This is a genomic window from Brevundimonas sp. CEF1 (assembly GCF_051353055.1).
Classification (GTDB): Bacteria; Pseudomonadota; Alphaproteobacteria; order Caulobacterales; family Caulobacteraceae; genus Brevundimonas.
In genome coordinates, this window is the sequence record NZ_CP195593.1 from 2,823,163 (window position 1) to 3,207,500 (window position 384,338).

A 384,338-nucleotide genomic window follows, 5' to 3' on the forward strand; every position below is an offset into this window, starting at 1 on the left:
AACTGGCGGTCCTGACCGCCAACGCCCGCGCCCGCTGGGCCGCCGAGGCCCTGCGCCTGTCCGAATCCGGCTCGGCCGTGACCCCCGACCAGACCGCCCGCCTGACCGCCGCCCGCACCGCCTATGAGGAACTGGCCGAGGCCTACGAGGCCCTGCGCCGCATGGTTGAACGCGGATACCTGACCTTGCGCTAAGCGGAGCTTCCCTTATCCAGGGGCACGACACGCCTGATCTCTCTGCTCGCGGCCCTGCCCTTTCTGGCTGCCCGTAGTCCCGAGCAGACACCCCCGCCCGGCCACTAGCCGCGCTCGACCCGATTGCGGCCCGCGTGCTTGGCCCGGTACAGGGCCTCGTCGGCGGTCATGATCAGGTAGTTCTCGCCCGGATGTCCGCCGTGCTGGGCCACGCCGATCGAGGCGGTGACGCCGAAGGTCTGCAGGCGCCCGGCCTTGGTCTCTCGCGCCTGTAGAGCGGCGCGGACCCGGTCGGCGGCGGCCAAGGCCTGGTCCGTCCGGGTCTCGGTCAGCACCACCAGGAACTCCTCGCCGCCATAGCGGAAGACGAAATCGCTGGACCGGACAAGCATCCGGCCTTGGTCGGGCGCCTCCCTAGTCCAACGGCTGAGGCTTGGTGACGACCGGGGCGTCGGGGTCGTTCTGGGTCGGTCGAGCGGCGGTGGGCGCGGGACCAGCGGGCTGCGCCGGTTCAGGCGGCGGGGCGATCACAACCACCGGCGGCGGCGCGGCGACGACGGGCGGCGCGGCGACCGACGGCGTCGTATCGGCGGCCGGAACCGCGGCAGGCGTGGCGGCGGATCGAGCCGGCGCAGTGCGCGCAGGACGAGGCGCGGGTCGCGCGGCGGGCGCAGAAGCGACGGCTTCCAACGGCGCGTCCTCCACAGGCGCGGCAGGAGACGGCGCGGTTGCCACGGGCGGCGCGGCGACAGGCGCTTCACTCGAGGACGCCGCCGGGGTCGGTTCTTTGTTCGCGCGCGTGATCAGCCAGGTCGCCAGCGGGGCGCCGATCACCACCACGGCGGCCGCCGCGATATAGAGGGGCGCGCGATCGCTCCCCTTGCGAGGCGCAAGGCGCGAAACGGTTGGAGGCGCGACGGGCGCCGTCTCTAGCCGGGGCGCGGGAGCGGGCGAGGGAACCGGCTTGGCGGCCGGCGCCGGAACGGGGGCCTCTGCGGCTTGCGGCAAGGCGCGCGGCGTCGCGTCAACCGGGGCGCGCGGGTCGGCCGCCGGCGCGGCGGGTCGATTAGGTTGCGGCTGCAGCATGCTCGGCATGGGCGCGGTGATCAGGTTCGGCGTCGCCGTCGGCGCCGTCGACCGGCGCTGCGGCACCAATGAACCGCCGAACACGCCGCTGGACGACGGGCGAGGCGCGGCCGCCGCGACGGAAGGCTGGGGCGCAGGCTTTGGCGAGGGCTGAGGCTTCGGCTGAGGCGTCGCAACCGGCGGCATCAGGCCCACGCCGCGCGGCAGAGGTCCAGCGCGGAAGGTGGTCTGAGGCGGGCGGCCCCACTGCACCGGGCGGCGGGCGAAGGGAACGGACTTGTCGTCGGCGTCGGACATTCGGTCTCCGGCGCCGGGCGGCGCGCATCACGAAGAGGGTCGGCAGACCTTCAAACTGCTGAGCGAGTTCGGCGGTTTCGTGACAGCCCCAACCCGACCTAGTTCTTCAACCGATAGCCCGTCTTGAAGATCCAACCCACCACCGCCAGACAGGCGAAGAAGAAGCCCAGCGTGGCTGTCAAGCTGAGGCCCACGCTGACGTCGCCTATGCCGTAAAAGGCCCAGCGGAAACCCGAGATCAGATAGACCACCGGGTTGAACAGGGTCACGGTCCGCCAGCCGTCCGGCAGCATGTCGATCGAATAGAAGGCGCCGCCCAGGAAGGTCAGGGGCGTCACGATCAGCATGGGGATCATCTGCAGCTGTTCGAAATTCTGCGCCCACACCCCGATGATGAAGCCGAACAGGCTGAAGGTGGTCGAGATCAGGATCAGGAAGGCCAGCATCCAGAAGGGGTGCAGAATCTGTAAAGGCACGAACAGGGCCGCCGTCGCCAGGATGATCAGCCCCAACACCGCCGACTTGGTCGCCGCCGCCCCGACATAGGCGATGACGATCTCCAGCGGCGACACGGGCGCCGACAGGATCTCATAGATGGTGCCGGTGAATTTCGGGAAATAGATGCCGAAACTGGCGTTGAAGATCGACTGGGTGAACAGGCTCAGCATGATCAGCCCCGGCACGATGAAGGCCCCGTAAGGCACGCCCCCGACCTCCTCCATCCGGCTACCGATGGCCCCGCCGAAGACGACGAAATAGAGGGCCGTGGTGATCACCGGCGTCACGATCGACTGCCACAGGGTGCGAAGCGCCCGCGCCATCTCGAAGCGATAGATGGCCCAGACGCCATGTCCGTTGAACGTCATCACGCGGCCTCCCCATCGCGGTGAACCAGGCTGACGAAGATGTCTTCCAGCGAGCTCTGGCGGGTGTTCAGGTCCTTGAAGGCGATGCCCAGATCCGACAGGCGGCGCAGCAACGACGGCACCCCGGTCTTCTCGGCATGGGCGTCAAAGGCGTACTCCAGCTCGGCCCCGTCGCATTGCAGGGCCAGGTTCCACTCGGCCAGTTCCGGCGGGACGGCCGCCAGCGGCTCTTGAAGCTGCAGGGTCAGGGTCTTCTTGCCCAGCTTGCGCATCAGGGTCGCGGTCTTCTCGACCAGGATCAGCTCGCCCTTGAGGATGACCCCCACCCGGTCGGCCATCTCCTCGGCCTCCTCGATATAGTGAGTGGTCAGGATGATGGTCACGCCGCGCTCGCGCAGGCGCCGCACCAGGCCCCACATGTCGCGGCGCAGTTCCACGTCCACGCCCGCCGTGGGCTCGTCCAGGAACAGGATGTCGGGTTCGTGGCTCAGGGCCTTGGCGATCATGACGCGGCGCTTCATTCCGCCGGACAGGGTCATGATCTTGGCGTCCTTCTTGTCCCACAGGCTGAGGTCGCGAAGGATCTGCTCCACATAGGCCGGGTTCGGCGCCTTGCCGAACAGGCCCCGGCTGAAGGTGACGGTGGCCCAGACGGTTTCGAAGGCGTCCGTCGTCAGCTCCTGCGGCACCAGACCGATGCGGGTGCGGGCGGCGCGGTAATCCTTCTGGATGTCGTGACCGTCGGCGATCACCGTCCCGGTCGAGGGGGTGACGATGCCGCAGACGATGGAGATCATCGTCGTCTTGCCCGCCCCGTTCGGGCCCAGCAGGGCGAAGATCTCGCCCTTCTCGATTTCCAGATCGACGCGTTTCAGCGCCTGATGGCCGGACTTATAGGTCTTGGTCAGACCTTGAATGGAAATGACTGACGGCATGGGCCCTCCCGGCGCAGGTTGCGCAGATAGGGAGGCGCCTGAACAGGCTCAAGACCTGACGGCGACGCTGATCCCCGACGACCAAACTGCGTTATAATGTCGACGTTCCAGAAAGCCGCCAGAGACGCAAGGTTCGCCCATGACCGGTTCCCGTTTCCTCGCTGTCGCCGCCCTGCCTCTGATCCTCGCCCTGTCAGCCTGCGAGACCGAGAGCACCCTGCCCGAAAGCCTCGGCTTCGGGGCGAACCCGCAACTGCCGCCGGCCCGCGTCCAGCGCGTCCCAACGGTCAAGATCGCTCCCGCCGTCGGCTGGCCCGCAGGCGTCACGCCCGTCGCTGCACAGGGTCTGGCGGTCAACGCCTTCGCCAGCGGTCTGGACCACCCGCGCTGGCTCTATGAACTGCCCAATGGCGATGTTCTGGTCGCCGAGACCAACGCCCCGCCCAAACCCGAAGCCAGCGGCGGGGGCGGCATACGCGGCTGGTTCGAGCGCCGCATCATGGGCAAGGCGGGGGCGCGCGCGCCCAGCGCGAACCGCATCACCCTGCTGCGCGACGCCGACGGCGATGGCGTGGCCGAGACCAAGACCGTCTTCCTGTCCGGCCTGATGTCGCCCTTCGGCATGGCTCTGATCGGCGAGCGCCTGTTCGTCGCCAACGCCGACGCCGTGGTCGCCGTCCCCTATCAGACCGGCCAGACGCGCATCGACGCCGCCCCGGTCAAGATCGCGGACCTGCCCGCCGGCCGCAATCACCACTGGACCAAGAGCCTGGTGGCCTCGCCCGACGGCTCCAAACTCTATGTCGGGGTCGGCTCCAACTCCAATGTCGGCGAGAACGGCCTGAACGAGGAGGTCGACCGCGCCGCCGTGCTGGAGATCGACCCGGCCACTGGCGCCCGCCGCGTCTTCGCCTCGGGCCTGAGGAACCCTGTCGGCATGGCCTGGAACCCCGAGGACGGCCGCCTGTGGGTCTCGGTCAACGAGCGCGACGAGATCGGCGACGACCTGGTCCCCGACTACATGACCTCGGTCACGCCCGGCGGCTTCTACGGCTGGCCGTGGAGCTATTACGGCCAGACCGTCGATAAGCGGGTCCAGCCGCCTAGCCCCGACATGGTGGCCAGGGCGATCAAGCCCGACTACGCCCTGGGCTCGCACACCGCCTCCCTCGGCCTGACCTTCTACACCGGGTCGCTGACGCCCCAGTGGCGCAACGGGGCCATTGTGGGCCAGCACGGCTCGTGGAACCGCAACCCGCCCGCCGGCTACAAGGTCATCTTCGTCCCCTTCAGCGGGGGCAGGCCCTCGGGGCCGCCGCAGGACGTCCTGACCGGGTTCCGCAACGACAAGGGCGAGGCCATGGGCCGTCCGGTCGGGGTTCTGGGCCTCCGTTCCGGCGCGCTTCTGGTCGCAGACGACGTGGGCAATGCGATCTGGCGCGTCACGCCGGCCCGACCCTGAGCCCAATATCAAAAGGCCCGGCATGGAGCCGGGCCTTTTTTCAGTTCTGGTCGCCGTCAGTTCGGCGGCGTGATCACGATGGGCGCGGGCGGCGCCGCCGGCGTGACAGGCGCAGGGATCGACGGCGTCACGGTCGGCGTCTGCGGCGCGACCGACAGATAGGGCTGCGGCCCCGACGATACGATCGGCGCGGGCGGCTCGACCGCCGCTTCGGCCGGGGCGGGCGCGGCGCGCTCAACCCTGGCCGGAGGCGCCGAGGCCCTGGCCGGAGCCGGGCTCGCGCGGCGTGAGACCGGTGCGGCGGCCGCCGGGGGAATAGGCGTCGCGGTCGTCAGTTCGGCCGGCGTCTCCATGGGAATAGTCGCCGCCGTCAACGGTGAAACCTCGGGCGCGACAGCCGAAGGCGCGACCGGCGCGGCTTCGAGGGCCGTCGGCGCCGCCGGCTCAACCGGCTGCATCAACATGGCGGCGGCCGCGCCGCCGACCACCAGCACGCCCAGGGGCGCCAGGATCATCCAGGTCTTGACCGGCTTGTTCGACTTGCGAGCGCCGCTGCGGGCATAGACTGGAACATAGGCCTCGCTATCGACGCGAGCGGCGGCGGGACGAACCTGATCAGTATAGGTCACGGACATCTTGTCTTCTCCTTTGATCCAGAGCCAGACAACCCGCCCCAAAAGAGCAAGGTTCCGCGAATATCGTCGTCGCCGCGAAGAAACACCATCCGCGCCACAGTTCAGGCGAAAGCATGATCAAGTCATGAGATTGTCATTTCTTCCGGCATTCTTTCGCGAGATCGCCACGGAGGTTGACGTAACGTCGTGAAGCAACCTTACGCAACGTCATCGAAAAGACGGGCAAAGCATCGCTTTCGTCAAACATTGTGGCGGTGCGCGCTTGCGACCTGTTGACCCGCCGCCCCGGCCCGTTCATCACCGTTGAAAAGCATAATCTGGGCAGAGGCGACGCAACCATGGGTCTGGCAGCGAACATCCGGCGCGATATGAAGTTCGCGGGCGGGCTGTACCGCCTCCTGAAGCGCATCAAGCCCATCACCCTCGACAGCGACGTCCTGGTCTGTGACGACATCGAGGAAGCCGTCGACAAGTTCCCCGACAATGTCGCCCTCGAGGACGAAACCCGCCGCCTGACCTATCGCGAGCTGGACGCCCTGGCCAACCGCTACGCTCACTGGGCCAAGGCGCGCAACCTGAAGCGCTCTGACGTCATCGCCCTGGTCATGCACAACCGGGTCGAATACCTGGCCGCCTGGTTCGGCTTCTCCAAGGTCGGCGTGGCCACGGCCCTGATCAACACCAATCTGACCGGCCAAGCATTGGCCCACTGTCTGACCATCTCCAACGCCTTCAACGTGGTGACGGATCAGGAAAGCTGGCGCGCGGTCGAGGAGGCCCGCCCCTTCGTCGATCGCAACCTGATGAGCTGGGTCCACGGCCTGGCCGACGAGGACGAGACCAACGACCGCCGCGACATCGACAACGCCGTGCGCAGCGCCTCCTCGGTGCGCCCCGACAAGAGCCTGCGCCAGGGTCTGACCAACCGCGACACGGCCCTGTTCATCTTCACCTCGGGCACCACAGGCCTGCCCAAGGCGGCGCGCATCCCCCATTCGCGCGCTCGCACCTATATGCGCGCCTTCGCCGGGGCCACGGCCTCGACGACTAAGGACGCCCTCTACAACTGCCTGCCCCTCTATCACTCGACCGGCGGTCTGGTCGGGGTCGGCTCGATCCTGCTGAACGGCGGGCGGATGATCATTCGCCGCCGCTTCTCCTCGACCCATTTCTGGCCCGACGTGAAGACGTCCGGCGCCACCATGTTCGTCTATATCGGCGAGCTGTGCCGCTACCTGGTCAACTGCCCGCCCAATGAGGACGAGCGCGCCCACAAGCTGCGCCTGGCCTTCGGCAACGGCCTGCGCCCCGACGTCTGGACCGAGTTCCAGTCGCGCTTCGGCATCAAGGACATCATGGAGTTCTACGGCTCCACCGAGGGCAACGTCTCCCTGTTCAACTTCGACGGCAAGGCCGGCGCCATCGGCCGCGTGCCCAGCTATCTGAAGTCGCAGATCAACATTCGCCTGATCGCGCTCGACCCTGAAACGGGCGAGCCGGTGCGCCGCGCGGACGGTCTGTGCCAGCTGGTCTCGGTCGGCGAGACCGGCGAGGCCATCGGCCAGATCGCCTCGGACATCCGCCACGACTTCTCGGGCTATGCCGACAAGAAGGCCTCGGAGAAGAAGATCCTCACCGACGTCTTCAAGAAGGGCGACCGCTGGTTCCGCACCGGCGACCTGATGCGTCAGGACCGCGACGGCTATTTCTACTTCATGGACCGCCTGGGCGACACCTATCGCTGGAAGGGCGAGAACGTCTCCACCGCCGAGGTCGAGCAGCGCCTGCATGACGCCCCCGGCGTTCAGGAAGTCATCGCCTATGGCGTTTCCGTCCCTGGCCAGGAAGGCAAGGCCGGCATGGCCGCCCTGGTGCTGGAGGGCAAGTTCGATCCCGCCGCCTTCGCCGCCTACGCCGACGAGCAGTTGCCGCCCTATGCCCGTCCCGTCTTCCTGCGCCTGATGAAGTCGGCCGAGACCACCGGCACCTTCAAATACCGCAAGGTCGATCTGGTCGCCGACGGCTTCGACGCGGCCAAGGTCGACGGCGCCGTCTACGTCCGCGGCGGCAAGGCCGGCTATCAGAAGCTGACCGCCAAGGCCTATGAGGCCATCCTCGACGGCACGACGCGGCTGTAGTTTCCGTCCCAAACCGGGATCGGCGAAACGCGGCCTTAAGCATTAACGCTGATAACGGGCGTCCTGAGCTCTCTCCTTCAGGACGTCCGGCGGCCCCATGTTCCAGATTATCGGCATCATCATGCTGTTCGCCATGGTGTTCGGCAGCTTCCTGCTGCACGGCGGCAAGATGGCGACGATCCTCTATTCGCTGCCCTATGAGCTGATGGCCATCTTCGGGGCGGGCATCGCGGCCTTCCTGATCTCCAACAGCCTGCCGGTCATCAAGGGCGCCCTGGGCGGCCTGGGCAAGTCCTTCGCCGGCCCCAAGTGGAAGAAGCAGGACTACAAGGACCTGCTCAGCCTGCTGTTCCAACTGACCAAGACGATGAAGTCCAAGGGCGTCATCGCCCTGGAAAGCCACATCGAAAAGCCGGCCGAGAGCACCATCTTCCAGAAATATCCCAAGGTGCTGAAGGACCACTTCGCCACCGACTTCATCTGCGACACTCTGCGCATGATGACCATGAACCTCGAAGATCCCCATCAGATCGAGGACGCCATGGAGAAACAGCTGGAAAAGCACCACCACGAAGCCCTGGCCCCGGCCCACGCCCTGCAGAACCTGGCTGACGGCCTGCCCGCCCTGGGCATCGTCGCCGCCGTGCTCGGCATCATCAAGACCATGGGTTCCATCACCGAGCCGCCGGAAGTCCTGGGCGGCATGATCGGCGGCGCCCTGGTCGGCACCTTCCTCGGCGTCTTCCTGGCCTATGGCCTGGTCGGCCCCTTCGCCGCCCGCCTGAGCGCGATCGTCGATGAGGAAGCCTCCTACTACAAGATCATCCGCTCGGTGCTGGTGGCCCACCTGCACGGCAACGCCGCCCAGATCTCGGTCGAGATCGGCCGTGGCGACATCCCCTCGACGGCCCAACCCTCCTTCACCGAAATGGAAGAAGCCCTGGCCGCCGCGCCGATGGACGCCTGATCGGACCACGGACGGGAACACGGATCGCTCACGTCGGTTCTCCACGGGTCACGTTCGCGTGCATTCCCGTGGAGCCTTGCATGAAAGCCCTCCCTCCCCTGCTGTTCGCCGCCCTGACGCTGGCGGCCTGCAACGACACATCGCCGCCTGCGCCGGCCTCGACGGCGCCTCCCCCCGAAGCCGCCGCTGCGGCCGCGGACTCGATGACCGCGCCGGCGGACAGCGCCGCGCCGCCGCCTGGAGAATCGATCGCGCCGCCCTCGACGCCGCCGACCGCCCAGACCCCGCCGACCCTGCCCGAAGACAGGCCGCCGACCGATCCGATGAACCCGACCTCGCCGCCGGTTCCCCCGGCCTGAGTCCCGACATCGGACTTGTCGAACCCGGTAATCTCGCGTTACGCCTTGCATCGGCGGGGATCAGCCCCGCCGGATTTTGAAATCGAAGGGGCTTTAGTCACATGACCATCCGTCGCCTGATGATCGTCGCCGCCGGGCTCAGCGCCCTGTCGCTGGCCGCCTGCCAACAACCGGCGCCCAAGACCGAAGACGCCGCCGCCGTCGCTGACGCGGCCGCCGACACCGCCTCGGACGCTGCGGCCACCGCCGCTGACGCCGCCACGGCTGCGGCCGGCGCCGCCACCGACGCCGCTGCGTCCGCCGGCGCCGCGACCGAAAAAGCCGCCGACGCCGCCGGCGCCGCCATGACCCCGGCGCCCGCTCCGGCCGCCCCGGCGCCGGCCGCTCACTAAAAAACTTCGGCCCTCAGAAAGCCGGCAAAGGGCCGCTCCGACTGGCGTCGGGGCGGCCCTTTCTTCATGAGGATAACGAGACTTCACGAACCCGTGAGAATTTCGCTTGCGGTTTTCCTCACGATCCCGTTATCTCCGTCTCAGCGAGGGTTCATGATCTCGCTTTTACCTTCTGAAGGACAACAACTATGCGCATCACCGCTCTGATCGCCGCTTCGGCCGCTGCTCTGGCCCTGGCCGCTTGCCAACCCGCCGCCACCGACAAGGCTGAAGACGCCGCTGCCGACGCCACGGACGCCGCTGCGACCGCCACGGACGCCGCCGCCACCGCCGACGCCGCCGCCACCGAAGCTGCCGCCGCCGCCACCGACGCTGCTGCTGCTGCCGCTCCGGCTGCTGACGCCGCTGCTGCTCCGGCTGCTGACGCCGCCGCTGCTCCGGCTGCTCCGGCTGCCGCTCACTAAGACTTACGTCTTGGATCGCGGCCTTCGGGTCACGATGCGGAAAGGGGTCGTCTTCGGACGGCCCCTTTTTTCGTGCGCGCTATCCAGCACGGACCAGGGTCGCTAAAGCCCGCCCATGTCCGATGACCTGCCCGACGCCGCCGACAAAGACGCCTCGCCGCAACTCGTCTGGGCCGAGGACGGCTCGCCCCGTTCCGGTCGCTTCGGCGACGTCTATTTCTCCAAGGACGATGGTCTGGCCGAAACTCGCGCCGTCTTCCTGGACGGCTGCGGTCTGCCAGAGGCCTGGACCGGCCGCGCCGACTTCACCGTCGCCGAACTGGGCTTCGGCACGGGATTGAACATCGTGGCCCTGCTGGACCTGTGGCGCCGCACCCGGCCCGAGAACGGCCGCCTGCATATCTTCTCCATCGAGGGCTTCCCCCTGACCCGCGACGAGGCCGCCCGCGCCTTGTCCGCCTGGCCGGAGTTGGCCGAGACCGCGACCGCCGTCCTCGCCGTCTGGCCCGCCGGAACGCCTGGCTTCCACCGCCTGGACCTGCCGCAGTGGGGCGCGGCCATCGACCTGGCCGTCGGCGACGCCGAGTGGGCGTTGAGCCAGTGGTCCGGCCCCGCCGACGCGTGGTTCCTCGACGGCTTCTCGCCGGCCCTCAACCCCGGCATGTGGTCGCCGGAGATCATGGCCCTGATCGCCGCCCGCTCCGCCCCCGGCGCGCGGGTCGCCACCTTCACCGTCGCGGGCGCCGTGCGACGCGGCCTGGCCGAGCACGGCTTCGTCGTCGAGAAGAAGCCCGGCCACGGCAGGAAACGCGAGCGACTGGAAGCTCATCTGCCCTCGGCGGCGTCCACGGCGAAGTCCCCGCCCCATATCGCCGTCATCGGTGCCGGGATCGCCGGAGCCTCGGCGACGCGCGCCCTGATCGCCGGCGGGGCCCGCGTCACCGTCATCGAAGCCGAACGCCCCGGCGCGGGCGGCTCGGGGTTTCCCGCCGCCCTGGTCACGCCGCGCCTCGACGCCGGCGACGCCCTGATCGCCGGCTTCCACGCTCAGGCCCTGGAGCGCGCCCGCGACCTCTACCGCGCCCTGCCCGAAGCCGTAATCGCCGAGGGCGTGCTGCAACTGGAACAGGCGCCGCGCGACGCAACCCGTTTCGACAAGATCGCGGCCCAGGATCTGTGGCCCGCCGACGCCATGACGCGCCTTGCCCCCGCCGCCGCCTCGAAACATCTGGGCGAAGCCGTCTCGACCGGCGGCCTGATGATGTCGGGCGCCCTGGCGCTTCGCCCCTCGGCGGTTCTGGAGCCTTGGCTGGCGGGCGCCGAACGCCTGACCGCCCGTGTCGCCGACATCCAGGCTCAGGATGGAAGCTGGCGTCTGCTCGACGCCCAAGGCGATCTGATTCTCGAAGTTGAGGCCGTGATCCTGACCGCAGGATGGGGCGCCGCCGCCCTCGCGCCCGACCTGCCGCTGACGCCCGTCGCCGGTCAAGCCGACTGGGTGGACGGCGCCGGCGGCGCCCCCGTCGCCTGGGGCGGCTACGCCGTGCCGACCGGAAAGGGCCTGCTGTTCGGGGCCACCCACGACCGGGGTCAGACGGACCTCGCGACCGACGCCGAAGCTTCTGCTCGCAATCTCGCCGCCCTGGCCGCCGCCCTGCCTCGCCTGGCCGTCCACGTCGAGGCTACCGGTCCATCGCACAGCCGCAAGGCCGTGCGCGCCACCACGCCCGACCGCCTGCCTGTCGCAGGATCACTCGGCCAGGCCGGCCTCTACGCCCTGACAGGCCTTGGTTCACGCGGCTTCTGCGTCGCGCCTCTGCTGGGCGAGCATCTGGCCGCGCTCATACTGAATCAGCCGTCGCCTCTGCCGGAGAGGTTTGGACAACGCCTCAAGGCCACGCGTTTCTAAGCGGAAACAAAATCTCGACGCCCCCGGCTGGACAGCGCACATTCAACCACTGACGCTAATCTCAACAGCGTTTGCAACGGAGGTTCTTCATGGCGCGCTTTTCCGTGTTCGCAGTCGCCGCAGCCAGTGCGACCGTCCTTTCTGCTTGCGCTCCTGTTTCAGGAACCGAACCGAGCCAAGCCTCAGCGTCCAGCCGACAGTGCTTCTACGCCGACCGGGTCGACAACTTCCGCGGCGACAACCAAACGCTCTACGTCCGAACCCACAGCAAGGAAGTGTTCGAGCTCCAGTCATTCGGCAACTGCGCCGATATCGACTTCGCCTTCAGCATCGCCTTCCTGCCCAACAGCGGCATCAATCGCCTGTGCACTGGCGACCTGTCGCGGATCATCGTGGGAAGCGGCCCTTCGCCCAGCAACCAATGCCGGGTCCAGGTGATCAAGAAGCTGACGGCCGCCGAGGTCGCGGCCCTGCCCGAGCGCAACCGCCCCTAGACGCCCTGACCACACTTCGCGGCCGCCGGTTCGTCCCGCGGCAACGAGGGATTACTTCGCGGTAATGCTGGTGTGCGAGGTTTGAGAACGCTTTGCTGAACGCTATGAAGCGAGGCTATCAAACTCGTGTCCGGCGCCGGACAGAAGGTTCGCGCCCCCTGCCCTGACCCTTTCAAGGATCCTCGCACGTGGCGAAAACCCTTCGTACCCCGGCCCTGCTTCTGGCCGCCGCCGCCGCCCTGACCCTGGCCGCCTGCGGCGGGCACGACGACAAGTCCAAGGCCGGTGAAAAACCCGGCGCCTCGCGCCAGACCGTCAGCGTCGCCACGTCGATCGAACAGGCCCTGCCGCGCGTCATCGTGGCCTCTGGAACGGTCTCGGCCTGGGAGGAAGTCCCGGTCGGCGCCGAGACCGGCGGCCTGACCGCCGTCGGCGTCTATGTCGATGAAGGCTCCTACGTCCGTCAGGGCCAGGTTCTGGTCAAGCTGAACGACGCCCTGCTGCAGGCCCAGCTGCGCCAGCAACAGGCGGGTGTTCAGACTGCCGAGGCCAACGCCGCCCGGGACGACGCCGCCCTGGCCCGCGCTCAGGAACTGAAGCAACGCGGCTTCCTCAGCCAAGCTTCGCTGGACACGGCCCTGGCCAACCAGCGCGCCTCCGCCGCCAATCTGGCCTCGGCCCAGGCGTCGCTGTCCGAGACCCGCACCCGCCTGGCCCAGAGCGAGATCAAGGCGCCGGTCTCGGGCCTGATTATCAGCCGCAGCGTCACCAAGGGCCAGATCGTCGCCGCCGGAACCGAGCTGTTCCGCATGGTTCGCGAAGGTCGTCTGGAACTGGACGCCCAGGTGCCTGAAACCGACCTGCCCACCCTGCGCGCCGGCCAGACCGCCACCATCACCTCGAACGAGGGCGTCGCCACCAGCGGCACCATCCGCATCGTCACCCCCGAGGTCGACGCCCAGACCCGCCTGGGTCTGGCCCGCATCACCCTGTCGCCGGGCAGCGGCCTGAAGCCGGGCATGTTCGCCCGCGCCTCGATCACCGCCGGGGCCCAACCGACAACCGTGGTGCCCACCGCCGCCGTCCTCTATCGCAACAACAAGTCGGGCGTCTTCGTGCTGGACGCCCAGAACGCGGCGCATTTCCGCCCGGTGACGGTCCTGTCGCGCCGCGACGACCAGACCTCGATCAGCGGCGTCGAGCCCGGCGTCCGCGTCGTGGTCCAGGGCGCCGGCTTCCTGAACGAGGGCGACAAGGTGACGATCGCCGCCGCCCCGGCCGCCGCCGCGCCTGCGGCTGCGACTGCGGCCGCGAAGTAAGGCCCGGCCATGAACAACATCTCGTCCTGGGCCATCAAGAACCCCATTCCGATCATCCTGCTGTTCGTCCTGCTGACGCTCAGCGGCGTGACCGGCTTCCTGGGGATGCGGATCAACAACAACCCCGACATCGACTTCCCCCTGGTCGCCGTCACCGCCGCCCGGCCGGGCGCGGCGCCGGCCGAGATGGAGGTCCAGGTCGCGCGGGTGATCGAGGACTCGATCGCCGGCCTGTCCGGCGTGCGCCACATCTATTCCAACGTCACCGACGGCGTGTCCTCGACCACTATCGAGTTCGAACTGGGCACCGACACCGAACGCGCCACCAACGACGTGCGCAACGCCATGAGCGGCGTGCGCGGCTCCCTGCCCCAGGACATGCAGGAGCCGACGGTCCAGCGCATCGACATCACCGGCGACGCCCTGATCACCTATGTGGTCCGCTCGCCGACCATGACGCCGGAACAGATCAGCTGGTTCATCGACAACGAGATGAGCCGCGCCCTGCTGGCCCTCGGCGGGGTGGGCGAGGTCAACCGCTCCGGCGGGGTCGATCGCGAAATCCGCGTCGAGCTGGACCCGCAGCGCCTGGCCGCCTACGGCGTCACCGCCGCCCAGGTCAGCCAGGCCCTGACCAACGTCAACAACAACCTGCCCGGCGGCCGCGTCACCGTGGCTGGGTCGGAGCGGGCCGTCCGCACCCTGGGCGCCGCTGGTTCGGTGGATCAGTTGCGCGAGACCCTGGTTCCGGTCGGCGACGGCAAGAGCGTGCGTCTGGGCGACCTCGGCGCCGTGGTGGACAAGTGGGGCGAACCCCGTCGCCTGGCCCGCTACAACGGTCAGGAAGCCGTCACCTTCAACTTCCTGCGCTCGCGCGAGGCCAGCGAGGTCAAGGTCGCCGAAAAGGTCCGCGCCGAGGTCGAGAAGATCGACGCGGCCCACCCCGAGCTGACCATCGAACAGGTCACCTCCAGCGTGCAGTATATCGAGGAAAGCTATCTCGCCTCGCTGGAAGCCCTGCTTCTGGGCGCCGTGCTGGCGGTCATCGTCGTCTTCATCTTCCTGCGCGACTGGCGCGCGACCCTGATCGCGGCCACGGCCATGCCCATGTCGCTGATCCCGACCTTCGCCCTGCTCGGGCCGATGGATCAGTCGCTGAACGTCGTCACGCTTCTGGCCCTGTCGCTGACCATCGGCATTCTCGTCGATGACGCCATCGTCGAGATCGAGAACATCGTCCGCCACATGCGCGACGGTAAACCGCCCTATGACGCCGCTTTCGAGGCCGCCGACGAGATCGGCCTGGCCGTCGTGGCCACGACCGGCACCATCATCGCCGTCTTCGCGCCCGTTGGCTTCATGCCCGGCATCATCGGTCAGTTCTTCAAGGCCTTCGCCCTGGCCGCCTGCATCAGCGTCTTCTTCTCGCTGGTGGTGGCGCGGACGCTGACGCCGCTGATGGCGGCCTATCTGCTGAAACACACCAAGCACGAGGACAAGGACCCCTTCTGGATGGCGGGCTATCTGCGCGCCCTGCACTGGTGCCTCGGCAACCGCTGGAAGGTCTTCGTCCTGGGCGCTGTCTTCCTGTTCGGATCGATCGGTCTGTCGGTCGTCGCCAAGATGTCGTTCGAGTTCATGTCGCCCGGCGACGAGGGCCGCGCCGCCTTCCAGATCGAACTGCCGCCCGGCTCGACCCTGCGCCAGACCGACGCCGTGGTGCAGCAGGTGACGCAGAAGCTCAACGCCCGCCCCGAGGTCACCTCCGTCTACGCCGCCGTCGGCGGTCAAGACGTGGGTCAGGCCAATGTCTATGCCGACATGGTGCCCAAGGGCGAGCGCGCGCTCAGCCAGCAGGCCTTCGCCCGCGTCATGGTCGATGAGCTGAAACAGATCCCCGGCGCCCGCATCCGCGCCGGCATCGCCCAGCAGGGCGGCGGCCCCGGCGACGGCACCAGCTACACCTTCTCCATCCTCGGCGACGACCCCGTCGCCCTGGAAGCCGCGGCGCGCAAGGTCGAGGAAGAGATGCGCGGCGTGCCGGGCCTAGCCAACATCGTCAATACGGCCGCCATCGCCCGCCCGGAAATCCTGGTCACCCCACGCCCGGATGAAGCCGCCCTGGCCGGCGTCTCGGCCGGGACCATCTCCCAGGCCGTGCGTGTCGCCACCATCGGCGACGTCGATCAGAACCTGCCCAAGTACAACCTGGGCGACCGCCAGATCCCGATCCGGCTGCAACTGACCGAGGAGGCCCGCGAGGATCTGAACGTGCTGGAGAACCTGCGCGTGCCGACCGCGTCCGGCGCCTCGGTGCCGCTCAGCGCCGTGGCCGACATCACATTCGGCGCCGGACCGGCCACCGTCAGCCGCCAGGATCGCTCGCGCATCGCTTCGATCCGCGCCGAACTGGACGGCATCACCACGGGCGCCGCCGGTCAGGCCGTCAACCGCCTGCCCTCGGTCAAGAACCTGCCCGCCGGGGTCCGCCAGGTGCCGGCCGGCGACGCGGAGTTCATCCAGGAAATGCTGGTCGGCTTCGGCATCGCCTTCATCTCGGGCATCCTGCTGATGTATGCGGTTCTGACCCTGCTGTTCAAAAGCTTCGCCTATCCGGTCACCATCATGGCGGCCCTGCCGTTGGCCATCGGCGGCGCCTTCATCGGCCTGGTGATCGGCGGCAAGAGCTTCTCCATGTCGGCCCTGATCGGGGTGCTGATGCTGATGGGGATCGCGGCCAAGAACTCCATCCTGCTGGTCGACTACATCATCATCGCCGAGAAGGAGGGCGGCCTGAGCCGCCGTGAAGCCATCATGGACGCCGCCCACAAACGGGCGCGCCCCATCCTGATGACCACCTTCGCCATGGGGGCCGGCATGGTGCCCATCGCCCTGGGCATCGGGGCCGACGTCGAGTTCCGCTCGCCCATGGCCATCGCCGTGCTGGGCGGTCTGATCTCCTCGACCTTCCTGTCCCTGCTCTACATCCCCGCCATCTTCACCATCGTCGACGACATCGCCGGCTGGGGTCGTCGGATGTTGAGCCGGATGTTCGCCGGGCAGCGCAGGCTGGCCGACGGCAGCCGACCCGGCGAGCCTCTTCACGACTAACCAGGGCGTCGCCAACCCGACCAAGCCCCCGGAGCGCGATCTCCGGGGGCTTTTTCTTGGCCGCGATCATGCCGGCGGAAGGGCGCGCCGAGCGACGCTCCTAGTGACGACAGGCGCAGGCAAAGAAAAAGGCGGCCCGGATTGCTCCGGACCGCCTTCTCGCTTCGCCGTTGGGCGAAGGTCGTTTGGCCTCAGTACTTGACCCGCAGGGTTGCGCCATAGGTGCGCGGTTGGCCCATGAAGGCGTTGTAGGTCTGGGTGTCCAGGGCCGGGTTGAAGTAGGTGCCGTTCGGCTGAACCGTCGACTGGAAGGCGGAACCCTGCAGCGGAGCGTTGATCGCCACCTGCTTGTATTCCTCGTCCGTCAGGTTCTGAGCCCAGATGTCCAGAGCCCAGCGCTCATCTTCCGAGCCCAGGGTGATCCGGCCGTTCAGCAGGGTGAAGGCGTCCTGCATCTTGTAGGGCAGCAGGTCCGATCCGGTGTTGTATTCCGTCGAATACTTGGCCGACAGATTGAAGCCCGCCTTCAGGCCGCCGCCGATCGAGCGGTCGAAGGAGACCGAACCCGTGGCCGACCACTCCGGCGCGAACGAGGCCCGCGCGCCCGGCAGCAGCGACAGCTGCGGGAAGTTGCCCGGATTGGTCAGGTCGCCGGCGGTGAAGTCGCCGTACTTGGTGTCCGTGTAGGTGACGCCGCCGTTGAACGACAGGCCCTCGATCGGGGTGAACCAGACGAAGTCGGCGTCCACGCCCTGCGACTTCAGCTCGGGGATGGATTCAACCACGAAGGCCGTGCCCAGGAAGGTGTTGAGCTGGAAGTCCTCGAACTTCTGATTGAAGTAGGTGAGGTTCAGCAGGACCGTACGGTTGAACAGGGTGTTCTTCAGGCCCAGCTCGAAGCTGTCGACGGTTTCCGACGGGAACAGCAGGGAGGCCGTCGGGGTGACGCCGGTCTGCACGCGGTCCAGGTTATAGCCGAACGACTTGTAACCGCGGGCGTAGGAGCCGTAGGCCATGACCGAGTCGTTGAAGCGATAGGCCGCCTTGATGGTGCCGCTCAGCTCGCCGTCATCGGTTTCTTCCGAGATTCGACGGTTGTCGAAGAAGGGGTTGGCCCAGGGCAGGCAGATGTTGCCGGCGACACGCTGGGCGCTGGCGGCGGCGGCGGCCGGCGTGAGCCCGGCGCCGATGAAGGCGTTGGTCAGGTTGGTGACATTGCCCAGGGCGCCGCCGCAGGCCGCGCCGTTGGTGCCCAGGTTGTCCTGAACCCCTATCAGACGCTTCTTGTCCTGGGTGTAGCGCAGGCCGAGGGTGATATCGAACTGGTCGGTGACATGCCAGGTATTGTTGGTGAACAGGGCCAGCGAGTCCGAACGCTGGCTATAGTGATCCTGCACCCCATGTCCGACGCCGAAGCCCGGTCCGCTCGGCGCCAGCGGCCCCGAGGCCGACGTGCCGCCGTTCAGCAGACAGCCGGCCAGGAAGGTCGGCGTGGTGCCGGGCCGCGTCAGACAGCCGATGATGTTTCCGCTTTGCGGAATGACGCCGCCGGTCCCGGCGTTCAGTTGCGACGAGATCAGCAGCGACAGGAAGGGCGTGTATCCGGCGCCGTACCAGTAGCTGTCGTCGCGGCTGATGTTCTCACGCGTGGCGAAGACGCCGACCAGCCAGTCCAGCTTGTCGGTCGAGCCGGCCAGGCGGAATTCCTGGGTCAGGTTGTCCAGCTCGAAGCCGTAGCCGCCGTCGTCCACACGATACAGCAGGTCCGCCGTCGTATAGTCGAGGTCCATGGCGTTGATGCCCTCCCAGTTCCGCCAGGAGCTGACCGAGGTCAGGGTGGCGTTCCACGAGGGGATGTCGATGTTGGCTTCGGCCGAGAAGCCCATGTCTTCCATGGTCTGGCCCGTGCCGCGGTTGGCGTAGGCCGTGCGCGAGAAGGGCAGCGGGCCGAAACCGGTCGCGGGCGGGGTCTGCTGGCCGCCGACGGCGGTGACGGCGCCATAGGTCGGCCCCGTGCGGATCTGGGTGGAGACGCAGCAGTATTCGTCGCGCTTGGAGTAGTCAGCGATCAGGCGGATCGACACCTCGTCCGACGGCAGGATCAGCAACTGGCCGCGCGCGGTCCAGAAGTTCTGGTTCTGATCGTCCGTTTCCTGACGCGGGCCGGCGCCGGTGATGACGTCATAGAAGCCGTCACGCTCGCGCTTGGCGACATAGAGGCGGCCGGCGATCTGGTCGGTGATCGGGCCGGTGACCGAACCGGCGACGCCCCAGGCGTTGTAGTTGCCGTAGGTCGCCTCGGCGTTGAAGCCGGGGGTGAAGGACGGAGCCTCGGTGATGATGTTGATGACGCCGGCCGAGGTGTTCTTCCCGAACAGGGTGCCCTGCGGCCCCTTCAGCACCTCGATGCGGCTCAGTTCGCCCAGGTCGCCGAAGCCGACGCCGTTGCGCGAACGATAGACGCCGTCGATGACCACGCCGACCGAGCTTTCCAGACCGGGGTTGTCGCCGACCGTGCCAACGCCGCGGATACGGGCCGTGGTCGAGGCTTCCGACTGGGTCGAGGTGACGGTCATGCCCGGCGTCAGGATCTGCAGATCCTTAATATCGCGCACCCCGGCGCCGTCCAGGGCTTCCTGCGACAGGGTCGTGACCACGATCGGCACGTCCTGAAGGTTCTGTTCACGCTTCTGGGCGGTGACGATGATGTCGTCGACCGTGGTCGGCCCGTCCTGGGCGGCGGCGGCTCCCGCGAAGCCGAAGGCGACGGCGCCGACGACGGCGGCCGACGCCGTGCAGCGAAGAATGTGGTTGAAACGCATATGGCGGCTCCCCGGCTCTATGGCCCGGCCGCCCGCGGCGACCGTGGCGATTCCTGTCCCTGTCGATCCACGCTCATTGAACGGCGTGAATTCTCCAATGACAGGGGTAAGCCAGGGTTGGGACAGCGACAAGAAGCCGCCAAGCTGCGAACGGCGATTTCAGCCAACGTCGCTCTACGTGTGGCGAGAAAGCGACAAAAACCGATTACGCAAGGTCAATATTATCAACGTTCACTGCAAGATCTTGCCAGAAGACTCGTCTTCTCTTTGCTGCTGACGTCGCCCAGCAAGGTTCAGAATCACCGCCGCGGCCAGGGCCGACAGCACCGATCCGCCGATCACGCCCAGCTTGACCTCGATCTGCTCGGGCGAGTCCACCGCGCCGGGGAAGGCCAGGACGCCGATGAAGAGGCTCATGGTGAAGCCGATGCCGCACAGCAGGCTGACGCCGTAGATCTGCAACCAGCTAGCGCCAGAGGGCTTGTCGCCGACCTTCAGCTTGGCGGCCAGCCAAGCCGCGCCGAAGACGCCGACCTGCTTGCCGACAAACAGACCCAGGGCGATGGCGATGACCAGGGGGGCGAAGGCCTGCTCCAGCGACAGACCGGCGAAAGAGACGCCGGCCTTGGCGAAGGCGAACAAAGGCAGGACCAGGAAGGCGACGTAGGGGTGCAGGTCGTGCATCGCCTCCTTCAACGGGCTCTGCGAGGTTTCGCGGCGCGGCTCGACCGGCACGATCATGGCGAAGGCCACGGCGGTCAGCGAGGTCGACAGGCCGGACAGAACCGTCAGATACCAGACCGCGCCGAAGCCCAGCACCCAGAAGGGCCCGGCCAGACGCCGACGGCCGATCAGAGCCAGGGCGGCGAGCACGCCGACCACGCCCAACAGAGGCAGCCACTGCACCCCCTGGCTGAACAGGACGGCGATCAGGGCGATAGCCCCCAGGTCGTCGACGATGGCCAGGGTCAGCAGGAAGACGCGCAGCGACGCCGGCAGCTTCTTGCCCACCACCGCAAAGACAGCCAGGGCGAAGGCGATGTCGGTGGCCAGAGGAATGGGCCAGCCCTGCGACGGCCCGCCCAGCATCCCCGCTACGGCCAGATAGACCAGACCCGGAATCGCCATCCCGCCCAGGGCGGCGATGATCGGCAGAGCCAGTTTCTTGGGGTTGCTCAGTTCGCCCTTGAGGATCTCGTATTTGATCTCCAGCCCGACCACGAGGAAGAAGACCGCCATCAGCCCCTCCTTGATCCAGTTGGAGATCGTCTCCTCCAGCCGCAGAGGACCGACCTGAAGCACGTGGACGCTCTTCAGCCAGTAGAAATAGTCGCTCGCCCAGGGCGAGTTGGCGACGATCAGGGCAGCCAGGGCGGCCAGGCCCAGGGCGGCGCCTGAACCGGCTTCGGTCTTGAGAAAGTCGAGCGTGAGCTTCTTGGCCACGGCGGTCTCCGAAATCAAAAGGACTGTCGTGGCGTCAGGTTATCGACGGACGCCTGACCGGATTCGCGCGTCGGACGACGGCGCCGGCCTGGCCCCGACGCATGGCAAGCGAAGCGGGACCTGATCTCTACCTTTGAAAATAACCGACCCGCCCGCAGGTTCAAGACCAAGTCGACCGCAGATGTTGCGGTTGCGAAACGGGCGACGAGCGCGCATCTGCCGCTTCATGCCCGTCTCCCCCGCCTATCGCCCCGATCCGCGCTTCATCGACCTCGGCCCCGAGTTTGGCGATCCGGTGCAGGCCGCCGATTTTCCCCAGACGATCCTGCGCGTGCGCAACGACCGCGCGGCGGCCAGCGTCGGGCTGGAAACCCTGAGCGACGACGAATGGGTCAGTTGCTTCGGCCGCTTCGCCCCCCTGCCCGGCCAGCCCGGCCCGATCGCCATGCGCTATCACGGCCATCAGTTCCGCACCTACAACCCCGACCTCGGCGACGGGCGCGGCTTCCTGGCGGCGCAACTGCGGGAGGTGGTCGGCGCTCAAGCAGCGAGCGACCGCGCCCCTCAAGGTCGACTTCTGGACCTCGGGACCAAGGGGTCGGGTCAAACGCCGTGGTCGCGGCGCGGCGACGGGCGGCTGACGCTGAAGGGCGGGGTGCGCGAGGTTCTGGCCGCCGCCATGCTGGAAAGCCTGGGGGTTCCAACCTGCCGTATCCTGTCCCTGGTCGAGACCGGCGAGGCGCTGGAACGCAACGACGAACCCTCCCCCACTCGCGCGGCGGTCATGGTGCGGCTGTCGCACAGTCATATCCGCTTCGGGACCTTCCAGCGGGCCGCCTATTACGGCCGCAAGGATCAGATTGAGACGCTGCTGGAGCACGCCCGCAGCCTGTATCATCCCGCCGTCGCGCCCGGCGATGCGCCCGGCTTCCTGGCCGCCGTGGTCGAGGCCTCGGCGCGACTGACGGCCAAATGGATTTCCGCCGGCTTCGTCCACGGGGTGCTGAACACCGACAATCTGAACGTGACGGGCGAGAGTTTCGACTATGGTCCGTGGCGCTTCCTGCCCCGCTATGACCCGGCCTTCACCGCCGCCTATTTCGACAGCGAGGGCCTCTATGCCTTTGCGCGTCAGCCCGAGGCCGTGTTCTGGAACCTGACTCAGTTGGCCGGCTGCCTGAAGCTGATCGCCGAACCGCAGGTCGCGACCCTGACCGAGGCGCTCAACGGATTCGGTCCCGCCTATATCCGCCATCTGCGCGCCGCCTTCCTCAACCGCCTGGGGGTCAAGAGTCTCGGCGAAGCGGCCGACCAGCGACTGCTGGACGCGACGCTGGCCCTGCTGCGCGACAAGGGCGAGGCCCTGCGCTGGGAGCCCTTGTTCTTCGACTGGTTCGGCGGCTTCAGTTCCGGCGCGCGGGCGCTGGGCGGCGTGCGCGCCAAAATCTATCAGGGCGAAGCCTTCGACGCCTTCCGCTTCGCCCTGCTGGAGCACGAGCCCGACCGCCCCGAGCGGCTGGAGCACCCCATGTTCGCCGCCGCCGAGCCCGAGGAACTGCTGATCGACGAGGTCGAGGCCATCTGGTCGGCCATCGAACAGGGCGACGACTGGGCGCCGCTGCACGCCAAGCTGGCCCGCTTGGAGAGCGCGCATCAGGCCTGGGCGTCTTAAGTCATCAGTTGATGTCATCGACCGTTGACAGGCCGCTCCTGCAGGCCTAGACCACGCTCACGTCCTGCGTCGGGTTACGGGGAATTGTGGTTTCAGCCACGCCGTCGCCGCAGGTCACGCCTACCCCGGTTCACAGATTGTTACACTTCCTTGACGATCGCCTCCGGCAATCTGATCTAGCAACTGTTACCAATTCAACCCCCACGGTTTCGGCCATGACCTCGACGACCTTGACGCCTCGCTCCCGCGCAAAATCTGACTACCTGAACCTGACGCTCTGGACCTTCCAGGGCTGGATCGCGATGTTCTTCATCGCGGCCGGCTACGCCAAGCTGACGGAGTCGATGGAGAACCTGACCGTGCTGATGCACTGGCCCGCCATGGCCAGCGTCAACTTCGTGCGCGGCCTGGGCGTGGTCGAGATCGTCCTGGCCCTGATGGTGCTCAGCCCCCTGGTGTCGTGGCGCTTCGGCCGCCCCCTGCTGCTGACCGCCAGCGTCGGCCTGCTGGCCCTGCAGACCATCATGCTGATCCTGCACGGCATGGAGCTGAATGTCGGCCTGGCCCTGACCAACCTCTTCCTGATCGCCATCACGGCGCCGGTGCTGTGGTTCCGCCGCCACTGATCGCCTGACACCCATTTCCTCCCCCGGATCGGCCGCGGCGGGCGCAAGCTCTCCGCGGCCGATTTGCGTTTGCGCCCTCGTTGATCACAACTTGTCGAGGGGATCAGCGAGAAGCTTCCCTTTACGTCCGCGTCAAGTTATGGGTGACGCATGGCGACCGCTGACGATCACCGCACCTATTCCATCCGGCACCTGTGCCGCGAGTTCGGCGCCACCGCGCGCGCCCTGCGCTTCTATGAGGACAAGGGTCTTCTGACCCCTGCTCGCAAGGGACAGACGCGGGTCTATGACGCGCGCGACCGCGCCCGGCTGAAGCTGATCCTGCGGGGACGCCGCATCGGTTTCACCCTGCAGGAGATCCAGGAGATGCTGGATCTGTATGACCGCAAGGATCACAACGTCCATCAGATGGCCGTGGCCCTGCGCCGTCACCGCGCCCAGGTCGAGGCGCTGAAGCAGCAACTCGAAGACATCGAGGGTGCCATCCAGACGGCTGAGGAAGCCTGCAACTGGATGGAATCCAAGCTGGGCGAACACCGCCCCGACCTTCTGCCGGGGGCGGACGAATACGCCAACCTGCTGAGCGAACGGCTCAACCCCGACAACCACTTCCAGCCCTTCAAAGCGAGAGCGTAATCCCATGGCCTACAAGGCGCCTGTCCGCGACCTGTCCTTCGTCCTGCACGACGTGCTGGAGGTCGAACGCTACGCCAACCACCTGGCCGACGCCGATCTGTCGCGCGACCTGATCGACCAGATCATCGAGGAAGGCGGCAAGTTCGCCGAGGAAGTCATCGCCCCGATCAACCGTCCGGGCGACCAGGAAGGCTGCACCATCGCGGGCGACGTCGTCACCACGCCCAAGGGCTGGAAGGAAGCCTATCACCAGATGGTCGAGGCCGGCTGGACCAGCCTGGCCTTCGGCACGGAATACGGCGGCCAGGGCCTGCCCTCGATCGTGTCGATGGCGGTGGGTCAGTTCACGGCGGCGGCCTCGGCGGCGTTTTCCATGTATCCGGGCCTGACGGCGGGCGCCTATCACGGCATCGAAGCCTCGGCCTCGGACGAGCTGAAGCAGACCTATCTGCCCAAGATGGCGACCGGGGAATGGACCGGCACCATGAACCTGACCGAGCCGCAGTGCGGCACCGACCTGGGCATGGTCCGCACCAAGGCCGTGCCCAACGGCGACGGCTCCTATTCGATCACCGGCCAGAAGATCTGGATCTCGGCCGGAGAGCACGACTTCGCCGACAACATCATCCACACCGTCCTGGCCCGCGTCGAAGGCGCGGTTCCGGGCATCAAGGGCCTGTCGCTCTTCGTGGTGCCGAAGTTCCTGGTCAACGAAGACGGCTCCATCGGCGAGCGCAACGGCGTGTCTTGCGCCGGCCTTGAGCACAAGATGGGCATCCACGGCAACGCCACCTGCGTCATGGCCTATGAGAACGCCAAGGGCTGGCTGATCGGCGAAGAAGGCCGGGGCATGAACAACATGTTCGTGGTCATGAACGAGGCCCGCCTCGGCACCGGCCTGCAGGGCCTGGCCATCGGCGACGCCGCCTATCAGGCCGCCGTCGAGTTCGCCAACGACCGCCTGCAAGGCCGCGCCCTGACCGGTGCCAAGAACCCGGACGGCCCGGCCGACCCCATCATGGTCCACCCCGACGTGCGCCGGATGCTGCTGGAGTCGAAGGCCTTCGTCGAAGGCGGCCGCGCCTTCATCCTGTGGACCGCCCTGCAAGCCGACCTGCAGAAGTCCTCGGACGAGGCCACCGCGACCAAGGCCAAGGACTATATGGGCCTGATCACGCCGGTCCTGAAAGCCTATCTGACTGACAAGGGCTTCCACGTCGCATCCCTGGCCATGCAGGTCCACGGCGGCTCGGGCTATACTGAGCACTTCCCCGCCTCGCAGTACCTGCGCGATGCGCGCATCACCATGATCTATGAGGGCACCAACGGCATCCAGGCCCTGGACCTGGTGGGCCGCAAGCTGCCGTCGAACGGCGGCCGCGCCATCATGAGCTGGTTCGCTGACATCGATGCTTTCGTGTCTGAGAACGGCGACAACGAAGCCATCAAGCCCTTCGTCGACGGTCTGGCCGACACCAAGAAGAAGCTGCAGGACGGCACCATGTGGCTGATGCAGAACGGCATGGCCAACCCGGACAACGCCGCCGCCGCCTCGACCGACTACCTGCACATCTTCGGCCTGACGGCCCTGGCCTATATGTGGGCGCAGATGGCCAAGTCGGCGTCGGCGAAAATCGCCGCCGGCGACGCCGATCCCTACTACGTCACCAAACTGCAGACCGGTCAGTATTTCATCGAGCGCATCCTGCCTGACGCCAGCGCTCACCTGGCCAAGATGAAGACCGGCGCCGAGGTGCTGATGCAGATGCCCGCCGAGGCGTTCTAGGCCTCACATCGACGTCACCCCGGACACGGCGAAAGCCGTGATCCGGGGTCGCCCAAAACAACAAGGGTCGAGTTCAGCGGCGGTCCCGGCTCTCCGCTGCTCTACGGCCGGGATGACAGGGAAGAACCGCTCATGAACGTGCTCAACACGCCCGAACCCGACTTCATGCAGGAAGAAGAGATCTCCCTCTTCTCCGACAGCGTCGGCAAATGGATCGACGAGCACGCTCCGCCCGAGAAGTTCCAGCAATGGATCGCCGCCTCCTCGGTGCCGCGCCAACTATGGAACGACGCGGGCGACGCCGGCCTGCTGGGCCTCAGTCTGCCCGAGGAAGACGGCGGCTTCGGCGGCGACTATCGCCACGAGGTGGTGCTGATGCGCCAGCTGGGCTGGAAGGGCGCGGACCACTTCGGCATCTCGCTGCACAACGCCATCGTCATGCCCTACATCTGGCACTACGGCACGGCCGAGCAGAAAGCGCGCTGGCTGCCGCGCCTGGCCTCGGGCGAACTGGTCGGGGCCATCGCCATGACCGAGCCGGGCGCCGGCTCCGACCTGCAAGGCGTCAAGACCACCGCCGTCAAGTCGGGCGACCACTATGTCCTGAACGGCTCCAAGACCTTCATCACCAATGGCCAGCTGGCCAACTTCATCATCGTCGTCGCCAAGACCGACCCGGCCGAGGGCGCCAAGGGCACCAGCCTGATCGCCCTGGAAACCGATGGGGCCGAGGGCTTCGAGCGCGGCCGCAACCTGCACAAGATCGGCATGGAGGCCAACGACACCTCCGAGCTCTTCTTCAACGATGTGAAAGTGCCGTTGGAAAACGCCATCGGCGGCGGCGAGGGCCAGGGCTTCGTCCAACTAATGCAGCAGCTGCCGCAGGAACGCCTGAACATCGCCGTTCAGGGCGTGGCCGCCGCCGAGCGGGGCCTTGAGGCCACGCTGGACTACGTCAAGCAGCGCAAGGCCTTCGGCAAGCGGGTGATCGACTTCCAGAACACCCAGTTCAAGCTGGCCGAGGTCAAAACGAAACTGACTGTTGCGAAGGTCTTCGTCGACCACTGCATCGGCCTGCACCTCAAGGGCCAGTTGGACGCCGCCACGGCCTCGATGGCCAAATACTGGGTGACGGACATCCAGGGCGAGACCATCGACGAGATGCTGCAGCTGTTCGGCGGCTACGGCTACATGAACGAGTATCCGATCGCCCAGCTCTACAAGGACGCCCGCGTCCAGCGCATCTACGGCGGCACCAACGAGATCATGAAGCTGCTGATCGCGCGCACGCTTTAAGGCGGACCGCCGGGGCGGTATGGAGGCGCATGATCGTCCGCTCCCGCCCCGGCCCGCTGGAAATCCTGTTCGCCCTGAACGGGTCCATCCTGCCGCGCATCGTAGGGCGGCTGGCCCTGACCGTCGTCATCACCGTGGCGGCGGTCATGCTGCACCGGGAACGGCCCGATCTGCCGGTGCATCTGGCGGCGGCGCCCTTCGCCCTGATCGGGCTGGCGCTGTCCATCTTCATGAGCTTCCGCAACAACGCCTGCTACGACCGCTGGTGGGAGGCGCGCAAGCTGTGGGGCGAACTGGTCATCGCCGTCCGCGCCTTCATCCGCCAGACCGCCCTGCTGCCGGCTGAGCGCCGCAACCCCATGCTGGACGGGGTCGGCGGCTTCGTCTTCGGCCTGGCCGCCCGGCTGCGCGATCGCGACGAGACGGGCGAGATCGCCCGCTGGACGCCGGTCGAGCCCGCGCCCCACGCCACCGACGCCGCCCTGACGGGCGTGGGTCGCCAGTGCGCCGAACTGCTGCGCGACGGCCTGATCGACCCGATCCGCTATTCGGTGCTGGAGTTGCGCCTGACCGAGATGAGCCATGTCCTGGCCGGCTGCGAGCGCATCAAGACCACGCCCCTGCCCTTCGCCTATGCCCTGCTGCTGCACCGGACGGCCCATGCGTTTTGCCTCATGCTGCCCTTCGCTCTGGCCCCGGCGCTCGGCTGGTGGACGATGGCGGTGTCGCTTCTGGTCGCCTACACCTTCTTCGGGCTGGATGCGCTCGGCGACGAACTGGAAGACCCCTTCGGCGACGATCCCAACGACCTGCCGCTGGACGCCATGAGCCGGATGCTGGAGCGCGAACTGCGCCACGCCCAGGGCCACGCCGACCTGCCCCCCGTCTGGCCCGCCCGGCGCGACCGGCTGAGCTGACGCGGCTCGACGCGTGACGCGCGCCCGCGCGCCCGCTAAATCCCTGCCCATGATCCGTTTGCACGTTCAGGGCGACCTCGCCCCCGGCCTCGCCGTCGCCCCGACCCTCGATCAGTCACGCTACCTGACCCAGGTGATGCGGCTGAAGGCGGGCGACGACCTGCTGGTCTTCAATGGCCGCCACGGCGAATGGCGCGCCAGGGTGGCCGAGGTGCTGAAGAAGGGCGTCATCCTGCGCGCCGAGGAGCAGGTGCGCGAACAGACCCACGGCCCCGATCTGGAACTGATCGTCGCCGTGGTGAAGAAGGCGCGGATCGAGACCATCGTCGAAAAGGCGACCGAACTGGGCGCCGCGCGCGTCCGTCTGGCCCTGACCCATCGCACCAACGCCGACCGGCTTCGTCTCGACCGACTGGACGCCATCGCGGAAGAAGCCGCCGAGCAGACCGGGCGTCTGGACGTGCCCCTGGTCGATGATCCGGTCAAGCTAGACGTCCTGCTGGACGGCTGGGACGCCTCGCGCCGCCTGATGTTCTGCGATGAGACCGGCGGCGCGCCCGCCGCCTCCGCCCTGACCGCGGCGGGCGGGGGCAAGTGGGCCATCCTGATCGGCCCCGAGGGCGGTTTTTCGCCCGAGGAAGGCGAGCGTCTGCGCGCCCTGCCCTTCACCACCGCCGTCTCTCTGGGCCCGCGCATCCTGCGCGCCGACACCGCCGCCATCGCCGCCCTGACCCTGTGGCAGGCGGCTGTCGGCGACTGGGAACGATAGAAGTTTGCACGCCCCCTCTTGAGCGGGGCTGTATCCTCGCCCATCTAGCCGCGACAGCAGGGGTTACAGATGACCGACACGGCGCCGCTTTCGAAAGAGCAACTGATCCACGCCATGTCGAAGGGCGAGAAGCCCGCCGACCTGTGGCGCATCGGCGCCGAGCACGAGAAGTTCGGCTTCGACAAGTCCACCCTGCGCCGCCCCGCCTATGAGGGCGAGAACGGCATCCTGGCCATGCTGACCGGCCTGCAGCGCTTCGGCTGGTCACCGGTCGAGGAAGCCGGCCACGTCATCGCCCTGGAGCGCAAGAACGCCGAGGGCTTCACCGCCTCGATCAGCCTGGAGCCGGGCGGCCAGTTCGAACTGTCGGGCGCGCCGCTGCAGACCATCCACGACATCTGCTCGGAAACCGGCCAGCACCTGATGGAGGTCAAGCAGGTCGCGGACCAGCTGAACCTCGGCTTCCTCGGCGCCGGTTTCGACCCCCTGTGGCGGCGCGAGGACATCCCCGTCATGCCCAAGGGCCGCTACGGCATCATGCGCGCCTACATGCCCAAGAAGGGCGCGCTGGGCCTCGACATGATGCTGCGCACCTGCACCATCCAGGCCAATCTCGACTTCGACAGCGAAGCCGACATGGTCATGAAGTTCCGCACCTCGCTGGCGCTTCAGCCCATCGCCACGGCCCTGTTCGCCTGTTCGCCCTTCACCGAGGGCCAGCCCAACGGCTTCCTGTCGGCGCGGGCCAATGTCTGGACCGACACCGACCCGGACCGCACCGGCATGCTGGACTTCGTCTTCGCCGACGGCTTCGGCTACGAGCGCTATGCCGACTATGCGTTGGACACCCCCATGTATTTCGCCAAGCGCGGCGAGACCTATGTCGACCTGTCGGGCCAGTCGTTCCGCAAGTTCATGACCGAGGGGCTGGACGCCCTGCCGGGCGAGCGCGCCACGGCCAAGGATTGGGCCGACCACCTGACCACCCTCTTCCCCGAAGTACGGCTGAAACAGTATCTGGAGATGCGTGGCGCCGACGGCGGTCCGTGGAGCCGTATCTGCGCCCTGCCCGCCCTGTGGGCCGGCATTCTCTATGATGCGCCGTCGCTGGCCGCCGCCTGGGACCTGTGCAAGGACTGGGACATCGCCGACCATGAGCGTCTGCGCCGCGACGTCACCCGCCTGGGCCTCAAGGCCGAGGTGGCGGGCCGCAGCGTCCGTGACATCGCCGTCGATCTGGTCGAGATCGCCAAGCACGGCCTGAAGAACCGCGCCCGCTTCAGCGGCGGCATGGTGGACGAGCGCGGCTATCTGTCGGAACTGGAAGACATCGCCGACAGCGGCGTGACCCCGGCCGACCGCCTGCTGGAGCTCTATCACGGCGACTGGCAGGGCGACGTCAGCCGCATCTATCGCGACTTCGCCTACTGAAACCTGGCGACAAAAATGACGCTTACCGAAATCCGAGCTTAACGGCTGGCGCTCTAGGGTCGCGGCAGTACGCTAAGGATAGTCACTGATGACCTGCCCCCCTCAAACTGCCGCCTTGCGACAGACCGGGGCGACAACCGAAGATTCAGGCGGCGATCTGGCGACCTTCTTCGACGTCTCGCTGGACCTGCTGGTCATCCGCGATCTGGAGGGTTTGATCGTCCGGGTCAGCGCCTCCTGGGCCGCGACCCTGGGCTATCAGCCTGACGACCTGATCGGCCTGGCCATCCTGACCCTGGTCCATCCCGACGACCTGCCCGGCACCCTGGACAGCGTGATCGAGGTCGAGACGCGCCGCCCCGACGCCCCGGTCAAGGGGCACATCAACCGCTATCGCCATCGGGACGGCCACTATGTGACCCTGGAATGGCGGGCGCAGAAGTTCGGTGAGCGCATCTACGCCGTGGCCCGCGACGTGACCGCCAAGATCGCGGCCGAAAGGGCCCTGATCGAGGCCAAGGCCGCCGCCGAGGCCGCCAACCGCGCCAAGTCCGACTTCCTGGCCAATATGAGCCATGAGATCCGCACCCCGCTGAACGGCGTGATCGGCATCGTCGACGCCCTGTCGCGCACGCCGCTGTCGCCCGACCAGAGCGAAATGGTCGACCTGATCGCCGCCTCGGGCGTGACCCTGGAACGGCTGGTCTCGGACATGCTGGACGTGTCCCGCATCGAGGCCGGCAAGCTGGAGCTGGAGTTGCGTCCCTTCGATCTGGACGAAGCCCTGGCTGCGACGCTGGAAACCCTGAAGATAAAGGCTGAGGACAAGGGGCTGGCCTTCCATGTCGAGCGACCGGCCCATGTGCGCGGCGCCTTCGTCGGCGACAGTGTGCGCGTAGGTCAGATCCTGAGCAATCTGCTGTCCAACGCCGTGAAATTCACGGCCGAAGGCTCCGTTTCCGTCCGCTTCGCCATCAGCGAAGGCGACGGCGCCCCGACCCTGCTGTCGTTCGAGATAGAAGACACCGGCGTCGGCTTCGACGCCGAGCACGCCGCCCAGTTGTTCCAGCGTTTCAGCCAGGCCGACAGCAGCATCACCCGCCGTTTTGGCGGCACGGGCCTGGGCCTGTCCATCTGCCGCTCCCTGACCGAGATGATGGGCGGGCGGATCGAGGGCGCCTCGACGCCCGGCGTCGGCAGCCGCTTCCGCGTGGAACTGCCCCTGCCGCGCACCAATGACCTGACGAGACGCGATCTGGCGGCGACGCCCAGCCCGTCGCGCCTGCTGCGGGTGCTGCTGGCGGAAGACCACCCGATCAACCAGCGCCTGATCCAGTTGATCCTGGCCGACCATGTGACCGAGTTGGTGATCGTCGATGACGGGGCCCAGGCCGTGACCGTCTTCGAGGCGCAATCCTTCGATGTGGTGCTGATGGACATGCAGATGCCGGGCATGGACGGGCTGACGGCCACCCGCGCCCTGCGCGCCATCGAGGCGGCCCGACCCTCCATGCCGCCGACGCCGATCCTGATGCTGAGCGCCAACGCCATGGCCGAACACCGTGACAGCGCGCGCGCCGCCGGCGCCGACCTGCACCTGGCCAAGCCGATCACGGCCCGCGATCTGTTGACCGCCCTGGCCATGCTGACGCCGGCCTGACCTCGACAGCCGCGGGCTAGGCGTCGGCGGCTTCCATTTCGCCGGGCGTCGCCGGATCAGGCGCCGTCTCGGCCCGTCGCGTGTCCTGGCGACGCGGCAGACGCCAGACCTGATGATCCTCGAACCGACGGCCGGTCCAGACCACCGCCGTCACCACGATCTCGCGGGCGTCCCATTCGATCCGGTTGAAGCTGGGCGGCGCCCCGCGCTCGCGGTGCGACAGGGTCCCGCAACCGATGGCGTAGGAGCAGCGATCCGACAGGTCGATCCCCAATGCAAACGGCACATGGACGTGGCCGGTAGTGATCAGGTCCACCCCGGCCTCGGCGAAGATCAGGGCCGCCCTGTCGCCGCGCTTGACCTCGCCCGTCATCGGCGCGCCGATCATTTCGATCAGCGGATGGTGGCAGGCCAGGATGCGCAACGCCCCGATCGGCGCATGGCGCAGGGCCTCGGCCGCCCGACGCGTCTGTTCCAGGTCGATGACGCCCTTGGACCAGTTGGGCCGGGCCTGCCAGCCGCGCGCCGTGGTCACGCCGCGGACCATCAGATTGTCGCGCTTGAACTCATGGTCGTGAGCGGGATGTCCCGTCGCCCGCTCGAACGCCCGCCACGGCCAGAACAGCCGCGCCATCACGTCCCAGTAGGGCACGTCATGATTGCCCACCGTGACGAAGACCGGTTGCGGCATGGCGCGAACCCAGGCCCCCGCCGCCGCGAACTCCGGCGGCAGGCCGCGCTGGGTGATGTCGCCGGTGATCAGCACCAGATCGTGCGGCGTGGCGTGGGCGTAGTCGAGGGCGGCGGCGACGGCGTGCTGATGCTCACACCCGAAATGCACGTCCGAGAACTGGAGCACCCGCCCCATCAGAGACTGTCCTCGCCCGCCGGAGGGCGCGGCGCCAGGGCCATGAAGGCGCGCGGCAGGAAGCTGATATCGGCGTTGCGACCCAGAAGCATGGGCTCGCCGTCGATCACCGCCGGGATCTTCGAGCGCGCCGAAACCGTGATCGACCGCGCGCCCTGGGTCGTCACATTGGGATCGTGGCGCCAGTCGTCGAACAGGGCGTGCGCCGCCAGTCGGAACGCCTGGGCGGCGTCGGAGGTCGTCATGGCCGCCGCCTCCAGCCCGTCGCACTTGACCATGGCCTTGGAGATCAGCGGGCTGATCAGGACCAGGGCCTCGGCCCGCCGCCGCGCGCCGCCGTCCAGACTGAAGCGGATATGCCCGCTGAAGGCCCGCTTCAACGCGCGTCGTCCATACATCCAGGCCAGTTTCAGCTTGCCGGTGCGCATCGCCTCGCGCGCCGGCGCCCACAGAGCAGGCGAGCCCAGGATGGCGGCGCAGTAGAAGGCTTCGCCCTCGACCACGCCCCCGGCCACGACCAGGGGTTCGCCTTCATCCAGCGCTCGCCGCAGGGCGACCTTCCAGTCGGCCGTGCCATACAGAGCCTTGGGCAACATGTTCATGGTGCCGCCCGGCAGGGGGGCGATCAGCGGCCCCTTGGGTCCGGCGCGCGCCGCCACAGAGCGCGCCGTGCCGTCTCCGGCCAGGACGAACAGAACATCCGGCCGGGCGTCCAGGGCCGCCGCGATCTGCTCGGGAATCTTGGCCCCCTCCAGCGTCGTCACCTCGGCCTCGCAGTCATAGAGGGACAGGATGGCCTCGGCCTCGGCGGCGGCCTGGGGCCCCACCCCGCCTGACAGAGGATTGACCACGATCGCCACCTTGCGGATGGAGGCGTGAAGGGCGCGGAGGGGAGCGTCGGGAGAGGCGGCTGGCGCGGAAGCGTCGATCATGGGCGGCGAACGCCCCATTTCCCCGCCCGGTTCCGCTGAACGCGCCCCGCCGAACAAAATAATGCAAAGCTTATCGCCTTCGCCTCGGAACCGCCGCGTTTTCTCGGCGTTCTTTGGGCTTCAGGGGAGCCCCCTCGGGATGAAGGACAGATCCATGAACAAGGCGATTATCGCCATCGCCGGCGCCGGCCTTCTGGTCACCGCCTGCGCCAGTGACCCGTATTACGGCGGCGGCAACAACGAAACCGTGCGTCAGGGTGCCATCGGCGCCGGCCTCGGCGCTGTCGCCGGCGCCATCATCGGCAACAATGTCGGCGGCGGCAACGCCGCCACCGGCGCAGCCATCGGCGCCCTCGCCGGCGGCGCCGCCGGCGCCATCCGCGGCTCCAACCAGGACCGCGGCAACCAGCAGCGCTATCGCGACAATCAGGGCCGTTATTACTACTGCTACGATAACCGCCAGAGCGAATGCTACTGGGAGAACGGCCAGCGTCGCTACTAAGACGACTGGCGCCCGAAGGCTTTTCGGGTCAGGTTTCGAGGGCGGTCCGCGCAAGCGGGCCGCCCTTTTGCTTGCTGCGTCTGTTTTCCGCCCGGGGCTGGGCGTTTTCCGAGGGGCTGACTGATGAAACCGATCCTCCCTGCCGTCATCGTCGGGGGCCTTACCATGGCTCTGCTGGCCGGTTGCACCACGCCCGGCGCCTACAAGAAGCGCAGCGATCTGGTCAGCAATCCCGCCGCCTGCGGCGCCAAGCGGTTCGAGGTCTATTTCGACAATGATCAGGCCGGTCTGACCGCCGCCGCCCGGCAGGCCATCAGCTTGACCGCCACTCAGCTACAGGGCTGCGACGTCACCAAGGTCCAGGTCCTGGGCCTGGCCGACGCCCGGACCGGCACCGCCGCCGTCAACCAGTCGCTTTCCGAGCGCCGCGCCCGGTCGGTGGCCGAGGCCCTGGTCAGCGCCGGCCTGCCTGCCCCCGCCTTCGAGGTCGCCGCCGCCGGGGCCGCGGGCGCCGTGGTCAACGGCGTCAATGACCCCCTGCGCCGCCGCACCGAGGTCCTGATCGAGGCCAAGCCCAGACACTAAGTAGACGCTGAACGGGCGCTGACCTTCCCACGGGGCTGCGTCAGACCGTCTCGGGACGGTGGCTGTCGAAGCGCGCGGCGTCTAAGGTCGCGCCTCGCTTTCCTCCGAACGGTGCCGTCCTCTTGCGTCTTCTCGCCGCCCTCCTCGTCTGGCTGACCTTCGCCGCCTCGGCCGCCGCCGCGCCTTCGGCTCTGGATCAGGCGTTGAAGGCCGGCGCCGTCCCGTCCGCCGCCGGACCGCAGCGCACCGAGCGGATCGAGGCCGAACTGGTCGCCATGAGCGCCTGGGCCGCGCCCGGCTCGACTGCGATCGTGGCCATCCGCCAGAAGATCAAGCCTGGCTGGCATACCTATTGGCGCAACCAGGGCGACTCGGGCGGCCCGACCACCCTGACCTGGTCCCTGTCCGAGGGCGTCTCTCCCGGCGACATCCTGTGGCCCCTGCCCGAGCGCCAGCGGCTGCAGAGCCTGATGAACTACGGCTATTCGGGCACGGTCTTCCTGCCCGTGCCGATCGAGGTTCCGGCCTCGGCCCGGCCCGGAGAGGCGCTGGCCCTGCGCGTCACCGCCCACTTCTACGTCTGCAGCGACGAGATGTGCGTGCCCGAGGATCTCGATCTGGCGCTGAACCTGCCGGTGCGCGACGGCGCCGCCCCGCTGGACCCGCGCTTCGGTCAGGCGGTGCAGGACGTGATCGCCACCGCCCCGCGCCCCGCCGGGATCGAAGCGCGCGCCCGCTTCGCCGACGGCAAGCTGACCCTGACCGCGACCGGCGGACCCCTGGCGAACGCAGCGCCGAAGTGGGCCTACTTCTATCCGTTCGAGGGCGGCGTCATCGACCACGCCGCCGCCCAATCCGGCGAACGCGGACCGCAGGGCCTGACCCTGAACCTTGCGCCCGGTCGCGGCCTGACCGCCAACGGCCTGAAGCCGCCGCTGGCCGGGGTCCTGTCCACCGACCTCGGCGCCTGGGAGATTTCCGCTCATCAGGGCGCCTCCCTGCCCGGCGCGACGGGTCAGGGCGTCATCGGCGACGGCGACGGGGTCAAGACATCCTCCGCCGCATCGACCACAGCCGCCGACTTCGCCAAGGCCGCCCTGTTCGCCCTGCTGGGCGGACTGATCCTCAACCTGATGCCCTGCGTCTTCCCCATCCTGGCGATGAAGGCGGCGGCGCTGAGCCGGTCGGCCCATGAACCGGCCGAGGCGCGGCGCGACGGCCTGGCCTTCCTGGCCGGGGTGTTGGCGACCTTCCTCGTTCTGGCCGGTGCCTTGCTGGCCCTTCGCGCGAGCGGTCAGGCCCTGGGCTGGGGCTTCCAACTGCAGTCGCCGGGCGTGGTCGCGGCTCTGTCGCTGCTGATGCTGGCGGTGGCCCTGAATCTGTCGGGCGTCTTCCACGTCGGCGCCGGCTTGCAAGGCGCCGGGCATGGCCCGCTGGCGCGTCTGCCGGGCGCGACGGGCGCCTTCTTCACCGGGGTTCTGGCCGTGGTCGTGGCCGCGCCCTGCACCGCCCCCTTCATGGCCTTTGCCCTGGGCGCCGCCCTGCTGATGGCCTGGCCGATGGCGTTGGCGGTCTTCCTGATGCTGGGACTGGGTCTGGCCCTGCCCTATGTCCTGATCAGCCTCAGCCCGCGCCTGCTGTCGCGCCTGCCCAGGCCGGGGCCGTGGATGGAAACGCTGAGGAACCTCCTGGCCTTCCCCATGTATGGCGCCGCCCTGTGGCTGGCCTGGGTCTATGGGCGTCAGACCGCCGACGCTCTGGCTCTGCTGTTCGGCGCCGGCCTGATGCTGGCCCTGGCCCTGTGGCTCTATGGCCGGTCTCAGGCCGCCAGCGGCAAGGGCCGCCTCGCCGGGATCGCCGCCGCCCTGTCCCTGATCGCGGCGCTCGGCCTCGGCGTTCTCGCCGCCCGCGCCGCGCCGGCTTCGAGCGAGGCCGCCGCGTCCGCCTCCGCCCATCTGCCGTCGCAGCCCTGGTCCGAAGCCGCCGTGCAGGCCGCCCTGGCCGAGGGCCGTCCGGTCCTGGTTAACTTCACCGCCGACTGGTGCGTCACCTGCAAGATCAACGAGGGCGCGGCCCTGTCCTCGCCGCGCACGGCCGAGGCCATGCAGGCGGCGAACGCCGTCTATCTGGTCGGCGACTGGACCCGCCGCGACGACGCCATCACCGCCGAGTTGCAACGCCACGGCCGCTCGGGCGTACCGCTCTATCTGCTCTACCAGCCCGGCCAGGCTGCGCCGCGCATCCTGCCCCAGCTTTTGACCGAGGGAACTGTCGTCGGGGCCCTGAAGGACGCCGCCCGCTGACTTTCATCTGAAGGAGACTGCCCGATGTTCCGCCTGCTGACCGTCGCTTCCGCCTCGCTTCTCCTGCTCGCCGCATGCCAGCAGCAACCCGCCGCCGCGCCGGACAAGGCCGCGCCCGCCGCGACCGAAACCGCGACGCCCGCCGTCGCCGGGCCGGGCGACATGGCGCCGGCCTTCACCCTGGTCGATGCCGAGGGCGTCCAGCGCTCGCTGGCGGATTTCAAGGGCAAGACCGTGGTGCTGGAATGGACCAACGAAGGCTGTCCCTTCGTGAAGAAGCACTACAGCGGCGCCATGCAGGCCTTGCAGCGCGACGCCACCGCCGACGGCGTGGTCTGGCTGACCATCATCTCTTCGGCGCCCGGAACCCAGGGCTTCGTCGAGGGCGAGGCGGCGAAGGCATGGAAGACCAAGCATCAGGCCGCCTTCACCCATCTGTTGCTCGATCCGACTGGCGAGGTCGGCAAGCGCTATGACGCCAAGACCACGCCCGACATGCGCATCATTGATCCCGAGGGGCGTCTGATCTTCGTCGGCGGCATCGACGACAGGCCCACCAACAAGGTCGAGGACCTGGCTGGCGCCCACAACTTCGTCCGCACCGCCCTGGCCGACGCCAAGGCCGGCCGTGCCGTCCAGACCGCCTTCGCCCAGCCCTACGGCTGCTCGATCAAATACCCGGAAACAGTCGAGAGCTGAGGCGCTTCTTTCCGGGCCTCAAGCAGCCCAACGGGCGATAGGCCCACCAACAAAGCAGGCCTCAAGTAGCCCGAAGGGCGGTAGGCCCAAAATAAAGAAACCCTGCCGGTCGGCTACGCCGCCGGGTGAGGCGGCGAGGTGATGACCTCGACGTTGTCGTTCAGCAGATAGGCCAGTTCTTCCAGCGCCACCTTGCGCTCGGCGGCGTTGGGGGCGGCTTCGACGGCGGCGACCTTCTTGGGCATGTCTTCCGAGATGCCGCGCAGGATGCATTTCAGATCATTGTCAGTGCCGCGCTCCTTGAGCACCAGATGGCCCTGCAGGTCGCGGGCGGCAAGATCAGTCGCCTGGGTCTTGAAGCCAGTGAAGGCGGCACCGGCCATGAAGCCGTCAGCGTCGGCCTCGCCCGAGGCGATCCAGCCGTCGACGATGGATTTCAGCGAGCCGGAACGTGCGACCAGATCGGCGAACAGAGGCTCATGCGCGACCGAAACCGGAGCGTCGGCGGCGACGGGCGGCTGGGCGGCGGCTTCGGCCACGGACGGATCGCTGAGCATCAGCACGGCGGCGAGAATGATTCCGCAGGACATGGGGGCATCCCTTTCACTGGCGTTCGGCCTGGAATTTCCTCGCGGAAACCCATGTTGACCGGTCTTTGATTGAACTCTTCTAGGCCTGAGCCATAAACGAAGGGTTGCAAGCGCCATGCCGAACCTGGCCGGACGCTGAACGGGGGAGACGACGATGCCGCACGCCGCCTGGACCGAACTGGAAGCCGTCGCCCGCCGGGACGCCGACGCTCGCATCAGCGATCAGTTCGCCGCCGACCCGGATCGCCTGTCGCGTCTGACGGTGGACGCCGCCGGTCTGCATCTCGACCTGTCCAAGCAGAGCTGGACCGCCGCCGGCTTCGACGCCGCTCTGGCCCTGGCCCGCGCCGCCGACGTGGAGGGCCGTCGCGCCGCCCTGTTCGACGGCGAGGCCGTCAACGCCACCGAAGGCCGGGCGGTGCTGCACCCCGCCCTGCGCGCCCCCGCCGGCGCCGACTTCCACGCCCTGGGCGAGGTCGTGTCCGCCGAGGTGGACGCTGTGCGCGGCCAGATGCGCGACTACGCCCACGCCGTCCGGTCCAGCATCGAGACAGGCGCGACCGGACGGTCGTTCGAGACCGTGGTCCATATCGGGATCGGCGGATCGGATCTGGGGCCGCGCGTGATCTGGGACGCCCTGCGCCCGCTCGATCCGGCCATCGACGTGCGCTTCGTCGCCAATATCGACCCGCGTGACATGGCTGAGGCCCTGACGGGGCTGGAGCCGGAAACCACCCTGGTCGTCGTCGTCTCCAAGACCTTCACCACTCAGGAAACCCTGGCCAACGCAGAGGTCGCCAAGGCCTGGCTGGCGGCGTCCCTGCCCGCCGACGGCATGGACAAGCACTTCATCGGCGTCACCGCCGCGCCTGAACGCGCCGCCGCCTTTGGCTGCGGACGCACCTTCGCCTTCCGGGACTGGGTCGGGGGGCGCTATTCGCTGTGGTCGGCGGTCAGCCTGAGCTGCGTCATCGGCCTGGGCTGGGACGTCTTCCAGGGCTTCCTCGACGGCGCCGGCGAACTGGACCGGCACTTCCTCGAGGCCCCGCTGGAGGCCAACGCCCCGGTCCTGCTGGCCCTGGCGCAGATCTATAACGTCGACGGCCTGCACCGCCCGGCGCGCACCGTGGCCCCCTACGCCCACGCCCTGCGGCGTCTGCCCGCCTTTCTGCAGCAGTTGGAGATGGAATCGAACGGCAAGCGGGTGCGTCGCGACGGCGCGCCGGTGGGACGCCAGACCTGCCCCGTCGTCTTCGGCGAGCCCGGCACCAACGGCCAGCACGCCTTCTTCCAGCAGATCCATCAGGGGCCGCAGGTGGTCCCGGCCGAGTTCGTCATCGTCGCTTCTACACACGGCGAACAGTCGGAGAGCCCGCTGTGGGCCAACGCCCTGGCTCAGGGTCAGGCCCTGATGCAGGGCAAGACCGAGGCTCAGGCCCATGCCGAACTGATCGCCTCGGGCGCTTCCGAAGCCGAGGCCGACCGTCTGGCCCCGCACAAGACCTTCCCCGGCGACCGCCCCTCGACGGCCATCCTCATGGAACGGCTGACGCCGCAGGCGCTCGGCGCCCTGATCGCGCTCTATGAGCACAAGACCTTCGTCGAGGGCGTAATCTGGGACATCAACAGCTTCGACCAGTGGGGCGTCGAACTGGGCAAGGTTCTGGCCAAGGCCGTGCTGAAGGATGTGGCGGCGGGCGCGCCGTCGCCTGACCTCGATCCCTCGACGGCGGCCCTGCTGACGCGGCTGCTGCGCTAGACCCTAGCCCCGAAACCCGTCCTTGGCCGCGCGGCGGGCGGCGAAGTCGGCGGCGTCGGCGGCGCGCAGGAAGGGATTGAAGGCCCGCTCCACGCCCACGCGGGTCGGCACGGTCGGCTCGCCCCGCTCGCGGGCGGCGAAGATCGCCTCGGCATGGGCCTTCATTTCCGGCCGATCGTCCAGGCTCAGCGCGAAACGGGCGTTCGAGGCCGTGTATTCGTGCGCGCAATAGAGCGTCGTCGTCTCGGGCCAGGCCTTGATGCGGCTCAGGCTGTCCCACATCTGCTCAGGCGAGCCTTCAAACAGGCGACCGCAGCCCAGGGCGAAGATGACGTCGCCAACGAAGGCCAGATCGTCCTCGACCGCCCGATAGACCACGTGGCCCAGGGTGTGACCGGGCGACAGCACCACCTCAAACACGGTCTCGCCCATCCGCACGACGTCGCCATCGACCACGACGCGATCCAGAGGCGCGGCGCGACGGACCTCTTCGGGGCCGACGATTTCGCAGCCGGTCTCGGCCTTCAGCCGTTCGTTGCCGCCGGTATGGTCAGGGTGCCAGTGGGTGTTGAGGATCAGGTCCAGCCGCCCCCACCCCGAGGCCTCGATCTCGGCCAGAACGGCCTCGGCGTCGGGCGTATCCACGGTGGCGACCAGACCGGTCGCCTCGTCGCGGATCAGGAAGCCGTAGTTGTCGGACAGGCAGGCGAACTGGCGCACGGTCAGGGTCATGAACCTATTGTAGCAGGCAAGCGGTCGAAGCGCCTCAACCTACCCGTTCATCCCCGCCTCTGCGGGGACGAGCGGAAATCACAAGGTCCAGCCGACATTCATCGCGATTTCAGCCATAATGCCCCCATGCGCCGCAGCATCGACGATCTTCGCACCTTCTACGGCGAGCCGACCGGGGCGCTGGTGCGGCGCGTGCTGGCGCGAAGGCTGGACGACGCCTGGGGCGAGGCCGAGGGCTGCGACGTCCTGGGTCTGGGCTACGCCACGCCCTGGCTGGACGGCTTCATCGGGGCGCGGCGTGTCATAGCCGCCATGCCAGGCGGACAGGGCGCCGAACAATGGGCGACAGCGGGGCGCAACCGCACCCTTCTGGTCGATGAAAAGCGCCTGCCCTTCGCCGCCGGGACCTTTGACCGCATCCTGCTGGTCCATGCCCTGGAAGAGGCCGACGATCCCCGCGCCCTGCTGACCGAGGCGGTGCGCGCCCTGGCCCCCGCCGGACGCATCATCCTGGCCACGGCGGCGCGCGGCGGCATGTGGGCGCGAGCGGAAACCACCCCCTTCGGCCACGGCCGGCCCTTCACGCGCGGTCAGCTGGAGCGGCTGGTGCGCGAGGTGGGGCTGGAGCCCGCCGCCTGGTCGCAAGCCCTCTATGTCCCGCTCTGGCGGCCCCTGCTGCCGATGGCCGACGGGATCGAGCAGGTGGGCCGCTGGGTGTTTCCGGGGGCGGCGGGTCTGATCATGCTGGAGGCCACGCGCCAGTCCTATGCCCGGATCCGGCCGCAGGGCCTGGCCCAGGCGGTCCTGGCGCCGCGTCCCGCCCTGACCCCCTCACCGGCCTCGCGCGACCATGGGCCGCCCGCCCATGCTCTGGTCGGCGAAGGCAAACGGCCTTAAGGCGAAGGCCATGCAGCGACTGATCATCATGCGTCACGCCCAGGCCGAGAAGAGCGCGCCCGGCGGCGACATCGACCGCCCCCTGTCCAAGCACGGCCGCCACGACGCCCTGGCCATGGGCCGGGCCCTGGCGGAACGCGGCCTGCGTCCCGACACCGCCCTGGTGTCCAGCGCCCGGCGCACGCATCAGACCTGGGACGCGGTCAGCGAGGCCATGGGCGACGTCGAGGTGCATCTGTCGCCCGCCCTCTACAACGCCTCATCCGACACCCTGCGCCGCGCGGTCGAGGCCGCCGAGGACACAGCCGGCTGCCTGCTGCTGGTGGCGCATAATCCCGGCGTGCATCAGTTGGCGGTCGAATACCTGATCGAAAGCGCCGCCTCGCCCGGCGTGCTGGACAAGATGAGCGGCGGCTTCCCCACCGGGGCGGCGGCGATCTTCACCGTCGATGTCGCCGGACGCCCCTCCTATGAGGGCTGGCTGACGCCGCACGATCTCGAAAAATGACCGACCTGCCGACCACCGCCTTCAAGATTTTGAGCCGCGCCGACTGGCGGGCAAGCCTGGCCGAGGGCGCCTATGACGGCTCGGCCGTCGATCACGCCGACGGCTATATCCACCTGTCCGACGCCGACCAGTTGGCCGTCACCGCCGCCAAGCATTACGCGGGTCAGAGCGACCTGATGCTGGTCGAGGTCGATCTTACAGCCCTGGGCGACACCCTGATCTGGGAGCCCTCGCGCGGCGGCGCCCTTTTTCCCCACATCTACGGCCCCCTACCGGTCTCTGCGACGCGGAGCGCACGCGCCCTTTCGGTGACGGACGCGGGCGACATGATCCTGAGCGACAATCCATGAACCTGACCGACCTCGGCGCCGTTCTCCTGCGCCAGATGGACCCCGAGACGGCGCACCGTCTGGCCATCCGCGCCCTTCAGATCACACCCCTGCCCGCTCCGGGCGCCGACGATCCCATCCTGAAGACCCGCATCGCCGGGCTGGAGATGTCCAATCCCGTCGGTCTGGCCGCCGGTCTGGACAAGAACGGCGAGGCGCTGGACGGTCTTTCGCGTCTGGGCTTCGGCGCCGTCGAATGCGGCTCCGTCACGCCGCGCGCCCAGGCCGGCAACCCCAAGCCCCGCCTGTTCCGTCTGTCCGAAGACCGCGCCATCATCAACCGCATGGGCTTCAATAACGAGGGGCTGAAGCCCTTCGGCGCCCGCCTGGCGCGGCGACCGACCCGCACAGCCATCGGCGCCAATCTGGGCGCCAACAAGGAAACCGAAGACAAGGCGGCTGACTATGTGATCGGGTTGAGACGCCTGGCGGGCCTGGCCGACTATTTCACCATCAACATCTCCTCGCCCAATACGCCGGGATTGCGCGCCCTGCAGGGCCGCGAGGCGCTGGACGACCTGCTGGGCCGCATCAACGAAGCCCGCCCGACTGACGGCGCCCCCGTCTTCCTGAAGATCGCCCCCGACCTGATCGGCGAAGAGATCGGCATGATCGTCGAGGCCTCTCTGGCGCACCAGATCGACGCCCTGATCGTGTCCAACACGACGCTGGAACGCCCCGCTACGCTGAAGTCGGGCTTTGCCGGCGAGGCCGGCGGCCTGTCGGGCGCCCCGCTCAAGTGCTTCGCCCAGAAGGCGCTGGAAGCCGCCGCCGAGGCCGCCGCCGGGCGTCTGCCCCTGATCGCGGTCGGCGGCATCGCCAGCGGCGCCGACGCCTGGGCCCGCATCCGCGCCGGCGCCTCGGCGGTGCAGATCTATTCGGCCCTCATCTATGATGGCCCCGGCCTGGTCGGCGCCATCAAGCGGGATCTCGCCGCCCGCCTGCGCGCCGAAGGCTTCCGCCACATTTCTGACGCGGTTGGCGCCGGCCGTTGACGGAGCATTAGGGCAAGCGACGGCATCATGGCTTCGATGGGCGAAATCGCCTGCTCGGAAAGTCGCATGACGCAAACCGCCGCCGACGCCCCCACCATCTGGGCGCCCGCAATCCGCCAACGCCGCAAGGCGATGCTGCAACGCATCGTCATGGGGGCGGCGACCGCGCTGGTGTTCAGCCCCATGCTGGGCTGGCGCTTCAGCGCCATCTGGCTGGTGCTCTACACCCTGATCCAGTTTCTGGAGGCCGAGGTCTTTCGCCCGGTCGTCTCCGGCGAGGTGACGGAGCCGACCGGTTGGCGCGGCGTCTATGGCGATCTCGTGCTGATCCTGAACGCCGGCTTCTTCGGCGTCATGGCCGTGCCCCTGTGGGTCGTCGGCGGGGCCATGGGCGGCGTCGCGGCCTCGGTCCTATTGTCCGCCGGCATGATCAACTCGGTCATCATGTCCGCAGGGTCGATGCGAATCTTCGCCTGCACCGTCCTGCCTCAGCTGGCGATCTTCGCCCTCACGCCCCTGTTCATGGCCCGGATGGGCGCCGCCCCGCACATCGTGACCGCCGTGTCGGTGGCCATCCTGTCCTACACCGTCTTCTGTCTGAACACGCGGCGCCACCTGTTCCGCGCGAACCGCGCCGAGACCGAGGCCCGGATCGAGGCAGACCGCAAACGCGCCGAGGCCGAGGCCGCCATGGCCAGCCGCAGCGCCTTCCTGGCCGCCGTCGCCCACGACCTGCGCACCCCGATCAGCGCCATCCTGACCGGCGCCGCAGAGCTGGACCGCGGCGACAAGACGGGGTCATCGTCTCGTCAACAGGTCGCCCTGATCACCGACGCCGGTCTGATGATGAAGGACCTGCTCGACGATCTGCTGGACCACGCCCGCCTGGACGCCGGGCGGATGAATGTCGAGAGCCGGGATTTCGACCTGCGCCTGCTGCTGTCGCAGACGGCCCGCCTGTGGGCCGGCCCCGCCAGAGCCAAGGGTCTGCGCCTGCGGATGGAAGGCGCGCGCACCCTGCCTGGAATGGTTCGCGGCGACGCCATGCGGCTGCGCCAGGTCCTGAACAACCTGATCTCCAACGCCATGAAGTTCACCGAGACCGGGTCGATCACCCTGGGCCTTCAGTCCTGGCCCGACGAGCATGGCGCCCATGTTCTGCTGATCAATGTGGCCGACACCGGTCCCGGCATGGGCGCGGAACAGTTGGCGCGCCTCTTCACCCCCTTCGATCAGACGACGGACGGCGTCGCCGCCCTCTACGGCGGATCTGGCCTAGGGCTGGCGATCAGCCGCGACCTGACCGAGTTGATGGGCGGCCGGCTGACCGTGCGCAGCGCGCCCGGCCAGGGCGCCGTCTTCACGATTTCACTGGTTCTGCCGCGTGGAGCGGGCGAGGACATCCAGACCGCCCTGACGCCCGAGGCCCGCGGCCTGGTCGCCAAGGCCCTGTCGCGCCCGACGCCGCTCTCGCCCCAGCCGGAGCCCCAGGTTGTCGAAACGCCGCCGCCGGTCGAGGACGCGTCATTCGACGAACGCCCCTTGCGGGTTCTCGTGGTCGATGATCACGCCATCAACCGCCGCGCCATCCAGTTGATCCTGCAATCGGTCGATTGCGAAATCGCCATGGCCGAGGACGGTCTGGCCGCGCTGGAGGCCTGCAATCGGACAGCGTTCGATGTCGTCTTCATGGATGTGCGGATGCCGGAACTGGACGGACGCGAAACCACGCGTCGCCTGCGCGCCGGGGGCGGGCTGAACGCCGCCGTGCCGGTCATCGCGGTCACCGCCGACACCGCGCCGGAAGACATCGCCGCCTGCACCGCCGCCGGAATGAACTACTTCGTCTCCAAGCCCCTGACCCCTGGCTCGCTGCTGGGCGCCCTGTCTCAGGTGCTGGAAGAGGCCGCTGTCGTCGCCGAGAGCGCGGCGGCCTGACCCCCTTCGATCTCGGCTAAAAGGTCATCGGCCAGGCCGGGGTCCCGCAGGCGGCATTCCCACACCGTCACCACGCGCCAGCCGGCGGCGGACAGCTCCGCCGCGACACGGGCGTCGCGCGCCCGGTTCCTGTTGATCTTGGCGATCCAGTAGTCGGCGTTGGCTTGGGGTTTTCGCGCCCCGCGCGGGCAGTCGTGGCCGTGCCAGAAACAGCCGTGAACGAACAGAGCGACCTTGCGCCCCTTCATCACCACGTCGGGCCGTCCGGGCAGGCCGCAGCCGCCCAGACGGTAACCGATCCCGGCGGCGCGCAGCATCCGCCGGACCTTGAGCTCGGGCGCGGTGTCGCGCCCCTTCACCCGACGCATGACCGCGCTGCGTTTTTCCGGGGTGAAGACGTCCGTCATGGCTCAGACCATGACGGTCAGCATCAGAGCTGGGCCAGCAGGTGCTCGGCCGAGGACACCTTGAACTCGCCGCCCTGTTCGATGTTCAACTGATCCACCACGCCGTCCTTGACCAGCATGGAATAGCGCTGCGAACGCTCGCCCATGCCGAAGCCCTTGGCGTCCAGGGCCAGGCCGACGTTGCGGGTGAAGTCGCCGTTGCCGTCGGCCAGCATGATGATGTCGTCCGTGCCGTTCAGGTCGTTGGCCTGAGCCCAGGCGCCCATGACGAAGGCGTCGTTGACCGACAGGCAGGCCACGGCGTCCACGCCCTTGGCGGTCAGTTCGGCGCGGTTGTCGACATAGCCCGGCAGGTGGCGCGCCGAGCAGGTCGGGGTGAAGGCGCCGGGAACGGCGAACAGGGCGACCGTCTTGCCGCCGAATAGTTCAGCCGTGGTGACCGGCTTGGGGCCGTCGGCGGTCATGGTGGTCAGGGTCGCGTCGGGGATGCGGTCGCCGATCTGGATGGTCATGGGGGTCTCCGGGCTGAAGGGCCCGGGGAATCCGGGCGGCGTTCAAACGTCAGATAGAGACGCAAGCAAGGATCGCCAAGCGGGCTTCGTTCCCCGCCTCACGCGTCATGTCTTGCGCGGGACCCTCCCGCCCCCGATGATAGGGGCATGACCGCCTTCTCCTCCCTGACCGGGCGTCTTCTGGTGGCCATGCCCGGCATCGACGACGACCGCTTCCGCCACGCCGTCATCCTGGTCTGCGCCCACGACGACGAACACGCCATGGGGCTGCGGCTGGACCAGCCCGCGCCGGGCGTCACCCTGTCCGAAGTGCTGAAGAAGCTGGACACCCCCGTCACCGACGCCATGTCGGACCGCTCGGTGCTGATCGGCGGCCCGGTGGAGCGCGAGCGCGGCTTTGTCCTGCACACCGACGACTGGACCAACGACGATGTGAGCCTGACCTTCGGCGACGGCCTGGCCGTGACCGGCACCCGCGACGCCCTGGCCGCCATGGGCGACCCTGAAGACGGACCGCGCCAGTCGATCCTGCTGCTGGGCTACGCCGGCTGGGGCGAGGGTCAGTTGGAGGAAGAACTGGGCGAAAACGTCTGGCTGACCGCTGACGCCGATCCCGAACTGATCTTCGACGCCGACTATCAGACCAAGTGGGCGCGCGCCCTGGCCGGCCTGGGCGTCGACGCCGCCCGCCTCTCAGCCCAGAGCGGGCGGGCCTGAAGCGACTTACGCCGAGCGCGCCTTGATCGGGGCGGAGCCGTCCGCCAGAGACTCGTTCAGATAGACCTCGGCCTCCTGAGCCGGCAGGGCGGGAGCATAGCCAAAGCCCTGGCCGTAGTGGCAGCTGGCCTCCAGCAGCAGGCCCGCCAGTTCGGCGTTCTCCACACCCTCGGCCACGACTTCCAGCGACAGGTCGCGACCCAGGTTGACGACCGATTTGACGATCTTGGCCGAACCCTCGTCCTTGTTCATCGTCAGAACGAAATACCGATCGATCTTCAGCGTGTCGAAGGGCAGACGCGCCAGATAGGACAGGGACGAGAAGCCGGTGCCGAAGTCGTCCAGCGCCAGGCTGGCGCCCGCCTCGCGCAACTGAGTCAGGACCTCGGCGGCATGGGCGGTGTCGCGCATGATGTCGCCCTCGGTGACCTCCAGCTTCAGCGCGCCGCGCGGCAGGCCGGTCTCCTGAATGATGCGGGCCACGTCCTCGACCAGATGCTCGCGCTCGATCTCGCCGACCGACAGGTTGACGCTGCAGAACAGCTTGCCCGCGCCAGGATGGCGATGCAGCCACTCGGCCAATTGCCGCGAGGCCTGGGTCATCATCAGCAGACCCAGCTCGTTCATCAGGCCCATTTCATCGGCCAGGGTCAGGAACTCGTCCGGCGGCACCAGACCGCGCTGCGGGTGGCGCCAGCGCACCAGGGCCTCGAAGCCCGCGACGGCGCCGGTCTTCAGATTGACGATGGGCTGATAGAAGGGCTCGATCTCGCCGCGCACGAAGGCGTTTCGCAGGTCCGATTCCAGCGCCAGGCGCGACAGGCTGTCGGTCTCCAGCGCGCGACCATAGGCGGCCGCCCCGCCGCGCCCCGCCGTCTTGGCCTGCTCCACCGCCAGCTCGACCCGGCGCAGCAGCTCGGCCGGATCGGGGGCGTCCGGCCCGCCTTCGGCGGCCACTGCGCCGATGGAGACGGTCGGATAGATGTCGAAGCCGGCGACGCGCAGCGGCTGTTCCAGCGCCTCGCGCATGCGTTCGCTGGCGCTGGTGGCGCCGCGCGGGGCCAGGACGGCGAATTCGTCCTCGCCGATGCGGGCCGGCGAGCAGTCCTGGGAAAAGGCGCCGGACAGACGCGAGCCGAGGGCCGACAGCACCAGGTCGGCGCGTTCATGGCCCAGGGCCTCGTTGAGGCGGCGCAGGCGATCCACGTCGGCCACCACCAGCTCATAGTCGCCCGGCTGGGCCAGGGTCTCGGCCACGCGAACCAGGAAGGTGCGGCGGTCCAGAAGACCCGTGAGGACATCACGGTCGGCGCCGGCGAACTTGGTCTCCAGCGCCACAACGCCCGCCGCGCGCAGACCGTCTTCCAGCCAGACGCCGCGCCACAGGCAGGTCTCGCAGCCGCGCATACGCAGCCGCACGGCGATCTCGGTGCCCTCGGCCTGAGGCTTAAGCAGACGATCGGCCAGAGCGCGGTCCTGCGGCATGGCCAGGGCGGCGAAGGCCGCGCCCGAGCACTCCGGCGCCAAGGGGCCAAGGCCGAGCGAACGCGTGGCCCCGGTAAAGCGAATCTGGTCGTCGGCGGGGGTCCAGATCCAAAGGGCGGCGTCCGCGGCGGCCAGCGCCTCGATCGCCGTCGTCGGGTCCCAGGCCAGCGCTCTGGATCGTGTATTCAAAGCGAATCCCGGGTGTAAGAACTGGACACGGCCGGGTCCGGGACGAACTCGTCCTCGATGACGCCGAACAGAAGATGATCTGCCCATGCGCCGTTAATTTTCAAATAAGCCTTCGCCAGTCCTTCATGCCGAAAGCCCGCCTTTTCCAGAACCCGGCGCGAAGCCTGGTTGGTCGGGACGCAGGCGGCTTCGACCCGGTGCAGCTTCAGCGCCCCGAAGGCGAAACCCAGCATGGCCAGCGCCGCCGCCGTGCCCGCGCCCTGCCCCGCATAGGGCTGGCCGATCCAGTAACCGAGCGTGCCGGTCTCGGCCACGCCACGCCGGATATTGGACAGGGTGATGGCCCCCATCAGCCGTTCTTCCTCGGGATCGAAAACGAACAGGGGCCAGGCCGTGCCCAGCTCCATTTCGCGGGCATAGACCCCCAGACGGCGACGAAAGGCTGAGCGGGTCAGGTCGTCCTCGGCCCAGGCCGGCTCCCACGGCTGCAGATAATCGCGCGATCCGCCGCGCAATTCGGCCCATTCCGCATGATCCGAGGGACGGGGCGGGCGCAGCAGGACCCCCTGTCCGCGCAGGACCGGTCCGGTCGCCTCGGCCATCCAGTCGAACAGGGCCATCCGTCCAGATTACCTTGATGCGTCGCTGACGCCAGACACGACTTAGCCGCCCAGCTTCAGTCGCGCTGAAAAGGCCGCGCCCGCCGATCCTGCCGCCTTGGGCCCCAGGACCGCCGTCGCCGATCGGTCGGCTTCGATCAGGGACCGTCCGACGGCCCGCAGGTCGTCGCTGGTCTGGGCCAGGATGCGAGCGGCGCTGTCCTCCGACAGGACCGGTGCGCCAAAGATCAGCGTCTGGGCGGCGTTGCGGCCCGCGCGGCTGGCGGGGCTTTCATCGGCCATCCAAAGGGTCGCGTTCAGCACGGCCTTGGCCCGTGACAGCTCGGCGTCGGTCGGGCCTTTTTCGGCCAGGTCCAGCAGTTCGGCGGCGCTGACCTCGGCCAGCTCGACGGCGCGGTCGGCGGCGGCCCCGGCGTAGATGCCGAGAAGGCCGGCGTCCTCATAGGCCTCCTGATAGGCGTCGATGGCGTAGGCCAGACCCCGGTCCTCACGCGCGCTCTGGAACAGGCGAGACGCCATGCCCCCACCCAGGATTTCGGTGAACAGCCGCAGCGCCGGCAGACGCGGGTCCAACGCCCCCATGGACGGCAACTGGAAGACCAGGTTGGCCTGTTCGATCTTGCGGGTCAGCCGGGCCTCGCCGCCGACGAAGACGGCGGGCGCCAGGACCTCGACCGGGGTCGTCGCCTCCTGACCGAACCAGCGCTCGGCCAGGGCCAGCAGTTCATTCTCGTCCACCGCCCCCGACACGGCGACGACCATGCGGTCCGGCGAATAGAGCCGGGCGCGCCAATCGGCGACGGCGGCGCGGTCGGCCGCCTTCAGGCTGTCGACCGTGCCGAGGATCGGACGGCCCAGCGACTGCCCGGCGTAGGCCTGGGTCTGGGCCATCTCGAAGACGTGGTCGTCCGGAGTGTCGAAGGCCTCGGCGATCTCCTGGGCCACGACGTCCTTCTCGCGGACGATCTCGACGGGATCGAGCGTGGGACGGAAGACGAGGTCCGACACCACCTGCATGGCCAGGGACAGCGAGCCGTGCAGGGCGCGGATCTCAAAGCTGGTGCGCTCATAGCCGGTGGCGGCGTTGATCGAGCCGCCCTCGGCCTCGATGCGCTCGACGATGTCCCGCGCGCCCATGTCGCCGGCGCCCTTGAACACCAGATGCTCCAGCAGGTGCGACCAGCCGGAGCGGGCCTCGTCCTCCATACGCGCTCCGCCACGCACGGCGACGGTCAGGGCGAAGGTCCGCAGACCGGGCATGGGGTCGCAGACGACGCGGACGCCGTTGGACAGGGTGTGAAGGCGAGCGGTCAGGATGCGGTGTCCTTGCGGGTCAGGCGGCGGCGCAGCAGCACCGCATAGAAGGCGATCAGGGCGACGGCGAGACCGAACCAGGTCAGGGCGTATCCCAGGTGGTTGTTGGTGAAGGCGGCCGGCGGAGCCGAGGGCTTCAGCGCCTGCCAGCCGGGATTGGTCGAGGTCGTGGCGAAGACGGTGAAAGGCGAGATCGGCCCCTCGACCTTCAGGGCGCGGGCCATGGCCTCGGCGTCGCGGCCATAGAAGCGGCCTTCGGCCGGCGGCGGGGTCAGGCGGCTGGGCGCCGGCGCGCGGCGCAGGACGCCGGTGATGACCACGGGCATGGCGTCGGCGGCGTTCACCGACGGACGGCTCGAAATTTCGGCGGAGACGAAGCCGCGATCGACCAGCAGGGTCGGCGCGCCCTCCTCCCCTTCAGGGCGGCAGGCCGAGACCAGACGCACGCCCGCGTCGCGGTCTTCGATGGATTGAAGTTCGACGAAGGGCGCCGCGCCCAGGCCACGACAGGTCAGGATCACGCGGCGGAACTCGGGGTTCTCGGCCTTCAGAGCCTCGGCCAAGGGGACGGGCGGCAACTCCGCGGCGGCCTCGGCCCCGGCGATCAGGCCCTCCTTCCACTGCATGCGCTGGACCTGCCAGACGCCGAGCGCCAGCAGGACGCCCAGCTGGACGACCGCGAGGATGGTCAGGATGAGGGGGAAACGCGGACGGGCGACAGCGGTCATTTCGGATCTCGGGTTCTCAGCATCTGCAGGGCGGTCATCAACCCCTTGCCGGGCCGCATCAAGCCCAGGGCCAGGGCGGCGACCAGCGGCAGCCAGACGATCAGATGCAGCCAGAGAGGCGGACGCCAGGCGATCTCGACCGCCAGGGCCGAGAAGCCGACGATGAATCCGGCGATCTGCATGATGAAGGTGGCGGCGCCGTCGCCGGTCTCGACCGAGGCTAGGTCGTAGCCGCAGGCCTCGCAGGTCGGACGGACCTTCAGGAAGCCCTGGAACAAGGGGCCGTCGCCGCAGTTCGGGCAACGGCCGGACAGACCCGCCCGGATCGCCTGCCCGCCAAGCAAAGCGGCGCGGGACTGCTCGTCCCGCGCCGTTTCAAGTGCAGAGCCTGGCTCCGTCGTCCTCACCCGAAGGTGACGTAGACGAAGGCGAACAGGAAGAGCCAGACCACGTCGACGAAGTGCCAGTACCAGGCGGCGGCCTCGAAGCCGAAGTGCTTCTGCGGCGTCATCTGACCGGCTTGCAGACGCAGCAGGCAGACGGCCAGGAAGATGGTGCCGATCAGGACGTGGAAGCCGTGGAAGCCCGTCGTCAGGAAGAAGACCGAACCATAGAGCTTCGAGTGGGTCGCGGCTTCGTTGAAGAAGTAACCCTCGTGCAGGATGTGATGATACTCATAGGCCTGAACGCCGGTGAACAGCACGCCCAGCAGGACGGTGATCAGCAGACCCAGCTTGGCGGCCTTGCGGTCGCCGACCTGCAGCGCGTGGTGCGCCCAGGTGACGGTCGTGCCCGACAACAGCAGGATGACCGTGTTCAGCAGCGGCAGGCCCCAGGGGTCCAGCAGCTCGACGCCCTTGGGCGGCCAGGTCTTCCAGGCGGCGGCGGTATCCATCCAGTTGCCGACTTCCGGGGTCAGGGCGCGCGACTCGGTGAAGAGCGCCATGTCGAAGAACATCCAGAAGAAGGCGACGAAGAACATCACTTCCGAAGCGATGAACAGGATCATGCCGTAGCGCAGGCCGATCGAGACGACCGGGGTATGGTCGCCCTTCTTCGATTCCTTGATGACGTCAGACCACCAGCCGTACATGGCGTAGAGGACGCCCGCCAGACCGGCGAAGAAGACGTACTTGGTGCCGGCTTCAAGGCCGAACAGGCCCTTCATCCAGATGACCGCGCCCACGAACATGACCACGCAGGCCATGGACGAGATCAGCGGCCAGGGGCTCGGGTCCACCAGGTGATAGTCGTGATGCGGTTTCGCGTGCGCGTCGGCCATTCCAGGGTCTCTGAATTAAGGCGAGAGATCGTTCTTACAGGGGCTATAGCCTCCGCTATCCGGCTTTGCCAGTAGCGGATTGACCGGAAGCGGCCTGCTGGAACCCTTTGGTGGGGAAGAAGGTGTAGCTGAGCGTGATTTCACGCACGCCCTTGGACTCGGCGTCGGTCGCGATTTCGGGCGCGACGAAATACTGAACCGGGAATTCCTTGGTCTCGCCAGGGCCGATTTCCTGCCCCTCGAAGCAGAAGCACTGCAGCTTCTGGAAATAGGGACCGGCGCGTTCCGGCACGACGTTGTAGGCGGCCGTGGCGTGGATCGGTTGATCCGAGGTGTTGGTCACCTTGAAATAGGCCATGCCGGTTTCGCCGATTCGCACCCTTTGGCTGACCTGTTCGGCCTTGAACTCCATCGGCAGGTTGCGGACGTTGGTGTCGAAGCGGATCAGGACGCTCTGGTCCAGGATCTGGGTCGGGGCGGCCTCGGCCTTCTTCACCGTGCCGTCAAAGCCGGTCACCTGACAAAAGAGACGATACAGCGGCACGGCGGCGAAGGCGGCGCCGGTCATGCCCATGACCACGGCCGCGCAGATCAGGGCGACGAGGTTCTTGCGGTCCTTCACCGGGCCGGCTCCGCGACCGGGGCCTCCAGCGCCGGCAGGGCCGGGTCGGCGCGTTCCAGCGTCGCGGCGGCGGCGGCCTCGGCCGCCTTGCGCGCCTGGGTGTTGCGCTGAAGGTTGGTCACCGTGACGATGAAGACCAGGACGATGAAGCCGACCAGGCCCAGGGCGATGGCCACGTTGCGGCGCTTGCGCGCCTGAACTTGCTCGTCGGTCAGCTTGACAAAATCAGGACGGGTCACGCGGTCAGGCTCCCAGGCCCGGCAGCTGCTCGACCAGGAGGGCCGAGAACAGCGCCATCAGATACAGGATGGAAAAGGCGAACAGATTGCGGGCCGGTTTGGCCTCGGCCCGGACGTCATACAATGCGGCCTCTCGCCCCACCGCCTCGGCCTTGTCCGGCTGGTCGCCGGCGCGCGAGCGCCACAGGCGGACGGCCAGAGCCAGAAAGAACAGGCCTCCGGCCACCGACACCGCCAGATAGACGACGCCGCCGAGGCCCAAGAAGGCCGGAGCGATGGCCACCGGCACGAAGATCAGGCTGTAGATCAGGATTTGCAGACGGGTCGACTTCGCCCCGCGCGCAACCGGCATCATCGGAATGCCCGCCTTGGCGTAGTCGCCGGCCGAATAGAGGGCCAGGGCCCAGGAATGCGGCGGGGTCCACAGGAAGATGATGGCGAACAGCAGCCAGGCCTGCCATGGCGCGTCACCCGTGATCGCCGCCCAGCCGATGACCGGCGGGAAAGCGCCGGCCGCGCCGCCGATGACGATGTTCTGGGGCGTCCTGCGCTTCAGCAGCAGGGTGTAGAAGCCGGCGTAATAGATGATGGTCAGGGCCAGCAGACCGCCGGCCAGCCAGTTGGTCGTCATGCCCAGCAGCATGACCGAGAAGATCGACAAGATGACGCCAAAGGCCATGGCGTCATTCTTACGGACGCGTCCCGCCGCGACAGGGCGTCCACGCGTGCGGCGCATCAGGGCGTCGGTCTCGCCCTCCAGCGCCATGTTCAGCGCGCCAGCAGCCCCCGCCCCTACGGCGATGCAAAGGACTGCGATGGCGGCCAGCAGCAGGTTGGGATGCCCCGGCGCCACGACCAGCCCGGTCACGGCGGTAAAGACCACCAGCGACATGACGCGCGGCTTCAGCAGCTGGAAGAAGTCTTCCGGCTGGGCGGTGGTCACAAGGGGAGCTTGGCGGTCGGTCATGGTCATAAAAAGCCGAAGGCCGCCCTTCCGGTTGCGAAAGGGCGGCCTCTCCAGGGTTATCCGGATCGGATCAGTGGTTGTCCGCCTTGACCACCGGCAGTTCGTTGAACTGGTGGTGCGGCGGGGGCGACGACAGGGTCCACTCCAGGGTGGTGGCGCCTTCGCCCCACGGATTGGCCTCGCCCTTGCGACGACGGATCGCGGCTTCGGCCAGCATGACCAGGAAGACGGCGACGCCGACGATGGTGATCAGATAGCCGACCGACGAGATGTGGTTCCAGTAGGTGAAGGCTTCCGGATAGTCGATGTAACGACGCGGCATGCCCTGCAGACCCAGGAAGTGCTGCGGGAAGAAGACCAGGTTCACGCCGACGAACATGATCCAGAAGTGGGTCGCGCCGAGGAACTCGTTGTACTTCACGCCGAACATCTTCTCGAACCAGTAGTAGAAACCGGCGAAGATCGAGAAGACGGCGCCCAGGGACAACACGTAGTGGAAGTGGGCCACGACGTAGTAGGTGTCGTGCAGGCTGTAGTCGATGCCGGCGTTCGACAGGACCACGCCGGTCACGCCGCCGAGGGTGAACAGGAAGATGAAGCCCATCGCCCACAGCATGGGCGTCTTGAAGGTGATGGAGCCGCCCCACATGGTGGCGATCCAGCTAAAGATCTTCACGCCGGTCGGCACGGCGATGATCATCGTCGCGGCCACGAAGTAGGCCCGCAGGTTGATGCTCATGCCCACGGTGTACATGTGGTGCGCCCACACGATGAAGCCGATGAAGCCGATGGCGACCATGGCGTAGGCCATGGCGAGGTAGCCGAAGATCGGCTTCTTCGAGAAGGTCGAGACGATGTGCGAGATGATGCCGAAGCCCGGCAGGATCATGATGTAGACTTCGGGGTGACCGAAGAACCAGAACAGGTGCTGGTACATCACCGGATCGCCGCCACCGGCCGGATCGAAGAAGCTGGTGCCGAAGTTACGGTCCGTCAGCAGCATGGTGATGGCGCCCGCCAGAACCGGCAGCGACAGCAGCAGCAGGAAGGCCGTGATCAACACGCCCCAGGCGAACAGCGGCATGCGGTGCAGGGTCATGCCCGGCGCGCGCATGTTGAAGATGGTGGTGATGAAGTTGATCGCCCCCAGGATCGACGAGGCGCCGGCGACGTGCAGCGAGAAGATCGCCAGGTCGAACGACGGCCCCGTGTGGCCCATGGTGGAGAGCGGCGGATAGGCCGTCCAGCCGCCGCCGAAGCCCTTGCCCGGGCCGCCGTCGACGAACATCGAGATGACCAGCAGGACGAAGGCGGCGAACAGCAGCCAGAAGGAGATGTTGTTCAGGCGCGGGAAGGCCATGTCCGGCGCGCCGATCATGATCGGCGTGAAGTAGTTGGCGAAACCGCCCATGGTCGCCGGCATGACGACGAAGAAGACCATGATCAGGGCGTGGGCCGTGACCGTGACGTTGTAGCCGTGCTTGGAAGCCTCGACGATCCCCAGTTGCTGGATGATCGTGCCTTCCTTGAACAGCTGGATGCCCGGCTCGGCCAGTTCCCAGCGGATCAGGCCCGACAGGGCGCCGCCCACCAGACCGGTGAAGATGGCGAACATCAGGTAGAGCATCCCGATGTCTTTGTGGTTCGTCGACAGGAACCAGCGGGTGAAGAAACCCGGCTTGTGATCGTGATGATCGTCGTGTGTTGCGGCAGCGGTGGCCATGATCGTTGGGCTCTCGCGTCTGTTACTGGGCGGCCGGCGCGGCGGGCGCGGCAGCGGCTGCGGGGGCCGCGGGAGCGGCGGCGGTCGGGGCCGGAGCGGCGGCGGTCGGGGCCGGAGCGGCGGCGGCGGCGGCCGAAGCTGCGGCCTCGTCAATCACGGCGGCCGGAGCGGCGGCGGTTGCGGCGGCAGCGGCGGCTTCGTCAGCCTTCTTCGTCATGGAGCCGCCCTTGGAGGCGACCCAGGCGGCGAATTCAGCCTCGGTGACGACATTGATCTGGATCGGCATGAAGGCGTGATCGACGCCGCACAGCTCGGAGCACTGACCATAGTAGACGCCCGTCTTTTCGGCCTTGAACCAGGTGTGGTTGATACGGCCCGGAACGGCGTCGACCTTCAGACCGAAGGCCGGCAGGGCGACGGCGTGGATCACGTCGGAGGCGGTGATCAGCAGTTCGACGGTCTTGCCGACCGGAACCACCATCGGCTCGTCGGCGGCCAGGCGATAGAGGTGGGCCGGGGCCTTGTCCTCGGACGTCATGTTCGAGATGTACTCGGCCACGCCCTGATCAGGATACTCATAGGCCCAGTTCCACTGGTTGCCGGTGACCTTGACCGTCAGGTCGACGTCCGGCGTGTCGTGGTAGGCGAACAGCAGGCGGAACGAGAACAGCGAGATGCCGACCAGGATCAGCACCGGCACCACGGTCCAGATCACCTCGATGACCGTGTTGTGGCTCCACTTGGCCGGAACCGGATTAGCCTTCTTGTTGTAGCGGATGGCGATCCAGATCAGCAGGCCCAGCACCAGCAGGGTGATGATCGTGATGACCGGCATCAACACCACATTGTGGAAGAAGATCGCCTCGTGCTTCAGCGGCGACGCGGCCGGTTGCAGGTCAATTCCGCCTGGGGTCGGTTGACCCAGCAGATCCTGCGCCCATGCCGGCGCGGCGACGAAGGCGGCAAGGGCGGTCGCGGCGAAACCGCCTCCGATCCGCGCCATGGCTCGCGTGCCCATCCCCATTCGATTCCTCATAAACCGTTTCGCAGCCGATACTTGCGAGCAATTCGCAAACACCCCCGGGCCCTTGCGGACCTCGGCGTTTCAGGCCGGTCCTTATCGGCTCGGGTAGCGCTTGCCAAGCGATCAAGACGCTCAAGTGACGGGATGAGGCGAAAGTTCGGCGGATTAATTCGCTGTCATGTAGCGACAGCTACCTTGCGGCGCACGATACCTTGCGATACCCATTCGCCATCAACGAAGGGAACGCCATGCCCGACTCCATCGACATCCAACTGAAGAAAGGCGTGCTGGGATTGTGCGTGCTGGCCCTGCTGGCCCGCGACGACAGCTACGCCTACGAGATCGCCAGCCGCCTGTCCGACGCCATCGGCATGGGGGAAGGCACCATCTATCCGCTCATGCGCCGCATGCAGACGGACGGTCTGGTCGAGACCTATCTGGTCGAATCGCCCAGCGGCCCGTCACGCAAGTACTACCGCCTGACGGCGGCAGGCCGCACCGCTCTGCAAGGTCAGACCGCCGAATGGCGGGCCTTCGCCCAGGCCGTCGACGCCCTGGTCGCCGGAACCGCGCCGCATAGTGAAACCATCGCGGCGGGCGCGCCGGTCGAACCGGCCGCCCTCGCCGCTCCGGCCGCCACGGCCGCTCAATCCGCAGACGCTCAACGGGGAGCTGAATAATGAACCGCGCCGAATTCCTGGCCCGCCTGCAACGCGGCCTGGTCGGGCTGCCGACCATCACGGCGAACGAAATCGTCGCCGACTATGAAAGCCACTTCGCCGACGGCGCCGCCGCCGGCCGCACCGAGGCGCAGGTCGCCGCAGCCCTGGGCGACCCCGATCGTCTGGCCCGCGAACTGAAGGCCGAGGCCAGCGCCAAGCGCTGGGGACAGGAACAGACCGCCTCCTCCGCCGCCGGAGCCATCTTCGGCATCCTCGGCCTGGGCGCGATCGACATCCTGATCCTGCTGCCCATCGCCCTGCCGGTCTTCGGCACGGTGCTGTCGATCCTGATCGGCGGGATCGCGGTCTTCGTCGCTGGCGGCTTCGTCCTGGTGGCCGGGCCCTTCCTCGGCGTGCCGGGCGGCGCCTTGGCGGCGGCCCTGCTGGGGGTCGGCCTGATGGGTCTGGGCCTCTTCATGGGCGGCCTGATGGCCCTGCTGACAAAGTGGCTGATCGACGCCACCGTCTGGTACGCCCGCCTGCACTATCGCGTGGTCAAGCCCGCGCTCGAACCCCAATCGCAAGCCTGATCCGGTTCTGAGGGAGGAACTGACATGATCCGCAATCTGCTCATCATCTCCGGCGCCGGTCTGATCCTGGCCATCGTCGGCATCGGCGGCGCCTTTGCTGTCGGCGGTCGCGACCTGGCCCGCCACGACTGGACCTGGGTGGTTACCGACGACGACGCCGGCGACGACAGCTTCAAGATCGAGCGCGGCGCCGTCTCGCCGGACACGACCCGCACCATCGCCTGGACCGGCGACCAGCGCCTGGCCATCAACCTGCCCGCCGACATCACCTACGACCAGCAGGCGGACGAGCCGGGCGTCACCATCATCGGCCCCAAGACCGTGGTGGACCGCGTCCGCTTCGCCAACGGCCGCCTGACCATGGACGATGCCCCGCGCGGCGACCGCAGCTACATCCGCTGGACCCGCACCGGCATCCACGGCTGGAGCGAGACCGACGTGCTGAAGGTCATCATCAAGGCTCCGTCGGTAAAGGCCTTCGATCTGTCGGGCATGACCCAGCTGAATATCCGCGGCTATGACCAGCCGACGCTGGACCTGGCCCTGACCGGCGGCTCCGACGTTCAGGTCCAGGGCAAGACCGAGGCCGTGACGCTGGACATCTCCGGTTCCGGCAACGCCGAACTGGAAGAGCTGTTCGTCACCGACGCCAAGCTGCGCGTCAGCGGCAGCGGCGACGCCGAGGTCGGCCCGACCGGCAAGGCCGAGGTCGATGTCTCGGGCAGCGGCACGGTGCGCCTGACCCGCCGCCCGGCCCAGCTGCGCCAGGACATCAGCGGCTCCGGCGACGTCACTCAGGACTGACAGCACGATAGCCCCCTTCCCCCTCGAGGGGGGAAGGGTCGGGGTTGGGGTTGAGGTTGGGGTTGCGGTCGCTGCCCTGACCATCGAAACGCGAGAGGCGGCGTCTCCTGCCTTCTCCGATCACACCGCCTGCCCTCACCCCCGCCCAACCCTCCCCCTCGAGGGGGAGGGCTTTATTCGTCCAGACCGTGACGTCGGCCCTCGCAGCCCCTATCTAGCGGACATGACCGCAGCCGCCTCCCCCTCCCCCATCCTCGACGCGTCCGGCGTGGCCCCCGACGAGGCCCTGTCCATCCTGCAGACGGCCCTGGCCGGCGCGGACGACGGCGAGCTGTTCCTGGAAAAGACCGAGAGCGAATCCCTGGTCTTCGACGACGGGCGGCTGAAGGGCGCATCCTATGACGCCGTAGAGGGCTTCGGCCTGCGCGTCGTGGCGGGCGAGACGGCCGGCTACGCCCACGCCAACGAGATTTCCGCCGCCGCCATCCGCCGCGCCGCCGACAGCGCCGCCCTGGCCAAGCGCGGCTATTCCGGTCATGCCGCCGAGGCCCCGCGCGCCACCAATCAGAAGCTCTATGACGAGGTCGATCCCCTCGCCTCGCCCGGCTTCTCGGACAAGATCGAACTGCTGTCGGAAATCGACGCCTGGGCCCGCGCCCGCGACCCGCGCGTGGTCCAGGTCTCGGCCTCCATCATCGGCGAGCGCCGCGCCGTCGAGATCCTGCGCGCCGACGGCCGGCTGCTCAGCGACGTGCGCCCTCTGGTCCGACTGAACGTCTCGGTCACGGTCGAACGCGACGGCAAGCGCGAGAGCGCCTCGTCCGGCGCCGGCGGCCGCGCGGGCTTCGAGGCCTGGATCGCCCCGGACCGCTGGCAAGGTCAGATCGACGAGGCCCTGCGCCAGGCCCTGATCAACCTCGACGCCATCGACTGCCCGGCGGGCGAGATGGACGTGGTCCTGGGCGCCGGCTGGCCCGGCGTCCTGCTGCACGAAGCGGTCGGCCACGGCTTCGAAGGCGACTTCCACCGCAAGGGCTCCTCGGTCTTCAGCGGCAAGATGGGTCAGCGCGTGGCGGCGCCGGGCGTGACCGTGGTCGACGACGGTTCCATCGCCGGGCGTCGCGGCTCGCTGTCGTTCGACGACGAGGGCACTCCGACCTCGCGCACCGTCCTGATCGAAGACGGCATCATGGTCGGCCTGATGCACGACCGCCTGTCAGCGCGTCAGCTGGGCGCGAACGCCACCGGCAACGGGCGGCGCCAGTCCTTCGCCCACATGCCCATGCCGCGCATGACCAACACCTTCATGGAAGGCGGCAAGGATTCGAAAGCCGACATGATCGCCAGCACGAAGCGCGGCCTCTACGCCGCCAACTTCGGCGGCGGCCAGGTGGACATCACCAACGGCAAGTTCGTCTTCCAGTGCACCGAGGCCTATCTGATCGAGGACGGCAGGATCACCGCCCCGGTGCGCGGCGCCACCCTGATCGGCGACGGCGCCACGGCACTGACCCATATCCAGATGATCGGCGACGACTTCGCCTTCGACCCCGGCGTCGGCACCTGCGGAAAGTCTGGCCAGGGCGTCCCCGTCGGCATCGGCCAGCCCAGCCTCAAGATCGGCGGCCTGACGGTCGGCGGCACGGCGGTTTAAGGGGCCGCGGCCTCAACCGCCTCGCTCTTCCACGCCGGGCCTTCGATCTCATAACCCTGGGCCTGCAGGGTATCGAGCACGCCGTCCGGTTCGGCCAGGACGCGCAGCTGGGCCACGGCCATGGTGACGCCGGGCTCGCCCAGGGCCGTCTGCACGGCCTCGGCCCACTGGCGGCGCAGCAAGGGCGCGATCTCGGGATCGCCCCAGGGCCAGCACAGGCCCAGGGCCTGCTCCAGCGGCTGGGCCATGACCTCGGGCACGCGGCGGGCGCGCCAGTCCTCGATGCGGGCGGCGGCGCCCTCCGGTCCGGCCTCGGCGGCCGCCAGGGCGCGCTCCACGCAGGACGCATAGGTGGCGGGCGGAGCGGTGATCAGGCTGTCGACGATCTCATCGCCCCGAACAGTCCCGACCGGGCGCACCGGAATGCGGGCGTCACGGGCGACCTTCTTGATCACGTCGGTCGCGTTTCGGGTGCGGCCGCGTTCATAGCCGGCCTTGTCGCTCATCAGGTCCATGCTGAGGATCATCAGGCTGTTGGTGCGCCAGCGGTCGTTCTTCTGATCCGCCATCACCGCATCCAGCCGCGCCTGAACCTCCGGCGACAGATAGTCGGCGGTCGTCGTGCCTCGGGGCAGGCTCGCCACGGTGCGAATGCGCCAGATCAGGCGGAAGACGTCGGCGACCGAGGCCCGGCCCTCCTGCGGAAACAGGATGCGTTGCGAGCGCCGCGTCGCCGCCTCCAGGGCCTCGGGCCGCCATTCCACGTCGCGCGGCACACCGCTGACGGCGCCGACCAGGATCAGGCTGCTGTCGCCGCGCGTCACCTGCCAGATCGGCGCCTCCGTGCGTCGGGCGCTGACGATGATCTCGTCCACCGTGGTCACGGGCTCTGACGACGCGTCCTGGGCCCGCGCGGGCGCGCCCAGCGACAGGCCAAGAACAAGCGACGAAAGAACAAGGATACGGAGCATCATGCCGTCTGGCGTAACAGTATCTAACCGGACTGTAATCTGACTAATCGGTAATGCTGTCCGCGATTTAATCCACCTGTCCGGCTTGTAACTGGAGACTTGAGCTCCCCCCCGTCACACCTTCCTCACGACCGAGGGAGAGGACGACCCATGACCAAGACCATTCTGCTGGCCACCACCGCCGCACTGACGATCGCCGCCGCCGCGCCGGCCCTGGCCGCCGAGACCGCGCCGACGGCCCCGCGCCAGACGGCACAGGCCGGCGACACGGGCGTCCTGGTCTTCACCCCCGACTTCTTCGCCGACGCCCGTCCCAATACGGCGCTGGACATGGTCAACCGCGTGCCCGGCTTCTCGGTCAACGACGGCGACGGCGCCCGCGGCTTTGAAGGCGCGGTCGGCAATATCCTGATCAACGGCTCGCGCCCCGCGTCGAAGAACGACACCGGCTCCAACGTCCTGGGCCGCACGGTCGCCGCCCAGGTCGAGCGTATCGAGCTGGTGCGCGGCGGCGCGCCCGGCATCGACATGCAGGGCTATTCGGTCGTCGCCAACGTCATCCTGAAGACCACCTCGAGCCGCGAACATGTGCTGACCGCCAACGCCAGCCTGTTCGAAGGCGGTCAGGACCTGTTCGGCGGCTCCTATCAGTTCACGGCCCGCGACGGCGACCGCACCTGGGGCGTGACCCTGAGCGACGGCATCTCCTCCAGCGATTCCAATGGGGCCGGGCCGGTCGTGCGCGTCGACGCTAACGGCAACATTCTGCGCAACGAGCAATATTACAACGACGGCTACGGCGGCGGAAACTCGATCCGCGGCAACTTCTCCACCCCCTTCATGGGCGGCAAGGTCGATCTGACGGCGCGCTACGGCATCAACGACTGGCATAACATCAACCGCCAGACCGCGCCCGACATCCTGCGCGAGAGCCTCTATGACGAGGATGGCCACAGCGGCGAGTTCGGCGTCGTCTACACTCGCCCCCTGTCCGAGAAACTGAAGCTCGAGACCCGCTTCATCCACGAGTTCGGCGATTTCGACTCTGTCTCCACCTCGCGCACCCGCAGCGGCGCCGTCGATGAGCCCGAGCAACTGTTCAACGCCGATGGAAACTCATCCGAGACCATCCTGCGCGGACTGGTGCGCTACGAACGCTCGCCGGCCATGGATTTCGAAGGCGGCGGCGAGATCGCTTACAACATGCTTGAGGTCGATCAGGCCTACACGGTCGGCGGCGTCGCGGTGCCTCTGCCCTCGGCCTCGGTCAAGGTCGAGGAGACGCGCGGCGAACTGTTCGGCAAGGCCACCTGGCGGATCAATCCCAAGTGGACGCTGGAAAGCGGCCTGCGGCTGGAGTCCTCCACCATCAGCCAGTCCGGCGACGCCTCTCAGGAAAAGAGCTTCTTCTTCGCCAAGCCGCGCATCCTGGCCACCTGGACGCCCATGCCCAACAACCAGCTGCGCCTGCGGCTGGAGCGCACCGTCGGCCAGTTGGACTTCGGCGACTTCGCCGCCTCGGCCGAGTTCGCCGACGAGAACGTCTTTGGCGGCAATGTGAACCTGGAGCCGGAATCGCGCTGGGTCGCCGAGGCCACCTATGAGAAGCGCTTCTGGGGCGAGGGCATCGTCAGCATCGGCCTGCGCCACGACGAGATCAGCAACGCCATTGACCTGATCCCTCTGGACGGCGGCCTGGCGGCGGTCGGCAACATCGGCGACGGCACGCTGGATCAACTGGTCCTGAACGTGACCATCCCCACCGACAAGCTGGGGGTCTCGGGCGGCAAGTTCGGCTTCCGCAACACCTGGAACAAGACCGAGGTCACCGACCCCACCACCGGCGAGAAGCGCCCCATCTCGGACGTGCGCGCCAGCCAGGCGACCATCACCTTCCAGCAGGACATCACGTCATGGAAGCTACAGTGGGGCGGCGCCTGGATCCCCCTGCTGGGACAGAAGGGCTATCAGCCGGACCAGATCTCGGGCTGGCGCGGCACCGACTATTATGAGCTGTGGGCCGAGTACAAGCCGACGCCGACCCTGTCGATCCGCGGCCAGGTCAATATCTGGAACGACTTCGACGTCACCCGCACCGTCTTCGCCGACCGCGACGCCCGCCCCGTCCAATATGTCGAAACCCGCTTCATTGATCCACGCACCTTCTGGCAGATCCGCCTGCGCAAGACCTTCTGAGGATCAAGAGCAAGAACCCGCGCCTCTCCGGTCGCCCCAACCCCGGAGAGGACAACGCGGGCTTCCCCCGGACCAACTGAAAAGGGCGGCGCCTCCTGCGAGACGCCGCCCTTCTTCCTGTCTCGAGCGCCGCCCCTAGGGGTTCAGCGGTCGGGCGATGTTCTGGTCTTCCTGACCGCGGTCGGTCAGGTCCGGACCGGGATGACCGCTGGCGCTGTTGGCGCCGTTGGACCAGCCCTTGATGAAGAAGCTGACCAGGATGAAGGCCGCTCCGATGATCATGCCGCCCCAGCCCAGCTTCTCGAAGATATCCAGCGAGGTGCGCAGGGCCAGACCTGGGTCCAGCACCTGGCCGCCGACGGTCTCGGTGCCGGCCAGACCGGCGATCCAGCCGCCCACGAACTGGGCGATGGACGAGGCCAGGAACCAGACAGCCATCATGAAGCTGACGACCGAAGGCATGGACAGCTTGGTGATCTCCGACAGGCCGACCGGCGACAGGAACAGCTCGCCCGTCGTATGCAGCATGTAGAGCAGACCCAGCAGCACGATCGGCATCTGGAAGGCCGAGTTGGCCATGCCGGCGCCCCAGACCACGACCATGAAGCCGAGGCCGACCTGGATCAGGCCCAGGCCGAACTTCAACGTCGGGTTCGGGTCCAGGCCGCGCTTGCCGAGGAAGGCCCACAGGGCCGCGAAGATCGGCGCGAAGATCAGGATGAAGCCGGCGTTGAACGACTGGGTCTGGGCCGCGGTCACCGTAGCGTCGATCCAGAAGCCCGAGGGCGTAATGCCCGCCGCCGCCAGCTGCGCCGGGGTGCCAATGGTGACGCCCAGGAACTGCATCGCCGTCGGCGTCAGGCTGAGGTCCACGTTACGGTCGGCGAACAGGTTCAGCGAGGTGCCGGCCTGTTCGAACAGGGTGAAGAAGACCACCGAGCCGAAGATCAGAACGACGGCCAGCATCATGCGTTCGCGCTGGGCGCGGGTCTGGCAGACCTTGATGATGACGTAGAGGATGAAGGCCAAAGAGGCGAGGGTCGCCGCGGTCAGGACCGTGCCGACCAGGGCGTTGCGCTGGACCATGAACCAGACGACGCCGACGCCGAGAATGCTGAGCAGATAGATGCCCCACTCGCGGTTGATCGGACCCAGCATCGGCGCCTTGAGCGCCTGTGGGTTGGGCGGCTCGCCCTTGCCCTGCAGCAGCGGCTTGCCCAGGACGAAAACGACCCAGCCCAAGGCCATGCCGACGCCGGCCAGGCCGAAGCCCGCCCACCAGCCGACCGTCTGGCCAAGATAGCCGCACAGCACGGCGGCCCAGAAGGCGCCGAGGTTGATGCCGTAGTAGTAGAGGGTGAAGCCCGAGTCGCGGCGCGGGTCGCCCTGAGGATAGAGCTGCCCGACGATGGTCGAGATATTGGGCTTGAGGAAGCCCACGCCCATGATGATCAGCGAAACCGCCAGATAGAAGACGTTGACGCCCGCCATGTCGCGGGTGGCCTCGATCTTGTACTCGCCCGCCGGGAGCGTCGCCGGAAGGGCCGCGCCTTGCGGCAGGTTTTCAATCGCCAGGCCGCCGCCTTCGGCCGGACCGAAGGCGTACTTCTGGCCGTCGATGACGATGCCGACTTCGCGCGCGGCGCCGCGGCCTTCAGCCGCGATCTCATAGGTCTGACCGGCATAGGCCAGGGTCTCGGTGGCCGGCCGGCCCTCGAAGGCCATCATGGCGTGACCAGCGACCAGCAGCAGGGCGCCGAAGGCCACGGCCTTGCGCGTGCCGATGAAACGGTCGGCCATGATCCCGCCCAGCAGCGGCAGCAGATAGACCAGCGAGGTGTAGGAGCCGTAGGTCGACCCCGCCATGGCGTCGTCGAACAGGAAGTGCTGCGTCAGGAAGAAGATCAGGATGCCCCGCATCCCGTAGTAGGAGAAGCGCTCCCACATCTCCGCGAAGAACAGGATGATCAGTCCACGCGGGTGGTTCTTCAGGATCTGCATCAACACGGGCACGCCCGTGAGGAAGGTGATGATCAGACCGATGGCGATGACGACGTTCATGCCCAGCGCCCCCCGGTTCGGTTCATCATGGCGAAGAGCGCATCAGCGCCGTTCCTTCGCAGGTCTCGCGAGCGCGTTCCAAACGCGCGCCCCCCATCCGTCGTGCTCAACGGCGTTCTCCCAACTGCTACGCCCTGACTGGCGCATTAAGGGCGGAGAAACAGCACGGCAGGGCCACGGGAACAAGCGTTAACGCCGCGACCCGTCATCGCAATGACGCATTTGTCAGCCCCGACAACTCAACTGCAGATTGTTTGGGCGATGCAGGCCTGACTCACGCAACTAGGATTTGTGTTCACGGTGTCCCCGCCTTTGGAAAGGTCAGACGCTCATGACTGTTCGTCGCTTCCGGCCCGCCGACGTGCCCGACGTCAACGCCCTGCACCGCCGCGTCTGGTGGCCCGAACGGTCCCTTGAGGGCTGGCGCTGGCTGGAGAGCAATCCCGCCCGCGCCGCCCTGTCCGCGCCTGCCGGCTGGGTGGTGGAGGACGCCGAGGGTCGACCCGCCGCCTTCCTCGGCAACTTCATCCAGCGGTTCTGGATCGGCGAGCGCCCCCTTTTCGGCGCGACGGGCTTTTCCGTCATCGTCCCGCCCGAACAGAAGGGCCGCAGTCGCGACCTGATCAGCACCTTCATGGCCCAGCCTGGCTGCTTCCTTCGCTACACCCTCAACGCCAACGCCCGCTCCAGCCCCCTGTATCGAAAGTTCGGCATGGTCGCCTGGCCGACCAGGACCCACGCACAGAAGCTGTCGTGGATCATCAACCCCGCCGCCTGCCTCTACAGCCGGGGCCTGCGGGCTCTGGTGGCGCGGGAGCCGCGCGCCGCGCGCTGGCTCGGAGAACAGTTGATGCCGCCGCGCCGTGCCGCGCGACCGGTAGAGAGCCTGACCTTCGCGGACGGGGTCATGGGCCTGAGCGACCTCTCCGACTCGTCGCCCTATGGTCGCTTCTGGACGGCGCTGCAGGCCCAGGGGCGCGTGACGGCGGACCGCAGCCCCGCCATGATGCGCTGGCGACTGTCGGACCCCGACCTCAGCGTGCAGCCCCTGCATCTGGCGCGGCGACGGGACGGCGAGATCACCGGTCACGCCCTGGCCCTGCTTAGCAAGGGCAATTCGATCGAGCCGCCCACATTGGAAATCCTCGACCTGGAGGCGCTGGATCACGACAGGGCCGCCATCCCGGCCCTGCTCGCCGCCCTGCTGCAGATCGCTCCGACCCTCGGCGCCGCCAAGGTCAGGCTGCAGGTCGTCACGGAAAGCACCCTGCACGACCTGGGCGCCCTGGCGCGCAGGGCGCGACGCGAGGGCGGCTGGGGGCATTGCCATGTCGCCTTCGCCCCCGACGTCGAGGGCGCCGACGACTGGCGCCCTACCCCGTTCGACGGCGATTATTCGTTCTGTGTGCGTCCCCTGCCCGCACGACCGGCCGCGACTGCGAGGCGATGGTTCGCCGACAAGGCCGCGCCGATCGAGTCCAAGGCCGGCGCCCTCGGTTAGGGGCGAGCCTTCAGTTCGTCGCGGATCTCGGCCAGCAGGGCTTCGGTCGGGGTAGGAGCGGCCGGTTCGGCCGGCTGCTCGCGGCGCAGCTTGTTGATGCCCTTGACCGCCAGGAAGACCACGAAGGCCACGATCAGGAACTGGATCAGGGTGTTGATGAAGGCGCCGTACTGGATCGCCACCTTCTCGACGGCCTCGGTGGCCGGATTTTCGGGCACCAGAACCCATTCCATCTTGGAAAAGTCGACCTTGCCCAGCAGCAGACCGATCGGCGGCATCACCACCTGATCGACCAGGCTGGTGACGATCTTGCCGAACGAGGCGCCGATGATGACGCCGACCGCCAGGTCGACGACGTTGCCGCGGGCGGCGAACTCGCGGAATTCGGAAAACAGGCTCATGGATCAGTCTTTCGTTCAGGCGTCGCCAGAAGCGTTCAGGCGCTCACGAAGTTCCTTGCCGCTCTTGAAAAAGGGCACGGCCTTGGCCGGAACTTCCACGGTTTCGCCCGTGCGGGGATTGCGCCCGACCCGCGCCGGGCGGCTGCGCACCGAAAAGGCGCCGAAACCGCGCAGTTCGACCCGGCCGCCGTCGGACAGGGCCTCGGTCATCTGACCCAGGATGACGTTGACGACCCGCTCCACCTCGGCGTGGGTCAGGTGGATGTTCTCGGCCGCCAGCTTCTCGATCAGTTCAGACTTGATCATTCAGGCCCCCGCCCGTGGCTGTTTCAGATGCAGTCGCTTCCGTTCAGGTCCGCACCCTAACCGTCTGACGCCGCAGGAAGAAAGGGGTCTCGTCGGATTAGGAACGATTCTCACGGGCTAGCCTCGCCATTGGTGCGGGTTCTTGCCTCGGGCGCAAGAAAAAAGGCGGCTGGATCGCTCCAGCCGCCCCGTTTTCTGGTCGATGAGGAAGATTATTCCTTCGAACCGGCCTTCTCGCGAAGCGCGGCGCCCAGGATGTCTCCCAGCGAAGCGCCCGAGTCCGACGAACCGAACTGTTCGATGGCCTCGGCCTCGTCCTTCATTTCCAGCGCCTTGACCGACACCGAGACGCGGCGCGTGGCCTTGTCGATGCCCGTGATCATGGCGTCGACGCGATCGCCGACGGCGAAGCGTTCCGGACGTTGCTCGTTGCGGTCGCGCGACAGGTCCGACTTGCGGACGAAGGCCGTGACCGGCGCGTCGTCTTCACCGAACTTGACTTCGATGCCGCCGGTTTCAACCGCCGTCACCGTGACGGTGACTTGCTGGCCGCGCTTGTAGACGTCGCCTTCCATCGGGTCGCCGCCCAGTTGCTTGACGCCCAGCGAGACGCGTTCCTTCTCGATGTCGACGTCCAGCACCTTGGCCTTGATCGTCTCACCCTTGCGGTAACGCTGGATGGCTTCTTCGCCCGACACGTTCCAGTCCAGGTCCGACAGGTGGACCATGCCGTCGATGTCGTTGTCCAGGCCGACGAACAGGCCGAACTCGGTGGCGTTCTTGACTTCGCCCTCGACGGTCGAACCGACCGGGTGAGCCTCGACGAAGGCTTCCCACGGGTTGTTCTGGGCTTGCTTCAGGCCCAGCGAGATGCGGCGCTTGGCGCTGTCGACGTCCAGGACGATGACTTCCACTTCCTGCGAGGTCGAGACGATCTTGCCAGGGTGGACGTTCTTCTTGGTCCAGGACATTTCCGAGACGTGCACCAGGCCTTCAACGCCGGCTTCCAGCTCCACGAAGGCGCCGTAGTCGGTGATGTTGGTGATGCGGCCGGTGTACTTGGCGTTGACCGGGTACTTGGCTTCGACGCCGTCCCACGGATCCGACTGCAGCTGCTTCATGCCGAGCGAGATGCGCTGGGTGTCCGGGTTGATCTTGACGATCTGGACCTTGACGGTGTCGCCGACGGCCAGGACTTGCGACGGATGCGAGACGCGCTTCCACGACATGTCGGTGACGTGCAGCAGGCCGTCGATGCCGCCCAGGTCGACGAAGGCGCCGTAGTCGGTGATGTTCTTGACCACGCCTTCGCGGACTTCGCCCTCTTGCAGCTGGCCGACCAGCTCCGTGCGCTGCTCAGCGCGGGCTTCTTCCAGGATGGCGCGACGCGAGACGACGATGTTGCCGCGCGGACGGTCCATTTTCAGGATGGCGAAGGGCTGTTCCTTGCCCATCAGCGGGCCGACGTCGCGCACCGGGCGGATGTCGACTTGCGAGCCGGGCAGGAAGGCCGAGGCGCCGCCCAGGTCGACGGTGAAGCCGCCCTTGACGCGACCGACGATGGCGCCGTTGACCGGCTGACCTTCGGCGAAGACGACTTCCAGACGGGTCCAGGCTTCTTCGCGGCGAGCCTTGTCGCGGCTGATGACGGCTTCACCCAGGGCGTTCTCGACGCGTTCCAGGTAGACTTCGACGTTGTCGCCGACCTTCGGGATGACGGCGCCTTCGCCGATGCCGAATTCACGGGCCGGGATGCGACCTTCGGTCTTCAGACCGACGTCGATGATGATGATGTCTTTCTCGATGCCGACGACGCGGCCGTGAACGACCTGGCCTTCGCCAAGGTCGCGACCCTGCAGTTGTTCGTCGAGCAGCGCGGCGAAATCGTCACGCGAGGGGTTATGGGTGTCGGTCATGTAGCTCTGGGGTTGAGGCGCGCGACCGAATGGCCCCGCGCGGGTGGATAAAGAGATAGAAAGGGAAAATCAGGTCGTCAGGACGCGAGGCTGGCGCAAGGGGCGCAAACAAATAAAGCCAGTACGCCCGCGGCAGCCGAGGTCAGGAGCGTTGGATTTGTCCAGCCAAGGTCTAAACCCCGGCCCGGACGCGCGCCGCCTCGACGATACGGCGGGCCGCATCGAAGGCGGCTTCTATACCCAGATCGGTCGTGTCCAGCAAGACCGCGTCCTCGGCCTGGACCATGGGGGCGGAATCCCGACCAGAATCCCGTTCGTCGCGACGACGGATGTCCTCCAGCATGTCTGCGAAAGCGATGTCCTGCCCCCGCGCCGTCAGCTGCTTCCAGCGACGCTCGGCGCGGACCTCGGGAGTGGCGGTGACATAGAGCTTGGCCACCGCGTCCGGGGCGATGACCGTGCCGATGTCGCGACCGTCCAGAACCGCCCCGCCAGGTTGGCTGGCGAAGTCCTGCTGCAACTTCAGCAGGGCGGCGCGCACGCCCGGATGGCTGGCGACCCGGCTGGCCGCCTCGCCCGCATGACGCTCGGTCAGGCGCGGATTATTCGACAGGCCGGCGAGGTCCAGCGACAGGGCCGCCGCCTCAGCCGCGGCCGCGTCGCCCAGATCCTGTCCTGCGTCCAGCACCGCCAGACCGACGGCGCGATACAGCAGGCCGGTGTCCAGATGCGGCAGGCCGTAGTGCGTCGCCAGACGCGCCGCGATCGTCCCCTTGCCCGAGGCGGCGGGGCCATCGACGGCGATGACAAGATGCTTGTTCAAATCGATATTTCCTTCACGGCCCGCCGGGCGTGTCCGTTGCTTCTCACGGCTTCGGCCTCAGGACGCAAGCGATCCGGAAACATCCGAGCGCGAAAACCAGCAGAACCGCACTCGATCCCAGCATGATCCCGATACGACGCCAGAAGCGCTCGACAGCGACGGCCTCCGACAGGTCCAGGGCCGCGTGACCGTTCATGCGGCCGTCCGAAAGGTCCGACAGGCCTTCGACGAAAAAGCCGAGCGCGAACAGCAAAAAGCTCAGACACAGAACCAGCAGACCGGCGCCTATCGCCCTGAAAACGACATGCGCCGGCAGGGGCCTGGATGCGGGCGTGTTGACGCCGCGAGGCCCCGTCAATGCGACCGCTCCCGCCCGAAGAGCGCACGAAAGGCCGACCACGCGCAGACCGTCGCCACGCCGGCGCAGCATGCCAACCCCGCGCCGATGAAGACGATCATGCCCCAGAAGGCGACCGGATGATCGCCGGCGCTCAGGCCCGGCCCTTTTCGGCCCGGCAACCAGCCGCTCTGAACGATCTCGATCAGTTCGCGCCCGCCGATCCACAGCAGGACGCCGAGAAGACCGGCCGCGACGACATGACCCAGCCAGGGCATGCGTACGGCCGATCCAGACGCCCTCATCCGATGTCCGCGCCCAGGCCGTTCATCATCGCGACGAAGCCGGGGAAGCTGGTGGCGATCATTTCCGGGTCCAGCACCGAGACAGGCTGCTCGGCGGCCAGGCCGAGGATCAGGTGGCTCATGGCGATGCGGTGATCATGGGCGGTGGCCACGGTCGCGCCGCCCTTCACGGGGCCGCCGGTGACGATGAAGCCCTCGGCCTCTTCCTCCACCGCGACGCCGCAGGCGCTCAGGCCGGCGACCATGAGCGAAATCCGGTCGCTTTCCTTGACCCGCATCTCGCCGATGCCGCGCATGATGGTGCGGCCCTCGGCATAGGCGGCGACCGCCGACAGGATGGGATACTCGTCGATCATAGAGGCGGCGCGGTCTTCCGGCACGACGACGCCCTTGAGCGCCGAATAGCGGGCGGTGATGTCGCCCACGTCCTCGCCCCCGCTGACGCGGCGGTTGGAGATGGTCAGGTCGGCGCCCATCTCGATCCAGGTGTCGAACAGGCCGGTGCGCTGCGGGTTCAGCATGACGCCTTCGACCGTGACCTCAGCCCCCGGAACGATCAGGGCCGCCGCCAGGGGGAAGGCCGCCGAGGACGGATCGCCCGGCACGGCCACGGCGGTTCCGGCCAGTTTCTGCCCGCCCTGCAGGCGAATGCGCCAGCCATCGCCCTCCTCGGTCACGTCCACCGTCGCGCCAAAGGCGCGCAGCATCCGCTCGGTGTGGTCGCGGCTTTTCTCCGGCTCCACCACGACAGTCTCGCCCGCCGCGTTCAGCCCGGCCAGCAGGATGGCCGACTTGATCTGGGCCGAGGCCACCGTCTGCACATATTCAATGCCGCTCAGGCTTCCGCCGTGCAGGGTCAGGGGCACGCGATCCTCGGCCGCGTCCCAGTCGAAACGCGCGCCCATGTCGGCCAGCGGCCCGGTGACGCGCTTCATCGGTCGCTTCCTCAGCGAGGCGTCGCCGTCAAAGGTGGCGCTAAGGTCGTAGCCGGCGGCGGCGCCCATCAGCAGGCGCACCCCGGTCCCGGCGTTGCCGCAGTCGATGACAGAAGCCGGGGTCGTGAACCCGCCCTGCCCGGTCACGCGCCAGCGCCCCTCGCCCAGCCGCTCCACGGTCGCGCCAAGGGCCTCGACCGCACGCGCCGTGGCCAGGATGTCGTCGCCCTCCAGCAGGCCCTCGATCTCGGTCACGCCCTCGGCCATGCCGCCGAAGATCAGCGAGCGGTGCGACATGGACTTGTCGCCCGGCGCGCGCACGGCCCCCTTCAGGGATGCGGAAACAGGGCGCGCAGTCAGGGTCGAAGAGGCGGTCACCTGGCCAAAAACTCCGATTGTTCAGGAACGGCCGCGCTAAGCGGACAAGAAGGCTTTTGACAGCGGCCCCCTTGGGTGGCAAGGGAGCCGGCCTAATTCCGAAATTCAACTCCTGCGAAGGTAATCCCGTGGCCAAACCCGAACTGGGCCAAAAGCAGGTCTGCCCGAACTGCCAGGCCAAATTCTACGACCTGAACCGTCGTCCGGCGCACTGCCCCAAGTGCGACACCGAGTTCGATCCGCTTGAAGAAGCCCTGCGCAACCGTCGCGTTCGCGGCCGCACGGGCCCCGGCTTCGCCGCCGATGACGAGGCCGAGGATCAGGTCGCCGACAAGGCCGCCGACGGCGACGACGAGGAAGAAGACACCGAAGCCTCGACGCCTGAAATCGACGAGGATGGCCATGAGCCGATCCTGACGCCCGACGACGATGACGACGCCGAGCCCAGCGACGACGCCGGCATGGGCTCCTCGGACGGCGACGACGACGACGCCCTGGGCGACGACGACGATGACTCGGTGCCCTTCATCGAAGACGAGGACGACGACAACCTCGACGACGAGATCGTCAAGCCGTCGCGCGACGACGACTGATACCAAGGGTCGGAAAAATAAGCGGAAAAAAAGTTGTCAGAGCGGCTTGATCTCTCAAAAGGCCTGACATAGTTTCCGCCCCTCGCCGGGGCCGCAAATCTCCGGCGAGGCCGACCGAAAGGTTCGGGGCTTTAGCTCAGTTGGTAGAGCGCTTGCATGGCATGCAAGAGGTCAGCGGTTCGACTCCGCTAAGCTCCACCATCGAAGGCCCTGCGGAAATCCCGCGGGGCCTTCGTCCATTCTACCCCGGTTCGCCGGTCCATACCCAAGCCGCAAGGCGCGGGGCTTTAGCTCAGTTGGTAGAGCGCTTGCATGGCATGCAAGAGGTCAGCGGTTCGACTCCGCTAAGCTCCACCATCGAAGGCCTCGCGGAGCACCCGCGGGGCCTTCGTCCTGTCTGACCCGCCTCAGTCCTCGTCCATCGCTCGGAACATGGCCTCGGCCTCGTCAAAACTGTCATAGCTCAGTTGTTCGGGCGGACGCGCGATGACGAACCAGGTCAGAGACCGCCCGGGCGCCAAGGTGCGGGTCTGCTGCCAGAAACTACGGTCGGTCCGGCTTTGAAGAAGGGTCCACACCCCCTCGCCCTTCGGCGGTTCGGGCTGCGAGCGTGCGTCCATGGGGTCCCTCCATTCTGACTGAACCGCCACACCACAACAGCCAGGCTTGAGAGTCAAAGGTCAGCCGCCAAGCCGAAAGGGCGCCGGACTGCCAATTTGTTCCGGCAAGGCGTATGGAAGCCGCCATATTTTCATTCAGAGGCATGAACCGCCCGTGAGCTCATCGCTGACCGCATCCTCCGCCGAGGACAAGACCAAGACCCGCGCCATCGTCCCCGTGTCGATGCAGGGCTATGACGCCGACTTCCAGGCCTTCGCCGACGCCCTGGGCGCCTCCTTCTCGCGCTACGGTTTCGCCGTCATCGCCGACCACGGCCTGGACCAGCCGACCATCGACGCCGCCATCGCCGACGCCAAGGCCTTCTTCGCCCTGCCGGAAGACGTAAAGCGCCAGTATCACCAGGCCGGCACGGGCGGCGCGCGCGGCCTGACCCCCTTCGGCGTCGAAGCCGCCAAGGGCGCCGCCGCCGTGGACCTGAAGGAATTCTGGCACGTCGGTCGCGAACTGCCGGAAGGCCACCCCTATCGCAAATACATGCGCGACAATGTCTGGCCGACCGAGATCGAGGGCTTCCAGAGCCACCTTTACGGCATGTTCGACGCCCTGGATCAGCTGGGTCGCAAGATCCTCAAGGCCATCGCCCGCTACATGAAGCTGGGCGACGACTATTTCGAGGACAAGGTCGAACTGGGCAACAGCGTCCTGCGCATGCTGCACTATCCGCCGGTTCCCGCCGACGCGCCGGGCGTGCGCGCGGGCGCCCATGAGGACATCAACGTCATCACCCTGCTGCTGGGCGCCGAAGAGGCCGGTCTGCAGCTCAAGGACGCCGATGGCGAGTGGCTGGACATCGCCCCGCCCGCCGGCGCCCTGGTGGTCAATATCGGCGACATGCTGCAGCGCCTGACCAACCACGTCCTGCCGTCGACGACGCACCGCGTGGTCAACCCGGCCCCCGAGCGTCGCGGCTTCGCCCGCTATTCGACGCCCTTCTTCCTGCATTTCAACCCGGACTTCCCGATCGAGACCCTGCCCTCGACCATCACCGCGGAAAACCCCGACCGCTATGCGGGCAAGACCATCCTGGCCGAGGACTTCCTGATGGAGCGCCTCAAGGAGATCCGCCTGATCTGACGGATCGGCGCATCGCCACAAGGAAGAAGGGCCGGCGGAGCGATCCGCCGGCCCTTTTTGCTTGTCCGCTCACCCGCGTCAGCGAGCGATGCGCAGTCGGGTGATGTCCCGGCCAATCGCCTTGAAAGCCTCAGACAGATCTGTGTTCTTGTTCGGTGTGAAGAAGTGACCGGTGCTGGTGGCGCAGGCCTGCATGACCTCGCGCGCAGTATCGACACCCGGCCCTCCAATGGCGGTGCTCAGGTTGAAGCCGACGGTATAGACGACGATCCCCTCCCTCTTCATCGCGTCGCACAGAGCCACGGATTGAGCGAAGGGAGTGCCGTTCGGCGCGCTGCAATTGATCTGATAATTGGTATCGCCTGACCCTTTAGTCGGCGCGTCCTTGGAAATCACCCCCTGGCAATAGGGGTTGTTGAACTCCCCGTCCGTCATGAGCACCACCGCCTTCAGGGTTTTCGACGGCTCATAGTCATTGGGCGCGCTGGCCGCTGGCCAGATCGAGTTGAAGTTCGGCGAGACCGCATACCACCCCCATTCGATGCCAATCTGACCTGCTGTGGAGCCGGCCGCTTGATAGGCGTCAATCTGATCGTTCACCCCGTCCTTGGTGTCGACCAAATGGGTCAAGGGCGTGATCTGATTGCTCAGGCAACGATTGCCGGAATGTGGATAGTTGCGGCCAACCCAATCGTTCACATCTGGGGTCCGATCGGTTGGAATCAGTTCGCCTCTGTTGTTCCGGACGGTCCAAAGACGTTCACTGACGCAGGTGCTGGACGGAAGCTCCCTAACTGCCGTCGCACTGTTCCGACCGATGAAATACCGCTCGGTACAGCCGTCATAGCCGCACTGAACCGTGCCGCCGCGGCTGTAGGCGGCTTGATCCGGCCCCTTGAGGCCGACGCTGAACTGGTCGTCGGAAATCTTGGCGACCAGAAAATAGGGGTTATTGTTGCTGTTCAGGGCCGTCATGCCCTGGACACCGGACATTTTTACGCGATCCCCGGTTGAAAGGGTATGGGCGGTCAAGGTTGTCACCACCACATCGCAGTTCGCCGCCCAACAACGTCGGAATGTTCCGCCCGATCCGCTCCGAGAATAATTCGACAACTTGAATGTATTACCACTCACATAGGACACCCGGTGGATAGAATTATTTAAACCGCTGGAAGCATTCTTAACACCGCTGACATAGATGTATTCGTTTTCTTTAAGACCATGGTCGGTCGATGTAAAAGTTCCGGACGAAATCTGTGAAATGTTCTTACTGCTGTCACCCCAACCGGCAGATTTAATATCCTTAACTCCCTGCAACGGTCCGCGCACCTTGTCAGCGTAGGATCCTAGGTTCACGCCCATCGAGTAGGGGACCAGGGCAACACGAGAAGTGAAGGGTTCCTGCTCCTTCTGAACCACGATGCCGACCAATTCCTTGGCCGCGTCCTTCAGGCTGGCCAAGGCGCCGCCGTCGGCCATCGAACCGGTGATGTCGAGCACCAGCGCCACCTCGACGTTGCGCGAGGCGCGCAGAACCTCCGAGCGGCTTCCTACCGGCAGGTAGTCATCCAGGATCTGGCCGTAGGGCGGCAGGATGATATTGGCGACCAGGACCTTCACATCCACACGGGCGTCGGCGACAATTCTGTTGTCCACCAGAGTGAAACTGGCTTCATCGCGGAGCAGGACGCCGTCCCCATCCGTCTTGAAGTAGGCTGGCATATTGGCCTGCAGCGCCGCCAAACCGATCCGGTCCAGATCACTATCGGTGGTGTATTTCGACCGCGCCGCCGCCAGAGCCGCGGCGTCCAGCGCATCCTGCAGGTCGGCCTTCACCTTGGACGCCTGGTGGATGTCGATGGCGCCGAGCGACACCATGAGCAGCACCGGCAAAGCCAGGGCGAACAGCATGGCCACATTGCCGCCTGCGCCCCTGGCGAAGCGCGCTGCAAAGCGCCGTACGGCATGCGCCAGCCGGTTCATCCCCTTCGTCAGCCCGTTCGTCACCGCTATCGCACCCTGAAATCCGCGACGGGCGCAGGCCCGCATTCCGGCGGATCGTGACGCGGTTCGGTTAAGGCTTGGCTCTATGCTGACGGTTAACGCCGCCTTAGCGGTTGACGCAGCGGTCCAGCCCCGCCTCGCGCACCGTGCCCATGGCGGCCTGGATGCGGCTGGCCCGGCGGCGAACATAGGGGCCGGGCGAGGCCGCCTTGTAGCGGCGCGGGCTGGGCAGGATGGCGGCCAGACGAGCGGCCTCGCGGGCCGTCAGGTTCTCGGCGCTCTTTCCAAACCAGTGACGCGAAGCAGCCTCGGCGCCATAGACGCCCGGCGCCCACTCGGCGACGTTCAGATACATCTCCATGATCCGGCGCTTACCCCAGACCAGTTCGATCAGGCCCGTATAGCCGGTCTCCAGCCCCTTGCGGACCCAGTCGCGGCCGGGCCAGAGGAAGACGTTCTTGGCCGTCTGCTGACTGATGGTCGAGCCGCCCCGCACCTTGCCCGAACCCCGCTGCTCGGCGCGCTCATTGGCCTCCAGCGCCTTCTGGATGGCCTCGACGTCAAAGCCATGGTGCTGACAGAAGCGGGCGTCCTCGGCGGCGATCACCGCCTCCACCAGACGCGGCGAGATGTGGTCCAGCGACCGCCAGCGATAGTCCATGCCGTGCCCGGCGACCGCCTGCTGGACCATCAGGATGGTGAACAGCGGCGGCACGAAGCGGTGCAGCACCACCCCGCCGATCGGGATCAGAGCCAGGATCAGCAGCAGGGTCAGCAGCGGGCGCCGCTTGCGGGTCTTCGCACGGGTCATGACGCCATCCTGCCGGGCTCAAGCTTCAGCGCAAGCGCGATCTCAGAGCGAGACCACGCCCGCCTGACCGTCCTCGTCGGCCCAGGCGACGCGAGCCGCGCCCGAACTCATGGCCAGGGCGACGATGGGCGCCCCCTTGTCCTTCCTGATGAAGTCCAGCCCCTGCCCCGCCGGATCGGCCCACCAGACGCGGCCGTCCTCCAAACCCGCCGCCAGGCGACCGTGCGCAGGCGCCGCGGCGACCTGGGCGATCAGGGTGGATTCGTCGAAGCCGATCTCGGTCGCCTCGCGGCCCATCGGGCCGTTGGCGCCGATGAAGGGCCACAGCACCACGCCCTGGGCGCCGGCGGTGGCCAGAAGCTGGCCCTTGGCCAGGAAGGCGAAGCTCTTGATCTTGGACGGATAGCCGCCCATCCGCATGTTCTTCTGATCCTTCAGACGCCAGCCATGCATCTGATTGTCCTGCATGGCGGTGACGACGAAGGCGCCGTCGGGCGAGAAGCCGACCATCAGGTGCGAGCCCGCCCAGGCCATCTTGACCGGCTGCTGCTGCTCGATGCGAGCATACCACAGCCAGGCCCCGCCATAGGTCGAGGTGGCGATGCGGCGCCCCTTGGGATCGAAGGCCACGCCCGAAACCGTGCGTTCGTGCTGGAAGTCGCGGCGGAAGGCCACGTCCTTGCTGTCGATCACCGACAGGGTGCGCCCCGCCGAAAAGGCGATCAGGCCGCTCTCGGCCGAGGCGTCGATGGCGTCGATCCATTGTCCTTTTGCGGTAGCCAGGACGACGCTCTCGCCCTCGCGGCTCCACACCACCTTGCCGTCATCGCCGCCGGTGACGATCCCCTCGCCCGAGGGGTGGACGCCGGCGCACAAAACGGCCCCGTCATGGACCTCGCTGCGGGCGCCGTTCTCGAAGCGCACCGAGCCGTCGCCCAGAGCGAAAATGGCGCCCGTCTTGTCGAACAGGGCGGCGGTGACCTGGGCGTCGAAGGAGAAGGTCGGCATGGCGGCTCACGCAAGGCAGGAAAAGTCAGACGCGCCTCATAGCCTCCTGCATCGCGTCTGTCGCGCCGCACGCCGACTTGGGCCTATAGAGAGGCCCATGATCCTGCTGCTCATCCCCGGCTTCATGGCCGACGCCACCCTGTGGGACGCCATGGCCGATGACCTCGCCCCGTTCGGGCCTCTGGTCGCCACCGACCTGAGCCGAGGCGAGGACATCGAGAGCATGGCCGCCGCCATCCTGAGCGATGCGCCCGATCGCTTCGTCGCCGTGGGCTTTTCGATGGGCGGCTATGTGGCGCGCGAACTGGCGCGCATCGCGCCGGACCGGGTCGCGGCCCTGATCCTGATCGCCACCTCGGCGCGTGGCGACACCGAGGAACTGATCCGCCAACGCCGTTCGGCGCTCAAGGCCGCCCCCAAGGCGTTCAAGGGCCTGAGCCGTCCGGCCATCGTCTCGTCCCTGCATCCCGATCTGGCCGGGGACGAAGCAATGATCGCGCGGGTGCGCGACATGGGCCTGCGACTGGGCGGCGAGGTCTTCCATCGCCAGTCGGCCATGGCCCGCGCCGGCGACCTCGACCGGCTGGGCGAGATTCATCAGCCGACCCTGATCGTGGCGGCGGACGCCGACCGGCTACGCGGAATGGATGAGGCCGAGGAACTGCATCGCGGGATCGCGGGCTCGACGCTGGTTCACGTCGCCGACAGCGGCCATATGATCCCGCTGGAGCAGCCGGAAGTGTTGGCGAAAGTGATGACGGACTGGCTGAAAACCCTCTCCCGATAGGAGAGGGCTTGAGCGCGCGGCGGCAACGCCGTCGCCCTTGCGCGAAAGGGTGAGGGTTGGCGGTCGAAGTCGGCCAAAGGCCGCCGCGCAACGGCTTACGCCGACTGAAAGGACAACCCCCTCACCCTTTCGGCTTGCGGATCGCCTGCGGCTCTCCGAGCCTCAAGCCCTCTCCCGCCGGGAGAGGGTGCGCGTTCTATTTATGCGTCTCGACCCAGCGCTGGGTCATCAGAGCGCCCGAGGCGTAGGCTTCCTGCAGTTCCACGCTCCAGTAGTTGAGCATGTCCAGCGGGATGACCGCGCCCGAGACGGCGCAGCGCACGTGGTCGCCGCTCTTGACGATCTCGAACTCGGGCGTGCCGTAGATCACCTTGGCCTCGACCCTCGCTCTGGGCGGCGGGTTCATGCCGCGCAGGCCTCGAACCCGGCCTTCAGTTCGGCCTCGTTGAGGTCGCGGCCGATGAAGACGGCGCGGCTCCAGCGGCGTTCCTTGTCGCCCCAGGGCTGCTGAAGGTCGCCTTCCAGAATCATGTGCACGGCCTGGAAAACCAGGCGGCGGTCCTCGCCGTCCACGTCGATGATGCCCTTGGCGCGCAAGATGTTCTGACCCTGCTCGCCCAGCAGCTTGTCCAGCCAGGCCGTGAACTTCGCCCCGTTCAGCGGGCGATCCAGCGTCAGGGAGATGCCCTTGATGTCGTCGTTGTGGGCATGGCCGCGCGGGCCATGGGCATGATGGTCATGGCCGTGATCGTGGTCATGACCGCAATGCTCGTCATGAACGTGATCATGGCCGCAGTGTTCGTCGTGGACATGGCCCTCGGCGCCGTGGGGCGGGTTCACGAAGTCCGGCTTGACCTCGAGGATGCGCTCCAGATCGAAGGCGTGCAGGCCCAGGACCTGATCCAGCGGCACGTTCGAGCGCTCGGCACGGACGATGGGGGCCAGCGGGTTCAGCGCGCGCAGGCGCGCCTCGACGGCGCCCAGTTGGGCCTCGTCCACCAGGTCGATCTTGTTCAGGATGATGCGGTCGGCGAAGGCGACCTGCTCGCGCGCTTCCTTCGAGTCATCCAGACGCGCCATGACGTGCTTGGCGTCGACCAGGGCGGTGACGCTGTCCAGCTGGGTCTTGGCCTTGACCTCGTCGTCGACGAAGAAGGTCTGGGCCACCGGACCGGGGTCGGCCAGGCCCGTGGTCTCGACGATGATGGCGTCGAAGGCGGGCTTGCCGGGGCGCTGGCGCTTCATCAGGCCGTTGACCACGCGGATCAGGTCGCCGCGCACCGTGCAGCAGACGCAGCCGTTGTTCATCTCGAACACGTCCTCGTCGGCGCCGACCACCAGGTCGTTGTCGATGCCGATCTCGCCGAACTCATTGACGATGACGGCGTAACGCTTGCCGTGGTCCTCAGTGAGGATGCGATTCAAAAGGGTGGTCTTGCCGGCGCCGAGGTAGCCGGTGAGGACGGTCACGGGAGTCTTCTGGGTCATGGGCGGCTAGATGGAGCGTCGGGGCCGAAAATGGAAGGCCCCGCTCAGCAGCTCGGGCAATCCGGCAGGGCGCCGCTTTCCAGCTGGAAGGTGGTGTGACTGACGCCAAAACGGCCGCGGGCCACGGCCTGCGCCTCGACCAGCAGGGCGTCGGCGTCGGGTCGGTCGTGGACCAGGTGCGCCGTCAGGGCCGTGTCCGTGGTCGACAGGCCCCAGACGTGCAGGTCGTGGACGGCGCTGACGCCCGGCAGGGCCAGGAAGGCGTCGCGGACCTGATCCACCTCGACCCCGTTCGGGGCGGCGTCGAGCGCCAGATTGACCGAGTCCTTCAGCAGGCCCCAGGTGCCGATCATGATGACGGCCACGATGCCCAGACTGACCAGGGCGTCGATCACGGCCCAGCCGGTCAGCAGGATGACGGCGCCCGCGACCACAACGCCCAGCGACACGGCGGCGTCGGCCATCATATGCAAATAGGCCCCGCGCACGTTCAGGTCCTTATGCTGATCCTTCATGAACAGCAGGGCCGTGCCCAGGTTGATGACGAAGCCGATGCCCGCCACCGCCATGATGACGCCGGACGCCACCGGCGCCGGCTCGGCCAGACGCCGAATGGCCTCGAAGGCGATGGCCCCGCAGGCGAAGATCAGCAGAAGCGCATTGCCCAGAGCCGCCAGCACCGTGGCCTTGCCGTAGCCGTAGGTGCGCCTGGTGCCCGCCGCGCGGCGCGCCAGCCAGGCGGCGCCGCCGGCCATGGCCAGACCCAGAACATCGGACAGGTTGTGGCCCGCATCGGCCATCAGGGCGGTGGAATCGGCCCAGATCCCGGCCCCGAACTCGCAGGCCACAAAGGCCAGGTTGACGATCAGGCCGACGGCGTAGCGCCAGTCGCCGGTGTCCACAGGTCCATGATGGTGTCCGCCGATGCCGTGCGAATGGCCGTGGTCATGCCCGTGCCCGTGGCTGTGGCCGTGCGAATGATCATGCCCCGCATGCGAATGGTCGTCATGGTCGTGTGCGTGATCGTGCGCCATGCCGTCCCCTCTAGGCCTGCCCGCCATGCCGCGTCAACGACAGCGAACATAAGTCATTGAATGTAAATATATAACCTATCAGCACATCAATGCTGATGGGTCATCACCAGGAAGCCGATCAGGATCAGGGCGACGCCCAGAATCGCCCCTTCATAGCGCGCCCAGCGCTCCAGTCGCAGGATGGAGTATCCGGCGCTGGCGAGCGCCGCCAGCAGGGTCATGCCCAGCACCGTCCCCGCCGCAAAGGCCAGGGTCAGCAAGGCCAAGGCCATGACGCCCTCTGTCGCCGACGACAGATAGATGGGCAGCAGGACCTCGCCCGGCGTCACCGCCATCATCAACACCAGACCCCAGAAGGCGGCTCGGTCCGACACGGCAGGCTCGGGCGTCTCGGCCTCCGGCCCCGTCGCCGTGATCGGCTTCTGCAGAGAGGCCCGCGCCAGATAGAAGGCGCCGAATATAAAGAGCAGGGCCGCCGAAAGATGCGGCAGCAGGCCGCCGATCCAGGCGTTCAGCGCCAGACCAGCCGCCACGATCAACGACCCGACCAGGGCCGTCGAGGCGATGTGGGCCAGGCCGGCCGTCACCGCCACCGTCATAACCCGCATCAGACTCCACCGCTGCGCTCGCCCGACCAGGACAAAGGGCAGCCAATGGGTCGGCAGGGCCGCATGCAGGAAGGCCGCGACGAATCCCCCGCCCAGAAGCGAAATCAGAACGGGCTGCTGCAGATCGGGCGGCGACATCCCGGCCGCTATATCCTGTTACTTTGTAACGGTCGATACCCTTTTCGCTAACGATAGAGACTGGCGCGATCCAGCGGCAGGCCCGAAGGCCCTGCCCGACGTTTCTGGGCCACGGTCTGATAGACCTGCACGGCGCCCCGCTCGAATCCCTTGGCGAACAGGGCGAAATAGATGAGCCACAGCCGTGTGCGCGCCTCGCCCGCCAAACGATAGGCCTCATCGCGGCGCTCATACAGACGCCGCGTCCATTCGCGCAGCGTCAGCTCGAAGTGCTCGCGCATATCCTCCACGTCCAGGGTCTCGAAGCCCAGCCGCCCCAGGTTGGTGACGGTCATGCCGATGGTGTCCAGCTCGCCGCCAGGGAAGATGAAGCGGGTGATGACCTTGGTCGTAGGCGTGGGGCGCAGTTCGCCCTTCCCGCCGCGCCGCACCGAGGCCTGATGGAAATAGAGGCCGCCGGGCTTCAGCAGGCGCCGCATCTGTTCGAAGTGCCGTTCATGGTTGGCGAAACCGGCGTGTTCGAACATTTCGACCTGGGCGATGGCGTCATAGGCGGCGTCGCCCGTCACCTCGCGATAGTCCTTCAACTCCAGGGTCACCCTGTCCGACAGGCCCAGCCGCTCGACCTTGGCGCGGGCGAAATCGAGCTGCGCCTGGCTGAGGGTGACGCCATGAACATGGACGCCGTAGTTTCCGGCGGCCCAGCAGGCCAGACCGCCCCAGCCGCAGCCGACGTCGAGCATCCGCTGACCCGGCTTCAGCCGCAGCTTGCGGCAGATGCGATCCAGCTTCTCCTGCTGGGCCGCCTCCAGCGTCGCGTCGTGAGCGGTGAAGTAGGCGCTGGAATAGACCATCTCCGGGTCGAGGAAGAGGCCGTAGAAGTCATTGCCGACATCATAGTGGAACTGGATGAAGTCCTGGTCGCGCCGCCCGCTGCGATCGCGCCCCACGCCGTCGTCGCCCGTGGCGTCCCAGGCCGGCAAGGCGTCGCCCTGGCCCTCGCCTCCCCCCAGCAGGAAGGGCATGGCTTCGCGCGCGATCAGCCAGCGGTCCAGCGACCGCTTCAGATGCACCGCGCGTCCGTGGTCCCAGCGATCGGCCGCCTCCAGCGGGCTGCCGCCCTCGACCTTCAGGTCCCCCGAGGCGAAAAGCTCGAACAGGGTCATCAGGCCGGGCTTGAGAATCAGCCGCCGCACAGCCCCCGGTCGCGCCACCACGATCTGGATGTCGTCCCGAGCCCCCGGCCCCAGCGGCAGGACCTCTCCGGTCCATAGACGCAGAGAGAGGTCGGCCTTGAGGTGCTCAGCAATATGGCTGACAATACGGCGTGCGGCGACGACGCGCCGATCTGTGGTCTGGTTCATATCAAGCCCCTCCGAACAGGGTTCGCCAATTACACAGGCGACGGCGCGGGGCCAGCCCGTCCGAACCCTTCAGCCGCCGCGCGGGCTTTTCGCGCCGTGCACGTTGACTCTGCCTCCCCCTTCCGTATATGTCGCCGCTCTTCGCCCGCAGGGTTTCCTGACGGGCGCATTCTTTTTTGCGTTCACGCTGAGGCTTCCAAATGTACGCGGTGATCAAGACCGGCGGAAAGCAGTACCGGGTTCAACCGGGCGATGTGATTGTTGTCGAGAAGATCGACGGCGACGCTGGCGCTGCCGTCAATTTCGGTGAAGTCCTCATGCTGGGCGGCGACAAGGGTGTTACGGTCGGCGCTCCGCTGATCGACGGCGCCGCTGTCGCAGCCACGCTGATCGAGACCCGCAAGGGCGAGAAGATCAAGATCTTCAAGAAGATCCGTCGCCAGGGCTACCGCCGCACGAACGGCCACCGCCAGATGGAATCGGTCCTGCGCATCACCGGCATCGAAGGCGCCGGCGAGAAGGCCAAGTGGGACGGCAAGGTCGATCTGATGACCAAGGCTGAAATCAACGCTCGCGCCCGTGGCCTCGCCCCGCGCGTTGAAGCTGTTGAAGCCGAGGCCCCCAAGGCCAAGAAGGCTCCCGCCAAGAAAGCCGCCAAGGCTGAAGGCGCCGAAGCCTAAGACATTCATCGGCGCCTCGTTCGGCGCCTGCCAAGACGTTAAGGTCGCGCTCCAGCAGCGCACCTAAGGAAGAGGAGCAGCAAGATGGCTCACAAGAAATCCGGCGGTTCGTCGCGTAACGGTCGCGACTCCCATTCCAAGCGCCTTGGCGTGAAGAAGTACGGCGGCGAGATGGTTCTGGCCGGCAACATCCTCGTGCGTCAGCGCGGCACCACCTTCCACCCCGGTGAGAACGTCGGCCTTGGCCGCGACCACACCCTGTTCGCCACCGCGAACGGCGCTGTGAAATTCACCACCAAACGTGGCGGCCGTTGTTACGTGTCGATTCTCGCGGCCAACGACGACGCTCAGGCCATGGCCGCCGAGTAACGCGAACTGGACAAAATCCGGGATCGCGTTGCTCAAGAAGCCGCGATCCGGACCAGGGAAATTTTCCGCGGGGAGTCTGGATCACCAGGCTCCCCGTTTGCGTTTCCCCGCCTCGCTGACCGCCCGAGCCCTGATGAACAAGGACGGCGGTCGCACCAAAGGGGCGTGACCCATGTGCGTGATTGAAACCTCTCCCGTCGTCGAAACCCGGCGCCTCATCCTGCGTGCGCCCGGCGCCCAGGACGTGACCCGCATCGCCGCCCTGGCCAACGACCGCGACATCGCGCGCATGACCAAGCGCATGCCCCACCCCTTCCAGGTGGCCGACGCCGAGGACTTCGTCCTGCACGTCGCCGCCCAGGACCCGAAGCGCGCCAACACCTTCGTCATCGAGCACGAAGACCTGGGGCCGGTCGGCGTCATCGGCCTGTTCGAGGGCGAGGACGCCGTGCCCGAGGCCGGCTACTGGATCGGTCGTGACTTCTGGGGCCGGGGCTTCGCCACCGAAGCCCTGGAAGGCGCCCTGGTCTGGGCCTCGAAGCGGTGGAAGCGTCGCGCCCTGGTCGCCGGCCACTTCGCCGACAACCCCGCCTCGGGCCGCGTGCTGGAGAAGGCCGGCTTCCTCTATACGGGCGAGACCCGCCCCGCCTTCAGCCAGGCGCGCGGCGCCGTCGCCGACACCCGGATGATGGTCTGGCTGGCCTGATAGAACGCTGATTTCGCGGGAATTTCGACCAACAGTGCAGTTTTTTCAGAGATCAGAAAAAAGCCTGTTGACCGGCCGAAAGCTCCCCCCTATTAGTCCGGGCCTCGGCGGGGCGACCCACCGGGCCCAGATGGCGGAATTGGTAGACGCGCTGGCTTCAGGTGCCAGTGGCTTAACGGCCGTGGAGGTTCGAGTCCTCTTCTGGGCACCACATTCTCAAACGGCGTCGTATCCGATCGGATACGGCGCCGTTTGTCATTTCAGCCCTCCTCTTTATCTCTCGGCGAAAGCAAAGGTTGGCCCTGCGTCCTAGCGATAGCGCGCGGTTCGTCTATGTTGTCGCCCTGAACGACTTCCCGAGTTTTGCCCATGACCGTTTACCTGCACGAAGGCGACCTGCCCGACGGCCTCGACCTCGGTCCCGAGGTCGCGATCGATTCCGAGACCATGGGCCTGCGCTTCCGTCGCGATCCCCTGTGCGTGGTGCAGCTGTCGTCGGGGAACGGCGACGCCCACGTCGTGCGGCTGAACCGCCCCGGCTACGACTGCCCCAACCTGAAGGCCCTCCTGGCCGATCCCAAGGTGCTGAAGATCTTCCACTTCGGTCGCTTCGACATCGGCATGTTCGATCTGCACCTCGGCGTCGAGACCCGCCCGGTCTATTGCACCAAGATCGCCTCCAAGCTGGCCCGCACCTATACCGACCGTCACGGCCTGAAGGACGTGGCGCGCGAACTGGCCGGCGTGGACATGTCCAAGGCCCAGCAAAGCTCGGACTGGGGCTCGCCTGTCCTGTCGCAGGCCCAGCTGGATTACGCCGCCTCGGACGTCCTCTACCTGCACGCCATCAAGGCGAAGCTGGACGTCATGCTGGAGCGCGAAGGCCGCGCCGAGCTGGCCCGCGCCTGCTTCGACTTCCTGCCCACCCGTTCACGTCTCGACCTGGCCGGTTGGGACGAGATCGACATCTTCGCCCACGCCTGAGGATCGAATGAGCGACCGCGACGCCCAGGAAGCGCGCAAGCGGGCCGACGAGGCCCGGGTCGCCCAGGCGGGCGAGCGCTGGCGCGCGCGCTCGCGTCGGGTCAGGCTGTACCGCCGCGTCCTGCCCATCGTCATCCTGATGCTGGCGGGGGGCGCCCTGACCTGGACCGTCTTCCGCACCGTCATGTCGGGCGTCGAGCGCAAGGCCAGCGAAAGTCGGGAAATCCGCCTCGACAACCCCATGTTCCACGGCCAGGACGCGCAGGGCCGCTCCTTCGTCGTCGGGGCCAAGGGCGCGATCCGCGATCCGGCCACCGGCTATTTCCGCCTGGTCGGCCCCCTGCTGAAGCTGAACCTCGGCGGTCGCAAGGTCACGGAACTGACCGCCGACGGCGGCACCTATATCGAGACCAGCCGCAAGGTGGTGATCGGTCCCAATGTGAAGATTTCGGACGGCGGCTCCGGCTTCGTCCTGACCACGCCGGAAGCCGTGGTCGACACCAATACGGGCGTGGTGACGGGCGACAAGGGCGTCCAGGGGCAAGGGCCTCTTGGAACCATAAACGCTTCGTCCTATGCCATCTATGATCAGGGCCAACGGGTCGTCTTCAGCGGCCAGGGCGAAAACAAGATAAGCGGGACCATAAACCCCGCGGGATCCGGCAGGTGACCATGTCCAAGTCGAACACCATGATCGCAGGCGCCGCCCTGCTGCTGGCCCTGACGGTCCCCGCGACCTCCGGCGCCCAGAGCGCGCGCGCCGACGCCTCCAAGCAGCCGGTCCAGTATGGGGCCGACGGCGGCGAGTACACGCCCAACGGCTTTGCCCTGCGCGGCCGGGCCGAGCTGACCCAGGGCGGCAACCGCCTGCGCGCCGACGCCATCACCGGGGTCACGGACAATGGCGACCTGAGCCGGGTCGAGGCGACGGGCAATGTCTATTTCGTCACCCCGGACCAGAGCATGCGCGGCGACCGCGCCGTCTACACCCTGAACAACGCCGAGGTGGTGGTGACCGGCGACGTCATCCTGACCCAGGGCAAGAACGTCCTGACCGGCAATCGCCTCGTCTATAACGTCCGCACCGAGAGCGCCCGCATGGAAGGCGGCAATGGCCGCGTCCAGGGCGTCTTCTATCCGCAAGGGAACTGACCCCGCTTGGCGCGCAAGGAACTCTCAGCCCTCAACCTCGACCAGGCGGCCGCGGACGACACGCCCGCGATCGAGGAAGCGCGCCAGACCGGCCTGCGCGTCGAGCACATCGCCCGTAGCTTCGGACAGCGTCAGGTGGTCAGGGACGTTTCCCTGACCGTGCAGCGTGGCGAGGTCTGCGGTCTTCTGGGCCCCAACGGGGCGGGCAAGACCACCTGCTTCTACATGATCACCGGCCTTATCCCGGCCGACAGCGGCGCCATCTGGCTGGACGGCGAAGAGATCACCCAGCAGCCCATGTATCAGCGCGCCCGCATGGGCCTCGGCTATCTGGCGCAGGAAGCCTCCATCTTCCGCGGCATGACGGTCGAGCAGAACATCAAGGCCGTGGTGGAACTGCGCGAGAAGACCGCCGCCGGCATACGCGAGGAAACCAGCCGCCTGCTGGAAGAGCTGCGCATCGACCATCTGCGTCACGCCCCGGCCACCGGCCTGTCGGGCGGCGAGCGTCGCCGCGTCGAGATCGCCCGCGCCCTGGCCGCTCGCCCCAGCTTCATGCTGCTGGACGAACCCTTCGCCGGCATCGATCCCCTGGCCATCGCCGACATCCGTCACGTGATCCGCTACCTGTCCAGTCAGGGCATCGGCGTGCTGATCACCGACCACAACGTGCGCGAGACCCTGGACATCATCGACCGCGTCTCGATCATCTCGGCCGGTTCGGTCCTGTTCGAAGGCACCGCCGACGAGGCGGTTCACGACGCCGAGGTGCGCCGCGTCTATCTCGGCGAAATGTACGCCTGAGGCGCGAACCGACGCTTGCCGAACGAGCCGTTCGCCAGACGTTAAGGTCTCTGCCGCACGATCCCAGCAAGAACCGGGCCACATTCGCCCGCCGGAGGGATTGAAGACGCCGTGATCGGTCAGAGGCTGGAGGTCAGACAGGGTCAGGGGCTGGTCATCACGCCCCAGCTGCAGCAGGCGATCAAGCTGCTGCAGCTGTCGAATCTCGAGCTGGAAGCCTTCATCGAGGGCGAACTGGAACGGAATCCCCTGCTGCAACGCGACGAGGGCGAGGCCGGCGCCGAGATCGAGGCCGCTCCCATCGAGACGACGGCCTCCGGCGACAGCGCTGAACTGCAGTTCACCGAACCCTCGGGCGAGGCCGAAAGCGCCCTGGACGCCCGCACCGACGACCTCTACGACGACGCCCCCGGCGAACGCGACGTCGACCGCAAGCGCGATGCGGGCGAGGTCGGCGAACAGCCCGGCCTGTCCGACTGGTCCCGCACGGGCGGAGGCGGCGGTCTGGACGGCGAGAGCCTGGAGCGGCCCGACACGCGCGACCTGACCCTGTGGGAGCATCTTCAGGCCCAGGCCTCCTCCGCCGGGTTCAGCCCCGCCGACCACGCCATCGCCCTGACCCTGATCGACGCCACCGACGAAGGCGGTTATCTGCGCGGCGAATTGCAAGAGATCGCTGATCGCCTGGGCGTGGATCTGGAACGGATCGAGGCGGTGCTGACCGTCTGCCACGGGTTCGAGCCGACCGGCGTCATGGCCCGCTCGGCGCCCGAGTGCCTGAAACTGCAACTGATCGAGCGCAATCGTTTCGACCCGGCCATGGCGGCCCTGCTGGACAATCTGGAGCTGCTGGCGCGACGCGACCTGGCCGCCCTACGCAAGGTCTGCGGCGTCGACGCCGAGGACCTGGCCGAGATGATCGCCGAGCTGAAGGGCCTGACGCCGCGCCCCGGCGCCGGCTTCGGCGGCGAGCCCGCCCAGACGGTCGTGCCCGACGTCCATGTCCGTCCCGATCCGGCCGGCGGCTGGCGCGTCGAGCTGAACAGCGACACCCTGCCCCGTTTGCTGATGGACAAGCGCTACCACGGCGTCGTGGCCGCCGGGGCCCGCTCCGAGACCGAAAAGGCCTTCGTGGCGGAATGCGCCGCCCAGGCCAGCTGGCTGGTCAAGTCGCTGGATCAGCGCGCCAGGACCATTCTCAAGGTCGCCTCGGAAATCGTGCGTCAGCAGGACGCCTTCCTCGCCTTCGGGGTCGAGTTCCTGCGCCCCCTGACGCTGAAGACCGTGGCCGACGCCATCGAGATGCACGAATCGACGGTCAGTCGCGTCACCTCGAACAAGTATGTCGCCACGCCGCGCGGGGTTTTCGAACTGAAATTCTTCTTCACCGCCGCCATTCAGTCGTCGGACGGCGGGGCGCTTCACTCGGCCGAAGCCGTCCGTCACAAGATCAAGACCATGATCGACGGGGAAGCCGCCGACGGCGACGTCCTGAGCGATGACCGGATCGTCGAAATCCTCAATGAAACCGGCATCGACATCGCCCGGCGCACCGTGGCGAAATACCGAGAAGCTCTTAGAATTCCGTCCTCTGTCCAGCGCCGCCGGTTAATGAAGGCCGGCTGATCACGCTGCGGCGAAGCGTCACCACAAATCGGTGATCGGCGTTGACACCAAACGCGACCCGTCGCGTTCTATGTGCATGCAGATCCAAGTCAGCGGCAAGCAAGTGGATGTCGGCGAAGCGCTAAGCTCGCGCATCTCCCAGGAACTCGAAGAGGGAGTCGGCAAGTATTTCGCCCGTGGCGGCGAAAACGCCGAGGTCGTGGTGTCCAAGGACCGCCACGGCTTCCGCGTCGATTGCTGGGTTCGCCTGGCCTCGGGCCAGAGCCTGGTGACCACGGGTTTCGGCGGCGACGCCCATGCCGGTTTCTCGGACAGCCTGGACAAGCTCGAGAAGCGTGTGCGCCGCTACAAGCGTCGCCTGAAGGATCACCACATCGGTCCCAAGGGCCTGTCACCCGAGAAGACCGAGAACGCGGCCCGCGAGGTCGCAGCCCTGACCGTCTTCCGCAATCCCGACACGGTCGAGGACGAGGCCTTCGGCGACGCCGGAGCCCCCGATGAGCCCCCGCCCGTCGGCATGGTCATCGCCGAGACCGAATCGGAAATCCGCACCATCACCGTCGGCCGCGCCGTGCTCGAACTGGACATGACGGGCTATCCGCTCGTCATGTTCCGCAACGCGGCGCACGGCGGCCTGTCGGTCGTTTATCGGCGGCCGGACGGCAATGTCGGCTGGATCGATCCTGAGCGGACGCTCAAGGCGAAGAACGGCGCGGGGTCGTAAGGCTTCCACGCGGAGGGTGAAGGCGCTAAAGACGCCTCGCCCTTCCGCAATGTCGGGTTCGAGTTTTCGGGGTCATTATGGACATCGCTGATTTGCTGTCGTCGGGCGGGATCGTCCTGCGGGGCGGCGTGTCATCCAAGCGTCAGGCGCTGCACACCGTGGCCGAGGCCGCGTCCGTGGCCCTGGGCATAGATGAAGATCGGGCGCTGGAAGCCCTGCTGGAGCGTGAAGCGCTCGGCTCGACGGGCCTCGGCTCCGGCGTCGCCGTGCCCCACGCGCGCATCAAGGATCTGGATCGCGTCTGCGCCGTCTTCGTGCGGCTGGAGACGCCGGTGGCCTATGAGTCGCTAGACGACCGGCCCGTGGACCTGCTGTTCGCCCTGTTCGCGCCGCTGAACGCCGGCGCCGAGCACCTGCGGGCCCTGGCGGCGGTTTCGCGCGCCATGCGTTCGCCGGAGTTGCGCGAGCACTTGCGTCAGGCCCGCACCATCGACGCCGTGCGCGCCCTGTTCGTCAAGGACGCGCCGGTCGCCGCCGCCTGAGCCTCACGGCTCGCGCCTGACGGCGAGCCGGCAGCGGCCAAAGCCGGCAGCGCCCAAATTAGTGAACTGAGACAGGCTCCAGCTCGTGTGCGGCCGCGGCGGCGAAGGCTGTCTCGCGGTCCAGCATGACCGCCAGGCGCTCGCCGTCAGCGCCGTGGACGGCGTAAAGAACCTGATCGGGATCAAGATCGACGCCGGGGCCTACCTCGACATGGGCGTCTTCCATCAGGTCCGAAGCCCGAATGGCGCGCACGTAAACCAGGTCAGGCGCGCCCAGGCCCGCGAATTCTGTCTTGTTCATCATCGGCGTCATAAGACCGCCTCCTTACGCTTGACTGAACGCCCGGCCAGCCGGGCGGTTCGACGGCTGATTTCAGCCCGTCGTGATGGGAATGCGCCGAATCTGGCGCTCCTGCTCGGGCCGGATCAGATCGACGTGCAGCAGGCCGTGCTCCAGCCTGGCCTCGGCCACCTCCAGCCCGTCCGCCAGGACGAAGCTGCGGACGAAGCCGCGCGCCGCTATGCCGCGATGCAGGAAGGCCTGCTCTCCCTTGCCCGCATCGTCGCGCTTGCCGGCGATGGTCAGTTGACGGCCTTCCAGGGTGATCGCCAATTCCTCGGGCGCAAACCCGGCCACGGCCAGACTGATACGCACCGCCGCCTCGCCGCGCTGCTCGACGTTATAGGGCGGGTAGCTCTCGGCCGCCGCCTTGGCCGCACGGTCGATCAGGGCGCGGGTATGATCGAAGCCCAGCAGGAAGGGACTGTCGAACAGGATGGTGCGTGTCGTCATCGGTCCTCGCAAACAAGCGACCCGGTCGTCCGCATCCTCCCAGAGAGCGGCAAGGGCGCGCGACCGTTTGCAACAAATGGTTATGGGCGGCGGCGCGGTCAACCGTGTGGCTAGGCCTCGCCGCCGTTCACGTGACATACAGGTTGGAACCTTCACTGTAGGGCCACGTTTTGCGGCCTGACCGCTATTTCGAAAGGACACCCCATGCGCGCCAAGCTTATCGTCGCCAGCGTCAGCATCGCCGCCATGCTCGGCGCTGCGGCCTGCACCACGACCGATCCCTACAGCTCGACGCCGAACCGCAACAACACCGGCACGGGCGCCATCGCCGGCGCCCTGGGCGGTGCCCTGCTGGGCTATCTGACCAACACTTCGAATGGCGAACAGGGCCGCAAGAACGCCCTGATCGGCGCCGGCATCGGCGCGCTGGCCGGGGCGGGCGTGGGCCAGTACATGGACCGCCAGCAACGCGCCCTCGAAGCCGAGCTTTCCGGCACCGGCGTCGGCGTCGCCCGTCAGGGCGACACCCTGGTGCTGCGCATGCCGTCGGACGTGACCTTCGCCACCAATCAGTCCAGCCTCGACAGCCGCTTCCTGCCCGTCCTCGACGACGTGGCGCGCGTGCTTCAGGAATATGATCGCTCGATGGTCGACGTCATCGGTCACACGGACTCCTCGGGCGGCGATGCGATCAACCAGCCCCTGTCAGAACGTCGCGCCTCGTCGGTCGCCTCCTACCTGATCGACCGCGGCGTGATCCGCGAGCGCCTCTATGTCGCCGGTAACAGCGCGCGCAATCCGATCGCCGACAACACCACGGTCGACGGCAAGGCCAAGAACCGCCGCGTCGAGATTCTGATCCGTCCCTTCACGGGCTGATCCGGCTCTCCCCCGAACGACAAAGGGCGGCGCTTTCGCGCCGCCCTTTTTTGTTGCCTCAGCCCTGGCGAACGCCTTCGGGCCGCCCGATCGAGCTGTAATGGAAGCCGCGCGCTTTCATGTCCTCTGGACGATAGACGTTGCGCAGATCGACCATGACCGGCTGCTTCAACAGCAACTTGACCCTGTCCAGGTCCAGGGCGCGGAACTGATCCCATTCCGTCAGGATGACCACGACGTCGGCGCCCTCGACCGCGTCATAGGGCCCGTCACGGAAGACCACGCCGTCAAGCAGCTTGGCTGCTTCGTGCATGCCTTCGGGATCGAAAGCCTGGACCGTCGCCCCCTTGGCGATCAAGGCCGGAGCGACATCCAGCGAGGGCGCGTCGCGCATGTCGTCCGTGTTTGGCTTGAAGGTGAGACCCAGCAGAGCGACGGTCTTACCCTTCAGGTCCGTGCCGCCCAGGGCGGCGACAACGCGATCGGCCATGGCCTTCTTGCGCGCATCATTGACCTCGACCGTAGTCTCGATCAGACGCAGCGGCGCCCCGGCGTCAGTGGCCGTGCGCACCAGGGCCAGGGTGTCCTTCGGGAAACAGGAGCCGCCGTAGCCCGGCCCCGCATGCAGGAACTTTGACCCAATGCGGTTGTCCAGGCCGATGCCGCGCGCCACCTGCTGCACGTCGGCGCCGAGGTTTTCGCATAGGTCCGCGACCTCATTGATGAAGGTGATCTTCAGCGCCAGGAAGGCGTTGGCGGCGTATTTGGTCAGTTCCGAGGTGCGGCGGCCGGTGAACAGGATCGGCGTCTCATTGAGGTTCAAAGGGCGATACAGCTCGGCCATGATCGGGCGGGCGCGCTCGTCCTCCAGGCCGACCACAACCCGGTCGGGGCGCTTGAAGTCGCTGATGGCGGCGCCTTCGCGCAGAAATTCAGGATTGGAGACGACGGCGAAATCCGCGTCTGGGCGGCGGGCGCGGATGATGCGTTCGATCTCGTCGCCGGTGCCGACGGGAACCGTTGACTTTGTGACGATCACCGTGAAGCCCTGAATCAGGTCGGCGATCTCTTCAGCGGCCGCATAGACATACGACAGGTCGGCATGGCCGTCGCCGCGCCGCGAAGGCGTCCCAACGGCGATAAAGACCGCATCAGCCGCACGAATCGCTTCGCCGCCGTCGAGTGCGAAGGACAGGCGCCCGTCGCGAACATTGGCCGCGACCAGATCTTCAAGCCCCGGCTCATAGATCGGCATCCGGCCGGCGTTCAACTGATCGATCTTGCTCGCGTCCTTGTCGACGCAGGTCACAATGTGGCCGAAGTCGGCGAAACAGGCCCCGGAAACAAGCCCGACGTAGCCGGTGCCGATCATTGCGACGCGCATGCGCTCATCCTCTTGGTGCAGTCAGGGCCGAGATAGCGCCCAAGCATGACATTCGCCAGTCAACCTAACGAACTGGAGACAAAGAAAAAGGGCGGCCGACCCGAATGGATCGACCGCCCCTGATCTTATCGACCTTCAAGATCATCGGGGCCGGCGCGAACCGGCCCCTTTGTGTCTTAGAAGTTGATGTCGATGGTTGCGCGACGGTTGAGCGGCTCGCGCACGCCGTCGGCGGTGGGCTTGGCGAGGGCGGTTTCACCCTTGCCGTCGAGGGCGATGACGCCGCCGTTGACGCCTTGGGCGACCAGGGCGTCGGCGACGGTGCGCGAACGACGGTTCGACAGGCCGAGGTTGTAGGCGGCGTTACCCGAGGTGTCGGCGTGGCCGACGACCAGGATACGGGTCGGAGCGCCCGACTTGGCGTAGTTGGCGGCTTGCGTCACCACCGAACGGGCTTCCGCCGTCAGGTCCGAGCGATCCCAGTCGAAGTAGACCACGAACTGACGCGCGGCCGGCTTGGCCGGCGGCGGCGGCGGCGGGGGAGGCGGCGGGGGAGGCGGCGGCGGGGGAGGCGGCGGCGGCGGCGGGGGCGGGGGAGCCGCCGGCTCGGCGCCGAAGGCGTAGCGCAGGCCCAGGGTCACAGTGTGGCTCTGATCGTAATCGCCGGCCATTTCGCCGAAGCTGTTGGAGGCCGGGTTCGAGCGGGTCGCGAACTCGGCGTCGCCCGTCAGGTAACGGTAGGTCAGGTCGATGTTGGCGCGGTCCGAAACGGCCCAGGCCAGACCAGCGATCGCCTGGGCGGCGAACTTGGTCGAGCTGTCGTCAGCCGAGAAGGCCACGGCCGGATCCTGGCGCAGACGGCCGACCACGTCGGTGTTGACGCGGTTCACACCGACACCGAGACCGACGAAGGGACGGATGCCCCAGGCCGAGTAGCCGAAGTCATAGATGACATTGGCCATCAGGGTGGTCGAGGTGATGTCGCCTTCCGGCGAATGGCAGGCGCCGGCGGCCGGCGAAATGTTGCACAGGCCCTGCGGACCCGAGACGGCGCGCACCTTGCCGACGTCGCCCGAGCGGTAGCCGCCTTCCAGTTCAACGCGCCAGTTGGGGTTGAAACGGTAGCCGAGGCGGGCGAACGCGGCCCAGCCGTCGTTCACTTCCCAGTTCCAGTTGGAACCGTTGGTCGACGACTCGGTGTTGATGTCGTCGATGATATGGTAGCCGGCGTCGACTGCGCCGTACCAGCCGTCCGGCTCAGCCGAAGCGGCGCCAGCCGACAGGGCCAGAGCCGCCGCCGCGCTAGATGCCAGGATCAAACTCTTGACGCGCATGGATGCGGCCCTCCGAGATCAGTTGTTCGAGGACGACGGATACGTCGCCTACTCCACTCCCTATCAGCGTTGCCGTGAGTGGTCGAGCCGCAAACGCCCGATTTACCGAAGGTTGCAACACACCGTGACCCTCAGGCTACAGGGTTTAATGCTGCGTTAAGCCAATACCCGCGCTCGGAATAGGACCTTGACCTGAGCTGCCGCCTGTCGTCCACATCCGCGCAAACCTTAGGTCCTCGGGAATTCATGACTTCTATCTGCATCGACGGCTTCAACCTGGCCTTGGCCAAGGGAACGGGCATTGCGACCTACGGACGGAACCTGCTGGACAGCGCCCGCGCCGCCGGTTTCGGCGCCCAGGTTCTCTATGGCCCCACAGCGCGGCGACGCAACGACAACCTGTTGAACGAAACCGCTCTGATCGACGCCGAGCGTCCGCCGCAGAAGTTGAACCGCAAACGAAAGATCGAGCGCTTCGCCGACACCTTCATGTCGCGCTACGGTCGAACCGCACACGCCATCTTGCCTTCGGGCGAGGTCATCTGGCCGGCGCGATCCGGCGGAAGACCCGCCGCCGATCGTTTCTGGGCCGCGCGCGACCTGTTCACCCACGCCAACCGCTGCTTCGCCGCCTATGGCAAGGAGACGCCCGTCGCGTTCGAGGCCACGGCCGCGGCTCCTGCGCCCGACGTCATGCACTGGACCGCGACCTTGCCGCTGCACGCGCGCAAGGTCCCCAACATCTACACTATTCACGACCTGATCCCGCTGCGCCTGCCGCACACCACCCTGGACGACAAGGCGACCTATCGCGCCCTGTGCGAGGCCATAGCCCGGCGCGCCGACCATATCGCCGTAGTGTCGGAAACGACCCGTCAGGACGTCATCCGTCTGCTGGGCGTCAGCGAGGATCGCGTCACCAACACCTATCAGGCCGTCAGCCTGCCGGAGAAACTGACCTCGCGCAGTCAGGCCGAGGTCACGCTGGAACTGGAAGGCGTCTTCAATCTGGGCTGGAAGGACTACTTCCTGCACTTCGGCGCCATCGAACCCAAGAAGAACCTGGGACGCGTCGTCGAGGCCTATCTGGCCTCGGGCAGCCAGACGCCCCTGGTCATTATCGGCGGCCGCGCCTGGCTGGACGAGGGCGAAACCGCCCTGCTCAACCAGGTGAAGCGCGACGGCGGCCCCAGCGCCGACCGCATCCGCCAGTATGAATACATGCCCTTCTCCATGCTGATCAGCCTGATCCGGGGCGCCAAGGCCACGCTGTTCCCGTCGCTCTATGAAGGCTTCGGTCTGCCGGTTCTGGAATCCATGGCCTTGTCGACGGCGGTGTTGACCTCGACCGGAGGCTCTCTACCGGAAGTGGCGGGCGACGCAGCGGTCATCGTCGATCCCTATGACGTCCAGGCCATCACGCGCGGCATTCAGGCCCTGGACGCTGACGAAGGCCTGCGACTGGACCTGCAGGCGCGCGGCCTGGTCCAGGCCGGCAAGTTCACGCCCGAGGCCTATCAGGCGCGCTTGACGGACCTTTATCGCAAGGTCGGAGTCTCAGCCGGCTGACATGACGATCGCCGCCGCATCGGTCGAACGGCCGACCCATCTGCAACGGCTTGAGGCCGAGAGCATCCACATCCTGCGCGAGGTGGCGGCTGAGTGCGCGCGTCCGGTGCTGCTCTATTCGATCGGCAAGGACTCGGCGGCTTTGCTGCATCTGGCGCGCAAGGCCTTCTATCCGGCGCCGCCGCCCTTCCCCCTGCTGCACGTCGATACGACGTGGAAGTTCCGCGCCATGTACGACCTGCGCGACCGGATGGCGGCCGAGAGCGGCGCCCGGCTGATCGTACACCACAACCCCGAGGCCCGGGCCCAGGGCATCAACCCTTTCGATCACGGCTCGGCGGTCCACACCGACATGTGGAAGACCCAAGGCTTGAAGCAGGCGCTGGATCTGCACGGCTTCGACGCCGCCATCGGCGGCGCCCGCCGCGACGAGGAGGCCAGCCGCGCCAAGGAACGCATCTTCTCCTTCCGCGGCCCAGGCCACCGCTGGGACCCGCGCCGCCAGAGGCCGGAACTGTGGAGCCTCTACAACGCCCGCCTCGCGTCTGGCGAAAGCATGAGGGTCTTCCCCCTGTCCAACTGGACCGAGATGGATGTGTGGGAATATGTGGCGCTGGAGCAGATTCCCGTCGTGGACCTCTATTTCGCCGCCGAGCGCCCCGTGGTCCGGCGCGACGGCGCCCTGATCGTGGTCGATGACGAGCGGATGCGGCTACACCCCGGCGAGACGCCCGAGATGATGTCGGTGCGGTTCCGCACCCTGGGCTGCTACCCCCTGTCCGGCGCGGTCGAGAGCACGGCTGCGACCCTGGACGCCGTCATCGCCGAAATGCGCGCCTCGCGCAGCTCCGAACGCCAGGGCCGTCTGATCGACCGCGACCAGGCCGGATCAATGGAGAAGAAGAAGCAGGAGGGCTATTTCTGATGACCTCCACGACGCTTCAACGCGACACCCTGCGTTTCATCACCTGCGGTTCGGTGGACGACGGCAAGTCGACCTTGATCGGGCGCCTGCTGCATGACGCCGGCGCCGTGCCCGACGATCAGGTCGCCGCCCTGCGCGACGCTGACGGACGACTGGACTTTTCGCTTCTGGTCGACGGCCTTCTGGCCGAGCGCGAACAGGGCATCACCATCGACGTGGCCTATCGCTATTTCTCGACGCCGCGACGCCAGTTCATCGTCGCCGACACGCCGGGACATGAGCAGTACACGCGCAACATGGCCACCGGCGCCTCGACCGCCGACGCCGCCGTGGTCCTGATCGATGCGCGCAAGGGCGTGCTGACCCAGACCCGGCGGCACAGCCATATCGTCTCCCTGCTGGGCGTGCGCCACATCATCCTGGCCGTGACCAAGATGGACATGGTGGCCTGGTCGCAGGACGCCTTCGACGCCATTGTCGCCGACTACCTCGCCTTCGCAGAAGCCGCTGGTCTGCCGACGCCTGTCGCCATCCCCGTCTCCGGCGTGAACGGCGACAATCTGGTCCAGCATAGCGAAGCGGCCGAATGGTACGCGGGGCCGACACTGCTGCAGGTGCTGGAGACCCTGCCCGCAGCCGAGGAAATGGCCCGGCCGTTCCGCATGGCGGTGCAGGGCGTCAGCCGTCCCAACCTCGATTTCCGCGGCTATACGGGCCGCATCACGAGCGGCGTCGTCGCGGTGGGCGATGCGGTCGCCGTCTCTCCGTCCGGCATCCGCTCGCACGTTGAACGGATCGTCGTCATGGGCGGCGATCTGGACCGCGCACAGGCCGGCCAATCCGTCACCCTGACCTTCACCGACGAGATCGACGTCACACGCGGCGATGTTCTGGCCGCCGCAGACGCGCCGCTGGAAGCCGCTGACCAGTTCGAGGCCACCATTGTCTGGATGGCCGAGGCCGAACTGATCCCCGGCCGCGTCTATGACCTGAAGATCGGCACCCGCACCGTGCCCGCCCAGATCACCGACATTCGCCACCGGGTGAACGTCAACACCCAGGAAAAGCTGTCGGCCCGGACCCTGGAACTGAACGACATCGGCGTCTGCCACCTGTCGCTGGGCCAGGACGTCGCCTTCGAGCCCTATGCGGCGAACCGCGAGCTGGGCGCCTTCATCCTGATCGACCGGCTAGCGCGCGCCACGGTCGGCGCGGGCATGATCCGTTTCGCCCTGCGCCGCGCACACAATATTCACCGCCAGCCCGTCAAGGTGGATCGTCGTCAGCGCGCTGCACTGAAGGGTCAGAAGCCCGCCGTTCTCTGGTTCACAGGCCTGTCAGGGGCCGGCAAGTCGACCATCGCCAACCTGGTCGAAGAGCGGCTGAGCGCCGAAGGCCGCCACGCCTACCTGATTGACGGCGACAACCTTCGCCACGGCCTCAGCCGCGACCTGGGCTTCACCGAAGCCGACCGCGTCGAGAACATCCGCCGCGCCGCCGAGGTCGCCCGGATGATGGCCGACGCCGGTCTGATCGTTCTGGTGTCGCTGATCTCGCCCTTCCGCGCCGACCGGGCGATGGCGCGCGAAATGATGGGCGACATCGACTTCATTGAAGTCTTTGTCGATGCGCCGCTCGAAGTCGTGGAAACCCGCGACGTCAAGGGGCTTTACGCCAAGGCCCGGCGCGGCGAGCTGCTGAACTTTACCGGCATCGACAGCCCCTACGAGGCGCCCGAGACGCCTGATATTCATCTGCTGTCATCCACCTGCCAGCCGGAGGAAGCCGCCAAAGCCGTTATCAACCATGTTCGCGCTTGGCTGTAACTTGTGACCGATGCAGCCTCCCAGAGAGCGGTCACGAACGCTTGCTTGCGATCCCCGTCCTGTAAGCTATTGTCGCGTCGAAGTTCCGCCTGTGAAGGGCCAACATCCAGTCAGCGTCGCTGGCGCATGGTTTCGTCGTAAATGTTCGCAGCAGCCGCCCGCCATCTCCGCATCGTTGGCGCTTTGACGATGCGCGAGATGAACACCCGCTTCGGCCGAGAGGGATTGGGCTTCGCCTGGATCATCGGAGAGCCCCTGCTTTTCTGTTTCGGGGTGCTTCTTCTCTGGACCCTCACCAAACCGGCATTTGAGCATGGGATAAGACTCGCGCCCTTCGTTTTGACGGGCTACATGTCACTCATCCTTCTCCGACATCTGGTGAGTTATATGTCGGCGGCGCTTCAGGCCAATCAAGGGTTACTGTACCACCGACAGATATCAGCGATACACATATTCAGTGCCCGCGCCATTCTAGAAATCGGCGGCACCACGGCGGCTTTCATCACCGCCTATCTGGTTCTTTTGGCCCTTCAGCAGGTGGGCTTGCCGTCTAATTATCTGATCCTGTACGGCGGCTGGCTGTTGTTGTCTTTCCTTGGTGTTGGCTTTGCGCTGGTGCTGGCAGGTCTCGCGATGCGCTACGAGGCGTTCGAACGGGTCATCGGGTTGATATCGTATTTGCTCGTGCCACTCTCCGGTGCATTCGTGATGGTCGCATGGCTCCCCCCCGCTTACCGTGAAGTTATGCTGTACATTCCCTTCGTCCACGGCGTCGAAATGGTGAGGGCGGGGGTCTTCAACGAATTCACTGAAACTCACTACAATTTTAGCTATGCATTAGCTTGGGCCGCCGCATTCAACTGCCTGGGGCTGATACTGATTTCCGGCGCTAGAGACCGACTATCAGGCGAATAAAGACAACATGGCCAATCATACACAGAAAACAAATGGCTGATCAGAGCATCAAATACCTTGGGCCCGTTGCCGAGGCCGTTCGCGTTGTCAAAAAGCGCTCGTTCTCCTTAAAGAACCTCCCATTCGGTTTCCTGATCATCGTAGCGCTGCCGACCCTATTGGCCGCGATCTATTACCTGCTGATCGCCTCGCCTCGATACGTATCTGAAGCGCGGTTTGTCGTGCGCTCGCCCAGCACATCCCAACCCTCTTCCTTGGGAGCAGCCCTCCAAGGGGTCGGGTTCTCGACAGGGATGAACGACGCCTACGCAGTTCATGAATACATGGCGTCCCGGGATGGACTAAATGCCCTTAAGCAGCGCCACGATATCGAGCGCATCCTGGGGGCCGAAGGCGTCGACATTTTCTCGCGCTATCCGCACCCATGGCAGTCCCGGAGTGACGAAGCCCTCTTCAAGGCGTTGCAGCGTTACCTTACGGTCGGCTACAATTCAGCGAGCGGAATCAGCACCATTCGCGTGCAGGCCTTCAAGCCAGCTGATGCGCAGGCGCTGAACAGCGCCCTACTAGACAGCGCCGAGGCTTTGATCAACCGCCTAAATGACCGGGCCGCTAGCAACGCGGTAAAGGACGCACAGGAAAGCCTCTCGCGCGCTCAGCAAGAGGTGACTGAGTCGCAGCTCGCGCTGACTTCGCTGCGTAACAGCGCGCAGTTCATTGATCCACGCGCAGCCGCCGCCGAAAGCTCCGAGGTGATCAGCGGGCTCCTGGTGGCACTTGCCCAATTGCGTGCAGAGCGGGCGCAACTCTCGGCCGAAGCTCCGTCCAGCCCGCAGCTGACCATCATCGACAACCGCATACGTGCTTATGAGCAACAAGTCGCCGAGGCACGTGCTTCGGTATCAGGCAAGGCCTCCTCGCTGGCACCAAAAGTCGGAGCTTATGAGGAGCTCATGCTTCGCAAGGAGATCGCCGACAAACAGATGGCTCAAGCCACTGCCGCTTTGCTTTCCGCTGAACAGGAAGCGCGCCGACAGAAACTCTACCTCGAACGCATTGTCACGCCGAGCCTCCCCGACAAACCGAGCGAGCCTCGACGATGGATGGCTATCCTCACCGTTTTCGCCTCGACGATGCTTGCTTATGGCGTGGGATGGCTCCTGTGGGCTGGCGTTCGCGAACACAAGCAAGCCTGATGGACCCCGTAGCAGATGACGTGGGGCTTCGCGTCACCAACCTCAGCAAGACTTACCATGGGACCTCAAAACCACTCTTTACTGGCCTGTCGTTTGAGCTGAGCCGCTCCAGCCGTCTCGCATTGCTGGGGCGAAACGGACAGGGAAAGTCGACGCTTATTAAGATGCTCGGCGGCGTCTTGCCGCAGACCGAGGGCGCGATCGATTGGCGCATGACATCGTCATGGCCCATAGGCTTTGGCGGAGGATTCCAAGGGTCGCTGTCGGGCTTGGACAACATACGTTTCCTGTCTCGTCTGTACGAACGAGACTATATGGAGACGCTGGCACGCGTGGATGATTTCGCCGAGCTTGGAAAGGCGCTCCGGGACCCCGTAAAGCACTACTCATCCGGTATGCGGGCGCGTTTGGCCTTCGGTCTATCGCTGGCCATCGAATTTGACAGTTATCTGATCGATGAACTCGTCGCCGTTGGGGATGCCCGCTTCCAGAGAAAATGCCAGGAAGCGCTTTTCGAGGAACGTGCTCACCGAGCGTTCCTCATGGCCTCGCATGATCTCAGCCTTATTGCGCACTATTGCGATCGGGCGCTGGTAATCGAAAGTGGCAAGACAAAGATTTTCGATGATATCGACGAAGCAGTCGAAGTTTACACATGGTTGAGAGCTGCGTGATCCAGAAAACACGTGAACGCTGGATTGTTCTACCCCACTCAAGAGACCAGCATGCCTGGCGGTACGAGATTAGTGCGGAACTGGATAAGATCGCGTCGAGTGATAGGTCAGCATACCGCTTCACTGAGAATGTGGCCGAAGCACTCGACAGCGGTGCGGACCACGACAGCATCGCCGCCATACTCTCCTTGGTTCCCCCTGGCGATCCGGCGTTTCTGGCTGACCCAGACACGCGACACGCGGAAGTAGCGCAGAGGACCCGGCTCGCCAGCGATCTGATTCGGCTACGACCCGATCGGGTCTTTGGCCCAACAGATTTCCATGCGGGCGCTGTCGAACTATTTTCAGGTCTGACCGTCGTGGCACCGAAGACGCCCGCAGCCACTCCGTATGAAAGGGCCTTGGCTCTCGCCCTTGAGTCTTTCGGACCGGCACGCCATTCGGCGATATGGCGGCGCGATCTGTTCTCGTACCCGACACCTCCTCTGGCGAACGAGCCGCCCCATACTTTTGATCTGACCGGCCGCCCCAAGTTCTTGGTGTTCGGACCCTACCTCACAATGGCTCCTGGAATCTGGACAGCCCGTTTCGAGTTGACCTTCGACGCACCTTCAACCCGCCACCGATACCGGGCAGACTGGGGCGGCGTGACGGAATACCAATCCATTGAGTTTAGACCCGAGCGCCCTGGCCGTTATCAGATTGAGTTGACACACGAGTGGAGCGAAGCCGCGCCGTGCGAACTTCGCCTTCTTTCCATGGAAGGCGTGTTCGAGGGCCGAGTGACGTTCAACGGTGCTGAGGTTGGGCTTGCAACGGGACGGTAAAAGCCGCCTATTCCACTATCGGTGCTACAGGTGCCGAGGACACGGCGGCGGTGTAGGTCCGCTCCATCGCCTCATTGCGCACGAACAGGAGGCCGGGACGCACCGATTCGGATTCGCCCTCGTAGGCGCCGGGCGTCGCGCCGCCGTTCAGCGGCGAACCATAGAAGATGTGCGCCCCGATCTGTCGTACCCGCGCCAGTCGCGAGCCCCATGAGGGTCTCACATAGGTGGCGTGATAATTGACCGAGTTCTTGGGCAACTGACTGCCCGACCGGCCTTCATAAACCTCGCGGGCGATCCGCTCGGCCCGCGCCCAGGCCACGGGGCTGATCGCGCGCCGACCGATCGAGCCGTCGCAGGTGAAGGTGAACTGGCAGGTGCGGCTGTTGCGCTGATAGACGACCTGGCAGACGCTCTTGGGATAGGCGCGGTGGCGCGACCGGTTCAGCACCACTTCGGCGACCGCCGCCTGCCCCGCCTCGCTCTCGTTGCGCGCCTCGTAATAGATGGCCTGGGTCAGGCATTCGACGTCGTTGTCGGGTATGCGCGGCGGGGTCTTCAGGTCCAAGTGGGGCGGCGTATAGCCTGTGCGGCGCACGGTCACCGGTGCGCCTGGATTGACGGCGGGCGGAGCAAAGGTCGAGGCCGGCTCGGCGCGCAAAGGCGATGTCACGGCACGGGCAGCTACGGACGGGCGGGGAGCTTCGGCGCGACGGAGCGGCGGGGCGTCGGTCAGGCGTACGCCCTTGCCGTCCTTGATCATGGTCTGCAGGCGAGCGTTCAGGCGCGCGCGGCGATCCTGGTCGCTTTCAGCGGGAACTTCGACAACATCCGGCCCATAGGCGGGAATGGCCTTCACGGCGGGGGGCTCGGCCTGAGCGAAGGGGACATGATTGGTAAGGCCCGCCCAGACGGCGCCCCCCAATCCCCCTGCGATCAGCACAGAAGCGACGCCGCGCATCATTCCCCCCAAAGTTAGGCTGTCTGCATATCAGCCAGGACCGTCAGCGCCAAGCTGAGGCGTAGTGGCTGCGCTATTCAGTCCTGGTGAGTCGTCGCCTTCAGTTGACCGATCCGTGTCTGGCAGCGATCCGCGACGAGGTCTTGGAGCATGCGGGCGCGCTCAACCAACCATTCCAGGTCCTCGGACAAGGCGTCGTACTGGTCGCTGTAGCGGGCTTCGACATAGGCGCGCTTTAGTAGTTCGAAACGGCGGCGATCCGCGCGCTCATCGCGCGGCCAGGCCTGGACAAGGCGCGTGTCCGAGTCCTCGGCCAGAGAGCGCAGGAACTTGATGTTGTGCGAGCGCGGGAAATAGAAAGTGTGGACAAGGAGGTAGCAGGCGTAGGCGGCTTCGACGGCTTGGTGGAGGCTGAAGGCCGCCAGCTTGCGATTGCCTTGAGCGGCGTAGAAGTCGGCGCCCTTCAGCAAATCCCTGATCTGATTGGTCCAGTGCCCCTGATATCGCAGAGCGGTCTCCACAGCATCCGTCGGCGTCATCGGTTGGGGTGCAGCCAGCGGGTGGCCGGGGATTTCGTAGAGCGAGACACCGTCGCGCACGATGTCGGTCCAGAAATACTCGCCACGCCTTAGGGCGTCGTTCACCTCATGGAGGTCGTGGACGATGATGTTGACGGTCCGACCGATGGCGGGGTCGCGAAGAATCTGATCCTCGGAGGCCCACCAGTAGTCGGCGATGTTGGTCAGCTTCTCGTGGTTGACGACGATCAACAGGTCGAAATCCGACAGGTAGCCATTCTCCGGCTCATCGACCCAGTCGCCCCGCGCATAGGAGCCGAAGAGGATAATCTTGAGCACCCTGCCGCCGCGACGCCATTCCTGAGTGCCGCCGCCACCACCGCTCCTGGCGGCCTCGAAGCCGGCCAGCAAGATCTCGCGGACGCGTTCGAGTTCGCGCTGCTGTCGCTCCGGCAGGTGGTGCAAATCAGACTGCATCTTACGATTCTAGCTGAAATCCCCGATTGTGCATCAAAGAACCCACCCTTCTCGTCCTGCCGCCCTTAAGCTGACAAGCGCGAGCATCGTGAAGTCGTAGTGAAGCCTTGAACACAGGGGTGAGGAACAGATCCTCCCATGCGGGCGAAATGAAGATGACGGGGCAGTCTGGACCAATTGGCAGGCCGCGCTGGAAGCCCTATCAAGGCGCTGTGATGCAGACCGCCCGCCGCGCCGGCTTTTCCCTGATTGAAGCCCTGGTCGTCCTGGCGATCGGCGGCATGGCGCTTGCCATCATCTTCTCGATCGGGATCAAGGCTGGCGACACCGGCTTTTCCCTGGGCCGCCGGGCCATGTCCGTCGCCGACGCCGACGTGGCGATCAGCGACCTGCGCAGCATCATACGCAGCATCAGCCTGCGCCCTCCCGCCACAATCGTCGAGGGCGTCGACCTGCCCATCATCGCCGGCCCGGAACGACTGGAGGCCGAAGCGGTGATGGAGCGCGCCACCGGCTGCGCGCCCCAGGGCTGGGCCGGACGACTGATCCTGACCATCGAGATGCAAGGGACCGAGAGGGTCCTGATGTGCCAGGCCGGAGCGCGTAAGACGCCGATCATGACCCTACCGCGCGGCGCGACCGCCGCCTTTTCCTATTCATCTGACAGTGCGATCTGGGTGTCGGCCTTCGAAAGTCCAAGCCGCCCTCCCAATGACGCCGAATCTTTCCTCAGCCAGTCCCTTTGGATCCGCCTTAATGCGGGGCCCACTCTGGATATATTGGATGTCGCCGCCTCGGGACGCCCAGAGCGATGGACGAGGCCAGATGCCGCTTCTTAATCACAGCTCATTTCCAATGCGGCGCGAAGGCTTCGCTTTGCCGGCCGTGCTCGCCGTCACGGGCGTTGTGACGCTGATTTTTCTGGTGGCCATTACCGCGCTGGCAAGCCTGATCGCTGAAGCGAATTCAGCGCGAGCAAGGATGCGTTTTCTTCAACGCGCAATGACGGCCGAAGCGGCTTTGGCCTACATGGGTGCAACAGAGCCTATGAGACCAAACGGCCTGTCATTGAATGATCTACGGGCATTCAATGAAAATGGAGAAACCGTAGCGGAGACGGGGTCTTCCGGCCTGCCTGTGGAACTGGTCCGCTTGGACGCCCGCCCCTATCTCATGGATATCGACGGTCCGCTTGTCGTCCAGTTGCAAGATCAAGCTGGTATGATCAATCTCGCGCAACTTAATGGCCAACCGTTTGTACGTCTGATGGATAGGCTCGGCGTCGAAGCCTCGCTGCACGATGTGTTGGCCGCCCGTTATCAAGATTATTCCGACATGGACGACTTTCGCCAGCCTAACGGGGCCGAGCGTCGCGATTACAGGGAAGGAAGGCCGGCGAATCGGCCGCTCTTGCGCCCTTCCGAATGGCTTTCCGTCCTTGGCGCCAGGGAGGCCGTCGAGCGAAGGAGTTGGGCCTCCATCAGAGACAAGCTGGCCTCCGATCCCATCTCCGGCGCAGTCAACATTAATACTGCTAGTCGTGAAACTCTGATGGTTCTGTTTGACCTGACAGAGGATCAGGTCGCCGCTGTCTTTAAAGAGCGAGAAATAGCACCTTTGCTGTCCATCAACGCTCTCGAGACGGTGACAGGGGCTCAACCCGCCTGGGATTCCGAAAGGATCTATACCTTCCCCTCCAGCTCCCTCGTTTTCACCATTCGCGACACCCGGTCCGCCTGGACATATCGGGCCCGGCTGTCGCTGACCCCTTCCGGCCTTGAGCAACCGCTCTGGATCGATCAGATTGAACTTACAGAGGCCCCCCGCCGGGCCGTGGCCGACACATCCGATGCAACTCGACTTACTTACGCCCCGCGTTGAGCGGCTCAGCCACGACGGCGCGATCGACGTCGTCCACCCCGGCGGCGTCCTGGGCCGCGCCCTGCGTCGTCCGGTGCTGTTGCTGGCGCGCGACTTGTGCACTTTCGCCTTTTTCCAGACCGCCGCACTGCCGCGCAGCCGCCGTCGCCAGGCCGCCCTCCTGCACGCCCGCGTCGCTGCCCCCTATGTCCGTTCCGGCTCGGCCCTCAGCAAGGCCGGCGACGACTTCGGCGTCTGGTGGTGGGACGCCGACCGGGTCGAGGCCCTGCTGGCTGCCCACGCCATCGCCGCCCGCCCCCTGATCAGCCCCGAGACCCTGGCCCAGCCGCGCAGCGAGGGCTGGCGCATCGTCCGCCTGAAACTGGGCTACGAGGCCCAGCTGTGGCGCGGCAAGGCCCTGATCGCCTCGGCCTGGCGCCGCGAGCGCTATGACCCCGCCGCCTGGTCCGCCTTCGTGCGGCTGCAGCGGGCCGCCGAACCCGCGCCCGAAAGCCCCTCCGCCCCGGCGGACCTGCCCATCGCCTTCGACAACCGGGACGCCTTCGCCCTGGCGTCGGTCGAATTGACGCGCGAGCAGTTCGCCCTGCTGGGCGGCGGCGGCGTGGCCTTCGCCTCGCTAGGCTTGGGCGCCTTCCTGGTTGGTCAGGGCTATCAGCTGTCCAAGGACACGGCGCAGGTCGAGGCCAAGACCGCCGAGATCCGCGCCGCCACGCCGCGCGCAGCCGCCGTGCGCAATCTGGACGCCAGCCAGAAGAAGCTGATCGCCTATCGTCAGATCGAGGAACAGACCAATCCGCTGAGCGCCGCCGGCGCCGCCATCGGCATTCTGGCCTTCCACGACCTTACACCTACCTCAGTGAACGCCGAGACCGAAACCCTCAGCTTCACCCTCCCCTACGCCGCGATTGAACAGGTTGCGGTCCTAGTCGAGGAGCTGGAAAACTCGGGCTATTTCCACGACGTCCAGCCCCGCACCGACGGCACGGCCCAGACCCTGACGCTGGAAATGAAGGTGCGCGAGGCGGCGCCGCCGCTGACGCCGGAGCCCTAAGCCTTAGGAGGCAGCGTGGCCCTTGGCCGGGGCCGCCTGGAGCCGGATGAAACGGCAGGTCCCGTCGTCGGTGCGCAGCGTCATGACCACCCGATCCTGATTGATCAGATTGGCGCTGACCGTCGAGCAGCCGCCGCCCTCGGCGACGTCCAGCGCAGGCGCCAGCGTGTAGCGCCAGGGCTTGCGCAGCTCCAGCACGCGATCATCTTCGGTTTTCGGCATCGAGGGGTCGACGACGCGCAGCGGCTCGCCAGTGCGGTTGGCTTCGCGCCGCAGGTCGGAGATCTGACGCTGGAATTCGAAAAAGACCGCGTGAGACGTGGTCTGATCCAGCATCCGCGCCGTGGACGGCATGATGATCGCGGTGCTCAGGGCGAAAATCGCCAGCACCACCAGAACTTCAATCAGGGTGTAGCCGCCCCGGGCAGGCCGGAGCGGCAGGGGATCAGCGGGCCTGATCGGAAGTGACATCGACATTGGCGCCCTGGCCGCCCTCGGCGCCGTCAGCGCCGTAGCTGATGACGCGGGCGCGGTTGTCGGGGGTCACGTCGCCAGAGGTCGTCGCCGCCGGGGCGACATAGATGTAGGGACGCGCCCACGGATCGGCCGGCAGAGCCTTGTCAAGATAGGGGCCGGACCAGCCAGGCACGGTTTCGGCGTTAGCCTGCATCAGAAGACCAAGGCCTTCCTGCTCGGTCGGCAGGCGGCCGATGTCCAGTCGCATCGTCTCCAGCGCCGCTTCCAGCGAACGGATCTGCAGACGGGCGGTCTGGGTCTTGGACTTGTCCAGTTGCGCGAACAGACGCGGCCCGACGACCGCCGCAATCAGAGCGATGATCGAGAGAACGACGAGGATCTCGAGCAGGCTGTAACCTTCCCGCGTTCTGCGCCTCTGATGCGAAGAGGCAACGTTCATCGAAAAACGTTGGCGGAGACGGAGCCGGTCGTGGTGCATCAAACGATCGCCTTGGATTTCTAAGCTGTTATGGGCTTTTAACGGTTGCTATAGCTCACGGCTATTGGGGGGTCGATGCGAAATGCAGACCCGGTTGCGCAACACTGAATCGGGACGCGCTTTGCAGGGCTTCTTCGCTGATATGGTCGCATCGACGCGCGCGTCGATTGAGACGCTGAAGGATCGGCTGCGCGCCACCACCCTGCGCGAGCGCGTCCTGCTGGGCGGACTAGTTCTGGGCGCCGCCCTTTATGCGCCCGTGGCGGCGCTGGAATGGCGCACGACCGAGGCCGACCGCTACATCGACGCCCTGAGCGAACAATCGACCGCCCGCCTGACCGCCAATGCCGCCCGCCGGATCGCAGACGGCGCCGCCGACCGCCTGGCCCTGGAAGACATGAACGGCTGGGGCTTCGAAGCGACCAACGCCGCCGTGGCCCAGGTGGTGATCGAACAAAGACTGCTGGAAGCGGCCGTCGCCACCGGTCTGCCCAATCCCCGTATCACCACCAATGCCGAGGTCGAGGCCATCGGCCCAACCCAGTGGCTGGAGGCTGAGATCCAGACCGACCTGCGCTGGGGTCCCGCTTTCGCCTTCCTCGACAAATTGGGCGAGTGGCCCGAAGGCTTCCGCGTGACCGCCTTCCGCTACGAACTCACGCCAGTCAATCCGATCGTCACGAGCCCCGACAACGCAGCGCCCATCGGCAAGCTGCGCATCAGTCTGGCCTTCCCGGTCCGTATCCCTGCTCCGGGAGCGGCGTCATGAGGCGGCTTCTGTGGCTGGCTCCGCCGGTCGTGCTCGCGCTGGCCTTTCTGACTGGCGTCTCCTATCCCGGCCGCCCGGAAGAGCCGCCCGCCGTGGCGCGCGGTCAGTCGGCGCATTCGGGAGCGGTTCTGCGACCCGGCGAGAGCGCCGTGGGCGCCGTGGCCTTTTTGAAAACGCTGCGGTCGGACCCGCCTCCACCGCCGCCGCCACCGCCGCCGCCGCCGGCACCACCGCCGCCTCCCCCGCCCGATGTGGCGGTGACCTTCAAGGCGGCCTTGAGAGGCGTCGAACGCGACCCGGCGACGGGGCGTCAACGCGTCTTGATCAGCGACGCCTCCGGCGGCGTCTCAACTATTAATGAAGGCGGCGGCTTCGGCGACGGCTGGCGCATCAGAATCATTTCGGCGGAAGCCGTGACCCTGGCCAAGGGACGTGAAACGCGCGTCGTCCGGGTGTTCGGTTGAGTATCGAGGAGAATGGCATGACGAACCTGACCGCGGGTCCATCCGCCTTCCAGCGCCCTGCCGCTACAAAACTGCGCCGCGCAGGCCTGCGGGCCGCCGTCTGTCTTGCGCCGATGGTCATCCTGGCCAGCTGCGCCGCCTTCCCCGAAATGAACACCATGGTCTCGCGTCCCGGCACGCGGGTCGAAGAGGCGTCGCAAGACGGCCTGATCGGCGGCGGCGTGGCCGTGGATCGCGGCTCGCGCGCGCAGACCAGCAGCACCCTGGCCATTCCCGGGCCGCCCCCGCCGGCAAGTCCGACCCGCCTGCCGGCCACACCCGAGCAGATCGCAGCCCTGGTCTCGGACGAGATGGTGGACGCCAACCTGTCGCCCCAGGCGATCCCGCAGTTCGCCGCCACCGTTTTTGGCGGCGTGCTGAAGGTGCCCTTCACCCTGGCTCCCGACGTGGCCACCCGCAGCGAAGTCATCGCCGGCGGCAGCGGCGGACCGATCACCAAGCGCGCCCTGTTCAGCCTGACCCAGCAGGCGCTGAAGCAGTACGGCGTAGATGTTTATATCGACGGCAGCTTCGTGACCGTTGGGGCCAGCCCGCAAGGCGGAACCGGTGTCGAAATCAACCGCAGTCGCACTCCTTCGTCCACAGCAGGTCGCGTCGTCCAATTCTATACCGTGCAGACGATCGAGGTAAACGTTCTCCAAACCCTCCTACGAGACCTTTATCCAAATTTGTCCGGCGCACGGATAACGCCCGATCAGTTGAATAACAGCCTCATCATCTCGGGCTCGGGTCGCGAAGTTGCTCAGGTGGTGCGCGCCCTGCGCGAAATTGACCAACCACGGTTCGCTGGCGCAGATGTTCTTCGAATCGAGCCGTCATTCTGGGCTACTGACGCGCTGGTCGGCGCATTGGAACAGGTATTGACGACCGAAGGATACGTGATCTCGCGCCAGGCCATGGCGGGAAAAGCCTTGGTCATGCTCTCCTTCCCGACAGCCAACCAGATTCTGATCTTCGGGCGTGATCCCGAAATTCTGGGCCGCGCCCGCTACTGGGCCGAGACCTTGGACCAGCCTGCTGCGCTCGGTGACAAGGCATCGACTTTCGTCTATCAGGTTAAGAACACCGACGCGGCGTCACTTGGCCAACTGGCCATGGGCCAAGCCCCGACGACGGCGCAAGCTCGCCCCCCGGTCGGCGTGCCGGGCACGCCCCCCGCCGCTGCCAACGGCGGCGGTCGGGATCCTCAACAAGGCGGCTCAGGCCAACAGGGCGTTGGCGGAGGCGGCCAGTTCTTGAACGGCCGTGTACTGACCGACCCCATCGGCAACCGCATCATCTTCACCGGTACAGCCAGCGAGTTCGCGCAACTCCGCTCCCTGCTGACGACTTTGGACACCCCCGCGCCCCAAGTGGTGATCGAAGTCATGATCGCTGAGGTCACCCTGAGCGACAACACCAGCGTGGGAGTCCAGCTTTTCGGCACCGACGTTCGCGGTGACGGCACCCTTACAGGTGGCACGGAGGGCATCGAAATCGGCGCCGGCGGCCTGCTCATGGCCTTCACGGGTCCGGATTTCCGCGCGCGGTTGAACGCTCAAGCCGGGAATAACCGCGTCAACATCCTACAGCGGCCGCAGTTGGTCGCCCGTAGCGGGGGCAGCGCCCGGTTCCAGGTTGGCACAGACGTGCCGATCATCACCTCCCAGCGCGCCACCAACACACAAGTCGGCGGCGACAGCGACATCCTCCAGAGCGTACAGTACCGCCAGACAGGTGTGATCCTGGACCTGCAGCCCGTCGTCTATGGCGACCGGGTGGACATCACCATCAGTCAGGAAATCTCGGAAGTCGGTGAATCCAGCAATCCCGCCATCGCCAGTCCGCCGATCCTAAACCGCAGCCTGACCACTCAAATAGCCATCGCCGACGGCTGGACCGGGGTTCTGGGCGGCCTGATCAGCAACAACTACAGCAAGGTCAATACGGGCGTACCCTTCCTGAAGGACATTCCGGTCGTCGGATCGGCCTTCCAGAACAATTCGGTAAAGGGCGCGCGCACCGAACTGCTGATCCTGATCACCCCGCACGTGCTGCGGGGCGACGAGGACATGGCCGATTATGCTGACCGCTACGCCGCGGACATGAACGCCGCCTTCCGCACCGGCCGCGGCTGGTCCTATACGTTGACGCCCTTCAACGTCGGCTTTGGCGTGCGGGGCCTAGGTTTCGACCTGCCATCGCCGAACCGGCCGTCGGATCGGCGCGCGGCTGAGGCGACAGTTGCAGCACCGGCTGCAGCTCCGGCCGCGATGCCCGCGCCGGCCGAACCAAGCGCCGACTAGGGCCTCAGTCCTCGTATTGAAACCGTCGCCAGCCCAGGCGGTCGAACACCAGAGGCGCGGGGGGCCGTCCCTGCGCCCGTTCGACGCCGACAGTGACGCGATAGAGCTGCACCTCGAAGGCGCCGTCGCCGGCTGGGAAGCCCGCATTGACGCGGCGCTCGCTCCTGGGCTCGGCCGACCAGACGACCGTATCCCCGCCGGGCAGTTCAATCCGCCCTTGAGGCTGCGCCATCGGATTGACGTTCCGCGTCAGGGCCAGTGCGTTTTCCTGCGCCGCCACCTGTTCGATGGCCAGGGCCGCTCGCTGCTGGCTGCGGGTCATCTGGATCTGCAGTTCGAAGATGGCCATCAGCGTCATCGAGGCGATGGCCAGGGCCACCAGGGCCTCGATCAGGCTGAAGCCGTCGCGCCTCCGCGGGGCCCCCCGCATCAGACCACGCCTTCGTAAACGCTCGACAGGGCCAGGACCAGCGACAGGGCCACGAAGCCGACGACGATGGAGATGATGCCGATAGCCATGGGCTCCAGCAAAGCCGTCATCCGCTTCATCCGGTCGCGCAGCCGCGCCTCGTAGTTGTCGGCCATGAAACCGAACATGACGCCGATGGCGCCGGATTTCTGACCGGCGCGCAGCAGGCTGAGGTCCATGGCCTCAAGCTTGGTGTGCGAGCCTAGCGAGGCGTCCAGCGTCATGCCGGCGCGCAAGTCGCTGTCCAGAAGGTCCAGCCCCTGACGGAAGGGGCCGATCGGCACCGCCGCCCGAGCCAGCGCCGCCGCCGACAGCAAAGGCACGCCGTTGTTCAGGGCAAAGGCCGTCAGCCGCGCCCAGGACGCCACTTCGCGCGCCTGGATCACAGCGCCCACGACCGGAAGACCGTGGGCGATGGTATAGGCCCGCTCGCGAAACGCCTTGTTGGTCACGATGAAGAATATGGCCCCGACCAGTAGCAGCGCGCCGATGCCGAGCACGCCCAGATGGGCGTTGGCGAACTCGCCGGTCTCCAGCACCCAGCGCGACATGGCGGGAATGTTCTCGCGGTCGTCGCCGATCATGGTGGCGAAGCGCGGCACAACCTGGGTGAAGATGAAGCCGATGGCGGCCACGCCCGCGAAGCCGAGGAAGCCCGGATAGGTCATGGCGTTGGCGAAGTCGCGTTGCAGCCGGTCCTCATAGGCCATCTGCTCTGCGGCCTCTTTCAGCACGTCGGCGATGCGGCCCGAGGCCTCGCCCACCCGGGCCATGGCATAGACATAGTCGGGAAAGCCGGGGACGTGCTCTTCCAGGGCATCGCCCAGAGAATCGCCGCGCCGCAGGGCGCCGATGGCGGCCTGGAACTGGCGCTTGCCCTTACGGGCCTGCATGCCCTGCGCGACCGTATCCAGAGCTTCCAGCAGGGAGACCCCAGCTTCCAGCATCAGCGCCATCTGACGCAGGACCAACACCCTTTCGCCGGTGCGCAGGCCGCGCTCGCGCCCCTCGGCCTTGGCGGCGGTGGCGGGCTTGATGCGCACCACGGTCAGACCGTCGGCGGCCAGCCGACGCAGGGCCATGGCCTCATCTACGGCCCCAACTAGACCTTTGATCACCCGCCCGTCGCGTCCCGCGGCCTCGTATTGGAACATCGGCTGGCCGTTCATTCGGACGTCGGCGGAAAGAATAGGGCTCGCGCTGCGGGATGGGTCAGGCGGCCATAAAAATGGGGAACCGGATTGGACGGGATATAGGTTCTGCCAACCACCTCAGCATACTCCTGGGCATAAACATCGCCCAGCGACCGACCTTCACCGGCGTTCCGGCGAATGCCCCCAGCTTGGGTCGTAGCGCCATAGTGCAGCTGATGGAAGGTCCCCTCGCCCACCACCATGATGAAAGCATCACCTGCCGCCTTTGTAGCCCGCTCAAAGAAGTCGAAACTGGCCAGCCCCCCCCCTAGGCCAACGAAGCGTTCATCATAGCCACCGATATCCAAATAGGCGGCCTTCCGCATGACGAAGAAGGTCGTTTCTGGCGGGGCGGCCAAGACGCCGTGACGGTAGCTCTCGCCCAGAGCGCAGATTTCAAAGAGCCGATGTCCATTTTGCGGCCATCCAATATCGGCTAGGAGCTGATCCTCGACCTCGCGCGTATAGCCCTCAACCACCGACACTTGCTGGACCTTGGGACCTAGGTGGAATCCGAGTGTCGCGACAAAGGCTTCGGGGGCAAGGCGAGCCGCCTCAAGCGCCGCCTTGGCCAGACCGGGCGATGCCATGCGGGCACCGTCGATCACGACGCCGATCATATCGGCGCGGGCCGCCTGAACTCCCTTGTTGATAGCCCGGCAGGGTGACACGCCGCCGTCCTCGACCCGCAGCACCGTGATGTCGGCATCCGACTGGAAGTCCTGGCGGCGCACCGGTTCTGCCGAATTGTTGTCCACCACGATGACTTCAATGTCGCGCGGCGCCATCCCTTGTTGATAGGGAGCCGTCAACGACGTAACCGTGCGTGGCAGTTCGCGCGCCATGTCGAAGCCCACGACGACGATGGAAAGACGCGGCGTCATCGGGCCACTTCCTGCAGATCCGACCACAAGCGGGCAGCCCCCTCGGGGATGTCGCCCACAGCCCTCTGATGGTTCAGGGCGGTTTCGCGGAATGGCATGGGGCGATCAGCGTCAAGACCCAGCTCATCCGCCGCCCGGCGCACGCGCGCTTCGTAGTCCGGCGTGTCATAGTCGATGACGGCGAACGCTAGATGTTCACGCCAGCGCAAGATCGCGCGATTATAGCTGGACCATACGTCCAGCGAGCGCGCCACCTCGTAGCCGTTGCGCGCGGCAAGGGACCCGGCCACGGCCAAGGGGTGACGGATCGAGGCGATCAGTTGAAGCTCGGGCAGGACCTCGAACCAGCCGTCCAGCAGAATCGTGGCGCGAGGATCCTTGAAGCCCCAAGGCTGGGGCAAGGCGTTATAGTCGGCCAGGACGGCTTTAAGGGCCGCGCGTTCGTCCGGAGTCCAGACAACGGGCTCCAAGGGTGGATTGTCCCAAGCCGCCCCAACGCGCGCCAGCACGGCGTCATGCACTGGCCAGAAGCGCGGGTTCTCGCGATTGCCCTTCTTGTTGTGCGGCGCCGCCGTGATGACCTCGCCCATATTGAGGCCCAGGTCTTCCAGGCAGCCCGCAAGGCAGGATGTCCCGGAGCGGTGCATGCCGATGACGGCGATAGGCGGCGACGTCATTCCCCGGCTCCGGCGATACGGTAGACTTCGGTCAGGCCCGTCTGGCCGCGTCGGGCCTTCAGGAAGCCGTCGTCGGCGAAGCTAAGGAAGCCCTCGCTTCGGGCCGCGACGGTCAGTTGGTCCTCGTCGGCCGAGGCGCGCATGCCGGCGATGACAGCCGGCGACATGGGGGCCAGTTCATAGACCCCAACCCGGCCGCGGAAGCCGCTGCCGCCGCACTTGCCGCAGCCGACGGGCTCGCGCCAGTCGGCGGGTTCTCGCTTGGCGAGGGCTCTCAGGTGGGCGGGAATGGCCATCTCGTGGATCTTGGCTTCGGCGGCAGTCGAGGGGCGGGCGCAGTCGCCGCACAGGCGACGGATCAGGCGCTGCCCCGCCACGCCGCGCATGACATCGGCAAGCAGGTAGTCCTCGATGCCCAGGTCCAGCAGACGCGGAATGGCGGCCAAGGCCGTGTTGGTGTGCACCGTCGAGATGACCATATGGCCGGTCAGTGCGGCCTGGACGGCGATACGGGCCGTCTCGGGGTCGCGGATTTCGCCGATCATGATCACATCGGGGTCCTGACGCAGGATGGAGCGCAGACCGGCTGCGAAGGTCAAGCCGATCTCGGAGCGCACCCGCACCTGGATGACGCCGGGCAAGTCAAGTTCCACCGGGTCCTCGACGGTGATGATCTTGCGCTCGCCGTCATTCAGGTGGCTCAGCAAACGATAAATGGTGGTGGTCTTGCCCGAGCCGGTCGGCCCTGTGATCAGGAAGACGCCGTTCGGGTGCTCGGCCAGACGCAGGAAGCCGGCTTCCTGTTCGGGGCTGACGCCCAGTTCGGACAGCTGTGGCAGTCGGCTTGTCTTGCCCAGCAGGCGCAGGACGATGGATTCGCCCCACGAGCACGGCAGGGTCGAGACGCGCAGGTCCACCTCTTGGCCCGAGACGCGGATCGACTGGCGACCGTCCTGCGGCAGGCGGCGCTCGCCGATGTCCATGCCGCTGAGCAGCTTGATGCGCGAGCAGACGGCGTCGAAGTTGGAACGCGGGGCGCTGCGGGCCGTGGTCAGCACACCGTCGATTCGCATCCGTACCAGAAAACGGTCCTCATAGGGTTCGACATGGACGTCGGAGGCCCGCCGCGTCAGGGCCTCGGCAAAGACGGCGTTGACGAAGTCGATGGTCGGCGCTTCCTGCGCCAGTTCGCGCAGGCGGGCCGCATCGGCGCCAGCCCCGCTGGAGCCCATGTCGAGCGCCGGAGCGTGGTCGCGGCTGAGGTCCTCGGTCAGGGCCTCGATCAAAGAGCGCTCGGCCAGCAGGAAGACGACCGGTTCCGCCGTCGCCTGTCCGATGCGCTCGGCTAGGGCCGGGTCCAGCGGCTGCACGGCGGCGCAACAAATGCGCGACGCGCCCTCTTCTCCGACGCGCCAAGCCACGGCCTCCCGTTCGGCCCACCAACCAAGGGGCGAGCGAATCTCCTCGAGGAAGGCAGAGACGCGGTCGGGCGCGGGGCTGTCCTCGGGCGGGAGGACCGGCAGGTTAAGTTGTTTGGACAGGACGTCGAGAAGCTGGGCCTCTGACAGGGCGCCTAGGCGGACAAGGTTCAGGCCAATCAGGCCCCCGTTCTGACCCTGGAGTGACAGCGCATTTGCGATGTCGGTGGGTCGCACCAAGCCGCGCTGGACAAGAAGCTCGCCGAGGCGAAGCCGGGCAAGCGCCGTGGTCGCCTGTCTCATTTCCCCACTGTCTCCAAAATCAGGTCGGCCCCGGCATAACCTTAACAGGACACATCGGCACCACGTTATCGCCTTGCCCCCACTCGAGAGTAGCCAGACTTCAAGCACAAAAAGGGGAGGCCGAAGCCTCCCCTTTCCGTTGGTTAACGAGACTGCGAGAGATTAGTCAATCAGGATAACAGGGGTCTCTTCAACGCGACCGTCCGCGTAGACGATACGGTTGTTGACCGTGATGTCATCGGCGTTGGCTTCGACCGTGACAACGATGTTACCTCGGCCAAATTCACCCAGAGCGGTGGTCAGCGCGCTGCTGGTGATTTGCAGGTCCGAACCGGCAGCCACCGAACCGATTTCGACCGGCACACCGCGACCGACGACGGTCGAGGTGCCAGCCGGGCGGTTGGCCGAAGTCACGTATTCAGCGTAGACAGCAGCAGCTTCTCCACCCTTATTGGCAACGCGGATGGTCGACTTGGTCAGGTTGTTGTTGGCCAGGGTCGCCGAGGCAACCCACGGCACTTCAGCCGTCACGCCGTCACGACGGATCGAGGCCAGCGGCTTTGCCCCGCTTTGGAAGGTCGGATAGTCGACGAAGTTGACGCGAACGTTGACGGTATAGTCGGAATTAGCCTTGGCCACGGAGCCGGACAGCGTGGCGGTGACGTTGGCCGTGTAGATGTCATTGGCAGGCGACAAACCAGCCGTCAGAATCGGACCAGCGGGCGCCAAGGTGATGCCGGTGGAGCCGCCGTTAACGCCGGTGTAGGTGAAAGCGATGCTGCTGACGTCGCCTTCATCAACTTCCGTCGTGGTCAGGTTGTAAAGACCAGGCGACTGCAGCGAAGGCAGATAGACGTCGTTCAGATTAACGTCGATGTTGCCCAGGGTGGCAACGGTCGAGGTGGTGCCAACCGGGCTCTTCGAGGTATCGAACTGCGAGAAGATGTTGGTGTCCGACAAGGCGAGGATTGCCTTTTCCCCGGCCGTAACGTCGACCGAAACCAGGTCGTCGTACTTGACCAAGGTGGCTGCCTTGGCGGCGCCGAAGTTAGCCGAGCCGCCTTCGATCGGGGTGCCGAACTCAGTCTTAGTTTCCACCGCGATGGTCGGAACGGCGCCAGCGGTGAACTCGATGAGCTTATCGTTAAAATCAATGGAGTGAACCAAGTCGCTCGCCGTGCCCGAGGCAAGGAAGGTCACGAAGTTATCGCCGACAGCACCGCCGTCCGAGATCGTGCGCTGTTGACCGACGATCGGGACGCCCGCGCCATCCAACAGATCGATATCACTGATGGTGAAAGCTTCACCGAACACGGCATTGGTCAGCTTCACAGTGACCAGGATGTTGTTACCCGACGGAATCGGGCTGTCGTATTCGACGCCGAGCGTGACATCGCCGCGCAGGGTGCCGGTGGCGACATTGGCGATCGCATACGGAGCAGTCTCGGTGACACCAACGGTGGCAAGCGTGACGTTCGACAAGTCAGCCGAGACAGCTGTGCCGGCGAAAGCAAGGGCGGCAGCCGAGGCTGCTACGAGCAGAAAGTTCTTATTCATTTAGTTTGGTTCCCCAAAATTTCGGTGTGGACGAGCCATAGAGTTAACGCCCTTTGGCCACAGTTCACGACCTAACGATCGAAGCTGAGCCCACGGCACTGCCCTTGTATCTTGGAGCTCTGACAGGCGTCAACTCGAAAACGGCACCACGGCCTATGCGCTACTCCCGAGTTAAAAACTTGCAAAAAAACGACTAAAAAGAATCATTAAATCGCCGTTCGTGGACCTCTCGCTAATCTAACATCGGACAGCTAGTCGTAGTCGATAAAGCGCTCCTACCATCAGAGAACATCAACTTGTTGCCGCCATTTGGACGCAATCAGCTTGGAGCGAGTGGTTGCGAACGAATTCTTCGTCGTGATATTTTCGGACCGCCCGCCCCGCCCAAACATCGATCAGACTACCGATGTCCAGAGCGATACCCCCTCGGGCCTTGATCTGGGCGGCCAAGGGCTTGGCCAGAAGCCCCGCTGCAATCAAATAGACCTGTCCATCTCGCGCCGGGTCGATCTGATCACTGAGGTTTTGATAGAGGTCGGGGAACCAGCGTTCGCCCTCGCCTGAAGTGGAGTTCTGATTCGGTATCAAATAGGTCGTGACTGCCTCGATTCCGTGCCGCGTTTTAAGGCGATCCCCGAGATCATAGGGCCCAATCACGCAGACAGATTCCACCCCCTCTAAGATATCGTCGATGTGCAGGGCTAAGAACCGATGGATATGATTGGTCACGATGGCCGCTGGACGAATGGCCCGAGACACCAGCAAATCGTGCACCGCCACATACGATTCTCGCGACCCGGAATAACCTCTCAGATCCGGGTTTTCGTGCAGGTCGCGATCAATCATTTTGAGACGACCGAGGCGGAAGAGATCTGAGACCCCGAGGATATCGGCTGATGCCATGCCCACGATCAGGCCATCGCGGATCTTGCCGACCTCATCGACGCTAAATTCCGACGTTCCAAAGGTCATCTGCAGGATAGTGTCCTGGGCCACAGCCTTTAGCTCGGCATAGGCAGGATCGGTGTAACCCAAGAAATTGCCGGTGCCGTCCCCGACGCGTATCATCGAAAAGGGGCGGCGCGTCTTGATCGCGGCCTTGATCCGGCGCGCGACCTCCGGCCCCGTGTCCCAACTGATATCAGACCAATCGGCACACGCCAGAATGCCATTCAGAGCTTCTTCCAACACCTCGGCTGGGTAACGGCGCGAGTGATCCAAATATTGCTCAAGAACAGTGGACATTGAATTCTCCATGAGACGTGAAAATTGCCCTCAGCCTAAGCTTGGCAACAAGATTGCTTTCCCATGCCATGACTAGGGCAGCAAATTAGACCTCCGTTAACGAGCCCATCCGCCAGGCAACCTATTCAGCACAGGTGATCTTGATCCCTTGGCGCTGCTCCAGAGGGCGGACGAAGGTGCGGCGTCCAGCACGCTGTCAGGATTGCGGTGTCGAGCCATACGTAGCCCGGCCCATGCGCCGGACCGACAACTGACCGCGATCCGGATAGGCCTGATTGACAGTCACTCCATCAGGCCGACTCCACATGATGCTGTTGTGCGGCATCACCTGCCCGAAGTTCGGCGCATAGCGCGTGCTAACCACCATGTCCCACTATTGGAGCATGGCCGTCCATGCGCATGACCACAGCGGCGTCGTCAATGCGACAATGGGCATAGGTAAAGAGGCCGCCCCCCCCATATGCAGCAGCCCCAATAATCGTGCGATGTAGCGGCGCCATGCAGGAATGGCAATGCAGTCAGAAATCTCGGGGTGCTCGAGCAACTTTGCGAACAACATGGTCCGTACCGCGCCCCCAGTCAGAACAGGATAGTCTTGAAATTTGAGCTTGCACGCTTCTAACTGCTGCGCAATGAGGTCAGCATCATCCCATGCAAACAAGGGAAAAATGGATATTCAACCCCAAGTTCATCGCTTGTTTAAAACGGTGTCTCGCAGGTAGGAGCCGTAGGCGCTCTTGCCGAGATCACTCGCCAAACGCTCCAGTTGGGCGTCATCGATGAAGCGGCGCTCATAGGCGACCTCTTCCGGGCAGGCGATCTTGAAACCCTGACGCTTTTCCAGCGTCCGCACGAACTCGGCGGCTTCAAGCAGGCTGTCCGGGGTGCCGGTGTCCAACCAGGCGAAGCCCCGCCCCATGATCTCGACCGACAGTTGGCCGCGCTCGAGATAGGCACGGTTGACGTCGGTGATCTCCAACTCGCCACGCGCCGAAGGCTTGAGGTTGGCCGCGATGTCGACCACGTCGCCGTCGTAGAAGTAGAGGCCGGTCACCGCCCAGGACGAACGCGGCTCAGCCGGTTTTTCCTCGATGGACAGAGCACGCATGCTCTTGTCGAACTCGACCACGCCGTACCGCTCGGGGTCGTTTACATGATAGGCGAACACGGTCGCTCCGTCGGGACGAGCCATGGCGCTGGCGAACAGATCGTTTAACCCGTGGCCGTAATAGATATTGTCGCCGAGGATCAGGGCCGACGGCTCGCCGCCGACGAAGTCCGCGCCGATGATATAGGCCTGAGCCAGACCGTCCGGGCTAGGCTGAACAGCATACTGGATGTCCATGCCCCATTTCGATCCGTCGCCCAACAAGGCCTGGAACGAGGGGACATCTCGCGGCGTCGAGATGATGAGCACTTCCCGGATCCCCGCAAGCATGAGCGTGGACAGAGGGTAGTAGATCATCGGCTTGTCATAGACCGGCATCAGTTGCTTGGATGTGACCAGCGTCATCGGATGCAGACGGGTGCCGGAGCCCCCAGCGAGAATGATGCCCTTCATGTTCAGGCCTCCCCTACGGACAGTTGGTCCACGATTTCGGAAACAGCCGCTTGCCACGGCCGGGGAATGATCCCGTACTCACGCTGGATCTTCCGTGTCGACAGGCGGGAATTGGCAGGACGGCGCGCCGGCGTCGGGTAGTCAGCCGTCGTAATGCCCTCAACCTCGGCGAAGGGACCGCCATGCGCCTGACTGGCGACCAACACCGCGCGCGCCAGTCCGGCCCAGGTCGTGGCGCCGGCGTTGACGAAGTGGAAGACGCCGCGCGGCGCAGCCTCGTCATGGATCATACGCAGGGTGATGGTCTTCAGCGCCTCGGCAATGTCCCGCGCGGAAGTCGGACAGCCGTGCTGGTCATCGACCACGCGCAGTTGGGGTCGATCGGCCGCCAGGCGCAGCATCGTCTTGACGAAGTTGGCGCGATGCCGGCTGACCACCCAGGCCGTCCTCATCACCACGGATCGCGGATTGCCGCTAAGCACCGCAAGCTCGCCACCCAGCTTTGAGGCGCCATAAACGCCAAGGGGCGCCACCGCCGCGTCCTCGGCGTATTCGCCGTCGCCTCTGCCGTCGAAGACGTAGTCGGTCGAGACCTGGATCAGCGGAACGCCCGCCGCACGCGTGGCGTCAGCCAGCAGAGCCGGCCCCATGGCGTTCGCGGCGAAGGCGGCGGCGACCTCCGCCTCGGCCTTGTCGACCGCCGTATAGGCGCCAGAGTTGATCACGGCGGCATAGGTCCGCGACGCGAACAGTCGCGCAACCGCCGCCGGGTCCCCGAGATCCAGCTCCGCCCGGTCAGGCGCATGAAGCGTGACATGGGCCGGCCAGTCGACGGCCTGAAGCTCCAGCCCCACCTGCCCTGCCCCACCGGTGATCAGGATGGTGATCGGCTGCGCAGCCTCAGCCATGAGCGGCGCCCAGGCGTTGCGTGGCGTAGCGGCTGTCCAGGATGTCCTGCCACCAGACCTGGTTGTCGAGATACCAGCGCACCGTCAGATCGATGCCCTCTTCAAAGGTCTTCGACGGCTCCCACCCCAGTTCCGTGCTGATCTTCGAAGCGTCGATGGCGTAGCGTTGATCGTGACCCGGACGGTCGGCGACATAGGTGATCTGCTCGGCGTAGCCCTGGCCATCCGTGCGGGGGCGCACAGCATCCAGCACACCGCAGATGGCGCGCACGACCTCGATGTTCTTGCGCTCGGCGTTGCCGCCGACATTGTAGGTCTCCCCCGGCGCGCCCCGTTCGAACACGGCCTGAAGCGCCCGCGCATGGTCATCCACGAACAGCCAGTCACGAACGTTGGTGCCGTCGCCGTACACCGGCAGCTGCTCGCCGTTCAACGCCCGGATGATGATTAGCGGGATCAGCTTTTCCGGGAAGTGGTAAGGGCCGTAGTTGTTCGAGCAATTGGTCACCAGAACCGGCAAGCCATAGGTATGGCCCCAAGCGCGCACCAGATGGTCCGACGCCGCCTTGGACGCCGAATAGGGCGAACGGGGGTCATAGGCCGTCGTTTCGGTAAACAGGCCTTCGTCGCCCAGAGAGCCGAACACCTCATCGGTAGAAATGTGGTGGAAGCGGAAGCAGGCCTGATCCGCCTCATTCAGCCCACGATAGTAGCCCAGCGCCTGCTGGAGCATGACGAAGGTGCCGACCACATTGGTCTGGACGAACTCCCCCGGCCCGTCGATCGAGCGATCAACGTGGCTCTCTGCGGCCAGATGCGCGACCACCTGCGGTTTGAAGTCGTTCAGCGCACGGGCGACGCTCTCCGCGTCGATAATGTCAGCCTGAACGAAGCGATAGCGAGGGCTTGAGGCCACCGGCTCAAGCGAACTGAGCACGCCCGCATAGGTCAGCTTGTCATAGACAAGCACCTCGTGATCGGTGTGTTCGATCAGTCGCCGGACCAGGGCCGAGCCGATGAAACCGGCCCCGCCGGTTACCAGAATACGCAAAGTAGCTTCTCCCCAGCCGGCACCGTAGCGCCGCGCCGCCCAGTTTATCTAATCTTCCAACGCGCCCAAAGGCTCGCCATCATAGTCGAACGGGCTGTCAAATTCCGCCAGCGTCGGCAGCAACTTGTCCTTGTCGGACAGAACCGCCCCGGTAGCCGGCAGCGGCCAATCGATCCCGACAGCCGCATCGCTCCACAGAATTCCCCCGTCGCAATCAGGCGCGTAGACGTCCGTCACCTTATAGGCGACCTCAGTGTCAGGTTCGAGAGTGACAAAGGCATGAGCGAAGCCCACCGGCACATATAGCTGCGAGTCATTATCCGCCGACAATAGGGCCGATACCCACTTACCGTAAGTAGGCGAACCCCGCCGCACATCGACTGCATAGTCCATGATCGAGCCGCGAGTGCAACGAACGAGCTTCGCCTGCGCGTGCGGCGGGCGCTGAAAATGAAGCCCGCGGATAGTCCCAGCAAAAGCGGAAAAGGACTGGTTATCCTGAACAAAGCGGTCGTCGATTCCCAATTTCGCCAGCGCCTGCTCGGAATAGGTTTCCGAAAACCAGCCACGATCATCACCAAATCGACGCGTCTTCACCAATGTGACCATGCTACTCATGCAGGTGCCATCCTTCGCTTTATCTTCCCGTTGATTAAAGCCAAGCGATTCAACAAACAACCCGCTACCGGCCAGAGCAGTCTGGGAGATTGACCTGCCGACGAGGCGACGAATAGATAGATAGAATAACTCCGTTGGCCTAACCAGCAATTTGGAAATCACAATGACCCACGCGCCAATGGAGGCCGAGACAGACAGAGCTCAGGCCAACATCGCACCACTCAAACTTGGGTCCGTGGAAATTCCAGGATTTACGGGAACGGCTCTGAACGATCCACAGGAGGCGCTTGCCCACCTCCACGAAAACGGCTTCGTGGTAATCGATTCGCATTTGGGCGATCTTTGCGATGAGGCTGTTCAAGAATTTCGCGAAATCGAGGCTCGCCACCCGGAAATTCTGAAACGCGAAGCCGATGGTCGATATCCGCGCCTAATAAACTTCCACTTGGCTAGCCCCAAGATGTTGAAGCTCTTCACCCAAAACCTGCTCGCTCTAGCGGTACAAGACGCCTTCTTCGGGCAGCCGTCGTCGCTATACACAACCCTCTTCTACGAAAAAGGCTCTACCCAGGATCTACACCGGGACACTCCCTACTTCACGACCCGTCCCGAGCATCAATACCTCGGAGTGTGGACTCCGCTCGAAGACGTCGACGCCGAAAACGGCCCGCTGATGGTCATGCAATACGGCCACAAGCTGCCCGAGGAAAACCGTGAGGAAATCGCCCACAAGCTGTTCGGTGACGGCCCTATACCTCACACCTCGGATGAGCTTTGGATCGCTTACCAGGACACAGTCAGCCGCCGAGGAGAGAACGAAGGCCTATTCAAGCAATATGTCCCCATAAAGAAAGGCCAGACTATCATCTGGCACTGACGTGACCCCCGTTTCTCATCCAGCCATAACAAGAGTCCGAGGTTGATCTGGGTAGAGATTGGTTGGGTTGGCAATAGGGCGGCCTGCGCAGCCGTCAACCAGCGCAGCAGGCCGCCCGGCGTTTCCAGCAAGGGCTTGCGCGTAGGCCTGCGGCGTCAGCCAGCCGAGCTTCGAGTGCGGTCGCCGTTCGTTGTAGTCACGCCGCCAGGCCTCGAGCACCGCGCGCGCGTGCGGCAGGGATCGAAACAGCGTCTCGTTCAGCAGCTCGTCACGCAGGCGCCCGTTGAAGCTCTCATTGAAGCCGTTCTGCTGGGGCTTGCCCGGCGCGATGTAATGCCAGCCGACGCCGGTGTCGTCGGCCCACGCCAGGACGGCGTTCGAGGTGTATTCCGTGCCGTTGTCGCTGACGATGGTGTCGGGTCGGCCCCGCTGCCGGATGACGGCGTCCAACTCTCGCACCACCCGAGCGCCCGACAGCGAGGTGTCGGCCACCAACGCCAGGCACTCGCGGGTGCAGTTGTCGATCACCGTCAGGATGCGGAAGCGCCGCCCGTCCGTCATCTGGTCAGAGACGAAGTCCAGCGACCAGCGCTGGTTGGCCACCAGCGGCAGGTCCAGCGGTCTCCGCGTGCCCATTGCTCGCTTCCGCCCGCCGCGCCGGCGCACCGTCAGCCGTTCCTCACGATAGATCCGCTGAACCCGCTTCTTGTTGACCGCATGGCCCTCGCGCCGCAGCAGGACGTGCAGGCGGCGGTAGCCGAACCGGCGACGCTCCTGGGCGAGGGCCCTCAGCCGGTCGCGCAGGGCGCCGTCGTCCGGGCGCGTCGCCTGATAGCGCACGCTCGTCCGATCGACGCCCAGAACACGGCACGCCCGCCTTTCGCTCATCTCGTAGGCGGCTTGCAGATGACCAGCCGCCTCGCGCCAGCCGGCGGGCGTCACCACTTTTTTCCCAGCAGGTCCTTCAGGGCCACGTTGTCCAGCATCGCGTCCGCCAACATTCGCTTGAGCCGGGCGTTCTCGTCTTCAAGCGTCTTCAGCCGCCGAGCCTCCGACACGTCGAGCCCGCCGAACTTGGCCTTCCATTTGTAAAAGGTCGCCGAGCTGACCCCGTGACGCCTACACACCTCCGCCGTCGTCACTCCGGCTTCCTGCTCCCGCAGGATCCCGATGATCTGCTCTTCCGTGAACCTTGATCGCTTCATTCTGTCCGTCCTTCGTTAGGGCGGACTCTAGCTATTCCTGGAGGAGTTTCAGGGGGTCACGTCAGCGTCCATCGCCTCAACATCAGCCCGAAATGCTTCGACGGAGGAATAGGAAGCAGATAAAATCATGTGGCGCGCTCGAACGACTAGTATTTAGGCGCGAAAAACGCCGATAAATTTGGCCAGCTATCGCCAGCCAAAGAGGAAGAACAAGGCGAGACCACTTTCAATACGAAACGCTCGCAACACTTCAGCTACGGCAAGGTTGTGCATTTCCGGCCTCATTGACACTTTTCCCAGCTCTTCTCATTCAGTCTTATACGCGTTCAAAGCAAAGGCAACGGCCCGCTCGGCCGCCGCTATGGCGTCAGGCGCCTGTTCCAACATTTCAATGGCTACCCAGCGGTCATAACCTACGGCTTTTAGGGAGGCCGCCGCGTCCGTGTGATTGGCTACAGGCTGGTCAAATCCTCGGAGGTCCGGCTCCGCGGCCTGAAAATGTGCCAAGCGCCCTGATCCGGCGTTAATCGCTTCCGAGATGCTGTCACCGTTGAGAAGAACGCAGCCCGTGTCGAGGTGCAAACGGACGGCGGGATGGTCCACCGCCTCCACCATTTCCAAGACCTCCGCATAGCTCTGCAAAAAGTCGCCGCTGTAGTGCGCTGGTATCGGTTCCATAGCCAAGACAAGACCAGACCCCTCCACCGCCTCTGCAAGCAAACGGAGGCGCGCCTTCCCTATTTCAAAGGCCTCTTCGGTGCCAAGCTCCCCTCTGTGCCTATGTCGAGGCGCACCGAACACAGCGACGGTCACGCTCAGAGCATCTGCGTACTCCCCCAAGCGCGCGACATGGTCCCTCATCTGCAAGAAGCCCGGCTCTTCACCGAGAAGTTGTAGTTCCGGGCGACCGAAAAAAATTGCCTGTAGCGAACTGGCCTCCAGACCATGGGCATTCAGACGGCGCCGTTCTTCAGCACCCGCGCGGCTCGACAACTGTTCCCAGGGCTGCACGCGGCTGGGAGCGATCTCAATTCCACTGGCCCCTGCTCGCGCGAGCCGCTCATAGGCAATGTCTGCCTCGCTGACAGGGAACGCGAGATTTGAAATGGCGATCTTCATGCGCGCCGCCCCACCGTCGCGACAAATCTCTTCATGGCGGAGAGACTTTCCTCAGCGGTCTTAAGATAAGTCCCCGTGCGTCCAAACGAGCCAACGTGAACCGTTCTCATGTCATAATGCGCCGCGGTTTCCGGGTCGCAAGTTACCTTGAGATCCGGGAAAAGATGGGTCTGGATTTGGCTTGTGGACAGTGGCTCCACTGACAGGTTGACAAGGCCCAACTTCGCCTTCTCCGCGACTGCCAAGTGATCCGGCAACCAGGCGAGGTCATACCATTGGAAACTTGAGGCGCCGTTGATCCTGTCAACCTGATGCCCGTTCAGCATGTCGAACAGGATGTTCTTCCTAAGCCCGGGACCAAATAGGGCGGGCAGGCGCACGATCAGGACATTGGCGAATCGGCTTCGCGTCCAATCTTCGAATTCCAGCCTGTGGCGGCCGTAAGCTTGGCCCGCGCTTCGATCCACCGGCGTCGCTTCATCAACTCCGTAAGGGGACGGATAAACGTCAACCGTGGAAATAAGCACGAGAGACCGGGTCTCCACCTCATCCAGCGCCCTCTTGAGCCGCTCAATGCCGGCCAGATCCCCCGCCGGATCTGCGTTGGCCCGCCACTTAACAGCGTTGACACCGGCGCACACGAGCCGGTCGAATGATCTTCCGCAGATGCTCTCAATGGTTTTCGAATTATAGACCGCATCGTAAGGCTCCGCGGCGGCCAATGTCCCGCCGACAAAACCAGTGTGCCCGATCAAAGCCTGGGTCATTGTTGTTCTACCTGTCGTGAAACCCTGCGTATGTCATCTCTCAGAGAAGAGGGCACATGCAGAGCCATTCCGCCTCGCTCAGCCTCAATCAAGGCCAAGATCCGTTCGACGGCAAAGAAAATTGTGTCGATCTTTCCGGACAGGACTGAGAAGACGTTACCCGTCTGGAAGACGTGGCAACTCCGGTCGTCAAAGGCGCCATGAGGCTTGGTCTTGATGGCCAGCTGGGGCCCCGCGAAACGAAACAGGTCTCTAAATCCTGGAACATAGCGCGAGATCTGACGCTCCATGGCCATGCGACGCTGTTCAACCAGAGCGCTGGTGACTTCGTCCCGGGCCGCTCGCGCCTCGCCAGCGGTGTCGCACCGGCCAAGCGGCGTGAAAGGAACGCTCGAGAGCGTGTAAAGCGTGTCGATCTCCGTGGGGTAAATCGAACAAAGAGGGCCGTCCACAAGGGTGACAGCAGGGAAATCAGGCGGTCCCTCATAATAAAGTAGAAGGGTGGGCTCATAGAAGACTTGCGCCGGCACGCCTTCAAAATGCCCCCAACTCGCGTCGATAGCGAAGTCAAAGCGCTCGCCGTCAATTTCTACGCCTTCCGAAGCGTTCACAACGGTGCGAACTGGCTCGCCCATTCGCAAACAGTCTCCGAGTGAAGACTCAAAATATGATCGGGCCCGCGTGAGATTCAGCACGCGTTCGCTTGTCCGCATTGCGCCCGCAATATTAGTGAGGTCGAGATCAGATGCCGCCACTTCATCGAAATGAAGACCGGTCGACGTCATTACGAGCCGGTAGGTGTCGTAATCGACCAGAGAGTCGCCCACCGGAACGGCATAGATGTTGTTTGCTACAGGCGCGCTTAGGCCGGGGTATCGCTCTATAAAGCGAGAGCATCCGTCACGCGACTGCACTCGCGTGGCGCTGTGCCGGGCGTAGTGAAAGCCCTGATGCAGACGAAACTGATTATTGCCGGAGGCTTCATGGAACAGGCGATCGTGCTGTTCAAACAGCTTAACCTCAAAGCCCAGCGCGCGAAGCGAAGACGCGATATGGCAACCATACCAGCCGCCCCCGATGATACCAAACTTAAGCATCAAGTTTCTCTGAAGCGCCTTGGTAGGACAGTATGTCTTTCAATGCATCCACCACATCCTCGATATCGACATCAAAGTTCATGGCTCCTTCGGCGGGCTGATCTGATGGATGAGGCATAATAAGCGAAGAAACGTCGGTAATATCTTTAACGCGGTTAGGATCTATTACGATCACTCGCGAGGGTTTTGCCATGATATTCGGGTCAAAATAGATATCAAAGTCGGAACGATACTGGATATTCCAGCTGTTACTAAGGATAACGCCCGGACAATTACCTAGCCAACGATACTTGGCCAAGCCTGCCCCCCAAGGCGCGACGAAAGCCGTCGCAAGCGCGCTCCAGAAAACGCTGCGCTCCATGACCGAACCTACCAGATCAATCAGGGTTAACCCAATTTTATCGCAATGCGATTTGATCGCTGTAACGATTTCACGTTCGTATTCATAAGGGTCACGAGTGCAGGCGATCGCGCTCTTGTAGACTTCACTTGAACCTGGTCGCTTTGCATTATGCCCGTCAATCGCCAGAACGGCATCGGGCCAATGATCGTGAATACGTTCAGCAAAAGCTATGATAAATTTTGGAATGTCACCGAGCGTACGGTTTTCCACCCGCAGCCCGATAATGACGATGGGAGCGCCCGCCGCCTTAAGCGCAGAGGCTAAAGATCTGTCTTCCGCTACCAGTTCAGACGCACATGCGCGCGCGACGATACGTGCGCGGACGCCTTCACCGACGTACTCATCCGTCAGGCGCAACGCACACAAGCTCTGGCTGTAGACTCGAGATATCCAGTCTTCGCCATAATATGCCACGCTCCCCCGCCATTCGGGAAAGAGCGCGTCTGTCGGCCCATAGATTTCGCCCTCAGCTCCACCCAGAATTAGGGCCAAAGGAGGTCGACGCGCGCCCCTCGAAGCCTGAAGTAAAATATCTATTCCACCGATCTCGTTATAGAGCTGGTGACCCAAATGGGGCGGATTTCTAAAGATTGCCGCCAACCGATTTGAAGACCGACGGAAATAATTCGTGAGCGCGGCTTCATATTGAAGAAGGTGAAGGTAAATCTCCTTATCCAAGGATCTAAAGTAGTGTGGGGCCGCCCAAGAATCGTTCTCGCCCTCACCTACATAGACAGTTCCGGTTGATGCATCATACAACGCCAGAAACGACGCCTTGTGGCCCGCTCGACATAGATAAAGGCCAGGCTCCCCCGCCAACGGACATATGGTACGAAAATCATCGAGGCAAATGCCGTGATCGATAATCACGCGCTCACCAGTTCTGGGACTCACAACACTCAGCTGGACATCACCCGAAGGCCCAACCTTGAGCTCGGACCGATTGGAGGCGAGTGTATCTACAAGAAATGGGAGATTGCGGGCCATAGCCGCCGGCTCCCATAGTAGGCCGCTTGCAGCATCGCCGAGCCACTCCTCGATTAGTCCTCTTTTTACAGATTCTTCGTGAATGCTGGATGGTCGAGTACTGCCGCCATTCACAATCGCGCTGAGCTTTTCCATTGCCCAGATCGAAATCGTCCGGTTCACAATTTTGCGCTCGACCTCACCCAGATCTTGAACGCGACCGGCCAGATAGATTTGATCCTCCCCCGTAAACCAAACCGCCTCCTGCCCCTGAGGCCCCTCCCAGGAAAGAATCGATACTCCTTCAAATATCAACGGGTAGAGGTATTGAGGGACCCATCCCTCCAGAGCCTTCTCTCGCGAAAGAAGCGGACGCCACTCAAGGTCAAAGTAACCAAAATCGCCCTCCCTAAGCTCAACACGAAAGGCGCTCAAAGAACCGTTCCCTTCATCAGGCTACCCTCAGTCAAATCCAAGAACTGATCCAACCACGGATCCGGGAACGCTCCCGCAGGCGTAACGGGCCAATCCAGATCACAGGCCTCCACCTCGCCGGCATTCACTTGGCGGAAAGCCGCAACCAGAGCTTCCGCGATTGCTTCGACGTCGGGTTCAGCGACATGGATAAGGCTCGAGACGTCGGCAAAGGCGTCCCTCCCCTTCGACATACAGGCGTTGGTGACTGTCAGCATGCCCGCGGCGGCCATCTCAAGCGGCACCAGACTGGGGTGCGGCGTGTACATCAGGGCCAGGCCCACGTCGGAAGACGCCAGCATCTGGCGGTAGCCATAGCTGTCCAGCTTGCTCATCATGCGCAGCGACCTGTCGCCATCCAGTTTGATCGTGCTGTTTTCGCTAGCCCCCACCCCGACCAGGTCCCAGCCGTCAAGTTCGCTGCCAAGTCGTTGAACGGCCAGACGCAGGGCCGAAAGACCGAATTCAAACATGTTGCGGGCGGCATGAGCTTGCGGACGTGCGTAGAAGAGCAGACGGCGGCGGCGCTCATCTATCGGGGTACGGACCATCCCCTTGAGACCCGTGATCGGATTTCTGAACGGCAGGGAACGTGCGCCCTCGACCGCAGCCGGCCCGAAGACCCCCGCGCCGATGCTTGAGAAGTAGTCTTCCAGGATCTCGGTAGAGAACAGGGCGTCGTGGGGGAAGCCGTAGGTCGCCTCGGCCGCACGGTACCAGGTGCCGAGCGGGAAGGTGAAGGGCTCATACTCCTGGATGAAATAGGTGAACCGTTCTCGCCGCAGGCGTTTGCGCAAGTTGTCGACGATATAGGCCGACCACCAGGTCGTGGCGAGCAGCACGTCACGCGGCCCGATATCCAGAGGCTCGTGCCGCGCGCCCATGGCGACGATCTCGCTTTGCGACAGACCGAGCTCAAGTTCAGGAAACGCGCCGATGATCCGGGCGACCTGGTCATGATCGACCTGAGCCTGATCGACCAGGACCAGTCGCGTCCGAACGCCCCGCTCGGCCAGCCGGGTGATCAGCGAAATCTTGCTGTGGTAGCCGCCAAAGAACGTGCCGAGCTGCAGCTCGGGCAGGAACATATTGATCCGCAGTTCCCCGTCTTCCGGAGAGGTCCAGGGCGCCAGCGCGATCGGCGCGATCTTGCTCTCGAAGAAGTTGCTGTTGGGATCATTCAGGCGCGCAGAATGGCGCCGGCCGCAATCGGCGGCGGCGTCGCGCGCTGACCTGAAGCTGTCCGGCGTAGCGATGCCGGTATCGACCAGGGCTCTTGCCAGCAGGATCGAGGCGAAGAGATCATCAATATTGAGCAGGCCTTCTGCTCCGCCCGAACGGCGCGCCAGTCGTCCCCAGGCTCGCTTAAGGAAGACCGGATCATAGGCCTCGCCCCGGATCGCGGCGGCAATCGTGGCCCCGAGGCGTCGCACCTCCTGATCGGCCCACTTGGAGGCCCGTTCCAGCGCCTCGTTCAGCAGAACAAAGCGCTGCAGAAGCGGAATGGTCTCAGCCAGAGCCACCTCGACATAGGCAAGATCACGAGCGTCAGCGACGCCCCGTCTCAGAGCTTTCCGCAGCCTGCGGGCGATGAAGCCCCATCGCGCTTCATTTCCGCTTCTGGAGCCTGCGAAGCCAAGAACATTCCCGCCGTGCTGCACATAGTCATAGAGAGATTCTGGGACATACTCGACCTTGCCAACAGCTGCGGCCCAGACCGCCAGCCATTGATCATGATACACTCCCATATAGCGCGGGAAGGGCGTCATCCCTTCGGCCAGCTTGGCCGGGAAGGCGGCTGCAGCGCCAGTGATGGTGTTGGCCACTCCAAGGCTAAGGGCGTCATGGAAATGGACCTTGCGGCCAGTCCAGAAGGTCGGGGAGATGACGTCGCCCTGCGCGGTGACGATTCGCATATCGGAGAAGGCGCACGAGACCCCGGGCTGAAGCCGTTCGCCAAGCTTTGCGACCTTGTCAGCCTGCCAGACATCGTCCTGGTCCGCGAAAAGCAGGACTTCAGCCGATGGCGAGCGCATATAGAGGCTGCGTTCGAAGTTTGAAATGAAGCCGCCGTTCTGGGTGTTGATGTCGATATCCACACGCGGATGTCCGCCATATTGCCCCAGGCTCTGCGCGCCCTTCGCCGGAGAGGCGTCGTCGGAGATCAGCAGATGGACAGAGGGATCAGCAAGAATGCTGTCAACCTGGGCCCGGAAAGGCTCGGCCGGCGGATTGTAGCTCGCCATGACGACCTGAACCCGGGCGGCGCTTTCCGACACACGGGGGCGCGCCATAACAGCCACGTGAAGCGTCTCGTGGGCCACCAGGGTGAAATCGTCGCCTGGCTGGCCGAAGATAAATTCAAGGTCGACGCGATGGGCGCCGGGCTCAAGCCCGTCGGCGGAAAATTCAAACCAGGTCATGAAGCCGGCCTTGAGGTCGTCAGCCTGACCGCCGAGGGTGACGGCGACATCGACGTCTTCAAGCCTTAGGTAGCGGAACAACTCGCAATCGCCTCGGACGGTATCACCGTTGGCCCGGACTTCACGCAGCGGAAGATGGACAAAACTGGCCAGACCGCTGACGTACATGCGCGCCACATCGCCGACGTGGATTTGTTGTTCTCGACCCACTTCAACGTTTACCGCCGGACGCCCCATCTGGCGCAGGGCTTCGGCGAGAGCCCTCTTCACGTCGGCGGTCTTGGGCGCGTCGCTGATCAATACCGAAACCAGGTTCAGCTCCACGCCCGCGGCCGGCGCAAGAGCCTGAGCCAGAACAGCCCGGGGCGTCGTATCCAATCGGGCAAGCCCACCGCGGACCACGACGTCCGAGCTATCCGGAAGCCGTTTGTGGAAATAACGAATTACAGGCCGCGTTCGGGCTACGCCGAAATCACGGGCTTCGAGCCGGCCCTGTTGCCAGAAATGTCGGAAGGGCGTGGTGGTTTTTGCAGCGGCCACGTCCGCGTTCGCTTTGGCGTAGGCCCTGGGATCAAAAAAGGCATTGGGATGGAGGCCTGCGGCCTCCCCCTCAAGCACATAATGAGAAAAGGCGTTGGGATAGTCCCCCGCTCTTACCGCCTTCAACGCCTCAGGATAGCTTCGAAGATACCAGAGCTGGTCGAAGGCGGGATTAGGCTGGCGGCCCTCTCGCCACCCCTGATTCACATAATGACCCCAGCCAGAGCCATATGGCCGGCTCGTTTCACGCGAAACCTGGCTGGAATAGAAATGGCCGTCAAAATGAGACGCGCTGGAACGTCCCTCGATCGCTTCCCGGCTGAGAAGATGCTGGAGGAAACAGCTCAGACGACCCGCGCGAATTTCTGCGAACAGGTCAGCGTGCACCTCGGCGTACTGACGGGTGTTGAGGAAGGGATTGGGGCTGTAGCCGAACCGCTCTCCCTGCTGCACATAGTGCCGAAGGTTGTCGAAATATCCGATGCAACCGGTTTGATAACGCTCAGCGTACCAGCACGCGTCAAACAGTGGATTCGACTTGAAATCAGAGTTGGCGGCGAAACGAACAAGATCGCTGGCGTCAGTCTCGCGAGACAAGCCCCACTGCGCGAGCCAGTTCAAGTCGATCAGCGACGAATTGTCCGCCAGGAGATCCTCAACGAACGACAGCGTCTCCTGTCCAATCGCAACGTTCGGCAGGAATACAGCGGCCGACCAGGGATAAGATCTTGCTGCGTAAACCCGGGCGAGAAACTCCATATCTGAAAACAGGCCCTGCAGTAGATCGCCCCTGCTCATGCCCGGGCTAGTCTTAAGCCGCGAGCGGGTCTCTTCAGTGAGGGGCAAGCGCTTCAGCGCCCAGGCGAGGTCTTCAGCCGGCACGTCGTGTTCCAACGCGCCCCGATCAGCAGCTATGGCGGAACTGATCGTCCAATGCTCGAAGGCAGGGGAGGCAAGATAGAACTGAACGATCTGCTCAACGCTGCTGTCTTGCGGCGGGATCGGCGTCGCACCAGCCCCGCCATCGACGATAAAGACGCTGCGTGCACGGTCTAGGTCTTGCTGACGCGCGCGCGCGCCACGGCTCTTGAAACTCAACAAGCTGGCGGCCGAGGTAAAGGCGAGTGCCGTCTTCTTCATGATTAGACCGTACCGGTAAAATGTTTCGTGACGACACTGCGCACCCATGCGCGCTCTTCAGATCGGATGACCAGGACCAATTTTGGGGACATTATGCTGATCCGAAAATATCCGCTGTCGGCGGGTGTTGGGTCAGCCCGGCTTTCGTCATGCATCTTGCTTCCAGACCCAGCCATGGATCGACGCCGCCTGACATAGACCCATGGAAAAGAGCTGGATGGCGAACCCAGATATCTCCCGCGGCGCAGGTCAAACCAACCGCCTTTTGCCCATCATCCGCCAGCCAGGTTGCAAGCCTGACCATTTCATCTGATGTGCGGTCTTTAGACCCGCTGCTCGCGCTGGCGAAACGATGGCTTCCCGGAAAAAAGAGCGGCGCCGTTTCGCCGGCTATATCTGTGAGCGCCACAAGCATGGAGATGGCCTGATTGCCCGCACCAGGCGCACGCCACGTATCACAATGAAAAGGTCTGGATGCGGGACCGTCACGGGCGACATCAAGCGTGACGACATCTTCCCCAACAAGATCCCTCACCACCGACTGGAGCACCTCGTCCAGAAGTGATCTGAAGCGCCGTCGGGCCTCGGCACTGACGAGACCGGCTTCCGTCAAGTCGCGCAGCCCATTAATATCGGCCGATGAAAAAGCCGCCTTCACGATGAGATAGCCGCGCTCAACCCAGAAGCGAAGCTGCATATCCGTTAATGTGCTCATTGTCGGCCCCTACGCCCCCGTATCCATCGCAAAGGGCGCCCCATGATCTCATGCTGGTCGCCAAGCCAACACCAAGCGGGACGTTTAATAGCGTCATGACTTGTCAAACTCCCGTTAGCCTCTAATCGGAACCATTCATTGCGCCAAGGCTGGGCGAGGCAAAAGACATGAAACAACTCAAAAAACTGGTCGCGCGGACCGTCCGGAAGGCAAGGCAGTCGGATGCAGCCGACAGACGACAAGGCGACGCGGCACGGGAGCGCGGCGACTGGAGCGGTGCAGCCGCCGCCTACAGGCGACATGTCGATCGCAACCCTCAGGATTTCGATATCTGGGTTCAACTGGGACACGCCCTGAAAGAATCCGGTCGCTACGATGAGGCGGAGGGCGCCTATCAGCAAGCGCATCGCTTGAACGGGGCCAGCGCGGATCTATTCTTAAGTCGAGGTCACCTCGCCAAGCTGGTTGGCGATACCCGTTCGGCGATAGATTTTTACAATCGCAGTTTTCTTGTCGACGGCAATCCAGACGCGGCGCGCGAACTGGCGACGAAGACCCTTCCCTCTTCGCCAGTCGCGTCGCACACACCTCTGGTTCAACTGGCCGGCGCTCTGGAAAAATTTGAGGATGGGATACTGTCGGGCTGGATCGCCAATCCAGAAGACCCTCACAGACCGGCTGAAGTGGAAATCCTTGAAGGCGACAAGGTGATCGCGGTCGCCAAAGGCCTTATTGATCGCCCCGACCTGCGCCGGGCCGGCGTATCTGCGCGCCCTAGCGGATTTCAGATCAATTTACGCGGCCAGATTGACCTGGCGAGACAAACGCGACTTCACGCACGCCTGCGCCCCACGGGAGAGGCTCTTGCGGGCTCTCCCCTGATCGCCAGCGTTTCCGAATCCGCCCGGCAGTGGATGGTCCGCAATGACAGTCTGTCAAAGGTTGGGTTGGCAGCGCTAAAGGACCGAATCCGATCGGAATCAGACGGCGCGCGCCTGTCGCTCGTGGTTGCGCTGCATCAGGTTGAGAAGGGGGAAGTGAGCCGTCTGGCGGAAAGCCTCATGCGTCAATGGTCGGAAGAGTGGGAGCTGCTTCTGGTCCACGCGCCCGCACCAGATGCCAATCTTGCGAACCAGTTGGCCAAGTACGCGTCCAAGGACTCCAGGATAAAGGTCCTGGTTGCGGCCGACGAGGGCCGCACCGCCCAGATCGTCGCAGGTTGCGCCGCCGCATCCGGCGACTACGTCGCCGCCATCCGGCCATCGACTGTCCTCGAACCGGAAGCCGTATTCCGCATCCTAGACGCGGGCCGTGGGAAGCCGGCGCTTATCTACTGGGATGAGGCGGTTTGCAGCCACGGTCCGGAATCGGTCGAAAGGTTCATTAACCGTCCAGCCTTCTCACTCGATCATCTCCTGGCATTCCCCTCGTTGCTCGGCGACGTAGCAGCTCGCCGCGACCTGGCCATCGCCGCCAGCCGCCAAGCAGAAACTTCGGATGGCGATGCAGATCTGGAGTTCACCCTTCGCTGCCTCGAATCCGGCGATGATGTCGCCCACGTTCCCGCAGCGCTGACGCGCACCAACCCGTCAACCGAGCTTCAAGGCGACCATCACGCCGCAAGCGTTCACCGGACGCTCGAAAGCTACCTTCGGCGCTCACGGAGCGCGGCCACTGTCTCGGAAGGATCGCGCCCGGGCGCCTGGACAATCACAGCTACGCCGCATGACGGTCGCAGGTTGATTGTGGTCATTGGGGCTGGAGACCTGTCTCAGCTCAAACATTGCGTGGACGCCACGCTGCGGACCACGCTCCGCAGCCATGACGACGTATTGGTCGTCATGCATTCCGATGACGCCAGCAAGACGTGCCGTGACTACCTCGCGGCCATGGAAGGCCACATCCGAACCCTCACCGTGCCGGGGGGCGAAATCCTGTCATCGCGCGTCAACGCCTATGTCGTCGAAACCGGCGACACCTATGACCATGTGGCTTTGCTCGCCGACCACGTGCAGCCGAAAGCCGGCGGCTGGCTGGACAGGCTCTGCGCCATCGCCGTACGGCCCGACGTTGGCGCCGTCTCTCCCATTCTGGTTGATCGATCCGGCCTTGTGCAGAGCGCGGGCCTGGCTCGGGGCGAGGGCAAGCTTCGTCGACGCAGCCATGACGCCTTGCTGAAGGCCGCCAAGTCGAGAACACGCGGCCAGAACGATACCCTGCTGGCGCTTCACAACGCCTCCGCCGCCAGCGACTGCATCGTCATGCGACGCGACCTTTTCCTTGCCGCGGGCGGCCTGGACAGCACTATTCCGATCGACCTGGGCAGTATCGACTTCTGCCTGCGTATATCGCGGACTGGCCGTCAGATCCTTGTCGATCCCCAGACCGTACTCGGCAGCACCACATTGGCGCCCGTAGTCCTCCCCTACGGCGCTTTCCGTGTTCGTTGGGCGGGATGGTTGGGTGGAGCAGATCTGCACGCTCCGACGCCAGTCCCTGTCTCCTCTGTTTCAGACCTTGATCACTATGAAGCTTGGCCCGCCCGCGTGCGCCCCGCCCGCCCAACGCCTGCCGCACCGGAGCTGGCGAAGCACCGGCTCATTCCGGCTGCCGACAGCGACTTTCATCAGGCGGCAATCTGATGACAGCTTCCAAATGGCTGGCCCGCAGCTATCGCAAGATCACGGGCCGTAGGCCGCCGCCGCCGCCGCCAACGCCAGCCAATGAAGCCGTCAAGGCTGCTGCGGCGGGCGACGCCGCACGTGATCGACAGGATTGGAATGAAGCGGTCCAGCAATACGCTCTGGCTCTGGCCCTTTCGCCCGACAACTGGCCCATTCGCGTTCAGATGGGGCATGCCTTCAAGGAAGCCGGTCGCTGGCCTGAAGCCGAAGCGACATATCGCACAGCCTGCTTTAACAGGCCGGCCGACAGCGAACTCAGACTGCATCTGGGACATGTGCTCAAGATGCAGGGCCGTCGCGACGAAGCGATCGAAGCCTATGTCGAAGCTCTGCGCCTGGATCCTGAATCCAGGCTCGCGCGAAATGAGCTGATCGCCGTTGGCGGCCGAAATTTCCTGCCGGAAAGTCAGTATGGGCAAGCCGCCATCACCCAGGGCCTGTCGCGCATCAGCGGAGTTCTGGAACAAAATCTTGAAGCGATCCGCGACTGGGTCAGCGTCTCAACCTATCCGGTAGAAGCCTACGACAGCTTCCGGCGTTCATTCCCTATCCAGCCGCCTCCGGCCGCTGGAAGCCGCCAAAGTCTCACGGTGTTGATCGAAGCCGGGGGCGCGACGCCATCGTCGGTGCGCCTCACCCTGACCAGCCTGCTGGATCAGCGTGACACCGAATGGACGGCGATCGTTCGCGCATCCGCCGCCTTGCAAGAACATCCCGTATCGAGCTTCGCTCGCCAGGACCCCCGCATCGCGTTCGTCGACCAGGCGCCTGCCAGCACAGCGGCTCTGCTCACGACGGACCTGGTGCTCATGACCGAGGCGGGCTGCCGGCTGGACCGCGAGGCAGTGGGGTGGTTCAGATACGCTTCAGCCCGCACAAAGGCTCACGTGATCTACGCCGACCACGATCACCACACGCACGATTGGCGCTACGGAGAAGTCCACAGCGCTCCGGCGTTGCACTCGATGCCGGATATACGCGATCAAGAAACGACGCCTGAGCCTCCCCTCAGCCTCCTGGTCGACCGTGGCGCGCAGTCTCTCATGTTGGAGGCTTTGGACGCAGACCTGGGCGCTGACCAGCGTCGCAAGACGCTGGTCGCCTCACTGCGAGCTGCGCTGCCAGTCGCTCACCTGCCACGTGTTCTGAGCAGTCGGAGAATCGCCGAGGACTTCACTCCGGCCCAACCCTCGATGCTCCCTGCTGCGCACGCCGTCGCAGAACTAACGGGAGACCGAATTCTCGTGGTTATACCGACCCGTGACCAAGCGAGCCTGCTCGAGGCCTGCCTGGATAGCCTGAAAAGGCGCACAGCCCAGCCTCAGGACGTGGATGTCCTCGTGCTCGACAATCGCAGCGCGGATGCCCAGACGCTTTCGCTTCTGTCCGAGCGGGCTGAAAGCGGCGATATCGAGGTTCTTCCCTTGGATGAGCCTTTCAATTGGGCGCGCTTCAACAACCTCGCGGTGGCCGGTCGCAGGCACGACATCCTTGTTTTCGCTAATAACGATATTGAATTTTTGACCGACGGCTGGGACCACGTGGTGCGCGTGGGATTGTCCGATCCTAAAGTGGCGGTCATGGGTGCAAGACTTCTCTACCCTGACGATACTGTCCAACACGCCGGCGTGGTCATGGGAGCTGACAGAGGGAGGCCGGTGCATGAGGGTCTGGGCGCTCCGTCCCTTGCAGGCGGCCCCCTCAACCGCTGGCGTCGCCGGCGACAGGTCACTGCGGTCACTGGTGCGCTGATGGCCGTGGATCGCATCGCCTTTGAACAAGTCGGCGGCTTCAACGAGAGGCTGGCCGTGGGCTATAATGATATCGATCTGTGCATGCGCGCCCGAGCGGCTGGTCGGGTTGTCCTTTATGAGCCCGCGCTGGAAGCCATCCACCATGAATCCAAAACGCGCGGACGCAACGATGACGGCGCGAAGACGTCATGGGATGATGCTGAGTTGAGCGATCTGCATGAGGATTGGAGCGAGGCGCTGTTGGCAGATCCTGGTAAAAACCCTCAGTGGGTTTCATCCCATTCGCGAGCTTTCGACGGATATCGGGACCTCAGCCTGAGCCAGGTGCTGGAAAGCCTGGATCAAAGCGCCTTGGCCAATCCCTGGGCCGTGGCGAGAGCATAAAACTCGGCCGACCAGGCGACGAAGCTCCGCTCTTCTCGTAAAGGTCGCTACTGGGTGAAGTCGGAGGAACATCGTGAAGCAGGCCATGCTGGTTTTGGGCATGCACCGGAGCGGCACTTCGTCCGTCGCCGGCGCCTTGGCTCATCTGGGAGCGAGCGCTCCAGCCACGCTGATGCCCGACCACCCAGACAATCCAAAAGGATACTGGGAGAGCCTGCCGCTGGTTCACGCCAGCGACCGAATTCTGCAGTCGGCAGGTTCCTCCTGGAGCGACTGGCGGCCCATAAACCCAGGCTGGCGCAAATCCGTTACTGGGAAAGCTATGGCAGGCGATCTGCCAGAGCTCATCGCCGCCGAGTTCGGCGGGCGGCCGCTGATCACCTTCAAAGATCCCCGGCTGTGTCGCCTCTTTCCCATCTGGGATGGGGCGCTCAAAAGCTCGGGCTATCAGCCCCTCGTTCTGACCCCTCTGAGGTCGCCCATCGAGGTCGCGGCATCCCTGTCGAAGAGGGATGGCTTCAGCGAAACGAGAGGCCTTCTTCTATGGCTGCGCCATGTGCTTGACGCTGAAGCGGCCACCCGGCAAACGCCCCGACATTTTCTTTACTGGTCAGACTTCCTGAACGACTGGAGAGCCGAACTTTCTCTCGCAACCGAGCGATTGGGCGCGAGTCTTCCGGGTTGGTCAGATTTTACCGCGGAGGCCGTCGATACATTCCTTGACGTCAAGCTTCGTCGCTCGGTGCATGATCGTGAGATTCCTTCCCACGCTCCTGAATGGATCAAACTGGCGTGGGATGCTTTCAAGGTCCTGCATCAGGATCCCACGTCCAACTCAGCGCAGACGACGCTCGACAACATTCGCGCCGAGTTCGACCGCACTGTCAGAATTTATGGCCCGGCCTTGGCCGGTCTCGAGGGTGAACGCCTCAACTGGAACGTCGAACTCCAGACGGAGGTGGAAGCCCTGAAATCTCAACTGGCCGTCGCGTGTCACGAACGCGATAGTCAGATGATGGCGCGAGCCGACACCGAGGCTCTGCTGCACACCTACATGGCCAAGGCGAATGAGCTCGAGCAGGAGCGAGACGCCTGCAGGCTTGAGGGCGAAGTCATCACACGACGCCTGACGAGCCTTGAGGATGAACTTAAGGAGACGATCAGCGCTCAGCGACAAGCCGAAACCCAGATCGCAGACCTTGCACGCCAGCTTCTCGAACGCGATGAAGCCGACAAGCAAGTCGCGCTGGAAGTTGAAAACCTGCGTCGCCAAGCCAGCGACCAAGCGACGAACCACGCGTCGGATCTGCAGAGCGCGCATCTGACCATCACCTCGCTCGAAGAGGAAAAACAGTCTCTGTCAGACGCCTTGGCCGGGCTAACGCAGGCGCTTGCTGAACTTCAGTCGTCCTGCGCAGATCATGTGCGGACCGAGCAGGATCTCCTGTCGCGCCTGGAGACCTCTAACGCGCGGGAGCTTCAGCTCCTTGCGGATATCAAGGTCCGCGACGCTCAGGAAGCGGAACTGCTTCAGAATCTCACCCGTGAGCGCGAAGCCTCAACGCAAGCTGTGGCGGGCTTGGAACGGGAACTGCGGGCCATGCAAGAGGCCGAAGCCGCTCGCCTGGCCAGCAATCCCCTGCGTCGTTGGCTCAAATCGTCTCCGCCAGAAGCAAAGCCCGATCTTGGGAAGGCGAACTAGGCCGCTTCAGCAACGCCGCAAATCAGTTTCTGGACCTTGGCGACCTTGTCCCGGACGTGCTGAAAATCAGCGCCCGCGGCCCCCTTGAGCCAGATCAACGTGCCCTCGCCACCTGCTGGCATGAAGGCGGCGACAGATTCGCGCCGGACAGTAAAAGCGTAGCCGTCCTGGCGCGTGAAAGTGACAAATTCGTTCACGTGAACCCCCGTTATCCAAACCCAGGGAAATAGCAGAATACACAGGCGCTTCAAGCCCAGGAGTTGCATGGCATTACATATGACGTGCCCCTGAGAATTTCCTCCACGCGGAGCTAGAGTCCGGCCCTTGAAAGGACGGACGGAATGAAACGAGCGAGATTCACGGAAGAGCAGATCATCGGGATCCTGCGGGAGAACGAGGCCGGCGCCAAAGCGGGCGAGCTGGCGCGCAAGCACGGCGTGTCGGAGGGCACGATCTACGCCTGGAAGGCCAAGTTCGGCGGGATGAGCGTGTCGGACGCCCAGCGCCTGCGCGCCCTGGAAGACGAGAACGGCCGGCTGAAACGTCTGCTGGCCGACGCCATGCTCGACAAGGCGGCGCTGAATGATCTGCTCTCAAAAAAGTGGTAAGGCCCGCGGCGATGCGCCAGGCCGTCGCCCATCTGAAGGCGGCGTTCGGCGTCAGCGAGCGGCGGGCCTGCTCCATCATCAAGGCCGATCGCAAATCGGTGCGCTATCGCTCCTGCCGTCAGCCGGACACGGCGCTGCGGGAGCGGCTACGCGCGCTGGCTGTGGAGCGGCGACGGTTCGGCTATCGGCGGCTGTTCGTGCTGCTGCGACGTGAGGGTGAGGCCTCGGGCAAGAACCGGATCTACCGGCTCTATCGCGAGGAAGGCCTGACGGTGCGCAAGCGCCGCTCACGTCGTCGCGCCATAGGCACGCGGGCGCCGATCCTGGTCGAGGCCAGGCCGAACGCCCGCTGGTCGCTGGACTTTGTGCACGACCAGTTCGCCACGGGCCGCCGCTTCCGCATTCTCAACGTGGTCGACGACGTCACCCGCGAGTGCCTGGCGGCGATCCCCGACACCTCGATCTCGGGACGCCGCGTCGCGCGAGAGCTGACAGCGCTGATCTCTCGGCGGGGCCGTCCTGCCATGATCGTCAGCGACAACGGCACGGAGTTTACGTCCACGGCCATCCTGGCCTGGGCGCAGGATCAAGGCGTCGACTGGCACTACATCGCGCCGGGCAAGCCGACCCAGAACGGGTTTGTGGAATCCTTCAACGGGCGGATGCGCGACGAACTGTTGAACGAAAGCCTGTTCTTCGGCCTCGACCACGCCCGCCAGAAGGTCGCCGCCTGGGCGCTGGACTACAACACCCGCCGGCCGCATTCATCGATCGGCTACCTCACCCCGGAGGCTTTTGCCGCCAGTCTGACCGCAACAGGCCGACCCGCTGCGCAGGATGAAAGCTGCGCGGTCCGGCCTGTTGCTCATCCCACGCTGCGAGGCGTAACTAACCCAAGGACTCTGGTCGCCGCTGGATGAAAATTCAGGGGCACGTCACATATATTCAGGCGCTTACAGAGGAGAACGTCTCAAAACTACGGGTGACGCTCAGCCTATCTTTTTCTTCTCAACAGCGCCGTATATCCCTCGCACTGTTTCGGTCTTCGATATGATCGTCGCCTAGGCCTCCAAGCAGAAGGTCATCGCCCAGGCCGCCCGGTCACTCCGCAATTATGAGCAACACCAGCCCGGGCAGGCGAGCGCATCTATCAAGTCCCCCTTCTGGACATCTCGCACGTTCAATGATCGCCACGCCGACAGCGCGCCATTGCCTGCTGGACGGAGGCTACTCCAGGCACCGCTTGCGAACGCCTATTCGCGCGGTGAGGACCCCAGACCAAGCGCTGCATCGAGATAATCGCCGCTGAGCTTCGCGAGACGGCCCGCCACTTCCCGGTCGCTCAAATTGGCTGGGATAAGATCGTCCAACCGATCCTGAAGGACTTGGACCAGGGCGGCGGCGCGTTCACCGGTTCGCCCTAGCCCCCTCAAGTCCGCAAGAAGGTGCTCGATTTCGGCATCGGAAGGCAGGCGGTATGACATGGCTCATCTTGACCAAGAATTTGCAGATTCTGGAAGCATCTGGCCAGCAGGCAAGGCAGGTTGGTTACAATGCAGGACAGCGTCGGAACCGAGCAGAGGCCGGTAGCCGCCCGTCGGAGGCCTTGGCCACCGCCTGTGCGGCCAACCGCCTTGCTGGTCCCCTCGCACACCGGGCAGGTCTCGCCGGTCGTCAGCGCGCCGATCCCCTGAGACTCAGGGCACAGGCTAGCGTCGGGATGTTGCGGAGACGCCGGATCCGTCGGGTCGACCGGACCGAGGTCACGGTCGTCGATCTCTGCGGGGGCGATGGACGGGCTCATGGGGGCAAACGCCCCACCGCCGCCCCGGTTTCGTCGTGACAGGCGCGCCCTTGGCCGCTATCGAGCGGCCATCATGCAAGAGACTGAACGGCAATCCGAGGAACGCAGCTGGGAGACGGCGAAGACGCTCGCCGAGGCCCTGCCCTATATCCAGGTTTATGACCGCGAGACCGTGGTCATCAAATACGGCGGCCACGCCATGGGCGAAAGCGCCGTGGCCAAACAGTTCGCCGCTGACGTGGTGCTGCTGAAGCTGATGGGCGTGAACCCCGTGGTGGTTCACGGCGGCGGGCCGCAGATCAGCGCAATGCTGGACAAGGCCGGAGTCAAATCCGCCTTCGTCGACGGCCTGCGCGTGACGGACAAGGACACGATGCAGGTGGCCGAAATGGTCCTGTCGGGCGCCGTGAACAAAGAGATCGCCCACTGGATCACTGTAGCGGGCAAGGAAGCCGACGTGCGCGGCGTCGGCCTGTCGGGCAAGGACGCCGGCCTGCTGACCGTCGAGCGTACTCGCCGCACCAAGCGCGACCCCGACAGCATGATCGAGCACGAGGTCGATCTGGGCTTCGTCGGCGAACCGACCAAGGTCGATCCCAAGCTGATCAAGGGCCTGATCGCCTCCGAGACCGAGGACTGGGTTCCGGTCATCGCCCCTATCGGCGTGGCCGAGGACGGGATGACCTATAACGTCAATGCCGACACCGTGGCGGGCGCCATCGCCGGATCGCTGGGCGCCAAGCGCATGCTGCTGCTGACCGACGTGGCCGGCGTGAAAGGCGCGGACGGCGAGATCATCCGCCAGATGAACCTGGAAGAGGCGCAAAACCTGATCAACACCGGCGTCGCCAACGGTGGCATGATTCCCAAGCTGGAGACGGCCATGGCCGCCGTCCGCGCGGGCGTCGAGGCCGTGGTCATCCTGGACGGGCGCCGCCCCCACGCCATGCTGGTCGAGCTGTTCACCGAGTTCGGCGCCGGCACCCTGGTGAAGGCCCAGTGACGGCGGAAGCGACCACTCAGCCTCTGGCGGCGAGCACCGAGATCGGCGCCGACCTGCGCCACGTCCGATCCTGGGTGTTCGACCTCGACAACACCCTCTACCCGCCGGAAAGCCTGTTCCTGAAACAGGTCGAGCAGCGCATCAACGCCTATGTGGTGCGCACCTCCGGCCTGCCCTCAGCGGAAGCCTTGAGCGTGCAGAAGGGGTATCTGCACGACTACGGCACCTCGCTGGCCGGGCTGATGATGCACTATCAGATCGACCCGCACGACTTCCTGGCCGAGGTCCATGACGTGCCTCTGGACGTGCTGACGCCCGATCCCGGCCTGCACGCCGCGCTGGAGCGCCTGAGCGGCCCGCGCCTGATCTTCACCAACGGCTCGATCGGCCACGCCCGGCGAGTGATGGAGCGGTTGGAGCTGACGCCCTTCTTCGACGGGGTCTTCGCCCTGGAAGACGCCGACCTGGTCCCCAAGCCGGACCCGCGCACCTTCGACAAGATGCTGGCCCGGTTCGGCGTCGATCCGACCACCGCCTGCTTCTTCGAGGACACGCCCAAGAACCTGGAGCCGGCGCACGCCATCGGCATGACCACGGTTCTGGTCGGGCCCAAGGCCTTCACGGCCGAGGGCCAACACATTCGACACCGGGCCGCCTCCCTCGGCCCCTTCCTGACCACCGCCATGCTGGACGGAGATCCGCAATGACCGACCTGACCCATCTGGAATCCGTGATCGAAGCCGCCTGGGAGGCCCGCGCCGAGGTTTCCGCCGCCACGCGCGGCGAGGTGCGCGACGCCGTCGACACCGCCCTGGCCCTGCTGGACTCCGGTCAGGCCCGCGTCGCCACGCGCGGCGAGGACGGCGTCTGGACCACGCACCAGTGGCTGAAGAAGGCCGTGCTGCTGTCCTTCCGCCTGAACGACAACATCATCATGCGCGCGGGTCACGCCCCGACCCTGCCGCTGTCGGCCGATCATCCGGTCGCCGTCGGGCCCTTCTGGGACAAGGTGCCCAACAAGTTCGGCGACTGGAGCGCCGCCGACTATCAGGCCGCCGGTTTCCGTTCGGTGCCGGGCGCCGTCGTCCGCCGCGGGGCGCACGTGGCCAAGAACGTCGTCCTGATGCCCTCCTTTGTGAACATCGGCGCCTTCGTCGATGAAGGCTCGATGGTCGACGCCTGGGCCACGGTCGGCTCCTGCGCCCAGATCGGCAAGAACGTCCACCTGTCCGGCGGCGCCGGCATCGGCGGCGTGCTGGAGCCCCTGCAGGCCAACCCGACCATCATCGAGGACGGTTGCTTCATTGGCGCCCGCGCCGAGGTGGCCGAGGGCGTCATCGTCCGCGAGGGCGCGGTCCTGGCCATGGGCGTCTATCTGTCGGGCTCGACCAAGATCGTCGACCGCGCCACAGGTGAAGTCTTCCGCGGCGAGGTTCCTGCCTATTCGGTCGTGGTGCCGGGCGCCCTGCCCGACCCGAACGGCGGCCCGTCGCTCTATTGCGCGGTCATCGTCAAGCGCGTCGACGCCCAGACCCGCGCCAAGACCGGCGTCAACGAACTGCTGCGCGACTAGGCCACAAACGGAGAATTGCTCCGCACCTCCCCTGAAACGGGCTCGCCAAGGCTGCAAACTATGGCCTAATGACCCCTGAACTCGGGGGAGGTGAGAAGTGGTCTTCAGGCATCTGCGCGGCGCGGCGGTTTCGGTGGGCCTGGTCTGCCTCTCGGCCTTTTCCTTGGCGGCTTGCGGCGGGGGTGGCGGAGGGAACGGCGGGGGCGGGGGCGGCGGAATCGTGACGCCGCCTCCGCCTCCGCCGCCTCCGCCGCCGCCGCCTCCGCCGCCGCCGCCTCCACCCGCGTCGCCTTCGGAAAGCTCCGCCGAGTACCGGCGCAACTTCGGCGTCGTGAATACGGGCGCCATCGCCGCCTGGCAGACCGGGGCGACGGGACGGGGGATCACGGTCAGCGTCGTCGACAGCGGCATCAAGCTGGACCACCAGGATCTGGCGGTGAACATCTCGCCGCACTCAACCGACATCATCTCTGGACGCAACCAGCCACATGGCCCCGACGGCCACGGCACCAGCGTGTCCGGCGTCATCGCCGCCGCCTTCAACGGCTATGGCACGGTCGGGGTCGCCTACAACTCAACCATTCTGTCCATCCGCGCGGATGTGAGCGACTGCGACAAGCCCGAGGACACGGTCTGCTTCAGGGGCGGCGATCTGGCCCGAGCCCTGGACTACGCCGTTCAGAACGGCGCCAAGATCATCAATCTGTCGCTGGGCGGCGAGGGCCCATTGGGCGGTGCCTTCGAGGCCGCGCTGCAGCGCGCCATCAACGCCGGAGTGGTCTTCGCCATCGCCTCCGGCAACGAAGCCGGCGCCAACCCCGAATGGCCGGGACGTTACGCCAGCGACCCCCGCTTCGCCGGCGGGATCATCGTCACAGGCGCCCACGACAGCGCCGATCAGATCGCCGACTTCTCCAACCGCGCCGGCGTTTCCCGGACCTACTTCCTGTCCGCGCCGGGGATTCAGATCTACACCGATTGCGAAGGAACCTCCTGCTGGGTCGCCAACGGCACCTCCTTCGCCTCGCCGGCCGTGGCGGGGGCCCTGGCCCTGCTGCTGGAGGCCTTTCCCAACCTCACAGGCCGCGAAGCCGTCGACATCTTGCTACGCACGGCGCGCGACGCGGGCGACCAGGGCGAGGACGGCGTCTATGGGCGCGGCCTGCTGGACATCGCACAGGCCTTCCAGCCGGTCGGCGCCACCCGTTCGCCGCAGGCCGCCGGATCGGCGGTGCGGGTCGCCATCGAGCCGGGCGCCTATGTCGGCGGTCCGTTCGGCGACGCCATGGGCCGCACCCAGGCCCTGAACTCCATCGGCTATGACGAGTACGAACGTCTGTTCCGCATCGACATGGGCGCCGCCTGGCGCATCGCCCCGCGTCGCAGCTATCAGCCGGAAAACCCCACGCCGATGCGCCAGTCACAGGTGACGATGGCCGGTCCCGGCGGGGCGAAGCTGTCGCTGGTCGCCGCTGCGCCGGTCGCGACGCCCGAGCCGATCCTGAACCGCTACACGCCCTTCGACGCCCCCTGGCTGGGCGACGAAATGAAGCAGGAGGCCCTGTTCGACATCACCGCCGGGCGCATGTCCTTCGCCGCCTGGCAAGGCAAGGGCGGATCGCGTTCGCCCTTCCGGACCGGATCGGGCGACGGCTTCGCCGCTCTGGCCCAGGCCGACCACGCCGTACGCGGAGCCATGAACCTCGGCGATCTCGGCTTCGGTCCGTTGACCCTCAGCGCCGAGACCGGCGCCGGCGACCGCCGCGCCCCGCTGCGTTCGATCGAACAGGACGTGTCCTCCTATGCCCGCGCGGCGCTGGACTGGCGCGGCGAGCACGGCGGCCTGTCCTTCAGCATGGGGGCGCTGGATGAGAAGATGGGGCCGCTGGGCGCCTATATGCCGACGCGCTCGGACTTCGCCCTGCCCTCGCGCACCCGTTTTGCGGCCTTCGGCGGCGATCTGGCCCTGGGTCACGGCCTGGTGCTGAGCGGCGAGGCCGGGTTTGGCCGCACCGAGATCGAGGGCCGGTTCCTGAACCTGTCCAGCGCCGCCGTCAGCTCGACCTGGCGCATGGCCCTGCAATCGGACTGCCCGTCCTGGGCGCTGGGGTGCAGCCGTCTGACCTGGGAGATCTCCCAGCCGTTGCGGATCGAGAGCGGGACCTTCAGCGCCTTCCTGGCCGATGTGCCGCTGGAATATTTCGACCCGATCACCTTCTCCGAGCGCCGGTTCTCGGCCAGCCCCTCGGGACGCCAGATCGACTTCGCCGTGCGCAGCCTGCACCCCCTGCCCGGCGGGTCGACCCTGCAACTGGAGGCCGTGGCCAGCCGCGACGAACAGCACCGCGCAGGCGCCCCGACCGGCTACGCCCTTCTGGGCAGCTGGCGACGCGGCTTCTGATCCATCCGCTTCGGACAGAAGAAAGGCCGGCGGAGCGATCCGCCGGCCTTTTGCTTTATCAACCTGTGAGGCGAAGCCTCAGCGCTCGACGCACAGGGCCACGCCCATGCCGCCGCCGATGCACAGGGTGGCCAGGCCCTTCTTGGCGCCCGAACGCTTCATCTCGTGCAGCAGGGTGGTGAGGACGCGGGCGCCCGAGGCGCCGACCGGGTGGCCGATGGCGATGGCGCCGCCGTTGACGTTGACCTTGGCCGGGTCGAGGCCCAGCTCCTTGACCACGCAGAGCGACTGGGCGGCGAAGGCTTCGTTGGACTCGATCAGGTCCAGGTCGGCGACGCTCCAGCCGGCCTTCTCCAACGCCTTCTTCGAGGCCGGGATCGGGCCGGTGCCCATGATCGAGGGATCGACGCCCGCGGTGGCCCAGGAGGCGATGCGGGCCAGAGGTTCGAGGCCGCGCGCCTTGGCTTCATCGGCCGACATCAGCACCAGGGCGGCGGCGCCGTCATTGATGCCCGAGGCGTTGGCGGCGGTCACCGAGCCGTCCTTGACGAAGGCGGGCTTCAGCTTCTCCATCGCCTCGATGGTGGCGCCGTGGCGGATGTATTCGTCCTGATCCACGACCACGTCGCCCTTGCGGGTCGAGACGGTGACGGGGGCGATTTCGTCGACGAACTTGCCGGCCTTCTGGGCGGCTTCGGCCTTGTTCTGCGAGGCGACGGCGAAGGCGTCCTGCGACGCGCGGTCGATCGACCACTTCTCAGCGATGTTCTCGGCCGTCTGGCCCATGTGGTAGCCGTGGAAGGCGTCGATCAGGCCGTCCTGCAGCATGCTGTCCTTGAAGCCCAGTTCGCCCATCTTCTGGCCATTGCGAAGCTGGGCCGTGTGGGGCGACTGGCTCATGCTTTCCTGACCGCCGGCGACGACGATCTTGGCGTCCCCTTGGACGATCTGCTGATAGGCCAGGGCCACGGCGCGCAGGCCCGAGCCGCACAGCTGGTTCAGGCTCCAGGCCGGGGTCTCGTTGGGCAGGCCGGCGCCGATCGACGCCTGACGCGCCGGACCTTGGCCGGCGCCCGCCTGCAGCACCTGACCCAGGATGACTTCGTCGACGTCGGCAGGCGCCACGCCCGCGCGTTCCAGCGCCGCCTTGATCGCGACCTCGCCCAGCCTGGACGCCGGCAGGCTGGACAGGGCGCCGAGGAAGGAGCCGACCGGGGTGCGGGCGGCAGAAACGATCACTACGTCAGTCATGATATTCACTCCGGGGAGAAATTCTGATCGAGGTTGTGCCGCATTGCACACTCCGCGTCACCTCTCGCAAGTGCGAAGTTCAGCACTTCGTCATCATCCGGGCGCAATCTGACGGGAACGATCCCCACGGCGAACGCTTTTCAGGAGTGATGCTGGTGCGGCTGAAATCCTTGGCGCGACGGGTGTGCACGCCCGACGACCTCGACATGATCGAGCACTATCAGTCGCGCGCCGAACGACTGGCCGATCTGTGGGTGCACATCGTGGGCCTGGGACTGGCGGCGGTCGGCGGGGTCATCCTGGCGGTGCTGGCTGGCCTCTACAGCGGGATCAGCGCCGTGGTGGCCACCGCCATCTACGCCGTCTGCCTGCTGGCCATGCTGACGGCCTCGACCATCTACAACCAGACCCATCCATGCGCCGCCCGGCCGGTGCTGCGACGCCTGGACGAGGCGGCCATCTTCCTGATGATCGCCGGCAGCTACACCCCCTTCACCACCCAGAGGTTCGAGGGGGCCTGGTCCATCGGCTTCACCCTGGCCGTCTGGCTGATGGCCCTGTCGGGCGTGGCGGTGAAGATGTTCGCCCCGCGCATTTCCGACGTCTTCTGGAGCGGGGTCTATGTCCTGTTCGGCTGGGTGGCGATCTTCGCGCTGAAGCCGATGATCGAGACGGTCCATCCTCTGGCTCTGGGGCTCCTGGTCGCAGGGGGGCTGATCTACACCTCGGGCGTCTTCGTCTTCATCAGCCAGAAGGTGAAATTCCGCCGCGCCATCTGGCACGGCTTCGTCGTCGCCGGGGCCGGCGTGCACTGGGCCGCCATCCTGATCGGGGTGGTCCTGGCGCCCGGCGCGGCCTGACCTGACGGCGCCCTCTGGCCTTCGCGCGCGCAACGCGTGATAGTGCGGCGTTGCAACAACGCGAGAACAAGCGTGAACGACAAGAAATCCGAGGGCGGAAAAACCCGTGACGGCGTCATCGTCATCAAGAAGTATGCGAACCGGCGGCTCTACAACACCGCCACCAGCGCCTATGTCACGCTGGAAGACTTGGCGAAGATGGTGCGCGAGGGCATCGAGTTCGTCGTCTATGACGCCAAGACCAATGACGAGCTGACGCGCCAGATCCTGACGCAGATCATCTTCGAGGAAGAAAGCCGCGGCGAGGCCCTGCTGCCGGTGCAGTTCCTGCGCCAGCTGATCGGCTTCTACGGCAACTCGATGCAGTCGGTCCTGCCCTCCTATCTGGAGATGTCGCTGGACAGCTTCAGCCGCCAGCAGGAGCAGCTGCGCAGCCAGTTCAGCCGCGCCTTCGCCGGAACGCCCGGCGGCGGCCTGATGGAAGAAGCCGTGCGCCAGAACATGGCCATGTTCGAGCGCGCCATGAAGATGTTCCCGGGCATGACCGCCTATGGCCGCCCCGCTGGCGAGGGCGAAAAGACGCCTGAGCCCGAAGCCGCGCCTGCCGCCTCGCCCCTGGACGAGATGCGGCGTCAGATGGACGAGATGCGCGCCCAGATCGACCGCCTGGCCGGCGCCGACAAGTGACTGACGGCATCCGCCCGATCAGCCCGATCGAGGGCCAGGCGGTGCACGAGCGCCGCGAAGGCGATCGGCGCGAACGCGACCGCCGGACCGCCGCCGAAGCCAAGGCGGCCGAGGCCTCGCGCGCCGTCGTTCCGGCCGGTGAGCGGGTCGATCATGCCGCCTCCCCGGCAAAGCCTGCCGTGTCGCCGCTCGCCCCCCCGGCGCTCTTCGCCGCCCAGGTGCTGGGCCAGAAGGGCCAGAAGCGCGGCCTGAAGGGCGGTCCGACGGTGCTGGACGCCGCCCGCTCGACCTATCTGGGCGCGGAATACTCAGGCAAGCGCGACCGGCGCCCCCGCGTGGGCAGGGCGAGACAGACCGAGGTCTAGCCGCCTTACGCCTGATGGCATGGCGTTTGCGACGGCTCCGGCGTCTTCGACCGGAGTTTCGCCCATGGCCGTCCTCAACCTCGCCGCCCGACTGTTCGACGTGACGGTGGTCGCCCTGGTCTTCGTCGCCTTCAGCTAGGCTTGGGCCACGGAACCAACCAGTAACGTAAGGTCCTCCCTTTTCTACGATATAGGGACGACAACGGTCATTCCAGAAGCCGGGTCAGCATGGCCGCCGTCGAGGGATCGAGGTCGAGGGATGGGGCGCCCGCCGCCACGTCCTTCAGCACCGCCTTGGCCAGCGCGGGTTCATGTCGAAGTCGCGCCGCGAGGCGATGATGGTGACGATGAAGCCCGCCAGCACGTCCAGCAGCACCATGGTCAGGATCAGGAAGAAGACCGATCCCGCAAACTCCGAAAGCAGCAGGAACTCGACCAGGCATACGACGAAGAGCACCATCGACAGGGCGTGATTGACGATGGCGACCCGCTGGCTGGAGGTCGACTTCAGCAGTTCGACAAACAGCAGGATCAGCGACAGGAAGAGGATCAGGTCGCCGACGCTGATGCTCCAGACCGCGCCCGAGGTCATCGGCACGCGAAACAGGACTTCGCTCAGCACTGAGGCCTGACCCAGCACCGCGTCCGACGCGCTTCCGCCCAGCAGGATCACCAGATTGTAGATCACCACCGGCACGACCAGCAGGGGTATGGCGATCAGCATGGGCGGTCCCTCCAGATCGCCCTGCTTAACCCGGTTTCCGACGCGCGGCCATATGGCCCCCAAGACCCGAATGGCTGGGTCAGAACTCGCTGATCGCGCCGGGACGCCGCGAGCGCGACTTCAGCCACATCACGCCCAGCAGGTCCGAGAAGGAGGCCCGCAGCCGACCCCAGTTGGTGTATTTCGACCGCCCGACCTCACGGTGGCGGTGATCGACCTCGAGATAGCGGTTCTCATACCCCTCGCGGATCGTCAGCGCCGGCAGGTAGCGGTGGATATGATCGAAGTAGGGCAGCCGCAGGAAGACGTCGCGACGGAAGGCCTTGAGCCCGCAGCCGGTGTCGTCGGCGTCGTCGGACAACAGCCTCCTGCGGATACGGTTGGCCCAGATCGAGGCCTGACGCTTGGCGTTGCTGTCCTGACGCTTGGCGCGCACCCCGCCGACCAGGGCGACATTGGGCGGCGCCGCGATCAGGGCGTCGGCCAGACGCGGCGCGTCGGCGGGCGGGTTCTGGCCGTCGCCGTCCAGGGTGACGATGATGTCGCCGCGCGCCGCCAGGACGCCGGTGCGCACGGCCCGGCTCTGACCCGCATTGGTGGCGTGCGACAGCACCCGCAGGGTCGGCAGTTCCGCCATCGCCGCCTGCAACTCAGCCAGGGTCGAATCCCGGCTGGCGTCGTTGACGAAGATCATTTCATAGGACCGACCGTCGAACGCCTCGGCGATCTCGCGCGCCAGAGGCACGGCGGCGCCGGATTCGTCATGCACAGGCACAACGACGGAGATGTCAGGGTTAGAAGCAGGGCTGTCGGTCATTTGTCGCTCTGTAGCGCATCGCCGGGCCTTAGGAAAACCGGGCCGCGCGAAGAGGTTAGAAGCTGAAGCTTCCGGGGGGCGGCGTTGGCGTGATACGACATCGCCATGAACCGCCCGAACCTGGATCACCTCATCGCCGGCTGGCGCGGCCCCGTTCTGGCGGCCCTGCTGACCCTGCTCGCCGGCCTGCCCAGCCTGATGCTGCTGCCGCCGCTCGACCGCGACGAAAGCCGCTTCGCCCAGGCGACCGCGCAGATGCTGGAAAGCGGCGACTATGTCGACATCCGCTTCCAGGACGAGCCGCGCTGGAAGAAGCCGGTGGGCATCTACTGGATGCAGGCCGTCGCCGTCGGCCTGACCTCGGATGTCGAGGACCGTAACATCCAGCCCTATCGCCTGCCGTCGCTGTTCGGCGCCATGCTGGCCGCCTGGGCCGTGGCCTGGGCCGGGGCGGCCCTGTTCGGCAATCGCGCGGGCTTTTTGGCGGGCGCCATGCTGGGCGCGACCTTCCTGCTGTCGTCCGAGGCGGGCATCGCCAAGACCGACGCCATGCTGTGCGGCCTGACGACCCTGTCGATGGCGGCGCTGGCGCGGATCTATATGGCGACGCGGGCGGGCGAAAAGCCGGTGCGCTGGCACAAGCTGCTGTTCTGGCTGGGCATCGGCCTGTCGATTCTGATCAAGGGGCCGATCGGCCTGCTGGTCGTGGCCCTGTCGATCATCGCCCTGTCGGTCTGGGACCGGAACATCAAGTGGCTGGGCAAGCTGGGCTGGGGCTGGGGGCTGCCGCTGGTGGCCCTGCTGGTCGGGCCCTGGGCCATCGCCATCACCATCGCCACCGATGGCGGCTTCTGGCGTGAGGCCATCGGCGGGGACCTGGCGCCCAAGATCGCCGGCGCCCACGAAAGCCATGGCGGCTTCATCGGCATGTACGCTCTGCTGTCGCCCCTGCTGCTCTTCCCCGTCACCCTGATGCTGCCCGCCGCCCTGTCGACGGGCTGGCGTCGGCGGGCCGAGCCGGCCATCCGCTTCGCCGTCTGCTGGCTGGTCCCAGCCTGGCTGATGTTCGAGATCGCCCCGACCAAGCTGTGGCACTACACCCTGCCCACCTTCGGCGCGATCGCCCTGCTGGCCGCCGCCGCCCTGACCCAGCCGATCGGCAAGATCTCGCGCATTTCCGGCGCCCTGCTGGGCCTGTTCGCCGCTGTCGTCATCTGCGCCATCACCGTCTATGGCCTGACCGAGTTCGGGCGCTCGACGGCCCAGACCTGGGCCACCGTGACCATCGTCTTCGCCGTCATGGCGGCAGCGGTCGGCGGCTTCCTTCTGGTCAACCGGGCGGCGATCACCGGGGTGCTGGCCGCCATCGCGTGCGGCGTCATCGCCCACGCCGGTCTGGCCGGGACCATCCGCCAGCTGCGCCCCCTGTCCATCGCCCCGCGTCTGGTGAAGACCCTGGAATCGGCCGAGCTGAGCCCGGCCCAGGGCCGCTATCCGGGACCGGTGGCCATCACCACCTTCCATGAGCCCAGCTTCGTCTTCCTGACCGGACGCGACACCCAGCTGACCGACGGCCCCGGCGCCGCCCGCGCCCTGGCCGAGGGTCGCCCCGCCATCGTCGAGGCCCATGACGACGAAGAGTTCCGCCGCGCCCTGGCCGACCTCGGCGCCGCCGGGCGCGCCGTGGGCGTGGTCAGCGGCCACAACTACTCCTCAGGCGACGACGTACGCCTCACCGTCTATGCGCCAGCGGGCGCCGGCGAACGGAGCGCACGCTGATGGGTCGCTTCATCCAGATCGTCGAGGTCGGCCCGCGCGACGGCCTGCAGAACGAAAAGGCCGTGCTGACGCCGGCCGTCCGCGCCGACTTCGTGCGCCGCCTGGAAGCCGCGGGCGCCAGGCGCATCGAGGCCGTCAGCTTCGTCCACCCGAAATACGTGCCGCAGATGGCCGGGGCCGAAGAGGTCATGGCCGCCCTGCCCCCCGCCGAGGGCGGCAGCCGTATCGGCCTCGTTTTGAACGGCAAGGGCTATGACCGCGCGCTCGGCACGGCGGTGGACGAGGTCAATGTCGCCATGTCCGCCACCGACGGTTTCGGCCTGAAGAACCAGGGCCTGAACGTCGACCAGCAGGTGCAGATGCTGGCCGACATCATAGCGGGTCGTCGCAACGCAGAAGGCGCGCCCGGCGCGGCCCCCAAGCTGACCGCCACCCTGTCCTGCGTCTGGGGCTGCCCCTTCGACGGCGAGGTCTCGGTCGAGCAGGTCAGCGAACTGGTCATCCGCATCGCCGCCCTGGGCGTCGAGGAGATCGCCCTGGCCGACACCATCGGCGTGGGCGATCCGTGGAGCGTGACGAAAAAAGTCGAAGCCGCCCGCAAGGCCGCGCCCGACGCGACCCTGCGCCTGCATTTCCACGACACCCGCAACACCGGCCTGGCCAACGCCTATGCCGGCGTCGAAGCCGGAGTGGACATCCTGGACGCCTCCGTCGGCGGCATCGGCGGCTGCCCCTTCGCCCCCGGGGCGACCGGCAACATCGCCAGTGAAGACCTGGTCTACATGCTGGAACGCGCTGGCTTCTCGACCGGCTACGACCTCGACCAGATGATCGAAACCGCCCACTGGATCGGCGACCAGATCGACAAGCCCCGCCTCAGCGCGCTCAGCCGGGCAGGTGAATGGCCACCCGCCGCCTCACAAACGTCGGCTTGAAAAAAGGCAGTCAAGCCTTTCCCGCGGCGCCGCAAATCGATACGAGCGTGGCACGAGGCCTCGTGGGCTTTCAGAAATTTCCAGGCGAGACTGTTTTGATAAACCCCTTGAAGTTCTGGCGCAGGAAAACTCGCCAAGCAGAGCAGGTCACCAACAAGTTTCAGGCCGCGTTTAGCCAAATCAACGCCCTAACCTTGGCGATGGAAGAACATCGCCGAGAAACACGGCTGCTTTACAACAGTCTCGCCCTCCCTGATCGAGCGGCATGGTACGGTCAGCCGCCCATGATAGAAGGCGAGCCGGGGAGCTTCGCATTTCCCAACAGCACACTGTGCCGTCAGGAGAGCTTTAAGACCCCCTATTTTTCATACTGGAGCGGGCGTCTTTGCGAAGGTTTGCGCTATCATCGCAAGCTGTGGGAATTCGTCTTTATCTGCCAGGCGCTCTGGGAACGCGGTGCCGTGGTGCCGGGCGCCCGAGGCCTCGGTTTCGGCGTCGGCTCTGAACCGTTAAGCGCCTTCTTCGCCTCCCAAAACTGCCGCATCCTCGCGACCGACATGGATGTTGAAATGGCGGAGGCGATGGGCTGGACCCTGACCAACCAACATGCTGTCGGCAAGGAGGCTCTGCGAAAGCCTGCCGTCTGCCCCGACGACCTTTTCACCGAAAACGTGTCGTTCCAGGCTTGCGACATGAACGACGTGCCGGCTGAATTCGTTGATTTCGACTTCTGCTGGTCAGCCTGCGCGCTGGAGCACCTTGGCTCCATCGAGCATGGCCTCGCCTTCATCGAGCGGTCGATCCAGTGCCTGAAACCGGGCGGCTGGGCAATCCACACGACCGAGTACAACACCAGCTCAAATGAAGAGACTGTCGACAATCTCGGCACGGTGCTGTTCCGACGCAGAGATTTTGAAAGGCTGGCCGCCCGCCTTACTGAACAGGGGCATACCGTAGCGCCGTTCGACTTCAATCCGGGCGACGGAGAGGTTGACCGTTTCATCGATCTTCCGCCCTACCGGGAGCAGCCGCACCTTCAGATGGCGCTCTCGGGCTTCTCCACAACCTCGTTCGGGATCATCGTGCAGCGGGGAGTCTAGTCGCTTCCACGCAGGGTGTTCTCCCGTTTTCCGGGAAGAGGCCTTCGATGCCGGGAGTGCAGTCGCTTCAGGTGGTGGTGATCGTTTACCCAGGGCTATCGACGTCAGCCTGACTAGCCGCTGCGCCCCTGCGCAGCCAAAGTTTCGCCGTCCTGACCACGCGCGCCAGGCCCCCTTTTGGCAAAGCCTCCGTGTCTAAAGGGAGGCTTGCCCGATAGTGGTCAAGCTGCAGCTGATAGTCAGCGTGCGACGGAAACAGGCCTACGGCGTGCTCCAGCGCCTTTATTGCAGCTCCATGCGCGCCGCACTGCCATTCTATATGGCCCAGCCAAGCCCAGAGATTTGCAGTGTCTGGACTGGTCGCCACGATCTCCCTGGCCAGCACGCGCGCCTCATCCGGCCGGCCTGCATCGACAAGGGCTTGAGCGCGCAGGACCAGATAGTTCGGCGCACGTTCGGTGACGTTCGACAGTACATCATGATAGGCAAGTGCCTGCTCATGTTCTCCCAGTCGGCCAAGGAGCGAGGCCACGGCCGCCAGCGCGATCGGGTTGGCCGGCGCAAGATTGTTAGCTCGACGGGCTAGAGCCAGGGCCAGATCGGCGCGACGCGGGGGCTGCAGCTCCGCCAAACGAGACAGATAGGCTGGGCACTGCGGTTTTCGTCGCCGCGCATCAGCACGAAAGCCCGCAACGTTCAGGGCGCCTGACAGGGTCTGCAGGACCAGAGGCCCAAGCAACTCCAGCTCAGAAAGATAGGTCGCGGAGGGATGCCCGCTATGGGGAAGGTCGATACGCTCGATCGCCGTTTCCGCCGCGATCATCTCAACGTGACGGCGATCGTCGCCGGTGGGATCGAAGACGATAATCGGCGTACAGCCGCATTTTATGGGACCGTCGATTTCCGGCAACCACCGGATGCCGTGAGCCTCCTGACGCCAACGCGTCTCGAAGGGAACCTTGGCGGGATCAATGGAGTACTGGGGTGATATCGCCAGAGCGGCGTGGGCGCCGGCGGCATCGGCGAACCTGATTGCTGCATAGCCGCCCATGCTCGACCCATAGGTCATCACTCGCTCAGCGCCAGCTGTGATGCGGCGCACCGCGGCCATGACCTCGGCCATCTCCCGATACTGATACCACTCCTCGCGACTGCCCATCACATGAACCGCAGAGACCCCGGCGTGACGCAGGAAGCTCTCGCCAAATGCAGGACGGTCAAAGCCGTGACCGATGCCGTAGTTGTCGAACGTCACGACCCAGCGGCTGACGTCCTCCACAGGCACGGCGCGGACAACGACATTTTCGCTGCGAAACAGGTCGATCATCCAGGCTCCTTAAGAGCAGGTCTTAGACCGATTTGGGGCGAAGCGCGACGAGCCCGCCCCGCTTCGCCTCCTTCCCGACAATCAGAGGTTCAGCAGCGCCGGGTCGCCGCCCTGAGCTGCGATGTTGACGCTGATGGCCTTCTCGGCGGCGTAGCGGATCAGGCTGTTGGGGCCGCCGGCTTTCGGGCCGGTGCCGGACAGGCCTTCGCCGCCGAACGGTTGTACGCCGACGACGGCGCCGATGATCGAGCGGTTCACATAGACGTTGCCGGCCGGAACCAGACGCACGACCTCGTCGGCGAAGGCCTCGATGCGGCTGTGAACGCCCAAGGTCAGGCCGTAGCCGCGCGCGGCCAGCTTGGCGGCGACCGACTTCAGGTCCTTCGAGTCATAGCGATAGACGTGCAGGATCGGGCCGAAGACCTCGCGTTCAAGGAAGTCCGGGGTCGGGATCTCGGCGATGGTCGGGGCGAACAGGTCGCCCTTGTCCGAACCGGCAGCCAGTTCCGCCCGGGCGACGATCTTGGCGTCCTTGGACAGACGCGCCACGTGGGCTTCCAGATTGGCGCGGCTCTCGGCGTCGATGACCGGACCGATGTCGGTCCTGGGATCGGTCGGGTCGCCGATGACCTGGGTCGCCAGCGCGCCCTTCAGGCCTTCGATCAGGGCGTCGGCGGCTTCCTTGGGCGCATAGAGGACGCGCAGGGCCGAACAACGCTGACCGGCCGAGCCGAAGGCCGACAGGATGACGTCGTCGATGACCTGTTCCTTCAGCGCCGTGGTGTCCACGAACATGGCGTTCAGACCGCCGGTCTCGGCGATGAAGGGGATGATGGCGCCCGGACGCGCGGCCAGGCCGCGGTTGATGGCGCTGGCGGTGTCGGTGCCGCCGGTGAAGGCCACGCCGTCGACGCCCGGATGGTTGGTCAGGGCCGCGCCGACCACCTCGCCGCGGCCGGGCACGAGAGCCAGCAGGTCGGGGTTCAGGCCGGCCTTGTAGAAGAGGCGGACGGCCTCGGCGGCGATCAGCGGGGTCTGCTCGGCGGGCTTGGCCACCACGGCGTTGCCGGCGGCCAAAGCAGCGGCGATCTGGCCGGCGAAGATGGCCAGCGGGAAGTTCCACGGGCTGATGGCGGCGAAGACGCCGCGACCGTGCAGCACCAACTCATTGGTCTCGCCGGTCGGGCCCTTCAGGGTCTGGCGACCGCCGAAGTCGCGTTCGGCCAGCAGGGCGTAGTAGCGGCAGAAGTCGGCGGCTTCGCGCACCTCGGCCACGCCGTCGTTCAGGGTCTTGCCCGCTTCACGCGACAGCAGGGCGACCAGACGGTCCATGTCGGCTTCCAGGGCGTCGGCCATGGCGCGCAGGATCGGGGCGCGGCCGGCGCCGCCAACGCGGTCCCAGGCGACCTGGGCGTTGCCCGCAGCCGTGACGGCGGCGTCGACATCCTCAACCGAAGCTTCCGAGACGTGGCCCAGAACCTGCGAACGGTCGAAGGGATTGGTCACGTCCTGCGGGTTCACGCCGGCCTTCAGCTTGCCGCCGATGATGGGGCCGGACGTCAGCTTCTCGCTGTCGACGCGCTCCAAGGCCTTGGCGTGGCGCTCACGGTCGGCGGCCTGCGAATAGTCGCGGCCGAGGGAGTTCTGGCGATCGCCGTAGATGTTCATGGGAACCGGAATCCTGGGGTGACGGTCGGGCTGGGCCTCGACGGCGGTGATGGGGTCAGCGGCGACAGCGGCCGCGGGAACGCGCTCGTCCAGTAGGGCGTGGACGAAGGAGGAGTTGGCGCCGTTTTCCAGCAGGCGGCGCACCAGATAGGGCAGCAGTTCTTCGTGACCGCCGACGGGAGCATAGGCGCGGACGATGACCGTCTCGTCGGTCCAGGCTTCGTGCGCGGCGTCATAGAGGGCCTCGCCCATGCCGTGCAGGCGCTGGTGCTCGATGGTCACGTTGCGGTCGCGCGCCATGCGCCGCACCGCCGCCAGGGTATGGGCGTTGTGGGTGGCGAACTGGGCGTAGATGTAGGGCGAGGCCTCGATCAGGGCCTTGGCGCAGACCAGATAGTTGAGGTCGGTCGCGGGCTTGGTGGTGAAGACCGGATAGTCGGTGCGGCCGTTGACCTGGGCCAGCTTGATCTCGGTGTCCCAATAGGCGCCCTTGACCAGACGCACCATCAGGCGACGGCCCGAGGACTTGGCCAGTTCGGCCAGCTTCTGCACCGTTTCCGTCGTGCGCTTCTGATAGGCCTGAACGGCCAGGCCCAGACCCTTCCAGTCGCCCAGTTCCGGCTCGCGCGCCAGCCGCTCCAGAAGCTTCAGCGACAGGGCCAGACGGTCGGCTTCCTCGGCGTCGATGGTGTAGTTGATGTCGTATTTGGCGGCGATCAGGGCCAGACGCAGGATGCGGGGATAGAGCTCCTCCCAGACGCGATCTTCCTGCACCGCCTGATAGCGCGGCGACAGGGCCGACAGTTTGACCGAGACGCCGTGACCGGCCTCCGGGCCCTGGCCCTTGGCGGTCTTGCCCACGGCCTCGATGGCGTCGGCATAGATCTTCTCATAGCGCTCGGCGTCGGCGACAGTGCGGGCGCCCTCGCCCAGCATGTCGAAGCTGCACAGCCAGCCCTCGCGGTCCGAGCGCTTCAGCGCCGCCTCGATGGTGCGGCCGACCACGAACTGCTCGCCCATGATCTTAACGGCGGTGGCCACGGCCTGACGGATAACCGGCTCGCCCAGACGCCCGGCGATGCGCTTGAGGAAGCCCGACAGGTCGGTCTTGGCCTCATCGTCCACGTCGACCAGCTTGCCGGTCAGCATCAGACCCCAGGTCGAGGCGTTGACGAACAGGCTGTCGGACTGGCCCATGTGCGAGGCCCAGTCGGCGGAGCCGATCTTCTCGGCGATCAGGCGATCGCGGGTGTCGGCGTCAGGGGTGCGCAGCAGGGCCTCGGCCAGGCACATCAGGGCCAGACCTTCGCGGGTGCCCAGCGAAAACTCCTGCAGGAAACTCTCGACCACGCCCTGCTTCTTCTGGCTGGCGCGGGCCTGATCGACCAGGGCGATGGCGTCGCGCAGCACGTCGGCGCGCTCGGCCGTCGTCAGGCCGGGGTTGGCCAGCAGTTCGGCGACCACGGCGCCCTCGTCGCGGAACTTGTTCCGGTCCAGGTCGTCCCAGTGCTTCAGGTCGGTCGGCGTCATCATCTCACCCTGGGATCAAACCCTTCGATTTGCGGCATATATGGCGGACTTCACCGAATGTGCATTGTATGATGGCGGCCCGAACCAATGATCCTTCGGCCGAAAGGCGCAACCGCCATGCAAACTCTGGACGACACCGATCGCCGTCTGCTGCGCGTGCTGCAGATCGACGGCCGCATATCCAACGCGGAACTGGCGCGAAGGTGCAATCTGTCGCCCGCCGCCTGCTTCGAACGGGTCAAACGGCTGAAGGACAAGAAGGTCATCACCGGCTACGCCGCCCTGATCGACCCGGCCTCGGCCGACCGGGCCCTGCTGATCTTTATCGAAGTGCTGCTGGACCGGACCACGGGCGACGTCTTCGACGCCTTCGCCGACGCCGTGCGCCGTCAGCCCGAGGTGCTGGAGTGCCATATGGTCGCCGGCGGCTTCGACTATCTGATCAAGGCGCGGGTGGCCGACATGGACGCCTACCGCGTCTTCCTCGGCGATATTCTGGTGCGGATGCCCGGCGTGCGCGAGACAAGGACCTATGCCGTTCTCGAAGAGGTGAAGTCGACGACGGTGCTGCCGCTGTGACTGGAATACAGGGCGCAGACTTGTCAGGGCCTCGACCAACTGGAGCCGCGCCGCTAAACCCATGTCCCATGAGTTCGAGGCCATCTGTATATCCGGTTATTCTTTGCGGTGGGGCCGGCACGCGACTGTGGCCCGCCTCCCGACCGTCGCGGCCCAAGCATTTTATTCCCTTGGCCGGCAACAGATCCCTATTTCAGGAAACCGTTCAACGCGTGGCCCCGCTGGCCGCTGGCGACGGCCGCCTGATCATCGTAGGCGGCGCCGGCCATCAGAAGACCATTCTACACCAGCTATCCGAAATCGGCGCCTCAGCCGTTATCTTGCTGGAGCCCGAGGGACGCGATTCTGCCGCGGCTATGGCGGCCGCGGCGATCTGGACGCGACGACAGTCGCCCGACGCGGTCAACCTGTTCGTCCCGTCCGATCACCACGTGCCGGATCACGACGCCTTCCATGAAGCTGTGGCCCAGGCTGTTGAAGCTTCGCTGGCTGACCGCATCGTGACCCTGGGCATCGTGCCCAACACGCCCTCGTCGGCTTACGGCTATATCGCACCCGCGACCGCCGGCCTCAGCCCCGTCGCCGCCTTCGTGGAAAAGCCGACCGAGAGCGCGGCGCGTCGATACATAGACAGCGGCTACCTCTGGAACAGCGGAAACTTCATCGTGCGGGCCGACCTGCTCGAAGAGGAGTTCACGCAATCCGCCAATTCCCTGCACGCCAGCGTCAGGGATGCAGTCGACGCGGCCGTGCACGACAGCGGCTGCATCCTACTGGGCGAAGCCTTCCGAACCGCCGCCAAGATCTCCGTCGACTATGCGATCATGGAGAAGACCTGCCGCGCGTCCGTGCTGCCGGTCTCTTTTGAATGGTCCGATCTCGGCGCTTGGGACGCTGTTCACGCCTCGGGCGAAGGCGATGTCGGCCTCCATGTGCTGGAAGATTCGGAGGGCTGCCTCATCCGTGCGCGCGACGGCGTCCTGGTAGCGGCCATCGGCTTGCGCAACATCGGGATCGTGGTGGAGCAGGACGCCGTCCTCGTTACCGATCTGAAACGCAGCCAGGATGTCAAAAAGGTCGTCAAACGCCTTGAGAATCTTTCCCCCCGGCACCTCGATTTCGAAGTTTCGGCTACCCCCTCCTTCTACGAGGGCGCCACGCGTTTGAGCGCATGGTTGAGAAGCAAGGCCCTGCCGATCTGGTGCACGCTCGGCCAAAATGACGGCGGCGCGTTCGAAGAAACCCTGGGCCTGGACGGACGTCGGGTGCGAAGCGCCAAACGCGCCCGTGTCCAGGCGAGACAGATTTATGCCTACAGCCAGGCCGGCTTGCTGGGTTGGCAAGGCCCCTGGCGACGCGCGGTTGAAAGCGGGCTGGACTATCTGGATGGACCGTTCACGCGACCGGACGGACTGCTTCGCTCCATCCTGGATGTTGATGGCCAGCCAATCGACGAACACGCCAGTCTGTATGATCAGGCCTTTCTGCTTCTGGCGCTGGCCTTCGCGGGTCGCGCCCTGGGGCGGGCGGACATGGAGCCGCGCGCCGTCGCGGTGCGTGAGCTCCTGCTTCAGGAACGGAGCCACAAGGGCGGGCTGACCGAAGTCGGAGCCAAGCCCTATCAGGCCAACCCCCTGATGCACATGCTCGAAGCCTCGATGGCATGGGAGGAGGCGAGCGCCGACGCTGGTTGGCGCGAGTTGTCCGATTCCATCGTTGCGATCGCCCGTACCCGACTGATCGACCAGAAGATCGGCCTCATCGGCGAATTCTTCGATGACGACTGGACCCCGCCCGACGACAGGCGGAGCGAGTTGATCGAGCCCGGCCATCAACTGGAGTGGTCCGGCCTGCTCGCCTTGCACGCAAAAGCACGCGGCGACACCGAGCTCGCCTGCCTAGCCTGGAACCTCTATCTCAGCGGCTTGGACGGGTTCGATCCCCACAAGGAAGTCATCATCGACAGCCGCAACATCAATGGCACCGTGCGCAGCGAGCGCGCCCGTCTTTGGCCGCAGACAGAGTGGCTCAAGGCGTCGCTGATCTTTGCGACGCTGTCAGACGACGGACGGCGCGAGTTCTGCCTGAACCAGGCGGCCAGGGCCGAGGCCGGCCTGTGGCGCTACCTGACGTCAGACGGCCTGTGGAAGGACAAGCTGCTGGAGGTCGGGCGCTTTATCGAGGAACCTGCGCCAGCCAGTTCCTTCTATCACATCGTCGCCGCCTACGCCGAAGTGGAACGCGCGGTCATGGCCCTTTCACCAGACAGAAAACTCGCCGTTTCGTTGTTCTGATCATCGGTCGACGACGGGCGCCCGCGATACGCGGACCTATGCCGTTCTCGAAGAGGTGAAGTCGACGACGGTCCTGCCGCTGTAAACCGTCTCGCCTTCGTCATGCGAAGCGGCTAGAATTGCCGGCTCAGCGAAACGGCCCGGGCCCACTCGACTTCATGCGCATTGTTCTGGTCACCGACGCCTGGGAGCCCCAGGTCAACGGCGTCGTCCGTACCCTGACCCGCACCGTGGCCGAGTGCCGCGCCATGGGCCATGAGGTCGAGGTCATTGAACCCAGCCAGTTCAAGACCATCCCCTGCCCCACCTATCCCGAGATCCGGCTGGCCCTGGGCGCCGAAGAAGAGATTCGTGAACGCCTGCGCGCCTTCGAGCCCGAGGCCGTCCATATCGCTACCGAAGGCCCCCTGGGCATCGCCACGCGCCGCATCTGCGTGGAGTGGAAGCTGCCCTTCACGACCAGCTATCACACCAAGTTCCCCGAATACGTCTCGGCCCGGTTCCCGATCCCGGTTCAGGTCGGCTACGCCTATATGAAGTGGTTCCACAAGCCGTCAGGCCGGCTGATGGTGGCGACGCCGACCCTGCGCGACGAACTGGTCGAGCACGGCTTCCGCAACGTCTCTCCGTGGACGCGCGGCGTGGATACCGACCTGTTCCGTCCCGATCTGGAGCCCATCTACAAGGAGATGGGCGGCGATGAATGGCCCCGCCCCTTCTTCCTCAACGTCGGTCGCGTGGCGGTCGAGAAGAATATCGAGACCTTCCTCGAACTGGACCTGCCGGGCACCAAGATCGTCGTCGGCGACGGCCCCGCCCGCGCCGAGCTGGAAGAGAAATACCCCGAGGCCAAGTTCCTGGGCGCCCGTTTCGGCGAGGACCTGGCGCGCTGCTTCGCCGACGCCGACGTCTTCGTCTTCCCCAGTTGGACCGACACCTTCGGCCTGGTGATTCTGGAGGCCATGGGCGCGGGCACGCCGGTCGCCGCCTATCCGGCGCACGGCCCCATCGACATCATTCCGGGCTCGGGCGCCGGCTTTATCGACGATGACCTGAAGACCGCCTGCCTGAAAGCCCTGGAGTTGGATCGCAAGGATGTGCGCGCCTACGCTGAAAAATTCAGCTGGCGCGCCTCGGCCGAACAGTTCGTCGAGAACCTGCAACCCTATCCCGAGCCGGCGCGAGGCCGCTTCTGGCGCCGCCTGCGCCGGATCGCCCGGCTGAGGCGCAAGGCGGCGGCCTAATTTTCCTTCTCCCTTGCGGGAGAAGGTGGCTCGCGCAGCGAGACGGATGAGGGATTGCTCCGCCTCACCCCTGTAACGCTCAAAAGGAAAGCGCCGCGATCAGCCGACCGCGGCGCTCACACCCCTCATCCGAGCGCCTTCGGCGCCCACCTTCTCCCACACGGGGAGAAGGGCATTCCTCGCGCTGACCCTTAGTTCGGGCGAGCCATGGAGGTCATGGCGGCGGCCTTGGCTCGTTCGGCGGTCAGTTCGGCGACCGGCAGCGGCACCAGACCACGGTCCTGCAGGTAGCCGCCGCGCGCGGCGGAGCCTTCCGACATGAACTCCTGAACGAACTGTTCCAGGCCCGGCGTCACGCCGATATGGGCCTTCTTGACGTAGATGTAGAGGCTGCGCGCCAGGGGATAGGTGCCATCGGCGATGGTCTCGGCCGAGGGGGCGACGCCGTCGATGGTCTCGGCCTTCACCGTGTCCATGTTCTGCTCCAGGAAGGAGAAGCCGAACACGCCCAGCGAGCCCGGAGTGCGGGTCAGGGTCTGGACGATGGCGTTATCGTTCTCGCCCGAATCGACCCAGGCGCCGTCTTCACGCAGGGTGTGGGTCAGGGTCTCGAAACGGGTCTTGTCGCCCTTCAGCGCGGCCACGGCCGGGACCAGTTCGCCGCCGGGCGCCATGCCCAGTTCCAGGAAGGCGTCGCGCGTGCCCGAGGTGGGCGGCGGGCCGTAAACCTGGATGCGCTGGCTCGGCAGGCCCTTGTTGACGTCGTTCCACGTCTTGGTCGGGTTGGCGACGAGGGTCCCGTTCGGGCCGGGCACTTCCTTGGCCAGACCTTCATAGAGGTCGTTGAGCTCGAAGTTGAAGCTGTTGCCGGTGCGGGCGGTGGCGATGACGATGCCGTCGAAGCCGATCTTGATTTCGACGATGTCGCTGACGCCGTTGGCGACGCAACGGTCGAACTCGCTCTGCTTCATCGGACGCGAGGCGTTGGCGATGTCCGGGGTCGAGGGGCCCACGCCGGCGCAGAAGGCCTGGATGCCGCCGCCGGTGCCCAGAGACTCAACGCGCGGCGCCGAACCGCCCGAGGTGCGGGCGAAATTCTCGGCCACGCGAGTGGCGAAGGGGAAGACGGTCGAGGAACCAGCGGCCCAGATGCCCGCGCGGGCCTTCTGGCTGCCGGGGGCGCCGCCCGCTTCGTTGTTGCCGCAGGCGGCGAGCGCGACCAGGGCTGCAGCGCAGGCCCCGAACTTGGCGGTATTTTTCAGGGAACGGATCATTGGCCGGACCTCTCCAGACGTCAGTTGGAGACGCTTAGAGCAGCGAAGTGTGACGGTCCGGCCAGACCTTTGTGACAGTCAGAGCAAACCTCGCCCCGACCCGGTTCGATTACAGCAGGCGCTTGCGCATGACCTGCGACAGGGTGTCGATCAGGGTCACGGCGATGACCACGATGATGACGATGGCCGAGACGGCCCGGAAGTTGAAGGCGTTCATGCTGTCGAACAGCACCTGGCCGATGCCGCCGGCGCCGATCAGACCCAGGACGGTGGCCGAACGGCTGTTGGACTCGAAACGATAGAGGGCGAACGAGGTCCACAGCGGCGCCACCTGCGGGATCACGCCCCAGACGATCTCATGCAGCTTGGAGGCGCCCGTGGCGCGCACGCCCTCGACCGGCCCCTTGTCGATCGACTCGACCGCTTCCGAGAACAGCTTGGCCAGCACCCCGGCCGTGTTCAGGGTGATGGCGAGCACGCCGGCCAGGGGGCCCAGACCCACGGCCGTGACGAACAGCAGGCCGATGACCAGATCCGGCACCGAGCGCAGCAGGTTCATGACCCAACGCACCGGGGTCACGACCCAGGCCGGCGCCATGTTGCGCGCCGCGGCCAGACCCAGAGGAATACCGAACAGGACCGCCAGGAAGGTGCCCCACAGGGCGATCTGGACCGTTTCCCACATCTTGGCGACGAACATCTTCCAGTCGGAGAAGTCCGGGCGCAGCAGGTCATGGACGAACAGGCGGGTGCTCTCATTGCCCGAGAACAGGCGCGAGATATTGCCCAGGTCGACGGCGTCGATGCTGTAGAGCAGGACGGCGATCACGCCGCCCCAGACCAGGATGTCCATCGCCCAGGAGACGGCGGACTTTTGCGGCGCGGCCGGAACGGCGCCCGCAGTCGCGGAAGCAGGCGTCAGCGGAGCAGAGGTCAAGGCTGGACCTCACGCAGGCTGCGCAGACGCTGAAGCTCGGCGGTCGCGGCCGCGGCGCCGGCCTTGTCGCCCTTGGCTTCGGCGTCGCCGCGCTTCTGGTCGGCGATCATTTCGCGGATCGGGTTCAGGTAGCTGTCGTCGGCGGCGGCGAAGCGCGAATATTCCAGACCAGCCAGAACCTTGCGCTGACGCTCGGCTTCCGGGCCTTCGCCCTGGCCGTAGGTCAGGAAGAAGCTGCGGATCTTTTCCTTCAGCGCGGGATCCAGGTCCTCACGCACGACGATGCCGCTCTCGGGGATCGGCGGCGAGACCCAGATCTCTTCGATCTGATCGGCCAACTGCGGATTCTCGCGGCGGATGAAGATGGTGTTGACGCTGTTCGAGGTCGCCACGTCGATCACGCCCGTGGCCACGCCGAAGGCGTTGGCCTGATGGTTGGCCGAGCGGACCGTCTTGAAACACTGCGACGGCACGACGCCGCGCGCATTGAACAGGAAGGTCATGGGCGCCAGGGTGCCCGAGGTCGACTGGGCGTCGCCGATGCCGAAATTGTATTGCTTGCCGCAGGCCAGAACCTTGTCCAGCGTAATGCCCGAGCCCTTCTTGACGATCAGGGTCGACTGGTAGCTGTCCAGACCTTCGCGGTTGACCGTGCGGGCGATGACCTCGGCGTTGGCGCGATCGATGGCCTCGACCTCGGGCTTGGCCGAGAACCAGCCCACCTGGGTATGGTTGCCGCGCATGGCCTCGACCAGAACCGTGTAGTTCGAGCCGAAGTAGGGCTTCACCGGCACGCCGATCGACTTGGACATGTCGTCCAGCAGCGGCTGCCACAGCGGGCCCGACGAGGCCTGCCCCTCTGCCGAGAGGATGGAGAAGGTGATTTCGGTCGGAGCGGCGCCCGAGGCCTTGTCTTCGCCCTTGCCGCAGGCGGCGAGGCCCAGGGTCAGGGCGGCGACGGCGGCGACGCCCATGAGGCGGCGGGTGATAGGGGTGCGGGTCATGCCTTGGCTTCCCAGAACGCGTCCTCGTACTCGGGACCGTAGATTTCAATCAGGCGCTTGGAGTCCAGACCGGTCGACGGACCGTCATAGACCACCTTGCCCTTCTGCAGGGCGATGACGCGGTTGCAGTAGCGGATGGCGTAGTCGACCTGGTGCAGGGTGACGATCACGCCCATGCCGTCGCGCTTGTTCAGCTCGACCAGCAGTTCCATGACCTTACGGGCCGACACCGGGTCCAGCGAGGCGACCGGCTCGTCGGCCAGGATGGCTTGCGCCCCCTGGACGATAGCGCGGGCGATGGCGCCGCGCTGCTGCTGACCGCCCGACAGGGTGTTGGCGCGCTGCGCGGCGTAATCGGACACGCCGACGCGATGCAGGGCCGCCATGGCCCGCTCGCGATCCGCCTTGGGCCAGACGCCGAAGATCCCTCGCCAGCCCGGCAGCCGCCCGAGGGCGCCCAGCATGACATTGGAAAAGAGCGACAGACGTCCCACCAGATTGAACTGCTGGAAGATCATGCCCATGCGGCCGCGCGCCTTGCGCACGGCGCCGGTGATCCGGCCGTTCTGCTGAACGGTCTCGCCGAACACCTGGATCGTTCCCTTGCCGGGGTCGATGGGGTGCAGTCCGGTGATGGAGCGCAGCAGGGTGGACTTGCCCGATCCGGACGGCCCGATCAGGGCGACCATCTCGCCGGCGGCCACTTCGACGGACACGCCGTCGAGCGCCTTTCGGGCTCCATAGGTCTTTGACACATCCCGTACGGACGCGACAGCGGCGGTTGAAGAACTCATGAACCCGTGGGTGGCGGTTGCAACAGGGGGCGCCGCATGACGCGCCACGCGCGTTTCGACAAGTCTTAATGGCATGCCTGCGTCGTTTTCGTCCAGTGCGGGGGCGGCGCCGCGCCCCTTTCAGCCCGCTCCTCTGTGGATCAGGTCATGAAATTACCGCTTTACATGACAGCTCGGCATCCCTACATCGCGCGTTCCGGCGGACCCCGTGGTCTAACCGTTAAGCGCTGCTAACGCCGGTCTGGGTTAACAATTAGCAGGGGGTTACGTGAATTGCGCACGTACCAACTTCCCCTGGACCTGGTCCGTGAGCGGTCCCCTGAACGTCCCGTCGCCCTCGTGCGACCGCGTTCGGTTTCCGTAGCGGCGCGCTGGTTCCAGGATAATCTGAAAGCCGACGTCTTCTATGCAGTGAAGGCGAACCCCTCGCGCTGGGTCATCGAGACCCTGGTCGAGCAGGGCGTCAACGCCTTCGACGTCGCCTCTCTGGCCGAGATCGAGCTGGTCCGCTCGGTCAGCCCGAACGCGCGCCTGGCCTTCATGCACCCGGTCAAGAGCCGCGGCGCGATCCGTGCGGCCTACGCCGACCACGGCGTGCGCACCTTCGTGCTCGACAGCCATGACGAGTTGCAGAAGATCATCGAGGCGACCGACAACGCCGACGACCTGAATCTGGTCGTCCGCATGGCCGTCTCGGCCGACGGCGCCGCCTATTCCCTGTCGGGCAAGTTCGGCGTGTCGCCGGATCAGGCCCCTGCCCTGCTGCTGGCCGTGCGCCAGGCGGTGCAAGACGGCCTGATGGGCGTCAGCTTCCACGTCGGTTCGCAGTGCATGCGCCCGACCGCCTATGAAGCCGCCATGTCGCAGGTCGGTCGCGCCATCAAGAAGGCGGGCGTCTTCGTCGACATCGTCGACGTCGGCGGCGGCTTCCCTTCGGTCTATCCGGGCATGGTCCCGCCGGACCTGAGCGAATACGCCGACGCCATCCACCGCGGCTTCAACGAGATGCCGGTGTCCGAAACGACCGAACTGTGGTGCGAACCCGGCCGGGCGCTGGTCGCCGAGTCGTCGTCGGTGCTGTGCCGCGTGGACCTGCGCAAGGGCGATGCTCTTTATCTGAACGACGGGTCCTATGGCTCGCTGTTCGACGCCACCCACTCGCGCTGGCCCTTCCCGACCAAGCTGGTCCGGGATGGCGAAGCCGCGTCGGAGCTGAAGCCCTTCCGCTTCTATGGCCCGACCTGCGACAGCATCGACCACATGCCGGGCCCGTTCTGGCTGCCGGCCGATGTGCAGGAAGGCGACTTCATCGAGATCGGCATGCTGGGCGCCTATGGCGTGGCCATGACGACCGGCTTCAACGGCTATGGCGAACACGAAATCGCCGCGGTCGAGGACGCCCCGATGGCTTCGCTCTACGGCCTGGCTCCGCGTTCGATCCCCACGGTCCGCACCTCGGCCGAGGAAGCCGCCCGCAAGGTCGTTCGCCTGTCACGCCCCAAGGGCAAGGCCGGCGTGCGCAAGCGCAAGCGCTGATCGCCTGAGCCAAAGCCGTCTTCGGACGTTGATATGAGATCCGCAGCGGCCCGTCGCTCCGTCCGGGCCGCTGCGTCTGCTTGACGACGGGCGCTCATATCTCAGGGAAACCGCCGAAATGAACGCTCCCGTTCAGTCGAACCAGAAGGCTGCGCTGCTCAAGAACACCGTCGAGCACGTCGACATGACCAGCTTCGACGCGCGCCCGATCATCGACAGCATGCGCAAGATGTCCTTCAGCAGCCGCGACACGGCCCGCGCCGCCGACATTTTCAACATGGCCATCGAGGACAAGGCCTGTTCGCCCTGGCTGATCCTGGCCGGCTCGACCTCGGCCGGCGGCTGCATGCATGTTTATCGCGACATGGTGAAGTTCGGCATGGTCGACGCCATCGTCGCCACCGGCGCCTCGATCGTGGACATGGATTTCTTCGAAGCCCTGGGCTTCAAGCACTACCAGGCCGCCGGCGAGGTGGACGACAACGTCCTGCGCGACAACTACATCGACCGGATCTACGACACCTATATCGACGAGGAAGAGCTCCAGGCCTGCGACCACACCATCCTGGAGATCGCCAACCGTCTGGAGCCGCGCGGTTATTCCAGCCGTGAGTTCATCTGGGAGATGGGCAAGTGGCTGTCGGAAGGCAACGCGAAGAAACCGGGCTCGCTGATCCAGACCGCCTATGAAGAAGGCGTGCCGATCTTCTGCCCGGCCTTCGTCGACTCGTCCGCCGGTTTCGGCCTGGTCAAGCATCAGAAGGAGCGGGCCGCCGCCGGCCTGCCCTATCTGATGCTGGACGCCATCGCCGACTTCCGCGAACTGACCGACATCAAGATCGCGGCGGGCGTCACCGGCCTGTTCATGGTCGGCGGCGGCGTGCCCAAGAACTTTGCGCAGGACACCGTCGTCTGCGCCGAGATCCTGGGTGTGGAGGCCGAGATGCACCGCTATGCGGTTCAGATCACGGTCGCCGACGTGCGCGACGGCGCCTGCTCGTCTTCGACGCTGAAAGAGGCCGCCTCCTGGGGCAAGGTTCAGACCACGCACGAGCAGATGGTCTTCGCCGAGGCCACGACCGTCGTGCCGCTGATCGGCTCGGACGCCTATCATCGCGGTGCCTGGAAGACCCGCGAGAAGCGCCGCTGGAACAAGCTGTTCGGCCATTCGTCTTAGGCCGCGATCAGAAGGCTCCGCCTTGGCTTGCACCGCCCTCCGGGTCTCGACCCGACGCGGCCTCGCGCGCCTCAAGCAGCGCAAAGCGCGTTAGGCGCAAAGAATAATGAGGCCGGCGGGGCAACCCGTCGGCCTTTTCTTTTTTGGAACCCGCGGCCCGCCCCATCGCGTTCCTCCTGAAACAAGGAGACGATGATGGCCGATCCCAGGACCGACAGCGAGGAAGCCCGCGAAGCCGCCGCCATGGGCGAAAAGTCTGACCGGGGCCACGCCCAAGACGCGCTGAAAAGAGCGCTGGAGGGTAGCGACATGGGCTCTGACACCCGCGCCGGCTCGCTGCGCGGCGGTTCGGCCACAGGCTCCGACATTGATCCGGACCAGGATGTCATCAACGAGGCCCTGGCCGCCGAGGGCCGACGCGCCAAGGGCGAGGGCTCCCAACCGGCGGGGGGCCCCGCCGAGGCGCGCAAGTCGACCGGCCAGCCCGGCGACGATGTGGACGCCCCAACCGGTTGAACCGCCTTGCTGCCGCCGCACGGATGGGCCACGGTGCTCATCAAGTTGAACAGTCTCAAGGACGTAGGCGGGATGAAGCGTAGCGTGGCAGCCGTCGCCGTGGCCCTCACGGTCGGTCTCACCGGATGCGATGGACGCAGCGAAGCTGCGCCCGAGACCAGCCTGCCGCCGGCCGCCGACGCCCCGCTCGCTGAAATCGCTTCGCCGACCACCCCGGCAGAGGCAGCGCCCGTCGCCGCGCCGGCCGTCGACGCAGCGACCATTGACGGGGCCCCGGTCTTCGCCGCTCTCTATCCCGGCGCCCAGGCCGATGGTCCCGCCGCCGTCGCCAACGGCCCGACCGGGCCGGGCGGCCTGATCACCTTCACCACGGACGCCGTCCCCGACGCCGTCGTCGCCTTCTACAAGCAACGCGCCGAAGCGGCGGGCCTTTCCCCTGTCATGGCCATGAACCAGGGCGAGGCTCGCGCCTATGGCGCCGCCGCCCGCAAGGAAAACGGCGCCACCCTGCAGGTCGTCGCCGCTCCCGGCGAAGGCGGTCTGACCTCGGTGCAACTGACCTGGAGCGCCGGGGCCTGATGACCCGCCGGGGGGCCTGCGTCATCGCCATCCTCGCCGCCGGGCTGTCGGCCTGCGCCGGCACCCCCGCCGCCTTGCGCCCGCAAGCGGTTCAAGCCGCCGCCCCGGAAGCCAAGGGCTATCTGAACGGGCCGCTGATCCAGGCCCTGGCCGATGCTACGCCCCCGCCGCCCGTCGCCGGTTCGCCGCTCGATCTGGCCGACAAGGCGCGCTCCGCTCAGTTCAAGACGCTGGAGGATAGCGACCGCTGGCTTCTGGCCACCGCCCATGCCGAGTTGCGCCCGCCGCTGGCCCTGCAACATTTCGACTGCGCCCTGGGCCTGCGCCTGGGCTCGGCGACTACGCCCAACCTGAACCGGCTGATGCAACGGCTATTCGACGATTCCGACGCCGCCGCCGAGTTGGTCAAGGCGCGAGGCTTCCGCGCGCGGCCGGTCGGCGACGACGCCGAGCGCCGCCCCTGCCAGCGGGTCAGCGAGGCGGGCCGCGAGAGCGCCTCCTATCCGTCCGGCAGTTCGACCGTTGCAACCGTCTATGGCGAGGCCTTCGCCGCCCTGGAGCCGCAGCGCGCGACCGAAGTCCGCCGCATCGCCCATGAGATGGGCCTCAGCCGACTGGTCTGCGCCATGCACTATCCCAGCGACGTCGCCGCTGGCGAGGCCCTGGGCAAGACCGTGTTCGACGCCGCCGCCGCAACACCCGGCTTCGACGCCGATCTGGCCGCCGCCCGCGCCGAACTGGCCGCAGTGCGCGCCACGGGCCTGACCAGCCCCGGTTGCGCCTCGGAGCGGCTGGCCCTGGCCACGCCCCTGCCCTGATGACGGCTTGGCTGGCGGCCCTGTGGTTAAGCGCAGCGCCTGACGCAGCAACCTCAGCCGCCTGGGCTCTGCCTGCGGCCCGCCCCTGCTCCGCCGCCGACCTGGCCGAACTGACCGCCGAGGCGAGAACACCCTATCGCCTGACATGCCGCGCCGTCCTGGCTCCAGGCCAGAGCATCGCCCGTCCTGTACTGATCGAAGGCGCCGAGGCCTCGGGCGCGGGGCTGGACTGCCAGGGCGGCACCATCGGACAGGCGGGCGTCGCCGTCAGCCCGCGTCAGCCCACCATCGCCGTCTGGTCGCGCCGCCTCAGCGCCGACCACTGGAGTCGCCCCACCGACATCCGCATCCGGAACTGCGTCATCCACGGCGCCGTGCGCGTCTGGGGCATGGGGGCTGACGGCGGCTATGACGACCTGCGCGCTTCGTCACGCACCGTCGCGCACACAGCGGCAGCGCAGGCGGCGGCTCCATCCCATGTCGAGCTGGACCGGGTGACGATCATCGGGACCGGCTCGATCCCTCTCTATGTCGGACCGGGGGTGACGCAGCTCAGCCTGATGAATTCGACCCTTTCGGGCCGCAGCGTCGCCACAGCGCTCTATCTCGACGCCGAGAGCGCCGACAATCGAATCGCCAACAACACCCTCGCCGTCCAAACTGATCGCGAAATGATCGCCGTCGACGGCTCAGCCCGCAACCACATCGTCCACAACCACTTCACGCTCGGCGGCCGCCCCGGCGTCTTCCTTTATCGCAATTGCGGCGAGCGCGGCGTGATCCGGCATCAAACGCCCTCCGACAATCAGATCACGGACAATGTCTTCTCGGGGACCTCATGGCTGCGCCCTCGACTGGTCGTGGTCGGGGCGCGCGAAGGCGGCCGCTCCTATTGCAAGGCGGATCGCGGCTATCCCTGGGGCAGCAGCATCGACGACGGTGACCGCGCCACGGGCAATGTCGTGGCGCGGAACCTTCGTCGCTAGGCCGGGCGGCCCGTCGCCAAGGGGCCGTATAGCTCCGGGCGACGATCGCGGAAGAAGCCCCAGGCGGCGCGATATTGGTCGAGGAAATCGAGGTCGAAGGTGTGGACCAGCACGCCCTCCTCGCCCGTCAGGCTCTCGACCAGATCGCCGCGATGGTCGGCGATGAAGGAGTGGCCGTAGAAGCTCTGGCCGGCCTCGGTCAGGGTCTCATGGCCGATGCGGTTGGAGGCAATCACCGGCATGGCGTTGGACACAGCGTGACCCTGCATGGCCCGCTGCCAGGGCGCGGCGGTGTCGAGCGTCTCGTCATGCGGTTCCGAGCCAATGGCGGTCGGATACATCAGGATGTCGGCGCCCTGCAGGGCCATGGCGCGGGCGGCCTCGGGGTACCACTGGTCCCAGCAGATGCCGACGCCGATGCGGCCGAAGCGGGTGCTCCAGACCTTGAAGCCGGTGTCGCCGGGGCGGAAATAGTACTTCTCCTGATAGCCGGGGCCGTCGGGAATATGGCTCTTGCGATAGACGCCCAGGGCCTCGCCGTCGGCGTCCAGCATGACCATCGAGTTGAAATAGTGCGGCCCCTCCTTCTCGAAGATCGAGACGGGGATGACGACGCCCAGTTCCCTGGCCACTGGCTGCAGTTGAACCACGGCCGGATGCTCGCGCCACGGATAGGCTGTGGCGAACCAGTGCTCCTCCTGCGTCACGCAGAAATAGGGCCCCTGGAACAGCTCGGACGGCAGGATGACCTGCGCGCCCTTGGCCGCCGCCTGGCGGATCAGGCCAATGGTCTTGTCGATATTGGCCTGCATGTCCTCGCCGTACGAGGTCTGCAGAGCAGCGACCGTGATGGTGCGGGCCATTATGCGGGTTCCTGTTGCGAGATGCAGTGGAAGGAACCGCCGCCGGTCAGGACGGCGTTCGACGGCGACAGAACGATCTCGCGGTCGGTAAAGACCGTGGCCAGAGCTTCACCGGCCAGACGCGCGGCCGTGTCGTCGCCATAGGTCGGCACCACGATGGCGCCGTTGGCGATCAGGAAGTTCATGTGGCTGGCCGGGATCGGGCGCTCGTCGGCGTCCAGCACCAGACCCGGCGACGGGATACGCAGCACCTTGAGCTTGCGGCCCATGGCGTCGGTCGTCTCCATCAGGGTGCGGGCCGTCTCGTCATAGACCTCGGCGTTGGGGTCCTTGCGGCCAAAGGCGATGGGGCAGGCCACCACGCCCGGCGCGACGAAGCGGGCTAGGTTGTCGACGTGGCCGTCGGTGTGATCGTTCAGCAGGCCGTCGCCCAGCCAGACCACGACCTTGGCGCCGACCGAGGCGGCCAGCGCGGCCTCGGCGTCGGCCTGGGTCCAGCCGGTGTTGCGGTTCTTGTTCAGCAGGCACTGGCGCGTGGTCAGGACGGTGCCCTCGCCGTCGTGGTCCAGGGCGCCGCCTTCGAGGATAAAGTCGTGACGCGTGATCGGCACGCCGGAAAACTCGGCGATCTGATCGGCGACCTCGTCGTCGTGCGGATAGGCGTACTTGCCGCCCCAGCCGTTGACGCTGAAGGTCTGGGCCGTCTTCGAGCCGGCGTTGAAGATCGGGCCGGTGTCGCGCAGCCAGATATCGCCGAAGCGCGCCGCCACAACCTCGACGCCGTCGACGCCGTCCAGACGCGCGCGGGCGCCGGGCAAGGCCTCGTCATTACCGACCATCAGCTTGACCTGCTCGCGGCCCGGACCGGCCAGGGCGCGAACCAGGGCTTCGACCTCGTCCTGGGCCTGGGCGAAATACTCGCCCCACAGCTCGGCATGGCTGGGCCAGCCAACCCACATGGCGCGGTGCGGCGTCCATTCGGCGGGGATAGGGTGGGTCATGGGCGAAGTCGATCCGAATGGGAGAAAGGCAGACCGCGCCAGATAGGCCGAGACGCCCCCCGGTTCAATGTTTGCGGGCGACAGGCCGCGGCCGACGCGCTCTGGCTTCAAGCAGCGCGAACGCGCTGTAGGCTCTCGAACAAAGAAAGGGCGGCCCGTTCCCGGACCGCCCTTCCCTGTCTCTCGAGCTGAAGTCAGCTACGTCTTAGAAGGCGTAGGTGACCGTGGCTTGCAGCGTGCGCGGAGCGCCGCGGTAGGCGTAGGTGTTCCTCGAGGCGTCCGTCGCGCCGGAAATCGAACCGAAGTACTTCTCGTCCAACAGGTTCACGACACGCAGGGCCAGGCTCGAGTTCTTGTAGCCGAAGTAGCCCAGGTCGAACTTGGCGTCTGCGTTCACGACCGTATAGGCCTCGGTGTACAGGTCGTTGACGTCGGTGACCCAACGCTCACCCGTGTACTTGACCTGAGCGCCAACTTGCAGCGGACCGGTTTCGTACTGGATGCGACCGCCGAAGGTCCAGTCCGGGGTCTCCGTCAGCGACTTGCCGCCAGTCTTAACAACCGTGGTGTTGTCCAGATAGTCGTTGGCGATTTCCGAGTCCGTGTACGAAGCCGTGGCGTACAGCGACAGGCCTTCAACCGGCGACCAACCGACTTGCGAGTCGAAGCCGTACAGGTCGACATCACCCACGTTCGAGTCGAACGAAACGCCCAGATCCGGATCGTAGCGCGACACGATGCGGTTATCGAACTTGGTGTACCAGACGTTGGCCGAGGCGATCAGCGTGCCGGTTTGGTAGCGGTAACCGAAGTCGTAGGTCGTGGTCTTTTCCGGCTCGGTGATCGGCGAGGTGAGGTCGCCATCGGCGTCGAAGAAGACGGTGTACAGGTTGTCGGTACGCGGCAGGGTCAGCGACTGGGCGAACGAACCGTAGACCGAGTGAGCGCCGGTGAAGTTCCAGCTGACGTTCACGTTCGGCAGGATGTCGTCGAACTTCACTTCACGCGAGTAGGGCGCAATGTAGCTCTGGGTACGGCTGCCCAGCTTGTAGGTGCCGTCCGCTTGCTTGACCGCGGTTTCGGTCGTGCAGGCGACCGAGCTGGTCTTGGACTGCGAGTAGCAGTTCTGGTTCATCTCGCGCTTGAAGAAGGGGGCGCGGACGCCGACGCTGACGCGCAGGGTGTCTTCCAGGAAGCGGCCGGAATATTCGACAGCGAACTGGTTCAGAGTGGCGTAGGACAGACGGTCACGCGAACGGATTTCGTAGCCGTCCAGGTTGACGATGCGGTGTTCCTTGTCGTGCAGACCGGCGAACGGATCGAAGAAGCGCGGCTCCGACGGGTTCGAGAAGTCGATCAGGCTGTTCAGGCCCGTCTGACGGTGACGAGCATCATCCAGGGTGTAGGCGGCGCGCAAGGTCTGCGAGTCTGTCAGCTTCCAGATCAGCGACGAGCTGATGCCGTAGCGCTGCGTGTGGGTGTTGTTGGTCGAGTGGACGCGCACGGTGTCCATGGTGTCCCCGTCGCCGTTCAGGTCAACGCCGCCCGTGGTCTTGGAGCCGCGGATCGTGCGATCGGTTTCCGACAGGACGAACTGGCCCGAACCGCCGGTCGCCAGAGTGTACTGGAACGAGGGATCGAAGGTGAAGATCAGGTTGTCGCGCAGGGTGAAGCGCGACTGAGCACGGAGGTTGCCCGTGTCCGACGGGTTTTGACGCAGAGCCCAGTAGCGGCTGGTCGAGCTGCTGCTGGATTCCGTGTCCGCCACGCCGTTACGGAAGGTCGGCGTCTTGTGGTAGTTATTGTCGAAGTCGGTTTCCCAGGTCACACCGTCAGCCAGGCTGGCCGAGCCATCCGGGTTACGCTTCAGCTGCAGGTCAGCGTAGTTGTTGTTGCGGTTGCGGTTCCAGTGACCGGCGATCGAGACGAAGTCGCCGTTGTCGCGCAGCGGCTGGAAGACCTTGAAGTTGTACTGGGTCTTGTTCAGGTCGCCCTGACCCTTGAACTTGTCGTACGACTGATCCGAATAGGCGAACCAAGCCGTGGTGCCGAGCGGACCGACTTCGCCGGTGTTCAGCAGCGCGAAGACGCGGCGGAAGTTGTCATCGCCCAGCGAGCCCTTGATGCGACCACCGAATTCCGTCGTCGGGCGGATCGAGCTCATGTTGATCGTACCGCCCGAAGCCGAGGCCGTCGGGGAGTCGACGTCGGTCGTGCCGGTGTTGACCGAAGCGCTGGCGATCAGGTCGCTGTCCAACTGCTGGTTGGTGTAGAGCGAATAGTTGCCCGAGTCGTTCAGCGGCATGCCGTCGAAGGTCTGCGAGATGCGCGGACCGTCAAAGCCATGCAGACGGATGTTGCCGCCCGACGAACCATAGGCGTCGTTATTGGTGAAGCTCATGCCCGGAACCAGGTTCAGGACTTCGTTGATCGTCTGGCCGGCGGCCTGAGTCTCGATGAACTCCGAGGTGACGGTCGAGCGGGACTTGCCAACGGTTTCCGCCACGATGGCGCCGTCGATGTTGCGCGGCCCGCGCTGGCCGGTGACAACGACTTCGTCGATTTCAACGGCGGCCGTGCCGGTCGACTGGGCCGAAGCGGCGCCAGCCATGAGAACGCCGCTCATCAGGGCGGTCGTCGCCCAGAACAGCTGTTTGCGGTTGGTCATCTGTCTGTATCCCCAGTGATGAAGGCGTAGCGCCATGCGCGGCAGGCCAATGGCGCCTGTCGAGATGGGCTGGGCCTTAAGGCCGCTGCGGGAAGGTTGGGCGACAGTCATGTGACAGTGATATGACAGCCCCCGGGGGTTGCCATAACGCCACACCCCTGTGGACGATTCTCGTCACACGCTCACGGCGGCGTTTTAATCCGCGCGCAAGGCGAAGGCGTCGGCGATCAGACCCGCGGTCGGCCGCATGGCGCGTGGTTCATGATAGTTGCCGTTGATCTGGCTGCGCGCGATCACATGGGCGCGGAAAGCGGTGAACAGGCCCGGATCGGCGGCGACCGGCCCGCTCCAGAAGGCGTCCACCGGCTGCTGATCGGTCAGCCCCGCAAAGTCGAAAAACGCTTCGCCCAGAACCTTGACCGGGGTGCAGAAGCCCAGGGCTGACAGGGCGGCGCTGGAATTGTTGACCACCATGCCTCGCGATGCGCGGCAAAGCTGGGCCAGGTTGCCGCCGTCGATGAAATCGACACGCCCGTCCAGGCCGCGCTCAACCGCCAGACAGCGGGTCATGTGCGCCAGGTCAGACAGGCCGGGGTCCAGCGGATGGTTCTTGACCACCAGGCGGCAATCCTTGGGCGCATGACGGGCGAAACTGCCCATCACCTCAGCCAGGAAGGCCATGTTGTCGGCATAGGAGGAATAGCGAAGAAGTTGCGCGTCGCCCTCACGCTGCAGACAGGCGATGAAGAAAGGCCCGCGCGCACGGATGACATCCGCGTCGCAGGACTGCTTGGGGCGGGTCGCCAGGCTGAAGTAGCGGCGGATATGGCCCAGGAACTGTCGCCAGGGCGAGACGGTATAGGGATGGCGATAGCGCGGGAACGCCGCCCACCCCAAAGACCCGACCGCATGATAGAGACTGATATTGAAGACGTGGTGCGGCAGGATCTTGCCGACCGGACGCGTCAGCGGCAGCGCCGGAACGGGCCCGGCATAGCCTTCAGCGGTTCGCGGCAACCGGCTGGACCCATTGACCCCGTTCCGTTCCAACGTGATCCAGTCGGGACGGAAGTAGCCGTTCTCGAGCACCCAGACGCGAGCGTTCAGCGAGTCGGCCTGCGCCAGAACCCCCTGATTATAGGGACCGCCCTCGCCGAAGACGATGATGTCGGTGAACTCGTTCGCCAGTTCGCGCACGCGCGCAGGCCAGCGCCGGACATCGTCGCGAAACGCCAGAGCGCCTTCTCGGCGCCAGGTCAGCAGGTCGCCGGCGTTGAAGATCATGCGCACGGTTTCGCCGCCACGCGCGGCAACGGCCTGGGCCAGAAAGCGCCCGAAACCGCCGAACGGCGCGGTGACGATCAGAAAGCGACGGCCACGCAAGTCCGCCTGCACCAGCGGGATCGCGTTCGGCTGATCAGGATCAAATGGCGCGAGCAAACGCTGAGTATCTTTCCAAGGAACGAACCCCTTCCTAGTGCCAACGGCCCGTCAATGACAAGGCGAGTGGACGACCGGGGCGAGTCTGCATTGTAGAAATAGAAGGCCGCCGGCTCGGGAGGAGTCCGGCGGCCGGATATTTCGACACCAAGAACTTGCCCCCGAAACCGGACCTTGCGGTCTGTTTCGGGGGCGGCAGTCTTAGAAGTTGATGTCGATGGTGGCGCGACGGTTGAGCGGCTCGCGCACGCCGTCAGCAGTGGCCTTGGCCAGGGCGGTTTCACCCTTGCCGTCGAGGGCGATGACGCCGCCGTTGACGCCTTGGGCGACCAGGGCGTCGGCGACGGCGCGCGAACGACGGTTCGACAGGCCGAGGTTGTAGGCGGCGTTACCCGAGGTGTCGGCGTGGCCGACGACCAGGATACGGGTCGGAGCGCCCGACTTGGCGTAGTTGGCGGCCTGGGTCACCACCGAACGGGCTTCAGCCGTCAGGTCCGAGCGATCCCAGTCGAAGTAGACCACGAACTGACGCGCAGCCGGCTTGGCCGGAGGCGGCGGAGGCGGCGGCGGGGGCGGCGGCGGGGGCGGCGGCGGCGGCGGGGGGGGCGGCGGGGGCGGGGGAGCCGCCGGCTCAGCGCCGAAGGCGTAGCGCAGGCCCAGGGTCACGGTGTGGCTCTGGTCGTAGTCGCCGGCCATTTCGCCGAAGCTGTTGCTGGCCGTATTCGTGAAGGTCGCGAACTCGGCGTCGCCCGTCAGATAACGGTAGGTCAGGTCGATGTTGGCGCGATCCGAAACGGCCCAGGCCAGACCGGCGATCGCCTGAGCGGCGAACTTGGTCGAGCTGTCGTCAGCGGCGAAGCTGACAGCCGGGTCCTGGCGCAGACGGCCGACCGTGTCGGTGTTGACGCGGTTCAGGCCGACGCCGAGACCGACGAAGGGACGGATGCCCCAGGCCGAATAGCCGAAGTCATAAATGACGTTGGCCATCAGGGTGGTCGAGGTGATGTCGCCTTCCGGCGAGTAGCACGGACCGGTGGCGGGCGTGATGTTGCACAGGCCTTGCGGGCCCGAGACGGCGCGCACGGTGCCGATGTCGCCCGAGCGGTAGCCGCCTTCCAGTTCAACGCGCCAGTTGGGGTTGAAGCGGTAACCAAGGCGAGCAAACGCAGCCCAGCCGTCGTTCACTTCCCAGTTCCAGTTGGAACCGTTGGTCGTCGACTCAGTGTTGATGTCGTCGATGATGTGATAGCCGGCGTCGATTGCGCCGTACCAGCCGTCCGGCTCAGCCGAAGCGGCGCCAGCGGCGAACAGTCCGGCCGCAGCGACACTTGCTAGAATTTTCAGCTTCATTGTGTCCTCACAATTTCAGTTTTCCCAAGGCCGACGCTTTCACGTGACGCTCGGAAGCCGAACGGCACAAGATTGCTCAGGTTCCGTCTTAATAGTCAGGATTGCGGCGGGTGTGGCGCCGCATCAACACAAATGCCCGTTTTTCCCCTCGATCAGGCCTGCTAGGACCATTTTGAAACACAACGGAGACGCGGGATGAGCATTCGGTTCGACGGCCAGGTGGCGATCGTGACGGGCGCGGGCGGCGGTCTGGGCCGCGAACACGCCCTGGCCCTGGCGGCGCGCGGCGCCAAGGTGGTGGTCAACGACCTGGGCGGCGCCCGCGACGGCTCGGGCGGATCGGCCACGGCAGCCGAGGCCGTGGTGGCTGAAATCGAGGCCGCCGGCGGCGAGGCCATGGCCAATGCGGCCTCCGTCACCGACGCCGAAGCGGTCGAGGCCATGGTGGCCGAGGTCATGGCGCGCTGGGGCCGGATCGACATTCTGGTGAACAACGCCGGCATCCTGCGCGACAAGACTTTCGCCAAGATGGACCTGGCCGATTTCCGCCTGGTCATGGACGTCCACCTGATGGGCGCGGTCCACTGCACCAAGGCGGTGTGGGACATCATGCGGGCTCAGAACTACGGCCGTATCGTCATGACCACCTCGTCGTCGGGCCTGTTCGGCAACTTCGGCCAGGCCAACTACGGCGCGGCCAAGATGGCCCTGGTCGGCCTGATGCAGACCCTGGCGATCGAGGGCGCCAAGAACGACATCCGCGTCAACGCCCTGGCCCCGACCGCCCACACCCGCATGACCGAGGATCTCGGCGCCGCCCTGCCGCTGGAGGCCCTGGGCCCGGAGCTGGTTTCGCCCGGCCTGCTCTATCTGGTCAGCCGCGACGCCCCGACCCGCGCCATCCTGGCCGCCGGCGCCGGCGGTTTCGAACGCGCCTATGTCACCCTGACCCAAGGCGACTTCGCCATCGGCCCCGACGCCGTCGAACAGGTCGCCGCCCGCTTCGACGCCATCTCGGACCGCGAGAACGAGATCGTGCCGGACATGGGCGCGGCTCAAGGCATGATCGAACTGACCAAGGCCCAGAAGCATCATGGGTCTTGAAGGGGCCTAACGAGCTTCGCGCTACTTGAGGCCAGGACGCACTCGTGACCGCCCCATGTTCACTTCTTGCGAAGGCGCCTTGCGTTGACCTGACGTGAGGCGCCTATCCTCTCCTTGTTAGGCAGGAAACGCGCTCAAGCAGCGAGCGACCGCGTCGCGAGCGATAGCGCCCTTAAAACAAAGAAGGAGCATCGCAGATGCGTGAAGCCGTCATCGTCTCCACCGCCCGCACCCCGATCGGCCGGGCCTATCGCGGGGCCTTCAACGACACCCAGGCCCAACAGCTGGGGGCCCACGCCGTCAGGCACGCGGTCGCCCGCGCTGGCGTCGATCCCGCCGAGATCGAGGACGTCATCATGGGCGCGGCCCTGCAGCAGGGTTCGACCGGGACCAATGTAGCGCGACAGGTGGCCCTGGCCGCCGGCCTGCCCTCCTCCGTCCCCGGCATGAGCCTGGATCGCCAGTGCGCCTCGGGCCTGATGGGCATCGCCACGGCGGCCAAGCAGGTGATCTTCGACAGCCAGAAGATGGCCGTCGGCGGTGGGTTGGAGAGCATCTCCCTGGTCCAGAACCAGCACATGAACCTGTATCGGATGAAGGACGAGGCGCTGCTGAAGCTGTCGCCCCACATCTATATGTCGATGCTGGAAACCGCCGAGGTGGTCAGCCGCCGCTACAACATCAGCCGCGACGCCCAGGATGAATACGCCCTGCAATCCCAGCAGCGCACGGCCGCGGCCCAGGCCGCCGGTCATTTCGACGCAGAGATCGTGGCCATGACCACCTCCATGCTGGTGACGGACAAGGCCACCGGCGAGACCACCTCGAAAGAGATCACCCTGGCCAAGGACGAGGGCAATCGCCCCGAGACCACGCTGGAGGGTCTGAAGGCGCTGAAGCCCGTCTTCGGCGGCGGCGAGGAAATCCAGCAGGGCGAGTTCATCACCGCCGGCAACGCCTCGCAACTGTCGGACGGCGCCTCGGCGGCGGTCGTCATGGAGGCGGGCGAGGCGGTAAAGCGCAACCTGCAGCCGCTGGGCGCCTATCGCGGCATGGCGGTGGCGGGCTGCGAGCCGGACGAGATGGGCATCGGCCCCGTCTTCGCCGTGCCCAAGCTGCTGAAACGCCACGGCCTGACCGTCGACGACATCGGCATCTGGGAACTGAACGAGGCCTTTGCGGTGCAGGTCCTCTACTGCCGCGACACCCTGGGCATCCCCAACGACCGGCTCAATGTCTCGGGCGGCGCGGTGTCCATCGGCCACCCCTACGGCATGTCGGGCGCGCGGATGACCGGCCACGTCCTGATCGAGGGCAAGCGGCGCGGGGCCAAATACGGCGTCGTCACCATGTGCATCGGCGGGGGCATGGGGGCGGCCGGCCTGTTCGAAATCTACTGAGGCCCGCACTCGGCGGCCCGCCGCGCCTCCATCGCCGCGAACCAGCGCTGGCGCAGGATGGCGGGTCGACCGGGATAGCGGTCATCCAGAAACTCCGCGTCGACCACCCGGTCGGCGCGGAAGCTGCGAAAGTCCTCGCGCGTCTCGCACCAGGCGATCAGCAGACGCGCCCTCTCATGATAGCCGATCAGACAGGGCCAGATGATCCGCGTCGTCTCGCGCCCCTGCTCGTCGGCGTAATAGAGCCGCAGCTTGCGCCCGGCGTGGATCCAGGCCCGCACCCGCGCCAGGTCCACGGTCTCCATCTTCTGCTCCCACGGCGGGGGCGTGGCCACCGAAGGCTCCAGCACCACCGGCCGCAGACGCTCCGGCACGATGGCGGCGATCTTGGCGGTCAGGTCGCGCGCCGCCCGCGCCAGAGCGGGATCGCCGCGCGCCGCCACCCATTGCGCGCCCAGCACAGCCGCCTCGATCTCGTCCGAGGTCAGCATCAGCGGCGGCAGGTCGAAGCCCCCGTCCAGCACATAGCCCAGCCCCGCCTCGCCCCGGATCGGCACCCGCTGGCCCAGCAGGGCGGCGATGTCGCGATAGATGGTGCGCTTGGAGGTCTCCAGCTCGGCCGCGATGGCGTCGGCCGTCACCGGACGCGAGGCCCGGCGCAGCACCTGGATGATCTGGAACAGTCGGTCGGCGCGCCTCATGTCCCCACCCTCGCCGAAGACTGCTGACAGCATGGTGGCAGCAGGGTGTCAGTAGTCAAGACGGACCGCCGCCGACGCCCCGTCGGCGGCGCGACATCTGGGAGGATTATCGATGCTGACCCTGTTCCACGCCCCCTGGTCCCGTTCCTCGCGCCTGGTCTGGCTGGTCGAGGAGCTGGGGGCCGACTGCCGCATCGAATATTGCGACATCCGCCGCATGGACGGGACGGGCGCCGCTGATCCGAAGAACCCCCATCCCGACGGCAAGGTCCCGGCCCTGCTGCACGACGGCGCCCTGATCACGGAATCGGCGGCGGTCGCCCTCCACTTGACTGGGTTGCATCCCGAGGCGGGTCTGGGCTTTCCGCCCGGCGCGCCGGAACGCGGACCGCTGCTGACCTGGTTGTTCTGGGGAACGGGCGAGTTCGAGCCGTCTTTGTGGAACAAGGTCACGGGCGTGGTGGGCGCCGACGCCCACGCCAGGGCCCGCTACGACGCCGCCGTCACCCGCCTGCTGGAGGCCCTGTGGGAAGGCCCCTGGCTGATGGGCGACCGCTTCACCGTGGCCGACGTCCTGATCGGCAGCACCGTGGCCTGGGCGCGTGAGCACCTGCCCGAAAGCCCAGTGCTGGACGCCTATGTCGAGCGGCTGGCGGCGCGGCCCGCCCACGCGCGCGCCATCGCCCGCGACGGCGCCCCGCCGCAGTATGCCCAGGCCAGCTAGGTCCCCTCAGACCGCGTCGGCGACCACCTCGTCGTCGGCGCGGATCGCGACCTTCCTGAGCGCGCCCACGTAGCTGTCGCGCCAGATGCCCACGTCGGTGTCGCGCACCACCTGCATCAGGGCCTCCCACTTTCGGATGCGCTCCTTCAGCGGCATGGTCAGGGCCGTCTTGATCGCTTCCGACAACTCCTCGCGGCTGAAGGGATTGACCAGCAGGGCCTCGCCCATCTGCTCAGCGGCGCCGGCGAAGCGCGACAGGATCAGCACGCCGGGATCGTCGGGGTTCTGGGCCGCGACATATTCCTTGGCCACCAGGTTCATGCCGTCACGAAGGGGCGTGACCAGACCAACCTTGGCCGCACGATAGAGGCCCGCCAACTGGTCCCGGCGGAAGGTGCGGTTCAGGTAGCGGATCGGCTGCCAGTCCATATCAGCATAGGCGCCGTTGATGCGCCCGGCCAGGGCGTCCAGCCGCCCGCGAATGTCCTGATAGGTGTCCACATCGTCGCGAGAGATCGGCGTCACCTGCAGCAAGAAAACCTCGCCGCGCATGGCGGGGTTGTCCTCCAGGAACTGCTCGAAGCCCAGCAGCCGCTGCTCCAGACCCTTGGAGTAGTCCAGCCGATCCACGCCGACGATCATCGAGCGGAAAGCCGCCGAGGCCGCCATCCGGTCATAGGTCTTGCCGCCCAGCACCGAGTCGCGCGCGGCCAAGAAGCCGTCCACGTCGATGCCTATGGGAAAGACCCCGCCCTGAACCCGGCGTCCGAAGGCCTCGATCACATGGTCGGGCGACACCCGCCCCCGCGCCTCGACCTCAACGTAGCGCTCGAACAGGCCCAGCCATTCCTGGGTGTGGAAGCCGATCAGGTCGAAATAGAACATCGACTCCACCAGCCGCCGATGATGCGGCAGGGTCACCAGCAACTGACGCGCCGGCCAGGGCGTGTGCAGGAAGAAGCCGATGCGGTTCTTTACCCCCAGACGGCGCAGGTCCCGCGCCATCGGGATCATGTGATAGTCGTGGATCCAGATGATGTCGTCGGGCTGGATCAGCGGCTGCAGCACCTCGGCGAAGCGGCGATTGGTGCGCTCATAGCCCTCGCCGTAGGACCGCTCATAGGCGGTCAGATCGACCCGGTGATGGAACAGGGGCCACAGGGTCTTGTTGGCGTAGCCGTTGTAATATTCATCGACGTCCTGCGGCTCCAGATCGACGGTGGCGACGGTGACGCCCGCCCGGTCCTCGATGTTCAACTCGCCGGTGAACTGCTCGATCGTCTCGCCGGACCAGCCGAACCACAGGCCGTCGTATTTGCGCAGCGCCGCCGACAGGGCCATGGCCAGGCCGCCGACCGATCCCGAGGCCGGGTCCTTGGGCGCCGAGACGCGGTTGGAGACGACGATCAACCGGCTCATCGGGCGTCCGTCCACGAGCGACTGAGCAGAACCGCGCAGTTGATGATCCCGACCAGGGAATAGGTCTGCGGGTAGTTGCCCCACAGCTCGCCGTCCTGAAGCGCGATGTCCTCGCTGAGCAGGCCCGCATGGGTGCGCCGGCTCAGCATCTCGTCGAAAATGACCCGCGCCTCCTCGGTCCGGCCGTTCAGATGCAGGGCCTCGATGAACCAAAAGGTGCAGAAGTTGAAGGCCGTCTCCGGCTCGCCGAAGTCGTCGGGATGGATGTAGCGGAACAGATAGGGGCCGCGCTTCAGGTCGCGCTCGACGGCCTCGAAGGTCCTGACCTGACGCGGATCGCGGGCGTCGAGGAAGCCCAGGTCGGTCATCTGCAACAGAGAGGCGTCCAGCTCGGTCCCGCCGAAGCTGGCGGCGAAGCGGCCCTCGTCCGGCAGATAGGCCTCGGCCTCGATCCGCGCCCGGATGAGGCGCGCCCGCTCGTCCCACAGCTCGCCGCGTTCAGCGAGCCCCAGATGCCGCGCCGCCTTGGCCAACCGGTCGCAGGCGGCCCAGCACATGACCGAGGAATAGGTGTGAACCCGCGTGATGGTGCGGAACTCCCACAGGCCTGCATCCGTCTGATCGTGCATGGAGAAGGCGCGGTCGCCGACCTTTTCCAGGGCGTGGAAGTCGTCGATCGTGCCGGGCCGCAGCATCCGCTCGTCGAAGAAGGCCTGCACCAGCGGCAGGACGATCTGGCCATAGACATCGTGCTGCAGATGCTCGTGCGCCTGATTGCCGACGCGGACCGGCTTCATGCCGCGATAGCCCTCGACGCTGTCGACCACCCGCTCGCCGATGTCCGCCTCCAGTCCCACGCCATAGACGGGTTGAACATGCCCGCCCTGGGCGTCGTCCACCAGATTGCGCAGGTAGCCGAGGTAGTTCTCGAGGATGTCCACCGCGCCCAGCCGGTTCAGCGCCCGCACCGTATAATAGGCGTCACGCACCCAGCAGAAACGATAGTCCCAGTTGCGCCCGCTCTCGGGGAACTCGGGCACCGAGGTGGTCATGGCGGCCACGATGGCGCCCGTCTCTTCATAGACGCAGAGCTTCAGGGTGATGGCGGCGCGGATCACCGCCTCCTGCCAGTCCAGCGGCACATAGAGGGTCCGCGTCCACAGCTTCCAGTGCTGAATGGTCTGGTCCAGGGCTGCCGAGACGCCTGCCGCAACCGACTGATCATAGCCCTCGTCCGGGCCGAGGAAGAAGGCCAACTCGCCTTCCAGCCGGAAGGTCCGCTCGTTCTGGACATGGGTGACGGGGCAGTTGGTCGTCAGGCGCAGCGTCAGGTCGGTGCACAGATAGCGGATGTGGTTGGAGCCCGAGGTCTGCTGGGCCCGGCGCGCGCCCCAGTCCGCCGAGGGCCGCAGCCGCACGGTGATGCGCGGCGCCCCCGACAGCGGCCGCACCACCCGCGCGAAGGCGATCGGGCGATAGATGCGCGAGTGCTTCAGGTGGCGCGGCGCAAAGTCGAGAATCTCGACCGAGGCCCCGCGTTCGTCGGTCATCACCGTGCGCAGGACGGCGGTGTTGCGCACATAGGCCTGCTCGATCGAGACCATGTCCGTCAGTTCGATGGCCCAGAAGCCGTGTTCGGGATCATCGCCGTCCATCAAGGCGGAAAAGACCGGGTCGCCGTCCACGCGGGGCGCGCAGGCCCAGACGAAGCGGCCCGACCGGTCGATCAGGGCGCTGACCGAGCAGTTGCCGATCGGGGCGAGGTCGAGGTTGGGGCGGCTCATGCGGCGCCTCCTTCAATCTGATCCAGCCAGTCGAGAACGGCGGCGACATCCTCCAACCGATAGCGGGCCGCCGTCGAACGCTCGGGACCGACCAGGACGCCGAACCCGCCCAGGGCCTCGGCCGCCTCGAAACCGTGCTCGTCGGTCAGGTCGTCGCCGACCATGATGGGGACCGCGCCGATGAACGGCGCCTCGGCCATGAAGGCGCTCAGGGCCGCGCCCTTGTCCGTGCCGGGGGTCTTCAGCTCCAGCACCATGGAGCCGGGCTGAAGGGCCAGTCCGGTTTCCTGCGCCAGCGCCGCCGCCAAGGCCAGGGCCTCGGCAGACACGCCGGGCGCCTGGCGGTAGTGCAGGCCCGCCGCCAGGGTCTTGTCCTCGACGATCACCCCCGGCCGGTCAGCGGCGAAGGCGTCGAAGGCGGCGACTGCGCGCCGCACGGCGGGATCGGGGGCGCGGTTGGCGAAGGTGCCGTCGCCGCGTCGTCTTTGCAGGCCGTGCACGCCCGAGGCGGCGCGCGCGGCGCCGTCGCTAATCCGGTCGATTTCGCCCAGGGTCCGCCCGCTGACGATGGCGACGCGCCCGTCCAGCCGATCCGTCAGCCGCCTCAGCACCTCGGTCCGGCGTGCATCCGGCCCTACCGCGTCCGGCGTCGGCGCCAAGGGCGCCAGCACACCGTCCAGATCCAGGAACAGGGCGGGCTTTTGCAGGACGGCGGGCGGTTCGGGCAGGCGTGAGGCGATCGCCCCGGATGCAGACAGCATAAGGTCCGGACTCGTTTCTTGGCTGTTGTCGAGACTGGTCTCAACGCGCAACGACCGGGATGGTTGTCCCCGCAGGTGACAATTCCGCCGCACCCTCGCCATTGTGCGAACAATCCAGATGGGGCAATTCGCGGATGCGCCACGAAGAACCGCCGCAGCGGTCCGGTGTTTCAGGAGCCTGCCCATGCCCAACACGCTTCACTCGTCGCCCGAGCAGATCGCCACGATGACGGACCGAGCGCGCGAGGTCGTGCGGCTGAATATCGAGGCCCTGGAGGCGCTGGAGCGCTCCATCGACGTCTCGATCGCCCGCGCCTGCGACATCATCCTGTCGCGCCCCGGCTATCTGGTCGTGACCGGCATGGGCAAGTCGGGCCACATCGGCGGCAAGATCGCCGCCACCCTGGCCTCGACCGGCACCAACTCCTTCTTCGTCCACCCGGCGGAGATGAGCCACGGCGACCTGGGGATGCTGCGCCCCGACACCACGCTTCTGGCCATCTCCAACTCGGGCGAGAGCCGTGAGCTGCGCGATCCCCTGCTCTACTGCCAGCGCAACGACATCCCGGTCATCGGCATCACCCAGCGCGCCGGCAGCTTCCTCGGTCGCCACTCGGCCGTCAGCCTGACCATGCCCAAGGTGGCCGAGGCCTGCCCCAACGGCCTGGCGCCGACCACCTCGACCCTGATGACCCTGGCCATCGGCGACGCCCTGGCCATGGTGCTGATGGACCGGCGCGGCTTCACGCGGGAGGACTTCGGTCTGCACCACCCTGGCGGCGCTCTGGGCATGAGCCTGCAGAGCGTGCGTGAATGGATGGGCGACAACGCCGCCACCCCCGCCAGCGTGTCGATGGACGCCAGCTTCAGCGACGTGGTCTCAGCCGTCAGCGCCGGTCGCAAGGGCGCGGTCGCCGTGCTGCATGCTGACGGGTCTCTCGCCGGCATGATCACCGACGGCGACATCCGTCGGGCCTTCTCCAGCGACTTCGCCGCCCTCCGCGCCGAAGACATCATGAGCCGAACCCCCATCACCGTAGACCCGGACGCGCGGATGAGCGACGTGGTCGACCTGCTGAGCGCCAACAAGATCGCCAACCTGTTCGTAGTCGAGAACGACCGCCCGGTCGCCATCATCCACATCGCCGAACTGATGCAGGCCGGCTACGTCTCCTGATGACCCAGGACGTCCTCTTCGACGCCAGCCGTCTGCTGAGCCGCACCGACCGCAGCGCGCCGACGGGCGTGGACCGCGTCTGCCTAGCCTATGCGGAATGGCTGGTTGATCATCCCGACTATCGCATGGTGCCAGTCCGGTCGCGGCACGATCAACTGGCCATGGTCGATGACGCCTGGTTCCGCGACTGCATCGTCGACCTGCGCCGACGCTGGTCCGGCCAGTCGACCAGCCGGGCGCTGAACGAAGCCGAGCGCCGTCTGTTCGCCGCTCTTCAAGCCGATCGACCGACTGCCTCGGTCATGAGCGAGGCGCCCGACCCCGATCAGCCGAAACGCAAGAAGGCCCGCGCCTGGAAGCAATATTTCCGCGCCAAGCGCGTCGCCGCGCCGCCGCCCGCCCGCCTCTATTTCAATGTCGGGCACACCAGCCTGAACACCCCCGAAATCCTCGCCGGACTGGGCGCGCAGGGAATTGATCGCGTGGTCATGCTGCATGACCTGATCCCCATCACTCATCCGGAATTCTGTCGCCCCGGAGACGGGGCCAAGCATCGCAGGCGCGTCATCACGGCCCTACGACATGCCTCCCGGATCGTCGTCAATTCCCGCTACACCGCCCATGAGTTGCAGGCCTTCGCCGAACGCGAGCACCTGCCGGCGCCGCCGGTCGAGGTCGCCCACCTCGGGCTGGAACCGATCTTCCTGACACCCGAACCAACCGCCATCCGCCACCCCTACTTCGTTCATGTCGGGACGATCGAAGCGCGCAAGAATCTGGCCTTCCTGCTCACCATCTGGCGCCGGCTTCAGGAGCGCATGGGTGAACAGGCCCCTCGTCTGGTGCTGATCGGTCGCTATGGGTGGGAGAACGAGGCGGTGCTGGACCACCTGCAACGCTCGCCCAACCTTCAAGGCCTGGTGCATCAGGCGGAAAATCTGCCGGACACGGCCCTCGCCGCCCTGATGCAAGGCGCCCAGGCCGTGCTGGCGCCATCCTCAGTTGAAGGATTCGATCTTCCCGCCGTAGAGGCCTGCGCCCTGGGCGTGCCGTTGATCGCTTCAGACATTCCGGCGCACCGCGAGTTGGTGCCCCAGGCCACCCTGATCGACCCTCTGGACGGCCTCGGCTGGCTGGAAGCTCTGGAGACGGCGACCCGGCATCGTCCAGTCGCACCGGCCTATTCCGCGCCGACCTGGCAAGGTCATTTCCGGTCCATCGAGGATCATCTGATGCTTCCACTGGCGGCGAGCGCCGTAGCCGGGTAAGCATTCAGCGATAACTGAAGCAGAGCTGCAATGACCCGTACCGCCGCCAGTCTGATGATCGTCGCTCTTCTTGCCGGCTGCTCGACGCTACCGCGCGACGGGCCGTCCGGAGCCGCGGTCGTCAAGCACGCCAGCAACCCTGAACGTCAGGGCGACTATGCCATCGTGGACCTGGATTTCGCCATGAGCGAACGTCTGAAGGCGGCGCCCGCCCAGTCGTTCAGCACTCTGGCCCTGGCGTCCAGCGAGGCCCCGACCGACATCATCGGCGTCGGCGACACCCTGGCCGTCACCATTTTCGAGCCCAGCGGCTCGCTGTTCGGCGCCAGCTCCGGCAGCAACGTCCAGTCCGGCAACCAGTCGCTGCCCCCGCTGGTGGTGGACCGCAACGGCGCCATCCCCGTGCCCTTCGCCGGCTCGGTCGCCGTCCAGGGCCTGACGCCGGCCCAGGCGTCGGCCGCCGTGCGCCGCGCGCTTATCGGCAAGGTCGGCAACCCCCAGGTCATCGTCACGACCGCTGGCAACACCTCCAACGCCGTCACCGTTCTGGGCGAGGTTCGCAATCCCGGTCGTCAGCCCCTGTCGGCCAATCACGACCGTATCCTGGATGTCATCGCGGCGGCGGGCGGCTCCTCGCGGTCAGTCTATGACGTGAACGTCCGCATCCAACGGGGCGGCCAGACCTATACGGCGCCGATGTCCATCGTCACGACCGAGTTCAACGAGAACGTCCGTCTGCAGCGCGGCGATCAGGTCAACCTGGTCTATCAGCCGCGTCGGTTCAGTTCCTTCGGCGCCTTCAACGCCGTCCGCCGCACCGACCTGCCGCCTGGCCCGCTGACCTTGGCCGAGGCGCTTAGCGGCGTCGGCGGCCTGGATTCCAACCTGGCCGACGCCAAATCGGTGCTGATTTTCCGCTTCGAGCGCCCCGAAGTGGCCCAGGCCCTGGGCGTCCAGCAGCCCGCCACGCCGCGCGGCGTGCCGGTGGTCTATCGTCTGAACCTGAACGAGGGCTCCGGCTTCTTCATCGCCAGCAACGTCCAGATCGAGCCCGACGACATCATTTACGCTCCGCGCTCCGGCGCCGCCGAGGCCCGCAAATTCTTCGAGTTCGTCCAGAGCGTGACGCGCGTCGTCTATGACGTCTCGGTCACCAGCGCGATCAACGTCGACTAGTTGATGCTCGGTCGCTTCGGACGCCGTCGCAAGGAGGCCCCGTCTGCGGAGCGGACACGCGAAGAGACCGAGGCGACGGCGTCGACAGCCGATCTTCTATCGCTGCTTCAGGCCATCGAAGAGACTGCGGGCCAGGTCTATGGTCGACACGGCCTGCCGCAACGTCCGGGGCACTACCGGCGCCCCGCCGACAGCGAGGCTTGGGAACCGCTCGGCGACGCCCTGACCCCTTCCGAGAAATGGGCGCTGATCAACGAATCGCCCGATGGCGGCCGTTGGCGTTATTCCGCCTATGAAGACCTGGGCGCGCACTCCGACATCGCCATCGTGCGCCAGGCCTCGGCGATCCTGGCGGCCTGCCAAGGTCTGCGCCAACGCCTGACCGAACATTCGTTCATCTCGGCTCAGGACCTGGCGGACTCCATCCGCCTGGGCGAGGCCTGGCACAGTCTAGTCGAGGAGGCATCTCATGATAATGCGCCCTCTCCGCCCCTGAAGTTCTTGCCGCCCCAAGACGCAGACTGATTTCGGCGCTGATCCGGGACCAAACAACTAAGCAAGTCCGGACTGTCGGCAATGGCGAAGCGACCGGAAGCCTCCTCAGAAGTCGAAATCGATCTGCCCCGGATGAACCTGCAGGAGCCTCCGGCGACGCTGCACCCGCTCTGTCGCCAGAGGCTCCTGCATAGTGGATGCCGGGGGCTGTAATGTGCCGGACAACCCCTTCGGCTTCTGCTTGCGCGGCATGCCGCACGGACGCACAGCGACCGGCGTGCGGAGTGACCTGGAGCTGCGCGTCTTCTTCCACGCCGTGAGCTCGCTTTCCCACCAGCCTACCCGCCCGGGCGATAAGGCGACCGACTTAGGGAAAGTTCCGGCTCGTTGCAGCCGCCAAGCCGTCGAACGACTGAGTCCGGTCAGGTCGTGGACACGTGACCAGCTCAGCAAACGGTCATCCCGCCCGCCGACCTCGATCAGAGGTTTCTCGATCGGATCAGACAAGGCGTCTGGCCTCCGCCGCTGCGGGGGCGCTCCAGTGTCCTTCTGAAGTCTCGGACACGACCGACTTTCGCAGAACCTTAACCGGCGAAGTTTCCGCCTTCGACGTCGCTTTCGACAAGTTCGACTTCTTTCTCGGGCGTGCTCTCGGCCGCCCTCGAGCCGGCTTCCCGGGGGTGTGCGGGCCGTGCGGCGCCAGCAGAAGCTCCTCGCAGGCCCGCGCCGTCATCCAGGCTAGGACCACTCCTTCCGGCCAGCCGACCCGGCCACGCGATATCCGCACCGGCTGGGGAAACAGGCCGTCGCGGCGCATGCGCCACACCGTGCTGGCCGGCCGTCCCGTCGCCGCACGAAAGGCTTCTTCGGTCAGGAGCCGGCGCTCGACCGGACCCGGCCCTGCAGGAGGCGGCGGATCAACCATGGCGCCGCGAACGGGCGGCGGCGGGCGCGCCCTGCCGCACCTCGCCTATCTGGTCCCGCGCCCAGAGCGACAGCAGGCTCCGCGGGTAGTAGGGCCGAGACCTCACATGCCGGCAAGGGGGCCCCTTGGCGCCCGTCGACCACAGCCGGGCGAGGGTGGCCGGCCGCATGGGCAGACCCAGGGCGGTCAGGAAGGCCGAGGCCTCGGCCCGGGTCAGGAGGTCGTCTCCGCCCTCCAGACCCAGCTCAAGCAGGCGTTCGCCGCGTATCATGGCGCCCTCCCCGGCCGGCAGTCCGCCCGGCTGCGCACCGGCCGGCCCGCCACCCGCGCCAGGAAACAGTCCAGGACCGAGACGACGTAGGCTTCGGTTTCGGCGATCCGCGGCACCCCGCCGGCCTTTTCCACGCGACCGGGTCCTGCGTTGAAAGCCGCCAGCGACAGTCTGAGATCCTGAAACCGCCTGATCTGGGCGGCGAGATAGGCGGCCCCGCCCATGAGGTTTTCGGCGGGGTCGAACCGATCCTTTACGCCGAGATCCGCCGCCGTGCCGGGCATGAGCTGGGTGAGCCCAGCCGCCCCCGCGCTGGAAACGGCGTCGGCGCGCCAGGCGGATTCGACCTGGACCAGGGCGTCGAGCAGGCGGGCGTCGAGGCCGTGCCGCTCCGCCGCGGCCCGGATGAGATCGGCATAGGGTCCGTCGGCAGCCGCGCCTGGATCCTGCTCGTCTCCCTCCCGCTCCACCTCTTGGATCACCTCCCCGGGAAAGAGCGCACCGCCCGCCCGCGACCAGTCCGCCGTCTGCTCCGCGGACTGGGCCTGGGCGTGGGCCGCCCCGCACAGGAGGGCCATACCCGCCAGGCTCGCCAGCATCCCCCTCACCATGATCGCACCAGTCGGTAGGGGCCTTCCAGCGCGGCCGTGGACACCGGCCCGAAGCTGCGGCTGTCGAAGCTGCGGGCGGTCTCGCCCAGGACCAGCCATTGATCCGGGCCCAGTCGCCGGCATCCGGTCCAGACGCGGGAAGCGTCCTGCAAAGGCGGAATGTCGAGGACGAGCCCGTCCACCGCCACGAGCCCTGTCTCACGGGCGCAGACCTCGGCGCCCGGCGCTGCCGCGATGCGCTTCAGAAGCCGCTGCCCCGGGGGATAGCCCAGGGCGAGAAGACGGGGGCCCGCCGAGGCCGGCGGGATCACGGCCACCACAGCGCCAGGGCTGAAGGCCGCCCCCGAGGTCCGGCGGTAGAGGCCGCGCGGCAGGCTGTGGGATTCGTTGATCAGCAGGAGGGGAGCGGCGGAACGCGCGTCCGCGACCCGGAAAAGGCCGACCACCATCAGGCCAAGAGCCCCCGCGATGAGGATCCGCCCCTTCATGGCGCGTAGGCCTCCAGGACCAGATCGCGCGTGAGCAGGACGCGAACGGCCGACCCCGGCTCGACCCGCACGACCGGCCGCACCTGTAGTTCCCGATCAACGAGGCGCCCGCCGACCTGGGCGCCCTCGATGGCCGCGGCGTTCCCCGCGTCCGCCATCCATGAACCGCCCCGGTCCCGCGCCCGGTCCCGCGCCGCCTGGCCCAGGGTGGTGATCGCTCCCGCCGCCAGCACCCCGGTCGCCAGGGCGCCCAGCCGACGGTCTGTCCGGCCGGGAAGACCCACGGCGCCCTGGGCGTCTACGCCCGGCTCATCGCCTAGCCCGATGCTCTTGCCGCTGGGCAGGATCAGTCGCGTCCAGGTCAGGAAGGCGCGCCGGTCGCCATGAAGTCCGGCGCCCTCGTGTCTGCCGATCAGGCGACTGCCCTGGGGAACCAGAAGATGACGCCCGGCCACCGTGTCGAACAGGTCGCGGGTCACGACCGCCGTGACCGGTCCCGGTCGGCTGGTGTCCACGGCCGTCAGCAGAAGGGCCGGAATGACGTCGCCCGCCTTGAGCTCGAAAGGAGAGGCGGGCGGGATGAGCCCGCTGCGATCCGCTGGCGACGGCGCGTCGACGACCGGCTGCGGCGTCGGAGATTCTCCCCGACTCGGAGAGGCGAAGAAGAGATCGGAGCGGGCCGCCGCGAGACGCGCCTCGCCCCGACCCGAGCGCCCCGGGGCCGCAGACGTTCGCGCGCTGGACCGGTCCGTCGGCCCGGCGCGCGCCTCTTCCCTCACGACGACCTGGCGATCCTCGGCCGACCGCGGCTCAGGCAGGCGGTCATAGGTGGCGGGCTGGCCCGTCACGGCCTCTGCAGGCATCACATCCCCCCTCGCCTGGTCTCCGGTCTCCGCCTGCCGTCGTGTCTGCTCCGCCTCGCGGAGTTCGGGCTGGACCACAAAAGCCCAGGCCAGGGCGCCGGACAGGACCAGGGCCGCCCCACCGACGACGATCCGGACCGCGCCCGCCCTCAGACGCACCGCGCGCGGCCGGGGCGCCCGGCCGTCCAGGCCTGCCGCCGGTTGCTTGGCCCCGGCCGCGGGGTCGCCAGCGGCGGAGGCCGGACCTGGCTGGTCGAAATCCGTCATGGCCGGTCCTCCGCCAGTCGCTCTACCTTCACGCCTCTGGCCTGCCCCTCCATGCGCAGCTCGGCGCGGTCGAGAAGGCCGTCCATGACCAGCATGCCGTTCGCCTGGCGGTAGCCGGTCATCTGTCGGCCGCCGTCGGCGCCCAGGGCGAAGAGCGCCGGCGCCGACCCTGTGCGGGCGGAGGCCGGCAGGACGAGAAAGGTCCGCCGTCCGTCGTCGAACACCGCCGTCGGGGCCCAGGACGGCGGTCGGCGACCGGCGTCGATGCGATAGCGGGCGTTGAACGTCTCCTGCGCCGCCGCCTCCCCGGCGCCCTGATCCCCGGCGTCCGCGATCTCCGCTGTGGACGGCGCCTGTTCAGGCGGCGGCACGCCGTCATCCTCCCAGGCCACCTCGCTGTTGAAGCTCGCCGGTCCGCCGCTGCGAAGCGACACCTGGTAGAGCCCCCGGCTGGTGGTCAGGACGAGGTTGGTCGCCAGACCGCGTTCGAGCGGCTTCAACAGGACATGGACCCGCGCGGTCGCCCCCTCGCCAGACCGGGCCTCCCCCACCTGCCAGCGCAGCGTATCGCCCGCCGCCTTGGACAGGAGGGTTTCTCCCGGCGCCAGGGTGAGGGTGGTGACGCGCAGGGGCGCCGTCCACACCTCATAGACCCGACCCGGCCGCCGCTCGAAGACCTGGGCCCCGCCGACGAAACGGTCGGCCTCGGACCGGGTGCGCGCCGCGAGGTTCGCGGCCGCGACGGCGGGCGCCCCCTCGCCGGCGACCGCCGGACGACCGACAGGCGATGCGGACGACGGCCGCCAGGGTCGCGCCGTCGAGGTCTCGGCCTCGACCCCGGCTTCAATCCCGACCTCGACCTCCGCCGAGGCCTCGATCACGGCCGCCTCCGCCACGACGGGCGCTGACGCGAGGGGCGGGGCGATCTCCGCAGGCGCCGGAATCCTGTTCCCGGCGGCGGCGCAACCGCCCGCCAGCAGGGTCATGGCGCAGGCGATCAGGAGGCGTCGGGTGTCCATGATACGTCCTCGATCTTCAGTCCAAGGGGGTTCTTCATCAGCTCGGCCTCGGTGCGCGGCGCCTGTCGGCCCGTTGTGATCAGGGCCCGCCAGCGCTCGGCGCCCGCGTTCTGTCCGTTGAGGTAGCGGGTCTCCCGCCACTGCAGGTCATAGGTGCGCCCGGTGCGCCTCACGACGTTGAGGACCTCCACCGTCACGGCCTCACGGCCGGCCTCGGCGAAGGGGTCGTGAGCCTGAGCCCAGGCGTTGAGGAAGGCGGCGGCCCGCGGCGACAACAGGTCATAGGCCCTCAGCCAGTTCTGGCGGATGACGATGGGATCCATGCTCTTGGAGCGGACGTCGCGCACCCAGCCTGCGAGGGCGTGGCCGATCTGGGCGTCGGTCGGTTCGTAACGGCCGTCGAGCGCCGTGATCTTCTGGGTCTCGCCCCATTCCGAGACCTCCACCACGAAGGGGCGGACCACCGCCCGGTCCGCCTGCACCCACCACCCCGCGCCGAGGAAGGCGGCCAGGGCCAGGTTGGCGACGGCCATCAGGGTCTCCAGCTCGAAGGTGTCGAAGGGGCTGTCGCCCTGCCCCGTCTCCACGCCGTCGAGCAGGTCGCCGTGCGGCCCCCTCAGGGTCAGGGGCTCGAGCGCCGCCGCCAAAGCCGGGTGCTGCACCAGGGCGTGGAAGACGGTCAGGGTGCGCTGGTCGACCGGGGCGGCGGCCATGGCGCCGAGCGCCGACCAGATGGCGTCCCGGACTTCGGGCACGGCCTCCAGGCCGGCGTGACGGGCGCAGTCGGCCAGCCACTCCGCCGCCCAGGCCCGTTCGCCCGCCTCGTCGATCCGCGCCAGAGGCTGAAGCCGCACGTCCCCGCCGGGGCCCAGGCTGCGCCATCGCCCGCCTGCCGCGAGTGTGGCGGCCCGGGCCGACCGCCCCTTGTCGAAGAAAACCACCCGGGCCCCGGGATAGCGAAACCACTGCAGGGCGAGGAAGGCCAGGAGCACGCTCTTGCCGGCCCCGGTCGGCCCCACCACCATGGCGTGGCCGACGTCGCCGACATGGAGGACGAGGCGAAACGGGGTGGAGCCGAGGGTGCGGGCCACCGCCAGGGGCGGCCCCTCGAGCGCGGCGTCGCCTTCCGGCCCGGCCCAGACGGCCGACACCGGCAGGAGGTCGGCCAGGTTGAGGCTGGAGATCATGGGCCGCCGCACGTCGGCATAGGGTTCGCCCGGGATCGACCCCAGCCAGGCCTCGACGGCGTTGAGGTCCTCGACCCTCGCCACCAGGCCCTGGGCGTTGAGCGCCGCCTCGACCGCCCGCGCCCGCGCCTCCGCCCTGTCGGCGGTTTCGCCGAGGACGCTGACGGTCAGGCTGAGATAGCCGTAGGCGCAGGCGTCGGCGCCGAGGGCGGCCAGGGCGGCGTCGCACTCCCCGGTCTTGCCGATCGAATCCGTGTCGAGGAGGGGCGTCTCCTCCTTGGTGATGGCCTCGCGCAGCAGTACCCCGAGGCCCTTGCGCTTGGCGAACCAGCGCTTGCGCATCCGCACGATCTCCAGTTCCGCGCCGGTCTTGTCGAGGGCGATCCACCGCGCCGTCCAGCGATAGGGAAAAGGCAGGGCGCCGAGACTGTCGAGCAGGCCGGGACGGGTGGTCGCCGGCAATCCGCGCACCGAGACCACCTTCAGCCACCGGCTCCCCAGTCGCGGCTCTGTCCCCCCGGTCAGGGCGGCGTCCGCCAGCAGGACGTCGAGAAACATCGGCGTGTCCGGAGGCCGCACGGTCATGGCCATGGGCGAGACGCAGGCGTGGAGCCAGGTCAGAAGCCCCTGGTCGTCCAGCCGCTCGATCTCGGGCAGGGCGCCCGCGAGAAGATCGAAGGTCGCCTCGACCTCCCGCTCGAAGAGGGCGAGCGTCTGGCGCCAGTCAGCCCCCGTGCGCGACAGGCCGTCGAACAGCCAGCGCTCCAGGCGGCGCGTCTCGTCCCCCGGCGGCAGCCAGGTCAGGGCCAGGCGGAAGTCGGTCTCGAAGGCGGGGTCCGCGCTTTCGAAGCCTTCCCGCCGCTCGGCGTCCGCCAGCCAGGCGACGTCGATCGAAAAGGCGCTTTCCGGATAGGCCGCCGCCGATCGCCGGCTGGCCTCCACGTGGAGGCACCAGCCGTCTCCCAGGCGACGCAGGGCGTTGTTGAGCCGGGCGCGGACCGCCATCAGTTCGGTCTCCGACGCCGATTCCAGATCCGGTCCCCTGAAGCGGAAGCCCGTGGTGAAGGCGCCGTCCTTGTTCAGGACCACGCCCGGCGCGACCAGGGCGGCCCAGGGCAGGTGGTCGGCGAGGGCGGCGGGCCTGCGGCGATGTTCGTCGAGAAAGCGCATCCCGCCCTCAGGCGTCCAGGTGGCCGGGACGCGCGAGATGACGCCGCAGCACTTCGAAGAAACGACGGTCATGGCGCGCAGCCCACAGGCCCACGGCGTGGGCCGCGGCCCACCAGAGCAGCCCGAGCCACCAGATGCGCAGGGCCAGGCCCAGCACCATGGCGATGGTGCCCATGACCACGGCGTAGTCGCGGGGCATGCCGGCCATCAGGACGGGTTCGGTCAGGGCCTGGGCGACCGGCAGGTCCCAGCCTTCCGGGCGGGTCTCGATCTCTGCGGACATCAGCCGATCTCCAGGCCGCCGGCGAAGCCGAAGAAGTCGAGGAAGAAGGTCGATGCAGCGAAGGCGATGCAGAGGCCGAACAGGATGCTGAGCGCCCGCCGCATGGAGGAGCCGTTCTCGCTCATGGCCACGCCGGCTCCGAAGACGACCACCGCCACCACGGCGGCGGCCTGGACCACGGGGCCGGTGATGGAGGTCACGACCTGCTGCAGCGGCCCCTCCCAGGGCATGCCCGATCCGCCGGCCCAGGCGGGCCGGGCCGCTGCGGCAAGGCTCGCCGCGACTGTGACCCGAAGAACAACTGAAACAGAACAACGCATGACGAATGTCCTTTGCTTTCGCGATGACCCGAAAGGTCTCGAACAAAGCCAAGCAAACTTACCCACAGGACGTCAATAGTTATTCACAAGACTGTGTATTGACTTGGATTAGACTTATAATGACTTGAAATAGATTCGCTTCAGATTCGATGTTGCGCTTTGTTTTTCAACACTCTCACGACCCGATCGACTTGCGTCGACTTGCGGGCGACTTGTTTCAACACCCTCATCCGACTTGCAGGCGCCCCGCAAAACGCGCGTCAGCGAGGCGGCAGGACTGTAAATGGCAAGGTCCGACATCGGCGCCCGCTCGCAGCACGGACGACCTTGCCCCCCGCACACCTCTCAAAACGAGCATGGCCGGACGCGACCGACGCGACCCCTCAGGCCACCTGAAGCAGGCGCACCCCGTGCTCGCCGGTCGAGGCCTCGCCCGGCTCCACTGCGACCATCCCCTCGACGCGACGCCCCGTGGCGGTCCTGCGGACATGGACGATGAGATCCACCGCCTGGACGATCAGCCGGGTCGGGGCCTGGCTGACCACCTCGCCGAGCAGGTCCTCCAGCCGTCTCACCACGTCCTGGGCCGAATTGGCGTGCACCGTGGACAGGCCTCCCGGATGGCCGGTGTTCCAGCTCTTGAGCATCTCCAGAGCCGCCGCCCCGTCCCGCACCTCGCCGATGATGATGCGGTCCGGCCGCATCCGCAGGGCGTCCCGCACCAGGTCGGCGACCCCGATCACGCGGGGCCGTCGGCGCGTCAGAACGGACACCAGGTCCCAGGCCGCGCACTGCAGCTCCGGCGTGTCCTCGATCAGGAAGACCCGATCCTCGGCAAAGGCCGGCTCGGCCAGGACAGCGTTGGCGAGAGTGGTCTTGCCGGACCCCGTTCCGCCCGAGATCAGGATGTTGCGCCGGTCGACGGCCGCGTCCCTCAGGGCCTCGGCCTGGGCCGGCGACATGACGCCGCCCCGGACATAGTCGTCCAGCCGCCAGATGAGCGCCGGTCGTTTGCGGATCGACCAGGCCGGTCCGGTGGAGACCGGCGGCAGGACCGCCTGGAAGCGCTCGCCGCCGCCCGGCAGCACGCCGGACACACGGGGGTCGGCGGCGTCCACCACCTCCCCGACATGGTCGGCGACCAGTCGCACGGCCCGGTCCCGATCCCCGGCGGACAGCCGCACGCCTGTGTCAAACCGCCCCCGCTGCAGATGGTCGACGACCAGCCGTCCGTCGGGATTGGCGAGGATCTCGACCACCTGGGGATCCGCCAGCGCCGCCAGCGCCGCCTCGCCCAGGGCGTGCCGCAGGGCCTCCAGCCGCCGCGTTCCGGCCAGGGGCGGCTCAAGGCTCACGCCTCCGGTCCGGTCATGCCGTCGGACGCCGGCCGTCCCATGACGATCCGGCGGGCGGCGTCGTCCAGCAGGCGGTCGATGCGTCTTTCCACCGCCGCCTGCACCGTCGGGTCCGAGTCGGTCGGCGTATCCGGCAGGCGCAGGAAGAAGGCGCGGGCCACCTCGACCAGAAGCTCCTGGACGATCTGCATGTCCCGCGCAGTCGCGCGCATATGATCCCGCAACGAACGCTCCAGGGTTTCGAGACGATCCTCGGGATCCGCCCGCGGATTAAGCTGGAGACCCCGGGCGATGGCGCGGCCGGCCGCCTGGCTGAGGGGCATCCGGTTCGCCCGCGCCTCGCGCGTGAGGCCCGTCACCACCCTCGGGTCATTGAGATAGACCTGCACCCTGAAGGTCTCGACCGACTTGCGCATCAGGCTCCGCCTCCCTGCAGCTGATCGAGCGCGGCCTCCTGGGCCGACATTTCACGCAGGATACGGTCGTAGGCGCGCGCGGCCTGCTCGGCCGCCTTTCGCTCGTCGATCGCCCCCGCCACCTCCTTGAACAGGGGGAGGGCCGCGCCCCCGTCCCGCCCCAGGCTCCTGCGTCCGGCCCAGGGGTGGGGCGGCGGCGGCGGCGCATCGAGACCCCGGGCCTGATCAGGCGCGACCAAGCGCGCCCGGCTGCGGAAGGGCTCTCTGTGGTCATAGCGGATCTTGCGCGTCCGCAGAGGCTTGCGGCCCGCCACAAAGACAAGCTGCTCCTCATCCGGCAGTGCCCGCACCTCGCCGGGCTCCAGCAGGGGCCGCTCCACCTCGCCGCGGGAGACGGAGGCGCGTCCCGCCGACAGGCCGGCGGGCGCGGAGCGGCTGGTGCGGACCTCGGTCACGCTCCCCGTCAGGCGCGACACCTTCTCCTGCGTCACCGGGTCGAGGGCCGAGAAGGCCGTGTAGACGGCGCAGTTGTCGAGCAGGGTGTTGTGGACGCCGTAGGTCTCCACAATATCGTTCAGCGACTGGGCGACGAAGAGGGTCTTGACTCCGTAGCCGCTCAGCAGCCGCAGCGCCTTTTCGAAGAAGGCCAGGCGTCCCAGCAAGGGAAACTCGTCCATCAGCATCAGCAGGGGCCGTCGCTTGGGACGGCCGGCGGCGTCCTCGCGTTCGCGGGCCGTCAGCGACTGCGCCGCCGCATGGAAGAGCAGCCGCACGAAGGGCCTGAGCGCGGCGGCGTCGGCGGGCGCCACCTGGATATAGAGGGAGACGGGCGCCTCGGCGCACATGAGGTCCCCCATGGCGAAGTCCGAGGCCGAAAGCACGTGCTCGAGATCCTCGCCGGCCAGCCATTTGAGGTAGGACCGGGCCGTCCCCTGGACCGAGGTGCGGAAACGATCATGCATGGCGGCGTAGCCGGTCACGGCCGTCAGGATGAAGGGGTGGGTGCGCGGCGCGCCGTCCTCGCCGCGAAAGTGGAGAGTCCGGCGCATGGTTTCAGCGGAGCGGTCGAGGTCGGCCAGAAGTTCGCGCACCTTGAGCAGGGTCTTGTCGGCGTCTTCTGCGACGTGGAGCACGTGCAGGATCACCGCCTCCAGGATTTCCGAAGCCGCCTTGTCCCAGATGGCCTCCTCGTCCCGCGCGCCTCCCGGATCGGAGAGGATGGCGACCAGTCGCTGCACCTGGGCGAGTTCGCCGGGGCCGGGGCGGATCTCCGCCAGGGGGTTCCACCGGGCCGAAGCCGGGTCGCGGGGGTCCAGCCGCATGACGTGGGAGAAGCCCGCGCGCCAGCCCGCCGTCAGGGTCCAGAGTTCGCTCTTGGGATCATGGACCAGGACGCTGTCGGTCCAGGACAGAAGGGTCGGCGCCACATGGCCGCGCCCCTTGCCGCTGCGGGTGCCCCCGGTCACCAGGGTCGGACGCAGGTCGTCGCTGGTGAGGAGGCGGCCGCGCAGGCTTCCCACCACCACGCCCCGCCCGTTCAGCAGGCCCGCGCGCCTCGCCTCCGCCAGGCCGCCCCACCCTCGTCGCCGCGCTGGCCGCCTCGCCGGTCTCGTCGCCAGCAGCAGTCCGCCGGCCAGGCCGAGAAGCACAAGCCCTCCCGCCCTGGACAGGGCGGGGCCGGCCTCCGCCGCGTGGCGTTTGGCCCAGATCAGGATCGACCAGGGCGGGTAGAGGGCGACGTCCGGCCCAAGCCCCCAAGTCAATCCGAGGCCGGGCCCCAGGGCGGCGTCGAACCGGTAAAGCCAGGCGAAATACTGGGTCGCGCCCTGGAGGCCCGCCGCCAGTCCCAGAAGGAGGAAGGCCGCCCGCCAGGTCATGTCCCTGCCTCGGGGGCGCCGTCGCTCTCCGCGCTCAGGGCCAGCATGGGCGCGGCCAGGATACGCCGTTCATGATAGGTCTCGATGGCCGCCGCGGAGGCCCCCGCCGGCAGGGCCAGCAAGGTTTCGGCCTCCGCCTCCACATCAGCAAAGAGCCGGGTCTCGGCCGCCGCAAAACGGACCAGACGGCCCTGCACGGCCTCGAAGACGGCGTGCAGGGACGCATCCCCTAGGGCGCGGACCCGCCATCGCCAGGTCGCCAGCAGACGATCGGCGGCCCTGCCCCCGGCGATCAGGCCCTCCGGGGGCGGCGCAATGGGCGGCCCCTCGGTCTGCAGCAGGCAGAGCCGGCGCATGGCGTACTGGCGGGCGATCAGGGCCGGCTCCAGCCGCGGCGCGAAGAAGCCGCCCGCGCCGCCGCGCTCGACCAGCCCCTCGCCGCCCAGCCAGCAGAGGGCTTCGCGCACCGGCGTGGTCGACAGGCCCAAGCCGCGCGCCTCGTCCGCGATGACGATGGGACGGCCGGCCGCGAAACGGCCCAGCGTCAGCCCTTGGCGAAGGGCCTCCAGGGCCTGCTGAAAAGGATCTCGGGTACGGATCACGCGCTCGCCCCCGCCGGACAGACGACATCCTCCCCATACGGACGACCCCCGCCCTGTCGCACAACCCGCCAGCGCAGGATCCGTCGCAAGTGGGCGGCCGCCCCGCCGATTTTCGACGCCCCATCCGTCTGTTTCCGACGGATTCATGCCGAAAGCGGTTGCACCCCACACCCTCGGGTTGCCAAGCTCAAGCTTGAAGGAAAGGGCGCATCATGAAGGAGCCTCCTCCTGCGCGCATCGACGGCCGGGCCCGTTTCTCCGCCGCGCTCAAGGGAATCCGCAGGTTGAGGAACCTGACCTCGGCTGAGACCGCCGGCCTGATGAACCTCAGTCCGCGCGCCTACGAGCGTTTCGAGGCGGGCGAAACCCGACCGAACCGCGACTATGTCTTCCGCTTCGCGCGCGTCACCAACAGCGACCCCCACGCCATCTTCGTCGCCGTCGCCATCGGGGTGCCGGACTTCGCCGTGCACTGCGCGCGAAACCAGATGGTGACCATCATGACCAACGGCCTGGAGGATCTCGCCCAGGATCTGGGCCCGGACCTCGCCTTCCTTACGGCGCGCGACGCACTCGAAATCCTCACCCCCATGTTCGAGACCCTGGCCGCCCGGGCGCGCGCCAACCGCGACCTGCAGGCGCGGATCGCCGACCAGGGCCGCCCGCGCCGCTGACCGCCGCCCGTCGCGGATATGCGTCGGATATCGCTTCGTATCCCCCTTCCCCGGGCGCTCCTTTGTCTCGCCGCAACCCGCGGCATTTCACAAGGAGAAGTCCCATGACGTCCCTGACCCGCCTTAAACTGGGGAGCGCACGGCGCCTCACCCGTGACTGCAACTGCGGCCTCTATGTCGAGATGCTCGTCATCCAGAGCCGGGAGCCCATCGGCCGAAGACGAGCCGTCGCTTTCGGATATGCGCCGGATATCACTTCGTATCCCCGCCCCGCAGGCGCTCACTGACCCCGCCACGCCCGTGGCTGTTTTCTTCAGGAGAGACCCCTATGCAGACTCTGACACTGAGCCGGTTAGACCTCGGTCCGGCCCGCACCCTCACCCGCGACAGCCTTCCCGGCATCTTTGTCGAGATGCTCGTCTTCCCGAGCCGGACGCAGATCGGCTGAACCCGGTCAGGCGGACGGCGACGCCTCGCCGTCCGCCGCTCCCGGAAGGAGGGGTGATGACAAGCGATCTCTGGTGCGCCGAAAACGTCTCCATGGTCCGGGTCTTCGAGGACGTAGTGGTCCTGGACCTCGCCGCCGACCGGTATGAATGCCTGGTCGACGCCGCCGCCGGGATCGACCCCAGGCCCGACGGAAGGCTGGAGGTCGACGACGCCGGGCTCGCAGACGCCCTGGTCGCCGCCGGCCTCGCGTCGCATTCGGCGCCCGCCCGGCGCGCGGTCGTCCCGCCGCCCCGTCGCGAAATCCAGCCGGACCCCGCCCCCGGCGTCGGCGCAGGACTGAGGGCGGGCCTGGTCCTCGCCGCCGCCACCGCCGCCTTTCACAGTTATTCCCTGTCGTCGCTCTCCGCCCCCCTCGCCCCGACCGCCGGCGCCGCTGCGCCCGACGAGGCGCGGCTGTCCCGGCTGATCGGCGCCGCCCGCCTCGTCGCCCCCTTCATCCCCTTCGAGGGGGAATGCTTGCATCGCGCCTACGGACTGCGACGCCTGCTGCATCACGAGGGTTTCGCCCCGGTCTGGGTCTTCGGCGTGCGCACCTGGCCCTTCGCCGCGCATTGCTGGATTCAGATCGGCGATCTGGTGGTCGGGGATGTGCTGGACCGGGTGCGCGGCTATACCCCCATAAGGGCGGTCTAGGATGGGCGACTACCTCCTGGTCTGCCGCCTGACGGACGCCCCCCGGGCGACGGCCGCCGCCTCGACGCTCCGGTCCGCCGCCATCGCGGCCGGCCTGTCGCTTTCGGACCTCAACCCCGCGGCCTGGATCGGCCTGTCCGGCGCGTCTCCGCCCCGTGTCCGCGATGTCGGCGGATGGACGCTGGTGGGCGACGTCTTCGATCGCCGGCGACCCGTCTTTCCGCGTCACGACGATTCCGCCTGGCCCTATGAACGCAAGATGCTGGCCCGTCTCTGGGGTCGCTATGTCGGCGTACGGTTCGACGGACGAGGCCGACCGGACGCCGTCCTCCGCGACCCTTCGGGCGCCCTGGATTGCGTCGCCTGGTCCCAGGACGACCTGCTCATCATCGCCTCGTCCGCGCCAGACTGGCTGATCGCCTGCGCCCGGCCGGGATGGCGCATCAACATCGATCGCGTCGCGGCCGCGCTCCGCAGTCCCCAGCTGGCGGCGGGCGCCCTCCTCCTGGACGGGCCCGTCGCCGTCGCTCCCGGCGCCCTGCAGCCCCTTCCCCTGGACCGCCCCGCCGTCAGCCTCTGGGCGGCGACGGACTTCGCCCGCGCCAGTCTCGATCCCCGCCAGGCCGTCGATCCGGCGGCCGACCGGCTCCGCAGCGCCCTCGAGGAGGCCGTCGAAGGCCTCGCCGGCCTCCCGGGCCCTCTGGCGGCGGAGATGTCCGGCGGGCTGGATTCCAGCCTGGTGGCCGCCTGCCTGGTGGCGACGCCCGCCCTCGATATCCGGCTCTGGCTCAACGCCTATGGCGTCACCCCCGAATCCGACGAGGCGCGCTGGGTCACGCCCCTGTCCCAACATCTTGGCGTGACGCCGCTGCGCGTGCCGCACCGCACCGCCTCCTTGAGCGCCGCGCTCTACCAGTCCGTCAACGGCGGCTTCCGACCGGGTCTCGCCGCCCTCGACACGGCCCATGATCTCGAATGGGTCCGACAGCTGCAGGCCGTGGGGGCCCGCGCCCTCATGACCGGCAAGGGCGGAGACTCCGTCCTGATGCAGGGCGCGGGCGGCGACGTCTTCTCCGACCTCAGGTTCAGCCAAGGCTGGTCGGCCCTCCTGTCCCGCCGGGCGCGGGCCATCGCCATGGCCAGCGAGAAATCCCTCTGGACGCTGGTTGCCGAGGCGCGACGGGCATGGCGAGGCGTCGCGGCGGCCCCCGAACGCGACGACGGCCTGCTTGCGCCCGACCCGGGGGGCGCCGCGCTGGCCCAGTGGCGTCGCCGCTGCGCTGAGTTCGGGCCCGCCAAGGCCATGCAAATCGCCGGCGTGACCGACAACATCTCGCGTCACGGACCGTCGCGGCTGACGGAGGCGATCGACGTCCGTCATCCGCTCTGCGCCCAGCCGGTCGTCGAGACCTGCCTCGCCACCCCGTCCGCCATCCTCGCCCTTGACGGTCGCGATCGCGGCCTGGCCCGCTACGCCTTCCGCGACCGCCTGCCGCCCGAGATCCTCGAACGGCGGTCAAAGGGCGACATGAGCCGGCTCTACGGCAAGCTCATCCTCGACAACCTGGACTTCCTGCGCCCCTGGCTGATCCACGGCCGCCTGGCCGACCTGGAGGTGATCGATCCCGAGGCTGCGGATCGCCTTCTCACGCGCGACAGCCTCATCTGGCGCGGCCGCTATGCGGCGATCCTGGCGGCGGCGGCCTATGAGGGCTGGGTGCGGACCTGGGAGGGTCGCCTGTCGTCTCTGGGACCGATGCGGCGACCGAAGTGACGACCTCCGCCGTCGCCGGCGGCAAGGTCTCTTCGAGCCAGCTGAAGATTTGGTCGTACTGGTCCCGGATATTGGCCGGGCTCCAGCGGGCGTGATGCTCGCCCCAATAGGTGACCAGCCGGGCCCGACCGCCCAGCCGAGCCATGGCGCTGAACACCTTTTCAGACCCCGACAGGGTCACGAAGTCCATGTCCGCCGTCAGCAGAAGGACGGGCGCCCCTATTTGGTCCGCCTTGAGCCAGGGGCTCTCCCGCATGAGGACCTCGGGCGCCGCCCAGGGGGTGGCGTGGGTCTCGCCCTGACCCGTCTCGACCCATCCCTGCTGCATGTTCAGGGTCATTCCATTCTCCGGCAGGATGCGCGTGGGCGGGGAGAATTCGCCCCAGTGGGCGAAAAGGTCGGTGGGGGCCGAGGACAGGATATAGGACTCGTAGCGCTTCGACCGGGTCGCCACCGCCAGCCCGATATAGCCGCCGAAGCTGTGCCCGAAGATGGCCGTCCGGTTCCGCGGCAGTTCCGGATGGGCCGCGAAGACCGCGTCCACCGCCCGGTCGATCGAGGTCTCGAAAAAGGCCCAGCTCCGGGTTCCCGGCCGGTCGTAGGGCATGGCCGGATGGAGCACGGCGTAACCCGCCCCGACCAGAACAGCCGCCCTGACGTTGTAGGTCAGCACGAGCGGACCGTACCAGCCGCCGTCGTCGACATAGCCGGGGTAGACGGAGACGATCAGACCCTTCGCCGGTCCGCGCGGCAGGAAGAGGGTGCTCCGGCCGGGTTCGCCCAGGCCGTCGGCATGGTCCAGCCATTCCGGCTGGATCAGGCTCACGTCGGCGCGGGCCTCGTTCACGACGTCCAGGGCCACATCCTCCCCTCCACGCCTCAGGCGCAGGGTCTCCACCATCTCCTCACGTTCCAGCACCAGGACCGCGTCCGGCGACGCGGCCAGGATCTGGGTGTCCCCGTCCCCGGCGGCACCCACCGTCTCCAGCCCGGCGTCGCTCGCCACCACGACTTGGCCTCCCGCGAGGGCGGCGGCCGACGTCCGCCGAGGCGTATCCCAGATCACCCGGCGCGGGCGTTCGGAATCTATGACCATGACGGGGCGAAGGGTCGTTTGCGACGGGCTCAGGCGACGCAGGTCGCGAGCGTCCATCCGCCAATAACCCCCGTCCGCGAACAGCCTCAGGCTTCCGTCTCCCGGGGCCGCCGCCAGCTGATAGGGAGCCGTCTCAAGCGCTGTCGTCAAGGCGCGGCTCCCCCCGCTCCCGTCGAGAAGATGCCAGTCCTGGCGACGGCTGTCGGGGGCCTTGCCGTAGACGACCGGCGCCCCGTCGAGCCATTCCGCCCGGACGCCGCGCAGGATATTGGCGTCGCCGCCCAGGTCCAGATCCGACGGCCAGGACCGCAAACGCCCGTCCAGGTCCATCGACCGCAGGCCGCCCCTCTCCCAGACCTGGTCGTCCTCCCGCGCCCAGAAGAGCAAGGCCTTTGAATCAGGCGACCAGCGGAGCATCTGGGCGCCCACGTCCAGCGGGGCTTCCGGCCGGATCTCGCGACCATCGGCCAGACGGATCAGCCTCAGCCTCTGCCGGAAGGGTTCGTCGAACTGGACGACCGGGTTCCCCAGGGGTAGGGCCTCGGCGCCGGCGAGCACCGCCAGGGCAAGCCCGTCCGGCGACAGGACGACATCCGTCACCGTCCCGGTGAACAGGGTCCTCAGAACATGCCCTGTCTCGACCTCCAGTTCAACCAGACGGTTCTCGGGGGGTCGGGTCTCCGGGACCGGCACGCCCTTATCCGTATCCAGAACCGTCCGCGAGGGGGCGCGCCCCTCCGACGTGCGTCGCCAGGCTTCGCTGGTCTTCTTCTGGGGCGCGCCGGCGTGGGCCAAGAGGGCGGGCAGGCTGCCGTCCGGCCGGATGGCGACAATCAGCCTTCCCTCGGGCGTCCAGTGAATCGGCGCCCCCTTCCCGGGAAGCTCCGGCGTCAGCCCCGTCCATTTCACGCGCCGGGCGGCGACGTCGGCCACGCCGAGTTCATAGCGATCCTCCCTGAACCGGAAAACGGTGAGGCGCGAGCCGTCAGGCGACCAGTCGCCCCTCAGCAGGCCCAGGGGCTCGTCGGGCAGAAGGCGTTCCGGACGCGGCGCGGCCGACTGCAGATCCACGCGCCAGAGGTCGGTGATGGTCCAGGTCGAACGCTGGACATAGTCGTAGCGGGGAATGGTGTCGTAGGCGCCCCGCTTCTCATAGACGGCCCAGCGGCCCGACGGGGCGATGGTCGCCCGCCCGAAACCCTCCAGGGCGACGATGTCGTCGACCGAGAGGTCCCTGTCCGCCAGGGCTTGCGGCGGGAGGCAGACCAGGCAGGCGAAGGCCGCCGCAGCGCCGAAGAGGCGCCTCATGGTTCGAATCATCATCGCCGCCTACCAGCGTCGGATCAGCTGGAGGGCGACGACGCGGCCGAACGGATTGCCCTGCCCCGGATCGAAGCCGTAGCCGGAGGCGGCGTCGTGGAAGGGCGGGTCTTCGTCGAGGAGGTTCTGGACGGTCAGCGCCAGCCCCAGCCCGGCCGCCGAACCGCCGGCGGGGGACCAGCCGATGCGCCCGTCCAGGCTGTCCCAGGCCCCCACTCTCACGCCCAGCCGGTCCCGGCCCGGCGCCGAATGGCTCCAGTGCAGCCCGGCGGACCAGGGTCCCCGGGACCAGACGCCGCCCGCCCGGGATCGCAGCCGTCCAGGATAGCCGGTCAGGCCGACGACGTTCCGCACCGCTGAGGTCGGGGTCGGCTGGTCATCATAGTCGAGCAGCCATGACCCGGCGGCTTCCAGGATCAACTCCCCGTCAGCGACCCGCAGCGGATAGCGCGCCTCGAGGTCCAGGCCCCGGACCTTGACCGCCCCAGTATTCACCCAGCGCATGTCGACGATGGCGCCATAGGTCTCCAGCGGATAGGTGGCGGGAAAGCCGGGCAGGCCCGCATAGGACTGGATCAGGGCCAGGTCGGCCGCGTTCGTGCCGGGAGAGATGGGCCTGACGAAGGGGGCCAGGGCCGGATCGATCAGGGCTCCGGTCGGGTTCTCAGCTACGGGCTGAGCGATGCGGTCGGTGAAGCGGATGTCGAAATAGCTGAGATCCAGCTGCAGCCGCCCCGGCCGCCAGTTGAAGCCGGCGGTGAAGGTGTCGGCAGTCTCGGGCTTGAGGTCGGGATTGCCGCCATAGACCATGAGCGACAGGGTCTGGTTCCCATCCGGACGCGCCAGGAAGATGCCCGACGCCCCCTCCTCGCTGTGGACCTGGGGCAGGGAGGGCGCACGGAAGGAGGTTCCCCAGGTGGTGCGGAAGGTCAGGTCGGCGGTCGGCGCCCAGGCCAGGCCGATGCGCGGGTTGGCGGTGTCGCCGACGTCGTCATAGCGTTCCAGCCGCCCAGCCAGAGAGAGGTCGAGCCGCCTCAGGCCCGACCGGCCGTTGGCCTCCCCGACCAGGGGCAGGCGCATCTCGGCGAAGACGGCGGCGGACTCCCGGGTTCGCTCAGGCGTCTCGGCCACCGCCGGAGCCACGGTGGCCAACAGGGTGCGGGTCCCGGTCTCGAAGCCCTCGGCGCGCCACTGCGCCCCGACCGCCAGCCGGACCTCGCCGCCCGGCAGGGTCCAGAGCGGCCCCTCGGCCATCAGGTTCAGGCCGCCGGCCCGGCTCCGGTCATGGGCCTCCGCATAGCCGCTCGAGATGAAGTCGAGGACCGCCGCGCTATTGGCGCGCCCGTCCCCGAAGAGGTTGAGATAGCCGTCCCGCATTGCCGAGAAGGCGGTGGCGGGATCGTCTGGCAGGGTTCCTAGGGCTTCGTTGGCGAAGCGGTTGTTGACCCGGTTCCGGCTGGCCAGCGATCCCCGCTCCTGAGCCAGGGCGGCGTAGGCGTCGAGGCTCCAGTCCGCCGGCAGCTGGTATTTGACGGCGATAGTCCCGCCGATGCTCTCCGACTGTCCCTCCTGCCGCGAGGGCCCGATGTCGCGGATGAAGGAATAGCCGACAAGATGGGCGGCCGCCCCGGTCGGCGACACGAACCAGGGATTGGCCGCCGACACCGAGAAGATGCCCGCGCTCCCGCCTCCGGTCAGGGTGGAGACGCGCCGGGAGTATCGAAGGTCCGCCGACAGGTCGAGGCGATCGCCCAGCGACTGCGACACCCGTCCATAGGCGCTGTAGCGTTCGATCGCCGGGGTCAGGTCCGCCCCGAGGTTGAGGGCCTGGCGATTGGCCCCGCCGGCCAGGAAGTCAGCCGGGGTTTCGGCCCGTCCCGAGGCCCCAGGGCGGATGGCGTGGCTGGCGAAATAGCCGCCGATCGCCGGGTTGAAGGCCAGCAGGTTGCCGGGGCCGCTGTAGAGGAGGCGATGGTCCGTCCCGCCGTAAGGGCGCAGGTCCCCGTCCGCCGTATAGGGCCGGTCCAGGCTGCTGAAGGGGTTGGTCTTCTGGTATTCGAGCGACAGATATCCAGCGCCGCCCGACCAGCTTCGCCCCGCCAGGTGAGACGCGACCAGGTCCTCGGCGCCGCCCCGGGCCGCGGAGACCCGCACCCGGCTTTCCTGGCCGTCGAAGGCGCGCCGCATGATGATGTTGACCACGCCGGCGACCGCGTCCGCGCCGTAGAGGGCCGAGGCGCCGTCCAGCAGGACGTCGACCCGCTCCACCGCTGCGGACGGAAGCGCCGAGACGTCGGCGAACTCGGCCCGGAAGCCGGAGCCCGCCAGCCTGCGGCCGTTGACCAAGACCAGGGTCGAGGTCGGCCCCAGCCCCCGGAGGTTGAGGCCCGTGGCGTAGACGGAGTTGGAACCGGCCCGGTCGGAGCCCGCCCCCTGGACCAGAGGCGTCCCCGCCCCGGCGTAGTTCTGCGGAAGACCGGCGAGGACTTCCGACACCGTGGCTTCAGCCCGCCGGTCGAGCGCATCGCGGCCCAGGGTGATCACCGGGGAGACCGGAGGCCCGGCCTGACGCAGAAGACTGCCGGTCACCACGACGTCGTCGATCTCCGTCGCCGGAAGCTCCGCCGCCGCCGCCGCAGCCGCACGGCGCAGATAGAGGACGCCGGGCCGCGGCTCCCGCCAGTCCAGCCCCGTGCCTTCCAGCAGGCGCTGCAAGGCCTGGTCGCGGGTGAAACGTCCTCGCAGGCCCGGCGATGTCCGGCCCTCCACCAGGGCGCCCTCGAAGAAGATCTGCTGGTCGGACGCCGCCGCGAACCGGTTCAGGACGTCCCGGAGCGACCCGGCCGGAATCTCATAGGCGCGCACCGCCTGGGCTGTCGCCGGCACCGCCGCCATGACCATGACGCAGGCCGCCGCGCCCGCCCATAAAGCTCGATCTTGCATTCATTGTCTCCCTGACGCCCCTCGCGTCAGGGAAAGAGACCGCACCAGCTCGGGACCACCCCGGAGCCTGGGTCGATTAATTTTCAACCCGCCCTCGAACGTCCATCCGGTCAGGGCGTCGAAAGCGTCACGGCCCCGTCCGCCTCGGGCGTCGCCCTGAGCCCCAGGGCGCCCGAGGCTGCAGCCACGAAGGCCTCGCGATCCCCGATGCGGAAGGAGCCGTTGACCCGCACCGCCGCCTCCCCGCCTGACGCCAGCCGAACGGGCCGGGTGAGATAGCGGTTCACCTCGGCCACGGCCTGGTCCAGGGGAGCGTCCACGAAGACGATCCGCCCTTCCGTCCAGCTGGTCTCCGAGCGCGTATCCACCTCGCGCGTCGAGACCCCGGCCGCGCCGATCCGCGCCTGCCGGCCCGCCGACATCCGCCGGGTCTGGCCGGCCGGCCCCGCCACGTCGACCACGCCTTCCACCAGGGTGACGCGCAGGCCGGCGGCGTCGCGCCGCACGTCGAAGACGGTGCCGACCGCGACCACGCGTGCGCCGTCCGCCGCCACGACGAAGGGCCGGGCGGCGTCGGGCGCCACGTCGAACAGGGCCTGCCCCCTGATCAACTCGATCCGGCGTTCATCGCCGGAAAAGCGCACACGCAGACGGGAGTCGGTGTCGATCCGCACAGACGAGCCGTCCGCCAGCTGCACCAGCCTCTGCTCGCCCACTCCGGTCGCATAGAGGGGGCGGGCCTCGGTCCACCACCAGGCGAACCCGCCCAAAGCCAAGGCCGCGCCGACCGCCGAAAGACCCCCGAGGGCCCAGACCCGGCCGCGGCCGCGCCGCGACCGCGCCGGCCCCTGGGTCATGGCCTCGTCCAGCACGGCCTGGATGGCTGGGGAGGCCTGAAGCGTTCCGGACTGTTTCCACACGCTCTCGACGCGCCGGTAGGCCTCGGCGTTGACCGGCATTGAGCGCCAGACGAAGAATTCCTCGATCGTGGCGCCGTCCACCTCAGGCGCGCCGAGGCGGGCGTGCCATGCCGCCGCCTCAAGTTCAGCCGTCTCAACCTGTCGGGTCGGCCCGGTCATCTGGCGCCCCATGCTAGCGTCTCAGCTGGGCGGTGAGGTGGGCCAGGGCCCGGGTCATCCGCCACTCAACAGTCTTCGGACTCATACCGAGGCGCCCGGCGATCTGCGCATTGTTCAGTCCGCCGAACCTCGACATTACAAAGACACTGCGCAGGTCGTCTGGCAAGCCGAGGATCAACTCCTCCAGCAGGACCGCCGCCTCCTGGGCCGCCTCCGCCCCCTCGGCCTCGGGCGCGAGCCGCCCCTCGACCAGAGCCTCGCGGCGCGCCCGCTTGGCCGCGCTGTCCGAGGCCAGCCGGCCGGCGACCATCATCAGCAGGGCCCGTGGATGCCGGACGCCCCGGCCGTCGCCATAGGCGGCGGCCATCTTGCGCCAGGTGTCCTGGGCGAGATCCTCGCCCTCCTCCCCGAACCGCCCGCGCAAACGGCGCACGAGCCAGGGCGCATGACGGCGATAGAGGTCGGCCAGGCCGCCTTCCCGCCTCCGCTCCAGTTCTCCTGTCCGATCCGACACGGGTCCGCCTCCAGAAACCAGAGGCGGACCCGGCCGATGCCGGGTGTTGAGAACGTGATTGAGACACGCGCGAGCGCCTTTAGCCCCCGCAGTACGGGAGCCTGGACATACGCGTTCGCCACGCCGGAGCACCGGAACGTCGTCTATAGCAGAAACAGCTCAACCGAGGTTCTCACGCCTCGACGCCCCACGGGCGCATCAGGAGTCTCGGACAATCCCGCCCCGCGCGCAACCCGGAGGTTTGCGAAACCCCTCCGCCTCAGGATAGATACCACCGTCCGCCCGGATCGCCGCCGCCGTGTCCAAGCGCTCACGCGCCAAGGGCGTCGGCCATGACAACAGCCATGACTTCTCACCTTTCCGGGCGGACGCCTCTCCTCGCCCCAGGGACTGGCCGCAACGCTTGCCCGTGCTAGACTCCAAATCATGAAGATCGACCTGGATCACCTGCCCGAGCGGCAGCAGCGCGAACTGGAGCGGATCAAGACGATCCTGCTCGAAGAATTCGACCGCGCCATCCATGCCGGCGGCGGCCCGACCCAGTCCTGGCGTCGCGACGGCCGCATCCTCAAGATCATCCTCTTCGGTTCCTATTCCCGCGAGGACTGGGTCGATGCGCCGGACACCGGCTACCAGTCCGACTTTGACATCCTGGTCATCGTCAGTCACGAGAAGCTGACGGAAACCGCCCACTACTGGCACATGGCCGAGGACCGCATCGAGCGCGACCCGACGATCGGCCGCATCGTCAACGTCATCGTCCACACCATGGCCGAGGTGAACCTGGGCCTCAGCCAGGGCCAGTATTTCTGGACCGGCGTCATCCAGGACGGCATCGCCCTGCACGCCCTCCCCGGCCACCCCTTCGCCGCGCCCAAGCCCCTCACCCCGCAACAGGCGGTTGAGATGGCCGAGCGCTATCAGTCCTCCTGGAACGACAAGATTTCCGAAGCGCTGGCTGGCGCTGAATTTTACATTGAACGCGGCAACCGAAAAGACGCCGCCTTCCTGCTGCATCAAGCGACTGAGCGCGCCTACGCCTGCTTCCTTTTGGTCCACGCCTTCTATTTCCCGCGCTCCCACAACATCAAGTTCCTGCGTTCCCAGGCCGAGTCCATGGACCGCCTCCTCGTCGACGCCTGGCCGCGCGAACAGAAGCTGGAAAGGCGCCGCTTCGAACTGCTCAAGCGCGCCTACGTAGAAGCCCGCTACTCCGAACAGTACGACCTCAGCCCCGAGGACCTGGCCTGGCTGACGGATCATGTGAAGCGCTTGCGCGATGTGGTCGACCAAGTCTGCCGCGAACGGATCGCCGCCCTGATGTCCGACGCCTGATCGCCATCAAAGCTCTGCTTATCGGAATCCGGCGGCGCCGCCAGGGATAGACTCCGCAAGTCCCCGGTTTGGCTGTCGGCGCTCACGCAGAGGGATTCAGTGTTCTCGTCGTGGAGACCCGGATGTCGAAACCCCGGCCATCGCCTTCGACGACCTCGACCTCCGCGCCGCCCCCTCATGGCCGGTCGATGCTTCATGCTCCACCCTATCTATAACTGTCCATATATGGACAGTTAGTTTGCATTTTATCCTCTAATTGGCCATATGTGGCCTATGCTAAAAACGCCACTGGAAATACAGCAGACCCTAGCTGAGCGATTGAAGGCCCGTCGCGTCGCCTTGGGCTGGACCCAGCAGGATGCAGCGCAGCGCGCCGGCATTGCCTATCGAACCTGGCGGCGGCTGGAAAACGAGGGAAAGGCCTCGCTTGAGGATGTGATCAAGTCGGCCGTGGCGTTGCGATGCGAGAGCGGTCTCGAAGCGCTTTTTCCACCACCGGCAGCTACGAGCCTTGATGACCTCCTTAAACATCAGGCCGCCAATGCGACGTCGCCTGTTCGGGTGCGCGCGCGCAAGTCGCATCAATCATGAAGCTGGCGCCCGGAACCGCACTGACCGCTAGCCTGACGTTCGACGACATGGCGGGCTCCATGCCCATTGGCCGATTGGCCATGGCCGCAGGCCTGGCCCAACTGGAATGGTCCAGCGAGGCGATCGCCGCGGCGTTGCCGATCTCTGGCTTGCTTTATCCTCCCGAGGCAGGCCTTCATACTGCCCGCGGGCGGGAGTTTGAAGGCCTCCACGGTTTCCTGTCCGACAGCCTGCCGGAGGGGTGGGGCTATCTTGTCATGCGCCGGCGCCTCGCCAAGCTCGGACGGCATATCGACAGCTTGAGTCCGCTGGACCGTCTGGCGCTAGTGGGCGATCAGGGACGTGGAGCCTTGACCTACTTGCCGGCGACGGCCCCGCCGCCGGAAGTCGAGAGCCTCGACCTGGATGCTCTCGCTGCTGAATCCGTGGCCATCCTTGCCGGTCACGAGGGCGAGCTTGCGGCCACCCTAGCCACCCTGGCCGGCGGGTCTGGCGGCGCCCGGCCAAAGGTTCATGTAGGGTTTGATGGTGCGGGCCGCATCTCCGTGTCGGAGGGTGAGACGGCTCCCGATCACGAGTCCTGGATCGTCAAATTCGCCGCGACGAATGACCCGCCCGACATTGGACCGATTGAGGTGGCCTATGCAGCCATGGCCATCGCGGCAGGGCTAGAGATGGCTCCCTATCGCCTTATGCCCTCCAAGACGGGGCACGGCTATTTTGCGACGAAACGGTTCGACCGACCGCATCCGGGGCGACGCTTGCATATGGTCTCGTTAAGCGGTGCGATCGAAGCGCCCTGGCGCTTACCGTCGAGCTACGATCTGTTCCTGCGGGCTACGCTGGCCATCACGCGCCATGCGGACGATCTGCTCGCGGCCTTCCGTCGAATGGTCTTTAATGTGCTAGCCAGCAATCGCGATGATCACACGCGGCAGCACAGTTATCTGATGGATGCCGGCGGCGAGTGGCGGCTCGCCCCAGCCTACGATCTCACCTACTCGGCGGGACCTGGGGGAGAGCACTATCTGGACATCGAGGGCGAGGGTCGCAATCCGACCCGCTCACAGGTCCAGACCCTCGGGCGACGGCACGGTCTATCGGACGCCACGATAAAGTCGGTCATCGAAGAGGTCCGGGTTGCAGTGGACGGCTGGTTGCGGTTCGCTGACGAGGCCGGGGTCACAAGGACGTCAAAAGCCGAGATCAGTACGGCCCTTGGGACGGTGGCTGCGCGCTTCTTCGCCTAGTTCTATCTGGCTCTGCCGGGTGATCAGGATCTCGCGCGCCCCGTCGTTCCTCAGTGAGCCTGTTTAACGGAACGTCATAGTACTCAGGGCGATCGAGAGGCTCAGGCAGATGTCCAAGCATAGCTTGAAGAATTCTTCCGAGGCTTGATGCAGCTCCAGCCGTATTGGCGGACGATCTTTCGGGCGGTCGGCGACCGCTGCGGCCACGGCGAGCCTCCCACACATAGCGCTTGGCGGCCCCTGCGCGTCACGCCTACAGCTCCATCCCCGCCTGCAGTCGAACCGCTCTACCCACAACCTGAGTCATGCCCTGGGCGCCGGTCCCGAGCGTCGCCTGCGCGCCGACCGAAGGCAGCCCCCTCCTCATCGCCAGCCGCGCGTAGTGCTCCACGCCATGGACATCCCTCACCACCACAAAGGGCGAGGCGCCGAGCTCGTCATGGAAACCCACCCTGACCACCTTCCCGGTCACCCTGCCCTCCCGGAAGATTTCAGCAGTCCTTCCCGTCTCCAGCCGTCGCTGGTTGATCGTCCGGATGACGTCCCTGGATATCTGCAGCCGCCGCAGCCTGCCCTCCAGGTCGCCATCCAGCCTGAAACGTCGCCCGTGACGCTCGGCCAGGTCAAGAGCCTCCAGATGGGCCAGCCGCCCTCGCTTCAAAGCCGCCCAGGCGCTCTTGCCGCCGACAGCGTCCTCGACCATTCCCTCTCCGTCCATCGACGCCATCAGCCGCCGGTCGAGGCCGGTGAATCCGTCCCTCTGGGTCTCGCGCCAGACGCGCCGTTCTGCATCGAGCCGGGACAGGTCGCCGATCCGCTCCTGCGCCGCCTCCTGGGCCCGCGCCCGGAAGCCGTAGGCGACATAGTCGCGGGGAATGACGAGATCGCGTCCATCCCCCCGCCGTCCCGGCATGAGGACATGGGCGTGAGGCTGGTCGGTGTCATAGTGACAGACAGCCATCCAGGGCAGTTCCGGCTCGCCGAGGTCGGCGCAGACCCGGCCCATGACGTCGCGGGTATAATCGCGCAGATCGGCGATCCGGTCGCCATGTTCCGGCGAGACGATGAAACGGAAGTGATGACGGTGCTCGGCCCAGTCCCGGGTCCGCTCGGTACCGTCCACGACATCGACCTGCCGATCGAAAAAGGTCCCTGCCTCCCCTTCACAGCCGGCTCCGTCACGACCGAGATAGAGGACATGGGCGGCGAGCCCCGCCCCGCGCGCCGCCCCCTTGCCCATGTGGCGCGACACCAGGGCCTTGACGATGACTCGCTGACGCACGTCCACGCGGAAGGCGCTGCCGGATCGCCTGGCCGCTGACTTCAGCACGCCTGCCCTGGCGCCATAGCTGAAGCGCATCGACGAGGAGAGCCGCTTCAACATCGACGTCCGGACCGAACCATCCCGTTTCAGGGCGACGGCGAGACGAACGTCAAGCTCATCATCGGGAGGTCCGATCAAGTCGGACATTCGACCCTGCATGGCGCCACGCACGGACATGGCGAGACCTCCTTCTCGATGCGATAACGCGTCCGTCCGCCGCAAGTCGTCACAAGTCACGAAGCCGGTCAGGCGCCATCGCTAGATGGCGGATAGAAAACGATAAAAGCGAAGCGAGCACACCCCTCTTTTATCTTGCCCTCTTAATCGGGGACATTCTGGGGCTCGTTTTCATGACGTTCTCCTGATGGATATTGTATTCCCTTGATGGACCGAGGTGAAGACGCGCCCGCCCCCGGCGAGATCGGGTCCGCGCGGCCTGCGGGGAGATCGGTCCGGACATCGAGTCCTGATGCGCCGTGCACTCTTCCGCGCTCATCGACGGCGGGGTCTCGACCGACTGAGCGGTTCTGGATCCGTCGCGGCGCATGTCGGCATCGGTCTCGCGGGGCAGCATCACAGGCACTCCGGCGTGGTCCGGATTGCTCCGGCCACAGGCAAGATATCGTGCTTCCCGCTTTCCTGGTCTGCATCAGTCCTCATCCGCCGGGGCGGATCTCAATCGCGGTCAGGCGGACCTGGCGGCGGGGTTTCAGTCAGGGCGCCGCATCATGCGTAGACGCCCAGCAGTTTGCATTCCTTGGCGGTCGCCCCGCCGTCGGCGACGCCGGTCTCGACCGCATCAGCGTAGACCGTGCCGTCGCGCCACATGGCGTGCATGATCACGGCGAGCTTGCGGGCCACGGCGACGACCGCCTTCTTATGGCAGCGTTTGGCGATGGTCTCGCCCCAGCTCTTGAGCGCGCTGCGCCCTTTGTAGCGGGTCAGCATCGCCGAGGCCGCCTCGTAGAGGGCGCGTCGGACATCAGGATCGCCCGCCTTACTGATGCGGCCCTGGATGTCGATCGACGTGCCCGACTGCCAGCGCTTGGAGGTCAGGCCGAAGTAGGCGCCGACGTCGCGGGATCGTTTGAACCGCATCGGATCATCGACCGCCGTGCGGAAAGTCAGCGCCGCGATCGGCCCCACCCCGGGGATGGCCATGAAGCGCCGGCACACCTCGTCCTGGGCTACGACCCGCACCGTCAGGGCGTGCAGCTTGAGGTACTGGGTCCACAGGGCCGCGCGCGCGATCAGCATGCAGTCCATCAGCTCGGCGGTCAGCGGATCGTCGGCGCAAGCGTCGCGAACGGCTTGGTCGAACGCGCCCCGGCCGACCTTGGCGAGCTTGACGCCGAAGCTCTTGAGCGAGTGACGGATGCTGTTTTCCAGGTCGAGGAATTTGCGCTTCAGGTTGCGGCGCTGGATCAGCAGCAGCCGCAGCCGGTAGGCCGCCTCGGTTTTCACATGGGCGGTCCGGTACCAGCCGGTGCGCATCAGGTGGGCCAGCCCCAGGGCGTCGGTCGCGTCGGTCTTGTTGCGCTGGGCCGCCAACGCCGCCCGCACATGGCGGGTCTCCAGGCAGGTCGCCGGCACGCCCAGGTCTTTCAGCGCCGGCTGCAGCCACGGCGACAGCGCCCCGGCCTCGTGCCCGGCCCGTCGCAGCGTGGCGCGCCACGGCGCCAGAGCCTGAGCGATGACGTCCGGCTCGGTCGCCACCGTCGTCTCCAGCCGCACCTCGCCTTTCAGATCGACGATGCAGATCGCCGTCTCGGCCACGCCCACGTCCAGGCCCGCATAGTGTTCCGTCATCGTCCCTCTCCGCCGTTGAGCGGGTCGCGGCGGTGCGCCCGCAACGGCGACAACGTCCACGGACGGGATGCGGTGTCTGGGCGAGGCTTCAGGCGAGAGACGAGCCGGCCCGATTACACCGGCAATGAGCCCCTTTCCGCAGATTTCCAGACATCGCCGACAACACCGCCGACACCTGATCAAAGCTTCGCAAAAAGAGACTCGCCTCAAACCTGGGCCACACGCCGCTATCGACCATGCCGTCCGGACAACATGAAAAAAGCCCGCCCGGCCGAAGCCGAGCGGGTTGGATCAAACGCCACAGCGCCCCTTGTTCCGTCAGTGCGGCCGCGACCGAACCGCCAGATGCCGGACGCCCTGCTCCATCGCCTTCTGCCCGAGGTTGAGCGCAGGCCCGAACGGTCGTCCATCCGCCGACCGCCCCTCGTCGAGCGATCTCGCCAGCGTCAGGCAGCAGGTCGGCTCAAGCGCGATCAGGTCGTCGTTGGCCCTGAAGGGTGCCGCCTTGCCGTGGGTGTCGAAGTCGGCCCGGGCCAGGATGAGCGTCACCCCTTTCTGATGGGCCCATCGGATCGCCAGCTTCTCCGCCCCTTTTGCCCCGGTCGTCGCGAGCGCCATGTCCGGCCACTCCGCCAGCGCCCAGTTGAGGGCGTCGAAGATGCGCGCCGCGTCCTCCGCCGCATCCGCCGATGGCGCGCCCCGGAAGGCCACGACCGGTCCTGCGTGATGCGCGTCTCCCGCCCGCCGATCGCGAAGCGCGCGTATGGCCTGTTTGGCTTCCAGTTGGGCGGCCGTCAGGAAGCTCCCCCGGCGACTGCCTCGCCAGGCGGTCCAGACCTCGCCAGTGGAAACCGTCCATGCCTCGGAGGCCGCATCCCGGATACGTTCCGCCGCCTGCGTCGCTGCGTCTCCCGCGCGGGCCTTGGCGGTCGCCTCCTGAAGTTCAACGTCCGCGGCTTCCGAGCCATCGAAGTCGCGGTCGAGCCGCCGCATCACATCGCGCGCCCGGTCGGCGTCCCGTTCGATCCGCCCGGCCGCCGAATGGAAGGCGCCGATCAGGGCTTCGCCAAGCAGGGTCTGAAAGTCCTCCAGAGCCGTGTCCGCGATCACGTCCAGCAGTTCGGTCATGAGCGCTCGCCCGAGCTGGACCAAGGCTTCGTCCAAGGCTTGCGGTCGCTGATCGCCCAGCGCAGCGGCCAGGTCGTCGAAGGCGGTGTCTGACTTCGGCGCGAAGGTCGTGATGAAGTCGGGGTTCGAGCTGTGCATGGTGTTATTCCAGTTCTGAAACGCCGAAGCGCCCCATGCGCAACGACCCCATCCCTGGCCACGTCGGGGCCCCCGGCAGTCACCGCAGCGGGCCTCCTCTTGAGGGCCGCGAAGGGAAACGGCGAAGCCGTTGACGGCCGGGGTGACGTGTCAGGATGGGAAGTCGTTGTGTGGGGGCATGTCCTCGTCCCCCTTCGGACGAGGACGCCTTTCGGCGCCGTCGCGCCGATAGCACTGAGGCCATGCGGCCACCCGGGGTCGCGACGACGGCCGCGCCGTCGTCGCCTTCTCCACATAGGCCTTCACACTGAACCAGCGACCAACCTCAATCAAAGCCGACCATTCTCAGCAGGCTCTCGCTCGTGCAGGATGGCTTCTTATAGCCGATATCGGCATGGGCCGCGCAGAAGGCTCCGCGAGCGACCGACCGCCCGCACAGGCCGAACCCCGCCTCGCCGGAATGACCGTATGGCCAGCGGCATTGGCCGGCGCCGACCAACAGGATGGTGGTCGTCGGGTCGGACGGCGTCGCAATCATCGCCGCCGAAGGCGCAAGCGCCGCCCTGATTTTGGGCGGCCCGGGCTCGCGAGCCGCAGGTCGAAACGCGACGACCTCCTCCCGACGCCGCGTCGCCCGGGGCGGCGCCGCAGGGCGCACGCGCCGGTCCTCCGGACCGCGCGCCAGGCCCAAGCGGTAGACCTTGCCCAGGACGGCGCAGCGGGAGACGCCGGGTCCCAGGACATCGGCGATCCAGGCGGCCGTCCGGCCGTCCTTCCAGAGGGCAGTCAGTTGTTGAGTTCTCTCAGGTGTCCAGATGTCGGCGGTCATGGCGGCGCTCTCGATCAGCAAGCCCAATCGGCTCGCCCGCGCCCGCCCTTCCTTTTCCCCCAACCACAAGGAAGGCCCGGCGTTTGCGCGCCGGGCCGATGGTCCGATGAAGATCGTCGATCCGTTCAAAACCGGATACCGCCGTCCAGGACGGTCGCTCCCGTTTCCGAAAAGTCCGCATCGCTAGTATGCGCCCCTCCGACCCATTCCTTCCTTCCCCCGAACCGGTTCCGCCGGACGCAACCGACGGAACCGGCCCTCCGGTCAGCCCGCCGCGTCCCCCTCAACGGCGTCGACCAGAGCCGCCTCACCGGACGGCGTCACCACGAAGACGCCGACGCCCGAGGCCGAATCACTGTCGGCCTCGCTATCGACCTCCGGGTCTTCGTTCATGGCCTCGCCCTCATCATGCCGCTCGCCTGCGTCGGCAGCGTCCTCGGAGGCCAGGCTCCACGACAGGCAGGCCGGGGCCCTGTTGCGCGCCTTCGCCTGGTCCTCCGTCCAGGCGACGAGGTCGCCCTTCCTCAGGCGGGCGGCGGCATCGGTTTCCGCCCCCATGCGCTCGAGCATGGTCAGCAACTGCTCCCGGGAATGCGGGCGCAGGTAGGCGCCGTCCGGCGTCCACCAACGCGCAATGTCCGCATCGCAGAGGTCGGCGATTTCGGCGGCCTCGGTCCTCGCCGTCTTCCTCACGAGACTGGTCCGATCTTCGCGAAGATCGAGGCTGAGGGCTGTCAGCTCCGCCAGGAGGCCCAGCCGGTCGGCCGAATCCATGGCATGGACCCAGGCGATCATCGTCATGCCCGACGCCTCCCAGGCGCGACGACGCTCATCGAGGCGTTCCCGCACAGCGCCGTCGAGTGCCTCGACGATGCGCCCGCCCGACGGGTTGAAGGCCGAGGCGCTGATCGCCAACGCCGTCTCGGACCGTCCGACCGGCGGCCAGACCGCCACGGTCCCGAACAGGCGCGCGACCAGGGCCGTGAGAGCGACCTCGGGTGCGTCCGCCAGGGCGCGGATCAGGCCCCGCGTCGCCATGTCCGTACGGGTGGCATGCAGGACATGGCTGACGCCCTCGACCTCGGGCGCCGGGGCCGCCGCGCGGGGCGGCGCATAGGCGCATCGAGGGACAAGTCGCCCCTGCTCTTCCGTCGCGTCCTCGACCTCGTCGGCCTCGTCGGCCGCTGATCTGGCCGGTTCAGCCTCCTCGGCCGGTCCGTAGCATTCGACCTCGACGCCGGTCCGCAACGACGGCCTCAGCACCAGGGCGGTGGCGATCCGCTGCCCGGCGCCGGCCTGGTCCTGGGCGAGCCGCGCCTGCACGAAAGCCGCCAGTCGCCCGGCGGCGTCTTCGTCGGGCGACTCCGGCTCCACCGTCGCCACGGCCTCGGCTGCCGTCTGGGCGCGTTCGCGCGCCGCGCGGTAGACGATGGTCGCCGCCTCAGAAAGACCGCCATAGGCGTAGTAGAGCTGCTCCAGATCCTCGGGCAGGTCCGGCCCCTTGTCGCCTGAGTCGGGGTCGCCCGCGCAGAGATGCACGGTCAGGCCCTCCGCCTCCAGAGGCGCCGCCACCTCCGCCGCGCGTTTGAGCCAGGCGCGTGTCAGGACTTCCGGGTCCAGCAGGACCGGCGGCAGCTCCCCGAACAGGTCGGCCTCCGTGCGACCGCCCTCTGTAGAATAGAGCTTGGGCGTCACGAGGCCGCAGCGGGGATCGCGGTTGGTGATGCGACCCTCCCCAAGCTGTTCCTGGATCCGCCACTCCTGCAGGCCTTGGCCGTCCAGAACGGCCTGGGCCAGTTCAACCTGCTGACCCTTGTCCTTCAGCCGGGCAAGGAGCCTGGCCTGACGCAGAGTGATCCGGCCGGTCTTGAGCGCCTCCAGGGCGACGGCGGGGAGCTTCGACAGGGAAGCCAGGCGCCGGATCTCAATCTCGCCATAGCCAAGAGCCCGGGCGATGGCCTTCACGCCGAGACGCGCCGTCAGCATGCGGCCGATAGCGGCGACGACATCGGCGACATGGACGGGCACGGCCGTATTGGTCAGGACGACCGCCGCGGCCTGGCGCGCCCGGTCCGTCTCGACGAAGACCTCGACGGGATGATCGTCGTCGATGAAGCCGCCATCCCGCAGGAGCCGCAGGGCCAGCAGACGTCGGCGACCGTCCAGCACCATGTAGGCGGCGTCTTCGCCCCGCCCCCGGCCGGACGGTCGGAAACTGCAGGAGGCCGGCGGCGGCTATGGTGTCCGCCAGCTGCGGGATGTCGTCGTCCGGCGCCTCGCCATGGCGAAGGTTCTCGGGGGCGATGTCGAGATCGCCCAGACGCACGACGGCCTGGATGCGAGTCTGCGTGGGGGCCGTCGAAGCGGGCGCTTTTGAAACGGAACGGGTCATGGGTCTTCTCCCGCCGGTCGGCGGGGCTTATCCCCGCTATGCCGGCGCCCCGTCCCGCCCTTCCTCCTCTCCTTTCCAGGTCGCCGCGTCGTTCCAGTCGCCGAAGCCAGGCGGCGGCAACCGAACCGAGGCTGCAAGCCCCATGACCCTCAGCCGGTCCATGAGGTTCAGGGCCGCCCTCTCCCCGGCCCGACCGCGATCGCCGGCGATCAGGACACGGCGCACAGGCGCTGGCGGCGACCACCGGGCGAGATTGCCGGCTGACAGCAGGGCCCAGCCCGGCAGACCGAACCGCGCCATGGCCGACAGGGTCGTGACCACCCCCTCGCCCACGACCATCTGGCTATCCAGAGCCGAAAGACGGACCGCCGATCCCGGGGGTACGACGCCCACAGTCTTGCGAGGCAGGCGAAGGCGTCGCGCGACCTTGCCGTCGGGATCGAGATAGGTGATCTCCACCCCGCTCAGCACGCCGTCCGGGCCCCGAACGGCGGCCAGCAGGGCCGGACAGGTCGGTCCGGCGTTCCGATAGACGGCGACTCGCGCGTCAGGATGTCGCCGCAGTTCCGTGACGCCCTTCGGAAGATCGACGCCTCTGCGCAGGAAATAGCGGTGGCAAAGATCGCCGTCATTCAGCCGCAGCCCCTGCCCCCAGATCGCCTGCGCCGTCGCGATTCTCTGCCGCGTAGAGGGACACAGCAGGGGGTCATCCCCCCGGGAAAATGGCTGGGAAGACGGTGGGACGCCGTCACCGGTCAGACGCCCTCGGGCGTCGACGAGACCAAGGCTCTGCAGATGCCTGCGCACTGTGCGCCAGTCCGTCGACCCGAAACCGTGGATCACCAGATGATCGCCGTCGAGCATCAGGGAGATTGAGCGATCAGCGCGACTGTGTCCGGGAGCCGCCACATTGGCGCGTCGCCCCCCGGAATAGAGGTCGCCGCCCAAGGCGGCGACGATGGCGTGAAGGGTCATGACGACCTCAGATCAGACCGAGAGCGCGAAAGCTCTGATTGCCCTCGCGCCCAACGATGACATGGTCATGCACCTGAATATCGAAGACACTGGCGGCGTCGATGATCCGTCGGGTCATATCGATGTCCGCCTGCGAGGGCGTGGGATCTCCGGAAGGATGGTTGTGCGCCAGGATCATCGCCGAGGCGGACATCTCGAGAGCACGCCTCACGACTTCGCGCACGTAAACCGGTGCATGGTCCACTGTCCCATGGGCCAGATGTTCCTCGCGCATCAGAATGTTTCGCTTGTCGAGATACAGGACGCGAAACTGTTCGCGGGGCGCATGCGCCATGGTGGCGCGGAGATAGGTGATGAGCGCCGTCCAGGACGACAGCACAGGTCGCCGACAGGCTTCCGCCCTGGCCATGGCGAGCGCCAGGGACCGGGCCCTCCCGATCTCAGCGGCGGCGCGCACTGTCAGACCGGCGCGCGCCAGGGCTGAAGGATCGGCGGCCGACACCCCGGCCAACCCTCCGAACTCGCGGAGCAGCCCGGCGGCGGCGGCCCGACCGCCCTCCACACACGCTCCACATCGAAGAACGGCGGAGAGAAGGTCGAGCTCGTCCGACACCTCTGGGCGCGCGAGGTGCGATTGGCCTGGAATTGCAGCTGGGTTGGACATGATAATCTTCCTGCCTGCGCTCCCTGTTGGAGCGCCCCGAGCCACCCTTCCTTTTCCTTTGGCGACGTGGGCCCGGCTCGCCCGTCCGGCCTCATCCGCCGCGCCGCCCTGCAGTCCCGACGTGCATTGACGGCGCCTGGCCTGGCCGGAAACGCTTTCGAACAGCGCCTGAAGGGCGTGGAAACGTCGGGATCGATAACGGTTCAAGGGCCGCAGGCCCGGCTGCATCACTGCGCTGCCGTCACGCACGGTCGCGAAACAGCCCCAAGGGGAATGCTGCGAAGTCGGACAGGTCATTCAGGCGTCCCGCTCATGGGACGCGTAGGCGAGCCTGCGGCTTCAGCCAGCTCAAATCTGATGAAAAGCCTGCGCGCGCCAGGCGGCCAAACGACGCCGGTGGGTCTCTGCTGGAAGGCGGCAACTCAGGCCAAGTGTGCCCCATATGTGCCCCAGCGCGATGAACGCCGAAACCACCGCCAAGGCGGTGTATCAAACCTATTGATAATGTAGGAGAAAATGGCGCGCCCGGAACGATTCGAACGTCCGACCCTCAGATTCGTAGTCTGATGCTCTATCCAGCTGAGCTACGGGCGCGCACTGCCTTGCGGGCAGGGCGGCTATCTAGCGGGCGGGGCCGGGGCTGGCAAGCGGCTTTTCTGAAAATGCCGATAGAAAATGCAGGCTTGGACTCTGGGGCCGGGGACACTAGGCATGAACCTCTCCCTGAACCCCGCAGGAGCCGTTTCGTGCGCGCCTATTCCAACCCCACGTCGAACCCTCGGCGCAAGATTTCACTCATTCTGACCAGTGCGGCCGTCGGCGCCGTTTTGCTGGCGGGATGCGCCACGGCGCCGGTCGTCGAGGCGACGGCTGTGGAAATGGTTGCGACGACGGCTGAGGCGCCCGCGCGCGGCCCCTTCGTGTCGGCGGCCAATCCGCTGGCGGTCGAGGCGGGGATGAAGATTCTGGCGCGCGGCGGGTCGGCGGTGGACGCGGCCGTCGCCATCCAGGCGGTCCTGGGCCTGGTCGAGCCGCAGTCCTCGGGTCTGGGCGGCGGCGCCTTCATGATGGTCTACGACGCCGAGAGCGCGGCGCTGACCGTCTATGACGGGCGCGAGATGGCGCCGGCCTCGGCCACGCCGGAGCTGTTTTACGAGAACGGGCGGCCGCTGGCCTTTGTGGATGCGGTGCTGAGCGGCCATTCGACCGGCGCGCCGGGCGCGGTGCCCATGCTGGCCCTGGCGCAGGAACAGCATGGCGCTCTGCCCTGGGCCGAGCTGTTCGGCGACGCCGAGAAGCTGGCGCAGGACGGCTTTGTCGTCAGCCCGCGTCTGGCCGGGATGATCAGCAGCGATGCGCCGCAGGCCAAGACCCGCTGGGCCACGGAGTATTTCACCAAGGCGGACGGCACGCGCTACGTCGCCGGGGACGTGCTGAAGAACCCCGCCTATGCCGAGACGGTGCGGACCCTGGCGCGCGAAGGCGCGGCGGGCCTGCAAACCGGGCGTCTGGCCGAGGCGATCGCCGCCGCCGTGGCCGAGGGGCCGCGTCCGGGCGGGCTGACCGCCGCCGACATCGCCGCCTATCGCCCTCTGGTGCGCGAGGCCGTCTGCGGCCCCTACAAGGTCTATGTGGTCTGCGTGCCGCCGCCGCCGTCCAGCGGGGCCTCGATCCTGCAACTATTGGCCATGGGCGAGCAGACGCCGGATCTGGACAAGGGGGCGGCTAGTCCTGAGGCCTGGGCCGCCTTCGCCCAACTGCAGCGGCTGATGTACGCCGACCGCGACCGCTATTTCGGCGATCCGGCCTTTGTCTCGGTGCCGGTCGCGGGTCTGCTGGACCCGGCCTATGTGGCTGAACGCGCGGCCTTGGCCCCGGCCCTGCGCGGTGCGGCGCCGTTCGGGACCCCGCCGGGCGCGCCGCGCGTCGGCGCCGACGCCACGCGTGAACCGGCCGGCACCTCGCACTTCGTCGTTGTCGACGCCAAGGGCGACGCCGTCAGCATGACCACCACGGTCGAGAGCCTGTTCGGTTCGGGCCGGATGGCGGGCGGTTTCTTCCTCAACAATCAACTGATCGATTTCTCCCTGGTCCCGACGGCGACCGACGGCACGCCGGCGGCCAATGCCGTGGCGGCGGGCAAGCGTCCGCGCTCGTCGATGTCGCCGGTCATCCTCATGGATCGCGAGGGCCGTCTGGTCGGGGCTCTGGGCTCGCCGGGCGGCTCGTCCATCCTGGCCTATAACGCCAAGGCCCTGATCGCGGCCCTGGGGTGGGGCCTGCCGGTTCAGGAGGCGTTCGACCTGCCCAATATCGTGGCCAAGGGCGATGGTTTCGGCGCCGACACCGAGGGCTTCAGCGAGGCCCTGCAGGAAGGCATGGCGGCGCGGGGCATCGTGCTGCGGCCCAATACGTCGGAGAACTCGGGCCTGCATGGCGCCCTGTGGCGCAACGGCCGTTGGGACGGCGGAGCCGACAGCCGCCGCGAGGGCGTGGCCCGATCTCAGTAGGATCTATTCGCGGGGGCGGATCGTCAGTTGGAAGGCCACCAGGCCTTCCGACACGTCGGTGTTGATCCCGCCATAGGCCTTGATGCCATTGGCCTCGATCTCGCGATAGACGACGCCGACCGATCCCTGCAGCGCGCCCCGGCGATAAGCCACGCCGATTGAGGCATCGCCCAGGAAGGCGCCCTCGTCGTGGCTCATCCCGGAACGGGCGAAGTCGCCGTCGCGGGTGCGGGCGAAGTTATAGCCGACGGCGCGCTTGGACCCGGCGGCGTAGACATACCAGCGCGCCCGTTCGCCAAAGGCCTCGTCGCCGTCGGGCGCCAGGCGATCCAGACCCTCGCCGATCTTCAGTGTGGCGCCGGCCTCTGCCGTCGTGCCGTCGCTGCCGAAGCCGACGCCTGCGTGGGGCGTCAGCGAGACTTCCAGGCCCGAGGCCGTGCGGCCCTGAGCCGCGACCCAGCCGCGCGTATAGGTGACGTCGTAGCTTTCGTCGTCATAGGTGCGGGCGTCGAGCGCGCGCGGCGGCACGGGCGCCCCGTCGGCGCGGCGGGGCTCGCCCCTGGCGGTGACGCGCAGGCGGTCGGTGAAGCCGTCGCCGGCGAACCAGGCTTCGCTGCGGGTGGTGACAAAGGCTTCGCGGCTGGCTGGCGATCCTGACAAGGCGAGCGGCGCGCCGAAGGGCGTGTCCGCGGCGGTCATGGCGATGTCGGCGTCCAGTTGGGCGGCCGCGTCCTCGAACTGAACGGCCTCGCCGCCCCTGGCGGCCACGGAGCCGGTGAACGGAGCGATCGCCTGCGCGCTTGCCGTCATGGGCAGGCCCACGACGATCAGAACACCAATGAGGCAAGCCTCTACGCGCACAACGGTCCCTCCCAAAGCCGTTAACAGTCACACTCTGCACTAAAGCGGGGGAACTGCAACGGCCTCTTTCAAGCCACAATCCTGTCCCGCTCAAACGAAACCGCCCGGAGGACGGTTCCTCCGGGCGGCGAGATCATCAGATTGTGATGGTGGGAGCGGTCCTACTGGCAGGCCAGGCACTCATCGTAGTCGGTGGGGGCAGCGGAGAAGAGGTCCGGCTGGTTCGGATCGATCTCGGCCTCGGCCTTGTCCTCTGCGCCGGCGAAGGCGGCGCGTTGCACCGACTTGGAGCGCAGATAATAGAGCGACTTCACGCCGCGTTCCCAGGCGGACCAGTGCAGCATGTGCAGGTCCCACTTGTTGACGTCGCCGGGGATGAAGAGGTTCAGCGACTGGGCCTGGCAGATTTCCGGCGCGCGGTCGGCGGCCAGTTCGACCACCCAGCGCTGGTCCAGTTCGAAGGCGGTCTTGAAGATCCCCTTCTCGTCGTCGGACAGCGTATCCAGGTGCTGGACCGAGCCTTCGTGTTCGAGGATCGAGTTCCACACGGCCTCGGTGTCGATGCCTTTCTCGCCCAGCAGCTTCTGCAGGTAGGGGTTCTTGACCGCGAACGAGCCCGAAAGGGTCTTGTGCGTATAGATGTTGGCCGGGATCGGCTCGATGCCCGCCGAGGTGCCGCCGCAGATGATCGAGATCGATGCGGTCGGGGCGATGGCCAGCTTGTGCGAGAAACGCTCCATCACGCCCTGGTCGGCGGCGTCCAGGCAGGCGCCTTTTTCCTCGGCCAACGTGCGGCTGGCCTTGTCGGCCTCGCGGCGCAGGTGCTTGAACAGGCGCATGTTCCACGACTTGGCCATGGCCGATTCAAAGGCCACGCCCTGACCCTGCAGGAAGGAGTGGAAGCCCATCAGGCCCAGGCCGACCGAGCGCTCGCGCTTGGCTGAATAGACGGCGGCGGCCATGGAGGACGGGGCGCGCTGGATGAAGTCCTCCAGGACATTGTCCAGGAAGCGCATGATGTCTTCGATGAACTTCGGCTCTTCGCGCCATTCCAGGAAGGTCTCGGCGTTGACCGACGACAGGCAGCAGACGGCGGTGCGGTCCACGCCCAGGTGGTCGCGGCCGGTGTGCAGCATGATCTCGGCGCACAGGTTCGATTGCTTGACCTTCAGGCCCAGGTCGCGCTGGTGCGGCGCCATCTGGCGGTTCACCGTGTCCGAGAAGATCAGATAGGGCTCGCCCGTCTGCATGCGGATGTCGAGGATCTTGGTCCACAGGGCGCGGGCGTCGACGGTCTTCATGACCGCGCCGTCCTTGGGCGACTTCAGGTCGAAGGTGGAGCCAGTCTTCACCGCCTCCATGAACTCGTCGGTGATGTTGAGGCCATGGTGCAGGTTCAGGGACTTGCGGTTGAAGTCGCCCGAGGGTTTGCGGATCTCGAGGAACTCCTCGATCTCGGGGTGGTGGATGTCCAGATAGACGGCGGCCGAGCCGCGACGCAGCGACCCTTGCGAGATCGCCAGGGTCATCGAATCCATCACGCGGATGAAGGGGATGATGCCGCTGGTCTGGCCCGCGCCCTTGACCTTCTCGCCGATGGAGCGAACGCCGCCCCAGTAGGTGCCGATGCCGCCGCCGTTCGAGGCCAGGGCGACGTTCTCGTTCCAGACGTTCTGGATGCCGTCCAGGCTATCGCCCACGGCGTTCAGGAAGCAACTGATCGGCAGGCCGCGATCGGCGCCGCCGTTCGACAGGACCGGCGTGGCGGGCATGAACCACAGTTTGGACATGTAGTCGTAGATGCGCTGGGCGTGCTCAGCGTCGTCGGCATAGGCCGTCGAGACGCGGGCGAACATGTCCTGATAGCTCTCGCCCGGCAGCAGGTAGCGGTCTTCCAGGGTCTTCTTGCCGAAGTCGGTCAGCACGGCGTCGCGCGAGCGATCCAGGGTCAGGCCGGAGACCACTTTCAGATGCGGTTTGCCTTCGGGCGGCGGCGAAGAAACCGTCGTGAATTCCGTCGTCTGCAGAGCTTCGCCGCCAGCCATGTTGATCCTTGCCCCGATCAAAATCGTAAGAAGACCGTGCCGGTTTGAAACACTAGATATGGTGTCTCTGTTCCCGTGCTCGGCTAGATGTATGGGCGCATATCGCTAATGCCAGGTAAAGACTTGATCTTGCCGGGGCGATGTGGGGTCCACAGATTCACCGGCCGGGGGCTGTGGAAAAGTCGGAAAAGACAACCGCCAAGCCGACGGATATGCGCGATCACAAACGCGTGATGACGGGGGCGAGGGAACGCAGCTTCAGCTTGACCGTTAGCGGCCCATGGCTCCGCATCCGACCGCCTTCCTGACCCGCGCCCTGCGCGTGGCCCGCACCGAAATCGCCGCCGTCGCCGCCCTGCTGGTCGTGGCCCTGGGCACCCTGACCTTTATCGAAGTGGCCGACGACATGCGCGAGGCCGATGGTCAGGCCTTTGACCAGGCGGTGCTGCACGCCGTGCGGCCCTTCGCCGATGATCCGGGCCGGCCCTGGGGGCCGTGGTGGCTGCATGAGGCGGCGGCCGACCTGACTTCGCTGGGCGGGATTTCGGTCCTGACCCTGTTCGCCTTGATCGCCCTGGGCTTCCTGCTGATCCAGGGCAAGCGGCTGTCGGCCCTGCTGCTGGTCATTGGTCTGGCCGGCGGGGTGGCGCTGAGCGAAGGCTTGAAGGCCCTGTTCGAGCGCGACCGCCCGCCGCTGGAGTTTCAGGCGGTCGAGACCCTGAACGCGAGCTTCCCCTCAGGCCATGCCCTGCTGTCGACCGTCTTCTATCTGACCCTGGGGGTCATGCTGACGCGCGCCGTGCCGACCAAGCGGTTGAAGGCCTATGTCCTGGGTTGCGCCATCCTGATCGCCCTGCTGATCGGTCTGACCCGCATCTATCTGGGGGCTCATTGGGCCTCAGATGTTTTTGCTGGATGGAGCGTCGGCGCGGCCTGGGCCATGCTGTTGTGGTTGATCGCCTATGCCGTGGGGCGTCGCCAACGACTGCATGGCGCACCCTTGCAGGACGCACCTTCGACCAATGTCTAGCGGTCGGAAGACGGCGGGCGCCGGATAACGGAGCGAACAGAGCCCAACGGCCGTTCGAGGAAGCGCCATGACCGATTTCGCTGCCCAGTATGCAGAAGGACTAATGTCGCCGGCCGCCGCCGCCGCCCTGATCCCGTCGGGCGCCAAGGTGGCCATGGCTCTGGGGGTCGGCCAGCCGCCCGCCCTGCTCAAGGCCCTGGCTGACCGGGCTGAGGCGAACGAGGTCGGCGACATCAACATCTACTACCTGCTGTCCACGGCCATCGCCGGCGACACGGTGCTGCGTTTCGACCTGACCGATCGCCTGCGCCCCCACAGCCTGTTCCACGGCGCCATCGAGCGAAAGCTGGAGGCGCGCGGCATAGAGGAAGGGCGCCAGGCCGTCTGGTTCGTGCCGACCGGTTTTCAGCAGACGCCCAAGGTCCTGACGCAGGAAATCGGCGTCGACACCCTGCTGGCCACGGTCTCGCCGATGGACGCCGACGGCTTCTTCAGCTTCGGGACCAATACCGACTATGCCCTGGCGGCGTCCAAGACGGCCCGGCGGGTGATCCTGGAGGTCAATCCGCATATGCCGCGGGTGTTCGGCGACTGCACCGTGCACGTGTCCCAGGTCACGGCCTTGGTCGAGCACGCCGCGCCCCTGCTGGAGGCGGGCAAGGCCCCGCAGCAGCCGCAGGATCTGGTCATCGGCGGCCTCATCGCCGGCCTGATCGAGGACGGCTCGACCTTGCAGATGGGCATAGGCGCCTTGCCGGATGCGGTCTGCGCTGCCCTGCACGATCATGTCGACCTGGGCATCCACACCGAGCTGCTGACGCCGGGTCTGGTCGCGCTGATGCAGGCGGGGGTCGTGACCAACGCCCGAAAGACCCTGCACCCCGGCAAGACCGTCTTCACCTTCGCCATGGGTGACCATGGCACCTATGACTTCCTGCACGAGAACCCGGCATTGGAGGCCCATCCGGTCGATTATGTGAACGACCCGGCGGTGATCGCGCGCAACGACAAGATGGTTTCGGTCAACGCCACCTTGCAGATCGACCTCTTCGGCGCCTGCTGCTCGGAGTATCTGAATGGGCGCCAATATACGGCCTCGGGCGGCCAACTGGACTTCGTGCGCGGCGCTTCGGCCTCCGAGGGCGGAAAGTCGATCATCGCCTGTCATTCGACCGCAGCCAGGGGGATGGCCTCGCGCATCGTCGCCCGTCTGGACGGCCCCGTGACCACGCCGCGCAACGACACCCAGATCGTTGTCACCGAGCATGGCTGGGTCAATCTACGCGGTCTGACGGCCGACCAGCGCGCTCGCGCTCTGATCGGCCTGGCCGCGCCGCAGTTCCGCGAGGGACTTGAGGTGGAGGCTCGGACGCTGGGCCTGATCTAGGTCTTCGACCTTGGTCCTAAGCGATTCCGCGCATTCCGAAGAACAGGATTTTTTTACACTTGGACCCCACGATCTGCTCGGGGATGGGGCGAGGTTCGAGCATGGCAGGACGCTGGCGGTTGTTTCGCCATGATGCAGGGCGAGAGGCGGGGCCGCCGCCTGTCGCCTACGTCCTTCTGTTCGTCGCCTGTCTTCTGCTTGGTCAATGGAGCGCCGAAACCTTCCAGGCCGTGATCGTCTGGCCCGCCAACGGCGTCATGCTGGCGGCCCTGCTGCAGCTTCGGCGACGCAAGGCCATCGCCGTCCTGCTGACCTGTGTGGCGCTGAACCTGGGCAGCAATGTTCTGCGCGGCGACAGCCTGCCCTTCCTCTGGACCAATGTGGTGTTGAACCTGGGCCAGGTCCTGGTCGCTGGCCTTCTGGCGCGTCGTTTCGGCGGCGCGGCCCTGGACATGCGGCGACCGCGCCGTCTGTTCGCCTTCGTCGTGTTCGCGGCGGCGCCGACGGTCTTCCTGACCACCACCATTGCGGTCCTCATGGGGATCGAACTGCGCGGCTACAGCCCGCCCATGGCCGCCTTCGTCTGGCAGCACATGTTCACCATGGAATTGCTGGGCCTGCTGATCGTCACGCCCAGCCTGCTGTTGCTGGCGCGGGCGCATCGCTTCCGCGAGGAACGCTCGGCCGGGCCGTTCGAGACGATTGGCCTCTTCCTGCTTCTGGGGGCGATCTCGATTTGGGTCTTCCGCCAACCCGCCGCCCTGGCGCTTGCCGTGGTGCCGCCGCTGATGCTGATCGCCCTTCGTCTGTCGCCGCCGTGGACGGCGCTGGGCTTGATCATGGTCATGGTGATCAGCGGCGTGAGCACCTTGACGGGGCATGGGCCCATTCTTCTGACGCCCGTCGCCGATGTGCCCGAACTGGCGGCCGTTCCGCCGCGCATGCGCCTGATGGGCTTCTACCATACCTTCCTTCTGGCCCTGGTGGTGATCGCCCTGCCGCTGAGCGCCGTCATGAGCGAGCGCCACCGTCTGATCGCGCGTCTGCAGGTGCGGACCCGAACAGCGGTCGAGGCCCAGGCGCGGGCCGAACGCTCCGACGCCGCCAAATCCCGTTTCCTGGCCTTGATGAGCCATGAGATGCGCACGCCGCTCAACGGCATCGCCGGCTATGCTGACCTGTTGTCTCGCCGGGACGATCTGCCCGCCGACGTTCGGCCGCAGATCGAGGCCATCAGTCGTTCGGGCGAGGCCATGCTGATGCTGGTCGAAGACGTGCTGGAGTTCTCGCGCGGCGGCGAAGACGTCGCCCGCGAGCCCCTGAGCGTAGCGACCTTGCTGGACGAGGCGGCGGCGCCGTCGCGGCTGAACGCGGAAGCCAAGGGCCTGCCTCTGGCCCTGAGCATCGAGGCCAGCGCCCGAGGCGGTTTCAGCGGCGACCGCCGGCGTCTGCGTCAGGCCCTGCACCATTTGATCGCCAACGCCGTCAAGTTCACCGATCAGGGTGAGGTTCGCGTGACGGCGCGGCATGACGGAAACGCCTTGACGATCGAGGTCGCCGACACCGGTTGCGGCATTGATCCCGCCTTCATGCCGCGCCTGTTCGAAGCCTTCGCCCAGAGCGACGACTCGCTGCGCCGCGAACATATCGGCGCGGGTGTCGGTCTGCCCCTGGCCCTGGCCCAGATGCGCCGCATGGGCGGACGGATCGTGGTCGACAGCGCGCCGGGACGCGGCTCGACCTTTACCCTCAGCCTTCCCCTGGCGCCGGTGACGGTGACGCAGGAGGCCGCCCCTGCCGCCGAGGCTGACCGGGCGCTGCGCGTCTTGATTGTCGATGACCACCCGGTCAATCGCGAGATGATGCGGCTGATGCTGGCCGCCGCCCACTGCGAGACGGTGGAAGCTGTGGACGGAGTCGAGGCGGTCGAACAGGCGCAGTCGGGCGACTTCGACCTGATCCTGATGGACCTGCGGATGCCGCGGCTGGACGGGCTGGCGGCGACCGAGCGTATCCGCGCCCTGGACACGCCTGTCGCGGCGGCGCCGATCCTGGCCGTGACCGCCGACGCCATGCCTGAGGACGCCGCCCGTTGCCGCAATGCCGGTATGGACGGCCACCTGGCCAAGCCGATCACCCATGTCCGGCTCTACGCCGCCATTGATCAGGCCATGCAGGCGGCGGCGACCCGCATGGAGCGGGCGGCGGCCTAGGGCTCGTCCTCGAACGGGAAGCGTTCGGTCCAGAAATCTCGCAGCGCGGGCAGGTCGTCGACCCGGCGCACGACCTCGGCCATGCGCGGGGCCTCGGCGGTGAAGCGCGCCCGGCGCGGCGTCCAGCGACTGGCGACGGCGACATAGAGGTCCAGCACGCTCAGCTCTTCGCCCAACAGGAAGCGGCCCGGCGTGATCTGGCTGTCCATCACGCGCCAGCAGTCGGCGATGCGCTCAAGCGTGCGCTGCTTCAGTTCCGCCTGCGCCGCCGCGTCATCGCCGGCCAGCCGCGACGGCTCGTCCCGCACCCAGAACATCGAATAGATGGAGGCGGGGATGAAGCTCATCCAGCGCAGGAACTGCGCCCGGCGCGGATCGTCGAGCATCGGTCCCAGCCGCGCCTGCGGATAGGCGTCAGCCAGCCAGATCAGGATGGCGGCGCTTTCGGTGATCGTCTCGCCGCTGGGAAGAACCAAGGCCGGGATCTGGCGCATTGGGTTGACGATGGCGACCTTGTCGCGCTCGGCCTCGCCCTCCCAGGTCACGGCTTCAATGACGCGATAGTCCAGTCCGATCAGGGTCATGGCGGCCTCAACCGGGACCGATCCCGAGCCAGCGGCGCCGTAAATGGTGAAACTCATCCCCAGGCTTCTCCCCATCTGATTCGTCTCTGACCACCATATCTAGCGGTCGAGTGAAAATGTGATCGCAAGATAGGCGTATTCCGACTTGGCGCCGCGCGCGACCGGACGCATGGTGAAACTCGCTTCTCCCGGATTCGCTTCAGGTCATTTTGATGAACGCCCACGCCTCGATCATCCGCCCCGGAACGGCCGGACTGCTGACCCCCTCCGCCGCCTACAAGCCCTTCCGCTATCCGTGGGCTTTCGACATGTGGAAGAAGCAGCAGCAGGTCCACTGGATGCCCGAAGAGGTGCCGCTGGGCGAGGACGTCAAGGACTGGGCCGCCAACCTGACCGACAGCGAGCGGAACCTGCTGACGCAGATCTTCCGCTTCTTCACCCAGGCCGACATCGAGGTCCAGGATAACTACATGGAGCGCTACGGTCGGGTGTTTAAACCGACCGAAGTGAAGATGATGCTGGCGTCCTTCGCCAATATGGAGACGATCCATATCGCGGCCTACGCCCTGCTGCTCGAAACCATCGGCATGCCCGAGAGCGAGTTCGGCGCCTTCATGGAATATGAGGCCATGCGGGACAAGCATGACTTCATGGGCCAGTTCGGGGTCGAGACCGACGCCGATATCTGCCGCACCCTGGCCATGTTCGGCGGCTTCTCCGAAGGCCTGCAACTGTTCGCCAGCTTCGCCATGCTGATGAACTTCCCGCGCCAGTCCAAGATGAAGGGCATGGGCCAGATCGTGTCGTGGTCGGTGCGCGACGAGAGCCTGCACTGCGAAGGCATCATCAAGCTGTACCACGCCTTCAACAAGGAGACGGGCGCGGTCACCAAGGCCGTGGCCGACGACATCGTCGACTGCTGCAAGACGGTGGTCGAGATGGAAGACAAGTTCATCGACCTGGCCTTCGAAATGGGCCCGGTCCACGGCATGACGCCGGACGACATCAAGCAGTACATCCGCTTCATCGCCGACTGGCGCCTGCGCCAGCTGCAGCTGCCGGAAGTCTACGGCGTGACGGAAAACCCGCTGCCCTGGCTGCAGTCGCTGCTGTCGGGCGTCGAGCACGCCAACTTCTTCGAGGCCCGCGCCACCGAATATTCCAAGGCGGCGACGCAGGGCTCGTGGCACGGCGCCGACGGTGTCTGGGACAGCTTCGACGCCATGATGAAGCGTCGCGAGACCGCCGAGGGCTGATCGGCGTGCCTCCTCCGGTGCGCGCGGCGCTGGTCGGGTTCGGCTACGCCGGGCGGACCTTTCATGCCCCGCTGATCGCTGCTTGCCCGGCCATGAGTCTGGAGGCGGTGGTCAGCCGTCAGGTCGAGGCGGTGGTTAACGCCTGGCCAGACGCGCGCGTCCTGGCCTCGTTCGATGACGTGCTGGCTGATCCCGCTATCGACCTGATCGTCCTGGCTACGCCCAACGACCTGCACGCCGGGCAGGCCGAGGCGGCGTTGCAGGCCGGAAAGGCGGTGGTGGTCGACAAGCCCTTCACCCTGACCGTCGCCGAGGCGCGCCATCTGGCGGCCCTGGCCGAGATGCGCGGCCTGCTGTTGTCCGTCTTCCACAATCGTCGCTGGGACGCTGACTTCCTGACCTTGCAGACCCTGATCGCCGAGGATCGGCTGGGGCCGGTGGTGCGCTTCGAGAGCAGCTTCAACCGCTGGCGGCCCGAGGTGCGCGACCGTTGGCGCGAGGGCGACGGGCCGGGCGCCGGCATCTGGTACGATCTGGGGCCGCATCTGATTGATCAGGCTCTGGTCCTGTTCGGGCGCCCGCTGGGCGTGACCTGCGATCTGGCGATCCTGCGGCCTGGCGGTCGCGCGACGGACTACGTCCACGCCGTAATGCGTTATGCCGACAAGCGGGTCATCCTGCACGCCGACATGACGACGCCAGCGCCAGACGCGCGCTTTGCCGTCCACGGAGCGCGGGCCAGTTGGCTGAAGATCGGGCTGGATGTTCAGGAAGATCAACTGAAGTTGTGCCTGACGCCGGGCGCTTCGGGCTGGGGCGTCGATTCTCGCCCCGGCGTCGTCATCGACGGTGCGACCGGGGCGCAAGATGCTGTGGCGGGACCGCCGGGCGACTATCCCGCCTATTACGCCGACGTCGCCCGCGCCATCCAGGGCGGTGCGCCCAATCCTGTCCCGCCCGGTGAAGCCGTGGCGGTGATGGAGGTGTTGGAGGCGGGCCTGCTTAGCGCCGAGCGCCGGGCCGAGGTCGCTCTCTAGTTCAGTTCGGGTTCTGGCGACCGGCGTCGCAACGTGCGCGGTCGCCGCGCTCGCAGGCGGCGACGGTGGCGCGCCAGTCAGCCATTTGCCGTTCGTAGTCGGCCTGGGCCTGGGCTGCAGTCTTCACGTCCGCCTCGTGGCGCTGGCGTTCGATCTCGGCCGCCTCCAGTTCCACCTGATACTGGGCCTGCGCCTTGGCGTGGATGGCGGCGTTGGCGCGGTCCTCGTTCTCGGCCAGGTCGTTCTGAGCCGTGATTTCGTCGTTCAGCGCCTGCGTGCGGCGTAGTTCGTCGGGGTCCTGGGCCGAATCCGGGGCGCGGTGATAGCGCTCGCCCTGGCTGCGCAGCAGGTCGGCCACCGGGTCGCTAGGGGCCGCCTGGGCCGGCTTGGCGGGCTTCGGGGTCTGGGCCAGGCTCGGCGCCGTCAGGAAGGCGCTCAGGGCGGTGCTAAGGGCGACCGCGAGCAGGACGGTGCGGTGCGGGGCATGGGTCATGGGTCTGTCCTTGGCGAACAAATGAGGCCGGATCGAAGCTTGGCCTTTCCAGCCTAGACCGAAACAACGTCCGGGTGGGGAAATGGCTGCGGCGCTCAGGCCGGCAGGCGCAACTCGAAAGTGGTGCCCTCCGGGCCGGTGCCCAGCAGGCGCAACTCGCCGCCGTGATTGGCCGCCAGCTCGCGCGAGATGGTCAGGCCCAGGCCGGTGCCTTTGGACGCGCGACCGCTGACGAAGGGCTCGAACAGCCGTCCGGCCAGGCGCTCGGGGATGCCCGGACCATCGTCGGTGATGCGCAGCGCCACGACGCCGTCGCGGGCCTCGGCGCGGACAGTGATCCGGCCTTTCTTTTCGCGCGCGGGATCGCTCTCGATGGCCTGACGGGCGTTGCGCATCAGGTTGACCAGGATCCGGTGAAGTTGGTCGCTGTCGGCGTTGACGGTGAAGCGGGCGGGCAGGTCGCGGATCAGGCGCACGCCATCGTCTTCCAGTCCGGCGTCCTCGGCGGCGATGGCGACGACGCGGGCCAGCAGCATCTTCTGCAATTGCGGCGCGGCCTCTTCGGACTTGCCGTATTCCAGCACGTTACGGGCCAGGGCGGCGGCGCGGCCCAGGGCGCGCTCTAGCCGGGGCAAGGCCTTGGCCACCAGGGGGTCGGAGGAACTGGACAGGCGCTCGGACGCCATCTGGGCCGAGGTCAGCATGTTGCGCAGGTCGTGGTTGATCTTGGCCACGGCCTCGCCCAGGGCCACCAGACGGGCGCGCGAGCGCAGGGACTGGCGCACCTCCTCCTGCATCCGCGCCAGTTCGCGCTCGACCCGGCCGATCTCGTCGTGACGGTCGGACGGGGTCTCGCCAGGGCTTTCCGGGTCGGCGGCGAAGCGCTCGATGGCGCGGGTCACTCGGCGCAACGGCGCCAGCACCAGGAAGGACAGGGAGGCGTAGAGCAACGCCCCCGCGACCACGGCGATCAGCAGCGACATGGTCAGGCTGTTCAGCAGGAAGCTTTCCAGTTCGAGCTTGAGCGGCTGGGCCGGAGCCAGGATCTCGATGAAGTCGCCCGAGCGATAGCGCGGCTTGGCCTGGACCCGCAGCGAGCGGTCGGGGTGGCCAAACAGGGTCTTCCACGGGTCCAGCAGGCGCGCGCCGACATTGCGCTGGCGCAGGTCGATCAGTTCGGGCGCGCGCGGCAGGTTGGGGGCTTGCAGCAGCAGGCGGCGCACGCCTTGTTCGCCGACGACGACGGACTGGACGCCGCCGATACTGAGCAACTGTTCCGCAGTGGAATCCTCGACGGCGGAGTAGGGCAGGGCCTCGACCCCGACCGAGGCCAGTTCGGCGCCTTGCAGTCGGTCCATCAGCCAGCGCTCCTGGAAGGAGGCGGCGCTGGGCACGATGATCAGCGCGGCCACGGCCAGGGTGAAGGCCACGGTCAGCAGCAAAAGGCGGCTGGACAGGCCGTCGGGGGCGCGCGGCGTCAAGCGCTCACGCCAGACATCCGGGAGACGAACAGCCGTCAGGTGCGCGGTCAGGCCCGTCGCGTCGCGAGGGCGTGTGGGCGGTCTGGTGTCGATGGCGTTCCGTTCCGTCATGCGGCGTCCATGCCGTGCCGAGCACGCCATTTCTGCACTAATTTGAGCGTCAGGGGCAGCAGCATCGACAGGAAGGCCACGCCGAGCAGCGGCCACATGAATTCGGCGAACAGGCTCTGCAGATTCGGATTGGGATCATCGACCAGGATGTCGTTCAGCCCGGCGCCGATCCAGCAATAGATGATGTGGGCCGGCAGCAGGCCGATGAAGGTGGCGATCATATAGGGCCGCAGGGGGGCCGCCATGACCCCCGCCGCCACATTGATCAGGTGGAAGGGCACAGACACGACAAGGCGCGCTACCAGCACATACCAGAAGGTGTTTTTGTCCACGCCCTCGCAGACCTTCTTCAGCAGGCCCGTATCCTGGGCCGCGCGGCGGCGCAGGGATTCGCCCAGCGCCGTGCGCCCCACATAATAGACGGCCAGGGCGCCGATAGTGGCGGCAAAGGCCGTGGCCACGCCCCCGACCCAGGGGCCGAACAGATAGCCCGCTGTCACAGTGATAAAGACCACGCCCGGCACGACGCTGGCGGTCAGCAGGGCGAAGACCAGCATCAGGGCCAGCAGCGTCAGGATATAGTGCTCGTCCGCCAGGGTCTGAAACGCCGCACCATGCTCGCGCAGGGTGTCCAGCGAAAGGTAGCGGTTCCAGCCCATGCCGAAGATCAGGGCGATTGCCGCCAGCAGGACGGCGAGGGGCAGAAATCGTTTGACCCGGTTCATCCCTGCTCCGTAACCGACGCGGCTCCGCTTCTCTAGCGGTTTCAGGGGCCTTGCGGGTTTCAGATTGATTGTCGGCGTTGACTCGTCCGTCGTCGCCGCTTATACGCCCGCCTCCTGCAGCGGATGACTGTTGTCCGTTGTGCAACCCTGTAGCCCTGGAGCCGAACGTGAAGCGGACCTATCAGCCGTCGCGACTCGTGCGCAAGCGCCGTCACGGCTTCCGTTCGCGGATGGCCACCAAGAACGGTCAAAAGATTGTTGCGCGTCGCCGCGCAAAAGGCCGCAAGCGCCTGACGGCCTAACGTCACGCGCCCATTACCCTTCAGGGCGGGCGCATGACCGATCCGATGAAAATCGATCGCCTGACACGGCGGCCCCAGTTTCTGGCGGCCGCCAAAGGTGTTTCTCAGGCCCGCGGCGCCGTGGTGGTCCAGCAACTGGACCGTCAGGACGGACAGACCGCGATCCGCCTGGGATTCACCGCCACCCGCAAGGTGGGCGGAGCGGTGGTGCGCAACCGCTGCAAACGCCGCCTGCGCGAGGCCGCACGCCTGCTGGCGCCCCTGCACGGGCGTCCGGGCTGCGACTATGTGTTCATCGCCCGCATGGGCACGGCGGACCGCGACTGGGACCGTTTGCTTGACGATGTGAAATCGGCCCTTACAAGGCTCGCAACCCCGCGTGCGGCTCCCGATATGGGAGATGCGGCGAAATCGCCCGCCCGCGCCTCTGACGATTCGCGCCCCTCCGGCCAGGACCGCTGACCCCGATGCAGAACGAGAATTCGCGCAACACCATCATCTTCTTCGTGTGCGCGGCCCTGATCATGGGCGTGTACTACTTCATGGTGATGCGCCCACAGGCCGAGATGCGCCGCCAGCAGCAGGTTGTCGCCGCTGAACAGAAGCTGGCGACCAGCGACGCCGGGGCCAGCACGGCCTCGCGTCCCGACGCCTTCGTCACCGACCGCGCCCAGGCTCTGGGCACGGCCGCGCGCGTGCCGATCCAGACCGCCACCCTGAAGGGCTCGCTGTCGCTGCAGGGCGCGCGCATCGATGACCTCTACCTGACCGACTACAAAGAGACGCTCGACAAGAATTCTCCGCCGGTCGAGCTGTTCCGTCCGCAGGGCATGGAGCACGCCTACTTCGCCCAGTTCGGCTGGAGCGGCCCCAATGTCCCCGGCGGCGTTCCCGGCCCGAACACGGTCTGGAGCCTGACCAAGGGCGCAAGCCTGACCCCGACCACCCCGGTCGAGCTGACCTGGGACAATGGCGCCGGCCTGCGCTTCACGCGCGTCATCGCCATCGACGCCCAGTATGTCTTCACCGTCACCGACACCGTCGCCAACCTGAGCGGCCAGCCGATCACTATCGCTCCCTATGGCCGCGTCGAGCGCCAGGGCGTGCCGACCGATCTGGGCAAGCAGATGATCCTGCACGAAGGCGCCATCGGCACCTTCGGCGCGAACGGCAAGTTCACCACGGAACAGGTCAAGTACAAGGACTGGGCCAAGAAGCCGCGCATTGAAAATCAGTCGACCGGCGGCTGGCTGGGCATCACCGATAAATACTGGATGGCCGCCCTCATCCCGGACCAGAAGGAAGCCATCGAGGGGCGCTTCGCCGTGCGCGACCCTGACGGTTTGAACGTGCACGAAGCCGCCATGCTGGGCGCGACCCGCACCATCCAGCCGGGTCGCCAGATCGAAGAGACCCAGCGTTTGTTCGCCGGCGCCAAGCGCAACGAAATCCTGGCCGGCTATGAAAAGAGCCTGGACCTGCCGCGCTTCGTCTACGCCATCGACTGGGGTCACCTCTTCTTCCTGACGCGCCCGATCTTCATGATCGTGGAATTCTTCTATGGCGTTCTGGGCAACTTCGGCTTGGCCATCCTGGCCCTGACCGTCGTGGTCAAGCTGATCATGTTCCCGCTGGCCAACAAGTCCTACGAGAGCCTGTCCAAGATGCGGACCCTCCAGCCCAAGATGGAGGAAATCAAAAAGAAATTTAAGGACGACCCGCAGAAGCAGCAGCAGGAGACGATGGCCCTGTATCAGCGGGAGAAGATCAATCCGCTGGCGGGCTGCCTGCCCATCGTCGTGCAGATTCCGGTCTTCTACGCCCTGTACAAGGTGCTGTTCGTCACCATCGAAATGCGCCACGCGCCCTTCTTCGGCTGGATTCGCGACCTGTCGGCGCGCGATCCGTCGACGATCTGGAACCTGTTCGGCGCCATTCCGTGGGACCCGGCTACCCTGCCGCTGGTCGGCAGCCTGCTGAACGGCCCGCTGCACCTCGGCGTCCTGCCGATCGTCTATGGCCTGACCATGTGGCTGCAGCAGTCGATGAACCCGCCGGCCCAGGACCCGATGCAGCGCCAGATCTTCGCCTTCCTGCCCTTCATCTTCACCTTCATCATGGCCCCGTTCGCGGCCGGCCTGCTGATCTACTGGGCCTGGAACAACATCCTCTCGATCGCGCAGCAGTATGTCATCATGCACCGCTTCAAGGCCGAGAACCCGATCGACACCTTCCTCGCCCGTTTCAAGAAAGCCTGACCCATTGGACGAACCGTCGGCAGAGCCCAAGGTCGGAGAATACTCGGACGCCGAGATCGAGGCGGCGCGTGTGCTGTTTTCGCGCCCGGCGACCTTCGTCCTGGGCTGCGCCAAGATCGAGCAACTGCCCGATCCTGACCTGCCCGAGATCGCCTTCGCGGGCCGGTCCAACGTCGGCAAATCCAGCCTGATCAACGCCCTGGTCGGGATGCACAAGCTGGCGCGCGCCTCGAACGAGCCGGGCCGGACGCGCGAGGTCAATTTCTTCGACCTGGACGGCCGTCTGCGTCTGGTCGACCTGCCCGGCTACGGCTGGGCCAAGGCGTCCAAGACGACGGTGAAGAAGTTCCAGGACCTGGGGCGCGACTATCTGCGCGGCCGGGTGACGCTGAAGCGTGTCTATCTGCTGATCGACGCCCGCCACGGCCTCAAAAAGGTCGATGACGATGCGCTGAAGGCCCTGGATCTGGCCGCCGTCAGCTATCAGATCGTCCTGACCAAGGCCGACAAGCTGAAGAAGGGCGAGGTCGAGAAGGTCCAGGCGGAGACGCTGAAGGCCATCTCCAAACGCCCCGCCGCCTTCCCGGCCGTGCTGGTGACCTCGGCAGAAAAGGGCGCGGGGATGCCCGAACTGCGCGCCGAGATCATGCGCTCCACGGGCGTGAGCATCTGATCGAACGATCTCTGCACCGTTTGGTATGGCGCCGCTGACGCGCGGCCCCATATCGGACGGATGATCCCGCTTTCCATTCTCGACCTCGCCCCGGTGCCCGAGGGCTCCGATGTCTCGCAGTCTCTGGCCAACACCCTCGACCTGGCCCGCCACGCCGAGCGACTGGGCTACAAACGCTTCTGGCTGGCCGAGCACCACAACATGCCGGGCATCGCCAGCGCCGCGACCTCGGTCGTCATCGGCGCCGTGGCGGCGGCGACCAAGACCATTCGCGTCGGCGCCGGCGGCGTCATGCTGCCCAACCATGCGCCCCTGGTGATCGCCGAGCAGTTCGGCACGCTGGCCGCCCTGCATCCCGGCCGTATCGATCTGGGCCTGGGTCGTGCGCCGGGCTCGGATCAGGCCACGGCCCGCGCCCTGCGCCGCACACTTCAGGGCGACGTCGACGCCTTCCCGCAGGACGTGATGGAGCTGATGCAATGGTTCGCCCCCGCGACCCCGGATCAGCGCATCATCGCCAACCCCGGCGAGGGCCAGGACGTGCCGATCTGGATTCTGGGGTCCTCGACCTATGGGGCGCAACTGGCGGCCCATCTGGGCCTGCCCTACGCCTTCGCCAGCCATTTCGCGCCCGGCGACATGATGCGGGCGCTGGACGTCTATCGCCAGACCTTCCGGCCGTCGGCGCACCTGGACAAGCCCTACGCCATGCTGGGCTACAATGTGTTCGCCGCCGAGACGGACGAGGCCGCGCGCCTCCTCTTCACTTCGGTCCAGCAGGCTTTCGTCAATCTGAGAACCGGCCGTCCCGGCAAGCTGCCGGCCCCTGTCGAGGGCTACTACGAAAGCCTGGACGGCGCCGCGCGCGGCATGATCGACGCCGCCCTGGCCTGTTCAGCCGTCGGCTCGCCCGAGACGGTGCGCGCGACCATGGACGCCTTCATCGCCAAAACCGGCGCTGACGAACTGATGGTCACCAGCCAGATCTGGGACCCCGTCGCGCGGGTGCGCTCGCTGGAGCTTCTGGCGCAGGCGGTCGGGGGAGGCTGACAAACTCTTCATGCCCGTCGCCCGCACATGGGCTTCATCGATCCCGGCCGCCAGGAGCCCGCCAAGGGTAAAGGCCCGGGCGACATCCTCTGCCTGCGTTATCCCGGCGGCAGGGCGAAGCGGGCTACATCGCCCATGGAATCGAAATAGACGAGATCGCTGTCGTCGAATGCGATCAGACGCTCGCCCTTGGGGTTTACGAACGGCGCTTCGCGCAGCACGATCTCGCCATTGCGGGTCCAGAGGCTGACCCACCCCGGACGATAGGTCGCCGCCATGAACCGCCCGCCTTCGTCAAAGGCGACGCTGGCATAGTGGTGATGATCGTGGGTCGCCACATGGCCCTCGGCAAGATCAAGCGGATGGGGCGCGAAGCGGGCGGCGACATTGGCGCCCGACGCCAGATCGAAGATCACCAATCCAGAATAATAGCCTGCAAGAACAAGAAATTCCCCGCGGGGATCAACAGCGAAAACGCCGGGCGCAAAGCGATCATAGACCGAAGCCGCCTGACTTTCGCATCGCACTTCGATCGCGCCCGTCTCTCCATTCAGGATGACGACGTCAACCGGGGCCCCGTTCGCTGCAGCGCGCGCCGAAACGGCGAGGCGTCCATCAGGCAGAAAGGCCAGGGCCCGATGCCCGTCATCTTCGGGCATCGGGATGGAGAAGATATCCGATCCCTCCAGGGTCTTCACCGTCAGACAGGAGCGCCGGAAACAGGCCAGACGGTCTTCGGCCACAGCGACCTGGTGATCTGAAGCGCGCCCGACAAGACGCTGCTCGCCGGCTTCCATGTCGAGCCTATAGAGAGCGTAGTCTGCGTCGGCGTCATCATCAGACGGAGCGAGCACGGCCAGCAGCACCGAGCGGCCGTCCCCCAGGAGCTGATGGGAGGCAGGCGCTTGCAGCAACTCGTGCGAAAGCAGCACCTCGCCCGCCAGGGTTCGAACCTCCAGCGTCGCTTCAGATGAGCGATGCTTCAGCACCACCTGCGAAATCAATGAGCCGGACCGGCATATGCTGAGCGGACCTCGTTTGGGCCTTGCCTTGGCCATTCAGTCTCCGGTTCCCCTGACGGCGGCGGAGCCCGTGCCGAGGTCACGCAGGTCTTGCTCATATCTCTTGATAAGACCCGGATCCGCCGCCTCGCGGTGATCCTCGATGAAGGCCTGGAGCGCCTGGCGATAGTCCGAGACGAAACGAGGATTGGAGGGACTGGCCTCCAGCTTGCGCCGCGCCCGATCGACCGGCGCCCGCGCCTCGCCGATCAGGCGACGCTTTCCATAGGCGGACTCGTCGCTCAGAATGACCATATTGCGTTCGAAGCCGGTGACGTGACCCCCTGAAACTCCTCCAGGAATAGCTAGAGTCCGCCCTAACGAAGGACGGACAGAATGAAGCGATCAAGGTTCACGGAAGAGCAGATCATCGGGATCCTGCGGGAGCAGGAAGCCGGAGTGACGACGGCGGAGGTGTGTAGGCGTCACGGGGTCAGCTCGGCGACCTTTTACAAATGGAAGGCCAAGTTCGGCGGGCTCGACGTGTCGGAGGCTCGGCGGCTGAAGACGCTTGAAGACGAGAACGCCCGGCTCAAGCGAATGTTGGCGGACGCGATGCTGGACAACGTGGCCCTGAAGGACCTGCTGGGAAAAAAGTGGTGACGCCCGCCGGCTGGCGCGAGGCGGCTGGTCATCTGCAAGCCGCCTACGAGATGAGCGAAAGGCGGGCGTGCCGTGTTCTGGGCGTCGATCGGACGAGCGTGCGCTATCAGGCGACGCGCCCGGACGACGGCGCCCTGCGCGACCGGCTGAGGGCCCTCGCCCAGGAGCGTCGCCGGTTCGGCTACCGCCGCCTGCACGTCCTGCTGCGGCGCGAGGGCCATGCGGTCAACAAGAAGCGGGTTCAGCGGATCTATCGTGAGGAACGGCTGACGGTGCGCCGGCGCGGCGGGCGGAAGCGAGCAATGGGCACGCGGAGACCGCTGGACCTGCCGCTGGTGGCCAACCAGCGCTGGTCGCTGGACTTCGTCTCTGACCAGATGACGGACGGGCGGCGCTTCCGCATCCTGACGGTGATCGACAACTGCACCCGCGAGTGCCTGGCGTTGGTGGCCGACACCTCGCTGTCGGGCGCTCGGGTGGTGCGAGAGTTGGACGCCGTCATCCGGCAGCGGGGCCGACCCGACACCATCGTCAGCGACAACGGCACGGAATACACCTCGAACGCCGTCCTGGCGTGGGCCGACGACACCGGCGTCGGCTGGCATTACATCGCGCCGGGCAAGCCCCAGCAGAACGGCTTCAATGAGAGCTTCAACGGGCGCCTGCGTGACGAGCTGCTGAACGAGACGCTGTTTCGATCCCTGCCGCACGCGCGCGCGGTGCTCGAGGCCTGGCGGCGTGACTACAACGAACGGCGACCGCACTCGAAGCTCGGCTGGCTGACGCCGCAGGCCTACGCGCAAGCCCTTGCTGGAAACGCCGGGCGGCCTGCTGCGCTGGTTGACGGCTGCGCAGGCCGCCCTATTGCCAACCCAACCAATCTCTACCCAGATCAACCTCGGACTCTTGTTATGGCTGGATGAGAAACGGGGGTCACGTCAGCCAGATTAAAGGGCACGAAATTCTCGAACTCGTCTCGCAGCCGATCCCATGCCTTCTGAAAACCCAGTCGCGCACTGGTCGGCTCGGGCACCGCGCCAGTCAGAAACTCGGTCGCAAGCACGAAGTGGAAATGGAGGCTCTTGTGACCGGAATAGACGACGGTCAGTCCAGCGACGTCGGCATAGCGATCCCGCAAATGGGCAACGAACTGGCCGACCACGCTATCGAGTTTCGTTCCAGACGAGCGTAGCCAGCCGAGCTGCTGCTGGAAAAAGGTTATGTTCCGGTCATCGAACTCGACGGTCAGAATATGATGTGGGGCGACGACAACGCGAGCCTTGGGCGTTGCGTAGTCATCATCGTTCGCGGTGGCGATCCGCAGTGTGTTCGCGAACAGGCACTGCTGGTCCCAGTCGGTGTCGCCATGCTCTTCGATCAGACCCGCCACGACGTAGTGGTTCCTGCCGGGCACATCCTTTTTGGTGGCCACTGGCATGTAGACACGCCGCCCAGCATCGAAGCCCTGCTTCTGGATGATGTCAGTGAGAAGGATCGACTGGCTTCCCTCTTTGGCTCTTCGGAGTTGGCCGATCTCGGTCTTGGTCAGGTGTGGGGCGTAATATTTCGCCCAGAGGGGTTCAAAATGATTCACGTAAAGGTCTCGTCAGGTCAGAATATGATGTGACGGACCAGATCGACCTGCTGATCTCGCTGGAACATGACCTCCAGCGTTGTCCGCCACGGTTTATTTATAGTCGAGGAAGTGTCGCGTCGGCATTTATATCTACGCGTGTCGTGTTGCTTTTGAGAGAGAGGAGCGAAGCGACCAATCGGCTCTCTTCAAAAGCCCTTCTTTAGTGGCCTTCCTTATAAGGTATCCTAGCAAGGTCACTAAAAGGGGGGATTTGGTTCTGACCTGATCTTAAAACTCGGCTGCGCTCTTTCGACCGGCAGGTCCGAGCCAGAGGCGAGGACATGACGAAGGCGAAAGGGCCAGACGCAGGTGAGCGCAGTGCGCTCGCCTTGATGGTCGATGGAAACAGGCTCCAGCCTGATCACGATGTCTTTGGCTGGAAGATCGCCCGAAAAGGCCGCCGCAACCGTTCTCGGAAACTGGGGTGGAAATGGCTGTGTTTCACGGCCCGCAAACCCAGTCATGGCGTAGTCGATATTTTGCGCCTGACATCATCTGTTTCCAGCGACGGTCTGGGGCTGGCAGAGGACATGCGCGTTACGTAAAAATGCGTAACCCACGCCCAAGTGCTTCCCGAGCCAGCGATTTCGTTCCCGTGAAGCTTGAAGCGTTCGGTGAGCAGTGTTTCTATTCGCCTATGGGGCGATTTCTCGACAGGCTGTTGGAAGCGTCTACCGCCTACGACGTTAGGCGGGACAAGGACGGCTATTTCCTGATCGCCAATCCTGCCCAGCCCGATGCTTTCAATGATGTGGTGCGCGACGCGGTTGAAAAGGCGGGTGACGATTTCGTCGTCTTCCCCACGAGCGACGGCCACCATGGCTACAGCCAGATGTTCATCATCCCGCTGGATTAGACGACGCCACCTTCAGTTTAAGGTCGCGCGCGTCGCTCCGAGGGCGTCGATGTTAGGTGAAGTCCATGACCCGCTATGATCGACAAGTGCGGCTGCTGGCGGCTTGCCTGTCCAGCATCGCCGGATATGTGGACGCTATCGGCTTTGTCAGCTTGGGCGGGTTCTTCGTCTCCTTCATGAGCGGAAATACGACCCGGATCGGAGTAGGCTTGGCGAACGACTGGGCAGCAGCAGGAGTAGCTGCGGGCCTTGTCGGCCTCTTCGTCATCGGGGTGATGTTGGGGGCCGTGGTCGGTCGATTGGCCAAATCCCATCGACGTCCCATGGTCCTGATATTTGTGGCCGTGCTGCTGGGCCTTGCCGCCGTCACCGCTCACTTCGGGGCCACGGACTTCGCTGTCGTGGGAATGGTTTTCGCGATGGGTGCGGTGAATGCCGTCTTCGTCGAAGAGGGCGAGGTTCGCATCGGCGTGACCTACATGACAGGGACATTGGTCAAGCTGGGCAAAGCCATCACCACGGCTCTGCTCGGGGGCGACCGACTTGGTTGGCTTCCCCATCTGCTGCTCTGGCTCGGTCTACTGGTCGGAGGTCTGCTGGGAACGATAGCCTACCGGCATTTCGGTCTGGACGCTTTAGGCGCCGCCGCAATAGCCGCAGCCATCTGCGCCGTATTGGCCGACAGACTGGGGGTTAACCCCGATCACGCATCAGCATAGACCGCCCCCGATCTCGTTGACGCCCTGCCAATTCATGAGAGTCTGTTCTCCCAACATCGGATCGGAGAACACCCCTGACCAAACGCGTGGCGATCTACTGTCGTGTGAGCACGGCGGATAAAAACCAGACCGTCGAAAACCAACTCCGCGACCTGCTGGCCGTCGCCCAGCGTCAGGACTGGGAGGTGGCCGCCACCTTCGTCGATGAAGGCATCTCGGGTGCCAAAGGCCGCGACAAACGGCCCGGCTTCGACAACCTGCTGAAGGGTGTCGCCCGGAAGGACTTCGACCAGATCGCCTGTTTTTCGGTCTGTCGGATCGGACGGTCCCTGCCCGACCTGATCCATTTCCTCGGCGACATCCAAGCCAAAGGCGTGGACCTCTATGTCCACACGCAGGGCCTCGACACCTCGACGCCTTCCGGCGCCATGATGTTCCAGATGCTCTCGGTCTTTAGCTCCTACGAACGCGCCATGATTAGGGAGCGCATCATGAGCGGCCTTCGTCGGACGACCAAGAAGTCCGGTCGCAAGCCCATGCCTGACGACCGTGTGGAAGCGATCAGGAAATCGTTGCTGGACGGTCTGGGCATCCGCGCCACCGCCCGCCTCCATTGTGCTTCACCGATGACGGTGACCGCGATCAAACGCTCGACGGAAACGGTTGGAGAAGACCGTCTGGAGAGCGTCGCCGCCTAAACCAACGCCAGCTTCGCGTTCACCTGATCCTCTTGGCGGCTGAACTGGAAGCGCACTTCGACGCCGCCATTGCCCAGCGGAAAGTGCGGCCAGTTCGACTGCTCGATCCCGATGGCCATCACCGTGGCCTTCGCCCGCTCGGCCAGCACCTGCTGGGCCAGACCATTCAATGTCAGCTTCCCGACATCGTAGCCCGCGCTCGCCAGCACTTCGGCAAGGCGTCGCTCCTCCACATCAACATCAGACGCCGAGACGACGTGATCCAGTTTCCACATCGTTGATCTTCTCCCCACTCGACCACGCCCTGCCGCGACCTGCTGACCATAGCAATGGAAGATCGTCAGGAAAGCCTCGCGCCTGACGTCAGAGACGGTCGTGGAAGTCCGTTCGAAACGTTGACCCCAGCCCATCCGAGGACTCTGCTTCGCGGCTCATCCATCCGAGTCGCGGAGCATCATCATGGCTGACGACGCCGCCCAATCAGCAGCCGATAGCTCGGCCTACCAGCAGGTCGGCACGAGGAATCCTGTCGGGTGCGCCACTTCCTTGCCGGTCCGGTCATCTCGCGGCCCGTTGATGCGCGGGCTCAGAGATACTTCATCCACCATTGCGAACTGCGGCGCTTGACCTCGCCGAACCAGCGGGAGGCGAACGCGCTGGGGACAGCGACGATCAGCGCCAGCAGCCAGATCCAGCCGACGCTCGGCAGGCTGAAGACTTCGCCCTGGTTGGGGCCGAACACCGCAAGCGCGCCCAGATTGAGCAGATGCAGGCCGTAGAGGTGGATCAGGTAAAAGAACAAAGGCGCGCCGCCGAAGACGGCGAGAAGGTCGACCAGTCGACGCGGGGCTCTCTCCAGTCCTGCCAGCAGCAGGGCGCCGACGCCTAGCGTCACCAGAAGGAAGTCCGCTGAGGGCGGATACTTGGTCAGGTTGAGCACGCTCATGGCCGTGCGCAGCAGATCGGGCTGCACGCTCCATGGGTGATCGCCATAGAGGTTGATGGTCCTCAGGACGGCGAACAGTCCCAGCATGGCGACGCCGAGAACGACCAGGCGGCGGCGTCGCGTGGCGCCGTCGGCGACAAACCAGGGGCCGACGCCATACCCCAGGGCGATGACGCCGATCCATGGCAGCAGGGGATAGGAGGTCCGCGCCTGCCCGCCCCATGGCAGGTCAATGTAGCCGCGATCATGCAACACGGCCCAGACGGCGTGGCCGGGGGCGCCTTCGGCTACCGTGATCGGATCGAGAAAATTGTGTCCCAGCATGATGACCAGGCCGAGCGTGATCAGCGCGCCGCGTGGCAGATGGACCAGGGCCGCCAAGGCGATCATCGACAGGCCGATGACCCAGATGACTTGCAGAAAGACGGTGGTCGGCGTCAGGGAGAAGGTCCAGGCGAAGGTCACCAGAGTCAGCTCCAGGCCGATCAGGAACAGGCCTCGCTTGAACAGAAAGGCCGAAGCCGCCGGGGCGCCGCCCTTTTTCGACGCGTAGAGCCAGGCGCTGAGCCCGGTCAGGGCCACGAAAATGGGCGCGCAAAGATGCGCTGTCATCCGGGTGAAGAAGAGGACCGGAGCGGTCGCCGTGACATCCATCGGGTCCGAGACCTGGGCGTGGATGAAGAAGAACTCACGCGCATGATCGACCAGCATCAGCAGCATGACCAGGCCGCGCAGGGCGTCGATGGACTGAATGCGGATGGAGAGCGCGGCGGTCGAGGGGGCGGCTGGTGGTGTCATTCGGCTGTGCGTAAATGATATGAAATAACATTACAAATTATCGACGGCCTCATTTGACGTCCCTGGCGCGGCGCCCGATGAAGGCCGTGTGAGCCAGCCAGTCCTTCCCGTCCGGCGCCTGCCAAAAGGCCGTCTGCCAGCGCCGCCGTCCGGGCTGGGGCGCATCGAAGGCTTCTCTGACATCCGGTTGAGCGTTGAACAGGCCGAGGCTTCGCTGGAGGCCGCGGCGGATCGGTTGTCGCTGCCGCGTTCGGGCTGGTCGTCGGGACGGTTCGACATGCTGGCCATTTCCGGCGGGGCGGCGGGCGGGGCTTACGGCGCCGGTGCTCTGGTCGGACTGACCGAGGCCGGGGCGCGGCCGGAGTTCGCCCTGGTGACCGGGGTCAGCACCGGTGCCCTGATCGCGCCCTTCGCCTTTCTGGGGGCGGCCTGGGACGAGCGTCTGGCCGACGCCTATGTCGGCGGACACGCCGCTGACCTGTTGAGCCTGCGCCGCCTGGCCTCGACCTTTACCGGCGGCCTGTTCCAGGGCGAGGCCCTGGACGGCCTGATCCATCCCTTTGTCGATGAGGCCCTGATCGACGCCGTGGCGGCCGAGCATGCGCGTGGTCGGCGGCTGCTGGTGGCGACGACCGATCTGGACAGCCAGCGCTCCTGCATCTGGGACATGGGGGCCATAGCCTCGCACGGCGGCGAGAAGGCTGTGGCTCTGTTCCGCGAGGTTCTGGCCGCCTCCGCCAGCCTGCCGGGCCTGTTCCCGCCGCGTCGCATCCCCTGCGAGGTTGATGGCGACAAGTTCGAGGAGATGCACGTGGACGGCGGGGTCGCTGCGCCTCTGTTCCTGATGCCCGAGGGCCTGCTGCGCTGGAACCGGCTGGGACGACGACTGCATCGCGGCCGGGTGCATGTCCTGGTCAATACGGTGCTGGAGCCCGAACCGCGCACCACGGCCCCCAATGTGGCGGCGGTTCTGACGCGCAGCTTCGACGCCATGTTGCGGTTTTCCTATCGCCAGGCCCTGGGGACGGCGACGACCTTCTGCGCGGCGCAGGGGCTGCCGATCAGCGTCGCCTCGATCCCCGACGCGCCGGATCAAGGCGGGATGCTGAGCTTCGACACCGCCACGATGCAGCGGCTGTTTGACGCCGCGCGCGAGCGGGCGCGGGCGGGCGAGCTGTGGCGTTCGCCGGTTGCCGAACGGCAGGGGCTTCAGGGCCTGATGGATCGGCTGCGGCCGCGCGGATAGCCTTGATGCGGCCCATCACGAGGCGCATGGAAAGGCTCTCTTCCCCAAGACCTCCAAGGCCCCGATGACCGACGCCGAAAAAATCCCCGCCCAGCTTCCCGAAGGCCAACCTGTCGGTCGCGTCATCGCCATGCCCGCCGACACCAACCCCGAGGGCGACATCTTCGGCGGCTGGCTGCTGGCCCAGATGGACTTGGCGGGCGCCACGCCGGCTTTCGAGCGCGCCAACGGCCGCTGCGCCACAGTGGCCTTGGACGGCATGGTCTTCCACCAGCCGGTTTCGGTCGGCGACGAGGTGTCGATCTACGCCCGCGTCGTTCACACCGGCCGCACCTCGATCCGCGTCCATGTCGAGGCGTGGAAGCGGGCGCGCGGCCAGTCCGAGGCTCTGTCGGTGCGCGTGACCGAGGGCGTCTTCACCTATGTAGCCATCGATTCCGAGCGCAAGCCGCGCCCGCTGCCGCCGGTTCTGGACAGTCAGGCCTGAATACAGCACCGTTCTTCCAGGCTCCAAGGGAGGGGCGAGGAGGACGGATCATGTGGACCTTGGCCGGTATCGGCGCCCTTGTCGGCGGTCTGTTTTTAATGCTGCGCGAACTGCTGCCCCTGCTCAAGGCGCGCCAGACTGGCGTGATCCGCAGCACGGGGCACGCGGGGCGTCGGATTGAGCGCGCCGTCGATCCCGAGCGGTTCGAGGGCCTGTGCCGCGCCAGGCTGAAAGCGGCCAGCGCGGGCGGGCTTCTGGCTCTCGGCGGCGTGGTCTGGACTATCATGCAGGTGGTCGGCATCGCCATGGCTTCGGCCGGTTAAGCGGGCCAAGGATGTGCGGCAAGACCAAGCGCCGCACTCGGTAATTCTTGACGTCTGGCCCCTTCCACCCTACCTGCGGGCCATGGCTATTCGTCGCATCCTGACCATCGATAACGCCGCCGACCTGGCGATCCTCAAGGCCGTGTCTCCGCCCGTCGAGGGCGGCGTGACCGACGCGCTGCGCGCCCTCATGGACGACATGCTCGAGACCATGTACGCCGCGCCGGGCATCGGCCTGGCCGCCGCCCAGATCGGCGAGCTGAAGCGCGTCGTGGTCATGGACCTAGGCGACAAGGTCGTCGAGGGCCAGCCGGACGAGCCGGAAACCGAGGAAGACGCCCTGGCCCGTCGCAACCCGCGCTACTTCGTCAACCCGGAGGTCGTCTGGGCCTCGGACGAGATGTTCTCCTACGAGGAGGGCTGCCTGTCGGTGCCGGAATATTTCGACGCCGTCGAGCGCCCTGCCCGCGTCCGCGTCCGCTATATGGACTACACGGGCCAGCAGATCGAAGAAGAGATCGAGGGCCTCTACGCCGTCTGCTTCCAGCACGAACTGGACCACCTGAACGGCGTCCTCTTCATCGACCACCTGTCGCGCCTGCGCCGTGAGCGCGCCGTGGCCAAGGTCAAGAAGAACGCAAGGCTCGCCGCCTGATGGCCCGCAAGACCACGATCATCGACCCGCGCGGTCGTCGTCGCCTGACTCGCAACCAGAAGGTCGGCGCCGCCAGTCTAGCCACCATCGTCGCCGTCGCCGCTGTCGGCGTGGTGGCGGGCCTGTTGCTGGACCGTCTGCTCGATTTCGACGACGCTCTGGACGCGGGCGGCGAGTGGGACGAGGGCGGCGGCGTCTATACACGCTGGATGTAATCCGCCCCACGGTCTAAAGGCGGGACCATGCGCCTAGCCTTCATGGGAACTCCCGACTTCGCCGTGCCGTCGCTGGCCGAGCTGATCGCCTCGGGACACGAGATCGTCGCCGTCTATTCGCAGCCGCCGCGCCCCAAGGGCCGGGGGCAGAAGCTGACGCCGTCGCCGGTTCACGCCTTCGCCGAGGCCATGGGCCTGCCGGTCTTCACGCCCGAGAGCATGAAGGCCCCTGAGGCCATCGACACCTTTCGCAGCCTGGAACTCGACGCCGCCTGCGTCGTCGCCTACGGCCAGATCCTGAAACCTGACGTGCTGGAGGCGCCCCGTCTGGGCTGCTTCAACCTGCACGGCTCGCTGCTGCCGCGCTGGCGCGGGGCCGCCCCGATCCAGCGGGCCATCATGGCTGGCGACCGCCAGACCGGCGCCCAGATCATGCGGATGAGCGAGGGCCTGGACGAGGGCGCGATCATCCTGTCCGAGGTCATGGACATCCATCCCGACGACACGGCCGCCAGCCTGACCGAGCGTATGTCCCATGTCGGCGCCGCCCTGTGGCCGCGCGCCCTGGCCGCCATCGAACGCGGCGGCTTCACCGAGACCGAGCAGGCGGGGGAAGCAACCTACGCCAAGAAGATCACCCCAACTGAGGCCCGCATCGACTGGACCCGCTCTGCGGCTGAGGTGGACGCCCACATCCGCGGCCTGTCGCCCTTTCCGGGCGCTTGGTTCGAGGTTGAGGCCGACGGCGAACCTGTGCGCATCAAGGCCCTGATGTCGGCGTTGGCAGACGGGCAGGGTGCGCCCGGTCAGGTTCTGGACGATGCCCTGACCGTGGCCTGCGGAACCGGCGCGGTGCGCCTGACCCGCGTGCAGCGCCCCGGCAAGGCGGCGCAATCCGCCGAGGAAATGCTGCGCGGCTTCCCGGTTCCGGCCGGAACCCAGCTCGGCTGATGCCCCGCTATCGTTTCACGGTCGAATACGACGGCTCGGCTTACAACGGCTTTCAGGCCCAGACAGGTCAGCCGACGGTGCAGGGCGCGATCGAGACGGCGGTGACGGCCTTCTCTGGCCAGACCGTCCGCATCGCCGCCGCCGGGCGCACCGACACCGGGGTCCACGCCACGGGCCAGACCTGTCATGTCGATCTGGAAAAGGACTGGCCGGCGCGGACGGTGATGAATGCGCTCAACGCACACCTGATGCACGAGGCGGTGGCGGTGCTGGACTGCGCCCCCGTCAGCGACGACTGGCACGCCCGCTTCACCGCCAATGGGCGCAAGTATCTGTATCGCATCCTCAATCGCCCGGGCCGCCCGGCGCTGGACCGGGGCCGGGTCTGGCACGTCAAGAAGCCGCTGGACGCCGAGGCCATGCACGCAGCGGCGCAAGGCCTGATCGGCCTGCACGACTTCACCACCTTCCGCGACGCCCAGTGCCAGTCGGCCAGTCCGGTCAAGACGCTGGACGTGGCCCGCGTCAGCCGCGTCGGCGAAGAAGTGCATCTGGTGTTCGAGGCGCGCAGCTTCCTGCACCGTCAGGTGCGCTCGATGGCCGGCAGTCTGGCGGAGGTCGGTCTGGGCCGCTGGAGCGTATCTGATCTGGCCGATGCTCTGGCGGCCAAGGATCGGGCCCGGTGCGGCCCAGTGGCGCCGTCAGACGGTCTCTATCTGACGGGCGTCACCTATGAGGCCGAGGCCTGACCTCAGCGCTTGAACAGGCCGCCCAGGGCGCCGCCGATGCCGCCCGGCAGGTTGTTCAGGAGACCGCCGAGCAGGTCGTCGGCGCCCTCGGCCGAACCGTTCGGCGTCAGGCGATCGACGGCTTCCGGCAGCAGGCCGGCCAGGGTCTCGCTGGCCTGTTCCGGCGAAATGCCCAGTTTGGCGGCGAAGTCGGCGATGGGGCCGGAGCCGAGCACCGAGGCGATCTGCTCGGCCGAGATCCCGGCGTTGCCGCCCTTGCCGATCCACGAGGCCGCCACGTCGCCCAGGCCGTTCTGGCCGAATTTCTCGACCAGACCGCCGACGCCGCCCTGACCCTTCAGCAGGTCGGACAGACCGCCCGCAGCGTCGTCGCCGAGGCCGCCGAGCACATTATCCAGAAGTCCCATGGTCGTTCTCCGAGTTGAAGCCGGCAGTCTGAGGGAACGAGGCTACGCTTTTGTGGCGGGATCGCAAACGATCGCAAACCCGCCGACGGCGCGGCCCTTAGTTGCGGGCCGAGTTGGAGCTGGAGGTCACGGCCTGGCCCGCGGCTTCCAGATCGCGGCCTACGCCGGCGACGGTGTTGCAGGCGGCGGTGGTCAGGGCGGCGGCGATGACGCCGAGGGCGATGAGCTTGCGCATGGAGATTTCCCCGAGAAAAGGCGATTGAGCGCTTCAACGTGAAGCTTGGCCACAAGGTTGCATGGCCAATTCATCCTTCAATCTGCTAACGGCGAAACCATGACGCAAGCTCCCGACACCGCCGCCCGCCGTCTGGTCGACACCCTCGTGATGAACGGGGTCGACAAAGTCTTCTGTGTGCCGGGCGAGAGCTATCTCGCCGTGCTCGACGCCCTGGCCGATGTGCGCGACCGGATCGAGGTCATCGTCTGCCGCCACGAGGCCGGCGCCGCCAACATGGCCGAGGCCTATGGCAAGCTGACCGGCAAGCCGGGCGTCTGCATGGTTACGCGCGGACCGGGGGCGACCCACGCGTCGATCGGCGTGCATACGGCGCATCAGGACTCCACGCCGATGATCCTGTTCGTCGGCCAGATCGCCCTGACCGACCGGGGCCGCGGCGCCTTCCAGGAGGTCGACTACCGCGAGGTCTTTGGCGGCCTGGCCAAGTGGGCGACCGAGATCGAAAGCCCCGAGCGCACCGTCGAGGTGGTCGAGCGCGCCTTCGCCACGGCCCTGCAGGGCCGCATGGGCCCGGTGGTCGTGGCGCTGCCCGAGAACATCCTCCATGACGCCGGCGGCCCTGCCCCGGTGCGCCCCGTCGTCGCCGCCAAGGCCGCGCTGGACCCGGCCTTTGTCGAGCAGGTGCGCGAACGCCTGTCGCGCGCAGAACGCCCCATGCTGATTCTCGGCGGTTCGGGCTGGACCGACGCCGCCACCGACGCGATTTCCGCCTGGGCCGAACGCCTTGGTCTGCCGCTGGCCCTGTCGTTCCGTCGCAAGGACCTGATCCGCAACGACCATCCCGGTTATGCGGGCGACCTCGGACTTGGCCCCAACCCCAAGCTGGTGGCGCGGGTCAAGGCCGCTGACCTGCTGCTGGTGATCGGCGCCCGCATGGGCGAGAACCCGACCCAGGGCTACACCCTGCTGGACCGCAGCAAGACCGCCGAGACCCTGATCCACATCCATCCGGGGGCTGAGGAACTGGGTCGCGTCTGGGCGCCGAGCCTGTCGGCGGCGTCTGACAACTCGCTGGCGGCCCTGGCCCTGCCGGCCATCGATCCGGGCCGCGTCTGGAGCGATCAGGGCGCCGCCGCCCACGCCGACTTCATCGCCTTCTCCTCGCCCATCACGGTCAACAGCGCCGTGAACATGAGCGAGGTCGTCGCCCATCTGGCGCAGGCCCTGCCGGAAGACGCCATCCTGACCAATGGCGCCGGGAACTTCGCCGCCTGGCTGCACCGCTTCCATCGCCATCAGGCCCGTCGCACCCAACTGGCCCCGACCTCGGGCGCCATGGGCTATGGCTATCCGGCGGCGCTGGGGGCCAAGGTGGTTGATCCGTCGCGCGAGGTCGTCTGCATCGCCGGCGACGGCGACTTCATGATGAGCGCCAATGAAATGGCCACCGCCGCCCAGTACGGCCTGGGCGTCATCGTGGTGGTCGTGGACAACGGCACGTTTGGCACCATCCGTATGCACCAGGAACGGGAATACCCCGCCCGCGTCATCGCCACCGAGCTGAAGAACCCCGATTTCGTCAAATACGCCGAGGCCTTCGACGCTTTCGCCGTGCGTTGCGAGACGACCGGGGGCTTCCCGGCGGCCCTGGCGGCGGCGCGCGAAGCGGCGGCGGGCGGTCGTCCGGCGCTGATCCACCTGATCACCGACGCCGAGCAGATCGCGCCGGGCCGCACCATCACCGACCTGCGCGGGGCCTGACGCCTCTCCTGCGGCGTCAGGCGGCTTGCGCCCGACGCCGTCAGGGGGAACAGTGCCGCCTCGCAGTTCCGAGGGGGGTCTCTATGCGTCGTTTTCTGATCTCGTCCGTCGCCGTTCTGGCGCTGTGCGCCGCCGCGCCCGCCGTCATGGCCCAGACCGCCGCGCCTGTCGCCGCCTCGCCGCAGGCGCAAAGCGAGGACGCCCGCCTCGACGCCTTCTTCGAGCAGGCTTTCCAGGCGCGGATCGCGCTCAGCCCGCAGCAGATGACGTCGCTGGGCATCAAGACCGACTACGACAAGTTGGACGACGTTTCCGACGCCGCCGCAGCCCGCTCGCTGGCCCTGCAGGAGGCGCAACTGGCCCACATGAAGGCCGAGTTCGATCCGTCGAAGCTCAACGCTCAAAGCAAGATGTCCTGGCGGCTGTTCGAATACGGCGTGCAGCAGGCGCGTCTGTCGAACCAGTGGCGCGACTGGAACTTCCAGTTCGCCGCCAACGGCAACCCGACCACCAGCCTGCCGGTCTTCCTGATCAACAATCACCGCATCAGCAGCGTCTCGGACGCCGAGGCCTATGTCTCGCGCATCACTGAGGCCGAGCGCTACATGGGGCAGGTGGCGACGACGCTGAAGGCGCGCGCCGCCGAAGGCGTGGTCTCGCCGCGCTTCGTGTTTGCGCCCTCGATCGAGAACACCCGCGCGGTCATCGCCGGCGCGCCCTTCGATACTGGCTCCGACAACCCGGTCTGGGCCGACTTCCAGAAGAAGGTCGCCGCGCTAGACGCCGATCAGGCGACCAAGGACCGACTGCTGGCCTCGGCCCGCGCCGCCCTGACCGGCCCCTACAAGCAGGGCTTCGACGCCGTCCTGACGGCCCTGGCCGAGGTCCAGCCGCTGGCCGACAGCGACGCGGGCGTCTGGCGGCTGCCGAACGGCGAGGCCTATTACAACGCCCGCCTGCAGCTCTCGACCACGACGGACCTGACCGCCGACCAGATCCACCAGATCGGTCTGGACGAGGTGGCCCGCATCCAGCGCGACATGGAGGTCATCAAGGCCAAGGTTGGCTTCAGCGGTTCGCTGCAGGACTTCTTCACCTTCCTGAAGACCGATCCGCGCTTCCAGTATCCGAACACGGCGGAGGGCAAAGAGCAGTATCTGACCGACGCGCGGGCGTTCATCGCCCAGGTCATGGCGGTGGCGCCCCAGTGGTTCTCGACCCTGCCCAAGGCGGCGCTGGAGGTGAGGGCGGTTGAGCCCTTCCGCGAGGCCACGGCCTCCATCGCCTTCTACAACTCGCCGGCGCCGGACGGCTCGCGTCCCGGCATCTACTACGTCAACCTGTCGGACATGACCCAGGTGCTGAAGCCCCAGATCGAGGGCATCAGCTATCACGAGGGCGCGCCGGGCCATCACTTCCAGATCGCCTATGCCCAGGAGATCGAGGGCCTGCCGCGCTTCCGTCGCTTCGGCGGCTATGGCGCCTATGCCGAGGGCTGGGGCCTGTACGCCGAGCGGCTGGGCAAGGAGATGGGCTTCTATCAGGACCCCTATTCCGACTTCGGCCGCCTCTCGACCGAGCTGTGGCGCGCGGTGCGTCTGGTGACCGACACCGGCCTGCACGCCAAGCGCTGGAGCCGCGAACAGGCGATGGACTACTTCCGCCAGAACTCGCTGCTGTCGGAACGCGACATCGGCAAGGAGGTCGAGCGCTACATCACCAACCCCGGTCAGGCGACCAGCTACAAGATCGGTGAGCTGAAGATCGAGGAACTGCGCCATAAGGCCGAGGCGACCCTGGGCGACCGTTTCGACATCAAGGATTTCCACGCGGTGGTCCTAGGCTCTGGCTCGGTGCCGCTGGACGTGCTGGCCGATCAGGTCGACGCCTGGATCGCGGCCGGGGGCGGGGCGCCGAACTAACCTATCCTCCCCTGCGAAGCGGGGGAGGGGGACCATGCGCAGCATGGTGGAGGGGGCGAGGGCAGGCGGCGCGCTTGAAGCTTGCCCCCTCCACCGCTGCGCGGTCCCCCTCCCCCGTCGCTGCGCGACAAGGGAGGATTGAAGTCGGACGCGGATTTTTCCGACTTTCTGGTGTATGAGCCGCCGCCATGCCCTTTACCGCCACCGTCCTGACCATGTTCCCCGAGGCCTTTCCCGGTCCGCTCGGCGTGTCGCTGATCGGCACCGCCTGGCGCGAGAAGGGGCTGTGGGATCTGCAGACGCTGGACATTCGGGCGTTTTCCGAAGATAAGCGCGGCTTCCTGGACGACACCCCCGCGGGTGGCGGTCCCGGTCAGGTGCTGAAAGCGGACGTGGTGGCCCGGGCTTTGGATAGTCTGGAAGGCCCGCCTCGGCCGCTTTTGTACATGAGCGCACGCGGTCGACCCCTGACGCAGGCGCGAGTGAAGGAATGGGCCAAGGCCGACGGAATCGTCGTGCTTTGCGGTCGTTTCGAGGGGGTGGACCAGCGGGTGCTCGACGCCCGAGGGTTCGAGGAGATCTCCGTCGGAAACGCAGTCCTGGCCGGTGGCGAGGCGGCGGCCATGGTGGCGATCGAGGCGTGCGTACGACTGGTTCCCGGTGTTCTCGGCGCGGCTGAAAGCCTGTCGTCCGAAAGCTTCGAGGACGGTCTTCTGGAACACCCGCACTACACGCGACCGCGGACGTTCGAGGGGCACGACATTCCCGAGGTGCTGCTGTCGGGCGATCACAAGAAGATCGCGCAATGGCGAGAGGCGCAGCGGGAATTGACAACGCAGGAACGGCGCCCGGACCTCTGGGCGGCGCATCTTGCAAAGACGGCTGCGGAGCCTGGCTCCGCCAAATCAAAGGTAAAGGGCGCAAAAGCCCGAGGAGAATAGAATGAACATCGTCCAGCAACTCGCTGCCGAAGAAAAAGCCCGCCTGCTCGAAGGCAAGACCATCCCCGATTTCCAACCGGGCGACACCCTGCGCGTCAACGTGCGCATCAAGGAAGGCGAGCGCGAACGCATCCAGGCGTTCGAAGGCGTCTGCATCGCCCGTGACGGCGGCGGCATCAACGAGACCTTCACGGTCCGCAAGATTTCCTTCGGTGAAGGCGTGGAGCGTCGCTTCCCGATCCTGTCGCCGAACGTCGACTCCATCGAAGTGAAGCGTCGCGGCGTCGTCCGTCGCGCCAAGCTCTACTACCTGCGCGACCGTCGCGGTAAGTCGGCCCGTATCGCCGAGCGCCAGACGGTTCGTCCGGCCAAGGGCGCGACCGTTCCGGTCACCGGTTCGGCCGACAAGGGCGACGAAGCTTAATCCAGCTTCGGCTCTGCGCTGAAAAGATCGAGGCCCCGGCGGAAACGCCGGGGCCTTTGTCATTTTAGGGCGCTAACGCGCGCCGCAGCGGCGGCGCGCTGCTTGAGCGGCATTTTTCTTGGCGCTATCGCGGTCGAGCGCTGCTTGAGCGCTGCTTGAGCGCGCCTACTGCGGATACAGCGGATTATCCGCGTCGTGCTGGCCTTCAAGGCTGCGGCGCAGGACGTGCATTTCCTCATGGCCGGCGCGGACGGCGGCGTGGGCGCGGCGGATGGTTTCGCGGGTGGTGGCCGACAGGGCCTCGTCGGACAGGGCGCGGTCGAAGCGGGCCTGCAGGTGGGCCTCGCCGCTCTCGACCGAGCCGACGACCGAGGCTTCGTCGCGCATCAGGGCGTGCTTGATGTCCATGAAGGCGCGCTGGGCCTTGGCCAGGATAGAGCCCTCGTCCTCGGGATGGCCGCCCATGCCGCGGACCGCCGCCTGCAGGTCAGCCCCGACGCGGCGTCGTTCCTCGCTGCGGCGCAGGAACAGGTCGCGATAGCGCGGGTCCGATGTCTCGGCCGCCGCCTCGGCATAGCCGTCGGCGCTGTCGATCAGGCCCTCGGCCAGGCCGTTCAGAACCTTGATGTCATGACTGTTGGGGCTGCTCACCAGAAACCTCCATGGCTGACGCAGGTAAAACCCATGCCCCCGGCGAAGGTTGCCGATCTCGCCTACAGCTTGGTGCGCAGGGACCACAACTCGGGGAAGCAGCGGCGCTTCAGGGTCTCGACCAGATAGCCGACGCCATCGGTGCCGCCCGTGCCCTGACGACGGCCGATGATGCGTTCGACCGTCACTACGTGCTTGTGGCGCCAGGTCAGCAGGGCGTCGTCCAGATCGACCAGCTTCTCGGCCAGTTGATACAGCGGCCACCAGCGCTCGGTGTCGCGATAGACCTCCAGCCAGGCGGCCTCGACGCCCTCGGACGGTTCATAGGTCTGGCTGACGTCGCGGTTCAGCACCTCGGCGGGGACGGGCAGGCCGGCCAGCGACAATTGGCGCAGGGCGTCGTCGTAGAGGCTGGGGGCCTCCAAGGCTGCGACTAGGGCCGCATGGGCCTCGGGCCGTTCGACGTGGAAACGCAGGAAGCGCGGGTCCTTGAGGCCCAGCATGGTCTCCAGGCGACGGAACTGGTCGCTCTGGAAGCCCGAGCTGGCGCCTAGGTCGCCCCGGAACTTCAGATAGTCGGACGGGGTCATGGTGGCCAGGATGTCCCAGCTCTGGGTCATCACGGCCTGGATGCGGCTGACGCGGGCCAGGCTCTTGTAGGCGGGGACCAGATCGCCCGCGCGGATCAGGCTCTGGGCCAGCGCCATCTCGTGCAGGATCTGCTTGAGCCACAGTTCCTTGGTCTGATGGATGATGACGAACAGCATCTCGTCATGCTGGTCCGAGCGCGGGTGCTGGGCGCTCAGCAGGTCGTCGAGCGACAGATAGCCGGCATAGGTGATGCCGGCCGGCTCGTGCTTGGCGGTCTCGATCGAGTGGCCGCGAATGTCATTCTTTGCGTCGGTCATCCGCCACCTATCGCCGGATCAGGCCGCAAGGGCCAGCCCGGAGGCGACGGAAAATCAGTTGGCGGCGCGCGGCTCGGCGGCGGCGCTGGCGGCCATCTGGCGACCGTTGTCGAAGGCGTCGCGCGCGCCTTTGTAGACAAAGCCGTAGGTGGGATAGACGGTGGTGCCCAGGGCGTTGATCGGGTTGTACCAGACCTTGACCCGGCTCCAGTCGCCGGCGGACGAGACGTCGACCACGGTGACGTTCTCCTCGACCTTGCCGCGGCTGCCGCCCCAGTTGGCGTGGGTGACGCGGATGACGCGGTCGGTCAGGATGTCGGAAACGACGGCGACGTGACCCTTGTCCATACGGCCGTTGGGCTGGAAGACCAGCACCGACCCGGTTTCCGGGGCGCGGCCGGTGCGGAACTTATCGACCGCCTGACGCCACCAGGTCCAGGCGTCGCCGAAGATATTGATGCCCGAGAACATGCGGGCGAAGGTCACGCATTGCCAGTAGGGGTCGTCAGCCTTGGCCGGCGCAGGACCGATTGCAAAGAACCCAAGGGTCGCCGCAACCGCGGCGGCTGTGAGCCGTTTCATCATCTGGCGTGCTCCCGACTAAAACGCGGACCAAGCCTTAGACGATAGTGTCCGAAGGTTGAAGAACCGTTTCCGACTGTTTCGCCGTCTGATCCACAGGCGCCCGTCGCCGGTGGGCCATCCCGCGCAGGGCCTTTCGGGCCGGGCGTTCGATCAGGTGATAGGTGGCGGCGGCAGTAATGATCAGGCCCAGAATGATCCCCAACCACACGAGAACGTGAAGTCGCTTGTCCTCAGCCCCGGTCGCCCGGGCGGCGAGATTGACCGCCAGAATCTGCCACGGGGCGCAGACCATATAGACCGAGTAGCTGATCTCACCGAGGTAGACGGCGGGCCTGGACCCCAGCCATCCGGCGCGGCTGTGGGGGATGGAGGCCAGGGCCAGGATCAGCAGACCGGCGGCCAGAACCGTAACGGCGTCCCAGGCCAGGACCGAGGCCGAGGCGATCATGACGACGGCGGCCAGCAGGGCCAGCGCTCCAGCGCGAGGCAGGGGGGCGCGGCGATAGACCAGATAGAGGGCGCAACCATAGGCAAAGCAGGGGACGATGCGCAGCGCCCCCCAGCGGAAGGTGGCTTCTGTCAAGGGAAAGCCCGCCAGGCGCTCGAAGGCCGCATAGAGACCCATCAGGAAGACCGCCGCCCCTGCCGCCGCGATCCACGGCCGTTTCCTCAGCGGCCAGGCGGCCAGGGCGAACAGCGGGAAGGCCAGATAGGCGAACCATTCCGCCGAGATCGACCAGGAGGGGTGGTTCCAGCCTGCTTCGCTGGCGAAACCCCAGGCGTGAACCATCAGCAGGTGGGCGGGCAGGGTCTTCCAGCTCAGGACGCTGTCGTCGATGCTCATGCCGACGGCGACCGCCGCCAGGCCCAGGGCCATGACGCCCAGCAGGGTGAAGAGGTGCAGCGGATAGACCCGCGCGATCCGCGCCCACAGGAAGCCGCGATAGGAGAACCGCTTCTCGGCGAAGGCGTGCAGATAGACGTGGCTGAGAATGAAGCCCGACAGGACGAAGAAGAGCTCGACGCCCAGATAGCCCTTGGCCGCCAGGTTCGGCAGGAAGCCGACGTCCAGATTGGGCCAGAAGGTGTAGAAGACGACCCACAGGGCCGCCATGAACCGCAGGGCGGTCAGTGGACGAAGATCGACAGGCGTCTGAACCGGGGTCATGCGGCCACCATGAAATAGCACCGCTTTGGGAAGCGTTAAGCGGCCAGCCGGTTCAGCAGCAAGTCCGGCGCCAGCCGGGTGGACGGGGGCGGCCTACTCGACTCGGCCGCTTTCACCCGCCTTCTCGATCGCCGCGACGGCGGCGGCGCAGCCGGTCAGGCTCTCGGCTCCGATCTCGACCTTGGCGGTCAGGGGATAGGTGCGGTCGCTCATGCCGTCCGAGCAGTCGGTCGCCGTCAGGGTGACGACCAGAGGGGTCTTGGCCTCGGTTTCGGCGGTCCAGACGGCGACGGTGCCTTGCAGTGCCGGGCCGGGGTTGGCGGCCTTCTGCGCGGGGCGGTCGACACCGGAATAGGTCAGGCCGGCAGGCGTGATCTCGACAGCCCAGAAGGGCTCCGTGCCCAGCACGCGCAGCGGTTGATCCAGATCGACGCCAGCCAGGGTGCGGGCCTCAGCCGGGGCGGCGGGCGCCTTTTCAGCCGCCGGTTGCGAGCAGGCCGTCAGGGCGGCCATGGCCGAGGCGGCGGACAGCAGCAGGGCGAGACGCATGGCGGGCTCCGGGAAGGTCAATAGTCGAGATCGTCGTTGTCGGCTTCTTCCCGGCCGGGGTCCAGTCGGTTGTCGACCTGATCGTCCCAGCCTTCGCGATCCGAACGGAAGGCCAGGCTCATCAGCAACCAGGCCAGACCGACCGTTCCCAGCACGCCCAGCCCCATGGCGATCCAGCCGTGGATGGACATGGGGCCGCCGCCGATCAGTCGCCAGTATCCGGCCAGGCCAAGCGTGGCGACGGCCGCGATGACGACCGCCAGGCCGAGCGCGAGCAGGAAGCGTCCTGCACGACCCTCGACCCGGGGTGTTTTCATCGTTTCAGATCAGCGTTGGACCCACTGGCCCGAGGCGTTCTTGTACCACTGTCCCGAGCTGATGCGCGGCATCAGTTGGGTTTCGAACATCCGGGCGCCGGCCACTTCGGCCGTGGTGCCGGCGTCGGCGGCGCTGCGGGCATAGGCCTGACGGCGGCCGGCGTTGGTGGCGCTGACGGCGGCCTGGGTGTCGGGCGCAACCGAAGTGCGCACGCCGAGGAAGCCGTCAGCCTGCTCGCCGACCGCGCCGGCGGCCTTGGCCTGATCAACCAGGGCCTTTTGCGAGGCGGTCTGGGCCACAGCGGCGCCGGCGGCCACGCCCAGGGCGGCCACAGCGGCGACAGCGATGAAGAGTTTACGATGGTTCATGTTCAGCCCCTTTCTTGAACGGTCAGAACAGGTTGGGATTTTCGCGCAGGAGGTTTTGCAGCTCCTGGTCGAGCTTGATGAGGATGTCGGCGTCCAGCTTGGCGTTGATCTGCAGCGGCTCGCTGAATTTGATGTTCACCGTCGGCGTGCACGCGGCGACGCTGATAGCGGCGAGGCCGAGCAGGCCGATCTGACGCTTGCTGATCATGGGGCCGGTCTCCGAAGGCGGCGGTTAAGGTCGAGACGATCTAACGCCGTCGCGGGTGAATGGGTTCTGAACAAAGCGGGACCGTATCTCAAGGCTCGATTTTGGGCGTTTCGCCGCGCCGCGCATATTCCATCAGGTCCGAGACGATCTGATTGGCGTTCCAGGTCGTGTCCAGCGTCAGGTCGATCGGCGTGTCGGACGGCAGGGGCAGCTTCTTCTTGAGGAAGTCGCGGCGGATCACCTCGATCCAGCTCAGGCGCAGTTGCTGGCGCTCGGGCGGATCGTGACGCCCGTGGATATGGAAGCGAACCCCCAGGCGCCCGTTGTCCAGGCTGTTGACCTCGGCGCTCAGGTCGCTGATCGCCAGGTCCTGCATGGCCTGATAGGCAAGGTCCTGCATGGTGTTGGGCGGGAGCGGGGCCTGACCGTCAACGGCGGCCTCGCCGGCGGCCAGTTCATCGAAAACTTCGGGCTGGATCGACAGGCGACCGGGCCGCACCGCGTTCAGGACGCCGCCGCTGATGCGCCAGCCCAGGTCGGGGGCGTAGGTGAAGGGAAGGCGGCCCGACACCACGGAGTCCAGTTGCGCCTTGTCCTGCAGGTTGGCGCTCTTCATCAGTTCGTTCAGTTGAACCTGATCGACCACGATGACCCCGCCCCAGGCCTCGCCCGGCGTTAGCGGCACATTGAAGGGCTCGATGCTGATGCGGCCGCCCGCCGCCTGAATCTGACCGCCCGCCAGGTTGAGGAATTTCTCGTCCAGAGCGAAGCGCAGTTCCAGATCGGTCAGCGGCGTCACCGCTTCCAGGCGATCCACCGTCAGCACCTGATCGGGGGCGGTGATCAGCGGCGTCAGGCTGGTGAATTCGATGCGGCCCTTCAGCCCCTGCACCTTGCCCGCCGGGCTGGTGAAGTCGAGTTCGGGAATGGTCACGACGCCCGAACTGGTCGCGGTTGTCGGCGACCAGTCGATGCGGCCTTCGAAGCCTGCCGAACCTTCGACCGGCGATTTCAGGTAGTCGGCGGCCAGGGGGCTGAGGTCATCCGGCTGCAAGCCGTACTGGCTGAAGGCCAGGTTGGGTGCGCTGATGGTTACGCCGCCCGCTTCGGCCTTGCCGTCATGGCGCAGGTCGATGCGGCCGATGGCGTATTCCAGGCGGGCGAGGTCGAAGCCGCCGCTCCACACATCATTGGCCAGCCGGGCCTCGCCCACCGCCGTCAACGGCAGGAAGCGCAGCGGGGCGGTGGTGTCGGCGACCTGGGCGCGCGTCACGCTGGCCGTCATCGACAGACCGGCCGGCTTGCCGTCCACTACGAGGCGACCCTGGGCGTCGGAGAAGCGCATGGCCAGGAAGGGGGCGGTGGCGCTGACATCGGCCAGGGTTCCTAGCGCCCGCCACGCTCCGTTCGCCACCGTGATCAGCGGACCATCGGCGGAACAGAAGCGACCGTTGATGTCGGTCACGTCGTTCTCGCCCAGTTCCAGCTTTTCGACGCTGAGGGGGATGCAGTCGCTCGACGTATAGGTCAGTCGTCCGCCGCTGGACGCCAGCTCGCCCTTGGTCGACAGGGCGATGTTGCGCGCCGGGCCGAAGTCCAGCGCCGCCCGACCGTCCAGCACGGCGCGGAAGCCGCCGGGCGTCAGACTCCACGACGGCACGGCGATCGACGCCTCGGGCAGGCCGCCGCCCCGCTGCGCGGTGATGTTCAGGGCCCCGCCGCCCGACTGGCCCGCTTCGGCGGCGAACAGAGGCGTCCGGGCGGGGGTGAGCGTCAGCAGCCCGCCATTGGTCGGCCGAGCGGTGATCGGGCGGGTCAGGGTCAACTCGGTGCCGGCGCTGCCGGCGGCCAGTCTTACGCCGGGAGCGTCGAGGGCGAAGGCGCCCAGCGCCCGCTTCAGCTCAGCCATCTCGGGCAGATCATCCCTGGTCGGTGCGCCCAGGCCGGGCCATGAGGCGCGGCCGGACGAAAGCGCGCCGGTCGCTGTCATTTGGGTGACGCCGTCACGCACCAGGTCCAGATCCAGCCGCCCGCGGGCCTGGGCCAGGCTGAGATCGCCCGAGACCAGTCGTTCCGCGCTCAGGGCCAGCGGCCCCTGCACTTCAAAGGCCGCGTCCCGTCCTCCTGCGGTCAGGCCGTTGGACGACAGAACGGCCTGGGTCAGTCGGGTTCCTGCCGCCGAGCCGTTGTCCATCCGGAGGGCGGCGGGCGAGGCGACGCGCCACTCCAGCCCGCGCTCGCCGCGTTTCACCATGACGTCGGCCCGGTTCAAGACGAGGTCGGCGCCGCGCACGTCCATGCCTTCGCCCGCCAGGCTGTGCGCCCTGATCCGCGACTGGCCCTTGCCGATGATCTGGAAGGCTTCGATCCAGCCCTGGGTCTGACCGTCGAAATCCAGAGCCGCCTCGGCCTTGCGCCCTTCGATCCCGCCGGCGTTCAAGGCGTCGGCGGTCAGGTGGGCGGCGATGACGGCCCGGCCGTCGCCGCGACGCTTCTTCAGGTCGGGATAGGGCAGGTCGCCGGTCAGAGTCAGTTTGGCGGCGGTCCCGCCTGCGCCCGTTGCGTTGAAGCTGTCGGCGGCGGCCTCGACCTTCAGCGCCACGCGATCGCCGGTGGTGGTCAGATCGACGACGGCGTTCAGGCCGCGCGCTTGCGTGTCGCCGCTCTTCAAGGAGGCTGCGGGCAGGCGGGCGTTTAGCCGCATCAGCTTGCTGTCGTCGATGCGGGCGTCGGCCAGGAACTGCACCGGGCCATATTCGGTGTCGATGCGGGCGCGGCCGCCCTCGACGATGATCAGGGGCGCGCGACTGTCAGGCCGAGGCGGCTTGGCCGTGAACTCTTCCACCAGAGGGTCCAGCGAGCCGAGCGACAGCTTGCCGTCCTTCCAACTGGCGCGCGCCAGCGGACGGACCAGGCGGATGCGGCTGGGCGTCACGCCCAGACCGGCCTTCGACCAGGGCATGCCCAGGGCATAGTCGACTTCGACCCGCTCGACCTTGAAATCGGGATTGCGCGGATCGCCGATGCTGATCGTGCCGACGAAGCCGTCGATCTCCAGTTGCTCGACCTCGACCTTGGCGTCGATGCCCTTGCGGTCCAGCCAGCCGACCAGAAGCTCGCGGGCGGCGGCGCGTCGATTCAGATAGAGGGCGGCGGCCAGCACGACCAGCAACAGCAGGCCGATCAGCAGCACAATCAGCGCTGTCCGGGCGACAGACCGCTCGGCGCGGCGGGGCTTTGGGGCGGGGGTCTCGTCGGTCAAGGCGCTCGGCGGTCCGTCGGCGAAAGGAGGCGTAACAACGCCACAGATCGTGCTGCAAAGACAGGCGTTGCTGTTTGAACACTGATGCGTGGCGCGGCAGTCACTGTTCAGTCAAGCAAGGCCAGAAAAGGGCGGTTGTCCGCCGATGATTCAGGAAAAGCGGTGGAATACTTGACGTTCATCCGGCCAAGTTAACCAATTGTAACCTGCGCGCTTCCCAAGATGAGACGGACGGGCTATATCGCTCGCTTCGCGTTTTCGGGGCTGCCGGGGCGCGATCCATGATTCGAATGGTTTGGCGCCAGTACGGCGTCGTCGATTGCCGGGGACCGATGGCTCAGTTCGATCCGCGCCGCCAGCCTATGCGGCTTGCGCCGCATCTCCTGACGACCGCTGCCGCTGTGGCTATCGCCCTTGTGGCGGGCCAAGCCTATGAACCCGTGCGCGCCGAGGAAGTTCCGGCGCTGACGTCGGAACAGATCGCCTATCTCGAGACCCAGGCCTACGCCGCCGCCGGCGCGCCGGCCGGTTTGACGGCCCCTGAGGCCATCCCGGTCCAGATTCGTCGCGGTGAAACCTTCGAGCAGGCCGTGCGTCGCACGGGCATCGGCGCCGAAGAAGCCAGCGCCGTCGCCGCGACCATCGCCAGCGCCTTTGACCTCAAGGACATGCGCGCCGGTCTGAAGTTCGAGACCGCCGTCTCCAAGCCGCGTGGCGGCCGGGGCGACGCCCGTCTGATTGGCCTGACCATGCGCACCGGCCCGGCCAGCCAATTGACCGTGTCGCGCAGCTTCGACGGCGCCTTGCGCCTGCGTGCGCTTGACGAAAAGGTCACGCACGAAACCGTCGTCGCCAATGACAAGGTCCAGCGCTCGCTCTCGGCCAGCGCTCGCGAACTGGGCGCCACCTCGGCAGTCGTCCGCCGCGCCAGCCAGCTGTTTGCGCACAAGTTCGATATGCAGCGCGACGTGCGCGCCTCGGACGAGTTCACCCTGGTCTTCGATCGCTCGGTGACCGAGGCCGGCCGCACCGTAGAGACCGGCGACCTTCTCTACGCCGAGCTCAAAGGGCACGCCTTCTACCGCTATCAGCGCCCCGGCGCGAAGACGGCGGAATATTTCGACGCCACCGGCAAGAACACGCGCACCGCCATGATGCGCACGCCGCTGACCAGCTTCCGCCGCGTCAGCTCGAACTTCGGCGTCCGCACCCACCCCATCTCGGGCTATCGCAAGATGCACCAGGGCATGGACTTCGCCGCCACCACCGGCACGCCCGTCGTGGCGCCCGCCGACGGTGTGGTGGTCGAGGCCCGTCGCTGGGGCGGCTATGGCAACTGGCTGCGCATCCGTCACGCCAACGGTCTGGAAAGCGGCTACGGCCACCTGTCGCGTTACGGTTCGGGCATTCGCGCCGGTCAACGCGTGTCTCAGGGACAGGTCGTGGCCTATGTCGGCTCGACCGGCGCCTCGACCGGTCCGCACCTGCACTATGAAATCTGGCGCAACGGCCAACGGATCAATCCGTCCGGCATCAAGACGCAGGAAGGCACGGTTCTGGCCGGGGCCGATCTGGCCGCCTTCCGTGCCGAAAAGAGCCGTATCGACCGCATCATCGCCGCCGGCGGCCAGCGTCGCCCGGTGGTGCAACAGGCTTCGGCCTCGGGCCTGCGCTCCGTCGAAGGCTGATGGCCCAAGACTGACGGATGGGGCCTTGGCCCCTGCCTTTATCCCACCAGCACCGGCGTTCGGCCCTGGGTCGGACACTGGACGCCGTGTACGCGCACGTCGGCCTCGCCCAGTTTCAGGCCCAACAGGTCGAGCAGGGGCTGAATCACGCTGTCTAGAACCGGCCCCAGCGGGGTCAGCAAGAGTCCCAGTGACTTGACCAGGTCGCCCAGGCCCAGGCCCAGCGTGGCGATCTCGACGTCCGGCTCCAGGTTCTGGATCAGGCTGACGATCACGCCGCAGGACACCGCCCGGCACGTCGGACGTGTTGTTCTTGCGAAGACGCTTTAGCTCGACGTCCTTGCGTCCGAACGCCCGGAGAAGGGCGTATGGGAATTCGTCCGCGTCAAATGGCTGGCGGGCGAGTTCCGATACGGCTTCAGCAATTTCTACGGCGTTCAATTCGATTCTCGAGCTTTTGGCACAACCCACGCTAAACCGTCTCGGAACGTCACCTTCGTCCGATGGCTCAGCCGGCTGCCCCCCCCCCACGGTGTTACGCTAATCGCGGCGATCTAGGAACGTGGTCGCGCCGGCATAGGCGAATGTTCTTGGATGTCCGATTTTTGGACGAACGTTAATGTCCGTTCCTGGCGCGAGGCGGAAGGGTCGGAGTCCGGCGCCTTAGGCTGACGCGTGCAGCTGCTCGATCTGCTCTAGCTCGCCTCGCCCCTCGATTGCGGCCTTTGACAGGTCGTGCGTGGTCTGGAGGTTGATCCAGTACTGGGGCGACGTGCCGAAGACCTTGGCCAGGCGCAGCGCCGTATCGGCCGTGACCGACTGCTTCTCACGTACCAGACGCTCGATACGGGCTCGGTCCTTCAGGCCCATGGCCTTGGCGAGAGCGCCGGCGCTGAGACCGTAGGCGGGTAGGTAGTCTTCCCGCAGGTGTTCGCCAGGGTGCGGCGCCGGCGCCGCGAAGTTGGCGAAGTCATGCATCCCCATCGGCGAACTTCTCTCTTCCTGGTCCGATCCCGGACCGCTCCACCAAGTCCCCGCTCAGTGGTAATCTACGAACTCCACATCCTCCGGACCTTGATCGGTCCATCGGAAGCAGATGCGGAACTGGTCGTTCACACTGATCGACCACTGCCCCGCCCGGTCTTCGTGCAGGCGGTGCAGGCGGTTCCCCGGCGGATGTTTGAGATCATCGAGCCGCGTCGCCGCATCCAGCTGGAAAAGACTGCGCCGCACCCGCTTGAAGAGGTCAGCCGGAAAACCTTTGGGGCAGTTGCCCTCAAAGACCTCCTTGGCCTGTTTGCCCTTCCAGCTGAGGATCACGACGGTAGCCTTCCATGCGCAGCCTGTAGCGCATTACGCTACATAAATCAAGCTGTTTGTAGCGCGATTCGCTACATATTGAAGGGCTCGGCTTGGCCGGATTTTGGAGTCAGGCTTTCAGTCGGACGCCGGGCCCGCCAGTTGAATCAGCCGGAATGAAGATCACCCCCGAGGCTTCAAGGCACCTCTGCACCTTGTCCAATGTGCGGGACTGCATGTCCCCTCGCCCGGATTCAAAACGTTGGATCGTGGAGGGGGCGACGTCCGCCGCCTCGGCGAGTTCTCTCACTCCCAACCCCACGGCGGTTCTGGCCAGCTTGACCTGCAGAGGCGTAATAGTCGGCACAATGTGCTCCTATGTGAGTACACCGTGTTGACTTTGTCGGGTCGGTGTGATCATCTTCGCGCACCTTGTGCCGAAACGCCAGTGGACACAGTCCGACTGGTACCTCTTCGCCGCCTCGGAGGAGTCGCGCGTGCCTGATCACCAGCACATGTCGTTCCGACTGCGGAAGCGGAGGCGATGCGCTCCGGACCATCGCCTGACTATCGCCTTCGCCCATAACGCGCGCGCTTTCCATGCGATGGCCTGGACCGATGATGACCGTGTCGGCATCCGATCAGCCTACCACTCAGCCATCGCCATCGAACTCGGCCTCAAAGCCTACCTGCTCCATCGCGGGCTCTCCGATGATTGGAACCGCGCCTACCTGGGTCACGATCTGACCAAGGCGCTGCGGTGCGTCCGGATGCTGGGGTTTCAAGGCATCTCAGACGGCATCGCCGAACTCGCTGCTGTGCTCGGACCGCTCTACGCCTCCGGCGCCCTGCGCTCCGGTATGTGCAATCCGGAACTGCCGCTACCGCCCGACGCTATCGATCAAGCCATCTGCGACCTTCTCAGCGCCGTGGAAGCCGCTGTCGGGGTGGAGAGCGAGACGACCTCGTGAGGCTCTGGCCATCACGGCTGTGGCGGCGTGGGCGGGAGACCTCCGAAGATCGCCAGCGCCGGGTACTCGTCCGAGCGATCCGCCGACTGCCGGGCGACTGCCGCGACGTCTTCCTCCTCCATCGCTTCGCCGAACTCACCCTTGAGCAGATCGCCGAGCATCTGGGTATCGACCAGCAGGCGGTCGAGGCGCGCCTGGCGGAGGCGCTCGTTCGCTTGGGCCGAGCCGTCGATGAGGCGGGCGGTTGCGAGCCTTCTGAACGCAAATGAGGGTCTAGGGCAGGATAGGCTTTGCGCCAGCATTGTCTGACAAGCTTGGCCTTATCGACCCTCATTCTTGGAGTGGGGAGCAGCGCCGTCCGCCCGCTTCAACGCCGCTTCGCGCCCTGCGGGCTGCGGCTGGCGCCGCAGGCGTTGACCCGGTCGGCCTCCGCCGCTGAGGGCTTGGCGTGGATCGATGAATCGATCCGCTTTGCGAGAAAGCGTCGGCCAGAGATTTGCGAGGGAGAGGTTACGAATATGCGCGTCGTACTTGAGCGAACAGCTTGGCGGGCATGTATGTCCAGCCGTCATCAGAACCGGAGGCGCACCGGCGCCGGACTCCGCCAGCGCAGCGAGTCGAGATACAATCGGCCGTCCGCATCACCGACACCTGGCCCGATGATCTCCCAATCACCCCGGCCGAGCTTCTGGCGGTGGAGGCGTGGCTTGGCGAGGTGCTCGACGAGGTTCTGGGCCCGCGCCTCTGAAAGGAGCGGGACATGAGCGATAAGACCAGTACCCCGGGCGTTCAGACCCGAGCCGCCCTCTATCTCAGGGTTTCGACCGGTCGGCAGGCCGTCAACGATCTCTCGATCCCCGACCAGCGCCGCCAGCTGGAGGCCTACTGCGAAACCAAGGGGTGGGAGGCGACGGCAGAGTACGTTGAGCCGGGCAACACCGCCACCGACGATCGTCGCCCGTCCTTCCAGTCGATGATCGAGGCCGCGTTGACCAAGCCGCCCGCGTTCGACGTGATCGTCGTGCACAGCTTCTCGCGGTTCTTCCGCGATCAGTTCCAGTTCGAGTTCTACGTCCGGAAGCTGGCGAAGAACGGGGTGCGGTTGGTCTCCATCACCCAGGAGCTGGGCGACGACCCCATGAGCGTGATGATGCGCCAGATCATGACGCTCTTCGACGAGTACCAATCCCGCGAGAACGCCAAGCACACCCTGCGGGCCATGAAGGAGAACGCCCGCCAAGGCTTCTGGAATGGCGCCCGCCCGCCCATCGGTTACCGCATCGTCGCAGCCGAGCAGCGCGGGTCCAAGATCAAGAAGGCGCTGGAGATCGACCCGCTTCAGGCCGAGACGGTCCGCACCATCTATCGCTGGGCGCTGACCGGTGACGGCTCTCAAGGACCGATGGGGCTGAAAACCATCGCCACGCGGCTGAACGAGCAGAACATCCGGACCCGCGACGGCGGACGCTGGGGCGTGGGCGCCGTGCATCAGATTCTGACGCGCTCCACCTACATGGGCGAGCACCGGTTCAACACCCGCGATCACCAGACGCGGACTCCGAAGCCGGAATCTGAACACGCCATCATGGCCGTGCCGCCTATCGTCTCCAGAGCCGACTACGAGGCCGTGCGGGCGCGCCTTTCGTCCCGGAACCCCAAATGGATGGCTCCGCAGGCCTCCAGCGGCCCGAACCTTCTCACGGGCATCTGCTTCTGTGGATTCTGCGGCGGCGCGATGACGCTGAGGACCGGGAAGGGACAAGCGGGCGGCCAGTATCGCTATTACGCGTGTTCAACGAAGGCCCGGCAGGGCGAAACGGCTTGCCAGGGCCTCGCCGTTCCCATGCACAAGCTGGATGACGCCATCATCGACCACCTGGAAACCCGGCTGCTCGATCCGGACCGTCTCGCCGCGCTGATGGAACAGTTGCTGGATCGGCGGGAAGAATGGGCCGACCAGAGGCGCGGTCACATCGCCGAGATGCGCAAGCGGGCCACGGAGGCCGAGGCCAAGCTCAATCGGCTCTATGAGGCCATCGAGAACGGGTTGCTGGCTCCAGATGACGCCTCGCTGAAAGATCGCGTCGCCGAACTTTCCGGCGTTCGCGATCAGGCTCGGGCTGACGCCGAGCGGATCAGTGCATCAGTCGAGCGGTTGGCGCCGACGATCACACCCGACGCCCTGACGCGATTCGCCACCGCCGCGCGACGAAAGCTGAGGGATCGCACCAGCGGCTATCGGCGGGATCACCTGCGCGCTCTCACGCAGCGGGTCGAGGTCATCAGCAAGACTGAGGCGCGCATCATCGGCTCGCGAACCGCGCTTCTACGGGCCTTAGCGTCTGGCGATGGTGGGAGTTACGCCGCCGCTGGCGGAGTTCTCGGTTTTAAACCGAAGTGGCGCACCCGACAGGATTCGAACCTGTGACCTCTGCCTTCGGAGGGCAGCACTCTATCCAGCTGAGCTACGGGTGCGTCTGCGGCTCTAAAGCCGGACGGCGGTGCTTACAGCATGGGCCGGGCGGCCTCAATCCCTGAATCTCGACGGGACGCCTTCTTGGGCGCGGCTTGGCTCAAGAGCTGCGAAGGCCTAGCCTCGCGGTCGGAGAGAGGGAGTTTCCATGCGCGTTTCCAACATCGCGGCCCTGACGGCCGCCGCCCTTCTGGCCGCCTGCGCCGCCACGCCGAAACCGGCGACGGACAGCCTGGACGCTGTGGCGCGCGACTATGTCGCCCTGACGCTGGAAATCGGCGAGCGCGAGCCGGGCTATGTCGACGCCTATTACGGCCCAGCCGAATGGGCCGAGACGGCCAAGGCCCAACCGCGCGCCCTGCCCCAGTTGGCCGAGGGCGCGACCGCCCTAACCCGGCGACTGGACGCCCTGCCGACCGCTGGTCTGGACGCCGAAAGCCTGCAACGCCGCGCCTATCTGTCGGCCCATGTTTCGGCGGCCTCGGCGCGTCTGCGGATGCTGGGCGGCGAGAAGATGAGCTTCGCCGACGAGGCCGAGGCCCTGTTCGGCGTGCGGCCGGAACTGCGTCCGCTGTCGTCCTATGATCCCGTGCTGGCGCGCATCGACGCCCTGATCCCCGGCGAGGGGCCGCTGGCCGACCGGGTGGCGGCGTTTCGCGCCCGCTACGTCATTCCCAAGGATAAGCTGGAGCCGGTGATGCGGGCCGCGATTGCCGAGTGCAAGGCGCGCACCGAGCGGCACATGCCCCTGCCCGCCAACGAGACCTTCACGCTGGAGTTCGTCAACAACAAGCCGTGGTCGGGCTACAACTGGTACAAGGGCTCCGCCTTCAGCCTGATCCAGGTCAACACCGACCTGCCCATCTATATCGACCGCGCCGTCGATCTGGGCTGTCACGAGGGCTATCCCGGCCACCACGTCTATAACGCCCTGCTGGAACAGACCTTTGTGGAACAAAAGGGCTGGGTCGAGATGAGCGTCTATCCCCTGTTCAGCCCTATGTCCTTTATCGCCGAGGGCAGCGCCAACTACGGCATCGACCTGGCCTTCCCCGGCCATGAGCGCACCGATTTCGAGAAGCGGGTCCTCTATCCGCTGGCCGGGCTGGACCCGGCGACCGCCGAGGCGCAGACGCAGCTTCTGGCGCTGACGCGCGAACTGGGGCGGGCCGAGTACACCGTGGCCGACGCCTATCTGGCCGGGCGCATCGACCGCGAAACGGCGCTGGACCAATTGCAGAAATATAGTCTGGTGGCGCGCGACCGGGCGAACCAGCGGCTGAGCTTCATCGAGACCTACCGCAGCTACGTGATCAACTACGGTCTGGGCCGCGACATGGTGCAGGCCTGGGTCGAGGGTCAGGGGCCGGATCATTGGGCCACCACCGAGCGGCTGCTGGCCAGCCAGACGCTTCCGGTCGATCTGGACTAGGGACCGAAGCAACCCCCTTCGGTCGATTGCGTTTACCGCCAAGGTTCAACGCAAGAAGGGGGACATCCCATGCGCATCCGTATCCTGACGATCGCCGCCGCTTCGGTCCTGGCGCTCGGCGCCGCCGCCTGCACCCAGGCCGAGCAGAACAAGGCCGAGGCCAATGCCGAAGCCGCCGGCGACAAGGCGGCCGACGTCGCCGCCCAGACCGGCGAGGTGGTCGAGTCCGGCGCCATGAAGGCGGCTCAGGCCGTCGAGGATGGCGCCGGCAAGGTCGCCGACAAGCTGGAAGACAATCAGGCCCAGGCCGCCGCCGAAGGCCGCCCCGGCGCTGTCGATCCGACCACGGACACTCGGGTCCCCGCCAAGAACTGATGGGGCAGCGGCCCTTCTCCCGCCAGAGAAGGGCCGACCGTCAGGTCAGCTTGTTCGCCTTCCTCAGGCCGGGGAAGACCTTGGCCCAGATGCCGGTGGCGGCCAGGGCGCCGACGCCGCCGAACACCGCCGCCCCGACCGGCCCCAGCAGCCGCACCATGACGCCCGAATAGGCCTCGCCCAGCTCGTTCGAGGCGCCGATGAACAGCATGGACACCGACGACACCCGCCCGCGCATGTGATCGGGCGTGGCCAGTTGGATCAGGGTCTGGCGGATGTTGACGCTGATCATGTCCGCCCCGCCGCCGATGAAGAGGGCCAGGGCGCTGAGCCAGACCCAGTGCGACAGGCCGAACGTCAGGGTGGACAGGCCGAACACCGCCACCGCCGCAAACATCCAGCGACCGCCATGCTTCACGATGGGGAAGCGGCTCAGATAAAGCGCCACCAGCAGCGCCCCGACCCCGAACGAGGCCCGCAGCAGGCCAAAGCCCTGCGGTCCGACGTGCAGAATGTCGCGCGCAAAGATCGGCGTCAGCAGGGCCACGCCCGCCAGCAGCACCACGACCAGATCCAGCGAGATGGCGCCGAGTACGATCTTGGTCTTCCAGACGTAGGATAGCCCCTCCTTGACCAGTTCCAGCGGGCCGACGCCGGTCTCGACGAACTGCGGCTTGCCCTTGGTGCGGATCAGCAGGAAGCAGGCGATGGCCACGAAGAACAGCGCCATGGCCGAGGCATAGGCCCAGGGGACCGCAAAGCCGACGATGACGCCACCGAGGGCTGGCCCCGCAATAGCTCCGGTCTGGAAGGCGATGGACTGGGCAGCGATGGCGGGCGGCAGGGCCTTGCGCCCCACCACCATGGGCAGGAAGGCCTGGCTGGCCGGGGCGAGGAAGGCGCGGGCCGCGCCGAAGACGGCGGCCACGGCCAGCAGCCCCCACAGCGGCGGCGATCCATGTAGCGCCATGGCCAGGAAGGCCAAGGCGCACAGGCTCTCGACCACGATCGACAGGGTCACCGTGTGCTTGCGGTCGCGCCGGTCGGCCATGGCCCCGGCGGGCAGGGTGAAGGCCAGCAGCGGCAGGAACTGGCACAGGCCCACCAGCCCCAGATAGAGGCTGGCCTCGGCGATCGGATGGTCGCGCCGAGCGATCTCATAGACCTGCCACAACAGGGCCGAGGACTGGATCTGGATGCCCAGAACCGCCGCCACGCGTCCGACCCACAACAGGCGAAAATCGCGAATGGCCCACGGGCTGGACGGGCCGCCGTCATGAGACTCGGGCGGCAAGGGCGGTTGGGGCGGAACCGTCGGGGCGGTGTCGATACTGTCTGTGGTCACGTTCTTCGGGGCGTCTTCGGATAGGGGGTTCCGTCGCGATGGAAGTAGCGATCGGCGCCCTTGGGAAGGATCATGTCGATGTCGGGGTAGTCGCAGGCGTCCTCGGTCGGGCGGCGCGAACCGACCTCCAGAAGCACCGCCTCTCGCTCGCTGCGGTTCTCGATCTTGTGGCCGTTCGGCACGCCCGCCTTGAAACCGGCGCAGTCGCCCGCGACCAGCCGCGTCTCGCCGTCGTCCTCAATCAGGACCACCTCGCCCTCGACCACCCAGACGAACTCGTCCTCGGCGCTGTGCCAGTGACGCTGGCTGGACCAGGCCCCGGCGGGTAGACGCAACAGATTGACCCCAAACTGGTCCAGGCTGACCGCATCGCCCAGCCGCCAGCGGCGGCGCGCCTTGCACGGCGCGGCGAAATCCTCGGGATAGCCGGTGCCATGCCCGGTCGGCGCTTGCTCGATGTCGATCTTGGGCACGGTTTTCGGGCCTTCTCGCGGGTGCGGGATATGCCTAAAGCATAGAGCCCATGAGCGCCGCATCACATTCCGTCATTGATCCTGTCGAACTGACCCGCGACCTGATCCGCATTCCCTCCGTCACCCCCGCCGACGAGGGGGCGATGGACGTGCTGGAGCGCGCCCTGACCGGCCTCGGCTTCACCTGCCGCCGCATGGTGTTCGAGGGGCCGACCGGGGTCGGCCACGACGCCCGCATCGAGAACCTCTACGCCCGGCGCGGCACGGCCTCGCCCAACCTCTGCTTTGCGGGCCACACCGACGTGGTGCCGACCGGCGACGTCGCCGCCTGGACTGCCGCACCCTTTGAGGGCGAGACCCGCGACGGCATCCTCTATGGACGCGGCGCCGTGGACATGAAGGGCGGCATCGCCGCCTGGGTCGCCGCCGTCTCGCGCATCCTTTCCGAAGGCGACGTGCCCGGCTCCCTCTCCTTCCTGATCACCGGCGACGAGGAAGGCCCGGCCCTGCACGGCACCAAGCGGGTGGTCGAGGCCCTGGCCGCCGAGGGCGAGGTCATCGACGCCTGCGTGGTCGGTGAGCCGTCCTCGGCCCACCACCTCGGCGACATGATCAAGGTCGGACGGCGCGGTTCGCTGAACACCTGGATCACCGTCCACGGCAAACAGGGCCACGTCGCCTATCCCGACCGCGCCGCCAATCCTGCGCCGGTCGTGGCGAAATTGCTGGCCCGTCTGGACGCCCACGTGCTGGACGACGGCTACCCGGAGTTCCCGCCCTCGAACCTGGAAATCACCACCATCGACGTGGGCAACCCGGCGACCAACATCATCCCGGCCGAGGCGAAGGCGCGGCTCAACATCCGCTTCAACCCGACCCATACCGGCGACGGCCTGATCGACTGGCTGAACCGCGAGGCGGGTCTGGTCCAGGCCGAGACCGGCCTGCGCATCGAGCTGGAGCACATGTGCTCGGGCGAGGCCTTCCTGACCGAACCCGGCGTCTTCGTCACGGCGGTTCAGGACGCGGTCGAGGCGACGCTGGGCCGCCGCCCCGAAGCCTCGACCACCGGCGGCACCTCGGACGCCCGCTTCATCCGCTCGCTGTGCCCGGTGCTGGAGCTGGGTCTGGTCGGCCAGACCATGCACCAGATCGACGAGCGCGTGCCCGAGGCCGAACTGCGCGCCCTGACCGACGCCTACCAGGCCGTCATCGCCACAGTGTTCGAGCGGCTGGAAACTTAAATTCGACGGGCCATGTCACATGCGGGCGACCTGTCTCGTCATGGGGGCGACGCGCAATCAGGCGCCGAGGAGAAATGACATGACCCCGCGCATCGCCACCAGCCCCTTCAAGGCCGCCCCCGACGCCTATCAGGCCATGATCAAGCTGGAGCAGACCATCGGCGCCAGCGGTCTGGAGCACAGCCTGCTGGAGCTGCTGAAGACCCGCGTCTCGCAGATCAACGGCTGCGCCTTCTGCCTGCATATGCACACGGCCGACGCCCGCAAGGCCGGCGAGAGCGAGGTGCGGCTGCATCTGCTGGCCGCCTGGCGCGAGTCCTCGCTCTACACCCCGCGCGAGCGCGCCGCCCTGAGCTGGGCCGAGGCCCTGACCCGGATCGAACAGACCCAGGCCCCGGACGCCGACTATGAAGCCCTGAAGGCCGAGTTCAGCGAGAGCGAACAGGTCAACCTGACCTTCGCCATCAGGGCGATCAATGTGTGGAACCGGCTGGCGGTCGGCTTCCGTCTAGCCCATCCGGCGGAACCGGCGCGTGTCGCGGCCTGACTCCGCCACCGACGTCTTCGAGGCGCACCGGCCCCGGCTGGCGCGCCTCGCCTGCCGCATGCTGGGCTCTCTGGCCGAGGCCGAGGACGTGGTGCAGGAGGCCTGGCTCCGGTGGAGCCGGGTCGATCCCGCCGAGATCCGCGAGCCCGCCGCCTGGCTGACGCGGACCACGACGCGGCTGGCGCTGGACCTGCTGAAATCGGCCCGCGCCCGACGCGAGACCTATGTCGGATCGTGGCTGCCCGAACCCCTGATCACCGGCCCGGAGGCGGACGCCGAGACCTTCGCCGACGACCTGACCCTGTCGCTGATGACGGCCATGGAGCGTCTGTCGCCGCTGGAGCGCGCCGCCTTCCTGCTGCACGACGTGTTCGAGGTCGGCTTCGACGAGGTGGCGGCGACGCTGGAGCGCGATCCGGCCTCGGTACGACAGTTGGCCAGCCGCGCCCGCCGCCATGTGCAGGAGGCGCGCCCCCGCTACGCCGTCGCACCCGAGGAGGGCGAACGGATCGCCCGCGCCTTCTTTGACGCCTCGCGCTCCGGCGATCTGACGGCCCTGGGCGCGCTTCTGGCCGAAGGCGCGACCCTGAGAGCCGACGGCGGCGGCAAGGTGATCGCCTTCCACAACCCGATCCACGGCGCCCGCAAGCTGCTGCGCCTGTTCGCCGGACTGAACCGCAAATATGGCGCGGAGGCCTATGAGATGATCCGGCCCATGTGGATCGACGGCCTGCCCGGCTATGTCAGCCTGGAACGCGGTCGGGTGTTGCAGACGACGGCCCTGGCCATCGAGGACGGGCGCATCGTCGACATCTTCATCACCCGCAACCCGGACAAGCTGGCGCGCGTCGCCGCCCTGCTGGACCTGTCCGGCCGCGAGGCGGCGAACTAGGCTTCGCCCGCCGCTTCCAGACGGGCGATACGGCGGTCCATGTCGGCGACCTGATCCTTGAGCCGCTGGGCCTCCGACTTCATGTCGACAGGCGTGCCGTCGTCGTAGGTGATCTGCGCCCCCTTCTCGATCAGGTCGAGGCGGTAGAGGGCGGTGACGCGGGTCGCCTTGAACCGCTCCAGTTCGCTGGCCTTGTCGAGCGCCATCAGAGCGCCGCCACGACGATGATCTCGACCAGATAGTCGGGCGAGGCCAGCTTGCCTTCGCTGGTGGCGCGGGCGGGCGGATTGGCCTGATCGACCCAGGCGTCCCAGACGGCGTTCATGGCGCCGAAGTCGGCGATGTCGGCCAGCCAGATGGTGGCCATCAGGATCTTGGACTTGTCGGTGCCGGCCTCGGCCAACAGGGCGTCGATCTCGGCCAGGGTGGTCTTGGTCTGGGCCGTGACGTCGTCGCCCGGCTCGCCGACCTGACCAGCCAGATAGACGGTGTTGCCATGGATGACAGCCTCGCTCATGCGGGCGCCGGGCTGGATGCGGGTGATCATGGGGAGGCCTCCTGAAATCGGACCTCCGGCTTACCCCAGCAGCAGGTCCATCGCCAGCAGGGCGGCGAGGAAGACCGCCGCAAAGGAGATGCAGAAGAAGACCGCGTCGCGCACACGACTGCGCGCGGGACGCAGCGGCGCGGCGGACGGCAGATTGATCGGCAGGCGCGACATCGGCGGACCTCTCGTCAGGAATGGCGAGGATGCGCCCGCATGCTTACCCCTTGATAAACAGAAACAATCAGTTTTCAGGCCGTTCCAGGAAGCGCAGGGCGCTGAAGACGTGAGCCTTCACGCCCAACGGCAGGACCTTCTCGTTCACGTCGAACTGCGGCGAGTGATTGGGGGCCGCGGTCGCCGGATCGACGCCGTCCGGACTGCCGCCCAGGTGATAGAAGACGCCGGGAACCGCGCGCTGGAAATAGCTGAAGTCCTCGGCCACCGTCGTCGGGGGCGTGACCGGGTTGACCTTGCCCGACCCCGCCGCCTCTTCCAGCACCGGCGCCAGCCAGGCGGACAGGGCCTCGTCGTTGAAGACCAGGGCCGCGTTCTGCTTCACGGCGAAGTCGGCGGTGGCGCCATAGGCCGCGGCCACGTTGTCGATGGCCGCCTCGGCGCGAGCGACCAGAGCATCGCGCTGGGCCACGTCAAAGGTGCGCAGGGTGCCGCTGAGGCGCGCCTCGTCAGGGATGATGTTGTAGCGCACGCCCGCCTCCATCGTGGCGATGGTGAAGACGGTCGGCGTCGTCGTCGGATCGATGGTGCGCGCTGTCAGGGTGTTAACCGTCTGGACGACATTGGCGGCGGCGGCGATCACGTCGACCCCCTTCCACGGCCAGGCCCCGTGCGTCTGCTTGCCATGCAGGACGATGTCGACCCGGTCCGAGGCCGCCATAAAGCCCTGCGGCCGATAGAAGATGGTTCCGGGAACGCCGGGCACGACGTGCAGGCCGAAGATGGCCTCGGGCGCCGGGTCCTTCAGCGCACCTTCCTCTATCATCAGGGCGGCGCCGCCCAGGCGCTCGCCCGGCGGCGCCCCCTCCTCCGCCGGCTGGAAGATGAAGACGACGGTTCCGCTGATCTGATCCTTCATCCCCGCCAGGACCTCGGCGGCGCCCATCAGCATGGCGACGTGGGCGTCGTGGCCGCAGGCGTGGGCCACCGGCACCGTCTCGCCCATATAGGTCCCGGTCGCGGTCGAGGCGAAGGCCAGCCCCGTCGCCTCCTTGACCGGCAGGGCGTCCATGTCGGCCCTCAGCGCCACCGTGCGGCCGGGACGTGCGCCGCGCAGGACGCCGACCACCCCGGTCTTGCCGACCCCGGTGCGGACCTCCAGCCCCAGGGCGCGCAGATGATCGGCCACCACGCCCGCCGTGCGCGTCTCGGCGAAGCCCAGTTCGGGGTGCTGATGCAGGTCGCGACGCCAGGCCACGACCTCGGGCATGACCCGGTCCACGGCGGTCTGGACGCGGGCCGAAGGGACCTGGGCGACGGCGGCGCCCGCCCCCGACAGGACCGCGGCAGCGGCGGCGGCGACGATCAGGCGACGGCGAATGGTCATGGCGGGCTCCCCTTTGTGAAGTTCATGTTGCGCGAGCGAACGCCGCTTGTGCAAGCCGTCGCGAACACCGATCTTCAACCGCATGAGCAAGACGCCCAAGCCCTTCAAGGTGTCCAAGACCCGCTGGAACGAGGTGGTTCTGGTATGCCGCAAATGCTCCAAGAAGCTGGACGGCGGCTTCGGACCCGATGGCGACAAGACCTTGAAGAAGGCCCTGCGACGCTATCTGCACGCGGGCAAGGGCCGCAAGGCCGACCTGGCCGTGGTCGGCGCCGACTGCTTCGACGTCTGCCCCAAGAACGCCGTGGTGGCGGTCAACGCCCGCCGCCCCGAGGAACTGCTGATCGTGCCCGCCGGGGCCGACCTGTTCGAGGTCAAGGCGCGCCTGGGTCTGGACGATGGCCGGCGCCTCAAGCCGCCCTTGCCGAGCACGGCGCCGATCGAGACGACTTCCTAAAGTCGAAAAGCCGTGTCAGAGGCAGATCATGGACACGACCCGTATCGAGAAGCGTATCGGCGTGCATGCGCCGTCGGACCGCATCTGGGAGATCCTGTCGGATCTCGAGAACTGGCACACTTGGAACCCCTATGAGACCGGGGTGACGGGCGCCCTGGCCTTTGGCGCGGGCATCAGCCTGACCGAGGCCCTGCCCGGCATGGCTGAACGCCAGGTCCAGGCTCGCCTCGGCGACTGGCAGCCCTATTCGCAGTTGGTCTGGGCCGAAAAGCGCGGCTTCATGTTCAACGCCATCCGCTACTACGAGATCGAGGAGCTGGAGCGGGGCAACTGCATCGTCTCCAACGGCGTCATCTTCTCGGGTCTGCGCGGCGAGCTGTTCCACGACAAGCACCGCAAGGCCATTCGCAGCGCCTATGAAGACATCGCCGAGGCCCTGAGGCGCGCGTCCGAGGGCTGATCAGCCCATGCCCGCGCCGCCCTTCATCATGTCCATGATGTTGATGATGGCCGGGCCCAGGATGACCACGAACAGCACCGGCAGGAAGAAGATGATCATCGGCACGGTCAGCTTGGCCGGCAGCGCCGCCGCCTTCTTCTCGGCCGCCGACAGACGCAGGTCGCGGTTCTCCTTGGCCATGATCCGCAGGGCGGAGCCCAAGGGCGTGCCATAGGTCTCGGCCTGGGTCATGGCCGTGGCCACCGACTTGATGCCGGGGTGATTGGTGCGCTTGGCCATGCCCTCGTAGGCCATGCGGCGCTCGGGCAGATAGGACAGCTCGGCCGACAGCAGGCTGAGTTCCTCGGCCAGTTCGATCGACTGACTGCCGACCTCCTGGCTGACCTTCTGGATCGCCGCCTCGATCGACATGCCCGATTCAACGCAGATCAGCAGCAGATCCAGCGAGTCGGGAAAGGCCGCCACGATCGACTGGCGACGTGAAGCAATCCGGTTCGAAAGATAGACGTTGGGCGCATAGAAGCCCGCCGCCGCCGCGAACACCAGGGCGCACAGCTTCAGCGTCAGGTTCATGCCCAGATCATTGACCAGGAACAGATAGAGCGCCGTCAGCACCATGAAGAGGAAGGGCGTGGCGAAGCGGAAGAAGTAGAAGGTGGTCAGGGGCTTGGGCCCGCGGAACCCGGCCTGGGCCATGTTCTCGACGACCTTGGGGTCTTCCAGCAGCTTGATCAGGTTCAAGCGGTCGACGACGCGCTTCTTGAAGCCTTCGTCCGAGTGACGCAGGGTAGCCGTCGTCGATCCGACGCCGCCGCCCTTCATCGCCTGGCGCGAACGGCGCTTCAGTTCGTCGCGACGTTCGGCGACGGCCTTCATCCGCTTGTCCAGCCGCTCGCCGCCCATGAAGGAGTTGAGCAGGGTCAGGACGCTGGCGAAGACAGCCACGCCCACGCCGATGCTCAGCAGGTTCTGCGGATCGGTGATGAAATGCATGAAGCCGTTCATGGCACCCTCCTCAGAACTTGAACGAGATCATGCGCTTCATCGTGAAGATGCCGCAGGCCATCCAGACCGCGCACCCCAGAAGCATGACCTGACCCCGGATGTCCGTGAACAGCAGCAGCATGTAGGCGGGGGCGGCGATCATCACGAGGATCATGACCACCGGCGGCAGGGAGCCGATGATGCCGGCCGAGGCGATGGCTTCGGACGACATGGCCTTGATCTTCTCGCTCATCATCCGCCGAGCGCGCAGGACGGCGGTCAGGTTGCCCAGGGCCTCGGCAAGGTTGCCGCCGCTCTTCTGCTGGATGGCGATGACAATGGCGAAGAATTTGAGTTCGGGAACGGGCATCCGCTCGAACATCTTGTCCAGGGCCTGGGACAGGGTCAGGCCGACCCCCAGACCTTCGACCAATCGCTGGAACTCGGGGCCGAGCGGCTCGGGGCTTTCGCGGGCGATGATCTTGAAGCAGTCGTGGACCGGCAGACCCGTCTTGATGCCGCGCACCAGGATGTCGACGGCGTCGGGGAAGGCCAGCGAGAAGTTCTTCATCCGCTTCTTGCCCTTCATGCTCACGACCCAGCGCGGCAGGCCCAGACCCATGGCCACGCCTATGCCCAGAGCCAGGACCGGATTCAGGCCGACGACGAAGGCGACGAGCGTGCTGATCAGACCCAGGACCACGCTGATGATGATGAAGGTCCGCAGACTCATCGACAGATTGGCCTGCTTGAGCTTGGCGCTCATGGTCATGCGGGCCTTGCGGTCGCGGCGGTCGACCTCCTGCAGTTGCTGCAGGATCTGCTTGCGCCGCGTCTCAGGCGTATTGGCCGGCGCGGCGCGCTTGCTGGCCGTATCGGCCCGCGCTGCGCCGATGGTCTTGGCGCGTTTCACCGCCTGGCTCGAACCGTCGTCGCCGCTGACCAGAACCCAGCCCACGCCGCCGATCATGATGAAGGCCAGGAAGGCCGCGAGAATGGGAAGCATCAGGCCCTACTCCGCCGCGTCCAGGGCTTCGGCCAGCTCGCGCTCGAGGCCGTAGTAGCGGGCGCGGTCCCAGAAGCGGGGACGGGCGATGCCGGTCGAACGGTGACGGCCGGTGATCTTGCCGTGGGCGTCCTCGCCGGTGATCTCATAGACGAACAGGTCCTGGGTCACGATGACGTCGCCTTCCAGACCCACGACCTCGGTGATGTGGGTGATGCGGCGCGAGCCGTCGCGCAGACGCGCGGCCTGGATGATGACGTCGATCGAGCCGACGATCATCTCGCGGATGGTCTTGGACGGCAGACCATAGCCGCCCATGGTGATCATCGACTCCATCCGGCTGATGGCCTCGCGCGGGGAGTTGGCGTGCAGCGTGCCCATCGAGCCGTCGTGGCCGGTGTTCATCGCCTGCAACAGGTCAAAGGCCTCAGGCCCCCGGACCTCGCCGACGATGATGCGTTCGGGGCGCATCCGCAGACAGTTCTTGACCAGGTCACGCATGGTGATCTGGCCCTGGCCTTCCAGGTTCGGCGGGCGGGTTTCCAGACGCACCACGTGCGGCTGCTGCAGTTGCAGCTCGGCGGCGTCTTCGCAGGTGATGACGCGCTCGGTCGGGTCGATGAAGGCCGTCAGGGTGTTCAGCAGGGTCGTCTTGCCCGAGCCCGTACCGCCCGAGATGACCAGGTTGCATCGCGCCGCGCCGATGACGCCCAGGACGCGCGCGCCTTCGGGACTGATGGAGGCGTACTCCACCAGGTTCTTCATCGTCAGCTTGTCTTTCTTGAACTTACGAATGGTCAGCGTCGGACCGTCGATAGCCAGCGGCGGGGCGATGACGTTGACGCGCGAACCGTCGGGCAGACGGGCGTCGCAGATGGGGCTGCTCTCATCGACGCGGCGGCCGACCTGAGACACGATCCGCTGGCAGATGTTCATCAGCTGGGTGTTGTCGCGGAAGCGGACATTGGTCAGCTGCACCTTGCCCGCGACTTCGATGAAGACGCGTCCGGCGCCGTTGACCATGATGTCGGCGATGTCGTCGCGGCCCAGCAGCGGCTCCAGCGGGCCATAGCCGAGGACGTCGTTGACGATGTCCTGAACCAGGTGCTCCTGTTCAGCTACCGACATGGAGACGTTCTTGATCGCCACCAGTTCGGCGACGATGTCGCGAATTTCCTCGGACGCCGCCTTCTGATCCAGCTGAGCCAGCTGGGACAGGTCGATGGTGTTCATCAAGGCGTTGAAGATGGTCGTCTTCGTCGCGTGATAATAGTCGGACTGCTCACGGACGATCTCGGCGACCGCCTGGGCCTTCTTCAGCTGTTCGAGACCCGCCGTGGCGCGCGGTCCCTTGACCGGCCCGCCGGGCGTCGGCGCGGCGGCCTCGGGCCGGGGGCGAGCGGCCAGGGCGTCCAGCCGGTCCACGCTCTCTGAGATCGGAGCGGCCGTCCCTTCCAACTCCTCAAGGGAGAAGGCGTCGACGGGTTCAAGCACACGCGTCTCGACCGCCGGGGCCGGCGCCGGAGCGGGTCGCGGAGCGACCGCGACGCCGGGTTGAGCTGTGCGCTTGCCGAACATGACCTCAGCGCTTCTTGCTGAACAGGGAGGCCAGGATCGAGCCCCCCTTCTTGGCCGGCGCACCCGTCGGCGCCGCCGGCTTGCCCTTCATGAGGGCGGTCGGCAGCTCGCGACGCGACACAATCTGGGCCAGGGTCTCGAAGGCTTCCGCCGCCTTGGTCTTGGCGCCCGCGTCCACGATCATCTGACCATTGTTGGCGGCCGATCCGAACACCTTGGCGTCAAAGGGAATGATCAGACTGGGGTGGATGCCCAGGGCGGCGCCGAAGTCCTTGGCCGGGATCTCGGGACGGCCCGGCACCCCGACCTGGTTCAGCACCAGACGCGGCGGGGCGTCATTGGGACGGCCCTGCTTGATCAGGTCGATCATGTTCTTGGCGTTGCGAAGGCTGGCCAGATCCGGCGTCGCGACGATCACCACCTCGTCGGCCGAGATCAGCGTCTTGCGCATCCAGCCCGACCACAGGTGCGGCAGGTCCAGAACCACGAAGGGCGCCGTCGAGCGAATGCGGCTGGTCACCTCCTCGAAGGCGTCCGGCTGGATGTCCCAGTCGGCGTCCAGGGTCGCGGGTGCGGCGAACAGGCTCAGCTTGTCGGTGCAGCGGACCATCATCCGGTCCAGCAGGGTCGCGTCCAGGCGATCCGGCTGGTTCAGGGCGTCAGCCACGCCGCCCAGGGGATCCTGGTTGAAATCCAGACCGGCGGTGCCGAACGGCAGATCATAGTCGACGATGACGGTGTTGACGCCGATCCGCTCGCTCATCGCGTAGGCGGTGTTGTGGGCCACTGCCGAGGCTCCGGCCCCGCCGCGCGCGCCGACGAAGGCGATGGAGCGACCAACGAAGGGCTGGGCCGGGTCGGCGAACAGGCCGCCAATGGCCGAGATCAACTGCAGGGGCTGAACCGGCGCGACCAGATACTCGCTGACGCCGCGCCGCATCAGCTCGCGGAACAACAGGATGTCGTTGGCGGCCCCGATGATGACCACCTTGGTCCCCGCATCACAGACCTCGGCCAGTTGGTCGATCTCGGCCAACAGGGTCTGGGCGTCCTTCATGCTCTCGACGACGATCAGGGGCGGCGTCGGTTCGGACTGATAGGCCTCGATGGCTGCGGCGACCCCGCCGATGCGGATCTGGGTCGTGGCCCGCGCCATGCGCCGATCCTGACCGGCCCGTTCGGCAGACGCCAGGGTGTCCTGACGTTCAGCAAAGACATGTACTGCGATGCGCGGGATCGACACCTCGACCGCGCCGCTCGACATCACAGGCAGGCCCGCAGGCTCGTAAGAGGTCAGCCCGACTGAAAGGACCTCGTCCGGGGCGACCGGTGACGCGGTCGGCAAGGAGGCCGACGCCACGGCGGCGGCGACCGCTGTCTCGGTTTCAGCGACCAGCTTCCCCACCGGGTTGTAGGCCTCGCCGATCACGGCCTCCGTCACAGCCGCTGTTCCCGGCATGGGGGCGAATGGCAGGGGCGGGCGCGAGGACGCAGCGGGATCGATGAACTCGTCGTCCATGTCGAACGTGTCCAGAGCGTCGAAATCCTGTGTGGCGAAAGGCTTGCTCATGTCCATCAATCCACCGCGTCGGAAATACGCGTCCCGGCGATCAGGGCTTCGCGAGCCGACGAGGTCGTCTCGCCCTTGCCGTAACGGTCGAACACCACAGCCCGTCGCTGGGCGTCCGGCGGGGTCATGGCGCGCGGCGTGACGATGTCGCGCGGATTGGCGATCTGGGCCGCCAAGTTGGCGTTGACGGCGCAGCCGAAGTTCGAGGCCGACTGATTGTCGCCCGTGCGGGTCAGGCTGCCCCACCGGGTTCCGCACTGCGGCACGACGGCGCGAACAGTTTCGAAACCGGCCAGGATCGGCGCGCGCGGATCAGGGCCGTTGTAACCGACCACACGGATCAGATGGTCCGGCGCGCCGGCGGCCACCAGGCCCGCCTTGACGTTCCATGCCGCCTGGTTGGCGACCGGGTCGCCGCCGGCCGGCGCCTCGACCACCAGGATCGGCGCGCCTTCGATAGCGAAGCGCTGCACCAGACCAGCCAGCGCCGCCTGCTGGTTGGCGGACAGTCCATTTTCATGCACGGCCAGGGCGATGCGATCCATGCCCGGCTCGACCTGAAGGCTGTAGCGCGAAAGGGGCGTCAAAGGGGGCTCGCCGCCGAGGCTGGCGGGGCCACCCGCGCAACCGGCCAGCAGCAGGCCGCCGAGGACCAGGGTCGAGGACAGGGTGAGGAAGGATTTGGCGATCATCGCGCTCACTCGATCACATAGCCGACCGGCCCCTGCCATCCTGCCTGAGCGGAGGGGGCGGGCGAGCCATAGGCTTGGTTCAGTTGGCCGAAGAAGATGGCCTGGGCGTCCTGGGCGATGCGCAGGCCGTCAGCGGGCGTCTGCATCCGCCCCGGCGAGGTCGGGCTGACGATATAGGGCTCGACGATCACGACCAGTTCGGTCTCGCCCATCAGATAATCGCGCGAGCGGAACAACTGGCCCAGCACCGGCAGGTTGGTCATGCCCGGCAGGGAATCCACCGACTGGCGTGTGGTTTCCTGCAGCAGGCCGGCGATCATCATCGAGCCGCCCGAGGGGATTTCGATGGTGTTCTCGCTGCGACGAACCGACAGGCCCGGCAGGGTGATGGAGGAGGCCGTTCCGGCGCCGATGGTCAGGCCGCCGCTGGGCGTCAGTTCGGACACCTCGACCTTGACCTGCAGGCTGATGCGACCCTCGCTGAGCACGACTGGCCGGAAGGCCAGACCGACGCCATAGGGCTTGTATTCAACCGAGATCTGACCTTCACGGTCCCGCCCGGTCGGAATGGGAAACTCGCCGCCGGCCAGGAAGTTGGCGGCCTCGCCATTGGTCGAGGTCAGGTTCGGTTCGGCCAAGGTCCGCAGCAGGCCGACCCGTTCAAAGGCCTCCAGACAGGCGTTCGCATTCGTGCCCGTCACCGTCTTCCAGGCGGCGGTCGCGACGTCGGTGATGGCGTTGGTCACCGACGAGCCGGGGCCGGTCACCACCGTGTCCTGCGTGGTCGTGGTCGTGCTGTTGGACAGATTGTTCGTCCGCGCGCCGTTCTGCCCGTAGCACAGGCTGCCGCCCCCGCCCTGCACCCCGTTCACGCCGTAGCTGGAAGCTCGGCCAAAGCCGTAGGAATGGATGCCGTTGTTGCGCAGGATGTCGGTCGAGACGCCGAGCTGTTTGAGCGCCGAGCGCTGCACCTCGACCACGCGAACCTTCAGAGTCACCTGATCCGAACCGGCGACGCTGATCATGTTGACCAGCTTTTCCGGCGCGGAGACGAAGGCGCGGGCCACCTGGGCGGCGCGCTGGGCCTCGCCCGGACTGGCGGCCGTTCCGGTCAGGATGATGCTGTCATTGACCGCCTCGGCGCGGATGTCGGCGCCCGGCGCGACGCGGCTCAGCGTGTCCTGAAGCGCGCTGGTTCCGGCGTCCACACGCACCCGCAGCGCCAGGATGGTGCGGCCCGTCGCATCCAGGAAGACCGCGTCGGTTTCACCTGCCGCCATGCCGATCACCGTGATGCGGCGCGGGGAATGCAGCATGGCCTCGGCCACCTGCGGATTGGACACGATCACGTCGCGCGCGTCGGCCGGCAGGTCGACCGCGAACGAGGTGCCGCGCGGCAGGTTGACCATCTGCGGCCCGGAGCCGGTCGAGACGGCGGCGCGGGTCTGGGCCTGCGACGCGGACGTGGCCCCGCCGAGAGCGATCAGAGCGGCGCAGGCCGCCACGATCAAACGATTCATGCCCGGTTTCCTCATGGAACGGCGACCGCTTCGGCCTGGCCTTCGCGATAGACATGCACGACGCGGCCGGCGGCGGCCGCGTCTCCGCGACGCGCTGCGCCGGGAACCTGACCGGACGGCCCAGACGTGTCGGCGTAGGAACGCAGCACCAGCGACAGTTCGCCTTCGGACTTGGCCAGGGCCAGGGCCTCGGCGTCGCGGCCGCTCACCTCCAGGGTGGCGGTGGCGCCGACGACCGCCTGAGCGTCCTCGGCGGCGCGCGTGGCCTGGTCGATGGCCAGAACCTTGACGTTCTGCATCACGGTGGCGGCGACGAACTTGGTGGTTTCACCGCCGGACTGCCCGGTGTTGGGCAGCTTGACCTCACGGGTCAGCAGCACGTCGGCCCGATCGCCCGGCAGGATGAAGCCGCCGGCGGCGGTCTCGACGGTGACGCGAATGGCCATGGCCCGCATCCCGGGCTCCAGATAGGCGGCCATATAGCCGCTGTCGCCGGCGCGGACGACCTTGCGGGCGACAATCGGTTCGCCGGCCAGAATGGGCTCACGGACGACCGAGCCGATGTAGTCGGCCTTGGCGCCCCCCGAGTTCATATTCTCTGCGGCGCGGACCACGCGGGCGGCGGCGTCCTCGGCCTTCTTGACGGTGTCGACCTTGGCGTCAGCCGCCTTGCCTTCGCCTTCCTTGGCGGGCGCGGCGGGAACCGGCACGCTGCCGTCGGTGATGAAGACGGGATTGACCTCGTCCGCGGGCCAGTCCTTCCAGGTCAGGTCGGCGTCGGTCAGGCGGCGGCCGGGCTCCAGATCCTTGGCGGCGACCAAGACCTTGGCCATGGGACGGGTCTCGACGGCGGCCACGGCGGTCGCAGTCGGTTCGCCCGAGGGCGAACCCATGGCGCGCACGACCAGGGCCAGGCCGATGGCCGCGACAGCGGCGATACAGATGACAGCGATCTTGGCGGGCTTCATCGACGGTCTCCGGCAGGCGCGGCGACGTGGATTCGGTTCTTCGCCCCTTGCCGTTAACGATAGTGAGGCTTGTCGGTTAACGCGTCCCTAAGCCCGCCGAACGTCGTCAGCCGCCGGTAAAGGCCTGAACCACGGCGCTGGAAGGAAAGGCCAGGACGGCGCCGATGGCGATGGCGACGCCATAGGGAATGTCGCCCTTGGGTTGCAGCAGCCGCGCCACCCAGCCTGGGGCGTTCAGGGCGTAGACCTGCAGCCAGGTCCGCGCGGACAAGAGCACCAGACAGAAGGCGCCGCCCGCCAGACCTACGAACAGGACGAAGGGCAGAAGCCCCGCCACCCCCAGCCACAGGGCGGCGGCGGCCATCAGCTTGGCATCGCCTCCGCCGATCCAGCGCAGGGCGAACAGGCCCATACCGACGATCAGCACCGCCAGTCCAACAGCGAAATGCAGGGCGAAGGTCGTCCAGGACAGGCCGGCCAGCAGCGCCGCCGGCACAAAGGCGGCCATCAGGGCCAGGGACACCCAGTTGGGAATCTTCATCGTCGTTAGGTCGTTCAGACCACCGACGATCATCAGGGCCGGCAGGAAGGCCAGGGAGAGCAAGATCAGCATGTCCATGCGATGATCCTAGCGCCGCGACCGTTAAATCGAGGTTGCTGTGGGCGGACAGCGATTAGCCTTCGGTGATATTCTTAGGCGACGACATGTCCCCGCCTACCTTAACAAAACCAGCTTTCAGACTGGGTCCAAGCGCGACCAGAACCACTATCACTGCAATCGCCATCAGGGCCGCGATCAAGCTGTATTCAATTGAAGTAGCGCCGTCTTCGTCCTTGTTGAAACTCCGCTTCGTGAAGCCTCCCAACATCGCCGCGCTCCTCAGTTTCATGTGAAAAGGGCCGGAGCACACAATGCTCCGGCCCTCCGCATTCTTAGTGATTAGCCGCCGACGGTGATGTCAGTTTTATCCGCGCCGTCCATGCTCTTTCCAATCCCATCAAAGGCGGCCTTCATCTGCGGACCAAAGGCGGTCAGGCAGGCGATGATGGCGACGGCCATCAGAGCAGCGATCAGGCCATACTCAATGGCGGTAGCGCCGGATTCGTCGTTGGCGAAGTTCTTGATGAAGTTACGCATGAATATCTTCCTTCTTTGTCTAAGCGAGCAACAGTTCCATTACCAGGGTCACCGGTTTTGCCCGCTTGACCCCCGTTTGCATGGCGACAATGCGACGCCGATCATTAAGGGCGAGTAAAATGACCGCGATCGCTTCAAATTATTGATGGTTACTTTTGCGTTTACTATAGAAACATCAGATACAGCGGGCTTCACCCTCGCCTTCAGGAATTCTTGATCTTTCAACGTCAGGTTTCACGCCTAGCGCACGCGCGCGCTCGTTCATTCCCTCGGAGCCGCCGCCCATGCCCCGGACCTTCAAGACACTCAGGCTCGGCCTGACCGCCGCCCTGCTCGCATTCGGCCTCGCCGCCTCGGCGCAGGCCCAGTCACGCCCGCTGAATGTCGAGATCGACCACGCCACGCGGGTTCAACTGAGGGGTCCGGCGGGCTCGGTCATCGTCGCCAATCCTCGCATCGCCGATGTCACCGTGGTGGACGCCAACACCCTGTTCATCACCGGAAAGGGCTATGGCGTGACCGAGGTCATCGCCGTCGACGCCCTGGGGCGCCCCCTGTTCCAGAGCCAGGTCGTGGTCAGCGCCGGTTCGAACGGCTCGGTCCGCGTCTGGCGCGGCGGCCAGGCGACGGAAATGGCCTGCGGCTCCAGCTGCTCGCCCAGCGTGCGGGCCGTTCCGGCCTCCTGATCTCCATGGCCCGGCCGCTCCTCCGCCTTTCAGATTGGTCGTCGCCCAGGCGGCGGCGCGCGCGGGACGGCTCGGCGGCCGTCGAGTTCGGCATGATCGCCCTGCCCTTCTTCATCCTGCTGTTCGGCATTTTGGAGATCGGACTGCTGCTTCTGGTCGACGCCGTGGTCGAGACGGCGGTATCCGACATGGGCCGTCTGGTGCGCACCGGTCAGGCGCAACAGGGGGCGCTGACGCCCGCCGCACTGAAGCAAAAACTGTGCAACCAGATGAGCGTCTTCGCCGGCGACTGCCCGAAGCGCGCCTTCATTGATGTGCGCGTGGTCGAAAACTATAGCGACCCCATTGCGGACGACCCGCTGAAGTCCGGAGTCTTCGATCCTTCCGTGCTTGAATATTCGCCCGGCAACCCAGGCGACCGCGTTCTGGTGCGCGTCTGGTACGAGCAGCCGATCATCACCCCCTTCATCGCCCAGGCTGTGTCGCACACCAAGGACCACAAGGTGATGTTGACCACCTCCATGGCCTTCCGCAACGAGCCCTATCAATGAGGTCGCGCCTGTTCGCGCCCCTGATCCGCTTCTGGCGAGATCGACGCGGCGTCTCGGCCATCGAGTTCGCCCTGATCGCGCCGGTTGTGATGCTGATCTACTTTGGCATGGCCGAGTTCTGCCAAGCCTACATGGCCCAGCGCCGCGCCGGCCACACCGCCTCCACGGTGGCGGACCTGATGGCTCAATCGGAGCAGACATCGACCCAGGATGTGGCCGCGGTGTTCGCCATCGGCGACATGATCATGCGCCCCTTTTCCGCCGACAAGCTGTCGATCCGCGTCTCCAGCGTCACCATGGACGACAAGGGTGTGGCGCGCGTGGACTGGAGCCAGGCCAACGACAAGGCGCTAGATCCTCGCGCGAAAGCGGAGATCATCAGCGATCTTCCGCCGGGACTGATCGAAAGCGAACAGAGCCTGATCCTGGGAGAGACCGAGTTCGAATATAATTCGGCCTTCGGTCAGGTGATCAAGAAGCCGATCAAGTTCACCCGCAGCTATTACCTGCGGCCGCGAACGGTCGAAAAAGTCACCTGCTCCAACTGCTAGACCCCGGTCAGCGCCTCCTTCAGCGCCCGGATCTTGGCCTCGGTCTCCTCGCGCTCGGCGTGAGGATTGCTGTCGGCGACGATGCCGGCGCCCGCAAGGGCGCGCCAGGACCAGCCCCCCTCGCCACGCTCAAACGACGCCGTGCGGATCAGTACTGAGGCCGTCAGGCTATGGCCGCCCGCCAGCCCCAGGCCGAACAGCGAACCACACCAGGGGCCGCGCGGCGGCTCATGGCCAGAGATCACCTTCATGGCCTGGTGCTTGGGCGCCCCGGTGATCGAGCCCGGCGGGAAGGTCGCCTCCAGCACCTCGGCCGTACGGACGCCGGGCCGCGCCCTGGCCGTCACCGTCGAGACCAGATGGTGCACGGTGGGGTGACTCTCGACCTCGAACAAGCGCTCGACCCGCACCGAGCCGGGGACCGCCGCCCGCGCCAGGTCATTACGCATCAGGTCGACAATCATCAGGTTTTCGGCCCGATCCTTGGCGCTGGCGACCAGGTCAACAGCCAATTCCGCGTCGCGCACGGGATCGGCGTCACGCGGCCGTGTGCCCTTGATCGGCCGGGTCTCGATGCGGCCCGAGGCCGCGTCAAAGGTCAGAAACAGCTCCGGCGAGTTGGACACCAGCGCCCGCTCCCCCAGCCGCCAGAAGGCGCCATAGGCCGCGCCGCGCTCCGCCGCCAACCGCACGAAGACCTCGAACGGATCGCGCCCGCCGCTCAGCCGCCCGCTCCAGGCGCGGGCGATATTGGCCTGGAACAGCTCGCCCGCCGCGATGCGGTCCACGACGTCGGCCACCGCCGCCTCATAGGCTTCGGGCGTCGCCTCACCGTCAAAAGCGCCGGCGGGCGCGGACGGGATGGGCGGTTCAGCCGCCTCGGCCAACCAGCCCGCTGCGCGTCGGGCCTGCCCTTCCGCTTCGACCGCATCCGCGCCCCGCCCCACGGCGAAGACCTTGCTCGCCGCGTGGTCGAAGGCCAGCAGGGCCGGATAGCGGGCCAGCATCAGGTCGGGCCAGACCTCGGCCCGGCGTCCCGTCGCCGGTCGCGCGCCGGCGTCATAGCTCATCAAACCGACCACGCCGCCGGCGGCGAAAGCCGGGTCGCGCAAGGCGTCGAAGGGCGCCGCGTCATCTACCGCCCCGACGAAGACCCGATCCGGCTCGCAGGCGACAAAGGACCAGCGCCCGCCGTGGGCCGTGGGATCGCCGGCACCGGCCAGAAGGGCCAGCGCCCCGTCGCGGCGGTTCAGCCCGGCGGCGACGGCCAGAGGCTCGACCCAATCCAGCCGGGCGATGTGAATGACCGGCAGGCTCATTTCGTCAGCCGCGCCCGGATGCGTTGGCCCAGCGCCGCATCCACGCCCAGCGCCTGCTTGAGATAGGCCGCGACTGAGCCGTGTCGCGTCGCGATCTCGCCGAAGGCGCCGTCCAGATAGTCCGCCTCGACGCCGAGGAAGGCGACCACCGCGCCGTGCGAAGCCGGACGCCCCGTCATCTCGGTCAGCTTCTTCGCGATGCCTTCGGCGCGGCCCTCCAGATCGACGGCGACATTGGTCAGCAGATAGTCAGCGATCACGTCATCGCGCGACACGCCCAGAAGGCTGTGGGTCAGGGCCGCCAGAAGGCCGGTGCGGTCCTTGCCTGCCGCACAGTGGATCAGCACCGGGCCGTCGCTGTCGGCCAGGGCGCGGAAATAGCGGCTGAACAGATCGATGTGCGCCGGCTCGAACGGCAGCCGACGATAGGTCTCGGTCATGAAGGCGCGACCGGAATCCTCGGTCAGGTCGGCGGTCTTCAGGAAGGTGATGTGCGGGGCCTCGCCGCCGTCGTCGTGATCGCTCTCGATCACCTGACCGATCCAGCCGACAGGCCGGCGCGACGGCTGAGTGCGACGTTCGCTGGGGCGGCGCAGATCGACCACGGTGGCGAGGTTCAGCGTCGCCAGCTGCGCCAGATCGGTCTCGGTGGCCTTGGCCTGATGGGCGGACCGATACAGACGTCCGCGCGCGATCCGGCCTTCGCCGACGGCGTAGTCGCCATAGTCGCGAAAGTTGTCGAGGGCCTGAAACGGCAGAAGGCGGTCGCTCATGACCGCCTTCCTTAGACTATTCACCGATCAAGGCTACCGGGCGCCGACCAGACCGGACATGGCGTCCAGATAGGCGACAAAGGCGTCGCGCCCGGCGTCCGTCATCGTCGCCCGCGTCAGGGGCTTGCGGCCCTGAAAGCTCTTGGAGACCTCGACGAAGCCCGCCTCCTCCAGCTTTCTCAGGTGCACCGACAGATTGCCGTCCGTGGCCTGCAATCGGGTCTTCAGCTCGTTGAAATCCGCCGTCCCGACCCCCGATAGATAGGCCATGATCCCCAGGCGCACCCGGCCGTGGATGACCTCGTCGATGCGGCCGATATCGAAGTCTTCAACCGTGTCTGAGGCCATCAGATCACCTCCGAGGGTTCCTGGCGCACCAGCAGGACGCCGGGAACGAGCGCGAACAGGAACAACCCCGCCGCATAGCCCAGCCACATCAGCGGACTGCCGGTCAGGAAGGCGATCAGGGGCGCGGCGATCCAGCAGGCGATGGCCAGCTTCCACTGCCACTTCTGGTCGCTCATCGTCGCCGACACCGCCCAGCCCGAGCCGTAGAGGGCGAAGATCAGCGAGGGGAAGATCAGGGACGGGATCGTGCTATGGGTCTTCCAGCCGATCACCGCCATCGACAGCGACATGACGAAAATTCCGAGGCCGACGCCCATCCAGCCGGCGCCCGAAGCGCGATTGGCCGCCGACTGCGCGCCCGGTTTTCTATCGGTTTTGCGAATCTGCCAGATCAGGACCGCAAAGAAGGCCAGCATGGCGCCGCCCCACAAGATCGCATAGGCGACGGGCGGCACATCAAGGATGCCGCTATCGATGCCATAGGCGACAATCGATGCGAGGCCGAAAATCACACCGGCGGAAATCAGGATCGAACCGCCCAACAACGGGGCCTGCCGCCCCTCTTGGGCCAGGGCCTTCATATAGGCGATGTCGTCGTGGACGGACTGCACTTGGTCGCGGGTCATGGCGTCTCTCCCTGCCTGTTGATCGGACAGTGCGCCAAGAACTTTATGTTGTAAAGTTCTTTTTCTGAGACGGGACGCGCGACGCATTCTAGGCCTTGGTCATGCGCGTCGCCTTCCATCATATCGCCTATCAGCCCCTGGCCGTCTGCAACGCCCTGTCGATGGGCCGGCTGGAGGCCACGGCGGCGCGCGCCGGGCTGAAACCGGGCGCGCCCGTGATGGACATCGGCTGCGCCTATGGCGAAGTGTCGATCCATCTGGCGCGAACCTTCGGCTCACAGGTGACGGCGGTCGAACTGGACCCGGTCATGGCCGAGGGGGCTGCGGCGCGCGTCCAGACGGCGGGCCTGTCAGACCAGATTTCGGTGCGGCGCGAGACTTCGGCGGCGGCGCTGGCGGCCCTGCCCGCCTTCGACCTGATCGTGGCCATCGGCTCGACCGAACCGGCGGGCAAGGGATTGCGCGAACCCGCCGAGGTCTTCGCCGCCCTGGCCGCGCATCTGACGCCCGGCGGCGCCCTCCTGTGGGGCGACCTGTTCTGGAAGGAAGAGCCGCCCGCACCCTTGCGCCAACTGGTCGAAACCGGCGGCTATTACGTCAGTCACGAGGAATGGCAGGCGGCGGCCCGCGCGGCGCGGCTGAGCGTCGTCTCGGCCGAGATCAGCAACAAGGCCGAATGGGCCACCTATCGTACGACGATGGAGGCGGCCATCGCCGACTGGCTGGATGCCCATCCCGACCACGCCGACGCGCCCAGCGTCGCGGCCACCGCCCACCGCATCAAGATGATGCTGGACTTCGGCGCCCCCTACCTCGGCTTCGGCCTCTACCTGTTCAGGAAGGGCTGAAGCGCCCAACGAAAAGGGCGCCCGGGTGATCCCGAGCGCCCTCTCATTTCGTCATCACCTTGCGCTCAAGCAGCGCCCTCAACGGGCCTCAAGTAGCGCGAAGCGCGATAGGCCCTTCTTACCGGAATGGCGGCTCGTCGAAGGCGCGCAGCTTGCGCGAATGCAGCTTGCTGCCCTCGGCCCGCAGCAGGTCGACGGCCTGGATGCCGATCTGCAGGTGTTCCGAGATCGAGCCTTCGTAGAAGCGGTTGGCCTGACCCGGCAGCTTGATCTCGCCATGCAGCGGCTTGTCCGAGACGCACAGCAGGGTCCCGTAGGGCACGCGGAAGCGGTAGCCCTGGGCCGCGATAGTGGCCGATTCCATGTCGATGGCGACGGCGCGGCTCTGGTTGAAGCGCAGAGCCGACTTGGAATAGCGCAGCTCCCAATTGCGGTCGTCGGTGGTGACCACAGTGCCGGTGCGCAGCCGCTTCTTGACCTCTTCGCCCGGCGCGCCGGACACCAGCTTGGTCGCATCATAGAGGGCGCGCTGGACCTCGGCGATCGACGGGATCGGGATGTCGGCGGGCAGGACCGCGTCCAGGACGTGATCGTCGCGCAGATAGGCGTGGGCCAGGACGTAGTCGCCGATGGTCTGGCTGGCGCGCAGGCCGCCGCAGTGGCCGATCATCATCCAGGCGTGCGGACGGGTGACGGCCAGGTGGTCGCAGATGGTCTTGGCGTTGGACGGCCCGACCCCGATGTTGACCAGGGTGATGCCCTGACCGTCGGCGCGGGTCAGGTGGTAGGCGGGCATCTGATGCCGGCGCCAGGCCGCATCCATGATGGCGCGTTCCGGGTCAGGCGTCTCGCGGTCGATGACGACGCCGCCGGCGCACGACAGGGTCTGATAGACGCTGTTCGGATCGGCCAGCTGGGCGCAGGCCCAGCGCACGAACTCATCAACGTAGCGATGATAGTTGGTGAACAGGACATAGGACTGGACGTCCTCGACCGGGGTGCCGGTGTAGTGGCGCAGGCGGGCCAGCGAGAAGTCGGTGCGCAGGCCGTCGAACTGGGCCAGGGGGAAGTCCTCGCCCGGCGCGAACAGGCCGTCGGAGATCTCGTCGCCGATATGAGCTAGATCCGTGGTCGGGAACCAACGCGCGATAGCCGCCGTCATGGTGCTGTCCAGCGCCACGCCGGAACCGTCCAGCACATAGGGGAAGGGGATTTCCTGATCCGACGGCTCGACCGAAATAGTCGCGCCATATTCGTCGGCCAGCAGGGTCAACTGTTCCAGCAGATAGTCGCGGTACAGGTCGGGGCGGGTGACGGTGGTCGTATAGACGCCCGTGCGCGACAGGCGGGCGAAAGCTCGCGTCTCCAGGTCCTGCGGACGGTCGCCGAACCAGCTGACGGTCAGTCGCGGATAGGCGAACAGGCCGGCGGCCCGCGCCTCGACGTCGGCGCGTTCGCCGGTCTCGAGGAAGCGCTTCACTGCGGCTCGCAGATTGGCGACGGATTGATTGTAGAGGGTTTCGAGGCGGTCCAGCGCCGCCTGGGGGGTCATCTTGTCTGTCATGACTTCCTCTAGCGGAAAACCGTGACCATGGCGAGACGGGGGAAACACAAGGACACGACTGTTGACCAGCGGCCTCGGACAGGGTTCCGCTGCGCCCAGGAGGATCGCCCATGTCCAGACGCTCGATTTTCGCCGCCGCCCTGCTGGCCCTGACCGCCGCGCCCGCCCTGGCCGAGGTGAAGTCCGCCGCGCCCGGCGGCTTCGAGGTCGGCGGAACCGTGAACATCGACGCCTCGCCCGCCCGCGTCTGGACCGTGTTGACCGCGCCCGACGCCTGGTGGAGTCACGACCACCGCTGGTTCAAGGACTCGACCCTGTCCCTGGATCTCGCGCCCGGCGGCTGCTGGTGCGAACGGGCGGCAGACGGTCGCGTCTCGCGCCACCTGGAGACGGCCCTGGTCGAGCCAGACTTGAAGCTGGTGCTGCGCGGCGGCCTCGGCCCGCTGCAGGGTCAGGGCGCGAGCGGCGGTCTGACCTTCACACTGAGGCCCGAGGGCGCAGGCACGACCCTGACCTGGTCCTACATCGTCGGCGGCTATACGCCGGGCGGGCTGGAAGCCTGGGCGGCGCCCGTCGACGGCGTCCTGTCAGCGCAGATCGCCAGCCTCAAGACCCGCGCCGAGATCCCCGATTAGGCCAGCTCCCGACCAAAGAAGACCGCCGCGTCCGCGACCAGACCCGCCTCGTCCGAGAGGACAAGGCTCTGGACCCATCCGCCGACCGCCTCGATCCGGGCCGCCAGCATGGTCGCGGCCTGATCCCGGCCGCCCAGCCAGAGCGGCGCGGCGCCGGCCCGGACATAGGCCTCAGGGCGCGTCGCCGTCAGGTCGCGCCTCGTCTCTGGCGGCCGCTCCAGCGCCCCCGCCGCCCGGATCAGATCGGGCCGCCCCATAGCGGCCATGTAGCGCCGGTCCAAGGCGATCATCAGGGCGGCGTCCGCGCTTCTCCCCAAGCCCAGGACGCCCAGCCGTGCGGCATCGCCGCCGTATTCTGGCGCCCGATCCGCGACCCAGGCCGTGGCGACGGCGGCGTCCGCGACCATCGCCGCGCCCGAGCCGCGCACCATCCGCAGATCCGCCAGGGCGACGACAAAGCCGCGCCGCGCTATCTGACGGGCGATCCGACGCCCCTCGCCTCGCCGGTCGTCGAACACCACCAGGACCGGCAGGCCCGCCGCGCCGCGCGGGACATGCATCTCAACCGTCTGACGCGGATCAGGACCATAGCGCAGCCCCGGCCGGTCTCGCCTCGCCGCCCAAGCGTCGCCGAGCGGCGCGGCCGCAAGGCCGCCGATCAGGGAGAGGAACAGGCCTCGACGGGTCATGGCGCTCCGGCGACTGAGGAAGTCTCTTATCGCCACTCAGCGCGTCCGGCTCAACCGCCCCGCTTCATCGTCAGGCCTTGCGCGCCGCTGGCCGTCGCCGCTTCGGCAGGCCGCTGGGGTTGCCCCAGAAGGTGAAAACCGCCAGCGAACCCAGCAGGGTCAGAGCCACGCCCGAAGCGGCGACAACGAGGCGATACGGCAAGCCGCCGACTTTGGCCGCGTGGATTGGATACTGGGCATTGGCCACCCGCAGCCCCAGCGGCAGGCTCAAGGCGTCGCGCGTGCCGACGATGCGACCGTCGGCCGGGTCGAACCAGACCTGGGTGCGGCCGTTGGGCAGCCACTCCGCCGCCCGCTGCATCCGCAGGCTGATGAGGCCGCCGGACTTGGTCGGCAGGGACATGATGCGCGGCGCCGCATCGGGGAAGCGGCCTTGCGCTTCAATCATCATGGCCGGCCAGTCCAGATCGGGCGACAGGACGCCGCCCTCATGCTTGGGCGCGGCCATGATCGCCTTCAGGTCCTTGCCCGGCGACAGGGCCATGGCCAGACCCTCGTAGAGCGGCAGGGCCAGGATGGCCCCGGTCGTCAGCACCACCGCCAGCACCGGCGCGGTCCACACCCCCAGGTCGCGGTGATGCTTGACGATCCCGGCCCGCTTCCAGGTCTTCGGAAGGACGGCGAAGACAAAGGTCCGCCGCGTCGGCCACCATAGGATCACCCCGGTGATGACAAAGGCCAGACCCGCCAGACCCGCGATCCCGGCGATGGTCTTTCCGACATCCCCGATCAGCAGATAGTGGTGCAGGTCGAACAGCCACAGTTCCGGCCGCGCCCACAGGCTGTCCCAGCGCGCCACCACCTGCCCCGACTGGGTCGCATAGGCGCCGCGCGTCTTGTCCTCATAGTTCAGGCGATGAATGCCCAGCCGATCGTCCGCCAGGATGACCGAACGCGGCCGGTCGGACGCGGAAAAGGCCCGATCCAGCGCCGCTCCGATCACTTGGGGGTCCGAAGCCCGCGCCTCGGTCGCGTGGGGCACGACGGCGCGCAGCCAGTCGTCCTTGAACACCAGAACCGTTCCGGTCAGCCCCAGGACGAACAGCAGCAGACCGATCAGCCCCCCGGTCCAGCGATGCGCCAGTCGGACCAGACGCATCAGAAGCGACGGTCCCATCCGAGGGTGAAGGACCGGCCCCGACCGGCGAAGTAGCGCCGAGCGTCCGTCGGATTGCTGGTGTCGGAGCTATAGGTCACATAGTCCTCGTTGAAGAGGTTCTGCACCGCCAGCGACACGCCCCCGAACGAGAAGTCGTAACGCAGATAGGCGTCAGCCACTGTATAGCCTTCGAAGTCGTTGTCCGCGCTGAAGTCCTTAATCTTGAACTCACGAGCCAGATAGGCCTGAACCTGCAGGCGCATCGATAGCGGGCCGTTGGCGTAGACCGCAGCCGCATTGATCCGATCAGGCGAGATATTGGCGCCGTCCAGGTTGGTGTCGACCCGGCCGTCCTCATCGATGTCGGTCTTGCCGCGCAGACGGGCATAGCCGGTCGAAACCGTCAGCCCTTCGATCGAGGTGCGGGCCCGCAAGTTCAGTTCCAGCCCTTCGATCTCGACCGCCTGACGCTGGACGTCATAGACGCCGTCAGGGTTGCGAACGAGGAACTGCCCCAGGTCCGACGAAGACCAGAAGTAGGTCGCTCCGGCCTCGAACGGCCCGCGCTTCACCTCCAGGCCGATCTCCTGATTGTCCGAGACCACCGGACTGATGTCGAGGAAACTGTCGACCTGGACGCCGTCCACATTGATCGAGCGCAGGATGCGGCCGACGTCCGGCACGGTGTAGCCCTCGGCGTAGCTGGCGTAGGCGCGCACGCCGTCCATCGGCTCATAGACCACCCCGCCGTTGACCAGCGTCGCCTCGAACTTGGGCGTGCCGCCTTTCACACGACGCGAGCCGTAGGAAGCCAGGGTGGTGAAGTCGTTGACCGACAGCTCGACGTTTTCCTGACGCACGCCGCCAGCCAGGCGCACCTTGCCGTCGAACAGGCGCAGGTTGGCCTGAACGAAGGGGGCGACGCTCTGGAATTCGGTCGGCGGCACCCAGGCGCGGTTGGTGGCGATCAGCAACTGCTCGGTGCGGTCCTTCAGGGCGTCCAGACCCAGGGTCGCGGTCAGCCCCGGCACGCCCGGCACGGCCCGCTCATAGCTGGCGCGCGCGCCCAGCTTGCGCGAGCGGTTCGACGACTGGTCGAACAGGGTCCCAAGCGGGGCGATGCTGGCGTCCTGCATGGTGCTGGAGCGGTCGCCGCCGAAGGTGTCGCGCGTGCGGTTGAAGAAGACCTGGGCGCTGAAGTCGCCGCCCCACAGGTCGCTGTCGGTCAGAGAGGCCGAAACCGTCTCGACCCGATTGCCGGCGGGCTCGCCCTCGATCTGGCCGCGCTGACTGCTGGCCGGGCGGCCGATGTTGCGGTCACCCAAGACGAGGACATAGTCGCCATCACCCTTCAACTCGAAGCGGTTGGCCAGAAGATCAAGGCGCACCGTGTCCGTCAGATCCCAGCCGAAACGGCCGAAGAAGGACAGGGCCTTGGAATCCTGCACCTCGCCCTGGGTGTTGTCGACGCCGACCCGGCGGCCGTTGGCGTCATAGAAGGCGCCACGCTGATCATAGGCGACGCCGAAAACGCCGTCGAAATCACCGTGGCGATAGGCCGCCAGACCGCCCAGCTTGGCCCCGATGCCATCACCTTCCGGCCCGCCCGAGCTGGACACCTGGGCCAGCACCCGCCCCGTCAGCCCATCCTGGGTCGGCGCGCCCACCGTCACCTGGTTGACCACGCCGCCGGTGGCGCCGATGCCCTGCAGGGCGTTGGAGCCGTAGATCAGCTCCACCCGGTCCACGAAGAAGGGGTCGATCGTATAGCCGTCGCGCGAGCCGTCGCGGATCGGCGTCGACTGCGGAATGCCGTTGATGGCGAACAGCGGCGAGCGGCCGCGCAGGCTCTCGCCCGAGCCGGTCAGCTTCTGCCGCGTCGGCGAGAAGGACGGCGACAGGGTCGCGACCGCGTCGATCACCGAGCCGCTGATGGCCACCTGCTCCGACAGGGCCTTGCGGTCGATAACGTCCACCGTCATCGGCAGGGCGCTGGCTGGCAGAATGGTCCGCGCCGCCGTCACCACGACCTCCGCCACCGTGCTGACCTCTGGCTCCTGCCGCGTCGCCTGGGCGGCGGCGGTCGAGGCGAAGGCAGTCCCGGCCAGCAGGGTCGAGACGACGACAAAGCCGGACGATCGACGCAGCGACAGGGCGGGCGAGGCGAAGGGCATGAGGGGGAGGCTCCAGAAGAAGGCCTCGCGCTTAAATGCAATTGCGAGCGACTTGCAATACAATTCCGCCCGCCGGACGACGGTGAAACACCCCATTCGTCACACTTCACTCATCGATTTGTCGTAAAATATTTACATTGAGAAAATTGAGCGCATAATTCGCTCTGAGTCCGGAGCGAATTCCGGCCAAGGGAGGTATCGCATGCGCCTGATCGCCGTCGCCGTCTCGACCCTGCTGCTCGCCGGAGCCGCGCCTGCCCTGGCTCAAAGCCCGGAACAGAGTCCGCAGAGCCAGAGGCCGCAGCCGACGCGCGTCTCGGCCGTCCAGCCGCAGCGCGTGGTGCTGATCTGTGAGAGCGACGCCGCCACCCGCAGCGCCTTCACCCGCCAGTACGGCGCCGAGCCGATCTTCCTGACCGCGCGCGAGGCCGCCGAGGCCAGGACCGCTGGCCAGACCTGGGCCACGCCGCGCTGCATGACCGAGCGCGAGCACGGCCGCTATGTCCAGCTGACCCAGACCTACGCCGCCCATTAAAGCACGGTTCCAGAACGACAAAGGGCGCGGCCAGTGATGGTCGCGCCCTTCTTCATGGTCGGATGCCCGGCCCTACTTGGCCAGATACTTGTCCAGCCAGCCGAAGACCTCGTTGTGCCATTGCAGGCTGTTCGCCGGCTTCAGCACCCAGTGGTTCTCGTTGGGGAAGAAGACCAGTCGGCTGTCGATGCCGCGGCGTTGCAGCGCGGTATAGGTCGACAGGCCCTGAGCGGTCGGAATGCGGTAGTCGAGGTCGCCCTGGACCACCATCATCGGCGTCTTCCAGTTCTGGACGTGGTTGGCCGGGTTGAACTTCTGATAGCCCTCCGGGTTCTCCCACGGCGTGCCGCCGTATTCCCACTCGGTGAACCACAGCTCCTCGGTCGAATAGCCCATGCCGAAGGTGTCGAAGACGCCGTCATGGTTGACCAGGCACTTGAACGCGTCGGACCAGTTGCCGGCGATCCAGTTGATCATATAGCCGCCGTACGACGCGCCCAGGGCGCAGGCGTTGTTCCCGTCGAGGAAGCTGTACTTCTCCTGAGCCGCGGCCCAGCCCTTCTGCAGGTCTTCCAGCGGGCGGTCGCCCCAGTGCTGGCTGATGGCGTCGGTGAATTCCTGGCCGTAACCGGTCGAGCCGTGGAAATCGATCATCACCACCGCATAGCCGGCGCCCGCATAGGTCTCGGGGTTCCAGCGGTAGGACCAGCCGTTGCCGAACGAGCCCTGCGGCCCGCCGTGGATCAGGAAGGCGACCGGATACTTCTGACCCTCGACGTAGTTGGCAGGCTTGATGACGAAGCCGTGCACCGTCTCGTCATTCCAGCCGGGGAAGCTGAACTGCTCAGCCGCGCCAAAGGCCTTGTTCGCCAGTTGCGGGTTCACATTGGTCAGGCGACGCGGCATCTCGCGACCGCGCCAGGTCTTGAAATAGAGGTCGGCGGGCGAGGTCAGGGTGTCGACCGACATGACGAAGCCCGAGGGCGTCTGCTGGAAGGCGCCGACATGGCCCTCGCCCGTCAGCGGCAGGACCGAGCCGTTGCGCGCATCAATGGCGAACAGGCGGGTCTGACCGACGTCGCCGGCGGTGGTGTAGAGGGTCTTGCCGTCCGCCGACCATTGCAGGCCATCGGCCGAGCGATCCCAGTTGGCCGCGATCTGGCGCGTCTGGCCGGTGGCGACGTCACGCAGGAAGATCGAATACTTGTCGGCCTCGAAGCCCGGACGGGCCATGGCGCGATAGGCCAGGGTCTGGCCGTCCGGCGAGAAGACCGGGCCGGTGTCCCAGGCGGGGTTGGCCTCGGTCAGGTTGGTCAGTTGACCGGGCGCCGAAACCGCGACGCTGTAGAGGTCGAAATTGGTGCTCCACGGCTCGCTCTTGCCGGCGTGACGCGCCGAGAAGACCAGCGAATGGCCGTCGGGGGCGAAGACGAACTCGCTCTCGTCGCCGAAGGGCTTGGAGGGGGTGTCGCCATCAAAGCCCTTGGTCACCCAGACCGGATCGCCGCCGGCCTTGCCGTCGGTGCCGACGGTCTGGACGAAGAGGTGGTTTTGGGTGTGGTCGCTCCAGGTGTCCCAGTGGCGCACGAACATGCGGTCATAGACCTGCCCCGTCGACTTCACCTCGGCGGCGGCCTTGGCGCGCTCGACCGAGGCGTTCAGGTCGGGCGCTTCCGGATAGACGGCCAGAGACACGGCTACCGCGTCACCGGCGCCATTGATGCGGTAGGCGTTGACGTCGGTTGGCAGGCTGGTGACCTGCGTCGCCGTCGCGCCCTTGTCGCCCGAGACCCAGACCTGGCTCGAACCCGACCGGCCCGACAGGAAGTAGAGCTTGCCGTCGGCGCCCCAGCGCGCGGTGTTGGCGCCGCCTTCGGAGATGGCCAGCTTCTGCGCCTCGCCCTCGCCCTTCAGGCTCAGGATGTAGAGGGCGCTGGAGCGGCGGTTGGCGGCCACGTCGGTCTGGGTCAGTGAATAGACCACCCACTCGCCGTCCGGCGACACCTGGGGATCGCCCAGCCGGTTGGCCGAGATCATGTCCTGATAGGTGAAGGCGTTGCTGGCCGCCGTGGCGGTCGCCGCAGCGGGCGCCGGGGCCTCGGCCAGAGCCGGCAGGGCCGAAGCCGTCAGCAGGGCGACGGCGCTGAGGCCGCTCAGAAGATGGGGCAGGTGACGCATGGGCGATGATCCTCTCGGCTTCGCGAAATTCTTGGCCGCAGGCGTAGCACCGGCGACGCTGGCGTCAAACCCGACTTTGGGCCCTCGACCATGGTCAGGACCGCTTGCCGCCGCCGCCCGGAGCGGCGACAAGCAGGGGCATGAGTCCTGCTTCCCCTCATATCGTCGACGTGCTGATCGCCGAGCGCGCGCCGCGCCTGACGCGGTCACCCGCCTGGCCGCTGGTCCGCCCCGCCCTTTACGGCCTGCTGGACTACGCCAAGGCCCGGCGCATGGCCGACGCCATCGGCCCGATGGGCGGGCGTCAGGCGCTGGACTATGTCTCAGACCTGCTGGAACTGACGGTCGAGACGCAGAACCTGAACCGCCTGCCCGCCACGGGCCGCTGCCTGGTGATCTGCAACCACCCGACCGGCATCGCCGACGGTCTGGCCGTCCACGACGCCCTGCGGACCGTGCGCGACGACCTGATCTATTTCGCCAACGCCGACGCCCTGCGAGTCTCGCCCCGCCTGGCGGAAACCGTCGTCCCGGTCGAATGGGTCACGGCCAAGCGCACCCGCGAAAAGACCCGCGCCACGCTTCAATCCGCCAAGGACGCCTTCGAGGCCGAACGCTGCGTCGTCATGTTCCCCGCCGGACGGCTGGCCCGCGTGGATGAGCAAGGCCGCCTGACCGATCCCGAATGGGCCACGACGGCGGCGTCTCTGGCGCGCAAATACGAAGCCCCGGTGGTCCCGATCCACGTCGCCGGGCCGACCAGCCGCCTGTTCCACCTGTTCGACCGCTTCTCGCAGGAACTGCGCGACATCACCCTTTTCCACGAACTGCTGAACAAGCAGGGGCGTGAGTTCGACCTCAGCGTCGGCCTGCCCATCCCGCCCGCGCGACTGGACGTGGACGCCGCCCGAGCCACCGAGGCGCTCAAGACCTTTGTCGAGCGCGTTCTCGCGACCGACCCCGACGCGGTGTTCGCATGACCACCTTTGAACTGATCGACGCCGAGGCCACCACCCGTCTCGGCCAGGCCATCGCTCCCCTGCTGGAGCCCGGTGAATCCGTCCTGCTCTACGGCCCCCTCGGCATGGGCAAGTCGACCCTGGCGCGCGGCCTGATCCGCGCCCTGACCTCGCCCGACGAGGACGTGCCGAGCCCGACCTTCACTCTGGTCCAGTTCTACGAGAGCGATCCGCCCATCGCCCACTTCGACCTCTATCGCCTCAGCCGTCCCGAAGAAGCCTTCGAGATCGGCCTGGACGAGGCGCTGGACGAGGGCTGCGCCCTGATCGAATGGCCCGAACGGCTGGGCGAGGATCCAGGCCATATGCTGGGCACTGACCGGCTGAGCATCACCATCGCCGAGGACGGCGAAGGCCGCCTTGCGTCCGTTATTGGCGCAGGCGCGTGGGAAGCGAAACTGAAGGAACTCCATGTCTGACCGCGAAGCCCTCCGTCTCGATTTTCTGCGCTCGGCTGGTCTGGCCGAGGCCGTCCGCGCGCCCCTGCCCGGCGACGCCTCGACGCGCCGTTACGAGCGGCTGACCACGGCCACCGGCGCCAGCCTGATGCTGATGGATCAGGCCCCCGCCGCCGAGAGCCAGCCCTGTGATCCGTCCTGGACGCCCGCCGAACGCCACGCCCACGGCTGGAACGCCGTCGCCCGCCTGTCCGCCGGCCGCATCGAGGCCTTCGCCGCCGTCGCCGCTCACCTGAAATCGCTGGGCCTGTCCGCGCCCGACATCGTCGCCGTTGATGCGCCCAATGGCCTGGCCGTGATCGAGGACTTCGGTGACGCGCTGTTCGCGAACGTGATCGCTGAAGGCGCCGAGGAAGCCCCCCTCTACCGCGCCGCCGTCGAGGCCCTGGCCGTGCTGCACGCCGCCCCGACGCCCGAGGTCCTGACGGGGGCTGCGGGCGACTGGCCCCTGCTGACCTATGACCAGACGGCGCTGCAGGGCGGGGCCGACCTGTTCGTCGAATGGCTGCCGAAACTGGTGCCGTCGCTGGTCTTCAACAGCGACGCCGTCGCCGAGTGGCGCGACGTCTGGGCCCCGATCACGGCGGCGGGCGAGGCGGGCGCCACCGTCATGGCCCACCGCGACTATCACGCCGAGAACCTGATCCGGCTGGACGGCAAGACCGGCGCCGCCTCGGTCGGACTGATCGACTTCCAGGACGCGGTGAAGGCCCACCCCTCGTGGGACCTGCACTCCCTGTTGCAGGACGCCCGCCGCGACGTCTCGCCCGAACTGGAGGCCCTGGCGCTCGGCCACTATTTCGCTCTGCGGCCCGAGACCGACCGCGAAGCCTTCATGGCATCCTACGCCGGGCTGGCGGCGCTGAACGAGGCGCGCATCCTCGGCATCTTCGCCCGCCTGATCGCCCGCGACGCCAAGCCCAAATACGCCGCCTTCATGCCCCGCATGTGGGCCCACCTGAACGCCAACCTGAAGGCGCCGGGGCTCGAAGCCGTCGCCGGCTGGATGGACCGCCACGTGCCGGAGGACATGCGTCGATGACCGCCCCTGCCAACGCCCCCGCCACCGCCATGGTCCTCGCCGCCGGGCTCGGCACGCGGATGCGCCCCCTGACCAACGACCGGCCCAAAGCCCTCGTAGAAGTCGGCGGCAAGGCCCTGATCGACCAGGTTCTCGACCGGCTGGCCGAGGCGGGCGTCGAGAAGGCCGTGGTCAACGTCCACTGGTTCGCGGACCGGCTGGAAAGCCATCTGGCCGCCCGCACACATCCGGCCGTCGTCATCTCCGATGAGCGCGCCGAACTGCTGGAGACCGGCGGCGGGCTGAAGCAGGCCCGCCCCCTGCTCGGCGACGATCCCGTCTTCGTGGCCAATATCGACAGCGTCTGGATCGACCGGGGCGACGCCCTGTCTGACCTGATCCGCCTGTGGGACCCCGAGCGCATGGACGCCGCCCTGCTGTTGGCCCGGCGCGAAGGCTCCATCGGCTTCGAGGGCGGCGGCGACTTCTTCCTCGGCGACGGCGGCGCCCTGACCTTCCGGGGCGAGGCCGCCAGCGCGCCTTTCGCCTACATGGGCGTCCACATCACCCGGCCCGACTACGCCGACGCCGGCCCCGACGGCCCCTTCTCGCTCAGCCCCCTGTGGCGCAAATCCGCCGCCGAAGGCCGCCTGTTCGGCTGTGTGCTGGACGGCGACTGGATGCACGTCGGCGACCCGCAGGCCCGCGACGAGGCCGAGGCCCGGATGAAGGCGCAAGACTGATGTCCACGGGGGGCCGCTTTGATCCGTTCGCCGGAACCGGGCCGCGCTGGCGCGCCGTGCCGGCCTGGCGGCCCTTCCTCGAAGACCTCGCGGCGGGCGTGCTGGACTGGCTGGGCGATCAGACGCCCGAGACCCTGACCGACGCGACCATCCTGCTGCCCAACCGCCGCGCCGCCCGCGCCTTCTCCTCGGCGCTGGGCAAGCTGGCCGGCGACCGCCCCGTCCTGCTGCCGCAAGTGCGCCCGCTCGGCGATCTGGAAGAGGACGAACCGCCCTTCGCCCCCGGCGAACTGGGTCTGGACCTGCCGCCCGCCATCCCCGCCCTGACCCGCCGCTTCGAGATGGCGCGGATGATCGCCGAGGAGTTCGAGCCGGGGCTGAAACCCCTGCGCGCCCTCGAAATGGCGGATGCGCTGGGCGGCTTCCTCGATTCCTGCCAACTGGAGGAAGTCCCCGACCTGTCGCGCATCGCCGGCTTGGCCGAACAGGATCTGGCCGCCCACTGGCAGGACAGCGCCCGCTTCCTCGGTCTGGCGGTCGAGGCCTGGCCCAGGCGGCTGGAGGCCCTGGGTCTGGTCGACCCCGCCTGGCGCCGCGCGACCCTGCTGCGCCGTCTGGCCGAGGCCTGGGACGCCCGACCGCCGCAACAGCCCGTCATCGCCGCCGGTTCGACCGGCACCGTCCCCGCCGCCGCCGACGTTCTGGCCGCCGTGGCGCGGGCGCCGCAGGGCGTGGTGGTCCTGCCCGGCCTCGACCTCGATCTGGCCGACGGCGTCTGGGACCGCATCGACGACCAGCACCCGCAGGCCGCGCTCAAGGCCCTGCTAGCCCGCGCCGAGGTCTCGCGCGATCAGGTCCGCTCATGGTTCAAGCCTGCCGTCGAGCCGCGTATCGAGGCGCGCGGTCTGGCCCGTCAGCGTCTGATCAACGAAGCCCTGCGCCCCGCCGAGGCCACCGACGACTGGCGCGCCGAGATCGCCCGCCTGCGCGCCGACGCCGCCGAAGCCGGGCAGGCCGCCGACCCTATCGCTGAGGGCCTGAAGGGCCTATCCGCCCTCTCCGTCCGCGCCGAGGAAGAGGCCGCGACCGCCATCGCCCTGCTGATGCGCGAGACCCTGGAACGCCCCGGCGAGACCTGCGCCCTCGTCACCCCAGACCTGGACCTGTCGCGCCGCGTCGAAGCCCGGCTGGCGCGCTGGAACATCATCCCCGACGCCTCGACCGGCGCCCCGCTGTCGCGGATGAGCGCCGGGGTTCTGGTCGACCTGTGCGCCCGCTTCATCGAGACGCCGCTCAAGCCCCAGACCCTGCTGGGCCTAATCAAGCACCCGCTGACCCGCCTCGATCTCGGCGAGACCTCCTTGGCCGACGCCGCCTCGGCGCTGGAGGAGCACGCCCTGCGCGGCCCCCGCCCGCGCGACTGGGCCGAGGTGCAGAAGCGCCTGCTGAAAGCCGCCGAACCCGGTCGCGGCGGCCAGCCCCTCCCCGAGTGGAAGGCCGCCCGCCTGTCCGGCGCCCGCGCTCTGGCGACGCGGCTGGAGACGCTCGCCGCCGAGGCCCTTTCAACCTTCACGCAAAATGCTTCCGGGGCCGCCGCCCCCGACGCCGCCGCCCGCGCCCTGACCGCCCTGATCGAGGCTCTGGCCGGTCAGAACGCCTGGGCCGGTCCCGACGGCGAGGCCGCCGCCTCCCTGCTGTCGGCCCTGATCGACGGCGGCGGGTCTCTGGGCGCGGTCAGCCGCGCCGACTTCGCGGCTCTGGTCGCCGGGCTGCTGGGCGAGGAGACGGTGCGCACCGGCGGCGCCACCCACCCGCGCCTGCGCATTCTGGGGGCCATCGAGGCCCGCCTGACCCGCGCCGACCGCATGATCCTGGCCGGGCTGGAGGAAGGCGTCTGGCCCCGCCCCGCCCCGGTTGATCCCTTCCTGTCGCGGCCGATGAGGAAGACCCTGGGTCTGCCCACGCCCGAGCGGCGCCTGGGCCAGACGGCGCAGGACTTCGTCCAGGCCGCCTGCGCCGACGAGGCCATCCTGATCCACTGCGAACGGCGCGGCGGCCAGCCCGCCGTGCGCTCGCGCTGGTTGTGGCGGCTCGAAATGCTGACGCGCGGCGCCAATGCCGAGAAGACCCCGGTCGCCATTCCCCAGCCCGAGGGACTAGCCGACTGGACCCGCGCCCTGGACGCCCCGCCGCCCGGCGCCGCCCGCTTCGCGCCGCGCCCCATGCCGTGCCCGCCGGTCGAGCGGCGCCCGCGCAGCCTCTATGTCACCCGCATCGAACGCTGGGTGCGCGACCCCTACGCCATCTACGCCCAGTGGGTGCTGGGCCTGAACATCATGGACCGCCCCGGCGCCTCGGCCGAGGCGATGGCGCGCGGCAATGCGGTGCACAAGGCCATCGAGCGCATGACCCTAATGTGGCCCCACGTCCTGCCCGACGACTGCGAGGCCCAGATCGAACAGCTGCTGATCGAGGAACTGACCGCCCACGGTTTCGAGGACGCCGCCATGGCGCGCGAGACGCCGCTGGCGCGCAACTGCGCCCGCTGGCTGGCCGGGTTCGAGGCCGAGCGCCGGGCGCGCGGCGTCACCCTACTGATCGAACAGCAGGGGACCATGACCTTCGACGCCCCCGCCGGCCCCTTCACCATGAAGGCCTATGCCGACCGCATCGAGGTGGGCGCCAGCGGCGCCGCCATCATGGACTTCAAGACCGGCGGCGTGCCCTCGGGCAAGCAGGTCAAGGCGGGCTTTGCGCCCCAGCTGACCCTGACCGCCGCCATCCTCGCCGACGGCGGCTTCAAGGACACCAACGGCCCCGTCCCCGCCGACGAACTGACCTATGTCCGCGTCGTCGGCCGCAAGAAGGCGGGCGAGGTGGCGGTGCGCGCCTCCGGTCCCGAAGCCGCCGCCCTAGGCGAAGCGGCGCTGGAGGGACTGAAGAAACGGGTCGCCCGCTTCGACCATCCCGACACCCCCTACGTCTCCTGGGCCGCGCCCCAGTTCATGGGCAACTACGGCGGCAACTACGACCATCTGGCCCGCGTCTGGGAATGGCACGTGGTCGGCGGCGAAGAAGGCGACAGCGAATGAACATCGCCACTCCGCAGATGCGCCCTGATCCCCAGATCCGCGCCGCCGATCCGGCCCTGTCGGTCTTCGTCACCGCCAACGCCGGCTCGGGCAAGACCACCACCCTGGTCAGCCGCGTGGCCCGTCTGCTGTTGGGCGGGGCCGGGGCCTCGGCCATCCTCTGCGTCACCTACACCAAGGCCGCCGCCGCCGAGATGCAGGCCCGCCTGTTCGAGACCCTGGGCAAGTGGGCGGTCATGGATGACGCCGCCCTGTCCGCCGAACTGGCCAAGCTGGACGCCAGCGATCCCGCCGGCCTCAACCCCGCCCGCCTGTCCGAGGCGCGCCGCCTGTTCGCCCGCGCGCTGGAGACGCCGGGCGGGCTGAAGATCCAGACCATCCATGCCTTCTGCGAAAAACTGCTGCGCCGCTTCCCCATCGAGGCGGGCGTCTCGCCGCGCTTCACCGTGCTGGAAAACGAGGCCGCCATCGCCCTCAGCCACGCCGCGCGCGAAGAACTGGCCCGCGCCGCGCTGAAGGACCCCGACGGCCCGGTCGGTCAAGCCTACAGCCATTTCGCCGTCGAGCTGGACTGGGGCCGGTTCGAAAGCCTGCTGGCCATGATCGAATCCCGGCGCGCAGACCTGACCGACTATGTCGCCCGCGTCGGCGACGGCGCGGCCCCCGGCCCGCACGCCCTGACCGGCGCCGATCCCGAACAGACGCCCGACGAGATCGAGGCGGGTTTCCTCAACTGGCTCAATCCAGCGGACTGGGCCGACTGCGCCGCAGGTCTGGCGACCAGCGGAGTCAACGATCAGAAGATGGCCGCCCGGATGCGCGCCGCCATGCCGCCCGAGACGACGCTCGGCGCCATGACGGACATTTTCTTCGACTCCAAAGGCAATGCGCGAGAGAAGTTCGGAGCCAAGGCCGCGCCTGCTTCTGCGACTACCTATCTGGCGAACATACAGCTGAAATACCTCGCTACGCTGGACCTAGTTCGCGCCGCCAAGGTCGCCGCCGACACCATCAAACTGCTGACCCTCGCCGTGGCCCACGCCGCCTTCTACGAGGCGGCCAAGGCCGAGCGCGGGGCGCTGGACTTCTCCGATCTGGTGGCGAAAACCGTCGACCTGCTGACCCAACGTTCGACCGCCGCCTGGGTGCTGTACAAGCTGGACGGCGGCATCGACCACGTCCTGATCGACGAGGCTCAGGACACGGCCCCCGAGCAATGGGCCATCATGCGCGCCCTGACCGGCGAGTTCTTCTCGGGCGAGGAAACCGACCGCACCGTCTTCGCCGTGGGCGACGAGAAGCAGTCGATCTACTCCTTCCAGGGTGCCCGGCCGGAGCGGCTGCGTCAGGAATCTCAGGTCTATGACGAACTGATCCGAGCCTCCGGTTCCGCCTTCGAGGGCGTGCCGCTGGAGACCTCCTATCGCTCGACCGAGGACGTCCTCGCCTTTGTCGATCACGCCTTCGCCGATCCCGAGCGGACCCGCGCCCTGGTGGGCGAGGCCGGCGACATTCCCCGCCACCTGCCCGCCCGCGTTGGCCAGCGCGGCAGCGTCGATCTCTGGCCCCTGTTCATGGACGAGGCCCCGCCCGAGCGCGACGCCTGGGATGATCCGGTCGACCAGGAAGGCGTCGCCGGCGCGCGCAAGCGCATGGCCGCCGCCCTGGCCCAGGAAATCAAACGTCAGGTCGAGACCGGGGCGACCGTCTATGACCGCAACACCCGCCAGCCGCGCGCCAGCGGCTACGGCGACTTCCTCATTCTCGTGCGCCGCCGCGACGCGACGTTTGAGGAAATCATCCGCGCCCTGAAGAGCGCGGGCGTGCCCGTCGCCGGGGCCGACCGGCTGAAACTGTCCAGCCACATCGTCTTCGACGACCTGAAGGCCCTCGCCCGCTTCGCCCTCTTCCCCGGCGACGACCTGTCGCTGGCCGAGGTGCTGCGCAGCCCCTTCTGCGACCTGGACGAGGCCTCGCTCTTTGATCTGGCCGGGCGCGAGAAACGTCAGGGCCTGTGGCGCGAACTGAAGACCCGCGCCGACGAACGCCCCGAATGGCGCCGCGCGCTGGACCTGTGCCTGAGCGCCCGCGCGGCGCGCGACGGCGACCCCTTCGTCTTCTTCTCGACCCTGTTCAACCGGGTGGACGACACGGGCGTGTCGGGCCGCGCCCGCGTCCTGACCCGGCTGGGCCGTGAGGCCGAGGAAGCCATCGACGAAACCCTCAATCAGGTGCTGGCCGCCGAGAACCGCGGCGGGGTCGATCTGGAGACCTGTCTGGCCCTGCTGGAAGCCGCCGACGTCGAGGTGAAGCGCGAGCTGGAAGGCCCGCGCGGCGAGGTCCGCGTCATGACCGTCCACGGCGCCAAGGGGCTGGAGGCGCCCGTCGTCATCCTGCCCGACACCACCATGAAGGCGAAGGCGCAGGGGCCGACCCTGATGCCCGTCGCGCTTGATGACGGCGAGGCCTGGCTGATGTGCCCCGGCTCATCCAAGGAAGACTGCGCCGCCTCCAAGGCCGCCCGCGACGCCCGCGAGGCCCGCGTCAGCGACGAGTCCCTGCGCCTGCTCTACGTCGCCCTGACCCGCGCCCGCGACCGCGTCATCGTCATGGGACGCGGCTCCAAGCGCTCGCCCGAGCCCGGCGACTGGTGGTCGGTCATCGAGGAGACCTTCAACCGCCTCGGCGACGAGGTCCGCACGCTCGACAACAATATCCGTCGCTACGGCGTCGATCTCAACGTCCTGCCCGCCGTCACCGCCATCGCGGAGGCCCGCCCCGAGGCCCCCGACTGGACCCGCCAGACGCCCGCTCGCGACGCCGCCGCCCGCTTCGCCTCTCCGTCGCAGATGCAGGAGCAGAAGCGCATCCCCGCCCCGTCGCCGCTGGCGCGTGGCGAAGGCCCCGGCGCGGGTCTGGGCCGGTTCCGGCGCGGCGACCTGATCCACCGTCTGCTGGAACGCCTGCCTGACATCGCCGCGCCCAACCGACCCGACGCCGCCGTACGGATGCTGGCGCGCGAACGCGACCTGTCCGACGACCAGCGCGCCGAGATGATCGCAGCCGCCTTCGCCGTGCTGGACGATGCGCGCTTCGCGCCCGTCTTCGGCGAAGGCTCCCGCGCCGAGGTGGCCCTGACCGGCTCCTCGCCCGACCTGCCCTCCGGCGTCTCCATCTCGGGCCGCATCGACCGGCTGGTGGTCACGCCCGACCGGGTGCTGGTGGTGGACTTCAAATCCAACCGCCCGGCCCCGGATCACGTCGAGGACGCCGACCCGGCCTATGTGCTGCAGATGGCGGTCTACACGGCGGTGTTGAGGCGGCTCTATCCCGACCGCGCGGTCGAGGCGGCGCTGGTCTGGACCGACGGACCCAAGCTGATGGCCGTCCCGCAAGGCCTGATGGACGCGGCGCTTTCAAATGCGCGTTGATTTGTGCGCAAATCGCACCCACATCTGCGGCTGATATCAACGCGCTCAAGCAGCGAGGTCCGGCGGACCGAGCGTTAGCGCACCAAAATACGTGCTCAAGCAGCGAGGCCCCGCGGGCCGAGCGTTAGCACCCCTAAAGGAGACCACTATGGCGACTGTCAAAGTCACCGACGAAAGCTTCGACGCCGACGTCCTGAAATCCTCGACCCCCGTCCTGGTGGACTTCTGGGCCGAGTGGTGCGGCCCCTGCAAGCAGATCGGCCCGGCGCTGGAGCAGATCGCCGATGAACTGTCGGGCAAGGTGACCATCGCCAAGGTCAACATCGACGACAGCCCCATGACCCCGTCCAAGATGGGCGTCAAAGGCATCCCGACCCTGATGCTGTTCAAGGACGGCCAGCTGGCCTCGATGAAGGTCGGCGCCATGCCCAAGGGCAAGATCGTCGAATGGCTGGCCGAAGCCGGCGTCAAGGCGGACTAAGACGTCTCAGACGATGAGATCGGGCGGCGGCGTCGAAAGACCCGTCGCCTTTTTCATGCGCAGAACAAAGCCCTCCCCTTCGAGGGAGAAAGGTCAGGTAGGCCAGGTCTCGGGGCTGGCGCCCAGGACTTCGCCGGCCAGATAGAGCGAGCCGCAGATGACCACGCGGCCGGCTCCGAGGGCCAGGGCGCGATCAAGCGCCTCGTCCACCGAACCCGCCGCCAGGGCCCCGAAGCCGCGGCCCTGAGCCACGGCGGCTAGAGCCGCCGGGTCGGCGGCGGAACCGTCGAAGCTGACGGTGAAGACCTGGGCCTCGATGCCCTTGAGGGCCTCGAAGAAGCCGCCCGCGTCCTTGTTGGCCAGCATGGCGACGATCAGTGCCAGAGGGCGCGGCGCCCGCGCCTGACGCTCGGTCAGGGTCCGGGCCATGGCGCGTCCGGCGTGGGGATTATGCCCGCCGTCCAACCAAAGTTCGGCGTCGGCGGCTTGCGCCTTCTCGGCATAGGGACCTGCCGTCAGCCGCTGCATCCGCGCGGGCCAACGCACGGACTTCAGCCCCTCGGCGATGGCGGCTTCGGGCAGGTCCAGCTCCAGGGCTGCGGCGACGGCCACGCCCGCATTGTCGAACTGATGCGGGCCGCTCAGCGCCGGGGCCGGCAGGTCGAGGAAGCGTTCCTGATCCTGATAGACCAGCCCGCCGCGCTCGGCCCAGGCGTCGAAGTCCACGCCCATGACGGTCAGGGGCGAATGGACCTGCGCCGCGCGGCGCTCGATCACGGCCATGACGGCCTCGGACTGGCGGGCGATGACGCCGCGCGCCCCGGCCTTCAGGATGCCCGCCTTCTCGGCAGCGACGCCCTCGATCCGGTCGCCCAGGAACTCGGCGTGATCCAGATCGACGGGCGTGATGACGCTCAGCAACGGCCGGTCGATGACATTGGTGGCGTCCAGCGATCCGCCCAGGCCCACCTCGATGATGGCCAGGTCGGCGGGGGTCTCGCTCATGGCCAGGAAGGCCGCGGCGGTCGTGCTCTCAAACACCGTGGCCTCGCCAGACACGGCCTCGATGCGATCCAGCACATCGTTGAGATAGTCGTCGCTGATCAGGGTCCCGGCCAGACGAATGCGCTCGTTGAAGCGCACCAGATGCGGCGAGGTATAGGCATGGACGCGCAGACCCGCCGCCTCGGCGATGGCCCGGATCAGGGCGACGGTCGAGCCCTTGCCGTTGGTGCCGGCGACATGGACCACCGGCGGCAGCTTGTCCTGCGGATCGCCCAGCGCCGCGCAAAGGGCCCGCATCCGCTCCAGCGACAGGTCGATGCGCTGCGGATGGCGGGCCAGAAGACGCTGCGAGATCGGGTCCATCAGGGGCCTTAGGCCGCCTTGCGCTTGCCGCCCATCAGCATGGACATGATCTGGCTCAGCGTCGTCGGCAGATCGCCGCGCGCCACGACCTTGTCGACCATGCCCTTGCTCTGCAGATACTCGGCGCGCTGGAAGCCCGGCGGCAGTTTCTCGCGGATGGTGGTCTCGATCACGCGCGGACCGGCGAAGCCGATCAGGGCGTTCGGCTCGGCCAGATGCACGTCGCCCAGCATGGCGTAGGAGGCGGTGACGCCCCCCGTGGTCGGGTCGGTCAGGACGACGACGTAAGGCAGCTGCGCCGCCTTCACTTCCTGCACGGCCAGGGTGGTGCGGGCCATCTGCATCAGGCTGAGGGCGCCTTCCTGCATCCGCGCGCCGCCGGCGGCGGTGAAGCAGACGAAGGGCACGCCCCGCTTCACGGCTTCACGCGCGGCGGCCACAAAGGCCTCGCCCGCCGCCATGCCCAGCGACCCGCCCATGAAGGTGAAGTCCTGCACGATGACGACCGCGGCCACGCCGTCGATCTTGCCATAGCCGATGGCCATGGTGTCCTTGCGGCCCGCCGCCTTGCGCGCCGCGTTCAGGCGGTCCTTGTAGGGCTTGCCGTCCGAGAACTTCAGCGGGTCTTCCGGCACGTCGGGCGTGTCGATGATCTCGAACTGACCGTCGTCGAAGGTGGCCTTCAGGCGCGTCGGGGCATTGATGCGCATATGACGGCCCGACGGCGTGACCCACAGGGCCGCCTCAAGGTCCGTGCGGAACAGCATCTCGCCGCTGTCCGGGTCCTTGACCCACAGATTGTCGGGCGTGTCGCGCCGGCTGACGATCTTGCGCACGCCCGGAGCGAAGCGGGACAGCCAGCCGCCGCGCGGCTTGTTCTCAGAATTCTTGTCGACCATGAGCGCGCCTTTAGACGGTTTCCGCGACGGAAGCACTAGTTCTGGCGGTTTTCACCGCATCGGCCAGAGCCTTCACCTTGGCCAGAACGCGGGGGACGGCCGGTTCGTTCGCCGCCAGCGCCGCCGCCACTTCATCGACGAAGACCGAGCCAGCCACCACCGCATCGGCCACGCGGGCGATCTCAGCGGCGCGTTCCGGCGTCTTGACGCCGAAGCCGACGGCGACCGGCAGGTTGGCGGCCTTGCGTACGCGCTCGACGGCAGGGGCGACGGAGGCGGCCTGCGCCTCCTTCACGCCCGTCACGCCCGCGACCGAGACGTAATAGACAAAGCCCGAGGTGCCGCGCGCGATGACCTTCAGCCGGTCGTCGTCCGAGGTCGGGGTGGCCAGACGGATCAGCGACACGCTTTGCGCGTCCAGAGCCGCAGCCAGAGGTCCGGCCTCTTCCGGCGGACAGTCGACAACGATCAGGCCGTCCACGCCCGCCGCCGCCGCGTCGGCTGCGAAGGCCTCGTAGCCGTAGCTCTCGACCGGGTTGAGATAGCCCATCAGGATGACCGGGGTGGCGTCGTCGCCCTTGCGGAAATCCGCCACCAGATCGAGCGTGCCGCGCAGGGTCATCCCCGCCGCCAGACCGCGCAGGGCCGCGCGCTGGATCGGCGGCCCTTCAGCCATTGGGTCCGAGAACGCCAGACCCAGTTCGATCAGGTCGGCGCCGGCGGCGGGCAGGCCGTGCAGAATCTCCAGCGCCTCGTCCCGGCTGGGATCGCCGGTCATGACATAGGGAATAAAGCCAGCCCGGCCTTCAGCCTTCAGTGCGGCGAAGCGGGCGTCGATGCGTGCAGTCGTCACTGGGGCGTCGCTCCCGCCGTGGGCTGGCCGGCGCAGACATTGCCGGGAATGGTGGCGAAGCCGAGGTAGCCGGGCGATTCCGGCGCGGCGGGACCCGCTGTATCGTAGAAGGCCACCATCTGCATCCCGTCGCAGACGCCGCCGTCCTTGCGCTTGATCAGAACGACGCGGTTGTCGTCGCCGCCGGCCGCCAGCCAGCCCTGGCTCTCGAAGTGAGCGATATAGGTCTCGGCCAGGGCGCCGACGCTGGCCAGGGGCGCAGTCACGCAGAAGGCGCGGCCGTTGAGTCCATGCAGGTTGCCGCAGTCGGGCGCGGCCTTGGCGGCCCCCAGCAGCGGGGTGTCGGCGGCGGGCACGCCTTGCGGGCCGGGGGCTGCCGCCTGAACCGGCGCCGGCGCGGCGGGCGCCGCCTGAGTCTTGGCCATGGTCAGGGTCGGCGACATGGCGACGGCCAGGGCCGCGATCAAAAGACTGTTCATGTTCAAAGCTCCACGCCCAGATGCTTGGCCACGGTGAAAATGTCCTTGTCGCCTCGGCCCGACAGGACCAGGACGACATCGCCGCCCTGACCCACGTCCTTGGCCACCTCGCCGATGCGGGCCAGGGCGTGCGAAGGCTCCAGCGCCGGAATGATGCCTTCCAGTTTGGACAGCATCTGGAAGGCCTCCAGGGCCTCATCGTCGGTGGCCGACAGATACTCGCCGCGGCCGAGGTCGTTCAGCCAGGCGTGCTCGGGACCTATGCCTGGATAGTCGAGGCCCGCCGAGATCGAGTGGCCTTCCAGGATCTGGCCGTCGGCGTCCTGCAGCAGATAGGTGCGGTTGCCGTGCAGCACGCCGGGGCGGCCGCCCTTCAGGCTGGCGGCGTGTTCGGCGGTGTCCAGGCCATGACCCGCCGCTTCGACGCCGATCAGGCGCACGCCCTCGTCCTCGATGAAGGGGTGCATGGCGCCGATGGCGTTGGAGCCGCCCCCAATGCAGGCCACCACCGCTTGGGGAAGATGACCGATCTGCTTCAGCGACTGGCGCTTGATCTCCTTGCCGATCACCGACTGGAAGTCGCGCACCATGGCCGGATAGGGGGCCGGGCCCGCCGCCGTGCCGATGATGTAATAGGTGTCCTCGACGTTGGTGACCCAGTCACGCATCGCCTCGTTCATGGCGTCCTTCAGCGTCGCCGCCCCCGCCGTGACGGCCTCGATCTCGGCCCCCAGCAGCTTCATGCGGAAGACGTTGGGCTGCTGCCGTTCGACGTCGACCGCGCCCATGTAGACCGTACAGGGCAGGCCGAAACGGGCGCAGACGGTGGCCGAGGCCACGCCGTGCTGACCGGCGCCGGTCTCGGCGATGATCCGCGTCTTGCCCATGCGCCGGGCCAGCAGGATCTGGCCCATGCAGTTGTTGATCTTGTGCGCGCCCGTGTGGTTCAGGTCCTCGCGCTTCAGCCAGATCTTGGCCCCGCCGAAATGATCGGTCAGCCGCTCGGCGAAATAGAGCGGGCTGGCGCGACCGACATAATGGGTCAGAAAGCCGTCCAGCTCCGCCTGAAAACTCGGGTCGGCCTTGGCCGCCTCATAGGCCGCGTTCAGCTCGTGAATCAGCGGCATCAGGGTTTCGGGCACGAAGCGGCCGCCATAGGGACCAAAGCGGCCCTCGGCGTCAGGCCAGGCGTAGGACTCGGGGGTATTCGACAGGTGTGCGTTCACGAGCGGCAGTCTTTCGCGGGAAGGCGACGAAATCAGGACCGGGATACGGCCTCGAGGAAGGCGCGGATGCGGTCAGGGTCCTTAACACCGGGTTCGCTTTCGACGCCAGAGGAGACATCGACCAAAGGCGCCCCCGAAATCCGCACCGCCTCGGTGACATTTTGCGGATCAAGGCCCCCTGCGAGGAACCAGTGTGCCGGCAGCGCCCGGTTTTGCATCAGCGACCAGTCGAACGAGGCCCCCACCCCGCCAGGCAGGCTTGAGCCCTCGGGCGGCTTGGCGTCGAACAGCAGATGATCGGCCACGCCCGCCCAATCCGGCACGCTGGCGAAGTCGACCTCGCTGCGGATCGGCAGGGCCTTGATGATCCCCGCCCCGGTCAGCCGCCGCACCTCGGCCGCGCGCTGCGGCGTCTCATGCCCATGCAACTGGATCAGGTCGGGCCGCAGGATCAGCCCCACCTCGGTCAGCAGGGCGTCATCGGGATCGACCAGCACCGCCACGATCTTGGCCCGCTTGCGCGCCCGATCGAACAGGGTCGCGGCGTGCAGCGGCGGAATGTGGCGCGGGCTTTTCGCAAACACCACCGCCCCGACAAAGGCCGCGCCGCCGGAAAGCGCCGCATCCAGCGTCTCGGGCGTCGTCAGTCCGCAAATCTTGGCCAGGGTCATGGGAGGGAGGTGCGCGAGGCGGGCGAAGAGGTCAAGCACGGACGCCCGCCCCAATGCCGTCATCCCGGAAGCCCGACAGGGCTATCCGGGACCCAGACGCCAGAAAAGGCTCAGCCTCAGCACATAGGTCCACCGCCTGGGTCCCGGATCGGCGGCTCGCCAGCGAGCCTTGTCCGGGATGACGGCAAGAGAAAACCTAGGCGAAGATCAGCTCGATCTCTTCCGGGTTCAGAAGCCGCCACTCCCCCGGCGCCAGATCATCCGGCAGGACCAGCCCGCCCAGCCGCTCGCGGTGCAGGGCCTCGACGTGGTTGCCGGCAGCGGCGAACATCCGCCGCACCTGGTGATAGCGCCCCTCGGTCACGGTCAGCAGGGCCTCGGTCGGCGACACCACCTCAAGGGTGGCCGGCGACAAAGGCTTGTCCTCGCCCTCCAGCACCAGATCGCCCGAGGCGAACAGCGCCCCTTCAGTCCCGCTCAGGGGCCGCGCCAGGGTGGCGCGATAGACCTTGGCCACATGACGCTTGGGCGAAATCACCCGGTGCAGCAGGTCGCCGTCGTCGGTCAGCAGCAGCAGGCCCGAGGTCTGCTTGTCCAGCCGTCCGATGGTCGAGATGGCCGGGTCGCGACGCTTCCACCGATCCGGCAGGATGTCATAGACCAGCGCCCCGTCCTCCTTGCGCGAACAGGTCATGCCCAGCGGCTTGTTCAACAGCATGACCAGACCGGCCACCGGGTCCAGCGGCTCGCCGTCGATCTCCATCCGGCTCGGCAGGTCGGGCGTCACCGGGATGCGCCTGGACACATCGGTCAGGTCGACGCCGTCCAGCACGATGCCGCCCGCCTTGCCCATCCGCGCCATCTCGGCCCGCGAGCCGTAGCCCATGGAGCCAAGGAGCTTGTCGACGCGCGCAGTAGGAGTCTTGGCGGCCACTACTTCACCGCCTCAAAGATCTTGTACCCGCCCTTGTCGAGCACCGGCTTCACCCGCTTGAAGGCCGCGTTCAGTTCCGCCTCGTAGGGCAGGTGCCGATTGGCCACCAGCCACAGCACGCCGCCGGTCTTCAGCAGGGCCGCCGCCTGACGGATGAAGTTCTGGCCCAGACGCCGATCCTCGGTCCCACCGTCGTGGAAGGGCGGATTGCTGACGATGAAGTTCAGCTCGCCCGCCGTCGGCAGGGTGCGCACGTCGGCCCATTCAAAGCTGACGCGCGGGTCCTCGACATTCTTCTTCGCCGCCGCGATGGCGCGCCGGTCGATGTCGACCAGACGCAAGCTCGTCACCGCCGGCGACCGCAGCGCCACCAGCGACAGGGCCCCGAAGCCGCTGCCCAGATCGGCGCCCGCGCCCTTCATCGGCGGCATGACCCCGGCCAGCAGGGCCGTGCCCGGATCGACCCGGTCCCAGGCGAAGACGCCCGGCTGCGACCAGGCCTCCAACCCCGCGACCTGTTGCATGGCGCCCGCCGCGATGGCCGCATCCAGACCGTCGATGACTTCAGGCCGCGTGACGATGCAGCGGCGATGATGCGCCTTGGCCGTCTCGCCGAACTCCAGACCGAAGTCCTTCAACTCCTTGGCCAGACGCGAGCCGCCCTTGCTCTTGTGCGCCATGACGTCGAGGCGTCCGCCGACCTTCAGCGCCCGCAGCGCCATGGCCAGCGTATAGCGACGCTCCACCACGCCGGGCGGGGCGTAGATCATCGCCCCGTCCACCGATCCGGGGGCGAGGTCTTCCAGCGCCGTCGAGCCGGGGATCAGGGGCGAGGTCTGCTGGGCCCCGGTCGGAACGTCGAACACCGCCGGCGGGCGGCCATAAAGGATCGTGGTCATGGCGCGCCCCATACCCTTTTCCCGCCCTTTCGCGAAGGGCGAGCCGTGACACCCCCGAATGGATCAGGCACAACCCGCCGATGCTCGCTGACCCCCGCCGTTCCGCCTCCTCCGCTCCGCTGGACCTGAGCGCCGCGCGCGAGGTTCTGGGCCGGGTCTGGGGCCATGCTGATTTCCGCGGTCTGCAATCCCATGTCGTGGCCGAGGTTCTGGCCGGGCGCGACGTCATGGCCGTGCTGCCGACCGGCGGCGGCAAGAGCGTCTGCTATCAGATCCCGGCCATCCTGCGCCCCGGCGTCGGCCTGGTGGTGTCGCCGCTGATCGCCCTGATGACCGATCAGGTCGAGGCCCTGAAGCAACAGGGCGTGGCCGCCGCCCGTTTGGATTCCGGCGTGCCGATGGAGGAGCGCTCGGCCATCTGGCGCGCCGCCCGCTCGGGCGAACTGGACCTGCTCTACGTCTCGCCCGAAGGCCTGGCCGCCGGCTCGATGCTGGAGCGTCTGTCCGAGATCGACCTCAGCCTGATCGCCATCGACGAGGCCCACTGCGTCAGTCAGTGGGGCCACGACTTCCGCCCCGACTACCGAAGCCTGGGCCGTCTGGCCGAGATCTTCCCCGGCGTGCCGCGCATCGCCGTCACCGCCACCGCCGACGCCCGCACCCGCGACGACATCCTGGCCTCGCTGCGCCTGGGCGAGGCCCGCGTCTTTGTCGACAGCTTCGCCCGCCCCAATCTGCAGCTCTCCGCCGAGCGCAAGATCAACGGTTCGCGCGCCCGCACCGACGCCGCCGTGGTCGAACTGGTGCGCGAGCGGCGCGGCAAGTCCGGCGTGGTCTATTGCGGCAGCCGCGACGGCTGCGAGCGCGTGGCCCAGACCCTGCGCGACGCCGGGACCAACGCCATCGCCTATCACGCCGGCTTCGACGCCAAGGACCGCGACAAGCGGCTGGAGCGCTTCCTGGCCGAGGACGGCGCCGTCATGGTCGCCACCATCGCCTTCGGCATGGGCGTGGACAAACCCGACGTCCGCTTCGTCATCCACGCCGATCCGCCCGGCAGCCTTGAGGCCTACTGGCAGGAGATCGGTCGCGCCGGACGCGACGGCGAACCCGCCGAGGGCATCACCCTCTATGGGCCCTCCGACATCGCCTGGTCCCTGCGCCGTCTCGAAGGCCGGCCGATGGCCGAGGAGGTCAAGCAGGTCCAGACGCGCAAAGTCCGCCAGTTGTTCGCCATGCTGGACGGGGCCGTCTGCCGCCCCCAGGCCGTGCGCCGCTACTTCGGCGAGAGCGACGCAGCGCCCTGTGGCGTGTGCGACATCTGCGGCGATCCGCCCGCCACCTTCGACGCCGTCGTTCCGGCGCAAAAGGCCCTGGCGGCGGTGCAACGTCTCGGCGAACGCTTTGGCCGCACCCGCGTCGTCGACCACCTGCTGGGCAAGACCAAGGACGTCCAGAACTGGGAGTCCAACCTGTCCACCTGGGGCATCGGCGCCGACCTGTCGCTGACCGCCTGGCGCGACGTGATCGACCATCTGCTGTTCGAGGGTCTGCTGGTCGAGGACCCGAACGAGGGCAAGCCCATCATCCAGCTGGGCGATCCCGAGGCCGTCCGCGCCGTCTATCGCGGCGAGCGCCCCATTCAGGTGCGCAAGGCCCCCGTCCGCGTGGTCGAGGCCGAACGCCCGCGCCGCAACGCCGGCCGCAACCTGGCCGCCGAGGCCCTGGACACCGACGTCCGCGCCCGCTTCGAGGTCCTGCGCGCCTGGCGCCGCGACCGCGCCGCCGAACAGCACGTCCCGCCCTATGTCATCTTCCAGGACAAGACCCTGGTCGAGATCGCCCTCAGCGAGCCCCGCAACCTCGACGCCCTGGGCCGCATCTCCGGCGTCGGCGCGGGCAAGCTGGAACGCTACGGCAAGGGCGTGCTCGAGGCCTTGTCCGCAACGAACTGATCCGCGCTCCATGACCAAAGCGTAACTGGAAGCCCCCTCGCCGCCCTGCCATGTCTTGCCCCCACACTGAGAAGGGAGATTAAACATGAAGCGGTTTCTGGCGGCGAGCGCCGCCTGTCTGGCGATGGCGAGCGCAGCCCATGCCCAGGCTTTGGCGCAGGAAGCCGCCACCGACACGCCCCGGCCGATGGACCAGCCGCGCGACTGGTCGGCGACCCTGATCCAGGACGCCACCGGCCTGCACGACATCATGATCGACAGCCACCCAGGCGTGCATGATCCCCTCAATCCCGAGTTCCGCGCCCGCTTGGACCAGGGGCTGGCCACGGCCCTGGAACGGGCGAAGACGACCACGGATCGAGGCGGCTGGTGGTGGGCGCTGCGCGCCTATGTCGCCAGCTTCGAGGACGGCCACGTCCAGATCAGCATGACCCAGAGGGACTTCGGCTTCCCGACCCGCTGGCCCGGCTTCCTGACCGTCTATCGCGGCGCCGATCAGGTGGTGGCCAACCGCGAGGAGGCCGATGCCGCCGCCCCGCCTCTGGGCGCCCGGCTGATCGACTGCGACGGGGTGGACGCCGCGCCACTGGCCGAGCAGCGCATCGGCCAGTTCCGGGGCCGCTGGTTCCTAGAGGCGATCCAGACCCGCTTCGGCGACTGGATGTTCCTGAATGCGGAAAACCCGTGGCAGACCGAGATGAGATCCTGCCGTTTCGAGGCCAACGGCGCGACCAGGACCTATGCCCTCAACTGGCGCGCCACGCCCGATGATCTGAGCGAACGTCGCACCCGGCTGATGCAGAGCGTCCGCCCCGACTTCGCCCTGAAGCATTTCGACGACGGCGGCTTCTGGATCTCGACTCCGACGTTCAACGGCGACCCCTCCAGCGAGAACTACGCCGAACTGACCGCCTTGATCGCCGACATGAAGACCAAACAGGAGGCCCTGCGCGCCGCCCCCTATGTGGTGCTGGACGTGCGCGGCAACGGCGGCGGCTCCTCGCACTGGAGCCAGTTGATGGCTCAGGTCCTGTGGGGCGACGCCTGGATGACCGCCCATCCCGAACCGGCGATCGAGGCCGTCGAATGGCGCGCCTCGGAGGGCAATATCGCCGAAATCTCGGCCTTCCTGGACAAGCTGCACGCCACGAACGGTCAGCCTGAGCTGATCGCCTGGGCTGAAGACGCCATCAACGGCATGAAGGCGGCGAAGGCCGCCGGTCAGGTCTATTGGCGCAGCACCAATGACGAGGCGCCGTCCGACGCCGCCCCGCCGCCGCCTGCCCCGCAACTGATGGCCGGCCGGGTCTATCTCCTGACCGATTCCAGCTGCGGCTCAGCCTGTCTGGACGCCGTCGATCTGTGGAAGACCGCAGGCGCCGTCCAGGTCGGTCGCGAGACCTCGGCCGACACCGTCTACATGGAGATTCGCGAACCCGTCCTGCCCAGCGGCCTGGCCCAGATCGCCGTGCCGATGAAGGTCTATCGCGGTCGCGCGCGCGGCAACAACGAGCCGCAACGCCCCCAGTATATCATCGCGGGCGACATGAGCGACGACGCCGTCCTTCTGGCCTCGATCCGGCGGCTGCAGCCGCGCTGAAACGTCAGCGCAGGAAGCGTTCGACCGCCGCCTGGAAACGGCGCGGCTGGTCGATCATGACCATGTGCTCGGCCCCTTCGATGCGCTCGAAGGCGGCCGGGCGCGGCAAGGAGCGGTAGCCGGCGCGGAACAGGCCGTCGATATGGCTGCGCGGGCTGCGGTCGTCGGCGCTCCAGCCATAGACGACGGTGACCGGGGCGGTGATGGCGGGTAGCCGCGCGCGCAGGTCGACCGTCATCACCTCGTATAGCCCTTGGGCCAAGGTGCGCCGGTCGCCCCCCTGCCAACCCAGCGTCCCGAACAGGCTGTCGGCGGCGCCGCCCATGTCGGCCCCCATGGCGCCTGCCTGGGTCTTCAACGCCTCGTCGCCGAACAGCAGCAGCCCCTGATAGGCCAGTCGCGCCAGGGGCTCGACGTCGCCGGCCGTGGCGCCCGCGCTGATCAGGGACGGAAAGAAGGGCGAGGCGTCCACCACCATGACCCGCCCCACGCGCGGCCCGGCGTCAGCGGCGACCCGCAAGGCGATCTGGCCGCCCATGGAATGGCCGATCAGGGCCGGGTGCTGCAGACCGCGCTCGGCGATATAGCGCCGGATCTCCGCTGCGGCCGGTCCGCCGACCAGACCTTCGCCATTGCCGCCCGCCGCCACGTCGCCGAAGCCGCGCACGGTGACCAAGTGCACCCGATAGCGTCCCTCCAGCGCGCTGGCCGTCCGCGCCCACACCGCCGAGGTCGAGGCCAACCCGGGGATCAGGATGACGTCCGGCCCCTGTCCCCGCATCTCGACGATGATGCGGTCGGACTGAAAGGGCGGCGGACTGGCGGCCAGAGCGAGCGTCGGGCTCCAGATCAGGATCAGAAGGCTCAGAAGAATGCGCGTCATGGGACGAACCTAGCCCCGGATCGCGGCGAAGAGTCGGCACAAAGCCCCAGTTGAAATTTCACGGTTTCGGGTGTGAAATCCATTCATCCTGGGGAGGACACGATGAAACCAATCCTATTGACCGCCATTCTCGCCGCCGCCGCCGTCGCGGCCGGCGCCGCGGCCGCCGAAGAATGGAACGCCTTTTCGCGAAACGCCCGACTGGTCTATCTGGCCGATGTCGGCGCCATCGCCACCGTGGGCGACACGACCAGCGTGCGCGTGGCCCGCATATCCCTGCAATCGCCGGCCGGCGACTACAGTCACAAGATCGACGAATATGAAATCCGCTGCAACGCCAAGCAGGCGCGCATCATCGTCGAGGTCGAATACGGGCCGGATGGCGTTGAGTTGGAACGTTATCCTGAAGCCGACGCCGCCTGGGACGATATTCGCCCCACCAGCCTGAGCGCCTATATCGAGCCCATGGTCTGCAATGGCGATCGTGCGAGCGGGCCCAATGCGCCGTCGATCAAGGCCTTTATCGACGGCGGTCGCGGCCAGTAGCCGCCGAGCTTCCGACCTCATCGCCGCACAGCAAAACGGCCGCCCCATTGCGGGGGCGGCCGTTTCAGTTTCAGCGCCTGGTTGGAAATCAGGCGGCGGCGATCTGGGGCGTGTCCCCATCCCCCTCGGGGATGTCGTCCAGTTCGCCTTCCCACTTGGCGACCACGGCGGCGGCGACGGAGTTGCCGACCACGTTGGTGGCCGAGCGGCCCATGTCGAGCAGGTGGTCGACGCCCAGGACGATGGCGATCCAGGCTTCCGGCAGACCGAAGTAGGTCAGGGTCGCCATGATGACCACCAGCGAGGCGCGCGGGATGCCGGCGATGCCCTTGGACGTCACCATCAGCAGCAGCAGCATGAAGACCTGCTGCGAGACGCTGAGGTGAACGCCGTGCGCCTGCATGATGAACATGGTGGCGAAAGTGCAGTAGAGCATCGAACCGTCGAGGTTGAACGAATAGCCCAGCGGCAGGACAAAGCTGACGATGCGGCGACGCACGCCGACCGTCGGCAGGGCGTCGAGGATGCGCGGATAGGCGGCTTCCGAACTGGCGGTCGAGAAGGCCAGCAGGGCCGGGGTGCGGATCACCTTGAACAGCGGAATGACGCGACGGCCCAGGACGATGGCGGCAGCCACGAACAGCAGGCCCCACAGCAGGGCCATCGAGCCGTAGAAGCCGAGCACGAACTTGGCGTAGACGGCCAGCATCTCCAGGCCTTGCGTGGCGATGGTCGAGGCCAGGGCCGCGAAGATGGCCAGGGGGGCCAGCTTCATCACGAACTCGGTCACCTTCAGCATGATGGAGGCGGCCTGTTCGACCAGGTTCAGCACCGCCGGGGCCTTGTCGTCCAGCGCCGCGACCGCCGTGCCGACGAACAGCGAGAAGACCACGATCTGCAGGATCTCGTTCCTGGCCATGGCGTCAAAGATCGAGGTCGGCACCAGGTGGGTGACGAAGCCGTGCAGCGAGAAGGCGTCGGTCGAGGCGGCCGGGGCCGTCGCCAGCGCCGCCTGCGGCAGGTGCATGCCCGCGCCCGGCTGCAACAGCTGCACCATCAGCAGGCCCAGCAGCAACGACACGATCGAGGCGCCGATGAACCAGGTCATGGTCTTGACGCCGATACGCCCGACCGAGGCCGCGTCCTCCATGTGGGCGATGCCCGCCACCAGGGTGGTGAAGACCAGCGGCGCGATGATCATCTTGATCAGACGCAGGAAGACGTCGGTGATCAGCGACAGATTCGTCGCCGCCGCCGCCGCCTGATCGGCGCTCAGATACTGGTTGACGCCCCAGCCGACCAGCACGCCCAGGATCATGGCGCCGATGATGAGGTAGGCGAATATTCGGTTCATTTTCAATGTTCCAACTGCACGCGACCCACCCCGTCGGAACACCGTCCCCCCGACCGCACGAGCCTTGTCCGTCCACGCAAAAGCAGGGCGGCGGACGTCCCAAACACCCGCCGCCCCGCCGACTTCTCGCCTTTAGCTAAAGCCTATCGACCCGCCAGACCAGATCAGAATGAACGGCCCCCATTGTCGGACGCCATTGACGCCTGCCTCCTCAGGTTAGGGTCGCACCTCCAGCCCCAGGGCTTCGGCGATGGATGTCCACGGCACATATTTGAAGTTCTGATTCTCGCCAGGCAGGACGTTGCGGCCGTCCTGAGCGACCATGGCGCCGTGCTCGAAGCCGGGGCCGAGATTACGGCTCGTGACCTCCAGACCGTCCGTCTCCGACACGCCGTCAATGCCGCGCGCCCCGTCAGCGACGACGATGAAGGAGCCCAGATAGGCCTGATCGCCTTCGCGGCGGAACACGGCGTAGCTGTCATTGCCCTGGCTGGAGACGATCAGATAGCCGCGCCCGCCGCCCAGGTCATAAAGACCCACGCCTTCCAGATCGTCCTTTAGCGCCGGGTTGTCGGTGACGCGGGCGACCATGGTCATGGCCGCGCCGCCGTCCGGTTCCGCCGACAGGCGCCACAGGCCGGCGTCTTCCTCGGCCACATAGAGCTGACCCGTGGCGTCATCAGCGACGCAACCCTCGACCTGGCTGGAGAAGGCGAAGTCACGCACGCGCACCGCGTGCACCTTGCCGTTTCCGGCGTCCACCAACTCCCACTGACGCTTCTCACCGTTGGAATCGTTGATGAAGACATAGGTCTTGCCGCTGCGGGGCGAGCGATACATGCACTGGCCATAGGGATCGCCCTGACCCGTCGGCTGAACGCCGTCCGCCACATCGATCAGACGACGCGCCTCAGTGTCGAGACGATAGATGGCGACGGCCTTGTTGGTCCGGTCGCTGGCCGTGACCAGCACCACCGGCTGACCGCCCAACATGAAGCCTTCGCGCAGATCGACATTGTTCATCTTGCCGTCGGGCAGATGCTGCAGAAGGCGACCCTGCATGTCGTAGAGGTTCAGCCCCGCCTTCTTGTCCGTGCCGATGATCAGGCTGTTCGCCGGATTGGTCGGATCGGCCCAGATGGCCGGATCGTCGGCGGCGTCGCCGGGGCTGCCCACCGGCGCGGTTTCCGCCACGGCGACGACGGCGGGGAAGCGCGGCGCGGCCACTGCGCGGGCGTCCTGCGGCGTCCCGGCCGACAGGTTCAGCGCCCCGGTCAGGGCGGTGATCGACACCAGCTTGTAGTCAGGACCTGCGGCCGCATCCTCGTCCGTCACCACCAGAGCGCCTGACGGCAAGCCAATCAGCGGGGCGCCGACAGCCTGCAACGCGCCCGGCTCCTTGATCGCCGCGCCGTCGCGCCCGGTCAAACTGGCCGCACCGAGGTAGGCGTCGCCCGCGCTGCGGTCATAGATGAACAGCCGCCCGCTGGAGGCGTCGGTCGCGATCAGATAGCGCGCCCCCTGTCCGCCGTCATAGATCGCCAGAGACCCGCTTTCCTCGCTGATCCGACCCAGACCGGCCGCGTCGACCAGGGCCGGGGCCGCGTCGGCCTCCGGGTCGCCGTTGAAGCGCCAGACCCCCACCGCCTGCTGCGAGGCGTAGAGTTGGCCCGTCGCGTCGTCGGCGACGCAGTATTTGATCTTGGACGGCAGGTTGATGCGACGCGCCGAACGAGCGTCCACCCGGCCCTCGGCATCGGCGTAGAGCAGCAGTTGTTCAATCTCGCCGCCGTCGCCCACGGCGAAGGCATAGAGGCCGCCGTCGCTGGCGTTGCGCAGCAGGCAGACGTCCTCGACGGCAAAGCCCAGAGGCACGGACCGCGCCCCGACCTCGACCGGCGCGCCATCGCGCATGGCGAAAAAGCGCAGGCTGTTGTCGGTCTTGTCGGTCGACACCAGCAGGGTCTCAGCCCGGCCCTTGACCGGGAAACCATAGCGAACGTCCAGACCGCCCGCCTCGCCTGCCGAAACCCGCCCTAGGCGCGCGCCCGTCAGGTCAAGGACCTCCAGCCCGGCCAGGCCCGCCGCCGAGACCAAACGATGACCCCGCGTGTCCGCGTCCAGCACAATTACCCCGCTGCTCGCCTCGCCGGTCGAGCGGGTGTCGAGCGCCGCGGCCACTACCGGGGCGACAGCGTCCTGAGCCAAAACGGCCCCGTGTATCGCCATCGCCAGCACCAGAGCACTGGCCCCAAGAAGATTGTTCGTCAGTCGCTTGGTCATGGTCGCCCCCACACAGCCCTCGGCGCGCATGCGCCCCGGGCCCAGTAGGCAGGCTCTGCAAAGGATACGCGACGCCTGGGCGACAAGCCTGTGAGAAGATGTCAGCGACGCGCTCAAGGGCGACCATGCTGCGCCGCTGGACAGAAGCTCCCGCCACGGCGGGCGAAGGCCGACAACCGCCCCCATCCGTAAGGCTCTCCGCTTCCCGTGGCGTCTTGGCTTTGAAGCCGCATCGCGGCGGCGCGCCGGCTGCTCGGCGTCGTTCGGGAGTTCTGACTCATGCGTTCGTCGGCCATCCGCAGTCCATCTCCGCCGCTGACAGCCCTCGTCCCGCCAGCCGTCCTTGACGCCCCTCGTCCGCTGCGGACCGCCATTGTACTTCCGTCCGGATGCACCTTCGCAGCCTCAGCGCCCAATTCCATGGAGACGGTGATCCGGACCCTGGTCGCCGCCATGCCGGGCCAGGACGTTCGCATATTCTGCGACGAAGGAGCCCAAGATCACGGCATGTCCAGCGTCCTGCCGCTTCGGATGGATAATCGACGCGGCGCCCTGCTTGAGGGCCTTCGCGCGTTCCAACCCGATCTGGTCGAGTGTCATCAGCAGGTAAAGCAGGCGGTAATCCTGGCCCGCTCCATGCCTGAGGCTCGGCACGTGCTCTACCGGCACAATGGGCTGAAGGCGCCGCGTCACCTGCTCGACGCCTGGCGTTATAACGCTCGCTACGGGGCCATGGACGGGTTCATCTTCGTCAGCGCTGCGGAGCGCGCCGCCTTTACACACGCCTACCCCGCCCTGGCCAACCGAGCCTGGGCCGTGCCCAACCCCATCGACACAGGACCGTGGCTCGCCTCACCGCCTTCACCCAGCACGCCGTTGACGCCTTCGCGCTGAACGCCGCCGACTACCTCACCAAGCCCTTCGAGTTTGAAAGACTGCGCGCTGCGATCCGGCGTGCACGAACACGCCTGGATGCGCGCAATTCAGATCAACGCTTCGCCGAACTGCAAACCCTTGTCGCTTCCCTGCAGCAAACGACCGAGCCTTCGCTGCATGAGACGGAAATCTGGATTCGCCGGGCCGACGGCCTGCATCGCCAGCCCCTGGAGGACGTCGATCATTTCCTGGCCCAGGGAGACTATGTCGAACTGCACACACGCGGAGCGACCTATCTGGTGCGAGACACCATCAGTTCTCTGGAGCAGAGAATCGACCCGACTCAGTTCGTTCGCTGCCATCGCTCCGTCATCGTCAACCTGGCCTTCGTCCGAGGCGTAAGGCGTCGGACGGGGCGCAAACTGGCGCTCACCTTGTCAAACGGCCGGGAGGTCACCGTCGGCCCCAGCTATGTCGATCGCGTATCCCAGATCATGAGCATAAAGCCCTGGAGACAACCGGCATAGATGTCGGCGCAAGCCGGGGCCCTTTCCAGTTGCAATTCAGCCCAAAGCGCTGCCCCGCGCCGCAAGCAGTTCGGCCTCACAAATGCAGATTCGCGGCATCAGACCGCACCGCAACAAACGACCGGCGCAAGCTCCATGCCTGTCACCGCGTCAAAGATCTTCGAACGGCGTACGTGAAGCCCCCAGCCCGCCCCACTGTCAGATGCGCGAGCGCACCAACTGCGGCGCCTCGCCCTGCATGACCGGGGTCGCCAGCCCTGTCTCCAGACAGCAAAAAGGGCGACGAACCGAAGTCCGCCGCCCCTCCTTGATCATGCCCTCAGGCTTAGAATGGACGATAGTTCAGGCTGAGGAAGAACCGGCGACCGAACAGGTCGAAGTTGTCCGCCGTCGTATTGCCCAGCCAGCGTGCCGGCTCGGCGTCGAAGGCGTTCACCACGCCGGCGCGGACCGTCAGGTTGTCGCGAGCGGCCCAACGCACCGAGAAGTCGTGCTGCGAGAAGTCGCCCGTTTCCAGATACTTGGCGGTTGCATACAGGTCGGGGTTGGCGACCATGTTGTCCTTGTCGAAGATTTCCTGGCTGGCCTGCCAATCCCAGTCCCAGGTGAAGGCCAGGGTGTCGATCGGCGCCCAGGTGACGGTCGACAGGAAGCGCACGCGCGGCATGCCGACGGTGTCTTCGAAGTCGGTCGAATCCGCGGGATCCTCGATGTTGACGAAGTCGTGCTGCTCGATCAGCCAGTTGCCGCGGATCGAGTGGCTGAACGTGCCCCAGTTACGACCGAAGAACTCCGGCATGTCGGTACGGTAGGCGACCGTGAAGTCGACGCCCTTGGCCGTCAGCGCCGCATAGTTCAGCGAACCCTGAATGAAGCTCGTCACCATGAAGCTGGCCGGATCGCGTGTCTGCGTCGCACAGGCGCCCGCATTGACGCTGTCGCCGTTGACGCACTGATTGGCGGCGTCCTGTGCGCCGACCGTATCGATCGCGTCGTTGATCTCGATATCATAGTAGTCGAGCACGACGGACAGGTTGGGCAGCAGATAGTCCGGGGTCCAGACGCCGCCGACGGTGAAGCTTTCCGAGGTTTCGGGCTTCAGGAAGGGGTTGCCGCCGTCCAGACCCGCGACCGAGCCGCTGCCGTAGTTGGGCAGGTAGGCATTGGGCGCCGACGGATCATTGAAGGTCAGATTGAGACCCGCCGCCTTGGCCAGGGCGGTGCAGTTGGTGACGCGATTGGCGGCGATCGAGCGATCAGCCAGGTTGTTGATGACCGTGGCCGAGCAGGGGTCGAGGAAGCCGTTGGCGAAGGTCTGGCCGTAGGGGCTGTGCGTTTCGCCCAGGTTCGGCACGCGGATCGCCGTGGCGGTCGTGGCGCGGAACATGAACTGATCAACCGGGCGCCACTGGAACTGGCCGCTGTAGGTCTCTTGCTGACCGACGTGCGAGTAGTCCGAGAAGCGATAGGCGCCGCTGATTTCAGCCGAACGACCCAGGAAGCTGTCGCGGAACAGCGGGATGCTGACTTCGGCGAAGACGTCATTGGTGTCGTAGCTGGCTTCTTCGAAGTCGGGACCGGAGTTCAGGAACAGGAAGCGGCCGGCGGTGTCGCGGTCGCGGCCCGTGCCGCTGGTGATTTCCTTGCGGTACTCATAGCCGATCGACGCGCCGATCGGACCGGCGCCCCAGAAGTCCCATAGCTTGCCCGAGGAGTAGGCCATGAAGTCGTGCTGCTTGTTCTGGTCGGTCACCGTGACGGCGGCCTGCAGATAGTCCAAGCCTTGCTGGGTGAAGCCGTTCGGGCCGAAGACGCGGACCGGCGAGCAGTCGTCGATGACAGCGCCCTGACGCGAGTAGGTGACGCCACCGATGACGGCGTCCGGCACAGCGATGCCGTTGGCCTTCATCAACTGCACGCGGCAGACGACTTCGCCCGGCTTGCCGTGAACCTTGCCCGCGACGTCGATGACGGCGTCGGCCGCAGCCTGGTAGCGGACCACGTCCACGCCCAGTTCACGGTTCGAGTTGTTCATCTCGCCGTAGGTGTAGCCGGCTTCCCAGTTGACGTCCTTGACGAAGCCGATGTCGCCAGCGTCGCCACGCAGACCGACGACATAGCGTTGCAGGTCGCGGGTGTTCTGCTGGTTCCGGGCCGGGCCGTACAGCTTGTGCTGAGCGCGGGCGTCAGCAACCGTGCTGGTGATCACGCCGGCCGAGTTGAAGATGTCGCGGCGGTTGTTGGCGATCGCCTGACGCACGTCAGCCGGCAGGTAGGCGTTGTCCAGACCAAGCTCGATGGCTGTGGTCCCCGTGACGGCGCCGACGGTGTTGGGCGCCAGGGCGCGGATGTTGAAGTCATGGAAGACGCGCTGGCCGGCGTCGTAGGTTTCTTCCTCGACATACTTGGCTTCGGCGAACAGGCTGACCCGGTCGGTGATGTCGAAGTTCAGGCCGGTCTGGAAGCGATAGTTCTCCGATTCCGGCAGGCGGCTGGCCTGGCCCTGTTCGGTGTTCAAGACCTGGCCTTCGCCACCGTTGCTGACAGAGCGGCTGAAGCCCGTGCCCTGACGGATCGAACCGAAGGTGACAGGGCGCGACTGGCCCTGATCATTATAGAGGTAGGCGTTGTCCAAGCGATTCGACGGCGCCAGCGAGAAACAACCCGCCGAGAAGGTCGTGGCCGAACAGGTGTTGAACGGCACGTCGGGGTCGCTGGCGAGGCCCGGCTTGACGCCCGTCGCCAGGATGGTGACGCCGCCGAAGTTGGTGCCGCGGATATAGGTGCGGGCGTCGCGGATCAGGATCTGGTCCGGGACGCCGTCCGAGGGGGCGCTGGACGGATCGGCGTCGTTGCCGATCAGGGCCCAGGACTCGCGGCGCCAGTCGACGTCGGAATCCAGCACCTCGTCGTTGCGCTGGTATTCGCCCGACACATAGTAGTTCAGGCGGCCGTCCATCAGGTTCTGGCCCCACAGGACCGAGAGGCGCTCGCTCAGCTGATGGTCCTGGTTGATCTCGGCGATCGAGCCGTCGATCTCCAGGCCATCGAAGTCCTTGCGCAGGATGAAGTTGACCACGCCCGAGACGGCGTCAGCGCCGTACACGGCTGCGGCGCCGCCCGTGATGACTTCGGTGCTGGCGACCAGCAGGCGCGGGATGGTGTCGACGTCGACGGCTAGACTGCCCGGCTGGGAGCCGACGTGACGACGACCGTCGACCAGAACCAGGGTTCGGTTGGCGCCCAGGGCGCGCAGGCTCAGCAGCGACAGGCCGCCGTCGTTCAGATTGCCGCCCGTGGTGTCTTCCGGCACCTGCGAGGTCGACAGGGCCGGAATGTCGGCCAGGAAGTCGATGACGTTGACCTCGCCCGACTGCAGCAGTTCTTCCTGACCGATCTGGATCAGGGGCGTCGGCGAATTGGTCGGGCTGCGACGGATGCGCGAACCGGTGACGACAACCTCGCCTATATTGGTGGCCTGCTCGTCCTGGACCTGGGCCGAAGCGGCGAGCGGAGCCGCACCGATCGCCGCGACGGCCGTCAGCCCCGCGATCAGCGTCGTGCTCATGAGCCGAGATTTGTTTGCGATCATGTTGAATTCTTCCCCCAGGGCCAAGCTTGAATGAGCGGCGCATTCACCGCCAACATTCATTCAACTCTCGAACCGCACGCGACAAGAATTCATATCGCCAGAAATCAACATCATTTTCTGCAGCATCATTATCGACACGACTAAATTATTTGCACATCAACAAATATCAAAGGATCTACAACGAAATTACACACGACAATAACTACTCCATTCCAATTTAACGAAACTCCACATAGAAGGAACTCATCAAGAGATGAGGCACCCTATGCTGAAGCAGGTTCTGGCCGCTTGCGTGATCGGCGCCGCAGCGGCGACGGGTTCATATGTTCGGGCCGCGCCAGCCGAGACCGCAGCCGCCCCGGTCGACGAATCCGATGTCGCAGCCTTCCGACGCCTGCGCGCCGAAGCCGTGGCGGCGGCGAACGCGGGCGACCTCTCCCTCGCCGCCGACCGCCTGCGGCAGGCCGAAACCAGGGTCCCGAACCATCCCGGCCTGATCGTCCTGCGCGCCCGCACCGCCGCCGCACAGGGCGACGCCGCAGAAGCCGTGGCCCAGCTGACCCGCTACGCCCGCGCCGGGCTGGTGATGAACCTGGAACGTGACGCCGCCCTGTCATCCCTGTCTCAGACGCCAGGCTTCGCCGAGGCTGCGGCGCAGATCGAAGCCAACCGCGCGCCCAAGGGGGCGGACCGCCTGTCGATCGTGGCGACCGTAGCCGGCGCTGGTCTGATCGAGAGCCTGGCGCGCGACGAGGCTCGCCAAGCCTGGTTCGTTTCACGCGTCGCCGGCCGGGATGTTGCAACCCTGCATGACGACAGCCGCGTTTCCGGCTTCCTAAGCAAGGCCGCGCCTGTCGAGGGCGTTCTAGGCCTGAGCCATGACGTCGAGCGCGGCGTGCTCTGGGCCGTCAGCAGCCCGGTTCCTCCTGCGACCCACGGCCGGAGCGAGCCCGGCCCGGCCGCGCTGCTGGCGATCGATCCCGCGACAGGCGCCGTGCGCGCGACCTATCCCGTGGCCGCGGATGGACGAGAGCACGGCCCGGGTGATTTGGTGCGCGACGCCGAGGGCGCCGTCTATGTCGCCGACGGCCTAGCGGGGCGGATCTATCGCCTGCCGCCAGACGGCGCGGCGTTGGAACTCTTCCTGCCAGAGGGACGCCTGGGGTCGCCTCAGGGCATGGCGATCACGCCTGACGGCACAGCCCTCATCGCTGCGGATTATTCTTCCGGCCTGTGGAGCGCGCCGCTGAACGGCGACATGCCCGTCCGCATGGCGGCGCCGTCAGAAGCGGTCCTGATCGGCATCGACGGCCTGATCAGCGACGGCAGCGTTCTCTACGGCCTGCAGAACGGCGTCGCGCCCCAGCGCGTGCTGAAGTTGACGCCGAGCGCCGACTGGACTCGCATCGTTCGGGTCGAAGTTCTCGCCGCCAACCTGCCCCAGATCAACCAACCAACCACCGGACTGCTGCACGATGGCCATCTGGTCTTCGTCAGTCGATCTCAATGGAACGATTTCGCCCCGGACGGCGCGCTACGGACCGCCGAGCCGCAGCCAGCGATCATCGCGCGATTAAGACTGGACTAACCCCGAGCCTCACTCTCCGGGTCAGCAAGCGCCATGTGTGGACAGCTCCCCGTTGGAAGTCGAACGCCGCCTGAAGCGGGCGCAGACCATGTGCTTGGGCGGCTAGATCGGAACGTGCTTTCGGAAGGTTACGGTGGGAGTACACAGCGCCCCTGCGCCGCACCAGCGCAGCGCCAGACGACAGAAAGCCCCGCGGCGGATGGCAGCGGGGCTTTGATGTTTTGGGTGCGGGAGCAGGATTTGAACCTGCGACCTTCAGGTTATGAGGACGATTTATACTGTTTTCACATTTATCGATTGCGCCTCTTATTGAACTCCAAACCCCTACTACGCCTGACTTTCTATTGACCGCACCGCCAATCTGAATCACCGTTCCTGCGATCTATTTCGCCCTGCTTTTCCGCCGACCGCTTCCGTCTTGCTTCCACGGATTGCCCGGCCCGAAGGGCGGCGAGCTCGCTGTGAAAGGACTTGGAGATGGCCGGCGAGAAGTTGAGCAAGCGCGTGGTGGAACGCCTTGAGGTGCGCGCCAAAGACTACATCGTATTCGATGGCGAACTGCCGGGGTTCGGCGTCCGCGTGATGCCGAACGGCAAACGCTTCTATCTGATCCAGTATCGGCGACATGGCCGGACCCGTCGCATGGCGCTGGGCCAGCATGGCTTGATCACAGCTGAGGTCGCGCGGCGTGAGGCTAACCGTATGTTGGGCGCCGTGCGTGGCGGCGGGGATGATCCGGCAACGCTGCGCGACATGGAGCGTCAGGCCGCCACGGTTCAGGAACTGGGCGACCGATTTCTGAAAGAGCACGTCGCAGTCCGCTGCAAACCGACCACCGAATACGAGTACAGGCGCGCCGTTGAGTTCTTCATCAACCCCTTCTTTGGCAAGCAACGGGTGCGGACGGTGACCTCGGCCGACGTAGCGGAGTTGCACGGGAAGTATGCGCACACGCCCTATCAATCGAACCGGGTGCTGGGCGTTCTCTCCAAAATGATGAACTTGGCCGAGGTCTGGGGCATGCGGGACAAGCGCACCAACCCTTGTGACGACGTGAAGGCCTTCCCCGAACGCAAGCGCGAGCGCTTCCTGTCGCCCGAAGAGATCGAGCGCCTGGGCGCGGCCCTCCAGGAGGCCGAGCTCACAGGCGCGGAAAGCCGCTTCGCTGTCGCCGCCTTCAGACTGCTGCTGCTCACCGGCTGCCGTCTGCGCGAAATCCAGACACTGAAGTGGGGCTATATCGACTTCAGGGCTGGTCGCTTCCGGCTGCCGGACAGCAAGACCGGGCCGAAGACTGTCTACCTGGGCGACGCCGTCGTCGAACTGCTGCGCAAGCTGCCTGAGGTTGACGGCAATCCCTACGTCATCGTCGGCAAGCTGGAAGGAACCCACCTTACCGATCTCCAGCATCCGTGGCGGCGCATTCGTAAGACTGCCGGACTGGAGGATGTCCGCATTCACGACCTTCGCCACACCTATGCCTCGGACGGCGTATTGGCGGGCGAAGGCTTGCCGATGATCGGCAAGCTATTGGGGCACACGCAGGTTCAGACCACCGCCCGGTATGCGCACCTGGCCGACCACCCGGTGAGAGAAGCGGCGACGCGGATCGCTGAACGGCTGGCGTCAGCGCTGGGGTGAAGCTGGGCCACCTCCAGATAGCCCTCTCATGTTGAATGACGGTCGACCATGCATGCCCATCGGGTGCTTCAGGCCCTAAAGCGCATAGAGTTGCTGCTCGCCCGCACGCGGACCGACGCCGTCGAAGAGTGAAACAGGTTCGGCGTCGGCCAGTCGTGTCGAAAGGGCGCTGCGTGGTGTTGAATGACGTTTGAACTACAAGGTCGGCCAGACGGTCCCAAGCCCGACGGTCACCGGCGTCAACGATCGAAGATAATTCATCGCGACTCGGCCGATCTGATCCCGAAACCGATTGTCGTCGAGCGGCGCGGTCGAGGCGACCAGCCATTGCTCGTTCCCGTTGGCGGTAGGCAGGCGCAGAGGGCTCAGATAGAGGCCGGCGCGTCGCAGAGCGGCCTCGCGGCGGTCATGTCCGGTTCCGAATGCACTTCGGGTACCATCATCGCGACGGCGCGCCAGCAAACGTCCGCACCAACGCGACAGACGGGTTCGGCGTCGCAGCAGGATCAGACCTTGGGTCGCGAGCCGCGCCTTGAGGGCGATGAAGTCGGGTTCTCGCCGATGCCCTCGCGGTTGTTCGACCAGAATGATGTCGAACAACTCGACCTCCGATATCCGCAATTCCCGGCTTACCGTATCGAGGAAGGCCAAGGCGTCGTCGTTCTTGCGGTCGAGCAGGCCGATGGTGTCGGCCACATGGTCAGATCGTCGCTGGCGCTCGACGGCCTCGATCACGGCCCTGTAGCGAGCCACCGACCCGATGCTTAACCGCTGCGGGAGCATACTCAATGCGACAGCCCGACAGGAAGATGGTCTTTGTCGTGACGGCCGACCCGATCCACCAGCGTCTGTCCAGCCGCGTTCATGCCGATGACCTCGACCTCCGCGCCCTGTCTGCGGTAGCGGAAGACGACCTTGTCGACGGCTGCCACCCCGGTCAGGTCCCACAGATGCGCGTCGGTCATGTCGATCTCGACGCGCTTGGGGTTGCCGTGATGCTCGAAGGCCGCTGCGAAGACATCGGCCGAGGCGAAGAAGAGTTGTCCCGAAATGCGATAGCGCAGCACGCCGTCTTCCGGCGTTTCGATTTCCTCGACGACCACGGTCTTACCGACCTTGCGCATGAAGAAGACGGCCGAGAGGATCACGCCCAGCACGACCCCCTTGGACAGGTCATGGGTGGCGACGACGGTCATGGTTGTGGCGAGCATGACGATGGAGGACTGGAACGGCGTCGATCGTAGCTTAAGCACAGAACCCCAGTCGAAGGTCCCTATCGAGACCATGATCATCACCGCGACAAGGGCCGCCATAGGAATCCGCGCGACCCAGTCCTGAAGCACCAGGATCAGGAACAAGAGGAACAGCCCGGCCCAGAGGGTTGATAACCGGCCCCGCGCGCCAGACGTCACGTTGATGATCGATTGGCCGATCATGGCGCAGCCCGCCATGCCGCCGAACAGAGGCGAGAGGATGTTGGCAATGCCCTGGCCGCGCGTCTCGCGGTCCTTGTTTGACGGCGTGTCGGTCAGGTCGTCGATCAGGTTCGCCGTCAGCAGGCTCTCCAGCAGGCCGACGAAGGCCAGGGTCGCCGAAATGGGCGCGATGATGGCGAAGGTCTCCCATGTGAGCGGGACTGCCGGCAGGTGGAACATCGGAAGCGTCGAGGGCATCTGGCCCATGTCGCCGACCGTGCGGACATCCAGGCCGGTCATCATCACGAATGCGCTGATCAGAACGATGGCCACTAGCGGCGAGGGCACGGCCCTGGTCAGCCGGGGGAAGCCGTAGATGATCACAAGGGCCGCCCCCACCAGGGCGAAGGTCTGCCAGTTTGCGCCGATCAGTTCGGGCATCTGGGCCAAGAAAATCAGTATAGCCAGCGAGTTGACGAAGCCTGTCATGACGCTGCGGCTGACGAATTTGATGTAGCGGCCCAGTTTCAGCAGACCGATGACGATCTGGAAGACGCCGCATAGGATCGAGGCGGCGAACAGATATTCGAGGCCATGATCGCGCACGAGCGTGACCATCAGCAGGGCCATGGCCCCGGTCGCGGCCGAGATCATGGCGGGCCGTCCGCCGACGAAGGCGATGGTCACGGCGATGACGAAGCTGGCGTAAAGACCGACAGCGGGATCGACGCCGGCGATGATGGAGAAGGCGATCGCCTCGGGGATCAGGGCGAGCGCCACAACGGTTCCGGCCAGCAAGTCGCGGCGAGGATTGGCGAGCCATTGCTGGCGCGCGGAAGCGAGGAGTGTCATTCGATTTTGTCAGTCTTGTCGCTTGAGCGAACGGACCGGCGATCAGCGGGTCCTGGTCTTGCGGTTCGCTAAGGGTTTCCCGAGGGATCGGCGCCCGGGGTAGCCACCCGATCGAGTCGAGTCCGAAGTTCTACTTCTATTGCGGTTATGCGGCCCGGAAAGCAAGGTTGGGCGTGCCCGACCAAGGGCTGTCATTTCATCCAGCATGCGGCGCGTGACGGCCTAAGCCCTGCCGATCTCATGGAGTTCGACTTCCTGGCCTTGCGCCGTTGGATCGACTTCCCGCTTGCGGCTGGCCAGCCCAAGGACTGCCGCCGCCGCGATCGCCGACAGAATTGACCCGCCGATGACGCCCAATTTGACCTCGATCTGTTCGGGGGAATCGACTGCTCCGGGGAAGGTCAGCGCGCCGATGAAAAGGCTCATGGTGAAGCCGACGCCGCACAGAAGCGACACGCCATACACTTGAAGCCAACTCGCTCCGGTCGGCCGGGCTCCGATTTTCAGAGCCGAAGCGACCCAGGCCATGCCGAGCACGCCGATTTGTTTTCCGAAGAACAACCCCAGTGCGATGGCGATCACCAACGGCGTGAAGGCTTGGTCAATTGACAGGCCGGCAAAGGATATCCCGGCTTTGGCGAAGGCGAACAGCGGCAGAACCAGAAAGGCGTTCCAGGGGTGCAGGTCGTGTATCGCCTCCCTCAGCGGACTCTGATGATCTCCGCGCGGCTTGATGGGCACCATCATGGCGAAGGCGAAGGCTGTCAGCGAAGTACTGATCCCCGACAGAACAGTCAGATACCAGACCGCCGCAAAGCCCATGACCCAGAAAGGCGCAGCGATACGCACATGGTGCGCGACGACGCCGCCCATCGAGATCAGACTCAGCGCCCACATCAGCGGGACCCAATGCGTGCCCTCGCTGAAAAGGATGGCGATCAGCGCGATAGCGCCCAGATCATCGACGATGGCCAGGGTGAGCAGGAAGACACGGAGTGCTGATGGCAATCCCCTGCCGATGAGGCTGAAGATGGCTAGGGCGAAGGCGATATCGGTCGCTAGGGGGATGGGCCAGCCTTGGTGTGGAGCCCCGATCGCGCCTGACAGCAGCAGATAGACCGCTGAAGGTCCCGCCATGCCGCCCAGCGCCGCCAGCACGGGCGTCGCCAACTTCTTCGGGTTGCTGAGTTCCCCGCGCATGATTTCGTATTTGATCTCTAGCCCGACGACGAGGAAGAAGATCGCCATCAACCCCTCCTTGATCCAGTCGGAGATGGTCTCCTCCAGGCGAATGGGGCCGAGTTGAAGGACATGATAGCTTTTCAGCCACGTGAAATAGTCGCCGCTCCATGGCGAGTTGGCGACCACGATGGCTGCAACAGCGGCGAGCGCCATCGCTGTGCCGGACGCGGCTTCGGTCTTGAGGAAGCTCAGCGTTAGTCTGTGCGCCACGGCAGCCTCCAATCGACCTACTGAAGCTATCGTGACCAAGTTGTCGACGGGCGTTGGACTGGGCTTGTCGGCGGGCGACCTCAGCTTCGCCGCAGTACGACCTGGTTTCTGTCTGCGATAATGCGGCCGCCGGTCGTCAGTTCAATCTGTCTTGGTCTGCCGACCGTAGGCGGCAGGGTGACCCCGCCGCCGCGCGCCGATCAGAGATGTGTCTTGAAGAAGCGGATCATCTCGCGGTTCAGGGCCTCGTGAAACACGGCGCGGCCTGACCGGCGGTCTGGAGGCGCCTGGCTCGCGCGCACGGATCGGAGCCTTGCGCGAAGAGGGCTGGCTGGCTGCCGCAGTTGATCGGTTCTGGCGGGGCCCAGAAACTGGCGGCGATGAGCCAATGACCGCTGCCTGCGCTAAGCCGACCTGATCGCGATGGCAGAGGACGCTCTACCGCATCTGGAAAGCCTCGCTGCGAGGCCCTCAGAAGGCGAGGGTTCCCGCCACACCGGCCAGAACCAGCGTGATGGGTATCGCCAGTTGCGCCCGCCAGCGATAGGCGGCGACGAGGGCGGCACCGAAGATCGCCAGTGCGAGCGGCCAGTATGGAGCCGTGTCGACCAAAGAGGCTCCCAGTTGAAGGACGGTGGCGACGATCAGGCCAACGACGGCGGCAGCGACGCCGTCCAGCAGGGCGTGCAGCGACTTGTTCTCGAGGACCAGTTCCAGGCGATCATAAAAGATGAGGGAGAAGCTGAAGGCCGGAAGGAAGATGCCGGCCGTCAGCGCCAGCGCGCCCGAAAATCCGCCGCCGGCGTAGCCGACGAAGGTTCCGAAGATGATGAGAGGCGCCGGGATCACCTGAGCCAGGGCGACGCCGTCCAGGAACTGGCCGTCGCTGATCCAACCGCCTCTTGCGGCGTCGGCCCGCATGACCGGGATGGCGGTGTAGGCGCCGCCGAAGGTCAGTAGGCCCGCTTTCAGACCGGTGAAGAAAAGAGCGGCGACGGACGCGCTCATCGGCGCGAGGGCCGCCGCCGTGACAAGGGGGGCGCTGTGGTCGTTGAGCCAGTAGCGCGCCGCCAGACCGATCGAGAGCGTCAGGATGAAGAGCGCGACCGCTGTAACGCGGCGGCCCCTTTGGGCCAGGGCGTAGGCCAGGCCGGCCGCCGGCAGGATCAGCCAGAAACTCACGCCCAGCAGCGAGGCTGAGCAACTGGCGGCGCCGATGATCCAGAGGCTACGGTCGATCATGACGTGCCGGCCGATCCGGTGGGCGGCCCGCACGATCACGGCCAGGACAGCGATCTGAACCCCGATGAAGGCGCTGGTCATCCAGCCCGACTTCACGCCGATCGAGAAATAGAGCCAGGCCAGAACCAACATCAGAACGAGGCCGGGCAGCATGAACCCGAGTCCGGCGAGGACGCCGCCGATACGGCCTCGCGCCCTCATGCCCAGGTGGACACAGAGTTCGTGGGCCTCCGGGCCGGGCAGGACCTGAAGAACGGCGAGCAGCCGGTTGAAGCGCTCGCTCGACATCCACCGGCCTTTGTCGATCAGCCTGTGCCGGATCATGGCGATCTGGGCGACCGGACCGCCGAACGCCAGGACGCCGAAACGCAGGAACTGTAGGAAGAGGGCGCCATAGCTCAGATGCGGGGGACGAAGATCGTCAGGGCCGTTGGACATCATCTGGCTTCCGTCAATCGACACGACGCTTGAATCACGGTGGAGCACTATGGCTTCCGTCCCATGCCATCAACAGTTCCTCGGCTCGTCTCCGATGCCGACTGCTACGAGGGGCCGACTAGGCGTCAAGCTGATCTGATCGCGATGGCGGACAGGTCGTTGACCGCATCGATTGGCGTGTCTGAGGCCTTTCGCTCCGAATAGCGGTCCACCAACTGGTCGGCATGGGCGCGGGTCAGGACGGTGAAGCGCACCAATTCCTCCATCACATCGACGATGCGGTCATAGTAGCTGGACGGCTTCATTCGGCCGTCGTCGTCGAACTCCATGAAGGCCTTGGCCACGCTGGACTGGTTGGGGATGGTGATCATCCGCATCCAGCGGCCGAGCAGGCGCAGGGTGTTGACGGCGTTGAAACTCTGCGAGCCGCCGGAGACCTGCATGACCGCCAGGGTGCGGCCCTGGGTCGGACGCATGCCGCCCATGCTGAGCGGCAGGTGATCGATCTGGAGTTTCATGATCCCGGAAATCTGGCCGTGGCGCTCCGGGCTGCTCCAGACCATGCCTTCCGACCACAGGGCGTGTTCGCGCAGTTCGTGGACGGCGGGATGGTCGTCGTAGTCGACCTGATCGGTCAGCGGCAGGTCGGACGGATCGAAGATGCGCGTCTCGCAGCCCATGACGCGCAGAAGGCGCGCGGCCTCTTCGACGCACAGGCGGGAAAAGGATCGATCTCGCAGCGAGCCGTAGAGCAGCAGGATACGGGGCGGATGATCGTTCGGACCGAGGCCCCGCGCCGGCCGGCTGGACAGGTAGGCCGGGTCGAGTGCGGGCAAGTGGTCAGGATCGGGCAGGACGCGAAGGCGGGTCATTGGGTACGCAACTCCTTAAACATGAAAGCCGCCGAGGCCGGGCACAGGGTGCTGAACTGCCGGGAGGCGGTGACGGCGGGCGGCGCCGCCGAACGCGGCAGTACGACGTAGCCGTGCCGCTCAAAGAAGGCGGTCGCCGAGGTCGTGAGCAGGTAGAGACCCGGCGCCTGCTGCTCGGCCGCGCTGGCTTCCAGCCAGGACAGGATCGCTGCGCCGTGGCCGGCGTTCCGACGGTCGTCGATGACGGCGATGGAGCGGATCAGGACGTCTGGCCCGACCTGTTCCAATCCGCCGTAGCCGATCAGCCCGGCGTCGTCCGCGAAGCGGTAAAAGCATCGGCCGGGCTGATGGAGATCGTCCGTCGGCAACCCGGCGGCCTCCAGCGCGGCGATCAGGTCGGAGGTGGGCTCGGGCAACACCACAGCGTTGAAGGCCATCAGCAGGCATCCTTCTTTGGGGCGGTCGCGGGGAAGTAGCGGCGACCCAGTCGCAGGGCGACGGACACCAGAAGGATCAGCACCGGCACCTCGACCAGCGGGCCGATGACGGCGGCGAAGGCGACCGGCGAGGCCAGCCCGAACGCCGCGATGGCGACGGCGATCGCCAGTTCAAAATTGTTGGAGGCGGCAGTGAATGCCAGGGCCGTGGTGCGCGGATAGTCCGCCTCAATCAGCCGTCCCATCAGGAAGCTGACCACGAACATGACGAAGAAGTAGATCGTCAGCGGGATGGCGATGCGCAGGGCGTCCAGCGGCAGGGCGACCACCTCGCCGCCCTTGAGGCTGAACATGGCGACGATGGTGAACAGCAGGGCGATCAGGGTGATCGGCGCGATACGCGGCAGGAAGCGCGTCTCGTACCAGTCGTTCCCCTTTCTCGCGACCAGGGTGCGCCGGGTCAGGAAGCCGCCGAGGAAGGGCAGGCCCAGGTACACCAGGACGGCGGCGGCGATGGTCCAGATGCTGACGTCCACCACGCTGCTCTCGAGCCCGAACAGGGGCGGCAGCACGGTCAGGAAGAGCCAGGCGTAGAGGCTGAAGAAGGCGATCTGGAAGATCGAGTTGAAGGCGACCAGACCCGCCACATACTGGTTGTCGCCGCGCGCCAACTGGTTCCAGACCAGCACCATGGCGATGCAGCGGGCCAGGCCGATCAAGATGACGCCGGTCATGTACTCCGGCTGATCGCGCAGGAAGATGACCGCCAGGACGAACATCAGCACCGGCCCCAGCACCCAGTTCTGGAACAGGGAGAGCACCAGCACGCGCTTGTCGGCGAAAACGCGCGGCAGTTCCTCGTATTTCACCCGCGCCAGCGGCGGATACATCATCAGGATCAGGCCGATGGCGATGGGGATATTGGTCGTGCCGATCGACAGGCCGTCGATCCAAGTGGGAAGGCCCGGCATAACCGTGCCTAGCAGCACGCCGAACGCCATTGCCGCGAAAATCCACAATGTCAGCCAGCGATCCAGGAAGGACAGGCGGCGCTTCGGCTGTTCAGTAATCACGGCATTGACCATCAGCGGACCCTCCGCCCCTCCGCCCCTCGGCGTCGATGACGACTTCGCCGTCCTCCTTGGTGAAGGGCTTCAGGCCCTCGGACGGCAGGAGGTTGAGAACCGCCTCGGACGGCCGGCACAGCTTCACGCCTAGCGGCGAGAGCACGATCGGACGGTTCAGCAAAACCGGATGGGCTTCGATGGCGTCCAGCAGTTGATCGTCCGTCAGGGCGGGATCGCCCAGCCCAAGTTCGGCGAAGGGCGTGCCCTTCTCGCGCAGCAGGCTGCGCAGCGGGACGCCCATGCGCTCGACTAGGGCCATGATCATAGCGCGGCTGGGCGGCGTCTTCAGATACTCGATGACATGAGGCTCGATCCCGGCGTGGCGGATCAGGGCCAGTGCGTTGCGAGACGTCCCGCAAGCGGGGTTGTGATAGATGACGACGTCCATGGGAGCCTCAGGTGCGACAGGGGTTGAGTTCAGCCAGCAGCGGCTCGCACAGTTCAGCGCGGCCTTGGCAGCAGTCCTTGAGCAGGAACAGCACCAGCGCCTGGAGGCGGTCCAGGTCTGCCCGGTAGATGATCGAGCGGCTGCGACGCTCCGAACTGATCAGGCCGGCGCGGGACAGGACCCCGAGGTGCGCAGACATGGTGTTGGCGGGAACCACGAGGGCGTCCGCGATCTCACCGGCGGGCAGACCCTCAGGTTCATGCCGAACCAAGAGGCGGAAAGTCTCTAGGCGCGTGGGCTGCGCCAGAGCGGCGAGGGCGAGGATGGCGGGTCCAGATTCCATACTTCCAAAAATATGGAATTATTTTCAAAACCGCAAGTCCTGCGCGTCGGGCAGGTCAACGGAGATGCCGAGCCTTCTTGATGATCGCCGCTATGCGTTCCTCAACGGCTGACCTTACCGGAGTAGTAGGTGACGTTCGTATTGACGCGTTTGGCCGGCAAACGCGTCATTCCTGATTGCCGCCACGAACGGCGGGAAATGCCAGAATTTTTCTGCGACTGGAATTCGGAGCCACTATTACTGTCGGTGCGCCAGCGCCAATGGAGCCGCCCGATCAGCAAATCGCGTGTGTGCGGGGCGTGTGAAGGGCGCTCAGATTCCGGTTGCGAGGGGGCATCGCCTTCCAGCCTCGAAAGTGCTATCTTTCAACGACTTTTGCGGGAAGCGGATTGAGCGCCGGTCGCCTCGTGGCATCATGAGTGGCACGGGGGTTCTGACCAAAAAGCTTGCTTACGAAGTTGTTGGAGAAACGGGGTTTTTGCACACCCTCCCTTCGTGTCCTTCCTATTGTTCGAGCACGATGACTTGGGCACCACGGCGGGCCACCGCCATGATCTCATGAATCGTGTTGCGACGCCGATAGGAATCCTGACTGTTAAAGGGGTCGTCGAAGACGACCACGCGCTCGGCGATATCTGCCTCGCGTTCCAGCTCCGCGAGGAAGAAGGCCATCGCCAGCGTCGTCCGGTCGCCCGCACTCAGCGTGTTCTTGAAGCTCTGACGATCGTCACCCGTCCGGCCGTCGCCTAAAGCCACTTCGACGTTATCGATCCGCAGTCGATAGGTGCAGGTCGCAAGGCCACCAGGATAGGCGTGGTCGACGTCGACGATCTCAAAGCCGGCGTTGAAGAGATGCAGGAAGTGGTTGATCCGTTGCTCATAAGGTTTGACGACCTGGCGACAATGCTCCTCCAGTTGCGCGCGCACGGCCGCTTTCGCGGCATTGTTCGCCGTCCGCGCTTCTACCGCCTCGCGCCATGCTCGACTCGCCTCGCCCCCCTCCGGACCATGCCGGCGAGCCACCCGTTCCAAATCGCTGATCGCGCGGCGCAAGACGGCCTCATCCGCAGCCGCCGTTCGCGCACGGGTCGCCTCAATAGTGACGTTGGCCCGATCGACGGCCCGGTTGTAGGCCGCTAGCTGGCCTCGGATCGCATGGATCTCCTCAGCGATCTCGGCGATGTCCCCCTCCCGATCAACGACCTCGAGCGGCCGGGCCGCTTTGCGCTCCACAAGGCTCCGCAGTTTGTGATGGACGCTCAAATAGGCGTCCCTCAGCTGGGCCAAGGCGGGCAAGTCCTCGCCCAAGTCGCAATGCTGGCCCCAGAATTGACGAGCCGCGCCATTCGCGATCGCCGACGCCCTAAGCTCGGCAAAGACCTCGGCTCCGAACTGCAGATCGATGTGTTGTCCGAGCGTCTCGATTTCATCTCGCAAGCCGCGATAAGCCTCTCCGAACAATGCCCGATAGGATTGAACCAGAGGCAGCCCACCGACACCGTCCCGGGCACAGAACGGGCAGTCGTCCTCGTCCGTCAAATGACGAAGCCCATGCTCGAGCCAGCGTTCGCCGTCGCAGAACCTGTGACGCGCCAGATGCGCGCCGACGCGCTGCTCGACCGCCGGGTCGGCCCCGTCGATTGTGCGACCCATCATTTCCCTCAAGTGCGCTGGCAACGTCGGGAGCGTTACCGCCTGCAGGCCAGCGCGCTCCCGGATCTGCGCCGACTGCTGCTGCGCGGCCAGCGCGGCACGCGCGTCAGCAAGTTTGGCGGCCAGCTCGTGATCCGCTGGCAGTTGGTCGAAGGCCTGGGCCGCGAGGCCGGCAGCCATCGGCTCCAGCCTGCGTTCGGCGGCGGTCGCGGCCTGCGTGAGCGCTCTCCCTGCTTCGCCCAGCCGCGCCTCCTCCCGCGCTAGACCCACGCCATTCCGGCCGACGACGACGCGATACAAATTCCGCCGATTGGCGACGTCGACTAGGTCCCCGCTGTGGACATTCTCCGCGACGAAGGTCCCATCGAAGATTGAGAGCTTCGGCTCAGGTCCCGGCCAGGCGTCGTTCTGGAACGTCCGCTGTGCGCCGGACCATAGCAAGTTCACCTGCTGCGCCGCGTCTACGCCGAGCGTCTTGCGACCTACCACCAGTGCCGGTTCGTTCCGCTCCAAGGATCTCAGCACCGCGCACAAGGTCGTCTTGCCGAAGCCGTTCGGCCCGAAGATGAACGCGTGACGAGACAGTTGAGGATTCGGCTGGGCGGCCGAACTCCGAAAGCGTCCGACGTTACGGATGCCGATTATTCTTTGAAGCATTTGGCCCTCCCGCCGCTACCTTAGCGCGCGGCGCGAAGCACATGCTAGCCACTGGAAGTGGACCTCGCGACCTAGGTGCCTCTTTGCTGATCGACTTCGCTGCACAAACACAAAGCGGTCATTCCGAACCGCCGCAATGAGTCAAAGAACGTCCTTTGCCATTTAGTGACATCGGTCATTTGGCGGGCAAGCTGTCCGCAAGGAAAGCTTAGCCTAGCCCAATGTCAGAATTCATTAGGGGGCATCGCGCGAACTATCCGCGCCAAGGCTTCCGCCAGATAGGCCTGAACCACGGCGCGCTCGATGCCGAGTTGTTGCCCAATCTCGTCAAAGGACAGGCCCGCCATCCGGTGCAGCAGGAACACGTCCCGCAGATCGGCCGGCAGTTGCAGGATCGCCTTGGCTAGGGCCCGCTTCTGATCAGCGGCAGCCGAGCGCCTTGAAATGCGTCGTGGCGAGGCCTTCTGGCGGTTCATGTGTCTGCCTGCCCATTGTCGTCTATGGCGGCCACCACAGCCGATAGAAGGCCGCCGACAACCTTATCGGCGGCTTCCGGCGTCATCAGGAGCACGGGCCTGCCCTGGCCAAAGGATAACGCCCCGGAAGCATAGAGCGGGCTGAGGGCGGCGGTCAGTTGAGGAAGTCCGTCAGGCAGATGGCGCAGGCCTGCCATACGAGCGCATCTCAGCGCCTTAAGCAGATCATGCCGCAGGTGAATACGGTTCCAGTCGTCCGTGATCCCGCGCTGGAGAAGGTAGGCCTTCAGAGCCAGTTCAATGGCGATGGCCAGAAAGTAGGAGCGAGACCCGTTGATCTCCGAGTCTCCGGCTTGGGCCATTTCCTTGAAAGCTCGAGCATTCCCCGCAAGCGCCTGGGCCAAACGTCGGTCAGGGTCCCGACGAGCGCGGGTCATGACGTAGGCTTCAAACGTGAGAGATCGCGGGCGGCGCGGACGATCAGTCCATGCACAATGCGGTTTTCCTCCGGCGCCAGGAGGCGTTCGGCGACTTGGAGGTTCGCAACGACGCCCTCGATATCGATAGCCGGTGTCTTGGGCAGGAAGCGCAACCAGCGGCGCAGGCGGCGATCCATCAACCGCAGGCGGGTGTTTATGTCAGTAAGCCCGCTGGCCCGCTCCGCCCGATCGCCATCCGCGTCTGACATGGCGAACCAACCCCGCTGGCGCTCAAGGCGCGCCAAGGCCACCGCCCAAATGTCTAACTGCCGGGCATACTCGTCATTGAGCGCCAGCCACTGTTGGTGCCAGGATACCCTCTGGAAATCAGGCATGCGGAACCTCCCGCGCAAACGCTCGGTCGCCCAGTCCTCGCTGAGCGGTGGAGTTTGATGGAATCTCCACTACACTCGACTGAATTTCAGCGACGATGTCAATGAAATTCCGCCACAGAAAGAGGAATTTCAGTCATGATGCATGCTGTGCAGGTTCGTATGGCTCGCGCTGCGCTCGGAATCAGCGTTCGCGAGTTGGCAGAACGATCCGGTGTCGCCGACTCCACCATCTTGCGTTTCGAGACCGGCAAAGGGGCGATCCTCACCACTAATATGGCTCGGATTCAGAACTCGCTCGAGGAAGCCGGGGTCGTGTTCATTCCGGCAGACGCTACCGGCGGACCAGGTGTTCGACTGAAGGCCTGACCTTCACCAACGTCGCTATGGCGGACTTACGCCGGGCCGCGAGAGGACTGTCAGGGGTGAGCGCGGCACGCGCTCATCGCTGCGCGACGGCGCAGCCGCCCTTGACCGACCGGGAGTGGTCCGGCCTGCTTAGGTGGCCAAGACGCACAGAAAAGGCGCGATTTGCTATGCCGCTTCAAAGACATAACCGCCAAGGCAAGGTGCGCGCGCTGCACACACCTTGACCTATCGAGTTGAAATACGACGAGGAATCGTCACCCCACCCCCGCCGCACCTTGTGGCTTTTATCTTGCCCTCTTAATCGGGGACATTCTGGGGCTCGTTTTCATGACGTTCTCCTGATGGATATTGTATTCCCTTGATGGACCAAGGTGAAGACGCGCCCGCCCCCGGCGAGATCGGGTCCGCGCGGCCTGCGGGGAGATCGGTCCGGACATCGAGTCCTGATGCGCCGTGCACTCTTCCGCGCTCATCGACGGCGGGGTCTCGACCGACTGAGCGGTTCTGGATCCGTCGCGGCGCATGTCGGCATCGGTCTCGCGGGGCAGCATCACAGGCACTCCGGCGTGGTCCGGATTGCTCCGGCCACAGGCAAGATATCGTGCTTCCCGCTTTCCTGGTCTGCATCAGTCCTCATCCGCCGGGGCGGATCTCCATCGCGGTCAGGCGGACCTGGCGGCGGGGTTTCGGTCAGGGCGCCGCATCATGCGTAGACGCCCAGCAGTTTGCGTTCCTTGGCGGTCGCCCCGCCGTCGGCGACGCCGGTCTCGACCGCATCAGCGTAGACCGTGCCGTCGCGCCACATGGCGTGCATGATCACGGCGAGCTTGCGGGCCACGGCGACGACCGCCTTCTTGTGGCAGCGTTTGGCGATGGTCTCGCCCCAGCTCTTGAGCGCGCTGCGCCCTTTGTAGCGGGTCAGCATCGCCGAGGCCGCCTCGTAGAGGGCGCGTCGGACATCAGGATCGCCCGCCTTACTGATGCGGCCCTGGATGTCGATCGACGTGCCCGACTGCCAGCGCTTGGAGGTCAGGCCGAAGTAGGCGCCGACGTCGCGGGATCGTTTGAACCGCATCGGATCATCGACCGCCGTGCGGAAAGTCAGCGCCGCGATCGGCCCCACCCCGGGGATGGCCATGAAGCGCCGGCACACCTCGTCCTGAGCTACGACCCGCACCGTCAGGGCGTGCAGCTTGAGGTACTGGGTCCACAGGGCCGCGCGCGCGATCAGCATGCAGTCCATCAGCTCGGCGGTCAGCGGATCGTCGGCGCAAGCGTCGCGAACGGCCTGGTCGAACGCGCCCCGGCCGACCTTGGCTAGCTTGACGCCGAAGCTCTTGAGCGAGTGACGGATGCTGTTTTCCAGGTCGAGGAATTTGCGCTTCAGGTTGCGGCGCTGGATCAGCAGCAGCCGCAGCCGGTAGGCCGCCTCGGTTTTCACATGGGCGGTCCGGTACCAGCCGGTGCGCATCAGGTGGGCCAGCCCCAGGGCGTCGGTCGCGTCGGTCTTGTTGCGCTGGGCCGCCAACGCCGCCCGCACATGGCGGGTCTCCAGGCAGGTCGCCGGCACGCCCAGGTCTTTCAGCGCTGGCTGCAGCCACGGCGACAGCGCCCCGGCCTCGTGCCCGGCCCGTCGCAGCGTGGCGCGCCACGGCGCCAGAGCCTGAGCAATGACGTCCGGCTCGGTCGCCACCGTCCTCTCCAGCCGCACCTCGCCTTTCAGATCGACGATGCAGATCGCCGTCTCGGCCACGCCCACGTCCAGGCCCGCATAGTGTTCCGTCATCGTCCCTCTCCGCCGTTGAGCGGGTCGCGGCGGTGCGCGCGCAACGGCGACAACGTCCACGGACGGGATGCGGTGTCTGGGCGAGGCTTCAGGCGAGAGGCGAGCCGGCCCGATTACACCGGCAATACTAATCTTAGGCCTCCCCTAGACTATACTTTTGCTATCATAACACTACTCCGTCCTACGCGGAAGCCGCGCGTGTCCATCCTGATGCTCGACTAAGCCGCGTAAAGGTCTATGCAATACTACGAGCTCGACGCAGAGGTCGGCTCAGGCTGGTCTCAGAGGGGTCCGGGGACGGCCAAACACTCAACGCGTGCTCGCTGTGCGGCACAGGCTGAGCCCCAACTCCGCAGTTCCGAGGGCGTCTTGCAGCGCACGAGTAGCCTGCTGGCGGCCTCGTAAAGTGCGGTTCAGACCTCGCTGTCACCGCACTTGGATGCGCCCACGCTCCGCAAAGATGCGCCAGAGCTGAGCGACAAAATCGCGGAGTCTCTCGCCGGGGGCGAAGTCATGAAGCATGTCGTTCGACAGCTTCATCAACTGATAGGTTCGGAGGTGGAGAGGAGTATCTGATGAGTGATGAACGCCGGGTGGTTCCGGAATCGTTCAAGAGGGAGACCGTTGATCGGGTCGCCAACAGTGGGCTGACTCGCCGGCGGTGGCCCGCGAGTCGCGTCTGCACGAGACGGTGCTGGGTCGATGGATGACGCCGTTTGGGATGCAGGCGACGGGAACGTCGGGGCGATCCATAACACAGGCGTCGTCACCGTCACCGTCGCCGTCGGATCTGGCGGCGGAGGCGGCCCGGTTGCGGCGGGAGAACGGTCAGAGCGATCGCCCCCGGGTCGAAACACGACACTTCGGATCACGCCGTCCATCCGCACATTGATCTGCTGCCGGTCATTCATCGTGCCGAAGGATGCTCGACGGCCGTCCTGACCTGCGGCCAGGCGCCTGCGCGGCCTGATCTCATCTCGCGCCGAGCAGGTCACGCCTTGGCCTTCTGAGGGTAGGCGAACACCGCCACCGCCAGCGACAGCACACAGGCCGCCGTCATGTACCAGGCGAAGGAGAGATTGCTTCCCGTGCGGGCAAAAAGGGCTGCGGCCACGAGCGGCGCCGTGGAGCCGATCAGGGTCGTGCCGATGTTGTAGTTTAGCGCCGACGCCGTTCCCCGCACCTCCGGGGAGAAGGTCATCACATAGGCATGCGTCAGCGGGGCGCCTACGAAGTTGTTGACGAAGGTGAAGCCCAGGACCGCCGCGAGGGTCAGCCCCAGCGAGGTGCCGATGACGAGAAAGGTCGGAACGGTCAGGAGCGTGAATGCGGCGAAGCCGACGATCAGCACGATCCGGCCGCCTACCCGGTCAGCGATGAGGCCGCCCAGGATGGCGGCCGGCGGACCGATCAGATAGGCTAGGATCGAGGCGAAGATTGCGCGCGTCTCGCCGAACCCGGCCCCGATCAGCGCCGTCACGAAATAGGTCGAGATGCAGAAGGTGCCGATCCGCTGTCCCGCGCCCAGGGCGATGACCTGCGCCATCTCCCTCCAGTGGCCGCGCACTGCCTCGACGAACGGCCGCGACGGGGGCGAGACCTCGGCCGCATGATCCAGGACCTTCTGGATTCGCGGAAGGTCGGGGGCGTGACGACGGATGAAGAGCGTCACCAGCCCCATCGGCGCCGACAGCAGGAACAGGATGCGCCAGCCCCAGCTTTCGAACGCCTCCGGCGACAAGGCGCTGGTCAGGGCGACGGCCACGAGCGAGGCGATCAGGGGGCCGACCGAGGTCGAGCCGACGCTCCAGCCCGCCAGGTACTGGCGCTTGCGGCGCGGCCCGTGCTCCAGGATGAAGTTGGCGGCGACCGTGTACTCACCGCTGGCGCCGACTCCCTGGATGAGCCGGCAGAGCATCAGAAGGGCGGGCGCGGCCAGGCCCACGGCGGAATAGCCCGGCAGCAGACCGATGAGGAGGGTGCCGCCGGTCATCAGGCCGATCGTGAGCATCAACGTGAACCGATGGCCGCGCACGTCGCTGAGCCGGCCCATCAGCACGCCGCCGACGGGGCGGATGGCGTAGGCGGCGATCAGGCCGACATAGGTCGCAAGCAGCGCGGCCGTCGGGTCGCTTTCCGGAAAGAAGGTGCGGGCAAGGAAGACCGCCAGAATGCCGTACAGCGCGTTGTCATACCATTCGACCACATTGCCGAGGACGGCCGTGAGCAGGACCTTGCGGTAGAAGGGCGATCCCTCGTCGCCGTAATCGGCGACGGGCGGGCTCGCCAGCGGGCGTTGATCCATAAGGAGGTTCCTTCAATAGCCGGCTGCGGCGCCGACGCGCCGGGGATCGGCGGCCGAACTGAGCCGGCCGCTCTTCAGGTCGCGGGCGACCGCTTCGAAATTGCCCGTCAGAGTGCAGCGCGGCTGGACGATGCGGGACCACAGGCGTCGGCGGCCGGTCCAGTCCAGGAAGGCGGAGCGGACGGCCGGCGGGAAATCGGCTTCCAGGGTCGTGCCGGGAAGCCAGCCAAGATCCGGCGAGTGGGGCCGGGCGCCGAAGCGAGGCTGGCTCACCGACTGCTCCACCGTCATGCCGAAATCCATGAGGTTCACGAGGTTCTGGAGGATGCATGCGACCAGGGACACGGAAGGCGACCCCGCCACGATGACCGGGCGGCCCTGATCGAGCACGATCATGGGCGCCAGATACACCGTCGCCCGCGCGCCCGGTTGAGGCAGGATCCGTTGGAAAAAGGAACCGCCGCCGGACAGCTGGAAGCCCTCGGCGAACAGGCCGTTCACCCACGGCGACGCCATGTGGGAATGGGTCAGCGAGGCGCAATTGCCCGCCGCGTCGACCACCGAGATGTGAATGGTGCCGGGGGTCGGGCAGGCCCCGGCCGCGCGCGGCTCGTCCATCTCCATCAGCGTGAGACGCTGCTCGGCGTAGGCCTTCGACAGCAGGATGCCGATCTCCGCAGGCGCGGTGTCGAGATCGCCCTGCCGCGGCGGCGCGTAATAGACGGCGTTGTGCGCCCGAATCAGGAGCTGCAGCGTCTCGAACGATTCCGAGGGTGGCCCCATGCGCGCGATGTCGAATCGCTCGAGCATGTTGAACGCCTCGATCAGCATCAGTCCGCCGTCATCGGGCGGCGGCGAACCGATCAAGTCGAAACGGCGGTATCGGCCCTCCAGCGGTCGCTGGAACATCGGCCGGTAGGCGCGGAAGTCTTCCGGCGTGATGACGCCCCCCGCACCCTGGCATTCGGCGCAGAAGGCGTGCGCGAAATCGCCGAGATAATAGGCGTCCCCCTCGTCCCGCAGGCGTTCGAGCGTCCGGGCCATCCGCGCCTGGCGGACAAGGCCGTCCGGGCCCACGAGTTCGCCGTCCGGCCAGAAGACTTCCCGGCCCTGTTCGTGAACGCCCAGCTGCTCGAGGTGGCCGTAGACCAGCCCGAACAGGTAAGGGTTCATTCGGAACCCCTCGCGCGCCACCGCGATCGCCGGGTCGAGCAAGGCCGCAACGCCCAGGCGGCCCCACGCCCCGGCTGCCGCCTGGAAACCGGACCACCAGCCGGGAACGGGAACGCCGCGCGCGGTGTGGATGTCCCGGCCGGAGTAGCCAGGCAGCGGCGCCAGGGGGGCGTTGATGTTGCCGTTCATATAGGCGGCCCGCCCGCTTGCGGCGTCCCGGTAGAGCAGACTCAGCCCGCCCGTCAGCGCCGTCATGTGCGGCTCGACGACGAGTTGCATGGCCGCCGCCGCGAGCGCCGCATCGCAGGCGTTGCCTCCCCGCTTCAGCGCCTCAAGCGCCGCTTCCGTCGCGAGAGGATGGGAGGTCACGACCATCGCGTTGTCCGCCCGGACCGCGCCCTTGGGCCCGAAACGCGCCGTCGCCTCCAGTTCGGCCCTGCGTCTGGCGTCCATCATCTGCTCCGCTTAAAACTCAAAAAAAGGCCGGGACCGCAAGCCAGCGGTCCCGGCCGGAGGTGGCTCAGTTGAAGCGCAACTGGAGCCGCGCGTAGAAGAACCGCCCGATCACGTCATAGGTGCGGAAGTCCTGGGCCACACGGCCCATCTCCTCGTCAAAGAGGTTGTTCACCCCGACCGTCAGACGCGCGTTCGCCGGCGCGTAGTCGTAGGAGGCCGACAAATCCACATAGTTGAAGGACGGGATTGTGTAGCGGCACAGAACGTCGCCCTGGGCCGTCGGCACGACCGTGCGGGAGCCGTCGCAGTTGGCGGCGGCGCCCTTGTCGAGGTTGTGGACAGAGGCATGGGAGATGAAGCGATGGTTCGCGACCACGCTCCAGTCTCCCTGGCTCCAGCGCAGCGACGCCAGGGTGCGCAGTCGGGCGAAATTGCCCTCTCCGCCTGCGGCTGAGTCCTTCCACTGGCCGGCGTAGCCGACCTCCGTGTCGGGCTGGTCCGCGACCGGCGTTGAATCGTACCGATCGAGATAGGTCGCGTCGAGGCTCGCCGAGAAGCGTCCGAACCGCGTCTCCTTTCGCCAGCGGCCGCCCAGGTCGAAGCCCTGGGTCTCGACGCCGCCGATGTTGGCCAGGGTGTTGTCGATGTTGGTGATCTCGCCGCGGGCGTTCCGGGCCACCAGCGCGCAGTATTCCGGCAGGCCCTCGCGATAGCACAGGTCCAGAATGGTCTGGGCGCCCGGCGCCCCGATCGCCTCCTCGATCTTGTAGCGCCAGAAGTCCAGAGACAGCGTCAGCGCCGGATAGAAGGCCGGCGTCCACACGGCGCCCAGGCTCAGCGTCTCGCCGGTCTCCGGCCGCAGAGCGGGATTGGACCCGTTAGTAGCGGGCGGCTGCTTCTCGCCGACGAAGCCCGGCGGAACGTCGGAACACAGGCCCATCCCGGCCGCCTCGCCGCTGCAGGGATCCACGACGGTCGGCGTGTCGCCCGAGCGTCCAGCGAACAGGTCGTCGATGGTCGGCGCCCTGAACACGTCGGCGTAGGTCGCCCGCAGCAAGAGCTCCCGGACCGGGCGGTACTCCACGCCGTATTTCGCGTTCGTGGTGTCGCCGAAGGTCGAGTAGTCGGAGTAGCGGACGCCGGCGTTGAAATTCAGGGCGTAGGCGAAGGGCAGATCCGCCAGGATCGGCACGTTGATCTCGCCGTAGGCTTCCGCCACGTGGTAGCCGCCTGCGCTCGGCGCCTCGCGCTGGACGTCGACAAGCCGGTTCGCCAGCAGGAAGTCCGGCCGGAAGCTGGAGTTCTGGTCGCGGTATTCGACGCCGAAGGCGGCGCCGACCGGACCGGCCGGGAGGTCGAACAGATCGCCGGCGATACTGGCGTTGAAGTCGTGCTGGCGCCCCTCGTAGACGTTCTTCAGCACGGGCGAGACGGTCGCGAGCTGTTCGGCGGTGGGAACGCCGAAGAAGTTCACCGGCGTACAGCCCGCGACGACAGCGCCGGGCGCGCCGCAGCGGGCGACTCCTCCCGCGTCATAGAATGACGGCCCGAGCGCCGCCTCAATGGCCGGAAGATAGATGCTGCCGCTCTTGGAGGCGATCATGTCCTGGCGGCTGAAGGTGTGGCTGACGTCCCAGTCGAACCGGTCCATCAGCCGCCCGCGGAAGCCCAGCGTCGCCTGAAAGTCGTCGCGGTCGTAGCTGCGGACGCGCTGGCCGTTGGAGCTGAGGCGCAGACGCAGGTCCGGCAGGTCCACGCCAAACGGATTGTAAAGGCTGTCGCCCGACACCGTGACCCCGTAGGCGGCGGTCTGGAACGGGTCCGAGGCGATCGTGGAGTCGGACTCGGTGCGGGTATAGAGGACCCGGCCGTAGGCGGACACGCCCGCCCCGAGCTCGTGCTCGCCGTTGAGGAAGACGCTGTAGCGTTCCTGCGGCGTGAGGAGCTGGGTCTCGCCGGCGTAGTTGAAGGTATCGTTGTCGGCGCCGGATCCCACGAAGCATTTGAAGTCCGCCGCCGCAGCCCCCGCGGCACCCTCGATGCGGGTCAGATAGACGAAGTCCGAGTTCACATTGCCTGGGTTGGTGCAGTTCAGTCCGGGGTTCAGCGCCGTCGCCGCGGCGCGCGAGACGGTGTAGCGTCCCCGCGGCCCCGTCGCCGAGCCCTCGAAGAGGATGTTTCCGTACGAGAGCGCCGAAGGGGTGGCGGACCAGTCGCGGTCGCTCTGCAGGATGGCCTCCTGCTTCGCATAGCTGACGCCTGCGACAAGGCCGCCGCGGTTCCAGGTGCGGCCCGCCGTGAGGTCGAAGCTCTGAGTGGCGGCGTCGCCCTTGTCGCTGAGGCCGTAATAGGCGCTCGCCTCAAGACCGTCGAAAGGACGTCGCGTGAGGAAGTTCACCACCCCGGCGACCGCGTCGGAGCCGTAGACCGCCGAGGCACCGTCCTTCAGCACCTCGACGCGTTCGAGCATGTTGGACGGCAGCACATTGACGTCGCCCGAATAGAATCTGACGCCGTCCACGAGCGTCAGCGTCCGGTCGGAGCCCAGGCCCCGCAGGGAGACGGTCGACATTCCGGTCCCGCCATAGGCGTTCTCCCCCGGCGTCATACCTGCCCCTGCGACGTTGGGGATTTGCTGAACCAGGTCGCCGACGGTGACATAGCTCGAGTCCTCCAGCGCCTCGCGATCCAGCGTCAGGACCGGATTGGGCGTATCGAGGCGGCGAATTCGGCTGCCCGTCACGACGATCTCGCTGACGCTGGACACGGCCGGCGCCTTCGCCTCCGCCTGCGGCGGCGCGAACGGCGGCCCATCGGCCTCCTGCGCCCTGGCGGGCGACGCCGCGAGCGCCATGGCGGTGGCTGACATCAGCCAGGCGCGCGTTGAAATCCTGATCATCCCTATTCCCCTGACCGAGACGGCTCGCGAAAGAGCCGGAACCTGAACGGACCGTTGGCGGTCGCCCGGCTCGCTGGGATCGCAAGATCAGCCAGAGAGGCGGACGCGAACTATACCAATCAGCCAAGGATGCCCGCCCTCAGATCGACCAACCTCGACCAAAGCTAAACACTGGATTAGTCCAATTACAAGCGAACACCGACCAATCGCCGCAAAATTGTCATCCGGTCTGGAATTCAGCCGGGAAATTCAGCGTGCTGGGTGCGGAAGACGACGAGCTGAGGATGGTTCATGGAGCGCATATACTCCAGCGGGCGGCCGTCTTCGGCATAGACGACAAGGCGCAGGAGCAGTCCGGCCGCCCCGTCGGCCAGACCCAGGAGGCGCGCTTCCATCTCGCTGGCGGAGGCCACGCTGATCTCGCGTTCGCCGCTTACGGCGCCGATGTCGTACCGGTCGCGGAGCAGGCCGTAGAGGGACTGACCCGCCATCAGATCCTCTGCGGCCAGGTCGGGAACCAGCGCCAGGGGAAGGTGGCTCGTCTCGATGCAGAAGGGCCGATCGTTCACGGTCCACAGCCGGCGAAACATGACGATGTCTTCGCCTTCGCGGATATGAAGCTGCTCCGCGACCTTGGCGGAGGCGCGCGCCTGCTCAAAGTGGAGCAGTTTGTTGCCGGGCGCGCCGCCGCCGCTCTGGATGATGCGGCTGATCCCCAGCGACGACCGCGCATCGATCGGGCGCGCGACGCTCGGCAAGGGCACGCGCGTGCCGTTGGTGCTGTTGCGTTCCAGCAGGCCCTCGGCGATCAGGCCGTCGATCGCCTTGCGGACCGTCATGCGGTTCTTGCCCAGACGCTCGGCCAGAGTCCGTTCGGACGGGATGTGGTCCCCCGGACCAAAATCGGGTCCGCTGATGAGCTCCAATACATACTTTCGGATCGCCAGGTACGCCGGCACCGTGGCGTCCAGAAGCGGCCGTTCGTCAGTAATCTCGAGCGTCATCATATTCCTCGCCTAACGCGACGCCGGGGGCGCCTTTCCGAAAATTCAACAACCGACTAGACCAGGTCGGACAGTTGGTATACTCCAAGTCCATCAACTCCCCACCAGCACCATTGAGGGTAACCCAAGTATGGCTTCGGAAGTGAATCGGCGTCTGATCGTAGATGGTCTAGCCCAGAGCGTCGATGCTCTGGCGGAGGCCGCGTCTCTGGGCCGGACCCTGGCCCCGGACGTCGACCGCATCTATTTCGTCGCGCATGGCTCGGCCAACCGGGCCATGCAGGGCTTCCAGTACTGGATCGAACATTTCAGCCCTTCCATCGAGGTACGGCGTTACTTCCCCTCCGAGTTCATCGCGCAGGACCCCGTCCGGCTCGATGCTCGCACGCTTGTCGTCCTGGCTTCCAAGTCCGGGACCACGCCCGAGACCGTCGCCGCCGCAGAATATCTCAAGGGCCGGCCGTGCCTGACCGTCGGCTTCACCCTGTCGGGCGAGGCGCCGCTCGCGAAGCTGACGCAGCGGACCTTCCTGGCGGGCGAGACCAGCGAATCCTTCGTGGCGCTGTTCATGATGATGCAGGCGCTGGTCGGCGGCCTGATGGCGGAGAAGGATGCGTGGCCGCTGCTGGAAGATCTTCTGGCGTCACTGGCCGCCCTTCCGGACGTCATCGCCGATGCGGCGGAGGGCAACGACGCCCGGGCGCTCGCCGACGCCCGGACCTTCCAGCACGACCGCAACCTCTATCATGTCGCGTCCGGCCCCGGCTTCACGCCCGCCTATGTGTTCGGCGTCTGCATCCTGATGGAGATGCTCTGGATGCACTCCTATCCGATCGAGGCGGCCGAATTCTTCCACGGCCCCTTCGAGATCGTCGACGAAAACACGCCCCTTATCCTGATCCTCGGGGAGGATCCCAGCCGGCAGCTCATGGAACGGGTGCGGCGCTTCTGCCAAAAGCACACGCAACGCCTGATGATCTATGATTCCCTCGACATGGAGATGAGGGGGATCGCCCCGTCCATCCGGCCGATCGTCGCGCCCTATGTCCTGCAGGCCGCCCTCAAGCGTCTGTCTGAACACCTTTCGGACCTTCACGGACAGCCGCTGTCGACCCGCCGCTATATGTGGAAGACCGAATACTGAGGAACAGGACAATGGCGCGCATTCTGGGGCTGGGCGACAACACCATCGACACCTATGTCGACCGCGGACTGGAGTTTCCGGGCGGCAATGCGGTCAACGTCGCGGTGATGGCCCATCGACTGGGCGCCGACGCCGCCTATCTTGGCTGCGTGGGCGACGACCAGGGCGGCGATCTGCTTCGCGCCGCCCTGGAAGCGGAAGGCGTCGACAGCGCGCGCCTGCGGCGCCGTCCCGGATCCAACGCCCGCGCCTGGCTCGCCCATGACGCCGGCGACCGCCGCTTCCTCCGCAGCGACCCGGGGGTTCGTGCGGATTACAGGCTGGAGGCGGAGGACCTCGCCTACATCGCCGGCTTCGACCTGGTGCACACCAGCATCTTCGGCGATCTCGGAACCGCCCGCGATCAGGTCCGCACGGCCGCCCGCCGACTCGCCTTCGACTTCTCGACCCGGACCTCGGAAGACATCCTCGGGCGGTTCACGCCGGGTCTCGACTTCGCCTTTCTCTCGGCGGCGGACCGATCGGATCATGAGGCGGAGGACCTCGTGCGCCGGGTGATCAGCCTCGGCGCGGGATGCGTGGTGGTCACACGGGGGGCCGCAGGCGCCCTGGCGGGGCTTGGAGCGCAACGGACGCGCCAGCCCGCCCTGCCGACGCGGGTGGTCGACACGCTCGGGGCCGGGGACGGCCTGATCGCCGGCTTCCTCGTGGCCGTCCTGGACGGCGCCTCGCTGGACGAGGCCCTGCGGGCCGGGGCCGCTTTTGCGGCCCGGGTCTGCACCTGGGACGGCGGCTTCGGCCATGGCCGGCCATGGCCCGGCGACGAGGCCGGGGCCGAGTCGTTTCAATCCATTTCAGCGACGGCGGATCGCCGTCGCCCCTTCAGTAAGGAACCAAGATGAGCTGGCGTATCGGCGTCGATTCCGGCGGCACCTTCACGGATATCTGTCTGTTCAACGAGGAGGACGGCCGGGTGGATATCTGGAAGGTCTCCTCCACGCCCGACGACCCGTCGCGCGGCATCGCCCAGGGGGTCCGGGAAGGCCTCGAACGCGTCGGCGCCGACCCTTCCCAAGTCTCCTATTTCGGTCATGGCACCACCGTCGGAACGAACGCGCTGATTCAGCACCGGGGCGCTCGCACCGGCCTGATCACCACCGACGGTTTTCGCGATCTTCTGGAGATCGGCCGTCAGAAGCGTCCGGACCTCTATGATCTGCAGGCCGACAAGGCTCCCGTATTGGTCGCACGGGCGCTTCGCCTCGAGGTTCCGGAGCGCATCCGCCACGACGGAAGCGTCGAGATCCCGCTGGACGAGCAGGCGGTCCGCGAGGCCGTCCGCGCGCTGAAACAGGCCGGCGTCGAGGCGATAGCTGTCTGCTATCTCTACAGCTTCCTGAGGCCGGAACACGAGGCGGCGACGCGCCGCATCATTGAGCAAGAATTCCCGGAAGCCTTCGCCGCCTTTTCGCACGAGGTCGCGCCCGAGTTCCGCGAGTACGAGCGGATGTCGACGGTGACGGTCAACGCCTATCTCGGCCCCGTCATGCAGCGCTATATCCGCCGCCTCGCGGGGCGGTTGTCCGAACTGGGCCTCACGGCGACGCCGCACCTGACCCAGTCCAACGGCGGCGTCATCGGCTTCGACCAAGCGGCCCGCCTTCCCGTCCGCACGGTCCTGTCCGGTCCGAGCACCGGCGTGGTCGCGGCCCAGGGACTGGCGGACACGACCGGTTTGCGCGACATCATCACCTTCGACATGGGCGGCACCAGCAGCGACGTCGCCCTCCTGAAGGACGGGCGCTGCGGTCTGACCGGCGAGGCCGACGTCCACGGCTATCCGATCAAGGCGCCGATGCTCGACATCCACACCGTGGGCGCCGGCGGCGGATCCATCGCCTATGTCGACAGCGGAGGCCTGCTCAAGGTCGGACCCCGCAGCGCCGGCGCCGACCCCGGCCCGGTCTGCTACGGCAGGGGCAATGAGGAGCCGACCGTGACCGACGCCAACGTCGTGCTCCAAACCCTGAACCCGACGCACCTGCTGGCCGGCCGCATGGCCATCGACCAGGAATTGGCGAAAGCCGCCGTCGATCGGCTGGCCGGACGTCTGGGCCTGAACCTGATGGAGACGGCGCAGGGGATCCTGTCCGTCGTCACGGCCAATATGGCCAAGGCGATCCGCGTCATCTCCGTCCAGCGCGGCCACGATCCGCGCGATTACGCCCTGGCGGCCTTCGGCGGCGCCGGTCCCCTGCACGCCGCGCGGCTGGCGCGGGAACTCGACATGAAGCGTGTGATCGTCCCGCTGACGCCGGGCATCATGTGCGCCACCGGCCTGCTGCAGACCGACCTCCGCGCCGATTTCGCGTCCTCGCGCCAGACCGTGCTCGACGCCGCCGCAGCGCCTGCTCTGGCGGCGGTCTTCGACGAACTCGGAGAGCGCGCCCGGCGCTGGTTCGACGAAGAAGGCGTCGCCCCGCAAGACCGCCGCCTGCAACGCACCCTGGACGTCCGCTACGTCGGCCAGAACTACGAGATCGCCGTTCCCGCCGGATCGGACCCCTTCGACCTCAAGGCCGTTCCCGAGGTGCTGACCCGGTTCCGGAACGAGCATCAGCGCCTTTATGGATTCGCCTCCGACACCGATCCGGTCCAGGTGGTGACGTGCCGCCTGGAAGCCGTCGGAAACGTGTCCAAGGCGGCGTTTCCGGCCCGCCCCGCAGGACCGGAAGACGCTTCAGCCGCCGTGGTCGGCTCCCGGCGCGTCTGGTTCCCGGAAGCGGGAGACTTCGTCGACTGCCCGATCTACGACCGCGGCCGGCTGCAGCCTGGCGCGTGCTTCGAGGGACCGGCCATCGTGGAACAGATGGACACCACCACCATCGTGCTCCCCGGCATGACGGCGCATGTCGAGCGGCATCTCAACCTGATCCTGGAGTTCCAGTCATGAACGCGTCTACGCCTGTCGTTCGCGAGACCCCCGCCGTCGATCCGATCACGGTCGAGGTCATCGGCAGCGCCCTGTCTTCCATCGTCGAAGAAATGGGCGAGGCGCTGGTTCGGGCCAGCCATTCGACCAATATCAAGGAACGCCGGGACTGCTCGACGGCGCTGTTCGACCGCCAGGGCCAAGCGCTTTGCCAGGCCGAACATATTCCCATGCATCTGGGCAGCTTCCTGGGCATCATCCCGGCCATCCTCCAGCGCAATCCCACCCAGACCATCCGTCCGGGCGACGTCTTCATCGGCAATGACGCCTACGAGGGCGGCGCCACCCATCTTCCGGACATCGTCATCGCCGAACCGGTGTTCCATGGCGCGGACCTAGTCGCCTGGGCGGTGAACACCGCCCACCACGCCGACTTCGAGGATCGCGGCCACGCGCACATCTTCCAGGAAGGCATCCGCATCCCGCCCCTGCGCCTGTATCGCGAGGGCGTGCTCCAGGAAGACCTCCAGGAACTGTTCCTGCTGAATTGTCAGGTGCCGCGCGAGCGCATCTCCGATCTGCGTGCCCAGATGGCCGCCAACCGGCTTGAGGTCGAACGCCTCGGCAAGCTCTGCGACAAATACGGCCGCGAGACCGTCCTCGCCGCCGGCGACCAGTTGATGGCCTACGCCGAACGTAAGATGCGGGCGGGGATCGCCGCGATCCCGGACGGGGTCTACGAGTTCGCCGACGTGTTCGACAATCCCGGCATCGAAGGCGAGATGACATTCACCTGCCTGATCCGCGTCGAGGGCGACGAGATGCATCTGGCCTTCGACGGCCCCGACCAGGTCCGGGCGGGGCTGAACATGGTGTACACGGCCCTGCTTTCGACGGTGTACTACGCCGTGAAGACCGTCGTGGACCCCACTATTCTGCCGAACGCGGGTCTGGCGCGCCCGCTGCACGTCGCCGCCCGGAAGGGCAGCATTCTGAATTGCCGGCATCCGGCGGCGGTCAACGGCCGCATCGCGCCGGCGCAGCGTGTCGTGGACCTCATCCACGGGGCTCTCGCCCGTATCGTGCCCGAGCGCGTCACAGCGGCCGGCAACGGCGCCGTCGCCTCGGCCACCTTCGTCGGCCAACGGGCCGATGTGGACGAAATGTGGGTGTATCTGGAGACGATCGGAGGCGGCGCCGGCGCGCGGGCCGCCAAGGACGGCCTGCACGGCGTCCATGTCCACATGACCAACACCTCCAATCTTCCTGCCGAGTCGCTCGAGCAGGAGTATCCGTTGACGCTGCTGCGCTATGAACTCGTGGACGGCTCCGGCGGGGACGGTCGCTTCAAGGGCGGCATGGGCATCCGGCGGGTCTATCGCGCTGAGGCGGACTGTCTTGTCAGGGTGGACGGTTCGCGCCTTAAAAGCCGTCCCTGGGGCCTGGCGGGCGGGGAGCCCGGCGCCAGCGGCGCATTCGAGGTTTCCGGCGGCATGGACGGCTTCGTCGGGGGCGCCGGTTCGCTGTCGAAGGGGCAGATCATCAGCATCGTCACGCCCGGCGGCGGCGGCTATGGACCGCCCGCCTAGGCCGGAGGCCACATCTTCGCCGCCGCTGAACCGCCGGTCCGTCGTCGCGTAGGACCGGCAAAGGTCCGCCGTCCGTCTCCACTGCCCTCACACCCGGCGGGCGAATGGTGAGGCCGGGCCGATCGCGTGCCGGACTGACTAAGGACGAGCCGTACAATCCTTACCAGAGATGAGTGGAGTCGATCGGTGTGGTGACAACTGCCGAAGCCGGTCGGCTCTTGATTAGGGCCAACGCAATAGCAAGCCAGGCCGCCTTGGCCGCAAATCATCCGACCGCGAGACGCGCAACCGCCCTAGCCAAGAGTGTCACCGCGCTTTGGGCAGAGGTTCAACTACGCAGAGCGTCCCTCAATGCCGCCGTCGCAACAGCTGTCGAACAAGCCCTCGCCCAATCGGGCGCGTCCCGGCTTAGACTAGGTCAAGGATCACGATCGCGACGCGATGTCGGCCCTACTCTTGCTTCTAGCGTTCCACCTTCCTGCGAGCGCTGCAGAGGCCGAGGCCGCCTATATGGGCACGGGTGACGGGCCGTCTCCGGCACCGCCAGTCACTGCCCTGGTCGGAACTCTCGACTCGCTGGATCTACCCGGCGTTTGGAAGCCCCAGGTTGGCGATCTGATACGAGCCGCGCGTGCGACGTTCGCGGCTCCGGCCGCGCGGGGGTATGTTGCCAGCCGAATCGGCGAGGTCCTTTCTTTCGACGACGCCTTGGCTTGGGAGACATTCGAACAGATTGCGTACACCGACCCAGCGACGCGGTGGTGGGCGGAGTCGTCGACAGCTTGGCGACGATGGCGGCGGCCGATTTCGGACGGTCGTTGCCGATCCTCATTTCGCTCCTTCCGAGCCTTTCGCTTGAGCAGCACGACACGGCGGAGCGCGTCGTGGCGACCTTGGTCGAGCAGTGCGTTTGGCGAGGGACAGGCAGAGTCTGACGCTTCTCGACGATTGGGCGGTCAGCCCCTTCGATCAGCCGGAACTCGCGAGGGTACTGGTTCATGCACCGCGCGAGGCCTTGGTGGCGATGACGGCTGAGGGCGTCGCGGACAATACCGTGAGGTCCCAGGCTCGCACTCTGCTTGAGCGCACTTTCGATGCACTGCTCGCCCGCTTCGAGGAGCTCTATCGCCAACCTCGCGCAGACGTGACTACAGCCTTTCTTTGGCGCGCTTTTTACTTTCCGGGTGCTTCCACGAGGCTTCCACTGACGTGACCCCCGTTTCTCATCCAGCCATAACAAGAGTCCGAGGTTGATCTGGGTAGAGATTGGTTGGGTTGGCAATAGGGCGGCCTGCGCAGCCGTCAACCAGCGCAGCAGGCCGCCCGGCGTTTCCAGCAAGGGCTTGCGCGTAGGCCTGCGGCGTCAGCCAGCCGAGCTTCGAGTGCGGTCGCCGTTCGTTGTAGTCACGCCGCCAGGCCTCGAGCACCGCGCGCGCGTGCGGCAGGGATCGAAACAGCGTCTCGTTCAGCAGCTCGTCACGCAGGCGCCCGTTGAAGCTCTCATTGAAGCCGTTCTGCTGGGGCTTGCCCGGCGCGATGTAATGCCAGCCGACGCCGGTGTCGTCGGCCCACGCCAGGACGGCGTTCGAGGTGTATTCCGTGCCGTTGTCGCTGACGATGGTGTCGGGTCGGCCCCGCTGCCGGATGACGGCGTCCAACTCTCGCACCACCCGAGCGCCCGACAGCGAGGTGTCGGCCACCAACGCCAGGCACTCGCGGGTGCAGTTGTCGATCACCGTCAGGATGCGGAAGCGCCGCCCGTCCGTCATCTGGTCAGAGACGAAGTCCAGCGACCAGCGCTGGTTGGCCACCAGCGGCAGGTCCAGCGGTCTCCGCGTGCCCATTGCTCGCTTCCGCCCGCCGCGCCGGCGCACCGTCAGCCGTTCCTCACGATAGATCCGCTGAACCCGCTTCTTGTTGACCGCATGGCCCTCGCGCCGCAGCAGGACGTGCAGGCGGCGGTAGCCGAACCGGCGACGCTCCTGGGCGAGGGCCCTCAGCCGGTCGCGCAGGGCGCCGTCGTCCGGGCGCGTCGCCTGATAGCGCACGCTCGTCCGATCGACGCCCAGAACACGGCACGCCCGCCTTTCGCTCATCTCGTAGGCGGCTTGCAGATGACCAGCCGCCTCGCGCCAGCCGGCGGGCGTCACCACTTTTTTCCCAGCAGGTCCTTCAGGGCCACGTTGTCCAGCATCGCGTCCGCCAACATTCGCTTGAGCCGGGCGTTCTCGTCTTCAAGCGTCTTCAGCCGCCGAGCCTCCGACACGTCGAGCCCGCCGAACTTGGCCTTCCATTTGTAAAAGGTCGCCGAGCTGACCCCGTGACGCCTACACACCTCCGCCGTCGTCACTCCGGCTTCCTGCTCCCGCAGGATCCCGATGATCTGCTCTTCCGTGAACCTTGATCGCTTCATTCTGTCCGTCCTTCGTTAGGGCGGACTCTAGCTATTCCTGGAGGAGTTTCAGGGGGTCACGTCACCACGGTTGGATTTGGGGTGCGGGTTCCAGGCATGAAAAAACCCGCTATCCTATTGGAATAGCGGGCTAAATCTTGGGTGCGGGAGCAGGATTTGAACCTGCGACCTTCAGGTTATGAGCCTGACGAGCTACCGGGCTGCTCCATCCCGCGGCAAGGCGGTTAGTGAGGAAGAATGGTTCGAAGACTATCAGGTCTCAAGTAGCGCGAAGCGCGGTAGACCCGATGAATAATGCTTATGTGCTTGGTAGACCCCGCGGCGACCTACTCTCCCGCGCCTTGAGACGAAGTACCATTGGCTCTGGAGGGCTTAACGACCGAGTTCGGAATGGGATCGGGTGTGGAACCTCCGACATAGCCACGGGGTCAACCAGACACACAAGAAGAAGAAGACATCGTCGCGATTGTATTATCGGCAAGTAGAACCGAATGAGTTTTGCTGAGAAACGATCAAGCCGATCGGATTATTAGTACCAGTAAGCTTCACACGTCACCGCGCTTCCACACCTGGCCTATCAACGTGGTAGTCTTCCACGATCCTCAGCGAAGCCTTGTTTTGAGGTTAGTTTCCCGCTTAGATGCTTTCAGCGGTTATCTATTCCATACTTAGCTACCCTGCTGCACGGCTGGCGCCATGACAGGTCCACCAGAGGTATGTCCATCCCGGTCCTCTCGTACTAGGGACAGATCCTCTCAAGCTTCGAACACCCACGGCAGATAGGGACCAAACTGTCTCACGACGTTCTGAACCCAGCTCACGTACCACTTTAAATGGCGAACAGCCATACCCTTGGGACCTGCTCCAGCCCCAGGATGTGATGAGCCGACATCGAGGTGCCAAACTTTGCCGTCGATATGGACTCTTGGGCAAAATCAGCCTGTTATCCCTAGAGTACCTTTTATCCGTTGAGCGATGGCCCTTCCACTCGGGACCACCGGATCACTATGGCCGACTTTCGTCTCTGCTCGACTTGTCAGTCTCGCAGTCAGGCGGGCTTATGCCATTGCACTCGACGACCGATTTCCGACCGGTCTGAGCCCACCATCGCGCGCCTCCGTTACACTTTAGGAGGCGACCGCCCCAGTCAAACTACCCACCACGCCATGTCCCGGGACCGGATAACGGTCCTCGGTTAGACGTCAACGACAGTAAGGGTGGTATTTCAAGGATGGCTCCACCAGAGCTGGCGCCCCGGTTTCATAGCCTCCCACCTATCCTACACATACGGTCGCTAACGCCAAGGCGAAGCTATAGTAAAGGTTCATAGGGTCTTTCCGTCTGACCGCGGGAACCCCGCATCTTCACGGGGAATTCAATTTCACTGAGCCTGTGCTGGAGACAGTGGGGAAGTCGTTACGCCATTCGTGCAGGTCGGAACTTACCCGACAAGGAATTTCGCTACCTTAGGACCGTTATAGTTACGGCCGCCGTTTACCTGGGCTTCAGTTCGGAGCTTTCACTCCTCCCTTTAACCTTCAGGCACCGGGCAGGCGTCAGACCCTATACGTCGCATTGCTGCTTCGCAGAGCCCTGTGTTTTTGCTAAACAGTCGCTACCCCCTGGCTTGTGCCACTCATTCCTGCTTGCGCAAGGTGAGTCACGCTTATTCCGAAGTTACGCGTGCAATTTGCCGAGTTCCTTCAGCACAGTTCTCTCAAGCGCCTTGGTATGCTCTACCTGACCACCTGTGTCGGTTTCGGGTACGGTCTCTGCTGGAGTTATTTCCAGGGACAACGCCCCTGCAAGGACAATCCAATAAGCCCTTACAAGTTATGCCATCCGTCACTTCCAGCTGGTGCAGGAATATTTACCTGCTTCCCATCGACTACGCTTTTCAGCCTCGCCTTAGGGGCCGACTA

The 384,338-nt window shown here is 66.7% G+C and carries 358 protein-coding genes, 6 tRNA genes, 2 rRNA genes, 2 pseudogenes and 1 other annotated feature (2 of these 369 only partly in view); of the genes and pseudogenes, 169 read left to right on the forward strand and 199 right to left on the reverse strand.

Features of this window, described 5'->3' with window-relative positions:
- Positions 1-194: the 3' portion of a hypothetical protein gene (locus ACR9FL_RS14290; RefSeq protein WP_296172595.1), read on the forward strand. The gene continues 184 nt to the left of window position 1, outside the view; 194 of the gene's 378 nt are visible here — the last part of the coding sequence; its start codon lies off the left edge, out of view; it ends in the stop codon at positions 192-194.
- 104 nt (positions 195-298) lie between these two features.
- On the opposite strand, the gene ACR9FL_RS14295 is transcribed toward ACR9FL_RS14290, so the two are convergent.
- From ACR9FL_RS14295 to ACR9FL_RS14310, 4 genes are all read right to left on the reverse strand, one after another.
- A complete protein-coding gene (locus ACR9FL_RS14295) occupies positions 299-586 on the reverse strand; it encodes a diguanylate cyclase (RefSeq protein WP_436356059.1) in 288 nt (95 codons plus the stop codon).
- A 22-nt stretch (positions 587-608) separates the two neighbouring features.
- Positions 609-1,577, reverse strand: a complete 969-nt coding sequence (locus ACR9FL_RS14300) for a hypothetical protein (RefSeq protein WP_436356060.1) — start codon at positions 1,575-1,577, stop codon at positions 609-611.
- A gap of 98 nt (positions 1,578-1,675) precedes the next feature.
- Entirely contained in the window at positions 1,676-2,443 is a 768-nt protein-coding gene (locus tag ACR9FL_RS14305; protein WP_114817249.1) for an ABC transporter permease, read from the reverse strand.
- Positions 2,443-3,378, reverse strand: coding sequence for an ABC transporter ATP-binding protein (locus ACR9FL_RS14310; protein WP_436356061.1), 936 nt, complete (start codon positions 3,376-3,378; stop codon positions 2,443-2,445). The genes ACR9FL_RS14305 and ACR9FL_RS14310 overlap by 1 nt, the downstream gene beginning before the upstream one ends.
- Positions 3,379-3,517: 139 nt before the next feature.
- On the opposite strand from ACR9FL_RS14310, the gene ACR9FL_RS14315 reads away from it, so the two are divergent.
- Positions 3,518-4,840, forward strand: a complete 1,323-nt coding sequence (locus ACR9FL_RS14315) for a PQQ-dependent sugar dehydrogenase (protein WP_436356062.1) — start codon at positions 3,518-3,520, stop codon at positions 4,838-4,840.
- A gap of 56 nt (positions 4,841-4,896) precedes the next feature.
- Here the strand turns inward: ACR9FL_RS14315 and ACR9FL_RS14320 are convergent, their stop codons facing one another.
- Positions 4,897-5,475: a hypothetical protein gene (locus ACR9FL_RS14320; protein WP_436356063.1), complete on the reverse strand. Its 579-nt coding sequence runs from the start codon at positions 5,473-5,475 to the stop codon at positions 4,897-4,899.
- A gap of 338 nt (positions 5,476-5,813) precedes the next feature.
- Between ACR9FL_RS14320 and ACR9FL_RS14325 the strand changes: the two genes are divergently transcribed.
- From ACR9FL_RS14325 to ACR9FL_RS14365, 9 genes are all read left to right on the forward strand, one after another.
- Positions 5,814-7,613 (forward strand): long-chain-acyl-CoA synthetase, encoded by a 1,800-nt coding sequence (locus tag ACR9FL_RS14325; protein WP_436356064.1) that lies wholly within the window; start codon positions 5,814-5,816, stop codon positions 7,611-7,613.
- A 97-nt stretch (positions 7,614-7,710) separates the two neighbouring features.
- Positions 7,711-8,580, forward strand: a complete 870-nt coding sequence (motA, locus tag ACR9FL_RS14330; RefSeq protein ID WP_105562643.1) for a flagellar motor stator protein MotA — start codon at positions 7,711-7,713, stop codon at positions 8,578-8,580.
- Positions 8,581-8,660: 80 nt separating this feature from the next.
- Positions 8,661-8,939: a hypothetical protein gene (locus tag ACR9FL_RS14335; RefSeq protein ID WP_436356065.1), complete on the forward strand. Its 279-nt coding sequence runs from the start codon at positions 8,661-8,663 to the stop codon at positions 8,937-8,939.
- 101 nt (positions 8,940-9,040) lie between these two features.
- Entirely contained in the window at positions 9,041-9,331 is a 291-nt protein-coding gene (locus ACR9FL_RS14340) for a hypothetical protein (RefSeq protein ID WP_296172574.1), read from the forward strand.
- A gap of 188 nt (positions 9,332-9,519) precedes the next feature.
- Positions 9,520-9,795: a hypothetical protein gene (locus ACR9FL_RS14345; protein ID WP_296172571.1), complete on the forward strand. Its 276-nt coding sequence runs from the start codon at positions 9,520-9,522 to the stop codon at positions 9,793-9,795.
- Positions 9,796-9,910: 115 nt separating this feature from the next.
- Positions 9,911-11,704 carry an FAD-dependent 5-carboxymethylaminomethyl-2-thiouridine(34) oxidoreductase MnmC gene (mnmC, locus tag ACR9FL_RS14350; protein ID WP_436356066.1) on the forward strand — a complete coding sequence of 598 codons (1,794 nt, stop codon included), beginning with the start codon at positions 9,911-9,913 and terminating at the stop codon, positions 11,702-11,704.
- A gap of 89 nt (positions 11,705-11,793) precedes the next feature.
- Positions 11,794-12,198, forward strand: coding sequence for a DUF6491 family protein (locus tag ACR9FL_RS14355; protein ID WP_436356067.1), 405 nt, complete (start codon positions 11,794-11,796; stop codon positions 12,196-12,198).
- A 188-nt stretch (positions 12,199-12,386) separates the two neighbouring features.
- Positions 12,387-13,517, forward strand: a complete 1,131-nt coding sequence (locus ACR9FL_RS14360; RefSeq protein ID WP_436356068.1) for an efflux RND transporter periplasmic adaptor subunit — start codon at positions 12,387-12,389, stop codon at positions 13,515-13,517.
- A gap of 9 nt (positions 13,518-13,526) precedes the next feature.
- A complete protein-coding gene (locus ACR9FL_RS14365; RefSeq protein WP_436356069.1) occupies positions 13,527-16,628 on the forward strand; it encodes an efflux RND transporter permease subunit in 3,102 nt (1,033 codons plus the stop codon).
- A gap of 191 nt (positions 16,629-16,819) precedes the next feature.
- Here ACR9FL_RS14365 and ACR9FL_RS14370 read toward each other — a convergent pair whose 3' ends face one another.
- Together ACR9FL_RS14370 and nhaA (ACR9FL_RS14375) are read right to left on the reverse strand one after the other, a co-directional pair.
- On the reverse strand, positions 16,820-19,450 hold the full coding sequence (locus ACR9FL_RS14370) for a TonB-dependent receptor (protein ID WP_436356070.1): 2,631 nt from the start codon (positions 19,448-19,450) through the stop codon (positions 16,820-16,822).
- A 231-nt stretch (positions 19,451-19,681) separates the two neighbouring features.
- On the reverse strand, positions 19,682-20,893 hold the full coding sequence (gene nhaA / locus ACR9FL_RS14375) for a Na+/H+ antiporter NhaA (RefSeq protein ID WP_296174542.1): 1,212 nt from the start codon (positions 20,891-20,893) through the stop codon (positions 19,682-19,684).
- A gap of 226 nt (positions 20,894-21,119) precedes the next feature.
- Here nhaA (ACR9FL_RS14375) and ACR9FL_RS14380 point away from each other — a divergent pair, with 226 nt between their 5' ends.
- The 9 genes from ACR9FL_RS14380 (at position 21,120) to ACR9FL_RS14420 (ending at position 31,686) form a co-directional block, all read left to right on the forward strand.
- Entirely contained in the window at positions 21,120-22,565 is a 1,446-nt protein-coding gene (locus tag ACR9FL_RS14380) for a protein adenylyltransferase SelO (RefSeq protein WP_296174540.1), read from the forward strand.
- A 215-nt stretch (positions 22,566-22,780) separates the two neighbouring features.
- Entirely contained in the window at positions 22,781-23,191 is a 411-nt protein-coding gene (locus ACR9FL_RS14385) for a DoxX family protein (protein WP_296174538.1), read from the forward strand.
- A 150-nt stretch (positions 23,192-23,341) separates the two neighbouring features.
- Positions 23,342-23,827, forward strand: a complete 486-nt coding sequence (locus ACR9FL_RS14390) for a MerR family transcriptional regulator (RefSeq protein ID WP_296174537.1) — start codon at positions 23,342-23,344, stop codon at positions 23,825-23,827.
- Between the two features lie 4 nt (positions 23,828-23,831).
- Positions 23,832-25,613: an acyl-CoA dehydrogenase C-terminal domain-containing protein gene (locus tag ACR9FL_RS14395; RefSeq protein WP_436356071.1), complete on the forward strand. Its 1,782-nt coding sequence runs from the start codon at positions 23,832-23,834 to the stop codon at positions 25,611-25,613.
- 132 nt (positions 25,614-25,745) lie between these two features.
- Complete coding sequence (locus tag ACR9FL_RS14400) at positions 25,746-26,909, forward strand: acyl-CoA dehydrogenase family protein (RefSeq protein ID WP_436356072.1); 1,164 nt, start codon at positions 25,746-25,748, stop codon at positions 26,907-26,909.
- A gap of 29 nt (positions 26,910-26,938) precedes the next feature.
- The gene (locus tag ACR9FL_RS14405) at positions 26,939-27,826 is read left to right on the forward strand and encodes a bestrophin family protein (RefSeq protein ID WP_436356073.1); all 888 of its coding nucleotides are present in this window, start codon (positions 26,939-26,941) and stop codon (positions 27,824-27,826) included.
- Between the two features lie 49 nt (positions 27,827-27,875).
- Positions 27,876-28,595: a 16S rRNA (uracil(1498)-N(3))-methyltransferase gene (locus ACR9FL_RS14410; protein ID WP_436356074.1), complete on the forward strand. Its 720-nt coding sequence runs from the start codon at positions 27,876-27,878 to the stop codon at positions 28,593-28,595.
- A gap of 69 nt (positions 28,596-28,664) precedes the next feature.
- Positions 28,665-30,026, forward strand: a complete 1,362-nt coding sequence (locus tag ACR9FL_RS14415) for a glutamate--cysteine ligase (protein WP_436356075.1) — start codon at positions 28,665-28,667, stop codon at positions 30,024-30,026.
- An 88-nt stretch (positions 30,027-30,114) separates the two neighbouring features.
- Positions 30,115-31,686: an ATP-binding protein gene (locus ACR9FL_RS14420; RefSeq protein WP_436356076.1), complete on the forward strand. Its 1,572-nt coding sequence runs from the start codon at positions 30,115-30,117 to the stop codon at positions 31,684-31,686.
- A gap of 16 nt (positions 31,687-31,702) precedes the next feature.
- On the opposite strand, the gene ACR9FL_RS14425 is transcribed toward ACR9FL_RS14420, so the two are convergent.
- Positions 31,703-32,554: a metallophosphoesterase family protein gene (locus ACR9FL_RS14425; protein WP_436356077.1), complete on the reverse strand. Its 852-nt coding sequence runs from the start codon at positions 32,552-32,554 to the stop codon at positions 31,703-31,705.
- Positions 32,554-33,486 (reverse strand): diacylglycerol/lipid kinase family protein, encoded by a 933-nt coding sequence (locus tag ACR9FL_RS14430; protein ID WP_296174514.1) that lies wholly within the window; start codon positions 33,484-33,486, stop codon positions 32,554-32,556. Before ACR9FL_RS14430 ends, ACR9FL_RS14425 begins: the two co-directional genes overlap by 1 nt.
- A gap of 154 nt (positions 33,487-33,640) precedes the next feature.
- On the opposite strand from ACR9FL_RS14430, the gene ACR9FL_RS14435 reads away from it, so the two are divergent.
- The 4 genes from ACR9FL_RS14435 to ACR9FL_RS14450 all read left to right on the forward strand — a co-directional run bounded on the left by ACR9FL_RS14435 (position 33,641) and on the right by ACR9FL_RS14450 (position 37,575).
- A complete protein-coding gene (locus ACR9FL_RS14435; protein WP_105562627.1) occupies positions 33,641-33,988 on the forward strand; it encodes a YMGG-like glycine zipper-containing protein in 348 nt (115 codons plus the stop codon).
- Positions 33,989-34,111: 123 nt separating this feature from the next.
- Entirely contained in the window at positions 34,112-34,573 is a 462-nt protein-coding gene (locus tag ACR9FL_RS14440; protein ID WP_436356078.1) for an OmpA family protein, read from the forward strand.
- Positions 34,574-34,695: 122 nt separating this feature from the next.
- Positions 34,696-36,876, forward strand: a complete 2,181-nt coding sequence (locus ACR9FL_RS14445) for a protein-disulfide reductase DsbD family protein (RefSeq protein WP_436356079.1) — start codon at positions 34,696-34,698, stop codon at positions 36,874-36,876.
- A 24-nt stretch (positions 36,877-36,900) separates the two neighbouring features.
- Positions 36,901-37,575 carry a thioredoxin family protein gene (locus ACR9FL_RS14450; protein ID WP_436356080.1) on the forward strand — a complete coding sequence of 225 codons (675 nt, stop codon included), beginning with the start codon at positions 36,901-36,903 and terminating at the stop codon, positions 37,573-37,575.
- A 113-nt stretch (positions 37,576-37,688) separates the two neighbouring features.
- Here the strand turns inward: ACR9FL_RS14450 and ACR9FL_RS14455 are convergent, their stop codons facing one another.
- Positions 37,689-38,165: a hypothetical protein gene (locus ACR9FL_RS14455; RefSeq protein WP_436356081.1), complete on the reverse strand. Its 477-nt coding sequence runs from the start codon at positions 38,163-38,165 to the stop codon at positions 37,689-37,691.
- Positions 38,166-38,319: 154 nt separating this feature from the next.
- Here ACR9FL_RS14455 and pgi point away from each other — a divergent pair, with 154 nt between their 5' ends.
- Positions 38,320-39,924 carry a glucose-6-phosphate isomerase gene (pgi, locus tag ACR9FL_RS14460; protein ID WP_436356082.1) on the forward strand — a complete coding sequence of 535 codons (1,605 nt, stop codon included), beginning with the start codon at positions 38,320-38,322 and terminating at the stop codon, positions 39,922-39,924.
- Positions 39,925-39,927: 3 nt separating this feature from the next.
- Here the strand turns inward: pgi and gloB are convergent, their stop codons facing one another.
- On the reverse strand, positions 39,928-40,656 hold the full coding sequence (gloB, locus tag ACR9FL_RS14465; protein ID WP_436356083.1) for a hydroxyacylglutathione hydrolase: 729 nt from the start codon (positions 40,654-40,656) through the stop codon (positions 39,928-39,930).
- 126 nt (positions 40,657-40,782) lie between these two features.
- Between gloB and ACR9FL_RS14470 the strand changes: the two genes are divergently transcribed.
- From ACR9FL_RS14470 to ACR9FL_RS14490, 5 genes are all read left to right on the forward strand, one after another.
- A complete protein-coding gene (locus ACR9FL_RS14470; RefSeq protein WP_436356084.1) occupies positions 40,783-41,553 on the forward strand; it encodes a class I SAM-dependent methyltransferase in 771 nt (256 codons plus the stop codon).
- A 10-nt stretch (positions 41,554-41,563) separates the two neighbouring features.
- Positions 41,564-42,061: a SixA phosphatase family protein gene (locus tag ACR9FL_RS14475; protein ID WP_296174498.1), complete on the forward strand. Its 498-nt coding sequence runs from the start codon at positions 41,564-41,566 to the stop codon at positions 42,059-42,061.
- Complete coding sequence (locus ACR9FL_RS14480; RefSeq protein ID WP_436356085.1) at positions 42,058-42,411, forward strand: DUF952 domain-containing protein; 354 nt, start codon at positions 42,058-42,060, stop codon at positions 42,409-42,411. Before ACR9FL_RS14475 ends, ACR9FL_RS14480 begins: the two co-directional genes overlap by 4 nt.
- On the forward strand, positions 42,408-43,445 hold the full coding sequence (locus ACR9FL_RS14485; protein ID WP_436356086.1) for a quinone-dependent dihydroorotate dehydrogenase: 1,038 nt from the start codon (positions 42,408-42,410) through the stop codon (positions 43,443-43,445). The genes ACR9FL_RS14480 and ACR9FL_RS14485 overlap by 4 nt, the downstream gene beginning before the upstream one ends.
- 66 nt (positions 43,446-43,511) lie before the next feature.
- The gene (locus ACR9FL_RS14490) at positions 43,512-45,383 is read left to right on the forward strand and encodes an ATP-binding protein (protein ID WP_436356087.1); all 1,872 of its coding nucleotides are present in this window, start codon (positions 43,512-43,514) and stop codon (positions 45,381-45,383) included.
- On the opposite strand, the gene ACR9FL_RS14495 is transcribed toward ACR9FL_RS14490, so the two are convergent.
- Positions 45,335-45,790, reverse strand: coding sequence for a very short patch repair endonuclease (locus tag ACR9FL_RS14495; protein WP_296174492.1), 456 nt, complete (start codon positions 45,788-45,790; stop codon positions 45,335-45,337). The two genes, ACR9FL_RS14490 and ACR9FL_RS14495, sit on opposite strands and share 49 nt — an antisense overlap.
- A 23-nt stretch (positions 45,791-45,813) precedes the next feature.
- On the reverse strand, positions 45,814-46,302 hold the full coding sequence (locus ACR9FL_RS14500; RefSeq protein WP_296174490.1) for a peroxiredoxin: 489 nt from the start codon (positions 46,300-46,302) through the stop codon (positions 45,814-45,816).
- A gap of 147 nt (positions 46,303-46,449) precedes the next feature.
- On the opposite strand from ACR9FL_RS14500, the gene ACR9FL_RS14505 reads away from it, so the two are divergent.
- A complete protein-coding gene (locus ACR9FL_RS14505; protein WP_436356088.1) occupies positions 46,450-47,019 on the forward strand; it encodes a YqgE/AlgH family protein in 570 nt (189 codons plus the stop codon).
- Between the two features lie 6 nt (positions 47,020-47,025).
- Here the strand turns inward: ACR9FL_RS14505 and ACR9FL_RS14510 are convergent, their stop codons facing one another.
- The 11 genes from ACR9FL_RS14510 to coxB form a co-directional block, all read right to left on the reverse strand.
- Positions 47,026-48,693: a putative bifunctional diguanylate cyclase/phosphodiesterase gene (locus tag ACR9FL_RS14510; RefSeq protein ID WP_436356089.1), complete on the reverse strand. Its 1,668-nt coding sequence runs from the start codon at positions 48,691-48,693 to the stop codon at positions 47,026-47,028.
- A complete protein-coding gene (locus tag ACR9FL_RS14515) occupies positions 48,690-49,313 on the reverse strand; it encodes a GNAT family N-acetyltransferase (RefSeq protein WP_436356090.1) in 624 nt (207 codons plus the stop codon). Before ACR9FL_RS14515 ends, ACR9FL_RS14510 begins: the two co-directional genes overlap by 4 nt.
- 42 nt (positions 49,314-49,355) lie before the next feature.
- Positions 49,356-50,573: a M16 family metallopeptidase gene (locus tag ACR9FL_RS14520; RefSeq protein WP_436356091.1), complete on the reverse strand. Its 1,218-nt coding sequence runs from the start codon at positions 50,571-50,573 to the stop codon at positions 49,356-49,358.
- A 50-nt stretch (positions 50,574-50,623) separates the two neighbouring features.
- Positions 50,624-51,355, reverse strand: a complete 732-nt coding sequence (locus ACR9FL_RS14525; RefSeq protein ID WP_436356092.1) for an SURF1 family protein — start codon at positions 51,353-51,355, stop codon at positions 50,624-50,626.
- Positions 51,352-51,699 carry a DUF983 domain-containing protein gene (locus ACR9FL_RS14530; RefSeq protein WP_354090296.1) on the reverse strand — a complete coding sequence of 116 codons (348 nt, stop codon included), beginning with the start codon at positions 51,697-51,699 and terminating at the stop codon, positions 51,352-51,354. Before ACR9FL_RS14530 ends, ACR9FL_RS14525 begins: the two co-directional genes overlap by 4 nt.
- A 59-nt stretch (positions 51,700-51,758) precedes the next feature.
- Positions 51,759-52,637 (reverse strand): cytochrome c oxidase subunit 3, encoded by an 879-nt coding sequence (locus ACR9FL_RS14535; RefSeq protein ID WP_436356093.1) that lies wholly within the window; start codon positions 52,635-52,637, stop codon positions 51,759-51,761.
- A gap of 55 nt (positions 52,638-52,692) precedes the next feature.
- Positions 52,693-53,211 (reverse strand): cytochrome c oxidase assembly protein, encoded by a 519-nt coding sequence (locus ACR9FL_RS14540; RefSeq protein WP_436358165.1) that lies wholly within the window; start codon positions 53,209-53,211, stop codon positions 52,693-52,695.
- 44 nt (positions 53,212-53,255) lie between these two features.
- Complete coding sequence (locus ACR9FL_RS14545; RefSeq protein WP_436356094.1) at positions 53,256-53,498, reverse strand: hypothetical protein; 243 nt, start codon at positions 53,496-53,498, stop codon at positions 53,256-53,258.
- Between the two features lie 4 nt (positions 53,499-53,502).
- Complete coding sequence (locus tag ACR9FL_RS14550) at positions 53,503-54,471, reverse strand: heme o synthase (RefSeq protein WP_436356095.1); 969 nt, start codon at positions 54,469-54,471, stop codon at positions 53,503-53,505.
- A gap of 64 nt (positions 54,472-54,535) precedes the next feature.
- Entirely contained in the window at positions 54,536-56,188 is a 1,653-nt protein-coding gene (gene ctaD / locus ACR9FL_RS14555; protein ID WP_312065812.1) for a cytochrome c oxidase subunit I, read from the reverse strand.
- Between the two features lie 22 nt (positions 56,189-56,210).
- Positions 56,211-57,212, reverse strand: a complete 1,002-nt coding sequence (gene coxB, locus ACR9FL_RS14560) for a cytochrome c oxidase subunit II (RefSeq protein ID WP_436356096.1) — start codon at positions 57,210-57,212, stop codon at positions 56,211-56,213.
- 248 nt (positions 57,213-57,460) lie between these two features.
- Here coxB and ACR9FL_RS14565 point away from each other — a divergent pair.
- The 4 genes and pseudogenes from ACR9FL_RS14565 to tldD all read left to right on the forward strand — a co-directional run.
- A pseudogene (locus ACR9FL_RS14565) lies at positions 57,461-57,784 on the forward strand (PadR family transcriptional regulator); the annotation flags it as partial.
- A gap of 107 nt (positions 57,785-57,891) precedes the next feature.
- The gene (locus ACR9FL_RS14570; RefSeq protein ID WP_436356097.1) at positions 57,892-58,464 is read left to right on the forward strand and encodes a DUF1700 domain-containing protein; all 573 of its coding nucleotides are present in this window, start codon (positions 57,892-57,894) and stop codon (positions 58,462-58,464) included.
- Positions 58,465-58,488: 24 nt separating this feature from the next.
- Complete coding sequence (locus tag ACR9FL_RS14575) at positions 58,489-59,268, forward strand: GIN domain-containing protein (protein ID WP_436356098.1); 780 nt, start codon at positions 58,489-58,491, stop codon at positions 59,266-59,268.
- Positions 59,269-59,491: 223 nt separating this feature from the next.
- Positions 59,492-60,922, forward strand: coding sequence for a metalloprotease TldD (gene tldD, locus ACR9FL_RS14580; protein WP_436356099.1), 1,431 nt, complete (start codon positions 59,492-59,494; stop codon positions 60,920-60,922).
- On the opposite strand, the gene ACR9FL_RS14585 is transcribed toward tldD, so the two are convergent.
- Complete coding sequence (locus ACR9FL_RS14585) at positions 60,919-61,896, reverse strand: TraB/GumN family protein (RefSeq protein WP_436356100.1); 978 nt, start codon at positions 61,894-61,896, stop codon at positions 60,919-60,921. The two genes, tldD and ACR9FL_RS14585, sit on opposite strands and share 4 nt — an antisense overlap.
- 147 nt (positions 61,897-62,043) lie before the next feature.
- Between ACR9FL_RS14585 and ACR9FL_RS14590 the strand changes: the two genes are divergently transcribed.
- Positions 62,044-64,089, forward strand: a complete 2,046-nt coding sequence (locus ACR9FL_RS14590) for a TonB-dependent receptor plug domain-containing protein (RefSeq protein WP_436356101.1) — start codon at positions 62,044-62,046, stop codon at positions 64,087-64,089.
- Between the two features lie 135 nt (positions 64,090-64,224).
- On the opposite strand, the gene ACR9FL_RS14595 is transcribed toward ACR9FL_RS14590, so the two are convergent.
- Positions 64,225-66,150 (reverse strand): peptide MFS transporter, encoded by a 1,926-nt coding sequence (locus ACR9FL_RS14595; RefSeq protein ID WP_436356102.1) that lies wholly within the window; start codon positions 66,148-66,150, stop codon positions 64,225-64,227.
- Positions 66,151-66,481: 331 nt separating this feature from the next.
- On the opposite strand from ACR9FL_RS14595, the gene ACR9FL_RS14600 reads away from it, so the two are divergent.
- Positions 66,482-67,651 carry an N-acetyltransferase gene (locus ACR9FL_RS14600; protein ID WP_436356103.1) on the forward strand — a complete coding sequence of 390 codons (1,170 nt, stop codon included), beginning with the start codon at positions 66,482-66,484 and terminating at the stop codon, positions 67,649-67,651.
- On the opposite strand, the gene mscL is transcribed toward ACR9FL_RS14600, so the two are convergent.
- The 7 genes from mscL to aroA form a co-directional block, all read right to left on the reverse strand.
- Positions 67,648-68,052, reverse strand: coding sequence for a large-conductance mechanosensitive channel protein MscL (gene mscL, locus ACR9FL_RS14605; RefSeq protein WP_436356104.1), 405 nt, complete (start codon positions 68,050-68,052; stop codon positions 67,648-67,650). The genes ACR9FL_RS14600 and mscL overlap by 4 nt on opposite strands.
- Positions 68,053-68,067: 15 nt before the next feature.
- Entirely contained in the window at positions 68,068-68,358 is a 291-nt protein-coding gene (locus ACR9FL_RS14610; protein ID WP_105562595.1) for an integration host factor subunit beta, read from the reverse strand.
- A 212-nt stretch (positions 68,359-68,570) separates the two neighbouring features.
- Positions 68,571-70,274, reverse strand: coding sequence for a 30S ribosomal protein S1 (rpsA, locus tag ACR9FL_RS14615; RefSeq protein ID WP_105562594.1), 1,704 nt, complete (start codon positions 70,272-70,274; stop codon positions 68,571-68,573).
- A 172-nt stretch (positions 70,275-70,446) separates the two neighbouring features.
- On the reverse strand, positions 70,447-71,097 hold the full coding sequence (cmk, locus tag ACR9FL_RS14620) for a (d)CMP kinase (protein ID WP_436356105.1): 651 nt from the start codon (positions 71,095-71,097) through the stop codon (positions 70,447-70,449).
- Between the two features lie 43 nt (positions 71,098-71,140).
- Positions 71,141-71,455, reverse strand: coding sequence for a hypothetical protein (locus ACR9FL_RS14625; protein WP_436356106.1), 315 nt, complete (start codon positions 71,453-71,455; stop codon positions 71,141-71,143).
- Positions 71,452-71,712: a hypothetical protein gene (locus ACR9FL_RS14630; RefSeq protein WP_436356107.1), complete on the reverse strand. Its 261-nt coding sequence runs from the start codon at positions 71,710-71,712 to the stop codon at positions 71,452-71,454. The genes ACR9FL_RS14625 and ACR9FL_RS14630 overlap by 4 nt, the downstream gene beginning before the upstream one ends.
- A 23-nt stretch (positions 71,713-71,735) precedes the next feature.
- Positions 71,736-72,971 (reverse strand): 3-phosphoshikimate 1-carboxyvinyltransferase, encoded by a 1,236-nt coding sequence (gene aroA / locus ACR9FL_RS14635; protein ID WP_436358166.1) that lies wholly within the window; start codon positions 72,969-72,971, stop codon positions 71,736-71,738.
- Between the two features lie 209 nt (positions 72,972-73,180).
- Between aroA and ACR9FL_RS14640 the strand changes: the two genes are divergently transcribed.
- The 3 genes from ACR9FL_RS14640 (at position 73,181) to ACR9FL_RS14650 (ending at position 74,002) form a co-directional block, all read left to right on the forward strand.
- Positions 73,181-73,645 (forward strand): TIGR02300 family protein, encoded by a 465-nt coding sequence (locus ACR9FL_RS14640; RefSeq protein ID WP_436356108.1) that lies wholly within the window; start codon positions 73,181-73,183, stop codon positions 73,643-73,645.
- 125 nt (positions 73,646-73,770) lie between these two features.
- A tRNA-Ala gene (locus tag ACR9FL_RS14645) sits at positions 73,771-73,846 on the forward strand.
- Between the two features lie 80 nt (positions 73,847-73,926).
- Positions 73,927-74,002, forward strand: a tRNA-Ala gene (locus ACR9FL_RS14650).
- Positions 74,003-74,052: 50 nt separating this feature from the next.
- Here ACR9FL_RS14650 and ACR9FL_RS14655 read toward each other — a convergent pair.
- Positions 74,053-74,265: a hypothetical protein gene (locus ACR9FL_RS14655; protein WP_436356109.1), complete on the reverse strand. Its 213-nt coding sequence runs from the start codon at positions 74,263-74,265 to the stop codon at positions 74,053-74,055.
- Positions 74,266-74,488: 223 nt separating this feature from the next.
- On the opposite strand from ACR9FL_RS14655, the gene ACR9FL_RS14660 reads away from it, so the two are divergent.
- Positions 74,489-75,400: an isopenicillin N synthase family dioxygenase gene (locus ACR9FL_RS14660; RefSeq protein WP_436358167.1), complete on the forward strand. Its 912-nt coding sequence runs from the start codon at positions 74,489-74,491 to the stop codon at positions 75,398-75,400.
- A gap of 78 nt (positions 75,401-75,478) precedes the next feature.
- Here ACR9FL_RS14660 and ACR9FL_RS14665 read toward each other — a convergent pair whose 3' ends face one another.
- The 3 genes from ACR9FL_RS14665 to ACR9FL_RS14675 form a co-directional block, all read right to left on the reverse strand.
- Complete coding sequence (locus ACR9FL_RS14665; RefSeq protein ID WP_436356110.1) at positions 75,479-77,449, reverse strand: ubiquitin-activating E1 FCCH domain-containing protein; 1,971 nt, start codon at positions 77,447-77,449, stop codon at positions 75,479-75,481.
- 61 nt (positions 77,450-77,510) lie between these two features.
- The gene (gene mtgA, locus ACR9FL_RS14670) at positions 77,511-78,215 is read right to left on the reverse strand and encodes a monofunctional biosynthetic peptidoglycan transglycosylase (protein WP_436356111.1); all 705 of its coding nucleotides are present in this window, start codon (positions 78,213-78,215) and stop codon (positions 77,511-77,513) included.
- 42 nt (positions 78,216-78,257) lie between these two features.
- The gene (locus tag ACR9FL_RS14675; protein WP_436356112.1) at positions 78,258-79,223 is read right to left on the reverse strand and encodes a WD40 repeat domain-containing protein; all 966 of its coding nucleotides are present in this window, start codon (positions 79,221-79,223) and stop codon (positions 78,258-78,260) included.
- Positions 79,224-79,320: 97 nt separating this feature from the next.
- Here ACR9FL_RS14675 and ACR9FL_RS14680 point away from each other — a divergent pair, with 97 nt between their 5' ends.
- Complete coding sequence (locus ACR9FL_RS14680; RefSeq protein ID WP_436356113.1) at positions 79,321-80,010, forward strand: alpha/beta fold hydrolase; 690 nt, start codon at positions 79,321-79,323, stop codon at positions 80,008-80,010.
- Between the two features lie 196 nt (positions 80,011-80,206).
- Here ACR9FL_RS14680 and ACR9FL_RS14685 read toward each other — a convergent pair whose 3' ends face one another.
- The 5 genes from ACR9FL_RS14685 to ACR9FL_RS14705 form a co-directional block, all read right to left on the reverse strand.
- Complete coding sequence (locus ACR9FL_RS14685; protein WP_436356114.1) at positions 80,207-80,416, reverse strand: DUF2093 domain-containing protein; 210 nt, start codon at positions 80,414-80,416, stop codon at positions 80,207-80,209.
- Positions 80,413-81,498 carry a CobW family GTP-binding protein gene (locus ACR9FL_RS14690; RefSeq protein ID WP_436356115.1) on the reverse strand — a complete coding sequence of 362 codons (1,086 nt, stop codon included), beginning with the start codon at positions 81,496-81,498 and terminating at the stop codon, positions 80,413-80,415. Before ACR9FL_RS14690 ends, ACR9FL_RS14685 begins: the two co-directional genes overlap by 4 nt.
- Before the next feature lie 44 nt (positions 81,499-81,542).
- Entirely contained in the window at positions 81,543-82,532 is a 990-nt protein-coding gene (locus ACR9FL_RS14695; RefSeq protein WP_436356116.1) for a cation diffusion facilitator family transporter, read from the reverse strand.
- A gap of 86 nt (positions 82,533-82,618) precedes the next feature.
- Complete coding sequence (locus tag ACR9FL_RS14700) at positions 82,619-83,278, reverse strand: hypothetical protein (RefSeq protein ID WP_436356117.1); 660 nt, start codon at positions 83,276-83,278, stop codon at positions 82,619-82,621.
- 47 nt (positions 83,279-83,325) lie between these two features.
- Positions 83,326-84,642: a class I SAM-dependent methyltransferase gene (locus tag ACR9FL_RS14705; protein ID WP_436356118.1), complete on the reverse strand. Its 1,317-nt coding sequence runs from the start codon at positions 84,640-84,642 to the stop codon at positions 83,326-83,328.
- A 200-nt stretch (positions 84,643-84,842) separates the two neighbouring features.
- Between ACR9FL_RS14705 and rplU the strand changes: the two genes are divergently transcribed.
- From rplU to ACR9FL_RS14760, 11 genes are all read left to right on the forward strand, one after another.
- On the forward strand, positions 84,843-85,322 hold the full coding sequence (gene rplU / locus ACR9FL_RS14710) for a 50S ribosomal protein L21 (RefSeq protein WP_436356119.1): 480 nt from the start codon (positions 84,843-84,845) through the stop codon (positions 85,320-85,322).
- A gap of 84 nt (positions 85,323-85,406) precedes the next feature.
- A complete protein-coding gene (gene rpmA / locus ACR9FL_RS14715) occupies positions 85,407-85,691 on the forward strand; it encodes a 50S ribosomal protein L27 (RefSeq protein ID WP_436356120.1) in 285 nt (94 codons plus the stop codon).
- A gap of 172 nt (positions 85,692-85,863) precedes the next feature.
- Positions 85,864-86,397: a GNAT family N-acetyltransferase gene (locus ACR9FL_RS14720; protein WP_436356121.1), complete on the forward strand. Its 534-nt coding sequence runs from the start codon at positions 85,864-85,866 to the stop codon at positions 86,395-86,397.
- Positions 86,398-86,521: 124 nt separating this feature from the next.
- Positions 86,522-86,608: transfer RNA gene (locus tag ACR9FL_RS14725), tRNA-Leu, on the forward strand.
- A gap of 158 nt (positions 86,609-86,766) precedes the next feature.
- Positions 86,767-87,381, forward strand: coding sequence for a ribonuclease D (locus ACR9FL_RS14730; protein ID WP_436356122.1), 615 nt, complete (start codon positions 86,767-86,769; stop codon positions 87,379-87,381).
- A gap of 7 nt (positions 87,382-87,388) precedes the next feature.
- Positions 87,389-88,051 carry an LPS export ABC transporter periplasmic protein LptC gene (gene lptC, locus ACR9FL_RS14735; RefSeq protein WP_436356123.1) on the forward strand — a complete coding sequence of 221 codons (663 nt, stop codon included), beginning with the start codon at positions 87,389-87,391 and terminating at the stop codon, positions 88,049-88,051.
- 2 nt (positions 88,052-88,053) lie between these two features.
- Positions 88,054-88,533: an LptA/OstA family protein gene (locus ACR9FL_RS14740; RefSeq protein WP_436358168.1), complete on the forward strand. Its 480-nt coding sequence runs from the start codon at positions 88,054-88,056 to the stop codon at positions 88,531-88,533.
- A gap of 6 nt (positions 88,534-88,539) precedes the next feature.
- On the forward strand, positions 88,540-89,337 hold the full coding sequence (gene lptB / locus ACR9FL_RS14745) for an LPS export ABC transporter ATP-binding protein (protein ID WP_436356124.1): 798 nt from the start codon (positions 88,540-88,542) through the stop codon (positions 89,335-89,337).
- A 111-nt stretch (positions 89,338-89,448) separates the two neighbouring features.
- On the forward strand, positions 89,449-90,963 hold the full coding sequence (rpoN, locus tag ACR9FL_RS14750; RefSeq protein ID WP_436356125.1) for an RNA polymerase factor sigma-54: 1,515 nt from the start codon (positions 89,449-89,451) through the stop codon (positions 90,961-90,963).
- A gap of 76 nt (positions 90,964-91,039) precedes the next feature.
- Positions 91,040-91,687, forward strand: a complete 648-nt coding sequence (hpf, locus tag ACR9FL_RS14755) for a ribosome hibernation-promoting factor, HPF/YfiA family (RefSeq protein WP_436356126.1) — start codon at positions 91,040-91,042, stop codon at positions 91,685-91,687.
- A 77-nt stretch (positions 91,688-91,764) separates the two neighbouring features.
- Complete coding sequence (locus ACR9FL_RS14760; protein ID WP_436356127.1) at positions 91,765-92,229, forward strand: PTS sugar transporter subunit IIA; 465 nt, start codon at positions 91,765-91,767, stop codon at positions 92,227-92,229.
- 58 nt (positions 92,230-92,287) lie between these two features.
- On the opposite strand, the gene ACR9FL_RS14765 is transcribed toward ACR9FL_RS14760, so the two are convergent.
- Positions 92,288-92,542: a DUF1150 family protein gene (locus ACR9FL_RS14765; protein ID WP_105562569.1), complete on the reverse strand. Its 255-nt coding sequence runs from the start codon at positions 92,540-92,542 to the stop codon at positions 92,288-92,290.
- A gap of 60 nt (positions 92,543-92,602) precedes the next feature.
- Entirely contained in the window at positions 92,603-93,022 is a 420-nt protein-coding gene (locus ACR9FL_RS14770) for an Hsp20 family protein (protein ID WP_436356128.1), read from the reverse strand.
- Between the two features lie 204 nt (positions 93,023-93,226).
- Here ACR9FL_RS14770 and ACR9FL_RS14775 point away from each other — a divergent pair, with 204 nt between their 5' ends.
- The gene (locus ACR9FL_RS14775) at positions 93,227-93,901 is read left to right on the forward strand and encodes an OmpA family protein (RefSeq protein WP_436356129.1); all 675 of its coding nucleotides are present in this window, start codon (positions 93,227-93,229) and stop codon (positions 93,899-93,901) included.
- 58 nt (positions 93,902-93,959) lie between these two features.
- On the opposite strand, the gene ACR9FL_RS14780 is transcribed toward ACR9FL_RS14775, so the two are convergent.
- A complete protein-coding gene (locus tag ACR9FL_RS14780; RefSeq protein WP_436356130.1) occupies positions 93,960-95,285 on the reverse strand; it encodes a UDP-glucose dehydrogenase family protein in 1,326 nt (441 codons plus the stop codon).
- Positions 95,286-95,461: 176 nt separating this feature from the next.
- Positions 95,462-96,619 (reverse strand): outer membrane beta-barrel protein, encoded by a 1,158-nt coding sequence (locus ACR9FL_RS14785; RefSeq protein ID WP_436356131.1) that lies wholly within the window; start codon positions 96,617-96,619, stop codon positions 95,462-95,464.
- A gap of 246 nt (positions 96,620-96,865) precedes the next feature.
- Here ACR9FL_RS14785 and ACR9FL_RS14790 point away from each other — a divergent pair, with 246 nt between their 5' ends.
- The 7 genes from ACR9FL_RS14790 (at position 96,866) to ACR9FL_RS14820 (ending at position 104,551) form a co-directional block, all read left to right on the forward strand.
- Positions 96,866-98,188: a glycosyltransferase family 4 protein gene (locus ACR9FL_RS14790; RefSeq protein ID WP_436356132.1), complete on the forward strand. Its 1,323-nt coding sequence runs from the start codon at positions 96,866-96,868 to the stop codon at positions 98,186-98,188.
- Position 98,189: 1 nt separating this feature from the next.
- On the forward strand, positions 98,190-99,113 hold the full coding sequence (cysD, locus tag ACR9FL_RS14795; RefSeq protein ID WP_436356133.1) for a sulfate adenylyltransferase subunit CysD: 924 nt from the start codon (positions 98,190-98,192) through the stop codon (positions 99,111-99,113).
- Positions 99,113-100,939: an adenylyl-sulfate kinase gene (cysC, locus tag ACR9FL_RS14800; protein ID WP_436356134.1), complete on the forward strand. Its 1,827-nt coding sequence runs from the start codon at positions 99,113-99,115 to the stop codon at positions 100,937-100,939. The genes cysD and cysC overlap by 1 nt, the downstream gene beginning before the upstream one ends.
- 141 nt (positions 100,940-101,080) lie before the next feature.
- The gene (locus ACR9FL_RS14805) at positions 101,081-101,854 is read left to right on the forward strand and encodes an ABC transporter permease (RefSeq protein WP_436356135.1); all 774 of its coding nucleotides are present in this window, start codon (positions 101,081-101,083) and stop codon (positions 101,852-101,854) included.
- 32 nt (positions 101,855-101,886) lie between these two features.
- Positions 101,887-103,050 carry a chain-length determining protein gene (locus tag ACR9FL_RS14810; protein ID WP_436356136.1) on the forward strand — a complete coding sequence of 388 codons (1,164 nt, stop codon included), beginning with the start codon at positions 101,887-101,889 and terminating at the stop codon, positions 103,048-103,050.
- Positions 103,050-103,724, forward strand: coding sequence for an ABC transporter ATP-binding protein (locus ACR9FL_RS14815; protein WP_436356137.1), 675 nt, complete (start codon positions 103,050-103,052; stop codon positions 103,722-103,724). The genes ACR9FL_RS14810 and ACR9FL_RS14815 overlap by 1 nt, the downstream gene beginning before the upstream one ends.
- Positions 103,721-104,551 (forward strand): hypothetical protein, encoded by an 831-nt coding sequence (locus tag ACR9FL_RS14820; RefSeq protein ID WP_436356138.1) that lies wholly within the window; start codon positions 103,721-103,723, stop codon positions 104,549-104,551. Before ACR9FL_RS14815 ends, ACR9FL_RS14820 begins: the two co-directional genes overlap by 4 nt.
- Positions 104,552-104,558: 7 nt before the next feature.
- Here ACR9FL_RS14820 and ACR9FL_RS14825 read toward each other — a convergent pair whose 3' ends face one another.
- Complete coding sequence (locus ACR9FL_RS14825) at positions 104,559-105,512, reverse strand: cell wall hydrolase (RefSeq protein WP_436356139.1); 954 nt, start codon at positions 105,510-105,512, stop codon at positions 104,559-104,561.
- A 77-nt stretch (positions 105,513-105,589) separates the two neighbouring features.
- Positions 105,590-106,507, reverse strand: a complete 918-nt coding sequence (locus ACR9FL_RS14830; RefSeq protein ID WP_436356140.1) for a HEPN domain-containing protein — start codon at positions 106,505-106,507, stop codon at positions 105,590-105,592.
- A gap of 215 nt (positions 106,508-106,722) precedes the next feature.
- On the opposite strand from ACR9FL_RS14830, the gene ACR9FL_RS14835 reads away from it, so the two are divergent.
- The 3 genes from ACR9FL_RS14835 to ACR9FL_RS14845 are packed head-to-tail and all read left to right on the forward strand — an operon-like array spanning position 106,723 to position 109,439.
- Positions 106,723-107,346, forward strand: coding sequence for a prepilin-type N-terminal cleavage/methylation domain-containing protein (locus ACR9FL_RS14835; RefSeq protein ID WP_436356141.1), 624 nt, complete (start codon positions 106,723-106,725; stop codon positions 107,344-107,346).
- Positions 107,333-108,388, forward strand: coding sequence for a general secretion pathway protein GspK (locus tag ACR9FL_RS14840; protein WP_436356142.1), 1,056 nt, complete (start codon positions 107,333-107,335; stop codon positions 108,386-108,388). Before ACR9FL_RS14835 ends, ACR9FL_RS14840 begins: the two co-directional genes overlap by 14 nt.
- Positions 108,357-109,439 (forward strand): hypothetical protein, encoded by a 1,083-nt coding sequence (locus tag ACR9FL_RS14845; protein ID WP_436356143.1) that lies wholly within the window; start codon positions 108,357-108,359, stop codon positions 109,437-109,439. The genes ACR9FL_RS14840 and ACR9FL_RS14845 overlap by 32 nt, the downstream gene beginning before the upstream one ends.
- 3 nt (positions 109,440-109,442) lie before the next feature.
- Here the strand turns inward: ACR9FL_RS14845 and ACR9FL_RS14850 are convergent, their stop codons facing one another.
- Both ACR9FL_RS14850 and gspG read right to left on the reverse strand, forming a co-directional pair.
- Positions 109,443-109,910, reverse strand: a complete 468-nt coding sequence (locus ACR9FL_RS14850) for a pilus assembly FimT family protein (protein WP_436356144.1) — start codon at positions 109,908-109,910, stop codon at positions 109,443-109,445.
- A complete protein-coding gene (gene gspG, locus ACR9FL_RS14855) occupies positions 109,885-110,355 on the reverse strand; it encodes a type II secretion system major pseudopilin GspG (RefSeq protein WP_436356145.1) in 471 nt (156 codons plus the stop codon). The genes ACR9FL_RS14850 and gspG overlap by 26 nt, the downstream gene beginning before the upstream one ends.
- 121 nt (positions 110,356-110,476) lie before the next feature.
- Between gspG and ACR9FL_RS14860 the strand changes: the two genes are divergently transcribed.
- The 3 genes from ACR9FL_RS14860 to ACR9FL_RS14870 are packed head-to-tail and all read left to right on the forward strand — an operon-like array spanning position 110,477 to position 113,972.
- Positions 110,477-111,163, forward strand: coding sequence for a hypothetical protein (locus ACR9FL_RS14860; RefSeq protein ID WP_436356146.1), 687 nt, complete (start codon positions 110,477-110,479; stop codon positions 111,161-111,163).
- On the forward strand, positions 111,160-111,627 hold the full coding sequence (locus ACR9FL_RS14865; protein ID WP_436356147.1) for a hypothetical protein: 468 nt from the start codon (positions 111,160-111,162) through the stop codon (positions 111,625-111,627). The genes ACR9FL_RS14860 and ACR9FL_RS14865 overlap by 4 nt, the downstream gene beginning before the upstream one ends.
- Positions 111,628-111,644: 17 nt before the next feature.
- Entirely contained in the window at positions 111,645-113,972 is a 2,328-nt protein-coding gene (locus tag ACR9FL_RS14870) for a secretin N-terminal domain-containing protein (protein ID WP_436356148.1), read from the forward strand.
- Between the two features lie 4 nt (positions 113,973-113,976).
- Here ACR9FL_RS14870 and ACR9FL_RS14875 read toward each other — a convergent pair whose 3' ends face one another.
- The 11 genes from ACR9FL_RS14875 to rfbC form a co-directional block, all read right to left on the reverse strand.
- Entirely contained in the window at positions 113,977-114,402 is a 426-nt protein-coding gene (locus ACR9FL_RS14875) for a type IV pilus modification PilV family protein (protein ID WP_436356149.1), read from the reverse strand.
- Positions 114,402-115,610, reverse strand: coding sequence for a type II secretion system F family protein (locus ACR9FL_RS14880; RefSeq protein ID WP_436356150.1), 1,209 nt, complete (start codon positions 115,608-115,610; stop codon positions 114,402-114,404). The genes ACR9FL_RS14875 and ACR9FL_RS14880 overlap by 1 nt, the downstream gene beginning before the upstream one ends.
- The gene (locus tag ACR9FL_RS14885; RefSeq protein ID WP_436356151.1) at positions 115,607-116,518 is read right to left on the reverse strand and encodes a glycosyltransferase family 2 protein; all 912 of its coding nucleotides are present in this window, start codon (positions 116,516-116,518) and stop codon (positions 115,607-115,609) included. Before ACR9FL_RS14885 ends, ACR9FL_RS14880 begins: the two co-directional genes overlap by 4 nt.
- Positions 116,515-117,195 carry a hypothetical protein gene (locus ACR9FL_RS14890; protein WP_436356152.1) on the reverse strand — a complete coding sequence of 227 codons (681 nt, stop codon included), beginning with the start codon at positions 117,193-117,195 and terminating at the stop codon, positions 116,515-116,517. The genes ACR9FL_RS14885 and ACR9FL_RS14890 overlap by 4 nt, the downstream gene beginning before the upstream one ends.
- Complete coding sequence (locus ACR9FL_RS14895; protein ID WP_436356153.1) at positions 117,192-118,916, reverse strand: GspE/PulE family protein; 1,725 nt, start codon at positions 118,914-118,916, stop codon at positions 117,192-117,194. Before ACR9FL_RS14895 ends, ACR9FL_RS14890 begins: the two co-directional genes overlap by 4 nt.
- A gap of 162 nt (positions 118,917-119,078) precedes the next feature.
- A complete protein-coding gene (locus ACR9FL_RS14900; RefSeq protein ID WP_436356154.1) occupies positions 119,079-120,473 on the reverse strand; it encodes a hypothetical protein in 1,395 nt (464 codons plus the stop codon).
- 291 nt (positions 120,474-120,764) lie between these two features.
- A complete protein-coding gene (locus tag ACR9FL_RS14905) occupies positions 120,765-121,718 on the reverse strand; it encodes a hypothetical protein (RefSeq protein WP_436356155.1) in 954 nt (317 codons plus the stop codon).
- A gap of 688 nt (positions 121,719-122,406) precedes the next feature.
- Positions 122,407-123,279 carry a glucose-1-phosphate thymidylyltransferase RfbA gene (rfbA, locus tag ACR9FL_RS14910; protein ID WP_436356156.1) on the reverse strand — a complete coding sequence of 291 codons (873 nt, stop codon included), beginning with the start codon at positions 123,277-123,279 and terminating at the stop codon, positions 122,407-122,409.
- A gap of 2 nt (positions 123,280-123,281) precedes the next feature.
- Positions 123,282-124,187 (reverse strand): dTDP-4-dehydrorhamnose reductase, encoded by a 906-nt coding sequence (gene rfbD / locus ACR9FL_RS14915; RefSeq protein ID WP_436356157.1) that lies wholly within the window; start codon positions 124,185-124,187, stop codon positions 123,282-123,284.
- Positions 124,180-125,238 carry a dTDP-glucose 4,6-dehydratase gene (gene rfbB, locus ACR9FL_RS14920; RefSeq protein WP_436356158.1) on the reverse strand — a complete coding sequence of 353 codons (1,059 nt, stop codon included), beginning with the start codon at positions 125,236-125,238 and terminating at the stop codon, positions 124,180-124,182. The genes rfbD and rfbB overlap by 8 nt, the downstream gene beginning before the upstream one ends.
- Before the next feature lie 48 nt (positions 125,239-125,286).
- Positions 125,287-125,847 carry a dTDP-4-dehydrorhamnose 3,5-epimerase gene (rfbC, locus tag ACR9FL_RS14925; protein WP_436358169.1) on the reverse strand — a complete coding sequence of 187 codons (561 nt, stop codon included), beginning with the start codon at positions 125,845-125,847 and terminating at the stop codon, positions 125,287-125,289.
- Positions 125,848-126,019: 172 nt separating this feature from the next.
- Between rfbC and ACR9FL_RS14930 the strand changes: the two genes are divergently transcribed.
- Positions 126,020-126,733 carry a phytanoyl-CoA dioxygenase family protein gene (locus ACR9FL_RS14930; protein ID WP_436356159.1) on the forward strand — a complete coding sequence of 238 codons (714 nt, stop codon included), beginning with the start codon at positions 126,020-126,022 and terminating at the stop codon, positions 126,731-126,733.
- A 15-nt stretch (positions 126,734-126,748) separates the two neighbouring features.
- On the opposite strand, the gene ACR9FL_RS14935 is transcribed toward ACR9FL_RS14930, so the two are convergent.
- From ACR9FL_RS14935 to ACR9FL_RS14965, 7 genes are all read right to left on the reverse strand, one after another.
- Positions 126,749-127,938 (reverse strand): IS3 family transposase gene (locus ACR9FL_RS14935; protein WP_134581407.1). Its coding sequence is split into 2 segments (ribosomal slippage): positions 126,749-127,686 and positions 127,686-127,938, totalling 1,191 coding nucleotides; the frame shifts between segments, so codons are not numbered across the junction.
- A 306-nt stretch (positions 127,939-128,244) separates the two neighbouring features.
- Entirely contained in the window at positions 128,245-129,057 is an 813-nt protein-coding gene (locus ACR9FL_RS14940) for a sugar phosphate isomerase/epimerase family protein (RefSeq protein WP_436356160.1), read from the reverse strand.
- Positions 129,054-129,824, reverse strand: a complete 771-nt coding sequence (locus ACR9FL_RS14945) for a pyridine nucleotide transhydrogenase (RefSeq protein WP_436356161.1) — start codon at positions 129,822-129,824, stop codon at positions 129,054-129,056. The genes ACR9FL_RS14940 and ACR9FL_RS14945 overlap by 4 nt, the downstream gene beginning before the upstream one ends.
- Complete coding sequence (locus ACR9FL_RS14950; protein WP_436356162.1) at positions 129,821-130,921, reverse strand: FAD-dependent oxidoreductase; 1,101 nt, start codon at positions 130,919-130,921, stop codon at positions 129,821-129,823. The genes ACR9FL_RS14945 and ACR9FL_RS14950 overlap by 4 nt, the downstream gene beginning before the upstream one ends.
- Positions 130,914-132,725 carry a hypothetical protein gene (locus ACR9FL_RS14955; RefSeq protein WP_436356163.1) on the reverse strand — a complete coding sequence of 604 codons (1,812 nt, stop codon included), beginning with the start codon at positions 132,723-132,725 and terminating at the stop codon, positions 130,914-130,916. The genes ACR9FL_RS14950 and ACR9FL_RS14955 overlap by 8 nt, the downstream gene beginning before the upstream one ends.
- Positions 132,722-136,867: a rhamnosyltransferase WsaF family glycosyltransferase gene (locus ACR9FL_RS14960; RefSeq protein ID WP_436356164.1), complete on the reverse strand. Its 4,146-nt coding sequence runs from the start codon at positions 136,865-136,867 to the stop codon at positions 132,722-132,724. The genes ACR9FL_RS14955 and ACR9FL_RS14960 overlap by 4 nt, the downstream gene beginning before the upstream one ends.
- Positions 136,868-136,958: 91 nt before the next feature.
- Entirely contained in the window at positions 136,959-137,582 is a 624-nt protein-coding gene (locus ACR9FL_RS14965; protein WP_436356165.1) for a phytanoyl-CoA dioxygenase family protein, read from the reverse strand.
- 167 nt (positions 137,583-137,749) lie between these two features.
- On the opposite strand from ACR9FL_RS14965, the gene ACR9FL_RS14970 reads away from it, so the two are divergent.
- The 3 genes from ACR9FL_RS14970 (at position 137,750) to ACR9FL_RS14980 (ending at position 144,106) form a co-directional block, all read left to right on the forward strand.
- Entirely contained in the window at positions 137,750-140,224 is a 2,475-nt protein-coding gene (locus ACR9FL_RS14970; protein ID WP_436356166.1) for a tetratricopeptide repeat protein, read from the forward strand.
- Positions 140,224-142,404, forward strand: coding sequence for a tetratricopeptide repeat protein (locus ACR9FL_RS14975; protein WP_436356167.1), 2,181 nt, complete (start codon positions 140,224-140,226; stop codon positions 142,402-142,404). Before ACR9FL_RS14970 ends, ACR9FL_RS14975 begins: the two co-directional genes overlap by 1 nt.
- A gap of 73 nt (positions 142,405-142,477) precedes the next feature.
- Positions 142,478-144,106: a hypothetical protein gene (locus ACR9FL_RS14980; protein WP_436356168.1), complete on the forward strand. Its 1,629-nt coding sequence runs from the start codon at positions 142,478-142,480 to the stop codon at positions 144,104-144,106.
- Here ACR9FL_RS14980 and ACR9FL_RS14985 read toward each other — a convergent pair.
- Entirely contained in the window at positions 144,103-144,303 is a 201-nt protein-coding gene (locus ACR9FL_RS14985; protein WP_436356169.1) for a hypothetical protein, read from the reverse strand. The genes ACR9FL_RS14980 and ACR9FL_RS14985 overlap by 4 nt on opposite strands.
- Positions 144,304-144,447: 144 nt before the next feature.
- Between ACR9FL_RS14985 and ACR9FL_RS14990 the strand changes: the two genes are divergently transcribed.
- From ACR9FL_RS14990 to ACR9FL_RS15010, 5 genes are all read left to right on the forward strand, one after another.
- A protein-coding gene (locus tag ACR9FL_RS14990) for an IS3 family transposase (RefSeq protein ID WP_138141362.1) occupies positions 144,448-145,634 on the forward strand; the annotation gives its coding sequence in 2 pieces (ribosomal slippage) (positions 144,448-144,709 and positions 144,709-145,634; 1,188 coding nt in all).
- 957 nt (positions 145,635-146,591) lie between these two features.
- Positions 146,592-147,521 (forward strand): acetylglutamate kinase, encoded by a 930-nt coding sequence (argB, locus tag ACR9FL_RS14995; protein ID WP_436356170.1) that lies wholly within the window; start codon positions 146,592-146,594, stop codon positions 147,519-147,521.
- Positions 147,518-148,228: a pyrimidine 5'-nucleotidase gene (locus ACR9FL_RS15000; RefSeq protein ID WP_436356171.1), complete on the forward strand. Its 711-nt coding sequence runs from the start codon at positions 147,518-147,520 to the stop codon at positions 148,226-148,228. Before argB ends, ACR9FL_RS15000 begins: the two co-directional genes overlap by 4 nt.
- Positions 148,225-149,094, forward strand: coding sequence for a 2,3,4,5-tetrahydropyridine-2,6-dicarboxylate N-succinyltransferase (dapD, locus tag ACR9FL_RS15005; RefSeq protein WP_436356172.1), 870 nt, complete (start codon positions 148,225-148,227; stop codon positions 149,092-149,094). The genes ACR9FL_RS15000 and dapD overlap by 4 nt, the downstream gene beginning before the upstream one ends.
- 331 nt (positions 149,095-149,425) lie before the next feature.
- Positions 149,426-151,495 carry a S8 family peptidase gene (locus ACR9FL_RS15010; RefSeq protein ID WP_436356173.1) on the forward strand — a complete coding sequence of 690 codons (2,070 nt, stop codon included), beginning with the start codon at positions 149,426-149,428 and terminating at the stop codon, positions 151,493-151,495.
- Positions 151,496-151,573: 78 nt separating this feature from the next.
- Here ACR9FL_RS15010 and ACR9FL_RS15015 read toward each other — a convergent pair whose 3' ends face one another.
- Entirely contained in the window at positions 151,574-152,746 is a 1,173-nt protein-coding gene (locus ACR9FL_RS15015; protein WP_436356175.1) for an acetyl-CoA C-acetyltransferase, read from the reverse strand.
- Between the two features lie 149 nt (positions 152,747-152,895).
- Between ACR9FL_RS15015 and trhA the strand changes: the two genes are divergently transcribed.
- From trhA to ACR9FL_RS15030, 3 genes are all read left to right on the forward strand, one after another.
- The gene (gene trhA, locus ACR9FL_RS15020) at positions 152,896-153,606 is read left to right on the forward strand and encodes a PAQR family membrane homeostasis protein TrhA (RefSeq protein WP_436356176.1); all 711 of its coding nucleotides are present in this window, start codon (positions 152,896-152,898) and stop codon (positions 153,604-153,606) included.
- Between the two features lie 72 nt (positions 153,607-153,678).
- The gene (phaR, locus tag ACR9FL_RS15025) at positions 153,679-154,293 is read left to right on the forward strand and encodes a polyhydroxyalkanoate synthesis repressor PhaR (RefSeq protein WP_436356177.1); all 615 of its coding nucleotides are present in this window, start codon (positions 153,679-153,681) and stop codon (positions 154,291-154,293) included.
- Entirely contained in the window at positions 154,290-154,658 is a 369-nt protein-coding gene (locus tag ACR9FL_RS15030; RefSeq protein WP_436356178.1) for a hypothetical protein, read from the forward strand. Before phaR ends, ACR9FL_RS15030 begins: the two co-directional genes overlap by 4 nt.
- 283 nt (positions 154,659-154,941) lie before the next feature.
- On the opposite strand, the gene ACR9FL_RS15035 is transcribed toward ACR9FL_RS15030, so the two are convergent.
- Complete coding sequence (locus ACR9FL_RS15035; RefSeq protein ID WP_436356179.1) at positions 154,942-155,382, reverse strand: hypothetical protein; 441 nt, start codon at positions 155,380-155,382, stop codon at positions 154,942-154,944.
- A 79-nt stretch (positions 155,383-155,461) separates the two neighbouring features.
- Positions 155,462-156,199: a glycosyltransferase family 2 protein gene (locus ACR9FL_RS15040; protein WP_436356180.1), complete on the reverse strand. Its 738-nt coding sequence runs from the start codon at positions 156,197-156,199 to the stop codon at positions 155,462-155,464.
- Positions 156,200-156,304: 105 nt separating this feature from the next.
- Between ACR9FL_RS15040 and ACR9FL_RS15045 the strand changes: the two genes are divergently transcribed.
- The 3 genes from ACR9FL_RS15045 to ACR9FL_RS15055 are packed head-to-tail and all read left to right on the forward strand — an operon-like array spanning position 156,305 to position 160,013.
- Complete coding sequence (locus tag ACR9FL_RS15045; protein WP_436356181.1) at positions 156,305-157,978, forward strand: ArnT family glycosyltransferase; 1,674 nt, start codon at positions 156,305-156,307, stop codon at positions 157,976-157,978.
- Complete coding sequence (locus tag ACR9FL_RS15050; protein ID WP_436356182.1) at positions 157,978-158,913, forward strand: hydroxymethylglutaryl-CoA lyase; 936 nt, start codon at positions 157,978-157,980, stop codon at positions 158,911-158,913. The genes ACR9FL_RS15045 and ACR9FL_RS15050 overlap by 1 nt, the downstream gene beginning before the upstream one ends.
- Positions 158,880-160,013: a class I SAM-dependent methyltransferase gene (locus tag ACR9FL_RS15055; RefSeq protein WP_436356183.1), complete on the forward strand. Its 1,134-nt coding sequence runs from the start codon at positions 158,880-158,882 to the stop codon at positions 160,011-160,013. Before ACR9FL_RS15050 ends, ACR9FL_RS15055 begins: the two co-directional genes overlap by 34 nt.
- An 85-nt stretch (positions 160,014-160,098) precedes the next feature.
- Here ACR9FL_RS15055 and ACR9FL_RS15060 read toward each other — a convergent pair whose 3' ends face one another.
- Both ACR9FL_RS15060 and putA read right to left on the reverse strand, forming a co-directional pair.
- Positions 160,099-161,340 (reverse strand): tetratricopeptide repeat protein, encoded by a 1,242-nt coding sequence (locus tag ACR9FL_RS15060; RefSeq protein WP_436356184.1) that lies wholly within the window; start codon positions 161,338-161,340, stop codon positions 160,099-160,101.
- 81 nt (positions 161,341-161,421) lie between these two features.
- Positions 161,422-164,538, reverse strand: a complete 3,117-nt coding sequence (putA, locus tag ACR9FL_RS15065) for a bifunctional proline dehydrogenase/L-glutamate gamma-semialdehyde dehydrogenase PutA (RefSeq protein ID WP_436356185.1) — start codon at positions 164,536-164,538, stop codon at positions 161,422-161,424.
- A gap of 87 nt (positions 164,539-164,625) precedes the next feature.
- Here putA and ACR9FL_RS15070 point away from each other — a divergent pair, with 87 nt between their 5' ends.
- The 3 genes from ACR9FL_RS15070 (at position 164,626) to ACR9FL_RS15080 (ending at position 168,655) form a co-directional block, all read left to right on the forward strand.
- Positions 164,626-165,117 (forward strand): Lrp/AsnC ligand binding domain-containing protein, encoded by a 492-nt coding sequence (locus ACR9FL_RS15070; protein ID WP_436356186.1) that lies wholly within the window; start codon positions 164,626-164,628, stop codon positions 165,115-165,117.
- Between the two features lie 68 nt (positions 165,118-165,185).
- Positions 165,186-167,411: an AGE family epimerase/isomerase gene (locus ACR9FL_RS15075; protein WP_436356187.1), complete on the forward strand. Its 2,226-nt coding sequence runs from the start codon at positions 165,186-165,188 to the stop codon at positions 167,409-167,411.
- A 158-nt stretch (positions 167,412-167,569) separates the two neighbouring features.
- Positions 167,570-168,655 (forward strand): glycosyltransferase family 4 protein, encoded by a 1,086-nt coding sequence (locus ACR9FL_RS15080; RefSeq protein ID WP_105564701.1) that lies wholly within the window; start codon positions 167,570-167,572, stop codon positions 168,653-168,655.
- A gap of 191 nt (positions 168,656-168,846) precedes the next feature.
- Here ACR9FL_RS15080 and ACR9FL_RS15085 read toward each other — a convergent pair whose 3' ends face one another.
- From ACR9FL_RS15085 to phnC, 4 genes are all read right to left on the reverse strand, one after another.
- On the reverse strand, positions 168,847-169,929 hold the full coding sequence (locus ACR9FL_RS15085; protein WP_436356188.1) for a substrate-binding domain-containing protein: 1,083 nt from the start codon (positions 169,927-169,929) through the stop codon (positions 168,847-168,849).
- Positions 169,930-170,038: 109 nt separating this feature from the next.
- Positions 170,039-170,782 (reverse strand): phosphonate ABC transporter, permease protein PhnE, encoded by a 744-nt coding sequence (phnE, locus tag ACR9FL_RS15090; RefSeq protein ID WP_233190322.1) that lies wholly within the window; start codon positions 170,780-170,782, stop codon positions 170,039-170,041.
- A gap of 80 nt (positions 170,783-170,862) precedes the next feature.
- On the reverse strand, positions 170,863-171,870 hold the full coding sequence (gene phnD / locus ACR9FL_RS15095; RefSeq protein WP_296176826.1) for a phosphate/phosphite/phosphonate ABC transporter substrate-binding protein: 1,008 nt from the start codon (positions 171,868-171,870) through the stop codon (positions 170,863-170,865).
- Positions 171,867-172,664: a phosphonate ABC transporter ATP-binding protein gene (gene phnC / locus ACR9FL_RS15100; RefSeq protein WP_436356189.1), complete on the reverse strand. Its 798-nt coding sequence runs from the start codon at positions 172,662-172,664 to the stop codon at positions 171,867-171,869. The genes phnD and phnC overlap by 4 nt, the downstream gene beginning before the upstream one ends.
- Positions 172,665-172,937: 273 nt before the next feature.
- Here phnC and ACR9FL_RS15105 point away from each other — a divergent pair, with 273 nt between their 5' ends.
- The 6 genes from ACR9FL_RS15105 (at position 172,938) to ACR9FL_RS15130 (ending at position 178,276) form a co-directional block, all read left to right on the forward strand.
- Positions 172,938-174,200 carry a type III PLP-dependent enzyme gene (locus tag ACR9FL_RS15105; RefSeq protein ID WP_105564706.1) on the forward strand — a complete coding sequence of 421 codons (1,263 nt, stop codon included), beginning with the start codon at positions 172,938-172,940 and terminating at the stop codon, positions 174,198-174,200.
- A 118-nt stretch (positions 174,201-174,318) separates the two neighbouring features.
- Positions 174,319-175,377, forward strand: coding sequence for a 1,9-bis(guanidino)-5-aza-nonane synthase (locus tag ACR9FL_RS15110; protein WP_105564707.1), 1,059 nt, complete (start codon positions 174,319-174,321; stop codon positions 175,375-175,377).
- A 195-nt stretch (positions 175,378-175,572) separates the two neighbouring features.
- The gene (locus tag ACR9FL_RS15115; RefSeq protein ID WP_436356190.1) at positions 175,573-175,893 is read left to right on the forward strand and encodes a ribonuclease; all 321 of its coding nucleotides are present in this window, start codon (positions 175,573-175,575) and stop codon (positions 175,891-175,893) included.
- Positions 175,894-175,965: 72 nt separating this feature from the next.
- On the forward strand, positions 175,966-176,472 hold the full coding sequence (locus ACR9FL_RS15120; RefSeq protein WP_436356191.1) for a hypothetical protein: 507 nt from the start codon (positions 175,966-175,968) through the stop codon (positions 176,470-176,472).
- Positions 176,472-177,290 carry a phosphatase PAP2 family protein gene (locus ACR9FL_RS15125; RefSeq protein WP_436356192.1) on the forward strand — a complete coding sequence of 273 codons (819 nt, stop codon included), beginning with the start codon at positions 176,472-176,474 and terminating at the stop codon, positions 177,288-177,290. The genes ACR9FL_RS15120 and ACR9FL_RS15125 overlap by 1 nt, the downstream gene beginning before the upstream one ends.
- Complete coding sequence (locus ACR9FL_RS15130) at positions 177,290-178,276, forward strand: right-handed parallel beta-helix repeat-containing protein (protein ID WP_436356193.1); 987 nt, start codon at positions 177,290-177,292, stop codon at positions 178,274-178,276. Before ACR9FL_RS15125 ends, ACR9FL_RS15130 begins: the two co-directional genes overlap by 1 nt.
- Here the strand turns inward: ACR9FL_RS15130 and aguB are convergent.
- From aguB to ACR9FL_RS15155, 5 genes are all read right to left on the reverse strand, one after another.
- Positions 178,273-179,139: an N-carbamoylputrescine amidase gene (gene aguB / locus ACR9FL_RS15135; RefSeq protein WP_436356194.1), complete on the reverse strand. Its 867-nt coding sequence runs from the start codon at positions 179,137-179,139 to the stop codon at positions 178,273-178,275. The two genes, ACR9FL_RS15130 and aguB, sit on opposite strands and share 4 nt — an antisense overlap.
- Positions 179,139-180,140, reverse strand: coding sequence for an agmatine deiminase family protein (locus ACR9FL_RS15140; protein WP_436356195.1), 1,002 nt, complete (start codon positions 180,138-180,140; stop codon positions 179,139-179,141). The genes aguB and ACR9FL_RS15140 overlap by 1 nt, the downstream gene beginning before the upstream one ends.
- A 205-nt stretch (positions 180,141-180,345) precedes the next feature.
- Positions 180,346-182,808, reverse strand: coding sequence for a TonB-dependent receptor (locus tag ACR9FL_RS15145; RefSeq protein WP_436356196.1), 2,463 nt, complete (start codon positions 182,806-182,808; stop codon positions 180,346-180,348).
- A 195-nt stretch (positions 182,809-183,003) separates the two neighbouring features.
- The gene (locus tag ACR9FL_RS15150) at positions 183,004-184,203 is read right to left on the reverse strand and encodes a capsular polysaccharide export protein, LipB/KpsS family (protein WP_436356197.1); all 1,200 of its coding nucleotides are present in this window, start codon (positions 184,201-184,203) and stop codon (positions 183,004-183,006) included.
- Positions 184,204-184,449: 246 nt separating this feature from the next.
- Entirely contained in the window at positions 184,450-185,598 is a 1,149-nt protein-coding gene (locus ACR9FL_RS15155) for an outer membrane beta-barrel protein (protein ID WP_436356198.1), read from the reverse strand.
- A gap of 195 nt (positions 185,599-185,793) precedes the next feature.
- Between ACR9FL_RS15155 and ACR9FL_RS15160 the strand changes: the two genes are divergently transcribed.
- Both ACR9FL_RS15160 and ACR9FL_RS15165 read left to right on the forward strand, forming a co-directional pair.
- Positions 185,794-186,702: an SDR family NAD(P)-dependent oxidoreductase gene (locus tag ACR9FL_RS15160; RefSeq protein WP_436356199.1), complete on the forward strand. Its 909-nt coding sequence runs from the start codon at positions 185,794-185,796 to the stop codon at positions 186,700-186,702.
- Between the two features lie 197 nt (positions 186,703-186,899).
- Positions 186,900-188,102, forward strand: coding sequence for an acetyl-CoA C-acyltransferase (locus ACR9FL_RS15165; protein WP_436356200.1), 1,203 nt, complete (start codon positions 186,900-186,902; stop codon positions 188,100-188,102).
- On the opposite strand, the gene ACR9FL_RS15170 is transcribed toward ACR9FL_RS15165, so the two are convergent.
- Complete coding sequence (locus tag ACR9FL_RS15170) at positions 188,096-188,803, reverse strand: helix-turn-helix transcriptional regulator (RefSeq protein ID WP_436356201.1); 708 nt, start codon at positions 188,801-188,803, stop codon at positions 188,096-188,098. The two genes, ACR9FL_RS15165 and ACR9FL_RS15170, sit on opposite strands and share 7 nt — an antisense overlap.
- Positions 188,804-188,915: 112 nt before the next feature.
- On the opposite strand from ACR9FL_RS15170, the gene ACR9FL_RS15175 reads away from it, so the two are divergent.
- Positions 188,916-189,527 (forward strand): glutathione S-transferase family protein, encoded by a 612-nt coding sequence (locus tag ACR9FL_RS15175; RefSeq protein ID WP_436356202.1) that lies wholly within the window; start codon positions 188,916-188,918, stop codon positions 189,525-189,527.
- Between the two features lie 6 nt (positions 189,528-189,533).
- Here ACR9FL_RS15175 and ACR9FL_RS15180 read toward each other — a convergent pair whose 3' ends face one another.
- From ACR9FL_RS15180 to otsB, 3 genes are read right to left on the reverse strand one after another with little or no spacing between them, the layout of a single operon-like run.
- Complete coding sequence (locus tag ACR9FL_RS15180) at positions 189,534-190,946, reverse strand: alpha,alpha-trehalose-phosphate synthase (UDP-forming) (RefSeq protein WP_436356203.1); 1,413 nt, start codon at positions 190,944-190,946, stop codon at positions 189,534-189,536.
- Complete coding sequence (locus tag ACR9FL_RS15185; protein ID WP_436356204.1) at positions 190,943-192,730, reverse strand: glycoside hydrolase family 15 protein; 1,788 nt, start codon at positions 192,728-192,730, stop codon at positions 190,943-190,945. The genes ACR9FL_RS15180 and ACR9FL_RS15185 overlap by 4 nt, the downstream gene beginning before the upstream one ends.
- On the reverse strand, positions 192,727-193,491 hold the full coding sequence (gene otsB, locus ACR9FL_RS15190) for a trehalose-phosphatase (RefSeq protein WP_436356205.1): 765 nt from the start codon (positions 193,489-193,491) through the stop codon (positions 192,727-192,729). Before otsB ends, ACR9FL_RS15185 begins: the two co-directional genes overlap by 4 nt.
- Before the next feature lie 184 nt (positions 193,492-193,675).
- Between otsB and ACR9FL_RS15195 the strand changes: the two genes are divergently transcribed.
- From ACR9FL_RS15195 to ACR9FL_RS15210, 4 genes are read left to right on the forward strand one after another with little or no spacing between them, the layout of a single operon-like run.
- Positions 193,676-194,668, forward strand: coding sequence for a KpsF/GutQ family sugar-phosphate isomerase (locus ACR9FL_RS15195; protein ID WP_436356206.1), 993 nt, complete (start codon positions 193,676-193,678; stop codon positions 194,666-194,668).
- Positions 194,668-195,936: a glycosyltransferase family 4 protein gene (locus tag ACR9FL_RS15200; RefSeq protein ID WP_436356207.1), complete on the forward strand. Its 1,269-nt coding sequence runs from the start codon at positions 194,668-194,670 to the stop codon at positions 195,934-195,936. Before ACR9FL_RS15195 ends, ACR9FL_RS15200 begins: the two co-directional genes overlap by 1 nt.
- Before the next feature lie 30 nt (positions 195,937-195,966).
- Entirely contained in the window at positions 195,967-197,112 is a 1,146-nt protein-coding gene (locus ACR9FL_RS15205) for a polysaccharide biosynthesis/export family protein (protein WP_436356208.1), read from the forward strand.
- A 3-nt stretch (positions 197,113-197,115) separates the two neighbouring features.
- Positions 197,116-197,637 (forward strand): hypothetical protein, encoded by a 522-nt coding sequence (locus ACR9FL_RS15210; RefSeq protein WP_436356209.1) that lies wholly within the window; start codon positions 197,116-197,118, stop codon positions 197,635-197,637.
- A 75-nt stretch (positions 197,638-197,712) separates the two neighbouring features.
- Here the strand turns inward: ACR9FL_RS15210 and ACR9FL_RS15215 are convergent, their stop codons facing one another.
- The 14 genes from ACR9FL_RS15215 to ACR9FL_RS15280 form a co-directional block, all read right to left on the reverse strand.
- Positions 197,713-198,114 (reverse strand): helix-turn-helix transcriptional regulator, encoded by a 402-nt coding sequence (locus ACR9FL_RS15215; protein WP_436356210.1) that lies wholly within the window; start codon positions 198,112-198,114, stop codon positions 197,713-197,715.
- Positions 198,107-198,532 (reverse strand): helix-turn-helix transcriptional regulator, encoded by a 426-nt coding sequence (locus tag ACR9FL_RS15220; protein WP_436356211.1) that lies wholly within the window; start codon positions 198,530-198,532, stop codon positions 198,107-198,109. The genes ACR9FL_RS15215 and ACR9FL_RS15220 overlap by 8 nt, the downstream gene beginning before the upstream one ends.
- A complete protein-coding gene (locus ACR9FL_RS15225; RefSeq protein ID WP_436356212.1) occupies positions 198,525-198,803 on the reverse strand; it encodes a hypothetical protein in 279 nt (92 codons plus the stop codon). Before ACR9FL_RS15225 ends, ACR9FL_RS15220 begins: the two co-directional genes overlap by 8 nt.
- Positions 198,800-199,402, reverse strand: a complete 603-nt coding sequence (locus ACR9FL_RS15230) for a lytic transglycosylase domain-containing protein (protein WP_436356213.1) — start codon at positions 199,400-199,402, stop codon at positions 198,800-198,802. The genes ACR9FL_RS15225 and ACR9FL_RS15230 overlap by 4 nt, the downstream gene beginning before the upstream one ends.
- A 5-nt stretch (positions 199,403-199,407) precedes the next feature.
- Positions 199,408-199,902 carry a S26 family signal peptidase gene (locus ACR9FL_RS15235; protein WP_436356214.1) on the reverse strand — a complete coding sequence of 165 codons (495 nt, stop codon included), beginning with the start codon at positions 199,900-199,902 and terminating at the stop codon, positions 199,408-199,410.
- Complete coding sequence (locus tag ACR9FL_RS15240) at positions 199,899-201,032, reverse strand: TrbI/VirB10 family protein (protein ID WP_436356215.1); 1,134 nt, start codon at positions 201,030-201,032, stop codon at positions 199,899-199,901. Before ACR9FL_RS15240 ends, ACR9FL_RS15235 begins: the two co-directional genes overlap by 4 nt.
- Complete coding sequence (locus ACR9FL_RS15245; RefSeq protein WP_436356216.1) at positions 201,029-202,051, reverse strand: TrbG/VirB9 family P-type conjugative transfer protein; 1,023 nt, start codon at positions 202,049-202,051, stop codon at positions 201,029-201,031. The genes ACR9FL_RS15240 and ACR9FL_RS15245 overlap by 4 nt, the downstream gene beginning before the upstream one ends.
- On the reverse strand, positions 202,030-204,480 hold the full coding sequence (gene trbF / locus ACR9FL_RS15250; protein ID WP_436356217.1) for a conjugal transfer protein TrbF: 2,451 nt from the start codon (positions 204,478-204,480) through the stop codon (positions 202,030-202,032). Before trbF ends, ACR9FL_RS15245 begins: the two co-directional genes overlap by 22 nt.
- The gene (locus tag ACR9FL_RS15255) at positions 204,416-204,691 is read right to left on the reverse strand and encodes a VirB3 family type IV secretion system protein (RefSeq protein WP_436356218.1); all 276 of its coding nucleotides are present in this window, start codon (positions 204,689-204,691) and stop codon (positions 204,416-204,418) included. The genes trbF and ACR9FL_RS15255 overlap by 65 nt, the downstream gene beginning before the upstream one ends.
- Positions 204,691-205,011, reverse strand: a complete 321-nt coding sequence (locus ACR9FL_RS15260) for a TrbC/VirB2 family protein (protein WP_436356219.1) — start codon at positions 205,009-205,011, stop codon at positions 204,691-204,693. The genes ACR9FL_RS15255 and ACR9FL_RS15260 overlap by 1 nt, the downstream gene beginning before the upstream one ends.
- A gap of 383 nt (positions 205,012-205,394) precedes the next feature.
- Positions 205,395-206,366, reverse strand: a complete 972-nt coding sequence (gene trbB, locus ACR9FL_RS15265; protein ID WP_436356220.1) for a P-type conjugative transfer ATPase TrbB — start codon at positions 206,364-206,366, stop codon at positions 205,395-205,397.
- Positions 206,363-206,782: a hypothetical protein gene (locus ACR9FL_RS15270; RefSeq protein WP_436356221.1), complete on the reverse strand. Its 420-nt coding sequence runs from the start codon at positions 206,780-206,782 to the stop codon at positions 206,363-206,365. The genes trbB and ACR9FL_RS15270 overlap by 4 nt, the downstream gene beginning before the upstream one ends.
- Positions 206,782-208,659, reverse strand: a complete 1,878-nt coding sequence (locus tag ACR9FL_RS15275) for a type IV secretory system conjugative DNA transfer family protein (protein WP_436356222.1) — start codon at positions 208,657-208,659, stop codon at positions 206,782-206,784. The genes ACR9FL_RS15270 and ACR9FL_RS15275 overlap by 1 nt, the downstream gene beginning before the upstream one ends.
- Entirely contained in the window at positions 208,656-209,261 is a 606-nt protein-coding gene (locus ACR9FL_RS15280; protein ID WP_436356223.1) for a GntR family transcriptional regulator, read from the reverse strand. The genes ACR9FL_RS15275 and ACR9FL_RS15280 overlap by 4 nt, the downstream gene beginning before the upstream one ends.
- Before the next feature lie 212 nt (positions 209,262-209,473).
- On the opposite strand from ACR9FL_RS15280, the gene ACR9FL_RS15285 reads away from it, so the two are divergent.
- The 3 genes from ACR9FL_RS15285 (at position 209,474) to ACR9FL_RS15295 (ending at position 212,852) form a co-directional block, all read left to right on the forward strand.
- Positions 209,474-209,935: a helix-turn-helix domain-containing protein gene (locus tag ACR9FL_RS15285; protein WP_436356224.1), complete on the forward strand. Its 462-nt coding sequence runs from the start codon at positions 209,474-209,476 to the stop codon at positions 209,933-209,935.
- Positions 209,936-210,439: 504 nt separating this feature from the next.
- Positions 210,440-211,078, forward strand: a complete 639-nt coding sequence (locus ACR9FL_RS15290; RefSeq protein WP_436356225.1) for a lasso peptide biosynthesis B2 protein — start codon at positions 210,440-210,442, stop codon at positions 211,076-211,078.
- Position 211,079: 1 nt separating this feature from the next.
- Entirely contained in the window at positions 211,080-212,852 is a 1,773-nt protein-coding gene (locus ACR9FL_RS15295) for an asparagine synthase-related protein (RefSeq protein WP_436356226.1), read from the forward strand.
- Here the strand turns inward: ACR9FL_RS15295 and ACR9FL_RS15300 are convergent.
- The 4 genes from ACR9FL_RS15300 to ACR9FL_RS15315 all read right to left on the reverse strand — a co-directional run bounded on the left by ACR9FL_RS15300 (position 212,740) and on the right by ACR9FL_RS15315 (position 219,804).
- The gene (locus tag ACR9FL_RS15300) at positions 212,740-215,256 is read right to left on the reverse strand and encodes a prolyl oligopeptidase family serine peptidase (protein ID WP_436356227.1); all 2,517 of its coding nucleotides are present in this window, start codon (positions 215,254-215,256) and stop codon (positions 212,740-212,742) included. The genes ACR9FL_RS15295 and ACR9FL_RS15300 overlap by 113 nt on opposite strands.
- 21 nt (positions 215,257-215,277) lie before the next feature.
- Positions 215,278-218,211 (reverse strand): TonB-dependent receptor domain-containing protein, encoded by a 2,934-nt coding sequence (locus ACR9FL_RS15305; protein WP_436356228.1) that lies wholly within the window; start codon positions 218,209-218,211, stop codon positions 215,278-215,280.
- Positions 218,212-218,321: 110 nt separating this feature from the next.
- Positions 218,322-219,302: a FecR family protein gene (locus tag ACR9FL_RS15310; protein ID WP_436356229.1), complete on the reverse strand. Its 981-nt coding sequence runs from the start codon at positions 219,300-219,302 to the stop codon at positions 218,322-218,324.
- 1 nt (position 219,303) lies between these two features.
- Positions 219,304-219,804, reverse strand: coding sequence for an RNA polymerase sigma factor (locus ACR9FL_RS15315; protein ID WP_436356230.1), 501 nt, complete (start codon positions 219,802-219,804; stop codon positions 219,304-219,306).
- A gap of 426 nt (positions 219,805-220,230) precedes the next feature.
- Between ACR9FL_RS15315 and ACR9FL_RS15320 the strand changes: the two genes are divergently transcribed.
- From ACR9FL_RS15320 to ACR9FL_RS15330, 3 genes are all read left to right on the forward strand, one after another.
- A complete protein-coding gene (locus ACR9FL_RS15320) occupies positions 220,231-221,139 on the forward strand; it encodes a HEPN domain-containing protein (protein ID WP_436356231.1) in 909 nt (302 codons plus the stop codon).
- Between the two features lie 318 nt (positions 221,140-221,457).
- On the forward strand, positions 221,458-221,730 hold the full coding sequence (locus ACR9FL_RS15325) for a helix-turn-helix transcriptional regulator (RefSeq protein ID WP_436356232.1): 273 nt from the start codon (positions 221,458-221,460) through the stop codon (positions 221,728-221,730).
- Positions 221,727-222,980, forward strand: coding sequence for a type II toxin-antitoxin system HipA family toxin (locus tag ACR9FL_RS15330; RefSeq protein ID WP_436356233.1), 1,254 nt, complete (start codon positions 221,727-221,729; stop codon positions 222,978-222,980). The genes ACR9FL_RS15325 and ACR9FL_RS15330 overlap by 4 nt, the downstream gene beginning before the upstream one ends.
- Before the next feature lie 253 nt (positions 222,981-223,233).
- Here the strand turns inward: ACR9FL_RS15330 and ACR9FL_RS15335 are convergent, their stop codons facing one another.
- The 8 genes from ACR9FL_RS15335 to ACR9FL_RS15370 all read right to left on the reverse strand — a co-directional run bounded on the left by ACR9FL_RS15335 (position 223,234) and on the right by ACR9FL_RS15370 (position 232,833).
- Positions 223,234-224,481, reverse strand: a complete 1,248-nt coding sequence (locus ACR9FL_RS15335; protein ID WP_436356234.1) for a DUF3363 domain-containing protein — start codon at positions 224,479-224,481, stop codon at positions 223,234-223,236.
- 549 nt (positions 224,482-225,030) lie between these two features.
- Entirely contained in the window at positions 225,031-226,113 is a 1,083-nt protein-coding gene (locus ACR9FL_RS15340; RefSeq protein WP_436356235.1) for an IS110 family transposase, read from the reverse strand.
- A gap of 318 nt (positions 226,114-226,431) precedes the next feature.
- Positions 226,432-227,379: a DUF2493 domain-containing protein gene (locus ACR9FL_RS15345; protein WP_436356236.1), complete on the reverse strand. Its 948-nt coding sequence runs from the start codon at positions 227,377-227,379 to the stop codon at positions 226,432-226,434.
- Positions 227,380-227,704: 325 nt separating this feature from the next.
- The gene (locus ACR9FL_RS15350) at positions 227,705-228,208 is read right to left on the reverse strand and encodes a GcrA family cell cycle regulator (RefSeq protein ID WP_436356237.1); all 504 of its coding nucleotides are present in this window, start codon (positions 228,206-228,208) and stop codon (positions 227,705-227,707) included.
- Between the two features lie 264 nt (positions 228,209-228,472).
- Complete coding sequence (locus tag ACR9FL_RS15355) at positions 228,473-230,380, reverse strand: ParB/RepB/Spo0J family partition protein (protein WP_436356238.1); 1,908 nt, start codon at positions 230,378-230,380, stop codon at positions 228,473-228,475.
- 256 nt (positions 230,381-230,636) lie between these two features.
- Positions 230,637-231,575: a toprim domain-containing protein gene (locus ACR9FL_RS15360; protein WP_436356239.1), complete on the reverse strand. Its 939-nt coding sequence runs from the start codon at positions 231,573-231,575 to the stop codon at positions 230,637-230,639.
- 7 nt (positions 231,576-231,582) lie between these two features.
- Positions 231,583-232,239, reverse strand: coding sequence for a JAB domain-containing protein (locus ACR9FL_RS15365; protein ID WP_436356240.1), 657 nt, complete (start codon positions 232,237-232,239; stop codon positions 231,583-231,585).
- A gap of 517 nt (positions 232,240-232,756) precedes the next feature.
- A tRNA-Arg gene (locus ACR9FL_RS15370) sits at positions 232,757-232,833 on the reverse strand.
- Positions 232,834-232,985: 152 nt separating this feature from the next.
- Between ACR9FL_RS15370 and ACR9FL_RS15375 the strand changes: the two genes are divergently transcribed.
- On the forward strand, positions 232,986-234,749 hold the full coding sequence (locus ACR9FL_RS15375) for a gamma-glutamyltransferase family protein (RefSeq protein ID WP_436356241.1): 1,764 nt from the start codon (positions 232,986-232,988) through the stop codon (positions 234,747-234,749).
- Positions 234,750-234,752: 3 nt separating this feature from the next.
- On the opposite strand, the gene ACR9FL_RS15380 is transcribed toward ACR9FL_RS15375, so the two are convergent.
- The gene (locus ACR9FL_RS15380; protein WP_436356242.1) at positions 234,753-235,559 is read right to left on the reverse strand and encodes a lipid A-modifier LpxR family protein; all 807 of its coding nucleotides are present in this window, start codon (positions 235,557-235,559) and stop codon (positions 234,753-234,755) included.
- Between the two features lie 212 nt (positions 235,560-235,771).
- Positions 235,772-237,655, reverse strand: a complete 1,884-nt coding sequence (locus ACR9FL_RS15385; RefSeq protein WP_436356243.1) for a ribonucleoside-diphosphate reductase subunit alpha — start codon at positions 237,653-237,655, stop codon at positions 235,772-235,774.
- Between the two features lie 280 nt (positions 237,656-237,935).
- Here ACR9FL_RS15385 and ACR9FL_RS15390 point away from each other — a divergent pair, with 280 nt between their 5' ends.
- From ACR9FL_RS15390 to ACR9FL_RS15400, 3 genes are all read left to right on the forward strand, one after another.
- On the forward strand, positions 237,936-238,685 hold the full coding sequence (locus ACR9FL_RS15390; protein ID WP_105563750.1) for a phosphatase PAP2 family protein: 750 nt from the start codon (positions 237,936-237,938) through the stop codon (positions 238,683-238,685).
- Positions 238,686-238,752: 67 nt separating this feature from the next.
- Entirely contained in the window at positions 238,753-240,072 is a 1,320-nt protein-coding gene (locus ACR9FL_RS15395; RefSeq protein ID WP_436356244.1) for an acetyl-CoA hydrolase/transferase family protein, read from the forward strand.
- 119 nt (positions 240,073-240,191) lie between these two features.
- Complete coding sequence (locus ACR9FL_RS15400; RefSeq protein ID WP_436356245.1) at positions 240,192-242,285, forward strand: response regulator; 2,094 nt, start codon at positions 240,192-240,194, stop codon at positions 242,283-242,285.
- Here ACR9FL_RS15400 and ACR9FL_RS15405 read toward each other — a convergent pair.
- Entirely contained in the window at positions 242,282-242,926 is a 645-nt protein-coding gene (locus ACR9FL_RS15405; protein WP_436356246.1) for a glutathione S-transferase family protein, read from the reverse strand. The genes ACR9FL_RS15400 and ACR9FL_RS15405 overlap by 4 nt on opposite strands.
- Positions 242,927-243,081: 155 nt before the next feature.
- Between ACR9FL_RS15405 and ACR9FL_RS15410 the strand changes: the two genes are divergently transcribed.
- Together ACR9FL_RS15410 and ACR9FL_RS15415 are read left to right on the forward strand one after the other, a co-directional pair.
- Positions 243,082-244,125, forward strand: a complete 1,044-nt coding sequence (locus tag ACR9FL_RS15410; protein WP_436356247.1) for a ribonucleotide-diphosphate reductase subunit beta — start codon at positions 243,082-243,084, stop codon at positions 244,123-244,125.
- 5 nt (positions 244,126-244,130) lie between these two features.
- Entirely contained in the window at positions 244,131-245,162 is a 1,032-nt protein-coding gene (locus tag ACR9FL_RS15415; protein WP_436356248.1) for an oxidoreductase, read from the forward strand.
- A gap of 1 nt (position 245,163) precedes the next feature.
- On the opposite strand, the gene ACR9FL_RS15420 is transcribed toward ACR9FL_RS15415, so the two are convergent.
- From ACR9FL_RS15420 to ACR9FL_RS15430, 3 genes are all read right to left on the reverse strand, one after another.
- Positions 245,164-245,655, reverse strand: a complete 492-nt coding sequence (locus ACR9FL_RS15420; RefSeq protein WP_436356249.1) for a cell wall hydrolase — start codon at positions 245,653-245,655, stop codon at positions 245,164-245,166.
- A gap of 95 nt (positions 245,656-245,750) precedes the next feature.
- Positions 245,751-247,247, reverse strand: a complete 1,497-nt coding sequence (locus ACR9FL_RS15425) for a sensor histidine kinase (protein WP_436356250.1) — start codon at positions 247,245-247,247, stop codon at positions 245,751-245,753.
- Positions 247,244-247,972 carry a TVP38/TMEM64 family protein gene (locus ACR9FL_RS15430; protein ID WP_105563762.1) on the reverse strand — a complete coding sequence of 243 codons (729 nt, stop codon included), beginning with the start codon at positions 247,970-247,972 and terminating at the stop codon, positions 247,244-247,246. Before ACR9FL_RS15430 ends, ACR9FL_RS15425 begins: the two co-directional genes overlap by 4 nt.
- 167 nt (positions 247,973-248,139) lie before the next feature.
- Here ACR9FL_RS15430 and rpmH point away from each other — a divergent pair, with 167 nt between their 5' ends.
- The 5 genes from rpmH to ACR9FL_RS15455 are packed head-to-tail and all read left to right on the forward strand — an operon-like array spanning position 248,140 to position 252,255.
- Positions 248,140-248,274: a 50S ribosomal protein L34 gene (gene rpmH, locus ACR9FL_RS15435; protein WP_003164000.1), complete on the forward strand. Its 135-nt coding sequence runs from the start codon at positions 248,140-248,142 to the stop codon at positions 248,272-248,274.
- A 33-nt stretch (positions 248,275-248,307) separates the two neighbouring features.
- A complete protein-coding gene (rnpA, locus tag ACR9FL_RS15440) occupies positions 248,308-248,736 on the forward strand; it encodes a ribonuclease P protein component (protein ID WP_105563764.1) in 429 nt (142 codons plus the stop codon).
- Positions 248,737-248,741: 5 nt separating this feature from the next.
- Entirely contained in the window at positions 248,742-250,532 is a 1,791-nt protein-coding gene (gene yidC, locus ACR9FL_RS15445) for a membrane protein insertase YidC (RefSeq protein ID WP_436356251.1), read from the forward strand.
- A gap of 4 nt (positions 250,533-250,536) precedes the next feature.
- Entirely contained in the window at positions 250,537-251,205 is a 669-nt protein-coding gene (yihA, locus tag ACR9FL_RS15450) for a ribosome biogenesis GTP-binding protein YihA/YsxC (RefSeq protein ID WP_436356252.1), read from the forward strand.
- A 60-nt stretch (positions 251,206-251,265) separates the two neighbouring features.
- A complete protein-coding gene (locus ACR9FL_RS15455) occupies positions 251,266-252,255 on the forward strand; it encodes an LLM class flavin-dependent oxidoreductase (RefSeq protein ID WP_436356253.1) in 990 nt (329 codons plus the stop codon).
- Positions 252,256-252,353: 98 nt separating this feature from the next.
- Here ACR9FL_RS15455 and ACR9FL_RS15460 read toward each other — a convergent pair whose 3' ends face one another.
- Together ACR9FL_RS15460 and ACR9FL_RS15465 are read right to left on the reverse strand one after the other, a co-directional pair.
- A complete protein-coding gene (locus ACR9FL_RS15460; protein WP_436356254.1) occupies positions 252,354-253,313 on the reverse strand; it encodes a hypothetical protein in 960 nt (319 codons plus the stop codon).
- The gene (locus ACR9FL_RS15465) at positions 253,314-253,571 is read right to left on the reverse strand and encodes a hypothetical protein (RefSeq protein WP_436356255.1); all 258 of its coding nucleotides are present in this window, start codon (positions 253,569-253,571) and stop codon (positions 253,314-253,316) included.
- Positions 253,572-253,652: 81 nt separating this feature from the next.
- On the opposite strand from ACR9FL_RS15465, the gene ACR9FL_RS15470 reads away from it, so the two are divergent.
- A protein-coding gene (locus tag ACR9FL_RS15470; protein ID WP_134581407.1) for an IS3 family transposase occupies positions 253,653-254,842 on the forward strand; the annotation gives its coding sequence in 2 pieces (ribosomal slippage) (positions 253,653-253,905 and positions 253,905-254,842; 1,191 coding nt in all).
- Here the strand turns inward: ACR9FL_RS15470 and ACR9FL_RS15475 are convergent.
- Positions 254,812-255,513, reverse strand: coding sequence for a hypothetical protein (locus tag ACR9FL_RS15475; protein WP_436356256.1), 702 nt, complete (start codon positions 255,511-255,513; stop codon positions 254,812-254,814). The genes ACR9FL_RS15470 and ACR9FL_RS15475 overlap by 31 nt on opposite strands.
- A 323-nt stretch (positions 255,514-255,836) precedes the next feature.
- Between ACR9FL_RS15475 and ACR9FL_RS15480 the strand changes: the two genes are divergently transcribed.
- From ACR9FL_RS15480 to ACR9FL_RS15495, 4 genes are all read left to right on the forward strand, one after another.
- Positions 255,837-256,100 (forward strand): hypothetical protein, encoded by a 264-nt coding sequence (locus ACR9FL_RS15480; RefSeq protein WP_436356257.1) that lies wholly within the window; start codon positions 255,837-255,839, stop codon positions 256,098-256,100.
- Positions 256,101-256,150: 50 nt separating this feature from the next.
- Positions 256,151-256,411, forward strand: a complete 261-nt coding sequence (locus ACR9FL_RS15485) for a hypothetical protein (protein WP_162790683.1) — start codon at positions 256,151-256,153, stop codon at positions 256,409-256,411.
- 65 nt (positions 256,412-256,476) lie between these two features.
- Entirely contained in the window at positions 256,477-257,130 is a 654-nt protein-coding gene (locus tag ACR9FL_RS15490; protein ID WP_436356258.1) for a YoaK family protein, read from the forward strand.
- A 104-nt stretch (positions 257,131-257,234) separates the two neighbouring features.
- On the forward strand, positions 257,235-257,828 hold the full coding sequence (locus ACR9FL_RS15495) for a recombinase family protein (RefSeq protein ID WP_245945223.1): 594 nt from the start codon (positions 257,235-257,237) through the stop codon (positions 257,826-257,828).
- On the opposite strand, the gene ACR9FL_RS15500 is transcribed toward ACR9FL_RS15495, so the two are convergent.
- The gene (locus ACR9FL_RS15500; RefSeq protein WP_313635345.1) at positions 257,825-258,103 is read right to left on the reverse strand and encodes a hypothetical protein; all 279 of its coding nucleotides are present in this window, start codon (positions 258,101-258,103) and stop codon (positions 257,825-257,827) included. The genes ACR9FL_RS15495 and ACR9FL_RS15500 overlap by 4 nt on opposite strands.
- Positions 258,104-258,414: 311 nt before the next feature.
- The gene (locus tag ACR9FL_RS15505) at positions 258,415-259,572 is read right to left on the reverse strand and encodes a DUF1624 domain-containing protein (protein ID WP_436356259.1); all 1,158 of its coding nucleotides are present in this window, start codon (positions 259,570-259,572) and stop codon (positions 258,415-258,417) included.
- A gap of 88 nt (positions 259,573-259,660) precedes the next feature.
- Between ACR9FL_RS15505 and ACR9FL_RS15510 the strand changes: the two genes are divergently transcribed.
- The 7 genes from ACR9FL_RS15510 to truA all read left to right on the forward strand — a co-directional run bounded on the left by ACR9FL_RS15510 (position 259,661) and on the right by truA (position 264,198).
- Positions 259,661-260,818, forward strand: a complete 1,158-nt coding sequence (locus tag ACR9FL_RS15510) for a patatin-like phospholipase family protein (protein ID WP_436356260.1) — start codon at positions 259,661-259,663, stop codon at positions 260,816-260,818.
- Between the two features lie 64 nt (positions 260,819-260,882).
- On the forward strand, positions 260,883-261,305 hold the full coding sequence (locus ACR9FL_RS15515) for an acyl-CoA thioesterase (protein ID WP_436356261.1): 423 nt from the start codon (positions 260,883-260,885) through the stop codon (positions 261,303-261,305).
- A gap of 50 nt (positions 261,306-261,355) precedes the next feature.
- Positions 261,356-261,628: a hypothetical protein gene (locus ACR9FL_RS15520; protein ID WP_436356262.1), complete on the forward strand. Its 273-nt coding sequence runs from the start codon at positions 261,356-261,358 to the stop codon at positions 261,626-261,628.
- An 82-nt stretch (positions 261,629-261,710) separates the two neighbouring features.
- Positions 261,711-262,283: a peptide deformylase gene (def, locus tag ACR9FL_RS15525; RefSeq protein WP_105563729.1), complete on the forward strand. Its 573-nt coding sequence runs from the start codon at positions 261,711-261,713 to the stop codon at positions 262,281-262,283.
- The gene (locus ACR9FL_RS15530) at positions 262,283-262,498 is read left to right on the forward strand and encodes a hypothetical protein (RefSeq protein ID WP_105563730.1); all 216 of its coding nucleotides are present in this window, start codon (positions 262,283-262,285) and stop codon (positions 262,496-262,498) included. The genes def and ACR9FL_RS15530 overlap by 1 nt, the downstream gene beginning before the upstream one ends.
- 27 nt (positions 262,499-262,525) lie before the next feature.
- On the forward strand, positions 262,526-263,449 hold the full coding sequence (gene fmt, locus ACR9FL_RS15535; RefSeq protein WP_436356263.1) for a methionyl-tRNA formyltransferase: 924 nt from the start codon (positions 262,526-262,528) through the stop codon (positions 263,447-263,449).
- Entirely contained in the window at positions 263,449-264,198 is a 750-nt protein-coding gene (gene truA, locus ACR9FL_RS15540) for a tRNA pseudouridine(38-40) synthase TruA (RefSeq protein WP_436356264.1), read from the forward strand. Before fmt ends, truA begins: the two co-directional genes overlap by 1 nt.
- A 2-nt stretch (positions 264,199-264,200) precedes the next feature.
- On the opposite strand, the gene ACR9FL_RS15545 is transcribed toward truA, so the two are convergent.
- Both ACR9FL_RS15545 and ACR9FL_RS15550 read right to left on the reverse strand, forming a co-directional pair.
- A complete protein-coding gene (locus tag ACR9FL_RS15545; RefSeq protein ID WP_207824958.1) occupies positions 264,201-264,605 on the reverse strand; it encodes a YidB family protein in 405 nt (134 codons plus the stop codon).
- Positions 264,606-264,702: 97 nt separating this feature from the next.
- Positions 264,703-264,840, reverse strand: a complete 138-nt coding sequence (locus tag ACR9FL_RS15550) for an entericidin A/B family lipoprotein (protein ID WP_436356265.1) — start codon at positions 264,838-264,840, stop codon at positions 264,703-264,705.
- A 99-nt stretch (positions 264,841-264,939) separates the two neighbouring features.
- Here ACR9FL_RS15550 and ACR9FL_RS15555 point away from each other — a divergent pair, with 99 nt between their 5' ends.
- From ACR9FL_RS15555 to rplS, 4 genes are all read left to right on the forward strand, one after another.
- Complete coding sequence (locus ACR9FL_RS15555; RefSeq protein WP_436356266.1) at positions 264,940-266,604, forward strand: thiamine pyrophosphate-binding protein; 1,665 nt, start codon at positions 264,940-264,942, stop codon at positions 266,602-266,604.
- A gap of 83 nt (positions 266,605-266,687) precedes the next feature.
- A complete protein-coding gene (locus tag ACR9FL_RS15560) occupies positions 266,688-268,526 on the forward strand; it encodes a DUF885 domain-containing protein (RefSeq protein WP_436356267.1) in 1,839 nt (612 codons plus the stop codon).
- Between the two features lie 188 nt (positions 268,527-268,714).
- The gene (gene trmD, locus ACR9FL_RS15565) at positions 268,715-269,467 is read left to right on the forward strand and encodes a tRNA (guanosine(37)-N1)-methyltransferase TrmD (RefSeq protein WP_436356268.1); all 753 of its coding nucleotides are present in this window, start codon (positions 268,715-268,717) and stop codon (positions 269,465-269,467) included.
- A 1-nt stretch (position 269,468) separates the two neighbouring features.
- Positions 269,469-269,891 (forward strand): 50S ribosomal protein L19, encoded by a 423-nt coding sequence (gene rplS / locus ACR9FL_RS15570; protein ID WP_296175221.1) that lies wholly within the window; start codon positions 269,469-269,471, stop codon positions 269,889-269,891.
- 165 nt (positions 269,892-270,056) lie between these two features.
- Here the strand turns inward: rplS and ACR9FL_RS15575 are convergent, their stop codons facing one another.
- From ACR9FL_RS15575 to ACR9FL_RS15615, 9 genes are all read right to left on the reverse strand, one after another.
- Positions 270,057-270,542, reverse strand: coding sequence for a PA2169 family four-helix-bundle protein (locus ACR9FL_RS15575; RefSeq protein ID WP_436356269.1), 486 nt, complete (start codon positions 270,540-270,542; stop codon positions 270,057-270,059).
- 62 nt (positions 270,543-270,604) lie between these two features.
- Positions 270,605-271,450, reverse strand: coding sequence for a tryptophan 2,3-dioxygenase (locus ACR9FL_RS15580; protein ID WP_436356270.1), 846 nt, complete (start codon positions 271,448-271,450; stop codon positions 270,605-270,607).
- Positions 271,451-271,504: 54 nt separating this feature from the next.
- Entirely contained in the window at positions 271,505-272,035 is a 531-nt protein-coding gene (locus ACR9FL_RS15585) for a CHAP domain-containing protein (RefSeq protein ID WP_105563740.1), read from the reverse strand.
- A 34-nt stretch (positions 272,036-272,069) separates the two neighbouring features.
- Entirely contained in the window at positions 272,070-273,203 is a 1,134-nt protein-coding gene (locus ACR9FL_RS15590) for an acyltransferase family protein (protein WP_436356271.1), read from the reverse strand.
- A gap of 93 nt (positions 273,204-273,296) precedes the next feature.
- The gene (locus tag ACR9FL_RS15595; protein WP_436356272.1) at positions 273,297-273,752 is read right to left on the reverse strand and encodes a COG3650 family protein; all 456 of its coding nucleotides are present in this window, start codon (positions 273,750-273,752) and stop codon (positions 273,297-273,299) included.
- A gap of 17 nt (positions 273,753-273,769) precedes the next feature.
- Positions 273,770-274,069 carry a hypothetical protein gene (locus ACR9FL_RS15600; RefSeq protein ID WP_436356273.1) on the reverse strand — a complete coding sequence of 100 codons (300 nt, stop codon included), beginning with the start codon at positions 274,067-274,069 and terminating at the stop codon, positions 273,770-273,772.
- 9 nt (positions 274,070-274,078) lie between these two features.
- The gene (locus ACR9FL_RS15605; RefSeq protein WP_105563743.1) at positions 274,079-274,438 is read right to left on the reverse strand and encodes a YdbL family protein; all 360 of its coding nucleotides are present in this window, start codon (positions 274,436-274,438) and stop codon (positions 274,079-274,081) included.
- A 22-nt stretch (positions 274,439-274,460) separates the two neighbouring features.
- Entirely contained in the window at positions 274,461-274,646 is a 186-nt protein-coding gene (locus ACR9FL_RS15610; protein ID WP_436356274.1) for a YnbE family lipoprotein, read from the reverse strand.
- An 88-nt stretch (positions 274,647-274,734) separates the two neighbouring features.
- Positions 274,735-277,908 carry an intermembrane phospholipid transport protein YdbH family protein gene (locus ACR9FL_RS15615; protein WP_436356275.1) on the reverse strand — a complete coding sequence of 1,058 codons (3,174 nt, stop codon included), beginning with the start codon at positions 277,906-277,908 and terminating at the stop codon, positions 274,735-274,737.
- A 281-nt stretch (positions 277,909-278,189) separates the two neighbouring features.
- On the opposite strand from ACR9FL_RS15615, the gene ACR9FL_RS15620 reads away from it, so the two are divergent.
- On the forward strand, positions 278,190-279,596 hold the full coding sequence (locus ACR9FL_RS15620) for a M23 family metallopeptidase (RefSeq protein ID WP_233190243.1): 1,407 nt from the start codon (positions 278,190-278,192) through the stop codon (positions 279,594-279,596).
- A gap of 38 nt (positions 279,597-279,634) precedes the next feature.
- Here the strand turns inward: ACR9FL_RS15620 and ACR9FL_RS15625 are convergent, their stop codons facing one another.
- The 4 genes from ACR9FL_RS15625 to ACR9FL_RS15640 form a co-directional block, all read right to left on the reverse strand.
- Entirely contained in the window at positions 279,635-279,883 is a 249-nt protein-coding gene (locus ACR9FL_RS15625) for a hypothetical protein (protein WP_436356276.1), read from the reverse strand.
- Positions 279,884-280,259: 376 nt separating this feature from the next.
- Entirely contained in the window at positions 280,260-280,580 is a 321-nt protein-coding gene (locus ACR9FL_RS15630; RefSeq protein WP_436356277.1) for a HigA family addiction module antitoxin, read from the reverse strand.
- Between the two features lie 54 nt (positions 280,581-280,634).
- Positions 280,635-280,916: a type II toxin-antitoxin system RelE/ParE family toxin gene (locus ACR9FL_RS15635; RefSeq protein ID WP_436356278.1), complete on the reverse strand. Its 282-nt coding sequence runs from the start codon at positions 280,914-280,916 to the stop codon at positions 280,635-280,637.
- A gap of 109 nt (positions 280,917-281,025) precedes the next feature.
- Positions 281,026-281,262 carry a helix-turn-helix domain-containing protein gene (locus ACR9FL_RS15640; RefSeq protein ID WP_313519643.1) on the reverse strand — a complete coding sequence of 79 codons (237 nt, stop codon included), beginning with the start codon at positions 281,260-281,262 and terminating at the stop codon, positions 281,026-281,028.
- 130 nt (positions 281,263-281,392) lie between these two features.
- Between ACR9FL_RS15640 and ACR9FL_RS15645 the strand changes: the two genes are divergently transcribed.
- The 4 genes from ACR9FL_RS15645 to ACR9FL_RS15660 all read left to right on the forward strand — a co-directional run bounded on the left by ACR9FL_RS15645 (position 281,393) and on the right by ACR9FL_RS15660 (position 284,294).
- Positions 281,393-281,866 (forward strand): hypothetical protein, encoded by a 474-nt coding sequence (locus ACR9FL_RS15645; RefSeq protein ID WP_436356279.1) that lies wholly within the window; start codon positions 281,393-281,395, stop codon positions 281,864-281,866.
- Positions 281,863-282,135 (forward strand): RNA polymerase sigma factor, encoded by a 273-nt coding sequence (locus tag ACR9FL_RS15650; protein ID WP_436356280.1) that lies wholly within the window; start codon positions 281,863-281,865, stop codon positions 282,133-282,135. Before ACR9FL_RS15645 ends, ACR9FL_RS15650 begins: the two co-directional genes overlap by 4 nt.
- A 275-nt stretch (positions 282,136-282,410) precedes the next feature.
- Entirely contained in the window at positions 282,411-282,614 is a 204-nt protein-coding gene (locus ACR9FL_RS15655; RefSeq protein ID WP_436356281.1) for a hypothetical protein, read from the forward strand.
- 12 nt (positions 282,615-282,626) lie between these two features.
- Positions 282,627-284,294 (forward strand): recombinase family protein, encoded by a 1,668-nt coding sequence (locus ACR9FL_RS15660; protein WP_436356282.1) that lies wholly within the window; start codon positions 282,627-282,629, stop codon positions 284,292-284,294.
- Here ACR9FL_RS15660 and ACR9FL_RS15665 read toward each other — a convergent pair.
- Positions 284,265-284,341, reverse strand: a tRNA-Arg gene (locus ACR9FL_RS15665). The two genes, ACR9FL_RS15660 and ACR9FL_RS15665, sit on opposite strands and share 30 nt — an antisense overlap.
- A 146-nt stretch (positions 284,342-284,487) precedes the next feature.
- On the opposite strand from ACR9FL_RS15665, the gene ACR9FL_RS15670 reads away from it, so the two are divergent.
- Both ACR9FL_RS15670 and ACR9FL_RS15675 read left to right on the forward strand, forming a co-directional pair.
- Positions 284,488-285,771: a hypothetical protein gene (locus tag ACR9FL_RS15670; protein ID WP_436356283.1), complete on the forward strand. Its 1,284-nt coding sequence runs from the start codon at positions 284,488-284,490 to the stop codon at positions 285,769-285,771.
- A 69-nt stretch (positions 285,772-285,840) separates the two neighbouring features.
- Entirely contained in the window at positions 285,841-286,146 is a 306-nt protein-coding gene (locus ACR9FL_RS15675; RefSeq protein ID WP_436356284.1) for a hypothetical protein, read from the forward strand.
- 40 nt (positions 286,147-286,186) lie between these two features.
- Here the strand turns inward: ACR9FL_RS15675 and ACR9FL_RS15680 are convergent, their stop codons facing one another.
- Together ACR9FL_RS15680 and ACR9FL_RS15685 are read right to left on the reverse strand one after the other, a co-directional pair.
- Positions 286,187-287,440: an MFS transporter gene (locus ACR9FL_RS15680; protein WP_436358170.1), complete on the reverse strand. Its 1,254-nt coding sequence runs from the start codon at positions 287,438-287,440 to the stop codon at positions 286,187-286,189.
- A gap of 47 nt (positions 287,441-287,487) precedes the next feature.
- Positions 287,488-287,964 (reverse strand): cupin domain-containing protein, encoded by a 477-nt coding sequence (locus ACR9FL_RS15685; RefSeq protein ID WP_436356285.1) that lies wholly within the window; start codon positions 287,962-287,964, stop codon positions 287,488-287,490.
- A 50-nt stretch (positions 287,965-288,014) separates the two neighbouring features.
- Here ACR9FL_RS15685 and dapE point away from each other — a divergent pair, with 50 nt between their 5' ends.
- The 3 genes from dapE to ACR9FL_RS15700 all read left to right on the forward strand — a co-directional run bounded on the left by dapE (position 288,015) and on the right by ACR9FL_RS15700 (position 290,647).
- Positions 288,015-289,208 carry a succinyl-diaminopimelate desuccinylase gene (dapE, locus tag ACR9FL_RS15690; protein WP_436356286.1) on the forward strand — a complete coding sequence of 398 codons (1,194 nt, stop codon included), beginning with the start codon at positions 288,015-288,017 and terminating at the stop codon, positions 289,206-289,208.
- Positions 289,209-289,287: 79 nt separating this feature from the next.
- A complete protein-coding gene (locus ACR9FL_RS15695) occupies positions 289,288-289,755 on the forward strand; it encodes a carboxymuconolactone decarboxylase family protein (RefSeq protein ID WP_436356287.1) in 468 nt (155 codons plus the stop codon).
- Positions 289,742-290,647 carry a sigma-70 family RNA polymerase sigma factor gene (locus tag ACR9FL_RS15700; RefSeq protein WP_436356288.1) on the forward strand — a complete coding sequence of 302 codons (906 nt, stop codon included), beginning with the start codon at positions 289,742-289,744 and terminating at the stop codon, positions 290,645-290,647. The genes ACR9FL_RS15695 and ACR9FL_RS15700 overlap by 14 nt, the downstream gene beginning before the upstream one ends.
- Here ACR9FL_RS15700 and ACR9FL_RS15705 read toward each other — a convergent pair.
- The 4 genes from ACR9FL_RS15705 to ACR9FL_RS15720 all read right to left on the reverse strand — a co-directional run bounded on the left by ACR9FL_RS15705 (position 290,644) and on the right by ACR9FL_RS15720 (position 292,755).
- On the reverse strand, positions 290,644-290,853 hold the full coding sequence (locus tag ACR9FL_RS15705; RefSeq protein ID WP_436356289.1) for a hypothetical protein: 210 nt from the start codon (positions 290,851-290,853) through the stop codon (positions 290,644-290,646). The two genes, ACR9FL_RS15700 and ACR9FL_RS15705, sit on opposite strands and share 4 nt — an antisense overlap.
- Positions 290,853-291,194: a RidA family protein gene (locus tag ACR9FL_RS15710; RefSeq protein WP_436356290.1), complete on the reverse strand. Its 342-nt coding sequence runs from the start codon at positions 291,192-291,194 to the stop codon at positions 290,853-290,855. The genes ACR9FL_RS15705 and ACR9FL_RS15710 overlap by 1 nt, the downstream gene beginning before the upstream one ends.
- A gap of 30 nt (positions 291,195-291,224) precedes the next feature.
- Positions 291,225-291,368 carry a hypothetical protein gene (locus ACR9FL_RS15715; RefSeq protein WP_436356291.1) on the reverse strand — a complete coding sequence of 48 codons (144 nt, stop codon included), beginning with the start codon at positions 291,366-291,368 and terminating at the stop codon, positions 291,225-291,227.
- A gap of 67 nt (positions 291,369-291,435) precedes the next feature.
- A complete protein-coding gene (locus ACR9FL_RS15720; RefSeq protein WP_436356292.1) occupies positions 291,436-292,755 on the reverse strand; it encodes an amidohydrolase in 1,320 nt (439 codons plus the stop codon).
- A gap of 82 nt (positions 292,756-292,837) precedes the next feature.
- On the opposite strand from ACR9FL_RS15720, the gene ACR9FL_RS15725 reads away from it, so the two are divergent.
- Together ACR9FL_RS15725 and ACR9FL_RS15730 are read left to right on the forward strand one after the other, a co-directional pair.
- Positions 292,838-293,212: a hypothetical protein gene (locus ACR9FL_RS15725; protein WP_296173615.1), complete on the forward strand. Its 375-nt coding sequence runs from the start codon at positions 292,838-292,840 to the stop codon at positions 293,210-293,212.
- A 28-nt stretch (positions 293,213-293,240) separates the two neighbouring features.
- Positions 293,241-293,672, forward strand: coding sequence for an SRPBCC domain-containing protein (locus ACR9FL_RS15730; RefSeq protein WP_296173617.1), 432 nt, complete (start codon positions 293,241-293,243; stop codon positions 293,670-293,672).
- Here ACR9FL_RS15730 and ACR9FL_RS15735 read toward each other — a convergent pair whose 3' ends face one another.
- The 10 genes from ACR9FL_RS15735 to ACR9FL_RS15780 form a co-directional block, all read right to left on the reverse strand.
- Complete coding sequence (locus ACR9FL_RS15735) at positions 293,673-294,677, reverse strand: type II secretion system F family protein (RefSeq protein WP_296173620.1); 1,005 nt, start codon at positions 294,675-294,677, stop codon at positions 293,673-293,675. It lies immediately after the preceding gene.
- A gap of 10 nt (positions 294,678-294,687) precedes the next feature.
- A complete protein-coding gene (locus ACR9FL_RS15740; protein WP_436356293.1) occupies positions 294,688-295,662 on the reverse strand; it encodes a type II secretion system F family protein in 975 nt (324 codons plus the stop codon).
- Positions 295,663-295,668: 6 nt separating this feature from the next.
- Positions 295,669-297,240 carry a CpaF family protein gene (locus tag ACR9FL_RS15745; protein WP_296173625.1) on the reverse strand — a complete coding sequence of 524 codons (1,572 nt, stop codon included), beginning with the start codon at positions 297,238-297,240 and terminating at the stop codon, positions 295,669-295,671.
- A gap of 4 nt (positions 297,241-297,244) precedes the next feature.
- Positions 297,245-298,810: an AAA family ATPase gene (locus ACR9FL_RS15750; protein ID WP_436356294.1), complete on the reverse strand. Its 1,566-nt coding sequence runs from the start codon at positions 298,808-298,810 to the stop codon at positions 297,245-297,247.
- A gap of 5 nt (positions 298,811-298,815) precedes the next feature.
- Positions 298,816-299,502 carry a CpaD family pilus assembly protein gene (locus tag ACR9FL_RS15755; RefSeq protein ID WP_436356295.1) on the reverse strand — a complete coding sequence of 229 codons (687 nt, stop codon included), beginning with the start codon at positions 299,500-299,502 and terminating at the stop codon, positions 298,816-298,818.
- Between the two features lie 5 nt (positions 299,503-299,507).
- Positions 299,508-301,022, reverse strand: a complete 1,515-nt coding sequence (locus ACR9FL_RS15760) for a type II and III secretion system protein family protein (RefSeq protein ID WP_436356296.1) — start codon at positions 301,020-301,022, stop codon at positions 299,508-299,510.
- 11 nt (positions 301,023-301,033) lie between these two features.
- Positions 301,034-301,990, reverse strand: a complete 957-nt coding sequence (gene cpaB / locus ACR9FL_RS15765; RefSeq protein WP_436356297.1) for a Flp pilus assembly protein CpaB — start codon at positions 301,988-301,990, stop codon at positions 301,034-301,036.
- 106 nt (positions 301,991-302,096) lie between these two features.
- The gene (locus ACR9FL_RS15770; RefSeq protein ID WP_436356298.1) at positions 302,097-302,609 is read right to left on the reverse strand and encodes an A24 family peptidase; all 513 of its coding nucleotides are present in this window, start codon (positions 302,607-302,609) and stop codon (positions 302,097-302,099) included.
- 55 nt (positions 302,610-302,664) lie between these two features.
- A complete protein-coding gene (locus ACR9FL_RS15775) occupies positions 302,665-302,859 on the reverse strand; it encodes a Flp family type IVb pilin (protein WP_436356299.1) in 195 nt (64 codons plus the stop codon).
- A 71-nt stretch (positions 302,860-302,930) separates the two neighbouring features.
- Positions 302,931-303,128, reverse strand: a complete 198-nt coding sequence (locus ACR9FL_RS15780) for a Flp family type IVb pilin (protein WP_436356300.1) — start codon at positions 303,126-303,128, stop codon at positions 302,931-302,933.
- Positions 303,129-303,412: 284 nt separating this feature from the next.
- Here ACR9FL_RS15780 and ACR9FL_RS15785 point away from each other — a divergent pair, with 284 nt between their 5' ends.
- The 3 genes from ACR9FL_RS15785 (at position 303,413) to ACR9FL_RS15795 (ending at position 304,916) form a co-directional block, all read left to right on the forward strand.
- Positions 303,413-303,814 carry a pilus assembly protein N-terminal domain-containing protein gene (locus ACR9FL_RS15785; RefSeq protein WP_436356301.1) on the forward strand — a complete coding sequence of 134 codons (402 nt, stop codon included), beginning with the start codon at positions 303,413-303,415 and terminating at the stop codon, positions 303,812-303,814.
- 92 nt (positions 303,815-303,906) lie between these two features.
- Complete coding sequence (locus ACR9FL_RS15790) at positions 303,907-304,365, forward strand: pilus assembly protein (RefSeq protein WP_233190237.1); 459 nt, start codon at positions 303,907-303,909, stop codon at positions 304,363-304,365.
- Positions 304,362-304,916 (forward strand): TadE/TadG family type IV pilus assembly protein, encoded by a 555-nt coding sequence (locus ACR9FL_RS15795; protein ID WP_436356302.1) that lies wholly within the window; start codon positions 304,362-304,364, stop codon positions 304,914-304,916. Before ACR9FL_RS15790 ends, ACR9FL_RS15795 begins: the two co-directional genes overlap by 4 nt.
- Here ACR9FL_RS15795 and ACR9FL_RS15800 read toward each other — a convergent pair.
- From ACR9FL_RS15800 to ACR9FL_RS15815, 4 genes are read right to left on the reverse strand one after another with little or no spacing between them, the layout of a single operon-like run.
- Positions 304,913-306,235, reverse strand: a complete 1,323-nt coding sequence (locus ACR9FL_RS15800; protein ID WP_436356303.1) for an anthranilate synthase component I family protein — start codon at positions 306,233-306,235, stop codon at positions 304,913-304,915. The genes ACR9FL_RS15795 and ACR9FL_RS15800 overlap by 4 nt on opposite strands.
- A complete protein-coding gene (locus tag ACR9FL_RS15805) occupies positions 306,232-307,008 on the reverse strand; it encodes a tyrosine-protein phosphatase (RefSeq protein ID WP_436356304.1) in 777 nt (258 codons plus the stop codon). Before ACR9FL_RS15805 ends, ACR9FL_RS15800 begins: the two co-directional genes overlap by 4 nt.
- A gap of 33 nt (positions 307,009-307,041) precedes the next feature.
- Positions 307,042-307,356 carry a winged helix-turn-helix domain-containing protein gene (locus tag ACR9FL_RS15810; RefSeq protein WP_436356305.1) on the reverse strand — a complete coding sequence of 105 codons (315 nt, stop codon included), beginning with the start codon at positions 307,354-307,356 and terminating at the stop codon, positions 307,042-307,044.
- Positions 307,356-307,982 carry a hypothetical protein gene (locus ACR9FL_RS15815; RefSeq protein ID WP_436356306.1) on the reverse strand — a complete coding sequence of 209 codons (627 nt, stop codon included), beginning with the start codon at positions 307,980-307,982 and terminating at the stop codon, positions 307,356-307,358. Before ACR9FL_RS15815 ends, ACR9FL_RS15810 begins: the two co-directional genes overlap by 1 nt.
- Positions 307,983-308,083: 101 nt before the next feature.
- On the opposite strand from ACR9FL_RS15815, the gene ACR9FL_RS15820 reads away from it, so the two are divergent.
- Positions 308,084-308,830, forward strand: a complete 747-nt coding sequence (locus ACR9FL_RS15820; RefSeq protein WP_436356307.1) for an SAM-dependent methyltransferase — start codon at positions 308,084-308,086, stop codon at positions 308,828-308,830.
- Positions 308,831-308,948: 118 nt separating this feature from the next.
- Here the strand turns inward: ACR9FL_RS15820 and ACR9FL_RS15825 are convergent, their stop codons facing one another.
- Positions 308,949-310,394 (reverse strand): AMP nucleosidase, encoded by a 1,446-nt coding sequence (locus ACR9FL_RS15825; RefSeq protein WP_436356308.1) that lies wholly within the window; start codon positions 310,392-310,394, stop codon positions 308,949-308,951.
- Positions 310,395-310,504: 110 nt separating this feature from the next.
- On the opposite strand from ACR9FL_RS15825, the gene ACR9FL_RS15830 reads away from it, so the two are divergent.
- Entirely contained in the window at positions 310,505-311,029 is a 525-nt protein-coding gene (locus tag ACR9FL_RS15830) for an SRPBCC family protein (RefSeq protein ID WP_436356309.1), read from the forward strand.
- Here ACR9FL_RS15830 and ACR9FL_RS15835 read toward each other — a convergent pair.
- From ACR9FL_RS15835 to ACR9FL_RS15845, 3 genes are all read right to left on the reverse strand, one after another.
- Positions 311,026-311,718, reverse strand: coding sequence for a hypothetical protein (locus ACR9FL_RS15835; RefSeq protein WP_436356310.1), 693 nt, complete (start codon positions 311,716-311,718; stop codon positions 311,026-311,028). The two genes, ACR9FL_RS15830 and ACR9FL_RS15835, sit on opposite strands and share 4 nt — an antisense overlap.
- A gap of 70 nt (positions 311,719-311,788) precedes the next feature.
- Positions 311,789-312,877, reverse strand: a complete 1,089-nt coding sequence (locus tag ACR9FL_RS15840; RefSeq protein ID WP_436356311.1) for a PepSY-associated TM helix domain-containing protein — start codon at positions 312,875-312,877, stop codon at positions 311,789-311,791.
- The gene (locus tag ACR9FL_RS15845) at positions 312,877-315,051 is read right to left on the reverse strand and encodes a TonB-dependent receptor (RefSeq protein WP_436356312.1); all 2,175 of its coding nucleotides are present in this window, start codon (positions 315,049-315,051) and stop codon (positions 312,877-312,879) included. The genes ACR9FL_RS15840 and ACR9FL_RS15845 overlap by 1 nt, the downstream gene beginning before the upstream one ends.
- Positions 315,052-315,253: 202 nt before the next feature.
- Between ACR9FL_RS15845 and ACR9FL_RS15850 the strand changes: the two genes are divergently transcribed.
- The gene (locus tag ACR9FL_RS15850) at positions 315,254-315,586 is read left to right on the forward strand and encodes a hypothetical protein (protein ID WP_436356313.1); all 333 of its coding nucleotides are present in this window, start codon (positions 315,254-315,256) and stop codon (positions 315,584-315,586) included.
- 72 nt (positions 315,587-315,658) lie between these two features.
- Here ACR9FL_RS15850 and ACR9FL_RS15855 read toward each other — a convergent pair whose 3' ends face one another.
- Positions 315,659-317,764: a prolyl oligopeptidase family serine peptidase gene (locus tag ACR9FL_RS15855; protein WP_436356314.1), complete on the reverse strand. Its 2,106-nt coding sequence runs from the start codon at positions 317,762-317,764 to the stop codon at positions 315,659-315,661.
- A gap of 140 nt (positions 317,765-317,904) precedes the next feature.
- Between ACR9FL_RS15855 and ACR9FL_RS15860 the strand changes: the two genes are divergently transcribed.
- The 7 genes from ACR9FL_RS15860 to trxA all read left to right on the forward strand — a co-directional run bounded on the left by ACR9FL_RS15860 (position 317,905) and on the right by trxA (position 328,009).
- A complete protein-coding gene (locus tag ACR9FL_RS15860) occupies positions 317,905-318,744 on the forward strand; it encodes a GNAT family N-acetyltransferase (RefSeq protein ID WP_436356315.1) in 840 nt (279 codons plus the stop codon).
- Positions 318,741-319,202: a tRNA (adenosine(37)-N6)-threonylcarbamoyltransferase complex ATPase subunit type 1 TsaE gene (gene tsaE / locus ACR9FL_RS15865; RefSeq protein ID WP_436356316.1), complete on the forward strand. Its 462-nt coding sequence runs from the start codon at positions 318,741-318,743 to the stop codon at positions 319,200-319,202. Before ACR9FL_RS15860 ends, tsaE begins: the two co-directional genes overlap by 4 nt.
- Positions 319,195-320,283 carry an N-acetylmuramate/N-acetylglucosamine kinase AmgK gene (amgK, locus tag ACR9FL_RS15870; protein WP_436356317.1) on the forward strand — a complete coding sequence of 363 codons (1,089 nt, stop codon included), beginning with the start codon at positions 319,195-319,197 and terminating at the stop codon, positions 320,281-320,283. Before tsaE ends, amgK begins: the two co-directional genes overlap by 8 nt.
- A gap of 29 nt (positions 320,284-320,312) precedes the next feature.
- A complete protein-coding gene (murU, locus tag ACR9FL_RS15875; RefSeq protein ID WP_436358171.1) occupies positions 320,313-321,005 on the forward strand; it encodes an N-acetylmuramate alpha-1-phosphate uridylyltransferase MurU in 693 nt (230 codons plus the stop codon).
- Positions 321,005-324,097 (forward strand): double-strand break repair protein AddB, encoded by a 3,093-nt coding sequence (gene addB / locus ACR9FL_RS15880; protein ID WP_436356318.1) that lies wholly within the window; start codon positions 321,005-321,007, stop codon positions 324,095-324,097. The genes murU and addB overlap by 1 nt, the downstream gene beginning before the upstream one ends.
- Positions 324,094-327,528, forward strand: a complete 3,435-nt coding sequence (gene addA / locus ACR9FL_RS15885; RefSeq protein WP_436356319.1) for a double-strand break repair helicase AddA — start codon at positions 324,094-324,096, stop codon at positions 327,526-327,528. The genes addB and addA overlap by 4 nt, the downstream gene beginning before the upstream one ends.
- A 148-nt stretch (positions 327,529-327,676) precedes the next feature.
- Complete coding sequence (trxA, locus tag ACR9FL_RS15890) at positions 327,677-328,009, forward strand: thioredoxin TrxA (RefSeq protein ID WP_292036557.1); 333 nt, start codon at positions 327,677-327,679, stop codon at positions 328,007-328,009.
- A 93-nt stretch (positions 328,010-328,102) separates the two neighbouring features.
- On the opposite strand, the gene ACR9FL_RS15895 is transcribed toward trxA, so the two are convergent.
- From ACR9FL_RS15895 to ACR9FL_RS15930, 8 genes are all read right to left on the reverse strand, one after another.
- Positions 328,103-329,377, reverse strand: coding sequence for a bifunctional folylpolyglutamate synthase/dihydrofolate synthase (locus tag ACR9FL_RS15895; protein ID WP_436356320.1), 1,275 nt, complete (start codon positions 329,375-329,377; stop codon positions 328,103-328,105).
- A gap of 8 nt (positions 329,378-329,385) precedes the next feature.
- Positions 329,386-330,276 (reverse strand): acetyl-CoA carboxylase carboxyltransferase subunit beta, encoded by an 891-nt coding sequence (locus ACR9FL_RS15900; protein ID WP_436356321.1) that lies wholly within the window; start codon positions 330,274-330,276, stop codon positions 329,386-329,388.
- Between the two features lie 10 nt (positions 330,277-330,286).
- Complete coding sequence (trpA, locus tag ACR9FL_RS15905; RefSeq protein WP_436356322.1) at positions 330,287-331,129, reverse strand: tryptophan synthase subunit alpha; 843 nt, start codon at positions 331,127-331,129, stop codon at positions 330,287-330,289.
- Positions 331,126-331,608 carry a hypothetical protein gene (locus tag ACR9FL_RS15910; protein WP_436356323.1) on the reverse strand — a complete coding sequence of 161 codons (483 nt, stop codon included), beginning with the start codon at positions 331,606-331,608 and terminating at the stop codon, positions 331,126-331,128. The genes trpA and ACR9FL_RS15910 overlap by 4 nt, the downstream gene beginning before the upstream one ends.
- A gap of 2 nt (positions 331,609-331,610) precedes the next feature.
- Positions 331,611-332,822, reverse strand: coding sequence for a tryptophan synthase subunit beta (trpB, locus tag ACR9FL_RS15915; RefSeq protein WP_436358172.1), 1,212 nt, complete (start codon positions 332,820-332,822; stop codon positions 331,611-331,613).
- 44 nt (positions 332,823-332,866) lie between these two features.
- Positions 332,867-333,505 (reverse strand): phosphoribosylanthranilate isomerase, encoded by a 639-nt coding sequence (locus ACR9FL_RS15920; protein WP_436358173.1) that lies wholly within the window; start codon positions 333,503-333,505, stop codon positions 332,867-332,869.
- A gap of 196 nt (positions 333,506-333,701) precedes the next feature.
- A complete protein-coding gene (locus ACR9FL_RS15925) occupies positions 333,702-334,439 on the reverse strand; it encodes a pseudouridine synthase (protein ID WP_436356324.1) in 738 nt (245 codons plus the stop codon).
- A complete protein-coding gene (locus ACR9FL_RS15930) occupies positions 334,439-335,338 on the reverse strand; it encodes a class I SAM-dependent methyltransferase (RefSeq protein ID WP_436356325.1) in 900 nt (299 codons plus the stop codon). Before ACR9FL_RS15930 ends, ACR9FL_RS15925 begins: the two co-directional genes overlap by 1 nt.
- 80 nt (positions 335,339-335,418) lie before the next feature.
- Here ACR9FL_RS15930 and recQ point away from each other — a divergent pair, with 80 nt between their 5' ends.
- Together recQ and ACR9FL_RS15940 are read left to right on the forward strand one after the other, a co-directional pair.
- Positions 335,419-337,293: a DNA helicase RecQ gene (recQ, locus tag ACR9FL_RS15935; RefSeq protein WP_436356326.1), complete on the forward strand. Its 1,875-nt coding sequence runs from the start codon at positions 335,419-335,421 to the stop codon at positions 337,291-337,293.
- 85 nt (positions 337,294-337,378) lie between these two features.
- On the forward strand, positions 337,379-338,893 hold the full coding sequence (locus ACR9FL_RS15940; RefSeq protein ID WP_436356327.1) for a S41 family peptidase: 1,515 nt from the start codon (positions 337,379-337,381) through the stop codon (positions 338,891-338,893).
- Positions 338,894-338,897: 4 nt separating this feature from the next.
- Here the strand turns inward: ACR9FL_RS15940 and ACR9FL_RS15945 are convergent, their stop codons facing one another.
- A complete protein-coding gene (locus ACR9FL_RS15945) occupies positions 338,898-339,776 on the reverse strand; it encodes an alpha/beta fold hydrolase (RefSeq protein ID WP_436356328.1) in 879 nt (292 codons plus the stop codon).
- 102 nt (positions 339,777-339,878) lie between these two features.
- On the opposite strand from ACR9FL_RS15945, the gene ACR9FL_RS15950 reads away from it, so the two are divergent.
- The gene (locus tag ACR9FL_RS15950) at positions 339,879-340,322 is read left to right on the forward strand and encodes a hypothetical protein (RefSeq protein ID WP_146112141.1); all 444 of its coding nucleotides are present in this window, start codon (positions 339,879-339,881) and stop codon (positions 340,320-340,322) included.
- Between the two features lie 88 nt (positions 340,323-340,410).
- On the opposite strand, the gene ACR9FL_RS15955 is transcribed toward ACR9FL_RS15950, so the two are convergent.
- Both ACR9FL_RS15955 and ACR9FL_RS15960 read right to left on the reverse strand, forming a co-directional pair.
- On the reverse strand, positions 340,411-341,676 hold the full coding sequence (locus tag ACR9FL_RS15955; RefSeq protein ID WP_436356329.1) for a dicarboxylate/amino acid:cation symporter: 1,266 nt from the start codon (positions 341,674-341,676) through the stop codon (positions 340,411-340,413).
- A gap of 216 nt (positions 341,677-341,892) precedes the next feature.
- Positions 341,893-343,959, reverse strand: a complete 2,067-nt coding sequence (locus ACR9FL_RS15960) for a phytase (protein WP_436356330.1) — start codon at positions 343,957-343,959, stop codon at positions 341,893-341,895.
- Between the two features lie 429 nt (positions 343,960-344,388).
- Between ACR9FL_RS15960 and ACR9FL_RS15965 the strand changes: the two genes are divergently transcribed.
- Positions 344,389-344,853, forward strand: coding sequence for a glycosyltransferase (locus ACR9FL_RS15965; RefSeq protein ID WP_436356331.1), 465 nt, complete (start codon positions 344,389-344,391; stop codon positions 344,851-344,853).
- Positions 344,802-345,362, forward strand: a complete 561-nt coding sequence (locus ACR9FL_RS15970; RefSeq protein ID WP_436356332.1) for a LytR/AlgR family response regulator transcription factor — start codon at positions 344,802-344,804, stop codon at positions 345,360-345,362. The genes ACR9FL_RS15965 and ACR9FL_RS15970 overlap by 52 nt, the downstream gene beginning before the upstream one ends.
- 325 nt (positions 345,363-345,687) lie before the next feature.
- Here ACR9FL_RS15970 and ACR9FL_RS15975 read toward each other — a convergent pair whose 3' ends face one another.
- Complete coding sequence (locus ACR9FL_RS15975; RefSeq protein ID WP_436356333.1) at positions 345,688-348,930, reverse strand: TonB-dependent receptor domain-containing protein; 3,243 nt, start codon at positions 348,928-348,930, stop codon at positions 345,688-345,690.
- A 289-nt stretch (positions 348,931-349,219) separates the two neighbouring features.
- On the opposite strand from ACR9FL_RS15975, the gene ACR9FL_RS15980 reads away from it, so the two are divergent.
- A complete protein-coding gene (locus ACR9FL_RS15980; protein ID WP_436356334.1) occupies positions 349,220-350,542 on the forward strand; it encodes an SMP-30/gluconolactonase/LRE family protein in 1,323 nt (440 codons plus the stop codon).
- Between the two features lie 477 nt (positions 350,543-351,019).
- The gene (locus ACR9FL_RS15985) at positions 351,020-352,183 is read left to right on the forward strand and encodes a tyrosine-type recombinase/integrase (protein WP_436356335.1); all 1,164 of its coding nucleotides are present in this window, start codon (positions 351,020-351,022) and stop codon (positions 352,181-352,183) included.
- Positions 352,184-352,378: 195 nt separating this feature from the next.
- On the opposite strand, the gene ACR9FL_RS15990 is transcribed toward ACR9FL_RS15985, so the two are convergent.
- From ACR9FL_RS15990 to ACR9FL_RS16050, 13 genes are all read right to left on the reverse strand, one after another.
- A complete protein-coding gene (locus ACR9FL_RS15990) occupies positions 352,379-352,879 on the reverse strand; it encodes a hypothetical protein (RefSeq protein WP_436356336.1) in 501 nt (166 codons plus the stop codon).
- Positions 352,880-352,968: 89 nt separating this feature from the next.
- Positions 352,969-354,450 (reverse strand): SulP family inorganic anion transporter, encoded by a 1,482-nt coding sequence (locus tag ACR9FL_RS15995; protein WP_436356337.1) that lies wholly within the window; start codon positions 354,448-354,450, stop codon positions 352,969-352,971.
- Positions 354,451-354,523: 73 nt separating this feature from the next.
- Positions 354,524-354,577: a sequence feature (sul1 is cis-regulatory element that is thought to sense ions involved in sulfur or methionine metabolism; They are found in Alphaproteobacteria), on the reverse strand.
- Positions 354,578-354,672: 95 nt separating this feature from the next.
- Complete coding sequence (nhaA, locus tag ACR9FL_RS16000) at positions 354,673-355,902, reverse strand: Na+/H+ antiporter NhaA (protein ID WP_436356338.1); 1,230 nt, start codon at positions 355,900-355,902, stop codon at positions 354,673-354,675.
- A gap of 471 nt (positions 355,903-356,373) precedes the next feature.
- A complete protein-coding gene (chrA, locus tag ACR9FL_RS16005; protein ID WP_436356339.1) occupies positions 356,374-357,582 on the reverse strand; it encodes a chromate efflux transporter in 1,209 nt (402 codons plus the stop codon).
- Positions 357,583-357,707: 125 nt separating this feature from the next.
- Complete coding sequence (gene arsH, locus ACR9FL_RS16010; RefSeq protein ID WP_436356340.1) at positions 357,708-358,454, reverse strand: arsenical resistance protein ArsH; 747 nt, start codon at positions 358,452-358,454, stop codon at positions 357,708-357,710.
- Positions 358,451-358,891, reverse strand: a complete 441-nt coding sequence (arsN2, locus tag ACR9FL_RS16015) for an arsenic resistance N-acetyltransferase ArsN2 (RefSeq protein WP_436356341.1) — start codon at positions 358,889-358,891, stop codon at positions 358,451-358,453. The genes arsH and arsN2 overlap by 4 nt, the downstream gene beginning before the upstream one ends.
- A complete protein-coding gene (gene arsB / locus ACR9FL_RS16020; protein WP_436356342.1) occupies positions 358,891-359,976 on the reverse strand; it encodes an ACR3 family arsenite efflux transporter in 1,086 nt (361 codons plus the stop codon). Before arsB ends, arsN2 begins: the two co-directional genes overlap by 1 nt.
- Positions 359,954-360,406 (reverse strand): arsenate reductase (glutaredoxin), encoded by a 453-nt coding sequence (gene arsC, locus ACR9FL_RS16025; protein ID WP_436356343.1) that lies wholly within the window; start codon positions 360,404-360,406, stop codon positions 359,954-359,956. The genes arsB and arsC overlap by 23 nt, the downstream gene beginning before the upstream one ends.
- A gap of 7 nt (positions 360,407-360,413) precedes the next feature.
- Positions 360,414-360,749, reverse strand: coding sequence for an ArsR/SmtB family transcription factor (locus ACR9FL_RS16030; RefSeq protein ID WP_436356344.1), 336 nt, complete (start codon positions 360,747-360,749; stop codon positions 360,414-360,416).
- 504 nt (positions 360,750-361,253) lie between these two features.
- Complete coding sequence (locus ACR9FL_RS16035; protein ID WP_436356345.1) at positions 361,254-363,059, reverse strand: AAA family ATPase; 1,806 nt, start codon at positions 363,057-363,059, stop codon at positions 361,254-361,256.
- Positions 363,060-363,283: 224 nt separating this feature from the next.
- Positions 363,284-363,535, reverse strand: a complete 252-nt coding sequence (locus ACR9FL_RS16040) for an RNA polymerase sigma factor (protein ID WP_436356346.1) — start codon at positions 363,533-363,535, stop codon at positions 363,284-363,286.
- Positions 363,532-363,972: a hypothetical protein gene (locus ACR9FL_RS16045; RefSeq protein ID WP_436356347.1), complete on the reverse strand. Its 441-nt coding sequence runs from the start codon at positions 363,970-363,972 to the stop codon at positions 363,532-363,534. Before ACR9FL_RS16045 ends, ACR9FL_RS16040 begins: the two co-directional genes overlap by 4 nt.
- A complete protein-coding gene (locus ACR9FL_RS16050; protein ID WP_436356348.1) occupies positions 363,969-364,349 on the reverse strand; it encodes a hypothetical protein in 381 nt (126 codons plus the stop codon). Before ACR9FL_RS16050 ends, ACR9FL_RS16045 begins: the two co-directional genes overlap by 4 nt.
- 135 nt (positions 364,350-364,484) lie before the next feature.
- Here ACR9FL_RS16050 and ACR9FL_RS16055 point away from each other — a divergent pair, with 135 nt between their 5' ends.
- Positions 364,485-364,715 carry a helix-turn-helix domain-containing protein gene (locus ACR9FL_RS16055; protein WP_200167877.1) on the forward strand — a complete coding sequence of 77 codons (231 nt, stop codon included), beginning with the start codon at positions 364,485-364,487 and terminating at the stop codon, positions 364,713-364,715.
- Positions 364,716-365,418: 703 nt separating this feature from the next.
- Here ACR9FL_RS16055 and ACR9FL_RS16060 read toward each other — a convergent pair.
- Complete coding sequence (locus tag ACR9FL_RS16060; protein WP_436356349.1) at positions 365,419-366,501, reverse strand: IS110 family transposase; 1,083 nt, start codon at positions 366,499-366,501, stop codon at positions 365,419-365,421.
- A 575-nt stretch (positions 366,502-367,076) separates the two neighbouring features.
- On the opposite strand from ACR9FL_RS16060, the pseudogene ACR9FL_RS16065 reads away from it, so the two are divergent.
- A pseudogene (locus ACR9FL_RS16065) lies at positions 367,077-367,327 on the forward strand (transposase); the annotation flags it as partial.
- A gap of 165 nt (positions 367,328-367,492) precedes the next feature.
- Here ACR9FL_RS16065 and ACR9FL_RS16070 read toward each other — a convergent pair.
- The 4 genes from ACR9FL_RS16070 to ACR9FL_RS16085 all read right to left on the reverse strand — a co-directional run bounded on the left by ACR9FL_RS16070 (position 367,493) and on the right by ACR9FL_RS16085 (position 374,341).
- Positions 367,493-368,806, reverse strand: coding sequence for an MFS transporter (locus tag ACR9FL_RS16070; protein ID WP_436356350.1), 1,314 nt, complete (start codon positions 368,804-368,806; stop codon positions 367,493-367,495).
- A 12-nt stretch (positions 368,807-368,818) separates the two neighbouring features.
- A complete protein-coding gene (locus ACR9FL_RS16075) occupies positions 368,819-370,435 on the reverse strand; it encodes a gamma-glutamyltransferase (protein WP_436356351.1) in 1,617 nt (538 codons plus the stop codon).
- Between the two features lie 64 nt (positions 370,436-370,499).
- Entirely contained in the window at positions 370,500-373,334 is a 2,835-nt protein-coding gene (locus ACR9FL_RS16080) for a TonB-dependent receptor domain-containing protein (protein ID WP_436356352.1), read from the reverse strand.
- Between the two features lie 236 nt (positions 373,335-373,570).
- Positions 373,571-374,341 (reverse strand): GntR family transcriptional regulator, encoded by a 771-nt coding sequence (locus tag ACR9FL_RS16085; RefSeq protein ID WP_436356353.1) that lies wholly within the window; start codon positions 374,339-374,341, stop codon positions 373,571-373,573.
- 127 nt (positions 374,342-374,468) lie between these two features.
- Between ACR9FL_RS16085 and ACR9FL_RS16090 the strand changes: the two genes are divergently transcribed.
- From ACR9FL_RS16090 to ACR9FL_RS16105, 4 genes are read left to right on the forward strand one after another with little or no spacing between them, the layout of a single operon-like run.
- Positions 374,469-375,482, forward strand: coding sequence for an SIS domain-containing protein (locus tag ACR9FL_RS16090; RefSeq protein WP_436356354.1), 1,014 nt, complete (start codon positions 374,469-374,471; stop codon positions 375,480-375,482).
- Positions 375,483-375,493: 11 nt separating this feature from the next.
- The gene (locus ACR9FL_RS16095) at positions 375,494-376,384 is read left to right on the forward strand and encodes a PfkB family carbohydrate kinase (RefSeq protein WP_436356355.1); all 891 of its coding nucleotides are present in this window, start codon (positions 375,494-375,496) and stop codon (positions 376,382-376,384) included.
- Positions 376,381-378,435 carry a hydantoinase/oxoprolinase family protein gene (locus tag ACR9FL_RS16100; RefSeq protein WP_436356356.1) on the forward strand — a complete coding sequence of 685 codons (2,055 nt, stop codon included), beginning with the start codon at positions 376,381-376,383 and terminating at the stop codon, positions 378,433-378,435. The genes ACR9FL_RS16095 and ACR9FL_RS16100 overlap by 4 nt, the downstream gene beginning before the upstream one ends.
- Positions 378,432-380,003 carry a hydantoinase B/oxoprolinase family protein gene (locus tag ACR9FL_RS16105; RefSeq protein ID WP_436356357.1) on the forward strand — a complete coding sequence of 524 codons (1,572 nt, stop codon included), beginning with the start codon at positions 378,432-378,434 and terminating at the stop codon, positions 380,001-380,003. Before ACR9FL_RS16100 ends, ACR9FL_RS16105 begins: the two co-directional genes overlap by 4 nt.
- A gap of 1,223 nt (positions 380,004-381,226) precedes the next feature.
- Here the strand turns inward: ACR9FL_RS16105 and ACR9FL_RS16110 are convergent.
- From ACR9FL_RS16110 to ACR9FL_RS16125, 4 genes are all read right to left on the reverse strand, one after another.
- A protein-coding gene (locus ACR9FL_RS16110; RefSeq protein ID WP_134581407.1) for an IS3 family transposase occupies positions 381,227-382,416 on the reverse strand; the annotation gives its coding sequence in 2 pieces (ribosomal slippage) (positions 381,227-382,164 and positions 382,164-382,416; 1,191 coding nt in all).
- Positions 382,417-382,554: 138 nt separating this feature from the next.
- Positions 382,555-382,631: transfer RNA gene (locus tag ACR9FL_RS16115), tRNA-Met, on the reverse strand.
- A gap of 98 nt (positions 382,632-382,729) precedes the next feature.
- Positions 382,730-382,844, reverse strand: a 5S ribosomal RNA gene (gene rrf / locus ACR9FL_RS16120).
- Between the two features lie 80 nt (positions 382,845-382,924).
- Positions 382,925-384,338 (reverse strand): 23S ribosomal RNA (locus tag ACR9FL_RS16125) (it continues 1,366 nt past the right edge of the window).

Bases quoted from the DNA above. Each gene is read 5' to 3' on its own strand.
- ACR9FL_RS14440 (WP_436356078.1), top strand. From the start codon at position 34,112: ATGAAACCGATCCTCCCTGCCGTCATCGTCGGGGGCCTTACCATGGCT.
- ACR9FL_RS15305 (WP_436356228.1), bottom strand. From the start codon at position 218,211: ATGCAAGATCGAGCTTTATGGGCGGGCGCGGCGGCCTGCGTCATGGTC.
- motA (WP_105562643.1), top strand. From the start codon at position 7,711: ATGTTCCAGATTATCGGCATCATCATGCTGTTCGCCATGGTGTTCGGC.
- ACR9FL_RS15130 (WP_436356193.1), top strand. From the start codon at position 177,290: ATGACGGCTTGGCTGGCGGCCCTGTGGTTAAGCGCAGCGCCTGACGCA.
- ACR9FL_RS14685 (WP_436356114.1), bottom strand. From the start codon at position 80,416: ATGAACCCGCCGCCCAGAGCGAGGGTCGAGGCCAAGGTGATCTACGGC.
- ACR9FL_RS15760 (WP_436356296.1), bottom strand. From the start codon at position 301,022: ATGAATCGTTTGATCGTGGCGGCCTGCGCCGCTCTGATCGCTCTCGGC.
- ACR9FL_RS15775 (WP_436356299.1), bottom strand. From the start codon at position 302,859: ATGTTGGGAGGCTTCACGAAGCGGAGTTTCAACAAGGACGAAGACGGC.
- dapD (WP_436356172.1), top strand. From the start codon at position 148,225: ATGACCGACCTGACCCATCTGGAATCCGTGATCGAAGCCGCCTGGGAG.
- ACR9FL_RS15630 (WP_436356277.1), bottom strand. From the start codon at position 280,580: ATGGGGATGCATGACTTCGCCAACTTCGCGGCGCCGGCGCCGCACCCT.
- aroA (WP_436358166.1), bottom strand. From the start codon at position 72,971: ATGTCGCACCGCTCGCTGATCTTCGGCGGCATGGCCGAGGGCGTGACC.
- pgi (WP_436356082.1), top strand. From the start codon at position 38,320: ATGCCGCACGCCGCCTGGACCGAACTGGAAGCCGTCGCCCGCCGGGAC.
- ACR9FL_RS15745 (WP_296173625.1), bottom strand. From the start codon at position 297,240: ATGTTCGGCAAGCGCACAGCTCAACCCGGCGTCGCGGTCGCTCCGCGA.
- ACR9FL_RS14305 (WP_114817249.1), bottom strand. From the start codon at position 2,443: ATGACGTTCAACGGACATGGCGTCTGGGCCATCTATCGCTTCGAGATG.
- ACR9FL_RS14770 (WP_436356128.1), bottom strand. From the start codon at position 93,022: ATGACGACACGCACCATCCTGTTCGACAGTCCCTTCCTGCTGGGCTTC.
- ACR9FL_RS14485 (WP_436356086.1), top strand. From the start codon at position 42,408: ATGAACCTGACCGACCTCGGCGCCGTTCTCCTGCGCCAGATGGACCCC.
- ACR9FL_RS15165 (WP_436356200.1), top strand. From the start codon at position 186,900: ATGCGTGAAGCCGTCATCGTCTCCACCGCCCGCACCCCGATCGGCCGG.
- rfbD (WP_436356157.1), bottom strand. From the start codon at position 124,187: ATGGCTGAGGCTGCGCAGCCGATCACCATCCTGATCACCGGTGGGGCA.
- ACR9FL_RS15350 (WP_436356237.1), bottom strand. From the start codon at position 228,208: ATGACCGCCGACATCTGGACACCTGAGAGAACTCAACAACTGACTGCC.
- gspG (WP_436356145.1), bottom strand. From the start codon at position 110,355: ATGAACGTTGCCTCTTCGCATCAGAGGCGCAGAACGCGGGAAGGTTAC.
- ACR9FL_RS14785 (WP_436356131.1), bottom strand. From the start codon at position 96,619: ATGCGCGTCAAGAGTTTGATCCTGGCATCTAGCGCGGCGGCGGCTCTG.
- ACR9FL_RS14885 (WP_436356151.1), bottom strand. From the start codon at position 116,518: ATGACGCCGCGTCTTTCCATCGTCGTCGTGGGCTTCGACATGGCGCGC.
- ACR9FL_RS15080 (WP_105564701.1), top strand. From the start codon at position 167,570: ATGCGCATTGTTCTGGTCACCGACGCCTGGGAGCCCCAGGTCAACGGC.
- chrA (WP_436356339.1), bottom strand. From the start codon at position 357,582: ATGTCCAACGGCCCTGACGATCTTCGTCCCCCGCATCTGAGCTATGGC.
- ACR9FL_RS15460 (WP_436356254.1), bottom strand. From the start codon at position 253,313: ATGGCCAAGGCAAGGCCCAAACGAGGTCCGCTCAGCATATGCCGGTCC.
- ACR9FL_RS15995 (WP_436356337.1), bottom strand. From the start codon at position 354,450: ATGACACTCCTCGCTTCCGCGCGCCAGCAATGGCTCGCCAATCCTCGC.
- ACR9FL_RS15710 (WP_436356290.1), bottom strand. From the start codon at position 291,194: ATGATCACCCGCATCCAGCCCGGCGCCCGCATGAGCGAGGCTGTCATC.
- ACR9FL_RS14705 (WP_436356118.1), bottom strand. From the start codon at position 84,642: ATGAACCAGACCACAGATCGGCGCGTCGTCGCCGCACGCCGTATTGTC.
- def (WP_105563729.1), top strand. From the start codon at position 261,711: ATGGCTATTCGTCGCATCCTGACCATCGATAACGCCGCCGACCTGGCG.
- ACR9FL_RS15195 (WP_436356206.1), top strand. From the start codon at position 193,676: ATGCCCAACACGCTTCACTCGTCGCCCGAGCAGATCGCCACGATGACG.
- ACR9FL_RS15515 (WP_436356261.1), top strand. From the start codon at position 260,883: ATGACCGACGCCGAAAAAATCCCCGCCCAGCTTCCCGAAGGCCAACCT.
- ACR9FL_RS15800 (WP_436356303.1), bottom strand. From the start codon at position 306,235: ATGAGCCTGCCGGTCATTCACATCGCCCGGCTGGATTGGGTCGAGCCT.
- ACR9FL_RS14345 (WP_296172571.1), top strand. From the start codon at position 9,520: ATGCGCATCACCGCTCTGATCGCCGCTTCGGCCGCTGCTCTGGCCCTG.
- ACR9FL_RS15220 (WP_436356211.1), bottom strand. From the start codon at position 198,532: ATGGTTGATCCGCCGCCTCCTGCAGGGCCGGGTCCGGTCGAGCGCCGG.
- ACR9FL_RS16070 (WP_436356350.1), bottom strand. From the start codon at position 368,806: ATGGATCAACGCCCGCTGGCGAGCCCGCCCGTCGCCGATTACGGCGAC.
- ACR9FL_RS14380 (WP_296174540.1), top strand. From the start codon at position 21,120: ATGCCCGTCTCCCCCGCCTATCGCCCCGATCCGCGCTTCATCGACCTC.
- ACR9FL_RS15175 (WP_436356202.1), top strand. From the start codon at position 188,916: ATGCTGACCCTGTTCCACGCCCCCTGGTCCCGTTCCTCGCGCCTGGTC.
- ACR9FL_RS15170 (WP_436356201.1), bottom strand. From the start codon at position 188,803: ATGAGGCGCGCCGACCGACTGTTCCAGATCATCCAGGTGCTGCGCCGG.
- mscL (WP_436356104.1), bottom strand. From the start codon at position 68,052: ATGAGCCTGTTTTCCGAATTCCGCGAGTTCGCCGCCCGCGGCAACGTC.
- ACR9FL_RS15035 (WP_436356179.1), bottom strand. From the start codon at position 155,382: ATGCTGATCGCCATACCCCTGCTGGTCGTGCCGGTGGTGATCTACAAT.
- ACR9FL_RS14505 (WP_436356088.1), top strand. From the start codon at position 46,450: ATGACCGCCTTCTCCTCCCTGACCGGGCGTCTTCTGGTGGCCATGCCC.
- ACR9FL_RS15285 (WP_436356224.1), top strand. From the start codon at position 209,474: ATGAAGGAGCCTCCTCCTGCGCGCATCGACGGCCGGGCCCGTTTCTCC.
- trmD (WP_436356268.1), top strand. From the start codon at position 268,715: ATGCCCTTTACCGCCACCGTCCTGACCATGTTCCCCGAGGCCTTTCCC.
- ACR9FL_RS14805 (WP_436356135.1), top strand. From the start codon at position 101,081: ATGTTCGCAGCAGCCGCCCGCCATCTCCGCATCGTTGGCGCTTTGACG.
- ACR9FL_RS16100 (WP_436356356.1), top strand. From the start codon at position 376,381: ATGAGCTGGCGTATCGGCGTCGATTCCGGCGGCACCTTCACGGATATC.
- ACR9FL_RS15950 (WP_146112141.1), top strand. From the start codon at position 339,879: ATGAAACCAATCCTATTGACCGCCATTCTCGCCGCCGCCGCCGTCGCG.
- rplU (WP_436356119.1), top strand. From the start codon at position 84,843: ATGTACGCGGTGATCAAGACCGGCGGAAAGCAGTACCGGGTTCAACCG.
- ACR9FL_RS15815 (WP_436356306.1), bottom strand. From the start codon at position 307,982: ATGACCCGCGACCAAGTGCAGTCCGTCCACGACGACATCGCCTATATG.
- ACR9FL_RS15075 (WP_436356187.1), top strand. From the start codon at position 165,186: ATGAGTTCGAGGCCATCTGTATATCCGGTTATTCTTTGCGGTGGGGCC.
- ACR9FL_RS15240 (WP_436356215.1), bottom strand. From the start codon at position 201,032: ATGACGGATTTCGACCAGCCAGGTCCGGCCTCCGCCGCTGGCGACCCC.
- ACR9FL_RS15955 (WP_436356329.1), bottom strand. From the start codon at position 341,676: ATGAACCGAATATTCGCCTACCTCATCATCGGCGCCATGATCCTGGGC.
- ACR9FL_RS14890 (WP_436356152.1), bottom strand. From the start codon at position 117,195: ATGACGTCGCCGCCTATCGCCGTCATCGGCATGCACCGCTCCGGGACA.
- ACR9FL_RS15145 (WP_436356196.1), bottom strand. From the start codon at position 182,808: ATGACCAACCGCAAACAGCTGTTCTGGGCGACGACCGCCCTGATGAGC.
- ACR9FL_RS14455 (WP_436356081.1), bottom strand. From the start codon at position 38,165: ATGTCCTGCGGAATCATTCTCGCCGCCGTGCTGATGCTCAGCGATCCG.
- ACR9FL_RS16095 (WP_436356355.1), top strand. From the start codon at position 375,494: ATGGCGCGCATTCTGGGGCTGGGCGACAACACCATCGACACCTATGTC.
- ACR9FL_RS14940 (WP_436356160.1), bottom strand. From the start codon at position 129,057: ATGAAGATCGCCATTTCAAATCTCGCGTTCCCTGTCAGCGAGGCAGAC.
- ACR9FL_RS15420 (WP_436356249.1), bottom strand. From the start codon at position 245,655: ATGACCCATGCCCCGCACCGCACCGTCCTGCTCGCGGTCGCCCTTAGC.
- rfbC (WP_436358169.1), bottom strand. From the start codon at position 125,847: ATGGTCACATTGGTGAAGACGCGTCGATTTGGTGATGATCGTGGCTGG.
- ACR9FL_RS14490 (WP_436356087.1), top strand. From the start codon at position 43,512: ATGACGCAAACCGCCGCCGACGCCCCCACCATCTGGGCGCCCGCAATC.
- ACR9FL_RS15910 (WP_436356323.1), bottom strand. From the start codon at position 331,608: ATGAACAGTCTTTTGATCGCGGCCCTGGCCGTCGCCATGTCGCCGACC.
- ACR9FL_RS15545 (WP_207824958.1), bottom strand. From the start codon at position 264,605: ATGGGACTTCTGGATAATGTGCTCGGCGGCCTCGGCGACGACGCTGCG.
- ACR9FL_RS16035 (WP_436356345.1), bottom strand. From the start codon at position 363,059: ATGCTTCAAAGAATAATCGGCATCCGTAACGTCGGACGCTTTCGGAGT.
- ACR9FL_RS16105 (WP_436356357.1), top strand. From the start codon at position 378,432: ATGAACGCGTCTACGCCTGTCGTTCGCGAGACCCCCGCCGTCGATCCG.
- arsH (WP_436356340.1), bottom strand. From the start codon at position 358,454: ATGACCCGCCTTCGCGTCCTGCCCGATCCTGACCACTTGCCCGCACTC.
- rpsA (WP_105562594.1), bottom strand. From the start codon at position 70,274: ATGACCGACACCCATAACCCCTCGCGTGACGATTTCGCCGCGCTGCTC.
- murU (WP_436358171.1), top strand. From the start codon at position 320,313: ATGGTCCTCGCCGCCGGGCTCGGCACGCGGATGCGCCCCCTGACCAAC.
- gloB (WP_436356083.1), bottom strand. From the start codon at position 40,656: ATGACCCTGACCGTGCGCCAGTTCGCCTGCCTGTCCGACAACTACGGC.
- ACR9FL_RS14845 (WP_436356143.1), top strand. From the start codon at position 108,357: ATGCAACTCGACTTACTTACGCCCCGCGTTGAGCGGCTCAGCCACGAC.
- ACR9FL_RS14790 (WP_436356132.1), top strand. From the start codon at position 96,866: ATGACTTCTATCTGCATCGACGGCTTCAACCTGGCCTTGGCCAAGGGA.
- ACR9FL_RS14850 (WP_436356144.1), bottom strand. From the start codon at position 109,910: ATGTCACTTCCGATCAGGCCCGCTGATCCCCTGCCGCTCCGGCCTGCC.
- ACR9FL_RS14575 (WP_436356098.1), top strand. From the start codon at position 58,489: ATGATCCGCAATCTGCTCATCATCTCCGGCGCCGGTCTGATCCTGGCC.
- ACR9FL_RS14880 (WP_436356150.1), bottom strand. From the start codon at position 115,610: ATGAACGGCCAGCCGATGTTCCAATACGAGGCCGCGGGACGCGACGGG.
- ACR9FL_RS14950 (WP_436356162.1), bottom strand. From the start codon at position 130,921: ATGCTTAAGTTTGGTATCATCGGGGGCGGCTGGTATGGTTGCCATATC.
- ACR9FL_RS14945 (WP_436356161.1), bottom strand. From the start codon at position 129,824: ATGACCCAGGCTTTGATCGGGCACACTGGTTTTGTCGGCGGGACATTG.
- ACR9FL_RS14595 (WP_436356102.1), bottom strand. From the start codon at position 66,150: ATGAACGTCGTCATCGCCATCGGTCTGATCATCACCTTCCTCACGGGC.
- arsC (WP_436356343.1), bottom strand. From the start codon at position 360,406: ATGGACGTCGTCATCTATCACAACCCCGCTTGCGGGACGTCTCGCAAC.
- ACR9FL_RS15620 (WP_233190243.1), top strand. From the start codon at position 278,190: ATGATTCGAATGGTTTGGCGCCAGTACGGCGTCGTCGATTGCCGGGGA.
- ACR9FL_RS14720 (WP_436356121.1), top strand. From the start codon at position 85,864: ATGTGCGTGATTGAAACCTCTCCCGTCGTCGAAACCCGGCGCCTCATC.
- lptC (WP_436356123.1), top strand. From the start codon at position 87,389: ATGAGCGACCGCGACGCCCAGGAAGCGCGCAAGCGGGCCGACGAGGCC.
- mnmC (WP_436356066.1), top strand. From the start codon at position 9,911: ATGTCCGATGACCTGCCCGACGCCGCCGACAAAGACGCCTCGCCGCAA.
- ACR9FL_RS15455 (WP_436356253.1), top strand. From the start codon at position 251,266: ATGATCCCGCTTTCCATTCTCGACCTCGCCCCGGTGCCCGAGGGCTCC.
- rplS (WP_296175221.1), top strand. From the start codon at position 269,469: ATGAACATCGTCCAGCAACTCGCTGCCGAAGAAAAAGCCCGCCTGCTC.
- ACR9FL_RS14335 (WP_436356065.1), top strand. From the start codon at position 8,661: ATGAAAGCCCTCCCTCCCCTGCTGTTCGCCGCCCTGACGCTGGCGGCC.
- ACR9FL_RS14835 (WP_436356141.1), top strand. From the start codon at position 106,723: ATGCAGACCGCCCGCCGCGCCGGCTTTTCCCTGATTGAAGCCCTGGTC.
- ACR9FL_RS15845 (WP_436356312.1), bottom strand. From the start codon at position 315,051: ATGCCCTTCGCCTCGCCCGCCCTGTCGCTGCGTCGATCGTCCGGCTTT.
- recQ (WP_436356326.1), top strand. From the start codon at position 335,419: ATGCTCGCTGACCCCCGCCGTTCCGCCTCCTCCGCTCCGCTGGACCTG.
- phnD (WP_296176826.1), bottom strand. From the start codon at position 171,870: ATGACCCGCACCCCTATCACCCGCCGCCTCATGGGCGTCGCCGCCGTC.
- ACR9FL_RS15205 (WP_436356208.1), top strand. From the start codon at position 195,967: ATGACCCGTACCGCCGCCAGTCTGATGATCGTCGCTCTTCTTGCCGGC.
- ACR9FL_RS15550 (WP_436356265.1), bottom strand. From the start codon at position 264,840: ATGCGCAAGCTCATCGCCCTCGGCGTCATCGCCGCCGCCCTGACCACC.
- ACR9FL_RS16040 (WP_436356346.1), bottom strand. From the start codon at position 363,535: ATGAACCGCCAGAAGGCCTCGCCACGACGCATTTCAAGGCGCTCGGCT.
- ACR9FL_RS15830 (WP_436356309.1), top strand. From the start codon at position 310,505: ATGTCCAGACGCTCGATTTTCGCCGCCGCCCTGCTGGCCCTGACCGCC.
- ACR9FL_RS15360 (WP_436356239.1), bottom strand. From the start codon at position 231,575: ATGACCCTTCACGCCATCGTCGCCGCCTTGGGCGGCGACCTCTATTCC.
- ACR9FL_RS15840 (WP_436356311.1), bottom strand. From the start codon at position 312,877: ATGCGTCTGGTCCGACTGGCGCATCGCTGGACCGGGGGGCTGATCGGT.
- ACR9FL_RS14760 (WP_436356127.1), top strand. From the start codon at position 91,765: ATGGACATCGCTGATTTGCTGTCGTCGGGCGGGATCGTCCTGCGGGGC.
- ACR9FL_RS14430 (WP_296174514.1), bottom strand. From the start codon at position 33,486: ATGATCGACGCTTCCGCGCCAGCCGCCTCTCCCGACGCTCCCCTCCGC.
- ACR9FL_RS15610 (WP_436356274.1), bottom strand. From the start codon at position 274,646: ATGATCAGCAAGCGTCAGATCGGCCTGCTCGGCCTCGCCGCTATCAGC.
- ACR9FL_RS15590 (WP_436356271.1), bottom strand. From the start codon at position 273,203: ATGACCCCGGTTCAGACGCCTGTCGATCTTCGTCCACTGACCGCCCTG.
- ACR9FL_RS14315 (WP_436356062.1), top strand. From the start codon at position 3,518: ATGACCGGTTCCCGTTTCCTCGCTGTCGCCGCCCTGCCTCTGATCCTC.
- ACR9FL_RS15210 (WP_436356209.1), top strand. From the start codon at position 197,116: ATGCTCGGTCGCTTCGGACGCCGTCGCAAGGAGGCCCCGTCTGCGGAG.
- ACR9FL_RS15155 (WP_436356198.1), bottom strand. From the start codon at position 185,598: ATGAAGCTGAAAATTCTAGCAAGTGTCGCTGCGGCCGGACTGTTCGCC.
- ACR9FL_RS14495 (WP_296174492.1), bottom strand. From the start codon at position 45,790: ATGACGGACGTCTTCACCCCGGAAAAACGCAGCGCGGTCATGCGTCGG.
- trxA (WP_292036557.1), top strand. From the start codon at position 327,677: ATGGCGACTGTCAAAGTCACCGACGAAAGCTTCGACGCCGACGTCCTG.
- rnpA (WP_105563764.1), top strand. From the start codon at position 248,308: ATGACCGATCCGATGAAAATCGATCGCCTGACACGGCGGCCCCAGTTT.
- ACR9FL_RS14320 (WP_436356063.1), bottom strand. From the start codon at position 5,475: ATGTCCGTGACCTATACTGATCAGGTTCGTCCCGCCGCCGCTCGCGTC.
- ACR9FL_RS14475 (WP_296174498.1), top strand. From the start codon at position 41,564: ATGCAGCGACTGATCATCATGCGTCACGCCCAGGCCGAGAAGAGCGCG.
- ACR9FL_RS14630 (WP_436356107.1), bottom strand. From the start codon at position 71,712: ATGCCCTGGCTGGGTCATGTCGTCGCGGCCGGTCTTCTCGGCGTCCTG.
- putA (WP_436356185.1), bottom strand. From the start codon at position 164,538: ATGACGCCGACCGACCTGAAGCACTGGGACGACCTGGACCGGAACAAG.
- ACR9FL_RS15410 (WP_436356247.1), top strand. From the start codon at position 243,082: ATGAACGCCCACGCCTCGATCATCCGCCCCGGAACGGCCGGACTGCTG.
- ACR9FL_RS16045 (WP_436356347.1), bottom strand. From the start codon at position 363,972: ATGACCCGCGCTCGTCGGGACCCTGACCGACGTTTGGCCCAGGCGCTT.
- ACR9FL_RS14960 (WP_436356164.1), bottom strand. From the start codon at position 136,867: ATGAAGAAGACGGCACTCGCCTTTACCTCGGCCGCCAGCTTGTTGAGT.
- ACR9FL_RS14730 (WP_436356122.1), top strand. From the start codon at position 86,767: ATGACCGTTTACCTGCACGAAGGCGACCTGCCCGACGGCCTCGACCTC.
- ACR9FL_RS15605 (WP_105563743.1), bottom strand. From the start codon at position 274,438: ATGAACCATCGTAAACTCTTCATCGCTGTCGCCGCTGTGGCCGCCCTG.
- ACR9FL_RS15810 (WP_436356305.1), bottom strand. From the start codon at position 307,356: ATGGCCTCAGACACGGTTGAAGACTTCGATATCGGCCGCATCGACGAG.
- ACR9FL_RS15340 (WP_436356235.1), bottom strand. From the start codon at position 226,113: ATGACGGAACACTATGCGGGCCTGGACGTGGGCGTGGCCGAGACGGCG.
- truA (WP_436356264.1), top strand. From the start codon at position 263,449: ATGCCCCGCTATCGTTTCACGGTCGAATACGACGGCTCGGCTTACAAC.
- ACR9FL_RS15850 (WP_436356313.1), top strand. From the start codon at position 315,254: ATGCGCCTGATCGCCGTCGCCGTCTCGACCCTGCTGCTCGCCGGAGCC.
- ACR9FL_RS14665 (WP_436356110.1), bottom strand. From the start codon at position 77,449: ATGCGGGCCTGCGCCCGTCGCGGATTTCAGGGTGCGATAGCGGTGACG.
- ACR9FL_RS16085 (WP_436356353.1), bottom strand. From the start codon at position 374,341: ATGATGACGCTCGAGATTACTGACGAACGGCCGCTTCTGGACGCCACG.
- ACR9FL_RS14515 (WP_436356090.1), bottom strand. From the start codon at position 49,313: ATGGCCCTGTTCGACTGGATGGCCGAGGCGACCGGACCGGTCCTGCGC.
- ACR9FL_RS15695 (WP_436356287.1), top strand. From the start codon at position 289,288: ATGACCCCGCGCATCGCCACCAGCCCCTTCAAGGCCGCCCCCGACGCC.
- ACR9FL_RS15295 (WP_436356226.1), top strand. From the start codon at position 211,080: ATGGGCGACTACCTCCTGGTCTGCCGCCTGACGGACGCCCCCCGGGCG.
- ACR9FL_RS15725 (WP_296173615.1), top strand. From the start codon at position 292,838: ATGAGCAAGACGCCCAAGCCCTTCAAGGTGTCCAAGACCCGCTGGAAC.
- fmt (WP_436356263.1), top strand. From the start codon at position 262,526: ATGCGCCTAGCCTTCATGGGAACTCCCGACTTCGCCGTGCCGTCGCTG.
- ACR9FL_RS15715 (WP_436356291.1), bottom strand. From the start codon at position 291,368: ATGTCGCGCCTGCCGATCAATCTGCCGTCCGCCGCGCCGCTGCGTCCC.
- ACR9FL_RS15430 (WP_105563762.1), bottom strand. From the start codon at position 247,972: ATGAACCGGGTCAAACGATTTCTGCCCCTCGCCGTCCTGCTGGCGGCA.
- ACR9FL_RS15060 (WP_436356184.1), bottom strand. From the start codon at position 161,340: ATGATCGACCTGTTTCGCAGCGAAAATGTCGTTGTCCGCGCCGTGCCT.
- cpaB (WP_436356297.1), bottom strand. From the start codon at position 301,990: ATGAAGCCCGCCAAGATCGCTGTCATCTGTATCGCCGCTGTCGCGGCC.
- dapE (WP_436356286.1), top strand. From the start codon at position 288,015: ATGAGCGCCGCATCACATTCCGTCATTGATCCTGTCGAACTGACCCGC.
- ACR9FL_RS15555 (WP_436356266.1), top strand. From the start codon at position 264,940: ATGACGCAAGCTCCCGACACCGCCGCCCGCCGTCTGGTCGACACCCTC.
- ACR9FL_RS15260 (WP_436356219.1), bottom strand. From the start codon at position 205,011: ATGCGTTGTTCTGTTTCAGTTGTTCTTCGGGTCACAGTCGCGGCGAGC.
- ACR9FL_RS15255 (WP_436356218.1), bottom strand. From the start codon at position 204,691: ATGTCCGCAGAGATCGAGACCCGCCCGGAAGGCTGGGACCTGCCGGTC.
- ACR9FL_RS15770 (WP_436356298.1), bottom strand. From the start codon at position 302,609: ATGGACATGCTGATCTTGCTCTCCCTGGCCTTCCTGCCGGCCCTGATG.
- ACR9FL_RS14535 (WP_436356093.1), bottom strand. From the start codon at position 52,637: ATGGCCGACGCGCACGCGAAACCGCATCACGACTATCACCTGGTGGAC.
- ACR9FL_RS15310 (WP_436356229.1), bottom strand. From the start codon at position 219,302: ATGGGGCGCCAGATGACCGGGCCGACCCGACAGGTTGAGACGGCTGAA.
- ACR9FL_RS14525 (WP_436356092.1), bottom strand. From the start codon at position 51,355: ATGACCGCTGTCGCCCGTCCGCGTTTCCCCCTCATCCTGACCATCCTC.
- ACR9FL_RS15500 (WP_313635345.1), bottom strand. From the start codon at position 258,103: ATGTGGAAACTGGATCACGTCGTCTCGGCGTCTGATGTTGATGTGGAG.
- ACR9FL_RS16090 (WP_436356354.1), top strand. From the start codon at position 374,469: ATGGCTTCGGAAGTGAATCGGCGTCTGATCGTAGATGGTCTAGCCCAG.
- arsB (WP_436356342.1), bottom strand. From the start codon at position 359,976: ATGGTCAATGCCGTGATTACTGAACAGCCGAAGCGCCGCCTGTCCTTC.
- ACR9FL_RS15050 (WP_436356182.1), top strand. From the start codon at position 157,978: ATGGGTCGCTTCATCCAGATCGTCGAGGTCGGCCCGCGCGACGGCCTG.
- ACR9FL_RS14740 (WP_436358168.1), top strand. From the start codon at position 88,054: ATGTCCAAGTCGAACACCATGATCGCAGGCGCCGCCCTGCTGCTGGCC.
- ACR9FL_RS15790 (WP_233190237.1), top strand. From the start codon at position 303,907: ATGATCGCCCTGCCCTTCTTCATCCTGCTGTTCGGCATTTTGGAGATC.
- ACR9FL_RS15505 (WP_436356259.1), bottom strand. From the start codon at position 259,572: ATGACACCACCAGCCGCCCCCTCGACCGCCGCGCTCTCCATCCGCATT.
- ACR9FL_RS14600 (WP_436356103.1), top strand. From the start codon at position 66,482: ATGACTGTTCGTCGCTTCCGGCCCGCCGACGTGCCCGACGTCAACGCC.
- hpf (WP_436356126.1), top strand. From the start codon at position 91,040: ATGCAGATCCAAGTCAGCGGCAAGCAAGTGGATGTCGGCGAAGCGCTA.
- cysD (WP_436356133.1), top strand. From the start codon at position 98,190: ATGACGATCGCCGCCGCATCGGTCGAACGGCCGACCCATCTGCAACGG.
- otsB (WP_436356205.1), bottom strand. From the start codon at position 193,491: ATGCTGTCTGCATCCGGGGCGATCGCCTCACGCCTGCCCGAACCGCCC.
- ACR9FL_RS14875 (WP_436356149.1), bottom strand. From the start codon at position 114,402: ATGCGGGGGGCCCCGCGGAGGCGCGACGGCTTCAGCCTGATCGAGGCC.
- aguB (WP_436356194.1), bottom strand. From the start codon at position 179,139: ATGGCCCGCACCATCACGGTCGCTGCTCTGCAGACCTCGTACGGCGAG.
- ACR9FL_RS16060 (WP_436356349.1), bottom strand. From the start codon at position 366,501: ATGACGGAACACTATGCGGGCCTGGACGTGGGCGTGGCCGAGACGGCG.
- ACR9FL_RS15835 (WP_436356310.1), bottom strand. From the start codon at position 311,718: ATGACCCGTCGAGGCCTGTTCCTCTCCCTGATCGGCGGCCTTGCGGCC.
- ACR9FL_RS15855 (WP_436356314.1), bottom strand. From the start codon at position 317,764: ATGCGTCACCTGCCCCATCTTCTGAGCGGCCTCAGCGCCGTCGCCCTG.
- ACR9FL_RS14610 (WP_105562595.1), bottom strand. From the start codon at position 68,358: ATGATCAAGTCTGAACTGATCGAGAAGCTGGCGGCCGAGAACATCCAC.
- ACR9FL_RS15270 (WP_436356221.1), bottom strand. From the start codon at position 206,782: ATGCGCAAGTCGGTCGAGACCTTCAGGGTGCAGGTCTATCTCAATGAC.
- ACR9FL_RS15705 (WP_436356289.1), bottom strand. From the start codon at position 290,853: ATGGCGCTCGACAAGGCCAGCGAACTGGAGCGGTTCAAGGCGACCCGC.
- ACR9FL_RS14470 (WP_436356084.1), top strand. From the start codon at position 40,783: ATGCGCCGCAGCATCGACGATCTTCGCACCTTCTACGGCGAGCCGACC.
- ctaD (WP_312065812.1), bottom strand. From the start codon at position 56,188: ATGGCCACCGCTGCCGCAACACACGACGATCATCACGATCACAAGCCG.
- ACR9FL_RS15735 (WP_296173620.1), bottom strand. From the start codon at position 294,677: ATGAACGGCTTCATGCATTTCATCACCGATCCGCAGAACCTGCTGAGC.
- ACR9FL_RS15465 (WP_436356255.1), bottom strand. From the start codon at position 253,571: ATGGTCATTCTGAGCGACGAGTCCGCCTATGGAAAGCGTCGCCTGATC.
- ACR9FL_RS15960 (WP_436356330.1), bottom strand. From the start codon at position 343,959: ATGACCAAGCGACTGACGAACAATCTTCTTGGGGCCAGTGCTCTGGTG.
- ACR9FL_RS15185 (WP_436356204.1), bottom strand. From the start codon at position 192,730: ATGAGCCGCCCCAACCTCGACCTCGCCCCGATCGGCAACTGCTCGGTC.
- ACR9FL_RS15115 (WP_436356190.1), top strand. From the start codon at position 175,573: ATGGCCGATCCCAGGACCGACAGCGAGGAAGCCCGCGAAGCCGCCGCC.
- ACR9FL_RS15355 (WP_436356238.1), bottom strand. From the start codon at position 230,380: ATGGTGCTGGACGGTCGCCGACGTCTGCTGGCCCTGCGGCTCCTGCGG.
- addB (WP_436356318.1), top strand. From the start codon at position 321,005: ATGTCCACGGGGGGCCGCTTTGATCCGTTCGCCGGAACCGGGCCGCGC.
- ACR9FL_RS14450 (WP_436356080.1), top strand. From the start codon at position 36,901: ATGTTCCGCCTGCTGACCGTCGCTTCCGCCTCGCTTCTCCTGCTCGCC.
- ACR9FL_RS14435 (WP_105562627.1), top strand. From the start codon at position 33,641: ATGAACAAGGCGATTATCGCCATCGCCGGCGCCGGCCTTCTGGTCACC.
- ACR9FL_RS15720 (WP_436356292.1), bottom strand. From the start codon at position 292,755: ATGACCATTCGCCGTCGCCTGATCGTCGCCGCCGCCGCTGCCGCGGTC.
- ACR9FL_RS15480 (WP_436356257.1), top strand. From the start codon at position 255,837: ATGACGAAGGCGAAAGGGCCAGACGCAGGTGAGCGCAGTGCGCTCGCC.
- ACR9FL_RS15580 (WP_436356270.1), bottom strand. From the start codon at position 271,450: ATGACCGACGCAAAGAATGACATTCGCGGCCACTCGATCGAGACCGCC.
- ACR9FL_RS15670 (WP_436356283.1), top strand. From the start codon at position 284,488: ATGCGCGTTTCCAACATCGCGGCCCTGACGGCCGCCGCCCTTCTGGCC.
- ACR9FL_RS15045 (WP_436356181.1), top strand. From the start codon at position 156,305: ATGAACCGCCCGAACCTGGATCACCTCATCGCCGGCTGGCGCGGCCCC.
- ACR9FL_RS14585 (WP_436356100.1), bottom strand. From the start codon at position 61,896: ATGATGCTCCGTATCCTTGTTCTTTCGTCGCTTGTTCTTGGCCTGTCG.
- ACR9FL_RS15070 (WP_436356186.1), top strand. From the start codon at position 164,626: ATGATCCTTCGGCCGAAAGGCGCAACCGCCATGCAAACTCTGGACGAC.
- ACR9FL_RS14405 (WP_436356073.1), top strand. From the start codon at position 26,939: ATGATCGTCCGCTCCCGCCCCGGCCCGCTGGAAATCCTGTTCGCCCTG.
- ACR9FL_RS15780 (WP_436356300.1), bottom strand. From the start codon at position 303,128: ATGCGTAACTTCATCAAGAACTTCGCCAACGACGAATCCGGCGCTACC.
- ACR9FL_RS15900 (WP_436356321.1), bottom strand. From the start codon at position 330,276: ATGGTCGACAAGAATTCTGAGAACAAGCCGCGCGGCGGCTGGCTGTCC.
- ACR9FL_RS15520 (WP_436356262.1), top strand. From the start codon at position 261,356: ATGTGGACCTTGGCCGGTATCGGCGCCCTTGTCGGCGGTCTGTTTTTA.
- ACR9FL_RS14810 (WP_436356136.1), top strand. From the start codon at position 101,887: ATGGCTGATCAGAGCATCAAATACCTTGGGCCCGTTGCCGAGGCCGTT.
- ACR9FL_RS15110 (WP_105564707.1), top strand. From the start codon at position 174,319: ATGAACGCTCCCGTTCAGTCGAACCAGAAGGCTGCGCTGCTCAAGAAC.
- ACR9FL_RS15235 (WP_436356214.1), bottom strand. From the start codon at position 199,902: ATGAAGGGGCGGATCCTCATCGCGGGGGCTCTTGGCCTGATGGTGGTC.
- ACR9FL_RS14815 (WP_436356137.1), top strand. From the start codon at position 103,050: ATGGACCCCGTAGCAGATGACGTGGGGCTTCGCGTCACCAACCTCAGC.
- ACR9FL_RS15385 (WP_436356243.1), bottom strand. From the start codon at position 237,655: ATGGCTGGCGGCGAAGCTCTGCAGACGACGGAATTCACGACGGTTTCT.
- ACR9FL_RS14975 (WP_436356167.1), top strand. From the start codon at position 140,224: ATGACAGCTTCCAAATGGCTGGCCCGCAGCTATCGCAAGATCACGGGC.
- ACR9FL_RS14420 (WP_436356076.1), top strand. From the start codon at position 30,115: ATGACCTGCCCCCCTCAAACTGCCGCCTTGCGACAGACCGGGGCGACA.
- ACR9FL_RS14370 (WP_436356070.1), bottom strand. From the start codon at position 19,450: ATGCGTTTCAACCACATTCTTCGCTGCACGGCGTCGGCCGCCGTCGTC.
- ACR9FL_RS15660 (WP_436356282.1), top strand. From the start codon at position 282,627: ATGAGCGATAAGACCAGTACCCCGGGCGTTCAGACCCGAGCCGCCCTC.
- ACR9FL_RS14400 (WP_436356072.1), top strand. From the start codon at position 25,746: ATGAACGTGCTCAACACGCCCGAACCCGACTTCATGCAGGAAGAAGAG.
- ACR9FL_RS15600 (WP_436356273.1), bottom strand. From the start codon at position 274,069: ATGAAAACACCCCGGGTCGAGGGTCGTGCAGGACGCTTCCTGCTCGCG.
- ACR9FL_RS15820 (WP_436356307.1), top strand. From the start codon at position 308,084: ATGCGCGTCGCCTTCCATCATATCGCCTATCAGCCCCTGGCCGTCTGC.
- ACR9FL_RS15585 (WP_105563740.1), bottom strand. From the start codon at position 272,035: ATGATGAAACGGCTCACAGCCGCCGCGGTTGCGGCGACCCTTGGGTTC.
- ACR9FL_RS14325 (WP_436356064.1), top strand. From the start codon at position 5,814: ATGGGTCTGGCAGCGAACATCCGGCGCGATATGAAGTTCGCGGGCGGG.
- ACR9FL_RS15330 (WP_436356233.1), top strand. From the start codon at position 221,727: ATGAAGCTGGCGCCCGGAACCGCACTGACCGCTAGCCTGACGTTCGAC.
- ACR9FL_RS14930 (WP_436356159.1), top strand. From the start codon at position 126,020: ATGACCCACGCGCCAATGGAGGCCGAGACAGACAGAGCTCAGGCCAAC.
- ACR9FL_RS14860 (WP_436356146.1), top strand. From the start codon at position 110,477: ATGCAGACCCGGTTGCGCAACACTGAATCGGGACGCGCTTTGCAGGGC.
- ACR9FL_RS14865 (WP_436356147.1), top strand. From the start codon at position 111,160: ATGAGGCGGCTTCTGTGGCTGGCTCCGCCGGTCGTGCTCGCGCTGGCC.
- ACR9FL_RS15120 (WP_436356191.1), top strand. From the start codon at position 175,966: ATGAAGCGTAGCGTGGCAGCCGTCGCCGTGGCCCTCACGGTCGGTCTC.
- ACR9FL_RS14415 (WP_436356075.1), top strand. From the start codon at position 28,665: ATGACCGACACGGCGCCGCTTTCGAAAGAGCAACTGATCCACGCCATG.
- ACR9FL_RS14965 (WP_436356165.1), bottom strand. From the start codon at position 137,582: ATGAGCACATTAACGGATATGCAGCTTCGCTTCTGGGTTGAGCGCGGC.
- ACR9FL_RS15860 (WP_436356315.1), top strand. From the start codon at position 317,905: ATGAGTCCTGCTTCCCCTCATATCGTCGACGTGCTGATCGCCGAGCGC.
- ACR9FL_RS15200 (WP_436356207.1), top strand. From the start codon at position 194,668: ATGACCCAGGACGTCCTCTTCGACGCCAGCCGTCTGCTGAGCCGCACC.
- ACR9FL_RS15750 (WP_436356294.1), bottom strand. From the start codon at position 298,810: ATGAGCAAGCCTTTCGCCACACAGGATTTCGACGCTCTGGACACGTTC.
- ACR9FL_RS14970 (WP_436356166.1), top strand. From the start codon at position 137,750: ATGAAACAACTCAAAAAACTGGTCGCGCGGACCGTCCGGAAGGCAAGG.
- ACR9FL_RS14775 (WP_436356129.1), top strand. From the start codon at position 93,227: ATGCGCGCCAAGCTTATCGTCGCCAGCGTCAGCATCGCCGCCATGCTC.
- ACR9FL_RS14390 (WP_296174537.1), top strand. From the start codon at position 23,342: ATGGCGACCGCTGACGATCACCGCACCTATTCCATCCGGCACCTGTGC.
- ACR9FL_RS16080 (WP_436356352.1), bottom strand. From the start codon at position 373,334: ATGATCAGGATTTCAACGCGCGCCTGGCTGATGTCAGCCACCGCCATG.
- ACR9FL_RS15980 (WP_436356334.1), top strand. From the start codon at position 349,220: ATGCTGAAGCAGGTTCTGGCCGCTTGCGTGATCGGCGCCGCAGCGGCG.
- ACR9FL_RS14780 (WP_436356130.1), bottom strand. From the start codon at position 95,285: ATGCGCGTCGCAATGATCGGCACCGGCTACGTCGGGCTTGTTTCCGGG.
- ACR9FL_RS15335 (WP_436356234.1), bottom strand. From the start codon at position 224,481: ATGTCCGTGCGTGGCGCCATGCAGGGTCGAATGTCCGACTTGATCGGA.
- ACR9FL_RS15055 (WP_436356183.1), top strand. From the start codon at position 158,880: ATGGCCACCCGCCGCCTCACAAACGTCGGCTTGAAAAAAGGCAGTCAA.
- ACR9FL_RS15490 (WP_436356258.1), top strand. From the start codon at position 256,477: ATGACCCGCTATGATCGACAAGTGCGGCTGCTGGCGGCTTGCCTGTCC.
- ACR9FL_RS15785 (WP_436356301.1), top strand. From the start codon at position 303,413: ATGCCCCGGACCTTCAAGACACTCAGGCTCGGCCTGACCGCCGCCCTG.
- ACR9FL_RS15225 (WP_436356212.1), bottom strand. From the start codon at position 198,803: ATGATACGCGGCGAACGCCTGCTTGAGCTGGGTCTGGAGGGCGGAGAC.
- ACR9FL_RS14295 (WP_436356059.1), bottom strand. From the start codon at position 586: ATGCTTGTCCGGTCCAGCGATTTCGTCTTCCGCTATGGCGGCGAGGAG.
- yidC (WP_436356251.1), top strand. From the start codon at position 248,742: ATGCAGAACGAGAATTCGCGCAACACCATCATCTTCTTCGTGTGCGCG.
- argB (WP_436356170.1), top strand. From the start codon at position 146,592: ATGCAAGAGACTGAACGGCAATCCGAGGAACGCAGCTGGGAGACGGCG.
- ACR9FL_RS14340 (WP_296172574.1), top strand. From the start codon at position 9,041: ATGACCATCCGTCGCCTGATGATCGTCGCCGCCGGGCTCAGCGCCCTG.
- ACR9FL_RS15345 (WP_436356236.1), bottom strand. From the start codon at position 227,379: ATGCACAGCTCGAACCCCGACTTCATCACGACCTTCGCGCCGAAGTCA.
- ACR9FL_RS14660 (WP_436358167.1), top strand. From the start codon at position 74,489: ATGCAGGGCTATGACGCCGACTTCCAGGCCTTCGCCGACGCCCTGGGC.
- ACR9FL_RS15945 (WP_436356328.1), bottom strand. From the start codon at position 339,776: ATGACGCGCATTCTTCTGAGCCTTCTGATCCTGATCTGGAGCCCGACG.
- ACR9FL_RS14300 (WP_436356060.1), bottom strand. From the start codon at position 1,577: ATGTCCGACGCCGACGACAAGTCCGTTCCCTTCGCCCGCCGCCCGGTG.
- ACR9FL_RS14410 (WP_436356074.1), top strand. From the start codon at position 27,876: ATGATCCGTTTGCACGTTCAGGGCGACCTCGCCCCCGGCCTCGCCGTC.
- ACR9FL_RS15730 (WP_296173617.1), top strand. From the start codon at position 293,241: ATGGACACGACCCGTATCGAGAAGCGTATCGGCGTGCATGCGCCGTCG.
- ACR9FL_RS15595 (WP_436356272.1), bottom strand. From the start codon at position 273,752: ATGCGTCTCGCCCTGCTGCTGTCCGCCGCCTCGGCCATGGCCGCCCTG.
- ACR9FL_RS14825 (WP_436356139.1), bottom strand. From the start codon at position 105,512: ATGCGCGGCGTCGCTTCTGTGCTGATCGCAGGGGGATTGGGGGGCGCC.
- ACR9FL_RS15275 (WP_436356222.1), bottom strand. From the start codon at position 208,659: ATGACCTGGCGGGCGGCCTTCCTCCTTCTGGGACTGGCGGCGGGCCTC.
- addA (WP_436356319.1), top strand. From the start codon at position 324,094: ATGAACATCGCCACTCCGCAGATGCGCCCTGATCCCCAGATCCGCGCC.
- ACR9FL_RS15825 (WP_436356308.1), bottom strand. From the start codon at position 310,394: ATGACAGACAAGATGACCCCCCAGGCGGCGCTGGACCGCCTCGAAACC.
- ACR9FL_RS14655 (WP_436356109.1), bottom strand. From the start codon at position 74,265: ATGGACGCACGCTCGCAGCCCGAACCGCCGAAGGGCGAGGGGGTGTGG.
- ACR9FL_RS15140 (WP_436356195.1), bottom strand. From the start codon at position 180,140: ATGACCCACCCTATCCCCGCCGAATGGACGCCGCACCGCGCCATGTGG.
- coxB (WP_436356096.1), bottom strand. From the start codon at position 57,212: ATGGGGATGGGCACGCGAGCCATGGCGCGGATCGGAGGCGGTTTCGCC.
- ACR9FL_RS14590 (WP_436356101.1), top strand. From the start codon at position 62,044: ATGACCAAGACCATTCTGCTGGCCACCACCGCCGCACTGACGATCGCC.
- ACR9FL_RS15365 (WP_436356240.1), bottom strand. From the start codon at position 232,239: ATGTCCAACCCAGCTGCAATTCCAGGCCAATCGCACCTCGCGCGCCCA.
- ACR9FL_RS14395 (WP_436356071.1), top strand. From the start codon at position 23,832: ATGGCCTACAAGGCGCCTGTCCGCGACCTGTCCTTCGTCCTGCACGAC.
- ACR9FL_RS15015 (WP_436356175.1), bottom strand. From the start codon at position 152,746: ATGACTGACGTAGTGATCGTTTCTGCCGCCCGCACCCCGGTCGGCTCC.
- ACR9FL_RS15975 (WP_436356333.1), bottom strand. From the start codon at position 348,930: ATGAGCACGACGCTGATCGCGGGGCTGACGGCCGTCGCGGCGATCGGT.
- ACR9FL_RS14900 (WP_436356154.1), bottom strand. From the start codon at position 120,473: ATGAATAAGAACTTTCTGCTCGTAGCAGCCTCGGCTGCCGCCCTTGCT.
- ACR9FL_RS15940 (WP_436356327.1), top strand. From the start codon at position 337,379: ATGAAGCGGTTTCTGGCGGCGAGCGCCGCCTGTCTGGCGATGGCGAGC.
- mtgA (WP_436356111.1), bottom strand. From the start codon at position 78,215: ATGACCCGTGCGAAGACCCGCAAGCGGCGCCCGCTGCTGACCCTGCTG.
- ACR9FL_RS15245 (WP_436356216.1), bottom strand. From the start codon at position 202,051: ATGGACACCCGACGCCTCCTGATCGCCTGCGCCATGACCCTGCTGGCG.
- ACR9FL_RS14905 (WP_436356155.1), bottom strand. From the start codon at position 121,718: ATGTCCACTGTTCTTGAGCAATATTTGGATCACTCGCGCCGTTACCCA.
- ACR9FL_RS15805 (WP_436356304.1), bottom strand. From the start codon at position 307,008: ATGAGCGACCGCCTTCTGCCGTTTCAGGCCCTCGACAACTTTCGCGAC.
- ACR9FL_RS15160 (WP_436356199.1), top strand. From the start codon at position 185,794: ATGAGCATTCGGTTCGACGGCCAGGTGGCGATCGTGACGGGCGCGGGC.
- rpmA (WP_436356120.1), top strand. From the start codon at position 85,407: ATGGCTCACAAGAAATCCGGCGGTTCGTCGCGTAACGGTCGCGACTCC.
- ACR9FL_RS15180 (WP_436356203.1), bottom strand. From the start codon at position 190,946: ATGAGCCGGTTGATCGTCGTCTCCAACCGCGTCTCGGCGCCCAAGGAC.
- ACR9FL_RS14840 (WP_436356142.1), top strand. From the start codon at position 107,333: ATGCCGCTTCTTAATCACAGCTCATTTCCAATGCGGCGCGAAGGCTTC.
- ACR9FL_RS14480 (WP_436356085.1), top strand. From the start codon at position 42,058: ATGACCGACCTGCCGACCACCGCCTTCAAGATTTTGAGCCGCGCCGAC.
- ACR9FL_RS15290 (WP_436356225.1), top strand. From the start codon at position 210,440: ATGACAAGCGATCTCTGGTGCGCCGAAAACGTCTCCATGGTCCGGGTC.
- trbF (WP_436356217.1), bottom strand. From the start codon at position 204,480: ATGACCGTCGTTTCTTCGAAGTGCTGCGGCGTCATCTCGCGCGTCCCG.
- ACR9FL_RS15320 (WP_436356231.1), top strand. From the start codon at position 220,231: ATGAAGATCGACCTGGATCACCTGCCCGAGCGGCAGCAGCGCGAACTG.
- phnE (WP_233190322.1), bottom strand. From the start codon at position 170,782: ATGGACATCCTGGTCTGGGGCGGCGTGATCGCCGTCCTGCTCTACAGC.
- ACR9FL_RS14695 (WP_436356116.1), bottom strand. From the start codon at position 82,532: ATGGCGCACGATCACGCACACGACCATGACGACCATTCGCATGCGGGG.
- ACR9FL_RS15230 (WP_436356213.1), bottom strand. From the start codon at position 199,402: ATGCTGGCGAGCCTGGCGGGTATGGCCCTCCTGTGCGGGGCGGCCCAC.
- ACR9FL_RS16055 (WP_200167877.1), top strand. From the start codon at position 364,485: ATGATGCATGCTGTGCAGGTTCGTATGGCTCGCGCTGCGCTCGGAATC.
- ACR9FL_RS14765 (WP_105562569.1), bottom strand. From the start codon at position 92,542: ATGACGCCGATGATGAACAAGACAGAATTCGCGGGCCTGGGCGCGCCT.
- ACR9FL_RS14680 (WP_436356113.1), top strand. From the start codon at position 79,321: ATGATCCTGCTGCTCATCCCCGGCTTCATGGCCGACGCCACCCTGTGG.
- ACR9FL_RS15425 (WP_436356250.1), bottom strand. From the start codon at position 247,247: ATGACGGAACGGAACGCCATCGACACCAGACCGCCCACACGCCCTCGC.
- ACR9FL_RS14310 (WP_436356061.1), bottom strand. From the start codon at position 3,378: ATGCCGTCAGTCATTTCCATTCAAGGTCTGACCAAGACCTATAAGTCC.
- ACR9FL_RS15390 (WP_105563750.1), top strand. From the start codon at position 237,936: ATGGCTCCGCATCCGACCGCCTTCCTGACCCGCGCCCTGCGCGTGGCC.
- ACR9FL_RS15125 (WP_436356192.1), top strand. From the start codon at position 176,472: ATGACCCGCCGGGGGGCCTGCGTCATCGCCATCCTCGCCGCCGGGCTG.
- ACR9FL_RS15040 (WP_436356180.1), bottom strand. From the start codon at position 156,199: ATGACCGACAGCCCTGCTTCTAACCCTGACATCTCCGTCGTTGTGCCT.
- ACR9FL_RS15920 (WP_436358173.1), bottom strand. From the start codon at position 333,505: ATGACCCTGGCCAAGATTTGCGGACTGACGACGCCCGAGACGCTGGAT.
- ACR9FL_RS14520 (WP_436356091.1), bottom strand. From the start codon at position 50,573: ATGCCCGGTCTGCGGACCTTCGCCCTGACCGTCGCCGTGCGTGGCGGA.
- ACR9FL_RS14570 (WP_436356097.1), top strand. From the start codon at position 57,892: ATGAACCGCGCCGAATTCCTGGCCCGCCTGCAACGCGGCCTGGTCGGG.
- ACR9FL_RS15560 (WP_436356267.1), top strand. From the start codon at position 266,688: ATGCGTCGTTTTCTGATCTCGTCCGTCGCCGTTCTGGCGCTGTGCGCC.
- ACR9FL_RS15795 (WP_436356302.1), top strand. From the start codon at position 304,362: ATGAGGTCGCGCCTGTTCGCGCCCCTGATCCGCTTCTGGCGAGATCGA.
- ACR9FL_RS15895 (WP_436356320.1), bottom strand. From the start codon at position 329,377: ATGGACCCGATCTCGCAGCGTCTTCTGGCCCGCCATCCGCAGCGCATC.
- ACR9FL_RS16050 (WP_436356348.1), bottom strand. From the start codon at position 364,349: ATGCCTGATTTCCAGAGGGTATCCTGGCACCAACAGTGGCTGGCGCTC.
- ACR9FL_RS16030 (WP_436356344.1), bottom strand. From the start codon at position 360,749: ATGGAATCTGGACCCGCCATCCTCGCCCTCGCCGCTCTGGCGCAGCCC.
- tldD (WP_436356099.1), top strand. From the start codon at position 59,492: ATGACCGCAGCCGCCTCCCCCTCCCCCATCCTCGACGCGTCCGGCGTG.
- amgK (WP_436356317.1), top strand. From the start codon at position 319,195: ATGTCTGACCGCGAAGCCCTCCGTCTCGATTTTCTGCGCTCGGCTGGT.
- ACR9FL_RS15675 (WP_436356284.1), top strand. From the start codon at position 285,841: ATGCGCATCCGTATCCTGACGATCGCCGCCGCTTCGGTCCTGGCGCTC.
- ACR9FL_RS15300 (WP_436356227.1), bottom strand. From the start codon at position 215,256: ATGAGGCGCCTCTTCGGCGCTGCGGCGGCCTTCGCCTGCCTGGTCTGC.
- ACR9FL_RS15395 (WP_436356244.1), top strand. From the start codon at position 238,753: ATGACCGATTTCGCTGCCCAGTATGCAGAAGGACTAATGTCGCCGGCC.
- ACR9FL_RS14500 (WP_296174490.1), bottom strand. From the start codon at position 46,302: ATGACCATCCAGATCGGCGACCGCATCCCCGACGCGACCCTGACCACC.
- arsN2 (WP_436356341.1), bottom strand. From the start codon at position 358,891: ATGGCCTTCAACGCTGTGGTGTTGCCCGAGCCCACCTCCGACCTGATC.
- ACR9FL_RS15930 (WP_436356325.1), bottom strand. From the start codon at position 335,338: ATGACCACGATCCTTTATGGCCGCCCGCCGGCGGTGTTCGACGTTCCG.
- ACR9FL_RS15755 (WP_436356295.1), bottom strand. From the start codon at position 299,502: ATGATCGCCAAATCCTTCCTCACCCTGTCCTCGACCCTGGTCCTCGGC.
- ACR9FL_RS14895 (WP_436356153.1), bottom strand. From the start codon at position 118,916: ATGAGACAGGCGACCACGGCGCTTGCCCGGCTTCGCCTCGGCGAGCTT.
- ACR9FL_RS14870 (WP_436356148.1), top strand. From the start codon at position 111,645: ATGACGAACCTGACCGCGGGTCCATCCGCCTTCCAGCGCCCTGCCGCT.
- trhA (WP_436356176.1), top strand. From the start codon at position 152,896: ATGCTGGTGCGGCTGAAATCCTTGGCGCGACGGGTGTGCACGCCCGAC.
- ACR9FL_RS14425 (WP_436356077.1), bottom strand. From the start codon at position 32,554: ATGGGGCGGGTGCTCCAGTTCTCGGACGTGCATTTCGGGTGTGAGCAT.
- ACR9FL_RS14690 (WP_436356115.1), bottom strand. From the start codon at position 81,498: ATGACCCAGAAGACTCCCGTGACCGTCCTCACCGGCTACCTCGGCGCC.
- ACR9FL_RS14365 (WP_436356069.1), top strand. From the start codon at position 13,527: ATGAACAACATCTCGTCCTGGGCCATCAAGAACCCCATTCCGATCATC.
- ACR9FL_RS14355 (WP_436356067.1), top strand. From the start codon at position 11,794: ATGGCGCGCTTTTCCGTGTTCGCAGTCGCCGCAGCCAGTGCGACCGTC.
- phnC (WP_436356189.1), bottom strand. From the start codon at position 172,664: ATGAGTTCTTCAACCGCCGCTGTCGCGTCCGTACGGGATGTGTCAAAG.
- ACR9FL_RS14385 (WP_296174538.1), top strand. From the start codon at position 22,781: ATGACCTCGACGACCTTGACGCCTCGCTCCCGCGCAAAATCTGACTAC.
- tsaE (WP_436356316.1), top strand. From the start codon at position 318,741: ATGACCACCTTTGAACTGATCGACGCCGAGGCCACCACCCGTCTCGGC.
- ACR9FL_RS15530 (WP_105563730.1), top strand. From the start codon at position 262,283: ATGGCCCGCAAGACCACGATCATCGACCCGCGCGGTCGTCGTCGCCTG.
- ACR9FL_RS15085 (WP_436356188.1), bottom strand. From the start codon at position 169,929: ATGATCCGTTCCCTGAAAAATACCGCCAAGTTCGGGGCCTGCGCTGCA.
- ACR9FL_RS16075 (WP_436356351.1), bottom strand. From the start codon at position 370,435: ATGATGGACGCCAGACGCAGGGCCGAACTGGAGGCGACGGCGCGTTTC.
- rfbA (WP_436356156.1), bottom strand. From the start codon at position 123,279: ATGAAGGGCATCATTCTCGCTGGGGGCTCCGGCACCCGTCTGCATCCG.
- cysC (WP_436356134.1), top strand. From the start codon at position 99,113: ATGACCTCCACGACGCTTCAACGCGACACCCTGCGTTTCATCACCTGC.
- ACR9FL_RS15740 (WP_436356293.1), bottom strand. From the start codon at position 295,662: ATGCTTCCCATTCTCGCGGCCTTCCTGGCCTTCATCATGATCGGCGGC.
- ACR9FL_RS14700 (WP_436356117.1), bottom strand. From the start codon at position 83,278: ATGTCGCCGCCCGATCTGCAGCAGCCCGTTCTGATTTCGCTTCTGGGC.
- ACR9FL_RS15985 (WP_436356335.1), top strand. From the start codon at position 351,020: ATGGCCGGCGAGAAGTTGAGCAAGCGCGTGGTGGAACGCCTTGAGGTG.
- ACR9FL_RS14550 (WP_436356095.1), bottom strand. From the start codon at position 54,471: ATGACCATGACCGACCGCCAAGCTCCCCTTGTGACCACCGCCCAGCCG.
- ACR9FL_RS15405 (WP_436356246.1), bottom strand. From the start codon at position 242,926: ATGAGTTTCACCATTTACGGCGCCGCTGGCTCGGGATCGGTCCCGGTT.
- ACR9FL_RS14540 (WP_436358165.1), bottom strand. From the start codon at position 53,211: ATGGGCATGACCGGCGCCGCCTTCGCCGCCGTGCCGCTGTATCGTCTC.
- ACR9FL_RS14830 (WP_436356140.1), bottom strand. From the start codon at position 106,507: ATGCAGTCTGATTTGCACCACCTGCCGGAGCGACAGCAGCGCGAACTC.
- ACR9FL_RS14675 (WP_436356112.1), bottom strand. From the start codon at position 79,223: ATGCCGACCTTCTCCTTCGACGCCCAGGTCACCGCCGCCCTGTTCGAC.
- ACR9FL_RS15380 (WP_436356242.1), bottom strand. From the start codon at position 235,559: ATGACGGCAAGCGCGCAGGCGATCGCTCCGTTCACCGGCTCCGTGGCC.